Genomic DNA, 455,151 nt, shown 5'->3' with positions numbered 1-455,151 from the left:
TCTGGTGTGCCGATGACGGCCCCGGCAAGCCGCACCCCTTCATGGTCGAACAGGCCATGGCCGCGCTGGGAGCAGAGGCCCATCAGAGCCTGATGATCGGCGACGCCATCCACGACATCAACATGGGCAACGCCGCCGGCGTGCGCACGCTCGGCGTCAGTTGGGGGTTTGGCACGGCGGATGAGCTGGAAGAGGTGGGTGCCCACGAAGTGCACCATACCTATGAGACTTTGCAGGAAAGCCTGTTGCGTTTCGGGCGCCAGCGCGCGTAAAGCCTGCGGCATGACGAGTTCCGACAAACCCAAACGCTTCTACAAGCAGGCCGCCATCGAAGTCATCGAGGGCGGCTGGACCGTGGCCCTTGACGACCGAACCATCAAGACACCGGCCCGCGCCGCGCTCGCGCTGCCCAGCGAACGCCTCGCACAGGCGATTGCTGCCGAGTGGAATGCCCAGGAAGACCATATCGACCTTCTGGCCATGCCGCTCACCCGCCTCGCCAATGTCGCCATCGACCGAACCGAAGAGGCCCGTGACGACATGGCCGACGAACTCGCCCGCTATTGCGAGACCGACCTGATCTGCCACATCGCCGAAACGCCGGATGAACTGGCAGAGAGCGAAGAGGCCCATTGGGCGCCGGTGCGCGACTGGGCCGGCGAAAATCTCGGCGTCAACCTCGTGCCGGTCATCGGCATCGTCGCCTCGCCCCAGCCGGATGCCTCGCTGGATGCCGCCCGCGACCACGCGCTCGGCCTCGATGCCTTCCGCCTGACCGGCCTGCTCTATGGTGCCGGCCTGTTCGGGTCAGCGCTCCTCGCGCTGGCCGTGGAACAGGAAGCGATGAGCGCCGAGGATGCCTACGAAGTCTCGCGCATCGACGAAGCCTGGCAGGCCGATCAATGGGGCGAAGACGAGGAAGCCAAAGCCGCCACCGAGAACAAACGGCGCGAAGCCAAGGCTCTCGGCGTCTGGTTCCGCGCGCTGGCGTAACATCATTCAACAACAATTAGCAATAATTGACAAAATATACCTTTGTGAGATATTTCGTAACCAAGAGACAGGGGGGCTTGGGATGAGATTTCTGGCAATTGCACTTGCGCTTTGCTTCTTGACGAACTGCTCAGCAGGAAATTTGGCAGCCATTCACAAAAAATCTTCGTTCTCGAATGACCGACGGGGCGGTCCTGTTGGTGTGTTTGTGGACGCGGAACAACGAGCCGTTTTATCCAACAATCGACCTGCACAATTTGGTTGGGTCGAAGCGCCTGACGGAGAACTCGAGTGGGCACAATTGCAAAAAAATCGCTTGGTAGTGTGTGCGGAGCCCTCGCCGGATGCATTGTCAGCCATAGCTGCGCAGGCAGGATTGAGTGTTTCCGATGTTTCGCGCGCCATCTCGGCTCAAGGTGGATTATCTGAAACCGCCGCAAGCATGGGTCTCAGAACCCAAACCATCCAAACCCTTCGAGACGGATTCTATCGCGTGTGCGAAGCATACATGAATGGTCTATCTGACGCACAGTACTCGATGATGCTTCGGCGATTCCAGACGAACATGATTGCATTGTTAGCAATAGAACAACTGACTGGCGCAGTAAAAGGATCTGATGCGTTGGTTGCCGCTTCAAGCGGCTCGGCGATTAATTTCAAGCAGGTTTACCTTGAGCGGGCCAATCTTGCTTCTGTTCAGATGTCTCGCTTGGAAACGAAAATCGATGAAATAGACAAGCAAGCGGCGGCGGCTGTGCAGACCAATATTGATTGCGAAGAAAATACGGGCACAGAGAATGAAAGCTCGGGCTGTAGCGCGCGCGAAGTGCAAGCACGGCGAGAGAGAATAGTAGAGCTTGAAGCAGAAAAATCGATGCTCGAAACTCGAAGGGATATAGCTGAGGCGTCCAAGGCTACAAACGAAAAGCTAGCCGAAAGTGCGCCTTCAAGCTCCGATGCTCAAGCAAGTGGCGCATTGCTGGCGAGCCCGCTCTATTCAACGCCAACAAAAGCTGTTGCTGAAGCGGTCGAAGAAATCTCACTGGCTATTATTAGACAGGATTATGGCACACAACTATGCTTAGAGTACTTGAGGGAAGGTATTGCCCAAGATTCTGGTCTTGAAGATGCGTGCGAGAAAGTCTTGGAAGCTTATGCGGCAGCCAAAGCGAACCAAGCTGAGGCGCTCGCCCAAAGAGCAGCAATCATGAATCGTATCTTGGATGTGATTGCTGAGGATCAAATTTTTGCCGAATCGGAGGTGCCCATAATCAGCGCGCTCCTGGGAATTGAAATAAGTTCTACGCCATCGGTCGGGTTTCAACCTGATGTCATTCAGATGCTGACGAATCGAGGAGAGATCGATACGGACGCCCTAGACGAATTTCTCTCAGAGTATCCTTCGTAGTCAACAATCGTTCGCTGAACGCTACATGACAAGGGCTTCAGCCCCGGTTCCCGGCCTGCGTGTTTTCCTGCACGCATGATGAAGCGTATCATGACCTACCGAGTGGCTGCCGCAGCGTTTGCTGTGCCGGCGCTCTTCGCCGCCCCAGCCGCCGCAGACCCGGTTCGCGGGGCGATCGTGCAACTCGAGCACAAACTTGGCGCCGACACGTCAGTCACGGTCCAGCTGGCCCACAATGACCGGTATGGCCGCGACTATCGCTACAAGCGCAATCATCGTGACAATCGCAGCTATCGCGGCGGCTACCACCTCAACAAATGGGGCCAGACCGAATGGGAAGCCCGCCGCCTGCGCTGGGACGCTGTCCAGTCCTGCCGCCGCGCGGTTGCCCACAATGCCTACCGAATCGGCTATCGCGACGTGGATTTTGACGATGACCGCCGTGTTCGCCAGATCGGCCCTTATGATTTCCGGGTGCGCCTTGACGATGTCGAGTTCGAAAGGCGCCGTCGCGAGCGGGAAAGCGACGTCACCTGCATCATTCGCCGCGGACATGTCGTCGATATCGAAGGCATTCCGCCTCCTGGCCATCGGTCCTATCACCGCCGCGGCGGGCATCGCGGCTACTGATGCGGCATCCAGGGCAAGGGCCCCGGTCCCTGGATCGGGGTCTTTTCCGGCTGTTCCCCGGTATGCGCTGACGCGCCGTCACTCCTTGCCGCACTTGCCATTGCGGCTGCGCTGTTTATCAGTCTGCGCAACGGATTTATGGCAGGGAGAGGCCCCTCATGCAGGATGTAATCGAAGCTCTGGAAGCACGCCGCGAAGCAGCCCGTCAGGGCGGCGGTGCCGCACGGATCGAGCGGCAGCACGAAAAGGGCAAACTGTCCGCCCGTGAACGCGTGGCTGTCCTACTCGACGAGAACAGTTTCGAAGAATTCGACATGTTCGTGGAACATCGTTGCGCCGATTTCGGCATGCAGGAGCAGAAAATTCCCGGTGACGGCGTTGTCACGGGCCAGGGTACCATCAATGGCCGCCTCGTTTACGTCTTCTCCAAGGACTTTACCGTCTTCGGCGGCAGCCTCAGCCGCGCCCATGCCGACAAGATCGTCAAGGTCCAGAAAATGGCCGTGCAGAACGGCGCGCCGGTGGTCGGCATCTTCGATGCGGGCGGCGCGCGCATCCAGGAGGGCGTTGATTCGCTCGCCGGCTATGCCGACATCTTCATGGAAAATGTCCTGTCTTCCGGCGTGATCCCGCAAATTTCCGTCATCATGGGCCCGTGCGCGGGCGGCGACGTCTATTCGCCGGCGCTGACAGACTTCATCTTCATGGTGAAGGACACGTCCTACATGTACGTCACCGGGCCGGACGTGGTGAAAACCGTCACGAACGAGGAAGTCACCCACGAGACCCTCGGCGGCGCCTCCGTGCATGCGGCGAAATCCGGCGTTGTCGACGGCGCGTTCGAGAACGATATCGAGGCGCTGACGCAAATGCGCCGCCTGATCGACTTCCTGCCCGGATCGAACCGCGAGGACGCGCCCACGCGCCCGGTCCACGATGTCATCGAGCGCACCGAGAACAGCCTCGACACGCTGATCCCGCCAAACCCGAACACGCCCTATGACATGAAGGAGCTGATCACCAAGGTGGCCGACGAAGGCGACTTCTTCGAGATCAGCCCGAATTTCGGTGCCAACATCATCTGCGGCTTCGGCCGGATCGAGGGCGCCACGGTCGGTTTCGTTGCCAACCAGCCGATGACGCTGGCCGGCGTGCTCGACATCGATGCCTCCCGCAAGGCGGCCCGCTTCGTGCGTTTCTGCGACTGTTTCAACATTCCCGTTGTCACCTTCGTCGACGTGCCGGGCTTCATGCCGGGCACCAAGCAGGAATATGGCGGCCTCATCAAGCATGGCGCCAAGCTCCTCTTCGCCTATGCCGAAGCCACCGTTCCAAAGGTCACCGTCATTACACGGAAGGCTTATGGCGGCGCCTATGACGTGATGAGCTCAAAGCACCTGCGCGGCGACGTCAACTATGCCTGGCCGACGGCCGAGATCGCCGTGATGGGCGCCAAGGGCGCCGTCGAAATCATCTACCGCAAGGAAATGGGCAACCCGGAGAAGATCGCCGAGCTGACGAAGGAATACGAAGACAATTTCGCGAATCCCTATGTCGCGGCGCGCAAGGGCTATATCGACGACATCATCATGCCCCACTCCACCCGCCGCCGCATCGGCAAGGCCCTCCGCACCCTGCGCACCAAGCAGCTCGAAAACCCCTGGAAAAAGCACGATAATATTCCCTTGTAGGGGAACGCGCAGGTTTTCTTAGCCTGCGACGCGCCATGCTACGCTGTCAGGGTGCTTCGGGGTATTCATCGACCTGCAATTGTTGAGCAACGATATTTTCAGCAACGAAGTATTCTAGTTCAGCTCGTATACGCTCAGCCCTTGCCAAAATTTCGTCGGTCCAGTCAGAGGTGTCGAGATATACGAAGTCTTCTGAGCTGCCATCGTTTCCGGCCGCATCTAGTCCAATTCCGATTACCAATCTGGATTCAGGTCGTGCTGCTTTGGCGGCATGACATCTCAGTTGAAGCTCTTGAGACCTTTCCTCTCGGTACGCCGCATATTCAGCACGAGGTGCGCCTTGGCCAATAAGCAGAACGTATAGAACCCCTTGTTGTTCAGATTCGAGCAAACTGGCGATTCGTTGATTTCGAGCGCGTTCTGCTCTCTCCTGTATGGCCTCAGATAAAATGCGCCGCCGAAATCGACTTTCGGCGGCCATGATTCGAACGAGTTTTTCGTACTCGTTCATTTCGACTTCATTCCCAAACTGAAGGTTTTCCTCCAGATACTCATTGATCACTCGCTCAAGCAAAATGTCCCAAACACGATATTGCTGATTGAGTGCACGACCTGCTTGGAAATTGGCATCTGCTTCGATGGTATCCCATAGTTTTCTTTCGAGCACATACTCTTCGCATTCCTCCGGAAAGGTTCGATTGTTCCAGAGATAGTAAGCCAATATGTCGAGTTCTGACTCAGCTCCTTTAAACTGGTTACCAGCTACTAGCTCGCGTTTCGAATTCAGGTATTCGACAAAGTCACTAATTGTATCCAGTTCGCGGGTTAGGTGCCTTATCGCAAATGCGTCCAATACGTGTAGCGTTCCGTGAGCACGAGTGACTGTCCCAATTCGTAGAGGTGCTTCGGCGTCCGTGACTGTAAGATCTATGCCCAAGCACGGTTGACCGGTAACAGCTTCGCAATGAGCCGCAGCGCCTGTCGCGACGCAAATTAGGTGAACGTTCAATGTGTCAGGGTGAGGCAAAGAAACTGGCACGCGCTGAGTAGCTTTAGCATCCAAGAATACTTTGTCTGGCGATCTCTCGATCCAACGTTTTGCTTGTGCGGCTTGTTGTGCGGACTTCGAGATGGCCTTTTTGTACCACCTACGCCAACTTAATTCCGCATCCTCCAAGTTGGGATATCCACAAGACTTGTCAGAAAATAGAAGAACGTTGTTCTCGAATACGATCATCAAATCGATCAATTCTTTCCCCGGTTCTTTGAACAGATTTGGATACGTCCAAAGCCTGAAAAAAGATTCATCGCAAAGCGTAGCAAGGATTCGCTCCGAATCGGTCAGTCCCTCTGATCTTGGAAATCGCATCTCATTTTCCTACCAACTGAATCCGAAATTAGACATCATATTGGGTCTCGATGGCAAATGTTTGGCGTCACCGTCGATTGGCCGCGGATGGTTCTATCCACCCCCAAACCCATCCCTTCCTGCCGTCCCCACTCACCCGAAAATAAACTTATCCAACACCTCCGTCCTCTGACATATACTGCGGCGCGATGGATGCGTATTCTCTCCTCTCTCCGCCTGCGTGGCTGCCCTGGTATATGTGGCCGGTCTGGCCGCTTATCTTCTGGCGTATCCAGCGCCTGAAGGCGTGGTGGCGCGCGGCGGGCGGCAAGGGCTCTCAGATGCTGTGGGGTGTCGACCGGTGGGGTCGGGTACGTGTGATCTGCCTGTCGGATGATTTGACGGGGCGGGCGCGCGCGGCGCGGCCTGTCGCGTTCGCGCCTTCGCGGCGGCTTCTGGCGGCGCTCGGCGATACGCCCTGTCTCCCCGGGGAGACGGGGGTGGGGATGAGGGGACGCCTACGCGCCGCAGGCCCCTTGCTATCCGTGATGCAGGCCGTGTCGCCCCTCACCCCTGCCTCTCTCCCGGTGCAGAGGGTAATGCCCATCCCGGACACCTGACGTATCCCTGAATCCGAATTGAAACACCCTCCAAGCGCCTTCACGGGCGTCGAACGTGCTGTTACCCGGCGGGCAGCACAGGCGGCGGCGTGCCATCCTCAATCCGCACGCGCTGGAAGCTTGGGATGAAGTCGATGCCTTGCGTGGCGAATTCGGCCTTGATCTCCATGTTGATGGCGTCCTGGATTTTCAGGAATTCCGTGAAAATTCGGCTGCGCACCTTGTAGGCCGTTTCAATGACCAGGGACGAATCCTTGTATTCCCTGAAAGCGCTGTAGACGAATTCAGCCGTCTCGTGGCGCGATACGGCCTGCTCGGCGATTGTTTTCGCCAGCGCGATCTTCTCGGCGCTGTTGCCATAGTCCAGCGGCAGGCGGAACGTGACCGTCCTTTGTTTCATGCGCCGGAAATTGTGGATCTGCCCGCTGAGCAGGTCGGCGTTCGGAACGATGATCTCTTCACCGGTCTGGCTGCGCAGCCGGGTGGTCTTCATTCCAATATCTTCTACGGTTCCCGTAATATCCCCGATCATGATGACGTCACCGATGACGAAGGGCCGGTCCAGCACGATGGAAAGGGAGCCGAGCAGGTCCCTGAACACGCCTTGAGCCGCCAGCCCGAGTGCAATGCCGCCAATACCCAGGCCCGCGATCAGGGCGGTGACATCGACGCCCACATTGTCGAGCAGTACCAGCATGGCGACCGACCAGATGACCGTCCGAAGCGCCCATTTGACAAGGAACAGTGCGCTCGGCAGGGCCGGGTTCTTTGCGGCGCGCCGTCTCACATAGGTTGTCGAAATCTGGATGAGGGTCGTGATGACCCAGCTTGCGCCCTGCAGCACCATGGCCAGGGTGAATACCAGGTCCGCGCTGGCCCTGATATTCGCCGGAAGGTCGATTTGAACGAAAGCGATATAGAGTGAAACGATGAGCAGGAAGAGAATGGACGTTTTCGACAGCGCTTCGAAAACGTCGGAAGCGAAACGGTCCTCGTTCTTTGCCGCGAGTTTCTTGTTGACCAGGCGTGCGCCCACCCACAGGGCGACCAGGACGAGGAATATCGCCACCGAGGCGAGGAGTGCGATCCACCAATTGGGCGTGCGCTCAAGTGTGGCAAGGATGTCGTGAATCTGTTGTTCCATGACCCATTCAAACTTGCCGGGCCCAATAATCAAGGGGCTTCTATGGCGCAGGGGCGCAGGCCTCGATCCTCGAACATCCCTCTTGTCCGCCCCTAGGGAAGCCTGCCTACATTCGCTCCATACACGCTCAACCCGCCGCCCGATGGCGCAAAGGAAGGAAACCCAATCATGGCTGAAGCCTATATCTGCGCCGCTGTGCGCACCGCCGGGGGCCGCCGCAATGGCCGCCTCTCGGGCATCCACGCGAACGATCTCGGCGCCCGCGCGCTCGATGCGGTCGTTGCCCGCGCCGGCATCGATCCCACCGCCATCGAAGACGTGATCTTCGGCTGCGTCACGCAGGCCGGCGAACAGGCCGGACAGGTCGGCCGCATGGCCGTGCTCGCCTCGGGCCTGCCCGACAGCGTGCCTGCCGTCACCATCGACCGCCAGTGCGGCTCGTCCCAGCAGGCGATCCAGTTCGCTGCGCAGGCCGTCATGTCCGGCACGCAGGACGTTGTCATCGCGGGCGGCGTCGAGTCGATGAGCCGCGCGCCGATGGGGTCGAACTACCTGCCGGGTTCCGGCATCTCGCCCATCTCCGACACGATCAAGCAGAAATACGGCATCAAGGGCTTCAGCCAGTTCGTCGGCGCTGAAATGGTGGCCAAGAAACACGGCTTCACCCGCGATGATACCGATGCGTTCGGCGTCGAAAGCCAGCGCCGCGCGGCGGCCGCCACGGAAGCAGGCGCCTTCAAGGACGAAATCGTCCCTGTCGAGATCGTCACGCCCGAAGGCGAGATCGAGCAGCACATTGTCGACGAGGGCATCCGCCCCGGCACCACGCGCGAAGCGCTGGCCGGCCTCAAGACGATGGCCGAAGGCGGCATCCTCACCGCCGGCACGTCCAGCCAGATCTGCGACGGCTCCTCAGCCGTACTCATCGCCTCGGCCGATGCCGTCAAGCGCTACGGCCTCACCCCGCTCGCCCGCATCCACAACCTCACCGTCACGGCAGGCGATCCGGTCATCATGCTGGAAGAGCCGCTGTTTGCCACCGACAAGGCGCTCGCCCGGGCCGGCATGAAGATGGCTGACATCGACCTCTACGAAGTCAATGAAGCCTTCGCCTCCATCCCGATGGCCTGGGCCAAGCATACTGGCGCAGACCCGGACAAGCTCAACGTCAATGGCGGCGCCATCGCCCTCGGCCACCCGCTCGGCGCCACCGGCACCAAGCTGATGACGACGCTGATCTACGGCCTGAAGGCGCGAGGCAAGCGCTGGGGCCTGCAGACCATGTGTGAAGGCGGCGGCATCGCCAACGTCACCATTATCGAAATGGCCTGATCCAAAGCCCCCTCTCCCCCCGGGGAGAGGGGGTTGGGGGGTGAGGGGCACCAATCTCCCCACCGACACAATGGCTCCAGCGGTAGCGCCTCTACCCCTCACCCTCGGTCCCTCTCCCAGAGGGGAGAGGGAGGCGCGGCAACCAATCACCGCCGCGCCAACAGCAGCCAGGCGAGGACGGCCAGCGGCGATCCGGCTGCAAGCCCCGCCACCACATCCTGCGGCCCGTCCACCAGCAGTGCCCAGACCAGGCCAGTCAGTCCGGCAACGAACAACAGGGCTGGCACGGCAAACACGCGGCGCAGGCTGGCCTTGCGCCGCTTCATGACACGTCCGCCGGAATGCGGCCGGGCAGGGCGCGTTTTGCCCGGATGCGCACCAGCCACAGGTACAGACCGCTGCCCAGCACGATGATCGTGATCACGTCCAGCGCCGCCCAGACCAGTTTCAGCAACAGTCCGCCATAGTCGCCGAAGTGCAGTGGCCCCGACAGGGACAGCGCCTTCACGTACCACGGCATTTCCCGCATCCCGGCAAAGCGGCCATCCACCGCGCTCACCAGCGCTGGCGCGATGATATGTGATGTTAGCGGCGTCTGCCCGTGCAGGAAGATCGCGTAATGATAGTCGGTCGAAAAGCCGCTGCCCGGGAAGGCCACGAATTGCAGCTCCATGCCCGGCGCCTCGGCCACGGCGCGGTTCACGGCGGCGTCGAGCGAGGCCAGCACATCAGGTTGCGGCGCATCGGCATAGGGCGCGACCAGGTCGGCCAGTTCATGCGTTTTCCAATTGTCGATGATCGGTGTCGCCAGCGTGTTGACCACGCCTGTCAGGCCCACAACCAGAACCCACGCCACCGTCACCACGCCGAGAAGGTTGTGATAGTCCAGCCATTTCAGCCGCGCCGATTGCGCCCGCCGCACGGTGCCGAACGCCAGCTTTCGCATGAAGGGCGCATAGAGAACCACGCCCGAGACGATGGCCGCCACGAACAGCGTGCCCATCGCGCCGAGGAACAGCATGCCCGGCAGGCCGAGGAACATGTCCGTATGCAGCTGCAGCAGGAAGTCCATCACCGCCCCGCCAACATCCGCCGGCGGCACGAGTTCGCCGCTCGTCCGGTCGAACGAGGCGAAGTGCATGGCTGTGCCCGGCGCGTCTGCCGATGGTCCCGTCGTCACGTTCACGACAGGGCGGTCAATGTCGAAGCTCATGAAGATCGGCACGTCGTCGGGTCGGTTCTCCAGCGCGCGGGCCAGGACCGTGTCGAGATCCAGGAGCGGCCCGTCCGGGTTCGCCGCTTCCCATGTCGCCGGGTTCAGCGCGCCGTCGATCTCGTCGTGGAAGACCAGCGGCAGGCCGGTGAGGCACAGCATGAGTAGGAAGCCGGTGCACACAAGGCTCGCCCATGTGTGCACCTGGCTCCACGCCCGGATGGTCGACGATTTCATCGCGCGAACCGCTTCATCCTAGAAGTCCACTGACGCCGATACCACCAGCGTACGGGGGTTGCCCTGGATGAGGTAGTTCGCCCCCGGAAACCCGCCTGTCGAGGCCCAGTAAGATTCGTCGGTCACGTTCTCGATGCGCGCCCGCAATGTGACGGGCCGCTCGGCCACATCCAGCGTGTAGCGCGCGCCGAGGTCCAGCCGTGTCCAGCTGTCGATCTCGGTCGTGTTCGTCTCGTTGACGTATTGCTCGCCCGTGAACACGATCCGTCCGTCCAGCGTCAGGCCGTCCAGTGCGCGCACATCCCATTCGGCGTTCACATTGGCCTGGATTTCCGGCACGCCGATCACGGTATTGCCTTCGTTCACGCCGCCCTGCGTTTTCGCCAGCTCCGTGTCGAGGATTGTCGCGCCGCCGATCAGGCGGAAGCCTTCGACAGGCTCACCGAACACGCTCAGCTCCACGCCCTTGTTTTCCTGTTCGCCAGAGGCCTGGAATACCTGGTTCGCGACAATCGCGTTCGGCCGGGTCAGAGAGAACACGCTCAGTGTGCCGCCGAAATTGCCACCATCATACTTGGCGCCCAGTTCGACCTGCTCACCGGTGAACGGTTCCAGCACCTCTCCGGCGTTCAGGATGGTCACGCCGCCGCTCGTGGCCGGGGCAATCGCGCCCGGCTGCAGGCTTTCGGCATAGTTGCCGTACAGCGAGATCGCCGGTGTCGCCTTGTAGACGAGGCCAAAGGCAGGCGTCGTTGCGCTGTCGTCATAACCCGACAGGCGCGCGCCGGAATTGTAATCGAACGAAGTCGTCTCGATGTCCTGCCTGCGTATGCCAACCGTCGCCAGAAGGCGGCCGTCGATGAAGGACATCGTATCGGCAATGGCATAGCTCTGGTTGCTCACTTCCTCGGTTTTCAGCGGGCTCGACAGCGTGCCGCCGGTGAAGAAATCCGCTGCCGGGGCCGTCACGGCCACCGGATTGTAGAGGTCGGTCGCAAACGGCGCGAAGAAGCTGGAGAATGCGTAGGCATTCTTCGATTCCATGTTGATCGTGGAGGCCGACACGACCAGGCTGTGGCTGACAGGGCCGGTGTCGAAGGATGCGCGCAGGCCGGCATCGAACGACTGGACCTCATCCTCGCGGGCATTGTCAAAACGATAGGCCGTCAGGCTGCCATCGGCGGCGGCGCTTGGATTGGCCAGGACATTGGCTTCCTCGCCATTGCGCAGGCCGCCGGCCAGCCAGACGGTCACAGCGTCGGTCAGGTCGTATTCGCCGCGTGCCACGGCAAAGACTTGCTCTTCATCCGTATAGGTCCATGGCTGGGCATAGTTCACATCGGCGTCCGGCACGTCAGGCACATCGCCCAGCGGGGTCACCTGCGGGCGCGGCGCGTCGATACGGTTGTCCTGGAGGCCGAGGTCTGCGGAGAAACGGAACCGCTCGCCGGCATAGTCGGTGCCCAGCGAGACGACAGACAGGTCGCGCTCCTGGTCAGATACGGACGTCTCGCCATCGCGGCGCACGGCATTGAAGCGTACGCCCCAGGCATCGTCCTGTCCGAACCGCGTGCCGAGGTCGGCTGCGGCGTAGAGTTGCCCGCCGCCTTCAATACCCACGGTCGCCCGGCGAATGCCGCCGTCCGGCGCGCGCTTGGGCACCAGGTTGATCGTGCCGCCAACGCCGCTGCCGCCCGGGGCCGCGCCATTGATGAAGGCATTCGCGCCGCGGAACACTTCCACCCGCTCGAACAGCTCGGCGGCCACGAACTGGCGTGGCAGGATGCCGTAAACGCCGTTCAGCGTGATGTCGTCCGAATAGACCGGGAAGCCGCGCACGATGTAGACTTCCTGGAAGTTGCCGAAGCCCTTGGCCACGCGCACGACCGGATCGTTCTGCAACACGTCGCCGACACTGTCGGATTGCTGCGCCGTCACAAGGTCGGATGTATAGGTCGTGCCCGAGAAGGGCGCATCGAGGTAATCCAGGTTGCCCAGCAGTCCCGCACGGCCGCCGCGGCCAACCTGTCCACCGGCATATTCATCCAGCAGTTCGACCTGCGAGGCCGAGCCTGTCACGGTCACGGTGTCGAGCACACGTGTGGCCGCGTCAGCCGCTGATTCGTCCTGGGCAGACGCTGCTGCCGCAAGTGTCCCCAGTGCCACGCCCGTTGCCAGCCATTTCCAGCCCGCTGAATTCATCATTTCAATCACCATTCAAAGAAAACCAGCCCGCTCTGTAAATGCAAGTCATTCTCATTTCAACCATCATTGTGTGCAAATGCGCAGGCAGTCTATCGGCGGGGTATTTCCGCCACACCCCCCTTTTTGCCCCACTTATCCACCCCCTCCCGCAGCCGGCATATAATGCGCGCCATGCCCGCCTTTTCCCTCCTCGCGCCCATGCCGGGCCTGCCCTGGTACCTGCTGCCAATCTGGCCGCTGGTCTTCTGGCGCATCCAGCGCCTGAAGGCGTGGTTCAGGAAGGCAGGCGGCCCGGGCAGCCAAATGCTCTGGGGCGTGATGTGGAACGGCCGGGTCGTGGTTGTCCGGTTGTCGGATGATCTCTCCGGGCATCCTTCGGGCTGTTTCCGTGCACCGGTATCGGATCGGCTCAGGCTCGCCCTCAACCCCGAAACAATTGACCCGTGTCCCCTGCGCAGGCAGGGGCGGAGAGCCTCGGAAATTCGCCAGCACGGCCCTGCGTCCCTGCCTTCGCAGGGGATGCGGACCTGCGGGCTGCCGCTGCCCCATACCTGACCCCTACCACCACCGCACAACACCCGGCCCCCACCCCTGAAGCGCCCTTACAGGCGTCGCAATCATTTGCCCCGCATTCTGGATTCCCCGGATTATCTGTGCCACCTAGATCGCTGGCTGCGCCGCAAGGGCGCTCGGTTTTCTGGAGGAAGCGCGATGATCAACCGGCTCACAATGGCGGCGCTCGGCGGCGCATTCCTGCTCGGTGCCTGCACGCACGAAGCGCCAGTCGAACCCGAGACGCTGGTCGAATCCCCGGTTGAAGTCGCGCCACAACCGGTCACCCAGGCCTATACGGTCCGCCTGTTCGGCGCCGATATCGGCGAGGTCACCGCCACGACAACCGGCGCCGACATCAAGGTCGACTATGAATACCGCAACAATGGCCGCGGACCGACCTTGGCTGAAAGCCTCACCCTCGGCGATGACGGCCTGCCGACCCGCTGGACCATCGACGGCAACACGACCTTCGGTAACAAGGTCGCCGAAACCTTCAGCCTCGCAGACGGCACGGCCAGTTGGGTCGACACGACCGGTCCGGGAAGCGAAACGGCGACCGAGCCAAAAATCTATATCGCCCAGAACCCCACGCCATTTGCCCTGTCGGTCTATGCCCAAGCCCTGCTCGCCGATCCGGACCTCACGTTGCCAGCCTGGCCGGCCGGCGCCCTGCGCCTCGAAGCGCTCGAAGACGTCACCGTTGACGGCGGCCCGGAGCCGGTCGCAGCCAAGGCCTATGCGCTCACTGGCGAAAGCCTCGACCCCACCTATTTCCTCATGGATGCGGACGATGCGTTCTTCGCGCTGGTCTCGCCCCGCTTCGTGATTGTCCGCAAGGGCTATGAAGGCGCCGAGGCCCAGCTGACCGCGCTTGCCACCCGCCTGGCATCGGCCCGCTACGAGACCATACAGGCCAATACCGCCCACAGGTTTGACGGTCCGCTGCGCATTGCCGATGTCCGCATATTCGATCCGGCGAAAAAGGCGCTCACCGGCCCGGTTTCGGTCCGCGTGGAGGGCGCCACGATCAAGGCCATAGAGGCGGCCAATGTCAGCCATCCCGACGAATCCGTCATCGATGGCAAGGGCGGCACGCTCGTTCCGGGTCTTGCCGACATGCACGGCCATGTCGGGCAGGATGATGCCCTTCTCAATATCGCTGCCGGCGTGACGCTGATCCGCGACATGGGCAATGACAATGCCGTGCTCGCAGACCTCATCGCCCGGATCGGCGATGGCAGGCTGGCGGGCCCCCGAATCGTCAGGAACGGCTTCATCGAAGGCAAGAGTCCGTTCAATTCCAATAACGGCATCCTCGTCAGCACTGAAGAAGAGGCCGTCGCCGCCGTCGACTGGTATGCCGATCAGGGCGACTATTTCCAGGTCAAGGTCTACAATTCGATGAATCCGGCCTGGGTACCCGCCGTCGTGGCCCAGGCTCGCAAGCGCGGCCTTGGCGTCACCGGTCACGTCCCGGCTTTCACCAATGCCAATGCCATGATTGAGGCAGGCTATGACGAGATGACCCATATCAACCAGGTCATGCTCGGCTGGGTGCTGGACGAGGGCGAAGACACCCGCACCCTGCTGCGTCTCACTGCCTTGCAGCGCCTGCCAAAGCTCGACCTCGACAGTGAGCAGGTCACGCACACGCTCGACATGATGGTCGCGAATAACGTTTCCATCGATCCGACCTACGCCATCCATGAAGCCCTGCTCCTGTCGCGTAATGGCGAGGTCCAGCGCGGCATGGCGGACTATGTCGATCACATGCCCGTGGGCGTACAGCGCGATGCTCGCGCGGCGTGGTCCAATATCGAGACGCCGGAAGACGACGCAGCCTATGCCGGCGCCTTCGACCAGATCACCGGCACGCTGAAGCGCATGAAGGATCGCGGCATCCTGATTCTCATGGGGACAGACATGGGAGGGTCATTCAACCTGCATCGCGAACTGGAACTCTACCAGGATATCGGTTTCACCCCGGCCGAAATTCTCGCCCGCGCGACGCAGGAAGCGGCTGACTATATGAAGCTCGGCGATGAGCTGGGCTCCATCACACCGGGCAAGAAGGCGGATTTCTTCCTCGTGCCCGGCAATCCGGTCGAGGACCTGAAGGCGATCAAGACGATCGAACTGGTCGCCCGCAATGGCGTCGTCTACTTCCCGAGCGAGATCTATCCCTATTTTGGAATCACACCATTCACCGAGGTGCCACAGGTCGTCGCGCCAGAGGTCGCCGATTAGGGCGTTTCGCGGGCCCTGCAGCGCCTGCTGCATATGGCCTGCAAAAAATAAGTGCGGAAGCCTTAGCAGAATTTAATGGCTTCCGGCCGGTCCGAGAGGCTGGTTGCTGCCGTCCTGGTTAACCCAATCGCTTGAATAAATTTGAAAATTTAACCGATAGGCCCGTATTTGCGGCATGGGTGTTAACCAACATTACCGATCAGCAAGAGATGACAGGCTTTAGGGCTCTGTTTACGCGTCCGGCGCATTGTTAGCGAAGGTTAATACCAAGCCTTCCGTTGTTAAGAGGTAATACGATGCTGAAGAAAACTGTGCGCTGGGGCGCAGACGTTGGATGCCAGTCGAAAATCAAGCCACTGGAAACCACAGCAGAACTGTCGGACTTCGGCCTCAAGGGAAAACTGGCCCAGGGCGAGCTCGGCTTCAATCGCGCGCTGACCAAGCGCGATGCCAAGAATGATGCAGCCGATGCGATCCCCGCGTCGGATGCGATCACGCAGGACCAGTGGAGCGAGCGCGAACAGCAGATTGCCGAGCGCGCCGAAAGCGTGCGCCGGGGCCTGACCACATGGCTCAGCACGACTGCGGCCAGCGTTCGCAATTTCATTCATGACTGCACGCCGGTCGATATCTATCCCGACCAGTTGCGCGAAGCGATCAAGTCGGAAGAGAACGAATACCGCCATCACGAGCAGGATGATGTGTCCGATGCCCGTGAAAGCCACTCGGCGGCGATCATCGAGCTACAGACTTTCCGCGCGCGCCATGGCGACCGGATCGGTGACCGCACGCCCGACATCAAGAAAAATGTCGAGCAGACGGTTGCCATCCTGCTTTTCATCATGGTGCTCGAAGGCGGCTTCAACGCGCTCCTGTTCAAGGATGCCCAGTCGTCCGGCCTGCTTGGCGGCCTGATGATTGCCTTCGGGGTCAGCGCAGTGAACGTGCTGTTCGGCGTCGTCGGTGGGTTTTTCGGCCTGCGTTACCTGAATCATCCGTCCCTGTTCGCCAAGATTGTCGGCGGCACGATTGCGGCCCTTTGTGTTGTGTCCGGTATCTTCCTGAACTTCTTCATCGCCCATTTCCGCGATGCCGTTGAAACCGGGCTGATCGCAGCCACGGCCGCCGGAACGATGGGCGAGTTCTCGATGTTCGACATCGCGCCAGGCGACGTCATGGCGGGTATGTTCCCGAACATTATCGGCCTCGAAAGCTTCATCGCTCTCGGCCTCCTGTTCATGGGGCTCACCGTGTTCGGCCTTGCCATCTATGAAGGCTATGACCGCATTTCCGACCGCTATCCCGGCTATGGCCGCGTCTGGCGCAAGGAACGCAAGGCCTATGAGCGCCGCCAGCAGGTGCGCAATGGCGTGCGTGATGACCTGTCAGACTATTTCACCCAGTGCCGCATGTGGTTCGAGACCCAGCTCTCGCGCCATGCCGCAGCCAAGCGTGAAATCGAGAAAGCCATGAACGAGCTCGAATCGCGCCGCGACATTGCTGTCGCAATCGCTGCCAAGGCGGCTGACCAGGAGCGCTCGCTCAAGGTGGCCTATCGCCAGGCGCATCGTCGCCATCGCAACCAGCTGCGCGACAAGCTCGGCGAGCAGGCGGCATGCCCGGCCTATTTCGACGAGATCGTCACGCCGCAACTGCCGCCGTTCGATTATACGAAAGAGCGCGACCAGGCGAATGCGGCGATCAAGGCGATCGACCAGAATCTCAAGGCCCTGAACATGACCCGCGAATGGCTGGAGACACATATCCAACAGGTCCAGAAGGGCCTCTCGAGCATCGAGAAAAAAGTAGGCGAAGAAATCGAGAAGGTCCGTGACGGCAAGAATGCCGGCAAGGCTTTCGTGTCCGTGGACGAAGCGCGTCGCGCCTGAGGGCGAGGCCAGGAGAATAGACGATGGCAAGAAGACGAGAAAAAGGACCTTGGTTCTGGCGCGGCATGATCGGCCTGATGCTGTCAGGCGTGTTCGGCCTGTTTGCATTGGTCGCCTTCAACATTCCGCCAAGCGTGACGGCTGAAACCGGTTGCCGAATTGACCGCAAGGATCCGGCCCACACGGTCATCCTGCTCGACCAGTCCGATCCGTTCAATCCGAACGATCTCGGCTGGGTGCATGAATTCGTCGACAATGAAGCCAGGGCGCTGCCGAAATACGGTCGGCTCACGGTGATGACGCCGAATGCGGCCAGCCCCTACGATCCGAAAGTCATATTCGTCAAATGCTCGCCGGGCAGCGTGGCCGATGCCAACCCGATCACGCAGAATCCGAAAATGATCGAACAGGCCTGGCAGGCCGGCTTCTACAAGCCGCTGATCGCCGAGATCGAAACCGCGCTTCAGGATACCCGCCAGCCAAGCTCGCCCCTTTTCGAGGCGCTCTACACGATTGCGGACCGGGCCGACTTCCAGTCGACGAATGAGAACCGCCGCGTCGTCGTCGTTTCAGACCTGATGCAACATTCGGACGGCTTCTCCTTCTACAAGGTCGGCGCTGACTATGATGCCTATCTCGGCTCGAAACTCGGCCAGACCAAGCCGCACATGGACAAAGTCCAGGTCGTCGCACGCATCGTACCGCGCCAGATATACGACCTGCCGCTGGCCGATGTGAAAGCGTTCTGGCGGGCCTATTTCACGGAGGCCGGAGCCGAGTATGGCTCGGTGAACTGAGCGTTCCACTGTCCCGTTTTGACACAGGCCGCCCTCCGAGGCGGCCTGTTTACATTGGCGGCCCGGCAAAGAACGGGATTTCCCGCCAGCCTGCTTTGGTGTAACCGCCGGGCATGACCGACATTCGCCCCCTGCCGCACATCCTGAAGACCAAACCCTATGTGCCCGGCGGCAAACTCGCCGGCGCCACGGGGTCGGTCGTGATGCTGGCTTCGAACGAAAACCCGTTCGGGCCGAACCCGCGGGCTATCGAAGCCATGCGCGAGGCGGCCTCCGGCGTCCACGTGTATCCGGACCCCGGCTATGGCGCCCTGCGGGAGGCCATTGCGGCGGCTGCGGGCATCAGGGATGCAAACCGGATCGCCGTCTCGTCGGGATCGGATGAAATCATTCACCTGCTGACGCAATGCTATGCCGGGCCGGGCGACGAGATCCTGCAAACCGAACATGCCTTTTCCATGTACGCGGTCTCGGCGACGGCTCACGGCGCGGCCTGCACATCCGTTCCCGAGACGGACCTGACGGCAGGTGCCAACGCCATTCTGGGCGGCGTATCCGAGCGCACGAAAATTCTGTTCCTCGCCAATCCGAACAACCCGACTGGCACGATGATGCCGGTCGACGCACTGAAGGAATTGCAGGACGCGCTGCCGCCTCACGTCCTGTTCGTGATCGATGGCGCCTATGCCGAATATGTCGGCCCGGACTATGAGGCGGCGATCCGTGATCTCGTCGACCGGCGTGCCAACACGGTGATGATGCGAACATTCTCGAAAATTCACGGCCTGGCGGCGGCCCGGCTCGGCTGGGCCTACTTGCCGCAGGAGATCGCCGAGACCTTCCAGCGCATTCGCGGACCGTTCAATGTCAACGGCCTCGCCGTCGCCGCCGGCATTGCCAGCATCAGCGATCCGGCCTTCATCACCATGAGCCGCGAGCACAACACGCTCTGGCGCGCGAAGATGACCGATGCCCTCAATGCGATGGGCCTCGTGACGCCCATTTCACACGCCAATTTCGTGATTCCCGATTTTGGCTCGGCAGACCGTGCGGCGGCCGCCCATGCCTTCCTGAAAGAGCGCGCCATCCTCGTTCGGGCGATTGCCGGTTACGGCCTGCCGACGCGCCTGCGAATCAGTGTCGGTTCGGCTGACGACAATGAAGCCGTGCTTTCGGCGTTGAAGGATTTCACCGAGTCGCGCTGATATTGTCGATCAGGCGCGTCTTTCCCATCCAGGCCGCGCCGAGCAACCGGGCAATGGTGCCTGGCGCCAGCGGTGCGTCCGGAAGGTCGATCAGCGTCTCCGGGTCGACCAGGCTGACATAGTCGAGCTTGCGGAACCCCGATGCGATGACCAGCGCGCGCGCCTCCTCCAGCGCCACCGATGGCGCCACGCCAATCGACAGCCGCACCGAAGCGCGATGCAAAGCCGCCTGGAGCGCACCGGCGGCGATTCGCTCCTCCGGTGTCAGGTAGAGATTGCGCGATGACTGGGCCAGACCGTCGGCGTCCCGGGCGGTCTCGCCGCCAACGATGTCCACGGGAAAGCCGAGATCACGGACCATGCGGCGGATGATCTGCAGCTGCTGGTAATCCTTCTCTCCGAACACCGCGACGTCGGGTTGTACATGCAGGAACAGGCGGGCAACGACTGTCGCGACGCCATAAAAGAAGTGTGGCCGGTAGACCCCGTCCAGCAGGTCCGACATGCCTTCGACGCGCACATTCGTGGTGTTGCCGGGCGGATACATTTCCTCAACAGACGGCAAATACACCAAATTACAGCCGACGGATGCGAGCTTTGAGACGTCCGTTTCGGTGTCGCGCGGATAAGTGTCGAAATCCTCCCCCGGGGCAAACTGCGTGGGGTTCACGAAAATGCTCGCGACGGTCTTTGAGGCCTTTTCCCGTGCTTTTTCAACGAGTGACAGGTGGCCTCTGTGCAAGGCGCCCATCGTCGGCACGAATCCCACCGTCTCACCGGCCTGCTTCCATGCCCGGATATGCTGTCCCAACTGGGCACGCGTGCTCACAACCGTCACCGGTTTACCTGTACTCGAATTCACTTTGAAAAGGCCCCGACTGGCTATGAAGTAAACGTGTTGTTAACCCAAACAAGGGAATTTCCAAGACATGACACACCGCATCCTTGCTCCGATTAAGTCTTTCGCGCTTTCGACAGCCCTCCGCGTGGCTGCCGGCAGGTCCAGAATTCTTAACGCTTCGGCGCCGGAGCCTCGGATTCGGTCTTTTGAGCCGGAACACGTGTCCGACGAATGGATGTTCGATCGCCGCGAAACGCCAGTTTCAGCGGAGGCTTATGCCTTTTCCCGCGAAATGTCGCGCGTTTCGGGTGCCCTCAGCGGGCTGCGTTCGCTGCTGACACAGATTTCGACGCATGCGCCGGTATTCGATCTTGCTCCCGACGGTGTGCCGTTCGGTGCGATGGTCGGCGATTCGATGCTGTTCGAAGGCGAGCCGATGGCGGCAAGCTATGGTCCGGCGCCAACGGAAGATGCTGACCTGTTCGAAGAGCGGCCAGTCTTCATGCCTGCCATTGTCCGTCGCCGAGACGACGCCGTTTCGCGCGTCGCCTGAGGATTCGTTCCTTGTCGTTTCAACCGCTGATATCGTGTGGAGTCGCCTAACATGCCCGCAGATGGATTCGCCCCGGTAAGTCAGGTGGGTGTCCCGGACATGTCAGTGCAACAGCGCGATGCCCGGGTGATTGTCATCGGCAACGAAAAAGGCGGGGCCGGCAAGTCCACCGTTTCCATGCACTTGTCCGTTGCCCTCATGCGCATGGGCAAGAAAGTCGGCATCATCGACCTCGACGTACGCCAGCGCACCCTGACCCGTTATCTCGAGAATCGCCTGCGCTGGATGACATCCACCGGCGCCAAGCTGCCGATGCCGGAAATCATCCGCGTCGATGCCAGTACCGAACGCGACCTCGACAAGGCCGAAGCAGAGGAAACCCAGCGATTCCTCTCCAGCCTCGCGCGCCTGAAGAAGGCTTGCGATTTCGTCCTGGTCGATGCGCCGGGCGGTGACACATTCCTGTCGCGCCTCGCGCATGTCAGTGCTGACAGCCTGATTACGCCGCTGAATGACAGCTTTGTCGATTTCGACCTCCTTGGCGACGTGAACCCGCAGACGCTCGAAGTCATCCGGCCCAGCTTCTATTCGGAAATGGTCTGGTCGTGCCGCAAGAAGAAGGCACAGGCGAGCCGCCGTCCGATCGACTGGATCGTGATGCGCAACCGCATGTCGCCGCTGGCGGCCAAGAACAAGGAGCGCGTCGGCGAAGCGCTGGAGAACCTGTCCAAGCGCATCGGCTTCCGCTTGGCGCCGGGCCTGTCGGAACGCGTGATCTACCGCGAACTCTTCCCCGCCGGCCTCACCCTGCTCGACCTTACCGAGAAGGGCTCGAACGTGTCCTTCACGATGAGCCACGTGGCCGCGCGCCAGGAAATGCGCGACCTCCTGATCGTCCTGCAATTGCCAGAACTGATTGGCGCTGAAATCGAGTTCTAGTGACGCGGTTTCCGGTCGCGGATCCTGTCAAACCCTTCCTTGATCGCGGCGAAGCGCGCATCCACGGCCGGTTCGAATTCCGTGTCCGTCAGGATATAGGGCCAGTCGCCTTCGATGGCTTCGCGCACCAGTTCGCCGACATATAGCGGATCAATGCCGTGGGCGATGGCATCTGCCGCAGCCTTGGAAAATTCCGATTCCTCGAGGTTTGCGCCTGCACCGGTCGTATCGATCGCGCCGGCGAATCGTTGCGGCACATTGCGGGCTGAATCCATGATCTTGGTCCGGATGAAGCCCGGACAGAGAACCGACACGCCGATGCCGCGTGGCGCCAGTTCCAGGCGCAAGCCTTCTGACAACGCCACGACGCCATACTTGGTCACATTGTAAGGAGGGGCGACAGCTGCGACCAGGCCGGCAATCGACGCCGTGGAGACGACCTGTCCGCCTTCACCATGCGACTCCATAAGCGGCCCGAAAATCTCGATACCCCAGATCACGGACATCAGGTTGACCCCGATCGTCCAGTCCCAGCCGGTATCGGTCCACTGGCCATAGCTGCCGCCGCCGCCGACGCCGGCATTGTTGACGAGGATGTGGACTTTGCCGAACCGCTCTATTGTCGCGTCGGCTGCGGCCTGCAGCTGTTCCTTGAGCGAGACGTCGGCGATGACGCCCTCGACGTCCGCATTGGTCAGCCTGAGATCGCTGATCGCCTTGTCCAGAGCGTCCTTCTCGATGTCGCACATCATCACTTTGACGCCCGCTTGCGCCAAGGCAGTCGCGATGCCGAGGCCGATGCCTGATGCTGCGCCCGTTACGAATGCCGTCTTGCCAGCCAGATCTTTCATGTCGTCTCCCCTTTTTCTTTCAGGATGCGCCGCACAAGGGTCGCCTGCAAGCCGTGACGCATCGGAACCCTAGGCATGATGCGGCGCAACGCTTATAGGCCTCGCCCATGGCGACATTCCCTTTCAAGATCAAAGCAACCGAAGGTGCGGCGCGCACGGGCACGCTGACCACGCCGCGCGGCGTGATACGCACGCCGGCGTTCATGCCTGTGGGCACGGCGGGCACGGTAAAGGCCCTCTACATGGACCAGGTGAAGGCGGCTGGCGCCGATATCATCCTTGGCAACACCTATCACCTGATGCTGCGGCCCGGCGCCGAGCGCGTGAAGCGTCTCGGCGGGCTCCACAAATTCTCAGGCTGGCAGGGCCCGATGCTGACCGATAGCGGCGGTTTCCAGGTCTGGAGCCTCGCCCAGTTGCGCAAGATGGATGCGGATGGCGTGACTTTCCAGAGCCATATCGACGGTTCGACGCACCGCCTGACCCCGGCGCGCAGCATCGAGATTCAAGCCGATCTGCTGGGCGCAGACATCTCCATGCAGCTCGATGAATGCACGAATTTCCCATGCACCCATCAAGAAGCAGAACGCAGCCTGACCCTGTCGCTCGACTGGGGGAAGCGCTCGCTGGACGCCTTCGGTGACCGCGACGCGCAGACACTGTTTGGCATCATCCAGGGCTCGAATTTCGCTGACCTTCGCGAGCAGTCGGCCAAGGGCGTCGTGGCGCAAGGCTTTGGCGGCATCGCCCTCGGCGGCCTCGCGGTGGGCGAGGGGCATGAGCAGATGTGCGCTACCATCGACATGACCGTGCCGCACCTGCCCGGTCACCTGCCACGCTATGTCATGGGGGTCGGCAAGCCGATCGATCTCGTGGAAAGCGTCGCGCGGGGCATCGACATGTTCGACTGTGTCCTGCCGACTCGGTCAGGCCGTCATGGGCAGGCCTGGACCTGGGCGGGGCCGGTCAATGTGAAGAATGCGCAATTCGCCGAGGACCTGTCGCCGGTTGACGATGCCGTCGATTGCCCCGCCAGCCGCGACTATTCGCGGGCCTACTATCACCACCTGTTCAAGGCAGGAGAGTATCTGGGACCCATGCTGCTCAGCTGGCACAATACCGCCTTCTTCCAGGCGCTGATGGCCGAGATCCGCCTCAGTATTGAGGAGGGACGGTTTGAAGCCCTTCGCTCTCGACTGTCGCAGGCATGGGCTGGAACGAAGTCGTCGCCGAAGGCGGAGACTCGAGGGTAGGCGAAGGCTGGGGCGAGTCGCCCTTGAACAGGATGTCGTCACTTCCCAGCGTTATCGCGAGGAAATCCGGCCGGGCAGGCGGCGGGCAGCCTTTGGCGAGGCCGTATCCCTTGAGATAGGCGCGTTGCTGGGCGCCGATCTTGAATGCCTTGTTGTATTTCTTTTCATGGCTCTCGGCGCCGGTCGCCTTGCGGATCAGGCCGCGGAAGGGAATGAAGCCCCGGGCTTCGGACGCCAGCATGTCCAACGTCGCTTCCGAAGCCGAATCGGCGAGGATTTCGGTGCGCAGCCGCTCGTCCGGATTGGGTGTGTCCCAGTCGGGACCCAGAACGAGGTCGAGTTTGGCAAGCTGGGCCTCAATTTCCTCGCAGGTCAGGACCGGAGACAGGTCGTAGGGGCTCTGAAGGGCTTCGAGCAGGGGCGGAATCTCCGTGCGGCGCAGGTTGAAGTCCTCGAGCGGTGACAGCGCGGCGTCCGGCAGCCCCTCGCGGGTCTGTTCCACGGCGCTACCGGCCGCTGTCCCGACATTTTCGCGTAAGGAGGGATCACCATTGTTGCTGGTCGACTGTGTTTTCGTCGGGCTGCTGGCGCAGGCTGCAAGCGCGAGCATGGCGCCAAGGCAAAGGATTTTCGTGTTCATGAGACTAGGGTGATGTGAAAAATATGGCGACATCAAGCCTGCCTGTGCAGGTAGCGGTTGACCCGGGAAGCGCCGTTGCCTAAATGGCGCGTTCGGCGTGCCCATAGCTCAGCTGGTAGAGCAACTGACTTTTAATCAGTAGGTCGCAGGTTCGAACCCTGCTGGGCACACCATTTCCCTCTATCTCATTGGAGAATAACGCCGTTCCAGCGGCGGGTTCACCTGCCGGGGTTGGGCCTTGGGAAGCCGCAACCTGCTCCTTGCCCCCTAATCTGGCGCGCTTATAAGCGGCCGGAAGTTAGGCGGAAGACGATTGGCATGAGCGACAGCACGAACCGGGCACGCCTGCGGGACGAATTTCTTGCCCGTGCAAGGTCGCAAATTCTCGTCATGGGAATCCTGAACGTCACGCCCGATTCGTTTTCTGATGGCGGCCAGTTCGTCGATGCGCCTGCCGCGCTGGCACAGGCTTCGGCGATGGAGGCCGATGGCGCGGACATTCTCGATATCGGAGGGGAATCGACCCGGCCCGGCGCCGAACCCGTGAATGCCGACGATGAAGTGGCGCGCGTCCTCTCCGTGATCCCGGCGCTCAGCGAGGATCCGGCGCGAGTCATCTCCATCGACACATACAAGGCCAGCGTGGCGCGCGCGGCTGCAGGCGCTGGCGCGGTCATTATCAATGACGTCTGGGGCATGATGCGTGATGACGGCATGGCGCAGGCCGTGGCTGACACCGGCAGCGCCGTCGTGGTGACCTACAATCGCGGCAAGGCCGACGCAGGCCTCAACCTGGCCGACGATATGCGGGCCTTTTTTGACAATGCCTTTGCGATGGCCCGCGAGGCGGGAATCCCGCGGGAACACGTGATTTTGGATCCCGGTGTCGGCTTCGGGAAAACCTGGGAACAGAATTTTGGCGTGCTCGCCCGTCTCGACGTGTTGCTCGACTTTGGCGTGCCCGTGCTGGTGGGCGTGTCGCGCAAGTCGTTCATCGGCAAGCTGCTGGACCGCGACGTCGGAGACCGCTTGATCGGATCGCTTGCCGCAGGCCTTGCCAGCGTCCAGAGAGGGGCCTCGATCCTGCGCGTCCACGATGTGGCCGCCCATGTGGATGCATTGAAAATGTGGACAGCGATAGACGAGGCAGGATGACAGACCGGATTTTCGTTTCGAACCTCCACATTCATGGCCATCACGGGGTCATGGACGCGGAAAAGTCGCTCGGCCAGCGGTTCATGGTCGATATCGACTGCGCCATTGCGCGGCCAGCGGATGCAGCCGACCAGATGAGCGACACCGTGCATTATGGCGAACTCTGCGATCTTGCGACCGAGCTGTCTGCGGCGACGGTGTTCAACCTGATCGAAACGCTGGCGCACAAGCTGGCGGAGGCGATTCTTGCGAAATTCCCGCTCGTGCAGACGGTCACCATCACCGTGCGCAAGCCGTCGGCGCCGATTAAATACGCCGTCGACCATGTTGGCGTATCTGTCACGCGTCGCCGCGATGGCTGAGGCTGCGCTGAGTCTCGGCTCGAACCTGGGAGACAGGGCAGGCCATCTCGCGGCGGCCTTGCAGGCGATTGACGCCCGGCCCGACTGCTCGCTCATTTCGGTCTCGTCTGCCTACCGGACACGGCCGTGGGGCAAGACCGACCAGGGCGATTTCCTGAACCTTTGCACGACCATCGAAACGCGCCTCGCACCGCTAGATCTTCTGGCCGCCGTCAAGGACATCGAGCGCGCGCTGGGGCGCATGGAGCGCGAGCGCTGGGGACCGCGAGAGGTCGATATCGACCTGCTCATGATGGACGGCGCGGAATGCGCGACCGAGACGCTGACACTGCCGCACGCACGCATGGCCGAGCGCCTGTTCGTTCTGAAGCCGTTGGCCGAGATCGCGCCCCAACTCATCGTGCATGGCCAGCGCGTGGACGAACTGGCGGCGGACCTGCAAACGAAAGCGGGCGCCGGCGACTGCACAAACGATGCAGAGGCCAGCGCCCGTATTCATTCCGGATTGCTATCGATCAGAGGTTCTTGACGATATCCTCGACCATCTTCTTGGCGTCGGCGAGCAGCATCATCGTGTTGTCGCGGAAGAAGAGCTCGTTCTCGATCCCGGCATAGCCCGAACCCATCGAACGCTTGATAAACAGGACCGTGCCGGCATTCTCGACGTCGAGGACAGGCATGCCGTAGATCGGCGAGGTCTTGTCGGTCTTGGCCGCCGGGTTGGTCACGTCGTTAGCGCCGATGACGAAGGCGACTTCGGAATTGCGGAAATCCGAGTTGATGTCCTCCAGTTCGAAGACTTCGTCATAGGGAACCTGCGCTTCGGCGAGCAGCACGTTCATGTGACCCGGCATCCGGCCCGCAACGGGGTGGATGGCGTATTTCACTTCGACGCCTTCTTCCTTCAGCTTGTCGGCCATTTCCTTCAGGGCGTGCTGGGCCTGTGCCACCGCCATGCCGTAACCGGGCACGATGATGACCTTTGAGGCGTTCTTCATGATGAAGGCCGCATCTTCTGCCGAGCCGCGCTTGAAGGGGCGGTCGACCTGCACGCCGCCTGCTGCAGCCGCATCGTCGCCGCCAAAGCCGCCGAGGATGACGGAAATGAAGCTGCGGTTCATGCCTTTGCACATGATGTAGGACAGGATCGCACCAGACGAACCGACAAGTGCACCGGTGATGATCAGCGCGAAATTGCCAAGCGTGAAGCCGAGCGCGGCAGCTGCCCAACCCGAATAGGAGTTCAGCATCGACACAACGACGGGCATGTCGGCGCCGCCGATCGGGATGATCAGCGTGATGCCAAGGATCAGGGCGAGAACGGTCAGGGTGATGAACGCCCAATGGGCGTGGCCATGGCTCGCCACAAGCATGACGACCAGCACGACAATGCCAACGGCCAGCGCAATGTTCAGCAAGTGGCGTGCGGGCAACATGATTGGCGCCCCGCCCATATTGCCGTTGAGCTTGGCGAACGCGATGAGAGAGCCGGTGAAGGTGAGCGCGCCAATGGCGGAGCCAATCGACAGCTCGATCAGCGACGGTGCGTGAATGCCGGACAGGTCGCCGATTCCGAAGCTGACCGGCGCGTAGAGCGCAGCGCCGGCGACCAGCACGGCGGCAAGGCCGACAAGGCTGTGAAAGGCGGCGACAAGCTGGGGCATGGCCGTCATGGCGATGCGCTTGGCGATGACGGCACCAATCGTACCGCCGACAGCAACGCCGCCGAGGATGATGCCCCAGGTGGCGACATCAAGCTGGTTCCAGAGCAGGGCAATGGTCGTGCCGACGGCAATGGCCATGCCGATCATGCCATTGCGATTGCCCTTGCGGCTGGTCGCCGGGCTGGACAGGCCGCGAAGGGCCAGGATGAAAAGCACGCCTGCGACGAGGTAGAGCGCTGGCGCCCAGGTGGAGTGGAAACTATCGGTCAATTTTTTGCTCCTAGCGGCGTGCCGCGTGCGGCCCATGCGGCGACTTCGCCGTCTGCAACAGCGAAGCAGGCTTTCCATGCGCCGTCAGTGTTTTGGCGCAGAACATAGTCTGTCGGCCAAGCGATGATTGTCTGTCCGTCGGAATCCGCGAACCGGTAGTCGACGCGCACCTGGGCAACGCCGTCATAATGGGAATCGACTGTCCGCACGATAGCGTCGGCGTGGCGCACGTCCTGCGTGTCATAGAAACCGCCCATGCGATCGAGATTGCGCTGGAAGGCATCCTTGTCGCGAAAGCTCGCGCCGCCGGATTTGTCAGTAATGAAGCAGGGAAACTGCCACATGCCGGCGATGGCCGACATGTCGCGGCGCGTAAACGCGTCGGCGTACGAATCGAAATGGGATTGCGCTTGCGTAAGGGTCAAAGCCTACTCCCCCTTCTTTTTATACATGGCGAGCATGCGCTGTGTGACGAGGAAGCCGCCGAAAATGTTGACGCTGGCAAGCGCCACGGCGACGCCGCCGAGAATCTTGGCCACCCAATTGTCAGCGGTCAGGCCTGCGGCGGCTGCGGCGACAAGCGCGCCGACAATGATCACAGAGGAGATCGCGTTGGTCACGGCCATCAGCGGCGTGTGCAGGGCGGGCGTCACGCTCCAGACGACATAATAGCCGATGAAGCAGGCCAGCACGAAGATCGCGGCGAGGAAGATGGTCGGGTTCACACCGCCGCCTTCTGCGTAAGCTGGGGCGGCAAGGAGGATGGCCGTTGCGGCGAGGCTGCTGAGGCGTTTCATGATTTCACCCTGTCATTCACGGTTTCACCATTGCGCGTCAGCAGCATGGCGGTGACGATTTCGTCGTCGGTGTCGAGGTTGAGTGCGCTGTCTTCGGCGGTCACCAGCGGCAGGAATGCCAGCAGGTTCTTGGCGAAGAGCGAACTCGAATCGGCGGGCAGGCGTGCTGGCAGGTTCGAGAAACCGGCGATCTTTACGCCGCCGACCTCGACAATCTCATCGGGTTTCGACAGCGGGCAATTGCCGCCTTGGGCAACGGCCATGTCGATAATGACCGAGCCCGGTTTCATCGTCTTCACCATGGCCTCGGTGACGAGGACCGGGGCTGCACGACCGGGGATCAGCGCCGTGGTGATCACAATATCCTGCTTGGTGATGTGGGACGCCGTCAGTTCGGCCTGCTTGGCCTGGTATTCCGGCGACATCTGCTTGGCGTAACCGCCAGCCGTCTCGGCGGCCTTGAACTCTTCATCCTCGACCGCGATGAATTTGGCACCCAGCGAGGCGACCTGTTCCTTGGCAGCCGGGCGGACATCGGTGGCCGTGACGACAGCGCCGAGACGGCGGGCGGTCGCGATGGCCTGGAGCCCGGCAACACCGACGCCCATGATGAACACCTTGGCCGGGGCCACGGTGCCGGCGGCCGTCATCATCATCGGCATGGCGCGGCCATAAATATGGGCGCCTTCGATTACGGTGCGGTAGCCCGCAAGGTTTGATTGGGACGACAGGGCGTCCATGGACTGGGCGCGAGAGATGCGCGGGGTGAATTCCATGGACATGGCAGCAATTTTCTTGGCGTTGAGCGCGTCCAGCAAGCCGGGCTCCAACGCGAACGGGTCCATCAGGGCGAGCAGGGTCGCGCCGTCCGGCAGGGCCGCCACTTCGGCAACCTCCGGCCCGCGCACCTTGAACACCACATCGGCGCCCTTGGCGGCTTTGGCCGCATCGCTGCCAATCGTGGCCCCTGCGTCCTTGTAGGCGTCATCCAAAAAGCCTGCGACAACACCCGCACCCGCCTCGACGGTTACAGAATGTCCCAGACCAACCAACTTCTTGACGGTCTCCGGTGTAGCGGCCACACGGGTCTCACCGGAGCGTCGCTCCCTCAGCACTGATATTTTCATGGGGCTGAGATAGAGGCAAAATATTGCGCGGCGCAACATGAAATTTGAGATTGAGGGCATGGGTATGTTTAATTTGACCAATCGGACGGCGTTGATCACCGGCGCATCAAGCGGCCTGGGACGCCATTTCGCGGGCGTTTTGGCCGAGGCTGGCGCCCATGTCGTGCTGGCGGCGCGGCGGGTGGATCGCCTAGAGGCCGTGGCTGCCGAGATCGTGAAACGCGGCGGCAAGGCGTTGCCGGTCGAGATGGATGTAACGAGCGAAGAAAGTGTCACCGGCGCGTTTGCCGAGATCAAGGAAGCACTCGGGCGGCCCTGCGACATTGTGGTCAATAATTCCGGCATGTCGCGCGAAGGCTGGTTCACAAAAATGCTAGAGGATGACTGGAACGCTGTCATCGAAACCAATCTCACCGGCGTCTGGCGCGTGGCCAAGCATGGCGCCAACGCGATGACCGCAGCCAAAGTGCCGGGATCGATCATCAACATCGCCTCGATCACCGGCCTGCGGACTCAAATGATGTCGACGGCCTATTGCGTGTCGAAGGCCGGGGTTGAGCATATGACTCGCAACATGGCGCTTGAGATGGCGCGTTTTGGCGTGCGGGTGAACGCGATTGCGCCGGGCTATTTCAAGACCGAACTCAATGATTCCTACCTGGAATCCGAAGCAGGGGCACAAATGATTCAGCGCATTGCCCAGCGCCGGATCGGGGAAATGAAGGAATTGTCCGGCCCGCTTCTCCTGCTCGCCTCCGACGCCGGCAGCTATATGACCGGATCGACCATCGTGGTCGATGGCGGGCATTTGCTGTATCCGCTTTGATCTTGCCTTGTCCGGGTCACCGGCTTAAAGCGTCTCTCACGCAAAAGGTGCCTGTTTAATCGCAGGTGAAAAGGGAAGCCGGTGAGAATCCGGCGCTGTGCCCGCAACTGTTAGCGGAGAGGGACTGGCCACAAAGCCACTGGGGATATCCCGGGAAGGCGGCCATTTCCACCGATCCGCAAGCCAGGAGACCTGCCTCTTGCCGTCGTTTGCCCTGGTCCGGGTTCAGGCCAATGGCAGCGGAGGCTAATACTCCGTCTACGCGACACTTTTGGTGTAACGCCCGGCCAGTGTGCCGGGACAACGGAGTGTGAGCGATGCTCAAACAATACCTTCTGGCAGGCGCTGCTGTGCTTGCCGTTTCCGGTGCCGCATGGGCGCAGGAAGCAAACCTAAATCTTGAAACCGTATCCGTCGTGGGCCTCCGGTCCGAACCTGTGGATGAATTGACGGCCAGCGTCAGCATCCTGACGGCTGACGACCTGTCGGTTCGCATGTCGCCCAATGTCGCCGACCAGCTGCGTGCTGTGCCGGGCGTCGGCATATCGCGGTCCGGCGGCGTTGGCGCGCTCAGCCAGGTCCGCCTGCGCGGCGCCGAGGCGAACCATACGCTTGTTTTGCTCGACGGGATCGAAGTCTCCGACCCGGTGACCGGCGAGACCGATTTCGGCCTCCTGACCGGTATCGGCGCAACGCGTATCGAAGTGCTGCGCGGCGAGGCCTCGTCGATCTATGGTTCGGACGCCATTGGCGGCGTGGTGTCCCTGTCGACGGAAGGGGCGGAAGGCGTGCAGGCATTCGGTGAAGTCGGTACGCAGGATACGGCGCGCGCCAGTGCGTCCTTTGCTGGCAAGACCGGCGCACTGCGCTTTGGTGCGGGTGTTTCAGGCTTCACCACGGGCGGCGTTGATGTGGCCGGGCTGGACGGCGAAGAGGATGGCTCGGATGCATTCTCCGGCCTCGCGCGCGCTGCGTTGGACATCAACGAGGCATGGACCCTGTCCGGCCTCGTGATTGCCCGCCGTTCGACCGCTGATCTCGACTCAGACTCGGATTATGATGGCTTGCTCGACAATACGGACCAGGAAACGGAAGCAGATCAGGTCCTGATCGGCACGTCTCTCGTGGGCAAGACAGGCAATGTCGACCATGTCTTCGGTGTCAGCTTCAACGAAGTCGCCCGCGAGAATACGACCGATGGTGCGAAAACGGACGAATCGACAGGCGAACGCCTCAAAGCATCGTGGAGCCCGTCGATCACCTTTGGCAATCAGGAGCTGATCGGCCTCGTGGATTATGAGAAGGAAGATTACGATCGCACGGATGTCGTTTATGCCGGTCTCACCAACGCCTCGGAAACGTTTGAAAGCGTAGGCTTTGCTGCCGAATACAGGGTCGCTCTGGGCGCACTCGATCTGAGCGCCTCCGGTCGGTTCGACGACAATGATGGCCGGTTCGACGATGCCACGACATGGCGCGTCGGCGCAGGCTACGGCTTTGATGCCGTGAATGGCCGGGCACGCGCGTCGGTCGGCACAGGCGTGAAGAACCCGACGTTCACGGAACTATTCGGCTTCTTCCCCGGCAGCTTCATCGGAAATCCGGATCTCAAGCCGGAACAATCGACAAGCTGGGAAATCGGCTGGGATCAGCAATTAGGCGCTGCTTTCCTGTCGGCGACCTATTTCCAGGCTGATCTCGAAGACGAAATCTACACGGCCTTCGACGCAAGCTTCAATTCGACAGCCCTCAATCGGGATGGCAAGTCGAAGCGCAGCGGTATTGAACTGTCGGGCCGATGGGACGCCAGCAGCGCGCTGTCCTTCGCGGGGCAGGCGACGATCTTCCAGAGCGAGAGCGACGATGGCAGCGACGAGATCCGTGTGCCAGACTCAACAGCCTCGCTGTCGGTGGATTGGCAGCCAGGTGCCGAAGGCCTGCGGATCGGCGCGGCTCTGGACTATGTCGGCGAGCAGGATGACTTCGACTTCGGAAGTTTCCCCTCGCGGCGGGTGACGCTGGACGCCTACACGTTGTTCTCGGCCAGTCTGGAACTCCCGCTGACCGAGCGCCTTGCGCTCACGCTGCGCGGTGAGAACCTGTTCGATGAAACCGCGACAGACGTATACGGTTATGAAACGCCGGGTGCAGCGGCCTTCATAGGACTGAAACTGCGATGATGCATTGGGCGCTCCTCTTCCTGCTTGTGCTTGCTCCTGCAGCGGCAGCAGACGAGGTGCGCCCGACTGTCGTCTCGCTCGACTATTGCGCGGACCAGTTTGTGCTCGGCCTGGCCGACCGTGAGCAGGTCCGCGCGCTATCAAAGGACGCCGAGCGCCCATTCAGTTTCCTGCGTGAACGGGCGGTTGGCCTGCCTCGGGTGCGCGCATTGGCGGAAGACGTCATCGCGCTGAAGCCCGATATTGTTGTTCGCAGCTGGGGCGGCGATGCACGCGCGCTGAAATTTTTCGAACGCATCGGTATACGGACAGTTCAGATCGGCTATGCCTCCGATATGGATGGCGCGGCGCGCATCACGCGCGAGGTGGCATCCGCGCTAGGGCAATCTGACCGTGGCGAATCGCTTGTCGCCGCCATGCCACATGCCGCGCCACCGACTGGCCGCAATGCGCTCTATGTAACGCCCGGCGGCGTGACCGCAGGCAAGGGCACGATGGTAGATGCGATCATGCACGGCGCTGGCCTTGAGAATGCCGCGGCCGGCACCGGCTGGTATTCGCTGCCGCTGGAGACGCTGGTTATGCAATCGCCAAGCCTCGCGCTGACGGCCTTTTTCGGGTTCGATGATTATGCCTACGATCAGTGGAGCATTTCCCGGCATCCTGCGCTCGCCTATGCATTGAAGGACGCCGAAACCGTTGCCATGACCGAAAGCCGGCTGACCTGTCCGGCCTGGTTCGTTGCTGACGAGGCGCATGATGTTGCCGCGGCCTTGGAGGGGGCGCAATGAAGCACCTGTCGCTCATTCTCGCGCTCGTGTGCCTGGTCCTGTTCGTGCTTTCGGGGCTCGCCGGATCTGCGCCATTGGGAATCAGTGAAACGCTAGCCGCGTTGGCCGGGCAGGGGACTGAGGCCGCCCGTATTATCGTTTGGGAAATTCGCCTGCCACGTGCCGTGGCCGCCTTCGGCGTCGGCGCCGCGCTGGGCCTATCCGGGGCCGGTTTGCAGGGCCTGCTCCAGAACCCGCTCGCCGGGCCCGGCGTCCTCGGCGTATCGGCGTTCGCGTCGCTCGGCGCAGTCATCGCGATTTATTTCGGGTTGGCGGCGGCAGGCAGCTTCGCCGTGCCGTTGGCCGCGATCCTGTTCTCCGCGCTGGCCGTGGCTCTGCTCCTGTTCGCGTCCGGGCGCGGGGCGAGCACGGTGACGCTCCTGCTTGTCGGGATCGGCCTTTCCAGCCTTGCAGGCGCACTGACATCCCTCGCACTCAACCTCGCGCCCAATCCCTACAGCCTGGCCGACCTGATCAACTGGATGCTCGGATCGGTCGCGAACCGGTCCTGGATGGATGTCGGCATCGTGCTGCCAGCCTGGGCGCTCGGTGCGGTGGCCGTGATCTTGGCAGGGCCTGCGCTCCGGGCGCTCTCCCTCGGAGAAGAGACGGCGGCATCGCTCGGCGTGAACCCGGCACGGGCGCGCCTTCTCATCATCGCGGGCACGTCATTGCTTGCTGGCGCGAGCGTTGCCGTTGCCGGGACGATCGGCTTTGTCGGCATGGTCGCGCCGCATATTGTGCGCCCCCTCGTGAAGCATGATCCGCAGCGTGTCCTGCTCCCCTCGGCGCTGGCCGCCGGGGCCATGCTGCTTGGAGCGGATGTCCTGATACGCGTTCTGCCCTTCGCGCAGGAACTGAAGCTTGGCGTGGCGGCAGCCCTGTTCGGCGCGCCGGTCTTCATCTGGATTGCTGCCCGGTTGGGGGGAAGCGCACGATGATCAGTGTATCCGGCATCAATGTAGACCTCGGCGGCAGACCGGTTCTGTCTGACGTTTCGCTCAGTCTTGCACCGGGAGAGTTCGTCGGCCTGGTGGGCCCGAACGGAGCGGGCAAGAGTACGCTGCTCCGCGTCATGGCCGGCCTGCTTCGACCTCGATCAGGCAAGGTGATCTTTGACCATGCGGATATCGCCTCGCTGACCCATCGCGAGCGGGCTGCGTTGGTGGCATGGCTGCCCCAGGTGCGGCCTGTCGCTTGGAACCTGATCGCCGAGGACCTTGTTGCCCTCGGACGCTTCGTCACCAGCCCGTCGCCTTATGATCGGTGCGGCCCCGCCGACCGGGCGACCATAGACGACGCTCTCGGTCGCGCAGGCGCCACCCCTTACCGCGACCGCCCCGTTCACACGCTTTCGGGCGGCGAGCAGGCGCGCCTCCACCTTGCCCGCACCCTCGCCACGCCCTCGCGCACCCTCCTGCTGGACGAACCGGGCGCCGCGCTCGATATCGCCCATCGCCTCAGCCTGATGCAGGTCCTGCAAGCGGAATGCACTGCCGGGCGTGCGGTTGTCGCTGCCGTACACGACCTCGATCTGGCATCGCGCTTTTGCAGCCGCATCATTGTATTGGATCAGGGGCGTGTCGTGGCCGATGGGGCACCGGACGTGGCGCTGGACGCAGGATGCCTGGCGCGCGTGTTTGCGGTGCGTCGCAATACCAGGGGCGTATTTGATCCCGCCGAGTGAACCGGCTCGTCACCATTTTGCCGGTGCTCGTTAGGCAAAACTTAGGGCCTCTCTGCCATTGGTCGCCGGGAAATGACCGGAGAGTCCGATGGCTGCACAGCCTGTACAAAATCAAACGACGCGGGAAGCGGAACAGCCAGGCGTGAACGCGACGTCTGGTGCGTCTGGCGTTCAGGCGGTTGAACAACATCTCTCTCCCGAGCACGTGGCTTCGCCAGCGCACGCCCTTCAGGCTCGCCTCGCGGCGGAACTGACCGCGCCCAAGCGGATGTCGCTTCGCAGGATATTGTCGACCTTGCTCGTTCTCAGCTTGTCGACATGGCTTGCCGTTTTTATCCTCTACGCTGCGCTCTGATCGAGGCGCCCCCTCTGGCCTTGGCGTCCATTCCGGGCGATAGGGTCGCGGAAATGCAATACGAAACAGGAGCCGCCCATGCGCGTCAGGAAAGCCGTTCTACCAGTTGCAGGCATGGGCACGCGGGTTTTGCCCGCGACCAAGACCATCCCGAAGGAAATGCTGCCAGTCGTTGATCGGCCAGCCATCCAATATGTTGTCGACGAGGCCCTCGAAGCCGGAATCGAGCACATCGTCTTTGTGACGGGGCGCAACAAGGGCGCCATTGAGGACTATTTCGACATTGCCTATGAGCTGGAAGTCTCGCTTGAGGCCAAGGGCAAGAAGGCGATCCTTCAGCAAGTGCAGCAGACGACTTTGCCTGCCGGCGCAGCGAGCTTCGTGCGCCAGCAGTCACCGCTGGGCCTCGGCCATGCGATCTGGTGTGCGCGCGACATTATCGGCAACGAGCCCTTCGCTGTCCTGCTGCCAGACGTGATCGTCAAGGGCGCACCGTCCTGCCTCGCGCAAATGGTCAAGGCCTATGACGAAGTCGGCGGGAACATCGTCGCTGTCGATCCAGTTCCTATGGAGCGCGTGTCGTCCTATGGCGTGATCGCGCCGAAAGCGCGCAGCGGTCGCCTGATCGAAATGTCAGGCATGGTTGAGAAACCGCCGATGGAATCGGCGCCGTCGAACCTGAAAATCACCGGTCGCTACATTCTCCAGCCGGAAATCTTCGGCCTCCTTGCTGATCAGGCCGCCGGAGCTGGCGGCGAGATACAGCTGACCGATGCGATGGCCCGCCAGATGGAAACGCAGAATTACTACGCCTACGAATTTGAAGGCCGCGAATATGATTGCGGGTCCAAGCTCGGCTATTTCGAAGCTGTCATGGCCCACGCCATCGATAATGAAGAGACAGCCGAGGGCGCGCGCGAACTGATCCGGAAGATGGCCGCCACGCTCTAGAGGTGGCCCTTTGGACGGCGAACCCACATTGGGTCCAAGGCAATGACCGATTGCGGGTTTTATTAACTATCGAACGCGCTTTCGGTTTGAAGGCGGCGGCGTGACCGGCTAGGGCTAGGCCGATGAGCCAGGCCCTGAACCTTCCGAATTTTGATGATGTCCTTGCCGCCGAACGGCGCGTGGCTGGGGTCGTTCGTGAAACACCTGTCCTGACCCATCCGGCACTGGATGCGGCGGCAGGCGCTCAGGTTTTGGTCAAGGCCGAATGCCTGCAGGTAACAGGCAGTTTCAAGATTCGCGGCGCAATGAATCGCCTGTCGCAGATTCCCGAGGCCGGGCGCAAAGCAGGCGTCGTCGCCTTCTCGTCCGGCAACCACGCGCAAGGCGTCGCGCGTGCGGCGCGACTGCTTGGCATGCCGGCCCTGATCGTGATGCCATCCGATGCGCCACAGGTGAAAGTGGATGGCGTGCTGGCCGATGACGGCGAAGTGCATCTCTATGACCGAAACACCGAAAGCCGTGAGGCGATCTCGCAGGACCTAGCCGCCGCAAGGGGCGCGATACTGGTGCCGAGCTTCGACGATTTTGATATCATTGCCGGACAGGGAACCCTTGGCCTTGAATTCGCCCGCCAGGCAGAGGCCACGGGCACACCGCTCGACTACCTTGTGTGCTGTGCAGGTGGCGGCGGCCTGATCACAGGAGTGGCGCTGGCCTTCGAGGGTTTGTCTGACGCAACCCGGATATGGGCTGCTGAACCGGAAGGCCATGACGACTGGGCGCGGTCACTCGCCGCTAGAGAAATCATCGCCAACGCGCCGGGTACGCGCTCGTTTTGCGACGCGATCCTGACGCCTGCGCCGGGCGCTCTGACCTTCCCGCTTGGCCAGCGCCTGCTGGCGGGTGGCCTGGTCGTGAGCGACGCTGAGGTGCGCGAGGCGATGCGGCACGCTTTCCGCTACCTGAAAATCGTGGCGGAACCGGGCGGTGCGGCGGCGTTGGCGGCTGTGTTGCGCGGGGTGCCCGAGGCGATGCGAGGAGGCCGTGTTGGGGTGGTTGTGACCGGTGGCAATGTGGATGCTGCCATGTTTGCCGATGTGATAAGACGGAGCGACTGATCGATCACGCTGCTCGGGACTATGGTAAGGTGTCGCGGACGTGGGCGGAGAACCCCAATGAGTGTGCTGACAAGCCAATGCTGTATCGCTGGAGGCGGGCCGGCTGGCCTGATGATGGGTTACCTCCTGGCACGCGCGGGCGTGGATGTGATCGTGCTGGAAAAGCATGAGGATTTCCTCCGCGACTTCAGGGGCGACACGGTGCACCCCTCGACGCTGCGATTGTTCAGCGAGCTTGGGCTGCTGGACGGATTATTGTCGCGCCCATACCAGAAGACTGAACGCTTGTCGGTAGGCGTAGGAGACACATTCTATGCCGCTGCCGATTTTTCTCGCTTGCCGGTCGAGAACAAGTTCATCGCAATGATGCCGCAATGGGACTTGCTGGATTTCGTGGCGGATACCGCGCGCGAATTGCCGAATTTCCGATTGCTGATGTCGGCTGAGGCCGACAGGCTGATCGAGGAAGACGGCAAGGTGGTTGGCCTGCTTGGCCACACCAAGGACGGCTCGCTGGAAATTCGCAGCGCCCTGACCGTGGCTGCCGATGGGCGCAGCTCGCGCCTGCGTGATCAGTCAGGCCTGCAGGTGGAAGACCTTGGCGCGCCGATCGACGTGTTCTGGATGCGCTTGTCGCGCACGCCCGACGATTCCGCCGAATCTCTGGGCCGCGTGGGAGTGGACGGGTTTCTCGTGCTGATCAATCGCGGCGACTACTGGCAATGCGCGCTGCCCTTCCCGAAAGGTCGTGCTGATGCAATCCGCGCCGAAGGGCTGGACGCCTTCAGGGCCCGTATCGGGCGCTTGGCGCCCCAGCTGGCTGGCGCGGCACGCGAGCTGAGGAGTTGGGACGATGTCAAACTCCTGACGGTCCAGGTCAACCGGCTGACCAAATGGTGGCGGTCGGGCCTGCTCTGCATTGGCGATGCGGCGCATGCGATGTCGCCGATTGGCGGCGTCGGGATAAACCTCGCGGTTCAGGATGCTGCGGCGGCGGCACGGATACTCGCGCCGTTCCTTCGGCTCGGCCAGGCGCCAGGCGATGCATTGGCCGCCGTGCAAAAACGCCGCGACTGGCCAGCGCGGATGACCCAGCGCGCGCAAATTGCGGCACAGAACCGGGTGCTGGCGCCCGCACTCGAGCGCGGCGGTTCACCCAAGGCGCCGTTCTTCCTGAAAGTGCTGGACGCAGTTCCGTTGCTTCGCGGCCTAACGGCCCGCGCTGTCGGCATCGGTCTTCGGCCCGAACACTGGCATTCTGACCCCTGAGCCAATTCTGTGGCACGGCCCTTTTTTCGGCGAAGTCCTGCACTAGGTGAGACCTATGACCCAACCTGTCTATTGCGCCATCGGCGACATTCATGGCGAACTTGATCGTCTGAAGGAACTGCACGACATGGTCGACTTCCATGCCAATGCTGAACTCGACGGTGCCGACGTGACTTTGGTTCACCTTGGCGACCTGATCGACCGTGGACAGGATTCATGCGGTGTTGTCGACTATCTGATGGACATGGAGGCGCGGCGCGGGCCGCAATGCGTGAATATCCGCGGAAACCATGAGCAGTTGATGATTGAATCTGTGCGCATGGAGCTGGAAGCTTCGCGCCGCAGCTGGCTCGAGTGGGGTGGCGAAGAAACCATGGACAGCTATCGCCGCAGGGGCCTGGACGGCCCGCCGGATCATCACCTCGACTGGTTGCTTGGGTTGCCGACGATATTCCGGGACGAGGCGCAGGGGCTGGTGTTCGTTCATGGAGGCGTCGATCCGGATACGTTTCCGGCATGTGGCGAGCGGGTTCAGATGTGGACTCGGCGAAAGGAATTCTTTGATACAAGCCGCTGGACGGCGCCTGACCTGATCGGCCAGACCGTTGTCCATGGGCATTCGCCGACAGAGGACTCGCTGCCCGACATGGCGGCCGATGGGCGCCGGATAAATGTCGATACCGGTGCCGTATTCGGCGGGCGTCTCACGGCCGCGATACTGGTGCCGGGTGCGGCGCCTCGGTTCCTTCATAGCTAAGCCCATCGGCGCGAAATGTAATGAGATGGCGCGATGATCCGCCCGCAAAGGGATGATTCAAAAGCGCTTAATCAAGCATCGGTTTTGGTTAACAGGGCGTTCGGGCGCTGCCCGAGATTTGGGCACCGCTCTTCAACAGACTTTATCGCCTGACCTCTAGTGTCCCAGATTGACCAGATACGGTCTTGGGAACGAGGGCTCCGACAATGAAGGTAACAACCCTGATCAGCCTTGGCCTGTCGCTCGTCCTGGGCGCAGGCGCGGTATTTCTGGGCCGCAGCTACATGATGTCCAGCACGTCGGATGCATCTGCTGCAAGTCTCGCGCCAGTTGTCGAGATGTCATCCGTGCTCGTAGCAACCTCGGTGATACAGACCGGCGACCTGATCGATCGATCCAGCCTGAAGTCCCAGCCCTGGCCATCAGACGCGGTGCCAGCGGATGCGCTGAGAAGCTTCGACGACCTGAAAGAAACAGTTTATGCGCGCGGCCTGATCGTGCCCGGTGAACCGCTCATGCGCGCCAAGATCGACGATACCGGATTGGTCCTGACGCTGGCGGCATCGATTACGCCGGGCATGCGGGCTGTTTCGGTTGTCGTCGGCAGTGACACAGGCGTGGCGGGCTTCGTGCTGCCAGGCGACCGTGTGGACGTGAACGAATTCATCCCGCGTGAGGATTCTGGCCGGAGCACCATACGTGAGGGCGAGCGCGTTTCGGGAGACGTGATTGCCAGATCGGTTCTCAAGAACGTGAATGTACTCGCGATCGACCAGTCCTTCGAGGCGGGCCTTGAAGGCGCGCGCCCGTCGAGCACTGTCACGCTCGAAGTGACGCCAGACGATGCGCTGGCGCTGAGCGCGGCAAGCCAGCGCGGCGCGCTTGGTTTGGCGCTGATTGGTCGACATGAGGAGGCGGCAGTGGTTGCGGAAATTCGCAAGGCACCAGAGCCGGTCCGCATCGTGTCACGCCCGCGTGTGGCGCGTGCGCCATCGACCGCCCGCATCCGTGTGATCAACGGAGACGCAGAAACCGAAGTCACGACACCGGTCGCCCGGGACAAAACATTGGCGGGAGGAGCCGGCAAATGAGAAAGTTCCAGAAACTCTTCGCAGCATGCCTTGCGATGACAATTCTCGGCGCGCCCGTTGCGGGCGCATGGACCGAGCGCAGCGCACCTGAGGGCGCCAGCGTACTCGTCCTGGAGAAGGGCCGTTCGACAGTTGTCGAAGCGGACCTGAAATTTGCGACGCTTGTCGTCGCCGATCCTGAAATTGCAGACGCGATGGCGACGTCGAACCGTTCGTTCTTCCTGCGTGGCAAGCAGCCGGGCGCGACAACCGTGCTGATCTACAACGCTGCCGGCGAAATCGCTGAACTTATCGATATTGAAGTCGAGTTGGGACTGGATGAACTCCGCACGGACCTGAAGAACCTGCTGCCGGGCGAGGATATCAATGTCTATGCCGTGCATGATGGCGTGTTCCTGGATGGCAAGCTGACGACTGCGGCTGCCGCGGACATGGCGCTGCAACTGGCTGAGCGGCATGTGCCCGGCGGTGTGGCAAACGGCCTGTCGGTTGGCCAGAGCCAGCAGGTCCTGCTGGAAGTTCGCTTCGTTGAAGCCAGCCGCAGCGCGGTCAAGGAGATTGGTTTTGGCAACAAGATCAGTGCGAATGATGTTGTTGGCGTGACCGATAGCGGAACGATTTCAGGCATCGCGGAAAAGACAATCGCGCTTTTTACCAATGTCGGAAACGAGAATATCGACATCACCTTGCGCGCACTGGAACAGAAGGGCGTAATCCGGACGCTGGCCGAACCGAACCTGGTGGCACTGTCTGGTGATACTGCGAGCTTTCTTGCGGGCGGTGAGTATCCGATTCCGGTTGCCAGCCAGGACAATCAGATCTCGGTCGAGTTCAAGAAATTCGGTGTGAGCCTGGACTTTACGCCAACGGTCCTGGGCGAAGGACTTGTGAACCTGCGCGTCCGGCCCGAAGTTTCGGCACTTGACCGGGCCAACGGCATCCGGTCATCAGGCATCGAAATTCCGGGCATCTCTGTACGCCGGGCGGACACGACAATCGAGTTGCATGACGGTCAGGCGTTCGCCATCGCCGGCCTGTTGCAGAACGATTATTCCAACGATGTGCGTCAGACACCATGGCTGGGCAACGTGCCTGTACTCGGGATGTTGTTCTCGTCCAAGCGCTACCAGAAGAACGAGAGCGAGTTGGTAATCATCGTCACGCCGCGTCTCGTTCAACCGGCTACGCACCCGGACTCGCTGGTCACGCCGCTGGATGCATTTGCTGAGCCAACGGAAGCCGAACTGTTCCTGCTTGACCAGACCGCAACCGTACCATTGGCAAACTAGGGAGGCTGTACAATGAGCAATCGTTTAAAAATTACAGGCGCAATCGCCGCCCTTTCATTTCTCGCCGCATGTGCGAGCCATGATCACCAGGATGTCCGCTTGCTGGGCGGCGCGACCGAGATGAATATCGCTACCCAGTCGGTGCGCGACGTGAACCTGCCGAACTCCAGGGAAATCGAGTCGACATCGGGCGTGCGCGCAGCCAACGCGGTCAAGGCGCTGAACGAAGGCACGCAGAAAGATCTGCCGCAGACCTCGGCTGGCGGAACCGGGGGCTGACATGTTTGAACCTGTCCAAAAGTCGGATCCGCCGCCGCCGGCAACAAACCGGATCATCCCGTCACTCGCCGTGCTGGTAAGCGCCGAGCGCAAGGACGTGCTGGAATCGTGCTGTGCAGACCTGGCCGATCTTTCGGGGCTTTCGGCGTCCGAGGTCGTGTTGCGCCATGGTGGCGGACTGGTGCTGGTCGAACAAGGCGTGCCAGGTTACGACCAGGTTATCCTGACGCTCGCGGTGGAGCGCCCGAACACAGCAGTGATCGTTGTTTCAGACCAACTGCCGGGACATATGGTTCGGGCCCTGATGAAACTCGAAGCTTCCGATATCGTATCTACGTCGGCCGGGATCGAAGAAGTTATCGATGCGGCAGAACAGTTGCGTGAGACACAGTCAATTCAGGGATCGGGCGCAACATCAAAGTGCTGGGCCTTTCGCGGCGCCGTTGGAGGCGCTGGCGTTTCAACGCTCGCAATCGAGAGCGCGTTCAGTCTCGCTCGCAAGGTGGGTCCGGGAAAAGTGTGTCTCGTCGACCTGAATGTGGCTGACGGGATGACAACATCCTTTCTCGAAGCGGTGCCGAAGCTGGACCTTCAGGCGCTGGTGGATGCGCCCGAGCGCCTGGACCAGCGACTGCTGGCGGCATGGTGTTGGGAGCATGCTGACGGAGTTTCCCTGCTTGCTGCGCCGCGTAATCCGGATGCAGATTCCTTGGCGACCGAGCCGGCAATGTTGCGCCTGCTGGATGTTGCGTGCAGCGCGTTCGAGTATGTGCTGGTCGACATGCCCCGGCATATGACGCCATGGACGAAGTCCATTCTCGGTGCCGTCGATGAAGCGATTATCGTCAGCGAGTTGACAGTACCAAGCCTGCACGCTGCAGCGGAGTTGTGTCGTGAGACAGATGTGCTGCGGCGGGATCGCGGTAAGTCCAAGCTCGTGCTCAACCGCATGTTCCCGAAGAAGCGTTTTCGTGCCGAGTTCGCCGTCGACAAGGCGGAGCAGGCCATTGAACAGGAAATCCATACGACGATCGCGTCGGACTGGGATGCGGCGCGCACGGCCGTCAACCTCGGAAAGCCAATCGCAGATGTGAAGCCGAAGAGCCAGCTTGTGCTGGACGTTCAGCAATTCGTTGATCGCCTGCTTCCTGACGAAGTCGTCGCCAATGAGGCGACACCCAAGAAGAAGAGACGTGCGAAATGAGCCGATTCAGTTCCAGCACAGCGGCTGCGGCACCGCGTGTGATGCCGTCGGCGAAACCGGCGGACGCCGCACCGGCACCCGTTCCTCCAAAGGGCAAAGGAGATTCTGCCGGTTTCGACTTGCTGGATGCGAAGCTGCGCGTGCATGCCAAGCTGATTGATGAACTCGACCTGTCTGCGCTCGACAAACTGGACGACGGCACAATGCGCGAGCGCGTGCGCGGGATCATTTCGGAAATCATCAGCAAGGAAGAAATGGCTCTGTCTTCGGTCGAGGAAATATCCTTTGCCGATGCGGTGATGGACGAGATGACCGGCCTTGGCCCGATTGAGCCACTGCTGAAAGACGATTCCATCGCCGATATTCTCATCAACGGCTACAATCAGGTCTATATCGAACGGAACGGCGAACTGCAGCTGGCACCTGTCCGCTTTGCCGACAATGACCACCTGCTTCGGATCGTGCAGCGGATCGTGTCGGCCGTGGGGCGCCGCGTGGACGAAAGTCAACCGCTGGTCGATGCGCGCCTTCTCGACGGCAGCCGCGTCAACGCGGCCATCGCGCCGATCGCCATCGACGGACCGCTTGTTTCTATCCGGAAATTTTCCAAATCACCCCTGACCATGGAAAAGCTGGTTGGCTTCGGAGCTATTCCGGAACCGGTAGCGAAATTCATCCTGGGAGCCGTCAAGTGCAAGGCGTCCACTGTGATTTCGGGTGGTACCGGTTCTGGCAAGACAACGCTCCTGAACGCCCTGTCTTCGGCGATCAGTCCGAAGGAGCGCATGATCACGATCGAGGACGCGGCCGAACTCCAGCTGCAACAGCCGCACGTTGCGCGCATGGAAACAAGGCCGCCGAACATCGAAGGCAAGGGCGAGATCCGCCAGCGCGAACTCGTCAAGAACGCGCTGCGCATGCGCCCGGACCGCGTTATCCTAGGCGAGGTCCGTGGTGAGGAAGCGTTCGACATGCTCCAGGCCATGAATACTGGTCACGAAGGCTCGATGGCGACGATTCACGCCAACAATCCCCGCGATGCCATTACGCGCCTTGAGCAAATGGTGATGATGGGCGGCTTGAAAATCTCTGAGGAGGCCATTCGAGGCCAGATCGCTTCAGCTGTAAACTTTATCGTTCAGGCCACGCGCCTGTCAGACGGGTCGCGCAAGGTCGTGTCGATTGCCGAAATCACTGGCATGGAAGGCTCGATCATCCAGATCCAGGAAATCTTCAAATTTGAACGCTCCGGAACGTCGGAGGACGGCAAAGTGATCGGCAAATTCGTAGCGACTGGCCTGCGTCCGAAATTCCTCGACGAGATGGAGCGACGCGGCGTTCACATGCCTGCAGGCATGTTCGATCCCGCGACCGTGTTCTAGGCGCCAGTCACGTGTTCGGCTTACCAGACATAACCGGTTACAGCATGTTCCTGCTGGTCAGCGCGATCATGGCGGCGGGGGCGTTCTTCCTGATGATCCAGGCCGCGTTGGGCCTCGTCACGCAGGCGCAGACACAACGGATCGTGAACCGCAGGCTGCAGTTCAAGGACCGGTTTGCCAGCACCAGCGAGGCCATGGTCGAGTTGCGCAAGAGCCGAGGCCTGGATGCCGACGGCAATTTCGCGATGCCGCTCGAACGCTTCAATCGCCTGGTGGTCAGGTCGGGCCTGCCTTACCAGCCGCTCAAATGGGCGGCGATGTCGGCAGGTGGCGGACTGGTTGCGGCGGGCGCCTACTTGCATTTCGTCGGTGGCTGGGTGCCGGCGCTCGGTATCTGCATGGTCGTCTTTCTCTTTGGGCCGATATTCGTGCTCAAGCATGTTGCCGGCAAGCGGCGCAAGAAACTGGCCGAACAGCTGCCCGATGCGCTGCAGATTGTCTGCCGCAGCCTTGAAGCAGGTCACCCCGTTGCAACAGCGGTGTCGCTGGTGGCGCGTGAGATGCCGGATCCGATCGGCACGGAGTTCGGCATGACGGCCGATGAAGTGTCCTACGGCTTTTCGCTCACGAATGCAGTACAGCGCATGGCTGAAAGGTCCGGCGATCCGGATGTCGAATTGTTCGGCGCAACCGTGCGCCTGCAGGAGAAGACAGGCGGCAACCTCTGCGACCTGTTGAAGGCGAACACGACAACAATCCGGGAACGCCAGACGATGCGCCTCAAGGTGCGCGCGGCGTCGTCTGAAGGGCGGATGTCCGCTCTGATCCTGACGTCTGCGCCATTCTTGGTGATGATGGCGATCCATGTGACCCAGCCAAATTTCTACGGCAACGTGATCCACGACCCGCTCATCCGCTACGGATTTGCAGGACTGTTCGTCTGGATGTTCATCGGCAACCTGGTCATGCGCAAGATGATCAATTTCAAGATGTAGGGAGGGAACAGTGAACCTGGATACTTCGTCTTTCCCCGGAATGTGGGCGCCTGTGCTGATGCTGGGCGCAGCGCTGGCGCTGTTGTTCCCGAGCGTCCTGTCCTTCCTCAGGAGCCGCCGCGACATCGAAAGCGTCGAGCGCCGTCTGGCGCGCCGTGGACCTGCTTCCCGAGCTCCAGAGCAACGCCGCAATGCGAGCCGTATTGGCAAGGCTGTCACCGGGCTGGCCGACCAGATGGCGCCTGATGACGACGAACAGGGCGTCAGCGCGGCCAAGGCGCGGCTGGCCGGTGCAGGTTTTGTCGGATCATCGGCCGTTGGCCGATATTATTTCGTGCGCCTGCTTTGCATTGTCCTGCCGCAGCTCGGCTTGCTGGCGGCATTGCCCTATCTCTCAAGCCTGCCGGGTACGACCCCGCTCGTCATTTCCGTCATGCTCGTCATGATCGGGCTTATCGCGCCAGGCATGTATCTCGACAAACGGACCAAATCGCGCCGGCAGGAATGTTCCGGCGGCTTTCCTGACATGATGGACCTCCTCGTCGCTTGCGTGGAAGCCGGGCTCAGCCTGGACGCATCAGTCCAGCGCGTTGGCGAGGAACTCGAGTTGCGTCACCCGATCATTGCCGGATACATGCGGACCTTGTCACTGGAACTTCGGGCAGGCCGGGCGCGCAAGTCAGCCTGGCGCGGATTCGCAGACCGGATGGGCATCGAGGAAGCCGGGTCGCTGGCGACGATGCTGCGTCAGGCGGAGGAAATGGGTACAAGCCTTGGCCAGACCCTGCGCATCTTTTCGGCGGACATGCGCCAGCGCCGTATCCTCTATGCAGAAGAAAAGGCTATGGCTTTGCCGGCGAAATTGACGCTTCCGCTGGTTTTCTTTGTCTTCCCCGTGCTTTTGGGCGTGCTGACGCTGCCGGCCGTCGTGATGTTTCAGGAAATACTGTAATGAAATGGGCGCTAGGCGAGTCAGGTATCGATTGCTAGAGATTGCATCATGAGCACGACATATCTCGATTTTGAAAAGCCCATCGCCGAACTCGACGCCAAGATTGCCGAGCTCGAAGCCCTCTCCGGCCAGAAGGGCGGGCCGTCCATCAAGGACGAACTGAACAAGCTGAAGGCCAAATCGACCAAGCAGCTGAAAGACATCTATTCAGACCTCTCGGCCTGGCGGAAAACGCAGGTTGCCCGGCATCCGGACCGCCCGCACCTGTCGGACTATATCGAGACTGTTTTCGAGGATTTCGAAGAACTGGCCGGCGACAGGCTGTTCGGCAATGACGAGGCGGTTATCGGCGGCCTCGCCCGGTTCAAGGGGCGTTCGGTGGTCATCATGGGCCACGAGAAGGGCCGCACGACCGAGAAACGCCTGAAGCACAATTTTGGCATGGCCCACCCCGAGGGCTACCGGAAGGCCGTTCGCCTGATGGACATGGCCGAAAAGTTCAACTTGCCGGTCCTCAGCTTTCCCGACACCGCCGGTGCCTATCCCGGCAAGGGCGGCGAAGAGCGCGGACAGGCTGAAGCGATCGCCCGCGGCACCCAGCGTGGCTTGTCGCTGGGCGTGCCTTTCGTGACCCTGATCATCGGCGAAGGCATGTCGGGCGGCGCCATTGGCATCGCGGCCGCCAACAAGGTGCTGATGATGGAACATGCGATCTATTCGGTCATCTCGCCGGAAGGCTGCGCCTCGATCCTCTACCGTGACCCGGCCAAGGCCAAGGACGCTGCGGATGCGATGAAGATTACGGCGCCAGACCTGTTGAAAACAAAGGTCATTGACGGTGTCGTCAAAGAGCCTGTCGGAGGCGCGCACCGCGATCCGCAGCGGGCAATGGCCGCTGCAGCCAAGGCGCTGGATACGGCATTGAAAGACCTTGAGGGCTTGTCGCCGCAGGAATTGCGTCGCCAGCGCCGGGATCGTTTCTATGCCATTGGCCGCGAGATCGCCTAGGCCCTGCTTGTCATCTTCCGCCCGAACGGTCAGGCTGAGCGCCAGACCGCAGGAGGGCATTTCATGCAAAATATCATTGTCGGCGCGAATGCGGACTTGGCCGGAGCCCTTCCGCTGAGTCGTTCCGACGCGCTGGACGACTGAACATGGCGGAAAAGGACTGGATCGCGCGTTATTTTGCGCCGCTGGCGCAGGGGCAAGGCGCAGCGGGACTGAAGGATGACGTGGCTCAGCTCGGAACGCCCGGTCCTGTAGCCATTACAACAGATGCCATGGTCGAAGGGGTGCATTTCATGGCCTCCGATCCCGTTGATACCGTGGCGCGCAAACTGGTGCGGGCGAATGTGTCTGACCTGTTGGCGAGCGGGGCGGAGCCAGCCGAGGCCCTGCTGACTCTCGGGTGGCCCAAAGCGAGGGGAGAAGCCGAAATCGCTGCATTTGCTGCAGCTTTGGGCGATGAATTGACGGCCTGGGGAGCGCAGCTGATCGGCGGAGACACGGTTACCAATCCGCAGGGCCTGTTCCTGTCTCTCACCCTGACAGGGCGGTGCCTGTCGGACGCGCCGGTGCGCCGGACAGGGGCAAAAACGGGTGATTCCGTGTGGTTGTCGGGGTGCGTGGGGGGCGCAGCGCGGGGGTGGCAAGAGGTTTCCGAGGGCGTGGCAGGGGGGCGGTGGGACCAGGCCTACCGGCTTCCGTCGCTGCCGCCGCTTGCCACGGCAGGTCTGGTCGCCCGGCACGCCAGCGCAGCCATGGATGTGTCCGACGGCCTGCTGATCGATGCGAAGTCGCTGGCTGAGGCCTCGGGCGTGGGGTTGGAGATTGATCTCGGCGCAGTGCCCTTTGCGGGCGGCGCGGCGGACGAAGCCGAGATGTTGAAGCTGGCGACCTGGGGCGATGACTACCAGGTCTTGTTCACGGCTCCGGAAAGCCAGTCAGGGTTGATCGCGCAAGAGGCGAGTGAGCGGGGGATACAACTCGCCCGAATCGGGAAAATTATAGGCGGATCAGGCTTGTCGCTGGGGTTGGGGGGCAAAAAAATTAACCTCCCCGAAACTCTGGGGTTCGAGCATGGATGAGTCGGGTCGCCTGTGACTCGCCCCTGAAGCGAGGCGGGTTGCCTCATCAAGGTACGACTGGCAGGCAAAGACCCATCATAACTAAGTTTTGGAGACCCGGGGCCAACCCGGGCCCGCTAAAAGGCTCAGGGAAGGAAGGAAATCCCCATGTGGTTTTATCTCGCACTCGCCGCAGGCGTTGTGTCGGTTCTATACGGATACCTACAGATCAGCTCGATCATGAAGGCTCCGTCGGGCGACCAGCGTATGCGTGAAATCGCACTGGCCATCCAGGAAGGCGCAAACGCCTACCTGAAGCGCCAGTATCGCACGATCGGTATCGTCGGCATTGTTGTCGCCATCATCCTGCTCGTCCTGCTCGGCTGGATGTCTGCACTCGGATTTGTTCTGGGGGCCGTCCTGTCGGGAGCAGCCGGCTTTATCGGCATGCTCGTGTCGGTACGCGCCAACGTACGCACGACGGAAGCCTCCAAGAGCGGCCTCGGCGCCGGTCTCGCGCTGGCGTTCAAGTCAGGTGCCATCACCGGCATGCTGGTCGTCGGCCTCGCCCTGATGGGTATTGTCCTCTATTACGGCCTTCTGACCGGGCCGCTCGATCTCGACCTTTCGGTTCGCGACGAGAAGCGCCACGTCATTGACGCGCTCGTGTCGCTCGGCTTCGGCGCATCGCTGATCTCGATCTTCGCCCGTCTCGGTGGCGGTATCTTCACCAAGGGTGCGGATGTCGGCGGCGACATGGTGGGCAAGGTGGAAGCCGGCATCCCCGAGGATGATCCGCGCAACGCTGCGACCATTGCTGACAATGTGGGCGACAATGTCGGCGATTGCGCCGGCATGGCGGCCGACCTGTTTGAAACCTATGCTGTGACGCTGGTTGCGACCATGGTTCTGGGCGGGATCTACTTCTCCGGATCGGCTGACATTTCGGCCGTGATGATGCTGCCGCTGGCGATTGCCGCTGTGTGTATCGTCACCTCGATTATCGGCACGTTCTTTGTGCGCCTGGGCAAGGGGTCTACAGATGTTATGTGGGCGCTCTACAAGGGCCTGATCGTCACGGGTGTCCTGTCGGTAGGTGGCCTGGCCATCGCAATCAACAGCGTGTTGCCGAACGGATTTGGTGTCCTGAATGAAGCTGCGCAGCGGCTCGGCATGGCCGGGGATATTACGGGCTTCGACCTGTTCCTCTGCGGCGTGACCGGCCTCGTTGTGACCGGCCTGATTGTGTACATCACCGCCTATTACACGGAGACGAAGTTCCGTCCTGTCCGCTCGATCGCGAAGGCGTCGGAGTCCGGTCATGGCACGAACGTGATCCAGGGTCTGGCTGTCTCGCTCGAATCGACGGCGCTGCCATCGATCACGATCATGGCGGGCATCCTGCTGACGTTCAACCTGGCAGGCCTGTACGGCATCGCCATTGCCACGACGACCATGCTGGCACTCGCTGGCATTATCGTCGCGCTTGATGCGTTCGGTCCGGTGACGGACAACGCGGGCGGTATTGCCGAGATGGCTGAACTGCCTTCGGAAGTGCGCCAGACCACCGACGCGCTGGATGCTGTTGGCAACACGACCAAGGCTGTCACCAAGGGCTATGCCATCGGATCGGCGGGCCTCGGCGCGCTTGTTCTGTTTGCGGCCTATTCGGAAGACCTGAAATACTTCATCTCCCAGGCAGACCCCGGCACATTCTTCCACAATGTCGTGGTCGATTTCTCGATCTCCAGTCCGTACGTGGTGGTCGGCCTGCTGTTCGGCGGCCTTCTGCCCTTCCTGTTCGGCGGCATGTCGATGATGGCGGTCGGGCGTGCAGCCCAGTCCGTGGTCGAGGAAGTGCGTCGCCAATTCCGCGAAATGCCGGGCATCATGAAAGGCGAAGTGAAGCCTGACTATGGCCGCGCCGTGGATATCCTGACGCAAGCTGCGATCAAGGAAATGATCGTGCCGTCCTTGCTGCCGGTACTGTCACCGATCGTGTTGTTCGGTGTGATCTTCGTGATCGCCGGAAGCGGCGCAGCCCTGTCGGCTGTCGGTGCCATGTTGCTGGGCGTGATCGTCACGGGCCTGTTCGTGGCCATCTCGATGACCTCGGGCGGCGGCGCCTGGGACAATGCCAAGAAGTATATCGAAGACGGCAACCATGGCGGCAAGGGGTCTGAAGCCCACAAGGCTGCCGTGACCGGCGACACGGTTGGCGATCCGTACAAGGATACGGCCGGACCGGCCGTCAACCCGATGATCAAGATCACGAACATCGTGGCCTTGTTGCTTCTCGCGGTTCTCGCCGCTCACTAGGCGGATACATACCGACCATAAAAAAGGCCCCGGTGCGAAAGCGCCGGGGCCTTTTCTCTGAGGGCTCAGGTTCCGATCAGGCGAGATCGAAGCGATCTGCGTTCATCACCTTGGTCCAAGCGGCAACAAAGTCTTTTACGAACTTTTCCTTGTTGTCGTCCTGGGCGTATACTTCGGCATAGGCCCGGAGGATCGAGTTCGATCCGAATACCAGGTCCACGCGCGTTGCCGTGAACTTCGTTGCACCGCTCTTGCGGTCCACAATGTCGTAGGCATTCGAACCCTTCGGTTCCCACTTAAAGGCCATGTCGGTCAGGTTGACGAAGAAGTCGTTCGTCAGGGCGCCCACCTTGTCCGTGAACACACCATGCTTCGTGCCGCCATGATTGGTGCCGATAACGCGCATGCCGCCGATCAGGACAGTCATTTCCGGACCTGTGAGGCCCATGAGTTGGGCGCGGTCGAGCAGCAGCTCTTCCGGGCTTACCACATAGTCCTTCTTCACCCAGTTGCGGAAGCCATCGGCCAGCGGTTCCAGGACAGAAAAGGAATCTGCGTCTGTCATCGCCTGAGTGGCATCGCCGCGGCCCGGAGAGAACGGCACCTTGACGGTAACGCCGGCAGCCTTGGCAGCCTTTTCGACGCCGACATTGCCTGCAAGGACAATGACGTCAGCCACGCTGGCGCCGGTTTCGGCAGCGATGCCTTCCAGCACCTTCAATACCTTGGCGAGCCGTGCGGGCTCGTTGCCTTCCCAGTCTTTCTGGGGAGCAAGGCGGATGCGGGCACCATTGGCGCCGCCGCGCATGTCGGAGCCACGATAGGTGCGGGCACTGTCCCATGCAGTCGATACCATGTCGGTGACGGAGAGGCCGCTGGCGGCGATCTTCGCCTTTACGGCATCGACGTCGTACTTGGTGTTGCCGGCTGGAACCGGGTCCTGCCAGATCAGGTCTTCGGCTGGCACGTCCGGACCGACCCAGCGTGGCTTCGGACCCATGTCGCGGTGAGTGAGCTTGAACCAGGCGCGGGCGAAGGTCTTGGAGAAATAATCCGGGTCCGCCATGAATTTCTGGCAGATCTTGTTGTAGATCGGATCAACCTTCATCGCCATGTCGGCATCTGTCATCATCGGCATGCGGCGCACAGACGGATCGGAAGCGTCGACCGGCATGTGTTCTTCCTTGATGCCGACGGGACGCCACTGGTTCGCTCCAGCAGGCGACTTGGTCTTCTCCCACTCATATCCGAACAGAAGGTCGAAATAGCCCATGTCCCATTTGATTGGATTGGTGGTCCAAGCGCCTTCGACGCCGGACGTTACGGCGAGATCTGCCTTGCCCTTCATGTTCGGGTTCAGCCAGCCGAAGCCCTGGGCTTCAATCGCCGCGCCTTCCGGTGCCGGGCCAAGGGCGCCGGCATCGCCGTTGCCATGTGCCTTGCCGACCGTGTGGCCGCCGCAGGTGAGCGCGGCAGTTTCCTCGTCATCCATTGCCATGCGGGCAAAGGTTTCGCGGACTTCAAGTGCGGTCTTCGCCGGATCGAGCGTGCCCTGGACACCCTCAGGATTGACGTAGATGAGGCCCATCTGCACAGCCGCAAGCGGATTCTCCAGAGAGTCCGGCTTGGCGTTGTCGTCATAGCGGTCGCGGCCCAGCCATTCCTTTTCGGCGCCCCAATAGGTGTCGATTTCGGGATGCCAGATGTCCGGGCGGCCAAAGGCGAAGCCGTAGGTTTTCAGGCCCATGGATTCATACGCAATCGTGCCCGACAGGACGATCAGGTCGGCCCAGGAAATCTTGTTGCCGTATTTCTTTTTGATCGGCCACAGCAGGCGGCGGGCCTTGTCGAGGTTGCCATTGTCCGGCCAGGAATTGAGCGGAGCGAAGCGGATATTGCCCGCACCGCCACCGCCGCGACCGTCGGCCAGACGGTAGGAACCTGCCGAGTGCCAGGCAAGGCGGATCATCAGGCCGCCATAATGGCCATAGTCGGCCGGCCACCATTCCTGATTTTCCGTCATCAGGGCGGTCAGGTCTTTCTTCAGCGCCGCGAAGTCGAGCGCCTTGACTTGCTTGCCATAGTCAAAGTCCTCGCCGAGCGGGTTCGTCTTGGTGTCGTGCTGGTGCAGGATGTCGAGGTTCAGCGCATTCGGCCACCAATCCATCACCGTGCGGCCCACAGCCGTCATCCCGCCATGCATCACCGGACACTTGCCGGCGCCTGGCTTGTCATTTCCATCCATATTGCTCTCCCATTACTGAAATTGTTCGGCACTTTCGCCTAATTAGGGAAGATACCGTTCCCGAATTTATTGATCCAATCGATTCTCTGACGCTGAGCTATAGAGCATCTCTATGCGAGGGGTTTGACGTATCGCAATCGCGAACAAATAAGCCCCGGAACCGAGATTCCAGGGCTTGTCTGTGTCCGGAGGCGGATCGCGCTACTGGCGGCGACCGGTCGGGTTGCCGGGTGTCGCTTCGTCCGAGTTCGGGAGACGAACGCCGCCGACAGTACCGAATATCTGTTCCCACAGGCCCAGTTCGCGACCACGGGTGGGCGTTTCGCGGGCCGCGTAATTGATGACTTCGCCGTCCTGGGCATTGTATTCGAGGACTTCGTCGACCTTGTCGTCCTCGCCGAAGCGGATCGCCGTGATCGAGCGCTTGGTGATTTTCGGCTTCAGGAAGGCAACGCGTTCCTGAACATCGGAAATGTACATCCACGTCTTGTCGTCAAATACGCTTTCCGTCGAGGGGCTGCCGAGCTGGGCGAGGACCGAGGACCTGGTGTCTTCGTCCGGCTTCATGTCGCGCGGCTGGGCGTCGTCCGAGACGTAGCCGTGAAAATCCCGCGCCGGCGTGAGACACGCGGTAAGCGGCAGGGTGAGAAGGCCAATGGCCAAAATCGCACGTCGCGACATGGAGAAACTCCTGATAAGGCTTGGCGAAAGACCTAGCGGCTGCAGACCCCCCTTGGCAACACAGGAGTACATGGGTGACGGGAATTTCAATCGGCTGGCTGGCGCGGCGGCGCGCCCGCAAGGCTGCCGCCGTACGGGCCTATGACGGGCTGATGAAAGCGGCGCTGGCGCCGGATTTCTACCTGACGGGCGACGTTGCCGACACGTTTGACGGGCGGGCGCAGATGGTCACGGTCCATGCAGCGCTGGCGATCCGGCGGATGAACGCCATGCCGGGCGCTGAACCCGCGAAAATCGCTGCGGCGTTGAACGCGCGCGTGCTGGACGGGTTTGATGCGGCCTTTCGCGAGCAGGGCGTCGGCGATTCCTCGATCGCGCGGAAAGTGCGGAAACTGGCCGAGGCGCATTACGGTCTGGGGACCGCCTTGTCCGGGGCGCTGGGCAGTGAAGGCGGAGAATCAGCCGTGATCGACGTGCTGGAGCGCAATGGCGTGACGCCAAAAGGCCGTGCGGGCGCGTTGGCGGCTTATTTGTGTGCGCTGGCGATGCGCCTGGAACAGCAGGCGGATGCGGAAATCCTGACGGGCGCGTTCGATTGGGGGCAGGCTCCGAAAGTGCCCTAGCAGGCACAGGCGCGGCGTTGCCAACCCCCGTGACGCGCCGTAAACACCGCCCAACAGGAATCATTGCGTTTCCGACTGATTTGGAAGGCCCGAATGGCTGAAGGCACAATTCTTTCGATTGATGCCATGGGCGGCGATGCTGCGCCCGGTGTCGTGATCGACGGCTTGGCGGTCCTGCTGGCCGAACGCCCGGATATCGCGGTCTTGCTGCACGGCGACGAAACCGTGCTGGCGCCCCTGGTGGCGGCCTATCCGGTCCTGTCGGGCCGGTGCCAGCTGGTTCATTCCGACAGCGTCATCACGAGCGACATGAAACCGAGCCAGGCGCTGCGCCGGGGCAAGGGATCGTCGATGTGGAACGCCGTCGAGGCGGTCAAGAATGGCGAGGCGGCCGCAGCCGTGTCGGCGGGCAATACTGGCGCGCTGATGGCCATTTCGATGCTGGTCCTGCGCAAGATGGACGGTGTGCACCGCCCGGCAATGACGGCGCTGTGGCCAACCATGCGCGGCCGTACCGTGGTGCTGGACGTTGGCGCGAATCTCGAAGCCGATGCGGCCCAGCTCGTCAGCTTTGCCATCATGGGCGAGGCCTATGCGCGCGCGGCCCTGGGCATCGAAAAGCCGTCGATCGGCATTCTCAATATCGGCTCGGAAGAGATGAAGGGCCATGACGAGGTCCGCGAGGCGCACGAATGGCTGCGCGAAGCCAAGCTCGACATGGATTATCGCGGCTTCGTCGAGGGCAATGATATCTCGCAGGGCGCCGTCGACGTCGTGGTGACGGACGGGTTTACCGGCAATGTGGCGCTGAAGGCGGGTGAAGGCGTGGCGCGGATGCTGGGCAGCCGGATGCGCGAAGCGTTCACGGCGAACCTCCTGACCAAGCTGGGCGCGGTGTTCGCGTCTGGCGGGCTGAAGCGGCTGCGCGCCCAGATGGACCCGAGCAATGCCAATGGCGGCGTGCTGCTGGGCCTTGGCGGCGTATCCGTGAAGAGCCATGGCGGCACGGATGCGCGCGGATTTGCCCAGGCCTGCCAACTCGCGGCCGCGCTTGCGCGAAGCCACTATCAGGACGAGATACTCGCCAACCTGGCGCGCATCAGGGAAGGCGGGCTGGCAGTCGAATAGGGCAGCCGGCACGGAAAGGATTTCAATGACACGTCGCAGTTTCATTCGCGGTACAGGCAGCTACCTTCCCGAAAAGGTGCTCACCAATGACGACCTGTCGGCGATGCTGGACACGTCGGACGAGTGGATTCGCGAGCGCACGGGAATCAAGCGGCGTCATGTGGCCGCCGATGGCGAGCTGACGTCGGACATTGCAACGGCGGCGGCGCGCAACGCGCTGGATGCCGCCGGGATCAAGGCCGAGGACATCGACCTCATCGTGCTGGCCACGACGACGCCCGACCGGACCTTCCCGGCAACGGCGACAGCGGTGCAGGCCAAGCTCGGCACCGGTCCGGGCGCCGCATTCGACGTCCAGGCCGTCTGTTCCGGCTTCCTGTTCGGGCTGGCCACGGCTGACAGCATGCTGAAGCAGGGCCTGTTCAATCGCGCGCTGGTGATTGGCGCGGAAACTTTCACGCGCATTCTCGACTGGTCGGACCGGGGCACCGCCGTGCTGTTCGGCGATGGCGGCGGCGCGGTTGTGATTGAAGCAGAGGAATGGACCGGCGCGGCCGATGCCGGGATCATCACGCACCATATCCGCACCGACGGAACGAAGTCGGACCTGCTCTATGTCGACGGCGGCGTCAGCTCGACCGGCACGATTGGCCATGTCCGGATGGAGGGCAATCGCGTGTTCAAGCATGCGGTGACGAATATCTCGTCGGCCATCCAGGCCGTGCTCGACGAGACCGGCCTGACGGCGGATGATATTGACTGGTTCGTGCCGCACCAGGCCAACAAGCGCATCCTCGATGGCGTGGCGAAGAAGATGGGCATTGCCGAAGACAAGGTCGTGATCACGGTCGACGAGCATGCCAACACGTCAGCGGCCTCGATTCCTTTGGCGCTGAACCATGCAGTGCGCACGGGGCGGGCCAAGCCGGGCGACCTGATCCTGTCAGAAGCGATGGGCGGCGGCTTTTCCTGGGGCGCCAGCCTGTTCCGGCTTTAAGCGACAGGCATCATTTTGATCCACATTTTTTGGACCGAATCAGACAAATCGAACCATCTCAACGAATTAAGCTGACGGTTTCGCTAGGAATCCGTTAAGTTTCGTTCGCTATCCATTAACGAAAGGCGAGAGAACCTCATGAGCAACCAGACCCTGACCCGTGCCGAAGTGACCGATGCGATCGTCCGTGAAGTGGGCGTGACGCGTCAGGAATCCTCTGACTTGCTTGACCGTACACTCGACATGATCGGCTCGGCGCTGGAGCATGAAGACGAAGTGAAGCTCTCCCGCTTTGGCAATTTCGTGGTGCGGTCGAAAGCCGCCCGCGAAGGCCGCAACCCCAAGACCGGCGAAGAAGCCATCATCGCGCCGCGGCGCGTGGTGACGTTCCGCCCATCCCCCATGCTCAAGGCCCGCGTCGACAAGGGCTGACACACTAGAAGGATAGCGACATGACTGCCATCAGGAACCGCGTCGAGAAATCAGCAAAAGCCTTTCGGTCGATTGGTGAGGCGGCCGCAGAACTTGGTCTGGAAACGCATGTCCTTCGCTATTGGGAAACGAAATTTCCGCGCGACGTGAAACCGGTGAAGCGCGCCGATGGCCGCCGCCTGTTCCGTCCTCAGGACCTCGACGCCTTGCGGGCGATCCAAATTCTCGTGCATGAGCGCGGCCTGACGCTGAAAGGCGCGAAATCCCTGCTGGCAGAGCAGGGGCTCGAGGCCGTGTTGTCGGGTGCAGCAACCCTCGGCAGTGGCACGGTCGGCAGCCCGGCGCGCGAGCTGCAGCAGACGGTCGCCAAGGCGTTCGACGCAGAGATTTCGTCAGAAACGGCCCCTGAGCGCCAGGAACGCCTCGAAGGCGCGCTGGTGGGCCTGACCGACCTCAAGGCCCGTCTCGACGCCATGCGCGACAAGCGGGCTGCCTAAACCCATATAAGCGATTGCGGAAGGCCGGTGGCTTGGTTACAAGCCGCCAGAGTCGGAGCGTGGCGCAGCCCGGTAGCGCACTCGCCTGGGGGGCGAGGGGTCGTAGGTTCGAATCCTATCGCTCCGACCATTTCCACACGGTGCGCAGCAGGCGCAGACATCGATCGAGGATCGATTTCAGTGAGGAAATGCCCGAAGCGCCAGCGAGGGCTGCCCCAGTTGGTTCCGTATCGGCCCTTTGGGCCTCACATGAACCGGGCTCAGGGCTTTCCTGGATCGCGTCGCCTCAGCTTACCCCGCCGCTTCAATTTTCTCCTGATAGCGCGTCGCGACTTCAACGATGAAGACTGTGGCGGCATGGGAGACGATGCCGACTGTCCACCACATCAATGGCACTTTCATCGCGAATGTCTCGCCGCCTATGCTGATGCTGATGCCGATGAATACGAAAACCCCGATGACATAGCTGGCAAAGTGAATCCAGAAAGACAGTCGCACGGCTGCTCGCGACTTTACGGCCTGGCGCGCAGCCACCCTGGCCGCTTCAGCCTCCTGATCGACTGACAGGGCGATGACATCGACATTATACGCCGCCGCCAGTGCCTTGAGCGACTCCTGCGAGGCCGGTTCGCCGTTTTCGATGCGCTGGATGGTTCGAAGGCCAATACCCGCGAGGTCGGCGACGTGTTCCTGCGACCAGTGACGCTCTTCGCGCCAGCGTTTGATCTTGGCGGCATCTGCTTTGAAGGACATGATTTTCTCCTGGGGTGTTCATTATCAGATGAACCCAAAAGACCGCAAATGGCGGCCACCCTCCACGCCAGCGGTACGTCACGCCCCCGCCACGGGCCCGCCACCTTGCCGCCAGTGCAGCCAATTCACGACAATTTCAGTCGATCGGAGCCTGGTCCCCGGAAAGGTCCAGCGCGTCCGTCTTGCGGACAGCGGCTAGGGCTTGCTCGGCAGTTTTCGCATCGGCCCGTCGGGCCTCACATGAACCGGGCTCAGGGCTTTCCAGTATCTGTTATTGGTCAGGAGCGGACATCGAAAAACCCGGAGACAAAAGTCTCCCGGACCGGTTTCTCAGATGACAGGCTTTGCGAACCGAATTATCGCTTCGCGCACACAGCATGGGGGCCGTCGATGATCAGATCAGCGCTTGTTTCAATTTGGGTCTTTTGCGCGACCGGCCTGCCGGCGCATGCCTGGCTCGCCACTTGGCAAACTCCGAGCGCAGATTATTGCGTGGGAAAGTTCAGCGAAGACTCATGCCTGCGCGGGGAGTCAACCTGGATTGTCTCTGGCGACAGCGCGATCGAGGTGCGTATTCGGGAAGTGGCGGGGCAGTCAAAACGCACGCTGCAAAAAGCGTTCGCGGCTCAGGGCGTGGATTGGGCCGAGTTCGACAAGCAGACCCGGCGATACGGTGGTTCTGATGCGGTCAACAAGGAAAGCTACCGGTTGCGGAACTACCGGCTTCGGGGGCTCTACAGCGCCGACGGCAAGACCGAACTGCTGGCCCCGGCCTATAAGGCGATTTTTCCCTTTTCCGACCAATTGGCCATGGTCAGCACGGTTGATGACAAATGGAAGATGATCACACTCGGACCGGACCCGAAATTGCGCGATGTTCCGTTCGACTGGAGCACGTTCAATTCCCGCTATGGAAACGCTCAGAACCGGCCAAGGGTGATCATTTTTTCCGGGCTTGAATCCGGACAAAGAATGGCAAAGCACTTGATGGCCCCCGACGGAACCATCGCCATCACGATTGATAATGGCCGCATTCCCGAAACGCGCAAGAACCAGTCGGGGGCGGAAACCAGCCTTGACTATTTTGCCTTTGGTGATGGCCTGATCGGGTTCCCGATCGTCACAGACGATGGCGTCGAGGCGTCCGTTTTTGTCGATGCCAAGAGTGGCGTGATTGACCGGATCGATGATCCGCTCACCTTCCTGAAAGTTCATAACGGGCTGGATTTCAAAGACCGTTGCGGGCTTGGCGGAACGCGCCGCGACTTCCCCAATGTCGACTATTTCTGGACCGCCATGATCAAGGTTGGAGAGGTTCCTTCCGATACCGGCTTTGAAGACCGCAACATCTACATGCCCCTCGCGGGCAACAGCCGGCCGGTGAGCCAGAACTCCGATCGGCCCTTTGTCGGCATGGCTGCCATAATCAATGAAGACGAAGGCCTGTTCCCGAAAGTGAACGACTGGGCCTTTGTGTATGCCGACAAAGGACAGTTCACTTACAAAATTATCAGTTCGGGTGGGCGGCGCCTCGTCGCCGATGGCAGGTATGCGCAATTGCCGGAAAACCTAGTCGGCCTCGCCCCGGAGCTCGATTTTGCGGGGGCGGTCTGGGAAGGTCGCGCCGACAAGACCATCATCGATTCCGTAGTTGGAGAACGAACGCCCTACTGGCCGGGCCGGTTCACCGCCATACGGCTGCTTGAAGGGGCGGACGCCGATGCCGGCCTTTCGCCCTGGCTGGTCATTGACAATTGCGAAGGCGATTCGGCGCGCGACATTTTTATCCGCGAGGGGGCGCCGATGGCCGGCCTGACCGGTGAGGCCGCCCCACTCGCGCTGGTCAGCGCCGAGGCCGGAAAGCGCTATTTGGAAAAACAGGCCCGCATTCCGGACATCGCGAAAATGGAGCGTGATGCTGCCGCCCTCGCAGAACGCAAACTCCAAGCCTATATCGCGACGGCCCACGAACAGATGGCGAAAGGCGAGAATGTCCGCAGCGACCTGCTCTTCTATCTTGCCGCGCGGCGTGAAGGCGGCAGCCTGCTGTCCTATTACTGGCGCGACAATCGCTCGCTTCCGTATATGGAAGATGCCAGTGAAATCTGCGGACGGTTCGGCGGGTCGAGCCCGGAATGCACCCTCGTCTGGCCTTGGGCACAGGCCTATTACGACAAGGAACGCGCCGCGCGCGAGGCAGAGGCTGAGCGCTATGCTGCAACGCAGGCCGCCGAACGCGAACGTTTCGAGAGATCGATCACCAAGCCGACCTATGTGCCCACCGGGCCGCCGGAAATCCGCTATTGCTGGCGCGAGAACGGATTTTGGAATTGCTGACAGGGCAAATTGCGTCGCCGCGGCGATCCTGAGTTCCACGATAAAAGCGGGGAACCATTTTTCACGCGTATCGGCACGTCGATTCATATCAGGCGATACGATCGTAATTTCAGAACGCGTTTCGACCCCGGCTGGCCAAAAGTCGGCGACCCGGGAGCGCTTGCGCGCCGGGCCGCCGGAAAAGGCTCAGTCGTCCCCGGAAAGGTCCAGCTCGTCCGTCTTGCCGACGGCGGCGAGGGCAAAGGCGTATTCCACGGCGGTTTCCTTCAGGCCCTCGAAACGGCCCGAGGCGCCGCCATGGCCGGCTTCCATGTTGATGCGCAGGAAGTAGGGGCCGCCGTCGGGCGCGTCATGGCGCAGGCGGGCGGCCCATTTGCTGGGCTCCCAATAGGTCACGCGCGGGTCCGACAGGCCGCCGGTGATCAGCATGGCCGGATATGCCTGGTTGGTCACGTTGTCATACGGGCTGTAGGCGGCGATCGTGTCATAATCGGTTTGGCTGGTCAGCGGATTGCCCCATTCGGGCCATTCCGGCGGCGTCAGCGGCAGTGTGTCGTCCGACATCGTGTTGACGACATCGACAAAGGGCACGGCGGCGATGATGCCGGCGAAGAGTTCCGGGTCCATGTTGGCCGCAGCGCCCATCAGCAGGCCGCCTGCCGAGCCGCCATGGCCGACCAGCTTGCCCTTGGACGTGTAGCCCTGGTCGACCAGGTAGTGGCCGGCGGCGATATAGTCCTTGAACGTATTGGTCTTCTTCTCGAGCTTGCCGTCGAGATACCATTGATACCCCTTGGCCATGGAGCCGCGCGGATGGACGATGGCATAGACGAAGCCACGATCAACGAGGCTGAGGCGGCCGGTGCGGAAGTCGGCCGGGATGGTGATGCCGTAGGACCCGTAGCCATAGAGCAGCAGCGGCGCGGTGCCGTCGACCGGCGTGTCCTTGCGGCGCAGCAGCGTGACGGGCACCAGTTCGCCATCCCAAGACGGGGCCATGACGCGTTCGGAGACATAGTCATCCGGGTTATGCCCGGAGGGCACTTCGCGCGTCTTGCGCAGGGTGCGCTCATGCGTGGCCAGGTCATAGTCGATGACCTGGTCAGGCGTTGTCGGCGAGGCATAGTCGAAGCGCAGGATCGGCGTGTTGTAGTCGTAGCCGCTGTCGAGGCCGAGATCGTAAGCCGCCTCGTCGAAGCTGATCGCATGTTCGGCGCCATCGGCGCGAGCGCGCACGACGATACGCGGCAGGCCGTTCTCGCGCTCCATGCGAGCGAGATAGTCTTTCTGCGGCTGCATGCCGAGCAGGAGCGTGCCGGGGCGGTGGGGAATGACTTCTTCCCACTGGTCGCGGGAGGTCGCCTCCATCGGGGCCTTCATCAGCTTGAAGTCGACGGCGCCGTCCAGGTTGGTCGAGATGTAGAACTGGCCGTCCCAGTGGACCACGGAATATTCATTGTCGGTCTGGCGCGGGGCGACCGTGCGCAGTGTTGGGTCCAGCTCATTGGCGGGGAACCAGTGGATTTCCGATGTCGTGTGGCCGGACGCGTTGATGAAGATCACCTCTTCGCTAGCGCTCTTGTCGATGCCGACGAAGAAGCCCGGGTCTTTCTCCTCATAGAGGAGCGTGTCTTCGCCGGTCGCCAGGTTGCGCTGGTAGACGGCGTCGGGCCGGGCATTCTCGTCGCGGTGGACCCAGACGATGGCCTGGCCGTTCGCCGACCATTCGAAGCTGCCATAGGCATTGTCTATGACGGCAGCCGTTTCCGCGCCGGTTGCGATGTCCTTGACGTGGATCTGGTAGAACTCGCTGCCCTGCGTGTCAGTCGAGTAGGCGACCAGCTTGTGGTCGGGGCTGGTGTCGATGCCGCCGAAGGAAAAATAATCCTTGTCTTTGCCCATGGCGTCGCCGTCGAGCAGGATCGTCTCGGGCGCATCGGGATTGAAGGCGTCGGCGGCCGGGCGCCGGGCGATGATCGGGTATTCGCCGCCCTGACGGTAGCGCGTGTAATAGGCCCACGGGCCGTCAATCTCCGGGACGGTGCTGTCGTCTTCCTTGATGCGGCCGCGCATCTCGTTGAACAATTCGTCGCGCAGGGCGGTTGTCGGCTCTTCCAGCACGGCCTTGGTGTAGGCGTTCTCGGCTTCGAGATAGGTGCGGATGTCGGCGCGCAGCACGGTCGGGTCGCGCATCACCTCCTGCCAGTTGTCGTCCTTCAGCCACTGATAGGGGTCGTTGCGGGTGCGGCCGACCTGGGTCGTCTCATGGTCGATGCGAGGCGCGACCGGGGGCTGGAGCGAGGTGGCGGCGGCGGGCGTGGTCGTGGCTGCGTCGGAAAGTGTCTGGTCAGTCATGGTGCATCCGGTCAGAAGGGCAGCAGTCGCTGCGCTGGCGAGGAGAAAAGAAAGGCGCATGGGGCCAGCTCCTTTGGGTTTGAAGGCTTGAATACGGGCGGGAATGGATCAGGCTGTGTCCAGCCTCAGTCTGCGGGGCGGAATTCGAGGACGATGCCGTTGATGCACCAGCGCTCGCCGGTGGGCGGCGGGCCGTCCTTGAAGACGTGGCCCTGGTGCAGGCCGCACGTGGCGCAGTGGCATTCGGTGCGCGGGATGATCATCTTGAAATCGGTCTTGGTGGCAACGACACCTGGCGAGGCAGGCTGCCAATAGCTGGGCCAGCCCGTGCCGCTGTCGAACTTGTGCTCGGACGACCAGAGCGCCGTGCCGCACCCCTTGCAGTGATACAGGCCCGTGCGCTTCTCGTCATTGAAGTTGCCGGGCGTGAAGGCGCGTTCTGTGCCCTCTTTGACGCCAACGCGGAATTCTTCCGGGGTGAGGAGTTCACGCCATTCGCGGTCCGAGCGGTCAATCTTGGTCTGGGTCATCGGGAGGGCTCCATATCCTGGTTCCCTCCCAATATAGGCGCTCATCAGCCGTAAAGCACGGTGATCGATTCAGCGACGAGGGCCGGGCGCTCCTGGCCTTCGATTTCGACGGTGCTTTCCATGATCATCTGCTTGCCGCCGGACTTCTCGGTGACGGACTTGCAGTTCTGGCGCAGGCGGACCTTGGAGCCGACGGGAACCATGTTGGTGAAGCGGACCTTGTCGGAACCGTAGTTGATGCCGCGCGACACGCCGGAGACGTTCAGCACTTCAGAACCGAGCATGGGCAGGAGCGAGAGCGTGAGGAAGCCGTGCGCGATGGGGCCGCCCATGGCCTTGGTGGCGCGTTCGACATCGACGTGGATCCACTGGTGGTCGCCGGTGGCGTCGGCGAACTTGTTGACGCGGTCCTGGTCGATCTTGTGCCAGTCGGACACGCCGACTTCCTTGCCGGCAAGGGATTCCAGATCAGCGAAAGCGACTTTTTTCGGGTTGGCCATAGGGGAGTTCCTCCAGAGTTTTTGCTGGTCCCTGTTCTGGCGTGGGCAAGGCGCTCCCGCAAGGTTTCCCGAGCGTCAATTTGCTGGACCTGAGGATGATTCTCGCAAATACTGCCCCAATGGGCTGAATTGGGAGACGCTTCATGACAGATTCGAACCAGATATCGGTTGATCCGAACACCAAGGGCAACGCGAACCTGATCTACATTCTTTACCTTGTCGGCATCGTGATCGGCATCACGCCGATCATCGGTGTGATCATGGCCTATATGGGCAAAGGGCAGGGCAATGCCGTGCTCGACAGTCACTATAACAACCAGATCAATATTTTCTGGAAGGGTCTGTTGTACAGCGTGATCGGCATCGTCCTGACGGCCGTGCTGATTGGCGTGCTGGTCCTTCTGGCCGCACTCATCTGGTACATCGTCCGCTGCGTGAAGGGCATGCAGGCCCTGTCGGCCGGCCAGGCCATCGAGAATCCCGGCAGCTGGCTGTTCTAGGAGGCCAGACGGAACCCGAAAATCAAACAGCCGCTCCTTACGGGGCGGCTGTTGTCATTTCGGCGGTCCCGGATCAGACGATGCGGCTACCGGTCTTGCCCCAGTAGCGGTCGCGGACCAGGCGCTTGTAGAGCTTGCCGGTCGGGTGGCGAGGCAGCTCCGGATCGAAATCGACCGATTTCGGGCATTTGATCTTCGACAGGTTGGCCTGGCAGAAAGCCATCAGCTCGGCAGCCAGTTCGGGTGACGGGGCGACGCCAGGAGCGGGCTGGACAACGGCTTTCACCGCTTCGCCGAATTCCTCGTCCGGCACGCCAATCACTGCGCAGTCGGCGACCTTGGGATGGGTGATGAGGATATTCTCGCATTCCTGCGGATAGATGTTCACGCCGCCGGAAATGATCATGAACGCCTTGCGGTCGGTGAGATATAGGAAGCCGTCCTCGTCCAGCTTGCCGACATCGCCGAGGGATGACAGTTCAGGCCGTGTGGCATGGAGGGCGCCTTTGGTCTTCTCCGGGTCGTTATGGTAGGTCGGCGCGACCGTGCCGCTGAAATAGACCTGGCCTTCCTCGCCGACGGGCACTTCATTGCCCTGCTCGTCGCAGATATGGACCACGCCGTGCACCGGCTTGCCGACGGTGCCCTTGTGGGTCATCCATTCGGGGCTGCGCACCCAGGTCATGCCATTGCCTTCGGAGCCGGCATAATATTCATCGATGATGGGTCCCCACCATTCGATCATCTGCTGCTTGACCGGGATCGGGCAGGGGGCTGCGGCGTGGATGGCGAACTGCAGGCTGGAGACATCGTATTTCTCGCGCACTTCGGGCGGCAGTTTCAGCATCTTCACGAACATGGTCGGCACGAGCTGGGAATGCGTGACACGATACTTTTCGACGAGGCGGAGATAATTCTCCGGGTCGAATTTTTCCATGATCACCAGCGAGGCGCCGAGCCGTGTCATCGTCATGCTCCAGCGCAGGGGCGCGGCATGATAGAGGGGCGCGGGCGACAGGTAGATCGAGTCCTCGGTCACGCCGGCAAGGCTGCGGCAAATCTGGATCAGGACATTGTCGGCATCGATGGGCAGGCCCTTTTCCAGCGGCGGACGAATGCCCTTGGGCCGGCCTGTCGTGCCCGACGAATAGAGCATGTCGGTGCCGGCCATCTCGTCCGGAATCGGCGTGACAGGGAACTTGCTCCGCAGCGTTTCCAGCGGCGTGAATCCCGGGATGTCGCCGTCGATCGACCAATAGGCGTCGAGCTTGGTAACGGATTTCACATCCTGGGCGACCGCCGCCTTGTGAGCGTCGGCGATCAGCAGCTTCGAGCCGGAATCCTCGATGATGTACTGGACTTCCGGTGTCGTCAGGCGCGACGAGATGCACACGAAATAGAGCCCCGACCGCTGGGCGGCCCAGCAGACTTCAAAATACCGGGGCGAGTTTTCCGCGAAGAGGGCAATCGTGTCGCCGGGCTGGCAGCCGGCCTCGCGCAGGGCGTGCGCGATCTGGTTGGACCGCTCGTCGAGCTGGCGGAAGGTGACGACTTCGCCGCTGCCGGCCATTGTATAGGCAGGGTGATCAGGCCGGGTCTTGGCATGATGGAAGGGGTGCATTGTCGTCTCGCTCCATTGGGGGGCGGCGCCTCTCGCGGGGCCTGCCGGATTGTTTCTCCGAACTTATCCGACCTGCTGCCCGCGTCCACTGGCGACGCAGGGGAAAGTCAGGCCTTGGGCAGGCCGGGCGTCCCGGCATGTTCCGGATGCGCGGCGACATAGGCGGCCTTGAGTTCGACGGAGCGGTTGTGCGCGCCGTCCGGGCTCCAGCCGGGGGCATTGATCGCGCGGCGAAACCAGCGGTCGGGGCGCAGGCCATCGCGCGCACAGTCGCGCAACAGGCCGCCCAGCTCGTGAAAGGCGATGATGAACGGATTGTAGCTGCCGACCGGCTTGACGATGCCATAGACCGGCTTGTCGTCGTCGCGTTCTGCCACAAATGTTCCGAACATCTTGTCCCAGGTGATGAACACGCCGGCATAATTGGTGTCGAGATAACGCGGGTTGGTGGCGTGGTGGACGCGGTGATGGCTGGGCGTGTTGAACACGGCTTCGAACCAGCCCGGCATCCGGTCGATCGCTTCGGTATGGATCCAGTACTGGTAGATCAGGTTCAGTCCGCCGACGAAGAAAATGACGTACGGATGAAAACCGATGAACACCATCGGCGTGCCGACCAGGATCAGGCCGGTGAACGGGCCGAACCAGGGCTGGCGCAGGGCCGTGGTGAGATTGTAGTGCGTGCTGGAATGGTGGGTGACATGTTCCATCCAGAACCAGCGCGCCCGGTGGGCAAACCGGTGCTTCCAGTAATAGGTAAAATCATACAGCACGAAACAGGCAACGACGCTCCACCACGTGAACGGTATGGTCGCCAGGCGATAGGGCCAGACGAGCATCATCATCCAGAGCGTGGCAAAGCCCGTCAGCGTGTTGACGACGACATTGCCGGTGCCCATGGCCAGCGAGGCGAGGGCATCCTTGGTCTCGTAGCGGCCCTTCACGCGGCCGGTTTTCACGGCCCACCATTCCCAGATGACCGACAGGATGAACAGTGGTGCAGCCAGCGTGGTCGGCTGGATTGTGGAAAGCCATTCAGGCATTAGCGGATACCCACGGCCTCGGTGCCGTCTTGCTTGTAGACGTGGCCGTCCTTCATGATGAACTCGACCTTCTCCAGGATAGAAATATCCTTGAGCGGATCACCGCTGACAGCCACCAAGTCGGCGGCGCAGCCAACATCGAGACAGCCGAGCAGGCCGGCCTTGCCGAGTGCTTCGGCTGCCGTTGTCGTGGCGGCCGTGATCGCCTGCATCGGCGTCATGCCGAACTCGACCATGCGCGAGAATTGTTTCGGATTGTCCCCGTGAGGATAGACGCCGGCGTCAGACCCGAAGACCATTTTCGCGCCCGCCTTGTTGGCGGCGGTGAAGCTGGCGCGCTGGATCTTCGAGATCGATTTCTCTTTCTCGATGGATTCCGGCAGCACACCGTTTTTCTCGCCTTCGGCCAGCGTGTATTCGGTATTGTAAATGTCCATCGAGAGATAGGCGCCCTTCTCCTTGGCGAGTTCAATCGTCTCATCGTCGAGAATGCTGGCATGCTCGATCGTGTCGACGCCGGCGAGCAGGGCATTGCGGATGCCGACCGTACCATGGGCATGGCTCGCGACCTTGAGGCCGCGCGCATGGGCTTCTTCGACAATTGCCGTCAGTTCCTCAAGCGTGCCCTGCGCCGCCCCGAGGCTGGTGCCCTTTGAGAAGACGCCACCGGTGGAGCATGTCTTGATCAGGTCGACGCCATACTTGATGTTCTGGCGCACCTTGGCGCGCATTTCCCACGGGCCGTTGGCAACGCCTTCGCCCTGCAAGTGGTATTCAGGCGGCAACAGGTTGATGTCAGAGCAATGGCCGCCAGTAATGCCGACGGGCGGGCCGGACACAAACAGGCGCGGGCCGGGTACGTCACCCTCATTGATCGCATCGCGCAGGGCGACGTCGCTATAGCTCTCGGCTCCGACATCGCGCACCGTCGTGAACCCGGACAGCAGCGTCAGCCGAGCATTCTTGACGCCAGTGATGGCCATGCGCTCGTCCGAAAGGCCGAGCAATTCATAGGCGCCAGTTTCCGCGTCGCCGGTGAGGTGTGTGTGCATGTCGATAAAGCCCGGCATCACGGTCTCGGTGCCCAGGTCGATAATGGTGGCGCCCTTCGGCACTTTCGTGGCGCGCTGGGCGCCCGAAGCGACAATTTTACCCCCATCCACGACGAGAGCGACGTCTTTCGTCACCGTTCCCTTGGCCGGATCGATCAGGCTGCCAGCCTTGACATAGACCGGGGCGGCGTTGGCGACGGCGCCTGCTGCCAGCATTGTGGCGCCGAGGAGGGCGAGACGGGAAAACTGCATGGGAACGGCCTTTTGAGGTGAGATTTGGCTGGACTATCAGGGCGAAATTGCCGGGCGGTCAAGCCGGGCACTGGTTTCCCTTGGGACGCGCTTGACCTCTGCTGCCGGGCAGGCAGTGTGGGCCCAGAGATGACCCTAGGGAGATACACGATGGCACAGCCAAAAAAGTTCGAGCAGATTATCCTGGATATCGAGGACGGCGTGGCCGTTCTCACGCTCAACCGGCCCGACAAGATGAATGCCTTTACCGGCAAGATGATGTACGAAATGATCGAGGCGTTCGACATTACCGATGCCGATGACAGCGTACGCGCGGTGATTGTCACGGGATCGGGCGACCGGGCCTTTTGCGCCGGGGCCGACCTGTCCGAAGGCGCCAAGACTTTCGACTACGACGCCCGCGCCGCCACAGGCGAGGAAGGCCGCTCGGCCGATGTCGACATCCAACGCGACGGCGGCGGGCGGGTGACTCTCCGCATCTTCGACAGTTTGAAACCCGTGATTGGCGCCATCAATGGCGCAGCCGTGGGGATCGGCGTCACCATGCAGCTGCCGATGGATATCCGTATCGCCTCAGACAATGCCCGCTTCGGTTTCGTGTTCAACCGCCGCGGCATCAACCCGGAAGCGGCTTCCAGCTGGTTCCTGCCGCGCCTTGTCGGCATCCAGCAGGCGCTGGCCTGGTGCTATTCCGGCCGGGTCTTCCCGGCGCAGGAAGCGCTCGATGGCGGCCTCGTCCTCTCGGTCCACCCACAGGCGGAACTGCTCGACGTCGCCAAGGCAATGGCCCGCGAGATTGCCGACAATACGGCCGCCGTCTCGACGACACTCACGCGCCAGATGATGTGGCGCATGCTGGGTGCCAGCCATCCGATGGAAGCGCATATCGTCAATTCCGCCGCCATCTATTCGCGCGGCAAGACGCCAGACGCCAAGGAAGGCGTGATGAGCTTCCTGGAGAAGCGCAAGCCGGTATACCCGGTGAAAGTCTCCGACGGCATGCCGAACTTCTTCCCGTGGTGGGAAGATCCGGAATTCACCTGGATCGGCGGCCAGGACTAAACCGCCATGACGCCAGAATTCCAGCTGATTGAGACAAATGGCATCCGGTTGCGCGTGGCCACAGCGGGCGACGGCCCGCTTGTCATCCTCGTGCACGGGTTTCCCGAAAGCTGGTATTCCTGGCGTCACCAGATCGCGGCGCTGTCGGCGGCAGGCTACCGCGTCGCGGCGCCGGATGTGCGTGGCTATGGCGGGTCCGACCGACCCGACGCCGTCGAAGCCTATGACATGGAAAGCATGACCGGCGACATTGCCGGTCTCGCCCATGCCCTGTCGCCGGGCGAAAAGGCTGTCGTGATCGGGCATGACTGGGGATCGCCCATCGCATGGAACACGGCCCGGCTGCACGCGGACACGTTCCGCGCTGTCGCGGGCCTGTCGGTGCCCTATATCCCGCCGAACGAAATCGTGTTCATCGACGCCGTGCGGGCCTTCTTCACCGACCGGGGCCTGTTCTTCTACCAGATCTATTTCCAGGACGAGGGGCCGCCCGAGGCCGAACTCGAGGCAGACCCGGCCGAGACGATCCGCAAGTTCTATTATGCCATCTCCGGCGATGCGCCCGATGGCACATGGCCGACCGACAAGAAGCATGGCGACACGCTGCTGCACCGCCTGCCGGAGCCGCCCATGCCGCTGCCGTGGCTGTCGGCCGAGGATGTCGCCTATTACGATTCCCAGTTTCGCCAGTCCGGCTTTCGCGGGCCGCTCAACCGCTACCGCAACTGGCACCGGGACCATGCCTTCCTGACCGGTCATGCCGCGCCCATGGCTATCGCCCAGCCTTCGCTCTATATCGGCGGCACACGGGACCTCGTCCTGAAAATGTCGCCCGGCGACATGCTGGCGGCGATGAAGGAAAACCTGTCTGACCTGCGCGGCGCGACCCTGCTCGAAGGCTGCGGGCACTGGACCCAGCAGGAGCGCCCCGACGAGGTCAACACGCTGCTGCTGGACTGGCTGGGCGGGCTTTAGGGACTGGCGCGGCGTGTGCCCTTACGGGCAGCCGATCGCGCGGGCGAGTATGTTCTTGTGCACCTCGCTGGTGCCGGAATAGATCGTCGCCGCACGCGTTGAGAAATACTTCGCCTGCGCGAAGGCGCTGTCTGGAGCCGCCTCCAGTCCGATTTCGGTAATCGCCTGATGCAGCTCTGTGGCGAGCAGTTTCATCAATGAGGTGGCCGGCGCCGGAGCGACAGCAACCATGCCCGCTGCAACACGCGCCTCAAGCGCCTCGAATTCATCAATTCGCCGCGCCATGCTGGCCAGCTTGGTACGCACGCCGGCCTCGATCATCCCCGCTTCGGCTGCGCCGCGCTGCGCCGCGCGCAGTGCCCGCCGGAGCAGGCCTGTGGTTGTATTGTTGGAGCGCGCGATTTCCATCAGCCGCTTGGCCGCCTTCCAGCCTTTTCCGATCTCGCCGATCCGGTCGGCCGCTGGCGTGCGGACATTGTCGAAGAAAACCTCATTGGTCTCGTATTCGCCATCGATGAAACGGATTGGCCGCACCGAGATGCCCGGCCGGTCCATCTCGACCAGCAGGAAGACCAGTCCGTCGCCGCCCCTGGAATCCGGTTCGCACCGCGCCAGCAGGAACATGTGGGTGGCGTACTGGGCAAAGCTCGTCCACAGCTTGCTGCCGCTCAGGACAAAGTCGTCGCCGTCGCGCGTCGCCCGCAGCGAGAGGGCGGACAGGTCCGATCCCGCCTGCGGTTCGGAAAAGCCCTGGCACCATTCATGCTCGCCGCCCAGGATGGCAGGCAGGTAATGCGCCTGCTGGTCAGGCGTGCCCTCGGCGATGATCAGCGGGCCGATCGTCCGGACGCCCGAGGACATCAGCAGCGGCGCATCGCGCGCGGCGCAGGCATTCTCGAAATAGAGGCGCTGCGCCGTGCTCCAGCCGGCCCCGCCATGCTCCGCCGGCCAGGACGGGGCGTACCAGCCACGCGCAAGCAGCGTCTCCCGCCATGCCCGGCAAGCGTCCGGCGCCGATTTCAGTCCGGTCGTTGCGCGGCCCGCTGCGCGCAGCTCTTCGGTCAGGGACGCGTCGAGGAAGGTATCCACGTCGGTCCGGAAGGCCGCATCGGCAAGCCCGTCGCCAGGGCCGCCAGCCTTGGCCTGCGCAAATTGAAAACTGCCGTCCATGTCGCGTTCCCTCTCTTCCGGGCGGGACGATGATTACCGCGCGGGTGGCGGCAAACCGCAATACGGGAAACTACCGAGCCCGGCTGCGCGGATTCGGCGGGTTGTGGAGCAGGCGAAGCGTGTGCCACATGCTGAGGTCACATTCAGGGCCCCGCGACCGCTTGTCGATTCGGGCGTCCCGATCAAAATTTGAGAAGGCTTGCTAATGTCAATCTGGCGACAAACGAACATAGACCTGGACGCGATCACGGCGGCCCAGAAAGGCACGATGGGGGGGCTTCTGGACATCGCGCTCGTTGCCATCGGCGACGACACGCTGACGGCGCGCATGCCGGTCGATCATCGCACGCTGCAGCCGCACGGGCGCCTGCATGGCGGCGCATCGGTCGTCCTGGCCGAGACGGTCGGCTCGGTTGCCGCCAACCTGGTGCTCGATTCAAGCGAAAGCGTCGGCGTCGGCCTCGAGATCAACGCCAATCATGTCCGGCCGGTGAAGGACGGTTTCGTCTATGCCACCGCCAAGGCCGAAGCGCTGGGCCGCACGACCCAGATATGGACCATCCGCATCACCGATGAGTCCGAACGCCTCGTCTGCCTGTCGCGTTTCACCGTCGCCGTCATCCCGGCGCAGCGGGCCCAGCCGAGCTAGCGGGCAGCCTACCAGAGGCCGTGCTTCTGCACTTCGGCACGGCCGACCACCATGTGGTGCACTTCGTCCGGGCCGTCGGCATAGCGCAGGTGGCGCATGTCGGCATACATGCTGGCCAGCGGGAACCATTGCGACATGCCCGCCGCGCCGTGCATCTGCATGGCCTGGTCGATGATCAGGCACACTTTCTCCGGCACCATGGCCTTCACCGCGCTGACATAGACCCGGGCTTCCTTGTTGCCGAGCACATCCATCGCCTTGGCGGCCTGCAACACGGCCAGCCGCATCGCGTTGATCTCGATCCGCGCGCGTGAAATCACCTCCAGGTTCTTGCCCAGCTTGGCAATCTTCTGGCCGAAGGCGGTGCGCGTGCCGGCGCGCTTGACCATCATCTCCAGCGCCAGTTCGGCCTTGCCGATGGAGCGCATGCAATGGTGGATGCGGCCCGGCCCCAGGCGCACCTGCGAGATTTCGAACCCGCGACCCTCGCCCAGCAGGATGTTGTCCTTCGGCACGCGGACATTGTCGAATTTCAGGTGCATGTGCCCGATCGGCGCGTGGTCTTCGCCCATCACTTCCATCGCGCCCAGTATCTTCACGCCCGGCGTGTCCATCGGCACCAGGATTTGCGATTGCTGCTTGCTGGTCGGCGCATCGGGGCTGGTTTTCACCATCACGATCATGATCTTGCAGCGCGGGTTGCCGGCGCCGGAAATGTAGAATTTCTCGCCATTGATCACCCACTCGTCGCCGTCCAGTACAGCCGTCGTGCTGATATTCTTGGCGTCCGACGAGGCGACGTTCGGTTCGGTCATCGCATAGGCCGAGCGGATCTCGCCGGCCAGCAGCGGCTTCAGCCACTGTTCCTTCTGCGCGGGCGTGCCCACGCGCTCCAGCACTTCCATATTGCCGGTGTCGGGTGCGTTGCAGTTCATGGTTTCAGAGCCATAGGGATGCTTGCCCAGCTCGGCGGCGATATAGGCATAGTCGAGATTGCTGAGCCCTTCGCCCGTCTCGGCGTCCGGCAGGAAGAAGTTCCACAGGCCGGCCTCGCGCGCCTTGGCCTTGGCCGCTTCCATCAGCTCCAGCTGGCGCGGATGCCACGACCAGCGGTCTTCCTTCTCCGCATTCAGCGCTTCGAACTCGTCGCGCCACGGGGCGACATTCTCTTCCAGGTGCTTCACCACGCGGGCCATCAGGGGCTTCGCCTTGTCCGACATGCTGAGTTCGAAGAGTTCGCTGTTGAGGTCCGTCATGGGTTTCCATCCTGGTGTTTCATTATCGCTGGCCTCACAATGCGGGCTTTTGCGGGGAGGGGCAATCCACCCGCCGGGCCCGTGACGCTGCGGCAATTCCCGGCGGCGTTGGACTTCTTCGGCCGGGCGGCCAATAGTTGCGGGCCTCGGCATGAGGCAGGACAGGAGCGGGCCATGGACCTGAAGGCGACAGAATACGAAATCCAAGACCGGATCGCGACGATCACGCTCAGCCGCCCCCACCGCGGCAATGCCTGGACCGGCCGCATGCATGCCGAATACCGCTACCTGCTGGCCAAGGCCGAGGCCGACCCGGCCGTCAGCCTGGTCCTCGTCACCGGCAGCGGCGAGCGCTTCTGCGTCGGCGGAGACTCGCAGGCCCTCGACGGCCATTCCAAGTCAGGCGCCTATGACGCCGGCACGCCGGCCGACCTCGTCACGCCGGGCGACAAATCCTTCGCGCCCTTTGCCGAAGACTTCGCCTATCATTTCGCCCTGTCCAAGCCGGTCATCGCCGCCATCAACGGCGCGGCGGCGGGCGCGGGCCTCGTGCTCGCCTGCTATGCCGATATCCGTTTCGCGGTGCCGGGGGCAAAGCTCACCACGGCGCACGGGCCCCTCAACCTGCCGGCCGAATACGGCCTGTCATGGCTGCTGCCGCGCCTCATCGGCGGCGCGCGCGCCATGGAACTGCTATTGTCCAGCCGCAAGTTCCTGACAGACGAGGCCCATGCCATCGGCCTCGTCCACCGCCTCGTCGCGCCGGATCAGCTGATCGCCGAAACGCGCGCCTATGCGCTGGACCTGGTCGCGCGGGTCTCCCCCGAAGCGCTGCGCCAGACCAAGCGCCAGACCTATCTCGACTTCCACCGCGATGTCGGCGCCTCGGTGCGCGACGCCAATGCCCTGATGAACGAAATGGTCAAACAGCCCGACTACAAGGAAGCCATCGCCGCCTTCCTCGGCAAGCGCCCGGCGGAATGGTCCGGGGGGTGAGCAGGTGGATCAGGGGGGGGCTTATAGTTGCTTCGGCGCCTCAGGCGCCCGGCGTTTCCATCGCGGCGAGCGCGTTCGTCTGACCGATATACTAGATGCTTTCGAGCGTCACGCCGTTCTCCCCCATCGGCCAAGGCACCATCTGTACGCGCAATGAGGGCTCAGGGCCAATGGCGATTTCGGGGATGATCTCTGGAACAACAGTTTCTACGCTTGTTGGCATCGTGATGAGCAATCGGTCTGTCACCAGATCGGGATCGGATCCTTTTTCATCTCATGCATGTCGCCGCCGCTGATCCGGTCCCAGAAGCGGCCACCGACGATTTGTTCGGCGTCATATGTCTTGACGAGATAGTCGTCCAGAGCGCCGTCGAGGTCCCGGTTCTCCATCTCGAAGGTCCACAGACGGTGGCGTCCATTGCGTGCCTCGATCAAGACGCTCTTGATGAAGGCATGGGGCACCGGTACATCAATGCCGAAGTCATGGTGCTCGCCGCCGATTGTCTCGATAACTTTTCCAAAATAGAAAACCGGGCAAGTAAGAACGTATGTCTCGAGAACATCCTCTTGCTCATCAAGGCGGCGGACGGCCATCTCTAGCTCCCGCCATTTCGCGCGATTGAACTCCGGCTTTTGCGGTGACATGTTCGATAGAAGAAAGGTCTCGGAATTCTGCAGGTCACGCAAGTTTTGGTTCGCGCTGCCAACGAGATGGCCTCGGTCATAGCCGCTGCCAACAAAGGCCTTAAGCCCGGCGCGAAATCGCTCTGGAATGCGGGTGTCGGCGCGGAAATTGTCCAGACGCTGCACTTCGTCGAGATTCATCAGGTGGCGTTCGCGATTAATGATTTCCAGCGTCCATTTGGCTTGCCGGAAGTACCAGGAATACCCAATCGTAAAGTAGCGTCCGGTCAGGATTTGGTCGCAGACAGGTGCGCCGTAACGCAATTCAGGTTGCATCTGAAAGGGATCGTTCATCTGTCACACTCCTACTTGCACTGAGCATTTACGCCTAGGGCGGATCGGCCAACGATCCGACAACCTATAGGCGAATTATCATAAACAATGAAATTTAGCTACAGGGAAGGTTGCGGGGGTAGTTCTGTGTGAACCCATTCAAGGGGGAACGGCCACGCCGCTGCGTCGGAAATTCAAGCGTGATGCGAGCCGAGCGGCCCTGCCTGTTGTTGATTGATGATGTCGGACGCGAATTGATCCGGATCAGACAGTGGGACGAATTTCAGCACTCGGGCGACATTCACTCGATATCTATTGGTTCAAGCTCTTCCGATTGCATTCCATCGCCGTCGGGTCCACATTGAATTTTGTGTGAGTTGTGCGGTGGTGCTGTATGATGGGACGGGTACTGGTGCATTGGCGCGAGCTCACTCGCTCCCTACTTAGCGTTTTCGGTGCGATATTCCTGATATTAGAATCCTACGAGGTGCTTGCTGACGGCAACATCAAGCTGCCGTTCGCTTTGTTATTGGTTGTCGGAGTATTGCCGGGGTTGGCATTCTTCTTCCTCGACGGGTACTGTTTCAGCGGCTTCCTTCGCCGCGAAGTAGTAATCCCGAATCCAGACAAGGGTACCAAGATCACGGTTAAGTTTGGTGACATGTTTAAAGAAAACGGTTGGAAAGCCATTGGCGTAAATGACTTCTTCGACAGCATAGTAGACGAAGACCTAGTGTCATCCCAGTCACTCCACGGATACGTGCTGAATACTTACTGGCAAGACAATGCAGACGACTGGAAAAAGCAAGTAAGCGCTTCCCTAAAGAGCAAACAGGGAATCCGTGAATCTAGATCAAAGGGCAATAAACTGAGATACCCGATTGGCACGACGGTTCGCGCTTGCACCGACGATCAAAAGTTCCTGTTTGTTGCACTTGGCAAGACTAACCCCGATGACAACTTAACGATCGCGAATGCGGAGATGCTCATTCGAGCGGTTCGCGGCATGGTCGCAGAAGCGAGAGCGGCGTGTTCGATGGAGCCGCTTGTAATACCGCTCATGGGTTCAGGGTTGACTCGGACGGGAATTAAAAACTCAGCACTTATCGACCTCATCATTACGGCTGTGTTGGAAGAAAGTCGCCACGGCAGGGTCACTGGCGAGATCGAGATCGTTCTGCCCGAAGACAAAGCGCGACATCTCAACCTAAAGAACCACCTAAGGAACTGGACCCATGGCAAATAGAACCGGCACCTATTTCGCTTTCGATGGATTGGGGCAAACCGACCCGACCAAGTCGGACTTCAGGTTTTATGCAACTGTACAGAGCTGGGACGCTTCGAATAGCATCGAGTTCAAGTTTGTGAACAGCCACGATAAGGCAAGCGCCGTTCGCGATGCCAGCACGCTGGAAACGCTCAAAGCAAGTATCCGCAAACGGCTGACAGCATCAAAAAATATGGTCGTAATAATTTCGCCAGATACCCGAAAAAGCGGGAGCCTATTATCTTGGGAAATCGAAATGGCTGTCGATCAGTACGAGTTGCCTTTGATCGTGGCCTACACTGGCTACTACTCGATCCTCAATCCAGCCGTGCTTTCGAACCTTTGGCCAACGTCGCTTCAGATGCGGATCAACAATAGCAGCGCACAAGCGATTCACATTCCGTTCAAGAAAGACGTGATGCTCAACGCGATCAACCGATTCACGGTCAATGGCGAAACGATTGGAAGCTCGCTGCAGTATTACTCGCGCGAATCTCACGTAAACTGGGGATACATACAATGATCCGGATTCAGCTCATTCGTTCAGCGTCAGGTCTATCCGCGAAACCGCCGTCGAACGGATTAAGTTGACGGTCCGCCATTGGTGACTTCCTCACATTGGAATTCGCTTCCGACAACGGCTGCTTTCGGGTGACTGCGGTAGCTATTTAGCATCTCAATCCGTGCCCCATCCGGGCTGACGATGATCGGTGAGATATGGTCGCCCTTGTCCGTAGGAAAACGCCCCCCCTTATCCCCACCCCTCCCAACCTGCCGTATACTGCGCCGCATGAACCGTGAGGCGATCATCGCGATTTTCCGTGCCGTGCCGGTCTTTCTGTGGCCGTTTGTCTGGCTGCAGCTGGTGGTGCTGTTTGGCTGGATGAACCGGCAGCAGCGCGGGGTCCTCATCCGGGTCTGTCATCGCTCGGGGCGTATCCGTGTGGCCTTCGTGGAAGATGGTCCGGTGGCGGCCGACCCCTGGCGGCGGGCGGCCCCGCGTGTGCCGGCCTGGCAGCGCGTTTCTGTGGCGGTTCCGGCCGGGCCGGGCCCCGGCGCGCGCGCTGTCTGGCATCCGGGGCTGTCCGGGGTTTTTCCGGGCAGTCTTCGGGCAGTATCCGTGTGCGGCCTGCCCGTCGCCGGGGTCGATACGTCCTAGGGGCCGCGCCCCCTGCCTCTAAAACCTGCATGCGTGCCGGAGGCCCGGGAGGGGCCTGCGGCCGCCGGTGCAGGCCTAGTCTTCCTCGCGCTCGATGCCGGCGCGGTCGAGGTTGCCAAAGCGGGTGATATTGGCGTCGAAGGCGAGGTCGACCTTGCCGATGGGGCCGTGGCGCTGCTTGCCGATGATGACTTCGGCAATGCCGTAGATCTGGTCCATCCGGGCGCGCCACTGGGTCCATTTCTCGTTCGAGGACGGATCGTTCGGGTCGGCGCCGGGCTCTGACCGGGCGAGGTAGTATTCCTCGCGGTAGACAAACATGACGACGTCGGCATCCTGCTCGATCGAGCCGGATTCGCGCAGGTCGGAGAGTTGCGGGCGCTTGTCGTCGCGCTGTTCGACCGCGCGGCTGAGCTGGGACAGCGCCAGGATCGGCACGTTCAGGTCCTTGGCCAGCGCCTTGAGGGCGGTGGTGATCTGGGTCACTTCCTGCACGCGGTTGGCGTTGGAATTGCCATTGGTCACGGTGATCAGCTGCAGGTAGTCGATGACGATCATGTCGAGCCCGACCGAGCGCTGCAGGCGCCGGGCGCGGGCGGCCAGCTGGCTGATCGAGATGCCGCCGGTATCGTCGATATAGAGCGGCAGGTTCTGCAGCTCTTCGGTGGCTTCGCGCAGGCGCTCGAAGTCGGCCTTGTCGAGATCGCCCTGGCGGATGCGGTGGGTGGTAATGCCGGTCCGCTCGGCGAGGATACGCGTGGCCAGCTGTTCGTTCGACATTTCGAGCGAGAAGAAGCCGACAATGCCGCCCTCGACGGTCTTTTTCGAGCCGTCATCCTGCACCTCGGCCCGGTAGGCGGCGGCGGCATTGTAGGCAATGTTGGTGGCCAGCGAGGTCTTCCCCATTGACGGGCGCCCGGCAAGGATGAGCAGGTCAGACCGGTGGAAGCCGCCCAGCTTGTCGTCGAGGTCGCGCAGGGCGGTCGGGATGCCGGCAATCTTGCCTTCGCGCTTGAACGCCGCTTCGGCCGCTTTCAGCGACTCGACCAGCGCCTCGGAAAAGCTGGTAAAGCCCCGCCCGGTGGCGCCGCGCTCGGCCAGGTCGAACAGCTGGCGCTCGGCCAGCTCGATCTGGCGTTCGCCGGTCTCGTCCGGGCCTGGCGTCAGGGCGCGGCCCTTCAGCTCGCCGCTGATATCGACCAGCGCCCGGCGCATCGCCAGGTCGCGGATCATGTGGGCATAGTCGGACACTTCCGGCCCGAAGGCGGCGCTGTCGAGCAATTGTTCCAGGTAGCGCGCGCCGCCGATCTCGGTCAGCTGCTCGGCCTTCTCGAAATGCTCGCGCAGGGTCACGCCGTCTGCGACCCGGCCCTGCTGGATCATTGTCGCGGCGACGTCATACAGCTCCTGGTGCGCGGGCGCGTAGAAGTCTGACGGGCGCAGGATATCGGCCACACGCTGGTAGGCATTATTGTCGAACAGGATCGCGCCCAGAACGGCTGCCTCGGCCGATAGGTTGTTCGGGGCGATGATATTCGGTTCGGGGGAGTGATCGTCGAGAGGCATTGGTTAATTCTAGCCCACCTTGGGCGCGATGGCTGCACACATCTGGCAGCGTTCTGCCTTTGGCCTGAAGCGAGTCACAAAAAAAGCCGCAGCCTGTGGAAAGCTGCGGCTTCTTGTTGGGGTTTCGCCTGAGCGACGGAGGACTATTCCTCGTCCGAACCGCCGATCATGTCGGAAAGTTCGGCCGCAGCCTCTTTCAGTTCGCTGGCCTGTTCGTTGGCGAAGGCAGCGTTGGCTTCCTGCAGGGCGGCGACAATGTCCTCACCCTTGGCCTGACGCTCGGCTTCTTCCGTCGAACGGGCCACGTTGGCCTGCACGCTGACGGTCACTTCCGCATGGAGGCGGATGGAGACGTCATAGAGTCCGATCGCCTTGATCGGCTTGTCGAGGCGAACGCCGCTGACCGGCACCTTGAATCCGGCGTCGGAAGCTGCTTGGGCGATGTCACGCGCGGTGACCGAACCGAAGAGCTGGCCGGTGTCGCCAGCCTGGCGGATCATCGTGAAGGCCTGGCCTTCAAGCTTTTCAGCGTCGGTCTGGGCGGCAGCACGCGCCGTGGCGTTGCGCTGTTCGATGACTTCACGCTCGGCTTCGAACCGCGCACGGTTCTTGTCGTTTGCGAGAAGGGCCTTGCCCTGCGGGATGAGGAAGTTGCGTGCGAAGCCGTTTTTCACGGAGACTTCGTCTCCGATCTTTCCAAGGCGCTCGACGCGTTCGAGAAGGATCACTTGCATGTCGGTGTCTCCTACTTCACTTCAAACGGAAGCAGGGCCAGCATGCGGGCGCGTTTGATCGCCTGGGCAAGCTTGCGCTGGTTCTTGAGGTTTACGGCCGTGATGCGGCTGGGCACGATTTTCCCTTTTTCAGAGATGTAGCGCTGCAGCAGTTTCACGTCCTTGTAGTCGATTTCCTGAGCGTGCTGGCCGGTAAACGGGTCGACCTTGCGGCGACGACCGAACGGGCGACGGGCAGGAATGTTCGTGATGTTCAGTTTCTGAGCCATGTGTCCTGTCCTCTCTAGTCGCGACGGCGTTCTTTGCGCGACAGGACAGCCGAAGGCTCGTCACTGTGCGACTCGACGCGGATTGTCATGTAACGCATCACGTCGTCGGAAATGCGCAGGCGGCGTTCCAGTTCGTGGATCGCGTCGGCAGGGCCGTCAATGTTCAGGAGCGAATAGTGCGCCTTGCGCTGCTTCTTGATCGGATAGGCAAGGTTGCGCAGGCCCCAATATTCGGTGCGGCCGACAGTTGCGCCTTTTTCCTTGAGGAAGCCGGACAGTTCTTCGACAAATGTGTCGACCTGTGCCGGCGAAATGTCAGGTCGTGTGATCACGACGTGCTCATATAGTGCCATGTTTTTATTCCCAAAAATGAGGCATGCGGCGCTAGGCAGCGGGAAACTGACTGGCGATGGCCCCTCTTCGTCCGGCTCATTCCGGGCTAATGAGGACCGCATCCCTGCGTGTGAAGGCGCGTCTTAAGCCTATATTGGCGCGGATTTCAAGCGCTTGCACACATTGGCGAGCCCCAGTAGGCACGACAAAAATCTGGAGGAAATCTCGATGACAGGACTGGCGTTCATATTCCCGGGGCAAGGCAGCCAGGAAATCGGTATGGGCAAAGCGCTCGCGGATGCCTTCCCGGCCGCAAAATCCGTGTTCGCGGAGGTCGATGAAGCGCTGGGCCAGAACCTGTCGAAACTGATGTGGGACGGCGACATTGCCGAACTGACACTGACGGCGAACACGCAGCCCGCGCTGATGGCTCATAGTGTGGCTGCGATGCGAGCGCTGGAAGCAGGTTTCGGCCTGTCGGCAGCTGACGCCCTGTTTGTGGCCGGCCATTCCCTCGGCGAATATTCCGCGCTGGCTTCTGCCGGGGCGATCAGCCTGGCAGATACAGCCCGCCTGCTGCGCATTCGGGGCAATGCCATGCAGGGTGCAGTGGCGGCGGGCGAAGGCGCCATGGCGGCGCTTCTCGGCGCTGATGTCGCCCAGGCGGAAGCGGCGTGTGAAGCCGGCCGGGCAATCGGTGGTGTGTGCGAAATCGCCAATGACAACGCGCCGGGCCAGCTGGTCCTGTCGGGTTCCAAGGCCGCGATTGACGCCGCTTGCGAGCATGCCAAGGCGAATGGGGTCAAGAAGGCGATGGCGCTGAATGTGTCTGCGCCCTTCCATTGCTCGCTGATGCAGCCAGCCGCCGACGCCATGGCCGAAGCACTTGCCGGTGTGATGATCAACGCGCCTGTCGTGCCCATCGTGGCGAATATTTCGGCGTCTGCAACCAGCGACCCGGACACGATCCGCCAGAACCTGGTCGATCAGGTAACAGGCCGGGTGCGCTGGACCGAGAGCGTGCAGTTCATGGTCGGCAAGGGCGTGACGACCACCGCCGAGGCGGGCGCCGGAAAGGTTCTGACTGTCATGCAGCGACGTATCGAGAAATCACTGAACGGCTTCACGCTCGGGACACCCGAAGATCTTGAAGCCTTCGCAGCCTTTATAAAGGGAGAAGCCCATGTTTGATCTCACCGGCCGGACGGCCCTGGTTACCGGCGCATCGGGCGGCATCGGCCGTGCGATTGCCACAGCACTGTCGGAAGCGGGCGCGAAAGTCGCGCTGTCGGGCACGCGCGAGAACGTTCTTGAAGAGGTGGCAGGCACGCTGAAGGGCGAGAGTGCCGTCGTGACCTGCAACCTGTCTGATGCGGATGCCGTGGACGGCCTTGTGAGCCGTGCAGAAGCAGCTGTTGGTCCGCTCGACATCCTTGTTGCCAATGCAGGCATCACACGCGACAAGCTGCTGATCCAGATGAAGGACGACGACTGGAACGATGTGCTGCAGGTCAATCTTGGCAGCTATTTCCGTCTCACCAAGAGCGTCGTTCGGGGCATGATGAAGCGCCGCTATGGCCGCATTATCGGCATCACGTCGATCGTGGGTGTGACGGGAAATCCGGGCCAGACCAATTATTGTGCGTCGAAGGCCGGGATGATCGGTTTCACCAAATCCATCGCCCAGGAAGTCGCCAGCCGGGGCATTACCGCCAATACGATTGCTCCCGGCTTTATCGAATCGCCGATGACGGACGGGCTGCCGGACGCCCAGAAAGAGGCACTTCTCGGGGGCATTCCGGCTGGCCGACTGGGGCAGGGTGGAGACATCGCTGCAGCAGCGGTGTACCTTGCATCCAGCGAAGCCTCTTATGTTACGGGGCAAACGCTGCATGTGAATGGCGGTATGGCAATGATCTGATTTCGCTACTGTCACTGTTGCTACTAGGGCTTGGCGCTTTCGCCAAGTGTGTGCTAGGCGCAACACAATGGTTCAGAAGTGAACCGGTTTTCGGACATATCTAGAGAGGTGTTCATGTCTGACGTTCTTGAGCGTGTTAAAAAAATCGTAGTCGATAATCTCGACGTGGATGCCGACAAGGTTGTTGAGAGCGCAAGCTTCATCGACGATCTCGGCGCAGACTCGCTGGACCTGGTCGAACTGGTCATGGCCTTCGAAGAAGAATTCAACATCGAAATCCCAGACGATGTGCAGGAATCGATCCGGTCCGTCGGTGACGCGGTGACTCACATCAAAGCCCACGTCTAAAACAGGGCTGTAACTGCATGTCTGACCGCCGCGTTGTTATAACGGGTATCGGGATTGTCTCTCCGCTCGCTTTCGGGCGCGAGGCAACCTGGGAACGCCTGATTGCTGGAAAATCCGGAGCGGGACGCATCGACGTCTTCGACCCGGAGGATATGCCGTGCAAGATCGCGTTCCAGGTGCCGTGGACCAACGGACGCGGCGGTGGGGCAGGCGATCCTCATGCGTTTGATCCGGACAAGTTTGTCTCCTCCAAGGAGCTGCGCCGGATCGACGAATTCATCCTCTATGCCATTGCGGCATCGGAAGAGGCCGTTGAGGATGCCAACTGGCGTCCCGAAGATGACGAGAGCCGCGAGCGCACTGGCGTGATGATCGGCTCCGGCATTGGTGGCCTGGAATCGATCTACAATACGGCCGTTACCCTGCACGAGCATGGCCCGCGCAAGGTGAGCCCGTTCTTCATCCCGTCCGCCCTGATCAACCTTGCTTCCGGGCAAGTCTCGATCAAGCATGGCTTCAAGGGCCCGAACCATGCCGTCGTGACGGCGTGTGCCACGGGTGCACATGCGATCGGCGACTCCGCGCGCCTCATCAAGTATGGCGATGCCGACGTGATGCTCGCTGGCGGTTCCGAAGCAGTGATCGGCCGCATCGCCATTGCCGGTTTCTGCGCGGCGAAGGCCATGTCTACAAGTTTCAACGATACGCCCGAGAAGGCCTCGCGTCCCTATGACAAGGACCGCGACGGGTTCGTCATGGGTGACGGCGCAGCCGTGCTGGTGCTCGAAGAGTACGAGCACGCCAAGGCGCGCGGCGCGAAAATCTATGCTGAAGTCTCGGGCTATGGCCTGACGGGTGATGCCTATCATATCACCGCACCGGCTGAAGGCGCCGAAGGCGGCTACCGCGCCATGAAAATGGCACTGAAACATTCCGGAATTGATCCGACCGAAGTCGATTATATCAACGCCCACGGCACGTCGACGCCGAAGGGCGATGAAGGCGAGGCGGGAGCAGTCGAGCGGGCCTATGGCGATCATGCCAAGAACCTGTCGATGTCGTCGACCAAGTCGGCTGTCGGCCACCTTCTGGGAGCTGCCGGTGCCATCGAGACCGCGTTCTGTGCGCTGGCTATCCGCGACCAGGTCATGCCGCCGACGCTGAACCTCGACAATCCGAGTTTCGAGACGCCGATTGATCTCATTCCCCACAAGGCCAAGAAGGGCCGCGTGCGCGCTGCCATGTCGAACAGTTTCGGCTTTGGCGGCACCAATGCATCTCTGGTGATCCGGGAAGTGAAATAGGCCACTATCGCCGGGCAGGGGCGGGCATGTAAGCTGGCATTGCCGGGATTCGTGTGAGGCGTTCCATGAAGTTCATCAAAGGCTTGTTGTCGCTTGTTGTAGCGATTGTGATTCTCGCGGGCGCCGTGGCCGGTGCGGGCTGGATGTGGCTCGAGAACGAAGTGGCCAAGGATGGCCCATTGCCCGCTGAAGCACTTGTTGTTGTCGCGCCCGGCGAGGGCATGCTGAGCGTCGCAGCGCGGCTTGAGAAAGACGGGGTCATTCGGTCGGCCTGGCTGATGCGTCTCAAGGCCCGAATCGATGGTACGGAGACGGGGCTGAAAACGGGCGAATTCGCTATCGAACCGCAGGCCAGCCTGGGTGAGGTTCTGGATATCCTGGTCGAAGGCAAGGCTGTGATGCACAAGATCACGCTGCCGGAAGGGCGCACGACGGCGCAATTGCTGCGTTTCATCGAGGCTGACCCGGTCCTGGTCGGTCCCATGCCGGAACTGCCGGTTGCCGAGGGCAGCCTCCTGCCGGACACGTATCTCTATCATCGCGGAATGACCCGGGCGAAGCTGATCGCCCAGATGGCCAAGGCGCAGGATGACCTGATGAAGGACCTGTGGCCCAAGCGACAGAAAGGCCTGCCATTGGCCAACCAGTATGAGGCGGTGATCCTCGCCTCCGTGGTCGAGAAGGAAACCGGCAATGCGGAGGAGCGGCCAGAGGTGGCGGCCCTGTTCACGACGCGCCTGAAGCGCGGCATGCGGCTGGAAAGCGACCCGACCATCATCTACGGCGTCTCGCAGGGCGAACCGCTCTACAACAAGGCCGGCAACCGGCGCACGCTGTATCGCTCCGAAATCGACCGGAAGACGGACTGGAACACGTACCAGATCGATGGCCTGCCCAAGACGCCGATCTGCAATCCGGGGCGAGATGCAATTGCCGCGGTGCTAAACCCACCCGAAACAGAGTACGTATTCTTCGTGGCTGACGGCAAAGGGGGGCATCTCTTCGCCAAGACGCTGGCCGAGCACAATCGCAATGTGGCGGCCTACCGGAAATATGAGCGCGAAGAGATTGCGCGGGAGAGGGCTGAGGAATGAGTGAATTGTCCGGCATGACCGGCTTTGCCCGCGTCGCGGGTGAAGCGGCATGGGGAAGCTGGGCCTGGGAGGCCAAGAGCGTCAACGGGCGCAGCCTGGATGTGCGCGTGAATACGCCGCCGGGCTTCGATGCGCTGGAACGGTCGGTAAAAGCCGCGGCCTCGAAACTGTTCAGCCGGGGCTCGCTGCAGGTCTCCCTGCGCATCGACATGAGCACGGGCGACGAGACGGTGACCGTGAATGAGGGCCTGCTGGCGGCGCTGACCGATGCGGCGCAGGCGATCCACGGCGCTGGCCTGTCGGGCGAAGCGATCGCCACGCTGATGACGCTCAAGGGCGTGGTCGAGACCGGCGGCAGTTCGCTGCGGGAACTGGCGCAGGACGCGGCCGTGACCGGTCTCCTGTCCAAGGCGGTCGCAACGGCGCTGGAGGAGCTCGCCGTTGCGCGCAAGCTTGAAGGCGAGTCCCTGACTGGCATTATGACCGGCCTTGTCGGCGAGATGGAGAGCTTTGCCGCCGCGGCTGCAAAACTGGCCGAGGCCCAACCCGGCCTGCTGAAGGCGCGGCTGCAAAAACAGCTGGACGAACTCGACACGGAAGGCCGGGTGGATGCAGACCGGGCCGCCGTGGAAATCGCGCTCAGCGCGGCGAAGGCGGATGTCCGCGAGGAACTCGACCGGCTGGCGGCGCACTTTTCCGGCGCGCGAGATCTTCTCGCCGGTGGCTCTCCGGCGGGCCGGAAACTGGATTTCCTGGCGCAGGAACTCAACCGTGAAGCCAATACGCTCTGCTCGAAATCTGTCAGCCTCGATTTGACGAATGCGGGACTCGGCCTCAAAGGGGTGATTGACCAGTTCAAGGAGCAGGCCGCGAATGTCGAATGAGCAAATGGGAAAGCGCAGGGGGCTGATGCTCGTCCTGTCGAGCCCGTCGGGCGCAGGCAAGACGACTCTGTCGCACAAGCTGTTGGACGAGTTCGACGACGTGAACCTGTCGGTGTCTGCGACGACGCGCGCGCCACGGCCGAACGAAGTCGATGGCCAGCACTATCATTTCAAGTCGGTTGACGATTTCAAGAAGATGATTGCGAACCGCGAGTTCCTGGAATGGGCGCATGTGTTCGACAGGTATTACGGCACCCCGCGCGCCGACACGGTGGCGAAGCTAGAGAGCGGCGAGGACATATTGTTCGACGTCGACTGGCAGGGCGCCGATGCCCTGCATGACGAGATGCCGAATGACGTCGTTTCCGTCTTCATCCTGCCACCGAGCATCGAAGAGCTTGAGGCTCGCCTGGCCGCGCGCCTTGGCTCCACGCCAGAAGACGTGGCGCGGCGGATGGTGGATGCGCGCCGTGAAATCATGCACTGGCGGCGCTACGATTATGCGATCATCAATGACAGTCTCGAAGAGGCATACCAGCGCCTGCGCCGGATCCTGCTGGTCGAGCGCCTGAAACGGCTGCGCCAGCTGGACCTTGACGACCATGTCCGGCTTCTCCTCGGAGAATCCTGATGCCGACCAACCATAACAATGTTTTGCAAGTCTTCCCCGAATAGGCACACGCATGACAAATGACAATGAACCGCAGACGGACGGACCCGTGCCCGAGTCGCCCGCTTCGCCGCCGCGCCCAAAGGCCAAGGCCGTGTGGCTGCTCTGGCTGTTGCCGTTTGCCTTTCTCATCACCGTCGCCTGGTACGTGATCCGCGGCGGGATGGACCGCTCGGGCACGTTCGAGGAAGTCACCGATATCGTCATCGAGCCGTTTGACGGGAAGTAGGGCCTGCTCCCTTCTTCCTTGGGACAGGGGTCCGGGATGAGGGACAATGGCATCGCTGCAGGTGCCGATGCTTACTGAAAATTCGGTGGCCCCTCACCCCTGCTCCTCTCCCCGAAGGGAGAGGGGGGAAGGCAGCGCCCTATTTCGCCAAGCTCGCCGCCAGGCGGCGGAAGTCATCCTGCGATAGCGTTTCCGCGCGCGCTGTCGGGTCGATGCCGACGCTTTCGAGCCAGTCGGCGGCTTTCATGCCGCGCTTCTTGGCCAGCGGTTTGAGGGCGGCACGGAGCATCTTGCGGCGCTGGCCGAAGGCGGCGCCGGTGACCTGTTCGAGGAGGTCGATATGTTCGAAACGCTGGCCTGCGGGCAAGGGCTCGAGCACAGCGACGGCGCTGTCGACCTTGGGCGGCGGGCGGAACGCGCCGGGCGGCAGGGTGAAGGCGATGTGGGGCCGTGTGGCCGACTGGGCGAGGACGGCGAGGCGGCCATAATGGGATGTGTTCGGCGCAGCGCAGATGCGCTCGGCGACTTCCTTCTGGAACATCAGCGCCATCTCGCCGCGCCAGTCACCCGCCTTGAGCCAGCCGACGAGCAGCGGCGTGCCGACATTGTAGGGCAGGTTGGCGACGATCATGGCAGGCTCGGTTGCGCCCGCCTCGATGACCAGTTTCTCGAAATTGACCTTGCGGGCGTCCTTCTGGAGGACGATGAGGCGGCCGTCTTTGGCTTCGGGCCAGAGAAGCAGCGCTTCGGCGAAGCGAGGGTCAGCTTCAACCGCGATGACTTTGGCGGCGCCCTCGTCGAGCAGGGCGCGGGTGAGACCGCCGGGGCCGGGACCGACCTCGATGACGACGCGGCCCTTGACCGGACCGGCGGCGGTGGCGGCGCGGTGGAGGATGCTGGGATCGAACAGGAAATGCTGGCCGAGCGCCTTGCGGGCCGGGGCGTCTGTGAGGTCAGGGCGGTTCGGGTCGGTCATGTTGTCTGGCTTCTGGCGTGGGCCATGGCGGCAGCGAGGCGCAAGGCCGCGATGAGGCTGTCGGGGCGCGTCGTGCCTGCTGCGGCGGCGTCATAGGCCGTGCCATGGTCGGGACTGGTGCGGACGACGGGCAGGCCGAGCGTGACATTCACGCCGCCCCAGAAGTCCAGTGTCTTGACCGGGATCAGGCCCTGGTCGTGGGTCATGGCGATCACCGCATCGAACCGGCCGGACAGAGCTTCGGCGAAGACGGTGTCGCCGGGGCGGGCGTCCGAGATGTCGATGCCGGACAGGCGCAGGGCATGGGCGGCGGGGTTGATGATTTTCAGTTCCTCGTCGCCAATCGTGCCGTCTTCGCCCGCATGCGGGTTCAGGCCGGAAAAGGCGAGGCGCGGCGCGGGAATGCCGAAATCCTGCTGCATGGCCTGCGCCACGATATGGCCGAGCGCGACAAGGCCGGAGACGGTCAATGCCTTGCCGACCTGCATCAGCGGCATGTGGATGGTTGCGAGTGCGACGCGCAGGCCGCCACCGACCAGCATCATCACCGGGCGCGGAGGCTGGGCATTCGGCTCGGCGCAGAGATGGGCAACATATTCGGTATGGCCCGGATAGGCGAAGCCGGCGCCATAGAGCAGGGCCTTGTTGATCGGGTTGGTGACGAGGCCGCCGGCAAGGCCGTCGAGGGCGTGGCCCGTGGCCATCGCGATGGAGCGGATGATGGCCGGGGCGGCGTCCGGATTGGGATCGCCGGGGCGGATTTCCGGCACGTCGGTGAGGGCGAGAACCGGGAGGGCATCGGCAAACACGGCGACGGCTTCATCCGGCGAGGCGATCTCGCGGACGGGCACATTTGCAGCATAGAGGTGCGGCGCGCCGATGACATAGAAGGCGGGGTCTGTTTCAGCGCGAAGCCGACGCCACGCCTCTGCCGTGATGGCAGGGCCGCACCCGGCAGGGTCGCCCATGGTCAGGGCTAGGGGCAGGACAGGTTCTTGGCTCACGCGCGGAGGTGTGGTTGCAAAAGACCGCCTGCGCAAGCCCTATCGGTAGATGATCGTGGCGTCGCGGCGGAGGTTGCGCAGCTCGCGTTCGGAAATCATGCCGAGCTCGCGGTTCTTCAGGCTGCCCTTGAGGTCGTCGCGCGAGGGCAGGGCCTCAGCGCCGTCCTGACGGCCGCAGACATACATGACGGCCAGGCCGCCAGACGCGGCAAAGATGTCGGTCGCCTGACCGACTTCGGTGGCCATGACGAGATCGCGGCCTTCCGGACCCAGTTCGTCGACATTGATCTCGTCGAGGTCAGCCGACCGCAAATTGGTCTTTGAGTTGGCGATGCTCTGCACGTCGTCGCACGTCTTGATCTTGTCCATGGCGGCCTTGAGGTCGGCCTCAGAGCCGTCGGACACATACAGGCGCTTGAGGTTGACCTTGGTCACGGCCTGGCTCGGCTCGCGCTTGTTGGCGACGAGGAGGATGTAGACGCCGGTCTCCACTTCGACCGGTTCGAGCAGTCCGGGCCCCGCGGCGGATGCCACGGCCTCGGCCAGTTGCGGTGCGAGATCTTCCGGCGAAATCCAGCCCATGTCGCCGCCTGTCGCGGCGGTGGGGGCGGACGAGATGCGCTGGGCGGCCACGCGGAAGTCGGCGCCCTGCTTCAATTGTTCAATCACGGCCGTGGCGGCGGTCATGGCCTGGGCGCGGGACGTATCATCGGGCGCGTAGAGGAAGATTTCGGACACACGATACTGGGTCTTTTTCGACGCCGACCGCATGCGCTCCATCTGGTCGTCAACCTGGTTGTCTGACACCCGGATGCGCGACCCGTAGAGGCCGCTCATCACACGGTTCCAGGCGATTTCGGCGCGCATCTGCTCTTCGAGGCTGGCGGGATTGACCCCGGCCTCCAGCAGCTGGGCCTTGAGCTGGTCTCCGGTGGTGCCGCCCTGGCGCGCCATGTCCTCGACGGCGCCGGCGATTTCGCGGGGATCGATCTCCATGTCGAATTCAGATGCTTTCTCGAGCTGGAGGCTCTCATCGATGAGCTGTTCCAGCGCCTGGCCGGTGATCTGCTGGATCTGTTCGGTGGTCGGCTGCTGGCCGCCGACGCTGAGCAGGAGGAGGCGGGCACGCTGGCGGACGTCCGAAAAGGAGATCGGCTTGTCGTTGACGACGGCGGCGACGCCCTCAAGTGGCAGACGGGCGGATTCCGTCGCGTCCTGGGCCATGGCCGCGCCTGTAGCGGACATTGCGAACAGGGAAGCAGCAACAAGTAACTGACGGATCATGTATCTTCTCCACTGAGTACCCCGCCGGGCCCCAATTCATGCAACTGTTTCGGACCATACAAGTCCTGTCGATGGGTGCAACGGATCAGGGCAGCGATCCCTGAATCGTTACAGAAAATTAGTGTGGCGTGCCGCAACGCCCCGCGCCGGGCGCCTGGCCGAATCAGTCAAATTCGCTGGACCCGAAATCTCCGATGGATTTGAGCGAGAAGCGGAACTGGAAGCTTTCCGACGGACCGAGCGTGCGGTCGACCAGTTCCGAGCGCTGGTAGATGATCTCGAAGCGTGAGCAGTCGTCCTCATAGGCGATGCCGACTTCCCGCTTCGCATTGAGGTTTGCGGTGATGTCGCGCAACTGGCCGTAGACCAGCGAATAGCGGTCGGTGACACGCAGCTCGCCGCGCAGGAAAATGCCCTCGTCCGGGCGGCCGCGTGGGCTGATGCGTTCGTTGATATTGTAATATTGGCCGACTGCGCGCAGGCGCTTGTAATTGGTCGTCAGCCGGGCATCGATACGGTTCAGCTTGAGGCCGTCATCATCGAGGCGCACGCGGGTGTCGACGCGCAAGGCCTGGCCGAAATCGGCCGTGGACTCGGCGACCCAGTCGGACGACGTGCCGTCGAGATTGCTGGCGACATCGAAATTCGGGTCTGTGCGCGACCGCCAGCGGCGACCGAGAGTCGTGCTGAATTCGGGACCGTTCTTGAACACGGCGCGGGCGGTGACGCCGGCCGACGCCTTGCCGTCGCCTTCATAGAGATCGTAATTGCCGAAACCATTGGCCTCGAACAGGCTGCCTTCGTCGAATTCATAGAGCTCGCTGTCCTCGTTCGGAATGGCGGAATCGTTGGCGTTGGAAAAGCCCCAGGCGGCCATGATCGCGGGCTCGACCATGATGTCGACCACCTTGCCCGGACGGACCAGGGGATAGGCAATTTTTACCCCGGCATTGCCGACGGCGCGCGAGACGTCCGGCTCGCCCGAAACGGCCTCATCAAGGGCATAATAGTCGGCCCGGATTTCCGCGAAAGGCTTGAAGGTGAAACCGCCGGGCAGCACGCTGAGATTGCTCCAGTCGCCGCCGACGCTGATGCGCTGGCTGTCGGCGCCGATGTCACGTGTCAGCACGGCCGACGAGACATTCACGGCAGCGAAGCCGTAATCGCCGAGGTCCCAGTATTTTTCGCCAAAGAAGACGGGCGCGACCGTAGGCAGGGCGCCGTCAGTGTCGTTTTCCCGCAGGCCCTGAAAGTCGAGCACAGCCACGTCGGCGTAATAGGCGTCGCCCTGGCCGACGGCGAAAAGTTGCGACAGAAGGCGTCGCGGCTGGCTCTTGTAGAGGCCGCGGCGTTCGCCCTGGCCGTCGATGTCGTAGCGGCGATCGAACAGGTCATCGGTCTGGGTTTCGACACCGAAGCCCCACTGCCATTCCGGCGAAATGGCGAACAGGCCCTTGCCGTAGAGGTGGCCGCGCCATTTCTCGTCGCCGAACTTCTCGCCGTCACTGTCGAAATTGGCTTCGTTGGTGATGCTCGTATTGATCTTGATTCCGCCGGAATAGAACCGCTTGCGGATGTCGAGTTCGAGAAGCGGATTGACGTTGGCGCTGACCATGGGGGCAATCGTGACGTCAGACGATTCCGAGAGCGCCCAGTAATAGGGCTGCTGGTAAAAGGTTCCGAGCTTCGAGGACACACCGCCCGATGGCACCAGGAATCCGGACCGCCGTTCGGATGTCGGATCGGGATGGGCGAGATAGGGGAAGTAGAAGACCGGTATGCCGAGCACTTCAAACACGGCGTCGCGGTAGGAAATCATCTGGCTTTCCTGGTCGAGCACGGTGCGGCGGGCCCGAAGGGACCAGGTGGGCGTGGTGCGTTCGTCGCAGACCGGGCAGGCCGTGTAGACCGCCTGTTCGAGGGCGTTGATGCCGTCTGACTGCCGGATCGCGGAATTGGCAACCACGGTTGCGCCATCAGGCAGGCGCGCGGAGAAGCCGATGGCATAGCCGTCTTCAAGGTTGGAATTGACCTCGATCTCGTCGGCGAACTGTTGCGAGCCGTCAGGGTCGACGATGACGACATTGCCCGTGGCGCGCACGCGGTCGGTTGTCTTGTTGTAGATGATCCGGTCGGCGCGAAGGACGCGGCCCTCATACAAGGCCTCGACATTGCCTTCGGCAACGATGCTGTTTTCGTCCCGGATTTCGTAGATATAGTCGGCCTCGAGGACGACGTGCTCCTCTGCCTCGGATGTCGGCTGGGTGATGGAAACGGTTTCCTGCGCATGAGCAGACAGGGCCCCGGATGTCACCAGACCCAATGCAGCGGCGTAGTGGAGCCAGTTCGCCAAGTCGGGGTTACCTCAGTCACATCTGCGCATCGAAAGGCACTGTGTGCCTGCGCCGGGTTCATTGATTTGACTGGAGGCTTAGAGGTGATGGCCCGGATCGTCCAGCCATCGGCGGCTCGTGGCGGCATTTTCCTGTGCCGGGCGGTGTTTTCGCGACACAGGCGCGGCCTGAGTCAAACCACCCGGGCCGCGAGACCTCCCGGCAAGGTGATCGCCTCGCCTGAAAGCTCCAGTTCTGCAAGGATTGCTGCGCAACGCGCGGCACCGAGGCCGCTGGCGCGGGCGATTTCGTCGATTGGCATCGGATGGGGCGAGAGGGCTTCGCGGACACTGGCGAGCTGGCTCTCCGGGAGGGGCTCGTCGCCGGATTCGGGCTCGAAAGGGTGTGCAGGAGGCGCAGAGACGTGCCCGGAGCTGAGCGACGAGAGAATTTCGAGCACGTCCGCCGCATGCCGGACCAGTGAAGCACCTTGATAGATAAGGGCATTTGTGCCTGTGGCGCGCGGATCAAGCGGCGATCCCGGCACGGCCATGACTTCGCGGCCCTGTTCACCGGCCATGCGGGCCGAGATCAGCGATCCCGAGCGTTCGGCGGCTTCGACGACGACGACTCCGCGTGAAAGACCCGTGATGATGCGGTTCCGGCGGGGGAAGTCCTGTGCCTTGGCGCGGTAGCCGAAGGGACTTTCTGAAACGATGAGGCCTTCGGCAGCAATTTCGGCGTAAAGGCGCTCGTGCTGGGGCGGGTAGACATGGTCGATGGCGCCGCCAAGGACGGCGATGGTGCCCGTGCGCAGGGTGGCGGCGTGAGCCTCGCCGTCTATGCCAAGCGCGAGGCCGGACACGGTGACAAGGCCCGCTGCGCCGAGGCCGGCAGCGATGTCGCGGGCGAGCTTGCGCCCGGCTGCGGACGCGTTGCGGGCGCCGACAATGGCGACCGTGGGCTGTGCGGCGAGGGGCGCCCGGCCCAGGAGGGTAAGGATGGGCGGGGGTGGGGCCAGAGTGCGCAGGAGGGGCGGGAAGTCCGCCTCGCAGCTCGCCACGATACGGGCGCCGTAGGCGCGTGTCGCTTCGATCTCGGCGTCAATTTCGTCGATTGAAGGCGCGACTATGGGACGGCGCCGTCCGGCTCGGCGGGCGATCTCAGGCAGGGCGTCGAGGGCGGCGGAGGGGCTGCCGAAGCGTTTCAGCAATTGTGCGAATGTGACAGGGCCGACATTCTGCGTGCGGGCGAGGCGGATCCAGTCGTGCCGCTCACTGTCGGGCAGGACCGGCACCAGGTTCATGCCTCCGGTTTGGCCTTGGGCGAGCCGAAGCGTGGCTCGGTGCCTTTAAGGAGACGGGAAAGATTGGCGCGGTGCGTGTAGAACACAAAGAGGGACAGAAGGGTCAGTCCAGTGAGGACGACCGTATTGCGCTCCCCCAGGAGCCAGGCACCGGGCGGGACCAGCACGGCAGCTGTCAGGGCGGCCAGTGACGAGATCCGTGTGATCGCGAAGACGATGAGCCAGACGGGCGCAGCCACGAAGAAACCCGGCAAGCTCGTAAACGGCAGGAGGCCAGCATAGGTGGCAACGCCCTTGCCGCCCTTGAAACCGAGCCAGACGGGATAGCAATGCCCGACAAAGGCCATGGCGCCGGCAACGAAACCGATCTCGCGACCGAAGACATACGTGAACGCGAATGCGACGAGCCCTGCCTTGAAGCTGTCAAGCAGGAGCGTGGCAAGGGCGAGGTCCTTGCGACCGGTGCGCAGCACATTCGTTGCGCCGATACTTTTAGAGCCGATGGCCCGGATGTCGCCCAGGCCAGCCGCTCGGGTAATCAGCAGGCCAAACGGAATCGAGCCTGCGAGATAGCCGCAGGCCACAGCCGCGCCATACCCGATGGATGCTTGCATGCCGTCGTCTCCCTCTGGTGTCTTCTGGAGATGGTGTACGAACAGCACCTGCGTGCGGCAAGAGCCTAAGGATCAATCGTCCAGCAAAGCCGCCCGCACCGGTTCGATCCAGGCTTCATTGTCGGCATCATAGGACCGGAAGTTCGACGACAGGCCCCAGTGACACCAGCCGAACCGGTTTGCCTCGGCGAGATGCCGGACGCTGCCGATCCATTTTGCGCGCTGCTCGACCGGCGCAGCGTCGAACACGCCGAATTCGCCGAGCAGAAGCGGCAGGTTATGCTTGTCCCGGAAAGCCGCAGCGAGGCGAAAGTCCATGGCGATGCGGTCGACGTCGGCCGCGTCGCCCCAGTTTGTACCGACGGGCGGGGTCGGCCTGAAGAATTCCGCACCTTGATGCGTGAAGACGAACGGTTCGTAATAGTGCCAGGACAGGATGATGCGGGGGTCGGGTGGCGGCTGGCTTTGCAGGAGGCCGTCGAGGGTTCCCCATTCCGCTGTGGCCAGGATGATCCAGCGCTCGGGCTGGGTCTTTCGGATCTTGCGGACGATACGCTTGTTCAGCGAGTCGGTCCGCTGGGGAGTCATCTTGGTGTGAGGCTCGTTCAGGACTTCGAAGATCAGCGAGTCCGGATAGGATTCGTAGTGCGCTGCGAGCTGTTTCCAGATGGCCTCGAGCCGCCTTTCATGCCGCGAGGGCCGGATATTCAGGTCGTAATAATGGTGAACGTTCAGGATGACGTTCATATCCCGTGCCAGCGCATAGTCGATGATCTCGTCGGTGCGAGCGAGCATCTTCTTGTCCAGCTTGTAGCGGCCCCAATTGCCCGCGAAAGCCGACCAGCGCACCGGTAGGCGGATCGTGTCGAAGCCGGCATCTGCGAGGCGGTCGATATCCTCGCGCCGCACGGCGTAACCCCACTCGCCTTCATAGGCCGCCTCGAGCGCGCTGCTCAAGTTCATGCACCGTTGAATAGGCGGCATTGGCGGTTCGTAAGGTGTCGCAACCGGAATGGAGGTGCTTGCCGTGCTGAAAATCAATGCGCACGCGAGCGCGAATGTAGCCCGGCCTAGTCTCTTGCGCAGCATACCCATGCAACCGATGTGACAGCATGGTAGCGCGCGGTCAACGCGATGTCTCCCAGCAGCGGGTGCGCCTCGCCGCCAGGCCTCTTTTCGGGACGTGTCCCGGCACTATCTGGCTTCAAGAAACCGGCATGAATTCGAACACGGTTTCGCCGCCAACAAACGTACGCATGACACGTCCCTGAAGGCGCCGCCCATCGAATGGCGAATTGGTCGAGCGCGATCGCAGGTGCTCGCGTTCGCAGAGCCATGGCTTGCCGGGATCGAACAGGATGAGGTCGGCCGGTGTGCCGGATTTCAGCCGGCCCTGGGGCAGGCCAAGCAGGTCGGCTGGGCGGCAGGTGACGGGCGCGAGAGCGTCCAGTAGCGGCAGGCCGGCATCAGTGACCAGACTCATGAGTGCGGCGAGCGTGGTTTCGAGCCCCGCAGCGCCGAAGGCGGCCTCGCCGAACGGCAGCCGCTTTTCTTCCGGCGGCTGGGGATCGTGGGCCGAGACGACCGCGTCAATTTCGCCGCGCTTCAGGGCGGTGATCAGGCCTTGGCGCGTGTCCTCGTCGCGGAAGGGCGGGTTGACCTTGCAATAGGTGAGGTAATCGCCGACGTCGCGCTCGTTGAAGAACAGGGTATGGGCGGCGACCGTGGCGTGGACTTTCGCGCCGCGTGCCCGCGCTTCGGCGACGATTTCCAGCGTGCGGGCCGTAGAGACCTGATCGAGCACGAGCCTGCACCCGGTCGATTCCGCAAGCATCACATCGCGGGCAGCGCCGATCCACTCGGCTTCGACGGGGATGCCCGACAGGCCGATGCGGGCGGCGAGGGCACCGGAATTCATCACGCCTGATCCGCTCAAGGCCCGGTCGTCTGGACGGGACATGACCAATGCGCCACGGCTGGCGGCATAGACCATCGAACGCTTCATGATCGAGGCGTTGGCGACTGGCGTATCGCCATTGGTGAACGCAATGGCGCCTGCGTCAGCCATCAGTCCGATCTCGGCCATCAGGTCGCCGCCGAGGCCAACGGTCAGCGCGCCGGCCGGATAGATGCGGGCCTTGGCAGTTTCGCGGGCGCGTTCGCGGATGAAGCGCACGAGCGCAACATCATCGATCGTGGGGCGCGTGTCGGGCATGACAACAAAGCTGGTGACACCGCCCGCGACAGCGGCGCGCGAGGCCGTGGCGAGGGTTTCCTTCTGCTCGTCGCCGGGCTCGCCGGTCTTGACGCGCAAATCGATCAGGCCCGGAGCGAGGCAGAGGCCGCCAGCGTCGAGGGTTTCCTTCGCATCGGGATGAGGGCCTGACTGGCCCCTGGCGACATCCTTGATCTTGCCCTTGTCGATTAAGATTGCGCCCGGTTCGTCGAGACCGGTTGCTGGGTCGAGCAGGCGGGCATTGTAAATCGATAGGCTCATCGGTTTGTCCCCGCCAGAAGGTCAAGCACGGCTTCGCGGACGGCAACGCCCATCTCCACCTGTTCGGTGATGACGGATTGAGGCCCGTCGGCGATGGCGCTTTCGATTTCGATGCCACGGTTCATCGGGCCGGGGTGCATGACCGTGGCGTCCGGCAGGGCGAGCGCGAGGCGATCAGCCGTGAGGCCGAAATAACGGAAATATTCGCGTCGGCTGGGCAGGAAGGCGCCGTCCATGCGTTCCAGCTGAAGACGAAGCATCATCACCACGTCGGCGCCCTTCAGGGCGGCGTCGAAATCGGTCGTGGCACTGGCCGCGCCCCAGGTTTCCGTGCCGGGGGGCAGGAGCGTGCGGGGACCGCAGAGGTGGACCTCGGCGCCGAGCAGGTGGAGGGCCATCGTGGTGGAACGGGCGACGCGGCTGTGGGCGATGTCGCCGCAGATGACGACTTTCAGGCCTTCGACCCGGCCTTTGGCGCGGCGGATGGTGAGCGTGTCGAGCAGGCCCTGTGTCGGATGCTCGTGGGTGCCGTCGCCGGCATTGATGACGGCGCAGTCGACCTTGCGCGAGAGGAGCTTGGCGCCGCCGGAGGCCGAGTGGCGGATGACCAGCACGTCCGGCTTCATGGCGTTCAGCGTCATCGCCGTATCGATCAGCGTTTCGCCCTTCTTCACGCTGGATTGGGCGACCGGCATGTTGATAACATCGGCGCCGAGGCGTTTCGCAGCGATCTCGAAACTGCTCATCGTGCGGGTGGAATTCTCGAAGAAGAGATTCACCACGGTGCGGCCGGTGAGGACCGGATCGGCGCGTTTTCCGGCGCGGGTGGCGTCCGCATAGCGGTCGGCCAGATCCAGAATGTGCGTGATGTCTAGAGGGTGAAGGCCTTCGATTCCCAGCAAATGCTCGTGATCGAAGCTGTGAGTGTATCCCGCCATTGCCATGGAGGCCCTTTCGATTTGTGGCGGTTTAGGCGCGATTCCGGCCGTTCGCAAGTCTCAGCCGCTGACCAGCAGGTAGAGCAGTGGCAGAGTCAGCATGGCCAGAACGGTCTGGACGGCGATCAGGTTGGCTGCGAGCGGGGCATCGCCGCCAAGTTCGCGGGCCAGGATGTAGGAGCTGGTAGCCGTTGGCGTGGCGGCGCAGATCACGGCGATGGTCAGGGCCATGCCGGACAGGCCGAAGGCGAGGCCGAAACCAATCGCGAGGGCCGGCAGGCCGAGAAGGCGGACCAATGACCAGACGAGGGTGCGCGGCCCGGCGCGCTTCAGGGCGGAGAGATCGACCCCGGCCCCGGCGGACAGGAGGCCGAGGGCGAGGGCGGCATCTCCGAGAATGCGCAGCATGTCGTCAGCGAGCCGGGGCAGTTCGACATTGCCGGCAGCGAGGCCGATGCCGAACACGCAGGCGAGGACGATGGGGTTGCGAGACAGCGCGAGAAGCGGCTTCGGGGCCGGGCCATGGGGCGTCTCGGCATGGGCGATCAGGGCGTAGACCGAGAGGACATTGGCAGTGGGGATCATCACGGCGGCCGCGATGGTGACGAGCGCGAGGCCCTCCTGTCCGTACAGGAGGCTGCCGATGGACAGGCCGATCATCGTGTTCCAGCGCACGTTCGACTGGATGACCGTGCCGACAGCAGGCCGGCTCATATTGGGCATGAAGCGGGCGAGGAGGCCGATGCCGCCCAGCACCAGCTGGGCGAGGATCAGCGCGGCCGCGAGGCGCCATGGCGCGGTCTCGAAGGGCGTATTCGCCAGCGTCCTGACGATCAGCGCCGGAAACAGGACGACATAGGACAGGCGTTCGATGGCGCGCCAGCTTTCGGCGGGAATCCAGTTGCGGGCCGACAGGAGGTGGCCGAGCGCGACAATCGCAATAACGGGAAGCAGTGCGTAGAGAAATCCGCTCACGCGAGGCGCTCCAGGCGGTCGAGGGCAGACTTGAGGATGATCGCAGCGGCGGTGGCGTCGATCATTTCAGCGCGGCGCCTGGCCGGTATCGAGGCCTCCTGCATCACGCTCTCGGCCTCGTCGCTGGAGAGGCGTTCGTCCTGGAAGGCAATCGGCACATCGCGCTTGAGCAGGATATTGTAGGCGAGGGCGCGGGACGACTGGGCGCGCCGGCCTTCGGTCTCGTCCATGTTGAGCGGCAGGCCGATGATCAGGGCGACCGCCTTGCGCTCGTCATAGATCTCGAACAAGCGGGTGAGGGAGGGCGCAAGCGTCTTGCCACGACGGATCGTCTCGACGGGCGTGGCGAGCATGCGGATTCCGTCGGTTGCGGCGACGCCCAGGGTCCTGGAACCGGGGTCGATGCCGAGAAGGACGCCGGTGCGCGGCAGGGAGGCGAGGTCTGTAACGGGCATAGGCGGCTCACATAGCGCCTTGAAGCCGCGTTGCCTATCGCGTATTCGGGCGCAACCGTATCAAGCCACCGGAGCCCGTGCCATGAGTGTTACCAAGGATGATGTCCGCAAGGTTGCCCGCCTGTCGCGCATTGCCGTGCCGGAAGAGCGCCTCGAAGAGATGGCCGGCGAACTCAATGGCATCCTCGGCTGGATCGACCAGCTGAACGAAGTGGATATCGACGGTGTCGAGCCGATGACCTCGGTCGTGGAAACAAGCCTGCCGATGCGCGACGATGTGGTGACGGACGGCAATATCCAGGACCAGGTGCTGGCCAACGCCCCGCGCAGCGAAGACGGGTTTTTCGTGGTGCCGAAGGCAGTCGAGTAGGCTGCCCCTCAACACCGTCCCCGGCCAGCAACACATGGATTGACCTTTTGTTGAGGTCCGAAGGATAGCCCTTCTGTAAAGATACAGGAGGCCTCCGATGAGTTTGCCAGAAGAAGCCGGCCAAATGCTGCAAATGTTGCGGGCCGAACGAAAGTATTCGGTTCACTGCATTGTCAGCGACATTTCGCTGTCATTCGTGGCTGAGACGCTCCAGTCAGTCGGCGTCTCCGTTTCATTGACGCACGATGCACGGGAAGTCGACGATTTCCTTGAGAGTTCACAGTCCTTGCTGTTGCAGCTCGGCTCGCTGACCGAACTCAAGGAAACGGGTATGATGACGGCCATCGACACGGTACGGCGCGGCGGCAAGCCATGGGTGCTTGATCCCCGGCTCGCGCATCGCTCCATTTTCCGGGCCGAGCTGGCGAGGCGGCTGGCGGACAACCGGCCCAAGGTGATCTGCGGCAAGCCTCGCGACCTCGTCAGTGTCCGTCGCTCGGTGCGCAACACCGGATTGCAGGACTTTGCCACGGCGATGAAGACGACGCTCGTGAGCATTGGCCCCGAAGACGAGATTGTCGGCCCCCTGAGATCGGCAACGGTCCACAATCATTCAAACTTGATGGACAATATCGTCGCTGTCGATTGCGCGGTGTCTGCGCTGTGCGCTGCATTTTGCGCTGTCGAACTGGACGGTTTCAAAGCCGCGTGCGGCGCCTTGCTCGTTGCGAGAATTGCCGGCGAACGTGCAGGCCGGACTGCGCGTGGGACCGGCTCGTTTCCGGCTGCATTCCTGGATGAGCTGTGGACGCTGACACCTGAGGATATTGCGGCGAGTGCGAATATCGACACCCGAACCAACCCAAATATCTGACCGGCCTTATTTAAACCTAACGCGCTCCCCACATGTTCCTGAGGACCAGTTTCTGGTCCCTGCACAGGAATACGATCATGGCCAAAGGTCAGAAGAAATCGAACAAGGAAGTCCGCAAGCCGAAGGCGGAAAAAGTGAAGACGAACGCGTCCAATCCGTCGTTGAAGACGGGCGCGATCAAGGGTCTCGAGCACCTCAAGCGCTGAACATCCCGGCGCCGCCTGACGCGGCGTCCATGATTGCCTGCGGCGCCCGACCGGCAGCATAGTCTCCCGGAACATAACCGGGAGGCTGTGATGTCCGTGCTGACAATCGAGACAAAGGACCATGTTACCCTGATGACGCTGCGGCGGCCGCAGGTGATGAATGCCCTGAATTACGAACTCTACATGGCGCTCGAAGACGCCGTGCGCGACAGCGAGGCGCGGGTGATCGTGATCACCGGCGAAGGGCGCGGTTTCTGCACCGGCGACGATGTGAAGGAAATCCTGAGCCAGAAGGCGAAGGGCCCGGCCGAGATGGCGGCCCGCGGGCGCCGGACGGGCGGCCTGACTCCAGCGGCCGACGCGCTGCTCTACACGAACATTCCGGTGATTGCGGCGGTCAACGGCTTCGCGCTTGGTTGGGGCATGGAACTGGCCCTGATGGCGGACATCCGCGTGGCGTCCGAGACGGCGAAGTTCGGCGAACTGTTCGTGCAGCGCGGTCTGTGTTGTGACGCGCCGGGGCTGGGCCGGCTGGCGCAGGTCGTGGGCCGGGAGCGGGCGGCGGAACTGTTGTTCACGGGCGAGATCATTGATGCGCAAGCGGCGAAGGAGATCGGCCTGGTGTCCCGCGTTGTCGCGCCGGACGACCTGTTGCCGACAGCACTGGAAATTGCGGGCAAGATCGCCGCCAATCCGCCGCGCGCGGTGCAATCGATCAAGGCCGGCCTGCGCCGCACGCTGGACCCGGACTGGCGCGATGTCGGCAGCTGGGCGATCAAGGAAATCCGGAGCCTGATGGAAACAGAGGATGCCGCCGAGAGCGCTGCGGCGTTCCTGGAGAAACGAAAACCCGTGTTTACTGGACGATAAATCCGGATCGGTGAAATTTCACCGACCGAATTCAGCATAATTCAAAGCCCTTGTGTCAGATTGGAACTTAGCCAAGCCGTCGGGGGCCGGAGAAGTCATGTCTGTCGTATCGTCGTTTTCACCCACTCCGTTCGAGGACCATCCGGTTCCGGAATTCTACAATCCGGAGGCGGCCGCATTTCATTCCGGCCTTGGGAAATATGTGCCGCGGCGTATCGAAAAGCTGGTGGAAGAGGCTGCGGAAGGTTTCGGGAAGGAACCTTTCCTCACCACGGCGCTGCCGAATGGCGCCAGCGCGACGCTCAATTTTGCCGAGGTCGAGAAACACTCCGCGAACCTCGCGCGCTACCTGCGCGAAGAGCTGAAGCTGGAGAAGGGCGACGTCGTCGCATTGCAATCGCCCAATTGCATTTCGAACGTGCTGGCGATGCTGGGTGTCCTGCGCGCCGGTCTCGTTCTGACCAATATCAACCCGCTCTACACAGCCCACGAGACGCGCCGGCAGCTGCGCGACGCGCAGGCCAAGGTCCTGATCACGTCCAGCCTGTTTCCCGAGATGACCGAAGACGCGCTCAAGGGCACCGATATTGAATCGGTTATTGTCCTGTCCCTGACGGACTTTTTCTCGCCTGTGAAGAAGGCGGCAATGGATTTCGTTCTGCGGCACGTGAAGAAAATGGGGCGCCCGCTGTCGATCAGGAATGTGTCTATGACCGCAGCGTTGAAGCGGGGCGCGGCCTATGCGACTCCCATGTCGGCCTATGCCGCAGACAGGGATGCGACCGACGATGCGATCTTCCAGTATTCCGGTGGAACGACCGGCGTGTCGAAAGGCGTACGCCTGACCGAGGCGGGCATTGTGACCAATGTCGAACAGTTTGCCAGCCTGTCGCCGCACATGATCGACCAGCCGGGCCAGACCATGTTGCTGGTCCTGCCTGTCTATCATGTGTTCGGGTTGTTCTCGTCGGTTATCGCGCTGCGCAATGCCGCGCACCTTGTCCTGGTGCCAAGCCCCAAGCCACTGTCGAACCTGAAGGCAGCTTTCCGGAAATTCCGTCCCAACGCGTTTCCCGGCGTCAGTACGCTGTTCGCCAAGCTGATGGACGAGAAGTGGTTTTACGAGAACCCGCCACAACTGACCCTGACGATTTCCGGCGCCATGGCGCTGAGCCCGACCGTGCGGACTGAATGGACCGGCCTGACCGGTTCGAGCGTGATCGAAGGCTATGGCATGACCGAGACAACGACGCTGATCAGCATGAACCCGCCGGATGCCCGCGCGCGGGCAGGTTCGGTTGGCCTTCCGCTGCCGGGTACAGGCGTGTCGATCCTGCGCGACGATGGCAGCTTTGCCGCGCCGGGGGAAACCGGCGAGATCGTCGTCGCCGGGCCGCAGGTAATGGCAGGCTATTTGGGCCGCCCGGAAACGACGTCGGCCGCCTTTCATGCCGGTTGGATGAGGACCGGCGATGTCGGCTATCTCGGCGATGACGGCTATCTTTTTCTCGTCGATCGCATGAAGGACATGTTGCTGGTGGGCGGGTTCAACGTTTTCCCGAACGAAGTGGACGCTGTACTGGCAGAACATCCCGGCATTGCGGAAGCAGCCGTTGCGGGCGTCTCCGACGGCAAAACCGGTGACACGATGCATGCGTTTGTCGTGCGCCGTGACCCCAACCTGACGGCGGCAGAGGTGCAGGCGCATTGTGCCGAATGCCTGACGGGCTACAAGCGGCCCCGCGCGGTGCACTTCGTCGACGAACTGCCAAAATCACCGATCGGCAAGGTCGTGCGGCGGGAATTGCGGGCGATGGTCAATGCCGGATTGGCCCAGTAGGCCAGCCAACCCGGAAACCGGACTTCGCAAACGAAAGTGCGACGCTTCATGTTCTGAAGCAGATTGCTTTGTGCCCTGAAGTATCGGCGCACAGGCGGCGACCCTATCCTCTCTCCATCAGCCAGACACAAGGAGACAGGCCATGATACCGACAATCGAGACAACCTATTCGAAGACACCCGAACCCTGGAAGGGTGCGGGCCGGGAACTTGGCACCCTGACAAGCCGGATAAAATCCTGGACATATTCAGCGGCTTTTTTCATCGCGTTCTTTGCCCTGATCGCATCGCCAGCGGGCTATACCGTCCATATGATCACCTGATCAGGTGAGGCGCTGGCCAGAAGCCACGCGCAGACTGTTGCGGGTGGCCTTGACGCGCATGCGGGCGCTAGAGCGTGAAATGCTCCGTGTGCCCGAAGCCCTGACTGTAATCGAGCAGGGAGATGAATCTCGGTTCCACTCGATAGATCGCGATTCCGGACGCATCTTCAGGCACGAAAGCCGAGAGTTGCGGGAATTTTTCCAGCATGAGTTGACCGACCTTCTGCAACTCGTCGCCATCCGTGACGGGTGAAACCTCGGCGCCCATGGAGAGGCCCTCGATCTCGTTCCACGTTTCGTAGGGGCGGTCGATCGTCAGGGACACCTTGTTGCTCCAGGCGAGGTTCCTGGCTTTTTGGGAGTTGGGCGAGGTGCCGAAATAGATGGTCAGGCCATCGTTGACATAGCTGACGGTTGTCGCCTGCGGATACAAGTCGGGGCGCAGGGTCGCGATGGTCAGGTCATTGACGTCGTCGATGATCGACACAATCTGCGCGCGTTTTGCCTGATCCATGATTCCGGCCCGATGCTTCCAGTGTTGAGGATGTGGCATTCATAGCCTGCCTCAACCCGGAGCCGCCTTGATCGGGGTCAAGCTAGATGATCTCGGTGGCAAATTCCTCGTAGTCGATGAGAATCTCGGCGCCCGGCGCAATTGCACGGTTGGCCGAGAGGGTGACGGTCTGTGCGGCAGCGTCGACCGCGAAATCGGCATTGGCCTTCGGGCTGTGATTGCACATGGAGATTTCTCCGAAGGCGACCGCTGCGCGCATCTCGCCGGATTCGTTCTCATCGACGTAAAATACGTAATGATGGAGCAAGGTGGAGCGCACTGTGGCGGTATCCTCCTGCGAAAGGATCAGAAGCGGGTAGACGGCGATGACGTCTCCGGCACCGATAGCGGCCGCTGCGAACAGGCCGCGACCGTGAAAGGGAGAATCTTTTACCTCGACGCACGAGGCCTGAGCAGGATGGGGCATGCGCGGCTATCTAGCACAGCTGTTCGCGGGCGCTATTCGGATTCTGCGTCGTCTGTCGTTTCCGGTTCTGGCGCCTTGGCCTTGGAATCCCACTTGTGGATAGACTTGATCATGCAGCGCTGCACGCCGAATCCGGTATCGTCGTGGAATCCTGCAATGGAATCGGACGTAATGATGTGATCGCCCTTGCTGAGGCAGCCAGTTGTGGAGTCGACGGCGAGCTGCTGGGCCTGGTCGAGATTGAAGCAGTTGCCATAGACTTCGATGAGATAGTCGTCCCGGCCTTTCGAGATCACCACCGTATCGTCCGTGGCATCGTGGAAACCGGAAATGGTCGAGGCGAAGCACACCTTCTTGACCTCCTCACCTAGGCGGGGGTCGCCGGCGAACTGGGCGACACCTTTCGGCTTGGGATCGCCTGCCGGATGGCTGGTGCAGGCGGCGAGGACGGCTGAGGCGAGCAGGAGGGGAATCAGGCGCATGTCATATCCTTTGGGAGGCGATGGAAACCGTAGCCATAAGGGCTTTTGCTCCATCGTGAATTGATGCGCCTCAAGCCGGAAACTGACAAGCGCGGTCACGGAGACTTGAACTTTCCCCTCAAGCCGTCATAGCAGGCGGGCAGATTTCTTCACGGGATTTCCTATGACCGACTTGACCAAACTCACCCTCGCTGCAGCGCTTGATGGCCTGAAAGCCAAACAGTTTTCGTCGCGCGAGATCACCCAGGACTTCGTGAACGCCATTGAGGGCGCCCGGGTCCTGAACGCTTTTGTCGTGGAGACGCCGGAAAAGGCGCTGGCCATGGCCGACGCGTCGGATGCCAAACTGGCCAAGGGCACGGGCGGCAGGCTGGAAGGCGCGCCGCTGGGGATCAAGGACCTGTATTGCACCAAGGGCGTGCGCACGACGGCGTGCAGCGGCATCCTCGGCGAATTCACCCCGACCTATGAATCCACCGTCACGCAGAACCTGTGGGACGAAGGCGCGGTCATGCTGGGCAAGCTCAACATGGACGAATTCGCCATGGGCTCGTCGAACGAGACGTCCAAATTCGGCAACGTTATCAACCCGTGGCGCCGGGATGGCGACAATCAGGGCCTGACACCGGGCGGCTCGTCGGGCGGGTCGGCAGCTTCCGTGGCTGCTGATCTTTGCCTCGCGGCGACAGCGTCCGACACCGGCGGATCGATCCGCCAGCCTGCTGCATTCACGGGCACTGTGGGCATCAAGCCGACCTATGGCCGTGCCAGCCGCTACGGCATGGTGGCGTTTGCCTCCTCGCTCGACCAGGCCGGACCAATTGCCAAGACCGTGGAAGACAGCGCCATCCTGCTGGAAGTGATGTGCAGCCACGACGACAAGGATTCGACCTCGCTGGACGTGGAAACGCCGGACTGGCGCAGCGACGTGACCAAGGGCGTCAAAGGCATGCGCATCGGCATTCCCAAGGAATACCGGATGGACGGTATGTCGGAAGAGATCGACGCGCTGTGGGAGCAGGGCATTGCCTGGCTGAAGGCGGCCGGGGCGGAGATTGTCGATATCAGCCTGCCGCACACGAAATACGCGCTGCCAGCCTACTACATCGTTGCACCGGCCGAGGCCTCGTCCAACCTCGCGCGCTATGACGGCATGCGCTATGGCGCGCGCGTCGAGGGCAACAACCTGACGCAGACCTATGAGGGCACGCGGGCTGGCGGCTTCGGCAAGGAAGTGCAGCGGCGCCTGCTGATCGGCACCTATGTGCTCTCCAGCGGCTATTACGACGCCTATTACCTGCGCGCGCAGAAGGTGCGGACCAAGATCCTCAACGATTTTGTCGAGGCCTTTGAAAGCTGTGACGCGGTGCTGACGCCGACCTGTCCTTCGCCCGCTTTTGCCTTTGGCGAAAAGAGCGGCGACCCGGTGGAAATGTATCTCAACGACGTGTTCACGGTGACGGCGAACCTTGCCGGCCTGCCGGGCATTTCCGTGCCAGCGGGACTGTCGAAGAACGGCCTGCCACTGGGCCTGCAGGTGATCGGCAAAGCGCTGGACGAGGCGGCCTGTTTCCGCGTCGGCGGCGAACTGGAACGTGCAGCCGGGTTCGTGACGAAGCCGGGCCGCTGGTGGTAGGCTCGCGCGCATGACACGCTTCTTTGCTCTCTTCGGTATCATGCTCATCATCTGTCTCGCCCTGATGTGGGGGATGCTGGAGCAGAACGGGTATGACCTGTTCGCGGCCGAAATGCGCATGATGCTGGTGGTGGTGTTTCTGGTTGCCGCCTATGTCGCGTTCCGGATTTCGCGCATCCTGCAGCGGCGTGCCGAGCGCGAGCAGGACGGCTCGCCCCTGAAAGGCGCTCAAAAATCCAAACTGCTTGGCCTGTTCGGCGGCAAGAGCGAGGCGCAGCAGGCGCGCGAGGCGCGGGTGGCCGCGCGGCGCAAGAAGCTGGTGGCCGAGGGCAAGCTGGAAGACGAGGCACCGCGACCTGAGCCGGAAATTGCGCCGAACTCCTGAAGGCGAAGTGCCAACCCGCGTGCCGCAGTCGGCCTCTGTGGCAGATCGCATGGCGGCGCGGCGCGAGCGCTATCGGCGCGCCAAGGAAGACGGCAAGATCTGAGGCGTCAGGCTGTCGCGGGCTTCAGCCGGACCGGCACAGCGCGGGGGCTGGCCTGAATTCCGGCGCCGATTTTCGTGCCGCCGCCGGACCCCTCATCCTCGTCATCATCGTCCTGCGACCGTTCGGTGATGCGCGAGAGATAGATGCCGACGCCGACAAGGCCGCCAATCGGGCCGAATTGCAGCATCATGGCCGCAATGAAGACGACCGGAATGTCGAGTTTCAGGTTGCCGAGTGCCACAAGCACGAGAAACAGGCCCACCGCGCCAAGCAGGAGCCCGCCGGCGAAACCGGCAATCAAGTGCTTCAGGAAACCACGGACAATCGGGCGCTCTGTGTCGCCTGAGCCGTCCAGGATCATCTTGAACAACATCGCTTTTTCTCCGCGCAGGCCGCTGCGCTTGCCGCATTTTCAGTCAAAGGCGCGAAAAAGGAAAGGCGACAGGCCGACGCGCGGTCATGTCCGCTCGACAGGCCGGGCCGCATGCCGTTAGAAGGACGCTTGGTTTGAATCGGTTATAAAGGCAGGTCATGTCAGCGCGCACTCCTTACGTACTCAAAGGCGATACCGGCGACTGGGAAGTCGTCATGGGGCTGGAGATCCACGCGCAGGTGGCCTCGAACGCCAAGCTGTTCTCGGGCGCCTCGACGGCGTTCGGCGCCGACCCGAACTGCAATGTCTCGCTGGTCGATGCCGCGATGCCGGGCATGCTGCCGGTGATCAACCGGAAATGCGTCGAACAGGCGATCCGCACGGGCCTCGGCCTGAAGGCGGAGATCAATCATTACAGCCGGTTCGACCGGAAGAATTATTTCTATCCGGACCTGCCGCAGGGCTACCAGATCAGCCAGTTTGCCCATCCGATTGTCGGCGAAGGCGAGATCGATGTCGACGTCGAGCCCGCGCATGGCGGCGAGGCCTACAGCTTTGCCTGCCGGATCGAGCGCCTGCACCTGGAACAGGATGCCGGCAAGTCGATCCACGACATGGACCCGAACTCGACCTATGTGGACCTCAACCGGTCCGGCGTGGCGCTGATGGAAATCGTGTCGAAGCCGGACGTCCGCTCGCCCGCCGAGGCAGCCGCCTATGTGAAGAAGATCCGCGCCATCGTGATAGCGCTCGGCACCTGTGACGGCGACATGGACAAGGGCAATCTGCGCGCCGACGTGAACGTGTCGGTCTGCAAGCCGGGCCAGTACGAGAAATTCCGCGAGACGGGCGATTTCAGCCATCTCGGCACGCGCTGCGAGCTGAAGAACATGAACTCGTTCCGCTTCATCCAGCAGGCGATCGAGTATGAGGCCCGCCGCCAGATCGAGATCATCGAGGGCGGCGGCACAGTCGACCAGGAAACGCGCCTGTTCGACCCGGTGAAGGTCGAGACGCGCTCGATGCGGTCGAAGGAAGACGCGCACGATTACCGCTATTTCCCGGACCCGGACCTGCTGCCGCTGGAAATCGAGCAGGCCTGGATCGACGAGATCAAGGCGAGCCTGCCGGAACTGCCGGACCAGAAGCGCGCGCGGTTTGTCTCCGAGTACGGCATTTCGCACTATGATGCCGGCGTGCTGATCGCGGATGCCGACAAGGCCGAATATTTCGAGACCGTGGCCAAGGGCCGCGACGCAAAACTCGCCGCCAACTGGGTGACGCAGGAACTGTTCGGCTACCTGAACAAGGAAGGCCTCGAGCTGGCTGACAGCCCGGTTTCGGCCGAGGCGCTGGGCGGGCTGATCGCGCTGATCAGCGACGAGACGATCAGCGGCAAGATCGCCAAGGACGTGTTCGCGCGCATGATTGCGGGCGAGGGCGAAGCGGCGGCGATTGTCGAGAAGCATGGCCTGAAACAGGTGACCGATACCGGCGCCATCGAGAAGGTGGTCGACGAGATCATCGCGGCCAACCCGGAACAGGTCGAGAAGGTGAAAGACAAGCCCCAGACGCTCGGCTGGTTCGTTGGTCAGGTGATGAAAGCCTCGGGCGGCAAGGCCAACCCGAAGGCGGTGAACGAGATACTCAAGGCGAAGCTGGGGCTTTAGAGCTTCGCGCCGCCCTCTCCCAGAGGGCGAGGGGGCTTTGATAGCTATAGCGCCGCCCGAATCCGCGCCGCCAGTTTCTCCAGTTCGCCCATGTCGGCCATGCCGCCGCTGCTGTGGCGGCCGAGGGCGATGCCCTCCTTGCGGGGAATGATGTGGAAGTGCAGGTGGTAGACGGTCTGCCCGGCGGGGGCGCCGTTGAACTGGGTGACGACGAGGCCATCCGGCGTGAGGGCGGCTTCGACGGCCTGAGTGACCTTCTGCACGGCCAACATGTAGGGCCCGAGTTTTTCCGGCGGCATGTCGAGCAGGTTGCGGGCCGTGACACCTTTCGGGACGACCAGCGTATGGCCTTCGGCCTGCGGGAAGACATCCATGAAGGCGAGGGCGACATCGTCCTCGTAGATTTTCACGGCAGGCATTTCCCCGCGCAGGATTTTCGCGAAGATGTTGGACGGGTCGTAAGTGTCGTGAAGGGTCATGAAGGATCGTTACTTTCTGTTTCACGCAGTCTAGCCGCGCGTCGGACTTCGAACATTTCGTTCCAGGTTATCAGGACCAGCATCAAAAGAAAAAGCAAACCGGCCAGGATATTGCTCAGGTCGGGCGGCTTTGCGATTGTCGGCCCCAGCTCATACTTCGGGACAACCATTTCGTCTGGTTTCGGCCACCAGTCCGGCGGCACAAGCTTCAAAGCCAACCACAGGGTGGCAATGCCAAGCAAATCAGCCACCCCGAACCAGATGGCTAAGCCTGTCCAAACGCGCCAATATCTGCGGCGATGGACCGGGTCTGCCGTTTCACCCGTGGCTTCGAACAGCCGCTCTTCGGCAGTCTGGAACATCTCGTTGAGATGTGCTTTGGCAGGCTCTAGTTGTGACGCAGGGATGCGGACCTGAATTCCTCCTAGAGCGGGGACAAGATACCATTCCAGCGTTGCGTGGTTGAGGTTGTCGATGGCAGCATCGAAACCGGCGTCCTGTAGTGCCGAACAGACCACAAAGGCTTCCTCGACACGGCTATAGTTGAGCAAAACGACAGATGGACTCATCCGTCTTTCTTAAACGGCGTTCTATCTGTGAGATAGTCCATGTCGGATTCAACCACGTCGCGTTCGCGGGTGAGGTAGTCGGCGACGGCATTGCGCAGGCCCGGATGGGCGATCCAGTGGGCAGAGCGGGTGAGGACGGGGACATAACCGCGCGCGAGCTTGTGGCCGCCCTGCGCGCCCGCCTCGACATATTGCAGGCCGCGTTCAATCGCGAAGTCGATGGCCTGATAGTAGCAGGTCTCGAAATGCAGCATCGGGCGATGGTCGCTGCAGCCCCAGTAGCGGCCATAGAGCGTGTCGGAGCCGATCAGGTTCATGGCGCCCGCGATGGGCTCGCCATCTTCCATGGCGAAGATGAAGAGCAGGTCGTCGGCCATGCGCTCGCGCAGCAGGGAGAAGGCCTTGCGGGTGAGATAGGGCGAGCCCCATTTGCGGCTGCCGGTGTCCATGTAGAAATGGTAGAAATAGTCGAGATGGTCCTCGGTGATCGCATCGCCGGTGAGGTGGACGAAGGCGAGCCCTTCCTGCGCCTTCGCGCGCTCCTTGCGCAGGTTCTTGCGCTTGGCCGAGGAGAGCGCAGCGAGGAAGTCGTCGAACGTGCCATAGCCGTCATTCTCCCAGCGGAATTGCTGGTCGGTGCGCGACAGGAGCCCGGTATTGGCCAGTATCTCTGCGTCCTCGGGAACGAGGAAATTGATGTGCAGCGAGGAGAGGTTGTTTTCCTCGGCCAGCTGGATGGCGCCCGTCAGGAGAGCCGCCTTGAGCTGGGCCTCGTCGGGGCCCTTGGGCACGAGGCGGCGGCGGCCGGTGACCGGAGTGAAGGGCACGGCGGCAAGCAGCTTGGGGTAATAGGCGCCGCCCGCGCGTTCATAGGCGTCGGCCCAGCTCTGGTCGAACACGAACTCGCCGCGCGAGTGCATCTTGGCATAGAGCGGCATGGCGGCACGCAGCCTGCCATTGTCGCCGCGGATGAGCAGGTGGCGCGGGACCCAGCCCGTGTTCGGTGTGGCCGCGCCGGAGCTTTCCATGGCTTCGAGGAATTCCCATGACAGGAACGGATCGTAGCGTTCACCGGGCGGATTGGCGACAGCGTTCCACTCTTGCGGAGACACGTCGGCAAGCGCCGGGACGATGGTGATCTTGAGCGCGCTGTCGTCCATGCCCGTCAATCTAGGGCGCGTGGCATCAGGATGCCAGCGGTACGGGCAGGTGTTCGAAGATTGCCGCGCCGTTGAGGAGGCGGATGCGGCGCAGGTCTGCCATGGAACGTATCGTCCAGACGACGAAGGGCAGGCTGCCGGCCAAGGATACGGCGGCGCGTTCAGCATCGGCAACATTGATCGCGAGATAGTCGACCTTGCGGTCGATCGCCCGGGCAAGCTTGGCGTCGAATTCCGCCGCGCTGGTACGATGGATGGGCTCGATCAGCTGGCCGCGCATCAGGCCCTCCGGCAAGGCATCGACGGCAGCCTCATCAAAGCTCATTGCGGCGGCCGGTCCGATATGGCCAGCCAGCTGTTCGCCGACCGTGCGGGCGAAAACTGCTGGGTCGGTGTTGCCGTCAATCTTCATTTCCGTCAGCAGCGGCAGGTTATTGGGCCAGATGTCGAGCAGGGCCGCCAGTGTGGGAACGGGCTGGTCTGTGCCGGACAGGCGCAGCTCGGATAGGGCCGGCATGTCCAGGGCCTCGAACGTGCCCCGGGCGCTGGTCATGCGGGACAGCTTGGGATCGTGGAAGACCATGACCTCGCCGGACCTGGACGGGCGCACATCGTATTCGATGCCTAGGCCGGCTTCGGCGGCGGCCTTGAAGGCAGCGAGGGAGTTTTCGGGCGGTCCTTCGGGCGACCAGAGGCCGCGATGGGCATAGGTGTAGGCGTTCAGGTCAAAGTGCCGGGCCATCGCGCATTATCCCGTGATTTCGAAGATGCCATCAACTTCAACGGCGACGCCCATGGGCAGGACCGGGCAGGCGACGGCGGACCGCGCATGGCGCCCGGCATCGCCGAAGACTTCGACCATCAGGTCCGAACAGCCATTGATGACCTGGGGGATGTCGGTGAAGTGCGGCGCGGCGTTGACGAAGCCGCCGAGTTTCACGACGCGCTTGATGCGGGACAGGTCGCCGACGGCGGCCTTGCACTGGGCGATCAGGTTGATGCCGCACTGGCGGGCAGCATGCTGGGCGGCGGAGAGTTCCATGTCTTCGCCGACGCGGCCATTGATCCGGCCGGTCGCAGTCGCGCTGACCTGACCTGACACGAAGAGCAGGTTCCCGGTGATGACGAAAGGCACATAGGTGGCGACGGGCTTCATGGGCGCGGACAGTTCGATGCCCAGCGCGTCAAGGCGGTCTTCTGGCGTAGTCATTGAAGGATCAGCTCCGGTTGCGACGGGGTTTGCAGGAGATGCATGCCGCAGGTCGCGGCATGGGGCAAGTCAGCTCTCATTTTCGCGGGCCTTCGCAATTCGCGCAGCGCGACCCGTGACGACAGCGTCCTTGCCGAATTTGGCGCGAGCGGCATCGGACGCCCGCTCGGCGGCGGCCCGCTTGGCGATGCTCGGGTCGAGCAGGTCGACCGTGTCGGCGCGGTGGTCGTCGAGCCCGGTGAGGCCGATGCCGATGAGGCGGAAGCGTTCGCGGCCATTGGCTTCGCGGGCGAGCAGAGGGCGGCCGGCGCGGAAGATTTCCTGTGCGAGCTGGGTCGGTTCGCCCAGCGAGACCCGCCGGGTGAGCGCGCGGAAATTGCTGGTCTTCAGTTTCAGCGTGACGACGACGCCGACCACGCCCGCGGCCTTGGCACGGTCGGCCGTCTTGACGCAGAGTTGCCAGAGCTGGTCTTCGAGGGCGCCGGGGTCGCTGATGTCCGTGCGGAACGTGGTCTCGCTGGAAACCGACTTGCGCTCTTCGTCATTGCGTACCGGGCGCGTGTCCTGTCCGTGGGCGCGCTGTTTCAGCCACATGCCCGTCTCGCCGTAGCGGCCGATCAGGGCTTTCAGTTCGGCATTCTGTATGTCCTTGACCGTATCGAAGCCGTCGCGGGCGAGTTTCTCGGCGAATTTCGGTCCGACACCATGCAGGAAGTCGATGGGTTTCGGGCCCAGCAGGGCCTCGGCTTCTTCGGGCGCAATCACGGCAAAGCCGCGCGGCTTGTCGAGTTCGCTGGCGGTCTTGGCGAGGAACTTGTTCGAGGACAGGCCGATGGAGACGGTAATGCCGACATCGCGCTCGATGTCGCGGGCGAGCCGGGCGAGACTGACCGCTGGCGGCGCATGGTGGACGGTTTCAGTGCCGGAGAGGTCCATATAGGCCTCGTCGATCGAGACCGGCTGGACCAGCGGGGTGAGGGCATCCATCTTTTCGCGGATCAGGGCAGCGGCTTCGCGGTATTTGGCGAAATTCGATCCGATGACCACGGCATCTGGGCAGAGCTTCAGGGCTGTGAACATGGGCATGGCAGAGCGTACGCCATAGAGCCGGGCAATGTAGCAGCAGGTCGAGACGACGCCGCGCTGGCCGCCGCCAACGATCACCGGCTTGTCCTTGAGGCTGGGATCGTCGCGTTTCTCGACGGCCGCGAAGAAAGCGTCGCAATCCATATGGGCAATGCTGAGCCGGGTCAGAGCGGGATGCGACAGGACCCGGCCCCGTCCGCAGCTGGAACAGGCTTTGGCAGCACCGGCCTGCAGCTGCAGGCAATCGCGGCAAAGTGCATACATGACGGGGATGTTCATGGCATGTTCCGCGCCATGGGGCAATGAAGCGTGCAACCTTGCGTAAAGCGGTGTTAAGCATTTGGGGTATAGCTGGGAAGGATTGGTTACCTGCCGTCCGAATCATTAGCAATTACGGGGAATTATGGCTGAGAAGCGCACCAGGAAAGTACTGGTTGTTGAGGACAATGAACTCAACATGCGGCTCTTCTGTGACTTGCTGGACGCCTATGGATTCGCAACCTACCAGTGCCGCGATGGCGCCAAGGCGGTTGAAATCGCGCGGCGCGAGCTTCCCGATCTCATCATCATGGATATCCAGCTGCCGGAAGTGTCGGGCCTCGACATCACCCGCTGGCTGAAGGACGACGACAAGGTGGCGCATATTCCGGTGCTCGCCGTGACGGCCTTTGCCATGCGCGCCGACGAACAGCGCGTGCGCGAAGCCGGTTGCGAAGGCTACCTCTCCAAACCGATCCAGATCATGACCTTTATCAAGGCGGTGGAATCGCTGATGCCGAAGGAGCCGGCATGAGCGCTCGAATCCTGGTTGTTGATGACATCGAAGCCAATCGCCGCCTGCTGCAGGCCAAGCTGGAGGCGCAGTATTTTACCGTGATGCATGCCGAGAACGGCCAGCAGGCACTGGATATTGCGCGGGCGGAACTGCCAGAGATCATCCTGCTCGACGTGATGATGCCGGGCATGGACGGATACGAGACGTGCAAGCGCCTGAAGGCGGATCCGCGCACGTCCTTCATTCCGGTCGTGATGGTGACGGCGCTTAGCGATTCTGAAGACCGGGTCAGGGGCCTGGACGTTGGCGCAGAAGACTTCCTGACCAAGCCGGTGGACGATTTTGCGCTGATGGCGCGCGTGGGTGCGCTTTTGCGGTACAATGCGGTCGCCTCGGAATTGCGCCAGCGACAGGCTAGCGGCCTGAGGTCCGGCGCGGTGGAAGTAATCAGCGACGAAGAACTCAGCCGCCCGTCGCGCGTTTTCATAATCGACGACAATCCCCGCACGTCCCTGCGCATGGCCAACATGTTGCGGGACGCCGGTCATGTCGCGACGACCCTGCTGGAAGCGGGCGACATGTCGAACCTGGGCGAGATGGGCGTCGATATCCTCATCCTGTCGATCTCGTCGCAATCCTTTGATGCCCTGAAGCTGTGCGCGCATTTCAAGATGACCGAATCGACGCGCTCGATTTCGATCATCCTCGTCTGCGACCAGTCGGAACGGCTGAAGGCGGGCAAAGGCCTTGATATCGGTGCGAGCGATGTGATCATTTCGCCGGTCGACCGGCAGGAACTGATGGCGCGGGTGCGTACGCAAACGCGGCGTTCCCGCTATATCGACGTGCTGCGCAAACGCGTGGACCGCGGCCTGGAACTGTCGGTGATCGACCAGCTGACCGGGCTCTACAATCGCCGCTACATGGTGAGCCAGCTGCAGCAGGTGATGCATCGCTCCGTCATTGGCGGCAAGCCGGTGTCGGTTGTGATGTGCGATATTGACCATTTCAAATCGGTCAACGACACCTATGGCCATGATGTCGGCGACGAGGTGCTGGTCGAATTGGCCAATCGCCTGCGGGAAAACGTGCGGCCGATGGATATCGTCTGCCGTCCGGGCGGCGAGGAATTCCTCGTCATCATGCCGGACACGCCGGGCGACCTTGCCTGCGCTGCCGCCGAACGCATTCGCCGCGCGGTGGCTAGCGCGCCCTTCCATGTCAGTTCCGGACGGCGCGACATATCGATCACGCTGAGTGCCGGCGTGTCGACCATTACAGGTGACCAGGACACGATGGCCGACCTCACCAAACGGGCCGATACGGCGCTCTACCAGGCCAAGACCGCGGGCCGGAACCGCGTCGAGAGCATCGCCGCCTGATTGACTCGTTCGCTGGCGCAGGCCACCTGCACGTCTCGTTTGGCTGATGCAGGGGCAAGGACATGACAGACCGCTTTGCCGCTTTCCGGCACCTGTCCTACAGCCGTTATTTCACGTCACGTTTCTTTACTGCCTTTGCCGCGCAGATCGTATCGGTGTCTGTGGCCTGGCAAATCTATGACCAGACCCAGAACCCGATCTATCTCGGCTGGATCGGACTGGTGCAGTTCCTGCCGGCGCTACTGCTTGTGTTCGTGACGGGGCTGGCCGCCGACACGTTCGGGCGACGGCTGGTCATGGGTCTGGCGATCCTGACGGAGATGGCGTGTGCGGCGGGCATCCTGGTCCTGGCCGCAACACAGCAATTCCATCCGGTCTGGGTGCTGGGAATTCTCACCGTGTTCGGTGTGGCCCGGGCCTTCCTGTCACCGGCCTCGGCGAGCCTTGCGGTGAATGTCGTGCCCCGGGAAGACTTTGCCAATGCCGTCGGCTGGACGGCGTCTGCCTGGCAGATGGCCTCGATCATCGGGCCGGTGGCGGGCAGCCTGCTGTACGGTGTGGCGCCCGAGATTGCCTATTCGACAGCTGTCGTCCTGTTTGCCGTGGCCGGCACGCTGATTTTCTCGATCCCGAAGCCGCCGCAGAATGTCAGCAGCGAGCCCAAGACGCTCAGCATGGTGCTGGGCGGGTTCACCTATGTCTGGAAGCAGAAGATCGTCCTGGGGGCGATCTCGCTGGACCTGTTTGCCGTGCTGCTGGGCGGCGCCGTGGCGCTGATGCCGGTCTATGCGCGCGATATCCTGGAAGTCGGCGAAACGGGGCTTGGCCTGATGCGCGCGGCGCCGGGGATCGGGGCGCTGATCGTGACCGGGGTCATCACGGCGTTCCCGATCCGTGACCATGCCGGGATCATCCTGTTTGCCTGCGTGGCGCTGTTCGGCATTTCGACGGTCGTGTTCGGACACTCGACGCTGGCCTGGCTGTCGATCCTGGCGCTGGTCGGTGTCGGCGCGTTCGACATGGTGTCGGTCTATATCCGCGAAATCCTGTTGCAGCTCTGGACCCCGGACCAGGTGCGCGGCCGGGTGAATGCGGTCAATTCCATCTTCCTCGGCGCGTCGAACGAGCTTGGCGAGGCGCGGGCCGGGTTCATGGCGGCCAAGTGGGGTGCGGTGTTTACTGTCGTGGCCGGGGGCTATGCCGCAGTCGGTATCGCCGCAGCCTGGTCTGTCCTGTTCCCGGGTATCCGCAAGGCGCGCAACCTGCACGACGGCAATCCGGACGGGTGAGTCCAAAAAAGCAAAAAGCCCGCTCTTGCGAACGGGCTCTGCAAAAAACTACCGAAAAACAGGATCTTACTTGATCTTGCCTTCCTTGAAGTCGACGTGCTTCTTGACGATCGGGTCGTACTTTTTCAGCACGAGCTTTTCGGTCTTCGTGCGCGGGTTCTTCTTGGTGACATAGAAGAATCCGGTGTCGGCCGTCGAGTTGAGGCGGATCTTGATGGTGGCTGGTTTGGCCATGGGATTGGCTCGCTTGTGCTAGCGTCTGAAACTGGAAAGCGGCTTAATGGCGGGGCCCGGAGGCGAAGTCAAGCTGTGTTCCTGCGCTAAAGCCTGTCCGAGATATGTCCCTTGCGGGTCCAGCGCAGGAAAGGCGGGCCCTTGCGGGCCTTGGGCCGGGCCAGGCGTTCGTCGATTTCGTCCAGCATGAACCGCGTGACCGAGGGCAGGTCGAGGTCCATCGAGTCCTTGATGGTGACCCATTGCAGGTCTGACAGCTCGGCGCCGTCGACCGGGGGGCGTTCATCAATCAGGGCATCTTCGGCGTCAGCCATGAAGAATCGGGCGTCGAAGCGCTTGGGCCGGTAGGGCGGCGTGATGGCGCGGCCGATGAACTGGAAGGATTCCAGGCAGGGCATGACGCCTTCGCCAAAATAGCGGTGCCAGCCCTGGGGCGGCTTGCCTTTGGCTTCTCCGGCACGGCCGACGATCAGTCCGGTCTCCTCGAAGGTCTCGCGAATAGCGGTTAGCGCGAACGCATGCGGCGCCCGGCGGGTGCCGATGGCGAGCTTGCTTGCAACCGGAGTGGAGAGTCGGGTGAGGGTGGGCGCGCGGGCGTCGTGTGGATCAACCTTGCCGCCCGGAAAGACATACTTTTCAGGCATGAAACTATGGCCGCCGGAGCGCTTGCCGAGCAGGACGCGGGGCACCGGGCCGTCCTGCCGGACGAGGATCAGCGTGGCAGCATCCTTCGGGCGCGGGCTGCGCTGGTTGGTGAGGATGACGTCGCCGTCGTCCTCCTTGTCATAGGCCGATTTGAATCCCGGCAGACCCTTGCTCATCTCTTCGGACCCTTCGCCTTGCTTTTTCTCTTATGCTTGGGGAGCGTCTTCTTGTTGAACTTTGGCTTGCCGGAGCGCGGCGGTCCACCCTTACGGCGGGGAACGTGGCCGATGTCCATGGCGCGGCGCTGCTCGGCGCGACCCTCGGGAGCGGGGAGCGGCTCGGACAGCATTTCGAGCAGGAGCCCGCCTTGCAGGGGCGTGACCTCGCGCAGCTTCACCCGCACGATCTGGCCGAGGCTGTAGGTCTTGCCTGATCCGCGCGCATAGAGCGCCATCGCGGCCGTGTCCTGCACCCAGTAATCGTTGGAGATTGACGAGATCGGGATGAAGCCGTCAGCCCCGACACCGGCCAGCTGGACGAACAGGCCGGATCCGGTGACGCCGGTAATGCGGCCCTCGAATTCGACGCCGACGCGGTCTTTCAGGAAGATCGCGAGGTAGCGGTCTGTGGCCTCACGTTCGGCCGCCATGGAGCGGCGCTCGGTATCGGAAATGTGCTGGGCGGTCTGCTCGAGCTGCGAAGCGGCTTCCTTGCTGAGGCCATCCGGGCCGAGCTTCAGCGACGAGATCAGCGCGCGGTGGACGATGAGATCGGCATAGCGGCGGATGGGCGATGTAAAGTGGGCATAGCGCACGAGATTGAGGCCGAAATGGCCGAGGTTTTCCTCGCTATAGATGGCCTGTGCCTGCGTGCGCAGGATCATCTGGGTGACCATCTGGTCGTATTCGCCGTCCTTCAGTTCGCCGATCAGCTTGTTGAACTTGTGCGTCTGCGGCCGTTCGCCGATCGTCCATTTCAGCTCGATCGTTTGCAGGAACTCGGCAAAGGCCGCGATCTTGGCATCGGTCGGCGTGTCGTGCACGCGGTAGATGAGCGGGCTTTTCTGACGCTCCAGAGTTTCGGCCGCGGCGACATTGGCCTGGATCATGAACTCTTCGATCAGGCGGTGCGCCTCAAGGCGCTCCTTCGTGAAGATGCCTTCAATCTCTCCCTTGTCGTCGAACTGGATGCGCCGCTCGGGCAGGTCGAGATCGAGCGGGGCGCGCTTGTCGCGGGCCTTGCAGAGCGCGCCATAGGCGCCCCACAGCGGCTTCAGGACGGGTTCCAGCAACTCGCCGGCCTTGCCGCCGGGCTTGCCGTCAATGGCGGCCTGCGCCTCTTCATAGGACAGCTTGGCAGCGGATTTCATCATCCCGCGAATGAAGCGGTGCGAGCGCTTGTGGCCGTCCGTGCCGAAGATCATCTCGACAGCGAGCGTGCAGCGCGGTTCGCCTTCCCTCAACGAGCATTCGTCGGCCGAGAGTTCGAATGGCAGCATGGGCACGACGCGGTCGGGGAAATAGGTCGAGTTGCCGCGCTTGAGCGCTTCCTTGTCGAGGGGCGAGCCCTCGGTGACATAGGCGGCGACATCGGCAATGGCGACGATCACGCGCCAGCCATCGTCGAGCTTTTCGGCATAGACGGCATCGTCATGGTCGCGCGCGTCATGCGGATCGATGGTGATGAGCGGGATCTGGGTCAGGTCTTCGCGCGTCGACGGGGCCGGCACGGCGTCGCCAGCCTGGTCGAGTGCGGCCCGCGGGAACTCGGTCGGGATGTCATGCGCGTGGATCGCGAGCAGGCTGGCCGAGCGCGGGTCAGTGATGTGGCCGATGATCTCGGTTATCTCGCCAAGCTCGGGGCCATAGTGGCGGCGGCCCTGCGGCTTGGGTTCGGCGATCACGAGGTCGCCATCCTTGGCGCCGTGCGTGTCGGCCTCCTGGATCATGAATTCGCGGCGGTCCTTGCGGCTGGAGGGCGAGACCTTGCCGCCGCGCGGGCCGGTGGAATAGAGGCCGACGAGGCGGTCCGACAGGCGCTTTTCAAAGATCGTGATGGACCGGGCGCGCCATTCGCCGTCGCGTTCGCTGATCTTGCACAGCGCGCGATCGCCCACGCCGGGGGCCTTGGCCTTGGGCTTGCCGGACGGGCCCGCATAGACGATGTCGGGGCCGAAGGGGCCATTGTCGCCGACCGACTTGCCGATCAGGTCGCCATTCTTGTCGATACGGGTGAATTCGACGACGCCGGTGGGCGGCGGCCGGTCGGCCTGGGCCCAGGCGCGCTTGCCAGTGCGCTGGAGGGTGCCCTCGGCTTCGAGGTCCTTGAGGATGGCGCGCAGCACGTTGCGCTCCTCGCCCTTGACCCGGAGGCCCTTGGCGATGGCTTGTTTCGTGGTGGCGTCAGGATTGTCCCGGATGAAATCGAGGACGGTTTGCTTGTCTGGAAATGTCATAATCCGGCATATAAGGGATTCTTCGCCGAAATGCTTGTGGATAGTTCAGGTGGGTCGGGGTCACTCCACTCCCGGCAATCTCATCACATCCACGGGCGTCAGGGCAAATGAGCCTGCCTGCTCGCCCCATTCGCCAGTCAGGACTTCATAGTGGAGGTGGCGCGGGATGGTGTAGCTCGCCGTGTTGCCCATCACGCCGATGACCTGACCGGACAGGACCACCGAACCGACCTCCATGCCGTCGAAATTGTCGAGATGGGCATAGCGGGTAAAGACGCCCTGGCCATGGTCGATGACCAGCATGTTGCCGAAATCGGCGCGTGCGACGGCTTCGCGCACTATGCCGTCACCGGCAGCGTAGATGCTGACGGGATCGGGATTGTAGAGGTCGATGCCCGTATGGGTCTGTCCGTTTCGCGTGCCGAATCCGGAGGAGACGCAGGCCTGCTCGACCGGCGCGCGGGCGAGGCTGATGGCGTCGTTCACCTGAACGTGGGCGGTATAGCCAAGAATGTGCAGGCTGGCATCGCTGGGCGGCGCATTGGCGACCCCGAGCTTCGGGCAAAGCGACAGGGAGGCCGGAAAGGCGAAGGTTGGTGTTGGCGGTGGAGTTGTTGGGTCAGGCATAGGCGCCGTGACGGGCACTGGCTGCAGCGCGAAAATACCCCACACGCACGCGGCGAGGAGGACGTAAGGCGCAGTTTGGCGCAACGAGACTGGCATCGGAGGAGGACGCCTGCCGGGCTATTGCGAGCCCGGGAGCGGTCAGTCTTCTTTCTTCGCGGCAGGCTTTTTCTTCGCCGCCGGTTTTTTCTTGGCAGGGGCCTTCTTCTTCGCCGGGGCCTTTTTCTTGGCAGGGGCCTTCGCCGCCCGGGCGTTCACGAGTTCGACCGCCTGCTCCAGCGTGATCGTCTCGGGCGCCATCTCCTTCGGGATCGTGGCGTTGATCTTGCCGTGCTTCACGTACGGGCCGTAGCGACCGGCGAAGACCTGGACCGGGTCGCCATCCGGGTGGTTGCCGAGCTCCTTCAGCGGCGTGGCGCCACCGCGTCCACGGCCCGGATTGGCCTTCTTGTCCTCGATCAGCGCCACCGCGCGATTGAGACCGATATTGAACACATCGGCAGGGTCTTTCAGGTTCGCATAGGTCTTGCCGTGCTGGACGTATGGCCCGAAGCGACCGAAGTTTGCGTAGATCGGCTCATTGTCTTCCGGGTGCTTTCCGACTTCGCGGGGCAGAAGGAGGAGTTCAACGGCGCGTTCGAGCGTCAGCTCCTGCGGCTTTTCCTTTTCGGCCTTGGTCAGGGACGCGCGCTTGGGCTTTTCGCCATTCGCCATTTCCACATAGGGGCCGAAGCGGCCGGTCTTGAGATAGATCATCTCGCCGGTTTCGGGGTGCAGGCCGAGCTCGTTGCCGTCTGGGTTGATCGCAGCGGCAGCATCGCCATCGGCGCTGAACTGGCGGGTAAACTTGCACTCGGGGTGGCGCGAACAGCCGACAAAGGCCCCGAAGCGGCCGAGCTTCATCGAGAGCTCGCCCTCCTTGCAGAGCGGGCACTGGCGCGGGTTCTCGATCGGGTTGCCTTCGGCGTCCTGGCGCGGGAAGACATAGGCGCCGAGTGTTTCATTGAGCGCATCGAGCACGGCGGAGACCCGGAGTTCCTTGGTGCCGTCAATGTCGGTAGCGAACTGTTTCCAGAACTCGGCGAGGAAGGCTTTCCAGTCGAGCTTGCCGTCGGAGATGACGTCGAGCTTTTCCTCAAGGCCGGCGGTGAAATCATATTCCACGTAGCGGGCGAAGAAGTTTTCAAGGAAGGCGGTGACGAGACGGCCCTTGTCTTCCGGGATCAGGGCCTTGCCTTCAAGACGGACATAGCCGCGGTCTTCCAGCGTCGACATGGTGGAGGCATAGGTCGACGGGCGACCGATGCCGAGCTCTTCGAGGCGCTTGACGAGGCTGGCCTCGGTATAGCGTGGCGGCGGCGCGGTGAAGCTCTGATTGGCGTCGGCCTTGAGCAGGTCTGCGTGCTGGCCCTGTTCCATCTTGGGCAGGCGGCCTTCGGCATCGTCATCATCGTCGCCGGCATCATGGCCTTCGGTGTAGAGCTTGATGAAGCCGTCAAACACGAGGACCTGGCCGGTGGCGCGCAGCAGGGCGCGCTGGTCTTTCGACTTGAGGTCGATCGTGGTGCGCTCGAACAGGGCGGTTTCCATCTGGGACGCAACCGCCCGGCGCCAGATCAGCGTGTAGAGTTTCTTCAGGTCGCCGTCGCCGTGATAGTCTTCCGGGCGGATGTTGAAGTCGGTCGGGCGGACGGCTTCGTGGGCCTCCTGCGCGTTCTTGGCCTTGGACGAATATCGGCGGGTGTTTTCCGGCAGGTAGCGGGCGCCATAGTTCGACTGGATCATGCTGCGGGCGGCGGCATAGGCCTCTTCGGCCATGTTGACGCCGTCTGTCCGCATATAGGTGATGCGGCCTTCTTCATAGAGTTTCTGGGCGGCCTGCATGGTGCGCTTGGCGCCGAAGCCGAGCTTGCGGGAGGCTTCCTGTTGCAGGGTGGACGTGATGAAGGGTGGCGGCGGGTTGCGCTTGACGGGCTTGGCCTCGACGTTGGCGACGGAATAGCCGCCGGTCTTGACGATCTCGAGCGCCTTGTCGGCGTCGCCCTTGTTGCCAAGGGTGAACTTTTTCAGCGTGTCGCCGTCAAGGGCATGCAGGCGGGCTTCGAAATCGGTGCCGTCTGGGGCGCGCAGGCTGGCGGCAATGTTCCAGTATTCCTGCGGGCGGAAGAGTTCGATCTCGTTCTCGCGGTCGCAGACGATTCGCAGGGCAACCGACTGAACGCGGCCAGCCGAGCGGGAGCCGGGCAGCTTGCGCCAGAGGACAGGCGAAAGGGTGAAACCGACGAGATAGTCCAGCGCGCGGCGGGCGAGATAGGCATCGACCAGTTGCTGGTCGATCTCGCGCGGGTGTTCCATGGCCGTGGTGACGGCATTCTTGGTGATCGCATTGAAGACGACGCGCTCGACATGCACGTCTTTCTTGAGCGCGCGGCGCTTCTTCAAGGCCTCGACCAAGTGCCAGGAAATGGCTTCGCCTTCGCGATCGGGGTCGGTCGCGAGGATCAGCGTGTCAGCTTCCTTGAGGGAATTCGCGATGTCGGAAATGCGCTTGGCCGACTTTGAATCGGCCTCCCAGACCATCTCGAAATCATTGTCAGGATCAACCGAGCCATTCTTCGACGGCAGGTCGCGAATGTGTCCGTACGAGGCCAGAACCTTATAGTCCTTGCCGAGGTATTTGTTGATCGTTTTAGCCTTTGCGGGCGACTCGACGACGACAAGTTTCATGGGGGCACCTCTTCAAGGGCGGGAGTGATGGAGTGGGCAGGCGCCGCCTGTCAAGGCCGGAGGTGGATCAACCGTCTTCGCGATAGGCCAGGAAAGTGAGCGTGCAGAACAGCACGAACAGGGGCGGGCTCCAGGCCGCGACGACGGGCGGCGCGGCCCCGGTGGCCCCCAGGCTGGACGAGAACTGGGTGAAGAAATAGAGGCCGACAGCCATCAGCGATCCGATGGCGAGCAGGCGCGACGTGCCGCCAAGCCGCGACAGGCGCAGGCAGACGATGGCGCCGATCAGGCCCATGGCAACGAACAGGGCCGGCGTGGCCATCAGGCTGTTCCAGCGCATCTTGTAGCGCGAAGCGTCGAGGCCCGCCGCCTGCGTCTGGTTGACGAAGCGGGGCAGGTTCCAGAAGCCGATCGTGTTGGGCGACGCGAACTTGTCGAGCAGGGTGACGGCGTCAAGCGAGGTCGGGATGGCGAGGTTCGCCTTGCGCTCGGGCGGCAGGTTCGGGACGTTCTCGACCACGTTCTCCAATTGCCAGAAGCCGCTGCGGAGATAGGCACGGGTCGCATCGATGCGGCGCACGAACGTATAGTCATTGGTCGGCCGGTTGCCGGCAAAGAGACGTTCTTCCTCGATCATCTTGACGTCGACCAGCACGATTCCGCCTTCTTCAACGCGCCGGGCATGGATCACGATCTGGCTGGAATCGTCCCCTTGGCGCAGCCAGAGGCCGGTGTCGGACACAGCCATGGTCTGGCGACCGTCATCCAGCAGGCGGGCACGTTCAAGTTCAAAGGACTCGGTAAGCCTTGCCGCGAAGGGGTTCAGCAGCGTGGTGGTGAAGATGCCGAGTGCGAGGGCCATGACGATGACCGGGGCGAGAAAGCGCCAGGCCGAGATGCCGCTGGCGCGGATGATGGAAAGTTCGGACCGGCGGTTGAGGCGGGTGAAGGCCAGCATGGAGGCCACGAGAATGGCGAAGGGCAGCGTCTGCTCCATGATCAGCGGCAGTTTCATCAGCGACAGGCGGAGTGCACCCGCGAGGCTGAGTTTCACGTCGCCGCCGACCGTACGCAGCTGTTCGACAACGTCGATCATCAGGATGGCGAGCAGCAGCACGCCAAGCACGAGCGCGAGCCCGCTGAGGCATTCGCGCAGGATATAGCGCTGGATGCGGGAGAAGGTGATCCTCATGCCGGCGCCTGCTTGCCGGGACGCATCCGGTCAATGTTGGGGCGGTCGACCTGCCCGATTTTTCGTCCGCGGTGGAAGTAGATGTAACTGAGCAGGCCGAGCACGCCGATGGGCAGCAGCCATTGCAGGACGTTGAGCGCAGGATCGTCCGCGGCCGAGGATTGCAGCGCCAGCTGGACAATCAGCACGACGATCGCGCCTGCGCCCGCCAGCGCGATACGCTTGCCGTAACCCTTTCGGCTGAAATCGCCGCCAAGTACGGCGAAGACGGCAATCATCGCCATCACCAGGTTGAGCAGCGGCGTTGTCAGGCGCGCATTCGCCTCAGCGAGCAGGTTATCGGCCTCCTTGGCCTCGAAATAGTTCGATCGGTCGACGAAGAAGAGTTCGTACAGGTATTTGTCGGACGCCTTCAGGACGAGGTCGGAATCCTCTTTCATGAAATCCGTCAAATCGAACATGTACTGGTCGAATTCGAGGATCGAGAGTTGCTGGTTGTCGTCAAGTTGCTGGCTGATGGCATCGCGCAGGAGCAGGGTGGGGCGGCCTTCCACTTCAACCAGGGCGGCGCTGCGGGCGAGGATGTCAGTCGGGAATTCCGGATCTGTCATGTCGGAGATCAGCACGCCGCGCAGCTCGCCGGCGATCTGCTCGCGCGCATAGAAGGTGAGGCGTTCGCCATTGGTGGTAAACTGGCCGGGGCGGATCAGGGCGGCGGCGAGATCGGCCCGCGCGACTGACACGGTTTCGCGCATGGCCCGCTGGGCCGCGGGCTGGACCCAGAGATTCACGGCCAGGTGGGCCACAGTGCAGAGGACCGCGAGGCGCATGATCGGCGACGCGATCTGCCACGGCGTCATCCCGGCGGCCTGGGCGACGACGATCTCGCTGTCCTTGTGGATGCGATTGAGCGCCCAGACCCCGGCCACGAACAGGGCAAGCGGTGTCAGCAGCGCAATCACCTGCGGGGCGCCCAGCATCACGATATAGAAATAAGTGAGGGCGGACTGGCGGTTTTCGAGGATGAGATCGGTGCGCGACAGGCCTTGCGCGAGGAGCGCGAGCATGGCCAAGCCACCGACAATAATGAGGACGGCACGCAAGACTTCATAGAAAAGGTAGGTCTGGACTTTGCTCATACGCTCAATTGGGAAACATTTTCCTGCTGGCCTGCCTGAAACAGGTCAATTTTTTTCTTAGCTAACGAGTTGCGCTGCGCACGTCGACGTTTAGTTTCCGTCACAAATGGAGAATACATACATGAAAATCACATTCGCTGACGCCGCCAAGGCCGATATCGTAGCCTTCATCGTGGATGAAGGCGATGGTTTACCGGCAGCAGCGGCGAGCCTGGATACAGCGTCTGGCGGCCTGCTGACCGAGGCCCTGACTGGTGCGCGATTCGACGGAAAGAAGGACCAACAGGCCCTGGTCGTGCTGCCGAAGGGCGGTGATTCCCGGCGCGCTGTGCTGATTGGCGGCGGAAAGCCGAAAAAGCGCGATGCGCGGATTCTGGAGTCCATTGGCGCCAATCTGGTGAAATCGCATGCCAAGAGCGGGTTCAAATCGCTGGCTGTCCATGCGGGCAATGCCGAGGATGCCGCCAGGGTCGCACTGGGCGCCAAGCTCGCTGCCTATCGTTTTGATAGCTATTTCACCAAGCAGAAGCCCGACCAGAAGCCGAGCCTGACCTCGGTGACGGTGGTGGTGGACGATGTGAAGGCCGCCAAGGCGGCGTTCGTGCCGCTCGATGCCGGCGCGGAGGGTACGATGCTCGCCCGTGACCTGGTGAACATGCCGCCCAACGATCTCTATCCGGCGAGCTTTGCCGCGAAACTGAAGGACCTGTCGGAATATGGCGTTGAGGTGGAAATCCTCGGCGAGATGGACATGGCCAAGCTGGGCATGAACGCGCTGCTGGGCGTCGGACAGGGCTCGCGCAAGGAGAGTCAGCTCGGCATCATGAAATGGAATGGCGGCAAGCCGGGCGAGGATCCGGTGATCCTGGTTGGCAAGGGCGTCTGCTTCGACACAGGCGGCGTGTCATTGAAGCCAGGACCGGGCATGGAAGACATGCGCGGCGACATGGGCGGTGCGGCTGCCGTGACCGGCGCGATCCGCGCGCTGGCGGCCCGCAAGGCGAAAGTGAACGTCGTGGGCCTGGTCGGCCTTGTCGAGAACATGCCGGACGGCGATGCTATCCGCCCGGGTGATATCCTGAAATCGGCCAACGGCCAGACGATCGAAGTGCAGAACACCGATGCCGAAGGCCGCCTCGTGCTGTGCGACGTGCTCTGGTACGCGCAGGAGCATTTCAAGCCGAAGGCCATGGTCGACCTGGCGACGCTGACCGGAGCCATCGTGGTTTCGCTGGGCCACCATCATGCAGGTCTGTTCACGGGCAGCGATGACCTGGCCGACGAGCTGACCAAGGCGGGCCTGACCGAGGGCGAGCGCGTGTGGCGCCTGCCGATGGGCCCGGAATATGACAGCCTGCTGAAATCCAAGTTTGCCGACATGCGCAATATTGGCGGCAAGGCGGCCGGCTCGATCACAGCGGCACAGTTCCTGAAGCGCTTCGTCAAGGACGGCGTGAAATGGGCGCACCTCGACATTGCGGGCGTCGCCTGGGTTGAAGGCGAGAAGGCGGCGCTGGATGTCAGCTGGGCGTCCGGCTTCGGCCCGCGCCTGCTCGACCGCTGGATCGCTGAAAACTACGAGGACTAGCCCGTGGCGGATACGCCGGCGCCTGAATGGTGGTTTTACCATCTCTCCCGCACGACGCTGGAGCAGGCGGCGGCGCCGCTGATGGCGAAATGCCTTGAAGCCGGGTGGCGGGTGCTGGCGGTGTCGCCCAATGCCGAGCGGCGGGCGGCGCTGGACGCGGCGCTGTGGACCTATGAGGACAAGAGCTTCTTGCCGCATGGCCAGGCCGAGGCGCCGGGGCTGGATGCGGCGCGCCAGCCGGTGCTGCTGTCGGCCAAGCCGGACAATGTGAACGGGGCGGCGGCGCTGGTGTTGATGGACGGCGTCGAAGTGCCGGTGGACGCGGCCTATACGCGCTGCATGGTGATGTTCGACGATGGCGACAGCGGCGCGCGGACAAAGGCGCGGGCGCAGTTCAAGGCGGCGAAGGATGCCGGCCTCGTGACCCGCTATTTCCAGCAGACGCCGAAGGGCGGCTGGTCGGAGGCGGGCGTATGAACATTGCTCCGGCAGACTGGGCCGTGCTCGCATTCCTGACCGTGGTTGTGCCGGTGTGGGGATGGTTCGACCACCGCGCCTTCCTGCAGCGCGAGTCGGTTGCCGAAAAGGATATTCTTTCCGTTGAATACATGAAGACCATCGCGTTTCATGGCGTGATCGCCGCCAGCGTTCTGGTCACCTGGTTTGTGCTGGGGCGGGACTGGGCCGCGCTTGGATTCAGGGACCCCAACCTTGCGGGCAATTTCAGGATCGGCAGTTTCATTGCAGGGGCCCTGTTGATCGGGATGGTGTTGAACTTGCTGGGCGGACTGGTCAGCGGGAAAGGCGATGCCGCCCGCCTGAAAGCCTATGGCAAGCTGGCGCCGTTCCTGCCGAAGACGCCGCGACAGCACAGATGGGGCATGGCCCTGTCCTTCAGCGCGGGCGTCGCGGAAGAAATTGCCTATCGCGGGTTCGTGATGTGGATGCTGGCTTTCTTCATGCCGGTCTATGCCGCCATCGCTGTCCAGGCCGTAATATTCGGCCTGGCCCACGCCTACCAGGGCTTGGGCGGGACGGTGGGCACTGCGATCCTGGGCGCAGTCCTCGGGGTCGTCTATTGGGCGACGGGGTCGCTGTTCCTGCCGATCCTGCTGCACATGCTTGTCGACGCGATATCGCTCAGCCTCGCCTATTTCACCTACCGCCGGCAAGCAGGCCGCGAGGCGGGGGTGTGATGGAAATCCGCAAAGCCTTCATTCTGGCGGCAGTTGTAGGTGCCGCAGGTTGCAGCGCCACGGCCGACGAATGGGAGAAGCAAGAAAATCCGCTAAGTGAGGTCTGCACCATTAGCGTGTCGCATGATTGTGAGATTCTGGCGCTCCCGAGCCCAATTTATCCCAAAATCACAGAAGCTGGAGATGCAGATTGTGTGGTAACTTACCGTGTGAACGCGGATGGCACGGTCGAGGTGACAGACTCAGTCTGCTCAGATGAGCATTTCTTGGAGAGTGCTGTTCAGAGCATGTCCAGCGTTCGCTACGAGACCAAGGATGTATGTGGCCGGCAATGCCCGACAGGTCAGACTGTCGAATACCCGCTTCTATATCGCTTTGCCGAGTAGGCCGCTTTTGCGGACTTAGGCCTTCTTCACGAATTCCGATTTGAGGCCCATGGCGCCGATGCCGTCGATCTTGCAGTCGATGTCGTGATCGCCGTCGGTGAGCCGGATGTTCTTGACCTTGGTGCCGCGCTTCACGACGAGGGAGCTGCCTTTCACCTTGAGGTCCTTGATCACCGTCACCGTGTCACCGTCGGCGAGCGGGTTGCCGTTGGAATCCCTGATCACCTTTTCGCCCGCGTCCGCCGCTTCACCGGCGGCCCATTCATGGGCGCATTCCGGGCAGACCAGCATCGGGCCGTCTTCATAGGTGAATTCAGACTGGCATTTGGGGCAGGGCGGCAGGGTGCTCATGGCGGGGGTCCTTGATCAGGCGTAGTACTCGCCCCCTAGGCCCCATCCAGCATCTGCGCAAGCGCCGCCCTGAATGCTTGCCCCGGCGGGCGGGCGCCGCTATAGGCCGCGCCAACACTCCCCTTTCCCCACAACAGGAACTTCCTCATGGCTGTCCAGCGTACCTTTTCCATCATCAAGCCTGACGCAACCAAGCGTAACCTCACCGGCGCCATCAATGCCGTGATCGAAAAGGCTGGCCTGCGCATCATCGCCCAGCGCCGCATCCAGATGACACAGGCCCAGGCCGAGCGCTTTTACGGTGTGCACTCCGAGCGTCCGTTCTTCGGCGAACTGGTCGAGTTCATGACCTCTGCACCCGTTGTCGTTCAGGTGCTGGAAGGCGAAGACGCCGTTGCGAAACATCGCGACGTGATGGGCGCCACCAACCCGGCTGACGCGGCTGACGGCACGATCCGCAAACTGTTCGCCCTGTCGATCGGCGAGAACTCAGTGCACGGTTCGGACTCGGCTGAGAACGCGGCAATGGAAATCGCGCAATTCTTCTCGGAAGCCGACATCGTCGGCTAAGGCTTCCTGTTGATCTCGCAGACGGAAAGACCGGATGGCGCTTCGCCTTCCGGTTTTTTTGTGCCTGCAGGCGCGGCGCCTGAGGGGGCGCTTGGGGTGGAGTTTGGGGGTCCCGAGGGTGAGGTCGGGGTCAGGTGTGGGGGAGGGGCAACCCGTAGGTCCGCATCCCCTGCGAAGGCAGGGACGCAGGGCCGTGCTGGCGAATTGCCGAGTTTCGCCGCCCCTGCCTGCGCAGGGGACACGGGTCAATTGTTTCGGGGTTGAGGGCGAGCCTGAGCCTGTCCGATACCGGTGCCCGGAAAGTACACGGACGGTGACCGGAAAGATCGTCCGAGAGCTGGATAATCACGACCCTGCCGTTCCACATCACGCCCCAGAGCATTTGGCTGCCCGGTCCGCCTGCCGCGCGGAACCATTTCTTCAGGCGCTGGATGCGCCAGAAGATGAGCGGCCAGATTGGCAGCAGGTACCAAGGCAGGCCCGGCATGGGGGTGAGGAGGCTGAACATTGCGGCGCATTATACGCCGGGTTCGGGAGGGGGTGGATAAGTTGGGGCGCCACCCGAAAGCGGCGCCCCGGTTTCATCAGCCTGCTTGCGGCGTGAATGCCAGTTTCAGCGTCTCCTGTCCGGAGGCTTCGTGGATATATTCCCCCACCAGCTTGAAGCCGTACCGAGTATAGAAGGCGCGACCAATCGCATTGGCCTTGAACACGTCAAGCGTCACGGCGCCCTTCTTCGACACCGCGAAATCCATCATGGCGCGGCCATGGCCTTGTCCATGATGTTCGGGCTGAAGGAAGATGGCGCCGACTTCGGCCTCGATCAGTGCAATGAAGCCGATGGGCGTGGCATTGTCTTCCAGCACCCAGATTTCAGCGAACCTCGGATAGACGTTCCTCACATTCTCCGCTTCCGCATCCAGAAACGGCGCGGACAGAAACGGATGAGCGCGTTCGCTGGCGGCTCGCCAGATAGATACCACGGCGTCTGCATCATGGTCAGTATAGGGCCTGATCATTGTCAGAGACCCCTTTCATCGTTTGCGCCCCGGCGCATGCCGGGCGCGTGTTTTTGGGATTTTGTGAATCAAGTCAAAGGGCTCAGCGTGGCGGGGCACGTCGAGTCTGATCTTCTGCAACTTGTTTTGGCCGCACCATGCGCGCCAATATTATCGGGACATAAAATCTCCGGCTCGATCCGTGGATTGTACTGCGTCGGAGCGCAGTGTCCAAGGCACTTGTGCAAAGAACCGGGTTCGCGCTGGTGGCGCGACGGGTGCGGTTTGGGCGTGGTTAGGGGGTGTCAGGTCCGTGCGGAGACCACCGCGCAGGCCCTGGCCAGCGCCTCGGGATAGAGCTGGTGCTCGATCGGCAGGAGGCGGGCGGCGAGGGTGTCGGCGGTGTCGCCGGGGAGGATGGGGAGGCTGGCCTGCTGGATGATCTCGCCGTCATCAACGCCGGGGCTGACCCAGTGGACACTGGCGCCGGCTTCAGCGTCGCCTGCATCCAGGGCGCGCTGGTGCGTGTCGAGGCCCTTGTACTTGGGGAGGAGGGAGGGGTGGATGTTGATCATCCGGCCCTGCCATTTTTCCACGAACCATGGCGTCAGCACGCGCATGAAACCGGCAAGGGCAATGATCTCTGTTCCCGCGCCGATGAGGGCGGCGTCCACGGCGCGCTCGAAGGCTTCGCGGTCCTTGCCGAACGGCTTGTGGTCAATCGCAATAGCCTGCACGCCAGCGGCCAGCGCGGTTTCGAGGCCGAGGGCATCGGGGCGGTTGGACAGGACGAGAACGGGCTTGGCCGGATAATCCGGCGCGGCGGCAGCCTTGAGCAGCGCCTCCATGTTCGAGCCGCGGCCGGAAATCAGGATCGCGAGCTTGAGACGGTTCATTTCGCGGCAAGATGCCCGAGGCGGACCGGGGTTTCACCGGCTTCGGCAAGCTGGGCCATGGCGGCGCCAGCGTCTTCGGCGGCGACGGCGAATATGAGGCCGATACCCATGTTGAATGTGCGGTGCATCTCGTCTTCGGTGACATTGCCAGCCTGCTGCAGCCACTGGAAGACCGGGAGCGGGGTCCAGGCGGAGCGGTCGATGACGGGTTTCAGGTGGTCCGGCACCATGCGTGGCGTGTTCTCGGTAATGCCGCCACCGGTGATATGGGCGAGGCCTTTGACGACGCCTGAACGGATCAGCGGCAGGGCGATATGTGAATAGAGGCGGGTCGGCGTCAGCAGGGCTTCACCGAGCGTCTGGTTGCTGAACGGCGACGGCGAGGCATGGTTCAGGCCCTCGCGCTCGATGATGCGCCGGATCAGGGAATAGCCATTGGAATGGGGGCCGGACGAGGCGATGCCGATCAGGACGTCACCGGCGACCATGTCGTCCATTCGGGGCAGGACCTTGTCGCGGTCGACGGCGCCGACGACGAAGCCTGCGAGATCGTAGTGTCCGGGCGGGTACATGCCGGGCATTTCCGCTGTTTCACCGCCGACAAGGGCGCAGCCGGACTGGCGGCAGCCCTCGGCGATGCCGGAAATGACGGCTTCGGCAATGCCGCCTTCGAGCTTTCCCGTGGCGAAATAGTCGAGGAAGAACAGGGGCTCGGCCCCTTGCGCGAGCACGTCATTGGCGCACATGGCGACGAGGTCGATACCGACCGTGCTGTGAAGGCCTGCTTCGAAGGCGAGCATCAGCTTGGTGCCGACGCCGTCGGTTCCAGACACGAGGACCGGGTCGTCGTAGCCTGCTTTTTTCAAATCAAACAAGGCACCGAAGCCGCCGAGGCCGCCCAACACGCCAGCGCGCGCGGTGGCCTTGGCCATCGGCCCGATAGCGCCGACAAGGCGTTCGCCTGCCTCAATATCGACACCGGCATCACGATAAGACAGGGGAGTTTTGGGCGTTTCGGTCATGATGTCTCGCGCGTTAGCATGGGGAAATCGCCTTATCCAGTGCTGCTTGCGGTTCCAGCCGCCGCATCAGCTTGCTACAAGGAAGACTGACAGGGAGGTCGTTGACCATGATTCGTTTGCTTCTCGCTTCGGTATTCCTCGCCTGCGCCGCTGGGCTGCCAGCCAGCGCAGACACGCGCGAGGTGTACACCGTCCGCAATATCGAAGTCGATCAGCAGGCGGCGAGCGTGATTGAAGCGCGCGACAAGGCGATGGCCGCGGCGCGCCAGAAGGCGGCTGTTGCCCTGCTTACCAAGATCACGCTGGCCGACGACCGGGCGGCGGCTGGCGGCCTGCCGGTCGATTATGCGCTGGCCGAGCGCCTGTCGGCGGCTGTAGATGTGCAGGAAGAGACGGCGGGCGCCGGGCGCTATCGCGGCGTCCTGTCTGTGGTGCTGAACCCCCTGATGGTGCGGGCGCATCTTGACGGACTCGGCGTGCCCTATGTCGATACGCAGGGCCCGAAGAGCCTGATCGTGCCATTGGCCTCGAATTACCAGGCGCAGGAAGCCTGGCGCCTGGCGCTGGGCGCCGAGAATGCCAACGCGCTGGCGCCTTATGTGACAGCGTCGAATCCGGGCTACACGGCCTTCTCTGACTGGTCTGCCTTTTCCACGGAAGCGGCGACGGTCGGCGCGCGGCGCGGCGTGCTGGCGGAACTGGAAGGCCGTAACGGTGCGTATCGCACAACACTGTCGACCGTCACGGCGGCCGGAACAGAGCTTCTGGGCACGACGAATTATGCGGCGACGCTGAAAGGCGCAGCCGACGCGGCGTCAGAATTCCTCGACGAGGACTGGAAGCGGCGCTCTGTCATCAGGGGCGGCGCCCGGACGACGACCAGCGCCAGCGTGCGCTACACGTCGCTGGCCGAGTGGAACACGCTGCGCAGCGCGCTGGCACGGTCGCCGCTGGTGTCGGATTTCAAGATCACCGCGATTGCCCGCGATGGCGCGCTGGTGACGTTTGCCTATGCAGGCGATGAGCCCCGGTTGCAGAACGACCTGCTGCAGCGCGGCGTGTCGCTGGCCGAGGCCCCCGATGCGGAAGGCCTTGTGCTGCGTTCGGCGGTGTCGGCTGCTGTGAGGCAGTAGAGCGGATCAGAATCGGCAGGCCCGGTATGCCCGATCAGTTGAGTTTTGGATTTCCGGCCCCGGGGCTCGGATTTTCCGATCTTGTCGTGACACCCGTCAATGAAGGGGCCTTGCGCATCGTGCAGCGGCCCGAGAACTGGCCGACGCCGGTTCTGTGCCTTGTCGGGCCTCCGAAAGCGGGCCTGACGACGATAGCCCATGCGTGGGCCCGGAAGTTTGGCGGCGAGGTTTTCGATGCCAAGGTGTTCGCGGCCCTCAAGCCGCGCGACGTGGAAGCGCGGGCGGCAACCTATACGGCAATTGACGGCGCCGACCGTGTGAGGGCGGGCGACCGGTTGCTGTCGCTGATCAATCTCGTTTCGGCCGGGTCCGGCCGGTTGTTGCTGACGGCCAACCTGGCGCCGCCAAACTGGCAGGCCCCGTCGCCGGACCTGAAGTCGCGGCTCAATTCCATGCCGGTCGCGGAAATCTATGCGCCGGACGAGGCGATGATGCTGGGGCGCCTGAAAGCCGCAGCGGTGCGGCATTTCCTCAAACTGGAGCCGGATGTCCTCAAATATCTGGTTCCGCGGCTTGATCTCACCTATGAGGCCATTGAGCAGTTTGCCGAAAGGCTGAGTGATGGCGTGACCGACATGGGCCGGGCGCCAAGCGTGCCACTGGTCAAGGACGTGCTCGACGCGATGGCAGCGGACGCGCCGGGCGGACCGAAGCTGGATTGACGAATAGAAGGGCTGGCGGGCAGACATGGCAGACGGACCAATACGGACCAACAAGGCGCTGATGACGTCGCCAGACAGGTTCCTGAACCGGGAGCTGTCATGGCTGGAGTTCAACCAGCGTGTGCTGGAGGAGGCCGCCAACCGTGCGCACCCGCTGCTGGAGCGCCTGCGCTTCCTGTCGATTTCGGCGAGCAATCTCGATGAGTTCGAAATGGTGCGCTATGCGGGCCTGCGCGAACAGGTGCGCGCCGGTGTTGTCAGGCCGAGCCAGGACGGACTGAAGCCATCCGATCAGGTCGAGCAGATCGAGAAGGCGTCATTGCGCCTGATCGCCGACCAGCAGGAACAATGGCGCACGCTGAAAGACGAAATGGCGACGGAGAACATCCACGTCCTGTCGGCCGATTCACTGTCCAAGAAAGAACGCGCCGAGCTGGAGACCTATTTCCGCAGCAATATCTTTCCGGTGCTGACTCCGCTGGCGGTGGACCCGGCGCACCCGTTCCCGTTCATTCCCAATCTCGGTTTCTCGATTGCGGTCGACCTTGTGTCGGAGTCCGGCGGGGAAGGCCATGTCGGGATCGTGCCGCTGCCGGCTTTCGTGCGCCGCTTCATCCGGCTGCCGAAATCGACCAAGGGCAATATGCGTTTCATTGCGCTGGAAGACGTGATCGGCATGTTCCTGGGCGACCTGTTCCCGGGGTTCAGGGAAAAGGACCGCTGCCTGTTCCGCGTCGTGCGCGACAGCGATATCGAGATCGAGGAAGAAGCCGAAGACCTGATCCGCGAATTCGAGGTGATGCTGAAACAGCGCCGCAGGGGGCGCATCGTGCGGCTCAGGATGCAGTCGAGCGCGCCGAAAGAATTGCGCGAATTCATCACGCGCGAGATCGGCGCCGAGCAGGCGGACACGGTGCTGTATGACGGCATCCTCGGCATGGCGCAGCTGTCGGAACTGATCGTCGATGACCGGCTGGACCTGCAATTCCCGCCCTATGAGCCGCGCTATCCGGAACGGATCCGCGAGATGGGCGGCGATTGTTTCGCAGCCATCCGGGCCAAGGACATCCTGGTCCACCACCCGTTCGAGAGCTTCGATGTGGTGGTGCAGTTCATCCGGCAGGCGGCTGCCGACCCGGCCGTCGTGGCGATCAAGCAGACGCTGTACCGGACGACGTCGAACTCGCCGGTCGTGGCGGCGCTCATCGAGGCGGCGGAGTCTGGCAAGAACGTGACCGCGCTGGTCGAGATCAAGGCGCGGTTCGACGAGGAAGCGAACCTGCGGCTGGCGCGCGACCTGGAGCGGGCGGGCGTGCAGGTCGTGTACGGTTTCATCGAGTACAAGACGCATGCCAAGGTGTCGCTGGTGGTGCGGCGAGAGGGGACCGACCTTCGTTCGTATACGCACTTCGGGACCGGAAACTACCATCCGATCAATGCGCGCATCTATACCGACCTGTCGCTGTTCACGGCCGATGCGGCGCTGGGGCGGGATGCCAACAGGTTGTTCAATTTCGTGACTGCCTATCGCGAGCCGCCGCGTGTCGGTCCGGTTCTCGAGAAGATATCGATGTCGCCGCTGACTCTGAAACAGGACCTGATCAGGATGATCGGGGACGAGGTGGCGGCTGCGAAGAAGGGCAAGCCGAGCGGCATCTGGGCCAAGATGAACTCGCTGGTCGATGGCGAGGTGATTGATGCCCTTTACCGGGCGAGCCAGGCCGGCGTGCCGATCACGCTGGTGGTTCGCGGCATCTGCTGCCTCAGGCCAGGCGTGCCAGGCCTGTCGGAGACGATCACGGTCAAGAGCATTGTCGGCCGGTTCCTGGAGCATGCGCGCATCGTCTGCTTTGCCAATGGCGAGGCGCTGCCGTCTGCCAATGCCAAAGTGTTCATCTCGTCAGCCGACTGGATGCCGCGCAACCTGACCCGCCGGGTCGAAGCGTTGGTGCCGATCGAGAACCCGACCGTGCACCGGCAGGTGCTGAACCAGATCATGGTGGCCAACCTGAATGATGAGCTGCAGAGCTGGACCATGCATGAGGACGGCACCTATCATCGTGTCGAGCCAGAGAACCGGGAGACGGCGTTCGCGGCGCACAGGTACTTCATGAACAATCCAAGCCTGTCGGGACGGGGCAGCGCGCTGGAAGTCAGCCTGCCGCCCAGGCTGTCGCACCGGGGTAGCAAACCGGCATGATGTTCCCGAAATCCGAGCGCGCAGGCATTATCGACATCGGTTCGAACTCCGTTCGCCTGGTGATCTACGACGTGCTGGGCGCGTCGATCCTGCCGACCTTCAACGAGAAGGTCATGGCCGGTCTGGGCGAAGGACTGATCGAGCGGGGAACATTGTCGCCTTCGGGACGGGAGGCGGCGCTGGGCGCGCTGGGCCGTTACCGGGCGATTCTCAAGGCGCTCAACCTGCGCAATTATACAGCCGTTGCAACGGCGGCCGTGCGCGAGGCGGGTGACGGTGCGGACTTCGTGAAGAAGGCCGGACGGGTCCTGGGGCGGCCGGTCATGGTTCTGTCTGGCACCGACGAGGCGCGCCTGTCGGCGCTGGGCGTGGAGGCGAGCTTTCACCGGCCGAAGGGCGTGATGGGCGACCTCGGCGGATCGAGCATCGAATTCCAGAGGATCGGTTCCGGCAAGGCGCGGGGGGAAAGCCTGTTGCTGGGGCCGCTCTCACTGGCCGAGGAGGCCAAGGACCTGCGCGAGTTGCGCAAGAAGGTGCGCGCGGAACTCAAGTCCTCGAAAGTGCTGCCGGGGGCGCAGGGACAATTCTATGCCGTGGGCGGCGCGTGGCGTTCGTTTGCGCGCCTGAACATGGAGATCGAGTCCTATCCGCTGCACGTGCTGCAGGGGTTCCAGATGAACGAGGGGCAGGTGGCGCGAACGGCGAAGCTCTGTCTCGACAGTGTCAACAATGCCGGCGCGCGCAGCAGGGTGGAAAAAGTCGACCGCCGGCGCGCGAAACACCTGCCGATCGCCGCGATCATCCTGGAAGAAATCCTGGCCATCAGCCCACTGGAAGGTGTCACGATTTCGTCAGGCGGACTGCGCGAAGGTGTGTTGCGCGACCTGACTGGCGCGGCGGTGACCGACCCGCTGCTGGATGGCGTTATCGCATTCGGACGACTGGACCAGAACCAGATCGCCTTCGGGCAGGCGCTGCACGAATTTGTCAGCCCGGCATTCGCACCGGAGCCGGACCTGTTCGGGTCGCCGGCTGCCGACTCGCGGATCGAGAAGGCCGCCTGCATGATGGCTGACAGCGCCGGGCGGTTCCATCCTGACCACCGGTCGCTGCTGGCCTATGAGCAGGCCCTGCGAGCCCCCTATGCAGGCGTCACCCATGCCGAACGGGCAATGATCGCCTATGCGATCGGCTGCCGGTACGAGAAGGATTTCAAGCGACCGGGCGAGTACCTGAGCTTGACAAGCGACGAACAGGCCGACCGGGCACGCCAGCTGGGCAGCGCAATGCGGCTGGGTGCGGTGTTCTCCGGGCGATCGGGGCCGATCCTGAAGCGCGCGAGCCTCGCGCGGCGAGGCGAAAACCTGGAGCTGCATGTGCTCAAGGTGGACGCGCCGATGGTATCAGACACAGTGATGCGGCGCCTGACGCAGACGGCGAACCAGTTGCGCCTCAAGCCGACCGTCGTGACCCGCTAATCCGGCAGCTCAGACGTCGAACAGCCGGACCTGGCCACCTTCAAACGAGACGGCGAGGTGGCCGTTGAGCAGGGCCTGGGCCTTCTTGCCGAACATGTCGAAGCGCCAGCCCGTCATGGCGGCTATGTCTTCGCTGGTCTCGCCGCGGGCGATGCGGTCGATATCAGCGGCATTGGCGATCAGCCGGGGCACGACATTGTGCTCGTCGCTGACATGTTTGAGCAGGACCTTCAGCAATTCCGGTGCGCCGGCCGGAATCTGCGCATTTTGCACGCGCGGTTCGAGCTCGGGGGCATACTTGTCCGGATTTTCGATGGCCTCGGCGACGGCATCCATCAGGCTTTGGCCATGCTTCGAGCGGACGAAGCCGCTGGGCACGGCGCGCAGCTGGCCATAGTCGCCTTCATTGCGAGGCTTCTGGGCGGCGATTTCCTGGATCGCGTCATCTTTGAGAATGCGGCGGCGCGGCTTGTCGAGGTCCTGCGCGAGGCGCTCGCGCCAGGCGGCGACAGCGACAACCACGGCGGCATAATCCTTCTTGGGCTTGCGCAATTTCAGGCGCTGCCAGGCGTTCATCGGGTCCGTGTCGTATTTGACCGGGTCTTCGAGGTCCGCCATTTCTTCGCGCACCCAGGCCATGCGTCCGGTTTTCTCCAACTCTTCGCGCATGATCAGGTAGACATCGCGCAAGTGCGTGACGTCTCCGAGCGCATAGACGAGCTGTTTCTGGCTGAGCGGGCGGCGCATCCAGTCGGTGAACTGGCTCGATTTGTCGATCTGGCGGCGTACGACGCGCTGGACGAGATTGTCGTAGGAGATCGAATCGCCGAAGCCGAGCGCCATGGCCGCGATCTGGGTGTCGAAGATCGGCCCCGGCGGATGGCCGATGAGGCGATTGAAGATTTCAATGTCCTGGCGGGCGGCGTGGAACACTTTCACCCGGTTGTCGGCTGCGATGAGGCGCAGGAATGGACCGATGTCGAGATCCTCGGCCAGCGGGTCGATCAGGCCTTCCACGCCGGGGCAGGAGGCTTGCACGAGGCAGAGTTCCGGCCAGTACGTGGTTTCACGATGGAATTCGGTATCGACGCAGATGAAGTCCGATTCGGCGAGTTTGCCGCACAGGTCTTCGAGCGCCGACTGCTCAGTAATAGGAGTCAAGGAGTTGTCAGTCATGATCGGGTTGCGTATCGCAGGCCCTTGACAAGTGAAAGGGCTTAAATGCCCTTGCGCCCCTGATTTCTAATGACTGCCTTTCCGGAGAAACGATCCGATGCATGCCTATCGCACCCATACATGCGGTGAACTTCGCGCGTCCCATGTGGGCGAAACCGTCAAATTGTCCGGCTGGCTGCACCGCCGCCGCGAGCATGCCGGCGCACTGTTCATCGATCTGCGCGACCATTATGGCCTGACGCAGGTCGTGGTCCATCCAGGCGCGCCTTTCTACGAGGACGCCAAGCGCGCCTCGTCCGAGAGCGTGCTGACGGTCACCGGCAAGCTGATCGCGCGGGATGCAGAGGCGGTTAATGCCGAATTGCCCACGGGCGAAGTGGAATTGCCTGCCGATACGCTGATTATCGAGAGCGCGGCTGAAAAGCTGCCACTGCCTGTGTTCGCGGAGCCGGACTATCCGGAAGATATCCGCCTGAAGCACCGCTATCTCGACCTGCGCCGCGAGACGCTGCACAAGAACATGATCCTGCGTTCCAACGTGATCACCAGCCTGCGCCGGCGCATGGCGGCCGAAGGCTTTACCGAATACCAGACGCCGATCCTGACCGCGTCCAGCCCGGAAGGCGCACGTGACTTCCTCGTGCCGTCGCGCCTGCATCCGGGTGAGTTCTACGCGCTGCCGCAGGCGCCGCAGCAGTTCAAGCAGTTGCTGATGGTGTCGGGTTTCGACCGCTACTTCCAGATAGCGCCATGCTTCCGCGACGAGGATGCCCGCGCTGACCGTAGCCCGGGCGAATTCTACCAGCTCGATATCGAAATGAGCTTTGTCACGCAGGATGACGTGTTCGGCGCGATCGAGCCGGTGATGCGCGGCGTGTTCGAGGAGTTCGCTGACTGGGAAGGCAAGGGACGTTCGGTCCCGCCTGAACCGTTCGTGCACATTCCCTACGCTGAATCGATGGCGAAATACGGCTCCGACAAGCCGGACCTGCGCAACCCGCTGGAACTGTCCGATGTGACCGACTTTTTTGCAGATGAAAGCAAGACCGGTTTCAGCATCTTTGCAAAAATCATCAAGGGCGGCGGCAAGGTGATCGCCATTCCCGCGCCGAAGGCTGCGGCTGAAAAGTCCCGCAAGTTCTTCGATGACATGGACAAATGGGCCAAGAAGGAAATGCAGGCGCCCGGCCTTGGTTATGCGCGCCTGAAAGAGGCCGATGGCGGCGGTGTGGACAGTCAGGACCCGGTGCTCAAGGGCTTCGAGGCGAGCCATCTGGCCGCCTTGCTGGACCATATGGGACTTGGCGCCGGGGACGGCGTGTTCTTCTCGGCAGGTGCAAAGGGCGCGGCCTACAAGCTGGCGGGTGCCGCCCGCAATGAGCTCGGCAAGTCGCTTGAGCTGATCGAAGAGGGCGTGTTCCGCTTCTGCTGGATCGTCGATTTTCCGATGTTCGAATATGACGAAGACAACAAGAAGATCGACTTCAGCCACAACCCGTTCTCGATGCCACAAGGCGGCATGGAAGCGCTGAATGCGGCCAAGACCGAGGAAGAGATCCTCGATATCAAGGCCTTCCAGTATGACATCGTCTGCAACGGTATCGAACTGTCATCGGGGGCCATCCGGAACCACCGGCCTGACGTGATGCTCAAGGCTTTCGAGATGGCCGGTTACGGACCGGAAGTCGTCGAAGCCGAATTTGGCGGCATGCTGAACGCGTTCCGCTATGGCGCACCGCCTCACGGCGGCATCGCGCCGGGCGTCGACCGGATCGTCATGCTGCTGGCAGATGCGGAGAATATCCGCGATGTCACGCTGTTCCCGATGAACGGCCAGGCCCGTGACCTGCTGATGGGCGCACCGAGCCCTGTCGACGACAAGCAGCTGAAAGAGCTGAACATCCGACTCGCGCCTCAGGCGAAGACCTGAGGCTGCGATCTCCTGGCGAGAGATTTTAGCGGGGCCTCATCCTGAGCGCCCATATCGTATTGAGGACTTATTCCCCTGCGATATGGACCGCCACGACGACGTCACCGCACAGGGGCAGCAGCAGGCCCGGAGGCATCAGCGTGTCGATCGAGCTGCAGGCGCCGGTAAAATTGGCAAGGTCGTGATGGGTCATGCCGGAGAGGTCGGCCGCGACAAAGCGCACGTCGCGAAATGAGGCGCCGGCGACGTCGGCGCCGGTCATCACGACGCCTGTCATGATGGCGCCATTGAGGATGGTAGCCTTCATCACGGCCTTGTCGAATTTCGCGCCCGTGAGATTTGCACCGGAGAGGTCGGCTTCGTCGAGCTGGGTTTCACCCAGGTCTGCATCCGAGAAATTGGCGCCGACCATCAGCGCGCCCTGCATGTTTGCGCCGCGCAGGATGGTCTTTCGAAATTCCGCGCCGGTGGCCTGAACGCCCATGAGGCGCGCATTGGACAGGACGGCATCGGAGAAACGGGCGGATGTCAGGACGGCGGTGCGCAGGTCAACACCGGACGCTTTCGCACCTTCGAAATTTGCGCTGGCGGCCTGAATTCCGCGCATGAAGGCGAATTCGAGATTGGCGCCGGGATAGTTCGCGCCGCTAAGGGTCCAGCCTGACATGTTGCGACCGGCAAGGTTGCACCCGCCGCACGAGCCGACATAGCCAGGTTGCCAGGCAACCGGTTTGCCCTGCGCAAAGGCAGGCACCGAAACAGCCAAGAGGGCGATCACGGCCAGGAAGTTGAGGCGAAAAAGCATGCCAGTCATGTATCCGGAATATCGCTTTGTCTTATCCAGCTATACTGAACAAACCGTAACAACTGCAGAAGTGCAACACGTGTTGCCAAACTGTCGCGCGAGCGTTTCCCTTGGGAAAACCAGCAAAAGCCGTGCCTGTGGCCTGCGCGATTATTTGGAGACGCGGCCTTCCTCGCCACACGTATCGCAGGCCGTGTGGCCATCTTCGCTGATCGCGAAGACCGTGAAACTGCCACAGGATTCACACCCCTGTTCGAGATAGGCGGGCGATTCGAGCTCTTCGGTTTCGGCGTCGAGGTCGGATTCGGCCTGTTTCTCGGCGCGCCGCTTGTCGAGGATGACGATATTGTCGGGCAGGTGGCCACGTGAAAATCCGCGCGAAATAATCTGGGCGGCTTCCTCGGTGAATTCGGCCGGCTCACGCGTGGCATCGCCGGCGCCGCGGCCAAGGCCGTCATGTGTGACATCGACTTCCGCAAGGTCGTCGCGGCCGAGATAGGACACGGCCAGTTCCCGGAAGATGTAGTCGAGGATGGACGTGGCGCGGGTGATGCGATCATTTCCGGTGACCTGGCCAGCCGGCTCGAAGCGGGTGAACACGAAAGCGTCGACATATTCTTCAAGGGGCACGCCGTATTGCAGGCCGATGGAGGTCGCGATGGCGAAATTGTTCATCAGGCTGCGGAAGGCGGCCCCTTCCTTGTGCATGTCGAGGAAGATCTCGCCGAGATTGCCGTCATCGAATTCGCCGGTGTGGAGATAGACCTTGTGGCCGCCGACGGTGGCTTTCTGGATATAGCCCTTGCGCCTGTCCGGCAGCCGCGTGCGGGCGGCGGCCCGGGCCTCGTGGAATTCCGGCGAGGATTGCGGCATGTCGGCTTCGTCGGCGAGTTCTTCGGCGAGGGAGAGAATGTGTTCCATCCGGTCACGAACGTCCTCGCTGGCGGGCGCGCGATGGCCGACCAGGTGGGCCGACAGGCCGTCTGCGATGACAGCCTCGGCCATGTCGAGACCGGCGCGGGGACTGACCGACACGATGACACCGCCACCCAGCGCCTTGTTGCAGGCGGCGGCGAAGCGGATTTCGTCAGCTGGCGACACATCGAGCGCGAATCCGCACTCCTGAAGCGCGCGTGCGGCGATGGCCTCGCCGGCGCCATCGATGGCGGCCTCGGCTTTTGCGATGTCTGCCCGGGAAAAGCCCATGGCCGAGAGCACGCCGCGCCCGTCTGCGTCGAAATTCTCGGGGGTAAGTTTCAGGTCATGCGAGATGATCTCGTCGCCGAGCACCCAGCGCGAGAAGGCGGCATTGAGCGGCAGGCCCTCGCCAAGGGCGCGGCTGACACGGTCGAGTGCGGCTTCGGTAAAGCCCCGGTCGCGCAGGCGTGCGGTGCCGAGCGAGGACTCGAGATCCTGCGCGCCTGAGCCGGATATCCGGTCGAGCACGCCGGGCAGCGCTTCGGGCGCGCGTGCGGCAAGGCCGATTCGCGCGGCGCGGGTGAGGCTCGGGGCGTCGTCGCCGTAGGTCAGCACGGCGCGGACCGGGGCGGCAGCGTCGCTTTCGCAATCGGGCAGGGCTGCCATTGGATCGGTAACGGGCAGGATGAGCACGCGGCAGGGGCGCTTGCTGCCTGACTTGCGGGCCTGGAGGCCGAGCGCCCGGGCATGGCTCGCGCTGAAGGCGGTGCCCGTGGCGGCAGACCGCACGAGGGCGGCAATGGCGGCGCCGGCGGCTATGCCCGCGTCAGAAGCATAGTCGAGCCCGAGCGCCATCACGGCGGCGCCGAGGCCGGTGAGGACGATGACGCCATCCTTCATGCCGGCGGCGACAGCTTCCATGACCGAGACGAGGAACCCTTCCTCGAAGCCGTCAGGGCTGACGGCTTGCGAGACATCGACAAGTCGCGCAGGTGCGGCGGCTGGCGGCAGGGCTTCCTGCAGGAAAATGATCTCGCCGCCTTCTTTCAGCGCAGTCAGGAGGGATGGCTCGAGCGCGATGTCGACGGGCCGGGCGGTGAACACGGCAGGAGGCGGCGCGGGCGTATCGACGGCAGCGGCGCGCAGGGCGTCAGCCGTACGCAGGATGCCGCCGGGCAGGCGCAGCGCTTCCTCGAGCAGGTCCTGCGGCAGGCCGGAGGCGAGCGCCTCGGCCAGTTCGGCATTGCGGGGGGCCGGGCCGAGGCGTTCGAGCATTTCGGCGAGCGCGAGCTGTGACACGCTCTGCAGGCTGGCGGCGGAGGCCGACGCAGCGAGCGCGTCGAGGGCGCCAGGTGTCATGTCGGCCGGTGAGCGCCCGGCTGCGCGGCAGAGGGCGCCGAACGCCATTTCAGGCGATATGAGGCCATCGGATTCGGCGGCGATCAGGATTTCGTCCCGGCTCTGGTCAGGCATAAGCGGCTCCTTCGCGAATCACTCACGCAGAGCGTGACGGGTGCAGCGCGCCGCTTCAACTGCCTTGAGCGGATTATTGTGGTGATCAGGAGCGGTTTTCGCGCCTATTCGGGCGATTCTCCAAAGATCAGGTCAGGCAGGCCGTCTCCATTGGTATCATCCAGCGCAATTCCCGGGGCGAACCCCGTCCCGTCGTCAGAGGCAGGCCCAACCAGGATACGGAACGGAAGGTCGTATTGGCCCGGGTTGGGCAGGGTGGGATCGGCGAACGAATCGGCCCGGCCGGTGACGTCGACGGCCTGGTCAGGCGCGTCGAGACGACCGCCGCGCCTGAATTGCCCGGTGCCATCGCCGATAAAGAGCGGGCTTTCGCCGTCGATGGCGTAAAGCGCGAGATCGATCCGGGCGTCTCCGCTGAGGTCCTCGAGCTGGATTTGCGCGTAGCTGCCGGCGCTGCCTGCGACGGGGTGGGGGATGAACTGGCTCGAACCGTCATTGAGCAGGATTAGGCATTCCTGACCGTCCCCGCGGGCGATGGCCAAGTCTGTGTCGCCATCGGCGTCCACATCCGCCGCAGCGATGCCGGTCGCGCCGGTTTCCGTGCCGGGAAGGGGCGTGGCGAGGGTGAAGCCGCCGCGGCCATCTCCGGGCAGGAGGAGGCTGACGCCCGTTCGCCGGGCGATCGCCAAATCAGGCGCGCCGTCGCCATTCACGTCTGCAAGGACCATGTTGGTGATATCGCCGTCCGGCCCGCCTGCCAGAGCGAACTGGCCGGTGCCATCGTTCGGGAAAGCCCGCTGGGCGGGCCTTTCCTGGAGGGCGGTGCCGTCTGATTGCACAGTACCGGCGTTCGCGGCGTCGAGAACGATATAGGGTGAAAAGCGGTATGCGGGCGCCGGGTCATGCGATTCGGGCCTGGCCTGCGCCTGGCTCGACGCGCAAAGGCCGGCAGCGATCAGGGCGCCAATCACGGTGCATTTGCTGTTCACGTTCATGCGACCTGTCTCTTTCGCCTCGGCTTCCAGATTGGCGATGCTAGGCCAGATAAGCGATTGAGTCAGCCATATCGGCTTTTCGGCTGCCGCTTCTGGCGGGTGTGGCGCATTGCCTGCCGGTGCAGTCTGGATTAACAGGCCGACTGACGCCATATTGCGGCCATCAAGTCACGTCAGGACAGGCAGAACATGCTGAAGCAGATTTTCACCTGGTGGAGCGGTATTACCGTGGGCGCCTCATTCGATATCAAGCGGCGCAGCGGCTATGTCGGCACCGACGAGTACGGCAATCGCTATTTCGAGGACCGCAAGACATCGCTCGGAGGGCTCCACCGCCGGTACGTGATGTACAAGGGCCTGGCCGAACCGTCGAAAGTGCCCGCAGACTGGCATGGCTGGCTGCACCATACCGTGGACCAGCCACCGACCCACATGCCGCTGGAGCGGCGCGACTGGGAAACAGACCATACGCCGAACATGACGGGCACGCCTTATGCGGTGAAACCGAAAGGCAGCCTTTCAGAAGGCGCCCGGCGCCAGAAGTCGGACGGGGATTACGAGGCTTGGGCGCCCGATGCGTGAATCGTTCTTCGAAACCCTTGTCGGTGTGCTGGTCGTCGGCGTTGCAGCTGTCTTCCTGTGGTTCGCACTGGCTGTGGGGGGCGATGCGGAAACCAAGGGCGACCAGTACAATGTGCTGGCCCGGTTCAACAATGTGTCAGGGATATCGCGCGGGTCCGACGTGCGGATCGCAGGCGTGAAGGCCGGCGTTGTCAAATCAATCGAGGGTGATCCGGAACGGTTTGAAGCCGTGCTGACCCTGTCGTTGGACAAGAAATGGGCCCTGCCGGATGATACCGATGCGCGTATTTCGACGGATGGCCTGCTCGGAGGCAGCTATATCGGCCTTGAGCCCGGCGGCGGCTTCGACACGATCCCCCAAGATGGCACCGGAGAAATCCAGTATACACGCGGCAGCGTTGACCTGCTGACCTTGTTTGCCTCGTTCGCGGGCGGCGGCGGTGGCGGGGATGCCGCCAGCGCCGACGCAGCCAGCACGCCGCTTGATGCAGCAACAGCGCCTGCGCCGGCAACAGATCCCTATCCTGCCGGAGATGACGGACAATGATCCGATTCCTTACCGCAACTGCCCTTGCGCTAGGCTTGATGGGCGCTGCGCAAGCGGCGACCTTCGTGCAGAAGGACAAGGCGACTTTGCGGGCGCTGGACAAGATCACCGGCCGGTCGACGGACATCGACGTGAAGGTCGGGGAGCCGGTCGTTTTCGGTTCGCTGAAAGTGGAACTGAAGGCCTGCTACCAGACGCCGCCTGAAGAGGCGCCGGAAAGCGCCGCCTTCCTGAAAATCCATTCGACGCAGCCTGTTGCCGTCGAAACCATGGATGCTGCCGTGTCGGCCGATGTGGTGGAGACTGTCAGCGAGGAGAACCCGGAACTTTTCTCTGGCTGGATGTACGCATCGTCGCCCGGCCTCAGCGCGCTGGAGCACCCGGTCTATGACATCTGGGTGATCCGCTGTACCGCGCCAGCTCCGGTGAAGCTGCCGGCTCCCGTTATTGCGCCGGCCGATGAGCCGCTGCTGGACGATGTTCCGCCATCGCTGGATACCGAACCGACCCCGGAATAGAAGTCCGCTGTGATTGCCAGAGCGGCGCGCAGGCGCGCCTTGAAGTCCGCGCGCGGAATCTCGATCAATCCGAACTGTTCGAGATGCGGGTTGTGGAATTGCGCGTCGAGCAGTGCGAATCCGCCTTCGATGAGACGGGCGACCAGGTGGACCAGCGCTATTTTTGATGCGTCCGTGGCGCGCGAAAACATGCTCTCACCGAAGAACGCGCCGCCAATCGCGACACCATACAGGCCGCCGACGAGCTGGTCTCCGTCCCAACACTCGATGGAATGAGCGTGCCCTTCCCGGTGCAGTGTGCTGTAAAGATTAAGAATTGCGGAGTTTATCCAGGTGCTTTCGCGTCCCGCGTTTTCCTCGGCGCAAAACTCCATGACGCGCGTAAACGCCGTGTCGGCAGTCACGCGGTAGGGTTCCTGGATCACGGTCCGTTTCAGGCGCCGCGGGATGTGGAAAGAATCGAGCGGAAGGATTCCGCGCATATCGGGATCGACGAGGAACAGGTTCGGATCGTCGCGCGAATCCGCCATGGGAAAGACGCCCCGGCGATAGCAGGCGAGGAGGTCCTGAGTTCCGAAGCGCGACGACATGGCCCGAATATAAGTCTCTCAGCTGCGCCTGTCCATGGGTCCGGCTGCACCAGCTGTGGAGAAGGCCTGCGGCTTATTCGGCTGTAATCTTGTTCTCGGCGAGGAATTTTTCGAGCCAGTGGATATTGTAGTTGCCAGCCAGCACGTCTTCATTGTCGACGAGCCGCCGATGAAGGTCGAGCGTCGTGAAGACGCCGCCGACAACCATTTCCGCCAGAGCCCGGCGCAGGCGCATGATGCACTCGCGGCGTGTGCGACCGTGGACAATGAGCTTGCCGATCAGCGAGTCATAGTGTGGCGGGATGCGGTAGCCAGCATAGGCGGCGCTGTCGAGACGGACATCCGGGCCGCCCGGGGCGTGGAAATCCGAGATCAGGCCGGGAGAAGGCACGAAGGTTTCGGGGTGTTCGGCATTGATGCGACACTCGATGGCGTGCCCGACGAGCATGACGTCTTCCTGGCGAAACGAGAGCTCCTTGCCTTCGGCAATGCGGATCTGCTCGCGCACGAGGTCTATGCCGGTGATCATCTCTGTGACCGGATGCTCGACCTGCAGGCGGGTATTCATTTCGATGAAGTAGAACTTGCCGTCCTCGTAGAGGAATTCGATCGTGCCTGCGCCGCGATAGCCGAGCTTTTCCATCGCACGCGCGCAGATGCCGCCGATTTCCTCGCGCTGGGCCTGATTGAGGGCGGGCGAGGGCGCCTCCTCGAAGACTTTCTGGTTACGGCGCTGGAGGGAGCAGTCACGCTCCCAGAGATGGGCCACGTTGCCGTGAGTGTCTGCAATGACCTGGACCTCGATATGCCGCGGGCCCTGGAGGTATTTTTCCAGATACACGGCGTCGTCGCCAAAGGCGGCCTTGGCTTCGGTCTTGGCCGTACGCACGGCGTTTTCGAGTTCGGATTCGGTTTTCGCCAGCTTCATGCCGCGTCCGCCGCCGCCCGCAGAGGCTTTCACGAGGACCGGGTAACCGATCTTCTTGGCAGCCTTCTTGGCTTCGGCGATTGACCCCAGTGCGCCTTCCGAACCGGGAACGCAGGGCACGCCAGCCTCGATCATCGCCTGTTTGGCGGCGATCTTGTCACCCATGATGCGGATATGTTCAGCCGTCGGGCCGATAAAGGCGAGCCCATGGGCCTCAACCATTTCCGCGAACTGGGCATTTTCAGACAGGAAGCCGTAACCGGGATGAATGGCGTCAGCGCCAGTGATTTCGGCGGCAGCCAGAATTTGGGATTTCTTGAGGTAGCTCTCCGAGGAGGGAGGCGGCCCGATGCAGACGCTTTCGTCGGCCAGGCGCACAGCCATGGCGTCGCGGTCGGCCGTGGAATGGACGACAACTGTCGACAGGCCCATTTCCTTGCAGGCGCGGTGAATTCGCAGGGCAATTTCGCCGCGATTGGCGATCAGGACCTTCTTGATCGTGCGTGGCTGGGACATGCTATTCGATCAGGGCCAGCGGTTCGCCAAATTCCACCGGCTGCGAATCGGTGACGTAAAGGGCCGTCAGCGTGCCGGCACGGTCGGCTTCGACCGGATTGAAGGTTTTCATGGCTTCGACAAGCATGAGCGTATCGCCTTTTTTGACCTTGTCACCGATGTTGAAGAACTGTTTGGCGCCGGGTTCGGGGGCGAGGTAGACGGTGCCGACCATGGGCGACTTGATCGCATTGTCCGACACGGCAGGCGCTGCGGGCGCGCCCGCAGCAGCAGGAGCTGCGGCAGCGGCAACAGCCGCGACGGGGGCGGCAGCGGCGGGAGCCGCCATGACAGCGCTTTGCATGACTGGCGCAACCGGCTTGCTGACCCGGATTCGCAGGCCGTCATGCTCGATTTCCACTTCGCCGAGGTCTGCTTCCCGCAGGATCGCGGCCAGTTCCCGGACGAGGCCGGTGTCGAGTTTTGTCTTTGCAGTGCTCATGGGACGCTAATTATCTCCTTGGCCCGTCAGGGACTTGGCTGCCAGAAGCGCCAGCTCATAACCGTAGGCGCCGAGGCCCGCAATCGTAGCTTTTGCGACTGGCGCAACGTAATTCACTTGGCGGAAGGCTTCGCGCGCCGCCGGGTTGGACAGGTGCACTTCGATCACCGGCACCTTGCAGGCCCTGAGGGCATCATGCAAGGCCACAGATGTGTGAGTGTAGGCACCGGCATTGAGGATGATGGCAGCCCCTGCACGAGAGGCTTCCTGAACCCAATCCACCAGCTCGCCTTCGTGATTGGTCTGGCGCGCCTCCAAGGGCACGCCGCCAGCCAGGCTGCGCAGGCGGGTATGGATATCTTCAAGCGTTTCGTGGCCATAAATCTCCGGCTCGCGCGTACCGAGCAGGTTGAGGTTTGGCCCACCGAGAACATATATCGGTTTTGACATGGGCCCCGTCTTGCTCTGGAACGCCCGGCAAGGCAAGGGGGCTTTAAACCGGAGGCCGCAGACATGCAGATCATGCTGAATGGTGAGACGAGGCAGGTTAACCAAGGCACGACCCTGTCGATGCTGTTGGAAGAGCTGTCGGAGGCCACCGGGCGCGACCCGCGCGGCATTGCCGTGGAACGCAATCTCGAGATCGTGCCAAAGTCGGAACATGCCTTTACCGTGCTGGAAGAGGGAGACCGGCTGGAACTTGTGCAGTTCGTCGGGGGCGGTTGACCGGGTCAGGAGTTGACGGGCGGGGACAAGGCGGCCAGATCAGCACACATGACTGACACACCCTTGATCATTGCCGGAAAATCCTACGCGTCACGCCTCATTGTCGGGACCGGAAAATATGCGAGTTACCAGCAGAACGCCGATGCGGCGCGTGCGGCAGGGGCAGAGATTGTCACCGTGGCCCTGCGCCGGGTGAACCTGTCAGACCCCAGCCAGGACAAACTGACCGATTTCGTCAAACCGGACGAATTCACCTACCTGCCGAATACGGCGGGCTGCTACACAGCCGATGAGGCCGTGCGGACATTGCGACTGGCACGCGAGGCCGGCGGCTGGAATCTGGTGAAGCTGGAAGTGCTGGCCGACCAGAAAACGCTTTATCCGAACATGCCGGAGACGCTGGAGGCAGCGAAAGCCCTTATCGCGGACGGGTTCGAGGTCATGGTCTACTGCTCGGACGACCCGGTTTACGCCAAGATGCTGGAAGACGCAGGGTGCTGTGCAATCATGCCGCTCGGCAGCCTGATCGGGTCCGGGCTTGGCATCATGAACCCGGTCAATATCCGCCTGATCGTTGAACAGACCCGCGTGCCGGTGATCGTGGACGCAGGCGTCGGCACGGCGTCGGACGCGGCCATTGCCATGGAACTCGGCTGTGACGGCGTGCTGATGAACACGGCGATAGCGGCGGCGAAAGATCCGATCCTGATGGCGAGCGCGATGAAACATGCGGTGATTGCCGGACGGGAAGCTTACCTGGCGGGCCGCATGCCGAAGAAAATGTATGCCGATCCGAGTTCGCCCCTTGCCGGGCTGATCTAGTTGCGCGTCGCAATCATTGGCGCAGGACCTGCCGGCCTGATGGCCGCTGAAGCGCTAGTCTCTCGCGGTATCAGCGTCGACATCTATGACGCGATGCCGAGTTTCGGGCGGAAATTCCTGATGGCGGGCAAGAGCGGGCTGAATATCAGCCATGCCGAAGACCTGGACATTTTCCTGTCGCGTTATCGCAGCGATGCGCGCCTTGCGGACATGGTGCGGGGCTTCGGGCCGCATGAGGTCACCGAATGGATGCGCGGACTAGGCGTTGCCGCCCATACCGGGCCGACGGGGCGTGTATTTCCGGAAATGATGAAGGCGTCACCCTTGCTGAGGGCCTGGCTTGTCAGGTTGCAGGACGCCGGCGCAACGCTGTATCCGCGTCATCGCTGGCAAGGATGGGACGAAGCCGGTGCGCTGGTGTTCGACACGCCGACGGGCAAAGTGACGGCGGTGCCCGAAGCGGTTGTGCTGGCGCTGGGCGGCGCGAGCTGGAAACGTCTTGGGTCTGACGGAGCATGGGCTTCCGTTCTGGCGGCGAAGGGCGTGGCAATGACGCCATTCGGACCGTCGAATTGCGGATTCCTCGTGGACTGGTCTAGCCACATGAAGGACAAGTTTCCCGGCGATCCGGTGAAGGCGGTGCGTCTGTGGACGGATGGCCCGCACGGCCGTCAGGAGACGCGTTCCGAATTCGTGATTACAGAGCGCGGGATCGAGAGCGGTGGCATCTATACGCTATCGGCGACGCTGGTGGATGAGCTGGCGCGGGACGGCAAGGCGACTCTCTTCGTGGACCTGTTGCCGGATATGGATGAAGGCGTGATCGCGGCCAAACTCGCGCGACCGCGCGGCAAGCAGTCCATGGCCAATCACTTGCGCAAGAGCGTGAACGTGTCAGGCGTCAAACTGGCGCTGTTGCATGAGGCGACCGGGGGTCCATTGCCGGCCGACCCGGCGGCGCTGGCGCGGCTGATCAAGGCCGTGCCGCTGGCGATTGCCGGGACGGCGCCGCTGGACGAGGCGATCTCGACGACAGGCGGCGTTGCGTGGAGCGCGCTGGACGACCAGTTGATGCTGCGCGACATGCCGGGCGTGTTCTGCGCCGGGGAGATGATCGATTGGGATGCGCCGACAGGCGGCTACCTGATCACGGCGTGCCTCGCGACGGGCCGGGCGGCAGGCGAGGGCGCCGCTGACTGGCTGGCGCGGACCTAGATCCGGTAGACCTTGCGGGCGGTGCCGCTGAACATGGCATTCTGGTCAGCCTCCGGATAATCAGCCGCGATCTTCTTCAGGCCGTTCCAGAGCGTGCGATAGCCGATGGACAGGCGGTCAACCGGGAAATTGCTTTCGAACATGCAGCGCTCAGGCCCGAAGCATTTGATAGCATGGTGGTAGTAGGGGGCCTGGGCCTCGACGAACTCGTCGGATGTCGGCGGCGTGGCGCGTGTGTTCCAGCCAAAGCCATTGTCGGGCATGGCGAGGCCGCCGATCTTGGCGAAGACGTTCGGGCGCTCGGCGACGGCGGCGATGTCGTCTTTCCACTGGGCGAAATTGTCGTCGCGCTTGCCTTCGTAGGGGCCGACGCCGAGCGGCGTGCCGAAATGGTCGAGGATCATGGTCGTGCCGGGCACGGCGGCGGCGAGTTCGGCGAAATCCAGGATCTGGTGGTGATAGTTCCACGTATCATAGGTGAAGCCGCGTTGCCCAAGGCGCTTGACGCCGCGCCGGAAGTCCGGGTCGCGGTAGAGACCGACGGGCGCACGGCCGGGAATGGAGAAGGCGGCGCTATCCGGATCGTGCGCGCCGGCGTGGCGGATTCCCTTGAACAGGCCGTTGGCCGCGGCGATGTGCGCATCGAGAATTTCGTCCAGGTTGGCGAGGCGGAGGTCTGCATGGCCGACGAAGCCGGCGATGGTGGCCTTGTCCGGATCGGCGGCGGAGCGGGCGGCGGCGGCCGCGATGAATTCGGTTTCGCCGATCGGCTTGAAGCAGTCCGGGCCATCCTCGCGATATGAGGCGCCGCATTCCATGAACACGGTATGGGTGACATTGTGGCCGTCTTCGGTGTCGGACCAGAGTTCTTCGAGGTCGTAGCTGAGGAAGGGCCTGGGCCAGAGGTGGTGGTGGGGGTCGACGATCTCGCGGTCCGGATCGATCACGTCTTCGCGGACATGTGCGAGCCATTCTGTATTGTTGAACATGGGAGCCTCCTGCCTTGCCGTCAGCCTCTGGTGAACTGTGCGCCCATTCAGGGCGCAATGAAACGATGAGGCAAGGGGTGGCGCGGCGTCAGGCTTCCGCTTTATGAACCGGTGATAGCTCTCCTTAAGGTTTGTCCCGTCGTAATAGAACGTCCGAAACCAGACGAGGCGAATGACTGCTCCGATTGCCCATGCGAGAGGAGCAACTAGTGCCCAAAAAATAATTATTCTACGTGACCAACCAGCCGAAAGGATACCGAGAACCAGGATCGGTAACCAGATCATCAGAACGCCAAACCGGAATGAATGCCATGCATCTACCAAGGCGAAATGAAAGGAAAATTTCATTCGCTTTCAGTTCTAGGCTTTTACCAGGCCGATCTCGCGGAGGCGTTCCATGAGATAGTCCTGCGCGGTGATCGGGGGCTGGGCCTTGCCGCCTTCGGCGACGCACTGGGGCAGGGCCTCGATCAGGACATCCTGGTTGAAGTGCAGGAAGAAGGGCGTCGAATAGCGCGGGAACTTCGCGCGTTCCGGGGCCGGATTCATGACGCGGTGTGTCGTCGAGGGCAGGACGCCGCCGGTCAGGCGCTGCAGCATGTCGCCGCAATTGATGACCAGCGCGCCGGCTGGCGGGTTGACGCTCAGCCACTCGCCGGACCGGTGCTTGACCTGGAGGCCGGCTTCTTCGGCGCCGAGCAGGAGCGTGATCACGTTGATGTCTTCATGTGCGCCAGCGCGGACCGTGCCTTCGGGCGGCGGGCTTGCCTGCGGAGGGTAGTGGAGCAGGCGGAGGATGGAATTACCCATCTCGACCCGGTCTTCAAACCATGTCTCGTCGAGGCCAAGGTGCAGGGCGATGGCACGCAGCAGGTCTCGGCCCATCTGGTCGAGCGCGTCAAAGAGGGCGCGCGTGGCTTGGTCGAAATTGTCCACTTCCGCGACATGCGGCGTGTCGGCCATGGTCGCACGATAGGGCGAGTTGGCGGGCAGCAGCCTGCCCGTGTGCCAGAATTCCTTGAGATCGGCCTGAGCGCGGCCCTTGGCGTTCTCGGTGGCGAAGGCGGTATAGCCGCGCTGTCCGCCGCCGGACCGTCCATCATATTTGAGCTTCACCTCTTCGGGCAGGGCGAAGAATGCCTTGGTGGCGCGCAGGTTCGCGTCGATGACGTTCTGATCGACAGGGTGGCCAGCGATGACGGCAAAGCCCGTCTCGCGGAAGGAATTGCCCAGCGCTTCGGCAAAAGCGGCCTTGTCTTCGCGCCAGAGCGCATAGGGGATCGGTTTGAAATATTCGGTCATGGGTTTCGTTTGCCAGATTGTCGCGAGACCGGAAAGTGAAAATGGCTTTCGGGCTGTCAGAGGCCTGCGAGCGGGCGGACGTTAACGAGGCGACCCCAGACGGTAACACTCTGCCTCTTCGAGCAGTTCGGCGTTAACCATAACGCAAGTGTCTGACGGCACTCTTCACCCATCGCCGGACAAGGCGGGTGGTGGATGCCAAAGCAGGACACGGGAAGGATCCCGGCGATGCGGCGGCAAGGTGAAACAGGAACAAGACAATGCCCTTTGCAGATTACGCTATAGATCTCGCTTCAATGCTCGGACCGGATTCGGCTCCCGAAGAACTTTACCAGGCAGGACTGGTCTATTCGACCGGACTGAACGTGGAAGTCGACATGATTGCCGCGCACAAATGGTTCAACCTCGCCGCCCTGCGCGGTTCGGAAGAAGCCAAGGTCCAGCGCGCCGAACTGGCCGACATGATGACCTCTGACGAGGTCAAGCAGGCCCTTCAGTCGGCCCGTGAGTGGCTCAAACTGATGAACTAGGCTTTCGCGGCTCGCCCGGATGCAAAAGCTCCTGTCCGGGCGCTGCTGTTAAGCTTAATGAAATATCAAACGGCAGCGTGCGAGTTTGATTCCTTACGCGACGCGCTGTGAGGAGCCGCAATCGACATGCCTGTGACCGAGGCCCCCAACCGAGATCCGGCGGAAAATGGCATGGCCCGGACGTCCGCGTCGCGGCCACCTCTCGGGACGGCTGACCTGATTGTGCAGTTCTGGCGGGCAAAGTGGCTCATGCTGCTGGTGTTCGTGCCGGTGCTTGCGCTCGGCCTTGCGGCGGCCCTGTCACGACCTGACCAGTATGAATCGCGCTCGCGCCTGATCGTGTCATCCGTCAGCGGCGCCAGTCATGATGACCTTGTCCAGCCCGAGCTGGAATTCCTGCGCAGCCCGGTGGTTGCTGCCCGCGTACTCGACCGGTTTCCGATGTCGCGCCTGTATCCCAAGCTCAACCAGTCTTGTGAAGTCAGGAGCCGAGCGGTGCGGGGGGATGCCGATGGGCTTCGCCGACTAGCCGCTGAATGCCGCCAGATGAGCGCAGACGCGATGAAGCGGGACTTCCATGCCTGGTCGGCCTCAAGGGCCCCCGTCATCACAGCGACTTACCGGAATGGAGACGCGGAAACATCCGCAGAAGTACTCAATGCGCTGGTCGGGGCCTATCTAGCCTATCGCGCGCAAGTGCTGGCGCAGCCGCAAGCCGTCAGGCCATCGGTCGACCGGACCGAACTGGAAGCGCGGCTGCTGGAATCCGAAGCTGCTGTTGGCGGCTTCCTTGAGGTTCAGGGTGTCAGCAATTTCGAAGCAGAGCGCGAAACCGTACAGGCGCTCTACCAGGCCGCCAGCGAAGACCTGCTCGAGACAGATTCCCGCCTTCAGCAGGTGGAGAGCCAGCTAGGCGTCTATCGGCAACAGATCAGGGCAATCCGGCCGCAACAACGCATCTTCGTCGAGGACTCGACCGAGCAAACCCTGATCGACCTAAAGCTTGAGCGCGAAGCCCTGCTGGTGGATCATTTGCCGGGGTCTGCCGTGGTGCAGGACATGGACCGGCGCATCGCTCGGGCTGAAACCTTCATCGATACGCTGGGCCGGCCGGTCGGCACCGTGCGAACGGGCCCCAACCCGCGCTACGAGCAGATGCAGTCGGTTATTGGAGACCTGCAGGCAGAAGCCGCTTCGCTGAAAGACCAGCAGGCCGCCCTGGCGCGGCAGATCGCCGGATTCGAGGCGCGACAGGCCCGCCTCACCAGCCTCGAACCCCGCTACAAGGAGCTGATGCGCAAGCGGGATTTGCTGGAACGTGACCTGATGTCAGAGGTGAGACAGGAAGTGGACGCCAGCGTGAGCCGCTTCGACGGCATCCGCGTGCTTGAGCCTGCCAACGTGCCTTTGAGGCCGATCGCGACGCGACCGATCGTTGTGGTCCTGGCCTTCTTGCTGGCCTGTTTGGCCGCTATTGTTGCCGGGCTGCTCAAAGCCCTTACCCGCACGGGCTTTGCCACGCGGCGCTCGGTCGAGCGGACGCTGGACCTGCCTGTGCTCGCAACGGTCCGGGAGGTCTGAGCAAGGATGCGCGACCTGCGACCGGATCTGGCGACGCTGTGGAGCGTCGCAACACGCCTGAGGCCTCAGCAGGGCGCTCGCACAGTCATGTTTGTCGCCGCGCGAAGTGGCGAAGGCACGAGCAGCATGGCAGCTTCGTTTGCCCTTATGGCAGCGGAACATGCTGAACGGACGGCCTGGCTGGTCGATCTCGAACTGACCAGGAATGCGGCATTTACTGCGTTTGAGACGGGGTTTGCGGGCGGGGGCGCGCGGCCCGGACGGGCGTATGACGCCGCGCTCGGATGTGCGCCAATGTATGAATTGATGCCGGCGGCCCAAGGCGGTACGGCGAAGCTTCTGACGGCACATCCCGTGACCGGAACGCGTTTGCTGGTGACGCGGTTCCGGACCGAGCGGCTGGCGCGCGGCCAGACGGTGCGCCTGCGCTCACAGACTGGCTGGTGGCGGGCGCTGCGCCGGTCGACAGACTGGATCGTCGTGGACGCGCCAGCACTGGACCGTTCGGACGTCGCGTTGGATGTCGCCAGTGAAGCCGACGGCGTGGTGTTGGTTGTGCAGGCTGAATCGACGGGTGCCGAGGAGGTTGCAGAAGCCCAACTCGCCATCGAGAGCCGCGGCGGATATGTCATCGGTGTGGTGCTGAACCGCATGCGGGCCGATGCACGATTTGCCGGACGGATCGCGAGCTAGGGCCTGGCTGGCGACTGGCGCTGTGAAGAAGCCTCATGTAGTCAGGTGCCGAACCGACAAGGACCGACTCGTTGCCAGCTGCAGACCTGATCGATGGCGAATACGACTATATTATTATCGGTGCCGGGTCGGCAGGGTGCGTTGTTGCCAACCGGTTGTCAGCCGACCCTGGCAAACGTGTGCTGCTGCTCGAAGCGGGCGGACACGACAACTGGATGTGGTTCCACATTCCGGTCGGCTACCTGTTCGCCATCGGAAATCCGCGATCTGACTGGATGTTCGAGACGGTTGCGCAATCCGGTCTGAACGGGCGCCAGCTATCTTATCCGAGAGGCAAGGTGCTTGGCGGTTCGTCGGCGATCAACGCGATGATTTCGATGCGCGGACAGGCGGCGGACTATGACCATTGGCGCGACTTCGGTTTGCCGGGATGGGGCTGGTCAGATGTCTTGCCGGTGTTCAAAAGGATAGAGGACCATTTCCTTGGCGAGACAGAGCATCACGGGGCGGGCGGCGAATGGCGCGTCGAATACCCGCGCGTGCGCTGGGACATTCTAGATGCCGTCAGCGATGCAGCCAGCGAGATGGGTGTTCCGGCAACGGAAGACTTCAATACCGGCGACAATGAAGGGGTTGGGTATTTTCACGTCAACCAGAAACGGGGCCTGCGCTGGTCGGCGGCGCGGGGATTCCTGAAACCGGCTTTGCGCCGGAGCAACCTGCGAACCGAAACGGGTTGTCTGGTGGACCGGCTGGTCATGGAAGGCGGGCGGGCTGTGGGCGTCGATTTCCAGCAAGGCAGGCAGCAGCGCAGGGCCGTTGCCAAGGGGGAAGTCATCCTTTGCGCGGGGGCGGTCGGGTCGGTACAGATCCTTCATCGCTCGGGCATTGGTCCGGCTGACTGGTTGTCGGCGGCGGGCATCGCTCCCCTGATTGATCGGCAGGGCGTAGGGCGCAACCTTCAGGACCATTTGCAGCAACGGGCGATCTTTCGCGTGTCGGGCACGCGGACATTGAACGAGACCTATCATTCCCTGCTCGGCCGGATGGGCATGGGACTGGACTATGCCGTGCGGCGGCGCGGTCCGCTGACAATGGCGCCCTCGCAACTGGGAATCTTTGCGCGGTCAGACGCAGGGCAGGACAGGGCCAATCTCGAGTTTCACATCCAGCCGCTGTCGCTCGACAAGTTCGGCGATCCGCTCCACCGGTTTCCAGCGATAACGGCGAGCGCCTGCAACCTGCGCCCGACATCGCGCGGGGAAGTGAAAATCGTGTCGGCCGAGGCCGAGGCCAGGCCCCTGATTCATCCGAACTATCTCGCGACCGAGCAGGACCGGGCAGTGGCGGCCGATGCCATTCGGATGACCCGGCGCCTGATGGCACAGCCTGCGCTTGCGCCGTTTCACCCGGACGAAATGTTGCCGGGGCCAGACGTGGGCGATGATGATGCGTCCCTGGCCAAGGCGGCCGGTGATATCGGGACGACGATTTTCCATCCAGTCGGCACCGCGCGGATGGGCCGGACCGATGACCCGCTGGCTGTCGTCGACAAGGACCTGAAGGTTCATGGGCTAGCCGGGCTGCGCGTGATCGATGCCTCCGTGATGCCGACGATTGTATCAGGGAACACCAACACACCGACGATCATGATCGCCGAAAAGGTATCGCGGGACATGGCGGAAGGGCGCTCGTGAATCAGGCCTGGCGGAAGCAGTCGGCAACCTGAGCCAGCCAGCGGCGGACTTCATCGCCCTGTTCGTCCATCGAGTTTCCGTGACGGACAAGGATGAGGTCGAGTTCAGGCACGAGGACCGTGTACTGGCCCTGATAGCCATTGGCCGACAAGCTGCCGGGGCCGCACATGCCCAGCCACCAGTGAGCACCGTAGCCCAGCGGTTCGGTCGGCGGCGTCTTTGTCGGTGTGCGGGCATAGTCGACCCAGCCTTCGGGCAGGACGCGCTGGCCGTCCCAAACACCGTCGCGCATGTAAAGCAGCCCAAAGCGCGCGAAATCGCGGGCGGTAGCGTAGCAGAAGGAGGAACCGATGAAGGTGCCCTGCGCATCGAATTTCGGTTGCGCCGACTTGATTCCGACGGGTTCGAACAGTTCACGGAACATCCATGCGCGAAAGTCGTCTCCGGACGCACCGAGCGCCCGGGCGGCGCAGCGAGCAACGATATTGCTGGTGCCGCTGGCATAGCTCCATGCGCTGCCGGGTTCATGGACGAGCGGGAAATTTGCGGCAAAACCGGCTACGTCGACCTTGCCGCCACCAAACAGCATTTCGATCACATCCGACACGCCGGCATCGACATAATCCTCGGCGAATTTCAGGCCGCTCGACATGCGCAGAAGCTGGTCGAGCGTGATATCGCGCCGCGGGTCGCCCGGAGTTTGCCACTCGGGCACGTCGGCGGGCGCATGGATGTCGACCAGGCCTTCCCGCGCGAGAATGCCGATGAGGGCATGGGTGATGCTCTTTGCCTCCGACCATGAAGGAAACGTGTCGCTGGCGGTGAATTCACGCCAATAGCGCTCGGTGACGATGCGCCCCCGATGCACGGCGAGGAAAGCGTGGGTTTCCCCCATCACGTCAGGCGCCGGGTCGTTGAAGACGAAGTCCAACGCGCGGTTAAGGGCACCTGAATCGACATGAGCCGGGACATTCGCTTCGGGCCAGTCAGTCGTTGGCCAGGGCGTTCCGGAAGGTTGGGCGGGGAGTGAGATGAGGGAATTGGATGAAGTCATGCCAGGGGCCACCGCCTTGAGCGTTCTAGATATCTGCACGGGATAAGTGTGTGCCTTAGCACAAGTGGACAGGTCCAGCGGGGGTTCGTCAACCGTGCGTGCGGGGCCTTTGGCCGGGTGGAGGGCAGGTGCCGTGGCGGCAAGTCGCGAGATGGCTGAATTTGCGATTGACTCTCAATATCAATAATCTTAGGCACCCAAATATTGAGAATGATTATTAAAATCATTTGTAGCGGGGTAGTTTTTTGATGCTGAAATTGAGATTGAACGCAAGTTGCGCTGTGGCAATGGTATTGGCGGCGAGCGCGCCGATAGCCGTGGCGCAGCAGGTTGAAGGCGCTGACGCGGGCGAGAGCGAAAGTGTTCAGGAAGCCGTTATCGTCATCGGTTCGGCCGGTGCGTTCGGGGCGACCAAGACAGACACGCCTATCGTCGAAACGGCGCGATCACTGTCAGTCGAGACTTCGGACCTGTTTATCGACAAGGGAGCGCTCAACCTTTCCCAGACGGTCGGTTACCTCGCTGGCGTGACTGCCGAGACCTATGGCTTCACCACTCGGGGCGACTTCGTCTCGTCTCGGGGCCTAAGCATTCCGCGCTATCGCGATTCCGTTCAGGAACTGTTCGGCAGCTACAATACGACCCGGGCCGACGTTTACACGATCGAGCAGGTCGAAGTGCTGAAAGGACCCGCATCGGTCCTCTATGGCCAAGGGTCGCCGGGCGGGATCATCAATTATACGTCAAAGACGCCGCGCGATACATTTGGCGGGGAATTGGCTGCAGAAATCGGCAACAATGATCGCTACCAGATCGCCGGTGATGTGACCGGGCCGGTCGCGGGTTCGGGCGGCAAATTGCAATACCGCCTGGTTGGCCTGTATCGCGAAACGGGTTCGCAGGTCGACTATGTCGATGAACAGACACACATTCTCATGCCGTCGCTGTCATGGCTGCCGACACCCGACACCAAGTTCACGCTGATCGGGCTGTTCCAGGACACGAAGAGCGATACGGCGGCACAATTCATACCTGTGGAAGGTACGCTGCTGCCGCTCGCTGACGGTACATATATCGATCAGGATGTTTATGCCGGAGAGCCGGATTTCAATCGTTTCAACACCAAATCCAAGCAGGTAACACTGCTGGGCGAGCACAAGCTGAACGATGTCTTCAGTGTTGAGGCCACGGCGCTGTGGCGGTCCGGCGAAGCAGACTATCACCAAGCCTGGCCGACCTTCCTGGGAGCTGGCGCCAGCCGGTACCTCAACAATGCGCTCGGCGTCAGCCTGTTTACGCCAACGACAGTCGCCCGGACATTCTACCAGGGCGACAATACGTCTGACCAGGTTGCTGGCGACGTCCGCCTGAGGGCCAATTTCGCAACCGGACTGGTGGACCATCAGGTTCTGGCAGGCATCCAGGTGCAGGATGTCGAGACAGACAGCAATTCATCCTATTATTTCGGCGGCGGGGCCCTGGCGGGTGATTTCCGCTATGTGCTGGATCTCGCCAATCCCGTGTACGGCGCCTTTCCGGACCAGTCGGTGTTCGACGCGATCTACAATGACCAGCCGGTTCAGGAAGTTCAGGACCTGGGCGTCTATGTTTCCGATCAGATGTCATACGGAAACTGGCGTTTCACGCTCGGCGTCCGGAGCGACAATGTCGAGAATTCGTCAGCGGGAGTTACGCAAAAGGACGATGCCGTCTCGGCCAGCGTTGGTGCTCTCTACCGGTTCGAAAGTGGGTTTGCACCGTATGCGAGCTATTCGGAATCCTTCGAGCCGGTCATCGGCACCGACCTGCAGGGTAATCAGATGAAACCCCGCGAAGCGCGTCAGTACGAGGCGGGGGTCAAGTTCGAACCGAAGGGGCTGCCGGGACTGATCACGCTGGCATACTATGACATTGAGATTACCAACCTGCCAAACCCGAACAGCCTTCCGGGCGACGCGGCCCAGCAGCAGGGTGTATCGACGCTCAAGGGACTTGAGCTGGAGGGGCGGCTTCAGGTCGAGGACTTCTATTTCCAGTTCGCCGCTTCGACCATCGACGCCAAGGACCCGAATGGCTTTGAACTGTCGGCCCAGCCGGATGGCAGTGCGTCCCTCTGGACGACGTGGCGTCCGTCGGGTGAACTCAGCGGTTTCAAGACAGGTGGCGGGGTGCGGTATGTCGGCAAGAGCGTCTCTGAGAATGGGACGGTGCGGTATGTGACTCCCGACTATACGCTGATCGACATGATGGTGGGCTATGAGTGGGACCGCTGGGATTTGCAGGTGAATGCCCGCAACCTGACGGACGAAACCTATCTCACGTCCTGTCTCACGCGGGGTGACTGTTTTCCTGGCGTGAGACGATCTGTTGTCGCCAGCCTTCGGTACAGGTTCTGAGGAAGGCGGATGAACGCGCTTCTCCCAGGCATTGCAGCGGCCGCTACATTGTCCGGCCTTTTCCTTCTCTACAGGAGCTGGAAGAGGCCGGGCCATGGCCTGCGGCTGGCGACCGGCTGGATGATCCTGATTTTCGCCGGTGTGGTCTGGACACTTGGCAATGGAGACCGCGGGCTCGCGCAAGGTGTGAGTTTTGCCATGTTCGTGACGGCGGGCTTGATCGTGATGCCTGCCCTTCGCGGGATGAACCCTGCGACGGTTGCTGCCGCCAAGAGGTCCCAGCCTGAAGGCACCTCTCTCAAAAACAGAGTGCTCGAAACCCTGTCCGGATTCTGGACCATCTTTCTCGCAGGTCCGGTTGCTGGCGGAGCGGCATTCTATGCATCGGCTGCAGGGTTCAGGGCATTTTGGCAGGACGCCGGTAACCCGGCCACGCCTGCCGTACTGGCCATCGTTTCGAGCGTTGTTCTATGGGCCCTTCTCAGCACGCTCCTGCTCATGGAGCGGCAACCGGTTCACCGAACGCTCTACGCCGTCTCGAGTTGTGCGCTCGCGTTTGCTGCGGCGACCCTCTGAACAAGGACTTCATTCCAATGGGAAAATCCATCTGGCCAAAATCGTCTGGCAAGCGTGTCGATTCAGCGCTTTCGGCGCATTCCGTCATGGGGCTGGCGATCAGCGCCATCCTGTTCATCATCTGTCTCAGCGGCACAGTCGCCGTATTCGAGGACGAGTTGGAATGGTGGGAACAGGCGGGCACGCCAGCCGTTACCGACGTTACACCAGCAGCGGCCCAGGTCGCCGCCGATGGCGCACTGAAGCGCAGTGTCGATGGGTCGTCCCACCTGTACCTTTACCTGCCGCGCTCCAATTGGCCGCGATTCATCACGGGTACGGATCATGGGTTTGAGCTGGTCGATAGCGGCGGCGGACTTGCCGGGCCTTTGGTGGCGCCGTGGAATGATTTCCTGATCCACCTCCACTATTACCTCCACCTACCGCACACGATCGGCATGATCATTGTTGCGACCTTCGGCGTGATGCTGGTGGCGATGTCGATTTCAGGATTGCTAGCCCATCCGCGTATCTTCAAGGACGCGTTTCGCTTTCGGCGCCAGGGGCAGGCGCGAATTGTTCAGGCAGACCTGCATAATAGGCTGAGTGTCTGGACCGCGCCGTTTCACATCGCGGTTGCCTTGACCGGCGCCATGATCGGCCTGTTCAGCATTGCAGCATTCGTGTTGGCGCAGACCAGCTTCGATGGCGACACCGGAAAGCTGAGCGAGGCGGTATTCGGGTCCGAACCTCCCGCCGATGCCCGCCCTGCGGCTTTGGCGCGTATCGATTTGGCCCTTGCGACGCTCGCGCAGGAGGTGCCATCGGCGATCCCGTTCCTGGTTGTCGTTCATGACCCCGCGACAGTGGGCCAGCATGTCGAAATCTACAGCGAAATGACTGACCGCCTGATCTATGGAGAGACCTACACATTCGCGTCGGATGGTGCGCTGCTTTCATCCGGAGGAAACTCGGATGGCCCGCTCGGAAAGCAAGTGGCATCATCTGTCTACCGGCTGCATTTCGGCGATTTCGGAGGATTCCTGGTCAAGGCTTCCTATTTCGTGTTCGGTGTCATGCTGTGCGTCATTATCGCCAGTGGGCTGAACATTTATTTCATCAAACGCGCTGAAAGGGGGCGGCCCGCACCGAGGCTTGCCGCCGCATGGGCTGCTCTGGTCTGGGGAAGTACAGCAATGCTGGCGGTTACGCTGACAGCCAGCCTGGTGGGTCTTTCAGGAACTGAGCTTGTTGCTTGCTTCTGGGGCGGGACGTTCCTGATCGTGTTGGCGGCAATCTTGTTCGGGCTGGCCGAGGAGGTGGCCAGAATTCTGCGCGCCTCGCTTGGCGTGGTGCTGCTGGTGGCCGTCCTGATGCAGGGGCTGAAGCATGGCGCCGAGATGAGTTCAATCTACACTCTGGCCACGAGCGTTTGTCTCACGGTTGCGGGTGTTGTCTTTCTGATTGCGCCAATCAGGCGTGCGCGCTTGCGGCGAGCGAAATCTCGGTGAACTGGTTGTGATGCTGCTTCATTCCAGTTCCATCCTGAAGGGGCTTAAAGGTACATTGTCTTCAACGAAGAGATTGCAGATCGGCGCATTACCCCAACAGTAGCGGACTTCCACCGGGTTCATGTGAGGCGGAACAACAAGGTCTATCATGGCGCCATCCAGCACCGCATCAGACCAGTGACATTCGCCTGACTCACCGCAGAGTTCGAACGCGACGGGCGATGCGGATCCGATGACCTTTAACTGGTCAGTTGGCATTTCCAGCAAGACCTTGCCCGCATCCGAAACGGCGCGAACGGGGGCGATGCCATCTTCGAAACCCTGGCTTTGTCCCGACAGGATGCGAAGAACGGGCAGGATGCGCTGGACGACCAGCTGCTTGTTGGGTGGATGGATGTCTGTCCGGTCACCCGCATCGATCGTCACGGCCAGTCCGGTTTTGGGATCGTTCACAGCAACGCGTCTCTGGGCTTCGCGTATGTCGGACCATCCCGAAGGCCCGGGGCTGTCCGGCATGTCGCCATAGCCGGGCAGCTGGACGATCACGACAGGCAACTCCGCGCCGAAATACTGCCGCCAGCTTGCGACAAGCTGTTCAAGCAGTGGCTGGTATTGTGCGCCACGCTCCGCATTGCTTTCTCCCTGGTACCAGATGGCGGCAGACAGCGGAAAGCCGGCAAGGGGCGCGATCATGGCGTTGTGGATGGTGGTGGAGCCGTTGACCGTCTCCCATGGCGGTTGGGGACCACCCGCCCTGTCCTCGCTGACGACCCGGTAGCGCCACCCCGAACCCAGCGGAACAGTGCTGCCCGATTCAAGGCGGAAGGCCACGGCATCATTGGGCCCGAGCATGCCGCCCATGCCATACGTGTTGCGCACATTGACGATGATCGTGTTGTCGCCCGGCTTCAGGAATTTTGCGGGCACGTCATAGGTCCTCGCATCGGTCCAGCTGGACGTGGACCCCAGAAAGTGGCCGTTGATCCAGGTTGAATCCGTGTCGTCGAACAGGCCCAGCGAGAGCGATCCGCCCGTCTTTGCCTGTTTTGAAGACAGCGAGAATGTCTTGCCAAACCAGACACGGCCGAGATGGTTCTCCGTCTCGGGATCGCCATAGGTTTTCCAGTCGGCCATGACATCCGGGGCCGCTTTCCAACCCGCCACAGACGCCGTATCCGCCCAGGGCGCGCGGCCCTGATCGATGTTGCGCCACCATGCCTCCCATTGCTTGCCAAAGGCTGTCATCGCAGCCGCATGGTCGCGCATGTAAAGGTCGAGCTGGTTGAGCTGTTCGGCGAAGCCGCCGACGCTTCGCAGGTCATCAGCAGACAACCAGGCCTCGATCTGCGAGCCGCCCCAGGAGGCGTCGATCAGGCCGACGGGAACCTCATTGTCCTGCTGGATTGCTTGTCCTGCATAGTAACAGACCGCTGAAAAATCCCTCACCGAGCCAGGCCCTGCATCGACCCACGCCGTGCCGGCAGGCAGTGCCTCCTGCGGGCGGACATCCGCGACATGGGGAATGGTCAGCAGGCGCAGGCGCGGGTTGCTGGAGCCGGCAATCGCATTGTCTGGATTCAGGGCCCTGTAGACCGGGTATTCCATGTTGGATTGTCCGGAGCACAGGATGACATCGCCGATCAGGATGTTCTGAAAGGTGGTGGCGCCATCAATGTCCCGAATAGTCAGGTTATGAGGGCCACCGGCCGGCAATGCCGGAAGACTGGCATGCCATGCCCCGCCTGCATCTGTCGTTGTGGTGACCTCGATACCGGCGATGCTGACAGTCACAGCCGATCCCGCTGCAGCCGTCCCTGACAGCGGAATATCGGCACCTCTCTGCAAAACGGCGGAGTCCGCTATGGGACCGGTCAGCGTTGGCGCGGCACAAGCGGGGCCAAACAGGACTGCGGGCAGCCCGCAGAAGGTTGCCAGAAGTGCGAACATGCCCGGCCTAAATCCCATCGCGACGATCTCCGTGTCTCAAATGAGCCACCCGACGCCAGCGCCGGGTGGCCAAGTTGGCTGCAGGTCCAGGAGGATTCTGGATTGCAGCAATTCAAGCACGCCGTCCTAGATCGTGATGCTGGCGGACTTTGCATCGGCCATGAATGTTCTGAGTCCATTGGTGGTCAGGACATGGTCGGCCAGCGAACTGATGACTGGCGGCGGCGCAGTAATGACGTCCGCGCCGATCAGTGCGCATTCCTTCACATGAAGGGGGCTGCGGATCGACGCGGCGAGAATCATGGTTTCGAACATGTAATTGTCGTAGATCGTTCGGATTTCGCGGATGAGTTCGAGACCGTCGATATGGATATCGTCCAGGCGTCCGATGAAGGGCGAAATATATGTGGCACCGGCCTTGGCGGCGAGCAGCGCCTGGTTGGCCGAGAAGCAGAGCGTGACATTGGTCTGTATCCCTTCCCGCGAAAACGTCTGGCAGGCCTGTAGCCCGGCAAGCGTCAACGGCAGTTTGACCACAACATTCGGTGCAATCGCGGCCAGTGTCCGGCCCTGCTGAAGCATGCCGTCGACATCGACAGAGATCACCTCGGCGCTGACGGGGCCCGAAACCATGGCGCATATCTCGGCGATGATGTCCTTGAAATCACGCCCCGCCTTTTTGATAAGACTGGGATTGGTGGTTACGCCGTCTACCAGGCCCAACGCATTGAGGTCGGCAATGGCGCCCAGATCAGCCGTGTCGACAAAGAATTGCATTGTTTGCGTCCTATTTTAGGCTGCGGGTAACGAGGTTTTCGAGATATTCCTGGTGCCCGGACGCATGCTTGCCGTTCAGGCCGGCTGCAGCTGCATGGTCGGCGATCGACTCCAGGCTGGCCTGATCGGAGAGCATTTTCTGGCCGAGCGCCGCGTCCCATCCGGCATACCGTTCATGCTTCTTCGCGCTGATCTGGCCGCGTTCGACGAGATCTGCGGCGCTGAGCAGCGCGCGCGCCAGAGCATCAACTCCGCCTATATGCCCGTAGAACAGGTCGACAGGGTCGCTGCTCTGGCGCCGCACCTTGGCGTCGAAATTGAAACCGCCAGTGTCGAGACCTCCCGAGGGCAACAGTTCCAGCAGCGCCAGTGTGATGTCGCGAATATCCAGGTTGAACTGATCGGTGTCCCAACCATTCTGGTAGTTGCCGCTATTGATATCGATCGATCCCATCATGCCGAGCGACACTGCCGTCGCGACTTCATGGGCGAAGCTGTGGCCTGACAGGGTGGCGTGGTTCGGCTCGATATTGACATGGACTTCGCCGAGCAGGCCAAACCGCGAGAGGAACCCGTAAATGGTGGCCGTGTCGAAATCGTACTGATGGTACATTGGTTCGTGTGGTTTGGGCTCGATCAGGATTTTGCCCTTGAAACCGATCTTGTGCTTGTGCTCGACGACCATTGAGAGGAATCGGCCGAAGTTTTCGAGCTCGCGCGTCAGGTCGGTATTCAGCAGCGTGTCGTAACCCTCGCGGCCGCCCCAGAGGACATAGTTCTCTCCGCCAAGCCGGTGAGTGGCGTCCAGGCATTCACGGATCTGGCGGATGGCGCAGGCTGCAACTTCCGGATCGGGGTTCGTCAGTCCGCCTGCGGCATAGCGCGGATGGCTGAACAGGTTGGCGGTGCCCCACAGCAGCTTGGTACCGGTTTCCTGCTGGTAGGCGGCGAGCTGGTCGCTGGCGCGCTTGAAGTTGTTGGAGAGGTCGTCGGGTGTGTCGGAGGCCTCCGTCACATCGACATCGTGGAAGCAATAATGGGGCAGGCCGAGCTTGCTGAAAAACTCGAATGCGGCGGCCATTTTTGTATCGGCCGCGTTCCGGTCGTTCGGGCCACCATGCCAGGGGCGGTTGAAGGTTCCGGCGCCGAATATGTCATAACCGTCCCAGCAGAAGCTGTGCCAGTAGCAGACGGAAAGGCGCAGGTGGTCTTCCATCCGCTTGCCGAGGACTATCTGGTCCTTGTTGTAGTAACGGTAGGCGAGCGGGTTCTCAGAATCGGACCCTTCGAACTTGATGTGCGGGATATCGCCAAACACGGAACCGGCGCTCAGGGATGTATTAGTGTCAGCCATTCGAAACTCCTGTAAATTCGGGGGAAAGCGCCGGGTAGAGGCGTGAAAATTTCTCGCGCTTGGCATCGAGACGGTCCATGTCGGCGTCGTGCGGTTCGATCACATTGGTCGTTGCCGGAGCGCCGAACGCATCTTCGAACGACATCTTCGTCTGCGAGTAGCGCGCCAGCCGCGCGGCCCCGAGCGCAGGACCAGTGGCGGCGCCATCGCGGTAGAAGAGCGGGCGCTTCAGCACCGCAGCCAGGATACGGCCCCAGTAGGCCGACTGGGATCCGCCGCCGATAACCGAGATGGACCGGATGTCGATCCCGCAGGCAAGCAAGGCGTCAAGGCCGTCACCCATACCGAAGGCAACGCCTTCCAGGACGGCCTGGGCGATCTGCGCCGGCCCGCTGTCGTGAGTGAGACCGAACAGGACGCCGCTCGCATAGGGATTGTTATGCGGCGTACGCTCGCCTGACAGGTAGGGGAGGAAAACCTCCTGGCATGCGAGTGTCCCGTCCCGTTCGGCCTTTTCGATAAGGAGTTCGGTGTTGCTGGTGCCCGTTGCGCGGCAGGCCCAGTCAAGGCAACTCGCGGCGCTCAGCATCACCGACATGAGGTGCCACCGGTCTGGAAGGGCGTGACAGAATGCGTGCGCTGCAGATTCGGGGTTCGACCGGAACGAGTTCCCGGCAACGAAAATTACGCCCGACGTACCGAGCGATAGAAGGGCGTCGCCTTCGTCAACCACGCCGGCGCCCACCGCGCCTGCCGCATTGTCTCCGCCGCCGGCGACCACCGGCACACGGTCCATGCCCCATGCCTCGGCCGCTTCCTGACGCAGGATACCGGTTTCCTCGGTGCCTTCGTGCAGGCTGGGCATTTGGTCTTCGGTCAACCCGCATGCGTCCAGAAGCGAGGCGTGCCAGCGCCGGTTCGCGACATCCATCCACAGCGTACCGGCAGAGTCCGACATGTCGGAGGCGACCTCGCCGGTCATGCGCAGGCGAACATAATCCTTGGGCAGCAGGACCTTGTGAATTTTGGCGAAGATATCGGGTTCGTGGCGCCGCACCCATTCGAGCTTGGGCGCCGTGAAGCCCGGCATGACCAGGTTGCCGCCCTTGGTGACGAATTCGGGCTCTCGTGCCTGGAGGTCGGCGCTTTCCGTCTGGCTGCGTCCGTCATTCCAGAGGATGGCTGGCCGCAGGGGTGTCAGTGACTTGTCGAGCAAGGTCGCGCCGTGCATCTGCCCGGAAAGGCCCACAGCCTTGACCTTGTGGCGCTGATTCACGTTGAGGCCGGCGACAGCCATGTTGGTTGCCGTCCACCAGTCGGCTGGCTTTTGCTCCGACCACAGGGGGCGGGGACGGGAGATCGGGATATCAGCGCTACTGGTATCGATAACAATACCAGCGTCGCTTAGCAGCAACGCCTTCACGCTCGATGTGCCGATATCAATCCCTAAAAACACTAGACTTCTTCCCTTGGCGCGCTTCTCAGGTGGCGCGGAGCGTCACGTCGCTTATTGATACCGCTAACATCTGAGGTATGCTACGACAAGAGACGCGTGCAGGTTTTTCTCCGTTTGACGGCGTCAAATTCCGATGGCTTGGTCGCGGGCAGGCATATCGCACAGTCCACGCTCTCCTGAAGGCGGCATGCCCGGGCCGGGCGCCAGCGAACTTGCGGTTGATCTCGTGCCCGTTAGTCTGTGCGAAACGAAAACGCTTTGAGGTTTGGATCAGCTGAGGTAGCGTGGAAATGATAGCCCTAACATTTCGGGGTGAATCGGTGCCTGAAAAATAAGACGGAACTAAATCCGTTGATCTGCGAGGGGAGGCGAAATGACTGATACGACATTAACGGCTGGCAAGCTCGAAGGGGACTTTGCCTTTGTATTACTGATTAGCTGTGTCGCGACGATCGGAGGCTTTCTGTTTGGCTTCGATAGTGGCGTCATCAACGGAACAGTCAGCGGTCTTCAGGTCGCTTTCAATTCCGAAGACGTCGGCACAGGCTTCAATGTTGCGTCCATGCTGCTTGGTTGTGCTGCAGGCGCTGCGCTGGCGGGCCGGCTGTCTGACCTGTTTGGCCGGCGGACCATGATGATCGTCGCAGCGTGCCTGTTCATTGTCAGCGCATGGGGGTCCGGTATTGCGGGCACCTCGTTCGAGTTCATCATATACCGCGTCATTGGCGGTCTTGCGGTTGGCGCGGCCAGCGTCATGTCCCCGGCCTATATTTCCGAGATCGCTCCGGCGCATTTGCGTGGTCGCCTGGCGTCAATCCAGCAGGTCGCAATCATCAGCGGCTTGTTCATTGCCTTTCTGAGCAACTATCTGATTGCCGGTTCTGCCGGATCGGCCCTCAATGACTGGTTGCTGGGCTTTGAAGCATGGCGCTGGATGTTCTGGGTGGAACTCCTGCCCGCGACCATCTTCCTCGTCGCCCTGCTCTTTATTCCGGAGAGCCCGCGCTTTCTCGTCGTCAAGGGCAGCATGGACAGGGCCGAGAACGTGCTGGCACGCATTGGCGGCGCCAGCAGTGCGAAGGCAAAGGTCGGAGCTATCGCGCAATCGCTGGCCCGGGACCATCACAAGCCGCGGCTTTCCGACGTATTCGCGAAAGGCACGGTCCTGCGCCCGATCGTCTGGATCGGGATCGGGCTGGCCGTCTTCCAGCAGCTCGTCGGTATCAATGTCGTGTTCTACTATGGCGCCGTACTTTGGCAGGCGGTCGGTTTTTCCGAAGGCGATTCCCTGCTGATCAACGTAATCTCGGGCGCTGTTTCAATTCTTGCCGTGATCGTGGCTCTCGCGCTGATCGACCGTATCGGACGCAAGCCGCTCCTGTTCGCCGGTTCAATCGGCATGGCCGTGACCTTGGCCATTCTGGTCTTCTGCTTTTCGCAGGCGCGCCTCGTTGACGAGCGGGTGGTGCTGCCCGGCAGTATCGGTCTGATCGCCCTTCTGGCCGCGAATGCCTATGTCGCATTCTTCAACGGGTCCTGGGGGCCGGTCATGTGGGTTTCGCTGGGCGAAATGTTCCCGAACCAGATTCGCGGATCGGGCCTCGCTGTAGCGGGATTCTTCCAGTGGTTCGCGAACTTCCTGGTCACGTGGACCTTCCCAATGATGCTGGGAAGTGCCGCAATCGGGCTGACAGGTGCCTATGGCTTCTATGCGGCCTTTGCGTTGATCTCGGTCTTCTTTGTCATATGGGCCGTACGCGAGACCAAGGGCAAGGAACTCGAGGACATGCAAAACTAGCTTGTGCCTGGACGACCATTGGAGACGGCAGGCGGTTACGCCTGCCGTTTCTGTCTGTGCTTGAGGTCAGCTCGGTGCCGTCAGGCTTTCGCGTTCGACAATCTGGATCGTGTCAATCGTCACGTGCGCGGGTTCGCCGCTCCAGTCAGCACTCGTAATGTCGGAAATCATGTCGACCGCCGTCTGGGCCATTTCTGCAATTGGCTGTCTCACCGTGGTCAATCGTGGCCAGATGGCCGCTGCGATGGCGGTATCGTCAAAGCCGACAATCGACAATTCTGACGGAATCTTGACGCCGCGCCGCAGGGCACCGGCGATGAGGCCGGCAGCCATGTCGTCGTTGCTGGCGAAGACGGCGGTAGGGCGCGCATCGGTGTCGAGCACCTTGTTGGCAAGTTGCATGCCCGATTTGAAAGTGAAGTCGCCTTCGAAGATCAGCCCCTTGTCGACCGGAATGCCGTGCGCCTTCAGCGCGTTTTCATACCCGACCTGGCGTTGGGGGGAGGATGGGTGCTCGCGTGGCCCCCGAATGAAGCCGATGCGTTTATGCCCCTTTTCGATCAGCAGTTCCGTCATCGTGAAGGAAGCGGCAACATCGTCGAAGGCCACGCTCGAATGATTGGAATGAGAGTCGCGAAAGCTCAGGGCGACAACCGGGATCCCCATATCCTGCATCAGCTTGAGCAGGGCCAGATTGCTGCTCAGCGGCGGCGCCAGGATCAGGCCGTCAAGGCGGATCGAACTCAGGCGCTTGACGATCACCGAGTTGTCGAGAACGCCTTCGATGTCCGAAAGGTCTTCAATCACCAGGTGATGCCCGAGATCGCGGCACTCTTTCAGTGCGCTGACCAAGAGGGCGCTGAGATAGCTTGGGCTCGGGTTGTAATAGGCCAGCCCGATCAGCTTGGATTTGCCGCCTGCAAGGCCGCGTGCCATCAGGTTCGGCCGGTAATTGAGCGCCGCAATCGCCGCCTCAACTCGCAGGCGGGTCGATTCCTTGACCAGCTTTTGCTTGTTCAGCACCCGTGAAACGGTCATCTGGGACACGCCGGCTTCTTCGGCGACTTCCTTGATTGTAATCGGTTGGCGTTTACTCACTGATATCCCGTCCACTCAATGCCGTATTAATAAGGGCTCCAGCCTCTAACTATCCAAACACTGGGTTGGCAAGGCCCTTCTCGCGGCAAGTGAACAAGTATGAGGCACCCAAACCGGCCTGGAACAGGCAATCGCCCATGATTAAAGCGAATCGCGACGAACTGAGCCCTTGAACGCGTCGCTGAGAGATTTGCGCACAGCCTTGGCCTTGTAGTCCTTGTCGTACAATGTCGGGCGTTTCAGGACATCGTCGGCGCGCGGAAGGAAGGTTTGTAGCCAGCTCTGGTCGTCGACCATGCCCCAAATGAGAACTTCCTTGAGTTCGGGATACGCCAGCATCATGTCGAAGTAGTCCCGCGTGTAGCTTGCGACAAGCCGGTCGCGATAGGCGATGTCCGGCTTGAGATCTGTGTCGTTCACGTCAAATTCGGTTATATATAATTCCAGCCCCATGCCGACGACTTCATCACAGAATGCGACCCAGTCGCGTTGCTTGTCGCGGGTGAATTCATTCGGCATTTCGTAATTGGAATGGCTCTGGACGCCGAGGCCGTCCAGTGGAACGCCTCGCGATTTCAGGCGTTCGAGGAAACGCAATACGCCGGCGCGGTGGGCCGTGCTGGTCGTCTCCCAGCTCATGTAGTCATTATAAACCAGCCTGGCTTCGGGCGCGTGCGCTCTCGCGACATGAAAGACGTGGTCGATCAATTGCTCCCCCATCCCGGCGCTGAGGGACGTCTCACGGAAAGCGCCAGTCTGTTCGTCAATCGCTTCATTCACGACGTCCCAGGCATAGATAACAGGGGCGTAACGGTCGGCAATCTGGGATATCTTCTGCTCGACGAAATCGGCGGTTTCGGCTGCACTTGAAAACTCAAGATCGTTGACCCATTGCGGCGACCATTCCGGCCTGTGCCACAGGAGGGTGTGCCCCCGCATCGTCAGTCCGTTTTCGACTGCGAAGGCGACAAGGCGGTCTGCCGGATCAAAATTCACCGTGTCCGGGTCAGGATAGATCGTGTACCATTTGTGTTCGTTTTCGGCGACCATGGTGGCGCACTCGCGCAGCATGATCTCGCGATAACGGGCATCGTCCAGCTGCCGCGCCGACATTGCCGAACCGAAACGGATGCCCTTTTCGCTCGCAAGCTCATGCAGCGGTGGGCCGGATGCATAATCGGTATTGTTGGCCAAAATAGGTGTCGCACAGTTACTTAGTCCGGCTACGGCTGATGTTCCCGCTGCGAGTGCAAGGCAATCCCTGCGCGTAAATTGGCTCATGAAACTCTCCCTGATTTCAGGCCGGGATTTCTTTCGTTGACCCCGTGCAATACCCTTCGGTATGGTAACGCTACCACTGACTTGACCGGAGCGTCCATAGCGAGCCAGGCACAAGATGGCGAAAAACGCGAAAGCTGACACAAGGGAGCGGCGCGATGAGGGTGAGGCATTCCAACAGAATGATCGGATTGGCACTTGCGGCCCTGTGCCTTGTCGGATGTGGCAACGAGCCCGGCACCCGTGACCGAACGCAAGAGAACACGGCGCCCGTCGCCCGGTTCGATTGGTTCCACTATCAAGGCAACGACCCGGTCTTCGGCCATGATGAAGTTATGTTGTCGGGCTTTCTCAATCCGATCTTGACAGGCTTCTATCCGGACCCGAGCGTCACGCGCGCTGGCGACGAGTATTACCTCGTCACGTCCACCTTCAGCTATTTCCCAGGCATCCCGGTCATGCACAGCCGCGACCTGGTGAACTGGACCCAGATCGGCAACGTGATCGACCGGCCCGGCATGCTCGACTTCGATGGCCTCGGCCTGTCGCGCGGCGTCTTTGCGCCCACCATCGAGTTCCATGACGGGAGGTTTTACGTTGCCAATACATGTGTCGATTGTGGCGGCAACTTCATTGTCACGTCGACCGACCCGGCCGGACCCTGGTCGGACCCGGTCTGGTTGCCGGAAGTCGGCGGCATCGACCCGTCGCTCTTCTTTGATGAAGACGGCAAGGTATATGTGATGAACAATGACGTTCCGCCGGGCGGATCGCGCTACGAGGGCCACCGCGCGATCTGGATTCGTGAAGTCGATCCGCAGACGTATCAATCGATTTCCGAACCGTCTGTGCTGATCAATGGAGGCGTGCATCCGGAAGACCAACCGATCTGGATCGAGGGACCGCATATCTACAAGGTGGGTGACTGGTATTATCTCTGCGCGGCCGAAGGTGGCACGGCAGTTGAACATTCGCAGGTCGTGCTGCGTGCACGGTCCGTAACGGGCCCGTATCTCGCTTTCGGCGGCAACCCTATCCTGACCCAGCGCCATCTGCCGGCTGACCGCCCGGATCCGATCACATCGGTCGGACATGCCGACCTTGTGCAGGATGGGGCAGGGCGGTGGTGGGCTACATTCCTTGGTGTGCGTCCCTATGAAGGTGATTATTACAATACCGGACGTGAGACCTTCCTGATGCCGGTAGACTGGGAAGACGGGTGGCCTGTCATCACCCGTGCCGACCAACAAGTGCCTTATGTGATGATGGACAGGCCCGAGCCCGTCATCGACAACAGGCCTGCCGTGCCGACATCCGGGAATTTCGAGCTGCGCGAAGAGTTCGATGTGGATCAGATGCCGTTTCAATGGATGACGCTTCGCGTGCCGGAAACAAGCTGGTGGTCGTTCGCGGGTGGCGAACTGAGGATTGCGGCGCGCCCAGTGGGGTTGGGCGCAGGCGCCCAGCCATCTGTTTGGGGGCGCCGCCAGCAGCACCAGAATGCCGTTGCCACGACATCCATGATCTTCGAGCCACAGGTGGCCGGAGACGAGGCCGGGCTGACCGTGCTGCAGAGTGACGACTATTTCTATGCGCTCGGCCTGACCCGCAATGAGGCAGGCGAGCTGATTGTCAGGTTGCGTCGCCGGTCCGGTCCGGATTCGCCTGTCATCGGCGAAGACATCGCCTCCCGGACAATCGGCGTGCCGGACGGTCAGCCGGTTGGCCTTCGTATCGCGGCTCGGGGCGATGCCTATGATTTCAGCTACAGTCTGGATGGCGAAGACGGCTGGACGTTGCTTGCCCGCGACCAGGATGGAAAGCTGCTCAGCACGCGTGTCGCTGGCGGGTTTGTCGGCGCCATATTCGGCCTGTACGCCGAAAGCGCAGCTGCAACGGACTAAGTCCAGCCTATTTTGCCGCTTTCACGCTCGGCGGCGGTCCGAGATAGGAGTCCGGTACCGGCCCGCGGGCGAGCGTGACATGCTGGAAAACGACACCCGGATCGACCATCCAGAGTGTCACGCGCTGCAGGCCAGCCTCTTTGATCACATGTTCGGTTCGCCGCACATGGGCATAGTCGGCGACGGATTTTTCCCACGCGGCATGCGAAGTGTCCGCGTTGATGTTGACGACCTGTGGGGCCTCATCATTGACAGAAATGGCATACCGCAATCCGCCCTTGCCGCGAAAATCCAGGCTGGGCGCAAGCGTCACATCGGCCGTGTAAGTGCCAGGCTCTGTGACATAGACATTGTATTCCAGGCTGGCGGAGGATGGTGTGCCCGGCACTTGCGGTGCGCTTGTCACCGGGAACATGGTGATACTGTCGCCTGTGCGCCCGAGATGGGGGATGATCCGCCATGTGATGTCGTCGGAATTATTCACCTGGTGCGCGTCACTGGCGTCGATGCTGACAATGCCATCCGTTTCGATGAAAGGCTGGCCCGCGACAGGCACGTCGAAATTGTGCGTCGGGATGTTGACGGCAATTCGGGTGTTGCCTTTGTCGAGCCAAAGCTGCGCCATGGCTCTGCCGGGCGGGGCTTTTGCCCAGTCGATAGAGACTGTGACAGCCATCTCTGTCGTCCGGGGTGTTCGGGCGGGTGCGACATCCACCCAATCCTTGTCAGTGGACATGATGAAGTCCAGCGTCGCCTGACCGGTGCTGAACACGTCAAATGTCTGGGATGAGCGGGCGTAGGGATCGAAGACTGGCATCGTCAATTCTGTGCCCGGACCGGTCACGACCTCCGCCGTCCCCGGCACGGATACGCCGATCCGGGCGTCTTCCGGAATGTCGATGCGCACCACGCCCGGCATGTTGTCCTGCTCGGGCTGCTGCCAGTAAGTGTAGCCGATATGCGTTTGCGACATGAGGTGGTTCCACTTCCCGCCCGCAATCTGCTCATGATAGATTTTGGCGAGTTCAGCATCCCGTTCGAATAACTTTTCGACGCGGTCTGCGAGCGCGTTCGTGGAAGCGCGGCCTTGATGCGCATAAAGACGGTTCCTGGCTGCGGTGACATAAAGCTCATTGAGGTTGGCGGCCGCGTGGATCGGGAACCAGACCAGCTGCATGTACGCATCGTCCTGGGATTCCGGAAGCTTTGCTCTCAGCGCCGTTGCCTGTTCAGCTAGCGCATTGAAGTCCTCGACCACACGGTCCGCCTCCTTGAAATTGATCAGGCTGTAGGTGCCGGGCTCCAGCAATTCCGGTTTCCGGCGGGCATTGTATTTTGTGTATGCGGTCAGCATTTCCCCGATCTCGCTGGAATGGTCTGGCCCGAATTGCTCAGCCGCCCAGGTTTCGGGATAGGCTTCAAGTCGTTCGAGCGGCCAGTCCGACGGATCCCAGGCCATGTCGAGAAAGAAGCTTATCGGGAATTCCATCGGCTTCAGGTCGCCGACATTGACGATCCAGATTTGTTTCGCGCCATAAGCGTCCGCGAGATTCATCTGTTCCCACACGCGCTCGATCTGGGTCGTGTTGATCCATTTGTAGTTTCTCGGGTCTCCGACATAATCGAAATGATAGTATACGCCATAGCCGCCCGGCCGCTCGGCGCCCGTTTCCGGCAGGCGGCGGATATTGCCCCAATTATCGTCGGAAAACAGGAGCGTCACATCCTCGGGCACGTCCATGCCCTGATCGTAATAGTCCTGCACTTCCTTGTAGAGGGCCCATATCTGCGGGGTTTCGGATGCCGGCTTGCCCGTGACGTTCGCAATGATACTGCGCTGGTCGGCCACGATGGTCTCCAGCAGGCCGATGGCGGTGCCTTCGGTCATCGCCTCGTCGCCGTCTCCGCGCATGCCCACCGTGACAATGGCCTCCCGGTCGCCGATCCGCTCCACCCCCTCACGCCAGAATGCGCGTAGTCGGTCCGCATTCGACGCATAGTTCCATTCGCCCTCGCCGTAGCGCTCCCATTCGATATGCGCGCGGCCCAGCGGCTCATGGTGCGACGTGCCGATGACGATGCCATACTCCTCAGCCAGCACGGCGTTCATCGGGTCGTCATCATAGAAAGCCTTGCCCCACATGGCTGGCCACAGGTAATTCGCCTTCTGGCGCAGCAGCAGTTCGAAGACGCGTTCGTAGAAGGCGTGGTTGAAGCCGCCGAATGTTTCGTTGACCCAGCCATACAGGGCCGGGTTCTCATCGTTCAGGAAGATGCCGCGATATTTGACCTCCGGTTTTTCGAGGCGGCGACCGGGCGTCACATGGAGTGCGTCGGTACGCTCAATCGGAACATCGGCCCACCAGGCCCAGGGCGACACGCCGGCGCGGTCTGCCAGGTCGTAGACGCCATAGATCGTGCCGCGTTTGTCGGCCCCCGCGATCACCAATGCTCTGCTGGCACCTGGGAACGGATGGTCGACAACCTCTTGCGAAAAAGCTTCCCACTCCCCGGCGAGCCCTGCATCGCTGATCGCTCCGCGATGCAGCAGTTCCTTGATCCACCGTGACTTTTCCAGAGATCCTATGACAATCAGGTTGGCTGCATCCCTCGGGATGGCGGTGCGGATCTCCGGTCGCGCCGACCCGCGCTGTTCGAGGTCGGCCTGCAGGTTGCGCGCTGCGCGCAGGATGCCGGGATCGTCATGCGCGTCGACAAGTATGACTGCCGCGGCGCCATCCGCGAAAAGCGGGAAATCTTTGTCGCTCCGTTCGCTGGAAATCGTTGCCGGAGGCAATGCGGGGGCCATCGCAACAGGCGGGGGAGTTTGGGCGCAAGCGACCGGTGCCAACATGAGAATGAGCGGGAACAGCGCGCTGAACAGGCCGGTGGCGAATGTTTTTTTTGCCGTCCTTGCGGTCATGTCGTCTCCCTTGAGTCCGTTTCCCGTTGAACAGGCCGACTTTTTCGTTTAGCCAAAATGTTAACGCCATCATTTTTTGGCGCAACCCTTATCTGAGCGCCGTGTCACGACATGCGGCGACGAAGAAGGCTGAACATACCGGACCATCCTGGGGAGGAAATCGAATGGCTAACGACATGCAAAAAGCGTTGCTGGCAGGGCTATCGGCCCTGGCTCTGGCGAGCTGTAATGATGGCGCCGACAAGGCCGCGCCAGAGCCGACCACCGCGCTCTGGCCCGCTGTCGAGAGCCACCTGATCGACCCGGCCATCGAGGCCCGCATCGACGACCTGATGGCGAAGATGACGCTGGAACAGAAAGTCGGGCAGGTCATCCAGGCCGACAATGGTTCCATCACCCCGGAAGAGGTCAAGCGCTACCGCATCGGCTCGGTCCTCAGCGGCGGCAATTCCGGCCCGGATGGCAAGCCCTATGGCACGGTCGAGGAATGGGTCGCCGATGTCGACGCCTATTACATGGCTTCTGTCGATCCTGAAGGTGTCGAGGTCGCTATCCCGATCATCTGGGGCATCGATGCCGTGCATGGCCACAACAATGTCGTCGGTGGTACGCTGTTTCCCCACAATATCGGTCTCGGCGGCATGCGCGATCCGGAGCTGATGGGAGAGATCGCCCGCATCACCGCCATCGAGCTGCGCACTACCGGGCACGACTGGACCTTTGCGCCGACCGTCGCCGTGCCGCGCGATGATCGCTGGGGCCGGTCCTATGAAGGCTTTGGCGAAGACCCGGAAATTGTCAGCGCCTATTCCCCGAAAATCGTCGAAGGCCTGCAGGGAAAATTTGGTTCCGATGGCTTCCTCGATGACAGCCACGTGATCTCGACCGCCAAGCATTTCCTCGCAGACGGCGGGACGGCCGGCGGCAAGGACCAGGGCGACGCGGTGCTTCCCGAAGCAGACCTCGTGCGCCTGCACGCCGCTGGCTACCCGCCCGCTATCGAGGCTGGCGCGCTGTCGGTCATGGCCTCCTTCTCGAGCTGGAATGGTTCCAAGATCCACGGTGATCGCTACCTGCTCACCGATGTGCTGAAAGGGCGGATGGGTTTCGACGGCTTTATCGTCGGCGACTGGAATGCGCACGGCCAGATCGAGGGATGTACCAATGAGAATTGTCCCGACGCCCTGCTGGCGGGCCTCGACATGTACATGGCTCCCGACAGCTGGCGCGGGCTTTATGAGAACACGCTTTCGCAGGTGAAGTCGGGAACTATCCCTGAGGCGCGCTTGGACGACGCCGTACGCCGGATACTGCGGGCAAAACTCCACTACGGCCTGTTCGACGAAAAGCGCCCGTCCGAGCGCGCACTGGCCGGACGATTGGACCTCCTCGGCTCAGCCGATCACCGCGCAGTGGCGCGTCAGGCGGTCAGGGAATCGCTCGTCCTCCTGAAGAATGAGAATGGCGTCCTGCCGATACGCCCGGATGCGAATGTGCTCGTTGCCGGCAATGGCGCCGACAGCATTTCCAAGCAGGCGGGTGGCTGGACCCTCACCTGGCAGGGCGGGGGCATGGAAAACGACCTGTTCCCGAACGCGAGCTCGATTCTTGACGGGATCCAGTCAGTCGCCGCCGCCGCGGCCTACAGCGCTGATGGAACCTATACCACCCGCCCCGACGTCGCGATTGTGGTCTTCGGAGAGGATCCGTACGCTGAGTTCCGGGGCGATGTCGACCATCTTGCCTATGACATTGACGGCTCGAAAGAGCGCAAGCTCCTGCAAAAGCTGAGAGCAGACGGCATACCGGTCGTCAGCGTGTTCCTGTCTGGTCGCCCTATGTGGGTGAACCCCGAGATCAACGCGTCCGATGCCTTCGTCGCGGCCTGGTTGCCGGGCAGCGAAGGCGCTGGCATTGCCGACCTCCTGTTCAGCGATGATGCTGGTCAGCCGCGCTACGACTACCGCGGAAAGCTGTCCTTCTCCTGGCCCCGGCGCGCCGAGCAGACGCCTCTCAATGTTGGCGATACGAACTATGATCCCCTGTTCGCTTATGGTTATGGCCTGTCCTATGCCGCGCCGGGCGAGGTGGCCCAGCTCGACGAAACCGTCAGCGAGGCGCTCGTCTCGGCCCGTGCCAACGGAACATTCTTCGAGAAGGGTAGTTTCGTCGCCGCATGGACGGCTCACACCTCAGGTAACGTCACTGAGGCGCGTGTGGACCATGCTGCGCAGGAAGACGCGCTCCTGTTCACGCTGGGCGACGGCGAGTCCCGCATCGACTTCACAGACGGAAAGGCGCGTAATTTCATGCGCGAATCCAACGCCGATATCGAACTCGCTGTCACATTGAAATCGAACGTCAGTGGTAGTGTCGAAATCGGCATGCGCTGTGAAGGCGAAGGTTGCGCCACCTATCAGGCCCTGCCAGCCGCTCAGGCGAACGCAGGCGAGTGGACCGAGGTCCGCGTCTCGCTCAGCTGTCTCAAGGGGCTGAACCTCGACTCCGTAACGTCGCCCTTCAGCCTTCGCGCGAACGGCACCGGTACCATCGCCGTCTCCGACGTCCGCTTCGCCGAGGATGCTGACGGCAAGGAGACCTGCCTGGGTGAATAGGCCGGGTTCGGATCCAGGCATGGCAGGCATGACACATCCTGTGTTGCGGCTCGCGTCGGATGGCTATGCGGTCGCGGTCGACCCGGCACGCGGCGGACGGATCGTGTCTGCCACCTTTCGCGGGCTAGACGTGCTGCGGCCCGAAGCCGGATCCGGCATCGACAGCGCGCTGGATTCGGCCTGTTTCCCGCTCGTGCCCTTTTCGAACCGGATACGCAATGGCGTGTTCACGCATCAGGGCCGCCGGTACCAGCTTGGGAAAAACTGGACGGGCGACGCCCATGTAATCCATGGCGAGGGATGGCTGAGGCCCTGGGAGGTTGTCGCGGCGGATGGTTCGCGGGCCCTGCTGCGCCTGCGGGGCACCGGCTGGTGGCCGTGGGCCTATGAATGCCTGCAGGAGATCACCGTCGGCAAACAGGGTATCGGCCTGTCCCTGTCGCTCAGGAATGCCGACACGAGGCCCATGCCCGCAGGGCTTGGATTTCATCCCTATTTTCCGTGCACGAGGCAAACGACGCTTCGATTCGATGCCGCATCCGCCTCGCCGCCGATGGGCGGTGGACCTCTGGCCGCTGTGGCGCTCACTCGTGCGACCAGTTTTGCCTCGTCGCGACCTGTGTCCGAAACCGGTCTCGATCATTGCTACGAGGGCTGGCAAGGGATCGCCTCAATCACCCAGCCGGAATCCGGCTTGCAGGTCTTGGTTCAATCTCTGCGCGGTGCGCCGTATTGCGTCGTCTACACGCCTGCCGGCGAGTCCTATTTCTGTTTCGAGCCGGTCTCGCACGCCACCGGTGCCTTCGAGGCCGCCGCCCCCGAATCTGCCGGACTGGAAATTCTGGCGCCCTCAGAAGCACTTGCCTTTTCCGTTTCCATTCGGGCCACGCTGGAATCGGGCAGGGTAGAGGCACCTCCTCGATAGAGGGATACCAGTCGCAGACGTCTCAGTTTCCACGCCCTCAGCGATTCCCGGAAAGCCGGGCAAAAGGCGCAAGGTGGACTAGATATCTATTGCCCGGAGCAGACGAACATGAGTCCAATTGCGTTGGATCAAGCAAAAGCGAATTTCAGATCTGCCAGCGAGCATGCAGGCTACGTGTCGCTACGCCTGTCCGTTCCTGCGTTCCTTGCCACTGTGCGCCCCGGTTTGGCGCCATTACCTTTCGCGTAATGGAAAGGCCCGTAAAGAGCGCGTAGTGTTGAGATCAACAGATTGGTTTCAAACGTATCGCATCGCTGGATAGGTGTGCGGCAACGGCCCTGAATAGTGAGTATTCGTCCCCGAAAGATGGCGGACTGGAATCGTTGGCGGCCATATTCTCGCGTCGGGACGAGTCGTTCGCGTTGGAGTTGCGGAAGCGAATTGAAAGGAACGGAGCATGAAAAAAATCATTTTGCCAATCTTGGTAGGCGCGTCGGTTCTGATGATGCCGCTTTCGGCAATGGCGAACTCGCACGTCTATAACGCAACCGATACGGATGTTTATGTGTTCTGGACTGCTTTCGGGTGCGCTGGTTTGAAGAGCGATTTTGCGCAAGGAGGGGATTCGATAAATCTCGTTTGCCAAAAAAAGAAACTGTCGCCTGGCGAATCTTCCGATTATCACTACAAGGAAGGAACGTCGGGCAGGATAATTATCGTCAGCCGCAAAGACGCAGCCGGAAATTATGAAAAACAGAAAGCCTCAACCGGAAATAAGGGCAGCAGCAAGCGTTGCGCCGCGATCATCAAGTCAGGGCAGGAATTCAGGACGAAATGCGGTTACAGCCAGAAGGAATATGATGCGTTGAAGGCCGCCGGGGAGTAGTTTCAAAAACCGGGCGGGCGTGATGCAGGCGCGCTATATTTCACAAATAGGCGATAGGAAATACGCAATGACGAATATGAAGCTACCGTTGACTATCGGCGCCGCGGTCCTGCTGGCGGCGATGCCGTCATGGGCTGATTCCCGATTGTATAACGCGACACCGAGCACAGTTGTCGCTTACTGGACAGCCGCAGGATGTGCTGGCGTAAAGGAGTCTGTTCAAGGCGACGGATTGATCGGGGTGGTTTGTCAAAGGAAGAAACTGGCGCCGGGTGAGTCTTCGGAATATCACTATAAGGATGGAACATCGGCACGAAGAATTTTCATTGAGCGCAGGAAAGGCGATACCGACGCGCCCGAAAATGCTTCGGCAAAAAGCGGTAACAAGGGCGGCAAAAAACGCTGTGCCGCGGTCATCGATTCAGATGACAGCCTCAAAGTGGTATGCGGCTACAGCCAATCGGAATATGCCGCCCTGAAATCGGCCAGGCAGTAATCGTCTTACAGAGTGGCTGAGCCGCTGTTGATAAGCTAACGTGAATCGGTGAATATCTGGCATTAGACCGCCAATGGGCGGGGTCCATACCGGCCGCCCCCTTCTTCGCCCGCATCAGCGCGCTCTACAGGGTGCTCGAAGCGCCGGACCTCTTCGCCAAACACCTCGCGCGCAGCCTTGCCCGCTAGCAGGAACGCGGCGATCCCAAGCCCGTCGCTTTGCCTGTCGCATCGGTCTATCGCCTCCGCACCGAACTTGGCGCCGTCGCCACGGCCCTGCAGGGACTGCTCAGCGCCGCACTGAAAACATGGGACAATTCTAGCTGCCTTCGACAGGCCTGTCAGACAGGTTTGCCGAACACGGACGGGCGTTTCCGGGCAGAGGCGCAGCCTTATGTGGTGTATTCTTGCCTATTACCCTCAGGATAATAGACGTCGTGGGATATGACAGTCAGTCTGGACAGAATTCTGGTCAACAGCGCGGCTGATTGCGTCAACCGCACCCCTTAATGGAGAAGAGAACTATGCCGCGGATTTCGAACATCTCGTCGGGCCTGGTCAGATTTCTGGCGTTGAGCGCTGTCATCGGCGTTGCCTCGACATCTGCCGCCAGTGCCGGAAACTGCAAAACCACAAAAAAATCTGGCCTGGCCTTAACCTCACTGGCCACGATGACGGTGATTAAGGTCAATAATAATACAGGCCTTATATTCACGGTGGATTATTATCGTACGGATACATTTCGCATCCGACGCGTGCTTGGAGCCAATGACCAGGATCAGAAACAATTCACCGTCAAAGATACAGGCAAGACGCCTATCAAGGCGGTCATCATGATGGATGACAAGAAAACAAAATTCGCGACTTGTGGTTATACGATCAAGAATACGACGAAAGACAGAGGCATGAAGAGCAGGACCGAATGGAGCCTCGACGGGTGCGAGCTGGATCCTGATCTGGATCCCTATTTCGCAACGATCCTCAAACTTGATTGTCAGAAATCCTGGAACAATTCAGCCAGTCAATGGAATACGCAGTTCATCATCAACGGCAAATAAGGGAGGCGAGGCGACGCGTCGGCCTTCACGCTGAATGCCGTGCGAGGCCCCGTCCGCGCCAAAAGGCAGGAACTGGTGGCGATCACCAGCCTCAATCCCCAAACTGCTCCAAATCTGTCAAAGTTCTACTATCGACATTCATACCATTCATCGCCGTCAGCGGCGTCGTCACACCCGGCGTCCATATCCGGGGCGTCAAGTAAATCACAACTTCCTTGTTCTGCTCGAAAGAGCGTTGTTCTGAACTGAAAAGATTCAGGATCGGGATACGCCGGATCCATGGCACGCCAGAATTCGACGTGTCGTGGCGTCGAAGGTTGAGGCCGCCGATAACCACTGTCTGGCCGTCATAGACACTGACAGACGTTGTCGCTGAATTGCTCGCCTTGGCTATCAGTGCATCGCCAATAGTTGCTTCGAACTGGGATTCCTCGACCTGCAAGTCAAGCCGGATAATATCGTCGGCCTGGACCGTGGGCGTGATATCGAGATTGACGCCAGCATCGATGGAATCGGCGCTGGTGATCGCCGCGCCGTCAACGCTCTTCTCGATTGTGACGAAACGCTGGTTCACGATAGCTACGGTGGCCTGCTGGTTGCTGCGCGCCGCGACGTATGGCCTAGACAACACCTGGGCCTTGTTTTGGCTGACCAGCAAGTCGATCAGCGCAGAAAATTGTCCCGTGTTTCCAGCCCCGTTCAGGAGGCTGAAGCTTATGTTTTTTCCGATATCGCCTGGAGACAGACCAAGATTGCTGAAATTGCCGGTCGCTCCATCGGAGAGGGTTGCTCCCAGTGCGGTAGTGACCGATACATCGAACTCGACAACAAGCGCCTCTATCAGAACATGCGGAACATCGCGGTCGGTCCTGCTCAGGACCGCGACAGCTCCCATGACGTCATCGCGCTGTCCGGCTAGATAAACCGTGTTCAATTCAGGCAGCGCCCCGAAGCTGATGGGCGTCGAGGAGCTGTCATCCTCGCTGCTGACATCGTCGGGGTAAAGGCCAGAGAGCAAACCAATCGCGTCCGCCGCAGCAATATGTTTGAGGGCGATTTCTTCGTAAATCGTGCCGCCTCCGCTGTCGTCGTTCGCCTCGATCTGGCCGCCGTGCCGAAAGACGAAGACGCCATCCTGGACAAAGGCGGAGACGCGTTGCGATCTCAGGATCTGGTTTATTGCCGCCAGCAGGGGCAAATTGTCGAAACGCACTGTCGCTTTGCCGTTCAGTCGGATGTCGGACAGATTAAAAGGCTCGCCGGATGCCTCGAAAATACGACCGATGACGCTTGATACGGATGCATCCTGCGTATCTATACTGACAAGAAACCCCGTCCCGTCGGGCGATTTTAGAACTTCGAATTTCCGGACAGCCTGTTCGTCCCGTTTCTGGCGGCCGTCCTCGAAATCCTTGGCTGATTGACGATAGGCATTCATGACGGCCAGAAACTTTGCATCGTCTTTGAGGTTCGGTTCGCTGATGCAACTGGCAACTGTCATCAGGCCAAGGATCAGCCCCAAGCGACCGACGAGGGGGCCAAGCCTTTTCGGATCAGTCAATCGCCGCTTCACATGCGTCTCCCACATTGCAACCATCATGTCAGCGGCACTCTGGGGTGAATTGGTGGTTGCATCTATTACATGCCAAGTAATAGCCCAGCCGCGAGCGCGCCGCCTGACCGAATTTTTCCAGTCACGCTTCGTCACGATCGAATTGGTTCCGCCGCGGCGCCCTTGTCAGGCGGATCAGCGAATGGCCCGCTATTGCGTTATGCAATCGTCTTGGATCGTACCGTCCGGCGAAGTCACTCTCAGCTTGCCCTGATGCTCCCATATCTCGAATTTGCCGTTACTGTAGCGAGCGCCGGATCCTGAGCGAACCAGAGCAAGCCGAACAGACTCTGCTGCTTCGCCGACAAACAGGTCTGCGGCTTGTCCGGACGGACTGTAGACAACCCGGACTCTCGTGCCGTCCGGGCAAGAAAGCTCGTTGGTTTTGGCCGTTTCCTGCGCCGACCCGGCCTGGTTGCTTGATGGCGGGCCACACGCGGCTGCCGCGAAGGCGCTCAATATCGCCGCAGCGACAACACGCACGTTTCTAGACCTGATCACAGCGGGACTCCTCCAAAATAAAAAATCCCAGTGCTTCCATCCAGGAATCCAGGAGTTGTGCGCGAAATTGAACTGGCATACGCAGCTGGCGCGGTCATTGCTCTTTGCCGAGCTGTTCTGCCTTGATACTGAGCAGCTGGTAGAAGCCGAGTCCGATGATCAAAATCACGGCGGTAATGATCAGGAAAGCCGGGTAGACCAGAAAGCTGACATCTTCAGCCCCGGCTTTGAAGATATAGATCAGTCCTTCTATGCTAACCGCGATGGTGACGATTACCAGGATCTTGTTCAGTGTCTCTCTGGCCTCTTTTGAGGAGCGCAGTTCCTTGTACCGGAACACTTCCTCTTCGATCATGTATTTTGCGACGTCGAGGATGGCGACAGAAATAATGATCGCGCCGACTGACCGCAGCATGACTGATATGAACTCTTCCTCAATGCTGGGATTGGTCAAAATATGCCGATAGACTTCAAATACCGACCAGAACATTGTTATTAAAGCCATCAGGGCCAGCGTCGTTGCTGCTGTAAGATAAATTGCACGCATGGCGCGCTCAAAGAATTGTTTCACAAATATGTCGCCCCATCGGCATTCGCGTCTGCGGGTTTGCACTGCGCGGGTGGAAACCGGTTCTCGCGGTCACCATGATTGCAGACCACTTCGAAGTCCATTACTCCACAGGTAATGGAGAAGACCGCACACTCACCGCACTAAGTGGAGCAGGTTATGACCGCCAGGCATGCGCGAGGAAACAGTCTACAAGGTTTCGTGCGGCATAGAGTACGACAAAGCAAAAAATAGGTGGCGCTCGAAATTCGGTGTCGAATTGCATCCGCGGAATGAGGCGCCGCCGAAGCAATCTGGCCCAATCTGAATTGCCGGTTTTCGCGACTCTATGGCGGACCAAAAAAATCAAAAGATCATTACCCTGCAGGTAATGGATAGGTTCTGCCGGATTTAGTAAATTGGATCGGCAACGGATCAATACCATAGGAGGGGTGTTGGCTCTGCCAAACCAGATTGCCTGCAAGAATAATGTCTTTCCCTGTAGGAAACCCGAATTGAGGCGCACAAGGCGTCGCCGTTCCCAAACTTGGCCGAAAAAAGGAAAAGCCATGACGATTACTATGCTTACTCGCACACGCTTCAGGACACTCTCGAGAATTGTTGCCACCGCCTTGTTCGCCTTCGGTACCATGGCTTTTGCTGCGCCTGCGGCCATGGCGGGAAGCTGCAAGAGCGACTCTAGCAGGAAAACCTCATTGACGAGCTTGGCAAATCCAACCGCGCAGACATCGATCAGGAACCGCACCAACACGCAGACCTACAATGTAAAGATCATCCGCGGAAGTACGACAAAGGTCGACACGAAACTCCTTGCGGGCGACGATGTGGATTTCCTCTCGCACATCTCGTCTTCTGCCACAAAAGATGAGGTGGCAGATATCACGGTCAAAATTGCAAACCTTGAGACCCCGGACAAAATCTCGACGTGCACTTACAAGGTCAAACTTGACGGCGAACTCAAATGGACGGCGACGCAAGACCCGATTTGCGACAATTCCACTCTCGTTTGTACGAACTGCGATATCATATGCGAGAAATCATACCATCCCGGCAAGAGTCGTTATCACACGGAATTCACGATCTCAGGCTCGTAACTAACTGTATCCTCCAGTTGGGCGTCCACGCCTGTGGCTCGGCGAGTCTTCTCATGAAGGCTCGCCGCAGTTCCCAGGGTCACAGCAATCGCGAAGCAGGCCAGGTTGGTTGTAGATTAATTCAGGGGGCGGACCTGAATGCATTAAGCAGGAATTGGGCGACTGAGGCGGTTTTTCCCAAAAGTTCAATGACTTGGCGAGACGATATAGAGGCAAAGACAATGAAACTCCGTTATCTTTTACTGGCTTCCATGATTTCACTGGTGCCAGGGCAGGCATTCGCCAAGTCAACGGCGACTGTCACCATTAAAAACCAGACTGGGACGGCCCTCCAGCTTGACTACAAGCCGGTCTTGTCAAAGCATATTTCCAGCCACACCAATGACTGTCCAGGGGATACCGCGCTGGGGGTCAACCGTTCCTGTACGTTTACAATAAAAACGCCCGATGCCACGCGCGCCGGATTGCAAGCGGTATATGCGATCATTGATCCTCAGGTGATCGACAAGAATGGAAATCCTGAAATTCTTGGATTCGTCGGGATAACGCTTCACAAAAAAACCTGCAAAAGCGGTGTAAAATTCGTGATTGGACAAACCAAATACAAATGGAAGACTGAGGATATATACAGCTTTAACGTTCCAAAGAAGCAGCAGCCGAAATACAAAAAAAAATATCATGTCACTGTCGACGTCGGTAGTTTTGGAAAATGCGGTAAAGGTGCGCGCGACGCGGTACTGTCGGCTAAACTCTATTGAGAATGGCGACCGGGGTTGTGCCCCGGTTTGGCGCTGTTGTCAGGGATATCGTTCACTGCATAGAGCCCATGTCTGAGCGCGGGCTGGATATCGTGAAAGGTGTTCCCTGGTGGGCGCTCCTTCTCCTTCATGGCGGAAAATGAGCGCTATATTACCTCTCGCATAATACACTCCGCATGGAAATAGTTCTAGTTAGGATGTTCATGGAGTGCGTTTGGCCTCGTGACGGCGGCTTGCTTGGCCCTGCCGTCAGTTGCGGCAGGGCGCTGGTTTACGCTCCCTCGTGTGACGTCCGGAGAATACATGCCCGATTATGTCAGTGAGAATTTGTGTTTTTGGCGAATCTTCGCTTTTGCTTCAGCGCCCTTGACTAACAGGTTCTCGAGCGGGTTGATTGTATCTTCCCTGCTTTGTTTTCTTGTAGCTTTGCCAGCGCAAGCAGCGCCCAAATGGTGCTATGTCGACAAGATCAAGTTCTCCAACAAGGGGGGGTACGACCTAAAAGTCGGCCTGAAGTACAAGAGTCAGGAAGCTGATGCGCATGGCGTCTATAAGAATGTCATGCACCTCGATATTGGTGTTTCTTCGAGCGTGGATCTGAACAACAAGGCTGGCAAGACGCCGAGCAACAAAGCTATCCCCGCCCTGACCGAAGGCGACGAGGTCTGGTTCGTTGGCGATATTATTGAAGGGGCAACGATGAATTGCCGCAAGGATGGTCACCGGCTGATCTACAAGGCCGGAGTCAACAAAACCATGAAGTTCTACTCCAGAGGCACAACTTTCAATGAGTTCCGCTGCCGGTATGACGGCAACATGGATAAGGACTGTTTCACAGGAGAGTGATCGATCGGTATTTTTTCGCTGGGACATATTATGCAAACGGATGTTCCAGGCATTGCCGACTGAATTGGCCTGGCACCTGAACGAAAGCGCAGTAAACGGAAAAAAAAGGAGAAACTTCCAATGAATATCCTCACCGCGTATCTCACTATCGGCACCTCTGCAGCATTTTCTTCGGCGCCTGTGTATGCGGGTTCTCACGCGTATGGCGGCACAGACCGAGGGGTGATTGTGTTTTGGACGGAATCAGGTTGCGCCGGTTCGAAGTACGATCGGGGAACTGATTGCAATATGGCTGCAGCAGAGATTTTGCCTGCAAGAAAACGCCTCTCGCGCCGGGACAATTCGATTCACACAGCCGTACACGAATGTCGTGTTGGCCCACGATCAACTTGACCACCAATTTGAAATTCATTGTAGCCGGAGACTAAAATGACCCACAAGAAATACTCATTGAAGCGAAATTACCGGACGGCCATGCAGGCGCTATTTGTCGCGGGCGCGATGTTCGCTGCGATCGGAGGCGGTTCTGCCGAAGCCGAAACCAAGACGTGTTTTGTCGACAAGATCAAATTCGAAAACAAGGGCGCTTACAAGGTAAAGCTGTCGCTGAGATATATCGATTCCGATCTGAACAAGAAAGAACATTACCACCAGATATCGATCGTGAATGCTGGTGCGGCCCACAGCGCAAACCTGGACACCAAGGCTGGCAAAGACCCATCGGGCGGCGGCACCCCGCTCAAGGACGGAGACGAAGTGTGGCTGACTGGAAAAATTGAACAGGGTGAGCACCAGAACTGCCGAAGGGACGCGCACAAGCTGATCTACAAGGCCGGCGTCAACAAGACGATGACGTTCTACTCTACTGGCACGACCCTCCTGAACAATAGCTGCCGGTACGAGGGAAACATTGACGCCGACTGCTACACAGGTGGCTGATAAACCTGCCCAGATATTCCAAGGACACTCCAGGAGGCCGGAATGCTCAAGTTGAACAAGGAAGCTTCGTGTCGTCGATTGCAGATGCTGTCGGCGCTGGCTGCAGGGGCGTTTTTAGCGGCCCTGAATCCTGCCAGAGCCGTCGCAGACACCAAGACCTGCTATGTCGACAAGATCAAATTTACCAATGAGGGGGCCTACACGGCTGCCGTGAGCCTGCACTACAAGGAACTGAAATCCAGCGCCGAACCGAGTTCGCGCGGACTGGACATAAACATCGTCCCGGATCCCGACAATGACCTCAACACACGGGATATCGTCAAGCTGACGGCTGGAAAATCAAGAACCATCAACCTTGATACGCAAGCAGGGAAGAACCCCACTACAGGCTTCAAGCCCTTGAGAGATGGCGACGAAGTCTGGGCGCATTATACGATCAAGGCGGTCAGGGGGGCGCCCCATAAGAGCTGCCGCAGGGATGGCTACAAGCTTGTCTACAAGTCAGGCGTCAACAAGACGATGAAGTTTCATTCGAAGGGAACGACTACCAATAACAATCGCTGTCGGTATGATGGGGGCGTAAGCAAGGACTGCTATACGGGCGAATGATGCATCCCACGTCCGCGACCAGCGGTACCAGCAGCAGCTCGATTCTGTGACAGGACGATAAAATTAGATCGGACACGGCGGAATAGAAAGACTGGGTCGTAGTCTCGGGTGAACATTTTCCGGCTTCGCCTGCTTGTGAAACTCGGTCCAGATGGCTTCTGATTCTTCGTCCGCCGGTGGATGCAGGCTGTAATAAAATTCGGGAAAAGTACTGGCGGGCTGGATAAGGGGCGGCATCACAGAGAATGTCATGTAATTGATGCTCGCGACTCCCAAATGCGTTTTATAGCGCAGTACCAGTCCCGTTGTACCTGTGTATTCGTCACTCATTTTTTTCCATTCATCCGGAATATCGGCCAGATGCAACATGCTGGAAATGTGCTTTTGGCCAATATTTTGGTCTCGCAGCTTCTGCCTGTACAAGACTTGGACATAGGCGCTCGCGAACTCTTCCCAGTTCTCTATGTGACGTCTCAATCCTTGCGGGTGAAATAATATCTGAGGAAATGAGAGAAACCCGTCATCAAATACTTCGGGCAGGTCGCCAGCAAATTCAAGCCATGTTGCCATAGTCAGGTTCATCCTGACAACGCGAGATCGAATATCCGCAATCGAAGCCAGGTACGGATCCATGTGGCACACCATTTTTTTGGTGAAGCGATAGAATTCCGACGAAGGTTCCGACCAATCGAGTTCAGGATCGGGTTCTTTGATGGAGCTCGCATACCCAAGAAGATTTAGCATCCGGTTTCCATCGCGCGCAGGTATATCTAATTCAGTCACAATTCGTTCGACTGCAGACCGGCTCGGGCGCGATCGTCCATTCTCAATGAAACTGACATGCCTCTGCGACTGTCCAACCCGGTCGCCAAATTCTTCTTGAGAAAATCCACGGCGCAGCCGCCATTCCCGGATGAATGCACCTAGTGCATTCACGTTCTCAGACGCAAAATCCATCTACCCTCGGTCCCCTGCATTTTCTTGTGCGCTCTATATACAAAAAAGCTGTATACGCACCTTTCAAACTGCTTCGAACCATACGATTTGCCGGTTTGAAAAGTAAAGAGTGGTCGCAATGCGATGGCGAGCTTTTCCGCCTGTTCGCCTGGAACGTCGCCCTTGCGAAATGAACAGCATCCAGCATCTATGCAAAAAAAAATTTGGCCAAGTGGTTCTGTTCGAGTTTGAATTGATTGCAAATTGAGAGGTGATCAATGACGAAAGTTGGTAGCCTTTCGCGCGCGAGGAAAAAAATGCGTCGAACGCCCAGCCACTAGCATCGGAATAAAAAAAATTTCTTCGTCAATCAAATCCACCGATGGCTTGCTGACAATACAAATGTCCCGTTCCATTCTTGGCGGCTTTGGCTCACAGGAAGCAATCCGTGACGACATTTTGTGGCGCTGGTTTTCATTTCCACAGCCACGAGATTCGAAACGACCACCGGACGTCAATCACGTGTTATCACCATCAGAGGCGCTGGTGCATCGCTACCGGCTGACACTGACGAAACTGGCTGCGAGCTCGCAGCCAGTTTCGCCAGCATATCATGGCACAGTTAGAATCCGGACGCGCGCGGATGTGTCAACACAGCTGAATTTGGCGGGACCCGACAAGCCAGGGCCCTCACCCTCGATTGCACCCTGAGGTTAATCATCCTCGCTTGGTGCTTCAGGTCCGGTGCCTTTGACAGTGCCGGGTTTTGAGCTGGCGTCTAGTTGGGCCCGCATTTGTTTCCGAGGCCGTCGACTGGATCCCCTGACTTGCCCATTTTTTTGGCCGCGTCCGTGTATTTCTCTTTGACGTGCCACTCGTTCTGAAGGGTTGTGCCGTCCGTCTTGGTTTCGATCTGGCAACCAGGCGTCAGGTAGAGGGCGCGGTCCTTGCTTCTGCCGGCGGCAATATTGATTTCAAGGTGGTAGTTGCAGCTCGCTGGGACCACGAAAGTATCGTACTGGTCGATGTTGAGGCTGTCGGAGAACTTCATGTTGAAATCGATGCAAGCGGGATTGATCGGCCTGTCGGTGGGCTGCTTCGATTTCGCGTGAAGGCGCACTTTGTCGACTGTATAGATGCCGGCGACTCCGTATACAATCGCACCGCATACTGCGCTGTCTGTCATGCAATAAGGATCGGTGTACCGATTGCGCTCGTAGGGGTCAGCAAAGGCGCTTGGCGCCAGTCCAATCATCAGCAGCGCGGCGATTGTTCCCGTGACCAGTTTGGGGCGTTGGTTGAGTTGTGTCATCTCGTGATTTTGCGTCATGATACATTCCTGGTTGCTGTTTAGTCGATCATGAAACGATGCCACAGCCCGCCCAGCCGAACCATTACCCGAAAGGTAATGGAAAGGCGCGTCGGTTCGGAATACTTTTCACGCAACGCCGTTTTTGCGCCGAGCCTCAACGCTTGGAGCCTTGCTGCTGCTGTCATCAAAAACGTATACGAATAAAATATATCGAGAGCGAAAATGAAAAAACAGATCGCTGCGGCACTTTTGCTTTCCTGCTTTCTGGCGTCGACTGCTGGGGCAGAGGAGGCGTCTTACAAGACTCGCCAGTTTGGATGCAATCTAGCCAGTCAGGGGGCCGACTATTGGTGCGCGATGAGGGGAATGAAATTTGCCGATAATACGTTCAATTTTGGCTTGTTCACGAAAAGAACCTATCCGATCGCGCGGATTTGGTTCCGCGCTCATCTTGTGGGCGACAGTGGTGACTACAAGCTTATCTCCAAATATGAAAAGAATATTCAGTACAAGAGGGGGGTTGTGGTCGCCTTCAATGAAGAATGGCTGGCGGGAAAGCTCGATACAGACGTGGCTACGCTCCGGAAAAAGGGATTCCGCGCCTATATGAAAATTCGCTCTGCGACCGATGTTGACGTTGGTCGCCAGGACCAATGCCCCAAGGCGGAGGCCGCCTATGACAGCGCCAACCAGAAATGGACGTGGCGCAAGGCCGGAACGAACGGTACTTGGAAGGATGCGGGTAGAAAGAAAATGTTCATGTATGGCAATGGGGGCAGCGTGAATAACGTGAGTTGCCACATCATGTTCATTGGTGAGCATGATTGATGGGGGAATCTGTCCAGCCGACCTCGATCCGCCGGCGTCAATCAGTTTGCAGCGCCAAGCCAATCTGACTCCAATTCTGGACCGGCGGGCCCCTCCGGCACAAAACCAAACAGTTCATTGCTGTAGCTGATCGGGAATTGATTTTGCGTCCCGAAAGCAGGCAGCCGCCAGCTTACCCAGTCCGTGAGGGGACGGAGAATAGATTCATGGTCGAAAGTCGAAACGCAAATTGGAACAACAAGGTACTGATAGGCCAGGGCGTCTCGAACCGCGTTGCGTCCGAGTTGACAAGCGAGAAACTTGTCCTGCCGTTTCTGTTCACAGCTGTTGGCGGAACGGTCTTCGTTGCCGCCCTGCTGGTGCCGATTGTCACCGCGTCCAAGCTGCTGACACAGATTGTCCTGGCGCCGCTAGTTGCCGTTGCTGGGAAGAACAAATGGTTTCTGGTATCAGGGGCCATAGCGATGGCGACTGCGCTTATCACGATATGCCTTACGGTGAATTTGGTTTCAGCAACTTTGTTGATCATTATTTTTCTCGCCGCCTCTATCGTGCTTGGTGTGACGGCAGGTGTCAGCTCCCTCGCCTACAAGACCATGTTGGGGCGCATTTTGCCTGCGCAGGCCAGCAGCCGGTTGCTGTTTACCCAATCGGGAATTGCCGGTGTTCTGGCTATTCTTGTCGCGTTTGCGTCGCAATCGATTCACACGCCTGCGACGTCGATCGCCGCGCATCAGGAGCTGATCTGGCTGGGTATCGGCATGGTCCTGATTTCTGCCGGTTTGCTGGCAGTCCTGCGTGAGCCGGCAAGAACTATAGTCGACGAAACCTCAGTTCCGAAGGCGGGATCTGGTCGCATACAACAGCTTGCCGAAAGCTTCAGGATCGCTTTTGCTTTGCCTTGGTTTCGGACATTTCTGGTGGCGCGCGCGCTGTTCCTGTCGATTGAACTGGCGGCTCCATTCTACTCCATTCACGCCGCGACATTCCATGGCGACAATGCGAGTGGTCTCAGCTCGTTCGTTATCGCGTCCGCGCTCGGTCTCATGCTCGGCGGGTATATTTGGCGCCGTGTGCCGGGAGGGGCGGTTCGTCTGATTCTTGTTCTGTCGGCATGCGTGGCCGGCCTGGGTGGCGCCCTCGCATTGGTCATCGAATTGCAGCCTGCATTGCAGACAACCATGGTCTATGCCGGCGTTCTGGTTCTGGTTGCCGTAGGTGCTCTTGGTATTGTGAATGGACGGACGGGTTACCTGATCGATATGGCGACCGACGACGTCCGCGCCTATTGCGTGGCCGCTTCCAACGTGATGACCGGCCTGTTCGCGATCGTCTTCGGTATCGTCTTCGGCGGGTTGGCCAGCCTGCAGGGCTTCACCCTGCCAATTCTCGTGATGATCGCGTTGAACATGGGCGCGGTGGTCGTTGCCTTGAAAATGGACGAGTACACTCCGAATACTGAGCAGAATGTCGCCTGACCGGCGGCCTCCCATCGCGAGTGCGTCCATTACCCATTAGGTAATGGATAAAAAAGGGGGATTGCTCCAGAATTCGCACAAATCTGGAGTGGGGGACTGATAATGCCGCAGGCCAATGCAATCAATCTTATGCGCCTTTTGCGGGGCGGCGCCCTATCCGCGTTGGGCTTTGCCGGAATCGCGGCCTTCGGTGGTGAGGCGCTGGCGGGAAATTGCAAATCTACAAACCGTCAAATTGACCATATGGTCATGATTGCTGACACAAAGGTCAGAAACGACTCGAAAGAGGCTACCTTCAGAGTCATCTTCATGCTCGACGGGGTTGCAAAGAAAGATGTTGAACTGGGTCCGGGTGAATCTGCGGAATACAAGCTCAAAAAAGACGAATCGAGAAGCGATCTCAAATTCAAGGAAAGCCATGATCTCACCGTCGGGATTTCCAGGCCGAAATACAGCAGGTTCACATTCCATCCCGTCACGTGCGGGTACAAGACCACTTTAGTCAGTCGAAAGAATAAAGCTGGAACATCCATATTCTCGCTCCAATGGCGCACGATAGATGACTATGGCGGCGCGATGTGCAGCCCGCCATGGAGTTCGAACGGTTACGCGCTGGACTGTGAAAAGACCTTCAGGGTCAATGCTGGCCGCTATGAAACGACGTTCAAAATATCGGACTGATCAGGAGCCTTCGAGTGAAACAATGGGAAATATATAGCTAATGGCACCACATCGAAATGTTGATATCACGCGTCGCCTTCGCGCTGGTGCCATTTGCGTATTGGGTTTGACAATCGGGTCTGTAGCCTTTTCCGGAGACGCCTTTGCCGGCAACTGCAAGGACACAAGGCGAACGCTGAAAGGCCCGAATGATCAGCCATCGGCTGACACGACCGTCAAGAACCGCACGAAGGAAAAGACCTTCACCGTCTCGATTTTACGAGGCGATGGAGTAAAGGAAACAAAGTCGATCGGCCCCGGAGAGAGCGCCAGCCATCTCTCCAAAATGCAAACAGACTCGTCTTCGAATACAGACTTCGTGGTGCGTATTGTGCCAGTGACGACAGCGAGTGAAGGAGAACGGAAAAAAGCGACGACGGAATGCCAGTACTCGATCAAGGTGAAGAAGAATACGACAGGCAACAAAATCGCAACCGGTCAGGGGTCGGACAAAAGTGACTATGACAAAGTATCCTGGGTCGGCGAGGAAGGCAGTGTCTGTGCCCCTGCAGAGAAACCGCTTTGCGCTAGCTGTGTAGTCACCTGCGACAAGACCTATCGGCCAGGAAAATTTCGTTACAACACGACGTTCACGATCAAGGATTGAGGCCGCGTTCGAGGCGTTTCTCGCATAGTGTGATGGCACAAGGGGAAGTTTGATGAACCAGAAAGAGAAACGAGGCTGGCGCTTGTCGCGTCGGGCTCCAATGGCGATGGGTGTCGGCGCTGGCCTTATTCTGGCAGTCGGGAATGCGCATGCCGGGCAGTGCAAAAAGACGTCGAGGACTTATGATGGAAGTGGCTCGTGGGCGGCACATACGACGGTGAAGAACAGAACTAGTGATCAGACTTTTGTAGTCCAGATTTTGCGCGGGAATGGCGTGAAGCATGAGAAAGAAATCGGGCCCGGCGAGGACGCCGGCCATCTCGCAAAAATGAGCAGTGGTAACGGTGACCCGGATTGGCCGGTCGACCTGGCAGTGAAGCTCAAGCCCAGGGGCGGCGATGAGACGAGCGCTGCAACCTGCACCTATCGGGTCGATCAGGTCGGAATCGATGGCGGGAATGCCCACTTTCGATGGGAGCTCTCAGGGCCATTGCTTTGCGACGGCAAGGAAAAAGATCTGTGTGATGGATGCGAGGTTGGGTGCCAGAAATCATATGATCGCAGCAAAACCAGATACAACACGACGTTTACGATCAAACACTGAGCAACCCTTGATGTGGTCGAAGTGCCCTGAAGGCATGGGAGAAAATTATGCGCATGGAAAAAGCGGAAAAGACTTGGCGCGCAACACACAAGATCGTGTTGGTGGTGAGTATTCTCATCGGGTTCACGATCTCTGTCGGCCAGGCGCATGCCGGCTCGTGCAAAAAGACTTCGAGGACATTCACGGCAACCGGCTTCAGCGCGGACACGACAGTCAAGAACCGTACCGATGATCAGATACTTGTCATTCAGATATTGCGTCGTAATGGCGTGAAGGAAGAAAAAGAAATCTATCCCGGAGAAAATGCCAGCCATCTCGCGAAAATCGAGAAAGGCGCAATGGAAGCGGATTGGCCGATTGACCTGTCTGTGAAGATCAAGCCAAAGGGCGGCGATGAGGATAGTGTCGCGACCTGCGTCTACAGGGTCAATGAGGTACGCACCGGGTCTGGCGGGGCCCACTATCGATGGGAATTGGCGGGGGATTCGCTTTGTGACGGCAAGGAAAATGACTTGTGTGAAGGGTGCAAAGTCGAATGCGACAAGACGTACCACCCGGGCAAAAACCGGTACAGCACGACGTTCACGATTGCAGACTGATGACGCGCCGGCAGCTTCTGGCGCATTTTGTCGAAGGAGGCGCCGGTGATGGCGGTGCACGAGAAAACGAAGGAATGGTCATGACAATTCTGAACAATGCCAGGCAGCCAGTATTCCTCCGCAAGAGGCGCGTGATGATGAGCCTGTTCGTCGGCATGCTCGTCATGAGTGGCGAGGCGCAGGCTGGAGCCTGCAAGCTAACGGAGCGCCACGGAAGCAATAATGGCGTGTCAGCGGATACGACGGTGAAGAACCGCACACTCGACAAGGATTTAACAGTGGTGATCCTGGAGGACGCCGAGGAAGTGCACCGTAAGGAGATCGGGCCTGGCGAAAATGCGAGCAAGCTTAAAAAGATCGGCCAGCGGGGCACGAAGGATATTTCCATTCAGATATCTCCGAGCAGCGATGCAACCAGTGTCGCTACCTGCGCCTACCGGGTGAAATACATTACCGGCAAGGAAAACGTAGAATGGCGATTGGGCAAGGAAATGGAGGCTCCTTGCACGGATGTCGAGAAGCTATGCGCCGACTGCGCCATTTCCTGTGACAAGTCCTTCCGCAAAAGCAAAGGGCGTTTCAATACCAACCTCACGATTACCGACTGACTGCCAGCTCCGATAGTTGAAGAGTGCCCCCGCTAGACAGCTCGCCAGGTCAGCGCTTGCCGGGCGTTAAGGCCGTGTGCGGTGGCACTTGTGAACCGCCATTCTTAAACATTTGGTTATATGGCCGGATCGTAACTGGCGGGGCCGCCAGCGCGGGCATAACCTGCAATGAAGGGATGGCGGGGGCGCTTGATCGGATTGTGAATGGAGCTGGCCGATGTTCTATCCGGAGATTCCCACGCGCTTGCCGATGATGTCCGGCAATCCGCTGCCGAAGGGCGTGATTGCAGGCGCGCAGGTCGATGCCCTTCGCCTGCTGACGGACCCAGAGACATTCGGCGGCCGCACGCCGGCCTATTTTGACACCGCAGTGTCCCACCTGATCGTTGATGGCCAAGATCTTTTTATCCTGCGCAAGCCGCTCGATCATGTCGGCTTCAAATGCGCCACGGTGAAGGATCGCTGGAACTGGTGCGAAACGCAGTGCATGCGGGGATTTTCCCGCCTCGGCGCGGTATCGGCGCGGCCCTTGCCACTGGTCAGGCGCGAGCGTCGGCTTTGCCTTGGTGGACCCGGAAGTATTCGGGACTGGGTCCTCAAGATTACATGCGAATCCGTCATAGTCGAGCCGGGATTCATCACTCTGCGTCGCGCCGCTTAAAACAATAATTCGAGGCGAGTAGACTCTCGAATACTCGCCTAATTGATGTGATGACGGTATTGTACAGCCACTATATATGTTCCCGAGTAGAAGTTCGGGTCTTCTGCTGAAGTCCAGGGAAGAGGCAATGTCGTCAGAACGCATCGATTGGGACAATCTGCGGGTCTTCAGGATCGTCGCTGAACTCGGCAGCATGAGTGCCGCGTCGGCGCGTCTTGGCGAGTCGCCGCCAACCATTGGCCGCAAGATTGATGACCTTGAAAAGGCGCTCAACACGCAATTGTTCGTGCGTTCAACACGCGGCGTTGAACTGACGGAAGTCGGTAAGGTGGCCCTGCGGCATGCACATGCCATGGCAGATGCGGCCAATCTCATCGACCAGCAAGCGTCCGACAGGAGCCAGCCAGCGGAAGGTGTCATTACGCTTGCAACCGGCGACGGGCTTGGTCCCTACTGGATCGCGCCGCGCCTTCCGGTCTTCCAGCAGGTCAATCCGCGCATCCAGATCAAGATGAGCGTGCTCGAGCACACGCCTGACATCGAGGCCGGAGAGGCCGATATCGGGATACAATTCACAGAGCCGAAGAGCCACGACCTCATTTCACGCCGGTTGGGTACGCTGCACTATATAAGTTTCGCCTCGGCCGAATATATCGAGGAACATGGCGCACCGAACAGCATGTTCGAATATTTCCGGCACCAGTGCATCCTGCACCAAGCTTATGTCATGCAGATCGAACGATGGGCACCGAAAATGTCGGAGCTCAAGAAAATGATCAATTTTGCGTTCGTCACCAATTCAGCGAGTTCGATGATTGAAGTGTGTAAGAACGGAGGCGGGATTGCCCTGTTGCCGTCCTATATCGGCACGGTCGCGCCAACGCTCGTGCCACTCGAACTTCCGGAAGTCGCGCCTATCGAGTTCTGGCTCACTTACACGGAACGTGTTTGGCGCCTGCCCCAGGGCAGGATCGTTCTTGACTGGTTGAGAAGCATCTTCGAGGCGAATGATGCATTCTGGTTCTCAGATGAGTTCATCCACCCCAACAGGGCCAGCAACCGCGCAGAAGCGCTGAAGCCATTCACGCCGCCGGACCCGTCAGCTGCTGGATAGGGCCTTCAGAACGCGGGCCATGGTTTCAAGCTGCTCGGTAGACTTGGAGCGGTCGATCCAGTCGTGGCACTCGGTGCGGACTCTCACCGACGGATCTTTTGAAGCGTTGTCCGTGTCGCTGTCATCCTCGAACAGGTCGGCAATCGGCACACGCAGGGCTTCGGCTACAGTGGACAGCATGCCAGCGCTGAGGCGATTGGTCCCTGTCTCATATTTTTGCAACTGCTGGTGACTGATACCAAGTTCCGAACCGAGCTCGGCGAGCGTACGATTCTGCGCGATTCTGAGTGTACGAATTTTCCCGCCAACGAGTTGGTCAACGCGTGTGGGGGCCCGTGAACTGGACTGTCTTTGTTCTTGCTGCACGTGAAAATACCCTTCTTTAGCGTGATATGAATTTCGCGCACTGCGTGTTTAGGCAAGCCAGACAGTTATCAAAAATATGAAATGCCGAGGGCTTTTGTAACGCAGGTACTGACGAGGCTGCCATCGGGAGAGGAAAAACCAGAGATTCTAATAACCTTAGGTTTCAAATTCATATTTCAAACCTTTGGCGGGCTAGTAGTCCTTTTTCCACCTTATGGAGAGCTTGTTCTCGCCAGTCGAAGTGGTTTCTGATGTCACGGAAACTCGATCCACAGGCTCCCATTCGACTTCGACCGAACTGCCGTCTGCGCCCGCAGCATTCAGTTGCAGGTAGACGTCGTCAGCAAGGTATTGGCCGACACCAAGTTCCGCATTCCCAGCCTCGTTCGATCCGAACGACAGGCGGTCCACACCCAGAATGGCCTGCAGCCCGGCTGCGGGGTCGAATCCGGCGCTGCGACCGCTTAGACGGGCAATCGAGGACGCCAGCTGCGCAGCCTCGACGGGCGACAAGTCGATGGACGAGCGTCCGAACAGCAATCGGGACAGGATCTCGTCCTGAGGCAGGTCCGGCGTGCTTGACAGCTCAAACACCGGGTTTGTCGGTTTGCCCGAGACTTGTACGCGGGCAGCGAAGCCATTGACGGACCGGGAGGCGTCAATGGCCATGCGTGCCGTGTCGAGCGGACCGTCGAATGTGACCCTTCCGGTATCGAAGACGAAGGGGCGCCCCGCGAGGTCCAGGTCGCCGCGGATCATGGTAGCCTGACCCGACAGGCTGACGTTCGAAACAGTCCCGGTCGCTGTGAGGTCGAGCGCCCATTCGCTGTCGAGGCCCCGGCCGGTGACGAAGACACGCCGCGCAGCGTCGATGTCGATGTTGAGGTTGAGGGATTGGCGCAACTTGCTCGGAGTATTGGTCGGTTCGTCGCCGTCGCTCCAGCGAACGTCGATGGCTTTCGAACTCGAAGACGGGAGATTGTCGAGAGACATGCGTGCTTCGTCGACTGTGAGTTTGCCTGACACGAGGCGACCGTTTTGGTTCTCGTCATATGTCACCTTGCCGCTGAGGCGCGCTGAGTCGCCATCGCGCTCATAAACGAGCAGCCGGTTCAGGTCGGCAGTCAACCGACCGGTTTTCTGGCCGATCGCCCCATCCAGCGCCACAGATCCGTTTCCGGCACTCTTGCCCGATCCGTTGAGGGATATTTGCCTATCGGCATAACTGGCCTTCAGGGCGATGTCAGTCAGTTTGAGCCCCGTCGTGCCGAATTCGTATATGCCTCCAGTGACGGTTGCATTGGCTTTATAAACGGGCTTGGAGAGCGATCCTGTGACGGTCGCCGCAGCATCGATCCGACCACCGATATCGTGGCCATAGGCAAGCGCGGCAGTGTGCAATGCGCCCAGGTCGCCGTTCAGTGTTGCGCGTCCAGTCAGGGATTGCGCGCGGTCCAGGCTGGCGAGGGATTTGGCTGACGGCTTGATAGGCAAAGCCACGTCAGCAACGAGGACGAGGCCCTTGCCGTAATTGCTCCTCGCGTTGACCTTCATAGTGGTGGCATCCAGTCGACCGGTCAGGTCGAGCGAAAGTGACGTATCGAGTCCGGGAACAGGGCTGGTTGCGGAGAAGGCAAAGGACCCCGACGGTGAGAGGCCGATGGGTTGGAATTCGCCATGGCCATTGAGGCGGGCGTCGACCTCGCCGAGATTGGCAAGCGCAAACAGGGCGCCGAAGTCCACGGCTTTGACATCGACCACCAGCAGCGCCGTTTCACCTGAGCCTGAAAGCTCGGCCGTGACCTCTCCGCCGAGCACCGAAAGCCGACCCTCAAGGTCGGGAACCTCACCAAGGCTCCAGCGAGCGGGTTCCGGAGTTCTGAATGGCTCGCCGAGCGCAGTGCCCGATAGGCTGAGCGTGCCATTGGGCGAGGTTCCCGACAGGTCAGCTCGTCCCGACACCGCAAAATCGAACGGACGCGAAGGTTGGTCGCTCTTTAGGTCGGCTTTGAAGTCGTAGCCGTCCCTGTTGTTCTTTATATCTGCCGTGAAAGTATCAAGTCGGATGGCCGCTGGCAGTTTCGCGCCACTACCATCGGCGTGGGCCACGATCGACATCGGGTCCTGGCCTACCTTCTCGATGCTGACGGTTGCGCGAAGGCTTTCGATTTGCACATCGTCGGTCGTCAGGCCTTCCCCTTCGGCGTTTGCCACCAAGATAAGATCGCCCGCCTGGCTGATCTCGGCGTGCCCGGTGAGGCCGAGTGGGCCGTACGTGCCCGTTGCGTCGCTGATCATCGTGACGCCATCGGCGCGTACGAAACCGGCAGACAGCTTCAGCACTTCACCTGCGAAATTTCCGGCCAAGGCCAATGGCCCCTCTATTCGACCACCGGTAATGCGGAGTGTGGTCGTGGCCTGGACGCCGTCAATATTGCGGGACCCGACCTGGAAAGCACCACCTGTCGATGCAAGGTCCAGATCGCGAGCGTTCGACGGTCCCGAAAGGCGGATATTGCCGGAATGCAGGTCATACGTGTTGCCGCCGATTTCAATAGGGGCGGTTTGCGCAAAGTCGAAGTTCAACCTGCTGGCACCGCCAATGCGGTACACGCCGCCTCCGTCGAACTGAATGCCGGTGCCTGAGAGAATTGCTTTGGAGATGCCTATCGTTTTGCCATCGATCGCGATCGACGCATTCAATTTCGGCGCACCGCCGACCAGTGGCTGTACCGGGTCCGGCAATCCGGAAAAATCGGCGCCAGCAAGGACCGTCTCGATTTGCGGCTTGTTAAGTGAGCCGTGCGCGCGAAATGTTCCTGACGCCCGCCCGCCGAACCCGCCGGGCAGGCTGCGGAGAGCCTGGTCTACCGTACCGCGTAAATCCAGTGTGCGTGCCTTCGGGCTCAACCTGCCCGAGGCAGAAACCTTGCCCTCAGGCAACTCAAGTACGGAAGGTGCCAGGGTGATAATTCCGGTTTCGCGGGCGTATACGCCACTTGCCACCAGGTGGGGCCGGTCGCCGATCAGGCCGGACAGGTTTTGGTTGCCCGACAGGATGCCTTCACCCACGAGGTCGGCGTTGAACGGAATCTGATTGGGCTTCAGAGAGACCGTTACGGGCCCGGAAAGCCTTGTGAAGGACAGGTTCGCTCCCTCATGCGCAACAAGGTTCGCTCCGCCGGCATATGTTGGCGCATCGTCGGCGACCTCGAGTGTTCCGTCGAGCGAGAGGTCAGCGGCTATACCGGTCAGGTCGGAGAGCCCCGTGAAATCGAGCTTGATTGTCGCCGGGCCATTAAGGGACCTTGTATCAAGGTTTGCCTCGCCTTTGGCGGCCAGCGTCCCAGATGCCATGGTTGCGGACAGGTCAAACGCCGCCAGGTCCTTCTCAATGTCGGCGCCCAGAATGAACCTCGCGTTCGCGCCGAGTATTTGTCGTGCTGCGTCTGGAACGGGCAGGGCAGTTGCATCGAGATCGGCGTTTGCGGTTAGCCGTCCTCCCACGATCTTGGCCGTCATCGACGCTGCGTCTTCGCCCGAGACCTTCAGCAGGATGTAGCCGTCGCCTTCGTCCAGCGTCCCGTCAGCCGAGGCACTCAGATTGGCGCTTTGCCCGTTCTCAAGTTTCAGAAGTGTCGCGAAGGTTCCGCCGGCGGGCGCTTCGCCCTCGGCATCCAGATTGAAACGGCCGGCTGCGTCTCGTTGGGCATCGATCCTGAACCGGTCGCCAAGGCCCTCAAGTGGCGCAACGTCCAGCTTGGCCCTGACGACAGCGTCGCGTCCGCTGGAAAACGCGCCGGTGACGCTGAATGCGGCTGCCGGCCCGGCGACACCTTCGGCGAGCGAAAGCTTGTCTATGCTCAGGTCGTCGAGCGTGACGGTCCAGTTGCTGCTCCCTGACGTTTCGCTCGGTGTCGTTTCGGGGCGGCGCAGGACCGATATTTCGTTCGCACTGACGAGATTGAGTTCCACCTTGCGGGACAGCAGCGCGCGCGGCGTCCAACTCAAATCGATGTCGCTGCTGTCGAGCCACTTGCCATCGGCATCGGCGATCGACAGCCTGTCGAGGTGAATCTGCTTGAGAGGATCCCCTGTCAGGCCTGATGCCGATATCGTTCCGAGACTACCGACTGTCCGACCGTCGATTTGCGACAGGACATAGGCGCGCCCGCCATCACTATTGATCCAAAAGCGCGCGCCCATCGCCGTCACAAGCAGGAGGGCAAGAATTCCCGCTATTCCGGACGAGATTGGCCGGCGACGGACGAAATTGAGCGCTGCTGGAAATCGGGCCATCAGAATGACTGCCCGATAGACACATAGAACTGGACCGGGTCCTCCCCGTCGCGCCTGTCGAGCGGCGTTGCAATATCAACCCGGATCGGACCGAAGCCGGGATAGTACCGAAAGCCGATGCCGACGGCGGTGCGTAGCTCCTTGAAAACATCGTCGGCGCTGTCGGCCGCCGCGCCGCTGTCAACGAAGAGTACATAGCCGCGCTTGTCACTCCGTCGCCAGCGCAGCTCGGCGGACATGTCGAACAGGCTGCGGCCGCCTATCAGGGCGCCGGTTGCGTCGCGCGGCGACAGGCTCTGGTATTCAAATCCGCGCACCGATCCGCCACCGCCTGCGAAGAACAGTCGGTCGATCGGAACGGCGTTGGATCCAAGGAAAGCGCCGAACTCGCCACGCAGGGCGGCGACGAACGGTCCGTCCGCGATCTTGTGATAGGTGGAGCCGGTCAGAAGCATGCGTGTGTAACCAGCTGACGCATCGCCGAGAGACAAGCCGGGTTCGACGCCGAGAAAGGCGCGCTGGCCCGATTGCGGGTCCAGCGGCTGCCTTACGGTCGAATAGGTTGCGGCGAGCGGAAAGGAAAGCGTGTACAGCTCGCGGGGGGCCGACAAGGTGCTGAGGCGCGACTCCTTCGTTCGCGTGGCATCAACCGATGCACCGGCTGACAGTGTGAAATTCTTCCTGAATGGCTGCGAGAGCGCCGCGCCGACCTTGAGACCCTGCAGGTCGTAGGCATCGGTCTCCTCGCCGCGAATGCCAGCTTCGGCCGTGAGCGTGCGCCCGTACCGGCCAATGTTCGGCCTCGTATATTTTGTGGTCAGATTGCGCGCGAGCGTTGCCACTTCGCCCTGTACACGGAGCGTATCTGCCCGACCGGTAATGTCGCGGCGTTCCCAGAACGCGTCTGCTCCAACGCCATTGGTTGTCGAGGCTGTGACGCCAGCTCCGACGGAACGACGTTTTGCGTCCGAAAGCGTAAGTTCGACCGGATAATATCCATTTTCGTCAGGCGTCTTCGCGACGGCAACCCCTATCCCGCTGAACAGACCGCTGCTGCGCAGGCGGACACGCAGCTGGTCGATCTTGTCAGGCGTATAGGCGTCTCCCGGCGTCCAAGTCCGGAGGGCGCAGATTGTTTCGTGCCTGCATGCGCCTGAATCCAGCACGACGATGTCTCCGAGCCGAACGAACGGGCCGGGTTTCAGCGCGTATGTCAGCTCGACATTCTTGTCCTTGCGCGACGCCAGTACGTCTATTCCGCCGCTTTCGGCAAACGCATGGCCGCCCTGGCGAAGTCTTCGGAGGAATTGCGCTTCCAGCGTTTCGATGTCGGATGTCCTCGCGGGCGCGCCGATGGCAAGGGTCTGTCGGTCTTCGTCCAGTGATGCCCGGAGCCGGTCGTCTACAACGGAGTCGAGTGTTACCGCGACAGACGCCACCTTGAACATGTCGCCGGCGGTGACGTCCAGGCGCGGTTTCTTGTCGATGCTTTCAATCAGTTCAGGCGATACAACGGCTGCGAGATAGCCTTCGGATGCGAGGAACTCCTCCAGCGTGTCTGCAGAAGCCGCCGCCTTGCGTCGGGATTCGAGTACGCTGCGAGGCGCTGCATCATCTGTTTCGAGCACCGCCTTTGCCTTCGCGTCCAAGCTGGAAGGGACCCCCTTCAGCTCGACCGGCACCTGCCGGCTGACGGATCCGGCGCCGTTTTCGCCTTGTCCGGGGAAACCGGCGCACGCTGTCACGGCGCCCAGCAGGCACACGCCCGTAGCCGGGTGCGTCAGAGCGCTCCCGGCCAGGGTGGTCAAGCGGGCAAGCCGGTGTGACATCGAAGAATTTACCATTCTGGTTTCAATGCGAGGATTGCGCCAGTTTTCCTAAATGAAGGCTGAACAGGCCTGTCCATAGTGAAGATAAGGCCGGTGACTGTAGTTTTCGCCCCGAACACTGCACGTTAACGACAAATATCCTTACAATTACATGGGGTCTCGACCTATTTTTCTGTTGCAGCAGCTACGGTAGTCTCTGTTTGCCAGCTTGACCGCACACACCGTATGGTTGGCGCATTGAACATTTGCGGGGCAGGGAATGACATATTTGATGGTGCTTGGCGGCCTGGTACTGCTTTTCATTGGCGGGGAGGCGCTCGTCCGCGGATCGGTCAGTGTTGCGCGAAAGCTCAATATTTCCGAATTGGTGATCGGTCTGACCCTGGTCGGGTTTGGCACGTCGGTTCCCGAACTCGTGACCAGTTTGAGAGCCATCGATCAGAATGCGGTGGGCATCGCTGTCGGCAACGTCGTCGGTTCGAATATCGCCAATATCCTTCTTGTGCTCGGTGTCGCCGCTATGATCCGGCCAATCCTCACCAATCCGCGTGCGCTGGCCAGGGACGGGCTTTTCATGCTCGCCGTCACGGCGTTGCTTTGTGCATTGATCTGGTTCGATCTTTTCAGCCGCCCCGTCGGGCTGGCTCTCCTCGGCGCGTTGCTGCTCTATCTCGGTTATTCATTCATGGCCGACCAGCGCCGCGACAATGATGTTGCGGCGATGCATGCGGCCGAGGGTGAAACGGTTGACGCCCATTATGGCCTGTTCCTCGGATTGGGAATTGCGTTGGCCGGGCTGGTTGGCGTCATGTTCGGTGCCCGGCTCCTGGTGGATGGTGGCGTCGTCATCGCGCGCGAATACGGGATCAGCGAAACCATCATCGGTCTCACGATCGTCGCCATCGGAACCAGCCTGCCCGAACTCGTGACTTCCGCTGTCGCCGCCTTTCGCGGCAAGTCAGACGTCGCCCTGGGCAATATCATCGGGTCGAACATTTTCAACATATTGGGCATTCTCGGCATCACGGCCGTGGTTCATCCGTTCAGCGTCCGGGGAAGTATTTCTGCCGAAGCCATGTCGCAAGGCCGTCATGCGAGCATCATATCGTCGGAAGACATTGGCGCGCTGATCCTGTCGGTTTTCCTTCTCATGCTGTTTGCGATGACCGGACGACGCATCGCGCGTTGGGAAGGTGCAGTTCTCCTGCTTGCCTACGCGCTCTATTTCGGCCTCTTGTTCGACATTGTCCCCGTTCCAGGAATCCTCCCCCATGTCTGATAATCCGATCTACCAGGGGCTCGGCCAACTCGGCCAGCAAACGCCCGCTCCGCAAAACCCGGGAGACGCTCATCTCGAACGAGTGCCCAATCCTCATGCCGACACCCTCTATCTCACCCGGTTCGTCGCCCCCGAGTTCACCTCGCTCTGCCCGGTCACGGGACAGCCAGACTTTGCGCATATCGTGATCGACTATGCGCCAGGTGACTGGCTGGTAGAGAGCAAGAGCCTCAAGCTCTACCTCACCAGTTTCCGCAATCATGGCGCTTTCCACGAGGATTGCTCGGTGGCGATTGGCAGGCGGATACATGCGTTCACCGAAGCGAAGTGGCTTCGGATTTCAGCTTACTGGTACCCGCGCGGCGGCATTCCGATCGATGTCTTTTGGCAATCCGGTGAGGTGCCTGCCGGACTCCATGTCCCCGACACGGGTGTCGCAAGTTATCGCGGTCGGGGCTGAGTCACACCGGGGCAGACCAGCGGGTGATCTTTTCGCTCATGTCTGCCCTTGGGCGCTCCGGGCATGCCATGGTTGCCGTACCGAGATAGACAAAGCCTGCTACGCGTTCGTCATCGGTCAGGCCCAGCGCCTTGGCGACGTCCGGGTCGAAGGCCATCCATTCGGTAAGCCAGACGCCGGCCCACCCGGCAGCGTTCGCCGCAAGCAGCAGGTTGTGGCAAACCGCGCCCGCAGAAAGTTCCTGCTCCCAGACTGGCGTCTTGTGCGCAGGATCAGGTGACGAAATCACGGCAACCATGACAGGCGCGCGAAGGGGCAGGCCGGCGGCTTCCAGCACATCCTTGGATTCGGCGTCGGGTGTGTTCGCGTCGTGGATCCGTGCGATTTCCTTTCCGAACGATATCCGCGCGTCGCCTTCGAACACGATGAATCGCCAGGGCGAAAGTTTCCGGTGATCCGGCACACGGGCAGCCACCCGCAATAGTTCATCGAGCGATTCCGGCGAGGGGCCCGGCTCGGTCAAGTGGTGCTTGCTCGCTGATCTACGTAGCGCAAGCAAGGCGCGGGCGTCGGCGCTCGGACGTATCGGCAACATCGGCGTACCGATGGGCGGAGCGGGGGGGAAACGGTTTGCCATGGCGGTACATAGCCAGACTGCCGCGCCTCTGAAAGAGGTGCAACGCGATGTTTCTGCTTGCTCGGCAGGCGCGTCAGGATTAAATTCGTGAACAGTGTTCACTTTCTGAACATGCTTCTGCGATATCCTGCGTCCCATGCCAACTGACCTGTCCCTTGAAGCCACGCCGGCAGAGCGTCGCCGCCTCAAAGTACGCGGTGCAATAATCGAAGCTGCCGAACGCGTCTTTGCGAAAGAGGGAGAGGCGGGCCTCTCGATCCGGCGGCTTGCCGAAGAAATCGATTACTCACCGTCGGCAATCTACAAGTATTTCGGGTCCAAGGAGGAATTGATCGACGAACTCAAGGAGGTTTTCTTCGAACGCCTCCTGTCCCGGGTCGGCAAGATTTCCTGCGCCGATGCGCCTTTCTCGCAACGCGGTCGGGCCTGTGTATCGACCTATATTGTAACGGCGATGGAGCGTCCGCACCATTACGCCGCAGCGTTTTCCAACCTTCAGGGCGCGCCCGTCCAGGTCCAGTCCAAGGATTGGGAGGCGTTCGCTCAGTCCTACAAGGGGCGTGCCTTTGGCGTCCTCGTGGACATGGTACGCGAAGGCCAGTCGCTCGGCGTGTTCGATCCCAATCTCGACCCCTATCTGTCGGCGAAATCCGTGTGGGCCGCGTCCCACGGTCTCGCGCAATTGATGACTCACCTGCCTCACTTCCCGGCACTTTTGCCAACCGACCAGCCCGTTTCAGCAAGCGCTTTTATCGCTTTCCACGCCGACCTCGTTTTCCGGGGACTGCAATCGCCCGGCGAGGCGCGGCACACTGACTTCATCCCTGAGGACTGAGACCATGACGCCTTCCGATTACTATCAGGGCGACGAAACCCGCGAGAAGCGCCCAACCCTGTTGAAAGGGTTTGCTTTCCTGGTGATCCTGTTCCTGCTTGGTGCAGGACTGATGTTTGCAGCAATCCAGTTGCGCAGCGCTGAAGGGCCAAAAGTTGCGACAGTCGAACCGGACCCGCTGACAGTGTCCGTTGTGCCGGTTCGCCTGGCCAAGGAGTTCAGGATCGACGAGTCCTTCAGCGGGCTCGCGGAAGCGCGGCGCAAGAGCCAGCTCGGCTTTTCCAGCGGTGGCCGAATTCAGATAATCAGCGCCGATGTGGGCGATCGGGTCAAACAGGGTGAGACGCTGGCCAGATTGGACACGCGCAGCTTGGGCGCGCAGCTCGCTTCGGCCGACGCGGTAGTTGAAGAAGCCCGCGCAGCCCACTCGCTCGCCTTGACCACGGTCGAGCGCCAGAGAACTCTCAAATTGCAGGGCCACGTCTCGCAACAGCGTGTCGATGAGGCCGAAGCCCAGGCCAATACGTCACTGGCCCGTATTGAAGCGGCCAAGGCACAGGCTGATACGTTGCGGGTCCAGATCGATCTTGCGCGGATTACGGCGCCGTTTGATGGCGTCGTGACTGCGCGGATGGCCGATGAAGGCGCAATCGCAGCGCCGGGAACACCGATACTGGAACTGGTAGAGGCGGGTCGTCTCGAAGCACGGATCGGTCTTCCGGCCATCAGCGCCGCGCGCCTGATTCCGGGCGACATTTACAAGCTGGTTGCCGATACAGGCGCTGTCGATGCAAGACTGCGTACCGTTACCGGCGTGATCGATTCCGACAGGCGCACTGTTACGGCAATGTTCGACATCGAGAATTCAGGCAATCTGGCAGTCGGCGCGGTCGTTCGGTTGTCGATGGAGCGTGAAATCGACGAGCCAGGTTTCTGGGTGCCCGTGAAAGCGATGTCCACGGCGTCCCGGGGCCTCTGGACGGTGCTTGTTGCGGCGCCGTCCGAGCATGGCTGGCGGGTTGAGCCACGGCCGGTCGAGATGGTGCATTCCGAAGGCGGACGCGGATTCGTTCGGGGCCCCGTGCAGGAAGGCGAGCGCGTGATCGTCGACGGGCTCCAGCGCATCGCGCCCGGCATGCCGGTCGTGCCGCGCGATGCCACCAGCGCCGTCACACCCAACGAAGGCTGAGGGCTCGGCCGTCATGTTCACGATATTCTTCCGTCTTCCGCGCCTCACCATACTGGTAATGATGGTCATCCTGATCGGTGGTCTCGGCGCCATGTTTTCGCTCGGCCGTCAGGAAGACCCGACGCTGATTGAGCGCTACGGTTTCGTGCTGACGACTCTTCCGGGCGCGGATGCCGAGCGCATGGAAGCGCTCGTAACCGAACCGATAGAAGCGGCTTTGATGGAACTGCCCGAGGTCGACGAGGTACAGTCCGTTTCGCGCCCCGGCGTGTCGCAGGTCAGCCTGCAAATTCGTGATGATCTTACTGAAGCAGAAGTCGACGATGCCTGGACCCTGATCCGCCAGAAGGTCGAGCTGGCCAAATCCAGATTCCCGTCGGGCACCAACGCACCGGACATCCACCGGCAATATGTCGGTGCGGCGACTCTGGTCGTCGGACTTGTGTGGGAAGGTGAGGGTGATCCGCCCCTCGCAGTGATGCGGCGCATGGCGCTCAACCTCCAGGACCGTTTTCAGCGACTGCCCGGAACAGAGCTGACCGACCTTTTCGGCGTACCTGCCGAAGAGGTCCGCGTCGTTGTCGACCCAGAAGCATTGTCGGCGGCAGGCCTGACGACACGCCAGGCTGCATCGCTGATCGCTTCGGCGGACAGCAAGACACCGGCCGGGCGTCTTCGTTCTGATGGTGGCAATATCGGCCTCGAAGTCGGCGGCGAGTTCGACAACATATCCCGCATCCGCAGCGTGCCGCTATTGCAGCGGCCGGATGGCACGGCTGTGCGTGTCAGCGACGTCGCTGTTGTCCAGAAGGGGTTTGAGGATCCGCCTGTCCGCATGGCGCTCGAAAACGGCAAGCGTGCCATTTTCGTGGGCGCATTCATTTCAGAGGACCAGCGTGTCGACAAATGGGCTGAAACTGCGCACCGGGTCGTGAGCGATTTTGCTTTGGACGCACCGCCCGGCCTGCGGATCGAAACGGTCTTCGACCAGAGCAAATACACGAATGCGCGATTGAACGGGCTCGCCAGGAACCTGCTGATGTCAGCCTGTATCGTGTTCGTCGTCCTGTTCTTCTCGATGGGCTGGCGCTCCGCGCTCGTCGTCGGGTCGGCCATTCCCCTGACCGTCGCGCTCGTGTTGATCCTGTTCAAGATATTCGGAAACCCGCTGCATCAGATGTCGGTTACCGGCCTTGTCATTTCACTCGGGCTGTTGATCGACAATGCGATTGTCGTTGTCGACGATTTCGATCAGATGCGGGCGCGGGGTGCATCGCGCCTGCAGTCGATCGACAAGAGTATCAATCACCTGTTTGCTCCGCTGGCAGCCTCAACGCTCACGACGGCACTCGCCTTCGCGCCGATTGCACTGCTACCCGGCGGCGCTGGCGAGTTTATCGGCATGATCGGCCTGTCGGTCGTTTATTCGATCACCGCCTCCTTCGTCATCTCTGTCACCGTCATTCCGGCAATGGCAGGCTGGTTCGACCGGACGCGTGGCTGGGAAATTGGCCAGCACAAACGCCCTCGCCGCTGGTGGCGCGATGGCGTGTCGATCGATTTCATATCCGACGGATACCGGGCTACCATCGAAGCCGTCTTGCGGTTCCCGCCGCTCGGCATTGGCCTGGCCATCGCTCCGGCGATCCTTGGTTTTTACCTGGTCGGACAGTTGCCGTCACAGTTCTTTCCGCAGACGGAGCGTGACCAGTTCCAGATCATGATGCAATTGCCGCCGGAGGCCAGCCTGTCCGACACGATCGTGTCGACGAAACATGCCAGCGAGCTGATCCAGGCGATGGAGGGCGTGAAGTCCGTGACGTGGGTGTTGGGCGAACCCTCACCGCGCGTCTACTATAACATGATCAACAATACCGAAGGCGTCGAAGGATTTGCGGCCGGCTGGGTCCAACTGGACGGAAACCAGCGAACGCATGAGATTGTCGCCAGGGTCCAGAGCGAGATGCGGGCGGAGTTTCCCGGTGCGCGTTTCCTCGCCTTGCCGTTCGAACAAGGCCCTCCGGCTGATGCCCCGATTGATTTCACGATTCTCGGTGACGATTTCGATATTCTCGGCCGCCTTGGCGACGAGGCGCGCACCATCCTCGCGCAGACTCCCGGCGTCACCTATACCGTGGCGTCGCTTGAGCTCGGCGCGCCGACAGTCAGCCTGAAAGCCGATGAGTCGGCTTCGGCGCTTGCCGGTCAACGCCTCACCCAGCTCGCCTCTGCCATGAATGCAGAGCTTGAAGGCGTCCGGGCGGGCTCAATCGTGGAGGGCACCGAAGAACTGCCCGTTATCGTGATCGCGCCTGACAATCGCCGCGGCACGCTGACCGACTTGCGGGCCATGACCGTGGGCGAAGGTACGCCTCTGTCAGCGCTTGGGGGCATGTCGCTTGACCCGAAAACGGCTGTGATCTCGCGCCGTGACGGTCAGCGCATGAACCAGATACTCGCCTTCCTTGACCCCTATACATTGCCGGCGCCGGTTTTTGCAGACTTCCAGGCCCGGCTGGCTGAGAGCGACTTCACGCTGCCGCCGGGTTATGCCATCCGGATTGGCGGCGAGGCTGAAAATTCGGGCGAAGCAATCGGCAACCTGGCCGGGGTCGGAATCCCGCTCATCCTCGTCATGGCCGGGGCGATCATGCTCGTGTTCAACTCGTTCCGCATGATGCTGCTCATCCTGGCGACGGGTTTCCTGTCGCTGGGGCTCGCATTCTTCGGCGTCTGGCTGTTCAACCTGCCGTTCGGCTTCAATGCGATCATCGGCGGCTTGGGGCTGCTGGGCATCGCCATCAACGGTTCGATTGTTGTCCTGTCGCTTCTTACGGCCAGTCCGGCCGCCATGGCCGACGACGTGATCGCCCAGCGCGAGATCGTTGTGGACGCCACCCGTCACATCGTCGCCACCACGCTTACGACCATGGGCGGATTCATACCGATCCTCCTGTCCGGAGACTCTTTCTGGATGCCTCTGGCAGCGGGAATTTCAGGCGGCGTGGCAGGGTCGGCCCTGTTGGCGCTCTACTTCACACCAGCCGTTTTCCGGATCATGACCTTGAAACCCATGCGAAAAACATTGACCTACCTGTTTGGTCGGCGACATGTCCCCGCTGAATGAGGTAATTGTGAACGTGCTGGAACTTGATACGCGGTAATCTGTCGCCCATGTGGCTAGGAAGCCAAAAACTGATGGAGGCCGGAATGGTCGCAAACCCTGATATCGGTGCCCCGCCACCCGCCTGGAACCGGCTGCGTTTCGAGGCTGCTGCGGCCGCCGCAGAAGAGCCAACGCTTGCCAGCTATATCAATGCGGCCATCCTGGCCCATTCTTCGCTTTGCCAGGCGTTGTCCTATCACCTCGCTGAGAAACTGGGCGGCCCGGTCATGGGCACGCTGCAGGTGCGCCACATCCTGTCGACCGCGTACGATTCCGACCCGTCGCTTCTGACGGCTGCGGAAGCCGACATGCAGGCGGTGCTTGAGCGCGACCCCGCTTGCCGCGGCATGTTGCAGCCTTTTCTGTTCTTCAAGGGCTTCCTGGCGCTGCAGACCCATCGAATTGCCCATGTCCTCTGGAAGCAGGGCAGGGAGTCGCTGGCTTTCCATTTCCAGGGCACCGCATCGGAACTGTTCGGCGTCGATATCCACCCCGCCGCGCGCATTGGCACTGGCGTCATGCTCGATCACGCGACAGGCATCACGATCGGTGAAACGGCCATCGTCGGCGATGGCTGCTCGTTGCTGCACGGCGTCACGCTGGGCGGCACCGGCAAGGAAGTCGGCGATCGTCACCCCAAGATCGGACGTGGTGTGCTGCTGTCGGTTGGCGCGAAAATTCTCGGCAACATCACGATTGGCGACGAAGCCAAAGTGGCCGCAGGCAGCGTGGTGCTCAAGGACGTCCCCGCCCATTGCACGGTCGCCGGTGTCCCGGCCAAGATCGTCGGCCAGCCGCTCTGCTGCCAGCCCGCCAAGACGATGGACCAGAACATTCCCGACGACATGGTAAAGTAGTCGCGCCGCACGGAAGCTACAGTCGATTGCAGGCGTCCCTGTTGCGCTGCAAAGGAAAAAGACTAGGTTGCGCCGCTGAATTGTGAAGGAGCATGCGTCATGGAACGTGAAGAAACACTGCGTCTTGAGGCGTACCTGAAAGAGAAACTGCACCCGGGCCTGCGCCTGCTGGCGCGCGACAAGACAGATGATTCGGTTGAAGTCTATCTCGGCGCCGAATTCATCGCGCTGGTCTACAAGGATGTCGACGAGGGCGAGACGTCTTACCAGTTCCAGATGACGGTCCTGTCAGAAGACATTGCCGGCGCCTAATTCCGTCCGGACACGTTAGAACAGAGAGCCCTGATCAGCCTTGGTCGGGGCTTTCTTTGTTTTGGGGGCAGGGGTTGGCGGTGATGAGGGCGGCGGCTCGCCGAGTGGCGTGGCCATGACATCGCCATCCGCGAAACTCACCTTGAAGGCGGCCGCTGCAGCAGCAACGCCGGACGACCGGATCAGCTTGCCGTCTTCACTGCGCACGATGGCAAAGCCCCGGCTCAGCGTCGCTTGATACGACAGCGTTTCAAGCAGCTTGCCTTGCGATTCCAGCGATACCCGGCGCCGCTCGATCAGCCGCATCAGGGCAGGGCGCGCCCGTACCGCCGTTTCCCGCAAGCTTTGCCGCGACCGCCTGATATCGGCCTTCAGGCCTGCCGGGCTGACCTGCGCCGCAGCCAGCCGCGACCGGCTCCGCTCGATCAGCGCCCGCGCCGCGCGTGGCAGGCTGGCGGCCGCATAATCCAGCCTCTGGCGTTTCGACTGCAGCAGCGTCTCCGGCCGTGGCAAGCGTGCGGCGCGCAATGCATCGCGCGACCGCGCCGTCCGGCGCGCCAGCGCCCGCTTCAGGCGCCCGGCACTCTCCTCAATAGACAGCAAAAGCTCGCTGCGCACCGGTACGGCAATTTCTGCCGCCCCTGTCGGCGTCGGCGCCCGCGCGTCCGACACATAATCGATCAGGGTCGTATCTGTTTCGTGTCCGACCGCCGAAATCAGCGGGATCTCGCTTTCGAACGCGGCGCGGACGACGATCTCCTCGTTGAAGGGCCAGAGGTCTTCGATCGATCCGCCGCCACGCGCGACGATCAGCACATCGGGCCGGTCATTGCCGGTCATCGCGTTGAAGCCCTTGATGCCCGCCGTCACCTGCGCCGCCGCCGCATCGCCCTGCACAAGGGCGGGCCACACGACCACGCGCACAGGGAAACGGTCCTGGATACGGTGCAGGATATCCCGGATCACGGCGCCGGTCGGGCTGGTGACCACTCCGATGGTGCGGGGCAGGTAGGGGAGCTTCTTCTTGTGGCGCGCCTCGAACAGGCCCTCGGCGGCCAGCTTCTTCTTGCGCTCCTCCAGCAGCTGCATCAGCGCCCCGGCGCCGGCAGGCCGCATCGAGCTGGCAATCAGCTGGTAGTTCGAGCGGCCCTCATAGATCGACAAACGCCCGGTCGCGATCACTTCAAGGCCCTCTTCCGGCCGGAAGGGCAGTTTGTCGACCTGCCCCTTCCACATGATCGTATTGAGGACCGCCTTCTCATCCTTGATGTCGGCATACATGTGGCCGGACCGGGCAATGGTAACGCGCCCCAGTTCGCCGCGCACGACGACATGATCATAATTCGATTTAATCGTCCGTTTCAGGCTCGCAGCGAGCTCCGATACGGATACGGCTTGGTCATTGGAGACGGGCAAGTCGGACATGACTTCTCTTGTGTCGCGTCACTTCAAGGAGAGCAAGTGCGCAGTGTGGTGCGCCCTTGCTCCCTATCACTCATGGGGTAATGGCAGCTACTGCGCGGGCGTACGCTCAACGAGTTCCACCCGGCGATTCTTGTCCTGTCCTGCCTCGGTTCCGTTGGAAAAAACGGGTACAAGCGGGCCGACACCATGGGCCTCCAGCCTGGCTGGCTTGACCTCATAGTCAGCCTCCAAGGCTGCAACGACCGCCGCTGCCCGGTCGGCTGACAGGCGTTCATTGTAGGCAAACGTGCCGATGGAATCCGTATGGCCGACGACATAGAAGACTTTCTCGGGGTAGGCTGACAGGAATTCCGCGATCGCATCAAGCGCCGCCTCGGATTCCGGCCGCAGCGTGGCCTTGTCGAAATCGAAGACGATCCCGTCGAGGACAACGCGTCCGTATTCACTGATATCGGACCCGATCGCTTCGGCATTCACCACGATCAGGCCGGTCTCGGCCTGCTCTACCTCGACGATATCGATCAATGTTCCGACATAGTCGGACGCATGCTGCTCCACCGAGATGACCACATAGGCCGTACCTGCGGCGCGGTCTTTCTTTGCGACAATCGCTCCCGCCCCGCCTGAGGACGACGTTCCGCTGAACAGGGTGCCGACTTCTCCCGGCTTGGCGGTAGGATTCGCTCGGTACAGCACTTCCGTCCAGGTGCGGCTTCCGATTGCATTGCCTTTGCGGTCTTCAGAGACCCCCTTTCCGATAATTTCAAACCCGGCCCCTTGAAGCGCTTCCAGGTAATTTTTGTAAACTTCCGAATAGGTGCGGTCTGTCCCCTTGTAGCGATAGAAGGTGCGGGTCAGACGTCCTTCCGTGTCAATCCAGTCGCTGATCGCGCGATAACCCGTCACCGGTCCGGCTGGGACCCGATAGGGCAGGTGGTTATTGATCTGCTGCCAGCGGATTTCCTGTCCGGGATAGCGTTCGATCATCGGATGCTCTTGGGCGCCTTCGATATCATCGGCCAGGGCGGGCTGGAAAAGACAGGCGGCCGCGACAATGGTGGCGATGGCCAATGGTTTGAATACTCTCACGTTTCACGTCCCCTTTTTGTGTTTTACTGGGTTCAGGATACGCCAAAACGCCCCAATCTCAAATTGCCCGCCTATCTGTTGGCGGTATTGCAGCAGGGCGCTTCCCGGCCCGGTTTCGTCGGAAAAAATGCTTGCTGGTGGCCAAAAGTGCCTCTCCACCGACAGAGGCGCTTGATCTCAAACGCCAACCCGCGCAACAAGCGGTGCCATGAACATCCTCCTCATCGGATCCGGCGGGCGCGAACATGCCCTGGCTTGGAAAATGGACCAGTCGCCCTTGGTCGACGTGGTCCACGCGACACCGGGCAATCCCGGCATGGACGTAATCGGCCCGTGCTTCGATGTCGCCGTTGACGATATCGACAACCTCATCAAGCTGACGCTGCAGGTCGAGCCGGATCTCGTGGTGATTGGCCCGGAAGCGCCGCTCGCGCTCGGGCTTGCCGATATCCTGCGCGCCCGCGGATTCGACGTGTTCGGCCCCAGCCGCCTCGCCGCCCAGCTGGAATCCTCCAAAGCCTTCTCCAAGGGCCGGATGAAAGCCTATGGCGTTCCGACAGCAGCCTATGGCGAGTTCACGACACCCGCACTCGCCAAGGCCTTCCTGCGCACGATGGAAGCGCCCTATGTTTTGAAGGCCGATGGGCTCGCTGCGGGCAAGGGCGTCGTGATTGCCGAGACTCTTGAGCAGGCTGACGCTGAAGTTGACGAGATGCTGTCCGGCAAGTTCGGCGACGCGTCGGCGACTCTGGTCATCGAGGAATTCATGCATGGCGAGGAAGCCAGCATCTTCGTCATCACCGATGGGCAGGGCGCGGTCTACTTGCCCGCTGCGCAGGATCACAAGCGCGTCGGCGATGGAGACACCGGTCCCAATACGGGCGGTATGGGGGCCTACGCGCCCGCGCCGGTCGTGACGCAGGCGGTGATGGACCGCATCAAGGCTGAGATCGTCGAACCGATGCTTGCAGGCATGGCGGCGGACGGCATGCCCTATCAGGGCGTGCTCTATGTCGGCGTCATGGTCACGAAAGAGGGACCCAAGGTCGTCGAATTCAACGCCCGCTTCGGTGATCCGGAATGCCAGGTGCTGATGAAGGGGCTGGCTGGCGACATTGTTCCCGCCATACTCGCTGCGGCGACAGGCGGTCTGGCGGGCAATGAGGATGCGTTCGAATCCCTGCTGGAGCTTGAACGCTTCCATCCGACGGCCACGGTCGTTCTTGCCAACACGGGCTATCCGGGCAGCTACGTCAAAGGCTCAGTGATCAATGGCATGGTCGAAGCAAACAACCTGCCGGGCGTCACCGTGTTTCAGGCAGGCACCGACCGCGATTCCGAAGGCGCTCTTGTCGCCATGGGCGGGCGCGTTCTCAACGTCACGGCTTCGGGATCAACGCTTCGGGAGGCTGTCACGCGCGCCTATGCGGGCGTGGACCGGATCGACTGGCCGGAAGGCTTTTGCCGCCGTGATATCGGCTGGCGGGCACTCGGCTAGCCAGAGAGGCTAGCGGCCCACGAACATGAGGGTGCCCTTGGGCACATCTGCCAGGAAGCGTTTCAGGTCGGCTTTCGAGAACACGATGCAACCGTTCGAGCGACCGAGCTTACCAAACCGGGACAGGAATTCCGGTTCGGCATAATCTGCAGCGTGTATGACGATGGCCCGCTCGCGCGACGACTTGTCCGTCTCGTCCAGCCCGTCCAGGCGCAGGCTCAAGCCATGCTTGCCCCTGTATTCTTCCGCAATGACCATCGCCCCTTCCGGGCTCGCGCTTGACCCCGGTTCGTCGGAAAACCGGTCGAGATACCCGTCATGATCGGTGTCGGAGCCTCGGCCATGCGCCGCGCGATAGGCTGATACATCTCCATTCTCGAGATTGACGACAAATAACCGCTCTTCTTTCGAATGGCGGGAATAATCGACGATCACGAGGCGGCCAGTATCTTTGGCGGCGCCTGCATGCGTTTTCTGCGCCTCAAGCGCCCGGCTGAGCAGGTCTGCCCGCACGGCGCCGGACGCATTGATATTCTTTGCATGCGCTGGTGCAGCGGCAAGCAGGAAAAGGGAACAGATCGCCATCAATCGTGTCATCTCGGGAAAATTGCCTCAAAATTGTGGCGACCTTACGGCAGGACTTGGCACCCGGTGGCGGCCCGTTATGGTGTCGCAGAGGAAACACCAGACACGAGAGCGACCCCATGGCAGAAACAGAAACTGCACAGGACCTGTTCACAGGTACCAAAGCCGTAGTGGACACCCACAAATTCAACGAGGCAAATCTGGCCGCCTGGATGGAAGCCAATGTGGAGGGCTATGAGGGCCCTCTGGAGGTACGCCAGTTCAAGGGCGGCCAGTCCAACCCGACTTACCAGCTTGTCACGCCCAAGAAGAAGTACGTGATGCGTCGCAAGCCGCCAGGCAACCTGTTGCCCAGCGCGCATGCTGTCGATCGCGAATTTCGGGTTATCAATGCGCTCTATCCCCTCGGCTACCCTGTCGCGCGGCCCTATGGTCTGTGCATGGATGAGGATGTTGTCGGCACGATTTTCTACGTCATGGACATGGTCGAAGGCCGTATTCTCTGGGACGGCACGCTGCCTGACTACGAGCCGGCCATGCGCCGCAAGATCTACGAGGCCAAGGTCAAGACCTTTGCCGACCTGCACAATGTCGACTGGCGCAAGGCCGGCCTCGAAGGCTTCGGCAAAGAGGGCGATTATGTCGCCCGCCAGATCCATCGCTGGACCAAGCAGTACAAGGCATCCGAAACGATGCACATTCCCGAGATGGAACAGCTGATCGAATGGCTGCCCAAGAACATCCCGCCGGGCGACAAGACCACGATCGTGCATGGCGACTACCGCCTCGACAACATGGTGCTCCACCCGACCGAGCCGAAAGTCATCGCCGTTCTCGACTGGGAACTCTCCACCCTCGGTGATCCACTGGCCGATTTCTCCTACCACCTGATGAACTGGGTCATGCCGGCGGGAGATTCCACGCGCGGGTCCCTCTCGGCGATCCCGGACCTGAAGGCCTGGGGCATTCCGACAATGGAGGAATACGTCGCTATGTATTGCGCGCATACTGGCCGTGCCGGTTTGCCGGAACTCGACTACTATTTCGCCTACAACGCCTTCCGCCTCGCGGGCATCCTGCAGGGCATCGTCGGACGGGTCCGCGACGGCACGGCCAACAGCGCCAACGCGGAATCGAACGCGGCGCGGGTTGTCCCGCTGGCCCAATTTGCAGCCCTGTATGCCCGCAAAGCCGGCATGGAAGGGTAACCGATGGCGGCAGAAATACTCAAAGGACCGCTGCGGGCGCCTGCGCAGATGCTGCAGGAGCAATCCTATGGCGGTCACAAGTCGCTGCACGACGATGCCGAAGCCGAACGGCTCGGCATCAAGGCGGGCCCCATAGAAGGGCCGACCCATTTCCAGCAATTCGTGCCTTTGCTGCATGATATCTGGGGCAAGGACTGGTTCGAGCGTGGCTGCCTTTCGACGCACTTCCTGAACATGGTGTTCGAGGGCGAAAAGGTTCGCGCTTTCGTCGAACGCCCGGCGCCCGGCGCGACCCGGGCCAAATGCTGGGCCGAGAAGGAGGACGGTACGCCTGTGCTGGAGGCCAGCGCCACGCTCGGCCCGGACCATGGCGAAACACTGCTCGAGGCCCGGATGGCGAAACTCCGCCCGGCCGGTGATCTCGTGATCCTCGCTGACATGAAAGTCGGCCTGAAGACATCCAGGGACGAGCCTGTCCGCATGGACGCTGACCAGCATATGGGCAATCTTTATCCGTTCAGCCTGGCGCAGAAACTGGCGGTCATCACTGAGCCGAACGACTGGTACAGCGATGCGAACGCCTCGCCTTGGGGCCGCCCGGTCATCCCGCTCGAAATGGTCAGCGTACTTGCGAACTATACTGGCGGCATGGCCAACTGGCCGATCAAGCACCCATCCATCGGCCTCTTTGCCGATCTCGAAATGCGCATGATTGATGGCCCGCTCTTTGTCGGTGAAGACTATATCCTGCGCCGCGAGGTTGTTGCGCTCTCGGCCAGCCGTCGCGCGGAGAACTACTGGATACGCACGCGCATTTTCGATTCGACCGGAACGAAGCAGGTCGCTGAAACCCTGCTCAATCACGGCGTCCTCAAGGCCAGCTACCCGCACTACCCGGCCGACAAGCTGCCGGCCTGAACCCAGACAGCACACGACAAGGACAGCGCTTCATGAAAGGTCTCCTCTATCGCGGCGCACGGGACATCGTCTTCGACGACGCCCCGGTGCCAGAACCGGAAGACACCCGTAGCGCCATCGTGAAGATCACGTCCTGCGGTATCTGCGGGTCTGACCTCCACATCTATCAGGGCCACGGGTTTTCAGAGACCAATGGCTATTGCGTCGGCCATGAAGCGGTCGGAGAAGTCATCGAGACCGGCAGCGCTGTCTCCCGCTTCAAACCGGGCGACCGGGTGATGATCTCGGCCGCCGTCGGTTGCGGATCCTGCCCGTCCTGCATGGCCGGCAATGTCACGCAGTGTGAAACAGCGGGCGCGCGCTGCTACGGGCTCGGCCCCAAGCTTCAGGGCGTTCAGGCAGAATATACGATGGTCCCGGTCGCGGATTTCGGCTTGGCCAAGATTCCGGACGGCGTCACCGAAGACCAGGCCGTCCTGCTGACGGACAATCTTCCGACGGCCTGGTTCGGCCTGAAGAATGCCGACATCCGGCCCGGCAGCACTGTGGCGGTCGTCGGCTGCGGGCCGATCGGGCTGATGGCAGTCGAGGGCGCGTTCCTGATGGGGGCGGCCCGCGTATTCGCCGTCGATCTCGTGCCCGAGCGTCGCCAGCTCGCCGAAGAGATCGGCGCAACCGCCTTCGATGCCGCCGAGGCCCGCGACCGGATCACGGAACTCACCTCGGGCCGCATGTGCGACAGCGTCGTCGAATGCGTCGGCGCAGACGCCGCCATCCACCTGTCCATGAAACTCGCGCGCAATGCGGGCACCGTGTCCTGCATCGGCGTAAACCAGACAATGGACTTCAAGTTCCCGATGGCGCTGTCCTTCATCAAGGGCCTCACGTTCCGGACAGGCACCTGCTCGGTGCCGGCCCAGTGGCCGGAACTGGTCCCGCTCGTCCAGGCGGGCAAGCTGCGTCCCGAGCGGACCGTCACCCACCACATGCCCCTGTCGGAAGGCGCCGAAGCCTATCGCATGTTCGACGCCCGCGAGAACGGCGCCATGAAGATGATCCTGAAACCCTGAAAAGGCCAATCCGATGAAACACGCGCTTTTGAAGTCTCTTGCCGTCTCGACGGCCTGTCTTGTCGCGGCCGGTGTCGCCAGCGCGCAGGATGCCGTCGTGCATGCCGGTCACGTCCTGGCCGTGCCGGGTGAAGGCTATCTCACGCAGCAGACCATCACCATCAAGGACGGGCGGATCGTGTCCGTCCAGCCCGGCTACAAGTCCGGCAAGAAGGGTGTGCCGGTCATCGACCTCAAGAACGCCTATGTCGTGCCCGGCCTGATCGACAGCCATGTCCACATTACCAGCGAGAACGGCCCGGAAGGCCGCATCAAGGAGTTCACCGATTCCTCGGTCGATACGGCGTTCGACGGGGCGGCCTTCGCGCTCAAGACACTTGAGGCAGGCTTCACGACCGTGCAGGATGTCGGCGGCTACAATGACTTTGTCTTCGGCCTGCGCGATGCCATCGCGCGCGGCGCGGTGCCGGGCCCGCGCATGCGTGCGGCCGGACAGGCGATCTCGATAACGGGCGGCCATGGCGACGTGAACGGCTATTCCTGGCCGGTCATGCAGCTCTTCACCGGCACCAATATCTGTAACGGCGCCGACGATTGCCGCCGGGCCGTGCGCCAGCAGGTCAAGGAAGGAGCCGACGTCATCAAGATCACGGCGACCGGCGGGGTCCTGTCGAATACGGCCGCCGGTCTTGAACAGCAATTCACCAATGACGAACTCGCCGCCATTGTCGACGCGGCCCATTCCATGGGGCGCAAGGTCACCGGGCACGCCCATGGCAAGGCTGGCATCGACGCAGCCCTGCGTGCGGGCATCGATTCCATCGAACACGGCACCTATCTCGATGATGAGACCATCGCCCTGTTCAAGGAACACAATGCCACGCTCGTGCCGACCGTCCTGGCAGGGGTGACGGTCACGGGCTGGACCAACGAGCCTTGGCTGCCCGAAGCGTCGCGCAAGAAAGCCGCCATTGTCGGCCCGCTGATGCTGGACATGCTGCGCCGGGCCCATGAGGGCGGCGTCAACGTCGCTTTCGGCACCGATACCGGCGTCTCGCGCCATGGCGACAATGCCCAGGAATTCGCGCTCATGGTCGAAGCCGGCTTCACGCCGGAAGATGCCATCCGCGCGGCCACAGTGACCGCGTCGAAACATCTTGAAATGGACACCGACATCGGAACGCTCGAGGCTGGCAAATACGCCGATCTCGTTGCAGTGACGACCGATCCGCTCAAGAAGATCACCGAACTGGAGTCTGTTGATTTCGTGATGAAGGGCGGGATCGTCTACAAAAGCCTGAACTAGGTCCCAGGACGCAATTCTGGCCCGGAACCTGCATCGCCCTCGCCTAATCCGCGAAGCATTTTGACATTGCGCGGCAAAGGATTGAAAATTGGGCATGCAAAAACTCCACGCCTCGGTATGTCGCGTCCTCGCTTCAACGGCCCTCATCGGCCTTGCGGCGTGCGGCGCCGATGACACCGTCGACATGGCTGCTGACGTTCCCGCGGCAGATGATGCCGAATGCATCACCATCGCTGAAGGGCTCTATGTCTTCGAAAACGGCAAGTTCACGGCCGCGGCTGTGCCCCAACCGCAGATCGTCGAACGCGTGACGCGGTCGTCAACCGGTTGGGTTGGCGGCATCGAGAGCGCTTTCACTGAGGCCGGATTCCCCTGGATGGGGCTGGTCGCGCGCGAGAATGTAGCAACGCTCACGGGCCTCGCACCCAATGCCGACGCCAAGCGGCGCGCCCTTGAAACCGGAGCAGCTGCGTTGCAATCCGACCCGATCGGATCGGTCGAGATGACCCTTCTTGTCGATGGCATTGGTGTTGAAAGCGGCGAACGCGGCCCGGGCGAAAGCCTCGCAATGCTCGCGCGCGGGGCCATATCGCAGGATGCCTGCCAGCAGGCCCTGAACCAGACGATGGACGGCCAGAAGATACAGTTCCCAACCAATCGCGGCGACATTTCACCGGTCAGCACGGGCCTTCTGGATGCTGTGGCGGGGATTTCCATGCTCTGCGACGAGTATGCCGTCGAGATCGGATCTCACACGGATTCCCGCGGTTCGGACGAATACAATCAGGTCCTGTCGCAAAAACGCGCCGATGCCGTTCGCCAGTACCTGCTGGAAAAAGGCGTGGCGATCGACCAGCTGACGGCTGTCGGCTATGGCGAAAGCGTGCCGCTGGATACGGCTGAAACCTATGAGGCCTGGGGCCGCAACGCCCGGACGGAATTCAGGATTTCCCGTCGCCCCTGAGGCCTGTCAGAAACTGAGAACAAGACCGCTTGCCGGGCTGACCTTGCCTTCGAGCGTGTCGTGCCAGGCCGAGTCGATGGCATCCGGGCCGGTTCTTTCCTGCGGCGTCACAAACGCAGACGAGGCCCGGTAGAAGGACATCAGCGATGCGCCGAGCCGTTGGTTCAGCACATCCGCGCCCAGCGCCTTGGCGCGCTCTGCCGCATAGGTTGGCACGAAGAAGAATTCGGGCTGCGGGTCGGGCAGGCTGATCGGTGCCCGGTTGCCTTCCCAGTCCGTCACGCCAATCACCAGGCTGCGTACCAGGCGATCTTTAAGGGCATTGTGCACATCTGCCGTGAGTGATGGCCGGCCCAGGAAGTCGACGAACGCCGTCAGGCCGCGCGCATGCATGGTATCGACCTCGTCATAGGTCTGCGTGCGGGCGTAAAGCCCAGTGCCCTTGACGAATTCAACATTCCCCGGTGACGTCAGCGCCACGGCATCAACGCCCCCGCGGGTTTTCAGGCAATGGGCCAGCGCCATGGCCGTCTTCGACGATGCGCTGGAAATCACCACCGTTTCGGGCACCGGGTCACCGGTCTCCATCAGGCAGTCGTCTATCATCCAGCCTGTCGTGAACAACGGCCGGAACAGCATTTGCTGCGCTTCGAAGGCTGCGTCATAGGTCGGATCGGCAGCAGTGTGGATATAGGTGCTGTAGATCGGCGCCAGCTCTCGTCGGTGTGCAGCGCCGTCCATGAAGCTTTCCTTGCCCGCGCGAACAGGCTGCACGTCGAACGTGTCGGAGATTGGCAGATAGCCATAGACGCGGCTGCCGACATCCACGCCCGCCGCCCTGGACTCGATCACCGTGGCGAAACCCCAGACAGGCACGCGTCCGAATTCAGGCGAGCTGGCCGGAAAGAAGTCCCAATACTTCATCGCCTCTCCGAACGTCGCATAGGTCACGTTGTTTGCTGTGAGGGCAAACGCATCGACGCGCAGCCGCGCCATGCCGTCAGCCAGGTCTGTAACGGGGGCTTCGGCCCAGTGGCAGTCGCGAAGGTCGTCGCGCTTGATCAGGTAGTCCATGGTTTGCGTCCCCTAGTCTTTGCGCATGAAAGCGCCGATTCGCGCCTGCATGTCAGGTCCGACGCCCTCATTCTTGAGGATTTCCCATTGCAGGCCGGAATCCATGTCCCGCGCGTCGGTCGCCTCCAGCAGCCGTTTGTTGGCGGCGTGAGAGAAGGGGGAGTTCGCAAGTATCTGGCGCGCCATGGCATCGATGGCTGCATCGAATTCTGCCGCCGGCACGACCTGTTCGGCCAGTCCGATCCGGAATGCCTCTCCCGCGCCGATCATCTCGGCCGTGAACATCAGCCGTTTGGCGGTGGCAATGCCAACGCGACGGGGCAGGCGCTGGCTCATGCCCCAGATCGGCGTCAGCGCCCATTTTGCGTGCGTGTCGCCAAACTTGGCGTTGTCAGCCGCGATGATGAAATCCGCGGCCAGCGCCACTTCCAGGGCGCCCGTATAGCAATGGCCATGCACTGCCGCGATCACCGGCTTGGGCAGCGTCTCCACCATGCGCAGCGTTTCGGAATGCCAGCCGGGCGATGGCACTTTCTCGCCCTCGGAAATGTCGCCAAGGTCATGACCGGCAGAGAAACAGCGTCCGGCCCCGCGCAGGACGACACAACCGATCGTTTCGTCTTTCTTCAGGTCGATGACATGCGTGCGCAATTCGCGAAACATGCCCACCGTCAGCGAGTTCAGCTTGTCGGGCCGGTTCAGGGTTAGCAGCGCCAACCCGTCCTTGTCTTCCCGCGTAACCAGCGTGCTCATGCCGGCTTGCCCAGGTCGATCGTCAGCGATGAAATCGCATGCACGAAATTGCTCGGCGCAAGTGTCTGCTCGCCGGTCCACGCGATGTCGGGGAAGCGCGCCAGTATCTGCCGGTAGGCGGCGTCCAGCTGCATGTTCGCGACACGCTGGCCAAGGCAGACATGCGGTCCATGCCCGAAGGCCAGGTGCTCCTTGGCGTTGGCACGGGTAATGTCGTACGTGTCCGGATTGTCGAACTTGGCGGCGTCGCGATTGGCAGCGGCGTAATACATCACCACTTTCTCGCCTTCGCTGATGGCCTGTCCGCCGAGGTCGCCGGCCTTCGTCGCCGTGCGGCGCATATAGGTCACCGGGCTTACCATGCGGATCGACTCGTGAACGAAATTGGGGAACAGGCTGTCATCGGCCATCAGCTTCTTTTTCTGGTCGGGGTTCTGCGTCAGCAGGCGCATCGTGCCCGACAGGGAATTGCGGGTCGTGTCATTGCCGGCAAACACGATCAACAGCCATGACCCGTCGAGGAATTCCGGTGACAGGGGCTTGCCGTCGATCTCCACGTTCGCGATCGCGCTCAGCAGGTCCGCCTGCGGGTTCTTGCGCCGCTCGGCCAGCAGGTGGCGGCCATAATCGAACATCGCCTGGATCTCGTTCAGGAAGGCCGTCATTTGCTCCATTGTCACATTGCCGAGGCCTTCCTGCACGGCCTGGTACTGCGAGGTTTCAAGGAAATGCATCCAGTGGACCAGCTTCGGCCGGTCGGCCGCCGGTACGCCCAGGATTTCGCACAGCGTGAACAGCGGCAGCTCGGCGGAGAACATTTCAACCATGTCGACGATCGGGCCTTGCTTGGCCATATCATCAAGCAACTCATTGACATAGACGGTGACGCGCTTGCGAAGCTCCGCCACGAAATCAGCCCGGAAGAAGGCCATGTGCTCCATGCGGAGCGGCGTATGATAAGGCCGATCAAGATTGATCAGGGAGTTCAGCGAGGATGAATGGAGTAGCGGGTGGCGCGGCACGCCTTCCATGCCGTAATTCATCAGTATCCCGCCCTTTTGGGACGAGTAAGTGGCTGGGTCGAGCTCGACCTGCTTGACCAGTTCGTAGGCTGTAACCGCCCAGAATCCTGCTCCGTGCTCCTCCGGGTGCCACATGACAGGCGCCTTTTCGCGCATCGTCGCGAACGCGTCGAACGTGTAGCCGCCAAAATCCGAGAAAACCGTGGCCGAGGTCAGGTCCACAGGCGGAGCCAGGTCGTATATTGGCTTGTGCCGTGGCGCGGCAGGGGCGCTTTCGACCTGATAGGTGTCGGTAACGTTCTGAAAGCCCATGATGATCTCCTAGAATTTGTAGCGCACGGGAATGGACTTTGGTCCGCCCACGAAATTCGCCTTGATGAATGTCGGGTCTCCATCCAGTTCGATGGATTTCAGCCGGCTGAACAATTCTTCGTAGATGAGTTGCATCTCAAGGCGCGCCAGATGCATGCCTAGGCACATGTGACCGCCATGGCCGAATGAGATGATCTTGTTGGGGCTGCGGTCGACCTTGAATTTGAACGGGTCGTCAAAAACGTCTTCGTCGCGGTTGCCCGACGGGTAGCACAGCAGCAGGCTCTCGCCCGCCTTCACTGTCTTGCCGCGCAGGTCATAATCGGCATGGGCCGTACGCATGAAATGCTTCACGGGTGTCGTCCAGCGGATCGCTTCGTCGACCGCTGTCCGCGCCATGCCCTTCGGGTCATCCATCATCTTCTTCAGCTGCGTCGGGTCCTGCAGCATGGCCAGGACGCCGCCGCCGGTCGACGCGCTGGTCGTGTCATGCCCGGCCGCCGCGGTGATGATGTAATAGCTCATCGCTTCAAGCTGGCCGATCGGCTCGCCGTCCACCATGCCGTTGGCGATTACGGTCGAAACGTCATCGCGTGGATTGGCGCGGCGGTCTGCCGTAATGGCCGTGAAATACATGAAGAATTCCGCCAGCGTCTGCTGGATCGACGCAAGGCCCTTCTCGACATCGCGTTCTTCAAGCGCATTCTTGTTGCGGCTGAGGTCCTCGTCCTGTGCGCCGAATATCTCCTGTGTCAGCTTCAGCATCATCGGCTCGTCGGATTCCGGCACGCCCAGGATCTGCATGATCACGCGCAGCGGATAATGCAGGGCCACGTCGCGCTGGAAATCGCATGCGTCGCCCAGGTCTTCCATCCGGTCGACAAATTGCTTCGCGATTGCCCGCACGCCGTCTTCGCGCTTCTTCACGTTTTGCGGCATGAACCATTCCTGGGTCAGGTGGCGCAGCTTGAAATGCAGCGGGTCGTCCAGTTGCACCAGCGTTTTCAGGAGGTGCGGCTGGCCATATTCGCCATACACCTTTTCCTCGGTATGCCTGTAAGACAGCATTTCCCGCTCGCCATTGGTGAACAGCTGGTTCTGGCGGCTGATTTCCATGATGTCGGCATGCTTGGTCACGGCCCAGAACGGACGGAAGTCCTCGGGTTCGCACCAGGCCAGCGGGTCCTCGGCACGCAGCTTCGTGAAGGCCGCGTCCAGCCGGGGCTGATCGGCATAGACCGCAGGATCGACAATCAGGTTGCATGTCGCGGCCGCCGCCGCACTCATTGTCCGGCCCGGATCCATCTTGGTCTCGGGCGGGGTGGCAAGCGCGGTGTCGGCCATAATGCTCTCCGGTATTATTTTTTGGGTCGGCGTTTCCTGTTGGCAAGTCTAGCTGAACCGGGCCGGGTGCCAAGGCGTGACTTGGCGGCAGGTGCCGGGCGCTTCGGCGCTTCCGGCTGGGGCCGGTTGGCCTCGGCAATCATCGATCCGACTGTCTCGAGCATCAGTTCCGGCGGCACTTCTTCCACTGCGCCGGGGCGCAGGTCGCCCAGCTCAAAGGGACCGTAATTGATGCGGATCAGGCGGTTCACCATCAGGTTTACCGCTTCCAGCGCGCGGCGCACTTCGCGTTTCTTGCCCTCCGTAAGGGTCACGGTCAGCCAGGAATTGGCGCCGTTCTCGCGGTCGAACACCGCTGTGATCGGGGCATAGTCGACGCCGTCGACCGTCATCCCGGCAGCCAGGTCGGCAATCTTGAAATCCGTCACCGTGCCCTGCGCACGCACGCGGTATGTGCGCTCCAGCGCGTTCTTCGGCAATTCCAGTGCCCGCGCCAGTTCGCCGTCATTGGTCAGCAGAAGCAGGCCTTCGGTTGTCAGGTCTAGGCGTCCGACGGTCACGACGCGGGGAAGGGATTTCGGCAATTCATCAAAAATCGTCCGGCGGCCCTCGGGGTCGTTATTGGTGGCAATCAGGCCCGACGGCTTGTGATAGCGCCACAGGCGCGTCGGCTCCGGCGCGCTAATCGTCTTGCGGCCTACCTTGATGGTTTCCCGCCCTGTCACCTTGAACGCAGGCGAGGTCAGCTTCACGCCGTTCACGACAACATCGCCGGCCTCGATCATGCGTTCGACTTCGCGCCGCGAGGCCACGCCCGCCCGCGCGAGGTATTTCGCGATGCGCTCGCCTTCGCTCCAGTCGGGCTCGGCCAGCGTTTTCGGGCTGTGTCCGGTCTGTTTCCGGGCTTTGTTCGTGGTCTTGTTCGGGCTGTTCTGGGGGCGCGAACCGGGCTTTGCCTGGCGCGAGCGGCCCGTCTCTCGACGCTCCGTCATGTGTCTGTCTTTCGTTGTGGCCGAATGGCTCAGCCGATGAACTGCAATATGGGCGCGCCTATAGCAAGTCCAAGCAGGAATTCCATCCCGATCCACACAGGGATCATGCCATTCGCCCGGTTCTGGCTGCCATCCAGCACCAGCGACACGGTCCGCCCGAACGCTGCGCCCAACCAGCCCGCCGCCAGCGGCAGCACCACGAGAACGCTTAACAGGCCGACATCGCTCTGCGTCACCGACAGCAGCAGGCCAGCCGAGGCTGCGTGGGCAAACAGGAACAGGCCGCCATAGGTCGCCCGGAATTCCGAATACCCGCCGGGCTTCTCCGTATCCGGGTCGGCCACCAGCCGTACAATTCCTGACGCCCAGACCGGGTTCAGCAGCGCGCCCAGCCCCAACAATGCACCAAAGCCTAGCGTGACCAGTGAAATGATCTCTGTGTAATGCATGTCAGATTCCTCTCCGGCTCAGGCCTTGCTGTTCTTACTGCGCCAGTTCGGTCAGCAGCGTGTGCCAGTGCTCCAGCGCGCCCGGGATCGATGCCACAGGCGCCCGTTCGTTCAGGCCGTGGGAATAGTCGTCCGACGCTTTCATGAAAATGCCTGAGACACCATAGCTCGGAATGCCCTGGCCGCGGAACAGGAGGCTGTCCGTGGTACCTGCCGACATGCTGGGGATGATCGCGAGGCCCGGTGCCTGCACGTCGATTGCCTTGCGAATGGCGGCCATGAGCTCGGCGTCCAGCGGCGACGTCTCGCTTTGCGGGAACTCCTCGGGGAAGTTCACCGTGCCGTCCTCGCCCACCAGTTCCTGGAGTTTCGCCTGCACCGTGCGCGGTGGCACGCCCGGGAATATCCGGCAATTGATATTGGCCGTCACGCGTTGGGGCAGGGCGTTCTGGGCATGGCCGCCCTCGATTTGCGTGGTAACGCATGTCGTCCGCACCAGGCCGACATATTCCGGCTGGGCCGACAGCAGCGCCACCGCTTCGGCGTCGTCCGGATTCTCGGCGAAGCGTGCCATGGCGGCTCCAAGGTCGCCCGGCACCTGTTTCGCGGTCTCGCGGAAATAGGCCTGCGTCAACTCGCTGGCCTGGGGCGGGAAAGCATAGGCGGCCACCCGCTCGATGGCGCCTGACATGTCGACAATCGCATTGCTTCCCGTCGGGCGGCTGGAATGGCCGCCGGGATCGGTCATCACGATCTCGAAATCGGCATAGGTCTTCTCGCCCGCCTGCAGGCTGTAATAGTGCGGCGCGCCATCTTCGCCCAGGGTGCCACCGCCGCCGTCTGCATTCAGCACCATCCGCGCACCCTTGAAGCGCGGCGCGACTTCCGCGGCCGTGACCTGCGCGGTCTCCTCATCGCCGGTCAATACCAGGATGATGTCATGCGCGGGCACAAAGCCTTCGCGTTTCAGCCGCATCAGTGTTGTCACCAGCATGGTCAGCCCAAACTTGTTGTCCAGCACGCCGCGACCATAGAAATAGGTCCCGTCGGTCTCCATTTTGAACGGGTCGCGCACCCAGTCGGCCGGATCGGCCTCAACCACATCCATGTGGGCGTTGAGAATGATCGGAGTCTCGCCGCTGCGGCCTGCATAATGCGCCATCAGCGTTGCCGTTTCGCCGAAGGGCTCGATCGCCACATCGTCCTCTGAAAAGCCGCCCGCGATCAGGACTCCGGCCAGGTATTCGGCATAGGCCGGCACCTTGCCGCGCCCTTCCACCGTATCGAAGGCAACTGAATTGCCCAGTATCTCGATCGCCGTGTCGACGTCCGCCTGATCGGCCGCCGCCTGCAGCGGCGCAGACACGCAGCCCAGCAGGACCAATGTCGCAAGGCTCGTCAGGATCCGGTTTGTCATGTTTGGTCTATTCCTTCTTGGGGCGGGGCCTCATGACCGGGAAGATCTCGGGCGCGCCGCGTTTGGTTGCCTCAGGCCGAAGCTGCTCATGGTGACAGGTGTGGTCTGCGCCATTCCGCACGTCAATATCGCATTCGGGCCCGGACGCGGCGCGTGCCCGGCGTCTCGCGGCAATCGAAAGGGGAGCAAGCCCCGATTTCCCACCGGCCCGTGTCCAAAAAAGGCACACGCCTTGCAGGGCATAGCCGGAATATGGGCAAAAAAACGGTTCAGTTACAATGAGCGCACCGAAAATCAGCATTTCGCACCTGACACAGGATGTGCCGGATTATTACGCCATTTCGCTCCTGTCCAAGGCATGGCGCGAACAGGGGCTGGATGTCGAGTTCGCCCGCGAATACGCCGAAAATGCCCGGATATGCATTCTCCATCATGACAAGACGCGCTTGCGCAAGGACGGTCTCCCTGTTGCGCCAAACGGGGCAAAATCGCTCAATGGGGATGTTCTCGACATTTCCAAGCGGCTGTTCTCGACGCTTCTGCTGACCCCGGAATCCGACTGGACCGGACCGGTCATCGTCAAATCCGATCTCAACCATTTCGGCCTGCAGGATGGCGGCGACGCCAGGGCAAGCCTTGTCATGCGGGCGCGACGGCGCCTGGCGCGGCATTCCTGGCGATGGGCCCGGATGCTCCCGGAAAAGCACTATCCCGTCCTGCCGTCACTGGATGACGTGCCAAACTGGGTGTGGGCCGATCCTGACCTCCTCGTCGAAAAATTCCTGCCTGAATATTCCGATGACGGCCTCTATTGCGTACGCGGATGGGTATTCTTTGGCGACCAGGGCTACGCCTATCGCTGCCTGTCCTCCGATCCGCTGGTCAAGGCCGCCTCGCTGGTGCGCACCGAATTCCTCGACGCGGTTCCGGCCGAGCTGGCCGCGCTTCGCAAGAAGATGAAGTTCGATTTCGGCAAGTTCGACTATGTCGAACATGACGGCGCGCCGATCCTGCTCGATGCCAACAAGACCCCCACCTATCCCGGCGCAAACGGGGTCCTGACGCCGCGCACCCGGCAGCTGGCCAAGGGAATCGAGGCCTTCCTGTGACCCGGCTTGCTAGCCTCACCAAACCTCTCGTCCCGCTGATGCCGCTGTTCGAGCCCGGCGTCGCCTTCGCCGCCCGCACGGACCTGCGCCAGACGCGAATGATCGGGTTCACCCCCTTCGCGCTCGACAGCGTGACCAACGTCCTCCTGGGCCTGCTCAACGGCCTGCCGACGGTCCGCCACATTTGCGGGGTCACGGATGAAGGCCTCGCCGTCCTCGAACGCGCCGGCCTTCATGTCGACGAAGACATGCGCACCTTCGAGACCGCCACCCAGGCCAGGCGCCGCACGAAGGAACTGGTCGAGGAGGGCTACAAGCTCGCCTGGCCCTATCCGCTTCCCGTCGCGACCTATCCGGCAAAGGCCCAGCTCGTCTCGCGCGACCTGTGGCGCCGGCTCAACAACAAGAAAAACCTTGCCGACATCGTTCCGGCCAAACACCTGCCAGACCGCCGTATCGTCCCGCTCGATGACCCCGCTGCGTTTGCCTTCGATGGTCCGGTCTTCCTCAAGTCGGGCACGTCCGAGGCTACCGGCATCGGCTATGCCGTCCGCCACTGCACGACCGAAGCAGAATTCCTTGCCGCCTTTGATAGCCTCAAGGCGCTCGGAGACGCCAGCGACGTGATCGTCGAAGATGACATGGACGTCGTCTCCTGCTGGTGTGTCTCGCTTGTCGTGACGGATACGAGCGTGCGCTATGCCGGCGCGGCGGAACAGCTGTTCGACCGGCCCGGCCACCAGACCGGCAGCTCAATTGATCCCGCCAATCCCTTTCCCAAAGCCGCGATCACGCTGGCCAGGAATGTCGGCGAAGCGGCCCGCGCCCTCGGGTTCCGCGGCGTCGCTGGCCTCGATATCGGCCTCACGACCGAGGGCCGCCTGATCGTGTTTGATCCGAATTTCAGGATCCAGGGGTCGACCGCCCAGGTCATGCTGCACGGTTCGGCCGCAAAGCGGTCCGGCCTGCCCGTGTCGCAGGCCGCCAGCTTCAACAGCTCACTGAACATTCGGCAATTGGCCCGCGCAATTGGCGGCCCGATCGATGATGGCTGGTATGTGCCCGTCCGCCTGATCGACGGCGCCCGGCATCCTGAACCGCCCGCCAATTCCATCCTGACCGGTTTCGTCCTAGGCAAGACCCAAGCCGACGCCGCCCGCCGCCGCACCCAACTGGGGAAATTACTCGGGGTGTCCTGAGGCAGCGCGGGTGCGGGCGGGCCGGATCACGCGCTTTTCCGGCTCGCAAACAGACCACATTTCCAATGAACAAAGCGCGCCGGTCGTGAATGTTTGCAACCATTACAGTCTCGGGCAATTCCCGCTGGCGCCGGGATACTCCATTGTCGCGGGCCGGGTCGCGCCGACAGAGGCGCGGATCGTACGCATGTCGGCCGCTATCCGGGAGAATTCCTGCAGGTCGGTTCCGTCGGGCCCGAATGTGCTCAAGTCATCGAACACGCAAACCTTGTCCCAGCGGCTCGCATCAATCGTTTCGAGCGCGCTCTCGCCGCGCGGGTCGTTTTCGACTGTCTCCATCATCAGGGACATGCAGGGTCCCACGCGGGCGTAGAACTGATCTTCCGCAAACCCTTCGGGGATGGTCTCTGCGACCTCGGCGGTTCTTGAAAACAACTGGCCCTCGATCTCACCCGGATGGCGCAGCCATTGCGCAGTCAGGGCGTCAGGATTGACGTCCATGGCGGTTTGCTGTGACAGCGCGACAAGCTGGTCGGTCGGAAAATCCGGACCCAGCCGCCCGTCCAGGCCTGTCCGGAACAGGCGTTGAAGGATCGCAAACTCGCGCATGGAGGATACGATATCCGACACCTGACTATTCCTGCGAACCTCCGCTTCGACGGCGGTCGAGAGGCCGCGTGACACGGTCTCGATCTCCCAGGGATCATCGTCGACATAATCATCGCGGGCTGAATTGGTTTCGTCGGCCCATTTCGATGCGCCGCCGGCGAAATAGGCGGGCGATTTAAAGGCAACTTGTACCATGAACCGGAAGGGCCAGGCCGGTGAAGCGGATGGCGACCGGAGGAAACCAAGGCCGTCGTCGAGATCGTATGCGTGTTCTCGCACGCCGCTCCATATCTGATAGTTCGGGGCAGGCGCAAGCCAGGCATAGCCGTCAGAACGCGAACTCTGGCTGTCGGTGATCGTCGAGATGCAGGTTTCAAACCGGCGGACCGACTGCGCAGGCAGGCAGGTCTCCATCTGATTGACCAGGGAGGGGTCGAGGAAATCGGGCTTCCGCCTGATCCAGAGCGACCCGTCCAGCCTGCCAATGACGGCTTCGGCTGCGATGCGTTCAGTCTCGGGAAGACGCTGCGCTGCGGCGATCGCTTCTTCTGCGTAGACCCTGTCATCGCCGCCAAGGTCGCTGCCGGGCAGTTTTGCCTGGGCCCGTGCCCGCCAGGCGATCCGGTAGAGACCGAACTCGCCACGTATACGCTGTTCGGCATCGATCCGAATGGCGGACAGGGCGCTACCCTCTGCGAACGACAATTGGTCCGCGAGCTGGTCCAGACGGATGGCGCGGCAGCCAAGGCCCGTATCCTCAAGCGCCGGATGTAGCAGAATGCGCAGGTCAGGCACCACATCAGTCGTAACCATGGTCACGGTCGTGGGCCGTCCGTCGGCCGCATAAGCAAGGGCGAGTTGGACAATGGCGGGATGGAACCGTCCGATCGATTGCCGGTCGCTGCCTTGCCCAAGCACAAGCTCGATGCGCCCCCCCGACCGGCGCCAGGAGAAATGATCGAGTGCAAGCGCGGAAGCGGAATCCTCAGGATCCCGCCCGATCAATACACCGCCTATGCGCGAAAATCCGCGCAGCCGGCCATAGGACCGGGCCCGCATCGCGGCGTTTGTCGCAGTGGCGGAACTCCGGACGGCTGTCACGGGCGGCGTGCCGGAGATTGATTGTATCGCCCGGGCTTGCGGGGTTGCCAGTTCGGCGCCGACCTGTCCCGGGAAGTGGTCGTCAAACACAGTCAGCGCCCGGGCTGGAAACGCTGCGGTATCGGCTCCACTTCCGAGGTGCCCCGCCATTTGCCTGACAGCCTGCGTGGCCGCGCCCGGATTATATCTCGGCGCCCGCGACAGGCTTGGCAGGTTGTCTGCAAGGCGGCTCGCCTGCGGCAGTGACCGTTCAAATTCCGACAGCGCGTTGGCGAGCGACCGGCTGGTGGAAGGCGACAGGGGTGTATGGTGCCAGTCAGCAAGTCGCGACCAGTCAAGCGGGCCCTGTGCTTGACTTTGGACCACAAATTTCTTCAGCACGACTTCGCGCGCCCGCGCGGCTTCAGTTGAGGGGATCTGGCCCGCCCATGTCTTTACCTGCCGGTCGAGCGCGGGATCGAGCCCATCAAGGGCGGGAGTTGCTTCCACGGCGTGCCCGACGATCTGGGAAACGAGGGCGCGCCGCAACTGGCCAGCATCAGCCGGGGTTGCGAACGAGGCCTTCAGCGCGCGGGCATTGTTATGTAGCCTAGAGAAGGCGGCCGGATCAGATCGCGCGATCCGTCTCAGTTCAGAGCGGGTTATGCCCGAACCGGGCACGTCGGCAGAAGACAGGGAGCGATAGTCAGGCGCGTCGACGCCGCCGGAGACAGTGGCCGAGGCGCCGCGTGCGGCGCTGGCCCGGATACCCAGTATTTTTTGCCGGGCAGAGGCGGTCTCCACTGAGCGCACCGCCGCATCAAGCCCGATACCGGACACACGGACCGACCTGACCAGCATGCGGGGAAGGACCTCTGTTTCAAACACTTCGGCAGTTTGCGTAATGTCACGTTCCGTCTCATCGTCCAGGGGTTCATCCAGCTCCTCCTCAGGCGCGCCGACAAGCTCGCTATAGGACCGGTCGATCTCGGCAAACTCGATCTCGAATTCCAATTCGGCGCGGCGGGTTTCAATCCGGTCGAGCGAGGCCTGCAGGGCCGGTTCGACAGCGGTGTAGCTTGCTGCGAGCAGGCTCGGAAACAGGATCAGGAGACCGGCTGATGCCAAGACCCGTGTTCCTGCGCCAAGTCCTGACACAACACCCTGTGAGAAAAAGATCGTGCTGACCAGGCCGAGACCAGAGCGCTTCGGCCTGATGCCCACGTCTTCCGGAGCGACCTTAACGTCCGAGCGCCGCTGGACGTCGAGAAAGACGTTGGCCTGCGCCAGCTTGTCGAATGCGCCACGTATCGCAGCGGCCCGCTGGCCGTCTCCTTGTGCCTGGGCGGTCTCGAAGGCTTCGGAAAGCTCGTCCATGCTGCGCTGGACCTGTTCCATCTCCGGCGTCGGCGCGCGTTCATCCCATTCGCCATCGTTGAAGGCCGTCTGCAGCCGGACAAATTCCGCATTCCAGATATCGCCTACAACCTGCTTTTCTTTGGCCTTGCTGGCCAGGAAGGTAATGAAGCCGAGTCCGGCGGCGATCAGGAGTGTTGCGCCAAGGCCCCAGGCGGTACCGATCCCGGCTAGCTGGTCACGCGCCGCACCGATCCGCTCAAGAAATGCATTGGTCTCTGCCAGTCCCAGATTGTCCTGGGCATTGATCCACGCCGCGAGTCCAAGCGCGAGAGCCGAAGACAGTGATGCGAGGAGCAGGATCCTAGATGCGATTTGGGCCAGCGCGACCCATCCTGCGCCGCCGACACGGCCAGCGGCGAGACGGTCGCGTGCATTGGCCGTTACGAGCGGTTCTATCAAGAGACGACACACCGCCCATGCACCCACACACGCAATCAAAACTGTCTGAATATCCACACGCCATCCCCCGGTCATGCGCGAGGAGTTCACGGACCGCCCGTGTCCACTCGCATTTCCGGATACCATACAGTCCTGGCGCTTTTGTCCCCACCTCAGACCGAATGACTATCCCGGTTCCGAATTCACTCTAACAGCGAAATGAACGAACTCAAACTATTCAAAAAGAACAAGTGATTTGGCGACATGCGCCGACCGTAGAAATGCCGGATCAGATGGAAGATTCAACCCTCCAGGTGGCGCAGGAGCTGGAAGACTTTTTTTGATACGGCGCAATTCGCGCGATCAACCAACCCCCAAGCCCCCTAGATCACGCCCGCTTCGCGCCAGGCGTCTTTCGGCCAGCGGCGGTGTTGCCAGAACCATTGGCCGGGCTGGGCGCGGACGCAGGCTTCGAGGAATGTGTTGATCCGTTCCACGGACCTCAGGATATCGGCCTCCGTGTCGCCGGTATCTTCGGGAATGAAGGGTTCGTGGATTTCCACCCGGAACCGGGCCGGGCCGGTGCGCAAGGTCGAGACCGGCACGATCGGCACGCCATATTTCAGCGCCAGCCGCGTCGGCCCCTGCGCCGTCATCGCCTCATGGCCGAAGAAGGGCGCGGCGACGCCTTCGCGGAATTTCTGGTCGTTCATCAGGGCAATCGGCGCGCCGCGCGCCAGCGCCCGCATCAGCTCGCGCGTGCCGATGCCCTTGGGGGCGGCGGTGCCGGTGCCATAAGCGTGGCGCAGCCTGTTGATGCGCCGGTCGATATGCGGATTGTTCAGGGCCCGGTAGGTCATCACCGCGTGGGGGATGCGCTTGCAGATCGCCGCCGGCATGATTTCCCAATTGGCGAAATGGCCGGAAATGAACACCGCGCCCTTGCCGCTGGCATTGATCGCATCCAGCCGCTCGACGCCGACCACGTCCACGCGCCCACTCGTATAGGGGTCGATGGCGGGCAGGTGGGGCAGTTCGCCGGCCGTGCGCCCGGCGCTCTCCCAGGCTGCCAGCGCCGTGCGGTTGATCTCGTGCTCGCTCCAGTCGGGGAAGGCCAGCTTCAGGTTGCGCACCGTGGTCTTGTGTTGTGACAGGCGCGGGCCGATCCTTTTCATCAGCCAGCCGCCAAAGTCAGAGGCCCTGTCGGGCCCCAGCAGCTTCATCGGCCACCAATAGACAACATCCCAGGCAATCGTCTCCAGCCGCCACTGGATCCGCTGCCACAGGGAGGCGCGGTTATCGATGTCCTTCGGGCGGACATAGGCGGGGGGCGTGTCGGTCATGGGTTTGCAGAGTTGAGGATCGGGGCCAGCAGCGCGTCGAGCGCGCCCGCCTCTTCAAAGCGGGCCGCGACCGGAAAGGCAAGCACGCGCTGCTGTTCGTCCTGCGGCAGGCGCACATGGTCCTTCGTCGTCGTGATCAGGCGTGCGCCATGGCTGTCGGCCAGTCGGTGCAGGAATTTCAGCTCGCTTGCCGAATAGACATGATGGTCGCCATAGCCGACCGCCTCGCGCAGGTCGGCGCCCGCTGCCGTCAGCGCATCGAAGAACTTGATCGGCCGTCCGATGCCTGCAAACGCCACCAGCGGCCCCTCTGGCATGGCGCCTGTGGGCGCCACCACCGCACGCAGCACCGGCACGCCTGCCTGCGCCACCGCGCCCGGCACGTCGCCCGCGCCCATCAGCACCACGCCGCCCGCCCGCGCGAGGCCGTCGCTGACCGGTTCGCGCAAGGGGCCCTTGGGCAGGAGGTGGCCATTGCCGAACGGCGCGGCGGCATCGATGACGACGAGGGAGAGGTCCTTGTAGAGGGACGGGTTCTGGTGGCCGTCATCCATCACGATCACCTGCACGCCGTCAGCCTGCATGGCGCGTGCGGCGGCCACCCGGTCGCGCCCGATCCAGCTCTCGCCGCTCGCAGCCAGCATCAATGGTTCGTCGCCGACATCGGCGGCCGTATGCGTGCCGGGCCGCACCCTTACCACCCCCTTGGCACCCCCGCCGTACCCCCGCGACAGGGTCGCCGCACGGACGCCCTGCGCCGTCAAAACATCCCGAATCGCGGCGACGACCGGCGTCTTGCCAACCCCACCAACGGTCAGGTTTCCGACGCAGACGACCGGGATGTCCACCCGGACAGGCACGGCCTTTTCCAGCTTTTTCAGCACGCCCAGCCGATAGGCAAAGGCCAGCGGCGAGAGCAGCAGGCGCGTCAGCGGCGCGGCCTCGCGTGAGCGCGGGTCCAGCCCGGCCGACCAGAAATGCGGCGCCTTCATTGCAGCAATCCCGGCTCTGGGATCAGCGGCAGCAGCGCCGCCAGCGTCTCGACCATCGGCGCGTCCGCATGCTCCGCCAGCGCCTCCACCGCCGCCACTGACGGTGGCGCCGCATTCTGCAGGGCATCCGCCACACCTGCCGCATCATTTGCGATCCTGACGAGGCCGCGCGTCTCGAGATCGGCCATCATGGCGGCGAAATTGAACACGTTCGGTCCTGTCACGACCGGTTTGGAGAACCGCACGGGCTCGAGCGGGTTGTGCCCGCCCACGCCCTCGGCATGCCCGCCGCCAAGGTAGACCGCGTCGGCCAGGCGCAGCCACAGGCCCATCTCGCCCATCGTGTCGGCCAGCAGGACGCGGGTGCGCGTGTTCGCCACTTGTCCCTTCGACCGGCGTGCATGCGGCAGGCCGCGCGCCTTGATCAGGGCTTCCACTTCGTCACCGCGCTCCGGGTGCCGAGGCGCTATGATCAGGGCGGTGTCCGGCATGTCCGACACGGCGTCGAGGAACAGGTCCTCTTCGCCCGTATGCGTCGAAGCGGCGACAAGGCAGCGGCGCGTGCCGACAAAACCGTCGCGTATCCGCTTGATTTCAACATCGCTCGCCTCCGGTCCGGGCAGGGCCGATTTGAGATTTCCGGCTGAGCGCACAGTGTGCCCGAGAAGGCTTCCCAGCCGCTGGGCCGTGTCCGTGTCGGCCGCCAGTACCACGTCGAACGCGCCAACCAGTTTGCCGAACAGCTTGCGTACGCGGCTCCAGCCGTCGGCTGAGCCTTGCGTCATGCGCGCGTTCACCAATGCCCGTTTCGCGCCGCTGCGCCCGGCCTCGAAGATCAGGTTCGGCCAGATTTCGCCTTCGCCGAACACGCACAGGTCCGGCTGCCAATGCTGGATGAAGCGTTTGGCGATTGCCGGCGTATCCAGCGGCGCCATCAGGTGGATTGCGGCGTCTGGCAGGGCCGGGCCCAGCAGGCGGGCTGAGGTGAGTGTCTGGCTCGTGAACAGCAACATCAGGTCAGGCCGCGCCGCAACCAGCCGGTGGCCCAGTTCCAGCAGGAGGCGGCTTTCCCCCACACTCGCGCCATGCAGCCAGACCAGCCGGCCCGGCCGCCGGTTGGGCATGCCCCGCGCCAGTCGCTCGTTCATCCGGCCAAAATCTTCCTTCCCCCCACGCGCCCGCCGCCGCAGCAGACCAGGCAGGAAAGGCGACGCGATGCGGGCACACACGCGATAGAGGCGAAAGACTGGAGTCATGTATGGGAAGTCCCGGCGTTTTCTGGCGTCACGTCATTACCGGCGAGTATTTCAGCCCTGCGCGTTGCCGCATCAAGCCTTTGCTGCAACGCGTCGCGCAAGTCTTCTGGCTTTGCTTCGCGTGGGGTTTCCAGCAATTCGCCGAACACGATCGCGCCCCTGGTGAAAGGGAAGGGGATGATGAACCGGTCCCAGCTACCCAGCCGCTTCGCAGGCTTGGTTGCCACCGCATAGGGCAGGATCGGCGCGCCCGATCTCTGCGCAATCAGGATCGCGCCCAGGCTGACCTGTTCGTTCGGGCCGCGGGGGCCATCCGGCGTGATACAGACTGCCCCGCCCGATTTCAGCAATTTGACAGCCTCCACGATTGCGCGTGCGCCGCCCTTGTCCTTTTTCGCCTTCTTCTTGTTTCCGGCCGAACCGCGGATCGTTCCGACGCCAAGATGGCGCATGGCGCGGGCAACCGGTTCTCCGTCACCTGACATGGAAATCAGCATCGATACGTCAGCCTCTCGTCCAGGCCAGTGCCGTATCAGCCGTGTCCAGCCGGAAGGAATCAGCATGATCCGCGAATGCCAGATCGCCACGACCACGCCTGTCGATGATTCCCAGGAGGCTCGGGCTTCCCTGTCGCCTTCCACAGTCCAGCGCACTGTGCGCCCTATCAGGGCCATCCAGGCCCAAATCAGGAACCCCAGCAGGATTACAACAGGCTTGGATCGGAACAGGAACTTCATCGCGTCGCTTATACTTCGCTTTGCACCCTGCGCCATGGCTGCTGGCAACGACAGCGGACAGAATTGAGATGGTGGGCGATACAAGGTTCGAACTTGTGACCCCTGCCGTGTGAAGGCAGTGCTCTACCACTGAGCTAATCGCCCCAGTTCCGGGAAGCGCGTCGTTAATCCGATGCCCCCCGGACGTCAAGCAAGGAACACCGTTGGGGTGATATGCGGCGTGCGTCCGCTAGAATTCCTGTAGAATTCTTATGCAAAAATGCATTCCTGCATATCCAATATCGCCGGTTTCGCATGTATAAGCTGGATTGCCTTATTTTCGCTTCCGTTCCATCATCCATTCTCTCTCAAGGCTAAACCCTAGCTGTATTTGCCTATTTTGCGCTGAATTGCAGGTTTTTTGCCCCTCGTGAGGTCTGTTAACGATCTGATGAACAGTTGTTCATAATGAACAACTGTTCATGCGAATTTGTTACGCGATTTTCATCCGAGATTGCCCTTGAGAAACCCAGCAAACATGGTCATCTTGGTGTCATAAACGATGAGCTGATGAGCAGTTCACGGTGTTGATTTAGAGAAGGACAGGCACTGGCGAAGTAATTTGCTAGTATTGAAAAAAAGCCTGGAGAGAGAGAAAATGAAAGACTGGTGTGACGAAGAGGGCGCAAAGCGCCTTTGCGAAAAGATCAATGCGTATTGGGCCGAGCGCGGCTATGAAGTCGATGTCGACTTCGTTGACGCTGGCTTCGTGCCTGCGATGCGTAGTGCCCGCACGGATGTTCGCAGCAACATGGTGAACGGCATGCCCCGTCGCCGCGCGGCTGGCGAAGCTGGTGCAGCACGCCCGAGCTACCGTCCGAGAAGTGAATCGGCGGCTTAGCTCAACAACGCAAGTATAGCCGAAACGAGCTCTGAATAGTTGCTGACAACTTTGTCGGCGCCGATTTCTTCTTGAGTTTCGGATTCGTATCCGAATGGAACGAAAATGAAGGGCAGCCCGGCATTGCGGGCTGCCCTTTCGTCCGTTCGGCTGTCGCCCACCATGATGGCCCGGGACCGGTCGCCGCCTGCGCGGTCTATTGTCAGCAGGATATGATCGCCATGCGGCTTGCGTTCCGGCACGCTGTCGGCGCCGACTATCGCGGCAAACTTGCCTGAAAGCTTCAATGTATCCAGCAATCTGTCGCTCGAGCTCTGGCGCTTGTTCGTGCAGACTGCGAGGGTCGCGCCGCCGGCGGCCAGCTGGTCGAGTGCCGCGACGGCATTTTCGAACGGCTGCGATCCCACTGCGATATTGGCTTCGTAATAGGCAAGGAACTGGTTGAACAGGCCATCCATCCGGTGCGCCTCGGGTTCGACGCCCTGCGCCGCCATGCCTTTGATGATCATCGCTTTTGCGCCGTGACCGATCATTGTTGCGATGGTTGAGAGATTGACCGGTTCCAGACCGGCTTCGACCAGGACGTGGTTTAGCGCGCCCAGAAGGTCCGGTGCCGTGTCGACCAATGTGCCGTCCAGATCAAATACAATCGTCCACCCTTCAAACGGTCTGCTCATGCCTGAATGAAATCCTCTCTCGCCACTCGCCTTGAATCGGCCTTTGGTCTAGGCGAAAGGTCTGGGGAAAGCGAGAGGGCCTGCCCGTGACGAATATCGCCAGAGACCGCGCTGCGATCATCCTTGCCGCTGGCAAGGGAACGCGCATGAAGTCCGATCTGCCAAAGGTCATGCATGCTGTCGGCGGGCGCCCCATGGTCGACTGGTCGATCGACCTTGCGCGCAAGGTCGGATGTTCCCGGATTGTGGTCATTGCTCATCCCTCACAGAAAGTCCTCATCGACCATGTCACGACCCAGCTCGGCGAAGGGAGCATTGCCTACCAGGACCCGCCGCAAGGGACGGGCCATGCAGTACGGTGCGCCGAAAAGGCGCTGGACGGCTTTGTGGGCGATCTCGTCGTGCTCTACGGAGACAGCCCGCTTGTCCCCGCCGGCGCCATCGAAGATCTCTTTGCTGCGCTTGAGACGGGTGCATCGCTCGGCGTCCTCGGTTTCGAGGCCGCCGAGCCCGGGCTTTACGGTCGCCTGATCCTGGCAAAGGACGGCGATCTCGACGCGATCGTTGAGGCCCGTGAGGCATCGCCGCAGCAGCTCGCCGTTCGCCTCTGCAATTCAGGCGTCATGGCGGGCCGTGCTGAAACTATGTTTCGTTTGCTCGGCAAGGTCACCAACCAGAACGCCAAGGGCGAATACTATCTTACAGACCTTGTCGGCCTCGCCCGCGCAGAGGGCGCAATCTGCCGGGCGGTCCAATGCGGCGAAGATGATCTCATCGGCTGCGACAGCAAGGCGGACCTTGCCGAGGCTGAAGGCATCTTTCAGGCCCAGCGCCGCAACGGCGCGATGGCCGCAGGCGTCACGCTGGTTGCGCCCGATACCGTCTTCTTCTCGCATGATACGGTGATCGAGGCCGATGTCGTGGTTGAGCCGAATGTTGTTTTCGGACCCGGTGTGCATGTTCAGGGTGGCGCGCGAATCCGGGCGTTCAGTCACTTGGAGGGCGCTCAAGTGGCGTCAGGCTGTGAGATCGGTCCCTATGCCCGTCTTCGTCCGGGCACCGTGCTCGAACCCGGAGTTCGTATCGGCAATTTCGTCGAAACCAAGAATACGCACATTGGCGAAGGCGCCAAGGCGAACCACCTGGCCTACCTCGGCGACGGTCGCATTGGCGCGCAGGCGAATATCGGCGCGGGCACCATTTTCTGCAATTATGACGGCTTCCTGAAACATCAGACCATTGTCGGAGAGGGAGCCTTCGTAGGGTCGAATTCATCCCTTGTTGCGCCTGTCGAGATCGGCAAGGGCGCCATTATAGGTTCCGGTAGCGTGATCACCAAGAATGTAGAGCCGGATGCGCTCGCTGTGGCGCGCGGCCAGCTCGTCAAACGCGAAGGCTGGGCGATCAGCTTCCGTTCCCGAAAGAGTGCCGAAAAGGCCGCCATGAAAAAGAAGGACTAAGCCAATATGGCCAACGAGCACGAGAAGGAAAACGCTGCGCTGGCGGCGATGGAATATGTCGAGGACGGCATGACCATTGGTCTCGGCACCGGCTCCACCGCCAAGTATTTCGTCGAGATGCTGGCCGACGAGATAGCCGACGGGCTGCTGGTGCGCTGTATCGAGACGAGCGAACAGACTCGCGATCTTGCGACCAGCCTTGGCGTGCCGCTGGTTCCGTTCGAACAGGTCGACCGGATTCACCTCACGGTCGATGGTGCCGACGAGGTCGACAGCCATGGCAACCTCATCAAGGGCGGCGGTGCCGCGCTGCTGCGCGAGAAAATCATCGCCAATGCCAGCGATCACATGGTGGTGATCGCTGACCCATCCAAACAGGTCGAACGCCTCGGCGCTTTCCCATTGCCTGTGGAGGTCACGCCATTCGGGTACACGATCACGGCGAAGGTGGTTTACGACGTGCTGTGCGCCGCTGGAATTGATCGGCCACGGGTCGAATTGCGCAAGCAGGCCGGCAGTATCGACCTGCTGGTCACAGACGGCGGCAACTATATTCTCGATTGCCATTGTGAACGCATCCCGGACGCCGAAGCCCTCGCTGCGCGCCTTTCCAACGTGCCCGGCGTGGTCGAGCATGGCCTGTTCATCGGCATCGCCCGCACCGTGATCATTGGCAATGAAAACGGCGCCACCGTGTTTGAATTCTAGGCTCAGGCCCCTACATCTCCCGAAGATTCAACGATTTGCCTGCATGCGCGCTCGACGCCGCGCCAATTGAGATCGGGCAGCGGAAAAGGAACAATCGATGGCCGACAAGACATACGACTATGACCTCTTCGTTATCGGAGGAGGTTCTGGCGGCGTGCGTGCAGCGCGACTTGCGGCCCTTACCGGAGCCAGGGTCGGCGTCGCCGAGGAATACCGGATGGGCGGAACCTGCGTCATCCGCGGCTGTGTGCCCAAGAAATTCATGGTCTATGCCAGCGGCTACGGCAAACACATCAAGCATGCCAAGGGCTATGGCTGGAGTGTCGGCGATGTGTCCTACGACCATGAGGTCTTCGCCTCCGCGATGCGTGCCGAAGTCGACCGCCTGTCGGGTATCTATCACCGAAACCTCGTCAATGCGGGTGTTGAAGTTGTCGAGGAGAGGGCCGAGTTCGTTGATGCGACGACGTTGCGCCTGAAGACCAGCGGCAAGACGATCACTGCCCGCAAGATTCTGATCGCCGTCGGCGGCCGTCCCTGGATGCCGTCATCGGACGAGTTGCCGGGCGTCGAGCATGCGATCACGTCGAACGAGATTTTCGACCTCGAGACATTGCCCAGGCATCTTGTCATCGCAGGCGGCGGTTACATCGCCGTCGAGTTTGCGCATGTGTTTGCCGGTCTCGGCGTCAAGACCAGCCTGGTGTATCGCGGCGATACCGTGCTGCGCGGCTTTGATGAAGACGTCCGCACCGCCGTCCATGAGGGGCTCAAGGAGGCTGGTGTCCGCGTCATCACGCAGACCGTATTCGAGAAGATAGAGAACATCAGCAAGGGCGACTTGCCGTTACGCATCCAGCTCAAGAATGGCCACCACCTCGACGCCGACGTGATCATGATGGCGGTCGGCCGCCGCCCGGCGACTGACACGCTGGGCTGTGAAGCCGCCGGCGTCGCGCTCGACCAGAACGGCGCTGTCATCGTCGACGAATGGTCGAAGACCAATGTGCCCAGCGTCTGGGCGGTCGGCGACGTGACTGACCGTGTCGCGCTGACGCCGGTCGCCATTCGCGAGGGGCATGCCTTTGCCGAGACCGAGTTTTACGACAAGCCTTGGCATTTCGATCATAAAGACATTCCGACTGCCGTATTTACCCAGCCGGAAGTCGGCACTGTCGGCATGACCGAGGCGGTAGCGCGCAAGATGTTTGGGACTGTCGACATCTACAAGACCCGCTTCCGTCCGATGAAGAACGCGCTGAACGGCGACACGAGCCGCGTGCTCATGAAATTGGTGGTAAAGGCCGACGACGAGCGTGTCCTGGGCGTTCATATCGTCGGTGACGACGCCGCTGAAATGATCCAGGCCGTCGGCATTGCGATCAAGATGGGCGCCACCAAGCCGGACTTCGACCGGACCTGCGCGCTGCATCCCAGTGTCGCCGAAGAGCTCGTCACCATGCGTCAGAAATGGGTCCCGGAAGTCACGTCCTGATAACCAAGGGTCACCCGGCCACCCCCGCAGCACAGGCCTGCGGCCACATTGCCTCACCCCTCCAAAAGGGCCTGCAGCTCCATCGCCACGGTCTTCAGGCTCTCGCGGATGGACTTGAGTCCGCCGCCCCTGCCGGAATGAATCACCAACTGGCGCCAGGGCGGCTCGCCGTCTTTCGGTGCCTTGACCATGAGGTGGCCGGAGCGGGACAGGGCAGATTTCAGCAGGGCTTTCGACAGGGGGAACCCGGCTTTTGAATCATACTGCCCATTGCGGGCATCGGCCTCGAACGTCGATTGCTCGCTGCGTCCGACAGCATTGAACAAGACTGACAGCGCGGGGCGTTTTTCGGCCTCGACCTGTTCTGCAATCACCAGGTTCAGCAGGCGAACGCCTCGCAACGAGTATACGTCGGCATGCATCGGCGCCACCACCCGGTCTGCGGCTTCCAGTACACAGCGCGTCAGGAAGGTTGCGTTCGGATTGGTGTCGAACACGATGAGATCATATTCGCTGCGATAATGGTCCACCATCCGCAGGAATTGGGATTTGACCTTCTGCAGCGCGGCTGAATCATTTGCGAACGCGTATTTTGATATTTCGAACTGGCCCGATACAAGATCCAGCCGTCCGCCCGGGCTGTCCGGGCCCATCAGGTCGTGCATGAGATCTTTCCGCGGGACGGCGGCGAATGGCTCGGTCGACAGGGTCAGCCAGCTTTCACCCGGGCTGACTGCATCGCGCGAATGAAGACGTGATCGCTCGAACAGCGATATGACGGAACGGTCAGCTGCGGCACTGGCGTCGGCGTGTTCCATATCGAAGAAAGTCTGGGTCAAGTTATACTGCGGGTCCAGGTCGACCAGCAGGACCCGACCGCCGAGCGCTCCCTGCCACGCACCGAAGACTTGGCTTGCGACCGTCGTCTTTCCCACCCCGCCCTTCAGGTTCATCACCGCCAGAACAGGGCACTTGCGCTTGTAGGCCTTCTGTACCTCGTCCACGAGCTGCCCGGTGGCATCGGGGACTGTCGACGACAGTTTCAGGTGAGGCAGGACTTCGTGCCTGAAGAAGCCGTTCAGCCGCGCCTTGTCGATCTGGTAGGGGATCAGACGCAGATTGCGAGCCTTAGCCCGTTCCACATCCTGCCTGACCGATTTCGACCTGACTGCGCTGGCAGACACCAGAACGATCATAGCGAACGCATCATCGATGGCCTGATCGGCTTTCGGGCGGTCTTCCGCATCGTTCGGCGCGTACCAGTCGGGTATCGCTGCCATCCGCAATGCTTCGTGGATTTCGAGCAGAGCGTCGATGTCCTGGGATGAATGGCTGATATAGACGTGCGACATGCGGCTAGGATGGTCCTTCAGGCAGCGGATCTAACCCCGTTTCTAAAGGGCATGAGACTGATTCCGCCACCGTTTTGCTGTGAAATTGTGGTGAAACTTGAGCAAGCGCGGCCCATGTGATTTATGCTGCTTTCGAATGGAGCAATTTAACATGACCTGGACACCCTCAGATTGGCGGAAACTGCCTGCCAAGCACATCCCGTCGGATTACCCCGACACTGCAGCGCTGGCTGCAGTTGAGACGCGCCTGAAGGGATATCCACCGCTGGTGTTTGCGGGCGAGGCCCGGCGCCTCAAACAGCGCCTTGCAGAAGTCGCTGCGGGCAGGGCTTTCCTGCTCCAGGGGGGAGATTGCGCTGAAAGCTTCAAGGAATTCCATCCGGACAATATCCGCGACACGTTCCGTGTCATCCTCCAGATGGCTGTGGTGCTCACCTTCGCGGCAGCAAAGCCTGTCGTGAAAGTGGGACGCATCGCCGGCCAGTTTGCGAAGCCACGTTCCGAGCCCGTCGAGACCATTGATGGGGTCACGCTCCCATCCTATCGCGGCGACAACATCAATGGCATGGAATTCACGCCCGAGGCCCGTATACCGGATCCCGAACGCCTGATGCAGGCCTACTCGCAGTCAGCTGCGACGCTCAACCTGCTTCGCGCGTTCAGCCAGGGTGGCTATGCGGACCTGTCCAACGTGCATCGCTGGATGCTCGGCTTCGTCGATCGCAGCCCGCAGGGCGAGCGCTACGAAGCGCTGGCTGACCAGATCACCAAATCCATGGATTTCATGGCGGCGTGCGGCGTCACCTCGACCAGTGTCCCGCAAATGGCGCAAGTGGAGTTCTACACCAGCCACGAAGCGCTGCTCCTCGGCTATGAAGAGGCGATGACCCGCGTGGATTCGACATCCGGCGACTGGTACGACACATCGGCACACATGCTGTGGATCGGCCACCGCACGCGCCAGGTCGATCATGCCCATGTGAACTTCTGCAAAGGCGTGAAGAACCCGATCGGCATCAAATGCGGCCCGGGTATGGAGACGGATGAACTCCTGCGCCTGATCGATACGCTAAATCCAACAGACGAGGCCGGGCGCATCACGCTGATCTCTCGCTTCGGTTCGGAAGGTGTCGGGAAGGGCCTGCCGGAGCTCGCGCGGGCGATCAAGAAAAGCGGTCGTACCGTCGTTTGGTCCTGTGATCCGATGCACGGCAACACGTTGAAAACCGAGAGCGGTTTCAAGACGCGCCCGGTGGACCGTATCCTGTCGGAAGTGCGCCAGTTCATCGATGTCCTGTCAGCTGAAGGATGCTATCCGGGAGGCGTGCACTTCGAGATGACGGGCCAGAATGTCACCGAGTGTATCGGCGGCGCGCAGGCGATTTCCGAACACGACCTGTCGTCAAGATATCACACGCATTGTGATCCGCGTCTCAATGGCGAACAGGCGCTTGAACTCGCGTTCATGATCGCCGAGAAGCTGCAGGCAATGAGCCTCGCGGAGTCTAACGCCTCCCGCAAGGCCGGATAATCAGGGACGAAACAACCAATGGCTCGCGCAGGCTGGCCCGCCTGGGCGCGGGCCTCCGACATATCGGATTTGCTTCGGCTGTCCGTTCCGATCGCAATTACGCGAATGTCGATGATGCTGATGGGCATCACCGACGCCATCGTGCTCGGCCAGTACTCACCGGGTGAACTGCCCTTCATCCTGAATTCATGGCTGCCGATGGGCGTGTCCATTGGCTTTGGCATGGGCCTTCTGCTTGGCACGCAGGTACTCACGTCAGAACTGCTTGGCGTCGGACTCGCGCGTGAATCCGGGCGCATATTCCGGCGTGGCTTTTGGGCGGCTGTCGGACTGGGCGTTGTTTTGACGGCGCTTGTCTTCTTCGGTGCCGAGCCGCTGTTTCACTGGATATTCGTTACGATTGCGCCTGTATCGGAAGCTGCCGACAAGTTGGACCCCCAGACAATTGCTTCAGAGACGGCAAAGGTGACGCGGATCCTGTCCAGCGGCCTCCTCGCCTTCATGGTCTCGCAGGTCTGCAGCTTTTACCTCGAAGCCCTGCGCCGGCCTCTGCTGGTTACGGTCGTCATGTATTTCGGTGTCGTGATCAACCTGGTCCTCGACCTGGCGCTCGTGGGTGGCGTGTGGGGAGGTGAGCCTATGGGCGCCGAAGGCGTAGCATGGGCTACGACAAGCTCACGCTGGGCGCTGACGATCGTGATGTTCATTCTTGTCGTGATGCTGACTCCGGCCTTCCGCAAGTCGGTTGCTGGTCCCCTCGACGAGGCCCGTCGCCAGTTCAGCGTCGGCATCGGCACGGCCATAAGCAATGTCGCCGAATGGGGCGGCTTCAACATGACGTACATCATTGCGACATGGATCAGTCTCGCGGCCAATTCGGTCTACGGTTATGCCGTCCAGATCATGGGGCTTTGCTTCATGTTCTATCTCGGGATCGGCTCTGCCACGAGCGTGCGCGTCGCTGAAGCCTTCGGGCGCGGCAACAATGATGAAATCCGCGACGCGGGCCGTCTCGGCGTGGCGGCGACGATCATCATGGGCCTGATTTTGGCTCTCATCCTCATCCTGTTCAACGGGCCGATATCGCGCGTTCTGGTGCGCCCGGATGCGGTTCTGAACGGAGTTATCCTCGCCCCTGCGATCGCGAGCCTGCTCTTCTTTGCTGCTGCGGCGACGATCTTTGACGGCCTGCAGGCAACGGCGTCGATGGCGTTGCGCGCGCAGGAAATCGTCTGGTCGCCCAGCATCATCCATATCGGTTCGTTCTTCGCCGCCATGATCCCGGCCTGCTATTGGCTGGGCCTTGTGGAGGGCAGGGGCGCCCAAGGCATGATGGAGGGCGCGCTCATCGGCATTGGTATTGCGGGTGTCCTGCAGACGGTGCTTCTGGAATCGAAAGCGGCGCGCCTGCCGAGCAAACGCGCCGCCTGAATTTCAGGGTAGGCCTCCAGCAAGGAAGGCCAAATACCCTAGAGGTCTTTCAGAGCCGTGGCTGGTTTGAAAGCCAGGGATGTCTTTTCTGGGATCTTGATCTTGTCGCCAGTGGCCGGGTTGCGGCCTTCACGAGCGTTGCGGGTTTTCGCCGCGAACGTGCCGAATCCGGCGATCGCCACTTGCTGACGGCTTTTCGCAGCACCAGCGATCGTGTCGAAAACAGCATCGACGGCCTTGCCGGCTTCGCTTTGCGAAAGGCCGGATTCGGCAGCAACTGCCTTTGTAAGTTCACCCTTGTTCATAGGGGTTCTCCTCTAAGTTAAACGGCGATCCCCCGCCGTTGCGTCGACATGCCCACGATTCGTTTTACGTGAATATGCCGAAAGGCCAGTAAACACGGGCTATATGCCTAGAATCCAGCCCTCTTCGGCCTGAATCTGCTCGATTTTTCCCTCGTCAAGCGATTTGCCTGTGGAAAACGCCTCGCTGAGCAGCCCTTTTTCGTCGAGTTCTGAATAATGACGGGCGATTTCACGGACCTGAACTTCGTCCAGAGTTTCGCCTTTTTCTGCTTTCGCCTTGACCAGGGACGGGTAAATTTCGGCGATGACGACGTCCACGCCCTGCAGGTCGTCTTCGGTGATCTCATCCGCTCCGGTCTCGAAGGGCCAGATGCGAGCATTCGCCCACGCCGCGCGCAGGGCATGCACGTGAGGGATGCCTGTCAGCGACTGGCTGCCGACGCTGCCCGTATAGGCGAGTTGCCACACAGACTTTGGTTGGCCGAGTTTCCGGTCGCGCAAATTGGACTCTGCCACACGGAATTCTGGCAGCGGCTGGCCTGTAAAGTCCGGCTTCGTCGATGCCAGAGTCGAGACCACATCGCGTGCGGCTGCCCCCCAGAACGGGTAGGGGCCCTTGGAGATGGCATAATTCATTCCGGCCGCAATCGCGTAGCGCGCATTCGAATTATCGGGCTTGTCTTTCAGTTTGCTGGCGAGGTGCGAATGCATGGCTGCCCAAGGAGGCTGTTTCGACACATCCAGCCCCAATGCTTTGGCCGTTCCCGCCGGGTAGCCCAGCGGAAAGTCGAAACCAAGCAGTACCCGGTCGCCGCGCCGTGTCAGCTTGGCGATCATGTCTTCAAGGAATGCACGCGCTTTCAGGCGTGTATCGATATTGACTGCCTTGAATTGCAGTTTCAGCCGGGCGTCTTTCGCCAGGATGCCAATCCAGATCGAGTTTGCTCCGAGCGCCGGCTTGGCCGCCGCACTCCAGTCCACCATTATGTAGGCATCGAACAACCGCGCCATGATGTGAGTCTCCGTGGCCGCACCGCGGCCTTTGAGACGCGGTGCGGATATATTGGGTTTAGGTGAGTTTCACCAACATCTTGCCAGTGTTGGCGCCTGTAAACAGGCCCATAAAGGCTTCTGGCGCCTTGTCGATACCTTGCATCACAGTTTGCTCGAACTTCATTTTGCCGGCCGGAATCCACTTCGCCATGTCCGCGAAGAATGCCGGCTGCATGTCGGCATGCGTCGACACGATGAAACCCTGCAACTTGAGCTGCTTGCCTACCGCCTGGATAATGTTGTGTGGGCCTACAGGCGTGCCGGTTTCGTTGTATTGCGCGATCATTCCGCACAGCGCCATACGCGCCAGTGGCCGGGCGACTTCGATGGCCGCTGTCAGGTGGTCGCCGCCGACATTATCGAAATACACGTCGATGCCCTTGGGCGAGGCAGCCTTCAGGGCTTTCACCAAGCCGTCAAACCCGCCAGCTTTCTTGTAGTCGATGACGTGGTCTGCTCCCAATGATTTGACGAAGGCGCACTTGTCCGGCCCGCCAGCGGACCCGATGACCATGCAGCCCTTGTTCTTGGCGATCTGTACCACTGTCGATCCGACAGCGCCTGCAGCACCCGACACGAAAACAATGTCGCCTTCTTTCAATTCGGCCACGCGCAACAACCCAGCGTAGGCTGTCAGTCCGGGCATGCCCGCAACGCCAAGGAAGGCACTCTCTGGCAAGCCGACATCCGGCAGTTTTTGAACCATGGCGGCTTCCGGCTTGGCCACCCAGGCCGTGCGCCAGCCGAGCATGGACGATACGAGGTCTCCGACCTTGTAGTCCGGATGGGCCGACGCCGTCACTCGGCCCACTGCGCCGCCCTGCATCGTTTCGCCGATCTGGAACGGAGGCACGTAGCTTTCACGATCATACATCCGGCCGCGCATGTAGGGATCAACAGACATCCACTCGTTCTGAACCTGGATCTCGCCATCTTTCGGTTCGGCGATCTCCACGGTTTTCTTCGCAAAATTCGCGGGCTTGGGCATGCCTTCCGGCCGGGACGCGAGTGCCCATTCGGTTGAGTTGAGTTTGGCCATTATGATTTCCTCCTGATTATCGTTGTCGCTTAAGTGGACTGTGACTCGTCGCCTGTGAAGGGCTTGCCGCCGGAATATCTTGCCGGGCGTCAGCAGCTTGCCGATTTCACGCCTTTGAATAAGGTTGCCCCAACAAAATCAGGCAAAGGCAGGACGCAGCATGAAGACCAGGCACCTCGTGGATCCGGAACTCGTCGAATTTGGCGAGACTTTCCCACCGCTCGACCTCAAGCCGGAAATGCTGCCGGCGATGCGGGAGGTGGCTGCAGGGATGACCGTCATGGGCGATCCTTCGCTGCTGGGCGTTACGCGGCGCGAGGTGGTGGTTCCGGGGCTGGCTGGCGGGCGCGAAGTTCGCTGCCTCGTCTATGAACCGATGTTGAAGCGCAAGGCACGTCCGGCCTTCCTGCACATTCATGGCGGCGGTTACGTGCTTGGCGCCCCAGAAGGGTCGGATGATCGCAACACACGGGTCGCCTCTGAGCTTGGCGCGGTCGTTGTATCACCCGACTATCGGCTTGCTCCTGAGGAGCCGTACCCGGGACCGCTCGATGATTGCGCCGCCACGCTCAACTGGATGATCGAGAATGCCGCGTCACTCGCTATCGACACTTCCCGCGTGGCCGTCGGAGGAGACAGCGCCGGCGGAGGACTGGCCGCGGGACTGGTTTTGCGTACGCGCGACGAAGGCAAGTTCAAGATCGCGTTCCAGCACCTTGTGTACCCGATGCTGGATGACCGCACGACAGCGGACGATGCAAAGCTCGACCCGGTTCTGGGCGAGTATATCTGGACGCCAGCCAGTAACCGCTTCGGATGGGCGTCTTATCTTGGTGGTCATGCACCTGCATCCCCGGCTGTTCCTGCCCGCGCGGCAAGCCTCGAAGGCTTGCCTCCGACATGGATCGGCATCGGAGGCCTGGATCTCTTTCTCGACGAGAACATGGCTTATGCGCGCCGGTTGATCGCAGCAGGTGTCGCCACGGAATTCATCATATATCCCAGCGCGTATCACGGCTTCCAGTTCGAGGCCGGAGCGGCCGTCACCCAGCGGTTCGAACGGGACTATGTTGCGTCCCTGGCACGCGGGCTCGGCTGCACCTTTCCGCAAGCTGTACCAGCGTAGAGCCCCATTCTCTCAGAAACTGTCATAACCTTTGGCAGATGAATGTGCCGCCCGTACTTGCAGCAGGGGGCGATGCGGTGTCATGTCGGCGCAGATGAGGGCCAGAAAGAATGACCAAGTTGAAAGTCGGCGTCGCGGGCGCCGGTGTGTTCGGGAATTACCACGCGCAAAAAGCTGCCGCCTCGGCGCGCACCGAATTCATGGGCGTGTACGATATCGACCGGGATCGGGCAGAGCGGGTAGCCAGCACGTTTGGAGCACATGGCACTTCGGACTACCGCGCTTTTCTCGACATGTGCGATGCGATCGTGATTGCCGTTCCTGCGACCTTTCATGAGCCGCTTGCCCGCGAGGCGGTTGAAGCGCACTGCCATGTCCTTGTCGAGAAGCCTCTGGCGCTGTCAGGCAAGGCGGCACGTAGTCTTGCAGACGAAGCTGCCGCTCGCGGCCGGATTCTCCAAGTCGGCCATCAGGAGCGCTTCGTGGCCCGCGCCATGGGCGTGCTGACCATCGAAGAAACGCCACTACTCATAGAGTCCGTTCGCGCCGGGCCGCCCGCTCCGGAGAATCGGGCAGGCGATGTGTCGGTCATATGGGACCTGATGATCCACGATCTCGACCTTGCGGCGATGATGCTTGGAACCGAATTCACGGGGGTCATGGCCAGCGGGTCCCGTGTCCATTCGCGCCACCTCGACGAGGCTAGCGCACAGTTCACCTATGCCAGCGGCGGCGTCGCCCGCCTGCGCGCCAGCCGGGCGTCAGACGTACGCGAACGTACCATGCGGGTTGTCTATCCGTCTGGTGAGATCGCGATAGACTTCCTCACGCGCAAGCTTCAGAACTCCACGCCGTATGACGTTCGCGTCGATATAGCGGCAGAGCTTCCTGACCCCTTGGGCGCGGCAGACGAGGGATTTTATGCCGCCTGTCTCGGCCTCGCGCGCAGCCCGGTGCCCGCCCACGGAGCGGTTGCCGCTGTAGCCATGGCGGAAGCGGCCGAAGCAGCCGCGCTCGCCAAGATCGACGCCTGACCTAGTTGCGGTTAGATTGTTTCGGATCGAGCTTCGGAGCAGGCGCGAGGCGCATGACTTCGGTCTGGAAGCGTTCGTCGTCTCCTGCCGCAAGAAAGGGCAGGGCACCGGAAATTGCCTTCTGCAGTGGCTCGAACCAGTCCTGATCCGCCTTCGAAAAGTCGGACAATACGTGAGGCATGACTTGCGATTTGTCGCCGGGATGGCCGACGCCAATGCGCACGCGCCGGACGTTCTCGCCGATATGTGCAATCAGTGACCGGACACCATTGTTGCCCGAATGCCCACCGCCTTGCTTCATACGAACGCGACCGGGTGCCAGATCGATTTCGTCGTGAAAAACGACTACATCCTCGGCGGTCAATTTGTAGAATGTCGTGGCCTTTGACAGCGCGCGACCTGATTCATTGTAGTAAGTTTCTGGCTTCACCAGCAGGGTCTTGATCCGACCAGCAGCCGTCTCGATCGTGCCCTCGGAAACCTGGCTCTCAAATTTTGAGCGCCAGGGCTGAAAATTGAATTCAGAGTGAATACGATCCAGGACCATGAACCCGGCATTGTGACGGTTGCCGGCGTACTTTTGTCCAGGGTTTCCTAGTCCTGCGAGGATCAGCATCGGGTGTTCTCCCTCGTGCGACCGAGCAGGGGTTGGCCGCGTGCCTGGCCCAAAAAGGCCAAGCACGCAGAGCCAGACCGAACGGATCAGTCTTCGCCGCCTTCTTCTTTTTCGTCGGCGTCTTCGGCTTCATCGGCAGCCTCGGTCTCTTCGGTGTCGACAACCGCGACGCGCCCGGCAATCGTCACGACCGTAAAGTCGCGATCCGTAATGGTCGGTTCAGCGTCGGATGGTAGTGTGATGTCCGAAATCTTGAGGTTGTCGCCAACTTCGAGCGCCGACACGTCGGCTTCGAGGAATTCCGGAATGTGGCCGGCCGGGACAAGAAGTTCGACCGTGTGGCGCACGACATTGAGGGTGCCGCCCTTTTTGAGACCTGGCGAAACGTCTTCGCCCTTGAAGTGGACAGGTACTTCAACCTTGATCTTCTGGTCGGCTTTGACGCGGAACAGGTCGACGTGGACCGGGCGGTCCGTAATCGGGTGCATCTGGATCGCCTGCGGGATCACGAGCTGCTTGTCGCCCTTGTAGACGAGGGTAGCCGTCGAAGACAGGAAGTGTCCGGTTTCGATCGCTTTCATCACTTCTGCGAGGCGCAGGTTGATCGCCACGGGCTTTTCGTTGCCGCCGTACAGGACTCCGGGAACGAAGCCATTATTGCGGGCTTCACGTGCACCGCCTGTGCCGATGCGCTCACGCACTTCGACATTGAATGAAATTTGTTTCTTGGACATTTGTTTTCCTTTCGCCCTGAAGTCCGCCGCCGGGCATCCGGACGGTGACAGCCTGACACGCACGGCCTTGCGCCGTCGTTTCCAGTCGGCGCCTATAGGCGATGATGTTGCTGCTGGCAAGCGGTCCGGGGCAGGCGGGCTCGCCTGTTTGGCGAGTTCTGCCTTCTGCGTTTACCCATCAGCCTTTCGTAGCGGCATGGGGCATGAAAACACGCGCGCCGGACGAAACTCTTCGAAACCGCACCTTCTCAATCAAGTCTGCAGTCTGTTAGGGTCGCTGAAGTGCACAATACAGGACACCCGTGATGAGCGATGCCAGCAAGACCTATCCCGTTCCCGCCGAATTTGCTGCCAAGGCAAACCTCACTCCGGAGAAATATCGGGAAATGTACGCCGCCTCTATCGCGGATCCGGAAGCCTTTTGGGGCGAGCAAGGCAAGCGTCTGGATTGGATGACACCTTACACGGTGGTGAAGGACGTCTCTTGGGAGACCGGCGACCTGCATGTGAAATGGTATTCGGACGGCGTGCTCAACGTCACGGCCAATTGTATCGACCGACACCTGGCGACCCGCGGCGACAAGGCCGCCTTCATCTGGGAAGGCGACGACCCGGCAGACACCTACACTGTTACCTACAAGCAGCTTCATACGGCCGTATGCAAGTTTGCGAATGTGTTGAAGGAACTCGGCGTCAAGAAGGGCGACCGCGTTACCATCTACATGCCGATGATCCTGGAGGCGACCTATGCCATGCTGGCCTGTGCGCGCATCGGGGCGGTTCACTCGGTGGTCTTTGGTGGCTTTTCGCCAGAGGCGCTTGCGGGACGCATTGTCGATTGCAAATCGGAAGTCCTGATCACAGCCGATGAAGGCGTGCGCGGTGGCCGCAAGGTGCCGCTCAAGGTCAATGCCGATGCGGCCGCCACCATCGCAAAGGGCATGGTCAAGAAAATGCTGGTTGTGCGCCGCACCGGCGCCGACGTGAAAATGACCGAAGGCCGTGACCACTGGCTCCACGAGATCGGCGCAGGCGTGTCTGCCGATTGCCCGCCTGAACCGATGAATGCCGAGGACCCATTATTCATCCTCTACACGTCCGGTTCGACGGGACAGCCCAAGGGCGTGCTGCACACGACCGGCGGTTATCTCGTCTGGGCGTCAATGACCCATGAATACGTGTTCGATCTCAAGGACGATGATGTATTCTGGTGCTCGGCCGATGTCGGCTGGGTCACGGGGCACACCTATATCGTCTACGGCCCGCTCGCGAATGGCGCGACCAGCGTCCTGTTCGAAGGTGTGCCAACCTATCCCGATGCGAGCCGGTTCTGGCAGGCCTGCGACAAGCACCAGGTCACCATCTTCTACACCGCCCCAACCGCCATCCGTGCCCTGATGCGCGAGGGCGAAGGCCCGGTGAATGCGACATCGCGCAAATCGATCCGCCTGCTCGGAACGGTTGGAGAGCCGATCAACCCGGAGGCCTGGGAATGGTATTTCCATGTCGTGGGCGAAGCGCGCTGCCCGATCATCGATACCTGGTGGCAGACTGAAACAGGCGGCACGATGATCGTACCTCTGCCTGGGGCAACAGAAATGAAGCCTGGCGCCGGCAGCCACCCCTTTTTCGGCATCAAGCCTGTGCTGGTCGACGCCGATGGCAACAAGCTTGAAGGCCCTGCGGACGGCAACCTTCTGATCACCGACAGTTGGCCCGGTCAGATGCGCACCGTTTATGGTGACCATCAGCGCTTCATCGACACTTATTTCACGGCCTATCCGGGATATTACTTTACCGGCGATGGCTGCCGACGCGACGAGGACGGCTTTTACTGGATCACCGGCCGCGTGGATGATGTCATCAATGTCTCCGGCCACCGCATGGGCACGGCGGAAGTCGAGAGCGCGCTTGTCAGTCATGACGCTGTGGCGGAGGCGGCAGTCGTCGGATACCCGCACGATATCAAGGGACAGGGCATCTATGCCTATGTCACCGTCCGCGCCGGGGTCGAAGTCGATGAAGATCTCCGCAAGAACCTCGTCCAGCACGTTCGCAACGAGATCGGGCCCATCGCTTCACCGGACCTGATCCAGTTCGCGCCGGGCCTGCCCAAGACCCGCTCGGGCAAGATCATGCGCCGAATCCTTCGCAAGATCGCCGAAAACGAGTTCTCCAACTTGGGAGATACGAGCACGCTTGCCGAACCGGAGGTGGTGAACGACCTCATAGAGAACCGGCAAAACCGCTAGATTGCGGGCAGGTCCACAGTGAACCGGGCACCGCCTTCCTCGCGATTTTCAGCGAGGACGTTGCCGCGATGCGTGGCGATGATCTGCTTCACGATCGACAGACCCAAGCCGGAATTATTGCCGAAAGCGGTTCCTTTCGGGCGGTCGGTATAGAAGCGATTGAATATCTCCTCCAGCTTGTCGGCTGGAATGCCGGGACCGGAGTCTTCAACGCGCAGCCGCGCGATCGTCTGGGGGCCGCTATTGGTTTGCTCCAGCGTCACATGCACGGTGCTGCCGGCTGGAGAGAAAGAACGGGCGTTGTCGATGAGGTTGCGGATAACCTGTCCAAGCGGCCCCTCCCGTGCACGGACAAGCAGGCGCGCGCCCATGGTCGCGTCGTCAAACATAACAGAAACCGCGTCGGGACCATCGCTCATCGCCTCATAGGTGCGCACGACATCGCGGGCGAACCTCGCAATGTCGATCTGCTCGCTCGGAACGCGGGTCATTTCCGCCTCAATACGCGAGGCATTCGAAATATCGGTGATGAGACGGTCGAGGCGTTTCACGTCCGAGGCTATCACCTCACGTAAACGCTCGCTGGCGACGGGGTCGTCCTGCACGCGCTCAGCTGTTTCGATAGCGGACCGGATCGAGGTCAGGGGATTCTTCAACTCGTGCGCCACGTCGGCCGCAAACTGTTCGTTGGCTTCGATCCGCTCAAGCAAGGCCTCGGTCATGCCCTGCATTGATGACGCCAGATTGCCGATTTCGTCCTTGCGCCGGGTCAGCGCGGGGATTTCGATACGGTCCGATGCGCCCGAACGGATGCGGTCGGCAGCCAGCGACAGGCGCCGCATCGGGCGGGCTATCCCGAGGGTGAGAAAGAATGACGTGATGAAAGCCACCAATACCGCGACACCGATGAACGGGACGAGTGCCGCGCGTTCAGATCGGATGATTTCGTCGATGTCGCTCGCCTCGAGGGTCAATACGCCCACCACGGCTGACACGCGCTGGATGGGCATGGAGACCGAGATGATCCGCTGGCCCCGGTCGGAAAAGCGCTGGCTCGCCGCGATGTCGCCCATCGCGGCGCTGTCGAATTCTTCCTCGAAGCTTTGAGTGCGCACGGCTTCGGAACTGCGGCGTGGCATGATCGGCCCGAACACGCGCGCGGCCCATTCGGACATGGCGGCGCCCATGCGCGCGATACGGCTCGGCTCCTTCAGGGGAGGCAGCGCATCTATATCCACCCGCTCTGACAGGTAGAAGCTGTCGCCGACAAGCTCGCCGTCGGGCGAATAAATACGTGCTCTCACCCGCTCCGGCAGGTTCAGTCGAACAATGGTTTGCCGGGCAGCGTCCACATCCAGGCTGGGCTCGGGTGTGGTCGCATCCTCACCCAGCAGGCTGGTGAAAATCTGCGCTTGCGCGACAAGGTCTTGTTTCTTCGAAACAACGAACCCGGCACGCATCTCGTTCAGCACCATCGCACCGATGATGAGAATGGCGAGACCGGCGAGGTTCGACGCGAAGATCAGCCTGGCGATGCGCGAACCCAGGAACATGGATCCGCGCCTTGAACCTGGCAGCCTGATGCGTTTGGACTCGCCCATCCCGTTACCCTGATTCCGGGCTGCGGCGATTTTTAGACGTCTGCCGCAACGCGCATGCTAACAATCTTGTCAGGATTGCGCGGCGGCTCACCTTTCGCAAGCTGATCGATCACATCCATGCCGTCCGTGACCTTGCCCCAGACTGTGTATTGGCGGTTCAGGAAGCTGGCATCGTCGAAGCAGATGAAGAACTGGCTGTTGGCAGAATTCGGCGCCGCTGTGCGCGCCATCGAACATGTGCCGCGCACATGCGGCTCGGCATTGAACTCGGCCTTGATATCCGGCTTGCTGGATCCGCCTGTGCCATTGCCTTTCGGGCAGCCGACCTGTGCCATGAACCCGGCAATCACGCGGTGGAAGACGATACCGTCATAAAACTCTTCCCGGGCGAGTTCCTTGATACGTTCGACATGACCTGGTGCGAGGTCTGGGCGCAATTCAATCTTCACGGATCCCTTTGAGGTTTCAAGAAGGAGGGTGTTTTCAAGGTCGGTCATCGGAAAATCCTTATGTGTGGCTCGGGTTCATGACTGGCTATTGAATGAAGGCGATGGCGGCAAGCCCACCAGCCGTGTTATTATCTGTGCATCATATCAGGACGCGCTGGCTCATGATTGCAAATTCACTTTCGATCCTGCTCTCCGGGGTTCTCGCGCTGGCGGGCTTGATCCATCTGGCTTGGGCACTGGGCAGCACGTTTCCCTATTCCAATCAGCAGGCTCTGGCGCGGGCTGTTGTCGGGCGCAGGGGAATAACGCGCATGCCGTCCATGGCCGCCTCGTCCTTTGTTGCATTCTGCTTGCTGGGGGCAGCCGTCTGGGCGCTCTTGCTGGGACGACTTATCACCGCTCCCATGTCTGACTGGCTGGTGGCTCCCGGGGGGCTGGCGCTGGCGGGCGTCTTCCTTTTCCGGGGTATTATCGGCGTCATGCCTACTTTCGAGCGCGCGCTGCCGGAACAGCCCTTTCTGCGTCTCAACCGTCGTTTCTATTCCCCGCTTTGCGTCCTGATTGGCCTTGGCTTCCTCGTTTTGACACTGACCATGCCGAACTGGACGTGGCGGCTCAGCCTGCTCGGATTCTAGGGACGCACCAGTCGGCCCTGCTGATACGTTCACTAAGTGACGCGCCATCCTGGCCCGGTGCGGCCATCATGTCAGCAAATGCCCAATGGTTCAGTTCCGTGCGGATCGTGACATCTGCACTGCGATAGGCGTCCGCCACGCCGCCCCCCAGAACAACGCCGGTGGCCTTCACGAAATCCGACCGGTCGAGCCGTCGTGGCCTGGCATCGACATGAACAACGAGCGCAGCATTGCCGGGCCTACGGCTCGCGCGAGAGAAAATGCTGCCCGGCCGCATCACCGGATCGACTCCTGCCAGCAAGCCAATCGTGCCATTGAGTTGGTGCGCCACGCGGAGTGCGGCATCGCTGCCCCAACTGTGGCCGACCAGTGCGATCTCGTCTCCGCGCGTCAGGGCCGTCATGCAGTGAGAGGTGGCGCCATCGACATCATAGTGCGCGAACCAAGCCGCCGTCCGGCCATGCTGGTTGCCACTGTCGCGCAGGAGGCGCTGGCGCGCGGCCACAAAGCTGGACACAATCCGCGACTGCCCGTCTGCCGCGCCGCCGATATAGACTTCGGCAATGCCCCGGGCGCGCAAGGCGGGCCTATTCGGTATAACGGTATCCGACGCCATACAGGGTTTCGATCGCGTCGAATTCATCGGTCACTTCACGGAACTTCTTGCGCAGCCGCTTGATGTGGCTGTCGATGGTTCGGTCGTCGACATAAATCTGGTCGTCATAGGCGGCGTCCATCAGCTGGTCGCGGCTCTTGACGTATCCAGGGCGCGAAGCGAGCGCCTGCAGGATCAGGAATTCCGTCACCGTCAGGCGCACGGGGTGTCCGTCCCAGGTGCAGGCATGGCGGTTCGGGTCGAGCGTCAGCTTGCCGCGAACGATGGGCTTGTGGTCGCCCTCTTCAGGTCCGGCCACGCCGCCGCGTGCCCGGCGCAGCACGGCTTTCACGCGCTCGGCCAGCAGGCGGTTGGAACAGGGCTTCCTCACGAAATCATCCGCGCCGATATTGAAGCCGATCACCTCGTCGATTTCCTCGTCCTTCGAGGTCAGGAAAATCACCGGCAGTTCGCTGGTCTGGCGCAGGCGGCGCAACAGCTCCATGCCATCCATCTTGGGCATCTTCACGTCGAGGATGGCGATGTCCGGCGGCGTCTCTGTCAGGGCCGGCAGGGCGGCTTCGCCATCATGATAGGTGCGGACATTGTAGCCCTCAGCCTCAAAGAACATTTTCAGCGAGGCGACGATGTTCTCGTCGTCATCCACAAGTGCCAGAGTTGTCATCGCTCGATCCTTCTCGGCCAAGGCATACCCGCTCACTGGGTCTGGCCGTCTTGCATAATGGTGTTCAACCACGGTTCGCGACATGACAAAAGCCCTCCTTCGGTGCTGTTCCAATGAAAACAGAAGACTAGGGCAAGCAAACGCTCACATTACGGCGATTTAGGGGAGATTGGGCGAATGGCAGGGGGAGGCATGCACCGGACCAGGAAATCATTCATTGCCACCAGCAGGTCGGTATTGGTTTCATCGCGATAGATCCGGTGCCCTGAATTCTCCAGCAGGCGTATTCTGGCGTACTTTCCGGCCTTGATCGCAGCGTCATAAAAAGCGGTGCTCTGTTCCACCCTCACGATTTCGTCGTCGTTGCCATGGACAACGAAAACCTGTGCTTTCAATTTGTCGATGTGTGCGATTGGCGAACGCTGCCACAACTCGCTTTCATCATCGCTTCCATTGTTCATTCGGCGCAGCCAGAGGGTTCGCAGAAAGGATTCTACGGGATCCTTTATGTCGTATTGGCGGATCATTCTTGGCAGGTCGCTCACGCCCGCATAACTGATCACACATTGATAAGCGTCAGGCGTCATGGTCGCTGCTGCCAAAGCAGCATAGCCGCCATAGGAGGCCCCAACGATACTTCGTGGTTGTGTTGGCTCTACCAGGCCCGCTTGCTCGAGGGCGCTAACGCCATCCGCAATGTCTTGCTGCATTGCGCGTCCCCACTCGCCGTGCCCCATCTGCTCGAATGTTGATCCAAATCCTCCGGAACCACGAAACTGCGGCTGGAACACGGAATAGCCTCGGAAGGCAAAGTATTGTGCCCATCCTTCCCAATCCAGACGGTCGCGAGATACGGGACCGCCATGCGGCATGACAATGAGCGGCGCGGAATTTTCGGCCACGATCGACGGCGTGAAATAACCGCGCAGTTGCACTCCATCTGCTGCAACGTAGTCAAAGCGATGCGTTGGCGAAGTGGACTTGAGGTCAACGCCGGGCCGAGCGTCAGATATCTTGCGCAAGGTCTTGAGCTCTCGCAGCAGAACATAATAGGAGCCTGGGTTCGTGGGCGAAGATACATAGATTATCCAATCCTCGCCATTTGCGCTCATATCATAGATCGTCCAGTTCGCATTTTCAGGAAGCGCCTTATCAATCGCGTGCCCCATCTTGGCGTCGACTTCGCTGAACCATTGCCGTTCAAGATTATCATTCCAATAATCTGCATAGAGAATGCTGTCGGATCCGCGCTTGCGTTTCGCAAAGTTGAGATCGTACGTGTCGTGTCCAAATATCTTGTCTCCAAACCGGCCCTCTTGAAGGCTGAATTGAAACAGGCTTTTCCGTTCTTCGCCCGGCGGTATGGCGATAACGGCGAGCCCCTCTTGTTGTTCAAGATAGGAGATTGGGGCGAACCCTTCATTTAGAACATCATGCTGGAATCGTAGATTCCAGGTCCGGCCGCCGTCATCGCTGGCAAAGTATTTTTGAAGTGCGCCCGACTTCGTTTCGTCGATCCGCATCACCGGGCGCATGCTATCGTCCAATAGCCAGGTCAGCGTGTCTTCGCTGGCCTTATCCAGAGTGTGTTGATGGCCGGTATCGACATTGATCAGGACCAGATCCACTGACTTTCCCTTCGGGACGGCCAGAGCCACTTCCCGGGTTTCGGCATTACTTCCCATAAGTTTTGGGAAAGACAATGTCCGTTTGAGGTTCCCATTCCTGCTCGCGGACAGGATCTTTTTCTCACCGGTTTTTGCGTTTATTGTGAGAAACACAGACCGCTTCTTGAATTTTTTGCCCGAGACCGTGTATTCAACACCGCTCGCCAAAATGACATCATCAAAGGGCCAGTAGACCCAATCGAATAACCAGTTCGTTGAGTTTTTGTTGTATATGTATGTCTGCTTCAGTTCCAAAAGCGACGTGCCTGTGGCGCTGTCGCTAATTTGAACCTCGTCCCAGCCAAACCGCTGGGCAAAATCGAATTCGTGCCCGGTTTTGAGAAGTGCCAGCTTCTCCCCGTCAGGCGATATGGCAATGTCTCGCAGTTCGGCCTGCCCAACATAGGCACCAGGATAGTCGGCTAAGGCTGCTCCAGCAAATGGGATGAAAAATGCTGCGCAACAAATGACCTGAATCAGAAATTTTTTCATCAATTACGCGCCCCGCGATCCGTTGAATTGAATCTGAGGCTAAAATCTGCGAGCTGTGGATGCAATTTTTAATTGAGGCCCGCTATGGGAAAAGTGGAATTGAGGATTGAGGCGGTGCTTGTCTTGATTGGATCCTAGTGCGCCTCCGCCCAGTTGCTCGCCGCACGCGCCTCCACCACCAGCGGCACGGACAGCTTCAGCGCCGGCATGGCTGCGCCCTGCATTGTGTCCTGTGCCAGCTTGACCAGCGCGTCGGCTTCGGCTTTCGGGCATTCGAAGATCAGTTCGTCATGCACTTGTAACAACATGCGGGCCTTGAGGCCGGCCTTGGCGAGTGCCTCCGGCATGCGGATCATGGCGCGCTTTATAATGTCGGCGGCAGAGCCCTGGATCGGCGCGTTGATCGCCTGGCGTTCGGCAAAGGCCTTGGCGGGTCCTTTTGATTTGATGGCCGCGAGATGGATCTTCCGGCCGAAGGCTGTCTGCACATAGCCGGTCTCCTTCGCGAAGGCCTTGGTCTCGTCCATATAGGCGCGGATGCCGGGGAAGCGCTTGAAATAGGTCTTGATGTATTCGGCCGCCTCGCCCTGCGGGATGCCGAGTTGGCGCGCGAGTCCGAAGCCCGAAATGCCGTAAATGATCCCGAAATTGATCGCCTTGGCCTGCCGGCGCACCATCGGGTCCATACCTTCAATGGGTACGCCGAACATCTCGCTCGCCGTCATCGCGTGAATGTCGAGCCCCTTTTGGAACGCGTCCTTCAGCGCCGGAATATCGGCCATGTGCGCGAGGATGCGCAGCTCGATCTGGCTATAGTCGGCGCTGACGAGGACATTGCCTTCCTCTGCAATGAAGGCCTCGCGAATCTTGCGGCCCTCTTCGGTCCGTACCGGGATGTTTTGTAGGTTCGGATCGGAAGATGAAAGCCGCCCGGTCTGCGCCACTGCCATGGCAAAGCTCGTATGCACGCGGCCCGTTTTCGGATTGATCGCAGCCTGCAGCGCCTCGGTATAGGTCGAGCGCAGCTTCGACAGCGTGCGCCAGTCGACAATCGTGCGGGGCAGGGCATGGCCCTCGGCTGCCAGGCCTTCCAGCACGTCGGCATCCGTCACCCATGCGCCGGTCTTGGTCTTCTTGCCGCCCTCAAGCCCCATCTCGTCGAACAGGATTTCGCCCAGCTGTTTCGGGCTGCCAATGTTGAACGCCCGCCCGGCCTGTTCCTCGGCTTCAGCTTCCAGCGCAGCCATGCGCTGCGAGAAATCCGCGGACAGGCGTGAGAGCTGGTCGCGGTCCACCTTGATGCCTTCGCGCTCCATCTGCGCCAGTACGGGCACCAGGGGCCGTTCCAGCGTTTCGTAGACGGTCGTGACTTTCTCGGTGTGCAGTTTCGGCTTGAATGTTTGCCACAGGCGCAACGTCACATCGGCGTCCTCGGCGGCGTATTCAGTCGCCTTGTCCAGAGACACCCTATCGAAGCTCACCTGTTGCTTGCCTGTGCCAGCCACTTCCTTGAACGGAATCGGCGAGTGCCCGAGATAGCGTTCCGACAGCGTATCCATGCCATGGCTGTGCTTGCCGGCATTCAGCACATAGGACAGCAGCATTGTATCGTCGATCGGGGACACGCGAATGCCCTGCGACGCAAAGATGCTGTCATCATACTTGATGTTCTGGCCGATCTTCAGGACTGACTCATCCTCCAGCATCGGCTTCAGCGCGCGGATGGCGTCTGCCATGCGGATTTGGCGTGGCGGGTCGGCCCCAAACATGTCGCCATCGCCCGCGCCGTTCGGATCCACATGCGCGAGCGGAATGTAGCACGCCTCTCCGGGCGACAGGGCCAGCGATACGCCGACGAGGTTTGCCGCGACGGAATCGAGACTGTCGGTTTCCGTATCCACGGCCACGTATCCCTGCGCCACGGCGCGCGCGACCCAGTCCTCGAGCCGGTCAAAGTCGCGCACCGTTTCGTACTTGGTGCGGTCTATCGGGTCCTCTGCAGGCGGCGCAGCCTCGATGGCGCCTTCCATTTCCATCATCTCGCGCACGCGGCGCGTAATGGTCCGGAATTCCATCTCTTCGAGGAAGGGGAGCAAGGTGTCCGGGTCGGGATCGGTGACTGCCAGCCCTTCCAGTTCCAGCGTCACCGGGACATCATCCTTCAGCATTACCAGCTGCTTCGACAGGCGTATCTGGTCGGCGTTCTCGATCAGGGATTCGCGGCGCTTTGGCTGCTTGATCTCTCCGGCACGCTCCAGAAGCGATTCAACATCGCCATACTCATTGATCAGGAGCGCAGCCGTCTTCATGCCAATGCCGGGCGCGCCCGGCACGTTGTCGACACTGTCGCCGGCGAGCGACTGCACATCGACCACACGCTCCGGCCCGACGCCGAACTTCTCGAACACTTCGTCAATGCCCATTGTCTTGTTCTTCATCGTATCGAGCATGACGACTTTGTTGGAGACAAGCTGCATCAGGTCCTTGTCCGACGACACAATGGTCACCCGCGCGCCCTTGGACTCGGCCTGGCGCGCATAGGTCGCGATCAGGTCGTCGGCCTCGTATCCCTCAAGCTCCAGCGCATGGGCCGCAAACGCAACCGCCGCCCGGCGCACCAGCGGGAATTGTGGGCGCAATTCCTCTGGCGGTTCGGACCTGTTCGCCTTGTAGAGGTCGTACATGTCGTTGCGGAACGTGTGCGATGACGCATCGAAGATGCACGCAAAGTGCGTCGGCCTGTCTGGCCCCTTGAGCTCCTCCAGCAGCTTGAACAGCATGTTGCAGAAGCCGGCCACCGCGCCGATAGGCAGTCCGTCGGACGATCGCGTCAGGGGCGGTAGCGCGTGGAACGCCCGGAAAATGTAGGCGCTCGCATCGACGAGATAGAGGTGGCTGTCCTTGGTGACGGGGGCAGTGGCCATAAGCGGAGAATCCTTTGCTGGCCGCTGGTTTAGCCGCTTGAGGCTGGCGCGTCACCCGCCCTGTCTTGCCATTCGGGCCGGATGTTCCGTCCTGGCCCAACTCATAGTAATGTGGCTGCCAGAAATACAATTCTGGGAGGGAGTTGATATGTCAGACGAAATGGTACCCACACGCGCCGGAACACCGTGGCATCTTTGGGTTATAGGCGTGATTGCTTTCTTATGGAACGGATACGGAGCCTTCGATTTTGCGGCGACAATGACCCGGTTTGAGCCCTATTTGGAAGGGTTCCTCGGCATGAACACCTCGCAGATAGATTTTTTTCTTTCGTTCGCGTGGTGGCAAAAAATGCTTTGGCTGATCGGAACCTGGGGCGGCTTTCTGGGTGCTATTCTGCTGCTCCTGCGGAACCGGCTAGCAGTCTGGTTCTTGGGGGCTTCGCTTGCGGGCGCCCTCGCATCGATGGTTCAAGGCATGTCGATTAAGGACATGCCAGAAGGTCTGGACCCGGGGCCTATGCCTTTCGTGATTATTTCAATCGGGGCGCTCTTGGCAGTTTACGCTTGGTGGCTTTCCCGGCGAGATGTCTTGCGCTGAGCCTGATTCATCGTAGCCTCCCTGAAAATGGGAGAAGACGATGACAGAGATGAACAAGACCTGGGTGCTGCGCCACCGTCCTGTGGGCGACGTCAAGGAAACCGACCTTGAACTCGTCGAGGCCTCGCTTGCGCCGCTTCAGGACGGCGAGGTGCGTGCGCGCACGATCTATCTCTCGCTCGATCCGACCAACCGTATCTGGATGAGCGACAAGGATGCCTACCTTCCGCCGGTCGCCCTCGGCGAACCCATGCGCGGCGGCGGCCTCAGCCTCGTCACCGAAAGCCGTTTTGACGGGCTGGAGCCGGGTGACATCGTCAATACCGGGCTGGCCCATTGGGCGCTCTACAATACCTTGCCGGGCGCGAGCCTCGCCAAGATGCCCCAGCTACCAGGCGTTCCCTTGACCGCCTTCATGGGGCCGATAGGCGCGACAGGCATGACCGCCTATTTCGGCCTCATGGACATCGCCAAGCCCAAGGCGGGTGAAACCGTTGTTGTCTCTGCGGCGGCAGGTGCTGTCGGCTCGATGGTTGGGCAGATCGCCAAGATCCAGGGCTGCCGCGTTGTCGGCATCGCGGGCTCGGATGAGAAATGCAAATGGCTGGTCGAGACAGCCGGTTTCGATGCCGCCATCAATTACAAGAAGGAAGATGTCGGCGCGGCGCTCGACAAGCATTGTCCGAACGGCATCGACATCAATTTCGAGAATGTCGGCGGCGAGATCATGGACACCGTCATCGCGCGGCTGAACGATTTCTCTCGGATGCCGCTTTGTGGCCTGATCTCGACTTATAATGCGACGGAGCCGGTGCCGGGGCCGTTCAATTTCGAGAACCTGCTCATGCGGCGCACGCTCCTGAAAGGTTTCATCGTCATCGACTACTACCCACGCTTTGCCGAAGGCATCCAGCAGATGGCGCAGTGGCTGATGGAAGGGAAACTGAAATTCGAGACCGATGTAGTCCAGGGCCTCGAGAATGCCCCGGCCAGTCTGTCACGCCTTTTTGAGGGCAAGAACCTTGGCAAGCTTGTGGTGCAGGTCAGCGACGAGCCGAATTGATCCCGTCGTCGGGTCCTGTTGCAATCACCACAGGACCTGACGATTTTGTCATGACAAAAAAGACACGAAAAATCGCGCGTTTCCAGCGACGGGAACGTTGCGGGCGCGCGTTGAACCAACGTGATTTCGGCAGGGTCTTCCCACCCGGTCGGCATCACATCTACTCGCGTTTCCGCTGTTGGTACCTCCAAACCCTCCCCCTGGCCCGCAGCGGTGTCCCCCACTCTCCTTCCCCCTTGGAGTGGGGGACTGCGCGCGGAAGACGGCTCAGAGAACGAGGGGCGCGATCCAAAAGCCGATTGCCGTTATCACGCCGATACCGATCAGGTTGATGATCAGACCCTTGCGCATCATGGTCTGGATCGGAACATGTCCCGTCGAATAGACGATGGCGTTGGGCGCGGTCGCCACCGGCAACATGAAGGCGCACGAGGCGGCCACCGCTGCCGGCCCGAGCAGGCTTTCCGGAGCCATCCCCACCGCTACCGCGAGAGCGCCCAGGATCGGTGCCAGCGTTGTCATCGTGGCGACATTGCTCGTCAGCTCCGTCAGGAAAATGACGAGCGCCACAACGACCGCGATGAACAGGATCGGCGGAAAAGACGACATCACCGACAAATGTTCACCAAGCCATTCCGACAGTCCCGTTCGGGACACTGCATTGCCCAGCGCGATGCCGCCGCCAAACAGCACCAGCACACCCCAGGGCAGGCGTTCAGCCTCTTCCCAACTCAAAAGCGCGCGTTTCTCTCCGCCACCCGCTGGCACGATGAACATCATCGCCCCGCCCGCTATGGCGATCATCATGTCCACTTCGGCGCCGTTGAATCCTTTCAGCACATCCCAGCCGTACGCATCGATCAGGTCGACGGTCCAGAGGCGGGATACCCAGAGCAGGGCGACGACACCAAAGACAAGTGCCGCCCGGGATTCAGGCTGTGTCATTCGCCCGAGTTTGCTCAATTGCTCGCGCACGCGCTGGACGACGGCGTGGCCACCCTCGAGTTGCGGCAGCCCCCGCGTCACTGCCCACCAGGCTACGGGAATCATCACGGCTGCTGCCGGCACCCCGAACGCCATCCATTGCGGAAAACCGATACTTGCGCCCATCTCGACCTGCAGCCAGTTTATGGCAATCAGGTTCGTCGGAGTGCCGATCGGCGTGGCAACTCCTCCAATGGACGCCGCATAGCAAATACCCAGCAACAGGGCCGCCGCGAATTTGCCGCTCTTGTCGCCAAGCGCATGTGCCGCCGACAGGGCAATCGGCATCATCATCAGCGTTGTGGCCGAGTTGGATATCCACATGGACAGCATGGCGGTGGCGAGCATGAAGCCAAAGACCAGTGATTTTGGTGCGGCGCCAACGCGTGTAATTACATTCAGGGCGATCCGCTTGTGCAGGTCCCATCGCTCAATCCCCATGGCGATGATGAACCCGCCAAGCAGAAGCAGCACGATATAGTGGGCATAGTCCGCGCCGACCTGTTTGGGTGTGCCTGCCTCAATCAGCGGCAACACGACCAGGGGCAACAGCGACGTTGCCGGAATCGGTATTGCCTCCGTCGCCCACCAGGTTGCCATAAGCACCATGAGCGCTGCCGTGCCCCACGCGGCAGGCGCCAAGCCATCCGGTGGTCCCAGCAACAGCATCAGTCCGGCCGCGACCGGCCCCAGCACCAATCCGATTTTCTGCGCCCCCATGCCTTGTCAGCTCCCTGACATGGCCATGAAGCCCGCCTCAAGGTCTGCGACGAGATCACTTGTGGCCTCGAGCCCCACATGGACACGCAGCAGCGGACCGGCACGCTTTTCAGTCCAACTGCCCTTCATGCGGCGCAGCTGTTCGTCGCAAGGAATGATCAGGCTCTCGAATCCGCCCCAGGAAAATCCCATCGCGAACAGGTGCATTGCGCCGAGGAAGCGCTCCATTCCGCCCTCGGGGACAGGATTGAGCACGACGCCGAACAAGCCGTTCGATCCGCTGAAGTCGCGTTGCCACAAGGCATGGTCCGGTGAGGATGAAAGGGCAGGGTGCAATATTTCAGAAACTTCCGTGCGCGCGCCCAGCCAGCGGGCTATCTCGAGGCCCGCCGCCTCGTGTGCCTTCAATCGCGTCTTGAGCGTGCGCAAACCACGCAGGCACAAATAGGCATCGTCGGGCGACAGGCTGATGCCCCAGTCTTCCGATAGCGCCTCCAGGCGCCCCGCTATGCCGGGTGTGCGTGTCATCACTGCGCCGCCAAATGCATCGGAATGACCTGCCGGGTATTTCGTCAACGCCTGCACGGAAAGGTCCACGCCCAACGCCAGCGGCTGGTGGTGCAGGCCAGCGCCCCAGGTATTGTCCAGGATGGTGCGAATGCCACGTGCCTTGGCGATCTCGACGATGGCGGGCGTATCGCTGATCTCGAATGTCAGCGAACCGGGCGACTCCAGGAAGATCGCTTTCGTGTTGTCCTGAATCAGGTCTGCGATTCCGGCGCCGATGCGCGGATCGAAGCGCGTGGTCTTCACTCCCATGGCGGGCAACCGCCGCTCGCAGAACCTCGCTGTCGGTCCGTAGGCACTGTCCGGGAAGAGGAGATGGTCGCCATTTCGCACGCATGCTGCGATGGCCAGCGAGCAGGCTTGCAAGCCGTTGGCTGCGAGACGCGTATAGGTCGCGCCTTCCAGTTCGTTCATCGCCGCTTCCAGTTCGCGGTGAACGGTGAGCCCCATCCGGCCATAAGTCGGCTTTGGCCCGTAAAGACTCTGTTCGGTCGGAAACAGCACCGTCGATGCACGCTCTACGGGCGGATTCACGGTTACCCGGCCAAGGCGCTCCTTTCGCGTATGGATCAGGCGCGTTTCCGGTTTTTTCATGCCGTGCCCTTGGCAATTGGACGCTCCGGGTCTGAGGCCCATTCCGTCCACGATCCGTCATAGACGGCGACATCCCAGTTGCCGAGCCGCGCCAGCGCCATGGCCGTGACTGCCGCGGAGACACCGGAACCGCATGTCGCAACGCTTGCCGCCATGGGGTTCTCGAACAGCGGAGCGAGATCCGCTGCGGATTTCAGTGTGCCGTCGGCGTTCATCAACTTGCTGCACGGCACACATACACTGCCCGGAATATGCCCGGAAGACAGGCCCTCGCGTGGTTCCGGGGCTTCGCCGTTGAACCGGTCTGCTGCTCGTGCATCGATCAATTTGTGAGAGCCGCTGGCGGAAATCTCGTGCACCTGCGCTGCATCCTTCACGAGATCGCTGCGCACCCGCGCGGTAAAGTGGCGCTCCACGGCGACTGGTGGCAGGTCTTCGACTTCACCGCCAGCAGCGAGCCAGGCGGCATATCCTCCATCCAGGACTTTCACGTCCTGGTGGCCCATTACCCGCAGCATCCACCAAACTCGCGCCGAGGCGAAAAATCCGTTCTGGTCATATACGATGATCCGGTTGCCATCGCCGATGCCGAGCTTGCGCACACGCGAGGAAAACATGACCGGATCCGGCAGCATGTGCGGGAGGTCGGTATCCTGGCGTGCAATAGCATCGATATCAAAAAAGTGGGCGCCGGGAATGTGGCCTGACATGTAAGCCTGTCGGCCCGTCTGGGCCGGATTCGTGAACGGCGCGAACCATGTTGCATCAATGATACGGATATCCGGTGCCGAAATGTGCTCTTTCAGCCAGTCGGCACTGACGAGGGGGTCGCCCGTTTCCATCGCTTTACGTCTCCATCCATGGTGGCACCGGCAGGTCCTTCGATCTCAGGAATTCCGGATTGTAGAGTTTCGATTGGTAACGATTGCCATAGTCGCACAGCATCGTCACGATTGTATGGCCCGGGCCAAGGTCGCGCGCCATCTTGACCGCGCCGGCCACGTTGATGCCAGCGGAGCCGCCAAGGCACAGGCCCTCTTTCTGCACCAGATCGAACAGGACGTTCAGCGCCTCTGTGTCCGTGCAGCGATAGGCGCGGTCGACTTCGATTCCTTCCAGGTTGGCCGTGATGCGGCCTTGGCCAATCCCTTCGGTGATGGACGTCCCCTCGGACTTCAATTCGCCGCTCGTAAAGTACTCATACATCGCCGCGCCGCCGGGGTCGGCGAGGCCGATCTGCACGGACTTGCGTTTCTCTTTCAGCGCCATGGAAACGCCGCCGAGTGTGCCGCCAGACCCGACCGCGCAAATGAACGCGTCGAGCTTGCCGTCAGTCTGGTTCCAGATTTCCTGACCGGTCGTGTCATAGTGAGCCTTGCGGTTCGAAACATTGTCGAACTGGTTTGCCCAGATCGCGCCGTTGGGCTCGGATTTTGCCAGATCGGCGGCGAGGCGCCCGGAAAATTTGATATAATTGTTGGGGTTGGCGTAGGGCACGGCATCGACCTCGATGAGTTCTGCGCCGAGCAGCCGGATTGCGTCCTTTTTCTCCTGGCTCTGGGTTCGCGGCATCACGATCACGACGCGATAGCCGAGCGCGGCACCCACCAGCGCCAGGCCGATCCCGGTATTGCCGGCTGTGCCCTCGACGATTGTTCCGCCCGGTTTCAGATCGCCTGCCGCCTCAGCATCCCGCACGATGCCGAGTGCCGGACGGTCCTTGACCGATTGTCCCGGGTTCAGGAATTCGCATTTTCCAAGGATTTCGCATCCGGTTTCGTCAGATACCGCATTGAGTCGGAGAAGGGGCGTGTTGCCAATCAGGTCAACAACGGAGCGGTAAGTGGTCATGCAATAGGTCCGGTTCAGTTAGGGAAGTCTTGTCGGGCCAAGCTAGGGTGCAGCGCGCCAATGCACAACTGCCACAATCGGTAGCGCCAAAAGTGATCTAATCGGCTTGGCGTTCCGTAGAACAGTTGATCGACCACGCTTACCGGACAGGAACCACGCGTTGCAGAACCAGAACTCATACGCATCCTTCATGCTGGATCATGCGGCAGGGAACCACGACGGAGCGCTCGCGCTTGCGGGAGACCTTCACATGTTGCTCAGCCCGACAGGGGCCGAAACGGCGCAACTCTTGTCAATCGTCGGCGGCGCCCTGCTCGAGAGAGATCCGCAATCGGCTGGAGTTCCGACAGCACAAACAAATTGGCGGCGTACGTCTCGAAGGCACACCCTCACCGCCGGGGAGCTTCTGGCGATGTCCGACGAAAACCTGCCATGGAAGCGAGGCGTATCAGGAATCGCTTACGCGAACACTGCTACCCGCGGCGCCAAGTTCATCAAGCTCGAGCCCGGACAGTCAACACCGATGCATGGTCATGGTGCGATGGAGGCGACCGTCGTGCTCAAGGGACGCTTCAGTGATGGACATGGTGTCTATTCGCGAGGAGACCTGGTGCTGGGTGAACCGGGCATGCGGCACAAGCCAGCCGCTGTGGGTGACGTGGCATGCGTCTGTTTCGTCGCGGAAACAAGTAGCTCGCTCTGGAACCTGTTCAGATGATCCGCCTTGCCCTCCTTGGTCTCTCGTTGACCCTTCTTGCCACCCCCGCAACGGCCGACAATAGCCCCGGCTCCACCGCTGGCACCGCCGTTCGGCTGCCTGCATGGACCCCGAAAGATGGCGACGAGATCATGTTCCAGGTGCTCCGCAAGGGTCAGCCCTTCGGCACTCATACTGTGTCGTTCGATATCGCACCCGATGGCACGCTGAAGGCAAGGACTGGTGTTCGCCTCAAGGCAGGCCTTGGACCGATTACGTTATTTCACTATGCGCTGACTGCCACTGAAACCTGGCAAGACGGCGAGCTTGTCGCGCTTGATGGCGTGGTCAATGACAACGGCAATAATGGTTCGGTCAGCGCCGCGCGCGTCGGCAATGCGCTTGATGTCACCGGAACGGAATACACTGGAGAAGTCCCGTTCGGTATTCTCCCGTCAAGCCACTGGAATATTGCGCAGACCCAGGCAATGCAGCTGCTCTCCACAGAAGACGGTGAAGTGATCAAGGTCGAAGTCCTCGACAACGGCCCCGACACCGTGAGAGTCGGAGGCAGAACGGTAGAAGCGCATCACTTTACGATGGATTCGGCCATCGACGTTGATCTTTGGTATGACGCGCAGGGCCGATGGGTGAAGCTCGCGTTCGAGGCCCGTGGCCAGGACATTGAGTACGTGCTGACGAAACCCTACTGATCCGAAAGCAGCCAGTTTATTCAGGTTCGGCAGGCACTGGCTCTTCTTTCTTTTTCTTCTTCTTGAACAGGTCGCCGAGCGCGTCTTTTGCCGCTTGCTCCGCCGCACTTTCGAGCGTGACAGGCGCTTTCGTCTCCGGCTCAGCTGTCGCGGGCGCTGCGCCATTTTCGGGGACTGGTTCTTGCGCCGGAGCGGGCGATGGGCTTGCTGGCACGCCGAGCACCGTCCCGAGAATTTGACCGGCCTCGCCGCCAATTTTGTCGGACAACTGGCCCTTCAGCTTGTTGCCGAGTTCGGCTTTCAGCGCAGACTGGATGCCGGATGTATCCGGAGACACTTTCAGCTTGCTCCAGGATCCGGAGACGCGAACCGGTACCGGTATGCCGTTCAGTTGCACAACGCTGCCGCTACCCTGGCCCGACTTATCGATACTGGTCGCAAGGCGCAGGTCCAGCGACTGGCCACCAAGATTGATTTTGCCGGTCCCGTCGATCCCCAGCACCGGGTTGATCAGCTTCATCAGGTCAACATTTGCCACGCCGTCATTGATCGTGAGCACGGTGTCGAAGCTCGAAAAATCAGTGACGGCGGACGGAGACAGGGCTGACGAAAAGTCCAGGTTCTGCAGGCTTCCCGTCGTGAGCGCCTTCTGCAGGGAATCCGCACTGCGCACGAGTTGTGCGACGTTCAGTCCTTTCAACGACCCGTCCACCAGGTTGGTTGTGACTTTGCCGTCGAGTGCACTCACGATGTCATTGATGGAATGGCCAGAGGCGGCGCCCGTCACCTGGAATCCGCCTGTTCCGCTCAACTTGTCAAATCCTGCAAGTGTGCCGAGCAGGCTCGACATGCCGACACCTGTGCCATTCATCGTGAAGTCCATGGCAGGCGTGGCGCCCTGTGCGTTGACGCCCAGCTTGCCGTTCCAGTCGCCGCCGAAGGCTTTGAACTTCGACAGGTCGGCAGCGAGGATGCCTTGCTTGAGTGTGGCGTCGAGCGCGGCGTCGGTCAGCTTCACCTTGCCAAGCGTCAGCGCGCTCGTCGTGATGTGTACATCAGCGTCTACGGCTTTCAATCCCGCCAGATCCAGCGGTTCCCTGCTCCATCCCGTCCCGGCCTGTTTCGGCTTTGCCGCCTGATCGCCTTCGCCAAGGAAGGGCGACAGGTCGAGCGGTCCCATGTCCAGGTTGCCGGTGATTGTCGGACGGTCGCCGGTCAGATCAATGCCCGCTGTGCCCTTGCCCGTGATGTTGTCGAGCACGAGCGTGAGATTGGTCAGCGACATCTTCTTGAAATTGCCGGCGATCGCGCTGTTCACATTGAATGTCTTGAGTGTGTCACCGGGCGCCATCTCGATATCTGCTGCCTTCAGCAGGGCGCGCAACTCGTTGCTCGCTGCGGCGACCTTGCCATTAATGCTGCCTTCGCCCGCGAGACCCACAGCGCCGGTATAGGTTGCGTTCAACAGCGCGCCTGAATGTTTCACGTCCAGACCGCTCAGGCTGAGCGCGTCGGCGAAGCCTTTGATCGCGCCCTTCAGTTCCACCCGTTCCAGGGCGTCACTTGCAGGAAGATCGAGGCCCATTTGGGTCGCCAGATCGCCAGCCTGAGGCAACACGGCGGAAATTCTGCCGTCAAAAGCCAGCTTTTCGCCGAGCGTAAGGGCGCCTGTATAGTTCGCGTCGATCTGGTTGCCCTTGACCGAAAGGGTTTCAAAACTGATCGCCGGCTGGGTCAGCGCACCAGACAGGCTGGCCTTCACGACCGTCCCGCCAAGCGGCGCGAGGTTGAGCGGCATGTCCACACCGCCAAACTTTGCCAGATCAGCAATGCTCGGTGCCGAAAGAGCCAGGTTGCCTGTGATCGTTGAGGATTCGGCGAGCATGATCTGGCCGGTGAAATCCGTCTTTGCCAGGTCCGAAGACTGGCTGAAGCTGTCGACATCAATCTTCAGCGCCGAGAACGGGCCAGACATGTTGCCTTTCGTCTCTACCTTGCCAAGACGCGAGATATCCATCGGCAGTTCGATACCAGCAAACGCTGCGAACTTTGCCAGCGCGTCTGAACTTGCCGAGAATGCGCCCGACAGGGCCGGCGCGTCACCAAGCGTCACGTTACCATCATAACCAACCGTGCCGAGCGTCGAGTCCAACGCAAAGGCGACGGCGGCTTGTGTGCCTGCTGTCAGGGCGTCCGGCGAATCGAGTTGGAGGTCCACCTCAAACTGCTCACCCTGGAACAGGCCTGATGCTTTTGCCTTCAGAGGCTCGTCGAGAGACTGGAGCGAGGCCTGCAGGTCCAGTTCCTTCACTTCATAGGCGGTGCCGGCCAAATCGTCGCGATAGGATAGGTTCGCATTCTTCAGGCGGGCCGATGCGATTCCCGCGTTGAATCCGCTGCTTGCGCCGTCATCCCCGTCTTCTGGACTGGTTTGCGCTCCAAACGCCCAGTTGGTTGTGCCGTTGGCCAGCTTGTGGAGATCCACATTGGCATCGACAAACGCGATTTCCTGGACATCGACCCGCCGGGACAGGAGGGGCAGCCATTTGACCGAGCCGCGCAATTCACCCGCCTCGATCATGTTCGGACGGTCGAATCCCTCGGGATTGGCTACGGTAACCCCGCCGACACTAGCTGAAATCCTCGGGAACACCGAGATTTTCACGTCTCCTGCGAGTGTTACGTCCCGTTGCAACGCATCAGTCGCGGCCTTTTCGATCTGGGCCTTGTAGACTTCGCCCGGCACTAGAAATGGCACGATCATCGCCGCGACAACGATAAGGCTGACAATACCGGCGATCACGAGCAAGATGCGTTTCATGGATAGGTCCTGTTTCCTGTGTAGTTAGCTAGTACATGTACATTGTGTCGCATGAATGTCGCCTGAAATGCAGATAATCGAACTTGGCCTGACGTTCCTTGCTTGACCGCCATAGTCCCCTTGATTAGAGAGGCGGCTCGCCGCTTTGCGGCTTGAGAAAATACGCGGGTGTAGCTCAGTCGGTTAGAGTGCCGGCCTGTCACGCCGGAGGTCGCGGGTTCAAGTCCCGTCACTCGCGCCATTTTCTTGTATTCTTGACCGAATATCGTCGAACGGGCCGGGGTTTTCCCCGGCCCGTTCGCGATTTAGGGTCGAACGCCCCGCCGCAGGCTCAGGCTCAGAGGGACAAGCCACCGTCCACGATGAGGGTTTGACCGCAGACATAAGCGGCCAGCGGGCTCGCGAGAAAGATCGCGGCGCCCGCCATGTCGCCCGGCAGGCCCATGCGTCCGACAGGAATCGCCCGCAATGCGCCTTCGAGACGCTTCGGATTCTCCGTCGTGACCTTGGTTAGTTTCGTATCGACAAGGCCGGGCGCGAGTCCGTTCACACGAATGCCGTCTGGCGCCCAGGCTTGGCCGAGCGTCTTTGTAAGGCTGACGGCGCCTGCTTTGGACGCTGCGTAGGCGGGATTGCCCACGTTGGCCGAGAAGCCCGATATTGAACTGACAATGATCACTGATCCGCCGGCTTTCGTGAGCATGGGCTTCAACCGCCGCGCACAATGCATCAGGCTGTCCAGATTGACGGCCATGACGCGGTCCCAGCCTTCGCGTTCGAATTCTCCGCGTTTGTAGACAACCGTGCCTTGGCAAAGCACGAGCGAGTCGAGCGTGTCGAACCCGATTTTCGCCGCCTCAATGGCATCGGGATCGCCCACGTCTACCTGCTGGTAGACCAGACCTTCGAGATCGCTCCCGTCTGCCGGATCATAGTCGGTCGCACTGGCGCGCGTGCCCCAAACATGGACTTCCGCGCCGCGTGCCCGGAACGCCTGCGCGATACCGTTGCCGATGCCGCTGGATCCACCGACAACCAGCACGCGCTTGCCCGTGAAGTCTGTATCACCTTGATCCATATTGCTTCCTCCCAATTCAAGTTTTCTTGTTTTCCTGTTTCGTCCAGACGTCAGGACTGTGTTCCCGCGATCAGTTCGAATGAACGCAGGCGAGCCGTGTGATCGTATACATCCGACACGATGATGAGCTCGTCAGCGGCGGTCTCTGCCGTCAGCGCGTCTATCCCTGCGCGAACCGTATCAGGCGATCCGACAATGGAACGAGCGAGCATGTTCTGTGCTTGCGCCTTTTCGGCTGCGGTCCAGTATTCGTCGATACTGTCGATGGGCGGCTGACTGAGGGAGCGCGCACCGCGCAGCAGGTTGGCAAACGACATCTGCTGGGTTGTCGCCAGGCGGCGAGCCTCAGCATCACTTTCGGCCGCGATGATGTTCACACCTACCATCGCATAGGGTTTTTGCAGTTGTTCCGACGGTTTGAAGCGGCTCCGATAGATATGTAGCGCGGACATCAGGTGGGCCGGCGCGAAATGCGAGGCAAAGGCGTAGGGCAGGCCCAACTCAGCTGCCAGCATCGCGCCGAAATGGCTGGATCCAAGTATCCAAACAGGCACATTCGTTCCGGAAGCAGGGACGGCCTGCACGCGCTGACCGGGCTGCAACGGACCGAGGAATGCCTGTAGTTCCATGACATCCTGCGGAAACCGTTCGGCGGCTTCTGCCGTCGTCCTGAGCGCGCGAAGCGTAATCTGGTCTGTGCCGGGTGCGCGGCCCAGGCCAAGGTCGATACGTCCGGGAAACAGGCGTTCCAGGGTGCCAAACTGTTCAGCTATCACGATCGGGGAATGATTGGGCAACATGATGCCGCCGGCGCCAACGCGAATTTTTTTGGATCCCGCTGCTATGTGCGCAATCACGAGCGAGGTTGCGGCGCTGGCAATGCCGGCCATGTTGTGGTGCTCGGCCACCCAAATGCGTTTGTAGTTCCAGTTCTCAGCATGCGCAGAAAGATCGCGGGCATTGTCCATCGCTGTGCGCGCATCCGTGCCCTGGGTTACGCGAACTAGATCGAGAATGGACAAGAGTGGCATTTCGGCCTCCGGCATTGTGACGGGTCGTACCGCAAGGGGAGTGCGGACGCGCCCGTTGAATCCACTTGGGCATCGTTCTGGCCGAAGTCAAAACCCACAGCCGATTGACGTTGCGGCATTCGGCTTCGTTGACGCGGGGCGAACCCGGAAGTGGCAACCGATGACATTGATAAGCCTGTTGGAACACCGTACCTAACGGACGTAGTCGCCCGGCGGGCACCCATTGATACAGATGAAGCGGAGCCTATCATGCCCGGTACAAACGTCCTTTCCGACATTCGCATTGCAGACATGACGACGGTCATTTTCGGTCCCTATTGTACCCAGACATTGGCCGATATGGGCGCCGAAGTCGTGAAGGTCGAACCAGCGGCCGGAGACGATTTCCGAAACGTCGGAAAACCCGTGAACACGCGCAGCATGGGGCCGTGTCACCTCACCATCAATCGCGGCAAGCGCTCGGTTGTCTGGGACCTTAAATCGGACGAAGGCAAGGCCGCGATTACGAAGCTGATCCAGCAGAGCGACGTCTTCATTCACAATGTCCGCGAAGACGCCGTGGCCCGGATCGGACTGACCTTTGACGAGGTCAAGGCGATCAAGCCCGACATTGTCTATATCCACTGCACCGGATTCGGCTCGGAAGGCCCCTATGCAGGCAGGCCCGCCTATGACGACCTGATCCAGGGCCTGTCAGGAACCGCCAGCCTGTTACCACGGGTCGACGGCAATCCGGCGCCGCGATTCCTTCCATTGGCGATTGCCGACAAGGTGTCGGGCCTGCACGCCGTCTATGCGACACTGGCAGCGCTGCGCCAGCGCGATCGCACTGGCGAGGCGGTCCATGTCGAGGTGCCGATGTTCGAATGCGTGACTCACTTCCTGCTGGAGGAGCACCTCTACGGTGAGACATTCGATCCGCCCAACGGTCCGGCCTGCTATCAGCGCCAGGTGGACCCATCCCGCCAGCCGCTCCAGACAGCCGATGGCTGGATTACAATCGCGCCCTATGTCGATGCGCGCTGGATAAGGTTGTTCGACGTTCTCGAGGCGCCGCAGGAATTGCAGGACGAACGCCTCAATGATCGCAGGGGGCGCTATCACAACATGCCCTACATGATGGAGCGTGTGCAGGCCTATCTCAGTGCCAAGCCGACGCAATTCTGGCTGGACGCGTTCACAGCTGCCGATATTCCGGCCGCCCGCGTGAATGATATCAGCGAGTTGCGCGACGATCCCCATCTCCAGGCGGTCGGGTTCTTCCAGAAACGTACCCATCCGACGGAAGGCGGTTATTGGGAGACCCAGCCACCTGTCATCTTCCGGGGTGAAACACGTCGTCCGATTACGCCAGCACCCCTGATCGGCCAGCACACAAACGAAGTTCTGGATGAACTTGGCCTGGGTGAAGTCTCAAAACCCGATGTGGATGCCTGAAACACGACCAGTGGGGGTAAATTTTTCGTCATTGTGGTGAAATTGTTGGGTTTTTGGTGCTAAGATTGCCAGAAAGCAGGTGTGCTGGCTTGCGCGCGTTGCGGACCGGTCCGCACCGAGTCGCTGGCACCACACCGTAAATTGTCACGTCTCAACTGATTTCACTTCGCGTCGGAGGTTTTCTTCGAAGCATCACTAGGCTCCCGCATGAAACATCCGGCAAATTCATGGCGATTGTTCAGGTCGCTCGGCTTGGCGCTAGCTGTCCTCGTGCAACTGGTCGTGGGACCGGTTGCGGCTGCGCAGGCGCGGGGACCGGCGAGTGTTTTCGTGGCAGAGGTCGGCAAACAGGACTTTGCGATGCGGATCGAGGCCCTGGGCACGCTCAAGGCAAATGAACGCGTGGACTTGACGCTCAATGTCGCCGATCGCGTCACGGGCCTGTATTTCGACGATGGTGAGCGCGTGGTAGCGGGCAAAACGCTTCTGTCGCTCGCGCAACGCGAACAGGTCGCGCTTGTTGAGGCGGCGCAGGCCAATTCGGACGAGGCGCGTCGCCAATATCAGCGCGCGATCCAGCTCGCCGAACAGGACGCCATCGCCCAAACGGCGCTTGATGCAGCGCGCCGCGACCTCGACAATGCCAACGCCCAGCTCCGCGCGGTTCAGGTTCGTCAGAAAGACCGTGTCCTCGTCGCTCCTTTCGACGGTGTGCTCGGCTTTCGCATGGTCAGTGTTGGTTCTTATGTCAGGCCCGGCGATGTGGTTGCGACACTCGTGGACGACAGCCAGATGAAGCTCGACTTCTCGGTTCCCTCGACCTTTCTCCGTTCACTCTCCGCCGGAGTGGCGGTCACCGCATCAACGGACGACCTGCCCGGGATGGACTTTTCCGGCACGATCGACAGTGTTGATAATTCCATCGACCCCGTGACGCGGTCCGTGCGCGTGCGCGCGATCCTGCCCAATCCAGACAAGGCACTGAAAGCCGGCATGTTCATGCGCGTGAACATTTCCGCTGATGCGCGCACTGCGCTGTCGATTCCAGAGGGCGCGATCCAGCCGCTCGGCCCAGATAACTTTGTGCTGGTCGCGGAGAGTGACGGAGCCAAGGTGGTTGCCCGGCAGCGCAAGGTCGAGATTGGCCTGCGTCAGGGCGGCAACGTCGAGGTCTTGTCCGGCCTCGAAGAGGGCGAGCGCATTATAACCGAAGGCGCCATTCGTGTGCGCGAGGGCTCTGAAATCGTTGTTCGCGACCGTTCTGCCATCTTGCCGGGCGCATCCGGCAATGGCGCCGCAGCAAACGCGCACTAGCCCGGATGCTGCTGTCAGACATCTCGGTGAAGCGCCCGGTCTTCGCATCGGTTCTGTCACTCATCCTGATCATTTTCGGGATCGTGGCCTACAACCGGCTGCCCTTGCGCGAGTATCCCGACATAGACGCACCTGTCGTATCGATCGATACCCGCTACCCGGGGGCGTCAGCCAACGTCGTTGAAACCCGTATCACCCGTGTGATCGAGGACCGCATTGCTGGCGTGTCCGGTATCAGGTTCATCAACTCCAATTCAACGGATGGCCGGTCCAGTATCAGTATTGAGTTCAGCATCGACCAGGACATCGATGCGGCCGCCAATGATATACGTGACCGTGTTTCGGGCGTGCTGGACCAGCTGCCTCCGGAGGCGGATCCGCCTGAAATCGAAAAGGCCGATGCAAATGATGAGGTGATCATCTGGCTTAACCTCGCCAGCGAGAACCTGACAACGCCCGAATTGTCGGATTATGCGGACCGTTTCCTTGTGGATCGCTTCTCGGCGCTGGATGGGGTGGCCCGCGTCAGGGTGGGCGGGTCACGTGACTATGCGCTGCGCATCTGGATCGACCGGCGCGCGCTTGCTTCACGCAACCTCGCTGTCAGCGATATCGAACGCGCCCTTCGTACCGAGAACATAGAGGCTCCGGCCGGCAGCCTCGAGTCCGAGACACGAACCTTCACAGTCCGCATTGAGCGTGCCTTCCGGACGCCTCAAGAGTTCGCCGGACTGGTCATTGCCCAGGGCGATGACGGCTATCTGGTGCGGCTGGGCGATGTCGCCCGGGTCGAGCGCGGTACGGCGGAGGACCGCAACACGTTCCGTGGCAATGGCGTGCCCATGGTGGGAATGGGCATCGTCAAGCAATCAACCGCGAACACCGTTGATGTCGCCCGGGAGGCGCGTGAACTGGCAGACAGGTTGAACGCGACGTTGCCGGACGGCATGGTCATCGCGCGCAGCTATGACTCATCCGTCTTCATCGATGCCTCCATTCGCGAGGTCTATGCTACGCTGTTCATTGCGGTCGGGCTGGTCACGCTGGTTATCTTCCTTTTCCTCGGAAGCGTCCGATCGACCATCATTCCAGCAATTACGGTTCCGATCTCGATTATTTCGACTTTTATCGTCCTTCTTGCCTTCGGGCTCTCCATCAACCTTTTGACCCTGCTGGCGCTTGTCTTGGCGATTGGCCTGGTCGTGGATGATGCGATCGTCGTGCTTGAAAACATCCACCGCAGGATGGACGAGTTGGGCGAGTCGCCTCTCGTCGCCTCCTATCGCGGCGCGCGCCAGGTCGGATTCGCGGTTATTGCAACGACGCTGGTCCTCATTTCAGTCTTTGTCCCGATCACTTTTCTGCAGGGCAATGTCGGGCGGCTGTTTACGGAATTCGCGCTGGCGATGGCAGCGGCTGTGGCGTTCTCGAGCATCCTGTCGCTCACGCTGGTGCCGATGTTGTCGTCCAAACTTCTCAAGCCACAAGCGACATCGGGCCTTCTCGGTATCATCCCCAGGGTGATCAATGGAGCATTTGCGACGCTCAAGTCTGGTTATGGCTGGGTCCTTGGGAAGCTGATCTACCGGCCAGTCCTTGTATCGGTCATTCTTTGCGGCATCTTTGGCGGGGCCGTGTGGCTCTACCAGCACATCGACGAGGAATACGTCCCCCGCGAAGATCGCGGCAGCTTCTTCATAAGTGTACGGGGCGAAGAGGGGGCGTCGTTCGATTACATGTCCACCTATATGGACGAGATCGAACGCCGGCTGCTTCCCTATGCCGACTCGGGTGAAGCGACCCGCCTTTTGGTACGTGCGCCCGGGTTCGGATCGTCGGGGTTCAATGAAGGGTTTGTCATCGTCGTCCTCGACGATTGGGCTAACCGCCGGCCGGCCGACACGATCGTTCAAGAGATCAACGGAAAGCTTTCGGACCTGCCGGGCATCCGCGCCTTTGCCATCATGCGGCAGGGGCTTGGTGGTGGGAATGGAAAGCCCATACAGTTCGTCATTGGCGGGCCTTCCTACGATGAATTGACCCAGTGGCGCGATACGTTTGTTGCGGCACTCGAAGCGGACAATCCGGGACTGGTCGACATTGATTGGGACTATAAGGAAACACAGCCGCAATTCCGGATTTCGATTGATTACGAGCGTGCTGCCGATCTTGGAGTCACCGTTTCCGAGGTTGGAAGCACGTTGCAGACCATGCTCGGTTCCAGGCGTGTCACGACCTATACCGACAATGGCGAAGAGTATGATGTCATCCTCGAAGGCCTGCGGTCGGACCAGAACACGCCAATGGATGTCCAGAACATTTATGTTCGCTCATCACGTTCCGGTCAGCTGGTCCCTCTGTCGAGTCTCACCACGATCAGGTCGATTGCCGACAGCCCCAGTCTCAACCGTTACAACCGCGTCCGATCGATCACAATCGAGGCAGGCCTCGCCCCGGGTGTGTCCCTTGGTACGGCCTTGAGCGGAATGGAACGGGTTGCGCGCGAAGTGCTGCCCGCCGGGGCCCAGATCGACTTCAAGGGCCAGTCGCTCGACTTCAGGTCGTCGGGAGCCTCGATCCTGTTCGTGTTCGCGATCGGACTGGTTATCGTCTTCCTGGTCCTGGCGGCCCAGTTCGAAAGCTACCGACACCCGATCATCATCATGCTCTGCGTTCCTGCGACGATTGCCGGGGGGCTGCTCGGCCTTTGGCTGACGGGCAATACGATCAATATCTACACGCAGATCGGGCTGATCATGCTGGTCGGCCTGGCGGCGAAAAATGGCATCCTGATCGTCGAGTTTGCCAACCAGTTGCGTGACGAAGGGATGGATTTCGATGAGGCGTTGCGTGAAGCATCCCTTGCGCGGTTCCGCCCTATCGTCATGACGGGCCTGACGACTGCAGCAGGATCGCTTCCCCTTATTCTTTCCGAAGGAGCGGGGGCCGAAACCCGGCAGGCAATCGGCGTGGTGATCTTGTTCGGCGTCATTACGGCTGTCATCATCACTGTCCTGTTCGTGCCGACGGCTTATGCGCTGTTCGCGCGCAAGTCGGGATCGCCCGGCGACGTCTCGCGCAAGCTTGAACGGGAATCGGAAGAGGCGGATCTGGCAGGCACGCCGGCGGAATAGGAAAGATTATCGCCTGGTCGCGCCAGTTCTTGCAGGCAAGACGCCGGAATATCCAGTTTGTTGGCATTCGGTAGGCCAAGATGCCCAAGCATGCGTCTATTGGCAGTTGTTTCCTCTTTTTTGAGGAGAATTGGTTTGTATTTCTACGGGTACAAACAAGAAAATCGCTCCTGTTGAACAAATTTCCAGCGGGGCGGAACCGATATTCATGTCAAATCGCGACACCAAAAAGGCGTCAATCGTCGGGCAATGCGTTCGGAGCCACGATGAAGGCGCATGAACAGTCGAAGCCGACATCAGCATTGGAAATTCTGCTCGTGGACGACGATGCCGACCGCGGAAGAATATTCGAAGCGGGGTTGGCTGAAAAGGCGGTCGTCCATCGGATCAGCGAACTGACGACTGCCGCAATAATGGCCGCGACCGATACCCACGCGGTCGACGTCCTGATCATCAGCAGGCAGTTGCCAGACGATTCAATGATCAAGACCATTGAGGAATTGTCGAGGGCTCGGCCCATGCCGATCGCCGTCTTCGTTGAAGCGGACCAAAACGATATTGCGCGACGCGCCATACGCGCCGGAGCGAGTGGTTACATCGTCAAAGGACTGGCTTCTGATCGCGTCGCGACAGTCGTCGAAGTAGCGATTGAACGCTTCCGGCTGACCGATGCACTGCTCAAGGAGCTGACAAAATCGAAAAGCGACCTTGAAGCGCGAAAGCTCATCGAACGTGCCAAGGGTTTGCTTATGGAGCAACGCGGCGTCTCCGAACATGCGGCCTACGAGGCCCTCCGCAAGATGGCGATGGCACGGGGGAAACCTGTGCGGGAAATCGCCGAAACAATCGTCGCGATCGACAACATGCTCCCTTGATCTGCAATTGTTGCTCAAGATGACGGATATCCCATTTGGCCAAGCCTGGCGCGCCGCTATGTGCTGATGCATTGAGCGGGAAGATTGCTGCGCTGCATCAATCGTGTGCGCTTGGCGCGGCAGATCTAGGAATTGCGCAGTTTTTTGTTTGAAGTCTGCCATTCAGCGGTTCTGCTGGATTCAAGTTCAACGATGAACCCAAGAAGCGGCCCAGTGGCGGGCCGGTCGTGCCTTTCGCCTTTGGCGAATTCTCAAAATTCAAAACGGGATGTCAGCCATCTCGCACTGGTTTCTCCGGCGGATCGTCAAACGGTCGTCAGTCTGGGGAGGGTTCAACTATCCGCTTTGGCGGATGGGGTCGCGTTGCCTGAAAGCAGCGCAGCAACAAGGGGTAGTAAAAATGAAACATTCGTTTCGAACATATCTGATGTCGGGCGCTTTCCTCGCGGCAGGTAGTCTGACAGTCACTGCGCAGGAGCTCGCGATGACAGATGCAGTCTCCGTTCAGGAAACCGTGACTGTTACCGGCGCAAGGGGTAAGCCGCGTTCGGTCGCAAATTCGCCTGTGCCGATCGATGTCCTTGCCGAGGACGAGCTTTTGGATGTTCCTTTCACGGATGCAAATGACATCATCAAGACGCTCGTTCCATCCTATTCGCTCAGCCGGCAGCCGATTTCCGATGGAGGTACATTTGTCCGCCCGGCTACGCTTCGAGGCATGCCAACCGACAAGACCCTGGTTCTGGTAAATTCCAAGCGGCGTCACAGGGCTGCACTCGTCCAGATCGGTGGTTCGGGATCTCAAGGGCCGGATATCGCCACGATCCCCGCCATTGCGTTGAAATCAGTGGAGGTTTTACGGGATGGCGCTGCTGCGCAGTACGGTTCTGATGCTATTGCCGGCGTTATCAACTTCATACTCAAGGACAATCCTGAAGGCGGGGCATTCTCCGCGGAAGTCGGGGAGTATTATGAAGGTGATGGTCTCCAGACGACGCTTGCAGGAAATTTCGGCATGTCATTGGGGGGGCAGGGTTTCCTGAGCGTGTCGGGTGAATATAGCAAGGCCGACGCCACGATCCGTGGTGAGCAATATTGTGAATCCTGGTTCTGTGTTGATCCCGGCAGCCCGGATTTCGACGCGACGGCTGGTTACGCCGCTTTCCTGACGCCGGAATATCTTGCTGCTGTGGATGCGCAGGGACCGGTCGTCCAGCCTTGGGGCCAGCCAAACTCGGAAGCGGTCCGATTGTTCTTCAATGCGGGGTATCAGCTCTCCGACTCAATGGAAGTCTACGCTTTCGGGAACTATTCCGACAGCACCGCAGATGGCAGCTTCTTCTATCGGTACCCCGGTAACGGAACCATTGAAGACCTTCGGGTCGAAGACGGATCGATCTACAGCCCGCTTGAAAAGTTCCCGGGCGGTTTTGCGCCGCGCTTCTTTGGTGACGTAAAGGACATCTCCATGGTTGGCGGCCTTAAAGGCGAGCTCGACAATGGTATCACCTATGACCTGAGTGGACGGTCGGGAAAGAGTGAAATCGACTACACGCTTTCAAACACGATCAACCCGTCGCTGGGGCCGGATTCTCCGACATCGTTCAAGCCCGGCGACCTGATCAACAAGGAGACCCAATTCCAGGCAGACTTCACCACGGAGTTCGAGGTCGGCATGAATAGCCCGTTACTGTTTGCCTTTGGTCTCAGCTATCTTGATGAGTCCTATGAGATTGTTGAGGGTGGAGCAGATTCCTACGCGGTTGGACCATACGCAACATCCGATCCTTGGGGCTTTTGTAATGCCATGGCGCCCACTGCCGCCGGACTGGCCGTCATAGCGAACGGTTCCACTCTAGACTGTTCAGATTCATCGGACCCGGTCTATAGGGTTGTCGGTGTAGGATCGAATGGTTTCCCGGGTTATTCTCCTGAGTTTTCTGGTGAGTACAAGAGGGAATCCAAGGCGGCATATGTTGACCTCAGCGCAGATGTAACAGACCGGCTATTCCTCCAGGGTGCTGTACGTTACGAAAATTATTCGGATTTCGATGCCGAAATTGTCGGCAAGGTTGCTGGCCGTTTCGAGATTAGCGACTATTTCGCCTTGCGCGGATCGGTCGGGACGGGGTTCCGTGCGCCTACGCCAGGCCAACAGGGCACGACCAACGTATCGACACGCCTGCCCAACGGGTTCCCGGTTGCCACCGGATTGTTCCCGGCTGGGGGTGTGGTTGCTCAAGCCCTCGGCGCATCGCCACTCGATCCGGAAAAGTCACTGAACTACACGTTTGGTGCGACGAGCACATTCGACAAGTTTACACTCACAGTCGATTACTACCGGATCGTCCTGGAAGACCGCGTGAACGCCATTTCCACCCAGTCCGTATCGACCGACCCTTCGGCCGGTACGGCTTATGACAACTATCTGGCGCTGGTCGGGGCAGGCGTTGCCGGAGCAGAATCCATTGGCGGCGTTTTCTATTTCGCCAATGCGTTCGACACGATTACCGAAGGTGTCGATATCGTCGGCACGTATACGATGCCATGGTCGAGCGGCGCGACGACGAGCTTTACAGGATCGGTCAACTATAACACGACCGAATTCGACGGAAGCGTGGCGAACTTGTTCAATGCCGAAGACCAGTTCGACTTCGTCAATATGGACCCTGAATGGAGAGGTGTCTTCACGCTGAGGCACGAAGCAGGCCCCTTGGGGCTGCTCGCTCGTGCCAGCTATTACGGCTCGTATGAGAACTCCAATGGCAGCAGCACGATCACCGCGATTCAGGAGTTTGACCCGAAAATACTGATCGATCTCGAAGCATCCTATAAATTCAAGGACGCCTACCGGATCGCAGTCGGGGCCCGCAACGCGTTTGATGAATACCCTGACCCGGGCACAATCGGGGAAACTTGCTGCGGTCGGATCTACCGTTCAGATTCCGTCGTCGACTGGCAGGGGGGGTACTACTACGTCAAGGGCTCTGTAGAGTTCTAGCCGATGTCCGGCGTTATCGGGATGCTTGAAGCAAAGCCCCCGATGCCCAGCGGCAGGGGACGGCCCAAGCCGTCCCCTGCGTGCTTTGAACGCGACCGCTTTCCAAGCTGCTTGTTATCAGCGCCCTCAATAAAATCAGGTTATTCATGTCACTATCTGAACTCGACCTGGCTCATGTGAGCCAGTTGATCGCAGTCTTGCTTGCAGCCGGCATCGTCGCCGGGTTTGTCGCGGGGCTCTTTGGAATAGGCGGCGGCTTTGTAGTCGTTCCTGCCCTCCTGCTCACATTCAGCGTTTTCAATGTCGAAAGCGACATCATCGCCCACCTTGCAATCGGCACCTCACTTGCGACCATCATCGTCACCTCGTCCAGATCGGTCCATGCCCATCACAAACGCGGTGCGGTGGACTTCAAGATCATCCGCGACTGGGCACCCTGGCTCATTGTGGGCGCTGTGCTCGGCATATTCACAGCGCGCTACCTGGATGGCCGGTCATTGAAATGGATTTTCTCGATTGGCGTGTTCCTGATGGGCGTACACTTCATCGCGCCGGTCCTGCAGCCTAAAAAGGCCATTGCCAAGGACATGCCCAGTGGCCCGGCCCTCGCGGGGATAGCCACATTCCTGGGGGGATTTTCGGCGCTGCTCGGAATTGGCGGCGGCACAATAGCCGTGCTTGTAATGACGGCATGCGGTCGACCCATTCACCAGGCCGTCGCAACCGCTGCTGGATTCGGAGTCCTTATCGCCGTGCCCGGAGCAATCGGTTTCGCCGTACTCGGGGGCGGTGTTCCGGCGCTGCCCTTTGGATCGATAGGCTATGTGAACGTGATTGCCGTCCTGGCAATTACTGCTATGTCTTTCCTGACCGCGCCCCTTGGTGCGCGGGCCGCGCACAGTCTCAACGCCGTAGCCCTGAAGCGCGTATTCGGGATTTATCTCGTCGCAACGTCCGCGATCGTTTTGTACAATTCATTCGCTTCCTGAACATGGGAGGCTCGGTCCTTTTCAATCGGGGCCGCAGCCCCATAAACATCCAACCAATGACTGGGGAATAAAAATGGCATTTGATATTTCGAGACGCTGGGTCCTGACGGGAGCTGTTGGCGCATCGGTTGCGTGCGCCGCCGCGTGCACCACATCCGGCACGGCGGCGGCCGAGGCCGCCTTTCCCGCTAACGCGCCGTCGGCAGAGCCGGAATTGCTTGGCCCGCGCGGCGGTGTGGCGCTCTTGTCGCGGAACGAAAATCCGTACGGGCCTGCGCCTTCGGCTCTGAAGATGATTGAATATGCCGGTAAGAAAGGCGCCTATTATCCGGATATTGCCGGCAAGAAACTGGCGTCTATGATCGCAGAACGTCACGGTGTGACGCCTGATATGGTCGCGATCACGACCGGATCAGGCGAGGCGCTTTGTGCTATTGCGCTGATCTACGGCCAGAAGGGGCCGATCGTGGCGCCACGCCTTTTCTGGGACACAACTGCACTCTATGCGGTCAATCTCGGGATGGCCGAGATTGACCGTGTGCCGCTGGCTGCAGACATGAGCATTGACCTGCCGGCGATCGAAGCGAAGGTCACCAGCGAAACCGGGCTCGTTCAATTGTGCAATCCGAACAATCCGACGGGCATGGTACTGGAGCCGGAGATTTTGAAAGCGGCGGTAAGGCGCATGTCCGCCGTCACGACGGTTCTCGTCGATGAGGCCTATATGGAACTTGCCAACGATCCTGAAGGCAACACCTGTATCGGTCTGATCAAGGAAGGCCACGACGTCATCGTCTCGCGCACATTCTCGAAGATATATGGTATGGCTGGCATTCGCGTCGGCTATACGATTTCGTCGCCGGAAACGGCAGCGAAAATCCAGGGCACGTCCATGTCATGGATTTCCGGCGTGGGTCTCGCCGCTGCCATTGGCAGTTATGACGACACGGCTTTCCTCGATTTCTCGAAAGGCAAGATCGTCGAAGCGCGGGAAATGATACTTGCAACGACGGGCGCACTCGGCCTTCAGTCACTGCCGTCGCAGACAAACTTCGTCTACTTCAAGTCCGGAAAGGAGGCGAATGCCGTCCAGCAGGCCATGAAGGAAAAGGGTGTCTACATTCGGGGCCAGTACATGGACTATAGTGAGTGGACCCGCGTCTCGATGGGAAAGATCGAAGATGTTGAACGCTTCTGCAAGGCCTTGCCGGAAGTCGTTTCGGCCTGAGAACCAGTCACGCAATCGAATACAGGGGGCCGGGGTGAACGCTCCGGTCCTTTTCTTGTGCAAATGGGAAATTCCAGGGCAGGGTTCTGATGGTGACCCCTGCAGGACTTGAACCTGCAACCGTCGGATTAGAAGTCCGGTGCTCTATCCAGTTGAGCTAAGGGGCCACGCCAGTGACGCGCCTTAGTGCGTCCAGGGCTGCTTGCGGTCAAACGAGAAATTCTCGCTATACGTTTTCACCAAGCGTTTGCGCTCGCGCGCTTCTTCGACGCGGAACGTCATGCCCTCGCGCTGGGCATATTCGACAGCTTGTTCCTGCGTATCGAATTCAAGGCGGACCTGTCCTGACGTATCGTCTATGCTGGTCCAGCCCATCACCGGGTCGGCGCTGCGGCGGGCGCCCGGTTTCACAAATTCAAGGACCCAGGCCTTCGTGTTGCCACGTCCAGACGTCATCGCGCTCTTGTTGGGTTTGTAGATACGCGCTTCCATCTGCCAGCCCCGTCTCTTCGAGAAAGTTTTTGGTCGGAGCGAGAGGATTCGAACCTCCGACCCTCTGGTCCCAAACCAGATAGATGGTGGTTTTTGTCTCTCGCAAGACCTCTGTAAATTCAATGCATTAAGTGGGTTTGGACCCCTCTTTCTGCGGTGCCCCCAAACGCCAAGCCACCAATAAGCCACCGTCTGAGTTGCAATAAAGAAGGGATAGCGAGGCTTGCGCCTGCCTGCAACTGTTATGGTGTTTTCACTGCTATCGGGAACAGGCTTCAGGTAGTGTGGATCAATGACGCCGTGATCATCACCCATCTGTGGGGAAGTCGAAAACGACCGCCCGCAACCATCCAAGAGGGCGTGAGACTCAACTGTCGCTCGCGTTCGCCCTGGAACCACTGGCGCTTCGCAACCAGTGCAATCAATTCAGATGGGGGAGGGTGGAAAAGCCTCAGCATAGACCGTCTCGGCCCAGACAGCCTCCTCAGGCGTCAGAGCAGCAAACTCATTCTCTCGCGCGCGCTGGGACAAGGTGCCGTTGTTCTGCTTGAGAAAGCGAAACAACAGATCGAGACGGGCATCAGGAAGAGCCAGTCTTTGTTCAATGCGTGTCTTGAACTGGTCATAGCGCTCAAGGAACAGGAGCTCTTCCGGCAAGTCCCTTTCGATCGTCTGGGCGACGCATTCGAACAGGAACTGGACGTGCGGTGTCGCGTCGAAGTAGCGGTAGAAATCAGCCGTCTCATTCAGGACTTCGACATTATGGGTCTCTGTTTCCCGCCACCGAATGAAGGGCAGGATACGTTCTGAATGAGAGCGGAGTGTGTCCCGGTACTCGATGATGCGTGACAGAAACGCACTCGATACAGGAAAGACGAGGCCGGGCGGATTGAATCCTGAGGCGGCGAGTTGATGGTGGATCAGGTATCGATGGATGCGCCCGTTACCGTCTTCGAACGGATGTATATAGACAAAGCCGAATGCAATCAGCGCGGCAGCAACGACCGGATTGAGGCCGGACGCGTCTGTATTTGCAAAATTGAGCAACCCCGCCATGAGCGCCTGCAGGTCTTCAGCCCGAGCGCTGATATGTTCGGGCAGGGGAGAGCCACTGTGGCGATCACGTTCTCCGACAAATCCCCCCTCGGTGCGGTAGCCCATACGCATGAAGCGGGCGTCTGGAATGACGATCCTTTGCAGGCGGCAGAGTTCTTCGTTGCTTAGGCGATGGCGTCCTGCCTGGGCGATGGCCTGTCCCCAGCTATGCAGCCGGTCCTGTGGTGGGTTTTCGCCCTCGATGGCAAAGGACGAGCGGGAGTCGGCGAGCAGCAGGAAGGCAGCCGCCCGGGCAACAAGGTCATTGCCGATTGGCCGGATAATTGCCGCCGCGTCGCCTGCAAGGTCGCGTTCAAGAAATGCTTTGATTGGCGGTGAGAGAGTAACCAGCGGACAATAAGCAGCCGAGCCCGGCAAATTGTTCCGGACCCTGTGGCGCTGCGAATTGGTCCCACGGCACGCAATCTGAATGTCCGGGTTCAGCGCATTTGTGTAACCTACGGCGCCAGCATCAGGCAGGTCGAGCGTGGTGCCGGTCAGCCATTCAAAGAAGAACCAGGCGCGCCTTGCATACTGGCCGTTCGGACTGGCGCGAACCATGTCTTCGACCGGGGCTGCCCCGGTTTTCTGGAAGAGGGCTTTCAGGATCAAAAGGTCCACCGGCTCATAGCGGAGCGCGAAGGTCAGATGTCCTGCAAAACCTGGATCCGGCAGATGGCGCGGAGAATAGAGCTGCCAGCCATCTGCAGTCATCTCTGCAAAGCTTGGCTTTGCTCCACTCAGCATTCGCGGGAGCGGGATATCGAGGTCGAAGGCGTGGATCAGGGCCGCATAGCCGCATAGCCGCACACCTTCCGGAACGTGCCGGTCGCGAAAAACCCTCAAATCGGGCGAAAAATCATAGTTTTCGTCGGGCACGATGAAAAACCTTCAAAAGGGAAATCGGATCTAATCGCATACTTACCGAAAAACACTCACAAAATACGAATAATGATCAAAATATCGAAAATCTGCGAAAAATTATCAAAAAATGAGTGTGGGGGAGGTCGCCGATGCGGTCTTCGAAGGTCAAACCGATACCCATCCTGCCTAAAAACAAGCCTATGGCCTGCTTTTCCGGCGCAAAAAGCAGGTTAAAGTCTGAGGTTACACCTTCGGATGTGAATTGGTGAAATGCTTAGGATCCACTGTAACCCAAATCTGGCTCATCAGCTCTGTGTGGTTAGTCCAGGCGACTGGGCAGAGTTCCTGGACAGCCATTTACCGGCAAATTTAAAAAGTGCCGGTAAAAGCCAAAATGGGCCTCACACCAAAATACCGACAGAAGTTCTAGCTAAAATCTTCCGCTCACCGTCGACGCCTGAACCGTATTGGTGACGACCGCTTCTGCGAATTTCTGACGGATATAGTCCCCAGGATATCTGGGGCGCCCCGCACGAATAGAATAGGGCGGCCATTGACCGCGCACACGACGTTTTTCCAGGCCTGCCACAGTCCACCCCGTCAGCTCTGCGCACTGTTTTGGTGTGAGCCAGCTGGTTTCATTGGTGAAATCGACTTCACTGATCTTGCTTCTTGCCATCGGTCATACTCCACAACTTGAATTCTATACCTTCAATGTCCTGTCAGGATTTCCTGGCGCGCCTGAAACCGCTGTCGCTCGCCAGGAATGTCTCCAGCATCAGCGGCACAAGCGCGGCAGCCGGAACGTCCGCCCCATGAATCTCTGAATGGATCCGGGCATAGTCATCGAGGTCCGAAGCCAACGGTGGATCGACAAGCACGGTCAGCTTCTGCGGTGTCTTGTCTGGCAGCGGCCCGATCTTCAGACTGGTCTTGCTCATTTCTGGTGTCCTCCTTCATAGGGTTTCAGAACGATATCCTTGTTCACGAGCACGCCGAGACGCCAGCCCGGCCGGATCGTGATCGAGGGCTGAACATCGAGATTGCGGCGAACAATTTCCTGGCCGGCTTCGTTGGCGCCGGTCTGGGCCGAGCGGCGAAGGGCACGGGCGATATCGCCCTCATCGTCGGTGCCAAGTTCGGCGCCGACGCCGAGCAGAGTCGAAAGGGCGACGCCCTGCAGCAGCTTCCAGGAGTGATAATCGACTTTGTCTTCGAGGCCGGCATAGCCGCGGGCGTCGACCCCGGCGAGATTGTCGATCCGGATGGAGGAACCGTCCGGCATGACGATCCGGCTCCAGACAAGTAGCGCCCGTGACTGGCCGAACGCGATGACACTGTCATAGCGCCCGATCAGGCGCGCGCCCTGCGGCACGAGCACAGTCTCGCCGGTCACCGTGTCATAGATCGGGCTCGTCACCTGCGCGATGACCTGTCCCGGAAGGTCGGAGTTCACGCCTGTCAGGAGGGTTGCCGGGATGATGGTGCCGGCCATCAGCTGATAGGGCGAAACGGGTGTCTCGAGCCGGTGTGGATTGTAGATCGAGGGATCGGGCTCTTCGACCAGGAAATCGAGTTTTCGTACCTGCCGGTTCGGATCCTCACTGAGCGGCGATCCGAACACCCCTTCGCGAGACGGCGCAAAAGCCGAAAGGTCCGGTAAACTCACCGAAGCAGATGCCGGGGACACAACACTTCCAATAGCATTCGTCGCGCCTGCACCCGATCCCACCTGGAAAAACACCCCGCTCCCGCGCGCCGCATCAGCCAGTGCCGCTTCGCGCGCCCGGAGTTCCGCTTCCAGCGCCGCCAGCTGCTCGCGCATAGGATCTACCTCTGGCGCATCTTCCGCCGGCAGTCCCATACGCCCTTCACGCTGCGCCTTGAGGATCGGTGTGCCGAGGTCCCCCGGAAGCGGTGGCCCGAGAACATCTTCCTTCGGCGGCAGTTCGCCATAAGACTTCGGAAGCGCAGCCAGCCCGTCCGCCTCCGGATTATGACCCGTATTATAGAGTTCGCGCACCGGGCCGCTAGCATCGTCCTTCGGGCCCTGCAGGGCAAACGCCAACGAGCCGAGCACGATCGCGCTGCCGGTGCCGATTAGCACCATCAGCGTCCGTTTGGAGAACCTCTTCACGGGCCGGGGTTTCCCACGGATTTCCAATGGCTGAGGGGCAGGTGGAGCCGCTTCCGTCATGGCTTCGTGCTTCCAAGGTCGTTGCGCGCGATCTTCACGACATCCTGGCGCTTTTCGCCAAGGCGAAGTTCGGCGCGGGCGAACAGGCGGTCGACGACATAATAGTCGCCGGACATGCGGTAGTTCACGAGCTGGGACTTGCCGTCCCGTCCAATGACGAACAGGGCCGGGGCCTCGCCCTGGTCGAGCCGGGCCGGGAACCGGATATAGACCTTGCGCCCATCGTCGAAGACTTGGGTAGGCCGCCAGTGTGGTGCGTCGCCGTCGATGTCGTACCGGAACTTCAGCCGGTCGAGCTGCAGTCCGGCAGGCGACGACGATGCTGTAGCCCGCGCCGTGCCTGAATTCGCCACCCGCGTCACCAATTGCTGGTCTGCATAGCGCCAGGAGACGGCCGCCATATAGGTTTCCTCGAATGCGCGGAGTTCGAGGTGATAGGCGCGCAGGCTCGTCGTGATGATGAGGTTGGTCTTGAGGCCGGCCTGGGTCGGCTTGATCAGGATATGGGCCTGCGCCTCCGCTCCGGTGCCCGAGACCGTGTCCCCCAGGACCCAGCGGACCGTGTCGCCGGCCGAGACGGAGACGAGTTCTTCGCCGGGTTGGAGGACGATGTCGGTCACCTGTTCCGGCGCGCAATAGACCTGGTAGAGCGCGCCGACGGTGTAGGGATAGACCTGAATCGCGTTCAGGTAATTGTCGAGCGAGGGCTCGATGGCCGCCTTGCCGTTTGCCGCTTCGATGGCCTGGTAGGGCTTGAGCGACGGCGCCTCCGTCTTGGTCGGCATGGGCTTAAGCTGGCCGGGTACCGCGCCTGACACAATGGTTGGCGTGTAGGTGCGGTAGACAACCGGTTCCGGCGCGGGTTCTGCATCCGCGATCTCCGTCTCATCCACTTCCGGGGCGAGATAGAGATCTTCGACATAGTCCGGTTCATCGAGGGTGATGTCGGGGCCGCGCGGTGCGGGCAATGTCTCGCAGCCGGCAAGCGCCGAGGAAGCAAGCAGGATCAGGGCAAGGCGTTTCATGAGGAAAAGCTCCTATTGATGGTCTTTTGACCAGTTGAGGCCGTGGACGTAGAGGCCGAGAGGGTTGGCCCTGAGTGCCTCTTCGGTGCGGGGCGGGGCGATGACGATCGAGAATACGCCCGTATGGGTCGACTGGCCGGTCTCAGTCCCATTGCGGTAGGCGGTCTCGCGCCAGCGGACGGTGAAACTGTCATCTGAGGCACGCACGACGCTCGTCACATCGACCGAGACCGAGCGCCTGCCGACCTCCGCAAACGGATCATTGTCTCGGGCATAGTCATTGAGCGTGGCCGCTGCCCGGTCGGTCGCATAAGCATAGGCCTTCAGCCAGTTCTGGCGGACAACGACCGGATCAATCGAAATCGATCGCGTGTTCTTCACGAACTCGGCAAGGTGATAGGCGATCTGTGCATCGGTCGGCTCATAGCGCCCGTCGGCGGGGCCAACGGCCCGCACGGCGCCTTCGCCGGTCAGCTCGACCACATAGGGCGTGACAATGGATTGGGTGGACCGCCAGACAAGCCCGCCGGCCAGCACGAAGGAGAGAGCAAGGCTGCCCAGAGCCGCTAGCCGCCAATTGGCCGCCTGGACGCGGGCCGATCCGATCCTATCGTCCCAAGCCTGCGCCGCGCGCTGGTAGGGTGTCACCGGTTCCGGCGTCTCGCCATAGCGGGTGGAATTGCGCTTCCAGAGCATTGCTTAGTCCTCGTCTTTCCTGAGTTCGATCGATGTGCCGCCACCCGGCCGGTCGCCGTCACGTACCGCCGCGGCCGCCATCATGCCGGCATCGCGGGTGGACTGGTCGCGCCCGATGCGCCGGGCCCAGTCGGGAGATGTATTGTGTCCGCCGGTCGGCGCCGCATTGGGCGCGCCGGTTCCGCCGGTTGCCGCAAAGGCGGCACGGGCGCCTGCCTGATGACGCTCGCCGGGGGATCCGAAGGCGCGCCGGGCAAAGTTGCGGGCCCCGGATGCCGCTGCGCGGACGCCTGCGCCTGCGACGCCACTCATGCCGGCCATGGCAGCCCCTGCGCCCGTCTTGCCGGAGGCGGCCGCATTCAACTGGTAAGCTGTCCGGGCCCCGCCCGTCATGGAGGCCGCCGCGCCGACGGCGCTGCGTGCGCCACCGGCAGCTGCCCCGACGCCCGATTTGGCGAGGCTGCCGCCCGCAACGGTACCGGCGGCAACGCCCGCGGCTGTGCCGATGGCGGCCCCGGCACCCAGCTGAGGGGCACCGGAGACAAGCCCCGTGGCGATGCCGGGCCCGAACAGTCCGAGCGCGAGCATGGCGAGCGAACCGAGGATGACGGATGCGGCCTGTTCGAGCGTCACCTCGTCCGGCTGGAAGGTCGAAGTGATCGAGGAAAAGATCGTCGAGCCGATGCCGACAATGATCGCCAACACCATGAGCTTGATGCCGGAAGCGATGACATTGCCGAGGACCTTCTCGGCAAGGAACGAAGTCTTGTTCCAGAGCGCGAACGGGATCAGCACAAAGCCGGCGAGCGTCGTCAGCTTGAACTCGATGATGGTGACGAAGAGCTGGATCGCAAGGAAGAAGAAGGCGAGTAGCGTAATGATCCAGGCAAGGAACAGGACCGCGATGATGACGAAGTTCTCGAAGAAGGCGAGCGGGCCGGTGAGCTTCTCGATCTCGTCGAGCAGGGGCAGGGCTGCATCGAACCCGGTCGCCGCAACGAAGCCCGGCTTCATGATGTCCTCGGCCGTGATCGTGCCGCCGGTCGCGTTCAGCCCCAGCTGCGCAAAGCTTGTGAACACAATGTCCGACAGGAGCGCGAAATTGCCGAGGATCAGCGCGAAGGCGCCGACATAGAGGACTTTCTTCAGGAACCGGCCGACAATGTCCGTGTCCGGCCCCATGGCCCAGAAGAGGCCCGCCAGCGTGATGTCGATGGCGATGAGCGCGGAGGTCAGGAAGGCGACATCCGGCTGCAGCAGCCCGAACCCGCTGTCGATGTAAGAAGAGAAAGTCGCGACGAACTGGTCGATGACACCGAGGTCTTCCATCGCCCTAATCCCTCGTATAGGCGACGCCGTAGCCGACAAAGCGCTTGTGACGGATGCGGGCCTGTTCCTCGATGGCGGCCCGGCGCGACTCTTCGAGCGCGACCATCCTGTACTGCGCTGCCATCAGCTGCTGCATCTGCATCTGCTGCTCGACGGAGAGCGCGACGAGCTGGTTGCCAGCCTGCGCGACAGACAGGTTCCCCGTTGCGGCCTGGCTCTCGCCCACAAGGTCGGTCAGGGTTTCGCGGGCCTCTGCAATCGAGGTCACGATCCCCGACTGGACCTGGATCGAGGCGCGGAACGCATCGCGGCTGATCCGCCACTGGTTGGCGGCCTCTGCCACGATTTCCTCATTGGTGAGGTCTTCATAGTAGTCCGGGAAGGCTTCGCGGTACTGGCGCTCGGACTGTTCGACCTCGTAGCTGACCTCGCCCGCTTCCCGCATCAACGTGTCGATCCGCTCGAGCAGGCGCTTCAGATGCTCGATAGAGGCATAGTCGAGGCGCTTCAGGTCTTCGGCCTGGTTCATCAGCATCTGCGCTTCATGCTGCAGCTGCTGGATCTGGTTGTTGATCTGCTCCAGCGTATGCGTGGCGGTCAGGATGTTCTGGACGAGATTGGTCGGATCGATCACGACATCGCCGACGCCGAGCAGGGCGTGTGCCGATGGCGCGGCCAGTCCAAACGTAGAGACCGATCCGAGCAGAAGGGCGATCATTCGGCTGCGCATGGCATATCTCCTTCCGCTGCGATGAGGTCCGCCGCCCAGGAAAGCCCGCGGGCTGCAAGCCAGGCCGGCGCAAAGCCCTCCGGACCAACTGAAGCAAGAATTTCAGAGATCAGTTTCTGGTCGGCCTTCGACCCGGCAGCGCAGAAGGCCAGCGCGACCGGTCCGAGGTCGAGATCGAACAGCCGGTTCCCGTCCGGCGTCTGGACATAATAGTCCCGCTTCGGTGTCGCCCGCGCGATCAGTTCGACCTGACGGGCATTCAGCCCGAAGCCTTCATACGCCGCGCGCTGCGAGGGTTCCTCAGCCCGCGCATTGGCAAGGAAGATGCGCGTGGGCGCGCTTTCGATGAGGGAGGGTGCAATGGCGCTCGCCGCAATGTCCGACAGGCTCTGCGTTGCGAACACGACGGACACGTTCTTCTTGCGGAGCGTCTTCAGCCAGTCGCGCAGGCGCCCCGCAAACATCGGATGGTCGAGGAACAGCCAGGCCTCATCCAGGATGAGCATTGTAGGCCTTCCATCGAACTGGGCTTCCAGCTTCGTAAACAGGTACGCCAGCACAGGAGCTGCCAGCCGCTTGTCCTGCATCAGCGCGTCCATCTCGAAGCAGAGTATGTCGCCGGTTTCGAGATTATCCTCATCGGCGTCCAGCAGGGCGCCATAGGGCCCCGCGAGCGTGTAAGGCTCCAGCGCTTGCCGGAGGGCAGGCAGCTGGATGAGGGCGGCGAGACCCGTCAGCGTTCGCTGAGAGACAGGTGCTGCACCAAGGCTCTGCAGCGCCGTCCAGACGGCCTGTTTCACCTCCGGCGTCACGGAGACGCCTTCCTGCTCGATCAGTCCCAACACCCAGGCCTGAGCCGCAGCCAAACCGGCTTCGCTGTCCGCGTCTTTCAGCGGCTGGAAGGCGAGATCGCCGTCGAGGCAGAGATCGTACCAGGTGCCGCCCAGCGCGAGCGTTGCACAGCGCGCCGATGCGCCCTTGTCGAAGATGAAGACCTGCGCTTGCTCATAGCGGCGGAACTGCAGCGCCAGCAGCGAGAGCAGCACCGACTTGCCGGCGCCGGTCGGCCCGACCACCATCATGTGACCGACATCGCCCTGATGGGTGACCAGCCGGAATGGCGTCGCACTGGCAGAGCGCGCAAACAGGAGCGGTGGACCGTCCAGATGCGCATTGCGCTCGGGTCCTGCCCAGCGTGACGACAGCGGCGTCATATGGGAGAGGTTGATCGTGTTCAGCAGCGGCTGGCGGACATTGGCATAGGCCTCTCCCGGCAGCGTGCCGAGCCAGGCTTCGATGGCGTTGACGCTTTCAGCAACGCAGGTGAAGCCGCGCCCGCGGATCACGCGCTCCACGGCGCGGATCTGATCTTCGGCGATCGAAGCATCCGCATGCCGGACCACAATCGCGGTCGTGCAGTAGCCGAAGGCGACATGCCCGGCACCCAGCGCCTGCAGCGCCTCGTCCGCATCGGCCGCCTGATTGTCGGCATCGGTGTTGAGCAGGGTTGGCGGCTCATTGGTGAGGATTTCTCGGAGATAGGAGGTCAGCGACCGGCGCTTCGCAAACCAGTTCCGGACGTAAGTATTGAGCGTCTTTTCGGCATCCGGCTTGTCGAGCGGCAGGAACCTGGTCACCCAGCGATAGGCAAAGCCGAGTTGGTCGAGCTCCGACAGCAGTCCCGGCTCACCTGTTGCCGGGAACCCGTTGATGGTCAGGACCTTCAGTGTATCCTCGCCAAGACGGGGCGAGAGCCCGCCCGTCAGGGAGGTGTCGACCAGAAGCGCATCAAGGCACATCGGTACGGATGGAGCTCGCACAGACTGACGTTCCGTGGAGATACAGGCATGGAGATAGGTGAGCGTCTCATCGTCACTGAGGAATCGCGCCTCCGGCATGAGGTCTGCCATCATGTCGCGAGCCCGCGCCGTCTCGGTTTCAAAATGCACTAGATGCTCGCTCCAGAACGCCGCCGGGGCGTCCGCCGCATCCTCGATAAAGAGCTGTTCGATCCGGGCTGTCCGGTCGGCTGGCGGCATCCAGGTGAGGGTGAGGTAGCAGTCTGTCTCGAAATGCCGTCCCGCTTCCTCAAACGCCGCGCGGCGTTCCTAGTCCACCAGCCAGGCCGCTGGATCGCGCCAGAGGCTTTCGGGATAGGTGACCGATGGCCGTCGGTCGGCTTCAATATGCAGCGCCCAGCCGGATCCGAACCGGCGGAGGAGATTGTTCATCCGCGCGGTGACGGCGACCAGTTCTTCCGCCGTCGAACTTTCGAGGTCTGGACCCCGATAGGCGACGGTGCGCTGAAGGCTGCCATCCTTGTTGAGGACGATGCCGGGCGCGATCAGGCAGGCCCATTTGAGATGGTCGGCAAGCGAAGCTGGGCGGGCGCGGTATTCTCGGAGGTTCAGCATGCGTAGTAGGCTTTCTGCCGGATGTGCCGAATCAGCACCTCGGTAAATTGCGGATCGCGCCTTGCGGCGAAGACGCAGAGGCCCTGAGCCACGATCCAGAAGACGAGGCCCACGACCCAGAGCTGGAGGCCGATGCCAAGCGCGGCCGCCAGCGTGCCGTTGACGATGGTCGCAAGCCTTGGTGCCCCAGCCAGCAGGATCGGCGCGGTGAGCGAGCGATGCACCGGCACGCTGTAGCCGGGCGGGAGGGACGTCGCCTCAGCCATCAGAGCGTCGCTCCGCCGCCGAAGGAGAAGAAGGAGAGGAAGAAGGATGTTGCGGCAAAGGCTATCGACAGGCCGAACACGATCTGCAGCAGTTTCCGCATGCCGCCGCCGCTCTCGCCGAAGGCGAGGCCGAGACCGGTCAGGATGATGACGATGGTCGCTAGGATCTTGGCGACCGGGCCCTCGATGGATTCGAGGATCGATTGCAGCGGGGCTTCCCAGGGCATGCCGGAGCCGGCCGCATGGGCGGGGAAGGCGAGTGTGGCGACCAGCAGAGTGAGGCTGATGCCCTTGACCATATCTCTGTTCATTGGGGAGGTGTCCTTTCAGGCGCGGTTGAGAGAAGCGGTTCAGAAAAGGGAAGGCTCGGCAGGACGAGCTGCAGGTCTGGCTGGACGGGCTGAAGGTCGTAGCCGCCGCGTCCGAGGCCGTTCATGCGCGCGACCGTCTCGACCCGGTGCCGACCGGCACGCCGCGAGATGTAGACGACGCAATCGATCGTCTCGGCGATCAGGTCGTGCGGCACCTGGGCCGAGGCCTCGCCGATCAGTTGTTCGAGCCGGGAAAGTCCGCCAAGGGCAGAGTTCGCATGCAGGGTGGCGATCCCGCCCGGATGGCCGGTATTCCAGGCCTTCAGCATGTCGAGCGCCTCGGCGCCGCGGACTTCGCCGATGATGATCCGGTCGGGGCGGAGGCGCAGGGTCGAGCGGACAAGGTCGGCAAGCGATACGGAGCCCGGTTGCGTGCGCAGTTGAACCGAATCCTCGGCCGCCGAAACAAGCTCGCGCGTATCTTCAAGAATGACGAGCCGGTCGCCGGTCCGGGCAATCTCGGCGAGGATCGCATTGGCAAGTGTCGTCTTGCCGGACCCTGTGCCGCCGACGACGAGAATGTTCTCGCGCTCCAACACTGCCCGGCGCAGGGCCTCGGCATGATGAGCTGCCATGACGCCAGAGGTGACATAGTCATCCAAAGCGATAACCCGTCCCGCCGGCTTGCGGATTGAGAAACACGGTCCCGGCGAAACCGGTGGCAGCACACCTTCGAACCGTTCCCCGCCCATCGGCAGTTCGGCCGAGACAATCGGCGAGGCCGCATCGGCGCGCCGTCCCATATGGCTCGCAACCAGGCGGATAACGCGCTCGGTATCGGCGGGAGAAACCAAACCAAATTCAACGCGCCCGCTCCCGTGCCGCTCGACCCAGAGCTTTCCATCAGGATTAGTCATGATTTCGACCACGGTGGGGTCGTCCAGCGCCGCAACAATCTCGTCTCCGAGCGCTGTCACCAGCATGGCGCGGGTCCGCCCAAGGCTTGCGGCATCACGCATCGGCCCGCTCCCCATTCAAATGCTCAGGATCGCTTTCGAAGCTCGTCGCTTCCGCCGTCACATCCTCGACGGCGTTCTGGAGAATGCGCTGTCCGGAGCGAAGCGCTTCGGCGACCTGGCGGACAAAGAGATCGAACCGGAGGTCGCCTTTGGCGCGCGCCGCCTCGACCTGGTTGGCGGGCACCGGCGGCGTCACCGTCAGGAAATAGTGCACGAAGGTCGCGAGCGTTTCGGCAAGGACGAGATTGTCCCGCTCGATCCGCCCGAACTGCCGTGTCAGCCGGTCGAGCCGGCGATTGATCGCGGCCTCACGCTGGTTGTCGGCTTCGCCGGAGAAATATGCCACCAGCGCTCGGTCGACGATCGCGCTTTCGGAGAGGCCCGGGCGCTTGGCCATGGCTTGCAGGCGGTGATGGGTCTCGGGCGAGATATAGGGCTGGATACGGGGTTTCATTGGCCATTCCCCGTGAGATCGATGCCGGTTGCCTGTTCAAGGCTGTCGGCCTGAACGAGGGCATCGAAGAGGCTCGGCTGTGGCGCGCCGCGTGACCTTGATTGCGACTTGCCGGTCCTTGTGGGCGCAGAGACCTGCGCGCGATCCCTGGCGGCGTCCCGCGTTTTCTGGGGACCAAGGCCCTCACCATCGGGCTCAATCTCCGAGGCTTGCATCAGGCCTTCATGGATCGACCGGACTTGCCGGCCCCAATCATCCGCCTGGGCACCTGGAATACGGGCCGCGAAGTCCGGCGTGTCTTTCAACCGTTCCGTGAAGTTCCCGTCCTCATAGTAGCGGAGCTTCATTGCCCGCACGGGAGGTGAGCCCGCGACAAGGACGAGTTCCTGATCGGCGGGCAGTTGCATCACTTCGCCGGGTGTCAGCAATTGTCGGGCGGTTTCCTGACGGGACACCATCTTGTGCGAGAGCCAGGGTGCCAGCCTGTGACCGGCATAGTTCTTCATCGCCCGCTGTTCGGTCTTCGTGCCGAGCGCATCGGAAATCCGCTTGGCCGTCCGCTCATCATTGGTCGCGAACGCGACCCGCACATGACAATTGTCGAGGATCGCATTCGACGGGCCGTAGGCCTTCTCGATCTGGTTGAGCGACTGCGCGATCAGGAAGGCCTTGAGGCCATAGCCTGCCATATAGGCGAGCGCGCTCTCGAAGAAGTCGAGCCGGCCGAGGGCAGGAAATTCGTCCAGCATGAACAGGACCCGCCGGCGGGCTTTCGGCTCGGCAGCGGACACCTGCGGCGTCAGCAGGCCGCACGCCCCGAGAATTTTTAGGGCCAGCGACCTGCCGCGCGAAAGCACAGTCGGGCGCACGTCGAGATGTTCCGTCAGCCGCCGGCCGACTTGGTTCAGGATGAGGCGCATAAGAGGTTTCGTGCGTGACAGGTCCGATGGCGGCACGACCAGGTAGAGCGACAGCGGTCGATCGTCCGACACCAAATCCTCGATCCGGAAATCGCTCCGGGACGTCACTTCGGCGATCACCGGGTCGCGATAAAGGGACAGGAAGCGTAGTGCCGTTGACAACACGCCGGAGAGTTCGTTCTCGGACTGGTTCATCAGCTCGCGCGCTGTCTCGGCAACAACGGGATGAACCTTCGGTGCCTCGCCCGTGCCGAGATGATTGGTGCGGAGCATGATCGACAGGGTGGTGCGGAACGTTCGGTCAGGATCGGCAAGGAAGCTCGCCACTCTCGCCAGTGTCTTTTCCTGTTCGGCATAAAGGACGTGCAGGATGACGCCGACCAGCAGGGAGTTCGCCTTGTCGACCCAGTGCCCGAGATCGCCGAGCTTGCCCTGCGGGTCCACGAGGATGTCGGCAATGTTCTGGACATCCCGCACTTCGCAGGGACCCTTACGTACTTCCATCAGGGGATTGAAGTGCGCTGACGCGACATCTGTCGGGTCGAACCGCAGGCAATGCGAAAATTCTGCGCGCCAGCCGGAGGTCAGCTGCCAGTTCTCGCCCTTGATGTCGTGCACCAGCACCGAATGCGGCCAGGAGAGAAGCGTCGGGACGACAAGGCCCACACCCTTGCCGGACCGGGTCGGCGCAAAGGCAATGACATGATCGGGACCGTCATGGCGGAGATAGGAACCTTGGGCCTGGCCGAGGAACACGCCGGCTGGTTTCAGCAAGCCGGACTTGCGCAGATCCCGGCCTTCCGCCCAGCGTGCCGAGCCGAAGGTCGAGACCCGCTTGTCCCAACGTGCCCGGAGGATTGATCCCGTCACCGCAATCATGATGGCGGCAACACCGCTCGAACCGGCAATCAGCCCGCCCCGGTCGAACACATCCGGCGCATAGGCATCGAACGAGTACCACCAACCGAAGAAGGCCCACGGCACATAGACCGGCATGTCCAGGATGACGAAGAGCGGCTCGCCCAGACGGGGCGACCAGCCAAGCGACCAGGCCGTCCACTCGGTCGCGCACCAGAGCGCCACCAGAACGACAAGCAAGACGAGGATGATCTGCCAGAAGAGGTTCGTGCCATGTTTCATGACACTGAATCTGACCGATCAGCCCCTCAGTCTCCAGAGAGGGAATTGGGGTGAATTTGTAGGGTATTCTGAATGCTCAGGAACTTGCGGGCAGTGCGAGTGAAGTTACAGGAACAATCGGTAAGGTCAGAAAAATCTCTGATAGAGGCGCTGGCACAACTTTCCCCGATTGGGCTCGGGAATTCGGTTCTCATCGTTCAAACTAATATTATCAACCAGTTTTTGCCTGATGAACGCCGCAAGGAGGTGTGGGTTTCTGGTTTGCAAATCTTTTGCGGTTTTATTCCGTGAGTGTTGGGATTGGCCGGTCGAATATTCGTGTATCGATTGATCGGCGCTTGTGCGTGCTTAGGACGCGAAACCACCAAGTGCGCCCATCATTTTCGGCTCGACACTCAATGGGGCAGTCGGGCTGGCGAAGCCAACTTCGGATGTTTTCCAAATTACCCGGCTGAAAGAACTGCCGGAACTGCACGAGGCCATCCCGCGCTTCGTTCACCTTGCCCATCGCGCGGAGAGCGGCGGAATGCAATTCAGGTAGTTTGCCGGATTCATGGGTGGCCAATACGCCTTCTAGCACGGCTTCTTCAGTGTCTCCGAACCCTTCGAGGAAAAGAATGTTGGAATGCAGTACACTGTCAATTTCGAACTCAGCTCGCACCGCTGTGGCGCCAGTGACCCGCGCGATGTTTTCTATCACTTCACGTGACATGGTCCTGCCGTCTGCAAGTTGAACTTGCTCAAGTCGGGCAACCTGAAGCCAACCGCCGTCTCTGATAGCCTGCCTCATGGCCTTCACGAACGCGGGCACCCGCCTGATTTCGCGGTGTGCCGGTGCGTAGGCTTCCGCGATTTCCAGCAACTCTTGAGCATACTTTACCATGGCAGGGATGCGGCCAGCATTTTCGTAGAAGTATTCCTGAGCGCGTCGTTCGGCAGTTTCGCGGTCGAATATCTTTTTTGCGTCGGCGAACTGGCCCTCGTAGTGCGCCATGGCGCAATCATGCCCGACGAAGTAGATCCATCCATTGCCGCACAAGATCGCGTAGCCATTGTTCTTGAACTTAGGGGCCGGGCCACAAAGATTGCAGGGCACGTAGCAATCCGAAGGATTATCGGGATCCTTGGACAATCTGAGGCGCGCTCCCGGTGAGACGGTTACATCCTTGTGGATGATAACGATTTTCCCGCCCTTAGGTGGTTTCGCATCATGTGCCACACCTAGGAAGTCTTCGGGGTATTCACTCGTCTTGATGTGCTCCGCGAATCCCTGTCTTACCTGCTCTACAGGCACTCCATGCCACGGGCCCGGTTGGGTGATATCAGTTGGCAACGCGTGTGCCTCCGAATCTTTACCACTGGTAAGGATACGGCCTCAGTAGCGGGCCGGAATAATGAAAAATTTGTAACAATGGCATATCTTGTGTCCGGCGGGCGTGAGACCCACTTCCTATGGTGCTTTACGCTGCGGGAGGTCGGTTTGGCGGACTCTGAGGAAATCGAAGATCCTAGTGAGCTGCCCGAGGGGGAGTTGTGGCGTAAGATTGCGCGCGGAGCCCTTCAAGTAGGCGGCGCAATTCCGTTCGCAGGCGGGGTCTTTTCCGCTGCGGCGGGGGCTTGGTCAGAGCGAGATCAAGAACGCATAAATCGCTTCCTTCATGCATACCTTGAGATGCTGCGCGAACAGATCCGCGAGCAGCATCAGACGTTCGCCGAAATCGTTGAGCGCATCGACCTTTCTGATGAAAAGGTCGAGGAGCGAATTAATTCACCAGAGTATCAAGCCTTAATTCGAAAGGCGTTTCGGAACTGGGCGGGCGCCGAGAGTGAGCGCAAGCGTGTGTTGGTGCGTAACATCCTGTCCAATGCGTCCTCCACAGATTTGGCCTCATTCGACGTGCTCAGCTTGTTCTTGGACTGGCTTCACAAGTACTCCGAACTGCATTTCGCCGTCATGGCCGACATTGCCAATCACGCGGGAAGTACAAGGGGGGAGATATGGGCTCGTATTGGCAAGGGACGAGCACGTGAGGATTCCGCTGATGCTGATCTTTTCAAGCTGTTCTTCCTCGATTTGACTACCGGCTACGTCATTCGTCAGCACCGAGACGTGGATGCGTCGGGCAATTTCATCCCGAAAGCGCGAAAGAAGCCCGTGAAGGGAAGCGGGCGTCAATTCGTGTCAGCATTCGATGATGAGCAGGAATATGAGCTGACGGCACTCGGACGTCAGTTCGTACACTACGCAATGACCGAGGTGCCGGTGAAGATTAGCTATACACGGGATGATGACGATGAGGATTAGTAGAACGAGCGACCAAGAGCACCTTTTCTCGCAGTACGATTGGCACGACATCGTCCGGGCGAACGAGGAGGCCATTAAAAAGCATGCGGTGAACAAAACGCTTGGCGATTTCGATGCGTCCATAGATGCGCTCGCCGAAGAACTGGCGCAGGATTTTACGCCTGAACCACCCGTGTTGCTGATTGACGAGATTTCCGTAGAGCAGAAAGAAGTGCAGGTTGAGCGCGCGCGTGATGGATATAGCCGTCGTGATCCGTTCTTCAGCGGTCAACCTGATACCATAACAAGGAACGCCGTCGAAGTGACCGTCCCGGTAGACGGGGACACCGCGATGCTGCGAATTCGTCCTCCAAAATACAACATGAGCCCTCCTCGCGCTAAGATCAGCCGGAATTCACTTTCTTTCATCGTTATTCTTGATGCGGAGGACCCTAAGGAGATCAGGTCGCGCATTGAGCAGAGGGTAGCCGATATCGAAGAATTCTTGAATTGGCAAAGGGAAGCAGCGGGAGATTTGCCACAGCGAATGATCTCGCTGGCAAAGCGCGAGTTGGAGTATCGTCACGCGAGTCTCGGATCAGCGAACAATGTTGTAAACAGCCTCGGGTTCAAGGTTAAAGGGTCCGAAGATTAGCGTCCGGTTCGGGTGACATATCCGCGGTGTTGCTGGATTGGACTTAATCCACCATCCCGATCCCACGCCCCAACGACCAAGAAATCCTCCCCCCGCGAACGACGCCAGACACTGCCATCCCGCGCCTTTGTTCCAGCACCTGCCACCAAGGCACAATCGTAAAATCCCGCTGCCGCTCGACGACCGCAAATTTCCCGCTCACGCGCGAAACCGGCTCGCGGTAGGTGCCGTCCACATGGCCCCGATCCGGCGCTGGTGAATACGGCTTTCCAATCTCTTCACTCAGCGTCCGTCCAGCCTGCATCAGGTCGCGCTTCAACAGATCGGATTTCTGTGCTGCGGATAGATCTGCGCCTGCCTCTATCTTCATCCCAATCCCCACCAGAAACGCACGCCGCTTCACCTGCGCCTCTGCGACCTCCTGGCCAAACCCAAGCGGCACGCCGGATGCGGAAGACGCCTCGTCCAGCCAGGTGACGCCGAGCGCCGTTTCCTGATCCTTCAGCCCAAGCTCAGATCGCACGAGCAATTGCGCCGACCTGAACCGTGCTTGTGTCCGCTCATAGTCCTTCGCGCGATCCAGATAGTCCGGTGGGATTTTCCAGTCCGCCTCCGCCGTCCGTTCGACGTGACCGGCGCGCCTCAAGGCTTCCAGTCTCCTCACATGCGCCGCGACAAATTCAGGCCCCGAGCGCGGGTCATCGGCCTGGTGCAGGCTCGCCGAATAGGTCCCGCTATTCGCGCGTGCGATCCGGTCGATCGTGATGTCCGAAGGTTTCGGCTCAAGATTTGGCGGCGATACGGTGACGATCGCGTCGCGCTTCAGTTCCTCGACTTCGCCGGCAACACCCAGTTCGACAAAGACAGCGCGGCCATCAAGGCTGTCGATAATGGCATACGCCCGGTCATGTGCTTCGCCTGTAAGGCCCGTCTGCAAGACCGCACCTGTCACGCTCCGCCCGTCAGGATCGGACTTATCGAAGATCGCATCTGCATCGAGCCGCCGGTCTCCGCGTCCGGCGAGGGCGCGGTTCATCGTCTTGATGATGTCATGGCGCTCGGACAGGTCTCGCAGGACGTCCCGAAAATTCTCCCGCATCTGCCAGCGTCCGGCGCCAAGTTTCTGGGCAAGCCCAAGCCGTTCGAGTGTCCGCAGCCGGGCGGCATGAAGGGTGCGATAGTGTGGGGGGCTGTCCTTCAGCCGGAACTCCCCCTCAGGATCGATCTGCCGGGCGATGAAATGATCGACCCGCGTCAGCCGTTCGGCGGCAACTTCGGCGTTGAGTTTTCTATCCTGTTCAAGGCGGGTTTCCGGACCAAGTTCCAGCGTGACCAAATCCTCCGCACGTTCGCGGATTCCGTGCGAGATATACGCCCGTGGCATGACGAGGTCTGAGGCGTCGTCTCGGCGTCCCCGGATCACCAGATGGGCATGCGGCCGACCCGTATCATGGTGCACCGCGCCGACCCATTCTAGCCGCGTGTCGAGATCAGTTTCCATCTGCGAGACGAGATCGCGGACGAAGGGCTTGAGGTCGGCCATCTCAGTGCCATCCTCGGGCGAGACGATGAACCGGAAATGATGCCGGTCGTCTGCGATGGACTTGGTGAGATCGGAAACGCCTGCATCCTCGCTCATCGCGTCGAAGAGTTTGCCGCGATCCTTCTCCTCAAGCGCGGCGTCCCGGCGGATGTATCCGATATGCGCGGCAAGGGCCGCTGCACTCGATGCCGACATGCGCACGATGCGCGCCTTGACGATGACGCGCCGTTGTCCGCTGCGCGGGGCAGGACGCGGCCGGGCGGACAGGGTGGTGCGGCGGACACCGCCGGCGGAGGACAGGGCTTTCGTCATCCGCGAGAGGTAAGTCTTTGCACGCCCCCCTGATCCGGCGGAGCGAATCCTGCCAGGTCTCGGCGTGAACGGATTGTCGGGCGGCGTGCTCATTCCGGCTGCTCCGGCGGGAAACAGGCCAGTGCTTTGGAATGGAGCCATCCGATCCTGTTGTGGTCATTGATGGGTCGCTCAGGCCACGGAGCCACATCTTCAGCGATAGAGCCATAAAAATCGATGTGCAGACAAGGCGATGACCCCTCATTGGCTCCATGAGCTTTTATCTTGCATTCAAAAGCGTCTTCCTCCCGCATCTGATTTCCGGTTTTCGATATCAAAACAGGGCGTCCGACCGAGGCAGCCCGACCTAGAACATTAGACTTAGGGACGGCACCAAAATACCGCCCGTCAAAAGAATCCGGTGTGCGGTATGAGAGCAGCAGGACTTCGTCCGCTTGCAGACGCCGGCATGTTTTCCAGGGTGAGGGCAGGGAGCGCCCTGATTTATCGGCCGGCAACACCTGTACCGTCGGCACCCGATTGATTTCCAGTACGCTCTCGCTTTGACAAACAGTGTCGCCCTCGAGCGCCACGACGGTCTTGATGACAGGGATTCCAGTCGGCAGATATCCGCGCTGTGCCGCGAGTTTCGAAGCATCTGTGGGCAGGTTTGCGACGACCAGATCGCCACGCGAAATCTCGCTGACAGCTTCAATCCGATACCATCCGAGGGGCGCACTTTCGCTCGGATTGTAGAGCAGGATCGGCGGCAAAATTCCGGTCGCTGAGATCGCGATCAATGCCACTCCGACTGCCGAAAACGCGCTCCAAATTGCTGTCTGAAACCTACGTCTAGCACGCCTCTTCCGAACGAAATCACGACCCATGGCGAGGCTTTCGGGACTTGTTCCAGACGGTCGAGAAATCGTTCAGATCATCGATATGGTAGACGACCGTGCCGCCATGCTTGCGGTATTCCGGTCCATCATCCGACCAGCGCCAATTCTCCATCGTGCGCACAGAAATTCGCAGATAATTCGCTGCTTCCTTCGTCGTCAGAAACGGGCTCTGTTGCTTCATCGGTTCGGTCATCGCGTCACTCCCGCTGCAACACGATGAAACAAAAGGAAAAAATTAATTGGGAGTGCCGAAGTGACCGGACATTCTATGACACCCCTCTGGTAACCATAATTTCTTGTGTCCCGCTGCGCGCTGCAGCGGGTCCATTTCCCCGGCTGATTTTGGAGTTTCGTGGCAAGAAAAAGCCGCCCCGGAGGCTTGCTCCGGCGCGGCTCGATGAGGGGACTGGAACCTTCAGTCCTTCGGGTTCCAGAGGATCACGTGGCGTCCTTTTTTGCCTTTGACCGGGGCGAGGTTCGCATAGATTCGGCGGGGACCGATCTGCGGGTCGGCTAGGGTCAAAGAGACATATTCGCGTCCCGAAGATTTCGCCTTGCGCATCCAGCCGCCGCCGATTTCGGTCGAGGTCTCTCCGGCGAAGATCCGGTAGTCCGGCTGGCCTTCTGCGGCTTTCTCGCCATTCTTCTCGATGCGGATGGCCGCATTGAGGTTCATCATTGCGAGGGTGCCTTCGAAGCCGGCCTTGGTCTCGCTGACATATCCGAGTGCGTTTGCCATTGGGGTTCTCCTTTTCGTTCCTTTGGCTTCTTGTCTCCGGGAACCCCTTGTCCCCGTCGACGCCGGACCGTGAGGACGCACTGAGCCGGGCCTGAACCGCATGCGGGCGCAACGCAGTGGAGCACCGGACGGGCGGAGAATTTTGTCTGGCGGTGAATGCGCGTAGCGCAGAGGAAAATTCTTCGTCTGTCCGGTTTCAGGGCCGGGTCAGCGCGTCCAGGTCATACGGCAAGAGACGGGAACAAAGGGTCCGCAGAGCGCTGCCGATGGAAGGGAGAAACCCACTTCGGTGGGCGCTTTGATGTGTTCCGCGAGGCCTTGAGGCGGGCGATTTTTGTACAGGCATTCTGCAGCGATGAACCGCAATTGCACGGCCGTCTGCATCGCTGAACTCGAATGCGAAAAACCGCCCGATGCCAGGCACCGGGCGGCTCGCACTCTGCCGGAGGGGAGGAGACAAACCTCAGGCAGCGTCTGCTTCGCAAGGCTCCATATCAGGCTGGGACGTGTCCTCGTCCTCACCTTTGAGCAGGCCTTCGATCCGTTCCCAAGCCTCGACTGTGGCGCACCCTGCGTCTTCGACAAGGCGGGTTGGCGGCACCTGCATCCAGCTGGGACGCCAGCCGGGGTTGGCGGTACAATCCACACCCTCGATCCGGTTCCGGATCAGGGCCTTCTGGACTTTGCCGCTTTCCTTGGCGACGCTTTCCGCCACACTCGGGGATGCAATGTCTGCAACCATCGCATTGATGGCCCGCTTGTCGCGGAGCAGGTCGAAAAAGGCCTCATCCGGCGACCAGAAGCGCCCAAGATCGGTACCGCAGACGTGCAGGACCGCCTCGACTACAGGCCCGCCTACTTCGAGCGTTTCGGCCATCGTGAGCGCCAGAACCTGCATGACTTCCTCGTGGGACATGGCAAGTAGGGCGGAGAGGGTTTCGCAGAGCGAGTAGGCATCGCCATTGGCGCGCGGACGCATCGCGCCGAGGGCGCTGAACAGTGTGTCTACCCGTTCCGATGCGGCATCGATTTCGGCCCGTGCAACAGAGGCCGCTGCGCTCTCATGCGTCTCGTTCTTTCGCGCGCCGCAGACATGCGGGCGGACATTCCAGAGCGACGATCCGGTGATGGCGTGGGCCACCATCAGGCGAAGGGAAATGGCGGGCGCAACCAGCAGGCTGGCGGCGGCAGCGCCTTGCCGGTGAAGACCGATATACTCCGCCATCGGGCCGGACATTTCGGGCTTGGTGTCAGCTGGTGCTGAGGCGGCTCCGTCTGCGGTCTGGCGCTTGGTTCGGCGCGCTTCGGAGGCCTTGAGCCAGCCCTCATGGAAGGTCACGGTGCCGTCATGGCGCTGCTCGACATAGACCTTACCGCCCTTCTGCTTGGTCGTCTGGACGTACTCCCAGCGCTGGAAATACGCCCCCCGCTCAAGACAGACCACATCGGTCCAGCCACGGGCCAGGTATTGCTCGATCCGGGTGGACACTTCTGCTGCCTGAGCCGTCCAAAAAGCCTCAGCATCCGCAAAAACAGCGCGCTCCCCGAACAGGTCTGACGTGATCGCGCCCTCATAGCGTTCAAGCTCGAACAGGGCCTTGTCTGTGGTGATCGTGCTGCCGCCCGTCACCCACGCCTTGCAGGCGCGTCCGAACGGCGCGCGCTCGGTTTCGCTGATCCAGAGCTTCAGCCATTCGGCCTGCTGGGCAGGCGTTGCCAGCGTCAGCGCGCGGATCGTCTCGCCGTCAATCTCGTCCTCGGCGTAGAGTTTGCGGATTGGCGCAGCGAGGCCCGCAAGGGCGAGCACACGCCGCACCAGAAGCTCGGTCACGCCGAAAAAGGTAGCGATGTCTTCGGGGGCTTTGCCTTCGTCTGCCAGCTTCCGGAACGCCACATACTGTTCCATCTCCGTAGCAGGCAGGCGGGCGACGTTTTCGATGATGGATGCCTCGATGGCGGAGGCCGCATCCTCCTCGCTCATGATGGCGCAAGGGACGAGCGGATTGGTGCCGGTCTCCTTCGCAAGTTCGAGGAGCGCGAAGTAGCGGCGGCGGCCCGCGATGACGCCGTATCCGTCGCCTTCGCGGCGAACGAGCAGCGTCTGCCGGATGCCTTTCTCGCGGATGGATGGCAGGATGTCGGACACGTCCGGCTTCTTGCGTCCATGCCGCATGTTGAGTTTCGACACGCACAGCTGGTCGAGCGGGATATGGGTAAGGTCTGGTTGTGCCATCGGGGTCTCCTTTGCTGGCGGATAAAGGGAGAGGCCAAGCGCCCATGCCGGGCCGCTCCAGTGAATGTCTGAATAGGGAAAGTCTTCCCGGTCGAAGGCGGGGGCCGGGTCTGTCCGGCCCCAGTCATAGTCGCGGATCGCGATGCGCGGGGCGCGCCCCGCAACCCAGATTTCGACAACGCGGTCGTCCTCGACGACCAGCGTCATCTGAGGTCGCGGACCCAGAATCCGCTCGCTCTCGGTGAGGGTGCGGCTCACGTCCGCGCCTCGCCTGCCGGAGTTGCGCGCAGGCGCGCAAGCACGGCGCGGGCGGTGTCCAGGGCCTCCGGCAGAAATTCGTCCACCAACTCGGTCAGGTAGGCATTATCCGATCCCGGATAGTTCGCCTCGACGCCCCAGAGGCTGGCGGCGTGAGCATCCAGAGTGACGCCTTCGAGTGCGACGGAGAGCACGATTCCGCAATAGAACCAGTCACCCTTTCGCCAGCCTTCCATGACGGCTTCGGCCTCGGCCTGCGCCTTGGCGAAGCGCTCCCGGATCCCGTTTCCGGGGCCGATAAATCCCGGCGCATCCTTGTAGAGTGACGGCCAGAACCCGTCCTGTCTCTGGTCGGGCGCATCCGGGCAATCGTCCAGGACGATTTGTGCCATCATGGTGAAGCCGCTAGCTTCGCAGGTGATTGTGTCACCTGCGCAGACGAAGGCGGCAAAGCGCTCAGTGAAGGTCATGGCCACCTCCTTCACCGTGTCCAGAAGATGTGGACTTCATCGAAGCCCGTTTGGAAGACGAGGATTTCGCCATTGAGCGCCATGTCGCGGGCGAGCGCCTGCCAGTCGATGTAGTATTCGAGGGAGGGCGGGATTTCGGTGCCGGTGTCGCGAGTCAGTTCCTCTGCGAATTCTGCGGCGGAACGATATTCGCCCGCATAGTCTTCGAACGCAGCCACGGCCGCGTCGAGGTCGTTGCCAAAATATCCATAGACCTTCGCGCCAAGGCGTCCGTGCTCAGTGATGAACTCGGCCAGTGCGCACACGGTCTCGAACGAGGCGTATTCCGAAAGGCTCGCGCCTTCGAAGCCTTCATAATCGTGGATCGCCCATTCCTCGGCACCGGGCAGCGGCGAGTCCGCCATCATGGCGCGAACCTCGCCCATGATCTCATCCGGCGTCGTCGCATCGATCCAGCGCCCGTGCAGGCAGCCATTATTGTAGGCCGCAAGGCACGCCACATAGATGCGGGGACGGTCCTCGGGCGGGGGGTGCGGTAGAAGTTCCAAGGGGTGCTGGGGTTGCGGTGTTGCAGGGCATGTCTGGTCTCCTTCTCTGCCGCGTTCCTCCCCGCGACAGGCGGGGGTGGGCGGCGGAAAAGGCCGGCAGGCCGGGCGGACAAGCGGCCCGGGCAAGGCGGGAAGGTAGGAGGCATTCAGACGCTCCGGAGCACACCCATCCCGTCGCCTTGCGCGGGTGGCGCGCCCGGCCAGACGTGCCGTCCGCCCGCACCCGCCGGGCGAGGATTCTTCGAGGTGTGCGGGGGAGGCGCGTGCCTGTGGCAAAACGGGCAACCCCGGTCACTCTGGAGCAGTTATTGCGCATCCCGGCGCTGGACTGCCCCGCAAACGGCATCTGCGCTGGCAAGACCCGTCCGAATCTTCCAGAACGGGGCGGCTATGACGATGCATGTGAGAGATTTCCGGGAAACGGACCGGGCAAATCTGGTCGCGTTGTGGCAGGCCTGTGGCCTGACGCGACCTTGGAACGACCCGAACGATGACATCGACCGGGCAGTAGCTACCCGCGATGCGACGATCCTCGTCGGCCATGTGGACGACCAACTCGCCGGATCGGTCATGGCAGGCCATGACGGCCATCGGGGCTGGGTCTACTATCTCGCCGTCGATCCGGCCTTGCAGGGCAAAGGACTTGGACGCGAACTCATGGAAGAAGCGGGCCTCTGGCTCCAATCCCGCGGCGCGCCCAAGCTCGAACTCATGGTCCGGGACGGCAACGACTACGCTGCAGAGTTCTATGAAGCGCTCGGCTTTGAACGCCAGGAGGTGACCGTCTACGGCAAGTGGTTGAAGCCGCTGCCGGAGGCGCAGCGGAAAGAGGCATCCTGAAACTTATGCCATGCCACGCGGCCGTGACCCCTCTGGCCGAATGGCCTGTGGGAAGCGCGTGCCGCGGCCCCCGGCCGGCGAGCCCCCGCAGCGCCGGCGCGCCCGGATGGGCAGGCCGGTGACCGGAGACGAGCCGGGCCAGTCGAAGGTCCTTGAGATAGTGAGAGCTCTTGCCGCCTGACCAGCCCCGCGTCAGCGGGCCAGGGGGAAGACGATGCCTGTTAACACGCGTAGTCTTCTTAGCAGCGAATGCCGCTTTGTGTCTCAACAACGACGCCGGACGGCGCATGACCTGTGGGTCCGATTCCGCCCGGATGCAGGGGACTATGCCGCTTGCGGAATTTTGGGCGATTGAACCAGGACGTCGCGATAGCCGCCGCCGACGAGTTCGATGCCGCGGTCCCGCGCCCGGCGCATTTCGTCCTTCATCGACCGGCTGGGGCCTGCCCACGCCTCGTCCGCACGATCCTTTCCATAAATCACGGCTGCGGTGTCCCGGAGTGAGAGGCCTGCCGCATGGCAGTCATATGCGACGAGCGCATTGCGCAAGATGAGTGCGCCGCGGCTCCAGTTGACTGGCTCCTGGATGGATCCGTCGCCGTAGATGCGATGAGCTTCCTTAAGGATCAGGTATTTCTCTTCCAGGCTCTCGCCGCCATCGATCAGGAAGCGCATCTTGACTGGCTCCATCGCAAGCAGGGACATGCCGGTGCAGCGAACCTGCACAACGCAACCATTCCCTTTGAGCAACAGGAGCTCACGACCCGAAGTGTCGGTCAGATGAAATATGCGGCAAACGCTCGTGGTCTTCTCGTAGATGTCACAAACCTCGCCCGGCGCACAAGGTCCGACCTGGACCTGAACCTGTCTTGGATAGATGCCAGCGGACCAGAACACATTGGCATCGAACCCATTGAGGGAAGGATCTGGGAAGAAGGCAAGACCCCAGCGTTCCGCATCACATTGGTCCGCACGGGGACGGATGATGATAATGTTTCGGCAAGCTTCGCGGATGGAGAGTTCTTCGGATCCATGCCGAGCCGCGTCTTCTAGAAAGTCGGGATTTCGCCGCAGGAATTCCCATGCCCAACGGCTGCGCGATAGCTTCCATGCGTAATCATAAGCCGGAATGCCAGTTCCGAGGCTTGTCATTGTGCCTGCTCCACCGTTCAATTTTCGCTCATGAGGAGAAGCAACTGAAATGCCAAGACACCCAAAAGTAGACGAAATTTTGCGCGGATTCGTTAATATTCGCGGTCGTATCGTTAGGAGTTGTGACCCATCTCTCGGAAGTCCGGCACCGTGGCAGTCGAGAGCAAAACGGGCATTTCGAAGGACAAGAGAATGCCGAGTCCTCACTGGGTTCCGGCCCCAGCTTGCAGGTCGTAGACGCGCGGAGAATGTTGCGGCGCTTTTTGTTTGAAGTGGAAATCATTGCGGCTGTCGATCACAAAGCCCAGATTCAACGGCTAATGGGGGATTGGCGTCAGATCGGTACAGAGAACCTGGATAACGCAACCATTGCCCTTGAGAAGACAGTGTTCCCGTTCCGACATGTCAGTGAACGGCGTGAACCGGCAGATGCCTGTTGTCCTGTCGTGGATTTCACAGACTTCGTCTGAAACCGGGTAGAGATATGAGTGTGAACCCACTACGGATCAAGGCCGCCGGATCAGAATGGATCCGCTTCCACGGCATTGTGACCGGAGTTGGGGAAGAAACCAACACACCAGTGTTCTGCCGCTGCTGGCAACAGAGACAGATGCCTGATGTCGCCTCTGGCGCACTTACGACCATCGGCTAACTGAAAGCTGCCAGCAGCCATCGTTTGAGCTTATATGGTCCGCAAGGCTGGACTATGGGCTGCTGCTTCTGTTGGCCCGTTTTCTTGTTATGAGCAAACTCCGCCGGACAACATCAGTGCAGAGATTTTGCTATGTTGTTTTGACTACAAGCTAGCGCAATCGGTGTGTTCAAGTTATCCTTGAGCGGAGTAACCACCATCCACGGATATTGTTGTGCCAGTCACAAAGTCCGATCCCTGAGAACACAGGAATGTGGCGACACCCGCCATATCTTCGGGCGATCCCCATCGTCCTGCTGGTGTCCGGCTTTCGATTGCCGCATAAAAGTCCGGCTGACTGGCCGCATCTGAGACGAGGTCGGTCAGGAGCCATCCTGGCAAGACCATGTTTACCTGGATATTGTGTTTCGCCCAGCTAACCGCGAGCGACTTGCCCAGACCGAGCAGACCAGCTTTGCTTGCCGCATATCCTGCTGCGTGTTCGCTGCCGAATATAGACATCATTGAGCCTATCAGAACGATTTTGCCAGCTTGAGCTTGCCGCATATGCGGGAAGGCAGCCTGGCAACAATAAAGCGCTCCGGTGAGATTGGTCTGTATGACAAGATCCCAAGCGTCGCCGCGCAGCTTATGAGCCGGTCCAGCAGCTGCCATCCCTGCATTGCATATCAATGCGTCGAGCCGATGATGTCGGTCCATAATCGACCCGACCATTTCGTCACAGGACTCTTTGGACGTTACGTCTACGGATGCAAATTCAGCATCCGGCCTGATTTGACCAAGCTGCAAAAGAGCTGACTCGGCTTTGTCGCGATCGCGGCCGGCGATGACGACAGTTGCGCCAGCTTTCGCCAGGCCTGACGCCATCCCCAGCCCGAGACCACCATTGCCGCCCGTTACAATGACGACCTTGCCTCGCAGATCGAAGAGCGAGGTGGCGCCGGGTGTCAGGTCGGATCCGGGTGAAGACAATTCACTGTCGCCCTGGATCTAAAGGCGTTCGATGATGATGGCCGGAGCCATGCCGCCTGCGGCGCACATCGTAACGAGGGCATACTTTCCGCCGGATCTTTCCAGCTCGTCCAGAGCAGTGCCGATCAGAATAGAGCCGGTTGCGCCGATCGGATGCCCGAGCGCCATGGCGCCTCCGTTGATGTTGACCTTCTGCCGATCAAGATCGAGATCGCGGATAAATTTCTCGGCAACCACCGCAAAGGCTTCGTTGATTTCCCAGACATCAATGTCTTCTTTGGACAGTCCGGCCCGTTCCAGCGCTTTGCGTGCTGCTGGTACAGGAGCATTCAGCATCAGCGTCGGACAGTCGCCGACATTGACCGCAGTGACGATACGCGCCCGCGGCTTCCAACCCTGCTTCTTTGCATATTCCGGCGACGCCAGGAGGATCGCTGCGGAACCATCGACTACGCCAGACGAATTGCCGGCATGATGAATATGCTGGATATCGATGTCCGGATACTTCGAGTTGATCAGCGACCGATAGGTGTGTCCTTCCTCGTCGACAGGGATGTCGGCGAGCGCCGCGAAGGATGCTTTCAGACCCGCGAGGCTTTCTTTCGTTGTAGACGGCCGTGGGAATTCTTCACGGTCCAGCGCAACAGAGCCATCTGCATTGTGAACAGGGATCAGGCTCTTCGCAAAGCGGCCCTCTTCGATCGCCCTCGCCGCCCGCTTTTGACTCTCGACCGCGAGTTCTTCGGTCGCTTCGCGACTGATACCTTCCATTGTTGCAATCGCATCGGCGCAGACGCCCTGGTTCGATTGGGGGTGCTTTTCCCTGAGCAAAGGATTGTCCTTATCCATCAAGGGCAGGCGGGAAGGGTCAGCCAGCGAAGCGGTGAAGGACATCATGTCTGTCCCACCTGCGATCACAAGGTCTTCCAGTCCGGACATGATTTGTCCTGCTGCAAAACTGACCGATGTAATCCCGGATCCGCAGAAACGATCCAATGTGACGCCGGATGCTTTGACGTCATACCCGGCCAGCAAAGCAGACATACGGCCGAGGTCGGCCCCCTGTTTGTCGACCTGTGTTGCGCACCCCCAAATAATATCATCGACCTCATCGGTCTTGATCCCGTTTCTCTCCTTGAGGGCCGACAGCACCGTCGCCCCCAGAATCTGTGGGTGGAGATGGGCGAGCGATCCCTTGCCGACCTTTCCGATACCGCGGGGGGTGCGAACAGCATCTATGATGTAGGCTTCAGCCATGGAGAACTCCTCAGATCAATAAATTATGACCTAGTTATATAAGTAAACGAATTTCGGCAAGCCGTATCCGGACGCAGAGCTACCGGACGGTGTAGGATTTCGCCTTCCCCATGATTGCTGCCCTGTCGACCTGGGACGTTCCGACGGGATTGCCGATCTGGCAGTATTTAAGCGCTGTTCGAAGTGCCACCGACCTGGGCATGTCGAGGGATTCCCAGATCGCCTTGACCGATCCGGAAGTCGCAGCAGTCGGCTTGGCGGCAATCATGGCAGCAAGCTCGGCCGCGCGCCCCCACAAGTCCTCGTTACTTGTGACCTCCGTTACCAGACCGAGGCGAAGCGCAGTGCTGGCTGAAATTCGCTCATCGTTGCCCAATAGAGTCATGCGCATGACGTCGCCGAGCGGCATCCGATAAGTCGCACCAATCGGCTCAAGCGCTGCGGTCATGCCGTAGGTGACGTGTGGGTCGAAAAATGTCGCATCCTCTGAACAGATCACGATGTCGCATTCGTTTATCCAGTAGAACGCGCCGCCAGCGGCCATGCCATGCACAGCGCAGATCACAGGCTTCCAGCAGCGATTGGATTTCGGGCCGAGCATTTCGCCAGGATCCTCTGCGACCCAGATATCATCATGCATGACGGAGCCACCGGGTTGAGATGCCGCCTTGACGTCGACACCACTCGAAAACGCCCGGCCGGGGGCGGCCCTCAGAACCGTACAGTGAATGCTCTCTGTTTCTGCGATGTGGCGCCAGGCTGAAGAGAAATCCGCCATCATCTGACGCGTAAATGAATTCATCGCATCGGGCCGGTTGATCGTAATTGTGGCTACGTTCCCGTCGACTTCAAACAATATGGTTTCGTATTTCATGAGGGTCTCCCTGCTTGTCCTTGTTGTCGCATTTGCCAGACTGCCATGGCACGATATCGACGTTAAGTGCTAATTGACCTAGTTATATAAGTAGGCAACAATGCACAAAACCACAGGGAGAAGAGGCAAGCATGAATTTCGATCTTGCTGAAGAGCAAAAAATGCTGGCTGAACAGGCTCGGAGTTTGCTTGTCGAACACTCTCCGCCCGACCGGCTGAGGCAGCTCATTGATGCCGGGGCAGACTGGGACGAACAGCTGTGGAAAGTGATCGCCGAACTCGGGTTTCTAGGCGCGCGAATACCCGAAGCGTTTGGCGGGCTCGGGCTTGGCAATCTCGATCTGGGCGTAATAAGTGAAGAAGTCGGGCGTTCGGTCGCGGCCGTTCCGATCTTTTCTTCGGTTGTGTGCGCTGCAGACGCCATCGCGACATTCGGGTCGGATCTTCAGAAAGAAAAATGGCTGCCTGGACTGGCGGATGGGTCTCTTGTCGGCGTATTCGCACATGCCGAAGGCCGACAAGGTTGGTGGCCTGCCACCCCATCAACCATAATTGCGGATGGGAAGCTGACGGGTGCAAAGTCTCCAGTCGCCGATGGAGGCATCGGAGATGTCGCGGTAGTCTATTCTTGCCATGAGGGAGAGCCAGCGCTGGTCGTTGTCGATCTCTCAGATGCCGGGGTATCGCGGCGCAAACTGGAAAGTTTCGACCAACTCCGGGCCCACTATCTCCTGGAGTTTCGGCAATCGACCGCTGAGGTGCTTGACGCGAGTATCGGAAATCTAGCCGCGATCCGGGCATTGATTGACCGTCTGGCGGTTCAAGCGACGTTTGAAGCCGTAGGCGGCGCCGAAGCGTGTGTGTTCATGGCTCGGGACTATGCACTTGAACGCAAAATATTTGGTCGTCCGCTCGCCAGCTACCAGGCGGTCAAACACAATCTTGCGAACATTCTGGTCGCAACGGAGTTCACTCGCTCGAACGCGTTCTATGCGGGCTGGGCGGCTGACAATGCGCCTGATGAGCTTGCGATCGCAGCAAGTGCAGCTCGTCTCAGTGCGGTGGATGCATACGAACAAGCCGCCCGGGAAAATCTCCAGGTTCATGGTGGGATCGGATATACATTCGAAGCCAATTGTCACTTCCACTATCGACGTGAACGAACGCTCGCGCTGACGCTCGGCTCCCGCCAATACTGGGCCGACCGGCTGATCTCGAACATTCCAGGCAGACAATCGAAGGCCGCTTGATATGGATTTCAAAGATACACCACAAGAAGCCGCTTTCCGCTCCGAGGTGAAAGCCTGGCTGGCACAGCATGCTCCGAAGCATGAATTGAACCCGGCAGAAAAAATTGATGACGCCGAAGAAGTGGCGCGCGGCAAAGCATGGCAGCGCGAGCTGTTCGACGGCGGTTATGCCGGCATGTTGTTGCCAAAATCGCTGGGTGGCCGGGGTGGAACAATCGTTGAGGCGGTAGTCTTCGACGAAGAGGAAAGCAAATATAACCTTCCAAAAGGTCCATATATCGGCATTGGCCTCGGCATGGCCCTTCCGGTGATCGGGAAGCACGGCACTGATGAGCAGATTCGGCGATTTGTAGAGCCCACCCTCAAGGGTGAACTGACCTGGTGCCAATTGTTCTCCGAACCCTCAGCTGGATCGGACCTGGCGGCTGTGAGAACTCGTGCTGTCAGGGATGGAGACGGCTACATCGTCAATGGACAGAAAGTGTGGTCGTCATGGGCACATCATTCTGACTGGGGCATCCTGGTGGTCCGTACAGATCCGAGTGTGGTGAAGCACAGGGGGCTGACTTTCTTTGTTGTCGACATGAAGTCGCCGGGGATTGATGTGCGGCCCATTCGTCAAATCTCTGGAGCCTCCGATTTTAATGAAACCTTTCTAACCGACGTCTGCATTCCTGCGGCCGACCGGATCGGAGCTGAAGGCGAAGGCTGGGCCTGTTGTATGACCGTCCTGATGGGCGAGAGGCTGAACCAGGGAGAAGCCGGGAGGATCGAGGAGCTAATGCAGTACGCTTCCGAAACCCCTCGGACTGGCGGTACGGCGCTCGACGACCCAGCGGTCAGACTCGCGCTCGCCAACGCCTACGCAGAAGAGCGCGCCGCAAAGTATTTCCAGGCACGCTTACGGACCATGGTGTCGAGAGGGGAAAATCCCGGCGCTCTGGCAGCGATGATGAAGCTGACCTATGCTTCGCGACTGCAACGCACATCGGGCCTCGCCATGGAGATCCGAGGGACAGAGGCATTGGCTCCTGCTGACGAACCGGTCGATACGCGTGAAATCTGGCATGATTATATCTGGGCGACAGCTCTTCGCATAGCCGGGGGAGCCGATGAGGTGCTGCGCAATCAGATCGCCGAACGCGTTCTCGGGATGCCGGGAGAAATGCGTGCGGACAAGGACATTCCCTTCGATCAACTGAAGTGATCCGCACAAATTTTTTATTTGCGCCTTTTCAGAAGGTGCACATAGTTATATAAGTAACGTTCGTAGGAACGTGCGCATCGCCGGAGGTCGCGGAATGTCTTTTCTGTCCAAATTGCTGAACGGCGTGCTCGATATCGACCATTCCGCTGACGTGATTGATTTCGAGAATACCTGGTATAGCTGGGGAAAGCTCGCAGGCACGGTGCGGGCAATTCAGGGAGAGCTCTCGCGTCTTGGTTTGGGCGAAGGCGCGCGGATTGGAGTATTCGTCCGCAATCACCCTGATGTCCTGGCTGCGATCCTGGCGGCGATCGGCGTCGATGGAGTCATGGTGTCGATAAATCCAATGCTCCCGGAAGACAAAATTCGTGCAGATCTCGCGCGCCTGAATTTGCCCGTCGTGATTGGAACGGGGGTCGATTTGGACCGCGCGGGCATCCTGCCGGAGCTCGAAAAAGCCGGTTCGGCCGTGATCGAAACAATGCCGGTCCTCAGTGGTGCGCGAATGCGCCCGGGCCACGAGGAAATTACCGGCAGTTCGATTGTGTACCAACAGCCGGGCGTCATCATTGAGATGCTGACGAGCGGCACGACGGGCACACCGAAAAGGGTCCCTCTCCAGAGAGAGGCGTTCCTTCAAAGCTTCAGATCGGCAATGTCGTACGAAAATGATCGGTCACCTGACGATCCGCCTCAGCTTCGGTCCGGAACGCAACTGCTGACCAATCCCATGGCCCATATCGGCGGCTTATGGGGCGCGCTTAATACAATCCTTGGAGGGCGGAAGCTCTGTATCGTCGAAAAGTTCTCGGTTGAAAGCTGGGCTGAGGCGATTGTTCGCCATAGGCCGAAAGTCGCGGGGGCTGTCCCAACCGGACTTCGAATGATTCTCGATGCCAATCTTCCTGCGGATACGTTCGAGAGTCTCAAGGCGCTGCGCACCGGCGCGCAGCCTCTCGATCCTGCCATCACTCTGGAATTCATGGAGCGGTATAATCTGCCCGTACTTCAAAACTATGGGGCAACCGAATTCTCGGGCGCCGTGGCCGGATGGACGCTCCGTGACTTTCATCAGCACTACAAGGACAAGCTTGGCAGCGTCGGGCGGTTTCAGCCCGGCGTAACGGGGCGTGTGGTTGACGAAGCGTCGGGCGCACCGCTCAAGGCCGGTGAAGAAGGGGTGCTTGAAATGAAGGCCCGCCAATTCGGCAATGGGGACGATTGGCTGCGGACAACGGATCGGGCCGTCATCGATGAAGATGGGTTCCTTTTTATCAAGGGTCGTGCCGACAACGCCATCATTCGTGGAGGTTTCAAGGTTCACCCGGATGATGTTGCTCAAGTCATTTCGGCACATCCGAGTATTCGCGAAGCCGTCGTCGTGGGGGTTCCGGACCGGCGTCTCGGCGCTGTTCCCGTTTGCGCCGTTATCCTGAAAACGGGGGCCAAGGCTCCGTCCGAAGATGAATTGAAGGCCTTCGCGAAGGAGCGGCTCGTCGCTTACCAGGTGCCCGTCCGATGGATGATCGTCGATGACGTGCCTCGGACACCTTCGATGAAGCCGGCGCTGCCAGCAGTCCAGGAAATGTTTGAGAAAGAAGCGCCGCAATCGGCATAATCGCAATCACGAGGAAAAAAAATGGCTACGACAAAATCAGACGAGAAGAACATCCTCGAGAGCGAGGAATGGCAAAAGGCAACCGAGTACGAGATCACAGACGAGGATATTGAGCGCCAGAACAAGCTGCTCGGTCATATGTCCCCGTCCAAGCATCGCGAGTACAATCAGACGGCGACGATCGACAATATCCGGAATTGGTCGCACGGTTGTGGCGACGACAATCCGCTTTTCTGCGATCCCGACTATGCCAAGGGTACCCGCTGGGGCGGCGTTATCGCACCGGGAATGATGATTGGGTCTGTCAACTCACCGATGCGAGGCGATCCGACACCGGATCATGTCAAAAAACTTCGCAAGTCGCTGTTCCGCGGCATCCACGTCTTTGTGTCGGGGTCCAAGTGGGATTTTTACCGCCCGATGCGCCCCGGCGACACGATCTATTCGTACAATGGCGACGAGACCTGCGAGGTGAAATCTTCCGAATTCGGTGGCCGATCGGTCATCTGTGTCCGTAAGGATGTGAAGGTAAATCAGAATGCGGAAGTCGTGGCGGTTTACCGGATTCTCCGAATTCTCACCGAACGAAAGACCGCTGCCAAGAAAGGCAAATACAGCCATATCGAGCCAGCGACTTACACCGATGAAGACATCGCGGCAATCGATGCCGTATACGAACAGGAGCAGGTTCGCGGAGCAGAAACGCGCTACTGGGACGAAGTCGAAGTCGGTGACACGCTCGGCAAAATGGCGAAGGGCCCCCTGACCGTTACCGACGTGATCTGCTTCCACTCTGGTGGATACGGCTTCGTGCCCTACGCGCCGACGGTCGGCCGGCTTGCCTACAAGAACCGCCAACGGATCGCGCCATTCTACATCAAGAATGAGTACGGCGTTCCGGACGTTGCACAGCGTCTGCATTGGGATCCGCTCTGGGCCCAGGCGATTGGCAATCCGATGGCCTATGACTATGGCGTCATGCGGGAGAACTACCTCTTCCACTATCTTCAGGATTGGGCTGGTGATGATGGCATCATCACGCATGTGCATGATGAAATACGTAAGTTCAACTATATGGGCGACACGCAATTCATCACAGGCGAGGTCGTCGGAAAAAGAGAAGAGAACGGCCAGGCGCTGATCGATGTCATGGCGCAGTTCATCAACCAGCGTGACGAAGTCACGGTCAAGGCCACCGCTACGATCGCACTGCCCAAGAAGGGGCGAATGGCGATGTATCCGGAAGTGCCGGCGGACCTTGCTGAAGAAGCTGCGCGTATGATGTCCCGACACTGGGACCTGTCGAAGAAATGAGCGATCAGCAAACCGTCCTTATTAACGACGTCGAGGGTGTCAGGATCATCACGCTTAATCGGCCGGACCGGTTGAATGCATTGAATGATTCCATCATGGCACCGCTCGCGGTCGCCGTGTGGGACGCCGCCGAAGACGCTGCGGTCGGTTGCGTTGTGATAACGGGTGCTGGCCGGGGCTTTTGCTCCGGCGGCGACCTCAAGGGTGACCGTGCTCCGGCGATCGTCGATCGCGAACGAGGCAGCATCGTCGAACAAAGCCATGTGCGCCTACGAAAGCATATGGAGACCGCTCGTTTGTTGCACGACATGAGCAAGCCGACCATTGCCATGATCAACGGCCCCGTTGCGGGCGCCGGTATTGGGATAGCGGGAGCTTGCGATCTGCGTTTCGCCGCGCAGTCTGCAACCTTCCTTGCCGCATTTGACAGGATCGGCGGCGCTGGCGACTTTGGATCGACCTGGTTCTGGACCAAGATCCTGGGAACGGCGAAAGCGAGGGAGCTGATGTTCCTCGGCGAAAAGTACGATGCCGATGCGGCCCTTCAGTTCGGGCTATATACAAAAGTGTTTGCCGATGACGCGCTCCGTGAACAGACTTTGACGGTTGCAAAGCGCCTCGCCGGTGGACCGCGCATGGGTTGGCGCTACATGAAAGCCAACCTCAATCATGCCGAAGACGGCCAATTTGAGCCTCACCTTGATCAGGAAAGCCTGTTCATGGGTCTCTCCACCCAGGCGACTGCGCGTATCTATAAGGCCTCGAAAGAATCCTCAAAATGAGCGTTTTTGAGGATATTCGCATCAGTCGTGACGAGCACATCGCCACGCTGACGATCAGCCGCGGCGATGGTCGCAATGCCCTCCGACCTCAGACGCTTGCCGAAATGTGTGAAGCGCTGGACGCCCTCACCGATGACCCTCTTGTGCGGGTGATTGTACTGGCCGCTGACGGCAAGCACTTTTCGGCAGGCGCTGATTTTGAATTCCTGAAGGACCTGAAGAACAAATCCGCGGCGGACATCAAGAGCGAGGTTTACCGGTATTTCCAGGGGGCGGCCCGGCGGCTCTATAACTGCCCGAAACCGACGATCGCTTTGGTCAACGGTGCCGCGGTTACGGTAGGCTGCGAGCTGGCGCTTGCTTGCGATTTCCGTATCGGGGACACGAACGCGATGTTCCAGGAAAGCTGGATCAAGCTAGGTATCATGCCGCCCCTCGGCGGCCTCTTCCTGCTGCCTCGCTTTGTCGGGCTCGGTCGAGCGAATGAAATGTGCCTCCTGGCCAGCCAGGTTCGGGCCGAGGAAGCGCTGAAGATCGGCCTCGTACGTGAAATCGTGGAGCCGGACCAATTGGAAGTCCGCGGGAAGGAACTGGCGGTTGAGCTCGCTGCAACGGCGCCAACGGCATATGCGTCGGCAAAAGAAGCGATTCATCGCGGCATGGAAAGCTCCATGCACGCCGAATGGACAGCTAATCTTTCCAGTCAGGCGATCCTTTTGAGTTCGGAAGACTTTTCCGAAGGACTCGATGCGGTGCTTTCGCGCCGGCCACCGAAATTCACCGGGAGATAAGTATGGATCTCAGCTATGGACCAGCCGCAGAAGCCTTTCGCAATGAGGTTCGCGCATTCGTCAAAGGCAGATGGTCGCCACAATCGGTCGACCGTTCCGAATTGAAGGCCTATATAGCCGGGTTCAGGAAGGCGGCGACCGAGGCCGGATATCTCTATCGGGCAATCCCCAAGGCATGGGGTGGGTCGGAACAAGAACCTGATGTCATTAAAGCTCAAGTGATCCGGGAGGAGTTCGCGCGCGCGCGGGCTCCCATGGAGGTGCCGGGGAACGGCATGAACATGCTGGTGCCGACATTGCTTGAACGCGGCACTGAAGAACAGAAGAAGCGTTTCATTCCGCCAACGATGGCGGGCGAGTTTATCTGGGGCCAGGGATATTCCGAACCCGGAACAGGCTCGGATCTCGCCTCCGTCAGGACCAAGGGTGAACTTGTCGGGGACAAATGGGTCATCAATGGCCAGAAGATCTGGACAAGCCAGGGCGACAAGGCCACCCACATGTTCGCATTGGTGCGGACTGAACCCGATGCCGGCAAGCATGATGGCATTTCCTATCTGCTGATTGATCTGGATCAGCCGGGTATTTCGCGGCGTCCCATTCGGCAGATGACCGGGGAAAGTGGGTTTTTCGAGTTCTTCTTCGACAATGCCGAAACCCCCGCGAGCTGGATTGTCGGCGAGCGAGGCCAGGGCTGGAATGTTTCTCGCACCACCTTGAAGCATGAACGCGCATCGATCGGCTCGGCGTCCATGCTTGCCAACCAGTTTGAGAAGCTGGTCGAGCTTGCCAAGGAGATGACCCGGCATGGTCAGCCTGCGATCAAGGATCCGGAGGTACGACAGGCGCTTGCACGGATCGAGGGCTGGGTCATGTCGCACAGGTTTTCTTCGTATCGGATCATGTCGAATGCCATTCACGGCGAAGATGCCGGTATCATTTCCCTCATGATGAAGTTGCTGCTGACAGAAATAGGTCACGACATTGCACTGACCGCGCAGGACCTGATCGGTGATGAAGGCCTCATCGAACCAGCTCCGCCGGGTACACGCGGACGGGGGCCTGAAAAGTGGTTGGATCAGATCATGGGGTCTCTCGGTAATTCCATCGCTGGAGGCACGACAAATATCCAACGAAATATTATCGGAGAGCGTGGACTCGACTTGCCTCGGGATCTTGCAATGGAGCGGGGCCAATGAGATTCCATCTCGATAGTGACCAGACGGCCATCCAGGATACCCTGTTCGGCGTGGTCTCCGATGTGTTGACCCGCGAAAAGCTCGATGCATTCGTCAATGACGAGGAAGATTTCGAGCCGGAGAGCTGGACGGCTGTAGCCGACCTTGAGTTTTTCGGCCTTATGGTGCCCGAAGCGCACGGTGGATCAGGCCTCGGATTGCTGGAAGCGGCTCTTGTGTCAGAAGCGCTCGGGCGCGCTGCCGCACCCGGACCATTCATTGGACAATTCCTTACGGCCATTGCGCTGTCTTCCACGGTCAATCGAGACGCTCAGGATGCGTTTCTCAAAGGCATCGCGCGCGGCGAAATGGTCGCGACATTTGCCTTTGGAGGAAACTGGTTGCCAGAAAGCTGGACGGTGGAGGTCGATGATAAAGGGGCGCGCGGAGAGGTTCGTATCGTCCTTTCGGCGAAAGCGGCACGCCTGTTTTTGACGGGCACCTCGAACGGTGGGATTGCGCTTGTTGAAGCAGGGGAAGGGGTGTCCATTACCGACCAGAAATCGACAGATCGCAGCCGTCCTGCATCTGCGGTCAGTTTCGATGGCGCAACGGCGCATATCCTTTTTGAGCCGGGTGACCCCATGGTGCAGCGGCTGTTTGATGCGGCTCTGATACTGATTGCTGCTGATGCATTGGGCGGAGCGCAATATTGCACTGATCTCTCCGTCTCCTATGCCAAGGAACGTGAGCAATTCGGTCAGCCAATTGGGCGCTTTCAGGCACTGAAGCATCAGTTGTCGACCATGGCGCTCAATGTTGAGCCGTCCCGCTCGCTTGTCTGGTATGCGGCGCATGCCTGGGACACCCAACAACAGGACACATCCCGCGTGGCGGCCCTGACAAAGGCGCATCTGTGCGATCGGTATGTCCAGGTCGCTCGCGATGCGATCGCTGCGCATGGTGGCATTGGCTACACGTGGGAGTATGGGCTGAATATCTGGTTTCGGCGGTCAGTGTTTGATCGCGCCGTTTTTGGCAGCCCGTCGATACATCGCGCGCGGGCAGCGGACCTGGCAGGCTGGTGATTCCGGCATTCGCCAGGCTGCCGGCACTGACGATCGACCATGAGCATTTGAGGAAGCAAGCTATGAAACTCGGAGACGTAGATCTCACCAGCCCTGATGCCTTCGTGGAGGAAGTGCCGCACAGCTACTTTCGGTTTCTGAGAGAAGAGGCGCCAATCAGCTTTTCGCCACGAGCTTCAGATGGTGGGTTCTGGAACATCGTGAGATACAATGACATTGCCGAAATAGAAAAGAATGTCGACGTTTTCTCGTCGCGCGCCAATGTATCACCGATCGCAGTCAGCGAAGCACAGCTTGCCAATACAATCGACCGCTCGATTATTCTGTGCGACCCTCCTCAACATACCTTTATTCGTAAATCCATCTTGCACGGCTTTACGCCAGTCGCGATCAAACGCCTTGAAGAGGCGATGAAAGTCTACGCCCGGCGAGCAGTTGATTCAGTCATCGAGAGAGGACAGTGCGACTGGCACGACGTCGCTGCCTATACGCCGATCGAGATCGTGGCGGACATATTGGGTGTACCGAAGCCCGATCGAAATAAGCTCTTCGACTGGGCAAATGCGATGTTTGGACAAACTGATCCTGAGCTGAGCAATCAGCAAGCGGCCCAGCTTGGGGGCATGCAAATGATTGCATATGCGATGAATGCGGCGGATCAGCGCCGAAAATGTCCGATGGAAGACGTATTTTCCATGATTGCCAATGCGACTGAGGGCGGCCGCAAACTGAGTGACGAGGAGATTGGAGCAACATTTATCGTTCTTGCGACAGCTGGAAACGAAACCACTCGTACCCAGTTTCTGCACGGAACAATTGAACTCATTTCACGACCCGACATTGCCGAAGAGATACGCAAAGACCTGTCCTTGCTCCCGAACGCGATTGAGGAGATGCTGCGCTGGACAACACCCGCACTCGGATTTGCCAGGAAGGCGCTGAAGGATCATGAGCTGCACGGTCAGACCATAAAAGCTGGCGACAGGGTCATGCTCTGGTATTGTTCAGGCAATCGCGATGCGACCGTATTCGAACAGCCCGACACGTTTGATATCCGGCGCCACAATGCCAAGCAACATCAGGCATTCGGCGCGATGGGGGGTATCCACCGGTGTCTCGGCGGGATGCTCGCCAGAGCCGAATTGAAGGCAATGTTTGAAGAAATGCTGACTCGCGTGGCAGACCTTCAACTGGACGGTCCCGTGTCCAGGCTTCGATCAAATTTTACAAACGGGATCAAGCGCCTGCCTGTCAGGTTTACGCCAGGAGTGCGGCTCGGCGAGGGCGAAGCTGAGCTTTATGCTACGGCTCCGCACAGGGACCCCGCTGAGTAATCTTCGATAATGGCAATTGCGACCGACAGCCGAGAGGTGGGATCATCTGGCCAGAATAAGTCGGGATTGCAGGGTAGCGCCAACGCTGACTGTGGCGGCGTCGGCGAGGCCTCAACTTTTGCGTGCGAGGCGGTATTCTCGTTCGAGGTTTTCCACAAGCTCTCGCACGTTTGGAATGTCCTTGATGTTTGCTGCGCTTTGGCCGGCACTCCAGACGTCGTGCCACGGTCGCATATTTTGCGGAAGGGTCGCTTCGCGCAGCCTCCGAGGGTCCTGATCAAGTCCACTCGACCTCAGAGACGGTACGAGAAAGTTTGCGCCGATGCCGACAATGTTTTCTGTCCAGACGACATCCGACATTCCGGCGTCCGCAATCATTTGTTTGTGCAGTTGAGGTGATCCAGATTCCTGCGTTGCAATGAATCGAGTTCCCATACAGACCATGTCGGCTCCAAGAAGTTCTGCAGCTGCGATACCTTCGCCACTGGCCACGCCGCCCGCGAGCTGGATAATGCCATCGAAGAACCGCCGGACAGCAGGCACGAACGCGAACGGGCTGAGCAGTCCGCCAAGGCCGCCCGCCCCAGCGCAAACGAGCATCAAGCCATCCACTCCGCACGCGGCAGCCTTCTCAGCCTGCTCAACAGTTGTTGCATCGTGAATGACAATGCCACCCCAATCATGCACCTGTTTTACGAGCTCCGCCGGGTTCCCAGCATTGCTGGTGATGATTGGTAGCTTCAATGACCTGCAAACTGCGATTTCGTCCTTGAGCCGGTCAGTGGGCTTGTGCCGGGAAATATTGATATTGACGGCAAAGGGCGGTGGTGACTTCCCGGCGTCGCGAAGCGTTCTGTCGTGTGCGAGCAGGTCTTCAGCCCAGTTTAGCAGACCGCGATCTTGGGCTGCGTTATGGGTCGGAAAGCAGCCAATAATTCCTGCTTCCATACAGGCGCACACCAGATCAGGGACTGAAGCGACGGACATCGGTGCGGCCATGAGGGGCAAGCGCATATTAAGCCCGGACAATTTCGGGGACATTTCCGATTTCCTTTTGCGTGACAAACTATATAACCTAGTGATATAAGTAAGACGAGTTCAAGGAGCAATCTATGGCATTCAAGACACGGATTACGGAGCTGCTCGACATCGAGCATCCGATCGTACAGGGCGGCATGCAGAGCGTCGGGGTTGCTGAGCTCGCCTCAGCAGTTTCGAACGCGGGAGGGTTGGGAATTTTGACAGCGCTGACCCAACCGACTCCCAACGCATTGAGAGATGAAATCGAGAAATGTCGATCAATGACGGATAAGCCATTCGGCGTGAACCTGACCGTGTTCCCCACAATGAATTCTCCTGACTATGTAGCATACACGAATGCGATCATCGAAAGCGGAGTGACCATTGTGGAAACGGCCGGGACTTCAGCGGTCGCTGAATTCTGGGACATGATGAAGCCACATGGGATTCGCATTCTTCACAAATGCACCTCTGTGCGACATTCCCTGTCCGCCGAACGAAAAGGCGTTGATGCGATATCCATTGATGGTTTTGAATGCGCAGGTCACCCCGGTGAAGATGACATTCCTGGGCTCGTCCTTATTCCGTGCGCGGCAGACAAGGTTTCGATTCCGATGATTGCATCGGGCGGATTCGGGGATGGGCGTGGCCTGCTTTCCGCATTGGCGCTAGGAGCCGATGGGATCAACATGGGGACTCGCTTTTGTGCGACCCAAGAGGCGAAAATTCATCCCAATGTGAAGCAAGCCTATGTGGACAATGATGAGCGGGGAACACACCTCATCTTTCGGCAGTTTCACAATACGGCGCGCGTCGGGAAGAGCGTCGTGTCTGACAAGGTTGCAGAAATACTGAAAACCCCAGACGCGAAATTCAAGGATGTTGCGCCGCTCGTTGCTGGTAGCGCAGGTCGGGAGTTGCTTGAGACAGGTGACCTGTCGAAGGGGGTTTTCTGGGCGAGTATGGTACAAGGACTGATCCACGATATACCTACCGTAAAGGAACTCGTCGACAGGATCATCACCGACGCGGAGCGTATCATGGATGATCGCCTCTCACATATGCGTGTGTGAGAGCGTGCCGAGATAGTGCTTGATATGCGGTCATGAAATTTTCTTGCCCAGCCATCAGCAGCAATAGTTGATCTTGTGATTGCGGATCAGGAGTGCGGGCTGCACGGGAAACGAGCAGCCCGCTGAATAATCAGAAATACGTCGAGCAGTTCGCCCCGATCTGTCCCGTCCGTTCACTGCGGGAGGGGAGCTTGCGCGGTAGCGCAATGGACATTCGAATGGCTATCAGGCCTATTCCTCGTCCCCGAAACAGAGACCGGAAATAGTTCACACTACGGACCGAACTTTCATCCGGAGCAGGCAGCCAGCGCCTGTTTGCCTGCACTCAATGTCCGCGATTTTGCGAAGGGTGATCGGCAGGCCAGTACTGTGCCTTCAACTTATTCTTGTAGAGCTTTCCATTGTCGCCGCGTGGTAGCGATTCAACGAAGTCAATCGATTTCGGGCATTTGACGCCCGATAGTTTTGACCGACACCAGCTCTCCAGTTCGGCGCGGAAAGCAGGAGTCATATTGTCTGCCAGGACCGGCTGAACAACGGCTTTCACTTCTTCGCCCATCTCGGCATTGGGAACGCCAAAGACGGCTGCATCAAGGACTTCCGGATGCGAGATCAATACATCTTCGATTTCCTGGGGATAGATGTTCACGCCGCCGGAAATGATCATGAATGCCTTGCGATCCGTCAGGAAAAGGTAGCCGTCTTCGTCAACGTAACCAACATCGCCCAGTGTTGACCATGTGCGATGTACAGGATGGCGCGCGTTGCGGGTTTTCTCATCATCATTGAGGTATTTGAAATCCCAGCCACCTTCGAAATAAACCAAGCCAGGCTTATTGGCCGGAAGCTCCTGGCCATCATCGTCACAGATGTGGATCGTCCCCCAGTTCGCCCTGCCGACGGATCCTGGCTTTTTGAGCCATTGCTCAGATGTGATCATTGTCGAGCCGTTTCCTTCTGAGCCGCCATAGTATTCGATAAGGATGGGGCCCAGCCAGGAAATCATCTGGCGCTTCACATCGACGGGGCACGGTGCGGCGGCGTGGATAACGGTCTTCAGGCTGGAAACGTCGAAATTCGATCTAATGGACTCCGGCAAGCGAAGTAAACGGACAAACATGGTTGGGACCATTTGGGTTATCGTGACTTCAAATTTGTCGATCGCAACCAATGCTTCAACCGGATCGAATTTGTTCATTACGATTACCGTGGCGCCTAACCTGTGGCAGGAGGTGCAAAACGCGAGCGGGGCAGTGTGGTATAGCGGAGCGGGTGAAAGATAGACACTGGATTCGTTGATGCCGTAGGTGTCCCGCGCACGGTCTGCGAGTGGGTGCTCAGCAGTCGCTGATCCTCCGGTAAGTGGCTGACGTATTCCCTTGGGCCGACCAGTCGTTCCGGATGAATAGACAACGTGAAATCCGGCTGATTCATCCTCGATGGGGTGCTGGGGGAAGGTCGAAAGCTCCGCGCCCCAATTCTTGGCGCGCGGGAAATCTCCCTCCAATGCGAAGATAAGCTCAATCGTATTCGGCAGGGCCGAGCCAAGTAATTCTTCAGCGTGGCGAATGGATTCGCTGGTTAACAGAAGCCGGGCGCCACTGTCTGATAGAATGTACGCTGCCTCTTGCGCCGTCAGCGCTGTGGAGATCGGGGTGATATAGAGGCCGGCCCGTTGTGCGCCCCAGTAGGCAACGAAGTAGTCCGGGCAATTTTGCAGCCAGATGGCGATCGTGTCGCCGGTCTTCAATCCAGATGATCGGAAAAGGTGCGCGGCACGGTTGGCGCTTTTCTCCAGTTCGCTGTAGGAAAGCGAAGAACTTCCGTCCGCCATTACGACGGCGAGGTGGTCGCCCATCGAATAGGCATGATGTCTTGGGTGCGTCATGGATATCTCTCGATCGTCAACAATTTTGAGCGGTATTCTGGTAATTATTCTCGCTCCTGTTACACTAGGTTATACATTTGAGTGCACACTAGCTAAAGAGCGTTACGCGGAAAGAAATGGACATGGAATCAGAGTCAGCGACGTCCCAGGCGAGTGGGAAGGCAAGCTCCAGATCGGCCAATAGGATTCGCACGCCGAAGACCTCAGAAGTTGTCGCAGATCAAATTCGCGCGCAGATCATCAGAGGCGAGCTCAAAGAGGGTGACACTTTGCCGCCCGAGGGGCAGCTTATGGATGCTCTCGGCGTGTCGCGGCCTACTCTTCGAGAAGCTTTCCGTATTCTCGAAGCCGAGAACCTTATCAGCGTGACGAGAGGTTCCCGCTCCGGAGCGTCTGTACATGCTCCGAGAGTAGAAGTTGCTGCTCGTTATGCAGGCTATGTACTGCAGTCGCAAGGAACGACAATTGCTGATCTATACGCTTCGCAGATGGCAATTGAGCCGTATGCCGTTCGGACGCTCTGCAGGATGCGCAACAACACCGATGCAGTAAATGCGCTCCGTGAGCATTGCGCCTATCTCGAGAAACTCGTCGAGGAGGAGCGTATCAGCCTCTTCACTCGCGGCGTCGCAGAATTTCATGGTCTGCTTGTAAAGCTGACAGGAAACAAAACCCTGACCCTGGTAACCAATTTGCTGCAGAATCTGATGGCCAATCACAAGGCCGACCTGATGCGGCGCGATATGATTGAAAACGAAGATCGCTTGAAACGGCTGAATGGGGCCATCAAGTCTTACAAGAAGCTGATCAAGCTGCTTGCGGACAAGGAAGAGGAAGCAGCGGTGGCGCATTGGCGGCTGCATTTGAAAAATGCGCATGCGTCATGGGCGCGAGCTGGCGAAGGAGATCGCATTGTTGATGCGATCAATGCTTACTAGCGAACGGCCAAATACGGTCCCTCTTATCCTTTAGTTTCCAGTATTCTGGTTCGGCTGCCTCGTTCCGTTTTGCAGCTTTTGCTAGATTCCAAGAAGGCGTTCCTGGATTGACTGCCAAGTGGTCGCGGTTAGCGGCCGTGGCAGGCATGGTCGGATGTCTGGGTGTTGAGTTATTGTACTAGGTGTGCTTGGTGTTCGGCGGAGCCGCTGGGTCGGTGACTTTTCCAGGAGACGCTAGATGTACGACCTCAACCTACCAACGGCGCCATCGCTGAACGACGATGAAATTCGAATGTTTGGTGACGCTGCCGAGAAGTTCTTTTCCCGGGCAGCCCCTCCGTCGCGAATTGAGAAATGGATTTCAGATGGACAGGTTGAACGCGAATTCTGGAAGGAGGTCGGCGAGGCGGGATTCCTCGGCGTGAGCGTTCCTGAAGAGTTTGGCGGCCCGGGCGGCGACTTTCGGCATGACATCATTCTCTGCGAAACATGCCAGCGGCTGGGTCTCGAAGGTTTCGCAATCACACTGCACAATGTGATCGTGACGCCCTACATCATGCTGCACGGAACCGCGGAGCAAAAGGCGCGGTGGCTCCCGAAGCTCGTGTCAGGTGACCGGGTGTGCGCAATCGCCATGAGCGAACCAGGCGCTGGATCGGATCTACAGGCCATTCGGACCACAGCCATCAGGGAAGGAAACGGCTATAGATTGAACGGGTCAAAGACGTTCATCTCCAATGGGCAAGTCGCTGACTTCATTGTGGTTGTCTGCAAAACGGATCCCGAAAAGGGGGCTCGAGGCGTGTCTTTGCTTGTCGTTGAAACGGACGGGCTTGAGGGGTTCAAGCGCGGAAAGAAACTCGACAAAATTGGACACGAAGCTCAGGATACGTCGGAGCTTTTCTTCGACAATGTGTTCGTGCCCGCCGACAATTTGCTCGGCGGCGAAGAGGGGAAGGGGTTCTTCCAGCTGATGGCAGAACTCCCCAGAGAGCGGCTCATCATCGCGGTCAACTCGGTGATCGCCATGGAAAAGGCGATAGGCTGGACGATAGAATATACGCGACAGCGCAAAGCGTTCGGACAGGCGGTTTTCGACTTCCAGAATACGCAGTTCAAGCTTGCCGAATGCAAGGCCAAGGCGGTGGTGGCGAGAACGTTCGTCAACGATTGCATCGAAAAGGCGGTAGTCGGAACGCTGGACAACGACACGTCGGCCATAGCCAAAATGTGGGTCACAGACACCGAGTGGGAGATAGTCGACGAGTGCCTGCAGCTGCACGGCGGATATGGCTACGTGAATGAATATCCAATTGCCCGGCAATTCAGAAATTCGAGAATACAGAAAATATACGGGGGATCAAACGAGATCATGAAGGTCCTCATTGCCAGGGGTCTATAGGCCGTGGCCGCGCTCCAGTCGATTTTGAAACCTGCAGAACCGGCTCTGCGCCCCGAGAAGGTTGGTGCCCGAACTGGACGAGCCAGGCCGACGATCAAACCCAAAAATCAGGCTCGGGCCGCGCGCAGGCAAGAGGGGCGCCAGTATGAGAAGGTACTCTAAATGCAGTCGACAATAGACCGATTGATCCGCGTAATGACGCTTGATCCCTCTGCGCCTGCGATTGATTTCGAGGATCGTTGGTATTCTTGGGGCTCTGTCGCAGCTGTGGTCAGCGACATCCGGCGGGAGCTGGACGGGATTGAGAGCAGAAACACGAAACGCGTTGGCGTGCTCTTGCGCAATCGCCCTGGGCACATTGCGGCAATTCTTGCCGTTCTGACATCTGAAAGGTGCTTGGTAACGCTGAACCCGGTCTATCCCGATGATGTCCTGTCTGCGGACCTGGAGTCGCTGAATCTTTCTGTGGTCATTGGTGATTCCGACGACCTGGGTCGGGATGCGTTGGTAGCAGCAAGCAAGAATGCTGGAGTATCGATACTGGAAGTTGGTCCTCGCCTCGAGCGCGTCCGGTTGATCACAAGCGGAATGGGCGCCGGTTCGACGGGCACAGCAAATCCGGCGGTTGAGATGCTGACAAGCGGGACCACCGGAAAACCAAAGCGTGTTCCGCTGTCAAAGGACGCATTCGATGCAAGCTTTTCCGCCCTGGCTCGACAGGACCGAAGCCGAAGAGCAGGGGCAGAACTTGAGCTGAAGGAGGCCACGAACCTTATCATCAACCCCGTTACGCATATTGGGGGGCTCTACGGAGTGCTCGGAGCCTTCTCTGTTGGCCGCAGAATATGTCTGGTCGAGAGGTTTAGCGTCGAGAAATGGATCGGCGCTGTAAAGCGCCACAAGCTTAAGATTGCCCCGGCCGTTCCGGCCGCTCTCAGAATGCTGCTGGAAGCTGACTTGCCAAGAGAGGACTTCTCCAGCTTGGCAGCTGTGACGAGCGGCACAGCGCCGCTGGCACCTGTGGTCGTGGATGAGTTTCTTCATCGGTATGGTGTTCCGGTTCTGTCGAACTATGGCGCAACGGAGTTCGCCGGCGCTGTCGCCTCCTGGTCGCTTCCTGACTTTTTGGAGCACTGGAGCGCCAAGAAGGGGGCGGCTGGAAGGATTTACGCCAATGTCGAAGCTAGAATTGTCGATCCTGATACAGGCCGCAGTCTTGAACCAGGTCGTGAGGGTATACTCGAACTGAGAGGCGGCCAACTACGCTCGAAAGAGTCGTGGATAAGAACGACTGATCGGGCGCTCGTGGATGATGACGGATTTCTCTTTATCAGAGGGCGGGCTGACAATGCGATCGTCCGCGGTGGTTTCAAGGTGCATCCAGACGATGTGGTCGCTGCGCTGGAGACGCATCGTTCAATCAGGGAAGCTGCTGTCGTCGGCGTGCGAGATGACCGTCTGGGCGAAGTACCGGCTGCAGTTGTCATTCTCTCTGAGGGCGCGTCTGTTCCGTCTTTGGACGAATTACGCGCCTATTTGCGAACCCGGCTTCTTGCTTATCAGATCCCGCTGCACGTTCAGATTGTCGAAAACTTTCCGCGAACGCCGAGCATGAAGCCGGCAACGGCCGAAATAAAGAAAATGTTTGCGGTCAAAAGCGAAAAGTAGCACCTAGTTATATATGTGGATGTGGGTTCTCGATAGAAAGGAACAACCATGAAGATCGGCAAGGATACGGCGGCAATTGTAACGGGCGGTGCATCGGGTCTGGGTAACGCAACTGCGCGCGCCTTGCGGGACGCGGGCGTCAAGGTCGCAATATTTGACATCAATGCAGAAAAGGGCCTGGCAGCGGCCGCTGAACTCGGTGCCGAGTTTTGCGAAGTCAACGTGATGGACGAGAAGAGCTGCGAAGCAGGTTTCGAAAAAGCACGAGCTGCAAACGGGCAGGAAAGAATCTTTGTCGGGTGCGCTGGTGGGGGAAATGCTGGCAAGATAATATCTCGCGACAGGGAAACAGGCGAAATCAGGCGCTGCGCAACCGATAAATTCCAGCAAGTCGTCCTGCTCAATACAGTCGCCTCGTTCCGATGTGCCGCTATGACTGCGGCGGGGATGGCGAGTCTGGAACCGCTCGAAGACGGCGAGCGCGGCGTGATAACACTCACGGCCTCTGTCGCTGCCCAGGATGGTCAGATTGGCCAGGTGGCGTATGCGGCTGCAAAAGCTGGGATCAACGGGATGGTCTTGCCGATCGCGCGCGACTTGATGAGCGAAGGCATCCGTATCAATTCGATCATGCCGGGCATATTCAAGACTCCTCCGATGCTCGGCGTTCCGGAGAAAGTGCTGGAGTCGCTTGCAGCCTCCGTCCCGTTCCCGAAGCGACTTGGCAATCCCGACGAATTTGCATCGCTCGTCCTGGAATTTGTCCGAAATTCCTATTTCAACGGTCAAAGCATTCGGCTCGATGGCGGGATCCGAATGGCGCCACGCTAGGCGCCATTTGGACCGGCTGCCGCATAATGGACTGGTTGGTCGCTGTGAGGCCGACTTCTACAAACGCGCGTCGGATCAAACGCGCCGCAAACCACTCAAGGCCGCTCGCGTGATCAGGTAAACTCGATGAAATACCCGGAAAAATCGACGGCCATCACTGGAATTGGTCAGTCGGAGATTTCGCGATCTGCATCCAAGTCAGCGCTCGGATTGACGATTGATGCGACCCTTGAGGCGATTGCGGATGCGGGTCTAACTGTATCGGACATCGACGGTCTCGCGACCTGGCCGGGCGGTGGAGGTGAGGATAATGGATTTGCGCCGGTCGGATTGCCCGTGTTGCAGGACGCCCTCCGACTGAAACTCAACTGGTATTCCAACGCTTCGGAAACGTCAGGCCAATTCGGTGCACTGTTTAATGCAATTCTGGCAATTGCTGGCGGGTTATGCAGAAATATTGTGGTTTATCGAACCATGTACGAGGCGACCGCCAGGAAGGCTCGCTTCGCCAACGCGCTGAATCGGCCGTCGGAAAAAGTCAGCGGACCATTCAAATGGTTTGCGCCCTATCATGTCTACGCTGCGGCCACTCAGCAAGCGCTCTATTTCCAGCGCTATGTGCATGAATCCGGTCTATCACCCGAACAGCAAGCATGGATCGCCCTCAACGGCCGTCGCAATGCCAGTCTCAATCCTGCAGCGGTCTACAGATCACCGCTAACGATGGACGACTATCTTGCATCGCCGATGATTTCTTCGCCGTTGCGTCTCTATGATTGCGATGTGCCGATCGACGGCTCAACCGCAATTGTCCTGAGCCGAAGGGACGAGGCCAATAGCAGACCGAACCCGGTTACATGGATTGAAGCGATCGGCTGCAACATGCACTATAGAAACAGTTGGGCGCAGCTGGATGCGCTCGCCACCCAGGCTCAGCCGGCGGTTGCTGATATGATGTGGTCTCGAACTGATCTGAGACCCGACAATGTCGATGTTGCGCAGCTCTATGATGGCTTTTCCTTCCATACCATCAACTGGCTCGAGAACTTTGGATTCTGCCCCCGATTTGAAGGCGGAAGGTTCATTGAAGGCGGAAGTCGGATAGCGCTCGAAGGCGAGTTACCTATCAATACGAATGGCGGTGCGTTGTCAGCGGGCAGAATGCACGCCTATGGGCAAGTTCACGAAGCCTGCGTTCAACTCTGGGGACGAGGGGGATCCCGGCAGGTCCCCGGAGCTCCTGTCGTCGCTGCGCTCAGCACCGCTGGCGGCCCCCTGGCGGGTTGCTTCCTGCTGTGCCGGGAGTAGCATTCTGACCACGCAGGCGTCGATCGGTTGGTTTCAGTCGCTCGGCGAACAAAGGACTGTAATTATGGCGGATGAAACCTTTGCCTACACACCCGGCGGCGAAACCCGCAAAATAGGGTCTAAGGGCGCGGCCACGCGAGATCAGATCATTGCTTCAACGCTCGAGCTGCTCGATACGACGCGCCTGAAGGATCTGCGAGTGGCTGAAATTGCTCGGACGGCAGATATCGCAAAGGGATCTTTCTACACTTATTTCAAAGACGTGACCGACGTCGTTCTGGCTGCGCTGGACGAAACGGCTCAGGTGACACCTGAAATGCTCGGCGTGTTCAAAGAAGACTGGAACCGGCAAACAAGCGCGAACCTCGCGCGTCGGTTCCTAATTGCCTACGTGGAAGTCTGGCAAAAAAATCGGACGCTCTTTCGTATCCGAAACCTCGCGGCTGAAGAGGGCGATGGCCGGTTCATCGAGCGCAGGCGCGATGCAGTGGCGCCCTTGCTCGATGCTATCGCTGAATTGGTGCGCCACCGCCAGGCAAGCATGGGACTACCAGGACACTTGAACCCGCACGCGGTCGCTGGCGCCATCACTGCCATGGTGGAGCGGTTGGCGGCTGTGTGGGAGCTTTATTTCCGTGACGCAGACAGCCGGCAGTCGCACTTCGGATTTGAGCAAATTTCGACCGACGACATTGGCGAAGCGGCAGTGCACATCATAGCATCGACACTGGCTGCACCGGAACGGTGAAGCAATTTGCGATGTGGCAAAATTTGAAAATTGACTAACCGTCAATTCTTTGGCACTCTTGGTCCTCTAAGAACCAGACCAAGGGAGCATTCAATGAAAATGGAAGACATGATTATCGTCAGCGTTGACGATCACGCAGTGGAACCGGCGCACGCGTTCACGTCTCAGTATCCTGAAAAGTACAAGGATAAGGCCCCGCGGATCATCGAAAAGGACGGCAAAGATGTCTGGTTCTGGCAGGACAAAGTGTATCCGACGATTGGTCTGAACGCTGTCGTCGGACGGCCACGTTCCGAGTACGGAATGGAACCCACCCGCTTTGATCAACTTCGCCCGGGATGTTTCGACAACAAGGCGCGAGTCGACGACATGAACGTCAACGGCATCCTCGGGTCATTGAATTTTCCGACATTTCCAAGTTTTGCCGGCGGCGTCTTTATTGCCGAGGCAAAGCAAGACCCCGAAGCCGCTCTGATGGCGGTCAAGGCGTACAATGACTGGCATGTCTTTGACTGGTGCAGCGGGCCGGGAGCGGGCCGACTGATTCCACTTGTGATGCTTCCTCTTTGGGACATGGACGAGACCGTGAAGGAAATGAAGCGCATGTCCTCGCATGGTGTGCACGCAGTCACATTCCCCGACAATCCATTCCTGGTCGGCTTGCCAAGTCTTCACAACGAATATTGGGAGCCTTTCTGGAAAGCCTGCGTCGAATACAAGATGCTGATCAACTGTCATATCGGGACGGGCGCGCGGGCTGCACACGCATCTGACGAGTCGCCAATTGATGCGTGGATCACCACCATGCCCATGTCGATTTCGAATTCTGCAGCAGACTGGCTGTTCGCCAGCTTCTGGAAGCGGTATCCGGATCTTCGCATGGCTCTTTCTGAAGGTGGCATAGGTTGGATACCGTACTTCCTTGAGCGGGCCGACTTTACATACGAGCACCATCATGAATGGACCTATTCCAACTTCAAGGGTGAGCGCCCGAGCGATGTATTCAACCGCCACATCGTGACGTGTTTCATCGATGACCAGTTTGGCCTTAAGAATCTTGAATACCTGAACGATGAAATGGTGTGTTATGAGTGCGATTATCCGCATTCGGACACGATCTGGCCTAACTGCCCCGAGTATCTGTGGGCATCGGTCAACGGGATGTCCAAGCAGACAATCGATCGCGTGACGCACCTCAACGCCATGAAACTTCTCAATTACAATCCGTTCGAACAGCTGGGCGGAAGAGATAAGTGCACAGTTGGTCATCTTCGGTATCTCGGCAGGGATGTCGATGTAAGCCCTCGCGAAGGGCTTGGTGGGTTGAAGACCGAGAGCATGAATGTGGTTGGTGAAGCCCGTAAGCCCGTCACTTCCGGCGAAATCCAAAAGATGTTTGCGTCAGCCTGATAGGGCTCGCAATTCATGACGAGCAAACCTCTTTGGCGGAAAACGACATTTGCCAGCGGGAAAGTGGCGTGCCGCCAAAGAGAGTGATTGTCACCGGCGCGTCGAAGGGCATGGGCCGTGTATTTGCCGAAACACTGTGCAATGGCGGGCATAAAGTTGCCTGCCTTGCACGTCCTTCGGCTGAGTTCGAGTCATTAAAGGATGTCGCCGGGATTTACCCGATCGCCTGTGATGTGGCACAGCCAGACGCAGTCAATTCAGCGGTCGAACAGGCCGCGCAATCGCTCGGCGGTATCGATGTCCTGGTCAATAATGCTGCCATTTTTCATCCTTGCAGGATCGATGCGGCAACTGACGAGCATGTCGAGTCGCATGTCGCAACCAATTTGCTCGGGCCAATCTGGCTAACCAGGGCCGCAATACCCTATCTGCGGGATAGCCGTGGACAGATTATCAACATTTCAAGCGAGTCTGTCCGCAACCCTTTTCCGTTTCTCAGCATCTACGCGGCGACTAAGGCTGGTCTTGAATGCTTTTCTGCGGCGGTGCGCGAAGAGCTTCGCGAAGACAGAATCCGTGTGACTGTCCTTCGGTCAGGATCGGTGGAAGGCAGCACTGGCGGGGCAAACTGGGATCAGGTCATTGCTGCGGACTTCTTCGAGACGATCCAGCGGACCGGCCATGCTGCATTCTCGGGCGTGCCGGCCTCGCAGGCATCGATGACCCAAGCGCTTCTAGCAATCATCAGCCTGCCTCCTGACGTGAATGTAGACATCATTGAGGTTCGCGGCACTCGCGCCGGCAATGTCGCTGATGAATTGCAAAAGAGACGCTAGTTTCAGCGGCCTAAGCTAGAAATTGAAAGTATCGCTATGTGCTCATGGGCCTGGTTGTCTTATGCGCCTCACGTTCAGGTCCATACAATTGGCACATGCGGGGCGGCAATCAGGCCAGGATGGGCTGTCATGTCGGCGCCGGGTTTCGGTCTGAATTCCGGCAGCCGCCTCAGGATAGCCGCAAGCGCAATCCGCAATTCGCGTCTTGCCAGATGCGCACCCAGGCACAGATGACTGCCACCCGCGAGGGTCCAGTGTTTGTTCCGGTCACGGTCAAAGCGCACTTCCCGCGGAGCCTCAAAAGCATCCGGATCAAAATTGCCAGCATAATTATAGCAACAGATATAATCGCCCTTTTTAATCTGTTGGCCGTGTATTTCGTGGTCCTGGATGACAAGCCGGCTCGAATTGACAAGCGGCTGCACCCTGAGAAATTCTTCTACGGCACTTGGAACTAGATCAGGATTGGCCCTCAGCGTCCTCTGGAGGTCCTGTTGCATCGCCAGCCGGCGGAACATGAGTGAAGATGTGGCTGCCACCGTATCGAGCCCCCCGATCCAGATGAACGTCATCATGCCCATGATCTCGTCCTCGGTGAGCTTTTCGCCCTTTATCTCTCCGCTCACGATATAGCTGGCGAGCGTGTCATTTGGCTGACGGCGGACTGCTTCAATGAAGTCCCGCAAATAGGCAATCGCAGAGGCGATGCCCCATTTCACCTTCTCGACATCTCCTCTGCTGTGCAGGATTGCGTATCCCCAGCTCAGAAACTCCTCAAGCATATCCCGCGGAAACCCCATCAGGTCGAGGAATACCTGCACGGGATAGATCCGGCCGAAATCATACGAGATATCCACTACACCATTGTCGACAAAGGTGTCGATCAAGCCATTTATTGTGTACTCGATGTCGTATTCGAATTTGGTGATCGCTTTCGACACGAACCACGGATTCAGAAACAGGCGGTATTTTGTGTGGTCTGGCGGATCCATGCCGAGCGGAAGCATCGGAAATGTCTCTCCCACAAGCCAGTTGAAAGCGGCAGCACCGCGGGTCGAATAGAGGTCGTTAGACAGGTAAACCTGGCGAATGTCTGCATAATTTGAGACTACCCAGGACTGCGGTACCAATCCTCCAGTAACGGATGTAGTATAGAAAACCGGTGGAAGCTCAGTTCGCACCAGATCCGACAATTCGAATGGATCCACTGCCGTTGTCGGTCGCTCATAGGGGCAAAGAGAATATACAAGCCCAGGGTCTACATGTGCAGGCAGATCGTTCGGAGTTAATCCGCCGGCAGATGGCTTGTTGGGGGGATTATTCTGCATGAGCCACGATTCCTGATATTCATTATACCGAGATATTATACGAGATCATTCCTTCGAACCAGTCGGCGCGCGTTTGGAAGCCCCCAAAAAAGTGCCCCGGCTAAATTGCCGGGGCAAGAGGAGAGTACGACATCTCGGAGGGACGCACACTCAAGGGAGAATGAGCTGGAGGGGTCATTCTCCCCGTTTCCGTGTCTTGATCAGTTCCCACCGAACCTTTTTGTGATCTCAATGCCATAGGTCATTGGTGGAGCGGCATAGCCAAGATTCCAGCCCAGTGAACCGTCGAATTCGACGGCACTTGCCAGATACTCCTCGTCCAGCAGATTGTTGCTGTAGATGGCAATCGTGGAATCCCACTCGTCAATGTCGAAGCTTAGGCGGGCACTCACCAAGCCATATGCTTCTTGAGTCACATCGGCGTCATTGAAAGCTGCCGGCCGAAAAACGACATCATCGCGCCAAGCATAGTCCAGGTTTGCCACGACCTGCCCGAACGAGGTGGGCTGCGCAAAGCGGGCGCCGATGTTGTAGGTCCATTCCGGAATGGGGAAAGGTTCATCAGACCGGTCGCCAGACGCATCAGTGAAGTCATCATAGCTGGCATCGGTGTATCCCAGTGATCCTCGCAGACTGAGCTTGTCAGTCAGGTTCAACACAGACTCCACTTCCAGACCATTTATCGTCGCGGCGGCAGCATTTTGAACGCTCGATACGACGGCTCCGCTCGGTGCGACAAAAATAACGCTTCGTTGGATATCGTTGTAGTCCGACGTGTAGGCTGCGGTGTTGAAGATGAATCCGCCATCGGGGGACTCATATTTCAGGCCGACTTCATAATCGGTAACAACTTCCGGCTCGAATGCCTGAAACGCCTCCGCATTCCCTGCACCTCTCAGATTCTGACCTCCACCTCGAAACCCACGCGCGGTTTTGGCGTATAACAATATTCGGTCGGTCGGCGAGTAGTCCAAGCTCAACAGATATGACCAGTCGGAGAATTTGTCTTCGATCGACGCAGAGCAGACACCTGGAACATCAAGCAATGCAGCGGGGATCGAACACACAATTGCTCCATCCGGGCCGGATGCGTTCTTGCTTACGTTTGCCTTTGTCTCCTCGGTCCAGCGAATGCCGGCGGTCAGATCGAGCTTGTCGGTGAGCGCGTAATCCGCCTGTCCGTATACCGCGATGCTCTCATTCGTAACTTCTCCACGTTGCCGGTTTGGATTGGTTGGATTGATGGCTCCAAGCGCAACGGTTGTGGATCCGTCGGCACCCTCTTCATGACTAGCGAAGATACCCGCGATCGTGGAGAGCCGGTCACCAGTGTAAGAGAGTTGCAGTTCTTCGCTCCAGAACTCCGAATTAGTGAACAAAGTTGGATGGAGCAGTGTGAAGGGCGTGGCGTCGAGATCCAATGCATTGAGACGGTTGACATCTCGATAGCCCGTAGTTGACTTCACAGACCAGTCTTCATTCAGATCGTACTCCAGACTGGCTGCAAACGACGTCATCTCGATCTGCGAGAATTGTTCGAACGTCGCGTTTGAGTCGTGATAGCTGCCAGAGCTGTTTGCCGGGAGGTTGGCATTCCAGAGCTGTTGGGCCTGCGCAAACGCAGCAAGCAACAATCCCTGGTTTGCGGGATCTCTTGGGTTAAAGGTCAGCAAGCCACTCTCTGCGGCGATGTTGAACAGGGCGCTTGTTGGTGCCGGTCTGCCACCTTGAGGCGGAAATCCATTAAGTGAAATGATCTGAGACGACGGCCCGCCATTGTTGATATCGGTATAGTCGACTGTGAAGTCAGCGCGAAATTTATTCGTAGGCTCCCAGAGCAGCCGACCCCTGTAATATTGCGTGTCGTCATCGCTGAGGTCGCGACCCGTGCCATCTTCGCCAAAACCGTCGCGTTGTGAGTTCTTGGCAAGAATTCTGAGGCCAAGCTGGTCCTGAACGAGTGGGAGGTTGAGCACGCCCTCAATTTCTGTTGCAGAGTAATTGCCAATTCCGCCCCTGACATACCCTCCTAGGTTCTCCAGATCTGGGGCACGTGTAATAAGGGCGATCGCCCCCCCCGTCGTGTTTCGTCCGTACAGCGTGCCTTGAGGCCCTTTTAGAACTTCGACGCGCTGAAGATCGGTCATCGCCGGGTTCAGACCGTATGTACGGGGGACGTTTACGCCGTCGATGTAAATGCCGACCGACGAATCCGTGGTGAGTAGAATGTCTGCCTGGGATTGACCGCGTACGCTCAACGACAACGCGCTGGGTTCGGAAGCGGCTTGCGTAACCGACAGACTTGGCACAAAGCGCTCGAGATCCCTGACCGTGTCGACGTTTCCTTCGACGAGCGCTTCGCCGGAAAGCGCTGAAACGGCGACCGGCACGTCCTGAAGGTCCTCTTCAACTTTTCGCGCAGTAACCGTTACGCGGTTCTGGACAAGTGCTTCAGGCTCTTCGCCCACGCTATTCGTCTGAGCGTTCGCACTGAGCCCACACAAAACCAGTGCCGCAGTCGACACACCAAGCAGATATGATCTTTTGTTCATTTGTTCCTCCTGAACACGGCGCTTTTGATATGCCGCTTGTGGGAAATAATCCTTCACATGGTCAACATAGTCAACTAGGTGATAGATAATGTTGGCCTGTGTGGCTTTTGTGTCCGGATGCAGAAGCTGGGTTTTCGATCCAGCTTTGTCTCGGGCGTCTGAGCAATCAGTCCTCTATCGGTCTGGCAATTGAAGGTTTTCGTTGCGTCGGCACAAAAGGGCTGTTCAGGGCAACGGTTGAATTCACTACAGTTTGCTGGAGCCTGGAAGGATCTACTCATGTCTATATTCCGGCGACTAATCAAAATCGGTGTTCGGCGAGGAGAACCTGACGAGATCGAAGGAAGAGCTGCGCTGGAAGATGATTTCCATCATTTTTCGTTGATCCTGACAGCCAAGCGAAATGAAATCGCCACCGTCAGGACGTTCGCGAACCGGACACCGAATTCGATCTGCATCCACGCGGGAGGGGAGCTGCAGAAGCTGGTCGGCATGCCGCTTGACACGGCCTCGTCGCGTGTATCGGCGTTCACCGATGCAAGACAGCAGTGTACGCATCTGATGGATCTTGCCGGAATTTGTTCCGCTGTGATGGCGCAGGGGGACGACCAGCGAACTTATCGGGCGGCTGTCGACTCTCCGAGCGGGCAACAGCGGAGTGCCAGGCTATGGTGCGACGATAATTTGATTTTCGACTGGCGCCTGCAGAACAATCGAATCGTGCATCCGCCGGAGCTTTCAAGTATCTCGTTGGGTTCTGGGTTCACGGGCTGGTGCCAGGAAGCTTTCGAAGAACTGAAAGCCGAGGCGGCGCTTGTACTGCGCAGAGCTATTTTTGTGTCGGGGGGACGTGCCTTCGATCTTGATCGTCCAGGTGCTGGGACTGCGCCACGCGGCGGCTGTTGGGCCGGGCAGCCTGAAAGAATCCACTTGGGACGGCGCAACAGGGGGTCAACGGTGGACTTCAGTGCATCAGAACAAGAGCTGCTGAAGCATGAAGACCCCTGGCTTTCCTTTCAAACCGATATTGTGCCTCTGAGCATGGACCTCGGTAGCGGTGAAATCTGAAAAGGAGATGGGCATGCGCGATCGCTTTGAAAGTCTCGTATCGCGGCGCGATTCCTGGACACGCGATGGATTACATTCGTCTCGCTCGCTTTATGACGTCATGGATACGGCGAAGTCGCAGCGACCGGACGCCTTCGTGGCCTTCCATTCACCGGATGGAGGGACACAAAGCCTGACGCTTACACAGTTGCATCAGCTAGCCGACAAACTGGCTTCAGGCATGGTCCGGCTGGGATTGAAGCAGGGTGATGTGATCGCAATACAGTTGCCCAATGGAAAGGAAATCGCCGCCTTGGCGATCGCCGCCGCCCGGCTTGGAATCGTGATACTGCCGATCATACACATTTTTGGACCGGCGGAACTTGACTTCATACTGCAGGATTCCGGGGCCAAAGCGCTTGTCTTGACGAGCGCGAGAGCCAGTGACCTCCTCCGTGAGCTGAAAAACCAGCCACCTATCGTGGTCGTGGTGGGACTTAAGGAAGCGGTCCCCGACATCGTGTCGTTTGAGCATCTCATCACAGATTGCAATCCGGTTGCCTCCTGCGCACACACTCAATCAACCGACGACGCATTGCTGTTGTATACATCAGGGACAACCGCTCAACCGAAAGGGGTCCTTCATACTCATGGATCGCTCATCGCCGAATTTACTGCGCAGGCGCAGATACACCCCGTAGGTGTCGCTGCCTGGCTGTCGCCTTGGCCGGCCGGGCATATTGCCGGAACCCTGGGTATGCTGGGACATAGTGTACTGGGCCGGAATAGTGTCATCATGGAGAAGTGGGTTGCGACCGAAGCGGCGCGCCTGATCGAGACTTTTAAGGTTGAACAAACCTCCGGTACGCCACTGCATCTCACGGGAGTTCTCGACGCCGCCATCAAACAGGGAAATGATCTTTCGTCATTGAAGCGCTTTATTACGGGCGCAACGACGGTGCCTGAAACAATCATTGCCCGGGCTGAACGAGCAGGCATACGCGCCTGCCGCGCTTACGGTTCGACCGAATGCCCAACCGCCTCTGGCTGCACGGAGGCCGACCCTCTCGATAAGCGCCTGTTGACTGATGGTAGACCCATGCCTGGTTGCGAGATCAGGATTGTCGATGATGAAATGAAGGATGTTGAAATTGGGCGGGAAGGAGAGTTGCTAATCAGGGGGCCGGAAATGGCGCGCGGCTATACGAATGCAATCCAGACTGATCTGGCCTTTCTGAGCGAAGGCTGGTTTCGAACAGGCGATGTTGGCCGGCTGGATAGTTACGGTTACCTCACAATTACCGACCGAAAGAAAGACATTGTCATTCGCGGCGGCGAAAATATCTCATCGCTTGAGGTTGAAGACCTTTTGTTGCGACTGGATGGTATCAGGGAAGTAGCTGTCGTTGCCGCGCCACACGAGCGATTAGGTGAGATTGTGTGTGCGTTTGTGATTGCCGAGCCAGAGGCAATGCTGGATTTGCCGACTATCGACAGGCATTTTCGATCGCTCGGGGTCGCCAGGCAAAAAACGCCAGAGCGACTTGAGCTGGTTCAGGAATTGCCTCGAACGCCCACGGGCAAGGTTCTGAAAGCTGTGTTGCGCGCGCGGGTCCGGGGGACTTAGATCACAGCTAGTGCCAAAGTGGAGATCTGTCTCGGTGTCCTACACTGTCGGACACATGCCACCATCGACGTTTATCGCTGTACCGGTAATGAAAGCGGCGGCGTCTGATGCGAGAAAGCAGGCGACGCTGGCAAGTTCATCGGGTTCTCCGATGCGCCCCATGGGGATTTTCAATCTTTCCGCAACACTCGAACAAAATTCATCGAAAGTGGCATTTCCCTTGGAGGAGGCATGGGCTCGCAGAAGCTGTTCGCTTCGGATCACGCCCACGATGATCCCGTTCACAGTGATGTTGTAGAGGGCAAACTCGTTTGCCAGAACTTTCGTGAGAGCCATCTGGGCAGCCCGGCTCACTGATGTCGGCGCACTCCGTGCTGAAGGCGCTTTAGCAAACGTGTTCAGAATATTGATGACCCTTCCCCAGGCGCGTTCCTTCATTAGCGGAAGGGCAAGCCTGGACAGGCGAATGGTAGCAAGAAGCTTTAAATTCAGGTCAGCCTGCCACGCTTCATCGTCGAGTGAAAGAAAATCGTTGTGGGCGTGTATTCCTGCATTGTTGAGCAAAATATCGACCTTACCCAGCTGCGAGTTTGCTTGCAGAAAAGTTTCTTCGATTGCGCCAGGGTCGGTGACGTCACAAGCGTAAGTTTCAATTCTGCGTCCGGTACCTTCCAGTCTCGCTTTGGCAGCTGCCAGATCCTCGACGTTGCGCGCCACAATTGCCACGTCTGCCCCGGCTTCCGCAAACTTCGAAGCGGCGGCTAAACCCAGTCCTTTGCTGCCGCCTGTAACCAAGGCCACGCGGCCCTGAAGATCTATGTGCATGGGGAAGGCCTTTCTTCAACTCTGAGCGGCACATCAGTTGATGCAATGACCGAATGAGTATCGGGGAACACAAAACGATTGGGAGAGGGCAGGGCCAATGAGTGTAGGGTCAAAGACGCCCCGCGATCGGTATCAGGGCGCCGTTAATCGCACTTGCCTCGTCACTGATAAGGAAGCGGATCGCATTTGATAACTCGTCGAGCGTTACCCATAGCGACGTATCTGCTCCACTCATCGAGGCCCGGTTGGCGGGTGTATCAAGAATTGTTGGAAGCAAGGCATTAACACGGATCGACTGCTGCTTCAGTTCTTCCGCGAGCGATTCCGTCAAACGCATGACGGCTGATTTAGATGCGGCATACGCCGCCATTCCGGTCGTTGATTTGGTAGCTGCAGCTGCTCCAATATTGACGATGCTGCCGCCAGCTGCGGCAAATCTGGGGATGCTGCTTCGGCAGGCGTGAAGGCACGATTTCAAGTTCTTGCGCCATAGCTCGTCCCAGGTATCGGGCCCACCTCCCATCACTTCTTCCCAGACAAATCCTCCGGCAATGTTGAGCAGTGCTGACACCGGGCCATGCCGGTCGCCAAGAATCGCAATGGCTTCTTCCGTCTGTTTAGCGTCAGCGAGATCAACGCCTCCGACAAAGTCGGCAATTTGTGCGTCCGCCGGGAACTCATTCGATGCGTCGAGGCCGACAACATTCCAGCCCCGACTTGAAAGATTGATGGCGGTATAGCTGCCCAGGGCTCCACACACACCGGTTACGATTGCTAATTTCGCCGTCATGCTGTTACCTCCCAGCAGTATTGTCGAGACGGCCCGCCTATATGGCTCAATCGGCGTTTAAGCCGCATGAAATCCGATGGTCTTGCTGTAGGTAAATTCTTCAAGTCCTTGCTCTCCATATTCTCGTCCGTATCCAGATCGTTTGGTGCCGCCAAACGGAAAAGATGAGTTCATTCGGCCTGTGCCGCCATTTATCGATACATTGCCGGTTTCGATTTCCAGGGCCATCTCGTAGGCCTTCCCTGCATCGTTCGAGTAAATGGCGCCCGAGAGACCAAACGGACTGGCATTGGCGAGTGCTATTGCTTCGTCGTCATCATCAAAACCCATAACCGCTCCGACGGGTCCGAACACTTCATTCTGAGCCAATGTTGAAGTATTTTGGACATTGTCGAACAGCGTCGGTTCAAAGAAAAAACCATGCTCAAGGTGAGCGGGGCGTCGTCCACCAGTGACAAGCGTTGCGCCCTCGTCATGTGCCTTTTGAACGAACGACTCCACACGAAGGCATTGGCTTTCCCGAATTAGCGGTCCCATAGACATGCTGGGGTTGGACGGATCACCCAAGCGAACGGATTCCAACATTTGCGTCAGGAGGCGGACATATTCAGGCCTGACGGAATTATGAACGATCTGCCGGGTCAGGAGAGCGCAACCCTGTCCTGCGTGAATCGTTATCCCTGACAATCCGGCCGTCGCTGCAGCCTCTAGGTTTGCGTCCGACCGCACGATCAGCGCAGACTTCCCCCCAAGTTCCATGACGCAGCGTTTGAGAGTTGGCGCGCCCTGAGCCTGAATTTTCGATCCAACGACATCCGACCCGGTAAAGTGAACCAGGTCGACCCGGTCGTCTGATGTCAGCTTTTCACTCACGGACACATCGCCCGTTACGATATTCAGTATGCCTGCGGGTAGTTCGACATCGTGGGCGATCTCCGCGAGAGCCAGCGCAGCGAGCGGAGTGTATGGCGAAGGCTTAAGTATGACAGAGCAGCCCACAGCAAGCGCAGGGATTACTTTGCCGAGGTTGAGAAAAAATGGAAAATTATACGGCGTTATAGCCGCAACAACCCCAACGGGCATGCGCACCAATGATCCTGCGCCCACCCAGTTCTGACCAGCAGAAACTGGCGCGACTTCAACAGGTAGGGGAGTGATCGCTGGCCGCGTGCATTTGTCGATGTAATATTGCGCATGTGCCATAGGCGTTTCGAAGTGGAGAGCATCGGCAAGCGCTCTCGTTGCGCCGGCTTCAGCTATCAACAATTCGATAAAATCACCTTTTCTTGCCCGCACACAGTCGAGAAATGCCTGCAGTCTTGCTTGCCTCTGCATTGCCGGCAGACGACGCCACTCTCCTGCATCGAAGGATCTGCGCGCGGCAACAAGTGCCGCTTCCAGATCATCCGTACTGCCGACAGGTGCCTCGGTGAGTACCTCCTCTGTGGCCGGGTTGAGAACAGGTTCAGTTTTTGAAGTCGTGACCCAATGTCCGTCAATATACACGCCATTGGGAACTTTCAGAAAAGACATAAGACGATCCTCCACATTAACACAAAGCCAACCCAGGCTATCACAGGTGAAACTTGATCAGTCCCGGCTCAATAGCATTGCGCCGGCCAGGAATCCGCCACCCATGCCGCACGCTGCGTGGCGCGCATTTGGAACTTGGCGACTGCCGCCTTCGTTCCAGAGCTGAACACAAGCTTCGTGCAAATGGCCAAAACCGTGCAGCCGACCTGCGGATAACTGGCCACCTCCGGTGTTGGTAGGCAGATCGCCGGTCAAGCCTGTTCCACCCGCTTCAATGAAATGGCCCGCTGTTCCGTGCTCGCAAAAGCCAAAGGCCTCAAGCCAGAGTGGAACAAAAATGCTGAAGCCGTCGTAAACTGCGGCTACGTCGATATCTTTTGGTCTGAGATCGGTACGTTGCCAGATGGCGCCAGCAGCGTCGTGGGCACCCATCGTCGTGAGATCTGTGCGTTGGTCCCAGCTTTCCCGACCGGTCATGGCGGCGCTCATTGCTTCAATTCGTATTGGTGGCCTTCTCAAGTCCTTTGCTGCGTCGATGGCGGAGATGATAATGACGCAGGCGCCGTCGATCGGCACATCGCAATCGTAGAGCCCAAGAGGCTCTGAAATTTTCCGCGCCGTCAGGTAGTCGTCCATCGACAGAGGCTTGTCCCGCAACAAGGCGCGCGGATTGTTGCGGGCGTATTCTCTCTGGAGCACACATTGCGCGCCCAGTTGCTCCTTTTTCAGACCGAACTCGTGCATGTATCTCGTGGCAAACATTGCAGCCCAGTTTGACGCAGACATGGCGCCCGCAGGTATTAGCCAGGAAAGCCATCCATCAATCCTGCCATTGCCTGCCGATACGCTTGCGCGTCGTTCCCTGGTCTGGGATGACGATTCAGTCAGGGCGCGGAAAACCATGACATGACGCGCCTGGCCGGTAGCGACCGCCATCGCCGCGACCATGATGGGGGCCATCTGAGCAGCACCTTCGGGCACAGCACTATGCCAGCGGGTTTTCAGTCCAAACGCTTCGCGCGCTTCCTGACAGCCTAGCGGGGACATTCCTGGGGCCGATTGAGTGCGTCCAGGATACGTTGTGATGCCGTCTATATCGTCCTTTTCCAGACCGGCGTCGTTCAAGGCTTCCAAGAACGCTTCTCTCAGATGACTGACGGCCGGCCTGAGTGTCGTGCGCCCAATCGTGGACATGCCGATTCCAGTGATCGCGGCTTTCTTTTCGAGTGCCAACATTACCTGTCTCCGATGAGTTCGAACGCGGGGATGGCAATATCGCCATGGACATCGAAGCAAACTTCGACGGGCATCCCGATCTTGAGAGGGGCGCCACTCCAGTTTCTCAGGCGCGCCGTTATTCTGACTCCTGGCTGGTCGTCCAAATCGGCAATAATGAGAGCGAAAGGCACCTCCATGCCGGGCAGCCAGGGTTGGTGATTGATGGTGAAAGTGTGAATTGAGCCGGTGCCGTTTGATTCACGCGGCTCAATCTGCTCCGACAGGCATTTGGGACAGACCAGCTGAGGCGGGTGAATTCGATGGTCACAGTCCAGGCAGGTTGAGATGAGCAGTCGGCCATCCAGGCCACCAGTCCAGTAAGGTGTGTTTTCCGGTGTCAGAGCGGGAAGCGGATTCATCATTGTACAAATTTTCCATATTTGTCGTAGGCGGGTATTCCGGCGATAACGGTGGCCGCGACGTCATCAGCTGACAGGCGTCCCAATGCTTCACTGAAAGGAACATCAAGCAGACAGAAATCTGCTGCGGCGCCGGGGCGAACAGACGATCCGTTCCAGCTTGAATAAAGCGACAATGCCTGGAGTGGGCTGATCCGTTCGTCGGGACCCAGAACATAACCGTTACGCGTCGTTCGGTTCACGGCTGTTTGCATGGCCAACCAAGGGTCGATCGGGCCGTAGGGCGCATCGGAGCTTCCGCGTACAACAATACCTTGAGCTAGCAGCGTTGCGCAGCGATAGAGGTCTTGATGATCCGAGGCCGGAATCTCGGCGACATACCTGTCGCCCCGATGGTGAACAAAACCGGGTTGCGTAACCACCGCCAGACCGAGGGATTTGATAACTGAAATGGCAGCGGAATTTATGACGCTACCATGTTCGATGCGGTCTCCAGGTTTGCATCCAGCGCTCTCGAAAGCAGCCAGCGTGAGCGCCAGCTCAGCGTCTGTCACACAGTGCACCGCCACGTTTCGCTTCTGGCGGTGTGCAGAGACTATCCATTCGGTAAAGCTGTCCAAAGAGGGTGGGTCACGCTCGTCAGGCAGGATCTTGACCTCGCCGATCTGGTATTCTTGGTTCCCGCTGATAGGGAGTTCACCCCGACTCATTAGGTGCAGGCTTTGTGGCAATGCTCCTATTCGCTTAGCCGAAGCAAGCAGTGCGGCGCTCTCAGCGTTCGACGAAACTGTCGCGTCAGTGAGGCTCGTGATCCCGAGCCTTGCGAGTTGAAGTCCCAGGTTGTCCAAAGAGGGCGCCTGGGAAGGCAATTTGGATGCCAGCCATTCATCCTCTCGCCAGAATCTACCGGTCGGCATTCCGTCCGGCCCTGTTTCGGCACCTGGCGGCATTTCGTCTTGGGAAAGCATGGCGAGGGCCACAGAGTTCAACACCCACAGCGCGCCCGTACGATCCTTGATGCGAACCGGTCGTTCGGGGAGCCACTGATCAAGCAGGAAGCGATCAAGACCGGAAAAATGCGCGGCATCAAGATTGACCGCGCGCACCCATTCTTTGGGCTTCAGTCCGCGGGTTCTCTTCAGGAGCCGGTCACGAAGATCGGCAAAGGCGCTAACCTGTTCCAGGTCTTCCGATTGAGCGTTCGCGGCCGCTGCGAGCAGATGGATGTGATGGTCGTGCAATCCGGGAATAACGGCGCCGCCTCCACCGTCAATTACGCGCCCTTGTGGTTCGACGTCTGCACCAGCCGCAACGATCACGCCGTCCCGCACATGAATACTGCAGGCGGGATGCCCCTCAAATTCAACATTACAAAGAGTAAAGGTCGCTTGGGTCATCCGAAAACTTCATGTGGAGATGTCGCATGCGGCGATCCCTGGGCGTTATCAATCCAGTGGCGCAAGCCCGCGGCGGTCCCTGAAAGGGAGGCGTCGATCAGACCGCTTTGCCTTTGAATAACCGCCTGTATGGCCATGACTGCGGCTGCTATTCCGGTCAGCGGGTCTGCGACAGCATCGCCTACAAAGTGCGGCGCTTGATTTGCGGTATCCCAATCCACGAGGCCGCCTGCGGCGGCAGCGTCGTCACCGAATCCGACCCTGCCTCCGGATGGCATTTGCCATCCATGTCCCGTTATCGCTATCCACAGCAAGTCCGGATTGCGGTGGCGCAAAGCATCAATCGACCAACCATTCGATTCGAACACGCGCGGCCTGGCATTGGTGATCAGGATATCCGCCTCGCATACGAGGCGCAAAATTTCATCGTCTTGTAGTGGATTGGCGCTTTGGCTTTTCAACCTCCTCTTGTCGCCGTTCAGTCGATGATCGAACTCTGGAAAATTGGAAGTTGGATCAGGTCGACGCGTGCTCTCTATTCGCGTGACCTGCGCTCCCATTTTCGCAAGTATCGCTCCGCAAAACGGGCCCGCCCACAAGGCGCTTAAATCGAGGACCTTGAGCCCACAGCGGTCTTTCCCCTGAAGAGGTCTTGAATGCAGTATTCCGGGGAGTGGTGAGTTTCCGACGCGCTCACCCACCGCGCTTACCGCCAGGCCAAGCTCACGGGCTGACCTGACAACGTCCGAGCTGGTTCTGTCCGCGACGAAGGCCTCCAGATGCGCCCACTCCGGCGCTTCGACCCAGCTTTCCATCCACGCTGGCAACAAATCCCAATCCTCGGTGCGAGGAAGATTGACCGCAATCCAGCCGTCGGCTGTTTGGAGCAACCGACAGGAGCCGTTCGATGAGGTGAAGCCTGGTGCCTTCAGTTCCAGGAAGTTGGATCGGTCCATATCCGCGAGCAAGTCGAGTTGCACGCGTGCTCCAAGGGCTTTACTGCTGGTGGCAAGCAGCGAGCAAAGTCGATCGGCTTGTTCGACAAGATGCGAAATCAAATTCCGCCTCCTATCGTTGCGAAATTCCAGCTTGAAAGCGCTTCAAAGCGCATGCGCCGTCCTGTAATCGCCAGCCATGCTGTACGATGGCGGCCGATAGCGCGCGGCAGCGAAACAGTCCCTCCAGCACCTGGAATTGCCCCCATGGAGACTTCTGGAAGCTGAAGGAACGCGCCCGGCCTAATTCGGCGCTTCTCGGCAGCCATGGGTATTTCAAGTCCGGATCCAATGCATGCTCCGTGAAGTTCTACCGTCGCACGATCCGCTAACTTGTTCAGCAAAAGGGCTGGAGACCGAAGCGTTCGTATTACGTGCGCCGCTGCTAAGTCATTGGAGGTGCCGAATTCTCCCAAGAGGCCTCCGGTTGAGAAGCAGGCGCCTTCCGCTTTTAGCAACATCTGAGGCTTCGTCGGATCATCGACAACGGCTGCGATCGCTTCGAAGAGGGCGTCACGCATGCTCGCACTGAAGCTGTTGCGGGAATGAGGGGAGTTCAGCGTGAGTGTGACCAGATCTCCCGAGCGTTCGTATTTGACAAGTTCCTGTCCAGTGATCGCTTTATGCTCGGTTGGTCCGCGTCTGGTTTTCTCGCACCAAGCTCGGAACTCGCTTCCTGCGAGCAGAGCCGAGTAGGCAAATGACTCCAAATGCAAGGCGTCATGGAAGCTCAGATGTTCACCCATGCGGAGGACCTGACAGAGTGTCGTTGCAGCCACTGGATTGCGACCGATCTTGTCTGAGAGCTCCTGAATTGATTTAGGGACGTCGGCCGCAGGAACGTAGACGCAATGGTCATCGCATCGTTCATCTGACGACAAAATTATATCGCAGTGCTGAGAGAAATGGGATGGGTAGCTGCCGGCTGCTGCGATCCCCACAATTACCGCTTGGGTCATAGTGCGGAGGCGTTGGGTAGCGTCTTCTGAGCCTGGTTGCCCTAGCTTCACAAATTCAACTGGACTTGCGCCAAGTGCAGACCACTTTTCCGCGTCCAGGGTGTCGATAAGTCCGGGCGTTAGAGAGGTGAGCTGACTAATCTGAAAACTCCGCTTTCAGGACGCGGCGCAAAAGTTTCCCTGTCTCATTGTAGGGAAGGGCGTCTCGGAAATCCCAGAATTCCGGTGTTTTAGTAGACCTCAATCTGGATTTCACCCAGCGTTTAAGATCTTCGACATCCGGCTTGTCACTGTTCGGCACGATAATCGCCGCAACCTTTTCGCCCCATTGCTGGTCGGGAAGTCCGAACACGGCCACGTCCGCAACTCCGGCGAACTCTCTCAGCACGTCCTCGATTTCTCCCGGCGATATGTTCTCGCCGCCTCTGACGATGACGTCGTCGAGTCTTCCGTCAATAAACAGGTATCCATCTTCATCGAGCCAGCCCGCATCTTTCGTACGGAACCAGCCACTTTCGGGAAGGGATGCACCACCGAGGTATTCGCCGGCGACCTGTTCTCCACGCACACACACTTCTCCTTTCTGGCCAGGAGGGAGTGGATGGCCGAGCGCACCCTGAATTTGGAGTTCCAGGGTTGGAAGTGGTTTGCCAACTGATCCAAGTCGACGTCTTCCCAACTCATCTTTTGACGCAATTGCAGCGCGGTGATCGTCGGGTCCAAGTACCGAAATGGTGGAACTTGTCTCGGTCAGGCCGTAGGCATTGACGAAGTCGACGTGCGGTAGTCGCAGAAGCGCTCGTTCAATCACCGGAAGCGGCATGCGGCCGCCGCCGTAAGACAGGAGGCGAAGATCAGGAAGAGGGTTTTCGACCCCCTCCAATGCGTCCAGTATTCTTTCGAGCATGGTTGGCACGACCATCGCATGCGTAATCGCTTCGCGCTCGGCAACACTCACCCATTCATTGGCCTCGAATGCGGGAAGGTATACCAGTCTGCGGCCGCCATATATGCCTGTAAGAACGGCAGATACACCTGCAATATGATAAGGCGGAACGCTGATGAGCGCCGCCTCATTTTCATCCGCAGCCTGAAATTCGACGGTCGAGATGACATAAGAAGTAAGATTGCGATGACGAAGCACTGCGGTTTTCGGATCGCCCGTGGTGCCGCTTGTGAAGAGAAGAAGCGCGATGTCCGACTCTGGATTGAGGTTGTCACATGGCGCGATCGCTGGTTTTTCGCAAGACGCCTCAAACGTGCTTCGTGCGATGACGGTAACTCCGTCGACTGGTTCGATCCGCGAAAGCATGTCGTCGTCTACAACGGCGACGGAAGGTGCAGTCCTGGCGACGAGCTTGTTCAGTTCCGGATCGGGAAGTCTGTAATTCAAGGGAACTATAGGCAAACCAGCATAGGCTGACGCGAACAGCAAGGCCGGAAACGCCCAGCCGTTCATGCCGCAAAATACGACCCTTTCCGACTGGCCGGACGCGGCCAGTAAATAGGCCGCCGCGACGATCGCCTTTTCTTTGAGTTGGGATGCCGAAATAGGATTGGCCAAGGGCCCTGCGGCAATACGGTCCGGCGAGCTGTCGGCGACCATGTCGAGAATAAGTGACGTCTGCATATCGAAAGTGGGCCTGCTAAGTTCCGTTCAATCGCTGGCCGGAAGCGCTTTGGGTTCCTTTGCCTGAAGCGGGCGTCCATTCACGGCGAGCGTTCCGCGTCCGGCTTTGGTGCCGAGAACCTCAAGGCCGCTGTCAGCGTCAAAATAGCGCTTGCCGGTGCTAACGCCTGCGTCCAGGCCATCGCCGATAGCGAGAAAACTGTTCGGGTCGACAGGGCCGGTCGTCATCGGCTGACCGCCGCATTGCAGGACGAGATCACCGGGGGCGGGGCGCACGACCACGATTTCAGCAGTGCACACGGCGCTGCTCCATTTTGATCCGGGCTTTATCATGGTCTGTTCCTTCGATTAGATGGGCCAAGGCGGGTTCTCGACCTTGGGGAGCAAAAATTCAGGCGATCACCTGCTTGGACTTCAGGTCTTCAATTCTATCCCAGTCGACACCGAGCTCCATCAATACAAGTTCAGTATGTTCGGAAGCTTCTGGGGCGCGCGTGTTCCGGACGGCTTCGCCGTTGAATTGTACTGGGTTGGCCACCAGCCTAATCGGTGGACCGCCATCGGCGGACTCTACCTCAAATATCAAATCATTGGCGGCAACTTGCTCATCGCGGCTGACCTGAAGGACATCCTGGTAAGGTGCCCACTGTCCCGTCATCGTTTTTAGCCGCTCAATCCAGTAGTCGAAGGGCTGTTTGCGGAATGCCTCAGCCACCAACCGGTACGCCGTCTCTGCATTCTCCATGATTGCAACGTCGGACGAAAATCGTTCGTCGTCCGCGTGCTCCGCGATCCCGAGATGTTCAAACGTATCCCTGATATGAGGGCCGGGTGACAGAATAGTGAGGTTGATGTGTTGTTTGTCGGAGGTTTCGAATACGCCGACGAACGGATTTGATCCAACCGCAACCTTGCCGGGCATAGCGTTACTGAAGGGGTTGGTATTAAGCTCCATAGCAACATCGACGCTGCAGGCCGTGGCCCAAACGCCTGACGACAGCAGTGACACATCGATCTCGAGGGCTTCGCCGGTACGGGCCCGATGAAACAGGGCAGCTGCGATGCCGCCCGCTATGTTCATACCACCAATCGTGTCGCCGTAGGCTGGACCAGGCTGAGGCAGCGGTCCCTCAAGTTCGGGAGGCGTGACAAGCCTTGCCGAACCCGCTCTTGCCCAGAATGCAGTTGAGTCGTATCCGCCCTTTTCGCGATCCGGTCCACGTTCCCCGAATGCGCTGCCTCGCGCATAAATGATGTCCGGGTTCGCGGCCCGAATATGTTCCACATCAATTTTCAGCTTCTGCCGGTGTTGCGGCAGATAATTGGTCAGAAAAACGTCGCACGATTTGGCGAGTTCGTAGATGATCTGCTGTCCTTCAGGTTTGGAGATATCAACGCCCACACTACGCTTGCCGCGATTGGGGTGTTGCATGAGAGCGGAACGTTGCGGGTTTACCGCCAAGCGCTGCAACATCTTGATGCCGCGCTGAGCGTCGCCCCTCACAGGATGTTCGATTTTGACGACATCTGCGCCCCAGTCGGAAAGAACTGCTCCCGCGGCTGGCACAAACGTGAACTGCGCCACTTCCAGAATTCGGACGCCTTCCATGACTTTGCTCATCTCTTTTTCCTCCCAGGTTCGAACCGGCCTTTACGGCCTTGTTGGGCGTCAGAACATCACGCTGGTCGCTGACGGCCTTTCTGAAGCCGACCACAGAATTGACGGTCGGTCAATTCTGTGGTCGGTAATCTATTCTGTAGCGTTAGACTTACGAGGCAGTTCGCTGGAGTGGAATTGAATTGACTTCCGCCCGCTCGTCTGGATAATACACTTAGTTATATAAGTTGACTTGCGTGATCGCAATATAGGAAAAGCCAAAAATGTTCGCTCGCGCAGCGGGAGTTCATCATCCGGCTTAGCTCCAGTGGAGCGGCTTGGTTTTCCGGTACAATGAACCAGATCTGCGAGTCGTAAAACACCGCGTCGGGAGGGCGCAACATGTCTAAATGGGACTACGCTGGAAAGCGGGTTGTGATTGTAGGTTGTGCTTCCGGCATAGGTCAGGCCGTTGCGCGCGAAGTCATTGCGCTTGGAGGCGAAGTTCACGGTTTCGACATTCAGCCCACAAAGTTCGATCTTGCGTCGTTTAACCCTGTTGATTTGGGAGATCGCAACAGCATCGATGCTGCAGCTGCATCACTGGACGGCTCAATCGATGCCCTATTCAACTGCGCCGGTCTTCCCCAAACCTTTTCGCCAATGAGTGTCATGAAGGTCAACTTCATCGGCATGCGCCACTGGACGGAACAATGGATACCACGTTTGAGACCGGGATCGGCGGTTGCATCGATTTCATCAAACGCAGCCTACGCCTATCGCGAGCATTTGCCTTTACTCAATGAACTTGTATCGACCCCGAGCTTTGAGTCCGCAGTGATATGGTGCGAAACCCATATCGAAGCCATCGGGGACGGATATGGGTTTTCGAAAGAGGCTATTGTTGTCTACACTCAGAAAAGAGCTGTTGAGTTGGCGCGCCAAAACATCAGGCTGAATGTGACTCTGCCATCTCCCACAGCAACGCCGATGCTGAAGGATCATTTTTACAAGGTCGCCCCAAAGGCTGTCTTTGAAGCGTTTTCCGAGCCGATCGGTCGCCAGGCAACCCCAGAAGAGCAAGCGACGCCACTCGTGTTTCTGAACAGCGAAGCGGCAGGTTTCGTGAGTGGTTTAGCGTTGCCGGTCGACCATGGATTCACGGGCGGCATACAAACGGGTCTGCTTGACGTTCAATCCCTGATTGCCAGGAGGCAAGCCTCGTGATTCCGATCGCTTTGTCATTTTTCTGTAGATGCGAAGGCACGAAAATCGTGCACATCAACCTTTGGTCCTGCTGTTCGAACGACATCACCGATTTGCTGCTCTTTAACCCCTATCACGCCACGCGTCGAAAAGCGCTTAGACATAAGATCTGATCTTTATGACTATTCTAACCAAGAAAAGCTCGCTGATCCTGTTTTTGGCCGCGCTCATGTTGTGCGAAGTCGCCGCTGCCTTCGAAACCCATATGATCTTTGCCGCCATGTCCAAACTTGTCGCTGAGTTCGGTGATCCAAACACGGCAGGTTGGCTGATTACTGGCTATTTGCTGGTTGGCGCTGGTGTTGCTGCCATCATGGGGCGACTGGGGGATCTCTACGGTCGAAAGGAGATCATGCTTGCGTTGCTCGCCATCGGCGTTGTGGGGTCTCTTATCGCTGCTTTTTCTAGCAATTTCACTTTGGTCTTGGCTGGCAGGTGCCTGCAGGGACTCACCGGTGCATTGCTTCCGCTCTGCTTTGGTCTCATTCGGCTACACGTTCCAGAGAGAATCTTGCCCCTGGCGATCGGGCTGATGATGACAGGCGCGGGGGGCGGGACGATATCGGGGGTTCTGGTCGGAGGTGTCTTGGTAGACAACGCGCCGTGGCGATCAATCTTCTTCGCCAGTGCAGCGCTTGCGTCTGTCGCTGTGGTGGTCGGCTGGCTCTTCATTCCCGCCACGCGACAACGTGCCCGACATGTAAATCTCGATTTGTTCGGAGGCATGATGTTCGTGCCGGGTATCGCGCTGGTGCTGCTGGCGATATCGAAAGGAACGAGCTGGGGATGGACCAGCATACCTGTAACTGGTCTGTTCGTCGGCGGTGTTCTTCTTCTCGGAGCTTGGGGCGTGCGGTCGGCGCGTCAAGATGATCCTCTTGTTGATGTAAAGCTTTTTGCAAATCGAAATGTTTTGGTGGCCAATTTATGCATGGCGCTGTTGGCGATCGGCGCTTTTCAAATTGTGCAGGTGTTTTCCTTGCTTATCCAGCAGCCGGCCTCAACGGGCGTCGGGCTGGGTAGAAGTGCTACAGAGTTTGGTCTCATCAAGTTACCGTCGAACATTCTCGCTCTGGGCGCAGGGCCGCTGGTAGGATTGATTGCTGTATGGCTCGGCGACCGAAAAACTCTCTGCATTGCTGCGTTGGTCACTGCATCTGGTTTCTTGGCGGCGGTCTGGTTCCATGACTCGGTGGCCCAGATCATAGCGGTCTTGATCGCCATTTCGTTCGGAACTACCATGGTGGGGGCGTACCTTCCCGCGATCGTTGTGAAGTCAGCACCTCCGGATCGGACCAGTGAAGCAACTGGAATGTTGACTGTTACTCGCGCGGCTTTCATGGGGGCTGGTGCTCAGCTTGTCGCGGTTGTGTTGTCTCTAGATACTGTGAATGCGGTCAACGAGGCAGGACGCTATCCAAGTGAGACGGCCTATCAATTGGTCTGTGTGCTGATCGCATCAGTGTCAGCGGCCATTGCTCTGCTTTCGCTTGGTCTTGTTAGCAAGCGATCGTGGCAACGTGCTCAGGCGGCTGTCGAAGGCACGGCTGAATGAAGGCTGTTGATAGAGCTCATCCCCTCGTCGATCAGGACACATTCGCGTTTTGGACACGTGGGAAGTTTGGCGAGTTGGTAATCAGCCGCTGTACGGCTTGCCAGTACTTCATTCATCCCCCGACAAGCTTTTGTCCAAAGTGTGGAGGGCGCCAGGCTGTTTCCGTACCCGTAACTGGCCGAGGTCGCGTTGAGAGCTTTACGGTAAATCACAAGCAATGGTTTGAAGGATTGGAGGTGCCTTATGTCGTTGCTCTGGTATCGCTTGTCGAACAGGACGACATTCGCTTGGTGACCAATATTGTGAACTGCGAAGCAACACGTGTTCACATTGGTATGCCGGTCAAGGTCCGCTTCGAGGAGTCCGGCGATATCTGGGTGCCGCTTTTTGAGCCCGCCGAACCAGAATAGAAACCAATTCCGGAGCAGCTACTTTTCCAAATGAGGGTTCTGCTCGAAACTATTCCTTTATTGGCCGTCGCTTCGCATCCTTTGCGTTTCGACCAAAGCGGAATCGCCGCGTCGGTTCGATAAAGTCGTCTTCGGCAGCGCTCGATGCCCCTGGCCGCAAAACCTGCGCCGACGACCCTCAGCAGGGCGCGGTCGTTCGCCGAGTCTTAAGTGCAAAGCTAACGCATGCGAACGGATTGTCCGGCTGGATCTCCGGTAGCCGTGACGATAGGCGCTCAAGTTGCGACTTTGGCGAACACGGCCGCTGCCAAGGGTGTGCAGCTACATCCGGAAGGGGCCGGCCGCGTCTGTTTGCGAACGCTGGTGACCGTGTTTGCAGGAACCGGTTGCTTCCCCTGTCAAACTTGAAGAGTGGCGCCACCACTGATGCGCCAGGTTTCGCCAGTCACGAAACTCGCCTTCTCCGAGGCGAGGAAGAGGGCGGCTTCGACAATATCCGGCTCTTCGCCTTCGCGCTTCAGGATCTGGGTCGCGAGCACCTGCTTGACGACGTCGGCGGGTAGTTCTTCGCGAATAGTATCAGTGAAGATGAGCCCAGGCGCGATGGCGTTCACGCGGATACCCGAATCGGCCAGCTCGTGGGCGAAGCTCACCGTCAGTCCCCTGACAACAAGCTTGCTGACCCCATAGGCCTTCGAGGGAACGAAAGCGGCCATCGAGGCGATGTTGATGATCGAGGCACCGGCGCGATCCTTCATGTGTGGGGCGGCCGAGAGCGTGCAGTAGATGACGCCCCACATATTGACGTCGAACATGCGGCGGACGCCTTCTGTCCCGAGGACACCAATATAGTTGTTCGCGGCGGCCGAATGTATGCCCGCATTGTTGATCAGAATGTCGATCCCGCCATGTGTATCGGCGATCTTGTCCATGGCTACAGCGACCGCTTGCTCGTCGGCGACGTCAAGGGGCAGGGCGAAGGCCTTGCCGCCGAGGTTCGCCGCGGTGTCCGAGGCTGCCGCGCCATCAATGTCAAGGAGCACGACCGTGGCACCGCGCGCCAGCAGCGCAGCGCCGAACGCCTTGCCGAATCCCCGCGCACCGCCCGTGATGACCGCGACTTTTCCGTTGAACTCATCCATGTTCCATTGCTCCTTTATTGGTTGGGCTGCGGCTAGGCTCGAAGCAGGCCCGAGATTAGAGTATTAGGTCGGCGTGTGGCCGGAGACTGTGTCGCCCGGTGTCAGGCGTTTTCCACAAAAGGCCGCGTGGCCACGTCGAGCATACCGAGATCGAAACCCGCTTCGGCCGCGGCCGTGCGCGCTGCGGCGACATCCTTCTCCATATAGGGCCGAATGCCCTCCATAATTTTGTCCGGGTCGACTCCTGGACGGAAAAGGCCGAGCGCGAAACTTCCCCCGCTTGATCGCACCAATGACTCGACCGCGACATCGCGATCGATCGAACTGACCCCAAGCAGCCGCAATGCGTCATGGGCCAAGATCATTTGTGCGCCGAAGAGGGCATTGTTCACGAGCTTCGTGGTCATTCCGCTGCCGAGGGGGCCGAGATGCCGGATAAAGTTCGCGTAGGTCTCGACGACCGGCATGGCGCGATCGACCGCTTCCTTGTCGCCGCCCACCATCAGAGCGATGCTACCCTGCGCGGCGTCCTTGTCGATTCCGCTGAAGGCTGCGTCGACGACCGAAATGTCGGGGCGCTCGGCACCGAGGCGTTGCACGGCGAGTGGTCCGACGGTCGAGTGGATCACGAGGACGGCGCCAGCCGGAATCGCCGCAAGGGCGCCCGCCTCCCGCATCACATTGTCCAACTGCTGCTCGTCATAGACATTGACGCAAATGATGTCGGCGTCGCGAACTGCCTCGGCGGCGGATGCCGTCAGCCTGCCTCCTGCTGCCGCAATGTCCGCATGTTTGTTGGCCGAACGGGCGTGCCCTGTCAGCGCATAGCCACCAGCAAGTACCCGAAGCGCCATCTGCTTGCCGATGCGCCCCATCCCAATCCATGCAACCTGCATAACCCGCTCCCGATCGCTTATTTTACGGCAATTACCGACTGAACCGCCGCCCGCTTGCAAATGCCATTTTGACGAAGAGTCAATTTTTCGATTACGTTTCTTATCACGCCTGAATTTGCGCGCAGCCACTTCGCATCGGTCCCGCGCAGACGGTGTCTTGTTGCAAACCTATATAACCTAGTTATATATGACAAGTCATGCAACCGTAATGGCTTGAAATCAAAAGTTTCTGGCGCGATTTCCGCCGATTTGCGTGCATTTTCTTGCTTTGGGAGTTTCCGATGACAGCAGCGACAACACAGGCAAAACGGCTCATTGCGTCTTCCGATGGCACAATAAGTGTATCAGCGTTCGAACTGCCCATTTCGTCGGCGCTCAGCCCGGAGGCCAAGGCGGCACAAGTCCGGCGACTCCTTGCGGTCGGGGGGCCGGAGTCCTCGCGCACGACAGGTTTCGACAATGACGAACAGTATCGTGAATATGCGATCAATTACCGCAAGAGCCTCGATGTCTTTTTCGGACCAATGGGAGAGAAGGCCATCCAGGACTTCGGGGTTTCCGTAACGGCGCTAAACGTCGATGGCGTGCCCGTCGAAATTTTCGAGCCGGGCGGTGGTGTGTCGGACGAGAATAGGGATCGGGTGCTCATCAATCTGCATGGCGGTGGCTTTTGCTGCGGCGCTGTGCACCTCGGCCGGGTGGAAAGTGCGCCAATCGCCGCCATGAGCGGCGTGAAGGTCGTTTCTGTGGATTATCGTCAAGGTCCCGAGCATCGGTTTCCTGCCGCTTCGGAAGATGTCGAAACGGTCTATCGCTCACTCCTCAAGCAATATCGACACGAGAATATTGGCATCTATGGCTGCTCCGCAGGCGGGATGCTGGTCGCTCAGGTAACGATTCGTATACTGGATAAGGGCTTGCCGCGTCCGGCTGCCATCGGCGTCTTCGGAAGTGGTGCGGATGGCTGGGCCGGGGGAGGTGACTCGACCTATTTCTCTGCGATCGGAACGGCACTTTCCGCTCCGGACGCAGCAGCGGACCGGTCAGATGCCGAGCAGTTTGGCTACTTCAGAAATGCTCCAGACACATATCTTCGGTTTCCGCTAAGGGCTCCGCGGGAACTGCTAAGCCAGTTCCCACCGACATTGCTGATAACCGGCACACGCGCGCATGATCTCAGCCCGGTTCTTGCAACCCACCGAGCGTTGACCCGATCGGAAGTCGATGCCTCGCTCCAGGTGTTCGACGGTCTCGGTCATTGCTTCTTTTACGATTATGGGCTGCCTGAATTGAAAGACGCGCTTGCAACAATCATTCGCTTTTTTGACGCAAATCTGCGCCGCAAATAGACCCTTGTGCGGTCGGTGGCCAAGGCTGGATCAACGACGGATGTGACCCTTGGCTGGTGCCAGCGTTTACGGAACCTTGAGAATTCTGAATTCAGTGCATTATTGAAAATATTGAAAGAAATTGGAGCGGGTGAAGGGAATCGAACCCTCGTCGTCAGCTTGGGAAACCTCTTGGTACGGCAATTCCATATTAGCCTGCTTTCAAGTTCGTCGCTGAATGATTGATTGCGTCGGCCATCGGGTTATCACCAACGAGATTTCCAACATGTTTCCCCCACAAGTTCATAGCCCGACGGATTTCATCAACATTGTTGCCCACATCATAGCGACTCTGCATCGACCGGTCCGGTGCGTGGTTGATACATGCTTCCGCAATTGTTGGAGAAACCCCCAGCTCGCGTACCATGAGCGTGCGACCAAGGCGACGGCAGTCATAGAGCTGCACGCCCTCAACCGGACAGGATTCTGCGTTTTCCTTTGATTGTTTCACGAGCTTGTTTCGGACGCGTATCCAACGCTGCTTAGGTCCATCGTGACGAATGTGGTCGTCATTGACCTGGTTCGGGAACACCCAGGCCTGGTTGTGCTTTGCCAGGGCTTCGAGAAACAGCGCAGCGGCGAGAGGAGACAGGGGGACTTCATAGGTCTCGTTCGTTTTTGTCTGGCTTGCCGGTATTCGCCACGTCTCTTGTCCCGGCGTCCAATCGAACTGTTCGCGCCGGGCCGCGACGATTTCTGCGGGCCGTTGCAGGGTCACTGCGTGCAACATTATTGCGAGAGCAGATGTCCAGCTGCCGCGATCCTCGTCACGCCTCATGTTGGACCTCAATGACTTCCACATGAGCTTCAGAGCTTCTTCTGGCATTTGGGGGCGCTTGTCCGGTGTGTCCCGGAAAAGCTTCCGGAAAGATGCCGGATTTACCTCGATGAGTTCTTCTTCGATGGCCCAGTTGAATACTGCCCGGATAACGCCCTGACACTCATTGGCGAGCCTTGCGCCGGGATTGCTCCCTTCTTGGGCCCGCGGATGTTTTGCCGCTTCAGCTTGAATTTGCCTGACCAGTTCCCGGACACGAGGTCTGGTAATCTTTCTGAACGGCACTTCGCCCAGTTGAGGCAAAATATGAACTCGCAGCAGTCTCTCTCGTTCATCATAGGTGCGTTGTTTGATGCTGGGAGGAGACTTCTCCGGCGAGGCCATGAAGCGGTTCGCCAGGGCGGCAAACGTCGCAGCGGCTTCCCGTTTTGCCTCCTCCTTCTTTGCCCGGCGGCGGGCGACCGGGTCGGCGTCTCCCAGCGCCATGCGGCCCAGTTCTTTCGTCGCCAGAGCGCGGGCAATCTCGGGGGAACCATCATCCACAGAAATGAGCTTGGCGTCTGTCTTGCCGCCGTCCGGTTTCACGATCTGGAGCTTGTAGGCCGCACTGCCGTTCGGTGTGATCGCAAGAAAGAGTCTCGGCACTTCGGTATCCCAGTGGCGCTCTTTTTTTGTTCCGCCGTGTGCTCTGATCAGGCGCTGAACGTTCGTTTGAGTGAGTTTCAGCCTGTTGATAGCCATGTCCGTCTCGTGTCCTTCGGGTCTGAAGACGGTGGCTTTCAAGCTATGTGCCATTCCTGAGCCACCAATAAGCCACCTCGGGACGTCGGATTCTGTCCGTTTTTGTCCGATATAGCCCAAGAGCGACCAGATACGGCGCGCGCTGGTGGGGCTTGAATTTACAGGATTATTCCCAACAAATTCAGGCTCTTAAGCCTGAGGAGGGATGGTCGGAGCGAGAGGATTCGAACCTCCGACCCTCTGGTCCCAAACCAGATGCGCTACCAGGCTGCGCTACGCTCCGGAGTCCCGTAATAATGGGCACGCCGCCGGGCGCAAGCCCTTTTCAGCTGTTATTCGCAACAGAATTGTCGCGGAGACGAAAATACTGTTCAAACAAGGTACTATTTGCAGGTGCGATAGCTGGAAAGATCAGCTTTTCGGTTTTTTCCGGCGCATCAGGCCTTCCTGCGCCACGCTGGCGACCAGTTTGCCATCCTGATTGTAGATGCTGCCCCGGTTGAAGCTTCGCCCGCTGCCGGCAAACGGGCTGTCCATTGCATACAAGTGCCAGTCGGAAAACTTGACCGGTGCGTGGAACCAAATGGCGTGGTCCAGGCTCGCTGACATCAGTTCCGGGCTTAGCCACGACACGCCGTGCGGTCGGTAACCAGAGCTCAACAGGCTCATATCCGATGCATAGGCCAGCAGGCACTGATTCAGGGCCGGATCGTCGCCGACTTCCCGCGCGACGCGAAACCAGAGCTGGTTCACATCGCTCGCCGGTTCAGGCTTGAACAGGTCCAGCGGCGTGACGTCACGCATCTCGATGTCGCGTTCGCGTGTGAATTCATGACGCATTTGCTCCGGCACCCGCTCGGCGATTTCGACACGGCGTTCGCGAAGACCTTTCAGGGATTCAGGTCCGGGGACTTCCGGCATGTCATGCTGGTGTTCCCAGCTGTCCTCGGGCACCTGAAAACTGGCAGCCAGGTTGAAGATCTGCTTGCCATGCTGAATGGCCACCACGCGGCGTGTCGTGAAACTGCCGCCGTCGCGGGCATGATCGACTTGGTAGATGATCGGCACTTTCGGGTCGCCAGGCCGGATGAAATAGGCGTGAAGCGAGTGGCACATCCGGTCTTGCGAAACCGTGCGCTGGGCCGCGACCAGGGCTTGCGCGATGACCTGCCCGCCGAAAACGCGCTGGTTGGCCCGCTCGTCGGGGCTTTGGCCACGGAACAGGTCATGCTCCAGGCGCTCGATGTCCAGCAATTCCAAAAGATTTCCGACAGGATCTGACATTTCGCGCCCTCCGCTTCGCATCCGCAGCAATTACCAGAGACGCTACAACCTGCAAACCCGTCTTTGCCTCGCCTGACAAGCTTCCTTTGACAATTCCGGTGATCCCGCGTTCACCTTGTCACGCTATGGTTTTCATAGGAAATGAACTGCCCGGCCTTGTCCAAGGATGCCCCTTTCATGAACTTCGTCTCCATTCTCGCCCGCGAAATAAAATACTTCCTCGCCGTTCGCGGACTTACAAAATGGACTGGCGCCATCAGCCCGGATTCCGAAATCCTCGTGGCCGACGATATCGAAGCAGTGGTCGACAGGCATGGTGCCAATGTCGCTTTCCGGTTCGAGGGTACGCTCACCACGTATGACGAGTTCGATGCTCGGGCCAATCGCATAGCCAATTGGGCACTGGAGCAGGGACTGGCAGCGGGAGATTGCGTCGCTTTGTTCATGGAAAACCGGCCCGACTATGTCGCCACCTGGTACGCCATGTCCAAGATCGGTGTTGTCGTCGCGCTCATCAATTCAAACCTTGAAGACGAATCACTCGCCCACTGCATCAATATATCCAGAGCAAAGTTCGTTATCACGGGAACAGAACAGGATAATGTGATCCGCAGCTCGCAAGGTCTGTTCACTGCGAATCCCCCTGTTTGGACTCTCGGTGGCGGCGAGGGAAACGACCTCGAAACGGCGCTGGCCGGTGTCCCGGCGACGCGGCCCTCACGCGAGCATCGCGCGGCCCTGCGCGGCAGCGACCTTTGCCTCTATGTTTACACGTCTGGTACAACCGGCCTGCCCAAGGCGGCAAAACTCACCAATGCCCGCACCCAGGGCATGATGCGCAGCTTCATTGCGCCGTGCCATATCACCGAGCGCGACCGCATCTATCTCACCCTCCCGCTCTATCACGGGACAGGCGGCCTTTGCGGCGTCGGCCAGGCGCTGATGACGGGCGCCTCAATCATCCTGCGGCGCAAATTCTCGGCTAGTTCATTTTGGGATGATGCTGCAGACGAAGGCGCAACGTCTATCGTCTATATCGGCGAGCTTTGCCGCTACCTGCTGAACCAGCCCCCGCATCCGAAAGAACGTGCTCACAAGATTCGCACTGGTTTCGGAAACGGCCTCCGCCCGGAAGTATGGTCCGAATTCCTCGAGCGTTTCAATATTCCGCACCTTTGCGAGTTCTACGGTTCGACCGAAGGCAATGTCAGTTTCCTGAACTTTGACGGCAAGGTCGGCGCTGTCGGCCGAATCCCGGGTTGGCTGGAAAAGCAGTTTGCGAATATCGCCTTTGTGAAATTCGACATCGAAACGGAAGAGCCTGTCCGGAGCGCCGAGGGCTTTTGCATCCGTACGGATGTGGATGAGGCCGGGGAAGCGCTCGGTCTGATCGGCGAAGACGTGCGCAACCGGTTTGAGGGCTACAATGACGAGCAGGCGACAAAGAAGAAAATTCTGCGCGACGTGTTCGAAAAGGGCGACATGTGGTTCCGCACCGGCGACCTGATGCGCAAGGACAAGGACGGCTATATCTATTTCGTCGACCGGATCGGCGACACTTTTCGCTGGAAGGGTGAGAATGTCTCCACCAATGAGGTTGGCGAGGCCCTGTCCGCCATGCCGGGCATCGCAACGGCCAATGTCTACGGTGTGGCCATACCAGGATATGATGGCAAGGCCGGCATGGCCGCCATCACGACTGACGGCGACGTCGACTATGACAATCTCTACAAGGCGCTTGACGAGAAGCTGCCTCCCTACGCTATCCCGGTTTTCATCCGTGTTCAGCGCGATGCCGAAACGACAGGTACGTTCAAGTACCGCAAGGTCGAGCTGGTCAAGGAAAATTACGATCTGGACCAGGTGACTGACCCGGTCTGGATGTATCATCCCGAGCGTAAGGAATACGTGCCGTTCACGCACGACCGGTTTGACTCGCTCCGTTCGGGCGCGTTCAAGTTCTGACGGTCGTCAGGTGCGGCCCATGCGTTGTTCAAGACGTGTGGAGAACCATGAGATGATGCGGCGCCAGATTTCGTCCTTCATCACCGCGCCTTCGACATCGTGATCGATGCTGGGATTGTCGTTGATCTCTATGATCACAACGCCCTTGTCGGTTTCCTTGAGGTCGACGCCATAGAGTCCGTCGCCGATCAGCCGCGCTGCGCGCACAGCCACGTCAACAACATCCGGTGGTGCATCTTCCACGGGCATCGTGGTGAACCCGCCTTCGGTCGTCTTGCCGCCTGGCGCGTGCTTGACGATTTGCCAGTGGCCGCGTGCCATCCGGTACTGGCAGGCATAGAGCGGTTCGCCGTTCAGGACGCCGATACGCCAGTCGAACTTGGTCGGCATGAATTCCTGCGCGATAACCAGCGCAGTGTCGTCGAACATGCCTTTCACGGCCGTCTTGAGTTCGTCCAGTGATGTCGCCTTGACCATATGGTTGCCGAAGGAGCCGTCCGGCGTTTTCAGTATCACCGGAGATCCCAGCTGCTCGAAGACGACTCCCAGGTCGGTCTTCTCGTCCAGGATTTCGGTCTTGGGAATCGGCAGGCCAGCCTTCTCGAGTATTTCCTTGAGGTAGACCTTGTTGGTGCACCGTATCATCGAATGGGTGTCGTCGATGACCGGCATGCCTTCCTGTTCAGCGCGGCGCGCAAACCGGTAGGTGAAATTGTCGATCGAGGTCGTCGCGCGAATGAACAGGGCATCGAATTCGGCAAGGCTTGTCAGGTCGGACGGTTCGATAATCTCGACTTCCACGCCCATTTTGGCGGCCACATCTGCCAACCGCTTGATTGATGCCGGTTTCGACGGGGCATGTTGTTCCTTCGGATCGACGAGAACAGCGAGCGACCACTTGGCCGGGGCCTTGGTCTTCGGTGCGCTGATCCGGCCGCTCGTATAGGTCGCCATCGACTCAAGGAAGAAGTCGCGCCTGGCGTCCTTCAACTTGTGCGGCGACACCATGCGCACCCGTGAAATGCCGTTGGGGGCGCTTTCATCGAACTCCACTTCAAGGGCAGGGGTCCGAAACCAGTCTGAAACCTCCCGTGCCAGGCGTTCATAACCGGGCACTTCGGATTTGGAAAATGCCACGAACAGGCTGCTGATTTCCGGGGCGCCCTTGGCCCGGGCTTCGCGCAGCCGCTCGCCAAGGTCGGGCAGGGCATGGGCGTAGAGGCCCTTGGCCGAGAGTTCGACCATGGTCTGTACGCTCGGGCTCACCCGGTGTCCACGCGCTTCGCCGAGCAGCGACGCGTAATAGCCTTCAGACTGGTAGGAATAAGAACGAGACAGGTTCAGGATATAGGGCCGGCGCCCGGCAAACAGGGCCGGCTTGGAAATGTAGTCACTCACCCGCAATACTTTGTGGGGCGTTTCGGCCTGTGAAATATCGCTCGCCGATTCGACGAGTATGACCCAGTCGGTCATCGGTCTGAACTCACGGAATTGCCCAGTGGCTTCTCCATCCGCACTGCGGTCTCTCCATTCGGGTAGTAACCAGCGACGCGCGCAATTACGCGATATCCGCTGCGTTCGTAAAGTAGAATAGCATGTTGGTTTGATTCGCGAGCTTCCAGTCGCATCCGGTCGCACTCTTTCTCTGCGGCGGCTGCTTCTCCCGCAGCGAGCAATAACCGGGCGATGCCCTTGCCCCGGAGGTTGGGGGTCACCGACAACGTGTACAGGCGGGCCACGCGGCTGCCCGACCGAAACAGCAACACGGCCGCCCCGACAAGGCTTCCGCCGAGCATCGCGACATGCGTAACGGCATTGCCGCGCAGCAAGCGCCGCCATGTGCGCCTCGAAAACCGGTCTTCCTCGGGAAAGGCGTCTTCGAGACGCACCAGTCCCTCCAGATCGCTGACTGTCCCCAGTCGGATACTCGCCTGTTCGGAATCACTCATACGCGCACCATGTCGTCCCGGTGGATGACAGCCGGACGGCCTCGATACCCGAGGGCTGCTTCCACATCCTCGCTCTGGAGGCCGACAATGCGCAAAATGTCGGCGGAGCCGTAGGAGGTTACGCCCTTGGCGATCACGTCGCCGGAATCGCGCCTGACTGCCACCGCAGCGCCCCGCTCGAACACCCCATCGACACCCGTCACGCCCACCGCCAACAGGCTGGCCCCTCGCTGCAATGCCCGTGCGGCACCGGCATCCACCAAAATCGTGCCTTCGGGCTTCAAATGGCCCATCAGCCAGGCCTCGCGCGCGCGCGCGGGTGTAATATCTGCCACGATCAGCGTTGCCAGTGCGCCGTCCTCGATGGCCCGGAGCGGCCGTTCGCGATTGCCCTTGGTGATGATCGTCGAGCACCCTGCGGCATGCGCAATCCGCGCTGCGGCCAGCTTGGTCACCATGCCGCCCGAGCCGACGCCAGCGGTGGCATTGGCCCCCGTCGCCATCGCGTCATGCTCGGCAGAAAGCGATTTCAAAACAGGGATGTGCGTCGCATCCGGATTGGTGTTCGGGTCGGCGGTGTAGAGCCCATCGATGTCAGACAGCAACACCAGCAAGTCCGCCCCCATCATCTGCGCTACCCGCGCCGCCAGCCGGTCATTGTCGCCATAGCGAATCTCGTCCGTGGCGACCGTGTCATTCTCATTGATCACCGGAACGATGCCAGCATCCAGCAACGTGTCCAGCGTTGCCCTTGCGTTCAGCCAGCGTCGACGCACTTCGGTGTCGCTGAGGGTCAGCAGGGCCTGTCCGACCGTGATGCCGTGCGGCGCGAACGCACCTGCCATCGCTGCCATGAGACGCGGCTGGCCGATGGCTGCCGCTGCTTGCTTCTGGTCCAAACGTGCGGGCGTGGGCGAGCCGAGATCCAACCGTCCCAGCGCCACGGCGCCGGACGAGACAAGGATGACTTCCTTGCCCCGGGCTCTCAGGTCGGCAATGTCGGTCGCCAGCCGCGCCAGCCATTCGGAGCGCGCCGCGCCGCCGTCGGCGATCAGCGCGGACCCGGTCTTGACGACGATGCGCCTGGCTTTGTGGAATGTGCTTTCTGTCATCGGCTACGACCGATCCTGCGCTGGCATTTTGCCTCGCCTTGTGCTGTGTGGGCCGTCAATTCAGCCCTCTTTCCGACAAGGCCCGTACCATGCCCCAATTCGACATGATCCAGATTTCGCCCGAAGCTGCAGCCCGCACGGAGATTCTCGAACACACGCCGGGCAAGCCCGTGCGCGAAGGCGGCGGCGACGAAACCTACCGGTGCGGCGGCTGCAAGACCAAGCTTCTTGTCAATGTCGGGCACCATGACGCGCACGGTGTTGTCGTGAAATGCGGCAAGTGCGGGCGGCTGAATACAGAACCGCACCATCATCACTAGCTGGCCGGTTTTTCCGGTCAGGGCGCCCATGACCCGTCCTCATCGACACCATCGGCCTCTGCGTCTGCCTGCAGGCCGAGATGTTTCACGATCTCGTACAGGGCGTCGCGCACTCCGGTTCCGGTCACGCCGGAGATCAGGAGAGGCTTGCCCTTGTAGGCCTTTTTCAACTGCTTGGCCTGTTCGGCCACGAGTTCGGGGCCAAGTGCGTCGATCTTGTTGAGGGCAACGATCTCCGGCCGTTCGGCCAGTTCCGGGCTGTAATCCTCAAGCTCCTTGCGGATGGTGCGATAGGCGTCTGCCGGGTCGTCCTGGGTACAGTCGATCAGGTGAAGCAGCACCTTGCAGCGTTCGACATGGCCCAGGAACCGGTGTCCCAGTCCTGCGCCCTCTGCTGCGCCTTCGATCAGGCCAGGAATGTCAGCCAGCACGAACCGTGTATTCGGGCCGAGGTCGACCACGCCGAGACCGGGGTCGAGCGTCGTGAACGGGTAGTCCGCAATTTTCGGGTTCGCTGCCGTCACGGCGCTAAGGAAGGTCGACTTGCCGGCATTCGGCAGGCCGACAAGGCCCGCATCCGCAATCAGTTTCAGGCGCAGCCAGAGCCAGCGTTCCTCGCCTTCCTCGCCGGCATTCGCCCGGCGCGGCGCCTGGTTGGTCGATGACTTGAACCGCAGGTTGCCCCACCCGCCATTGCCGCCAGTGGCCAGCAGCACACGCTGGCCGACTTCCGTCAGGTCGGCGATCATGGTTTCCTGGTCATCCTCGAATATTTGCGTGCCGACGGGCAATTTGAGCGTGACATCGTCGCCCTTGGCGCCCGTGCGCTGCTTGCCCATGCCATGGCCGCCGCGCTTGGCCTTGTGGTGCTGCTGGTAGCGATAGTCGATCAGCGTGTTGAGGCCGTCCACGGCCTCGGCCCACACATCGCCCCCACGGCCCCCGTCACCCCCGTCAGGGCCGCCATATTCGACATACTTTTCGCGCCGGAACGAGACACAGCCCGCGCCGCCGCCACCGGATTTGATATAGACTTTGGCCTGGTCAAGAAATTTCATCGGGTTCTCTTACGCGTTTCGCGCGATCCGCGCCATGTACAAGTGATCTACCATTTCGCCCCGGCCAAGGCAGAAAACCGGGTTTCGCCCGGCCTTCATGAAGCCCAGTTTCTGCAGCACGCGCCCGGAAGCCGGGTTATCGGCGAAATGCCCGGACACGAAGGCCCTTTCGCCGCGCCGCTCCAGCCATTCCAGAAGGGCGCCGACCGCCTCTGTCATCAGGCCCTTGCCCCAGGCTTCAGGCGCCAGCCAGTACCCGATTTCGAATGGGGACCGGATATTGCCGCGATTGGCGCCTGTCATGCCGACCAGGCGGCCGCCCAGCTCCACCGCCCGGACATGATCGGTATCCCGGGCGGCGCCTGCATCATGCCGGGCCATCCATGCGAGGGTCTGCGCCTTGGTCTGGTCGGGTGCCACGCGCGCCAGCATACGGTGCACGCGAGGATCCTGGATGATTGCAGTAATCTGGCCCGCATCGGTCGGTCTCACCGGGCGCAATACCAGTCTCTCGGTCCTGATCTCTTCATTCATCATCGCCTCCTCGGGCAGACGAATTCCGGGGAGGGCAAAGAAAAAGGGGAAGCAGTGGCCTGCCTCCCCTTCGGAATGATCGACATACGATCCGGCCACGTTCCCGCGGCCGCGCTGTCAGCCGCTATTCTGCTGCGTTGGCGAGCGGTACAATATTTACATACATGCGGCCGCCGGTCTTCTTGGCAAACTCGATCTTGCCTTCCGTCAGCGCGAAAAGCGTGTGATCGCGGCCCATGCCGACGCCTTTGCCCGGATATTTCTGGGTGCCGCGCTGGCGCACGATGATATTGCCCGGAACGACATGCTCGCCGCCGTATTTCTTGACGCCTAGGTATTTCGGGTTCGAATCGCGACCGTTACGTGACGAGCCGCCTGATTTTTTATGAGCCATGGTCTGCTCCTTATCCTGTCTGAAGGGCTTATAGCGCCCTTATGCGTCCTTGGCGAATTCTGCGGCCTGCGCGACCCAGCCGTCTTTTGCAAAACGACCTGCCAGGCTCAGCTGTTCTTCGAGTTCGGCAATCTGCGGCTCTGTCAGGGCAGCGATTTGCGCGAATGTCGTGATACCGGCACCGTTCAGCTTTTTCTCGAGCGCTGGTCCAACACCGGTCATCTTCTTCAGATTGTCGGCGGCAGATGCAGCGGCAGGCGCGGCCGCTTTTGGAGCCTCAGGTGCAGCGGCTTCGGCTTTCGGAGCAGCAGCTTTCTTTGGGGCCGCCTTTTTCGCAGGCTTGGCGCCGTCAGCATTGATCGACGTGATCGTCACGGTCGTCAGGTGCTGCTTGTGGCCGATTGTGCGGCGGTAGGTCTGGCGCTGGCGCTTCTTGCGCGTGATCAGCTTGGGACCGCGCATATGCTCGGAAATTTCGGCGGAAACGGTCGCACCGGCCACGAGGGGCGCGCCAACCGTAACGGACTTACCGCTTCCCAGCATCAGGACGTTGTCAAACGTCACGTCTTTACCGGCTTCAGCATCCAGTTTCTCGATGACGATCGTATCGCCTTCGGCAACTTTGTACTGCTTACCACCTGTCTTGATGACCGCGAACATGGGTCTCATCCTTCCGGCATGAAATCAAAATGGAATACGCGCGAAACCGTCGCCGGTCCGCGCCTGAAGCGGGGGGTAAACACCAAAGCGGTCCGGCTGTCAAATGTCATCTTCAGACGATTTCAGGTGGTTGAATTCCTCGTTCAGCCAGTATAGGTGACCACGCTTCCCACCAAGGCGCGGAGAGGTGCTAGAGTGGTTGAATAGGCTAGTCTCGAAAACTAGTGAGCTCGCAAGGGTTCCGAGGGTTCGAATCCCTCTCTCTCCGCCAGCCTGAGCCGTCTCAGCTCTTCGCGCTCCGCGCTGGTGATACCATCATCGCGCTCGCCGCTGTCCTGCTTCGCTTCCTTGAGCCAGAGGTGAATGGTGCGCTGCGCACGGCTCAAACTCCCGAGCGAGGCTCTCGACACTGCGCCCAGACCGGGCCAGTTCAATGATGTGCTCCCGAAATTCCGTCGGGTACGGGTTCCTTGTTCTCGGCATGAGAAATATCCTGTTCGATAGATCAAAAATTGTCCATCAAACCGGGGGAAGTCCAAGTCCAAGTCCAGTTGTGGATGTCGATTGGGGAAGGTTCGCTTCGCTGCAAGGTTGGTGGCGCCGCACAAATTTAGTTCAATCTTTCCAATTCAGCATCAATATCGAGGAGAAATGCCTCACTCTGTCTCTTGAATCTCGTCATTCGAGTTGTTGCAACTTGGTGCCAGCCTTCAGTCATGATCAACTGCCGGCTAAAAATCGGGTCGTCGCAGAGCTCGGCCATTGGATGAACGAAGGCGACTGAAGCGCCGCTTAAGTCGCCTTCCGGCGCAACCAAGTAGACAGCGGGATTTCGCAGGATGTGGTCATCCCACATGAGTTCAAAATTGATCTTGAGCTGCGATCGCTCGTCAGCGAGACGGGCGTCGTATATGTTAAACGCTGCACGGAAGTCGTCCGTTAATAGATCAAGATAACGATCGCTTCTACCAAGTTCGCGCAATGAACTATCCACAAAAGAAGGGAGCGTATCGCCACTCATCCCCGAGATGGTTTCGCTAACCGCGTTCATCGCGTCATCTTCACCATCACATTGTGCAAGCGCAAGCAACGCTCTATCCCGCACCGACCGCGAGGTCTCGATGGAATTTATCCGGTCTTCTAAGGCGGTGATATTAATCGCGACCTCACTTTTCAATCGAAGCAAAGTGTTGGTCGCGCCTTCTTTCCTTGATTGCGCCTCGCTCCAATTCGCAAGTTGCAGAGCAATCAATACGCCTGCCACAACAATAGCGAAGTCCAACACGACTGCGAACCAGTTTTGATCCTTGACGTGCTTTGTGATGCGTCTCAGCAGCATGCTACCTCCACATGATCTGTTTCCTGCCCGTGATGACGCAAACTCAGAGTATTGCAAGGTCCTGCACCTTCCCTCCTTCGCCGAAGGAGCCTTCGATACAAATAGAATTTGGTTCACGATGGAAATCCAATGCTGGAGAAATTGGAGCCGCTGAGTAGTGCGAGTTTTTTTGGTTGCAATATTCGTCCTTCGCGCCCATCATTTATCGATAAACGGAAAGATTAAACATGGAAACTCATTCAGATGCGCCTACGAACGGAGCATTGTCACTCCCAAGCGCCGCCTTGATTGCGGGTCTCGGCTTGCTGGTGATGACGCTTACAGCGCCGTTCGCCAACTTTTATTTTATGGGCCAAAGCGTGGTACCAGAAAACGCTGCGGCGACGGTCGAAAATCTACAGACCAATGGCACGTCATATCTGATCGGCACTTCTCTTCTTTTTACCACCTACGTTATGGACGTCATTGTCGCCTGGGCCTTGTACTGGTACCTGCGTCCCGGTCAAACATCGCTGGCTCTGTTGGTCGCGTGGGCTCGACTTGTCTATACAGCACTCGCATTTGTTGGCCTCTGGGCAAGTTTCAGCGCCTACGATCTTGCAATCTCTGGGCTCACCTCGGACGTTCTTAGCGGTACCGTTTTACACACAGAAGTGATGGTTCAACTCTCTTCGGCGAAAACGATGGAGTCGATCGCGCTGTGCTTCTTCGGCGTTCATTTGTGGCTGTTGAGTGTCTTGATCTGGCGGTCAACGCATGTTCCCCGATGGCTTTCTATCGTCGTTGCATTAGCGGGGGCGTCATACGTGATCTTGTTTCTTGCGAAATACTTCATGTCCAACCTCGATCTCGGTTGGGTGTTATTATTGGCTCTGGGAGAGTTGGTCTTTATGATTTGGTTGCTCGCGCTTGGTTGGCGAAAAAGCCAATCGGGCATTGTCAGATTAACTGGGCTTGAGGCAGCCAATCCTGGGGGTTAGCCTCAGGAAATGACAAAATCACCGTTCCGCTACTTCAAGACGTCGCCAGAGATTATCCAGCTCGCGGTGACGATGTATGTCCGCTTCCCGCTGTCTTTGCGGAACGTCGAGGACCTGCTTCATGAGCGCGGGATCGATATCTGCCACGAAACGGTCCGGCATTGGGTAGACCGCTTCGGTGCTCACTTCGCGCACAAGATCCGCACACGCCGATCCGAAAGAATGAGACAATCGCCTCAGTGGCAGTGGCATCTGGACGAAATCTTCGTGAAGATCCGCGGGAAGACTTATTACCTCTGGCGTGCCGTCGACCATGAAGGTGAAGTTCTGGAGTCCTTTGTAACGAAGACGCGCGATAAAGTTTCAGCATTGAAATTCATTAGAAAAGCCATGAAGAGGTATGGCAACCCACAAGTCGTGGTCACGGACAAGCTTCGCTCATAAGGGGCCGCCATGAGTGAGATCGGCAATGCGCATCGGCGACAAATCGGCCGACACCTCAATAATCGTGCCGAGAATTCACATTTACCATTTCGCCGACGAGAGCGGGCAATGTTTCGCTTCCGGCGAATGCGAAGTCTTCAGAAATTCGCATCAATCCATTCGTCTGTGTACAACCACTTCAATCATCAAAGGAATATCGAGAGCAGGGCCAGGTTCAAATCGCTTCGCGACGCCGCTCTTCTCGAGTGGCGCGAATTGGTCGCTGCCTGAGACCTGCTCGTCCGCGAAAATCGTAGACTGGTTCGAGTTTGTCTGACACCACCTCCTGCCGAGGGAAATCATGGGGCTCGTCGAGAAGCACGACGAGACACGCGCGAACCTGTTCCAGATCATCCGGGCAGACCGGGAGATGGACGAGCTCAAGCTGCGTATCGGATATGACGTCACGCGGCTCAAGGATTCCGAAGATGCCCTGAGAGGGCGCCTGTATGAGCGGATATCCGTCGCGATAGAGGTGCCGCTCGTGCTGGAGCTCGTTGACGAACAGGAACTCCTGAAGCTCGGCCCCCCCCACAAGATTCCAAGGGTGACAAAGAAATGACGACAACTCATCCAGACCAGGTTGGCTGTTACACGGCGCACGGAAAGACCCACTTCTATTGTGTCAAACGCACTGAACTCGATCGTGCCGGCGTACAGATGGCACGCACGATCCGTAGCTTTTCGTTCAAACCCGGATCCTATGTGCTGACCGTATCGGTCGTGCAGGAAGTCGTTCAGTTCGCGCCGTTCGAGTTTGCGCTCCAGCTGCTTGGCCTCTACGGCACGAACGCCGATCTCAGCCCGTTTGATGCCGGGCGCGTGGAATCGCTCGCGCGGCAGTTCGACCCTGTGGCGATCTGCGGTGTCGGGAGCGAAGTGCTTGAGGGACTCAAGATGATGGGTCACGACGCTGCAGCTGTGTTCAAGGGCCGGACAGTTTGGACGCGTCCCGATGCCTATGATGCGGTCAACGCGATGCCGGGCGTGACGGCCCGCCGAGTGGTCTTGGTCGGTCCTGCGCTCGCGCTGGAATGCGCCAAGGGCAGTCTGCACATCGATGGCCGGGAATGGGAGGTCGTGGTGGAGAATGACGAGTTGGTTCTTTCGTCGCGCCAGTACCGGATCGATCCCGTCAGTGGATTGAAAACAGGATTCTCAGGTGCTCTGATCGATACGCCCTGCGCATGCGGAAGCCCGGATCCGCACGTCCGCCTTAATGGCGGAAATTGAAACCCAGGCAGGCCGTCCTTTGCGAATGGCGCGAGCTGCTCGCCGCCTAGGACCTGTTCGTCCACGAATATCGAAGGCGGGTCGGCATTGGATTGATGCCACCCGAAAAATCGGCGCTACACGTCGGCGGCGAGATAGGCTGCTTGGTTGATAGCTCGCTTGGCGTCGAGTTCGGAGGCCTCGAAAGCCCCGCCCACCAGTGAAACATGTGCTGAATCGTTCACCAGTTCATCGTGAAGGTCTCGCAGGGGGTCTTGGCCCGCGCACAGGATGATCGTGTCCACTTCCAGCGTCTTGGGTGCGCCATCGATCAGGCAGTGAAGGCCATCATCATCAATGCGCTGGTAGGACACGCTGGGTATCATGCGTACGCCTTTGCGATTGAGCGTCAGGCGGTGCGTCCATCCGGTTGTCTTCCCCAATCCCCGGCCGACCCCGCTTGATTTACGCTGCAGCAGCCAGACTTCGCGCGGCGATGCCTCGACCACCGGCTCTACGTCTGTCACACCCCCCCGGGGGTGATTAGCGAAATCGATGCCCCATTCCTTCGCAAACGTGTCGATGTCGAGCGCCGACGACTTGCCCGCATGCGTGATCAGTTCTGCAACGTCAAAGCCGATGCCGCCCGCGCCAATGATGGCGACGCGGTCGCCAACAGGCTTGGTGCCCTTGATGGCGTCGATGTATCCGATCACGCTCGGATGATCGACGCCTTCAATACTCGGAGTCCTGGGGCGGATACCGGTAGCAATGACGATTTCATCATAGCCGCCGGACTTGAGGAACTCCGCATCGACGGACTTGCCGAGCGAGACATTCACGCCGGTGACTTCAAGCTGTCGTTTGAAGTAGCGAAGCGTCTCGTGGAACTCCTCCTTGCCCGGAATTCGTTTGGCCAGGTTGAATTGGCCACCGATTTCATCGGACTGGTCGAACAGGTCGACTTTATGTCCGCGCTCTGCCGCGATGGTAGAATAGGCAAGACCCGCCGGTCCGGCGCCGACGACGGCGATGCGCTTTGGTGTTGTTGTCGGTTTATAGATCAGCTGGGTTTCATGGCATGCGCGCGGATTGACCAGGCAGCTGACCTCCTGGTTGCCGCCAAAAGTGTGGTCCAGGCAGGCCTGGTTGCAGGCGATGCACGTGTTGATCTCGTCTTCGCGCCCTTCGGCGGCCTTCTTCATCAGTTGTGAGTCTGCGAGCATGGGCCGAGCCATGGAAACGAGGTCGGCATCGCCGCGGGCAAGCACCGCTTCGGCGACATCAGGCATATTGATGCGGTTACTTGTGATCACAGGAACGCTGACCAGTTTTTTCAGGCGCCCAGTAACGCTGGTAAACGCCGCCCGCGGGACCATGGTCGCAATGGTCGGTACCGCAGACTCATGCCAGGTGAAGTGTGTCGAGATGATGGAGACGCCGGCCTTTTCCAGCTCTTGGGCGAGTTGCACGATTTCGTCCCATGACATGCCGCCCTGAAGCATGTCCATGGCTGCTATTCTGAAGATGACGATGAAATCGTCACCGACTGCTTCGCGCACCCTGCGCACCACTTCGAGCGGGAAGCGCATGCGGTTCTCGTATGAACCGCCCCATTTGTCCGTTCGGAGATTCGTTTTCTGTACAAGGAACGTGGACAGAAGGTAGCCAGCCGAGCCAATGATCTCGACGCCATCGTATCCGGCGTCTTTGGCGCATCGGGCACAATTGGCAAAATCCGAAAGTTGCTTTTCAATGCCGCTTTCATCGAGTTCGTTCGGAACATAGCGTGCGATCGGCGAACGCACGGGTGATGGCGCGACACATTTGTCATGCGGGGCAAGCGGGCCGGTATGAAGAACCTGCATGCAGATCCGAACGTCAGGATCGGCCGCATGCACCGCATCGGTGATGATCTTGTGGCGTGCCACTTCCGCCTTGTTGGACAGTTTGGCGCCGAGGCCGCCTTCCTCGTTCGGTGATATCCCACCAGTAATGATGAGTCCGATCCCGCCTCGCGCTCTTTCGGCGAAAAACTCCGCCATACGAACGTGGCCGTCGTCGAGCTCTTCAAGTCCAGTGTGCATGGACCCCATGATTGAGCGATTTTTTATCGTCACCTTTCCAACCTGAAGCGGAGAGAAGAGGCGGGGGTATTTCGTCTGCGTGGCGGTCATGGGGTTCGTCGTGTTCCGTTCTTTGTTGGTCGACATGCAAGCGCTGCGCGTAACGCGCGGAGTTTGAGAGGAGCTTAGGAGGGCTCCGTCCGGTTTCACAAGTCTTTTCCATCAGAGTTGTCGCAGAGGAAATAGAATAACGGATTGCCGTAGCGGCACCTAAGTTCGCGACGATCCGGCTTCGGATAAAGCGACCCTCCGGAGTGTCCTTCCGTTGGGAAAGGTCTTGCGCAATGGTGTGCGAACGCCCCAGAATTCCGCCACGCAACGCGGAGAAAAGACATCATGAAGCCCGACTTTAAGGCGCTCATCCTCGAGCAATCTGGCGAGGTTCTGAACATAAGAATGAACCGGCCGGAGCGCTTGAACGCACTCAATCCGCAGCTCGTTTCCGAATTGAGGGAGGTGTTCCAGGCGCTCTATTTCGACCGTACCGTGCGTGTTGTTTTGCTGGAGGGAGCTGGCCGGGCCTATTGCGCCGGACTGGACCTCAAGGAGACATCCGGCGGCCAGGGCAAGCGTTCGATCGAGCAGGGACTGGATAACCAGCGCTCGATCGCCGAGATTTATGTCGCAATGCGGCGATGCCCCCAGCCGATCATCAGCCTGGTACAGGGAGCGGCCAGCGGCGGGGGCTTCGCGCTTGCCTTGGCTTCTGACATTCGAATCCTGTCGGAAGAAGCCCGGATGAATGCCGCCTTCATTCGCATCGGCCTCTCGTCCTGCGATATGGGGGTTTCCTACTTCCTGCCACGCATGGTGGGCATGTCGCTGGCAAGTGAATACATGCTGACGGGCCGTTTCATCTCCGCCCAGCGTGCCATGGAGATAGGCCTAGCCAATCGGGTGGTCCCGGCTTCCGCAATGCGCAAGGAGGCCGACGGTTTCGTCGAAGATATGCTGAATGCGACACCGCTTGGCCTGCGCCTGACCAAGGATGGCTTGAACATTGCCGTCGATGTGAGCGGTCTTGAAGCAGCGATGGCGATTGAGGACCGTAATCAGATACTGACAGCGAATGACCCCAATTTCGCTGAAGGCGTTGCGGCCTTCTTCGAAAAGCGCAAGCCCAACTACGCCTGATTGGCAGGCCTCGAAAAATTCCTGCCGGGGTGTCTTGGCGGAATGGATTGACCCGCGGCGGCGGGGCTTTGACACTTGGGCCAAGACACACTCATGGGAGGTAAGGCGTGAACCTGGATTTTTCCGACGAACAGAAGCAGTTGCGCGAACAGGTGCGCCGCTTCTTGAGCGAGCAATGCCCGCCGACCGCTGTCCGTGCGATCCTCGAAGGCGGTGATCGATACGACAAGGGCCTCTATTCCGGGCTTGCCGAATTGGGCGTTCTGGGGGCCGCGATCCCGGAAGAGTATGGCGGGGTGGGACTCGGTCACCTCGAACTCTGCGTCGTCGCAGAAGAGCTGGGCCGCGTTTTGGCACCTGTTCCCATGGCATCTTCGATCTACCTGGCGGCCGAGTTTCTTTTGCTCGCCGGGACGGAAAGCCAGAAATCGAATTGGCTGCCGAAGCTGGCATCTGGCGAGGCGATCGGAACTTTCGCACTCGTCGAAGGACCGGGCCGGGCCAGGCCTGACAGTATTTCGGCGCGCGTGACGGGTGGTCGGCTTTCGGGCATGAAAATGCCGGTAGCCGATGGCTGCGATGCGGATTTCGCCATCGTGGCGGCACAGGACGAAAAAGAAGGTGTTTCCCTTTATATCGTTTCCCTCACAGGTGAAGGGGTGAGCCGCGAAGAACTCGAAACGATCGATCCCACTCGTGGGCAGGCGCGCATAACTTTCGACAAGGCGCCGGCCGAACTGCTGGGCAGTTCCGGTCAGGGTTGGCATGTGGCGACGCAGGTTTTGGACAGGGCGGCCGTCCTGATGGCTTTCGAGCAATTGGGTGGCGCCGACCGTGCGCTGGAAATGGCCAGGGACTATGCGCTTGATCGCATGGCGTTCGGGCGTCCCATCGGCTCGTTCCAGGCGATCAAGCACATGTTGGCCGACATGTATGTGTCCGCCACACTGGCGCGTTCGAACTGTTATTATGGCGCTTGGGCGCTCGGTTCGGGAGCCGCCGAGCTGCCCGTCGCTGCCGCCACCGCGCGGGTGTCGGCCACGACCGCCTTCCAGCAATGTTCGAAGAACAACATCCAGGTGCATGGCGGCATGGGGTTCACCTGGGCGTTCGACTGCCATCTGTATTACCGGCGGTCAAATGCACTCGCGCTGGCGCTCGGCTCGCTGTCGACGTGGGAAAGCCAGCTGATCGAGCGCATGAGCGCCGGCAACGTCGAAACGGCCGCCTAGGGAAAGGGCAGGGACATGGATTTCAAGGATACACCCGAAGAAGCAGCTTTCCGAAAGGAAGTACGCGAATGGATCGATGCCAACGCGCCGAAGCATCTCGAAGCTGAACTGCGCCGTGCGAATTTCGGCTCGAACGGCGTTGTGAGCGAGGATCCGATCACAGCTGGAAAGGCGTGGCAGAGGAAAAAGGCCGACGCTGGCTGGGCCTGCCTTCACTGGCCGAAGGAATATGGAGGCGGCGCTCGGACCCCGATCGAACGCGTGATCTGGGGCCAGGAAGAGGGGCTTTATGGCGCCCTGTCCGGTCCGTTCGTCATCGGCCACGGCATGTGCGGTCCAACGGTGATGACTTGGGCCAAAGAGGAACAGAAGCGGGAATTGTTGCCGCCGCTTGCCAGCGGCGAGGATATCTGGTGCCAGCTCTTTTCCGAGCCCGCCGGGGGATCCGATCTCGCTGGCTTGCGCACCCGCGCCGTCAAGGCGGACGACGGATCAGGTGACTGGATCATCAATGGCCAGAAGATTTGGACCAGCGGTGCCCAGCATTCGGACTGGGGTTTGCTGATCACGCGGACAGACCCGGATGTGCCCAAGCACAAAGGGCTCACCATGTTCTTCCTCTCGATGAAAACGCCGGGCGTGGATGTCCGGCCGATCAAGCAAGCAAATGGCGCGTCGGGTTTCAACGAAGTATACTTCACGGATGTTCGTATTCCGGATGCCCAGCGTCTTGGCGCCGTGGGGCAGGGGTGGGAAGTGTCGCTGACCACGCTCATGAACGAGCGCCTCTCGATCGGATCGGGCATGTCCACCGGCTTTCCGGAACTGTTTCGTTTCTGCATGGAGGCGGAAGTTGAAGGGCGCCCGGCCATCGAAGACTCTGCTGTCCGTTCCAGGCTGGCCCAGTTTGCCGTCCGTCAAAGCGGTCTCAAATACACCGGCATGCGGGCCATCACCGCCCTGTCGAAAGGAGAGACACCCGGTCCGGAAAATTCGATCGGCAAACTGGTCGCAGGCGCGACCATGCAGGACCTTGCCATCTATGCGCTGGATCTTCAGGGACAGTCCGGTGCCCTGTGGGACGAGAACAGCCCCCAGAACGGCCGGTTTCAGGCGATGCTGATGCGCTCGCCCGCAACACGCATTGAGGGTGGCTCGGATGAAATCCTGCGCAACATCATCGGCGAACGGGTGCTCGGGCTTCCCGGTGACATCCGGGTGGACAAGGGTATTCCGTTCAAGGACATACCGACGAGCGGGCAACGCAAGTCATGACCTTTTCGCTTCCGAACATATCGACAGACCTTTCCGGGCAAACGGCGCTGGTTACCGGCGCGTCTTCGGGACTGGGGCTGCGCTTTGCGAAAGTGCTGGCAAGTCGCGGCGCGAAAGTGGCGCTGGCGGCTCGGCGCCTGGATCGTCTGGAAGCCTTGGCAGAGGAGATCCGGCAAGACGGTGGTGAGGCCATTGCGGTGGAAATGGACGTCACAGACGCCGATCAACTGATCTCCGGTGTTGCTCGGGCGGAGGCAGATCTCGGGCTCGTGACGATCCTTGTAAACAATGCCGGCATCCCGGATGCGCAACGCGCGCACAAGATGGATATCGGGCTCATCGACCGCGTGCTCGACATAAATGTGCGCGCACCATTCGTCCTGAGTTGCGAGGTAGCCCGGCGCTTGATTGCGGCGGAAAGGCCCGGCCGCATCGTCAACATCGCATCATCGGCTGCCTACAGTTACAATGGCTCGGGCGCTGCGCTCTATTCTGTGTCAAAATCGGCTGTGGTGCGCATCACGGAAACGCTCGCAGTCGAATGGGCGCGCTACAACATCAATGTGAATGCGATTGCGCCGGGCGCATTTGAATCCGAGATGATGGATGGCATGCTTGGCCGAATGGGCGATATCGCACAGCACTTCCCGCGCAAACGCATCGGCAACCCGGCCCAGCTCGACTCGACCTTGCTCTATCTCGTGGGGCCGACATCCGACGCGGTTACAGGCACGAGTATCCGGGTCGATGACGGGCAGGGCGGCCGTTAGTCAAAACCAGCCGGCAACGGCTCTCGTTCTCAACAGGTCGCATTCGCGTGCGGGGCCCAGGACAACCGCCCGAAATCATAGAGCGTTACCTCGCGGAGCCCATTTTGCCTGTGTGCTCACACCCTGCGATGTTGACGGCGCTCCGATGGGTCTTTGCAGATATCGATACCCTGAAACGGGAAGCGCACCGCTACCGGCGCCGGCGCTTCAATTCCTCCAGAATGTTCCGGGCGAAAAGCGTGAGCGTATCGTCGCGCGCGCCCATCACCAGGATGCGGTCGCCGGGCCGGGCCAGTTCCAGCAGGCGGTCGCCGCATGCGGCACGGTCGCCGGGTGCTTCAGCGTGCCGGCCCAGCGCATCGATATCTCCGGCCACGTCCTTGCTGGAAACAGACCTGTCGACAGTGCCACCGAAATAGACCGGTTCGGGAATGAGCAAGATATCCTCGGCGCCCAGGTTTTCCGCAAAGCAGGATGCGAATTCTTTTCGCATCTTGTTGAGTGGGCCAAAGCCGTGCGGCTGGAACATGACGAGGACGCGTCCAGGGAAATGTTTCACCGTCCGCAGCGTCGCGGCGATCTTGTCGGGGTTGTGGCCAAAATCATCGATGACGGCAATGCCGTCCTGCGTACCGACAATGTCGAACCGGCGCAGGATGCCGGTGAAGGTATTCAATGCCCCGGCGGCGTCTTGCAGCGTCACTCCGCAGGCCATTCCCGCCGCGATGGCGGCAAGCGCATTTGACACATTGTGCCGTCCGGGCGTCGCCAGCTGGATTGCCGCCGTTTCGCCGGTCCTGCGATCGCAAACCGTGAAGGATATGCTGGTCGGGGCCGGTTCAATGTTGCGGGCAAGCAGGTCGGCCGTCTCGTGCTCCAGGCTATAGGTGATGGCGTGTGGACATTCGCGGGCTATCCGCGCTGTCTCGCCATTGTCGAGATTCAGGATCACGGTCCTCGCGCGGGCGACAAAATCGCCGAACAGGGCGCGGAGTTCGTCCATCGACTTGTGATCGAGCGAGATATTCGACACGACGGCGATCTGCGGATCATAGGCTGCGATCGACCCGTCGCTCTCGTCGACCTCGCTCACGAAAATATCGCTCGTTCCCACCAGCGAGCTGGCAAACAGCGCATCCGGGGTCTGGAAGTTCTTCATCACCGCGCCGTTCATCACTGTCGGGCTCTTGCCCGCCTGGTGCAGGATCCAGCTGATCATGCCGGTCGTCGTCGATTTCCCACTGGTTCCGGCCACGCCGATACTGCAGCCTGCCGCATTGAAGAGTTCCGAAAGGAGTTGAGCGCGGCTCCGGCGCGTCGCGCCAACATTGATCGCAGCCGCCATGTCGGGAACGGTGTCTTCAATCGCGGCAGACGCCACCACGATCTGGCCGCGGCTCACCAGCCCGCTGCCATCCTGGGGATGCAGCCTGATCCCGCGGCTTCGCAGGAATTCGAACTTTTCCGGCGTCCGTCCCTGGTCGAGCGACCGGTCTGATCCTTCGACAGTATTTCCCTGGTCCAGCAGGATCAGGGCCAGCGGCAGCATGCCGCTGCCGCCAATGCCGCAAAAGAAGTAGTGTTTGTGATTCTTCATGGACTTCATTCTAACTGCGATTGGCCGAAATGTGTAAGCATGTGTTCAGGAGGATGGAATGGCGCAAGGAAGGTTGAGAATTGGTGTTGTTGCGCCGGGCAGGGCGATCGATGCGCATATCCAGCACAAGGTAAGCGCCCTGGCCGCCGAAACCTATGGCGACGAGCGTGTTGAGCTGGTCTTTCATCCGCAATGCTTCCTCCGATCTGGTCATTTCGCCGGGCCGGACGCCGCGCGGGCCGCGGCCTTTGTCGAAATGGCGAATGATCCCGGTCTCGATGCCGTCTGGTTCGCGCGTGGTGGGTATGGATCCTGCCGGCTGCTGGAAGCCGCGTTCGAAGGCCTGGAAGACGTGGCCCGGCATAAGACCTTTCTAGGCTACAGCGACACGGGAAGCCTCCTGGCGCCCCTGTACAGGGATTCCATCGGCACGGTCGTGCACGGCCCGATGCCCGCAGACATCACCCGGCCCGGCGGCGAGGCGGCCATCCTGCGGTCGCTTGACTATTTGCTGGGCGCTGATGACCGGGACGGGCGTGAACCATCGACGCGCATGCCCGGGCAGTTCGCGGCCTTCAATATCACCGTGCTTGCGAATCTCGTCGGCACGCCCTGGGTCCCGGATCTGACCGGCCACGTGTTGATGCTCGAAGACGTCGGCGAGTATCACTACAGTCTCGACAGGATGCTGTTCAACATCACGTCAAATCCCGGCATGCGCACTGTCGCAGGCATTCAACTCGGGCGCTGCAGCGCCATCCCGGAAAACGACATCGACTTCGAAGCGACGGAAGAAGAGATCGCCGAGCACTGGTGCGCACGCAACGGCATTCCATATCTGGGCCGGGCAGATATCGGGCATGACGCGGACAACAAGATCGTTGTCTTCGGAAGGCATTGTTAGGAAATCAGGCTTGAGCTGACCGGTCCTGCCGTTTTGCCTCGGCAAACGAGAAAAAAGCCGTTTCGCTATTTCAGAACCTCACTGGAATTCAGCCAGCTCGCGGTGCATGCGAAGTGTCCAGAAATTTGTTCCGGTCCATTAGTCAGTGTTCAGTCACTTTGGTCACTTGAGATATATCAATGAGAGAGCCCGGTTTAATTCGCAGCGAGACTCCGCGCTTCACGAACAACGAGACCTTCTCGTTACCCAAGGCGTTCTGCCTCAACAACAATGAATGTGGGTGCGCAAGAGAGTGGCATCTCCGAACCGGTAAGTGATGCTCTTTTTGCCATTCAGGACTTCATCGTTCCGTCGGGGTTGAGGCGGACTAGGCTGTTGGTCAAGGCTGAGTGGTATATCGCTTCCATAAGCCGGACGTCGCGAAGGCCCATTTCTCCGGGGGTCCGGATTTCGACGCCGTCCCGGATGGCATCCGCGAAATGATCGAACTGGGCTGCAAATTGCACGGACGGGTCACCGGCATCGAGCGTTCGCTTGCCTGTCGTCCTGAGAATGTACTCATGGCCGCCATAGCCGGTCGCAGGGTCCATCTCTAACGTACCGGTGGTCCCGTGTACCACGCCGCGATTGGACGAACGCGCATCGTATGACGTGAAGAGTTCAGCCATGGCCCCGGACGGGAATTTCATGAGCGTTCCAACCGAGGATACGATCTCCGCAAAACGCGGATCGCCCGCTGGCTGCGTCATCTGCGCTGCGATGGCTGTCGGCATTTCTCCCGTCAGATAAAGGGCCGACTGCAATCCGTAGATGCCATAGTCTTCCAGCGGGCCGTAGCCCGCCAGGGAGCGGTTCGCCCGCCAGTTCTCATCGGGATTTGTCGGGCCCATGACATATTGCTCGTTCGCCCTCACCAGCCGGATATCGCCAACGGCCTTGTCGCGCATCAATTCCATGGCCAGCAGGTTGTGCGGCTCGAAATGACAGCGATAGGCGATCATCAATTTGCGGTTTGCCTTCCTCGAAGCGCTGATCATCCGCTCGCAATCGGCGCTCGTCAGGGCCATCGGCTTTTCGCACAAGACATGTTTGCCTGCCGCGAAGGCGCGTTCGACATAGTTTGCATGCAGACCGCTTGGGAGAACGATGTAAATAGCGTCGATACGGTTGTCCGACATCATTTCGTCGAAAGAATCATAATCGAAACAGGCATCATCGCTGACACCATAGGCGGCTGCGACCCGGGCGCGCTTTTCGGGGTTTCCAGAAACGAGTGCTGCGACATGAGAACGGCGCGCGCCATGGAATGACGGCATCATTTGATTCAGTGCATATCCTCCGAGTCCGACGATAGCGAAGCCGACCGAGTCATTGGCCGGTCTGGGCGGTGGCGAACTGGGGAGTATTACTCCGCCGGGCATCGGTTTCCCGACAGCGACAGGCGCGGTCCCCTCAGACAGTGATGCTGCGCCGGCCTGTGTTTGCGCATTCGCGCAAGCTCCGGCCAGAGGCAGCGCGCCTGCGCCAGCGAGTAGAGTTAGCGCGTCGCGACGGTTAGCGTAGCTGATGGACAATGTGATGGTCCTCCCAGGCTTTTCTTTCCGCATCGATCAGCTGTTCGAATCCCAGCTTTAAGAAAATTAAATCGAAAAGGCAGTTTGACAGCACAGGGGTATTATTAAAAGTGAGAACGCTAACAAAATTTCGGTAAGACAGCAGAAGGCGTGGTGTCAGGGCAAACTGCCTTGAGACGCAGGGCAGGGGTGTTCAACCTGACAATGCGAGCACGAACCTGTTTCGCTCTCTAAAGGCTTCGCCAGAGATCATCCGGTCGGTTGGCAGTGATGAAAGTGATCGAACCAAGAGACAGTGATCGAACCAAGAGACATTGTCCTTCGGGGCGGATGTTTGCATGGAGCCTCGGACCTCTTGATGTCATACCAAATGGGTCGTGAGAAGTTTGTCCAAATCAGGGGCTTCGAACCGAAGCTTTTCCTAGAAAATGTGCTGCTGCTGATCGTCCACGGTTTCCGCAAGCGCCATCGGCGAGGATACGTGCTGCCAGTCCATCGGCTATTTCACCTCGACTTCCATCACCAAAACGCGTCCCGGTATGGAAAACTGCGTCAACTATCTAGGTTGTTTGAGGGGTCCACGAGTGGTTCTAAGGGCGTGGATATTCTCAGGGGCGCTAGGCTGGAGGCAGTATACGCCAGCATTTTCTTTTTTAGGAAAAATGGCCCTCAGACCGAACTCCCGCCAATATAGCCGAGCGTAGTTGCGCGGTGCACGGACTGGGAGCGGCCCGAGACGCCGAGCTTACGGCTTGAATTGGTGAAGTGGAACCGCACCGTAGGTTGCGAAATACCGATAATGGTTGCGATCTCGTGATCGGTTTTGCCAGCCGCCGCCCATTTGAGGCACTGGATCTCGCGCCGCGTTAGCGCAACCGCCAGATCGGTGGGGCTCGCGCCCTTGAAGTCGTGATAGGTCGCCATGAGTTTCAGTGTCAGGATGTGCAGTTCGCCGGCCCGCGCGTGAAAAATGTCTGCCACGTTCAGGGTCCGGTCCGGGGTGGCCCAAACGATGGCACCGATGACTCCAGATGGCAGGTGGCAGGGCGATATGATTGCGCCCCCGATATCGAATGCATCGGTATTCATCGTCTCGGCCAGGCCTTCGAGAGCGGTGACATGCCGCCAGCTACCAATCTTGCCTTTCGAGAAATAGAACGGTTCGGCGCAGGTGCGGGCACCGCGAACGAATCCGGACCTCAGGGCGAAGGCGCGATCCTTCCAATAAGTTAAGCTCGGATCGATCCAGCGGAACAGCGTCTCGGCGAGCGGTTGGCCTGACACATCGCACATGGGTTCGGGGCTGCCTATATCGGCGCTGACGGCGATGTAAGGCAAGCCCATCGCTTCGCCGGCAGCCGCCACGTCGCGGGCGAGGTCCATGACCAACCGGCCCTCATGGTTCGAGCCTTCCTCCATGTTAGTTGAATCCGTCAATAATTTTGACCCTATCGAATTGAGCAGGTTGCCTGACCGCACTTTGACCTGCCAGTGTGCCCCGCTGGTGGTGCGTGACACCGGCGTCATGCAAGCTCGGAGGCAAAAAATGAATCTCGATCTCAGTCCAGAAGATAGTGCTTTTCGAGATGAGGTGCGAGCGTTCCTCAGCGACAACTTGAGCAAAGAATTGGCACATGCCGGAGGATTGACCACCAGCGTCTTTATCGAGCCGCAATTCAGCTTGCCTTGGCAGAAGATACTGCATGCGCGCGGATGGGTGGCGCCGGGCTGGCCGGTCGAATACGGCGGTACCGGATGGAGCGAGATGCAGCGTTACATTTTCGCCTCGGAATGCGCCCGCGCGGGCGCGCCGTCGCTTGCGCCGATGGGCCTCAACATGGTCGGGCCCTGCATAATCGGGCATGGAACACCCGAACAGAAAGCTCACTATCTTCCGCGCATCCTCTCGGGTGAGGATTATTGGTGCCAGGGCTATTCCGAACCAAACTCGGGTTCGGACCTCGCAAGCCTTGGCCTCAAGGCGGTGGCCGATGGAGAAGATTACGTCCTGAACGGAACCAAGATCTGGACCACGCATGCCCAATGGGCCAACCGCATGTTCTGCCTCGTGCGCACGCGCTTTGATGGCAAGCCGCAGGAGGGCATCACGTTTCTGCTGCTCGACATGAGCCTGCCGGGCATAAAGGTGGAGCCGATCATCACCCTCGCCGGAGAGCATGAGGTCAACCAGGTCTTCTTTGATGATGTACGGGTGCCGCAGGCGGGGCGCCTCGGTGCCGAAAACAATGGCTGGACCGTGGCGAAATACCTGCTCGAATTCGAAAGGGGAGGCGGCTCGTCGGCTGGCCTCGAAGCCAGCGTGGCGCGTATCCGGTCGATGGCGACGCGCGACGGCCTGCTGGAGGCCGACCCGGGATTTGCCAACCATCTTGCGACGGCGGAGATCGGACTCGAAGCGATCAAAATCACCGAGCAGAGAGTCTCATCCGCGCTGTCGAGCGGCTCCAACCCCGGACCGGCTGCATCCATGCTAAAAGTCCAGCGCACCGAGATGATGCAGCGGATCGATACGCTCGGAATCGAGCTCGGCGGGGCCTATGCCGGAGTGGAGCAGATCGAGGCGCGCCAACCGGACACCAATGCCGACCCAATCGGTCCGGCCAACCTGCTCACCCTGATGCCCCGCTATCTCAATAACCGGGCTGGTTCGATCTATGGCGGATCGAACGAGGTTCAGCGCAACATCATGGCAAAACTGGTGCTGGGTCTCTGACCCCACCCTGTCACTTCCGATAGCTTGTTTCTGCAGGGCTGATTTCTAAATGTCGCCTTCATTGGACAGGTCCCATCCAGAGGACGCTGCCGGGAGGAGATATTCTAATGAGACCCACGCCCCGAATCCGCCGTTTTGCCCTGTTGGGTGCTTCGCTTTTCGCGCTCGCATCCCAAATGCCGACTGTCGCGCAGGAGGCCGAAGAGGCAACTGCTGCCGACAGCTCGCTCAAGCTCGGCTCCATCGTCGTGACGGCCCAGCGCCGCGAAGAATCCATCAATGAAGTCCCGATGAGCATCCAGGCCTTTGGTGAAGATACGCTGGATGCCCTGCGCGTCGATAGCGTCGACGACCTGCAGTCCGTCGTGCCGAGCTTCTCCGTTTCGCAAAGCTACCAGGGTGTGCCGACCTACACGTTGCGCGGCATTGGCTTCAATACGATCAACCTGTCTGCAACATCGACCGTCGGCACCTATGTTGACGAAGTCGCCTATCCCTTTCCATTCATGAATTCCGGCCCAGTGTTCGACGTCTCGCGCATCGAGGTATTGAAAGGTCCGCAAGGTACCCTTTTTGGCCGCAACACGACGGCAGGCCTCATAAACATGGTCACCAACAAGCCGTCCGACGAATTTGAAGCGCAGGTGACAGCCGATGTCGGCAACTATGACACCTGGAATCTTGAAGGCATGATCAACCTGCCGCTGTCGGACAAGGCGCAGGCCCGCTTTGCGATCCGCAGCGAGAACACCGACGAGGGCTGGCAGGAATCAATTACACGCGGAGACGACCGCGGCACCAAGGACAAGCTTGGCTTTCGCGCTGCGCTCGCACTCCAGCCAGCTGAAAACCTCGACATCGACGTTTCCTACAATGGCTGGCGCAACAAGTCCGATACGATTGGCGGACAAGCGATCGGACTGACGCCAAACACTGACCCGACCTTCACCGTTCCGGGCACGACCGGTCCGTCCACTACATCTCTATTCAACGCTGTTGACCCGGTGACTGGTCTCAGCCTTGTATCTTTCATCAACAACAACTTTCCGACCAGCGCCGAGCAGACCGACTGGGCGCCGAACTATGCCCGGACGACTGACGGTATCGGGGTCAATGGTGTGAACGGACCGCTGGAAGAAGACTCGAAATTCGATGCCCTGAAACTGGGCGTTCGCTACGGCTTCAGCAATGGCATGAACCTTGTCTCGCTGACGGGTTACAACAAGCTCGAACGTGAAGCCCTGCTGGACTGGTCGGGGGCGCCATTTGCGATCCTGCTCCAGGACATCGACGGCGAGATCAAATCCTTCAGCCAGGAACTCCGCCTCGAAGGCGAGACAGGAAAGGCCAACTGGCTCGTTGGCGCCTATTACGGCAAGGATGAAGCAACCGACTCCAACCGCACGCTCCTGCCGGACAACGCCAACTCAAACTTCGTGAGCACGGTTGCGGCCTCTCTCGCTGGCTCGCCGCTCAATGTCGATCCAGAAACCGGTGTTCCCTACACCGTGCTGGAGTTGCTGAATTCGTTCCAGACCTATTACGATATTGGCGAATTCGAAACCACGACCTGGAGCGTGTTTGCCAATGCCGACTGGCAGCTGACGCCGGAATTCAGTCTGACGACCGGGATTCGCTACACTGACGACAGCCAGGATTATGTCGGCTGCTCGGGTGACGTGAATGGCTCGATGCAGCCGAACGTCAACGTGTTCAACCGCACCTATTTTTCGCTGATCTACGCGTCGCCACCTGCTGCGCCGCTGCTGGAGAATGCTTGTAACACCTATGACCTGGCCACAAATTCCTTCGGGCCTGTGACCTCGAAAACGGACGAGGACAATGTCTCCTGGCGCGTTGTGGGCAACTGGACGCCACAGGACAATCTCGTCCTCTTCGCATCGGTGACGCAAGGCTACAAATCCGCGTCGACTCCCGTCAACGCTGCCTCTAAGTCCGAGCAGAATGCACCCGCCACCCAGGAAAGCCTGCTCGCTTACGAGCTGGGCGTGAAAGCCAGCCTGTTCGACCAGCGGATGCAAGCCAACGCGGCGCTGTTCTACTATGACTATCAGGACAAGCAGATAGCGGCCTTCTTCCCTGACCCGATCTACAAAGCTCTTTCGCGCTTGCAGAACGTGCCAACAGCCGAAGCCTACGGTCTGGATGCTGAAGTCACCTACCTGCTGAGTGAGGAATTGACCGCAGTTGGCGGCCTCACTTTGCTGCACACGGAAATCGGCGACTTCGATACGGTTGACAGTTTCGGATTGCCGACCAACCGTCAGGGCGACCCATTCCTCTACAGCCCGGAAACAGCCATCAGCCTGTCACTCCTCTACGACCGCCCTGTCACGCCTGAACTTGGCCTGCGTGCAGCGCTCAGCGGCCGTTGGCAGAGCGATTCCACGGCCGGCCAGCCGGATGATCCGTTCTACGACATCGACTCCTATGGCCTGCTGAATGGTTCGATTGGCATCTACTCCCTCGATGACAACTGGGAGCTATCGGTCTGGGGCAAGAACCTGACCGACGAGTATTATTGGCAGCAGATTACCTCCAATGCCAACGTCGTGCTGCGCTTTGCCGGTATGCCGCGAACTTACGGTGCCTCACTGAGCTACCGGTTCTAGAACCGGCAAGCGTTTCCTCCCCTGGGCACCGGCGGCCGCGATCCATTTTGATCGCGGCCGTTTCTTTTTGGGATTCTCCATTCAATCCGTGGTGAATGAGGCCGTCCTTGGCGAATGGCGCGAGCTTCTCGTCGCTCAGGACCTGCTGTGCCGCGAACAGTGGAGTCTGGTTCGCTTTTGTCTGGCAGCAATAGTTGTGGCCTTCACTTTTACGAGGCGCACAGACTCATTAGTCGTCGTAAATGAATTCTGAAGCCAGAGCCCCTGGAGGCAGCGGGTTGAAGGGGCGCGTTTGGATCTCGTCCCCGCGATCGACCATGGCCCGGATACCTGCGGCCACTACAATAGGCAGGCGGCGTGCAAGAGCGTCGAAATCACTGGAAGAGACCCGGCCGCTTGACAGCACATCAATACGTTCTGTTCCACCGATCGAGAATGTGTAGGCCGCCGTCATGAAGTGATAGGCCCAATAGATATCGTCTTCCTGTGCATTCGGCATGATACGTTTCATGTCCGCGATCAGTTCGCGGGAAACATGGTCGAACATCTCGTTCATAAGATCGCGCATCCAACCGCGTGAGCCGGCAACAAACGTGATGATCGCAGCATAGCTGCGCCATCCCTCGTCGCTTGCGCCAAGTTCGAATGCCGGCCGGGTGAAGGCATCGATAATTCCTTCCAGCGTCATCGCGTCCCCGGCCTGTTCGCGATAGGCGGCCATGGCCTTCTGGCGATGCCGGTTCGATGGCTCCGATCTCCGTTTGACGACGGCTATGAACAGAGTCTGCTTGTTGTTGTAATAGTACCGCATCAATGCGCTATCGATGCCGGCGCTCTTGGCGACTGCCGCCAGCGTCGTTCCATCATAACCGCGCCGCGCGAACTCCGCTTCGGCACAGTCAAGGATCAGAACCATAGAATCCCGGCGCCTGTCTGCTTGCCTCCGTGGTCGCTTCATCAGACTGTCTCCATCCATGCCGTCTCGATCCCATTCTGCGGTCGCATCCACCCGGTCAGACTGACCGAAAGGATGCGAATTCGTTTGACTTAATTCACTCTCGTGAGAATATTCTCTTCGGAGGAAATAAATGGTCAACCACTAAGTTCAAACTGAGACACAGTTCCAGTTGGCGAGGCATTTATAAGAAGTGCCGCGCCGACCACCCGCTGGAACTGTACCCAATTGATGCACTGTAACAGCAGGCTCGGACTGGAGGCGCAAGTGCCAGGCGCATTCTACCTGTCGGTTGACCGAAAAAGGATCAGGGAACAATCAGAATGACAAATACGGTCGCCCAGGCTGACTCCGGGCAGAAGACTTCCGAATCTGGCTCCTCAAGTCAGGAGACACCCTACACAAGCGGTCTCTATCGCTACTATGTCCTCTTCGTCCTGACGGTCGTCTATGTATTCAACTTCGTTGACCGGCAACTGCTGGTCATTTTACAGGAACCGATCAAGGAAGAGCTCGGCCTGTCAGATTCGCAGCTCGGTCTGCTGACCGGTTTTGCCTTTGCCCTTTTCTATGTCGTTTGCGGGCTACCGATTGCGCGTTGGGCTGACAAGGGTGTCCGCCGGGATGTGATCTCGATTGCCCTGACGGTCTGGAGCGTGATGACGGCGGCAAGCGGTCTGGCGGCAAACTATACTCACCTGTTACTGGCCCGCATCGGCGTGGGCGTGGGAGAGGCTGGCGGAAGCCCGCCTGCCCATTCCATGATTTCCGACATATTCAGCAAAAAGAGCCGCGCCTCCGCCCTTTCGGTCTACTCGGTGGGTATCTACATCGGGATACTGATCGGCTTTGCCTTGGGCGGCTGGATTGCGGACACTTTCGGGTGGAGGCTCGCATTTTTCGTCGTCGGTGTTCCGGGTGTTCTGCTGGCGCTCATCGTTCGGCTGACCGTCCGCGAGCCCATTCGGGGATGGTCGGAAAACAGCGCTGAAGGCGCCGCACCAGCACCACCGCTTTCAAAGGTGTTGCGGGTGCTCTGGACCCGGCGCTCATTCCGCTTCATTGCGCTGGGCGCGAGCATGCAAGCCTTCATCATCTATGGCGTCGGGAACTGGTTTCCCTCCTATTTCCTGCGCTCGTTCGAGACCAATCTCACCCTGGTTGGCGCCTGGATGGCGCTGACGTCCGGAATCGGCGGCGGCGTCGGCTCATTCCTGGGGGGCTGGTTCGCCGATCGGTTGGGCGTCAAGGATGTTCGCTGGTATCTATGGCTGCCGGCGGCACTTGTGGTTCTCGTCGTACCCGTGCTTGCGGTCGCCCTTACCACCCAGTCGCTTTATCTTGCGCTGATCCTCACTGCGCCTTTCAACTTCCTGACGGCGGCCTATCTCGGCGCCGTGCTGGCAGTTTCGCATAACCTGGTCACAGCCCGCATGCGGGCGTTGACCTCTGCTGTCCTGTTCTTCGTTTTGAACCTGATTGGTCTTGGTCTCGGACCGCTCTTCGTTGGCATGCTCAGCGATGCTTTTGCTGGTGCGGGCATCGAGGGGCCGTTGGGCAAGGCGATGCTCGTTGGCGGCGTCTGCACGTCAGTTGCGGCCGCATTGTTCTACTTGCTGGCGGCGCGGACTGTGCGTGAAGACATTTTAAAGGCCGGGCAATGACTCACAATCCAGCGGAAGGGCATACGGCATGCGTCGACTAGTCTATGGAGTTTGGCCCGCAGTTCTGCTCGCCAGCGCGTGCAATCACGTCACCATTCCCGAGACATCCAAAGTGGGCGGCGGGACTGTCACCGTTGCCGATACACCGACGGACGCCCAAGCACCCGATGGTCGGTACATCTCATGGCGCGAGCACCGGATCGATGACGAAATGGTCAATGGCGGCGTTCCGATCCGCGGTGGTGATGGTCTTGCCGTGAGCGATATCGATCTTGACGGGATCTTCGACATCGTTTCGGTCCACGAGGATTCCAATCACCTGCGTGTCGCCTTCGGGACAGGACGTCCGGACGCATGGGAGCTGGTTACGATCGGGGAGGGGGACGAAGTTGCGGCGATAGAAGATGTGGCGATCGGCGACCTTAATGGAGATGGGTGGCCAGACCTCGTTGCTGCGTGTGAAGAGGCCCATCTGGTTTATTTCCAGAATCCGGGTGACGGCGCGCGCGTGCAGGATTGGCCTCGCTTTATCCCGGTAGTCACACAACAGCGTGGCTCGTGGCTCAGAGCCTTCATTGCGGATGTGGATCAGGATGGACAGATGGATGTCCTTGCCGCGAACAAGGGTACGTCAGACATTATTGATCCGTCGCAGCCAATCTCTGAAGGGCTTCCGACCTCTCTGTTCACGTTAGAAGGCGATCCTCTGACCGAGGGCAGTTGGAAGGAGCAGGTGCTTTCGCGGGAGGTTGTACCAAACACGGCGATGCCGGTGGATATCGACAATGACGGTGATCTCGATGTTCTCGCAGCCGCGCGCATACATCAGACGATGACCCTTCTGGAGCTGGTCGACGCGACGTCCGACGCTGGAGTTGTCATACGTCCTCATCCGATCAGAATCGAGCCGGGGTTTGACGCGCCGGAAGACTGGCGTGGGCGGTCAAACGCCTTTCAGTCGGCGTTCGCTGATATGGACGGAGATGGACGGAAGGACCTGGTCGTCAGCGTCACCGAGACATCGGGCGCCGTGGGCAGCGCTGCCGTCTTCGGTGGATTGGGTTGGCTCAGGCAACCTGAAAGCCTCGAAGATCCGTGGACATATTACCGTATTGGGGACACCCTTCCGGATATCGTCGCGGGTATTGCTCTTGTCGACATCGATGGCGATGGTGATCTAGATGCTGTGACAGGCGGGTATTCCGGTCTCAATATATTGGCAGGTGGCTATTCGGGTGCGTCGCGAGACGATGACGACCCTCGCGTGAGCGCCGCTTCGACAGTGGGGCGGATAGCGTGGTTCGAGAATACCGGCGATTCAAAAGCCGCCTGGCTGCGCCATGATATCTCCCGCCGTGTGCGCGGCATGTATGACGGATTCATCGCTCGCGACATCGATGGCGATGGGGATGCCGACCTGATCTCCACACGCGGCAATAGTGGTAAGTTTGACGGGGTATTCTGGCTGGAACAGGTTAGGTCGGATACGCCGCAGGCAGCCTTCTCAACAGAACACGGCGAGGATAGCCGTGCGCTACCCCTGCCGCCGGAAAACTGGCAAGAACTGTACGAAACGGATGTGACCTATGTCGCGCCCAACAAGGTCGCCAAAGACTGATAAATCGCTTGCGGTCGCGCGCGAGCATCGCTTGACCGGCGTCAGTCCTCAGATCTCGTTGGAACTTCGATATTGAAGAACCATGCCTCGTCGTCGGCACGCAGATTCTGGACCAGGGTCTCATGAACTTCGAACATCCCGGGATAGGGATTGGTTTCTGCCACCGGTGTTTCCCCGATGTGGAGATAGTTCTCTTCTGACCCATAGGGCAACCATTCGGGGCCGTTGGCGCTCTTTGGCTGCCCAGTCGCGGCGAATGATGTCCAATAGTCTATCAATGTACTCGACAGCTCTGCATCCCCTGTTCCGTCAGGTGTCGGCCAGACGGCAGGAAGCTGCTCTGCCTCCAGCGTGCCGAAAACGTAAGGAACCTCGCTCCCGTGGAAGGCGCAAAGGTCGGCCTCACGGGCAGACGGATAGCAGTAATCGAAAACATAGAAGAATGCAGGTTGAGCCGCGTCTGTCATCTTCCTCACGAACCGCTCGCCGGCCCAACCGAACACTCCGTCCCGGAACATGCCGAGAATGGATTCCTTGATATCGTCGGCCGGGTACACTGTGACGATGTCTTCCCACATATCCGGATAGCGTGTTTGGAGCGCAGTCACATAAGCTTCCTGGGACTCCGGCAAAGCGGGAAGCAATGCTGTATAGGTGCGGCCCTCCCCGCTGTTGAAGCCCGACATTATCGGAACCTTTTGGTGATTGCCCTTGTCGAACGCCTCAATGAGTTGCTCAGGCAAATAGAGCCCGTCAATTGTTCCTTCTGCACTGAACCGCTGCAGCGTTGACTGATTGATGAGCTCTTGCGGATCAGCCTGCCGCGCAGCCTCAATCGTATCGATGCCAAGCTTGCCCAGAAGGGTCTCACCCTTGGATTCGGCGGATGGAAGGCCATAGACCGTCTCGTCCAGTGCCGGGAATGCGCGGCTGCCGACACTTTGCATGATGGCTTTGTCGTAAAGGCCATCCGCAGCCGGGCTGGTCAATAGATAGGCCACGCTGAGGGCACCGGCCGATTCGCCCATGATGGTGACATTCTCGGGGTTTCCGCCGAACGAAGCGATATTCTCCTGCACCCAATCAAGCGCAGCAATTTGGTCGAGCAATCCATAGTTGCCGGAAACACCTTCCGGAGATTCTGCGCTGAGCTCCGGATGAGCCATCCAGCCGAGAATGCCGAGGCGGTAATTCACGGAAACAACAACGATGCCCCGTTCAGCCAGCTTGGTGCCGTCATAGGTTGGCAATTCGCTGCTCCCGATGCGCAGGGACCCGCCGTGAATCCAGACGATCACGGGTGCATTGACGGCATCCGACGGGGACCAGACATTGAGGCTCAGGCAATCTTCAGACGTTGAGGCGGGCGGATCATTATAGACACTGGTTGGCGGTACGGGTGGCTGAACACAACTCGGCCCAAATGTCGTCGCCTCTCTTGCCTCGCTCCATGGTTCAACGGGAGCGGGGGCCTTCCAGCGGCGGTCGCCTGCCGGGGCTGCAGCATAGGGAATGCCTTTGAAGACTTCGAGAGCCGCTTCGTGAACGCCGATGACGGGGCCGTTTGACGTTTCGACTATCGGCGAAACCTGGGCCGAAGGAGCCGCTTGCGATGTGTCCCCTTGACCCGAAGGTCCGCATGCGGTGAGGCCGGCCGCCAAAAGGGCGAACGCGGAAACGTGCAATGATGACTTGCGGCCACGCCTTGTTTTGGAAGGGTTTGAGACGTGTGGAGCGTTTATTCGCATTGTGTCACCTGTGCATGTGAGTTTTTTTGCAATACCCGGCTGAAAAAACGCCGCTACCTCTAGTGATCATAGGGGTAGCGGCGCAAGTTCATTCAGAAATCAACAATCTCGATCAGTATTGAAAGTCCAATCGGACGCCAACGGTGCGTGGGCGAAGGCGGGCATAACGGCCATCCAGGAAAGCCTCCGGATGTACGTAGGTGATCGATTTGTCGTCGAACGCGTTCTCCACATACCCGGTTAGCTTCCAGTTGTTGCGCTTAATCCCGGCCAGAAAACTAACCGTGGTGAAGGCTTCGGTATAGTCATAGGTGGGGTTGGTCAGGCTGGGATTGCCAGGAACGTTCGGGAACAGTCCGGGGAATTTACCAACATGAGCGATAGTTCCTGATACGAACGAATCTTCGAAAGATCCCAAATCAAAATCATACCGGACAGTCGCCGCACCCTGGAATTCAGGGAAGGAAAGCTGGATACCTTCCGCGGCACCGGAAATGGCGGCCTCGGAGGCTGTAAGCTCGGTGACTTCGGTATTGTTGAGCGAACCGCTCAGGAACAAGCTCCAATGGTCGTCGGGAAATGCCGATATCTCGAACTCAAGGCCCTGGCTGATTGCTTCGCCGATATTGGTGGCGAATTGAATCGAGTCGGACAGGCGGTTGGCCTGCACCTGAATGTCTTCCCAGACGATGTAGTAGGCAGCCACGTTTGCAACCAGCTTGCCATCGTACCAATAGCCCTTGAGGCCGACTTCATAATTGGTGAGCGTATCTGATTCTGCTCCTTCCGGAATGATGAGGTCAGTGGGGTCGATCGCACTGGCGAGACCTGCGCGGGCGTTCGCAACAGGCGAGCGGAAACCTGTCGAAATCGATCCATAGGTCGTCAGGTTGTCGACCGGCTTGTACGAGGCGCTGAGCTTGTAGGACAGTTTGTCGGCATCGACCTTAAGCCCTTCGGCGGCCACGATTGGCACGACTGTCAGCGGTATGTTCGAGAAACCGCCCAGTGCGGCGCCAAGGTAGTTACTGTTATAGCCGCCATCATTGGTAAAGCTTTGTACGGAAGTATCTGTGTAGCGAAGACCGCCCGTGACCCAGAATTGATCGGAGAACCGGTGCGTCAGTTCACCAAACACAGCCGTTTCGAACGAGTCGGTGTAGTTGGAGAAGCGCTGGTAATACTCGTCTGGAAGCCCTGTCAGGCCGCGAGCGTCCAGAAAGGCCTGTGACGAGCGGTATTCGAAGACAACGTCGCGGCGCTTGTTGAAGTAAAACCCGCCGACGATCCAGTCCCAGCTGCCACCATCAGTGGAAGCGAGACGAAGTTCCTGGACGAAGATGTCGTCATACCCGACGGCATCCAAACCGAACGGAATTGCCTGGCCAAACGTGCCAGCAAGATCGACGATGAAGTTGCCGGCGATGTCGGAATAGGTGGAGGAGCTGGTCAGGTTTGCAAACCCGAGATCGTAGTCGAGCGAGAAGTTATAGCTCGTAAAGTCAGACTGGAAGAGGTCTGGCCGGTCTGTAAACCGGACAAACTCACCCCGGTCCGGATTGATCAGTCCGGAATCTTCCGGCTTGCTGTTTTCGTGGACAACCATCAATTGGAGATCGAGGGGAGCGATTGGTTCCCAGCGAAGGGTGACGCGCCCGCCCTCTGAGGTCAGCGCATTCGAGCCTTCCACGCCCGTTCCCAGATTGTCGACCCATCCATCCTCGTCGCGGTAAAAGCCGACGATCCGAAGTCCCATCTCATCGTCGATCAGCGGGATGTTGACCATGCCATTGTAGCGCTGGCGCAGTGCGTCACCGTCGGTCAGACCAAGATCTACAAGGGCGGACGCTTCAAATTCCTTCGTGTTTGGCTTCTTCGTCAGTATCCGTACCGCACCTGCAAGTGAGTTTGCGCCGAAGAGCGTGCCCTGTGGACCACGCAGAACTTCCACGCGTTCTACATCATAAAGAGTCGGGTCCAGAATGGTCGAGTTCCCGTTGGCCGAGATCGGCAATTCGTCAATGTAGATCGCGGTAGCGGCTTGCAGGTTAGCGCCGTAGCCGTTGGTTGAAATGCCGCGAGACGTGAAGTTGTTGAAGTTCGCGGTTGGCTGGTTCAAAACCACGCCGGGTGTTTCCCGAGCGAGCCCGTCGTAGCTGACGATACCCTTTTCCGTCAGCGTCTCCTGCTGGAATGCGGTAACGCTGAGCGGTACGTCCTGAAGGCTTTCTTCCCGGCGCGTTGACGTGACGATCACCTTGTCGAGCGTTCTGCCCCTTGCGTCGTCTTCGTCTGCACTAACGTCGACTGCAACCGCGTCGTCAGGCGTATTTGTAGTGGATTGAGCAAACGCAGTTGCGGGGATGCCGATTGTAACGAATGCAACTGCCGACGCAGTCGCCAAAAGACGTGAAGCCATTTTTTCCTCCCAAATGGTGGGGCGATGTGCCTCGCCTCCTCACGATCATTAGTAAGCAGGCCTCCACCCATGTCAATATTTCTTATCTCGGGAATTAATAAAAAAATTGCCTGCCCGGTATCCTCGGAAATTTCAGGTTTACAGGTCTTGAAGCGCCATATGCTGCTGTGAAAGTTCGTAAAATGAGCGGCTGAGTTTGGGATGATCGCTGGTAGGTTGCTATCGGATGGCCCGATCATCTACAGGTCCGGAACCTGCCTGTCCCGATTGACAACTACGTCGATTTCTATAAACCTAATGATAATAGATTTATAGAACACAGCCGGCCATCAGGACGGGGCGAGGAGACGGTCATAAATCTTATTGATACGCGCGACGGTGCGAAACCGGTCGGCAAGGAACAGGCGGTTAGCACGGGCCTTGAGCGTGTGCAGACGATCAACGACCTGAGCGAAAGCCAGATCACGGCGATCCGAAAAATTCAACCGCATGACAAGGCCAGGCCGAACGCAATTGACGCGTCGCGGCCCGCCTCGATCTTCCTGGACCAGGCCCACTATGACCTGGAACAGAAGAACGTGTTTCGCCGCTTTGCCGTCCCGGTGACGGTGTCATCGCTGTTGCCGAAGCCGGGTAGCGTGATAGCGCATGATGGCTATGGTGTTCCGCTCCTGTTGACGCGAGACAAGGAAGGCAAAGTCCATGCCTTCCTCAACGCCTGCATGCACAAAGGCTCGAAGCTGATCGAGGATTGTGAAACGCACAAGGCCAACAAGCTGACTTGTCCCTACCACGCCTGGACCTTCGCGCTGGATGGGCGGCTTGTTGCCGTGCCGAGGGAAGAGACGATTAAAGATTTCGACAAGTCGAAGCGCGGACTGGCGGAACTGGCTTGTCGAGAGGCCGGGGGCCTGATCTGGGTAATGCTGGACAGGAATGCCGAGCCGGATTTCTCCAATATGGATGATCTTCTGGCTGCTGACCTTGACGCATTCGATATGCCCCGGATGCATGTGTACGGTCGGAAAACGTTCGACCTGAAGGCAAATTGGAAACTCGTGCAGGAGCCCTTCCTTGAGGGTTACCATGTGCAGCGGTTGCACTCGCGCACTGTGGGGCCTTTGTTCGCCGATGTTCCGAACGTCACAGACGTTCTGGGGCACAATATCCGGCAGATTTCCGGCAAGGTGAACTTCACGCCGGATTGCCTCGATATTGAAGGCGAAAACATCCACAAGTCCGTGACGCACGCCTATCTCGTTTTTCCGAACACCGTGATTGTCACCAGCCCGTATTATATCAGCGTGATGTTCATCATGCCGAAAGGGCCGGACCGGACAATCGTCGACTACTTAATGTTGACGCGGACTGGACCTGACAATGAAAAGGCTGCGGAACTGTACAAGCGCTCCTACGAAATGGTGCTAAGCGTATTCGGCGGCGAAGATTTTCGGGCTGCGCAAATTTCACAGGAGGGCCTCAGCACTGGGGCCCTGAAAGATGTTGTCTATTGTGGCCTCGAGGAGACAATCCCGCTCTACTACAACATCCTCGAACGATACCTTTGATATACGCTGAGAGTGCGGCTTTGCTGATGCATCGACAAAATGCTGCGCGGTCCTGCTGAAATGGCGGATCAGCTGCAATCAGGGATACTTACCATCAACAGACCATGAGACGCTGCCGGTAGAAGCAGCGCCGAAGAGGGAGAGCAATTTGCAAACGATCAGTAGTGCGATCAACTGGTGGGCGGAGAATACGCCAGACCAACTGGCCTTGGCATTCGGAGAGGACCGTATCGCCTACCGACAGCTGCGCGATTGGTCCGAGCGGATTGCCAATTTTCTTGTCGCAGAAGGCGTGGAAAGAGGTGACCGGGTGGGGGTCTGCGCAGCGAACTCGCTGGAGTATTGCGCACTGATCCATGGCATCTTGCGAGCGGGTGCGATCGTTTCGCCGCTCAATATGCGGTATACGCCCCACGAGCTCACCGAACTCGTCGAGGATACATCGCCCCGCCTCGTGTTTGCGGACAAGGAGCGCCTTGCGCAGGTTTCCGGAACTGGCGCAAATGTTCGGATTCTGGAAGATATTCGTAAATTCGCGGAGGGTGCGCGGAACCCGGTGGACCGTCTGACACAGCCCGACGATCCGGTCGTGATTATCGCGACCAGCGGATCAACGGCCAAGCCGAAAGGCGTCGTGTTCACCAACCGGACCATGACGACGTATGCGGCAGGGTGGGCATTGGAGACGCCGCAATGCACCAAGGGGGCGCGGGTAATCGTTCCGGCGCCGCTCAGCACCTCGGCCGGTTTCGTGCAGCTCATTCACTATTCAACGCTTGGCTGCGCCCTGTTCTTTGAATCGGCATTCGATCCCGAAGTGTTCCTCGATATTCTCGTGCGTGAACGGATAAATGGTTTCGGGGCCGTGCCACTGTTCTTCGAGCGCATTGCCGATTGCCCGAAATTTGCAGATGCCGACCTTTCTGCGATCCGCGTCGCCACGACTGGCGGGGCTGCGGTGAGTAAGGCGTTGCAGGACCGATGGATGGCCAAAGGTATTACCCTGCAACAAATATATGGCCAGACAGAAGCGGGAGGGAATGCGACGATCATGCCTCCAGACCTTGCGGCGAAATTCCCTGAAAAGTGTGGCCGAGGTGGCATATTCACGGACTTGGCAATTATTGACGGTGACGGAAAATTCCTTCCGCCGGGCGAAGTCGGTCAGATCCTGATGCGTGGGCCGGGCACGATGGTCGGTTACTGGAACAATCCCGAGGCGACGGCTGAAACGCTCAAGGATGGTTGGCTGCATTCAGGTGACCTGGGGGTGCTGGACGAGCAGGGCTTGCTGACATTCGTCGACCGTATGAAGGACATCATCATTTCTGGCGGACTTAACATTTCGGCTGCAGAGGTTGAACGCGCCGTTCTGTCATTCGAGGGTGTGGAAGAAGTCATGGTGATAGCGGCGAAGGACAAGAAGTTCGGTGAAACGCCAATGGCGGTTGTTTATGCGAAGACGGACATCCACGTGCCGGCACTTATCGACCATTGCAACGAACGCCTCGCCGACTTCAAGGTACCACGCTACGTCGTGATTGAGAATGAACCGATGCCACGAACCGCCACGGGCAAGTTGTCGAAGCCGACCATGCGCGAAAGATACAAGGACGCAGCCGAAACGCTAGCGCGCGTGCGCTAGCGCTTCAGGCATCAACCGCTGCGGGCGATTTGGCGGTCTTGAGGATCACGTCTGCTGCGCGCCATGCCATCGCCATGGTCGGGCCGTTCGTGTTTCCTGAGGGTATCGCAGGCATGATGGATGTGTCGATGATGCGAAGGCTGTCGACACCGCGCACGCGAAGCGCCGGGTCGACCACCGAATTGGCAGGGTCATTGCTCATGCGGCAGCTGCCAACTGCGTGATAGCCGCAAGTGCCGAACTTGTCATAGGCTTCCAGGATCTTTTCGTCGGTGTCGTAGTCCGGTCCTGGCATCGTCTCGCATTCAACATATTGAGCAAGCGGTTGCTGTTTAACATAGTCGCGCGCGACCCGGACAGCGCCGATCATTGCACGGCGGTCTTCTTCAGTATCCCGGTAGTTCGTCTGAAGCTGTGGTGGCGCGCTCGGATCAGTCGAGTTGATATGAACATGGCCGCGCGAGGTGGGCCTCAGCGGATAGGCTGTGATGTGCATGCCCGGAAAGCGTTCGACGTCCTGGCGCATCTTTTCGAAATCGAAGCTGAACGGTGCAAACAGAAATTGTGCGTCGGGCCGATTAAGGCCGGGGCGCGTCTTGAACCAGGCCACCTGCTCGTAGGCCGCCGCGGCAAGAGGTCCTTTGCGCGTCAGGTAATACTGGATGCCGGACCGTAGGACGCGCCAGCCAAAATATTTCTTGTTGTGCGAAATGTCAGCGTTGAGTTTCCACTGGATGATTATGGCGCGGTGCTCGACCAGGTTTTCACCTACATTTGTATTGGCGACGATAACCGGGATGCCGAGCTTGCCGAGGCGTTCAGGGTCGCCGATGCCGGAGCGTTCGAGAATGCCAGGTGATGCCATTGCGCCTCCGCAAAGAATGACCTCACGTTCTGCGGTGAGAACTTGCGGTACGCCTGATTGGGTGACTCGGACGCCAGTGGCCCGCATGGCCTCGAATTCAACCCGGTCGACGGACGTGTCTGTCAGGATTGTCAGGTTCGGGCGGTTGCGAATGGGATCGAGGAACGCCGTCGCAGCGCTAACTCTCTTGCCCTTGTAGACTGTGCGGGGAGCGTAGCCGATGCCTTCGATATCATTGGGTTCATTGGTGTCGGGCTTTTCCTGCCATCCCATGGATTTGCCCGCTTCGAGGATCGCTTCCGTCAGCGTGTCCTTCGTATCTGGCACTGTGATGTCGAGAGGCCCTTCGGCGCCGCGTGTCTCGTCTGCGCCAAGTTCATGTGCTTCGAGGGCAGCATATGCCCGGCCGATATGTTCCCAGCTCCAGTCGTCGCTGGACGATTCCGCGATGGCGTCAAAGTCTGCCGGCTGGCCTCGGACGTACATCATGCCATTGATCGAGCTGGAACCGCCAAGTACACGTCCGCGCACCCAGACTTCGGGCGTGTTGGCATTGGTTGCCTCCGGTTCGCTGGCATAGGCCCAGATATGGCTCGGATCCGCCATGACCTTGGCGAGTCCCTTGGGCATGTGGATGAATGGGTGGGAATCCCTGGGGCCTGCTTCCAGCAATGCGACCCTGACGTTCGGATCTTCGGACAGGCGATAGGCGAGTACGCAGCCCGCAGCGCCTGCGCCTACGATGATGTAGTCAAAATCAGCCATGGTACTTCTCCCGGGATCGTTATGCCCGGCTGGTTGCCGGTATCTTTAAAACTATTAGACATAGATTTATACGGGGGCGCAATCGCAGTATTGGAGATTTGCAGCCGCGGAAAACGATATTCCCCTGTTCCTATTCGAAGGAAGCCCATTGATCTCGGCGCAAAATCAGCCAATAACTAATGACAATAGATAAACAACGCTGCGCAGCGGATGGGAGATTAGAATGGCCGACGATGTAAAGACCATGCCGACGCCGGAACATGTTCCGGCAGACCGGGTGTTTGATTTCGACATCTATGCCGATCCGCGTCTGACGGAGGACCTGCACGAGTCCTACGCAACGCTTCACGATGATGCGCCGGATATTTTCTATACGCCGCGAAATGGCGGGCATTGGATATTCACTCGCTTCGACGACATCTTCCGCGTGGTTCAGGACTATGAGCATTTTTCTGTCCGGGAAATGCAGATACCACGAGTTGAGAACCCTCCCGTATTCATTCCTCTGAGCCTCGACCCGCCGCAGAGTACACCTTACCGCCATGCCTTGATGCCGTATTTCACCCAGCGTGCGGTCGATGCGCTCGAGCCGCAGGTGCGAAAGTTCGCGATCGACATCATCGAGGGGTTGAAGGCAAAGGGCGAATGCGACTTTGTGGATGAGGTATCTTCGCAGTTCCCCGTCCTGGTGTTCATGGAATTGATGGGGATGCCGCTGGACAGGCTGCGCGACTTTCGGGCGATCGCTGACGAATACTTCAAGGCGCGGACGAATGAAGAAATCGGGGCGATGAGCGTCAAGATCATTGGCCTGATGACAGAACTGGTCGAACGGCGTCGTGCGAAGCCCGAGGATGATCTCATTTCGAAAATGGTCGATTTCCAGGTGGAAGGCCGACCCATCACTCTGGAAGAACTGCAGTCGATGCTGTTTGTGATGTTCCTTGGCGGCATGGACACGGTAACCAACGTGTCCAGTTATACATACCGTCACCTTGCAAATGACAAAGCATTGCAGCGGCGGCTGGCTGATGAACCAGCCATCATTCCGAATTTCGTGGAAGAAGGCATCCGGAGCTTCGCAGTCGTCAACACCCCTCGAATTGTCACCAAGGATTGCGAACGCTTCGGTGTGCAGTTCAGGGAGGGTGATATGGTACTTTGCATCCTTCCGCTTGGCAGTCGGGACGAGCGACGATTCGATCATCCGAATACGTTTGACGTTGACCGGAAGGCCTTGACGCATCTCACCTTTTCATCCGGTCCGCACCTTTGCCTCGGTCATAACCTTGCCCGCCTTGAGATACGTGTCCTGACGGAAGAATGGATGAAGCGTATTCCCGACTTCTCGCTGAAGCATGGCGTGCATCACAAGAGCCGGGCAGGAACAGTGATGGCGCTGGAGTCGCTCCCGCTCGTTTGGAACACCTGAGATGCCCAGTCAGGCTGCGAAGGCACTCGCCTCCGGGGCGGAGGCTGAGTATTGGGACGGCCTCCTGGCCGGTGAGCTTCGATTGCAGAGGTGCAGGGCGTGCGAAAAATGGCATTGGCCTGCCGTATTCCGTTGCGCCGCGTGCGGCAGCTGGGAGCATGACTGGGAAAGTGTAGCGCTCGCCGGAAAAATATTCAGCTGGACACGTAGTTGGCATCCATTCGAGGGCCTTGAGCGAATCGAAAAGCCGTTCGTCGTCGCGGTCGTCGAGCTGGAAGGCGGTGGTAACGCTCGCCTCGTGGGAATTATGGACGAGCAGGACGATGTCCGGATCGGCCAGAATGTGACCGGACGGATCGCGGAGACCGTGTTTCAAGATCAGGTGGTGCCGGCGATACGGTGGGCGTCATGAGAGGGGTCGCGGCCATTGCAGGGGTCGGCCTGCGCCAGTTTAAACGCGCGCGTGCGCCCATAGCCGAACGCGGCTTGCTGGTGCAGGCGATTGTCGACGCGTGTGACGATGCCGGCTTCGACCCTGCCGATGTCGATGGTTTCGTGAGCTATGGCGATGACCACAATGAGCCAGTTCGGTTGATGCCGGATCTTGGAACCAGGGAGCTGACCTGGTCCAGCTCCGTATTTGGCGGTGGTGGCGGGGGTATCGCAGCCGCTTTCGGGCAAGCCGTCGGCGCAATCGCAACCGGTCAGGCCAAGGCAGTGATCGTCTTCAGGGCGCTCGCGCAGGGCAGCAGCGGGCGCCTGTCTGCAGCGGTGATGGCGCACCATCTCAATGCGCATATGATTGGCGCCGGGCTGGTCGCGCCGGCGCAAGTGTGCGCGATCCGGGCGCAGCGCATGTTCGAGCATCATGGCGTGCCCCGGTCGGCAGTAGAGAATTTCGTTCATGCGGCTGCATATCATGGCGAGCGAAACCCTCATGCAACTTCGTTCGGTCAACCGTTTGACGCTGAAAAGTATCATTCATCGCGCTGGATCAGCGAGCCGTTTCGCCTGTTCGATTGTTCACGGGAAAACGACGGGGCAGGTGCGTTGCTTGTGGTCTCGGCCGAACGGTCCAGGGATCTCCGCAAGCCGCCCGTTCACATCGTGGGTGTAACGCAGGGTGCGGCTGCGGGGTGGGGCGACCTGCTCGAGAACGACGACGACGACCAGTATGCCACTGCCGGATTCAAATCGGTCGCGCGGCGTCTTTGGCGCGACACCGGACTGACGCCGGCAGATATTGACGTTGCCCAGGTGTACGAAAATTTCAGTGCGCAGGGAGTCGCGTCCCTGATTGACCACGGATTTTGCGATTACGAGTCGGTTGACGAATTCTGCCGGTTCAAAAACCTCATCGCACCAAGTGGCGGGTTACCGATCAATACATCGGGCGGAAACCTGTCACAGGGGTTCATCCATGGTATAGGAATGCCCATCGAGGCGGTGCAGGTGCTGCGCGGTGAATCCAGCAATCCCGTTCCTGGCGCGCGGACCTGCCTGCTTGCAGGGGGACCGGGGGCGCCAATCGTAAGTTCGGCGATATTTGCGTCCGAAATCATCTGAACAACATGTTGTGGCGGACGTGACAGCAGCGCTAGTGTTGCCAAGGGAAGAAACACAGGGCTGTCGTCCACGGCGCCAGTCGGAAAAATGGAGATGCACATGATAGACTTCAATTCTGATTATACGATGACCATCAACGGTAAGGCAGTCAGAACCGACGACACGCTGGATGTACTGAACCCTGCGACAGCAAAGCCGATTGCAAAATGCCCGCAGGCGACGCGCGCGCATCTCGATGCTGCCGTGGATGCCGCCACTACGGCGTTTCGCACCTGGAAAAATACGCCGATCGACGACCGGCGCGCTGCCATGCGCGAGGCGGGTAATCTAATCATGCAGCACGCAGACGCTTTGGCGAGCCTGTTCACGCGAGAGCAGGGGCGTCCGACGAATCTTGCCAAGGATGAAATATTGGGCGCCGGTTACTGGTTCCTCTCGACCGCGGAATTGGACCTGCCCGTTGACGTTACAGAGGATACCGACGAGCGGCGCGTCGAGGTGCATCATGTTCCGCTTGGCGTGATCTGCGGGATCGTTCCCTGGAATTTTCCGGTGCTGCTGGCGGCTTGGAAACTGGCGCCTGCACTGCTGACCGGCAACACAATCGTCCTCAAACCTTCACCGTTCACGCCGCTGGCAACGCTCAAGATCGGTGAGCTGTTGCGAGGGGTCTTCCCGGACGGCGTGATCAACATCATCTCGGGCGGGGACGAACTTGGTCCTTGGATGACTTCGCACAAGGGCTTCGCCAAGATATCGTTCACCGGATCGACTGCTACGGGCAAGCGGGTGATGGAATCTGCGGCGCAAGACTTGAAGCGCATCACGCTCGAGCTGGGAGGTAATGATGCCGCCATCGTGCTGCCCGACGTGGATCCGGCAAAAGTCGCTGAACCATTGTTTGCAGGCGCGTTCGGAAATTCGGCCCAGATATGCGTCGCGACTAAGCGGCTCTATGTCCATGACGATATCTACGACGACGTGCGGGACCGCCTCGTTGAATTGGCAAAATCGGCCAAGGTTGGGGATGGTAGCGAACAGGGGGTCCAGTTTGGTCCCATTCAGAACAAAGCCCAGTTCGATCGCGTCAAAAACCTGCTTCAGAGCGCCATGGATTCTGGCTTGACGCTTCACCAGGCGGATCCGATCGACAGCGACGGATATTTCGTTCCGTTCACGATCGTCGACAATCCTCCGGAAGATTCGCGAGTCGTGACTGAGGAGGCATTTGGTCCGATCCTGCCGATGATGCGCTTTTCCGATATAGATGACGTGGTCGAACGGGCGAACAACTCGGAATACGGTCTGGCCGGGGCTGTATGGTCCGGCGACATCGAGAAAGCATCCCAGGTGGCGCAACGGCTAGATACCGGCACGGTCTGGATTAACCAGAACCTCCAGATGACTCCGTTGACTCCGCTCGCAGGTGCCAAGCAATCGGGATTCGGAGCAGAGAATGGTCTCTACGGCCTGAAGGAGTTCACGCAGTTGAAGTCGATCTACATTCCGAAATCGGCAACGAGTGTGTCCTGAATGCTCAATCGACGCGGACAGCAGGCGACTTGCTGTCCGCTTCAGCGGTTGCACGTACGCCGGCAAAGAACATTTTCAATACACCGATGAAGAGAGCTTCTTCGTCGTTATTGTTCGCGCGGACAGCTTTGGTTAGCGCCGGAAACTTGCGCTGATCGAGATCGGGCATGGGTGCGATCCCGCGCGAACGAGAAGCTGCCGCAAACAGCGCCGACCCGTACGTGATCTTCTCCGATCCTTCGAGGATGACCATGTGGTATTTGGCGGGGTAGGGGCATTTGCCGATCCAATATTCGTAGGCTCTCGGAAAGATCCTGCGCGGGAAGACTTCTAGCAGGAGTGGCGCGGCGTTCGGGTGGAGCATGATTGTACGGCGGGTCGCCACGCACAGATCGATAAGTGTCTGTTCCCAATTGTTCGGGTCTGGCGGAGGCAGGTTGACGTCGCGCAGGATCGATAGCGCAACCTCATTCAGAAGTTCGCTCTTGTCCTTGAAATGATAGTACAGGGAAGGCGCTTTAACGCCGAGTTGGCGGGCGACAAGTTCAAGGCTGAGCGCGTTGAGCCCCTTTGTGTCAATGACATCAAGCGCAGCCTTTGCGGCGCGCTCCCGGGAAATCAGAGGTTTGTCGGGGCGTCCCAAAATCTATCCAACGTTCGTAGTTGCAGAATGTATCCAAGTGTTGCTGAGAAGACATATCGGTCCCTTGGCACCAAATGCAAGTTTACTGGAGAATCAACACCTTCTCCCGCGTCGTCTGAGCACCGTTGAGTGCGCCTCAGATACGGTGTGCCTGTTGAGAAACTATGTCGATTAGATGAAATTTTGAGGGGCCTGACGGTTCGCTCGAAATCAACTGGAACATACCTGTGTCAATTAAATAAGCGGATCCTACGAGAGCAGTTGACGGCAGATAGGTATTAATCCTAGATTTCTTAAAACTAATACTATTAGGCAAAGGAATTTGTTCCTGAAGCCACTAGGGAGGAAGACATGCTGAAAACGAATATCCTGGGTGCGTTCGCGTCCGTTACGCCCAACAACTCAAACCGCAATTTGCTTCGTGCATGTCTGATGGGGGCCACGAGCATTGCCGTGCTGTCCACCGCATCGCCTGCATGGGCACAAGAGCCGGCCGGAACCGTTGCGGACGAGCAGTCGGTAGATGAGGGCGCTTCTGAGCAGGAGCGCCTGCGTCGACTCGGCATCGTTACGGTTACTGCCCGCCGCAAGGAAGAAAGCTTGACCGATGCGCCTGTCGCGATCACGGCGCTTTCCGGCGACAGCCTGGACGAGTACGCTGTCAACGACTTCATGGACCTCTCCACACTCGTCCCGACGATGATTGCGGGGCGCGCAGCCTCCGGCTCATCGGCGAGCATCTTCCTCCGGGGCGTCGGATCGACAGCCTTGAGCGCCGGATTTGATCAGTCGGTATCGTTCAACATCGACGGCCTCCCGATGAGCCGCGGTCGCGAGATCGGACTGCCCCAATACGACATAGAGCGCGTTGAAGTGCTCAAGGGGCCTCAGGCCCTCTTCTACGGGAAGAACACTACAGGCGGTCTGATCTCGGTTGTTTCGAGAGACCCGACTGACGAATTCGAAGCTGAAGGAAAGGTTGGATACGGCTTTGAGGCGAAGGAGCGCTATGGCGAAGGCGTTGTCTCCGGTCCAATTTCTGACGCGCTGGCCGCCCGCTTTGCTTTCCGGCTCTCGAAGGCCGACGGAGCATTCGAGAACAGCGCTGACGCAACCTATCTCGATCCGCTTGGCATGGAACGCCATCGCATCGAAGATTCCCGTGGCTTTGGAGAAACGGCAAGCGGTCGCCTTACATTGGCCTACGAGCCCAACGACATTTTCAACTTGAAACTCAAGCTCGGTGCCACCAGCCAGGAAGACGGCGGCCCGACCGACGTGCTTGAGCGGATATGCGGGGCAGGGCGTACGGTTCCGGCAACCGCTAACGGGGTTCCTCCCAGCCCGAACGCAGACTGTGTTATCAATGGCGTGTCGGATTCCTCCTCGATTCCACGCGAAGTCGCTGGCGCTAACTACCGTTATGCGGGGAATGGCGATTCCTACGCCGATTTTAGTTCCGTCTATTCGGTCCTGACGGGTGGTCTGGAGCTTGATGGGATCGATGTGGAATCGATCACCGGCTACTATCGCTTCGTCCAGAAGGATCTGAATACAGTTTCGGGTGAAGCCTATCCAGCCAACTTCACCCAAAAGGCCGATTTCGAGCAGGTTTCCCAGGAACTCCGCTTCTCGACCAAGTCTGATGGCCCGCTGAACGGCACGTTCGGACTGTTCTTTTCGGACGCCGACTTCATCTTCAATACCGATGCCTACATTTTCATTGTTCCACTGGACCCCACGACGGGAACACATGTGACGTTCAAGCGGGATAACGGTTTCGAAGGTCAGACGGTCTCGGCCTTTGTCGAAGGCACGTACGACATTTCTGAGCAATGGGAAGTATCGGCGGGCGCCCGCTGGAGCCGGGAGGAGCGCGACTCCTACCAGGAATCGCTTCCAGCCTCATCGTTCTTTGGTGCATTTTTCCCGGCTGGTATTCGGTTCGACGACAAGTACTCCGATGAGAACGTCTCTCCCCAGGTGTCCGTTCGGTACAAGCCGTCCTCGAATGTCTCCTACTATGCAGCGTACAAGGAAGGTTTCAAAGCCGGTGGGTACAATATTTCCCAGGCGCTGACGCCACTGTCGACACTGGCGGCCGGCCAATACGACAGCGAGACGGCCAAGGGCTTTGAAGCCGGTATTCGCTCCGTCCTCCTGGGAGATACGCTGAGCTTCAACGCCACCGTATTCAACTATCTCTACGAAGATTTGCAGGTACAGGTATTTGACCCTGCAGCGGTCAGCCTTATCGCGGACAATGCCGGTGAACTCACCACGCGGGGAGTGGAGATCGATTTCAACTGGGTGCCGGATTCACTTGAGGGATTCAGCCTCCGGGGTGCCTTCGCCTATAATGATGTCGAATATGACAAGTTCATTGGCCAGTGCTACGGTGGCCAGACGATCGCTCAGGGATGTGATCAGGATCTGCTGGGCGGTGTTTATCAGAGCCAGGTCTTTAGCGGGCGCACTCCGCCCAAGGCTCCGGAAACGGCTGGAAGGCTGGGAGCAACTTATGAGTTCCCTGTCAGTCAATCTCTGACCGCGTCTCTGTCGGGCGATGTCAGCTATACGGGCGAATACAATTTTACCGACACGCTGCGTCCCGACGGCGTGCAGGATGCCTACACGAAACTCGATCTCGCGGCGCGGCTGATGTCGAACGATGATCGTTGGACCCTTTCCCTGATCGGACGGAACCTGACGGAAGAATACGTTGTCACCAGCGCGAACGACATTCCGTTCACGGGTGGTACCGGAACCGGAACGGCCACTGGAATCGTCTCGGATATGTCTGCCTTCGTCGAGAACCCGAGAGAAGTTTATCTCGAACTTGCCGTAAAGTTCTAAGGCGTTCCTGCTTTTGGCCCTCCGGCCGCTCTTGATAGTGGCTGGAGGCACCAAGATTTAAGCTGCCTTCTAATCATCTGGTTCGCCCGTCTCCGCAAAATACGGAGGCGGGCTCGCTTGTAACTGACCGCGCCGTCGGTCAGCGGTACAGTTCGAAAGACCGGGCGCCTGCTCAAAATGCGCGGGAATTTGCGGCCTTTCGCGGACGAGGCGCGTTTTCGGAAAAGTCCTGACCATGAAATTTGTCAATATTTCAGAAGCTTGACGGCACCCAAACACGTAGTGTTCCAGTATAAATATCTGAAGGTCAGTAAATCCGACTTTCCACTTATTATCAGGCGCGCGGCGGGATGAGATCGTGCTAAGAGAAGCACAATGGTCACACATCCCAAGTCCGAAACATCTACGCCTTCTGAGGATGGAACTGCTGCGCAGGTTGCGGAAATCAAATACCCGCGCCGGACAGAACGCCGCAAACGCACCAGAGCGAATATTCTGAAAGTGGCCGCGAAGCAGTTCAGCGACGGAGGCTACGGCCCCACGACAATGCAGTCCATCGCCGATGAAGCCGATATCCACGTCACGACTTTGTTCATGCATTTCAATAGCAAGAGTGAGCTTGCTTTGAGCATTGTAACAACCGCGGCGGGTGAATTGCGCGAGCGGGCATCGAAGGCCAGGGACGAGGCCGGCTTTTTCGAGTATTTCCGGCGGGAGGTCCGCACCTTGGTTGACGTCTTGAAAACCTCTTCCCAGCCGGGTTTGGCGTTCTGGAATACGCAGCGAGGCGACTACGAACTCGCCTTTGCCTGGACGGCGTTCGAGCGGGAGCAAAGAAACATCTACGGAGAGTTCATTGCTGCGGAGTATGGCGTCGATCGTGCGAATGATTACAGGCCGGACTTGATCGTTTCGCTCGTCCTTTCCAGCATCATACTGGCCCATAAAAGATGGAGCCGCGCTCCAAAAAAGCTGAGTCTGGAGGCAGAAGTGAATGATTGCCTCGAGATCGCCGAAACCGTGGCCAAAAAGATGCTGGCATAGGTCGTCAGTGAATAGATCCGGTCCAGCGCCAAAAAAGTGAGTGCCGGCAGGAAATAGCCACATTGGCCCGCCAAAAAACGTGGCGTGCAAACTGTCTGGGTTCAGACTCAAGCCGGTCTGTATCCCGACGATGTTTCCATAGGATAGGTTGTGAAGCATCTTGCGGATTGGTTTGGACCGAACCGTCTCTTGTAAGATAGCGACTGGCCAGTCCCGAACTTGGTGGGGTCTTCTCCGGAATGGGTGCAACAGTGCGAAGGTTTGATAGACACTTACCGTCCAGATCACCCGCGCACAGTCTGGGCAGGCAATGCTGAATGAATTCATTTGGATAGAACGGGAGTTTGAATTGGGTAGGCTCGATGGAAAAACAGCACTCGTCACAGCGGCAGGTGCCGGAATAGGCCGCGCCGCTGCGGCAGCGTTTGCGCGCGAAGGTGCAACGGTCATCGCAACGGATATAGACCCAGACGCGCTTGCGAGCCTTCAGGAGACGGCTCACATCGCAACGGAAATCCTGGACGTCACGGACCGGGCTGCCATCGCGGCGTTTTGCAGCCGTCAAACGAGTCTCGATATTCTGTTCAATGTGGCCGGATGGGTCCATCATGGAACTATCGAAACCTGCGAGCGTGCCGATTGGGACAGGTCGCTTCTGATCAACCTGACGTCCATGTACGAAATGTCCCGTGCAGTATTGCCAAACATGGTCGCGCAGGGCGGCGGTGTGATCCTGAACATGAGCTCGGTTGCCTCCAGTGTAACCGGCGCGCCCAATCGCTTCGCATATGGCGCCACAAAGGCGGGTGTCATCGGGCTGACCAAGGCGATAGCGGCTGATTATGTTGGCAAGAATATACGCTGCAACGCGATCTGTCCGGGAACGGTGGATACGCCCTCTCTCCACGGCCGAATGGCCGCGCAAGGTGACTATGAAAAGGCAAGGCAGATGTTCGTGGCGCGTCAGCCGATGGGGCGCCTCGGTACGGCTGAGGAAATCGCAAATTTGGCGCTGTATCTCGCGTCAGACGAAGCGTCTTTTACGACTGGGGCAATTCATGTCGTCGACGGCGGCTGGACAAATTAGGAGTTGAAGAGGCGACGCTTGTGAGGCGCGACATCGTGACTCTCGGTATCGAAGGCCCGGGACGCAGAGACAAGTCTGCATTGATGCCTGACTTGCATTGTCACGCCCCACCCCGGGCTGAGCCTGCAAGACACCGCTTCGATCGGTCGGGCACGAGTCAACACCCGTTCGGCAAGTGTAAGTCCCTTCCTGAAGTCGTCTGGGCTTGGCGTGCGGGTGGATCTCCGGTTTTGTTCTCGCGTCGAATTGTGCAGGTTCTGCCTGTGCGAACACCTCTCTCGTGTCCCCCGGCCGCAAACAATAATGAATGCTTCGAATTGGGTCGAATGTGCCAGCCCGGATGCAATGAGGTGAGCTTGGCAAAGACATGATGAAACAGGTTGCGCAGGTTTGCTGTGCTTTCGGAGTTTTGCGTTGACCTTGGTGCGCACTCAGCCATTATAGTTAATGCAAGGTTAGCCAGAGGGGGATTTCCGGTGACCACATGCGAACGAAACACGGGACGACTAAAAATGGGACTGGCGACGCTCGGACTGGTGTTCGGGCTTGCTGCGCCTGCATATGCAGCGCCGTCCACGGCAGGATGTCTCGATATAGCCGCGCCGGATTCCAAAATCAGTCTGCAATGCGAAGCCGTTGCCGCCAGCCCTAGCCTGAAGGGCTATGAGGCGGGAATCGCCGCCTTCAATGCAGCGCGCGCCAATCTGAGCCAGGCCTCCGGCACAACCAACTCCTCCGGCCAATTCGTCAAGGCGGCCGAGTTGGTGAATACGTCACTCATCCGGCTGTCAGACGCCGCCCTGTTGAGCCCCGACCGGAACACACTCGGATTCAGCAAGAGAGAGTGGAAAAAGTGGCAGAAAGCGCCGCTGACAAGCTTTCGGTATGATCGATCATTGGCTTATGTGACCGCGCTGGAAGGGCTTGCCAATGCATCGCCTTTCGTTGCGACCACTGTATGTTCGAGCAAGCCGGATTGCCTCAGCAAGGCTTTGACACAGCTCGCGAGCGACGACATTGCGGCACCGTTTGCGCCGCGCGGGTCGGCTCAGGGCGATTGGCGCTACAATGAATTCTATTTCCGGAGGGGCATGCTTTATAAGTCCCGTGGCCAGTTGGCCGATACGGATTTGGCCATCGATAGTTTCAAGGCAGTTCTCTCCAGCCGCCGCTCCGAACGGAAAGCCGAGGCGGCGCAGGAGCTTGAAACGCTCGCGCTGGCGGTTGCAGATGAGAATCGCGCGCGAGGCGGCATGTCCCTTAGCCAGGCCATAAAGTATTATTCTGTCGCGCTGGTCGCCAAGCCAACAAGCGGACGGGCGCAGGAGGGCTTGGGCCAGTCCTATTTGCAGCTTTGCCGCGAGGCGACTACGACACCTGCCCAGCGCGTGACGGACTGCCTGTCAGCCCGCAATGCTTTCGAGGCGGCGAAGGGGCTTTCCGGCGCCGACCAGACCCTTGTTTTTCTTGGGCTCGGTGAATCGTTGGCTGTCGCGGCAACAGAGCTTTCCAAGGTGAACCCGGGTGATGGGAACATTCTGCTTTACAAGCAGGCATCGGTCGACGCCTACGCTCAGGCTGCGAGCGGAAGCGGCGGCAATGCCAAGGCGCAGCTGTCGCTTGCCAACGCGCTGAAGGCGACTCAGCCTGATCGCGCGAGTGAAGCTTACCGGCAGTATGTCGCGATGGAACTGGGATATCCGGACTGGATCGCAGCCGACTGGCAATCGCCGGTTGGGTCGCTATTCCAACAAAAGGTGAATGGGCAGGCGTCTGTGAATGATCGGCGCAGCGTCGCAGAGGCGATCATGGCCCTCTACGAAACGCGGGAAGCGTCTGGCGGCCTGCGCAAGGATATTTCCCTGAGTCTTCTCAATGCAGCACTGGTAGCGCAGCCTTCATTGATCGAGGCGTCCCTGAAAGTAGGCAGGCTGCACCTGGCGCCCCCGGCGAACTGGGCTGCGGCCAACACGGCATTCCTGAATGTCGTAAACGCGACAGGCGGACAGAACGGCCCGCCTTCGGTCGGGCACGAAAAGGAACGCGCAGAAGCCTTTTATGAACTGGGGCGCGCGGAAGCGCTGAGGAACAGCACGAGCACTAGGGCCCAGACGAGTCCGGCGGGTGTCAAGTATGCACGGGATGCGTTTTCACTGCAGGGCGCCGAGGCCCGCTACAAGAAAGCGGCCTGCTTGTCCTACCTCGTAACCTTCAGGCCGACGACGGAAGATCCGGGCAATGCGAGCTGGTGTTCGGGCATAGGCGGCGCGGAAGGCCAGTTCCTGCTTGGCATGTATTATCTGCGGATTGCTCAAACCGCACCAACATCGCGCCGCAATGCGCTACGCGACGAAGCTCAGGGTGCCTTCATCCAGGGCAAGGGTCTTGTGACACAGCCAGCCGGAACCAGCATGGTGCCAGTGTTCGAAAGCGACTGGCCGAAAGCGCCATTGGCTATGTCGATTGCGACGCTGCTGGAGTTCGGTCGGGCGAAAGCCATCGCGTGCAACGGGGCGTCGGTCAACCTTGCCCTTTCGCCAGCAGACGTCAGCGCCGCTTCGCGCCAGTTCGATTTTTTCCAGGTTGGGAGTTGCGCACGCTAGTGCAAGAATTTTTAGGAGTGAACTATAATGGACATCGTTAAGTCTGACGGCCTGCCACGCGGCAATATGCCGACCGTATTCGAGGAACGGACGCTCTTCCCGCCGCCGCAGGCGCCCGTCATTGATGCGCAGTTTTCCAAGAACCGGAGCGGGTCTGTCGTGCCCCTGCTGATTTTCCTGTTCATGCTGGTCCCGTGCGTCGGGCTTGGCTATCTTGTGTGGCAAATGCAAACCCAGATTGACCAGTTGGAAAACGACGGAACTGTCGCGGTAGTCGACGATCTCAATGCAAAGATCACTGCGCTCACTGCTGACCGCGATGCGCTCCGGGTCGAAGTGGAGACCATTGGCAGCAACCAGAAAATGTTTGACGAGAATATCGGCCGTCTCGTGGGCGAAAGCGCTGCGCTGATCACTGAAATTGACGAACTTCTCGCCGACCAACGCAAGGGCGGTCCGCCAATTCCGGAGAACCTGAAAACGATTCCTGCAACATGGGACGACGCGGCTATCGAGATACTCCAGGCGCATGTCGACGCGCTGAGGGCACACAAGGTGAAGGTCATCGGTCCGCGCCCTGTGAAGCCCAAGCCGGTCGAAGGTACCATTTCCGGCACGCCGCAATAGAATAGACAGACCAATCAGCAAGGAGCACTCTGGCGATGGCTGAAGCGCAACAATCAGGACAGACCGACATGAGCGACGTACAAATAATCTTCTCGCCGACGACGACAGAAAAGTCGACGCCGCTCGATCTCGACGAGCTCGCGCGGGACTTCCAGACGAACACGGATTGGAACATTCCTGAAGCCTATATGGCTCTCATTCTGTCGGCGGCATTCGCCGACGGCGAACTCGCCCCGGAAGAGCGCCAGGAAATTGCGGCGCTCGTCATGCGCTCGCGCACCATGAAGCGTCTCGACCAGGCCGAACTCGCGAAGGTCAACGCGCTCGTCAACGAACGCCTCCAGTCCCGCCCGGAAGGCCTCAAGGAAGCCTGTAATTCGTTGCCCGGCGACATGCGCCTTTCTGTATTCGCGCATTGTGTGGACATCGTGCTGGCTGACGGTGAACTGCGTCAGTCCGAGGCCGACTTTTTGAACAAGATTACGTCATTGTTGCGTCTGGATGCCGATAAGGCGAAGCAGGTGCTGACGGTCGTCATGCTGAAAAACCGCTACTGATGGTGCAACGACCAGTACTGAATATGGACGGTATGGAATTCGCGAACACCGGCCAGAATTGAAACGAAGCCTACCTGATCGGGTAAATGAGGATGATACCAGCGTCGGATGGACACAATGCGGAAGAGGGGGACATCGAAGTCCTCGCAGCGATCCTGCAGCAGGAGCGCAAAGGGCATTGTCATATCCGGTCGCTTTGTTTCGGCATGTTTGTCTTCAGCTTCGTGCTGCTTCTCGGCACGATGGGCGTTATCGGATTTTCATTCATCGTTGGCGCGCAGGGTGGAGGCGAAAAGGCTTCCCCCATGATCCTGCAGGTTCTGGCGCCGCTATCGGCAGCAATGATCGGTTTCTTCGCCAGTTGGTGTGCTGCGCACAACTGTATTAATTCAATCGATCGCTCGCTCTACGCAGCGCAGGCGAAACGCTACAAGCTATTTGAAGGCTTCGTCCGTGAACTCCAGTGCGCCAGCAAGAAAAAACGCAGCCTCTTGTTGGACATGGTTGGTTCAATCGTAGCTTAGGACAAACACCATGTCGGACTCCGCCGAACGGCAATTGATCGATCTTGTGTCGCGCGAACAACGCGGCCTGAAGCACATCCTCATCGCCGGCATTACCACACTGGTGCTCGTGGTCATGATGTCCGCCGGGCTGGGCGTATACTACTATGTCGTCGCGCAGGACCTGTCCGAGAAATCGGCGCGCCTGACAGCCGATTCCGATCGGCTCGAAAAACATGCATTCACAATGCGCCGAGATATCGACCAGCAAAACAATCGCGTGGCGGCTCAAGAAGCCGCCATCCGACGCGCCTATGACGAAATGCGCCAGATGTATGCCGGTTCCGCGGGGGGGCAAGCGATCGACAAGGCTCTGCCTGCCGTTATGGGTTTCCTTGAGCGCGGACGCCACTCACTCGCAGATGAGCGCTTGATCGAGATCCGGGCCGCGAAACCAGGCAACAATACCGAAGGCGCCCTGCTGAAAGGCGCGGCTGGCCTGCTGGCATGGGAGCGCAGCGGTGCCCAAATAAAGAAGGGTGATGCTGGTTTGCCTGAACAGCTCAAATCAGCACAGGATTCGTTCAAATCCGCGCTGAACGATCCGGCTTTGCGTTCCCTTGCACAGACCGGGCTGGCCTGGATCAGCTTTATCGACGCATCATCGGCGCGTTCGAGCTACACGCCGGCTGATTGCCAGATGGTCGACGCGATGGTGGGCCAAATTGGCAGCGATGATGAACTTGGTCTTCAGCCTCTCTACTGGCGGGCCCAGTGCAATCGAAAACTGGGCCGGACGCGGGAAGCGCTCAGCGATTATTCTCTGGCGCTCAACCGGGTCGATCCATCAGCGGACGACACGCCTGATCCTGCGGAGCAGACGATTCAGATGAACGCCTTTCATGGGTTGGGGACAGTGTTGATCACCACCGCGGACTTGCCGCCGGATTCCGGCATCGAATCCGCCCGGGCTCTGGCCGAACGCGTATGTGGGGCAGGGGGTGATGGCGATGGATCGCATTTGATGAAGCTCACACGCGCTTGTCTCGACAAGGCGATCGCCCTGAGAGTTGCACTCGGGCAGACCGAGAACCAGCAGAGCGGCTCCGCCGAAAACAAGGGGTTCACCTATCTGCGCGATGGCGATTTTGAGGGGGCCTTCAACCATGCGGTCAAGATTGAGAAGACCGGACTGTTCGCCTGGAACGAGCTTGTCCGGGCATTATCCGCAGAACAGGTAGGAAATGAAGGCGTAGCACGCGAGGCGCGCCGAAACGTATCCATGTTTGACCCGGAAGGATTCAATGTCTGCGAACTGAAAGCGCTGATGACGCCTGAGGTCTATCAGAGCGCGCTGGCCATTATCTCCAGCGAGCATGAAGGCAAGGACGTGGCCTGCAATTGAGACAACTGGGCAGCGCCCAGATTTCAGCGCGCAAATGTCTTTCGACTGACACATTTGGTCACGTCTCGCTGTTTGCAGGTTCCAATGCCAGCTTCATGGAGAGAAGTTCCATCAGGTCCTTCAGGACGATCACGCCGAGGAGCGTTCCACCATCAATAACGAGCAGGCGGTTCAGGCCATTCTTCTGCATTTGCAGCAAGGCGTTCAGGGCGGTCTCGTTGCCGGCAATGGTTTTAACCGTCACGAGCGGTGTCATGACGTCGCCGGTCGTGGTTTGGTGCCACGCATCTTTTGGAACGTTTCGGATCTCACCGAGGCCGATCGTACCTGCGGGGCGCCCGTCTTTCAGGACAGGAAACATGTCATGGCCGAATCTGTAGAGATGGTTTTCGACGAAATCCGCAAGCGATAGGTCGGTCGTAATCGTATCCGGATTGGTCGTCATGAATCGAGTGACCGGCAGTCCCTCCAGCGCGCTTTCAATACGGGTATTCATGAATGACCCGATGGCCGCCGCACGGATGAACCCTCCGATCAGGATCCACCAGATGCCGCCGACAAGGTTGCCGGTCAGGACGGCGAGTACGCCGGCCAGCATGAATGCCGTGCCGATATACTTGCCAACAGACGAGGCGCGTCGCGTGGCGGTCCGGATATCTCCTGTCGCGGCCCAAATCGCTGCGCGCAGTGCGCGGCCGCCATCCATCGGAAAGGCCGGGACAAGGTTGAAAATGGCGAGCACCAGGTTGAGCAGGGCCAGGTAGTGAAACACGCCCGCACGCTCAGGAAACAGTTCGGCGCCTCCCAAGGCGAGGCTACCCGCGAAAAACAACCCGGCCAGGAACAGGCTCATCGCTGGTCCAGCCAGTGCTATCAGCAGTTCCTGCACTGGGGCCTTTGGTTCCTGTTCCAGCGCCGCGACGCCACCGAACATGAAAAGCGTAATGCTGGAAACCGGGGTACCAAACCTTGCTGCAACCAGTGAATGGGCAAGTTCATGAACAATGATGGAAACGCCAAGTCCGACGACTGCGACAATTGCCATGGCCCAGTAGGCGCTTGTGTCGAGCCCTGCATAAAGCTCGGGAAAAATACCTTGGGCTAATGACCAAGCCACCAATGTGGCAATTACAGCCCAGCCCGGATTGATCCGGATATCGATGCCGAACAGTTTGAACAAGCGAAAGCTATTACCGAACATGACGGGCCTTGCATTTGATCCCGGCTGGGATTGCAGGAAGATGCCTGATCGTCATTTCGCTGCAGCCATTTGCGCTATTGCCGGTTGAAGGTGCATCCTAGGTTCTGCGTTCGTGAAATTCCAGTTCGAAGGCGGCGAGCGTGAATGTTTTGAACACTCCTGCACACCTCAACGGCGGATAGCAGGACTTTCGACTTCCAGACCACTGGCTCTCGCGCTCAGGTACAGTTCGAGATCGGTATAGGTTGGGTCTCCGAATGGCTTGGGTTCTGCACGCACACCGGCATCGCAATCGCGGATGCGTCTCTGGAGCGAGCCGAGCGTCTGCCATTCCAGTCGATAGGCCGGAAATCCATTGCCGTGGCCCTGACTGATCGTGTCGCCGCGCAGTCGCTTGCCCCAGTTATCGTCATGGCATTGGTGGCAGGACAGGTTGAACTGTCCCCGGCGGGTGTAGAAGTAATTCCGTCCATTCCTGTAATGTGCGCCAGCAGCGCCATCAACGGAGACCGCAATCGGCCTGCCGGCAGACTGGTTGGCGACGAAGGCTGTCAGGGCGAGCAGGTCGTCGCTTTCATATTCCAGCGCTGGCATGTTCTGGTGGCCGATCCGACATTGGTTGATGCGGCCTTCCAGGTTGAGCAGCTCTCCGGAGCTCTCATCTATGGCGGGATAGCTGGCGGCGACCCCAGCAAGCCCCGCTTCATGGCACGAGGCGCAGGCGGGCGTTCCCTCATCAGCGCTCTCAAACAGAACGGCTCCGCGGTCGACCCAGAGAAATCCGGGATTGGCGAAGCTATCGTTCTGCATGGCCTGCGTCTCGGCCGTGAGGAACGTGTAACCGGACCTGACATCGGCTGTCGGCAGGTCCGGGGCGGAGCCAGGCGTCTGAGAGGGGCTGCAGGCTGCAAGCAATGCCGCAACCGCCAGGGCTGGGGAACGCCGCATCATGTGACCGTCAGGGGGGCTGTGTCGCTCCACATTTCGCCATGCTGGTCGCTCCAGCGGAACTCCAGTGTCCCGGACCTGACCGCGCGTGTGTAGAAAGTGAGAAACGGGTCAGCGGCGACGGCAGGGTGGAAGTCGGCGGAAAAGACGATCTCGCCATCATAGAGGCATTCGAACCGTGTAATGATATTGCGCGGGATCTGCTCGCCGCGTGACCCGCGACGATAGCCGCTTTCCATCGGGTGCTGGATCAGTGCCTTGAGCTCTATGACCTCGCCTTTTCGGGCGGTCGCTGGGACGGAGAGCCGGATGCTGGGCATCAGAGCACCACGCAGGCGGCGAGCGTGACGACAGTCTGTGCGCTGCCCGACCAGAGGCGGCCGTCACTCATCTCCGCAATCGCCTGAACGGCTTGTGTGCCGCCAAGGCGTATGCGTGTCGAGACGGCAGCCCGTCCGGCGCGAGGTCCAAGCTGGAAGCGGGCGACATTGGCTATCGGGTTGCGTGGCGAGAAGATGGCGATCTGGCGTACATGATCGTCTTCCGTCATCGGGCTGTCGACCTCGACCGACAAGGGTACCGAATAGCCGTTCTCGGCAATGGCGGGGAGCTTGAGCTTGACGCGGCCCTCTCGGATGATGCGGCTGCCGAACAATTCCTGTTGGGCAGCCTTCACATCATCAGGGGTCGCAAAGACCGGCAGGGGCGTGGCTGCGACCAGCACACTGCCTGCGCCAAGCCGGATGAGGGTGCGGCGGCTGAACATAGTCTTAGGCTGGGCAGGGTGGTCAGGCATCGGGTTCCTTCAGCGACGACAGGTAGGCGACGAGGTCTTCCACCTCTTCGGCAGAGAGAATCGGTTGGCGATCATTCACGCTTGCCACCTGATATAGGTCGTGGGTGCGGTAGTAGGAAGGCATCAGCACGCCGGCCTGCACCTGCTCATAATCGACCACGCGAAGGCGGATTTGGCCGGGCGAGAGTCGTGAACCAATTCCTGTGAGAGCCGGACCGACATCTCCCTGGAATTCCGCATCAAGGCCAGAAACCTGATGGCAGAGCACGCAATGCCCCCCATCGCGGGAGATGAACAGGGCCTCGCCGTGCGCGGCGTCAGCGTTTGTGTCGGCTAGCGGCAGGGGGATCGAGTCGCCGTCAATCTGGTTCTGTGAAACGAGGCGCGGACTTTCCTGCGAGCATGCGACAGTCAACAGGCTGGCGAAGGTGGCAAGCATGCAGCACCGTTTCATCCGAAGGCTTCTCCGGTTATCGCGGCGAACCAGGCTTCCGCCTGTATGGCTTCCGCCTTGCGGACGTCGGCGCCTGCGCCAACCGGACTGAGACCGCCCGCACCATCAATGTTTGTGAACTTGCCGCCCGTGTTCGAGTAGACACCGGCAATCGAGACGGCTTCATCCGGAGTGATGAAGGAATAACAGGTATTGGCCAGCACGGTCGGTTGGGCGTCCATTTCGGACAAGAGCCGTGCAACAGCGATGGCGCATACCTTGGCTTGCAGGTTTGCGGAGAAGGCAGACTTCGGCATCGGGGCGGCGATGGTCGCGTCGCCGATGACGTGGATGCCGGGCTGGAGTGTCGACTCGAAGCTGGTTGCGTCGATCGGGCACCAGCCGGTGGCATCGGCAACGCCTGCCCGCGAAGCAATCTCTCCCGCCTTCTGCGGCGGGATGACATTGGCCACGTCGGCACGAATGTCCTCGAAATCGGTCGACAGGGTGAGCGTGGTCGGATCGACGCGGACGACGCGCCCGTCCTGCGATGCCGCGCGCCATTCAAGATGGTCAGGATAGTGCGTCTCCCATGCTTCCCTGAAGAGGGGCATTTTGGAGAATGTGTCCTGGCTGTCGAGAATGAGAAGCTTGGAATTCGGTTTGTTAGTTTTCAGGTAGTTCGCGATGAGGCTGGCGCGTTCGTACGGGCCCGGTGGGCAGCGGAAGGGCGGCGCGGGAACCGACATCACGACGCGGCCGCCATCGTCCATTGCCATGAGCTGGTCGCGCAGGCGTATCGTGCCCGTCCCCGCCTTCCAGGCGTGTGGCATGCGCTCTACGGCAGCGACGTCATAGCCTTCAATGGCGCCCCAGCGAAAGTCGATACCGGGCGAGAGGATAAGCCGGTCGTAGGCAAGGGTTTGGCCATCGCCATAGGTGACTGTTCTGGCCAGAGGATCGACGGCGGTTGCTTGCTCGGCAATGACAGTTATGCCGGAACGGCCAAGCGATTCATATGAGAAGCTCTGCGCGGTGATCGACCGCGCTCCGCCGACCACCAGGTTGCTGAACGGGCAGGCGGTATAGGAGGCATTGGGTTCCAGCAACGTAACGGTGGCTGATGGCAAAAGGTTTCGCAGCATGCGTGCTGCCGTAGCGCCACCAAACCCGCCGCCGATGACCACAACCCGGGCTTGGGTTGTCGCAAATGCGGGCAAGGGCAGGAGACTCGCACCTGCAAGCGCGCCAATGCCCGCAATCAGGTGCCTTCGATCCATAGAGAATCCCGGCTCATTCATCATTTCTCTCCGCGCTGAGATACTGGCTGATGGCCTCGATTTGTGCCGGTGAATAGCCGCGCGCAATGCGATGCATCACGGACGTGCCTTCGGTCTCAGTCTTGTAGAATGACAGTCGTGCCGAAAGAGTCTCGGCATCCATATGTTCGAGACTGGGCACGCCTGTGCCGGGTCCGGCATGACAGCCTGAACACGTTGCGGCGAGCGAGGCAGCCGGGGTCAACAGGTTTGCGTCGGTGACTGGCTGTTCAGGTGAGGGGATAACAGGGGCCTGCTGGCACGCCGCTGCAACGAGCAGTGATGCGGCCAACAGGCATGATCGCGCGAACATCAATATCAGGCGTCCCGAAGGTTCTGGTCCTTGATGGGCAACTGGCGGACGCGCTTGCCGGTCGCCGCATAGATCGCGTTGAGTACAGCCGGGGCTGCCACGGCGATGGTTGGCTCGCCAACACCGCCCCAGAATCCGCCGGACGGCATGACGAGGGTGTCGACCTTGGGCATAGCGGAAATGCGCATCGACTCGAATGTGTCGAAATTTTTCTGCTGGGCAACGCCGTTTTCGAAGGTGATTTCACCGTACAACATGGCCGAAAGGCCGTACACGAATGACCCTTGCACCTGTGCTTCGACCTGTTGCGGATTGACCGCGTAGCCAGGGTCCGTGGCCGCAACAATGCGGTCGATCTTGAGATTGCCGTCGTCGTCGACTGTGACCTCTGCGCAGGCGGCAGTGTAGGAGCCGAAGGAATAGAAGTTGCAAAGACCGCGTGACTTGCCGTCATTGGACCCCCAGCCGGATTTTTCGGCGACGGCTTTGAGCACGGCCTGCGATTTGGGACTGTCTTTCAGGTGGGCGAGGCGGAATTCCAGCGGGTCACGACCCGCAGCATGGGCCAGTTCGTCCATGAAGCATTCCAGGTAGATCGCATTCTGGTTGGCGTTCACGCCGCGCCAAAAACCCGGGCGCACGGGTGGATTCCGCATGGCATGGTCGACCAGGAGCGTGTCGAACGTGTATTTCAGAGTTTGGTCTTCGACGCGGGGGTCGACACCCGAAGGCAGGAGACCCTGGAAAGTGGCATAGTCCATGCCGTTGGCCAGCGCCTGAGGCATGAGTGCGGCCAGGATGGACTGGCCTGAAATGCGGATGTGCAATCCGGTAAGGTTGCCTTCTGCGTCCAGTGCGCCGCGCGCCTTGGCTTTCGTGATGGGGTGGAAGAAGCCATGCAGCATGTCCTCTTCGCGTGACCATTGCAGCTTTACAGGCGTGCCGGGCATTTGTTTCGCGATCTGCACGGCCTGTCTGACTTCGTCTGACATGCCGCGCCGACCGAAGCCGCCACCGAGATGAAGCTTATATACTTCGCATTGTTCTATTGGGAGGCCAGCGGAGTCGGCGGTCGCAGCCAGCGCGGCTTCGCCGTTCTGGGTGGGGCACCAAACTTCGCACTTTTCAGGAGTCCAGATCGCGGTGGCGTTCATCGGCTCCATTGGTGCATGGTTCTGGAAGGGCATGTTATAGGTGGCTTCGACGATCTTTGCAGCGCCGGCAAAGGCCGGACCGATGTCTCCCACCTTGTTGCCTGTGAAGGCATCGTCGGATGTCAGGCCGTCATCGAGTTCCGTCTCGAATTCGGCGCTGGAGAATGCCACGCCGCCGTCCCATTCCACGGGCAGGGCGAGGACGGCCTTGTTGGCGCGCCACCATGTGTCGGCGACAACGGCGACAGCATCGTCGCCTACCTGTACGACCTTCTTCACACCGGGCATGGAGGCGACGGCGGCCGCGTCAAAGCTCTTCACCTTACCGCCAATCTGTGGCGACTGGCGGATGGAAGCCGTCAACATGCCGTCGAGTTTGACATCAGAGCCGTAGACTTGCGCGCCCGTGAGCTTGTCGGCGGTATCAAGGCGTTGCTTGGGTTGGCCGATGATCGTCCAGTCCTTCGGATCCTTGAGCGTCACCTCCAGCGGCGGCGCGAGTAGGGCCGCTGCTGATGCGATCTTGCCATACGTAAGTGTCTTCTTTGATCCTTTGAGCGAGATGACTCCCTTGGACACGGTGCATTCGTTGACCGGAACACCCCATTCCTTGGCTGCGGCCTCGACCAGCATGATGCGGGCCGCAGCTGCGCCTTCGCGGACGTATTGGTGTGAACGGCGAATGCCACTGCTGCCGCCGGTGGAGAAGTCTCCCCATACGCGTTCGCGGGCGAGGTTCTGGCCGGGTGTCGGGTATTCAGTCGTGACCTTGGCCCAATCGCATTCGAGTTCCTCGGCAACGAGTTGGGCGAGGCCAGTCAGTGTACCCTGGCCCATTTCGGAGCGTGCGATGCGAACCGTGACCGTGTCGTCATGGTCGATATGGACCCAGGCGTTCACTTCCGGATTCGGGTCCAAGCCGGAATAATCGGGTTCGCCGGGCTTCTTTGAGCACGCGGCGAGGACACCGATGGTGAGACCAGTAGCGCCTGTGGCGATGATAAACTTGCGGCGAGAAAGGTTGAGTAGCTCTGTCATGGTCTCTACCTCAGGCTTTCTTTGTCTTGGCAAGATGAATGCCTTCGCGCACGCGGACAAATGTGCCGCAACGGCAGATATTGGTAATCTCGGCGTCGATGTCTTCGTCGGTCGGATTTGGATTGGTATTGAGCATGCCGGCGACCGCCATGATCATGCCGGGCTGGCAGTAGCCGCATTGCGGCACATCCAGTTCGGCCCAGGCCTGCTGGACGGGATGGTTGGCGTCATCTGACAAGCCCTCGATTGTGGTGATGTCTTCTTCGCCGGAGAGTGCGCCGAGGGGGTAGATGCAGGACCGCACGGCGACTCCGTCGACATGCACCGTGCAGGAACCGCATTGGGCGATGCCGCAGCCATACTTTGCGCCGGTCAGGCCAATGTGGTCTCGCAGCACCCATAGGAGTGGTGTGTCGTCTTCCACGTCAACGGTATGCGACTTTCCGTTCACCTTGAGTTTTGCCATGTCCACATCTCCCTCTTTCGCAGGCGCGCTTTGCCTTGGTTAACTATAGCGCACGCGCCACGAATTGCGATTTAAAATCGCGTTTTCGAATATGTGATTGTTTCGAACGATTTGGAATGCCTCCAATAGGGGCTTTCGAAACGTCTAGCCGAACAGGCCGACAAGGCTCGCCCAGCGCAGGAGCAGGCGAACGGCTACATAGAGAATCAAAATCGCCGTCAGCCGTTTGACCCAATTGGCCTGGAGGCCGCGGGTGGCGAGCCAAGACCCGATTTGCCCGCCAACGAGCACGGCCGGCAACAATGGCCAGTAGGGAACGGCAAGCGAAAGGATTTCGGTGTCCTGAAGCTTCATGATCTGGCCCGTAAGACCGGAAATTGAATTGGCGAGGATGAAAAGGCTGCAAGCTGCCGCTATCTGGCGCGGAGGTGCCCACTTCAGCATGTACAGCACGGGTGCCAGGAAGATGCCGCCGCCAATACCCACTAACCCGGATACAAGGCCGATACTGCCGCCGACTGCCAGGCTGATGATGGCCGCGGCCGCATTCTCCTCGCTTTCGGCTGCTTCGGCTGGAGTCGACTGGAACACAAGGTGAAGGCCAGACAGCAGGAGCGCTCCGCCGAGCAGGCCGACAAACATCGTCTCCGAAACGGGCAAGCGCCCGCCGAGCCAGGCTGCAGGAACTGATGCGGCAAGGAATGGGACAAGACGCGCGATTCGCAGGTGCCCGGCTCGCCAGAATTGCAGGACACCTCCGGCCACAACGATGATGTTGCAGCCTAGCGCGATTGAAGGAAGGATCCGGTAGTCGGTCCCGTTCAGGACGAGCAGGGCGTTGTACGTCGATCCGCCACCAAAGCCGACCGCGGCATAGAATGCAGCAGTAATGAAAAAGAGGATCGCGAGCAGGATGGGCAAGGGACGGAACCTATTCGAGCGGACCCATCATCAGGACCTTGACGAGATCACCTGCGGCGACGGGCGGCGCATCAGCAAGCCTGCGGATCAGGCCATTTGCCGTCAGGAACGGACGAATGAGCGAGCTGTCCTGGTTGGTTGCGGCTTCCACCCTGAGCACGCCGTCATCATCGGCAAGGACATGAGCGCGTAAATAGGTCTCCCGGCGACCCGGAGCCGGCAAAGCGCCGACGGATCGCGCATTGAGCCACGCGCGTTCCGTACGGCCGTCGATCAGCGGTTTGAGGAACAGATGGGCGCAGACGAAGGCCGATGCGGGATTGCCGGGCAGTCCGAGGACGCGCTGGGCTCCGCAAGTGGAAAACCATGTCGGCTTGCCTGGCTTGACGGCGACCTTTTCGAAAACGGGCGTGAATCCGGCATCTGCGAAAGCCGGCCTCATCAGGTCGTGATCACCGACGGATGCGCCACCGACAGGCAGGAAGATGTCTACATCCGGCGCCGCGTCGATCTTGGTGCGTATCGAATCCATCGTGTCTTCGGCGACACCCAGGTCGATCGGTTCGCCGCCCCATTGTCGGATAAGCGCGCCCAGCCCTTCGGGATTGGAATTCACGATCTGTCCGGGTTCAAGTGTCGAGCCGGGTGCACGCAGTTCGTTGCCATTCGCGAGGATGCCGATGCGCGGTCGCCGGAAAATGGTGAGTTCGCCATGATTGGCAGCGGCGGAAATGGACAGTGCGGCCGGGCTGACCACGGCGCCCGCATGGAGCAATTCATCGCTTGTCGCAAAGTCTATGCCCACAGCCCGGACGAATTGCGCTGTACCATACGCCTTGCGACAGACCAGCGTGTCGCCGCTTCGGTCAGCATCTTCTTGGATAACAACGTGATCGGCGCCTTCGGGGATCACCGAGCCCGTAAAGATGCGCAAAGCTTCGCCCGGTCCGATGGCGCCTGCGAAAGGCTGGCCAGCCGGGGCATCGCCTATGACGCGCAAGCGCACGCCTGGCGCGCCCACATCTGACAGTCGCACAGCATAACCGTCCATCGCAGATACGGCTGCGGGAGGACGCGATACCTTTGCAATCACAGGCGCAGCGAGTCTCGCGCCGAGCGTGGCAGCCAGGGGCACAGTTTGAATCGGCAGGGTAAGGGCATGCTGGGCCAGAAGCGCCAGCGCCTCGTCGACGCTGATCAATCCGCTCATGGCGCTGGTTTCCTGAAGTCGCCAGATTTTCCGCCAGTCTTCTCGATCAGTTCGATACCGTCGATGACCATCGTCTTGTCGATGGCCTTCAGCATGTCGTAGAGCGTCAGGCAGGCGACCGATACGGCCGTCAGGGCCTCCATTTCCACGCCCGTCCTTCCGGTCGTTTTCGCGGTGGCTGTCACGCGCAAGGCCTCCACATTTCGGTCGCGTTCGATGGAAACCGTCACGCTGGTCAGGGGCAGGGGGTGGCACAGGGGGATCAGGTCCGCCGTGCGCTTGGATCCCATGATGCCAGCCAGCTCGGCAATCGCAATCGGATCGCCCTTCTTGGTTTCGCGGCTGAGAGCGCGCTTCAACGTGTCCGGTGCCATCCGCACGAGTCCCGCCGCAATTGCGGTGCGCTCGGTCTCCGCCTTGCCGCCAATGTCCACCATGCGGGCGCGGCCATCGGGTCCGATATGCGATAGGTCGTTCATGTCGTTCATCGCTCTTGCAGGCGCGGCATGAGTTCGACGAGATTGCAAGGCTTGTGGCGGCTGTCGAGCTGGAACGAGATGACCTTGTCCCAGCCATCCTTGACTGCGCCATTCGAGCCGGGGAGGCAGAAGATGAATGTGCCGCCCGCAAGCCCCGCGACTGCCCGCGATTGCAATGTCGAGAGACCGACACTCTGGAAACTGACCTGATGGAAGATGACGGAAAATCCGTCGATGGTCTTTTCGAACAGGGGGGTGACAGCTTCGGGCGTGACATCGCGACCGGTTAGGCCTGTCCCTCCGCTGGAGATAACGACGTCGACGTCCGGATCCGCGATCCACGCCGAAACAGTGCTGCGAATGGCCGTCACGTCGTCGGCTACGATACGATGGTCGGCGACTTCGTGACCCGCTGAGCGGATTCGCTCGGCGAGAAGGCTGCCGGATGTATCTGTCTCCGAGGTCCGTGTGTCGCTCACGATGAGTATCGCAATCCGTGTCGGGACGAAGTCGAGTGATTCATTGATGCCATGCATGGTTCAGGTTCCTGTATTCGACCAGCGATCGCGGTCTGAGTAATCTTCGGGTCGTGGTTCTACCCAATGCGCGCCAGAGTCGGTCGTTTCCTTTTTCCAGAAAACGGCCTCGGTCTTGAGATAGTCCATGAGGAAATCGGCAGCCTCGAAAGCCGCGCGCCGGTGGGCCGACGCCGTGGCGACAAATACGATGGGTTCTCCCGGTGCCAGGGCGCCGATGCGGTGGATGATCACCAGCGCAGCAAGTGGCCACCGTTCCTGAGCGTCTGCCGCAGCCTTCGCGATGCCGCGCTCGGTCATGGGCGAGTAGGCCTGCAAGTGGAGCGATTTCACCTTGCCGAGCTTGCTCTTGTCTCGAACCAGGCCGGAAAAGCTCACGACCGCACCTGCGCCCTTCGCTCGTTTTTCAAAGTCGCGGAGCGCCTCCGCAGGATCGAAAGAATGGCTGGCTAGCGTTATCATGCTCACCCTCCGCCAACGGGGGGCAGAAACGCGATTTCGTCTCCCTCCGCAATGGGCCATGGCTCAGCTACGATATCGTCATTGACGGCGATCCGAATGGACTTCGTCATCAAGGCGCCCCCCAACTGCCTGTCATTGTCCAGCCATTGCCTGAGGGCCGACGTGTCACTGATTTCAGCAGGCAGGGCCAGTGTTTCAGCGCTGGTGCCCAACACATCCGTGAGCCGTCCAAAATAGAGCAGCCTTGCCATCGCTCAGCCTCCCGTCATGGACATGTGCCGGGGAAGTGCCGGTGTGCTTCCGCGTCGCTTGATCTCGAAATCATGTTTTTCCGGCTTGGAAAAAAGTGCCTTGTCGAGAGCTGCATCGAGCGCGACGGCCGGGTCGTTTGCCTCACGCAAGGCGGCGCGCAGGTCTACATGATCATCCTGCCCGAGGCACATGTAGATGCGGCCTGTGCACGTCACGCGAACCCGGTTGCAGCCCGCACAAAAATTGTTGGTGAGTGGAGTGATGAAGCCGAGTCGCCCCCCGGTTTCCTTGACGCGCACATACCGGGACGGGCCGGCGCTCGGTTCGCGGCGCGTTTCCTCGGTGAGGGTCCAGCGTGCCTCCAGGTCATCGCGTATCATCGGCAATGGAATATACTGATCGATACGGTCTTCACCCGTGTCGCCCAGCGGCATGACCTCGATCAGTGTCATATCCATGCCACGCCTGTGAACCCATTCGATGATGTCCGGGATTTCGGAGGCATTCTGGTGCTTGAGCGCGACTGTGTTGATCTTGATCCGCAGACCTGCCTCGAGGGCAGCATCGATACCGTTCAGCACTTTTGACAGGTCGCCGCGCCGGGTAATCTCTGCAAATCTTGCCGGGTCAAGCGAGTCCAGCGAGACATTCACCCGGCGAACGCCCGCATGCATGAGGCCGTCGGCGTGCTCAGCCAGGAGGGTGGCGTTCGTCGTCAGGGTCAGCTCGTCCAGCCCCTGGCCCATGAGGCGCCCCAGTCGCTCGATAAGGTAACCGATGTCCTTGCGCACGAGCGGCTCTCCGCCCGTCAGCCGGATCTTGCGAACGCCCCGTTCAACGAAGGCCGTCGCAACCCGGTCCAGTTCTTCCAGCGAGAGAAGCTCGGCCTTCGGCAGGAATTTCATTATTTCGGACATGCAGTAGGTGCAGCGCAAGTCACAGCGATCAGTCACGGACAGGCGCAGGTAAGTGACCTGCCGCCCATAGCGGTCAATCAGGGGAACCTTGCCCGGAAGTGCCAAACCGTCAGCCATTCAGCAGCTCCTCTGCGCGTTGAAGGTCCGCGCCGCAATCAATATCCATTAGCAGGCCAGGGGCGACCGTCACGACCTGTCTCGCCGGAATGCTCGCAAAAACCTGGCGGGCACCCCGGTCGCCTGCAATGGCCGCCAGCCGGTCGAAATGGTCGCGCTTGAACATGGCAGGCGGCGAGAGGTTGCCGCCCGCTTCCGACATGGCCGCACTCGCGCCCTGCGCAAGCGCCTCAGCCAGTCCGGCAAGGTGGGTGTCCGTCACGAATGGCATGTCGCCAAGCAGGATCAGCACATTGTCGGCCGCAGTCGCATCACGGACATGCTCGCTGCCTATCGCAAGTGATCGCCCCTGGCCGTCTGCCGGTGCCGGATTGAGGACAATCTCGAAGCCCATGGCTTCAAGACAGGCCTTGCGCCCAGTCTGGTCCGTGCCGACCACGGCCACACGGGTGGCGGCAGGACGGTTGGCGAGCGCGCCGGCGGCGTGCGCGAGCACGGGGCGGCCATCAAGATCGGCCATCAATTTGTCACCTGCGCTGAACCGGGAGGACAGGCCGCTGGCGAGAAGGAGGATCGCGGTTCGATCAAACACGAGCTGCTTCCTTCTTGTGGAAGGCGTCAACGATTTCGGCGAGTGACGAGATCGCAAGCATCGAGGCGTCGCGCATGGACGGCACGAGCCCGACAGGCCCGTGTATCCGTTGAATGTCGCGATCCGACGCTCCGGATTGTTTCAGAACTCTCGCATCTCTTGGCGTGCGTCCTCGCGCTGCCGACGGCGCCAATGAAGAAAGCTTTTCCTTTCAGGGCCTGCTTCAGCAACGCTTCTTCCCAGTGCGCATCATGGAACATCAGCATGAACGCTGTCGAGCTGTCGTCGTCGATAGGTGTCAGGCTGCCGGGACTGGTGAGGCGCTCGACGCGCCCGATACCCGCAGACCGAACCATTTCAAATTCGGCCTCGTCTGGAAGCTGCAGGTGCAAATCCAGCCCGCTGGCCGATGCTAGCCGTGCCAGTGCGATACAGTCGGCGCCGCGGCCGGCGACCCTCAACGCCAGCTTGGGATTGTAGAAGGTCTGGAACAGGGGCGGTTCACCCGGCTCAACGCCAAGTGCGATTGCGCCCGTCGCCAGAACGGCAAACCGGACGACCTGCCTGCTCTCGAGCGTGTCGTACATTTTCGCGATCGAATGCTGCGCGACGCCCGGCACGATCAGGATATCGATGGCGCCGCCGCAGGGCAGGCGAATGTCGACGAAAGGAGATCCAGCGCCGTAACGGAGCTTGCGTAACTGGCCGAACTTCATGGCCTCGATAGCGTTCAACCGAACATCAGCGTCGATACAGCCACCCGAAACATAGCCTGCAGATTCTCCCGTCTCGGACACAGCCATCAGCGCGCCCGGCGCCCGCACGGCGCCGCCCTCTGTCGCTGTGACGATGACAAGCGCGACTTCGGCATCGGATATCGCGAAGCCGAGCGCTGCGCCAAGCACGTCCTGCGGGTGCTCATGGGTTGTGAGAGGCGAAGCCGAACGCATGCAATCGTTCTAAATGGTGATTTATATCGATACTAGTCCCCGGAGGGCTGAATCATGGTTGCAAACTCGCGGCGGCAAGACTTGGTTGCCTTTTCCGCTTGCTGGCAGAGCGATTGATACAAATCGAGCACTTTGAGCCCCTGCTCGGTCAAGACGGCGCCGCCGCCGTCCTTTCCGCCATGGCTCGACGCAACCAGGGGCGTACAAAACAGGACGTTCATGCTCTCGACCAGTTTGAGTGCACGCGGATAGGACATGCCGAGCACGCGCGCCCCGCCTGCAATGGACCCGGATTCCTTTATCGCCTCCAGCAAGGCGGCCTTTCCCGGACCGAACCGGCCTCCGGCTTCGGCATCAAGGCGTATGCTCAGCTTCATGTCCATTTGGCGGTGTCCTGGTAGTGGCTGTTTCAAATCGTGCCGCGGAAATCCCATCTGAAATCTTGAGGCAGCCGTTCGAGTAAGGTGCCTCTTGCTCGTCGCGCAAGATCTGCAGTCGCGAGATTGGTGGAGGCTTGGGGCACATCAGATCGATATCGCTACAGGCGCCTAGGGAAATATCCGTAGTTCATTCGGGAAACGCGATGCTAGCTTTGCCAGCAGAAGCGCATACTGGCACAAACGCAAACTTGATGCGACGATGTCCGTAGGACATGGAGGTGCAGTTGGCATCGAGTGACAATGCGGAGACCATCGGCCCTCTGCCTGCGAACCGGCTTCGCAGACGCACTCAACTCGCCAGGAGCAAGCCGACAAAATCGTTGAGCGTTGAGTTCGATGGACTTTTTGGCCAGGAACGCGCGCGCGAGGCGATACAGCTTGCCACTGGAATGTCGGCGAAAGGATTTAATCTTTTTGTCGCCGCGCCCCCGGGGGCAGATGCATCGGCCGCAACGAAAGCGCTGCTTGAGGCTGCCACGACTGGACGTGAAAGGCCTGATGATTGGGCTTATGTGTTCAATTTTGAAATGCCCCACAAACCTCGCGCGCTTCGTTTGCCACCCGGAAGCGCCACGAAGTTTCGGGATGCGGTGCGTGAACTCCTTATCGACCTGATTGCAGCCGTGCCCGCCGCATTTGAAAAACCGGAATTTCAGGCGCGGAAAGAGGCTCTCCAGGACGCCTTCGCGAACCGCAAGGAAGATTTGTTCGAAAAGCTCGGGGAGGAGGGACGTAAACGCGATGTTGCCATCATCCAGACGCCTATGGGTTTCTCCCTTGCTTCCCTGAAGGATGGTGAAGTTCTCGATCCGAAGACATTCAATGGGCTTCCCAAAAGCGAGCAGAAACGTCGCCAGGGCCAGCTCAAGGACGTTCAGGATCTGTTGGCCGACGCGCTCCGTAACTTGCCGAAATGGGAACGTGAGACACGGCAAAGCCTTAGGGACGTGGAGCGGGAAACAGCCGAGGCAGCCGTCAAGCAGTCCATCGAGGAGACAAAGGCCTCACTCAGTGAGTTCCCCAATGCGATCGAGCATCTGGATGCAATGTATCGCGACCTTGTGGAAAACATCGTTCTTTTCTCGAATTTCGCGGCACAAACCCGGGAATCTGACGCCGGCCCCATTTCTCCCAACGGTTCGCTCGGTCCCTTGGAGCGGTATGATGTAAACGTGTTCGTCTCACATGACGGATCTGGCGAAGGCGTCCCTGTTGTGGAGGAGGTCCATCCGACGCTCGCCAATCTCGTCGGCCGGGTTGAACACAGGGCCGAGGCTGGAGTGCTCACCACAAGCTTCATGTTGATCAAGCCCGGTGCGCTTCATTTGGCCAATGGCGGATATTTGATCCTCGATGCCCGTAGCCTTTTCCGCGAACCGCTGGCCTGGGACGCGCTAAAGCGATGCCTTCGCCAATCGGGGGTCAAGATTGAGAGCCTCGGTGAAGTGCTCAATCTCTCGACAACGATTACGCTGGATCCGGAGCCGATACCGATCGACTTGCGCGTTGTTCTGGTGGGCGATGCCTGGATGCATCATATTCTGGCTGCCTACGATCCCGATTTCTCCGTTCACTTCAAACTGCTGGCTGATTTCGAAACAGACGCGCCCAGGTCTGAAGGTTCCGAAGCTGCATATGCGGCGAAACTGTCAGCACACGCAGAACAGGATGGGCTTTTGCCACCTGACAACACAGCGCTCGAGCGTTTGGTCGAGGAAGCTGCGCGTTCAGCCGGAGATGCAGACAGGCTCTCACTTGTTTCAAGCGATATACGCGATCTCATGATTGAATTGTCCCACCGCGCCAGTGTGGCGAAGAGAGGCTCGATCACACAGGTCGATGTGGCTGAATTGATTGCTTCAAGGCGCCGTCGCCTGGGCAGGATCAGTGATCGAATGCAGGAAGGCATTCTTCGGGATATCGCATTGATCGACACGGATGGCATGACGGGAGGGCAGGCCAACTGTCTCAGCCTGTTTCAGATTGGCGGCTTCATGTTTGGCAAGCCAACCCGGGTGACAGCTCGTGTACGCCCCGGTAGCGGCCGGATCATCGACATCGAGCGGGAAGCGACACTCGGGGGACCGATTCATTCCAAGGGCGTGATGATCCTGACGGGCTACTTGGCTGGGCGCTATGCAGCTGACAAGGCGATGTCGCTGCACGCTAGTCTGGTCTTCGAACAGTCGTATGGCGGTATTGAAGGCGACAGTGCGTCCCTGGGCGAACTTTGCGTGCTTCTGTCCGAGATTGCAGGCGTGCCACTAAAGCAATCGCTCGGCATAACGGGGTCGATCAACCAGCATGGGGAGGTCCAGGCGATTGGCGGGGTCAATGAAAAGATCGAAGGCTTTTTCGACATTTGCAAAGCTCGCGGTCTGACCGGTGATCAGGGAGTGATCATCCCCGCCAGCAATGTTCAGCACTTGATGTTGAACGAAGAGGTCGTTGAAGCGTGCCGATCGGGTCGCTTTGGAGTGTTTCCGGTTCGCACCGTCGACGAAGCTGTTACGCTTCTGACGGGTGTCTCTTCCAAAATCTTTCATGGCAAGGTTGACGCCACACTGTCGGCATTTGCGCAGGTGGTTTCGAAATCCGGCGGCGCTGGCGCAAGATTTCCCGCCAGCTCAGTCTCCGCAGACATCCCGCCATCAGAACCGCCCGGGGCTCCTCCAGAAAACCCGCCAAGCGAACCGCCTCGCGCCCCGCCGAGCCGGTCGTTCGTCTCAAAGAGATCCGATGACTGAGGTGCTCACCCAATTTGCGAAATGTACAGTTGTCAGCATTGCGACAGCCGAAGACCCGTCCAGTGAAACGACAGCGCTGGCGATCGCGAAGCGTTTCGGTTCGACCTGCCGGGCCATCCTTGTAACGAATGAAGACTTGATTGTTTCCGCGCGCTTCACTTTCGGTCACGTTCTGGATGTCGTGACGGGGCAATGGCGCGACTTGCGCCAGGTGATGGAAGCTCCCAAGTCGCCCAAGTGGTCGGTGCAGCGAATCCAGCATCTTTCGGATATGGCAAGGTCAGTTGGCATTGAGGCGGATATCTCCGTGCTTGAGGCCGGGCAGGCGCTCGCCGACTTGAAAGCCACGCCCCGGGAAGGCTTGCTGATCCTGGTCCAGCCAGCCGATCCGCTTGCGCGGCAGTCTCACCCGTTCACGGAGTTGCGTCATGCGGCCTTGTCGGCGCGCGCCCCGATCCTGTTTGCGCCGCCATATCTACCCGCTGGATCGCATGGCATATTGGTGCTGGCGAAGGGAAAGGGAGACCCCGCGATTGCCGTGGCCGAGCAAATCGGTCGTGTCGTCGGTGAGTCTGTGGAACGCTCCAGCGCAAGCCGTTTGGATGAACTCAATCCCCTCTGGACGACGGGTCGCGCACGACCGCCAACGATGATTGTCAAGACACGGGATGATCAACGGGATGGGCCTGCTGTTGTTTCGCGAATGACTTTGCGGTTAGGCGTGCCAATTCTGCTCATCGAGTCTCAGGTCTAACCGGCTTGGTCCGTGGATGAATGCCTTGATGGCGTTATCTGGCATACGGATTGGAGAGCGATGCAATCGTTCGCGGACCACACGCGCGCCGCTCCACCCGGCATCCGGACATTCCTGAGAACGAAAACCGGTTTATTTAAGCCACGAAGTTTGGAATTGATTGAGAACAACAACTGCACGCCATGCGACTATACGCTGTAATTTTTGGAGACCTCGATGAAGACGATACTGGTGCCGCTTATCGGGCAACACGATCTGGAAAACCCGCTGGAAGTGGAAAGATTGGCGCTCGAAGCCGGTTTTGACCTCGCGCGGCGCTTCGAGGCGCATGTCAAAGTCGTATCGCTCATCGACCAGCCGCCTGCGACATCCAAAAAATGGCCGATCTGGTGGCCGAGCGGCGGAGCGGCGGAACTTCTCGACTGGATCGACGAGGTCAGCGAAAAACGCCGCAAGAATGCCGTTGCTCAATACAATGCCGTGCTCAACGCGCAGGACCCACAACCCCTTCAGACGGATAGTCCAACACCGGGTTTCACGGCCCACTTCACCGAACAGATCGGAGAAGTGGTTGTGATGCTGGGCCCCATATGCCGGCTTGCTGACCTGATCGTTGCGTCTGCGGCTGATACGGACTGGATGGGTCCTTTCTCGCCTCTCGTGGAGGAGATCCTGCGTGATGCCGGCAAGCCGCTTCTGGTCGTCCCGAAAGACGGAGCAAAGACGATCGGAGAGAAGGTTGCGATCGCATGGGACGGTTCGGCCGCAGCTGCGCGCGCCGCC

Annotated in this window: 414 protein-coding genes, 7 tRNA genes, 4 pseudogenes and 1 riboswitch (2 of these 426 only partly in view); of the genes and pseudogenes, 215 read left to right on the top strand and 210 right to left on the bottom strand. The window is 60.2% G+C overall.

Annotation, left to right across the window (positions count from 1 at the left end):
* The 5 genes from AC0L7I_RS14960 to AC0L7I_RS14940 all read left to right on the top strand — a co-directional run.
* Positions 1-272 carry the end of an HAD-IA family hydrolase gene (locus tag AC0L7I_RS14960; protein WP_473397232.1) on the top strand. It extends 403 nt beyond the left edge of the window, so the window shows 272 of its 675 coding nt (coding positions 404-675); its start codon lies beyond the left edge, outside the window; the stop codon is at positions 270-272.
* 10 nt (positions 273-282) lie between these two features.
* Complete coding sequence (locus AC0L7I_RS14955; protein WP_473397231.1) at positions 283-993, top strand: ATP12 family chaperone protein; 711 nt, start codon at positions 283-285, stop codon at positions 991-993.
* An 82-nt stretch (positions 994-1,075) separates the two neighbouring features.
* On the top strand, positions 1,076-2,401 hold the full coding sequence (locus tag AC0L7I_RS14950; RefSeq protein ID WP_473397230.1) for a hypothetical protein: 1,326 nt from the start codon (positions 1,076-1,078) through the stop codon (positions 2,399-2,401).
* Between the two features lie 75 nt (positions 2,402-2,476).
* Positions 2,477-3,031 (top strand): hypothetical protein, encoded by a 555-nt coding sequence (locus AC0L7I_RS14945; protein ID WP_473397229.1) that lies wholly within the window; start codon positions 2,477-2,479, stop codon positions 3,029-3,031.
* 158 nt (positions 3,032-3,189) lie between these two features.
* A complete protein-coding gene (locus tag AC0L7I_RS14940) occupies positions 3,190-4,722 on the top strand; it encodes an acyl-CoA carboxylase subunit beta (protein WP_473397228.1) in 1,533 nt (510 codons plus the stop codon).
* 46 nt (positions 4,723-4,768) lie between these two features.
* Here the strand turns inward: AC0L7I_RS14940 and AC0L7I_RS14935 are convergent, their stop codons facing one another.
* Together AC0L7I_RS14935 and AC0L7I_RS14930 are read right to left on the bottom strand one after the other, a co-directional pair.
* Positions 4,769-6,091 (bottom strand): hypothetical protein, encoded by a 1,323-nt coding sequence (locus AC0L7I_RS14935; protein WP_473397227.1) that lies wholly within the window; start codon positions 6,089-6,091, stop codon positions 4,769-4,771.
* Between the two features lie 660 nt (positions 6,092-6,751).
* Positions 6,752-7,834: a mechanosensitive ion channel family protein gene (locus AC0L7I_RS14930; protein WP_473397226.1), complete on the bottom strand. Its 1,083-nt coding sequence runs from the start codon at positions 7,832-7,834 to the stop codon at positions 6,752-6,754.
* Positions 7,835-8,002: 168 nt separating this feature from the next.
* Here AC0L7I_RS14930 and AC0L7I_RS14925 point away from each other — a divergent pair, with 168 nt between their 5' ends.
* On the top strand, positions 8,003-9,166 hold the full coding sequence (locus AC0L7I_RS14925; RefSeq protein ID WP_473397225.1) for an acetyl-CoA C-acetyltransferase: 1,164 nt from the start codon (positions 8,003-8,005) through the stop codon (positions 9,164-9,166).
* Positions 9,167-9,312: 146 nt separating this feature from the next.
* On the opposite strand, the gene AC0L7I_RS14920 is transcribed toward AC0L7I_RS14925, so the two are convergent.
* The 3 genes from AC0L7I_RS14920 to AC0L7I_RS14910 are packed head-to-tail and all read right to left on the bottom strand — an operon-like array spanning position 9,313 to position 12,821.
* Complete coding sequence (locus AC0L7I_RS14920) at positions 9,313-9,492, bottom strand: hypothetical protein (protein ID WP_473397223.1); 180 nt, start codon at positions 9,490-9,492, stop codon at positions 9,313-9,315.
* Positions 9,489-10,616, bottom strand: a complete 1,128-nt coding sequence (locus AC0L7I_RS14915) for a PepSY-associated TM helix domain-containing protein (RefSeq protein WP_473397221.1) — start codon at positions 10,614-10,616, stop codon at positions 9,489-9,491. Before AC0L7I_RS14915 ends, AC0L7I_RS14920 begins: the two co-directional genes overlap by 4 nt.
* A gap of 18 nt (positions 10,617-10,634) precedes the next feature.
* On the bottom strand, positions 10,635-12,821 hold the full coding sequence (locus AC0L7I_RS14910) for a TonB-dependent receptor (RefSeq protein WP_473397220.1): 2,187 nt from the start codon (positions 12,819-12,821) through the stop codon (positions 10,635-10,637).
* Between the two features lie 171 nt (positions 12,822-12,992).
* Here AC0L7I_RS14910 and AC0L7I_RS14905 point away from each other — a divergent pair, with 171 nt between their 5' ends.
* The 5 genes from AC0L7I_RS14905 to hisC all read left to right on the top strand — a co-directional run bounded on the left by AC0L7I_RS14905 (position 12,993) and on the right by hisC (position 19,514).
* Positions 12,993-13,376 carry a hypothetical protein gene (locus AC0L7I_RS14905; protein WP_473397219.1) on the top strand — a complete coding sequence of 128 codons (384 nt, stop codon included), beginning with the start codon at positions 12,993-12,995 and terminating at the stop codon, positions 13,374-13,376.
* Positions 13,377-13,532: 156 nt separating this feature from the next.
* The gene (locus tag AC0L7I_RS14900) at positions 13,533-15,623 is read left to right on the top strand and encodes an amidohydrolase family protein (RefSeq protein ID WP_473397218.1); all 2,091 of its coding nucleotides are present in this window, start codon (positions 13,533-13,535) and stop codon (positions 15,621-15,623) included.
* A gap of 296 nt (positions 15,624-15,919) precedes the next feature.
* Positions 15,920-17,512 (top strand): hypothetical protein, encoded by a 1,593-nt coding sequence (locus AC0L7I_RS14895; protein ID WP_473397217.1) that lies wholly within the window; start codon positions 15,920-15,922, stop codon positions 17,510-17,512.
* A gap of 23 nt (positions 17,513-17,535) precedes the next feature.
* Positions 17,536-18,309 carry a hypothetical protein gene (locus AC0L7I_RS14890; protein ID WP_473397216.1) on the top strand — a complete coding sequence of 258 codons (774 nt, stop codon included), beginning with the start codon at positions 17,536-17,538 and terminating at the stop codon, positions 18,307-18,309.
* Between the two features lie 113 nt (positions 18,310-18,422).
* Positions 18,423-19,514, top strand: a complete 1,092-nt coding sequence (gene hisC / locus AC0L7I_RS14885) for a histidinol-phosphate transaminase (RefSeq protein WP_473397215.1) — start codon at positions 18,423-18,425, stop codon at positions 19,512-19,514.
* On the opposite strand, the gene panC is transcribed toward hisC, so the two are convergent.
* Complete coding sequence (gene panC, locus AC0L7I_RS14880) at positions 19,498-20,352, bottom strand: pantoate--beta-alanine ligase (protein ID WP_473397214.1); 855 nt, start codon at positions 20,350-20,352, stop codon at positions 19,498-19,500. The two genes, hisC and panC, sit on opposite strands and share 17 nt — an antisense overlap.
* 223 nt (positions 20,353-20,575) lie before the next feature.
* Here panC and AC0L7I_RS14875 point away from each other — a divergent pair, with 223 nt between their 5' ends.
* Positions 20,576-20,908: a hypothetical protein gene (locus tag AC0L7I_RS14875; RefSeq protein WP_473397213.1), complete on the top strand. Its 333-nt coding sequence runs from the start codon at positions 20,576-20,578 to the stop codon at positions 20,906-20,908.
* Between the two features lie 51 nt (positions 20,909-20,959).
* A complete protein-coding gene (locus tag AC0L7I_RS14870; protein ID WP_473397212.1) occupies positions 20,960-21,847 on the top strand; it encodes a division plane positioning ATPase MipZ in 888 nt (295 codons plus the stop codon).
* On the opposite strand, the gene AC0L7I_RS14865 is transcribed toward AC0L7I_RS14870, so the two are convergent.
* Positions 21,844-22,698 carry an SDR family NAD(P)-dependent oxidoreductase gene (locus tag AC0L7I_RS14865; protein WP_473397211.1) on the bottom strand — a complete coding sequence of 285 codons (855 nt, stop codon included), beginning with the start codon at positions 22,696-22,698 and terminating at the stop codon, positions 21,844-21,846. The two genes, AC0L7I_RS14870 and AC0L7I_RS14865, sit on opposite strands and share 4 nt — an antisense overlap.
* Before the next feature lie 107 nt (positions 22,699-22,805).
* Between AC0L7I_RS14865 and tgt the strand changes: the two genes are divergently transcribed.
* The gene (gene tgt, locus AC0L7I_RS14860) at positions 22,806-23,951 is read left to right on the top strand and encodes a tRNA guanosine(34) transglycosylase Tgt (RefSeq protein ID WP_473397210.1); all 1,146 of its coding nucleotides are present in this window, start codon (positions 22,806-22,808) and stop codon (positions 23,949-23,951) included.
* Here tgt and AC0L7I_RS14855 read toward each other — a convergent pair.
* On the bottom strand, positions 23,854-24,591 hold the full coding sequence (locus AC0L7I_RS14855) for a hypothetical protein (RefSeq protein WP_473397209.1): 738 nt from the start codon (positions 24,589-24,591) through the stop codon (positions 23,854-23,856). The genes tgt and AC0L7I_RS14855 overlap by 98 nt on opposite strands.
* A 97-nt stretch (positions 24,592-24,688) precedes the next feature.
* On the opposite strand from AC0L7I_RS14855, the gene AC0L7I_RS14850 reads away from it, so the two are divergent.
* The 4 genes from AC0L7I_RS14850 (at position 24,689) to folK (ending at position 26,637) form a co-directional block, all read left to right on the top strand.
* Positions 24,689-24,764, top strand: a tRNA-Lys gene (locus AC0L7I_RS14850).
* Positions 24,765-24,909: 145 nt separating this feature from the next.
* Positions 24,910-25,746, top strand: coding sequence for a dihydropteroate synthase (folP, locus tag AC0L7I_RS14845; RefSeq protein ID WP_473397208.1), 837 nt, complete (start codon positions 24,910-24,912; stop codon positions 25,744-25,746).
* Complete coding sequence (gene folB / locus AC0L7I_RS14840; protein ID WP_473397207.1) at positions 25,743-26,108, top strand: dihydroneopterin aldolase; 366 nt, start codon at positions 25,743-25,745, stop codon at positions 26,106-26,108. The genes folP and folB overlap by 4 nt, the downstream gene beginning before the upstream one ends.
* Complete coding sequence (gene folK / locus AC0L7I_RS14835) at positions 26,071-26,637, top strand: 2-amino-4-hydroxy-6-hydroxymethyldihydropteridine diphosphokinase (RefSeq protein ID WP_473397206.1); 567 nt, start codon at positions 26,071-26,073, stop codon at positions 26,635-26,637. Before folB ends, folK begins: the two co-directional genes overlap by 38 nt.
* On the opposite strand, the gene AC0L7I_RS14830 is transcribed toward folK, so the two are convergent.
* The 4 genes from AC0L7I_RS14830 to AC0L7I_RS14815 are packed head-to-tail and all read right to left on the bottom strand — an operon-like array spanning position 26,624 to position 29,966.
* The gene (locus tag AC0L7I_RS14830) at positions 26,624-28,042 is read right to left on the bottom strand and encodes an NAD(P)(+) transhydrogenase (Re/Si-specific) subunit beta (RefSeq protein WP_473397205.1); all 1,419 of its coding nucleotides are present in this window, start codon (positions 28,040-28,042) and stop codon (positions 26,624-26,626) included. The two genes, folK and AC0L7I_RS14830, sit on opposite strands and share 14 nt — an antisense overlap.
* The gene (locus AC0L7I_RS14825) at positions 28,039-28,467 is read right to left on the bottom strand and encodes a hypothetical protein (protein ID WP_473397204.1); all 429 of its coding nucleotides are present in this window, start codon (positions 28,465-28,467) and stop codon (positions 28,039-28,041) included. Before AC0L7I_RS14825 ends, AC0L7I_RS14830 begins: the two co-directional genes overlap by 4 nt.
* A gap of 3 nt (positions 28,468-28,470) precedes the next feature.
* Positions 28,471-28,839, bottom strand: a complete 369-nt coding sequence (locus AC0L7I_RS14820) for a proton-translocating transhydrogenase family protein (RefSeq protein WP_473397203.1) — start codon at positions 28,837-28,839, stop codon at positions 28,471-28,473.
* Entirely contained in the window at positions 28,836-29,966 is a 1,131-nt protein-coding gene (locus AC0L7I_RS14815; RefSeq protein WP_473397202.1) for a Re/Si-specific NAD(P)(+) transhydrogenase subunit alpha, read from the bottom strand. Before AC0L7I_RS14815 ends, AC0L7I_RS14820 begins: the two co-directional genes overlap by 4 nt.
* 37 nt (positions 29,967-30,003) lie before the next feature.
* On the opposite strand from AC0L7I_RS14815, the gene AC0L7I_RS14810 reads away from it, so the two are divergent.
* The 20 genes from AC0L7I_RS14810 (at position 30,004) to AC0L7I_RS14715 (ending at position 51,516) form a co-directional block, all read left to right on the top strand.
* Complete coding sequence (locus tag AC0L7I_RS14810; RefSeq protein WP_473397201.1) at positions 30,004-30,792, top strand: SDR family NAD(P)-dependent oxidoreductase; 789 nt, start codon at positions 30,004-30,006, stop codon at positions 30,790-30,792.
* A gap of 28 nt (positions 30,793-30,820) precedes the next feature.
* Positions 30,821-31,006, top strand: a riboswitch (cobalamin riboswitch).
* A 103-nt stretch (positions 31,007-31,109) separates the two neighbouring features.
* Positions 31,110-32,972, top strand: coding sequence for a TonB-dependent receptor plug domain-containing protein (locus AC0L7I_RS14805; protein ID WP_473397200.1), 1,863 nt, complete (start codon positions 31,110-31,112; stop codon positions 32,970-32,972).
* Positions 32,969-33,763 carry an ABC transporter substrate-binding protein gene (locus AC0L7I_RS14800; protein WP_473397199.1) on the top strand — a complete coding sequence of 265 codons (795 nt, stop codon included), beginning with the start codon at positions 32,969-32,971 and terminating at the stop codon, positions 33,761-33,763. Before AC0L7I_RS14805 ends, AC0L7I_RS14800 begins: the two co-directional genes overlap by 4 nt.
* Positions 33,760-34,743: a FecCD family ABC transporter permease gene (locus AC0L7I_RS14795; protein ID WP_473397198.1), complete on the top strand. Its 984-nt coding sequence runs from the start codon at positions 33,760-33,762 to the stop codon at positions 34,741-34,743. Before AC0L7I_RS14800 ends, AC0L7I_RS14795 begins: the two co-directional genes overlap by 4 nt.
* A complete protein-coding gene (locus AC0L7I_RS14790; RefSeq protein WP_473397196.1) occupies positions 34,740-35,489 on the top strand; it encodes an ABC transporter ATP-binding protein in 750 nt (249 codons plus the stop codon). Before AC0L7I_RS14795 ends, AC0L7I_RS14790 begins: the two co-directional genes overlap by 4 nt.
* Before the next feature lie 88 nt (positions 35,490-35,577).
* Positions 35,578-35,844 (top strand): hypothetical protein, encoded by a 267-nt coding sequence (locus tag AC0L7I_RS14785; protein ID WP_473397195.1) that lies wholly within the window; start codon positions 35,578-35,580, stop codon positions 35,842-35,844.
* A gap of 78 nt (positions 35,845-35,922) precedes the next feature.
* Positions 35,923-36,795, top strand: coding sequence for a UTP--glucose-1-phosphate uridylyltransferase GalU (galU, locus tag AC0L7I_RS14780; protein ID WP_473397194.1), 873 nt, complete (start codon positions 35,923-35,925; stop codon positions 36,793-36,795).
* 122 nt (positions 36,796-36,917) lie between these two features.
* Positions 36,918-37,913, top strand: coding sequence for a threonine ammonia-lyase (locus AC0L7I_RS14775; protein ID WP_473397192.1), 996 nt, complete (start codon positions 36,918-36,920; stop codon positions 37,911-37,913).
* Between the two features lie 57 nt (positions 37,914-37,970).
* Entirely contained in the window at positions 37,971-39,182 is a 1,212-nt protein-coding gene (locus AC0L7I_RS14770; RefSeq protein ID WP_473397190.1) for an FAD-dependent oxidoreductase, read from the top strand.
* Positions 39,183-39,237: 55 nt separating this feature from the next.
* On the top strand, positions 39,238-39,939 hold the full coding sequence (locus tag AC0L7I_RS14765) for a metallophosphoesterase family protein (RefSeq protein WP_473397189.1): 702 nt from the start codon (positions 39,238-39,240) through the stop codon (positions 39,937-39,939).
* A 206-nt stretch (positions 39,940-40,145) separates the two neighbouring features.
* Positions 40,146-41,030 carry a Flp pilus assembly protein CpaB gene (gene cpaB, locus AC0L7I_RS14760; protein ID WP_473397188.1) on the top strand — a complete coding sequence of 295 codons (885 nt, stop codon included), beginning with the start codon at positions 40,146-40,148 and terminating at the stop codon, positions 41,028-41,030.
* Positions 41,027-42,319 (top strand): type II and III secretion system protein family protein, encoded by a 1,293-nt coding sequence (locus AC0L7I_RS14755; RefSeq protein ID WP_473397187.1) that lies wholly within the window; start codon positions 41,027-41,029, stop codon positions 42,317-42,319. The genes cpaB and AC0L7I_RS14755 overlap by 4 nt, the downstream gene beginning before the upstream one ends.
* Before the next feature lie 12 nt (positions 42,320-42,331).
* A complete protein-coding gene (locus tag AC0L7I_RS14750) occupies positions 42,332-42,598 on the top strand; it encodes a hypothetical protein (RefSeq protein WP_473397186.1) in 267 nt (88 codons plus the stop codon).
* Between the two features lies 1 nt (position 42,599).
* On the top strand, positions 42,600-43,802 hold the full coding sequence (locus tag AC0L7I_RS14745; protein WP_473397185.1) for a CpaE/TadZ family protein: 1,203 nt from the start codon (positions 42,600-42,602) through the stop codon (positions 43,800-43,802).
* Positions 43,799-45,184 carry a CpaF family protein gene (locus tag AC0L7I_RS14740; protein WP_473397184.1) on the top strand — a complete coding sequence of 462 codons (1,386 nt, stop codon included), beginning with the start codon at positions 43,799-43,801 and terminating at the stop codon, positions 45,182-45,184. Before AC0L7I_RS14745 ends, AC0L7I_RS14740 begins: the two co-directional genes overlap by 4 nt.
* Positions 45,185-45,195: 11 nt before the next feature.
* The gene (locus AC0L7I_RS14735; protein ID WP_473397183.1) at positions 45,196-46,179 is read left to right on the top strand and encodes a type II secretion system F family protein; all 984 of its coding nucleotides are present in this window, start codon (positions 45,196-45,198) and stop codon (positions 46,177-46,179) included.
* Positions 46,180-46,189: 10 nt separating this feature from the next.
* On the top strand, positions 46,190-47,131 hold the full coding sequence (locus tag AC0L7I_RS14730) for a type II secretion system F family protein (RefSeq protein ID WP_473397182.1): 942 nt from the start codon (positions 46,190-46,192) through the stop codon (positions 47,129-47,131).
* Between the two features lie 48 nt (positions 47,132-47,179).
* Entirely contained in the window at positions 47,180-48,139 is a 960-nt protein-coding gene (locus AC0L7I_RS14725) for an acetyl-CoA carboxylase carboxyltransferase subunit alpha (RefSeq protein ID WP_473397181.1), read from the top strand.
* Positions 48,140-48,285: 146 nt separating this feature from the next.
* On the top strand, positions 48,286-49,218 hold the full coding sequence (thiL, locus tag AC0L7I_RS14720; RefSeq protein ID WP_473397180.1) for a thiamine-phosphate kinase: 933 nt from the start codon (positions 48,286-48,288) through the stop codon (positions 49,216-49,218).
* A 147-nt stretch (positions 49,219-49,365) separates the two neighbouring features.
* Positions 49,366-51,516, top strand: coding sequence for a sodium-translocating pyrophosphatase (locus tag AC0L7I_RS14715; protein WP_473397179.1), 2,151 nt, complete (start codon positions 49,366-49,368; stop codon positions 51,514-51,516).
* A gap of 76 nt (positions 51,517-51,592) precedes the next feature.
* Here AC0L7I_RS14715 and katG read toward each other — a convergent pair whose 3' ends face one another.
* The gene (gene katG / locus AC0L7I_RS14710) at positions 51,593-53,761 is read right to left on the bottom strand and encodes a catalase/peroxidase HPI (protein WP_473397178.1); all 2,169 of its coding nucleotides are present in this window, start codon (positions 53,759-53,761) and stop codon (positions 51,593-51,595) included.
* Positions 53,762-53,962: 201 nt separating this feature from the next.
* Complete coding sequence (locus tag AC0L7I_RS14705; RefSeq protein WP_473397177.1) at positions 53,963-54,442, bottom strand: outer membrane protein assembly factor BamE; 480 nt, start codon at positions 54,440-54,442, stop codon at positions 53,963-53,965.
* 74 nt (positions 54,443-54,516) lie between these two features.
* Between AC0L7I_RS14705 and AC0L7I_RS14700 the strand changes: the two genes are divergently transcribed.
* The 6 genes from AC0L7I_RS14700 to AC0L7I_RS14675 all read left to right on the top strand — a co-directional run bounded on the left by AC0L7I_RS14700 (position 54,517) and on the right by AC0L7I_RS14675 (position 58,249).
* On the top strand, positions 54,517-55,065 hold the full coding sequence (locus tag AC0L7I_RS14700) for a ubiquinol-cytochrome C chaperone family protein (protein WP_473397176.1): 549 nt from the start codon (positions 54,517-54,519) through the stop codon (positions 55,063-55,065).
* Positions 55,066-55,158: 93 nt separating this feature from the next.
* Positions 55,159-56,193, top strand: a complete 1,035-nt coding sequence (gene plsX / locus AC0L7I_RS14695; protein ID WP_473397175.1) for a phosphate acyltransferase PlsX — start codon at positions 55,159-55,161, stop codon at positions 56,191-56,193.
* Positions 56,194-56,218: 25 nt separating this feature from the next.
* Positions 56,219-57,190 (top strand): beta-ketoacyl-ACP synthase III, encoded by a 972-nt coding sequence (locus tag AC0L7I_RS14690; protein ID WP_473397174.1) that lies wholly within the window; start codon positions 56,219-56,221, stop codon positions 57,188-57,190.
* A gap of 138 nt (positions 57,191-57,328) precedes the next feature.
* On the top strand, positions 57,329-57,622 hold the full coding sequence (locus AC0L7I_RS14685; RefSeq protein ID WP_473397173.1) for an integration host factor subunit alpha: 294 nt from the start codon (positions 57,329-57,331) through the stop codon (positions 57,620-57,622).
* A 20-nt stretch (positions 57,623-57,642) separates the two neighbouring features.
* The gene (locus AC0L7I_RS14680; protein ID WP_473397172.1) at positions 57,643-58,119 is read left to right on the top strand and encodes a MerR family transcriptional regulator; all 477 of its coding nucleotides are present in this window, start codon (positions 57,643-57,645) and stop codon (positions 58,117-58,119) included.
* A 53-nt stretch (positions 58,120-58,172) separates the two neighbouring features.
* Positions 58,173-58,249, top strand: a tRNA-Pro gene (locus AC0L7I_RS14675).
* Between the two features lie 161 nt (positions 58,250-58,410).
* On the opposite strand, the gene AC0L7I_RS14670 is transcribed toward AC0L7I_RS14675, so the two are convergent.
* Positions 58,411-58,872 (bottom strand): helix-turn-helix domain-containing protein, encoded by a 462-nt coding sequence (locus AC0L7I_RS14670; protein ID WP_473397171.1) that lies wholly within the window; start codon positions 58,870-58,872, stop codon positions 58,411-58,413.
* Positions 58,873-59,262: 390 nt separating this feature from the next.
* Between AC0L7I_RS14670 and AC0L7I_RS14665 the strand changes: the two genes are divergently transcribed.
* Positions 59,263-61,209, top strand: a complete 1,947-nt coding sequence (locus AC0L7I_RS14665) for a hypothetical protein (protein WP_473397170.1) — start codon at positions 59,263-59,265, stop codon at positions 61,207-61,209.
* A gap of 186 nt (positions 61,210-61,395) precedes the next feature.
* Here AC0L7I_RS14665 and AC0L7I_RS14660 read toward each other — a convergent pair whose 3' ends face one another.
* The 3 genes from AC0L7I_RS14660 to AC0L7I_RS14650 form a co-directional block, all read right to left on the bottom strand.
* A complete protein-coding gene (locus AC0L7I_RS14660) occupies positions 61,396-63,624 on the bottom strand; it encodes a S9 family peptidase (protein ID WP_473397169.1) in 2,229 nt (742 codons plus the stop codon).
* Positions 63,625-63,689: 65 nt separating this feature from the next.
* Positions 63,690-64,094, bottom strand: coding sequence for a peptide-methionine (R)-S-oxide reductase MsrB (gene msrB / locus AC0L7I_RS14655; RefSeq protein ID WP_473397168.1), 405 nt, complete (start codon positions 64,092-64,094; stop codon positions 63,690-63,692).
* A gap of 44 nt (positions 64,095-64,138) precedes the next feature.
* A complete protein-coding gene (locus AC0L7I_RS14650) occupies positions 64,139-64,594 on the bottom strand; it encodes a MaoC family dehydratase (RefSeq protein WP_473397167.1) in 456 nt (151 codons plus the stop codon).
* 143 nt (positions 64,595-64,737) lie between these two features.
* Here AC0L7I_RS14650 and AC0L7I_RS14645 point away from each other — a divergent pair, with 143 nt between their 5' ends.
* A complete protein-coding gene (locus AC0L7I_RS14645) occupies positions 64,738-65,094 on the top strand; it encodes a DUF4870 family protein (protein ID WP_473397166.1) in 357 nt (118 codons plus the stop codon).
* Between the two features lie 73 nt (positions 65,095-65,167).
* On the opposite strand, the gene AC0L7I_RS14640 is transcribed toward AC0L7I_RS14645, so the two are convergent.
* The 3 genes from AC0L7I_RS14640 to AC0L7I_RS14630 form a co-directional block, all read right to left on the bottom strand.
* Positions 65,168-66,715, bottom strand: coding sequence for an acyl-CoA synthetase (locus AC0L7I_RS14640; protein WP_473397165.1), 1,548 nt, complete (start codon positions 66,713-66,715; stop codon positions 65,168-65,170).
* 107 nt (positions 66,716-66,822) lie between these two features.
* A complete protein-coding gene (locus AC0L7I_RS14635) occupies positions 66,823-67,758 on the bottom strand; it encodes a sterol desaturase family protein (protein ID WP_473397164.1) in 936 nt (311 codons plus the stop codon).
* Entirely contained in the window at positions 67,758-69,062 is a 1,305-nt protein-coding gene (locus AC0L7I_RS14630; RefSeq protein ID WP_473397163.1) for a Xaa-Pro dipeptidase, read from the bottom strand. Before AC0L7I_RS14630 ends, AC0L7I_RS14635 begins: the two co-directional genes overlap by 1 nt.
* Before the next feature lie 150 nt (positions 69,063-69,212).
* Here AC0L7I_RS14630 and AC0L7I_RS14625 point away from each other — a divergent pair, with 150 nt between their 5' ends.
* Both AC0L7I_RS14625 and AC0L7I_RS14620 read left to right on the top strand, forming a co-directional pair.
* The gene (locus tag AC0L7I_RS14625) at positions 69,213-70,124 is read left to right on the top strand and encodes a crotonase/enoyl-CoA hydratase family protein (RefSeq protein WP_473397162.1); all 912 of its coding nucleotides are present in this window, start codon (positions 69,213-69,215) and stop codon (positions 70,122-70,124) included.
* A gap of 6 nt (positions 70,125-70,130) precedes the next feature.
* A complete protein-coding gene (locus tag AC0L7I_RS14620; protein WP_473397161.1) occupies positions 70,131-71,099 on the top strand; it encodes an alpha/beta fold hydrolase in 969 nt (322 codons plus the stop codon).
* Between the two features lie 21 nt (positions 71,100-71,120).
* Here the strand turns inward: AC0L7I_RS14620 and AC0L7I_RS14615 are convergent, their stop codons facing one another.
* Positions 71,121-72,269, bottom strand: a complete 1,149-nt coding sequence (locus tag AC0L7I_RS14615) for an acyl-CoA dehydrogenase family protein (protein WP_473397160.1) — start codon at positions 72,267-72,269, stop codon at positions 71,121-71,123.
* A gap of 205 nt (positions 72,270-72,474) precedes the next feature.
* On the opposite strand from AC0L7I_RS14615, the gene AC0L7I_RS14610 reads away from it, so the two are divergent.
* On the top strand, positions 72,475-72,918 hold the full coding sequence (locus AC0L7I_RS14610; protein ID WP_473397159.1) for a hotdog fold thioesterase: 444 nt from the start codon (positions 72,475-72,477) through the stop codon (positions 72,916-72,918).
* Positions 72,919-72,926: 8 nt separating this feature from the next.
* On the opposite strand, the gene AC0L7I_RS14605 is transcribed toward AC0L7I_RS14610, so the two are convergent.
* Entirely contained in the window at positions 72,927-74,174 is a 1,248-nt protein-coding gene (locus AC0L7I_RS14605) for an acyl-CoA dehydrogenase family protein (RefSeq protein ID WP_473397158.1), read from the bottom strand.
* A gap of 174 nt (positions 74,175-74,348) precedes the next feature.
* Here AC0L7I_RS14605 and AC0L7I_RS14600 point away from each other — a divergent pair, with 174 nt between their 5' ends.
* Entirely contained in the window at positions 74,349-75,170 is an 822-nt protein-coding gene (locus AC0L7I_RS14600; protein WP_473397157.1) for an enoyl-CoA hydratase-related protein, read from the top strand.
* Between the two features lie 91 nt (positions 75,171-75,261).
* Here the strand turns inward: AC0L7I_RS14600 and AC0L7I_RS14595 are convergent, their stop codons facing one another.
* The gene (locus AC0L7I_RS14595) at positions 75,262-75,393 is read right to left on the bottom strand and encodes a hypothetical protein (protein WP_473397156.1); all 132 of its coding nucleotides are present in this window, start codon (positions 75,391-75,393) and stop codon (positions 75,262-75,264) included.
* 20 nt (positions 75,394-75,413) lie between these two features.
* Positions 75,414-76,148: a DNA/RNA non-specific endonuclease gene (locus tag AC0L7I_RS14590; RefSeq protein WP_473397155.1), complete on the bottom strand. Its 735-nt coding sequence runs from the start codon at positions 76,146-76,148 to the stop codon at positions 75,414-75,416.
* A 373-nt stretch (positions 76,149-76,521) separates the two neighbouring features.
* Between AC0L7I_RS14590 and AC0L7I_RS14585 the strand changes: the two genes are divergently transcribed.
* From AC0L7I_RS14585 to AC0L7I_RS14575, 3 genes are all read left to right on the top strand, one after another.
* Positions 76,522-77,373: a macro domain-containing protein gene (locus AC0L7I_RS14585; protein ID WP_473397154.1), complete on the top strand. Its 852-nt coding sequence runs from the start codon at positions 76,522-76,524 to the stop codon at positions 77,371-77,373.
* Entirely contained in the window at positions 77,363-77,917 is a 555-nt protein-coding gene (locus AC0L7I_RS14580; RefSeq protein WP_473397153.1) for a TIR domain-containing protein, read from the top strand. Before AC0L7I_RS14585 ends, AC0L7I_RS14580 begins: the two co-directional genes overlap by 11 nt.
* Before the next feature lie 267 nt (positions 77,918-78,184).
* Positions 78,185-78,553, top strand: coding sequence for a hypothetical protein (locus tag AC0L7I_RS14575; RefSeq protein WP_473397152.1), 369 nt, complete (start codon positions 78,185-78,187; stop codon positions 78,551-78,553).
* Positions 78,554-78,628: 75 nt separating this feature from the next.
* Here the strand turns inward: AC0L7I_RS14575 and AC0L7I_RS14570 are convergent, their stop codons facing one another.
* From AC0L7I_RS14570 to rpsF, 4 genes are all read right to left on the bottom strand, one after another.
* Positions 78,629-80,119: a replicative DNA helicase gene (locus AC0L7I_RS14570; protein ID WP_473397151.1), complete on the bottom strand. Its 1,491-nt coding sequence runs from the start codon at positions 80,117-80,119 to the stop codon at positions 78,629-78,631.
* A gap of 143 nt (positions 80,120-80,262) precedes the next feature.
* Entirely contained in the window at positions 80,263-80,853 is a 591-nt protein-coding gene (gene rplI / locus AC0L7I_RS14565) for a 50S ribosomal protein L9 (protein WP_473397150.1), read from the bottom strand.
* Positions 80,854-80,864: 11 nt separating this feature from the next.
* The gene (gene rpsR, locus AC0L7I_RS14560) at positions 80,865-81,122 is read right to left on the bottom strand and encodes a 30S ribosomal protein S18 (RefSeq protein ID WP_335595431.1); all 258 of its coding nucleotides are present in this window, start codon (positions 81,120-81,122) and stop codon (positions 80,865-80,867) included.
* Positions 81,123-81,136: 14 nt separating this feature from the next.
* The gene (rpsF, locus tag AC0L7I_RS14555; RefSeq protein ID WP_473397149.1) at positions 81,137-81,475 is read right to left on the bottom strand and encodes a 30S ribosomal protein S6; all 339 of its coding nucleotides are present in this window, start codon (positions 81,473-81,475) and stop codon (positions 81,137-81,139) included.
* 208 nt (positions 81,476-81,683) lie between these two features.
* On the opposite strand from rpsF, the gene fabD reads away from it, so the two are divergent.
* The 8 genes from fabD (at position 81,684) to AC0L7I_RS14515 (ending at position 87,905) form a co-directional block, all read left to right on the top strand.
* Positions 81,684-82,646: an ACP S-malonyltransferase gene (fabD, locus tag AC0L7I_RS14550; protein WP_473397148.1), complete on the top strand. Its 963-nt coding sequence runs from the start codon at positions 81,684-81,686 to the stop codon at positions 82,644-82,646.
* Positions 82,639-83,376, top strand: a complete 738-nt coding sequence (gene fabG / locus AC0L7I_RS14545; RefSeq protein WP_473397147.1) for a 3-oxoacyl-[acyl-carrier-protein] reductase — start codon at positions 82,639-82,641, stop codon at positions 83,374-83,376. The genes fabD and fabG overlap by 8 nt, the downstream gene beginning before the upstream one ends.
* A 114-nt stretch (positions 83,377-83,490) precedes the next feature.
* Positions 83,491-83,724, top strand: a complete 234-nt coding sequence (locus AC0L7I_RS14540; protein WP_045698220.1) for an acyl carrier protein — start codon at positions 83,491-83,493, stop codon at positions 83,722-83,724.
* A gap of 17 nt (positions 83,725-83,741) precedes the next feature.
* A complete protein-coding gene (gene fabF / locus AC0L7I_RS14535; RefSeq protein WP_473397146.1) occupies positions 83,742-85,028 on the top strand; it encodes a beta-ketoacyl-ACP synthase II in 1,287 nt (428 codons plus the stop codon).
* A gap of 65 nt (positions 85,029-85,093) precedes the next feature.
* Positions 85,094-86,122, top strand: coding sequence for an endolytic transglycosylase MltG (gene mltG / locus AC0L7I_RS14530; protein ID WP_473397145.1), 1,029 nt, complete (start codon positions 85,094-85,096; stop codon positions 86,120-86,122).
* A complete protein-coding gene (locus tag AC0L7I_RS14525) occupies positions 86,119-87,006 on the top strand; it encodes a YicC/YloC family endoribonuclease (RefSeq protein WP_473397144.1) in 888 nt (295 codons plus the stop codon). The genes mltG and AC0L7I_RS14525 overlap by 4 nt, the downstream gene beginning before the upstream one ends.
* Positions 86,996-87,637, top strand: coding sequence for a guanylate kinase (gmk, locus tag AC0L7I_RS14520; protein WP_473397143.1), 642 nt, complete (start codon positions 86,996-86,998; stop codon positions 87,635-87,637). Before AC0L7I_RS14525 ends, gmk begins: the two co-directional genes overlap by 11 nt.
* 52 nt (positions 87,638-87,689) lie before the next feature.
* Positions 87,690-87,905, top strand: coding sequence for a hypothetical protein (locus AC0L7I_RS14515; protein WP_473397142.1), 216 nt, complete (start codon positions 87,690-87,692; stop codon positions 87,903-87,905).
* A 139-nt stretch (positions 87,906-88,044) separates the two neighbouring features.
* Here AC0L7I_RS14515 and rsmA read toward each other — a convergent pair whose 3' ends face one another.
* From rsmA to ruvX, 11 genes are all read right to left on the bottom strand, one after another.
* Positions 88,045-88,881, bottom strand: a complete 837-nt coding sequence (gene rsmA, locus AC0L7I_RS14510) for a 16S rRNA (adenine(1518)-N(6)/adenine(1519)-N(6))-dimethyltransferase RsmA (RefSeq protein ID WP_473397141.1) — start codon at positions 88,879-88,881, stop codon at positions 88,045-88,047.
* Entirely contained in the window at positions 88,878-89,849 is a 972-nt protein-coding gene (gene pdxA, locus AC0L7I_RS14505) for a 4-hydroxythreonine-4-phosphate dehydrogenase PdxA (protein WP_473399162.1), read from the bottom strand. The genes rsmA and pdxA overlap by 4 nt, the downstream gene beginning before the upstream one ends.
* Positions 89,850-89,924: 75 nt before the next feature.
* Positions 89,925-91,169, bottom strand: coding sequence for a peptidylprolyl isomerase (locus AC0L7I_RS14500; protein ID WP_473397140.1), 1,245 nt, complete (start codon positions 91,167-91,169; stop codon positions 89,925-89,927).
* Positions 91,170-91,332: 163 nt separating this feature from the next.
* Complete coding sequence (locus tag AC0L7I_RS14495) at positions 91,333-93,522, bottom strand: LPS-assembly protein LptD (RefSeq protein WP_473397139.1); 2,190 nt, start codon at positions 93,520-93,522, stop codon at positions 91,333-91,335.
* A gap of 173 nt (positions 93,523-93,695) precedes the next feature.
* The gene (dprA, locus tag AC0L7I_RS14490; protein ID WP_473397138.1) at positions 93,696-94,808 is read right to left on the bottom strand and encodes a DNA-processing protein DprA; all 1,113 of its coding nucleotides are present in this window, start codon (positions 94,806-94,808) and stop codon (positions 93,696-93,698) included.
* Positions 94,805-95,422 (bottom strand): glycerol-3-phosphate 1-O-acyltransferase PlsY, encoded by a 618-nt coding sequence (gene plsY / locus AC0L7I_RS14485; protein WP_473397137.1) that lies wholly within the window; start codon positions 95,420-95,422, stop codon positions 94,805-94,807. Before plsY ends, dprA begins: the two co-directional genes overlap by 4 nt.
* Positions 95,423-95,494: 72 nt before the next feature.
* Positions 95,495-96,385, bottom strand: coding sequence for a glycoside hydrolase family 5 protein (locus tag AC0L7I_RS14480; protein ID WP_473397136.1), 891 nt, complete (start codon positions 96,383-96,385; stop codon positions 95,495-95,497).
* A 241-nt stretch (positions 96,386-96,626) separates the two neighbouring features.
* The gene (gene pyrC / locus AC0L7I_RS14475; protein WP_473397135.1) at positions 96,627-97,919 is read right to left on the bottom strand and encodes a dihydroorotase; all 1,293 of its coding nucleotides are present in this window, start codon (positions 97,917-97,919) and stop codon (positions 96,627-96,629) included.
* Positions 97,916-98,857, bottom strand: a complete 942-nt coding sequence (locus tag AC0L7I_RS14470; RefSeq protein WP_473399161.1) for an aspartate carbamoyltransferase catalytic subunit — start codon at positions 98,855-98,857, stop codon at positions 97,916-97,918. The genes pyrC and AC0L7I_RS14470 overlap by 4 nt, the downstream gene beginning before the upstream one ends.
* 60 nt (positions 98,858-98,917) lie before the next feature.
* The gene (locus AC0L7I_RS14465) at positions 98,918-99,832 is read right to left on the bottom strand and encodes an AEC family transporter (RefSeq protein ID WP_473397134.1); all 915 of its coding nucleotides are present in this window, start codon (positions 99,830-99,832) and stop codon (positions 98,918-98,920) included.
* Positions 99,829-100,287: a Holliday junction resolvase RuvX gene (gene ruvX, locus AC0L7I_RS14460; protein WP_473397133.1), complete on the bottom strand. Its 459-nt coding sequence runs from the start codon at positions 100,285-100,287 to the stop codon at positions 99,829-99,831. The genes AC0L7I_RS14465 and ruvX overlap by 4 nt, the downstream gene beginning before the upstream one ends.
* An 82-nt stretch (positions 100,288-100,369) precedes the next feature.
* On the opposite strand from ruvX, the gene gatC reads away from it, so the two are divergent.
* The 6 genes from gatC to AC0L7I_RS14430 all read left to right on the top strand — a co-directional run bounded on the left by gatC (position 100,370) and on the right by AC0L7I_RS14430 (position 104,769).
* On the top strand, positions 100,370-100,657 hold the full coding sequence (gene gatC, locus AC0L7I_RS14455) for an Asp-tRNA(Asn)/Glu-tRNA(Gln) amidotransferase subunit GatC (RefSeq protein WP_473397132.1): 288 nt from the start codon (positions 100,370-100,372) through the stop codon (positions 100,655-100,657).
* A 97-nt stretch (positions 100,658-100,754) separates the two neighbouring features.
* Positions 100,755-101,531, top strand: coding sequence for a hydroxyethylthiazole kinase (locus AC0L7I_RS14450; RefSeq protein WP_473397131.1), 777 nt, complete (start codon positions 100,755-100,757; stop codon positions 101,529-101,531).
* A gap of 77 nt (positions 101,532-101,608) precedes the next feature.
* Positions 101,609-101,737 (top strand): hypothetical protein, encoded by a 129-nt coding sequence (locus AC0L7I_RS14445; RefSeq protein WP_473397130.1) that lies wholly within the window; start codon positions 101,609-101,611, stop codon positions 101,735-101,737.
* Between the two features lie 90 nt (positions 101,738-101,827).
* On the top strand, positions 101,828-102,607 hold the full coding sequence (locus AC0L7I_RS14440; protein ID WP_473397129.1) for an enoyl-CoA hydratase/isomerase family protein: 780 nt from the start codon (positions 101,828-101,830) through the stop codon (positions 102,605-102,607).
* A gap of 97 nt (positions 102,608-102,704) precedes the next feature.
* Positions 102,705-104,447, top strand: a complete 1,743-nt coding sequence (locus AC0L7I_RS14435) for an AMP-binding protein (protein ID WP_473397128.1) — start codon at positions 102,705-102,707, stop codon at positions 104,445-104,447.
* A gap of 142 nt (positions 104,448-104,589) precedes the next feature.
* Positions 104,590-104,769, top strand: coding sequence for a hypothetical protein (locus tag AC0L7I_RS14430; protein WP_473397127.1), 180 nt, complete (start codon positions 104,590-104,592; stop codon positions 104,767-104,769).
* 67 nt (positions 104,770-104,836) lie between these two features.
* On the opposite strand, the gene AC0L7I_RS14425 is transcribed toward AC0L7I_RS14430, so the two are convergent.
* The 3 genes from AC0L7I_RS14425 to AC0L7I_RS14415 form a co-directional block, all read right to left on the bottom strand.
* On the bottom strand, positions 104,837-105,283 hold the full coding sequence (locus AC0L7I_RS14425; RefSeq protein WP_473397126.1) for a pyridoxamine 5'-phosphate oxidase family protein: 447 nt from the start codon (positions 105,281-105,283) through the stop codon (positions 104,837-104,839).
* An 82-nt stretch (positions 105,284-105,365) separates the two neighbouring features.
* Positions 105,366-105,749 carry an SET domain-containing protein gene (locus AC0L7I_RS14420; protein ID WP_473397125.1) on the bottom strand — a complete coding sequence of 128 codons (384 nt, stop codon included), beginning with the start codon at positions 105,747-105,749 and terminating at the stop codon, positions 105,366-105,368.
* A gap of 32 nt (positions 105,750-105,781) precedes the next feature.
* The gene (locus AC0L7I_RS14415; RefSeq protein WP_473397124.1) at positions 105,782-106,231 is read right to left on the bottom strand and encodes a DUF6491 family protein; all 450 of its coding nucleotides are present in this window, start codon (positions 106,229-106,231) and stop codon (positions 105,782-105,784) included.
* Between the two features lie 163 nt (positions 106,232-106,394).
* Between AC0L7I_RS14415 and gatA the strand changes: the two genes are divergently transcribed.
* Together gatA and AC0L7I_RS14405 are read left to right on the top strand one after the other, a co-directional pair.
* Entirely contained in the window at positions 106,395-107,867 is a 1,473-nt protein-coding gene (gene gatA / locus AC0L7I_RS14410; RefSeq protein ID WP_473397123.1) for an Asp-tRNA(Asn)/Glu-tRNA(Gln) amidotransferase subunit GatA, read from the top strand.
* Positions 107,868-107,877: 10 nt separating this feature from the next.
* Complete coding sequence (locus AC0L7I_RS14405; protein ID WP_473397122.1) at positions 107,878-108,252, top strand: hypothetical protein; 375 nt, start codon at positions 107,878-107,880, stop codon at positions 108,250-108,252.
* A gap of 107 nt (positions 108,253-108,359) precedes the next feature.
* On the opposite strand, the gene AC0L7I_RS14400 is transcribed toward AC0L7I_RS14405, so the two are convergent.
* A complete protein-coding gene (locus AC0L7I_RS14400; RefSeq protein WP_473397121.1) occupies positions 108,360-108,728 on the bottom strand; it encodes a hypothetical protein in 369 nt (122 codons plus the stop codon).
* Positions 108,729-108,886: 158 nt separating this feature from the next.
* Here AC0L7I_RS14400 and gatB point away from each other — a divergent pair, with 158 nt between their 5' ends.
* Positions 108,887-110,398 carry an Asp-tRNA(Asn)/Glu-tRNA(Gln) amidotransferase subunit GatB gene (gene gatB, locus AC0L7I_RS14395; RefSeq protein WP_473397120.1) on the top strand — a complete coding sequence of 504 codons (1,512 nt, stop codon included), beginning with the start codon at positions 108,887-108,889 and terminating at the stop codon, positions 110,396-110,398.
* Between the two features lie 44 nt (positions 110,399-110,442).
* On the opposite strand, the gene AC0L7I_RS14390 is transcribed toward gatB, so the two are convergent.
* From AC0L7I_RS14390 to AC0L7I_RS14365, 6 genes are all read right to left on the bottom strand, one after another.
* Entirely contained in the window at positions 110,443-110,877 is a 435-nt protein-coding gene (locus tag AC0L7I_RS14390; protein ID WP_473397119.1) for an HIT family protein, read from the bottom strand.
* A complete protein-coding gene (locus AC0L7I_RS14385; protein ID WP_473397118.1) occupies positions 110,874-111,446 on the bottom strand; it encodes a hypothetical protein in 573 nt (190 codons plus the stop codon). Before AC0L7I_RS14385 ends, AC0L7I_RS14390 begins: the two co-directional genes overlap by 4 nt.
* The gene (locus AC0L7I_RS14380) at positions 111,443-112,606 is read right to left on the bottom strand and encodes a GNAT family N-acetyltransferase (RefSeq protein WP_473397116.1); all 1,164 of its coding nucleotides are present in this window, start codon (positions 112,604-112,606) and stop codon (positions 111,443-111,445) included. The genes AC0L7I_RS14385 and AC0L7I_RS14380 overlap by 4 nt, the downstream gene beginning before the upstream one ends.
* Positions 112,607-112,631: 25 nt before the next feature.
* On the bottom strand, positions 112,632-113,348 hold the full coding sequence (locus tag AC0L7I_RS14375) for a glycerophosphodiester phosphodiesterase family protein (RefSeq protein ID WP_473397115.1): 717 nt from the start codon (positions 113,346-113,348) through the stop codon (positions 112,632-112,634).
* Between the two features lie 6 nt (positions 113,349-113,354).
* A complete protein-coding gene (locus tag AC0L7I_RS14370; RefSeq protein WP_473397114.1) occupies positions 113,355-113,816 on the bottom strand; it encodes a RidA family protein in 462 nt (153 codons plus the stop codon).
* A gap of 69 nt (positions 113,817-113,885) precedes the next feature.
* Positions 113,886-115,181 carry a DNA polymerase IV gene (locus tag AC0L7I_RS14365; RefSeq protein WP_473397113.1) on the bottom strand — a complete coding sequence of 432 codons (1,296 nt, stop codon included), beginning with the start codon at positions 115,179-115,181 and terminating at the stop codon, positions 113,886-113,888.
* A 124-nt stretch (positions 115,182-115,305) separates the two neighbouring features.
* Between AC0L7I_RS14365 and AC0L7I_RS14360 the strand changes: the two genes are divergently transcribed.
* The 3 genes from AC0L7I_RS14360 (at position 115,306) to AC0L7I_RS14350 (ending at position 118,348) form a co-directional block, all read left to right on the top strand.
* The gene (locus tag AC0L7I_RS14360; RefSeq protein ID WP_335594775.1) at positions 115,306-115,695 is read left to right on the top strand and encodes a response regulator; all 390 of its coding nucleotides are present in this window, start codon (positions 115,306-115,308) and stop codon (positions 115,693-115,695) included.
* Positions 115,692-117,059 (top strand): PleD family two-component system response regulator, encoded by a 1,368-nt coding sequence (locus AC0L7I_RS14355; protein WP_473397112.1) that lies wholly within the window; start codon positions 115,692-115,694, stop codon positions 117,057-117,059. Before AC0L7I_RS14360 ends, AC0L7I_RS14355 begins: the two co-directional genes overlap by 4 nt.
* Positions 117,060-117,121: 62 nt before the next feature.
* Positions 117,122-118,348, top strand: a complete 1,227-nt coding sequence (locus AC0L7I_RS14350; protein ID WP_473397111.1) for an MFS transporter — start codon at positions 117,122-117,124, stop codon at positions 118,346-118,348.
* Between the two features lie 66 nt (positions 118,349-118,414).
* On the opposite strand, the gene rpmG is transcribed toward AC0L7I_RS14350, so the two are convergent.
* The 7 genes from rpmG to AC0L7I_RS14315 form a co-directional block, all read right to left on the bottom strand.
* On the bottom strand, positions 118,415-118,582 hold the full coding sequence (gene rpmG / locus AC0L7I_RS14345; protein ID WP_473397110.1) for a 50S ribosomal protein L33: 168 nt from the start codon (positions 118,580-118,582) through the stop codon (positions 118,415-118,417).
* Between the two features lie 86 nt (positions 118,583-118,668).
* Positions 118,669-119,403, bottom strand: a complete 735-nt coding sequence (locus AC0L7I_RS14340) for an NUDIX hydrolase (protein ID WP_473397109.1) — start codon at positions 119,401-119,403, stop codon at positions 118,669-118,671.
* Positions 119,400-121,682 (bottom strand): ribonuclease R, encoded by a 2,283-nt coding sequence (rnr, locus tag AC0L7I_RS14335; protein WP_473397107.1) that lies wholly within the window; start codon positions 121,680-121,682, stop codon positions 119,400-119,402. The genes AC0L7I_RS14340 and rnr overlap by 4 nt, the downstream gene beginning before the upstream one ends.
* A 60-nt stretch (positions 121,683-121,742) precedes the next feature.
* Positions 121,743-122,309, bottom strand: coding sequence for a M23 family metallopeptidase (locus tag AC0L7I_RS14330; RefSeq protein ID WP_473397106.1), 567 nt, complete (start codon positions 122,307-122,309; stop codon positions 121,743-121,745).
* A 138-nt stretch (positions 122,310-122,447) separates the two neighbouring features.
* A complete protein-coding gene (gene topA, locus AC0L7I_RS14325) occupies positions 122,448-125,033 on the bottom strand; it encodes a type I DNA topoisomerase (RefSeq protein ID WP_473397105.1) in 2,586 nt (861 codons plus the stop codon).
* Between the two features lie 67 nt (positions 125,034-125,100).
* Positions 125,101-126,225, bottom strand: coding sequence for an LPS export ABC transporter permease LptG (lptG, locus tag AC0L7I_RS14320; RefSeq protein ID WP_473397104.1), 1,125 nt, complete (start codon positions 126,223-126,225; stop codon positions 125,101-125,103).
* Positions 126,222-127,364, bottom strand: a complete 1,143-nt coding sequence (locus tag AC0L7I_RS14315) for an LptF/LptG family permease (protein WP_473397103.1) — start codon at positions 127,362-127,364, stop codon at positions 126,222-126,224. Before AC0L7I_RS14315 ends, lptG begins: the two co-directional genes overlap by 4 nt.
* A gap of 121 nt (positions 127,365-127,485) precedes the next feature.
* Between AC0L7I_RS14315 and AC0L7I_RS14310 the strand changes: the two genes are divergently transcribed.
* From AC0L7I_RS14310 to AC0L7I_RS14295, 4 genes are read left to right on the top strand one after another with little or no spacing between them, the layout of a single operon-like run.
* Complete coding sequence (locus AC0L7I_RS14310) at positions 127,486-128,952, top strand: leucyl aminopeptidase (protein ID WP_473397102.1); 1,467 nt, start codon at positions 127,486-127,488, stop codon at positions 128,950-128,952.
* A gap of 3 nt (positions 128,953-128,955) precedes the next feature.
* The gene (locus AC0L7I_RS14305; RefSeq protein ID WP_473397101.1) at positions 128,956-129,429 is read left to right on the top strand and encodes a DNA polymerase III subunit chi; all 474 of its coding nucleotides are present in this window, start codon (positions 128,956-128,958) and stop codon (positions 129,427-129,429) included.
* A complete protein-coding gene (locus AC0L7I_RS14300; RefSeq protein ID WP_473397100.1) occupies positions 129,426-130,148 on the top strand; it encodes a CPBP family intramembrane glutamic endopeptidase in 723 nt (240 codons plus the stop codon). Before AC0L7I_RS14305 ends, AC0L7I_RS14300 begins: the two co-directional genes overlap by 4 nt.
* Positions 130,148-130,534 (top strand): hypothetical protein, encoded by a 387-nt coding sequence (locus tag AC0L7I_RS14295; RefSeq protein WP_473397099.1) that lies wholly within the window; start codon positions 130,148-130,150, stop codon positions 130,532-130,534. The genes AC0L7I_RS14300 and AC0L7I_RS14295 overlap by 1 nt, the downstream gene beginning before the upstream one ends.
* 15 nt (positions 130,535-130,549) lie before the next feature.
* Here the strand turns inward: AC0L7I_RS14295 and AC0L7I_RS14290 are convergent, their stop codons facing one another.
* Positions 130,550-130,885, bottom strand: coding sequence for a zinc ribbon domain-containing protein YjdM (locus AC0L7I_RS14290; RefSeq protein WP_473397098.1), 336 nt, complete (start codon positions 130,883-130,885; stop codon positions 130,550-130,552).
* A gap of 147 nt (positions 130,886-131,032) precedes the next feature.
* Between AC0L7I_RS14290 and ndk the strand changes: the two genes are divergently transcribed.
* The gene (gene ndk, locus AC0L7I_RS14285; protein ID WP_473397097.1) at positions 131,033-131,455 is read left to right on the top strand and encodes a nucleoside-diphosphate kinase; all 423 of its coding nucleotides are present in this window, start codon (positions 131,033-131,035) and stop codon (positions 131,453-131,455) included.
* 130 nt (positions 131,456-131,585) lie between these two features.
* On the opposite strand, the gene AC0L7I_RS14280 is transcribed toward ndk, so the two are convergent.
* From AC0L7I_RS14280 to purM, 4 genes are all read right to left on the bottom strand, one after another.
* Complete coding sequence (locus AC0L7I_RS14280) at positions 131,586-131,963, bottom strand: hypothetical protein (RefSeq protein WP_473397096.1); 378 nt, start codon at positions 131,961-131,963, stop codon at positions 131,586-131,588.
* A 76-nt stretch (positions 131,964-132,039) separates the two neighbouring features.
* Positions 132,040-132,474, bottom strand: a complete 435-nt coding sequence (locus AC0L7I_RS14275) for a GNAT family N-acetyltransferase (RefSeq protein WP_473397095.1) — start codon at positions 132,472-132,474, stop codon at positions 132,040-132,042.
* Positions 132,475-132,758: 284 nt separating this feature from the next.
* Positions 132,759-133,349: a phosphoribosylglycinamide formyltransferase gene (gene purN / locus AC0L7I_RS14270; protein ID WP_473397093.1), complete on the bottom strand. Its 591-nt coding sequence runs from the start codon at positions 133,347-133,349 to the stop codon at positions 132,759-132,761.
* Positions 133,346-134,371, bottom strand: coding sequence for a phosphoribosylformylglycinamidine cyclo-ligase (gene purM / locus AC0L7I_RS14265; RefSeq protein ID WP_473397092.1), 1,026 nt, complete (start codon positions 134,369-134,371; stop codon positions 133,346-133,348). The genes purN and purM overlap by 4 nt, the downstream gene beginning before the upstream one ends.
* 107 nt (positions 134,372-134,478) lie before the next feature.
* Here purM and AC0L7I_RS14260 point away from each other — a divergent pair, with 107 nt between their 5' ends.
* From AC0L7I_RS14260 to AC0L7I_RS14245, 4 genes are read left to right on the top strand one after another with little or no spacing between them, the layout of a single operon-like run.
* Complete coding sequence (locus AC0L7I_RS14260; RefSeq protein WP_473397090.1) at positions 134,479-135,504, top strand: hypothetical protein; 1,026 nt, start codon at positions 134,479-134,481, stop codon at positions 135,502-135,504.
* 26 nt (positions 135,505-135,530) lie between these two features.
* Positions 135,531-136,226, top strand: a complete 696-nt coding sequence (locus AC0L7I_RS14255; RefSeq protein ID WP_473397089.1) for a P-loop NTPase family protein — start codon at positions 135,531-135,533, stop codon at positions 136,224-136,226.
* 25 nt (positions 136,227-136,251) lie between these two features.
* On the top strand, positions 136,252-138,426 hold the full coding sequence (locus AC0L7I_RS14250) for an RNA degradosome polyphosphate kinase (protein WP_473397088.1): 2,175 nt from the start codon (positions 136,252-136,254) through the stop codon (positions 138,424-138,426).
* The gene (locus tag AC0L7I_RS14245; RefSeq protein WP_473397087.1) at positions 138,423-139,904 is read left to right on the top strand and encodes a Ppx/GppA phosphatase family protein; all 1,482 of its coding nucleotides are present in this window, start codon (positions 138,423-138,425) and stop codon (positions 139,902-139,904) included. The genes AC0L7I_RS14250 and AC0L7I_RS14245 overlap by 4 nt, the downstream gene beginning before the upstream one ends.
* A 9-nt stretch (positions 139,905-139,913) precedes the next feature.
* On the opposite strand, the gene rnd is transcribed toward AC0L7I_RS14245, so the two are convergent.
* On the bottom strand, positions 139,914-141,080 hold the full coding sequence (gene rnd, locus AC0L7I_RS14240) for a ribonuclease D (RefSeq protein WP_473397086.1): 1,167 nt from the start codon (positions 141,078-141,080) through the stop codon (positions 139,914-139,916).
* A gap of 97 nt (positions 141,081-141,177) precedes the next feature.
* On the opposite strand from rnd, the gene aspS reads away from it, so the two are divergent.
* Positions 141,178-143,010 (top strand): aspartate--tRNA ligase, encoded by a 1,833-nt coding sequence (gene aspS, locus AC0L7I_RS14235; protein ID WP_473397085.1) that lies wholly within the window; start codon positions 141,178-141,180, stop codon positions 143,008-143,010.
* Positions 143,011-143,077: 67 nt separating this feature from the next.
* Here the strand turns inward: aspS and AC0L7I_RS14230 are convergent, their stop codons facing one another.
* From AC0L7I_RS14230 to AC0L7I_RS14220, 3 genes and pseudogenes are all read right to left on the bottom strand, one after another.
* Positions 143,078-143,824, bottom strand: coding sequence for a pentapeptide repeat-containing protein (locus tag AC0L7I_RS14230; protein WP_473397084.1), 747 nt, complete (start codon positions 143,822-143,824; stop codon positions 143,078-143,080).
* A 141-nt stretch (positions 143,825-143,965) separates the two neighbouring features.
* Positions 143,966-144,655, bottom strand: a pseudogene (locus tag AC0L7I_RS14225) (TSCPD domain-containing protein); the annotation flags it as partial.
* Between the two features lie 1,655 nt (positions 144,656-146,310).
* Positions 146,311-147,354 (bottom strand): FG-GAP-like repeat-containing protein, encoded by a 1,044-nt coding sequence (locus AC0L7I_RS14220; RefSeq protein ID WP_473397083.1) that lies wholly within the window; start codon positions 147,352-147,354, stop codon positions 146,311-146,313.
* 36 nt (positions 147,355-147,390) lie between these two features.
* Between AC0L7I_RS14220 and AC0L7I_RS14215 the strand changes: the two genes are divergently transcribed.
* The 3 genes and pseudogenes from AC0L7I_RS14215 to AC0L7I_RS14205 all read left to right on the top strand — a co-directional run.
* Positions 147,391-147,783 carry an NADH:ubiquinone oxidoreductase subunit NDUFA12 gene (locus tag AC0L7I_RS14215; RefSeq protein WP_473397082.1) on the top strand — a complete coding sequence of 131 codons (393 nt, stop codon included), beginning with the start codon at positions 147,391-147,393 and terminating at the stop codon, positions 147,781-147,783.
* On the top strand, positions 147,776-148,330 hold the full coding sequence (gene mlaD, locus AC0L7I_RS14210) for an outer membrane lipid asymmetry maintenance protein MlaD (RefSeq protein ID WP_473397081.1): 555 nt from the start codon (positions 147,776-147,778) through the stop codon (positions 148,328-148,330). The genes AC0L7I_RS14215 and mlaD overlap by 8 nt, the downstream gene beginning before the upstream one ends.
* A pseudogene (locus AC0L7I_RS14205) lies at positions 148,327-148,680 on the top strand (DUF2155 domain-containing protein); the annotation flags it as partial. The gene mlaD and the pseudogene AC0L7I_RS14205, both read left to right, overlap by 4 nt.
* Before the next feature lie 35 nt (positions 148,681-148,715).
* Here the strand turns inward: AC0L7I_RS14205 and aat are convergent.
* The 4 genes from aat to aroQ all read right to left on the bottom strand — a co-directional run bounded on the left by aat (position 148,716) and on the right by aroQ (position 151,813).
* Entirely contained in the window at positions 148,716-149,438 is a 723-nt protein-coding gene (gene aat / locus AC0L7I_RS14200) for a leucyl/phenylalanyl-tRNA--protein transferase (protein WP_473397080.1), read from the bottom strand.
* Positions 149,439-149,511: 73 nt separating this feature from the next.
* The gene (gene accC / locus AC0L7I_RS14195) at positions 149,512-150,882 is read right to left on the bottom strand and encodes an acetyl-CoA carboxylase biotin carboxylase subunit (protein WP_473397079.1); all 1,371 of its coding nucleotides are present in this window, start codon (positions 150,880-150,882) and stop codon (positions 149,512-149,514) included.
* A gap of 1 nt (position 150,883) precedes the next feature.
* Positions 150,884-151,363, bottom strand: coding sequence for an acetyl-CoA carboxylase biotin carboxyl carrier protein (accB, locus tag AC0L7I_RS14190; RefSeq protein ID WP_473397078.1), 480 nt, complete (start codon positions 151,361-151,363; stop codon positions 150,884-150,886).
* A 6-nt stretch (positions 151,364-151,369) separates the two neighbouring features.
* Positions 151,370-151,813, bottom strand: a complete 444-nt coding sequence (gene aroQ / locus AC0L7I_RS14185; RefSeq protein WP_473397077.1) for a type II 3-dehydroquinate dehydratase — start codon at positions 151,811-151,813, stop codon at positions 151,370-151,372.
* Positions 151,814-151,876: 63 nt separating this feature from the next.
* Between aroQ and thiS the strand changes: the two genes are divergently transcribed.
* The 3 genes from thiS to AC0L7I_RS14170 are packed head-to-tail and all read left to right on the top strand — an operon-like array spanning position 151,877 to position 154,126.
* Positions 151,877-152,089: a sulfur carrier protein ThiS gene (gene thiS / locus AC0L7I_RS14180; RefSeq protein ID WP_473397076.1), complete on the top strand. Its 213-nt coding sequence runs from the start codon at positions 151,877-151,879 to the stop codon at positions 152,087-152,089.
* Between the two features lie 48 nt (positions 152,090-152,137).
* A complete protein-coding gene (locus AC0L7I_RS14175; RefSeq protein WP_473397075.1) occupies positions 152,138-152,911 on the top strand; it encodes a thiazole synthase in 774 nt (257 codons plus the stop codon).
* The gene (locus AC0L7I_RS14170) at positions 152,912-154,126 is read left to right on the top strand and encodes a TIGR03862 family flavoprotein (RefSeq protein WP_473397074.1); all 1,215 of its coding nucleotides are present in this window, start codon (positions 152,912-152,914) and stop codon (positions 154,124-154,126) included. It begins immediately after the preceding gene.
* On the opposite strand, the gene AC0L7I_RS14165 is transcribed toward AC0L7I_RS14170, so the two are convergent.
* A complete protein-coding gene (locus AC0L7I_RS14165) occupies positions 154,123-155,115 on the bottom strand; it encodes an amidohydrolase family protein (protein ID WP_473397073.1) in 993 nt (330 codons plus the stop codon). The genes AC0L7I_RS14170 and AC0L7I_RS14165 overlap by 4 nt on opposite strands.
* 360 nt (positions 155,116-155,475) lie before the next feature.
* Positions 155,476-156,417: an isopenicillin N synthase family dioxygenase gene (locus AC0L7I_RS14160; protein ID WP_473397072.1), complete on the bottom strand. Its 942-nt coding sequence runs from the start codon at positions 156,415-156,417 to the stop codon at positions 155,476-155,478.
* A gap of 260 nt (positions 156,418-156,677) precedes the next feature.
* Here AC0L7I_RS14160 and AC0L7I_RS14155 point away from each other — a divergent pair, with 260 nt between their 5' ends.
* The 4 genes from AC0L7I_RS14155 (at position 156,678) to AC0L7I_RS14140 (ending at position 160,918) form a co-directional block, all read left to right on the top strand.
* Positions 156,678-156,947, top strand: coding sequence for a hypothetical protein (locus AC0L7I_RS14155; protein WP_473397071.1), 270 nt, complete (start codon positions 156,678-156,680; stop codon positions 156,945-156,947).
* 171 nt (positions 156,948-157,118) lie between these two features.
* Positions 157,119-158,528 (top strand): Wzz/FepE/Etk N-terminal domain-containing protein, encoded by a 1,410-nt coding sequence (locus tag AC0L7I_RS14150; RefSeq protein WP_473397070.1) that lies wholly within the window; start codon positions 157,119-157,121, stop codon positions 158,526-158,528.
* Between the two features lie 6 nt (positions 158,529-158,534).
* Positions 158,535-159,221 (top strand): P-loop NTPase family protein, encoded by a 687-nt coding sequence (locus tag AC0L7I_RS14145; protein ID WP_473397069.1) that lies wholly within the window; start codon positions 158,535-158,537, stop codon positions 159,219-159,221.
* A 71-nt stretch (positions 159,222-159,292) separates the two neighbouring features.
* Complete coding sequence (locus tag AC0L7I_RS14140) at positions 159,293-160,918, top strand: GMC family oxidoreductase (protein ID WP_473397068.1); 1,626 nt, start codon at positions 159,293-159,295, stop codon at positions 160,916-160,918.
* A 1-nt stretch (position 160,919) separates the two neighbouring features.
* Here AC0L7I_RS14140 and AC0L7I_RS14135 read toward each other — a convergent pair whose 3' ends face one another.
* Positions 160,920-161,972 (bottom strand): serine hydrolase domain-containing protein, encoded by a 1,053-nt coding sequence (locus AC0L7I_RS14135; RefSeq protein WP_473397067.1) that lies wholly within the window; start codon positions 161,970-161,972, stop codon positions 160,920-160,922.
* A 287-nt stretch (positions 161,973-162,259) separates the two neighbouring features.
* Here AC0L7I_RS14135 and AC0L7I_RS14130 point away from each other — a divergent pair, with 287 nt between their 5' ends.
* The 3 genes from AC0L7I_RS14130 to AC0L7I_RS14120 are packed head-to-tail and all read left to right on the top strand — an operon-like array spanning position 162,260 to position 166,434.
* Positions 162,260-164,368, top strand: coding sequence for a TonB-dependent siderophore receptor (locus tag AC0L7I_RS14130; RefSeq protein ID WP_473399160.1), 2,109 nt, complete (start codon positions 162,260-162,262; stop codon positions 164,366-164,368).
* A gap of 9 nt (positions 164,369-164,377) precedes the next feature.
* Entirely contained in the window at positions 164,378-164,944 is a 567-nt protein-coding gene (locus tag AC0L7I_RS14125) for a hypothetical protein (RefSeq protein ID WP_473397066.1), read from the top strand.
* A gap of 17 nt (positions 164,945-164,961) precedes the next feature.
* Positions 164,962-166,434, top strand: coding sequence for a PepSY-associated TM helix domain-containing protein (locus tag AC0L7I_RS14120; protein WP_473397065.1), 1,473 nt, complete (start codon positions 164,962-164,964; stop codon positions 166,432-166,434).
* A gap of 18 nt (positions 166,435-166,452) precedes the next feature.
* Here AC0L7I_RS14120 and AC0L7I_RS14115 read toward each other — a convergent pair whose 3' ends face one another.
* From AC0L7I_RS14115 to xylB, 4 genes are all read right to left on the bottom strand, one after another.
* Positions 166,453-168,399, bottom strand: a complete 1,947-nt coding sequence (locus AC0L7I_RS14115; RefSeq protein ID WP_473397064.1) for a sialate O-acetylesterase — start codon at positions 168,397-168,399, stop codon at positions 166,453-166,455.
* 108 nt (positions 168,400-168,507) lie between these two features.
* On the bottom strand, positions 168,508-169,158 hold the full coding sequence (gene fsa / locus AC0L7I_RS14110) for a fructose-6-phosphate aldolase (RefSeq protein WP_473397063.1): 651 nt from the start codon (positions 169,156-169,158) through the stop codon (positions 168,508-168,510).
* 10 nt (positions 169,159-169,168) lie between these two features.
* Entirely contained in the window at positions 169,169-170,512 is a 1,344-nt protein-coding gene (gene xylA, locus AC0L7I_RS14105; protein ID WP_473397062.1) for a xylose isomerase, read from the bottom strand.
* Positions 170,505-171,968 carry a xylulokinase gene (gene xylB / locus AC0L7I_RS14100; protein WP_473397061.1) on the bottom strand — a complete coding sequence of 488 codons (1,464 nt, stop codon included), beginning with the start codon at positions 171,966-171,968 and terminating at the stop codon, positions 170,505-170,507. Before xylB ends, xylA begins: the two co-directional genes overlap by 8 nt.
* A 373-nt stretch (positions 171,969-172,341) precedes the next feature.
* On the opposite strand from xylB, the gene AC0L7I_RS14095 reads away from it, so the two are divergent.
* On the top strand, positions 172,342-173,766 hold the full coding sequence (locus tag AC0L7I_RS14095; RefSeq protein WP_473397060.1) for a sugar porter family MFS transporter: 1,425 nt from the start codon (positions 172,342-172,344) through the stop codon (positions 173,764-173,766).
* 66 nt (positions 173,767-173,832) lie between these two features.
* Here AC0L7I_RS14095 and AC0L7I_RS14090 read toward each other — a convergent pair whose 3' ends face one another.
* Positions 173,833-174,864, bottom strand: coding sequence for a LacI family DNA-binding transcriptional regulator (locus tag AC0L7I_RS14090; RefSeq protein WP_473397059.1), 1,032 nt, complete (start codon positions 174,862-174,864; stop codon positions 173,833-173,835).
* A gap of 141 nt (positions 174,865-175,005) precedes the next feature.
* Entirely contained in the window at positions 175,006-176,145 is a 1,140-nt protein-coding gene (locus AC0L7I_RS14085) for an endo-1,4-beta-xylanase (protein WP_473397058.1), read from the bottom strand.
* 179 nt (positions 176,146-176,324) lie between these two features.
* Here AC0L7I_RS14085 and AC0L7I_RS14080 point away from each other — a divergent pair, with 179 nt between their 5' ends.
* Entirely contained in the window at positions 176,325-178,046 is a 1,722-nt protein-coding gene (locus AC0L7I_RS14080; protein WP_473397057.1) for a glycoside hydrolase family 43 protein, read from the top strand.
* Positions 178,047-178,053: 7 nt separating this feature from the next.
* Here AC0L7I_RS14080 and AC0L7I_RS14075 read toward each other — a convergent pair whose 3' ends face one another.
* A complete protein-coding gene (locus AC0L7I_RS14075; protein ID WP_473397056.1) occupies positions 178,054-180,969 on the bottom strand; it encodes a glycosyl hydrolase 115 family protein in 2,916 nt (971 codons plus the stop codon).
* A gap of 164 nt (positions 180,970-181,133) precedes the next feature.
* On the opposite strand from AC0L7I_RS14075, the gene AC0L7I_RS14070 reads away from it, so the two are divergent.
* The 5 genes from AC0L7I_RS14070 (at position 181,134) to AC0L7I_RS14050 (ending at position 186,948) form a co-directional block, all read left to right on the top strand.
* Positions 181,134-183,584 carry a glycoside hydrolase family 3 protein gene (locus AC0L7I_RS14070; protein WP_473397055.1) on the top strand — a complete coding sequence of 817 codons (2,451 nt, stop codon included), beginning with the start codon at positions 181,134-181,136 and terminating at the stop codon, positions 183,582-183,584.
* Positions 183,585-183,603: 19 nt separating this feature from the next.
* Positions 183,604-184,509 (top strand): aldose 1-epimerase, encoded by a 906-nt coding sequence (locus AC0L7I_RS14065; protein ID WP_473397054.1) that lies wholly within the window; start codon positions 183,604-183,606, stop codon positions 184,507-184,509.
* 457 nt (positions 184,510-184,966) lie between these two features.
* Positions 184,967-185,395 carry a hypothetical protein gene (locus AC0L7I_RS14060; RefSeq protein ID WP_473397053.1) on the top strand — a complete coding sequence of 143 codons (429 nt, stop codon included), beginning with the start codon at positions 184,967-184,969 and terminating at the stop codon, positions 185,393-185,395.
* Between the two features lie 67 nt (positions 185,396-185,462).
* Entirely contained in the window at positions 185,463-185,891 is a 429-nt protein-coding gene (locus AC0L7I_RS14055; RefSeq protein ID WP_473397052.1) for a hypothetical protein, read from the top strand.
* Positions 185,892-186,414: 523 nt separating this feature from the next.
* The gene (locus AC0L7I_RS14050; protein WP_473397051.1) at positions 186,415-186,948 is read left to right on the top strand and encodes a hypothetical protein; all 534 of its coding nucleotides are present in this window, start codon (positions 186,415-186,417) and stop codon (positions 186,946-186,948) included.
* A 91-nt stretch (positions 186,949-187,039) separates the two neighbouring features.
* Here AC0L7I_RS14050 and AC0L7I_RS14045 read toward each other — a convergent pair whose 3' ends face one another.
* The 3 genes from AC0L7I_RS14045 to AC0L7I_RS14035 all read right to left on the bottom strand — a co-directional run bounded on the left by AC0L7I_RS14045 (position 187,040) and on the right by AC0L7I_RS14035 (position 189,632).
* Positions 187,040-188,656, bottom strand: coding sequence for a type II secretion system protein GspD (locus tag AC0L7I_RS14045; RefSeq protein WP_473397050.1), 1,617 nt, complete (start codon positions 188,654-188,656; stop codon positions 187,040-187,042).
* Between the two features lie 54 nt (positions 188,657-188,710).
* Positions 188,711-189,061 carry an MliC family protein gene (locus AC0L7I_RS14040; RefSeq protein WP_473397049.1) on the bottom strand — a complete coding sequence of 117 codons (351 nt, stop codon included), beginning with the start codon at positions 189,059-189,061 and terminating at the stop codon, positions 188,711-188,713.
* A gap of 94 nt (positions 189,062-189,155) precedes the next feature.
* Positions 189,156-189,632, bottom strand: a complete 477-nt coding sequence (locus AC0L7I_RS14035) for a hypothetical protein (RefSeq protein WP_473397048.1) — start codon at positions 189,630-189,632, stop codon at positions 189,156-189,158.
* Between the two features lie 692 nt (positions 189,633-190,324).
* Here AC0L7I_RS14035 and AC0L7I_RS14030 point away from each other — a divergent pair.
* The 5 genes from AC0L7I_RS14030 to AC0L7I_RS14010 all read left to right on the top strand — a co-directional run bounded on the left by AC0L7I_RS14030 (position 190,325) and on the right by AC0L7I_RS14010 (position 193,875).
* On the top strand, positions 190,325-190,723 hold the full coding sequence (locus AC0L7I_RS14030; protein ID WP_473397047.1) for a hypothetical protein: 399 nt from the start codon (positions 190,325-190,327) through the stop codon (positions 190,721-190,723).
* Positions 190,724-190,944: 221 nt separating this feature from the next.
* Positions 190,945-191,481: a hypothetical protein gene (locus tag AC0L7I_RS14025; RefSeq protein ID WP_473397046.1), complete on the top strand. Its 537-nt coding sequence runs from the start codon at positions 190,945-190,947 to the stop codon at positions 191,479-191,481.
* Between the two features lie 303 nt (positions 191,482-191,784).
* Positions 191,785-192,327: a hypothetical protein gene (locus AC0L7I_RS14020; RefSeq protein ID WP_473397045.1), complete on the top strand. Its 543-nt coding sequence runs from the start codon at positions 191,785-191,787 to the stop codon at positions 192,325-192,327.
* A gap of 429 nt (positions 192,328-192,756) precedes the next feature.
* Positions 192,757-193,266: a hypothetical protein gene (locus tag AC0L7I_RS14015; protein WP_473397044.1), complete on the top strand. Its 510-nt coding sequence runs from the start codon at positions 192,757-192,759 to the stop codon at positions 193,264-193,266.
* A 42-nt stretch (positions 193,267-193,308) separates the two neighbouring features.
* Positions 193,309-193,875, top strand: coding sequence for a hypothetical protein (locus AC0L7I_RS14010; RefSeq protein ID WP_473397043.1), 567 nt, complete (start codon positions 193,309-193,311; stop codon positions 193,873-193,875).
* Positions 193,876-193,938: 63 nt separating this feature from the next.
* Here the strand turns inward: AC0L7I_RS14010 and AC0L7I_RS14005 are convergent, their stop codons facing one another.
* The 3 genes from AC0L7I_RS14005 to AC0L7I_RS13995 form a co-directional block, all read right to left on the bottom strand.
* On the bottom strand, positions 193,939-194,832 hold the full coding sequence (locus tag AC0L7I_RS14005) for a helix-turn-helix domain-containing protein (RefSeq protein ID WP_473397042.1): 894 nt from the start codon (positions 194,830-194,832) through the stop codon (positions 193,939-193,941).
* Between the two features lie 757 nt (positions 194,833-195,589).
* Complete coding sequence (locus AC0L7I_RS14000; RefSeq protein ID WP_473397041.1) at positions 195,590-196,123, bottom strand: hypothetical protein; 534 nt, start codon at positions 196,121-196,123, stop codon at positions 195,590-195,592.
* Positions 196,124-196,161: 38 nt separating this feature from the next.
* Positions 196,162-196,308, bottom strand: coding sequence for a hypothetical protein (locus tag AC0L7I_RS13995; RefSeq protein WP_473397040.1), 147 nt, complete (start codon positions 196,306-196,308; stop codon positions 196,162-196,164).
* Positions 196,309-196,345: 37 nt separating this feature from the next.
* Between AC0L7I_RS13995 and AC0L7I_RS13990 the strand changes: the two genes are divergently transcribed.
* The 9 genes from AC0L7I_RS13990 (at position 196,346) to AC0L7I_RS13950 (ending at position 203,342) form a co-directional block, all read left to right on the top strand.
* The gene (locus tag AC0L7I_RS13990) at positions 196,346-196,951 is read left to right on the top strand and encodes a hypothetical protein (protein WP_473397039.1); all 606 of its coding nucleotides are present in this window, start codon (positions 196,346-196,348) and stop codon (positions 196,949-196,951) included.
* 137 nt (positions 196,952-197,088) lie between these two features.
* Positions 197,089-198,429, top strand: a complete 1,341-nt coding sequence (locus AC0L7I_RS13985; RefSeq protein WP_473397038.1) for an MFS transporter — start codon at positions 197,089-197,091, stop codon at positions 198,427-198,429.
* A 102-nt stretch (positions 198,430-198,531) separates the two neighbouring features.
* Entirely contained in the window at positions 198,532-199,110 is a 579-nt protein-coding gene (locus tag AC0L7I_RS13980) for a hypothetical protein (protein WP_473397037.1), read from the top strand.
* Positions 199,111-199,210: 100 nt separating this feature from the next.
* On the top strand, positions 199,211-199,756 hold the full coding sequence (locus AC0L7I_RS13975; protein WP_473397036.1) for a hypothetical protein: 546 nt from the start codon (positions 199,211-199,213) through the stop codon (positions 199,754-199,756).
* A 52-nt stretch (positions 199,757-199,808) separates the two neighbouring features.
* On the top strand, positions 199,809-200,360 hold the full coding sequence (locus AC0L7I_RS13970; protein WP_473397035.1) for a hypothetical protein: 552 nt from the start codon (positions 199,809-199,811) through the stop codon (positions 200,358-200,360).
* A gap of 53 nt (positions 200,361-200,413) precedes the next feature.
* Complete coding sequence (locus AC0L7I_RS13965; RefSeq protein WP_473397034.1) at positions 200,414-200,959, top strand: hypothetical protein; 546 nt, start codon at positions 200,414-200,416, stop codon at positions 200,957-200,959.
* A complete protein-coding gene (locus AC0L7I_RS13960; protein WP_473397033.1) occupies positions 200,959-201,567 on the top strand; it encodes a hypothetical protein in 609 nt (202 codons plus the stop codon). The genes AC0L7I_RS13965 and AC0L7I_RS13960 overlap by 1 nt, the downstream gene beginning before the upstream one ends.
* Positions 201,568-201,784: 217 nt before the next feature.
* Positions 201,785-202,228 carry a hypothetical protein gene (locus AC0L7I_RS13955; protein WP_473397032.1) on the top strand — a complete coding sequence of 148 codons (444 nt, stop codon included), beginning with the start codon at positions 201,785-201,787 and terminating at the stop codon, positions 202,226-202,228.
* A gap of 127 nt (positions 202,229-202,355) precedes the next feature.
* Positions 202,356-203,342, top strand: coding sequence for a LysR family transcriptional regulator (locus AC0L7I_RS13950; RefSeq protein WP_473397031.1), 987 nt, complete (start codon positions 202,356-202,358; stop codon positions 203,340-203,342).
* On the opposite strand, the gene AC0L7I_RS13945 is transcribed toward AC0L7I_RS13950, so the two are convergent.
* From AC0L7I_RS13945 to AC0L7I_RS13935, 3 genes are all read right to left on the bottom strand, one after another.
* Positions 203,328-203,708, bottom strand: coding sequence for a helix-turn-helix domain-containing protein (locus AC0L7I_RS13945; protein ID WP_473397030.1), 381 nt, complete (start codon positions 203,706-203,708; stop codon positions 203,328-203,330). The two genes, AC0L7I_RS13950 and AC0L7I_RS13945, sit on opposite strands and share 15 nt — an antisense overlap.
* 192 nt (positions 203,709-203,900) lie before the next feature.
* Complete coding sequence (locus AC0L7I_RS13940) at positions 203,901-208,007, bottom strand: translocation/assembly module TamB domain-containing protein (protein ID WP_473397029.1); 4,107 nt, start codon at positions 208,005-208,007, stop codon at positions 203,901-203,903.
* On the bottom strand, positions 208,007-209,836 hold the full coding sequence (locus AC0L7I_RS13935; RefSeq protein WP_473397028.1) for an autotransporter assembly complex protein TamA: 1,830 nt from the start codon (positions 209,834-209,836) through the stop codon (positions 208,007-208,009). Before AC0L7I_RS13935 ends, AC0L7I_RS13940 begins: the two co-directional genes overlap by 1 nt.
* A gap of 259 nt (positions 209,837-210,095) precedes the next feature.
* Between AC0L7I_RS13935 and AC0L7I_RS13930 the strand changes: the two genes are divergently transcribed.
* Together AC0L7I_RS13930 and queF are read left to right on the top strand one after the other, a co-directional pair.
* Positions 210,096-211,115, top strand: coding sequence for a calcium/sodium antiporter (locus tag AC0L7I_RS13930; protein WP_473397027.1), 1,020 nt, complete (start codon positions 210,096-210,098; stop codon positions 211,113-211,115).
* Positions 211,108-211,575, top strand: coding sequence for a preQ(1) synthase (gene queF, locus AC0L7I_RS13925; protein ID WP_473397026.1), 468 nt, complete (start codon positions 211,108-211,110; stop codon positions 211,573-211,575). Before AC0L7I_RS13930 ends, queF begins: the two co-directional genes overlap by 8 nt.
* 1 nt (position 211,576) lies before the next feature.
* Here queF and AC0L7I_RS13920 read toward each other — a convergent pair whose 3' ends face one another.
* Positions 211,577-212,212, bottom strand: a complete 636-nt coding sequence (locus AC0L7I_RS13920) for a nitroreductase family protein (RefSeq protein WP_473397025.1) — start codon at positions 212,210-212,212, stop codon at positions 211,577-211,579.
* Between the two features lie 136 nt (positions 212,213-212,348).
* Between AC0L7I_RS13920 and AC0L7I_RS13915 the strand changes: the two genes are divergently transcribed.
* From AC0L7I_RS13915 to AC0L7I_RS13895, 5 genes are all read left to right on the top strand, one after another.
* A complete protein-coding gene (locus tag AC0L7I_RS13915; RefSeq protein ID WP_473397024.1) occupies positions 212,349-213,047 on the top strand; it encodes a TetR/AcrR family transcriptional regulator in 699 nt (232 codons plus the stop codon).
* 4 nt (positions 213,048-213,051) lie between these two features.
* Positions 213,052-214,236, top strand: coding sequence for an efflux RND transporter periplasmic adaptor subunit (locus AC0L7I_RS13910; RefSeq protein ID WP_473397023.1), 1,185 nt, complete (start codon positions 213,052-213,054; stop codon positions 214,234-214,236).
* A 13-nt stretch (positions 214,237-214,249) separates the two neighbouring features.
* Positions 214,250-217,363, top strand: coding sequence for an efflux RND transporter permease subunit (locus tag AC0L7I_RS13905; protein ID WP_473397022.1), 3,114 nt, complete (start codon positions 214,250-214,252; stop codon positions 217,361-217,363).
* Positions 217,364-217,446: 83 nt separating this feature from the next.
* Positions 217,447-218,259 carry a serine O-acetyltransferase gene (gene cysE / locus AC0L7I_RS13900; protein WP_473397021.1) on the top strand — a complete coding sequence of 271 codons (813 nt, stop codon included), beginning with the start codon at positions 217,447-217,449 and terminating at the stop codon, positions 218,257-218,259.
* A 99-nt stretch (positions 218,260-218,358) separates the two neighbouring features.
* Positions 218,359-218,571, top strand: coding sequence for a DUF3126 family protein (locus AC0L7I_RS13895; RefSeq protein ID WP_473397020.1), 213 nt, complete (start codon positions 218,359-218,361; stop codon positions 218,569-218,571).
* 15 nt (positions 218,572-218,586) lie between these two features.
* Here AC0L7I_RS13895 and xseA read toward each other — a convergent pair whose 3' ends face one another.
* Together xseA and AC0L7I_RS13885 are read right to left on the bottom strand one after the other, a co-directional pair.
* Positions 218,587-219,996, bottom strand: coding sequence for an exodeoxyribonuclease VII large subunit (xseA, locus tag AC0L7I_RS13890; RefSeq protein WP_473397019.1), 1,410 nt, complete (start codon positions 219,994-219,996; stop codon positions 218,587-218,589).
* Positions 219,997-220,083: 87 nt separating this feature from the next.
* Positions 220,084-221,085 (bottom strand): OmpA family protein, encoded by a 1,002-nt coding sequence (locus AC0L7I_RS13885; RefSeq protein WP_473397018.1) that lies wholly within the window; start codon positions 221,083-221,085, stop codon positions 220,084-220,086.
* Between the two features lie 208 nt (positions 221,086-221,293).
* Here AC0L7I_RS13885 and purD point away from each other — a divergent pair, with 208 nt between their 5' ends.
* On the top strand, positions 221,294-222,583 hold the full coding sequence (gene purD, locus AC0L7I_RS13880) for a phosphoribosylamine--glycine ligase (RefSeq protein ID WP_473397017.1): 1,290 nt from the start codon (positions 221,294-221,296) through the stop codon (positions 222,581-222,583).
* Positions 222,584-222,592: 9 nt separating this feature from the next.
* On the opposite strand, the gene AC0L7I_RS13875 is transcribed toward purD, so the two are convergent.
* Positions 222,593-223,180, bottom strand: a complete 588-nt coding sequence (locus AC0L7I_RS13875) for a murein L,D-transpeptidase catalytic domain-containing protein (protein ID WP_473397016.1) — start codon at positions 223,178-223,180, stop codon at positions 222,593-222,595.
* A 107-nt stretch (positions 223,181-223,287) separates the two neighbouring features.
* Between AC0L7I_RS13875 and AC0L7I_RS13870 the strand changes: the two genes are divergently transcribed.
* The 5 genes from AC0L7I_RS13870 to AC0L7I_RS13850 all read left to right on the top strand — a co-directional run bounded on the left by AC0L7I_RS13870 (position 223,288) and on the right by AC0L7I_RS13850 (position 228,634).
* Positions 223,288-224,376: a phosphotransferase family protein gene (locus tag AC0L7I_RS13870; RefSeq protein WP_473397015.1), complete on the top strand. Its 1,089-nt coding sequence runs from the start codon at positions 223,288-223,290 to the stop codon at positions 224,374-224,376.
* A 3-nt stretch (positions 224,377-224,379) separates the two neighbouring features.
* Entirely contained in the window at positions 224,380-225,294 is a 915-nt protein-coding gene (locus tag AC0L7I_RS13865) for a hypothetical protein (protein WP_473397014.1), read from the top strand.
* 32 nt (positions 225,295-225,326) lie between these two features.
* Positions 225,327-226,364 (top strand): alcohol dehydrogenase family protein, encoded by a 1,038-nt coding sequence (locus AC0L7I_RS13860; protein WP_473397013.1) that lies wholly within the window; start codon positions 225,327-225,329, stop codon positions 226,362-226,364.
* A 13-nt stretch (positions 226,365-226,377) separates the two neighbouring features.
* On the top strand, positions 226,378-227,670 hold the full coding sequence (locus AC0L7I_RS13855) for a metal-dependent hydrolase family protein (protein ID WP_473397012.1): 1,293 nt from the start codon (positions 226,378-226,380) through the stop codon (positions 227,668-227,670).
* Between the two features lie 94 nt (positions 227,671-227,764).
* Positions 227,765-228,634, top strand: coding sequence for an OmpA family protein (locus AC0L7I_RS13850; RefSeq protein WP_473397011.1), 870 nt, complete (start codon positions 227,765-227,767; stop codon positions 228,632-228,634).
* Between the two features lie 6 nt (positions 228,635-228,640).
* Here the strand turns inward: AC0L7I_RS13850 and AC0L7I_RS13845 are convergent, their stop codons facing one another.
* Genes AC0L7I_RS13845 through AC0L7I_RS13815 form a run of 7 tightly spaced genes read right to left on the bottom strand, consistent with a single transcriptional unit; the run spans position 228,641 to position 235,997 of the window.
* Positions 228,641-229,708, bottom strand: coding sequence for a DUF2855 family protein (locus tag AC0L7I_RS13845; protein WP_473397010.1), 1,068 nt, complete (start codon positions 229,706-229,708; stop codon positions 228,641-228,643).
* Positions 229,709-229,720: 12 nt separating this feature from the next.
* Complete coding sequence (locus tag AC0L7I_RS13840; protein ID WP_473397009.1) at positions 229,721-230,461, bottom strand: enoyl-CoA hydratase/isomerase family protein; 741 nt, start codon at positions 230,459-230,461, stop codon at positions 229,721-229,723.
* Positions 230,458-231,795, bottom strand: coding sequence for a cytochrome P450 (locus AC0L7I_RS13835; RefSeq protein ID WP_473397008.1), 1,338 nt, complete (start codon positions 231,793-231,795; stop codon positions 230,458-230,460). The genes AC0L7I_RS13840 and AC0L7I_RS13835 overlap by 4 nt, the downstream gene beginning before the upstream one ends.
* A 9-nt stretch (positions 231,796-231,804) precedes the next feature.
* Positions 231,805-233,139 carry a cytochrome P450 gene (locus tag AC0L7I_RS13830; RefSeq protein WP_473397007.1) on the bottom strand — a complete coding sequence of 445 codons (1,335 nt, stop codon included), beginning with the start codon at positions 233,137-233,139 and terminating at the stop codon, positions 231,805-231,807.
* Between the two features lie 14 nt (positions 233,140-233,153).
* The gene (locus AC0L7I_RS13825) at positions 233,154-234,131 is read right to left on the bottom strand and encodes a pseudouridine synthase (protein WP_473397006.1); all 978 of its coding nucleotides are present in this window, start codon (positions 234,129-234,131) and stop codon (positions 233,154-233,156) included.
* A gap of 29 nt (positions 234,132-234,160) precedes the next feature.
* Complete coding sequence (locus tag AC0L7I_RS13820) at positions 234,161-234,580, bottom strand: hypothetical protein (protein WP_473397005.1); 420 nt, start codon at positions 234,578-234,580, stop codon at positions 234,161-234,163.
* A gap of 34 nt (positions 234,581-234,614) precedes the next feature.
* Positions 234,615-235,997, bottom strand: a complete 1,383-nt coding sequence (locus AC0L7I_RS13815) for a M20/M25/M40 family metallo-hydrolase (protein WP_473397004.1) — start codon at positions 235,995-235,997, stop codon at positions 234,615-234,617.
* Between the two features lie 278 nt (positions 235,998-236,275).
* On the opposite strand from AC0L7I_RS13815, the gene AC0L7I_RS13810 reads away from it, so the two are divergent.
* Positions 236,276-237,106, top strand: coding sequence for a hypothetical protein (locus tag AC0L7I_RS13810; protein WP_473397003.1), 831 nt, complete (start codon positions 236,276-236,278; stop codon positions 237,104-237,106).
* Positions 237,103-238,305, top strand: a complete 1,203-nt coding sequence (locus AC0L7I_RS13805; RefSeq protein WP_473397002.1) for an ATP-grasp domain-containing protein — start codon at positions 237,103-237,105, stop codon at positions 238,303-238,305. Before AC0L7I_RS13810 ends, AC0L7I_RS13805 begins: the two co-directional genes overlap by 4 nt.
* Before the next feature lie 102 nt (positions 238,306-238,407).
* On the opposite strand, the gene AC0L7I_RS13800 is transcribed toward AC0L7I_RS13805, so the two are convergent.
* The 6 genes from AC0L7I_RS13800 to AC0L7I_RS13775 form a co-directional block, all read right to left on the bottom strand.
* Positions 238,408-241,812, bottom strand: a complete 3,405-nt coding sequence (locus AC0L7I_RS13800; RefSeq protein WP_473397001.1) for a hypothetical protein — start codon at positions 241,810-241,812, stop codon at positions 238,408-238,410.
* 362 nt (positions 241,813-242,174) lie between these two features.
* The gene (locus AC0L7I_RS13795) at positions 242,175-243,134 is read right to left on the bottom strand and encodes a lysophospholipid acyltransferase family protein (protein WP_473397000.1); all 960 of its coding nucleotides are present in this window, start codon (positions 243,132-243,134) and stop codon (positions 242,175-242,177) included.
* On the bottom strand, positions 243,131-244,126 hold the full coding sequence (lpxK, locus tag AC0L7I_RS13790) for a tetraacyldisaccharide 4'-kinase (protein WP_473396999.1): 996 nt from the start codon (positions 244,124-244,126) through the stop codon (positions 243,131-243,133). Before lpxK ends, AC0L7I_RS13795 begins: the two co-directional genes overlap by 4 nt.
* Positions 244,123-245,382, bottom strand: coding sequence for a 3-deoxy-D-manno-octulosonic acid transferase (locus AC0L7I_RS13785; RefSeq protein ID WP_473396998.1), 1,260 nt, complete (start codon positions 245,380-245,382; stop codon positions 244,123-244,125). The genes lpxK and AC0L7I_RS13785 overlap by 4 nt, the downstream gene beginning before the upstream one ends.
* Positions 245,379-246,119 (bottom strand): lysophospholipid acyltransferase family protein, encoded by a 741-nt coding sequence (locus tag AC0L7I_RS13780; RefSeq protein ID WP_473396997.1) that lies wholly within the window; start codon positions 246,117-246,119, stop codon positions 245,379-245,381. Before AC0L7I_RS13780 ends, AC0L7I_RS13785 begins: the two co-directional genes overlap by 4 nt.
* 69 nt (positions 246,120-246,188) lie before the next feature.
* A tRNA-Val gene (locus tag AC0L7I_RS13775) sits at positions 246,189-246,263 on the bottom strand.
* A 493-nt stretch (positions 246,264-246,756) separates the two neighbouring features.
* Between AC0L7I_RS13775 and AC0L7I_RS13770 the strand changes: the two genes are divergently transcribed.
* Positions 246,757-246,999: a hypothetical protein gene (locus AC0L7I_RS13770; RefSeq protein ID WP_473396996.1), complete on the top strand. Its 243-nt coding sequence runs from the start codon at positions 246,757-246,759 to the stop codon at positions 246,997-246,999.
* On the opposite strand, the gene gph is transcribed toward AC0L7I_RS13770, so the two are convergent.
* The gene (gene gph, locus AC0L7I_RS13765) at positions 246,996-247,676 is read right to left on the bottom strand and encodes a phosphoglycolate phosphatase (protein ID WP_473396994.1); all 681 of its coding nucleotides are present in this window, start codon (positions 247,674-247,676) and stop codon (positions 246,996-246,998) included. The two genes, AC0L7I_RS13770 and gph, sit on opposite strands and share 4 nt — an antisense overlap.
* Positions 247,677-247,762: 86 nt before the next feature.
* On the opposite strand from gph, the gene glmU reads away from it, so the two are divergent.
* The 3 genes from glmU to gor all read left to right on the top strand — a co-directional run bounded on the left by glmU (position 247,763) and on the right by gor (position 251,339).
* Positions 247,763-249,136 (top strand): bifunctional UDP-N-acetylglucosamine diphosphorylase/glucosamine-1-phosphate N-acetyltransferase GlmU, encoded by a 1,374-nt coding sequence (glmU, locus tag AC0L7I_RS13760; protein ID WP_473396993.1) that lies wholly within the window; start codon positions 247,763-247,765, stop codon positions 249,134-249,136.
* 6 nt (positions 249,137-249,142) lie between these two features.
* The gene (rpiA, locus tag AC0L7I_RS13755; protein ID WP_473396992.1) at positions 249,143-249,844 is read left to right on the top strand and encodes a ribose-5-phosphate isomerase RpiA; all 702 of its coding nucleotides are present in this window, start codon (positions 249,143-249,145) and stop codon (positions 249,842-249,844) included.
* Positions 249,845-249,941: 97 nt separating this feature from the next.
* Positions 249,942-251,339 (top strand): glutathione-disulfide reductase, encoded by a 1,398-nt coding sequence (gor, locus tag AC0L7I_RS13750; protein WP_473396991.1) that lies wholly within the window; start codon positions 249,942-249,944, stop codon positions 251,337-251,339.
* Between the two features lie 53 nt (positions 251,340-251,392).
* Here the strand turns inward: gor and AC0L7I_RS13745 are convergent, their stop codons facing one another.
* Positions 251,393-252,691 (bottom strand): AAA family ATPase, encoded by a 1,299-nt coding sequence (locus tag AC0L7I_RS13745; RefSeq protein ID WP_473396990.1) that lies wholly within the window; start codon positions 252,689-252,691, stop codon positions 251,393-251,395.
* Between the two features lie 151 nt (positions 252,692-252,842).
* On the opposite strand from AC0L7I_RS13745, the gene AC0L7I_RS13740 reads away from it, so the two are divergent.
* Positions 252,843-254,222, top strand: coding sequence for a class II 3-deoxy-7-phosphoheptulonate synthase (locus tag AC0L7I_RS13740; RefSeq protein WP_473396989.1), 1,380 nt, complete (start codon positions 252,843-252,845; stop codon positions 254,220-254,222).
* Between the two features lie 18 nt (positions 254,223-254,240).
* A complete protein-coding gene (locus AC0L7I_RS13735) occupies positions 254,241-255,653 on the top strand; it encodes an MATE family efflux transporter (RefSeq protein WP_473396988.1) in 1,413 nt (470 codons plus the stop codon).
* 38 nt (positions 255,654-255,691) lie between these two features.
* On the opposite strand, the gene AC0L7I_RS13730 is transcribed toward AC0L7I_RS13735, so the two are convergent.
* The 3 genes from AC0L7I_RS13730 to AC0L7I_RS13720 form a co-directional block, all read right to left on the bottom strand.
* Positions 255,692-255,958 carry an HU family DNA-binding protein gene (locus AC0L7I_RS13730; RefSeq protein WP_035613124.1) on the bottom strand — a complete coding sequence of 89 codons (267 nt, stop codon included), beginning with the start codon at positions 255,956-255,958 and terminating at the stop codon, positions 255,692-255,694.
* A 99-nt stretch (positions 255,959-256,057) separates the two neighbouring features.
* Positions 256,058-256,969 (bottom strand): hypothetical protein, encoded by a 912-nt coding sequence (locus tag AC0L7I_RS13725; protein ID WP_473396987.1) that lies wholly within the window; start codon positions 256,967-256,969, stop codon positions 256,058-256,060.
* A gap of 58 nt (positions 256,970-257,027) precedes the next feature.
* Positions 257,028-258,050, bottom strand: a complete 1,023-nt coding sequence (locus tag AC0L7I_RS13720) for an NADP-dependent oxidoreductase (RefSeq protein ID WP_473396986.1) — start codon at positions 258,048-258,050, stop codon at positions 257,028-257,030.
* A 160-nt stretch (positions 258,051-258,210) separates the two neighbouring features.
* Between AC0L7I_RS13720 and AC0L7I_RS13715 the strand changes: the two genes are divergently transcribed.
* Positions 258,211-259,176 (top strand): alpha/beta hydrolase, encoded by a 966-nt coding sequence (locus AC0L7I_RS13715; RefSeq protein ID WP_473396985.1) that lies wholly within the window; start codon positions 258,211-258,213, stop codon positions 259,174-259,176.
* Between the two features lie 110 nt (positions 259,177-259,286).
* On the top strand, positions 259,287-260,210 hold the full coding sequence (locus tag AC0L7I_RS13710; protein ID WP_473396984.1) for a Gfo/Idh/MocA family protein: 924 nt from the start codon (positions 259,287-259,289) through the stop codon (positions 260,208-260,210).
* Between the two features lies 1 nt (position 260,211).
* Here the strand turns inward: AC0L7I_RS13710 and pth are convergent, their stop codons facing one another.
* Both pth and AC0L7I_RS13700 read right to left on the bottom strand, forming a co-directional pair.
* Positions 260,212-260,826 (bottom strand): aminoacyl-tRNA hydrolase, encoded by a 615-nt coding sequence (gene pth / locus AC0L7I_RS13705; protein ID WP_473396983.1) that lies wholly within the window; start codon positions 260,824-260,826, stop codon positions 260,212-260,214.
* Positions 260,827-260,912: 86 nt separating this feature from the next.
* On the bottom strand, positions 260,913-261,560 hold the full coding sequence (locus tag AC0L7I_RS13700) for a 50S ribosomal protein L25/general stress protein Ctc (protein WP_473396982.1): 648 nt from the start codon (positions 261,558-261,560) through the stop codon (positions 260,913-260,915).
* Between the two features lie 305 nt (positions 261,561-261,865).
* Between AC0L7I_RS13700 and acs the strand changes: the two genes are divergently transcribed.
* A complete protein-coding gene (gene acs, locus AC0L7I_RS13695; protein WP_473396981.1) occupies positions 261,866-263,812 on the top strand; it encodes an acetate--CoA ligase in 1,947 nt (648 codons plus the stop codon).
* Here the strand turns inward: acs and AC0L7I_RS13690 are convergent.
* Both AC0L7I_RS13690 and AC0L7I_RS13685 read right to left on the bottom strand, forming a co-directional pair.
* Positions 263,809-265,365 carry a stimulus-sensing domain-containing protein gene (locus AC0L7I_RS13690; protein ID WP_473396979.1) on the bottom strand — a complete coding sequence of 519 codons (1,557 nt, stop codon included), beginning with the start codon at positions 265,363-265,365 and terminating at the stop codon, positions 263,809-263,811. The genes acs and AC0L7I_RS13690 overlap by 4 nt on opposite strands.
* Positions 265,366-265,445: 80 nt before the next feature.
* Positions 265,446-265,910: a peptidylprolyl isomerase gene (locus AC0L7I_RS13685; RefSeq protein WP_473396978.1), complete on the bottom strand. Its 465-nt coding sequence runs from the start codon at positions 265,908-265,910 to the stop codon at positions 265,446-265,448.
* A 113-nt stretch (positions 265,911-266,023) separates the two neighbouring features.
* Between AC0L7I_RS13685 and AC0L7I_RS13680 the strand changes: the two genes are divergently transcribed.
* The gene (locus AC0L7I_RS13680) at positions 266,024-266,497 is read left to right on the top strand and encodes a DUF3995 domain-containing protein (protein WP_473396977.1); all 474 of its coding nucleotides are present in this window, start codon (positions 266,024-266,026) and stop codon (positions 266,495-266,497) included.
* On the opposite strand, the gene AC0L7I_RS13675 is transcribed toward AC0L7I_RS13680, so the two are convergent.
* The 4 genes from AC0L7I_RS13675 to polA all read right to left on the bottom strand — a co-directional run bounded on the left by AC0L7I_RS13675 (position 266,478) and on the right by polA (position 272,860).
* Positions 266,478-267,077, bottom strand: coding sequence for a hypothetical protein (locus AC0L7I_RS13675; RefSeq protein WP_473396976.1), 600 nt, complete (start codon positions 267,075-267,077; stop codon positions 266,478-266,480). The two genes, AC0L7I_RS13680 and AC0L7I_RS13675, sit on opposite strands and share 20 nt — an antisense overlap.
* Before the next feature lie 7 nt (positions 267,078-267,084).
* Positions 267,085-267,777: a response regulator transcription factor gene (locus AC0L7I_RS13670; RefSeq protein ID WP_473396975.1), complete on the bottom strand. Its 693-nt coding sequence runs from the start codon at positions 267,775-267,777 to the stop codon at positions 267,085-267,087.
* 149 nt (positions 267,778-267,926) lie between these two features.
* Entirely contained in the window at positions 267,927-269,936 is a 2,010-nt protein-coding gene (locus AC0L7I_RS13665) for an alpha/beta hydrolase family protein (protein ID WP_473396974.1), read from the bottom strand.
* 134 nt (positions 269,937-270,070) lie between these two features.
* Entirely contained in the window at positions 270,071-272,860 is a 2,790-nt protein-coding gene (gene polA / locus AC0L7I_RS13660; protein ID WP_473396973.1) for a DNA polymerase I, read from the bottom strand.
* Positions 272,861-273,008: 148 nt separating this feature from the next.
* Between polA and AC0L7I_RS13655 the strand changes: the two genes are divergently transcribed.
* Together AC0L7I_RS13655 and AC0L7I_RS13650 are read left to right on the top strand one after the other, a co-directional pair.
* Complete coding sequence (locus tag AC0L7I_RS13655) at positions 273,009-273,458, top strand: hypothetical protein (RefSeq protein WP_473396972.1); 450 nt, start codon at positions 273,009-273,011, stop codon at positions 273,456-273,458.
* Positions 273,459-273,507: 49 nt separating this feature from the next.
* Positions 273,508-274,521, top strand: a complete 1,014-nt coding sequence (locus AC0L7I_RS13650; RefSeq protein WP_473399159.1) for an NADP-dependent oxidoreductase — start codon at positions 273,508-273,510, stop codon at positions 274,519-274,521.
* A 267-nt stretch (positions 274,522-274,788) separates the two neighbouring features.
* Here AC0L7I_RS13650 and AC0L7I_RS13645 read toward each other — a convergent pair whose 3' ends face one another.
* The 4 genes from AC0L7I_RS13645 to AC0L7I_RS13630 are packed head-to-tail and all read right to left on the bottom strand — an operon-like array spanning position 274,789 to position 279,237.
* Positions 274,789-276,225, bottom strand: coding sequence for an SLC13 family permease (locus AC0L7I_RS13645; RefSeq protein ID WP_473396971.1), 1,437 nt, complete (start codon positions 276,223-276,225; stop codon positions 274,789-274,791).
* A 6-nt stretch (positions 276,226-276,231) separates the two neighbouring features.
* Positions 276,232-277,386 carry a cystathionine beta-lyase gene (metC, locus tag AC0L7I_RS13640; protein ID WP_473396970.1) on the bottom strand — a complete coding sequence of 385 codons (1,155 nt, stop codon included), beginning with the start codon at positions 277,384-277,386 and terminating at the stop codon, positions 276,232-276,234.
* Positions 277,383-278,228, bottom strand: a complete 846-nt coding sequence (sseA, locus tag AC0L7I_RS13635; protein WP_473396969.1) for a 3-mercaptopyruvate sulfurtransferase — start codon at positions 278,226-278,228, stop codon at positions 277,383-277,385. Before sseA ends, metC begins: the two co-directional genes overlap by 4 nt.
* A 4-nt stretch (positions 278,229-278,232) precedes the next feature.
* Positions 278,233-279,237, bottom strand: a complete 1,005-nt coding sequence (locus tag AC0L7I_RS13630; RefSeq protein WP_473396968.1) for a cysteine synthase A — start codon at positions 279,235-279,237, stop codon at positions 278,233-278,235.
* A 190-nt stretch (positions 279,238-279,427) separates the two neighbouring features.
* On the opposite strand from AC0L7I_RS13630, the gene AC0L7I_RS13625 reads away from it, so the two are divergent.
* Together AC0L7I_RS13625 and AC0L7I_RS13620 are read left to right on the top strand one after the other, a co-directional pair.
* A complete protein-coding gene (locus tag AC0L7I_RS13625) occupies positions 279,428-279,955 on the top strand; it encodes a cupin domain-containing protein (RefSeq protein WP_473396967.1) in 528 nt (175 codons plus the stop codon).
* Positions 279,952-280,647 (top strand): DUF6134 family protein, encoded by a 696-nt coding sequence (locus tag AC0L7I_RS13620; RefSeq protein WP_473396966.1) that lies wholly within the window; start codon positions 279,952-279,954, stop codon positions 280,645-280,647. The genes AC0L7I_RS13625 and AC0L7I_RS13620 overlap by 4 nt, the downstream gene beginning before the upstream one ends.
* Positions 280,648-280,663: 16 nt before the next feature.
* Here the strand turns inward: AC0L7I_RS13620 and AC0L7I_RS13615 are convergent, their stop codons facing one another.
* Positions 280,664-283,468 (bottom strand): AsmA family protein, encoded by a 2,805-nt coding sequence (locus tag AC0L7I_RS13615; protein WP_473396965.1) that lies wholly within the window; start codon positions 283,466-283,468, stop codon positions 280,664-280,666.
* A gap of 164 nt (positions 283,469-283,632) precedes the next feature.
* Here AC0L7I_RS13615 and AC0L7I_RS13610 point away from each other — a divergent pair.
* Positions 283,633-283,709, top strand: a tRNA-Asp gene (locus tag AC0L7I_RS13610).
* A gap of 96 nt (positions 283,710-283,805) precedes the next feature.
* Here AC0L7I_RS13610 and AC0L7I_RS13605 read toward each other — a convergent pair.
* Complete coding sequence (locus AC0L7I_RS13605) at positions 283,806-284,546, bottom strand: SDR family NAD(P)-dependent oxidoreductase (RefSeq protein ID WP_473396964.1); 741 nt, start codon at positions 284,544-284,546, stop codon at positions 283,806-283,808.
* Between the two features lie 50 nt (positions 284,547-284,596).
* Complete coding sequence (locus AC0L7I_RS13600; protein WP_473396963.1) at positions 284,597-285,577, bottom strand: LLM class flavin-dependent oxidoreductase; 981 nt, start codon at positions 285,575-285,577, stop codon at positions 284,597-284,599.
* A 249-nt stretch (positions 285,578-285,826) separates the two neighbouring features.
* Between AC0L7I_RS13600 and AC0L7I_RS13595 the strand changes: the two genes are divergently transcribed.
* From AC0L7I_RS13595 to AC0L7I_RS13565, 7 genes are all read left to right on the top strand, one after another.
* Complete coding sequence (locus tag AC0L7I_RS13595; RefSeq protein WP_473396962.1) at positions 285,827-287,014, top strand: CaiB/BaiF CoA transferase family protein; 1,188 nt, start codon at positions 285,827-285,829, stop codon at positions 287,012-287,014.
* A 207-nt stretch (positions 287,015-287,221) separates the two neighbouring features.
* A complete protein-coding gene (locus AC0L7I_RS13590; RefSeq protein ID WP_473396961.1) occupies positions 287,222-288,328 on the top strand; it encodes an efflux RND transporter periplasmic adaptor subunit in 1,107 nt (368 codons plus the stop codon).
* A gap of 5 nt (positions 288,329-288,333) precedes the next feature.
* Positions 288,334-291,462 carry an efflux RND transporter permease subunit gene (locus AC0L7I_RS13585; RefSeq protein WP_473396959.1) on the top strand — a complete coding sequence of 1,043 codons (3,129 nt, stop codon included), beginning with the start codon at positions 288,334-288,336 and terminating at the stop codon, positions 291,460-291,462.
* A 266-nt stretch (positions 291,463-291,728) separates the two neighbouring features.
* Positions 291,729-292,337, top strand: coding sequence for an ANTAR domain-containing response regulator (locus AC0L7I_RS13580; RefSeq protein WP_473396957.1), 609 nt, complete (start codon positions 291,729-291,731; stop codon positions 292,335-292,337).
* A gap of 400 nt (positions 292,338-292,737) precedes the next feature.
* On the top strand, positions 292,738-295,338 hold the full coding sequence (locus AC0L7I_RS13575) for a TonB-dependent receptor plug domain-containing protein (protein WP_473396956.1): 2,601 nt from the start codon (positions 292,738-292,740) through the stop codon (positions 295,336-295,338).
* A gap of 146 nt (positions 295,339-295,484) precedes the next feature.
* Positions 295,485-296,327 carry a sulfite exporter TauE/SafE family protein gene (locus AC0L7I_RS13570; protein ID WP_473396955.1) on the top strand — a complete coding sequence of 281 codons (843 nt, stop codon included), beginning with the start codon at positions 295,485-295,487 and terminating at the stop codon, positions 296,325-296,327.
* A gap of 73 nt (positions 296,328-296,400) precedes the next feature.
* On the top strand, positions 296,401-297,555 hold the full coding sequence (locus AC0L7I_RS13565; RefSeq protein ID WP_473396954.1) for a pyridoxal phosphate-dependent aminotransferase: 1,155 nt from the start codon (positions 296,401-296,403) through the stop codon (positions 297,553-297,555).
* Positions 297,556-297,645: 90 nt separating this feature from the next.
* Here the strand turns inward: AC0L7I_RS13565 and AC0L7I_RS13560 are convergent.
* The 17 genes and pseudogenes from AC0L7I_RS13560 to AC0L7I_RS13480 all read right to left on the bottom strand — a co-directional run bounded on the left by AC0L7I_RS13560 (position 297,646) and on the right by AC0L7I_RS13480 (position 313,840).
* A tRNA-Arg gene (locus tag AC0L7I_RS13560) sits at positions 297,646-297,722 on the bottom strand.
* Between the two features lie 16 nt (positions 297,723-297,738).
* Positions 297,739-298,047: an ETC complex I subunit gene (locus AC0L7I_RS13555; RefSeq protein ID WP_473396953.1), complete on the bottom strand. Its 309-nt coding sequence runs from the start codon at positions 298,045-298,047 to the stop codon at positions 297,739-297,741.
* A 426-nt stretch (positions 298,048-298,473) separates the two neighbouring features.
* Entirely contained in the window at positions 298,474-300,021 is a 1,548-nt protein-coding gene (locus AC0L7I_RS13550) for a Fic family protein (RefSeq protein ID WP_473396951.1), read from the bottom strand.
* 415 nt (positions 300,022-300,436) lie between these two features.
* Positions 300,437-300,685 carry a hypothetical protein gene (locus AC0L7I_RS13545; protein ID WP_473396950.1) on the bottom strand — a complete coding sequence of 83 codons (249 nt, stop codon included), beginning with the start codon at positions 300,683-300,685 and terminating at the stop codon, positions 300,437-300,439.
* Positions 300,686-300,728: 43 nt separating this feature from the next.
* A complete protein-coding gene (locus tag AC0L7I_RS13540; RefSeq protein WP_473396949.1) occupies positions 300,729-300,947 on the bottom strand; it encodes a DUF2274 domain-containing protein in 219 nt (72 codons plus the stop codon).
* Positions 300,944-302,143, bottom strand: coding sequence for a TraB/TrbI/VirB10 family type IV secretion system protein (locus tag AC0L7I_RS13535; RefSeq protein ID WP_473396947.1), 1,200 nt, complete (start codon positions 302,141-302,143; stop codon positions 300,944-300,946). The genes AC0L7I_RS13540 and AC0L7I_RS13535 overlap by 4 nt, the downstream gene beginning before the upstream one ends.
* Before the next feature lie 56 nt (positions 302,144-302,199).
* Complete coding sequence (trbG, locus tag AC0L7I_RS13530; protein ID WP_473396946.1) at positions 302,200-303,228, bottom strand: P-type conjugative transfer protein TrbG; 1,029 nt, start codon at positions 303,226-303,228, stop codon at positions 302,200-302,202.
* A 12-nt stretch (positions 303,229-303,240) separates the two neighbouring features.
* On the bottom strand, positions 303,241-303,924 hold the full coding sequence (gene trbF, locus AC0L7I_RS13525; protein ID WP_473396945.1) for a conjugal transfer protein TrbF: 684 nt from the start codon (positions 303,922-303,924) through the stop codon (positions 303,241-303,243).
* A 3-nt stretch (positions 303,925-303,927) separates the two neighbouring features.
* Positions 303,928-305,253, bottom strand: a complete 1,326-nt coding sequence (gene trbL / locus AC0L7I_RS13520) for a P-type conjugative transfer protein TrbL (RefSeq protein WP_473396944.1) — start codon at positions 305,251-305,253, stop codon at positions 303,928-303,930.
* 4 nt (positions 305,254-305,257) lie between these two features.
* The gene (gene trbJ, locus AC0L7I_RS13515; protein WP_473396943.1) at positions 305,258-305,983 is read right to left on the bottom strand and encodes a P-type conjugative transfer protein TrbJ; all 726 of its coding nucleotides are present in this window, start codon (positions 305,981-305,983) and stop codon (positions 305,258-305,260) included.
* Positions 305,968-308,397 (bottom strand): annotated as a pseudogene (gene trbE / locus AC0L7I_RS13510) (conjugal transfer protein TrbE). The gene trbJ and the pseudogene trbE overlap by 16 nt, the downstream one beginning before the upstream one ends.
* Positions 308,391-308,663, bottom strand: coding sequence for a VirB3 family type IV secretion system protein (locus AC0L7I_RS13505; RefSeq protein ID WP_473396942.1), 273 nt, complete (start codon positions 308,661-308,663; stop codon positions 308,391-308,393). Before AC0L7I_RS13505 ends, trbE begins: the two are co-directional and overlap by 7 nt.
* Positions 308,663-308,974, bottom strand: coding sequence for a TrbC/VirB2 family type IV secretion system protein (locus tag AC0L7I_RS13500; RefSeq protein ID WP_347448050.1), 312 nt, complete (start codon positions 308,972-308,974; stop codon positions 308,663-308,665). Before AC0L7I_RS13500 ends, AC0L7I_RS13505 begins: the two co-directional genes overlap by 1 nt.
* Positions 308,971-309,993 carry a P-type conjugative transfer ATPase TrbB gene (trbB, locus tag AC0L7I_RS13495; protein ID WP_473396941.1) on the bottom strand — a complete coding sequence of 341 codons (1,023 nt, stop codon included), beginning with the start codon at positions 309,991-309,993 and terminating at the stop codon, positions 308,971-308,973. Before trbB ends, AC0L7I_RS13500 begins: the two co-directional genes overlap by 4 nt.
* Positions 309,986-310,447, bottom strand: a complete 462-nt coding sequence (locus AC0L7I_RS13490) for a CopG family transcriptional regulator (protein ID WP_473396940.1) — start codon at positions 310,445-310,447, stop codon at positions 309,986-309,988. The genes trbB and AC0L7I_RS13490 overlap by 8 nt, the downstream gene beginning before the upstream one ends.
* The gene (traG, locus tag AC0L7I_RS13485; RefSeq protein WP_473396939.1) at positions 310,444-312,507 is read right to left on the bottom strand and encodes an IncP-type conjugal transfer protein TraG; all 2,064 of its coding nucleotides are present in this window, start codon (positions 312,505-312,507) and stop codon (positions 310,444-310,446) included. Before traG ends, AC0L7I_RS13490 begins: the two co-directional genes overlap by 4 nt.
* A 280-nt stretch (positions 312,508-312,787) precedes the next feature.
* Entirely contained in the window at positions 312,788-313,840 is a 1,053-nt protein-coding gene (locus tag AC0L7I_RS13480; protein ID WP_473396938.1) for a hypothetical protein, read from the bottom strand.
* Between the two features lie 78 nt (positions 313,841-313,918).
* Between AC0L7I_RS13480 and AC0L7I_RS13475 the strand changes: the two genes are divergently transcribed.
* Entirely contained in the window at positions 313,919-314,812 is an 894-nt protein-coding gene (locus AC0L7I_RS13475; RefSeq protein WP_473396937.1) for a hypothetical protein, read from the top strand.
* A complete protein-coding gene (locus AC0L7I_RS13470; RefSeq protein ID WP_473396936.1) occupies positions 314,793-315,446 on the top strand; it encodes a hypothetical protein in 654 nt (217 codons plus the stop codon). Before AC0L7I_RS13475 ends, AC0L7I_RS13470 begins: the two co-directional genes overlap by 20 nt.
* 43 nt (positions 315,447-315,489) lie before the next feature.
* On the opposite strand, the gene AC0L7I_RS13465 is transcribed toward AC0L7I_RS13470, so the two are convergent.
* From AC0L7I_RS13465 to AC0L7I_RS13435, 7 genes are all read right to left on the bottom strand, one after another.
* Positions 315,490-317,394, bottom strand: coding sequence for a DUF3363 domain-containing protein (locus AC0L7I_RS13465; protein ID WP_473396935.1), 1,905 nt, complete (start codon positions 317,392-317,394; stop codon positions 315,490-315,492).
* Complete coding sequence (locus AC0L7I_RS13460; RefSeq protein ID WP_473396934.1) at positions 317,391-318,167, bottom strand: S26 family signal peptidase; 777 nt, start codon at positions 318,165-318,167, stop codon at positions 317,391-317,393. Before AC0L7I_RS13460 ends, AC0L7I_RS13465 begins: the two co-directional genes overlap by 4 nt.
* A complete protein-coding gene (locus AC0L7I_RS13455) occupies positions 318,157-318,372 on the bottom strand; it encodes a helix-turn-helix domain-containing protein (protein ID WP_473396933.1) in 216 nt (71 codons plus the stop codon). Before AC0L7I_RS13455 ends, AC0L7I_RS13460 begins: the two co-directional genes overlap by 11 nt.
* A gap of 222 nt (positions 318,373-318,594) precedes the next feature.
* Entirely contained in the window at positions 318,595-318,918 is a 324-nt protein-coding gene (locus tag AC0L7I_RS13450) for a DUF736 domain-containing protein (RefSeq protein ID WP_473396932.1), read from the bottom strand.
* 463 nt (positions 318,919-319,381) lie between these two features.
* The gene (locus AC0L7I_RS13445; RefSeq protein ID WP_473396931.1) at positions 319,382-321,409 is read right to left on the bottom strand and encodes a ParB/RepB/Spo0J family partition protein; all 2,028 of its coding nucleotides are present in this window, start codon (positions 321,407-321,409) and stop codon (positions 319,382-319,384) included.
* Positions 321,406-321,879 carry a hypothetical protein gene (locus tag AC0L7I_RS13440; protein ID WP_473396930.1) on the bottom strand — a complete coding sequence of 158 codons (474 nt, stop codon included), beginning with the start codon at positions 321,877-321,879 and terminating at the stop codon, positions 321,406-321,408. Before AC0L7I_RS13440 ends, AC0L7I_RS13445 begins: the two co-directional genes overlap by 4 nt.
* An 11-nt stretch (positions 321,880-321,890) precedes the next feature.
* A complete protein-coding gene (locus tag AC0L7I_RS13435) occupies positions 321,891-322,427 on the bottom strand; it encodes an antirestriction protein ArdA (protein ID WP_473396929.1) in 537 nt (178 codons plus the stop codon).
* A gap of 390 nt (positions 322,428-322,817) precedes the next feature.
* Here AC0L7I_RS13435 and AC0L7I_RS13430 point away from each other — a divergent pair, with 390 nt between their 5' ends.
* Positions 322,818-323,267: a GNAT family acetyltransferase gene (locus tag AC0L7I_RS13430; RefSeq protein WP_473396928.1), complete on the top strand. Its 450-nt coding sequence runs from the start codon at positions 322,818-322,820 to the stop codon at positions 323,265-323,267.
* 324 nt (positions 323,268-323,591) lie between these two features.
* On the opposite strand, the gene AC0L7I_RS13425 is transcribed toward AC0L7I_RS13430, so the two are convergent.
* Positions 323,592-324,419 (bottom strand): DNA -binding domain-containing protein, encoded by an 828-nt coding sequence (locus AC0L7I_RS13425; protein WP_473396927.1) that lies wholly within the window; start codon positions 324,417-324,419, stop codon positions 323,592-323,594.
* A gap of 248 nt (positions 324,420-324,667) precedes the next feature.
* On the opposite strand from AC0L7I_RS13425, the gene AC0L7I_RS13420 reads away from it, so the two are divergent.
* Positions 324,668-324,889: a hypothetical protein gene (locus AC0L7I_RS13420; RefSeq protein ID WP_473396926.1), complete on the top strand. Its 222-nt coding sequence runs from the start codon at positions 324,668-324,670 to the stop codon at positions 324,887-324,889.
* 356 nt (positions 324,890-325,245) lie between these two features.
* Here AC0L7I_RS13420 and AC0L7I_RS13415 read toward each other — a convergent pair whose 3' ends face one another.
* From AC0L7I_RS13415 to AC0L7I_RS13405, 3 genes are all read right to left on the bottom strand, one after another.
* Positions 325,246-326,043, bottom strand: coding sequence for an SDR family NAD(P)-dependent oxidoreductase (locus AC0L7I_RS13415; RefSeq protein WP_473396925.1), 798 nt, complete (start codon positions 326,041-326,043; stop codon positions 325,246-325,248).
* Between the two features lie 18 nt (positions 326,044-326,061).
* Positions 326,062-327,300, bottom strand: coding sequence for an acetyl-CoA C-acetyltransferase (locus AC0L7I_RS13410; RefSeq protein WP_473396924.1), 1,239 nt, complete (start codon positions 327,298-327,300; stop codon positions 326,062-326,064).
* A 79-nt stretch (positions 327,301-327,379) separates the two neighbouring features.
* Entirely contained in the window at positions 327,380-328,174 is a 795-nt protein-coding gene (locus tag AC0L7I_RS13405; protein ID WP_473396923.1) for an enoyl-CoA hydratase/isomerase family protein, read from the bottom strand.
* A gap of 131 nt (positions 328,175-328,305) precedes the next feature.
* Between AC0L7I_RS13405 and AC0L7I_RS13400 the strand changes: the two genes are divergently transcribed.
* The 9 genes from AC0L7I_RS13400 (at position 328,306) to AC0L7I_RS13360 (ending at position 338,736) form a co-directional block, all read left to right on the top strand.
* A complete protein-coding gene (locus AC0L7I_RS13400) occupies positions 328,306-329,424 on the top strand; it encodes an acyl-CoA dehydrogenase family protein (RefSeq protein WP_473396922.1) in 1,119 nt (372 codons plus the stop codon).
* A 1-nt stretch (position 329,425) separates the two neighbouring features.
* Entirely contained in the window at positions 329,426-330,631 is a 1,206-nt protein-coding gene (locus tag AC0L7I_RS13395) for an acyl-CoA dehydrogenase family protein (protein ID WP_473396921.1), read from the top strand.
* A gap of 94 nt (positions 330,632-330,725) precedes the next feature.
* The gene (locus AC0L7I_RS13390) at positions 330,726-332,249 is read left to right on the top strand and encodes a class I adenylate-forming enzyme family protein (RefSeq protein ID WP_473396920.1); all 1,524 of its coding nucleotides are present in this window, start codon (positions 330,726-330,728) and stop codon (positions 332,247-332,249) included.
* Between the two features lie 21 nt (positions 332,250-332,270).
* Positions 332,271-333,563: an FAS1-like dehydratase domain-containing protein gene (locus AC0L7I_RS13385; RefSeq protein WP_473396919.1), complete on the top strand. Its 1,293-nt coding sequence runs from the start codon at positions 332,271-332,273 to the stop codon at positions 333,561-333,563.
* Entirely contained in the window at positions 333,560-334,345 is a 786-nt protein-coding gene (locus AC0L7I_RS13380; RefSeq protein ID WP_473396918.1) for an enoyl-CoA hydratase-related protein, read from the top strand. Before AC0L7I_RS13385 ends, AC0L7I_RS13380 begins: the two co-directional genes overlap by 4 nt.
* A complete protein-coding gene (locus AC0L7I_RS13375) occupies positions 334,342-335,136 on the top strand; it encodes an enoyl-CoA hydratase/isomerase family protein (protein WP_473396917.1) in 795 nt (264 codons plus the stop codon). The genes AC0L7I_RS13380 and AC0L7I_RS13375 overlap by 4 nt, the downstream gene beginning before the upstream one ends.
* Before the next feature lie 2 nt (positions 335,137-335,138).
* A complete protein-coding gene (locus tag AC0L7I_RS13370; protein WP_473396916.1) occupies positions 335,139-336,335 on the top strand; it encodes an acyl-CoA dehydrogenase family protein in 1,197 nt (398 codons plus the stop codon).
* Positions 336,332-337,402, top strand: a complete 1,071-nt coding sequence (locus AC0L7I_RS13365) for an acyl-CoA dehydrogenase family protein (RefSeq protein ID WP_473396915.1) — start codon at positions 336,332-336,334, stop codon at positions 337,400-337,402. Before AC0L7I_RS13370 ends, AC0L7I_RS13365 begins: the two co-directional genes overlap by 4 nt.
* A gap of 62 nt (positions 337,403-337,464) precedes the next feature.
* Positions 337,465-338,736, top strand: a complete 1,272-nt coding sequence (locus tag AC0L7I_RS13360) for a cytochrome P450 (protein ID WP_473396914.1) — start codon at positions 337,465-337,467, stop codon at positions 338,734-338,736.
* Between the two features lie 111 nt (positions 338,737-338,847).
* On the opposite strand, the gene AC0L7I_RS13355 is transcribed toward AC0L7I_RS13360, so the two are convergent.
* Positions 338,848-339,750: an NAD(P)H-dependent flavin oxidoreductase gene (locus tag AC0L7I_RS13355; RefSeq protein ID WP_473399158.1), complete on the bottom strand. Its 903-nt coding sequence runs from the start codon at positions 339,748-339,750 to the stop codon at positions 338,848-338,850.
* Positions 339,751-339,848: 98 nt separating this feature from the next.
* On the opposite strand from AC0L7I_RS13355, the gene AC0L7I_RS13350 reads away from it, so the two are divergent.
* The gene (locus AC0L7I_RS13350) at positions 339,849-340,829 is read left to right on the top strand and encodes an NAD(P)H-dependent flavin oxidoreductase (RefSeq protein WP_473396913.1); all 981 of its coding nucleotides are present in this window, start codon (positions 339,849-339,851) and stop codon (positions 340,827-340,829) included.
* A gap of 325 nt (positions 340,830-341,154) precedes the next feature.
* On the opposite strand, the gene AC0L7I_RS13345 is transcribed toward AC0L7I_RS13350, so the two are convergent.
* A complete protein-coding gene (locus tag AC0L7I_RS13345; protein WP_473396912.1) occupies positions 341,155-342,717 on the bottom strand; it encodes an acyl-CoA synthetase in 1,563 nt (520 codons plus the stop codon).
* Between the two features lie 122 nt (positions 342,718-342,839).
* Here AC0L7I_RS13345 and AC0L7I_RS13340 point away from each other — a divergent pair, with 122 nt between their 5' ends.
* The 8 genes from AC0L7I_RS13340 to AC0L7I_RS13305 all read left to right on the top strand — a co-directional run bounded on the left by AC0L7I_RS13340 (position 342,840) and on the right by AC0L7I_RS13305 (position 351,858).
* Positions 342,840-343,655 (top strand): FadR/GntR family transcriptional regulator, encoded by an 816-nt coding sequence (locus AC0L7I_RS13340; RefSeq protein WP_473396911.1) that lies wholly within the window; start codon positions 342,840-342,842, stop codon positions 343,653-343,655.
* Positions 343,656-343,893: 238 nt separating this feature from the next.
* Positions 343,894-345,057, top strand: a complete 1,164-nt coding sequence (locus tag AC0L7I_RS13335) for an acyl-CoA dehydrogenase family protein (protein WP_473396910.1) — start codon at positions 343,894-343,896, stop codon at positions 345,055-345,057.
* 195 nt (positions 345,058-345,252) lie between these two features.
* On the top strand, positions 345,253-346,725 hold the full coding sequence (locus AC0L7I_RS13330; RefSeq protein WP_473396909.1) for a class I adenylate-forming enzyme family protein: 1,473 nt from the start codon (positions 345,253-345,255) through the stop codon (positions 346,723-346,725).
* A gap of 48 nt (positions 346,726-346,773) precedes the next feature.
* A complete protein-coding gene (locus AC0L7I_RS13325) occupies positions 346,774-347,556 on the top strand; it encodes an SDR family NAD(P)-dependent oxidoreductase (RefSeq protein ID WP_473396908.1) in 783 nt (260 codons plus the stop codon).
* Positions 347,557-347,682: 126 nt separating this feature from the next.
* Positions 347,683-348,864, top strand: a complete 1,182-nt coding sequence (locus AC0L7I_RS13320) for a thiolase family protein (protein ID WP_473396907.1) — start codon at positions 347,683-347,685, stop codon at positions 348,862-348,864.
* Between the two features lie 64 nt (positions 348,865-348,928).
* Entirely contained in the window at positions 348,929-349,612 is a 684-nt protein-coding gene (locus AC0L7I_RS13315) for a TetR/AcrR family transcriptional regulator (RefSeq protein WP_473396906.1), read from the top strand.
* A gap of 93 nt (positions 349,613-349,705) precedes the next feature.
* A complete protein-coding gene (locus AC0L7I_RS13310; RefSeq protein ID WP_473396905.1) occupies positions 349,706-351,022 on the top strand; it encodes an amidohydrolase family protein in 1,317 nt (438 codons plus the stop codon).
* 32 nt (positions 351,023-351,054) lie between these two features.
* A complete protein-coding gene (locus AC0L7I_RS13305) occupies positions 351,055-351,858 on the top strand; it encodes an SDR family oxidoreductase (RefSeq protein ID WP_473396904.1) in 804 nt (267 codons plus the stop codon).
* 74 nt (positions 351,859-351,932) lie between these two features.
* Here the strand turns inward: AC0L7I_RS13305 and AC0L7I_RS13300 are convergent, their stop codons facing one another.
* Both AC0L7I_RS13300 and AC0L7I_RS13295 read right to left on the bottom strand, forming a co-directional pair.
* Complete coding sequence (locus tag AC0L7I_RS13300) at positions 351,933-353,186, bottom strand: cytochrome P450 (protein WP_473396903.1); 1,254 nt, start codon at positions 353,184-353,186, stop codon at positions 351,933-351,935.
* A 200-nt stretch (positions 353,187-353,386) separates the two neighbouring features.
* Positions 353,387-355,795, bottom strand: coding sequence for a TonB-dependent receptor (locus AC0L7I_RS13295; protein ID WP_473396902.1), 2,409 nt, complete (start codon positions 355,793-355,795; stop codon positions 353,387-353,389).
* A gap of 222 nt (positions 355,796-356,017) precedes the next feature.
* On the opposite strand from AC0L7I_RS13295, the gene AC0L7I_RS13290 reads away from it, so the two are divergent.
* Both AC0L7I_RS13290 and AC0L7I_RS13285 read left to right on the top strand, forming a co-directional pair.
* Positions 356,018-356,806, top strand: a complete 789-nt coding sequence (locus AC0L7I_RS13290) for a DUF2889 domain-containing protein (RefSeq protein ID WP_473396901.1) — start codon at positions 356,018-356,020, stop codon at positions 356,804-356,806.
* A 13-nt stretch (positions 356,807-356,819) separates the two neighbouring features.
* Entirely contained in the window at positions 356,820-358,412 is a 1,593-nt protein-coding gene (locus tag AC0L7I_RS13285) for an AMP-binding protein (protein WP_473396900.1), read from the top strand.
* Positions 358,413-358,451: 39 nt separating this feature from the next.
* Here the strand turns inward: AC0L7I_RS13285 and AC0L7I_RS13280 are convergent, their stop codons facing one another.
* From AC0L7I_RS13280 to AC0L7I_RS13230, 11 genes are all read right to left on the bottom strand, one after another.
* Positions 358,452-359,237, bottom strand: a complete 786-nt coding sequence (locus tag AC0L7I_RS13280) for an SDR family NAD(P)-dependent oxidoreductase (RefSeq protein WP_473396899.1) — start codon at positions 359,235-359,237, stop codon at positions 358,452-358,454.
* A 109-nt stretch (positions 359,238-359,346) separates the two neighbouring features.
* Positions 359,347-360,027, bottom strand: a complete 681-nt coding sequence (locus AC0L7I_RS13275; protein WP_473396898.1) for an SDR family NAD(P)-dependent oxidoreductase — start codon at positions 360,025-360,027, stop codon at positions 359,347-359,349.
* A gap of 57 nt (positions 360,028-360,084) precedes the next feature.
* Positions 360,085-361,560 carry an aldehyde dehydrogenase family protein gene (locus tag AC0L7I_RS13270; RefSeq protein ID WP_473396897.1) on the bottom strand — a complete coding sequence of 492 codons (1,476 nt, stop codon included), beginning with the start codon at positions 361,558-361,560 and terminating at the stop codon, positions 360,085-360,087.
* Between the two features lie 57 nt (positions 361,561-361,617).
* Positions 361,618-362,796, bottom strand: coding sequence for a thiolase family protein (locus tag AC0L7I_RS13265; RefSeq protein ID WP_473396896.1), 1,179 nt, complete (start codon positions 362,794-362,796; stop codon positions 361,618-361,620).
* Positions 362,796-363,200, bottom strand: coding sequence for a Zn-ribbon domain-containing OB-fold protein (locus AC0L7I_RS13260; RefSeq protein WP_473396895.1), 405 nt, complete (start codon positions 363,198-363,200; stop codon positions 362,796-362,798). Before AC0L7I_RS13260 ends, AC0L7I_RS13265 begins: the two co-directional genes overlap by 1 nt.
* A complete protein-coding gene (locus tag AC0L7I_RS13255; RefSeq protein WP_473396894.1) occupies positions 363,197-364,594 on the bottom strand; it encodes an amidohydrolase in 1,398 nt (465 codons plus the stop codon). Before AC0L7I_RS13255 ends, AC0L7I_RS13260 begins: the two co-directional genes overlap by 4 nt.
* Positions 364,591-365,652 carry a CoA transferase gene (locus AC0L7I_RS13250; RefSeq protein ID WP_473396893.1) on the bottom strand — a complete coding sequence of 354 codons (1,062 nt, stop codon included), beginning with the start codon at positions 365,650-365,652 and terminating at the stop codon, positions 364,591-364,593. The genes AC0L7I_RS13255 and AC0L7I_RS13250 overlap by 4 nt, the downstream gene beginning before the upstream one ends.
* Positions 365,649-366,335 (bottom strand): enoyl-CoA hydratase/isomerase family protein, encoded by a 687-nt coding sequence (locus tag AC0L7I_RS13245; protein ID WP_473396892.1) that lies wholly within the window; start codon positions 366,333-366,335, stop codon positions 365,649-365,651. The genes AC0L7I_RS13250 and AC0L7I_RS13245 overlap by 4 nt, the downstream gene beginning before the upstream one ends.
* Positions 366,336-366,684: 349 nt before the next feature.
* Positions 366,685-368,178, bottom strand: coding sequence for a class I adenylate-forming enzyme family protein (locus AC0L7I_RS13240; protein WP_473396891.1), 1,494 nt, complete (start codon positions 368,176-368,178; stop codon positions 366,685-366,687).
* 27 nt (positions 368,179-368,205) lie between these two features.
* A complete protein-coding gene (locus tag AC0L7I_RS13235) occupies positions 368,206-368,511 on the bottom strand; it encodes a hypothetical protein (RefSeq protein WP_473396890.1) in 306 nt (101 codons plus the stop codon).
* Between the two features lie 58 nt (positions 368,512-368,569).
* On the bottom strand, positions 368,570-369,799 hold the full coding sequence (locus tag AC0L7I_RS13230; RefSeq protein ID WP_473396889.1) for a CaiB/BaiF CoA transferase family protein: 1,230 nt from the start codon (positions 369,797-369,799) through the stop codon (positions 368,570-368,572).
* 378 nt (positions 369,800-370,177) lie between these two features.
* Here AC0L7I_RS13230 and AC0L7I_RS13225 point away from each other — a divergent pair, with 378 nt between their 5' ends.
* The 3 genes from AC0L7I_RS13225 (at position 370,178) to AC0L7I_RS13215 (ending at position 373,006) form a co-directional block, all read left to right on the top strand.
* Positions 370,178-371,002 carry a coniferyl-alcohol dehydrogenase gene (locus AC0L7I_RS13225; protein ID WP_473396888.1) on the top strand — a complete coding sequence of 275 codons (825 nt, stop codon included), beginning with the start codon at positions 370,178-370,180 and terminating at the stop codon, positions 371,000-371,002.
* Positions 371,003-371,159: 157 nt separating this feature from the next.
* A complete protein-coding gene (locus AC0L7I_RS13220; protein ID WP_473396887.1) occupies positions 371,160-372,596 on the top strand; it encodes an MFS transporter in 1,437 nt (478 codons plus the stop codon).
* On the top strand, positions 372,593-373,006 hold the full coding sequence (locus tag AC0L7I_RS13215; RefSeq protein ID WP_473396886.1) for a Zn-ribbon domain-containing OB-fold protein: 414 nt from the start codon (positions 372,593-372,595) through the stop codon (positions 373,004-373,006). The genes AC0L7I_RS13220 and AC0L7I_RS13215 overlap by 4 nt, the downstream gene beginning before the upstream one ends.
* Before the next feature lie 398 nt (positions 373,007-373,404).
* Here the strand turns inward: AC0L7I_RS13215 and AC0L7I_RS13210 are convergent, their stop codons facing one another.
* The gene (locus tag AC0L7I_RS13210; RefSeq protein ID WP_473396885.1) at positions 373,405-374,148 is read right to left on the bottom strand and encodes an SDR family NAD(P)-dependent oxidoreductase; all 744 of its coding nucleotides are present in this window, start codon (positions 374,146-374,148) and stop codon (positions 373,405-373,407) included.
* Between the two features lie 101 nt (positions 374,149-374,249).
* Entirely contained in the window at positions 374,250-375,173 is a 924-nt protein-coding gene (locus tag AC0L7I_RS13205) for an NAD(P)-dependent oxidoreductase (RefSeq protein ID WP_473396884.1), read from the bottom strand.
* Between the two features lie 152 nt (positions 375,174-375,325).
* On the opposite strand from AC0L7I_RS13205, the gene AC0L7I_RS13200 reads away from it, so the two are divergent.
* Positions 375,326-376,393, top strand: a complete 1,068-nt coding sequence (locus tag AC0L7I_RS13200; RefSeq protein ID WP_473396883.1) for an alpha/beta hydrolase — start codon at positions 375,326-375,328, stop codon at positions 376,391-376,393.
* Between the two features lie 190 nt (positions 376,394-376,583).
* Here AC0L7I_RS13200 and AC0L7I_RS13195 read toward each other — a convergent pair whose 3' ends face one another.
* The 3 genes from AC0L7I_RS13195 to tesB all read right to left on the bottom strand — a co-directional run bounded on the left by AC0L7I_RS13195 (position 376,584) and on the right by tesB (position 379,235).
* Positions 376,584-377,951, bottom strand: a complete 1,368-nt coding sequence (locus AC0L7I_RS13195; protein WP_473396882.1) for a tyrosine-type recombinase/integrase — start codon at positions 377,949-377,951, stop codon at positions 376,584-376,586.
* 206 nt (positions 377,952-378,157) lie between these two features.
* Positions 378,158-378,234: transfer RNA gene (locus tag AC0L7I_RS13190), tRNA-Pro, on the bottom strand.
* Between the two features lie 128 nt (positions 378,235-378,362).
* Positions 378,363-379,235: an acyl-CoA thioesterase II gene (tesB, locus tag AC0L7I_RS13185; RefSeq protein ID WP_473396881.1), complete on the bottom strand. Its 873-nt coding sequence runs from the start codon at positions 379,233-379,235 to the stop codon at positions 378,363-378,365.
* Positions 379,236-379,412: 177 nt separating this feature from the next.
* Here tesB and AC0L7I_RS13180 point away from each other — a divergent pair, with 177 nt between their 5' ends.
* On the top strand, positions 379,413-381,200 hold the full coding sequence (locus AC0L7I_RS13180) for a long-chain-acyl-CoA synthetase (protein WP_473396880.1): 1,788 nt from the start codon (positions 379,413-379,415) through the stop codon (positions 381,198-381,200).
* A gap of 6 nt (positions 381,201-381,206) precedes the next feature.
* Here the strand turns inward: AC0L7I_RS13180 and AC0L7I_RS13175 are convergent, their stop codons facing one another.
* From AC0L7I_RS13175 to proB, 3 genes are read right to left on the bottom strand one after another with little or no spacing between them, the layout of a single operon-like run.
* Positions 381,207-382,673 carry a RimK family protein gene (locus AC0L7I_RS13175; protein ID WP_473396879.1) on the bottom strand — a complete coding sequence of 489 codons (1,467 nt, stop codon included), beginning with the start codon at positions 382,671-382,673 and terminating at the stop codon, positions 381,207-381,209.
* A complete protein-coding gene (locus AC0L7I_RS13170) occupies positions 382,670-383,149 on the bottom strand; it encodes a GNAT family N-acetyltransferase (RefSeq protein WP_473396878.1) in 480 nt (159 codons plus the stop codon). Before AC0L7I_RS13170 ends, AC0L7I_RS13175 begins: the two co-directional genes overlap by 4 nt.
* Positions 383,146-384,261, bottom strand: a complete 1,116-nt coding sequence (gene proB, locus AC0L7I_RS13165) for a glutamate 5-kinase (protein ID WP_473396877.1) — start codon at positions 384,259-384,261, stop codon at positions 383,146-383,148. Before proB ends, AC0L7I_RS13170 begins: the two co-directional genes overlap by 4 nt.
* A gap of 89 nt (positions 384,262-384,350) precedes the next feature.
* Here proB and AC0L7I_RS13160 point away from each other — a divergent pair, with 89 nt between their 5' ends.
* On the top strand, positions 384,351-384,581 hold the full coding sequence (locus AC0L7I_RS13160; protein ID WP_473396876.1) for a hypothetical protein: 231 nt from the start codon (positions 384,351-384,353) through the stop codon (positions 384,579-384,581).
* A 17-nt stretch (positions 384,582-384,598) separates the two neighbouring features.
* Here the strand turns inward: AC0L7I_RS13160 and obgE are convergent, their stop codons facing one another.
* The 4 genes from obgE to AC0L7I_RS13140 form a co-directional block, all read right to left on the bottom strand.
* Positions 384,599-385,639: a GTPase ObgE gene (obgE, locus tag AC0L7I_RS13155; RefSeq protein WP_473396875.1), complete on the bottom strand. Its 1,041-nt coding sequence runs from the start codon at positions 385,637-385,639 to the stop codon at positions 384,599-384,601.
* 9 nt (positions 385,640-385,648) lie between these two features.
* Complete coding sequence (locus tag AC0L7I_RS13150; protein ID WP_473396874.1) at positions 385,649-386,176, bottom strand: GNAT family N-acetyltransferase; 528 nt, start codon at positions 386,174-386,176, stop codon at positions 385,649-385,651.
* Between the two features lie 121 nt (positions 386,177-386,297).
* Positions 386,298-386,567, bottom strand: coding sequence for a 50S ribosomal protein L27 (rpmA, locus tag AC0L7I_RS13145; RefSeq protein ID WP_045693686.1), 270 nt, complete (start codon positions 386,565-386,567; stop codon positions 386,298-386,300).
* Between the two features lie 39 nt (positions 386,568-386,606).
* Complete coding sequence (locus AC0L7I_RS13140) at positions 386,607-387,227, bottom strand: 50S ribosomal protein L21 (RefSeq protein WP_473396873.1); 621 nt, start codon at positions 387,225-387,227, stop codon at positions 386,607-386,609.
* 181 nt (positions 387,228-387,408) lie between these two features.
* Here AC0L7I_RS13140 and AC0L7I_RS13135 point away from each other — a divergent pair.
* Positions 387,409-387,498, top strand: a tRNA-Ser gene (locus AC0L7I_RS13135).
* 339 nt (positions 387,499-387,837) lie between these two features.
* Here the strand turns inward: AC0L7I_RS13135 and AC0L7I_RS13130 are convergent.
* Entirely contained in the window at positions 387,838-388,566 is a 729-nt protein-coding gene (locus AC0L7I_RS13130; protein WP_473396872.1) for a hypothetical protein, read from the bottom strand.
* A 227-nt stretch (positions 388,567-388,793) separates the two neighbouring features.
* On the opposite strand from AC0L7I_RS13130, the gene AC0L7I_RS13125 reads away from it, so the two are divergent.
* The 4 genes and pseudogenes from AC0L7I_RS13125 (at position 388,794) to AC0L7I_RS13110 (ending at position 391,262) form a co-directional block, all read left to right on the top strand.
* Positions 388,794-389,546, top strand: coding sequence for a DUF4386 domain-containing protein (locus tag AC0L7I_RS13125; protein ID WP_473396871.1), 753 nt, complete (start codon positions 388,794-388,796; stop codon positions 389,544-389,546).
* A gap of 9 nt (positions 389,547-389,555) precedes the next feature.
* A pseudogene (locus AC0L7I_RS13120) lies at positions 389,556-390,260 on the top strand (IS6 family transposase).
* 70 nt (positions 390,261-390,330) lie between these two features.
* Positions 390,331-390,591 (top strand): hypothetical protein, encoded by a 261-nt coding sequence (locus AC0L7I_RS13115; RefSeq protein WP_473396870.1) that lies wholly within the window; start codon positions 390,331-390,333, stop codon positions 390,589-390,591.
* Positions 390,588-391,262 carry a hypothetical protein gene (locus AC0L7I_RS13110; RefSeq protein ID WP_473396869.1) on the top strand — a complete coding sequence of 225 codons (675 nt, stop codon included), beginning with the start codon at positions 390,588-390,590 and terminating at the stop codon, positions 391,260-391,262. The genes AC0L7I_RS13115 and AC0L7I_RS13110 overlap by 4 nt, the downstream gene beginning before the upstream one ends.
* A 116-nt stretch (positions 391,263-391,378) precedes the next feature.
* Here the strand turns inward: AC0L7I_RS13110 and AC0L7I_RS13105 are convergent, their stop codons facing one another.
* A complete protein-coding gene (locus tag AC0L7I_RS13105; RefSeq protein WP_473399157.1) occupies positions 391,379-393,418 on the bottom strand; it encodes an oxidoreductase in 2,040 nt (679 codons plus the stop codon).
* A gap of 285 nt (positions 393,419-393,703) precedes the next feature.
* Between AC0L7I_RS13105 and AC0L7I_RS13100 the strand changes: the two genes are divergently transcribed.
* The 4 genes from AC0L7I_RS13100 to AC0L7I_RS13085 all read left to right on the top strand — a co-directional run bounded on the left by AC0L7I_RS13100 (position 393,704) and on the right by AC0L7I_RS13085 (position 397,778).
* Entirely contained in the window at positions 393,704-394,501 is a 798-nt protein-coding gene (locus AC0L7I_RS13100) for an enoyl-CoA hydratase/isomerase family protein (protein ID WP_473396868.1), read from the top strand.
* 107 nt (positions 394,502-394,608) lie between these two features.
* Entirely contained in the window at positions 394,609-395,733 is a 1,125-nt protein-coding gene (locus AC0L7I_RS13095) for an acyl-CoA dehydrogenase family protein (RefSeq protein WP_473396867.1), read from the top strand.
* Between the two features lie 15 nt (positions 395,734-395,748).
* The gene (locus AC0L7I_RS13090) at positions 395,749-397,008 is read left to right on the top strand and encodes an acyl-CoA dehydrogenase (protein WP_473396866.1); all 1,260 of its coding nucleotides are present in this window, start codon (positions 395,749-395,751) and stop codon (positions 397,006-397,008) included.
* Positions 397,005-397,778, top strand: a complete 774-nt coding sequence (locus tag AC0L7I_RS13085; RefSeq protein ID WP_473396865.1) for an SDR family NAD(P)-dependent oxidoreductase — start codon at positions 397,005-397,007, stop codon at positions 397,776-397,778. The genes AC0L7I_RS13090 and AC0L7I_RS13085 overlap by 4 nt, the downstream gene beginning before the upstream one ends.
* A gap of 190 nt (positions 397,779-397,968) precedes the next feature.
* On the opposite strand, the gene AC0L7I_RS13080 is transcribed toward AC0L7I_RS13085, so the two are convergent.
* Entirely contained in the window at positions 397,969-399,375 is a 1,407-nt protein-coding gene (locus tag AC0L7I_RS13080) for a UDP-N-acetylmuramate--L-alanine ligase (RefSeq protein ID WP_473396864.1), read from the bottom strand.
* A 58-nt stretch (positions 399,376-399,433) separates the two neighbouring features.
* Between AC0L7I_RS13080 and AC0L7I_RS13075 the strand changes: the two genes are divergently transcribed.
* Positions 399,434-400,279, top strand: coding sequence for an LD-carboxypeptidase (locus AC0L7I_RS13075; RefSeq protein ID WP_473396863.1), 846 nt, complete (start codon positions 399,434-399,436; stop codon positions 400,277-400,279).
* A gap of 332 nt (positions 400,280-400,611) precedes the next feature.
* Here the strand turns inward: AC0L7I_RS13075 and AC0L7I_RS13070 are convergent, their stop codons facing one another.
* Together AC0L7I_RS13070 and AC0L7I_RS13065 are read right to left on the bottom strand one after the other, a co-directional pair.
* Positions 400,612-401,787, bottom strand: a complete 1,176-nt coding sequence (locus AC0L7I_RS13070; protein WP_473399156.1) for a Gfo/Idh/MocA family protein — start codon at positions 401,785-401,787, stop codon at positions 400,612-400,614.
* Positions 401,788-402,522: 735 nt separating this feature from the next.
* A complete protein-coding gene (locus AC0L7I_RS13065) occupies positions 402,523-403,290 on the bottom strand; it encodes a helix-turn-helix transcriptional regulator (RefSeq protein WP_473396862.1) in 768 nt (255 codons plus the stop codon).
* 109 nt (positions 403,291-403,399) lie between these two features.
* Here AC0L7I_RS13065 and AC0L7I_RS13060 point away from each other — a divergent pair, with 109 nt between their 5' ends.
* Both AC0L7I_RS13060 and AC0L7I_RS13055 read left to right on the top strand, forming a co-directional pair.
* Positions 403,400-404,587, top strand: a complete 1,188-nt coding sequence (locus AC0L7I_RS13060; RefSeq protein WP_473396861.1) for an acyl-CoA dehydrogenase family protein — start codon at positions 403,400-403,402, stop codon at positions 404,585-404,587.
* 107 nt (positions 404,588-404,694) lie between these two features.
* Positions 404,695-407,220 carry a TonB-dependent receptor gene (locus tag AC0L7I_RS13055; protein ID WP_473396860.1) on the top strand — a complete coding sequence of 842 codons (2,526 nt, stop codon included), beginning with the start codon at positions 404,695-404,697 and terminating at the stop codon, positions 407,218-407,220.
* A 229-nt stretch (positions 407,221-407,449) separates the two neighbouring features.
* Here the strand turns inward: AC0L7I_RS13055 and AC0L7I_RS13050 are convergent, their stop codons facing one another.
* Positions 407,450-408,136 carry a TetR/AcrR family transcriptional regulator gene (locus AC0L7I_RS13050; protein WP_473396859.1) on the bottom strand — a complete coding sequence of 229 codons (687 nt, stop codon included), beginning with the start codon at positions 408,134-408,136 and terminating at the stop codon, positions 407,450-407,452.
* A 362-nt stretch (positions 408,137-408,498) separates the two neighbouring features.
* Here AC0L7I_RS13050 and AC0L7I_RS13045 point away from each other — a divergent pair, with 362 nt between their 5' ends.
* Entirely contained in the window at positions 408,499-409,839 is a 1,341-nt protein-coding gene (locus AC0L7I_RS13045; protein ID WP_473396858.1) for a spinster family MFS transporter, read from the top strand.
* Between the two features lie 28 nt (positions 409,840-409,867).
* A complete protein-coding gene (locus AC0L7I_RS13040) occupies positions 409,868-411,457 on the top strand; it encodes an FG-GAP repeat domain-containing protein (protein WP_473396857.1) in 1,590 nt (529 codons plus the stop codon).
* Between the two features lie 41 nt (positions 411,458-411,498).
* Here AC0L7I_RS13040 and AC0L7I_RS13035 read toward each other — a convergent pair whose 3' ends face one another.
* Together AC0L7I_RS13035 and AC0L7I_RS13030 are read right to left on the bottom strand one after the other, a co-directional pair.
* Positions 411,499-413,142, bottom strand: a complete 1,644-nt coding sequence (locus AC0L7I_RS13035) for a carboxylesterase/lipase family protein (RefSeq protein WP_473396856.1) — start codon at positions 413,140-413,142, stop codon at positions 411,499-411,501.
* Positions 413,143-413,317: 175 nt separating this feature from the next.
* A complete protein-coding gene (locus AC0L7I_RS13030; RefSeq protein WP_473396855.1) occupies positions 413,318-415,624 on the bottom strand; it encodes a TonB-dependent receptor in 2,307 nt (768 codons plus the stop codon).
* 428 nt (positions 415,625-416,052) lie between these two features.
* On the opposite strand from AC0L7I_RS13030, the gene AC0L7I_RS13025 reads away from it, so the two are divergent.
* Together AC0L7I_RS13025 and AC0L7I_RS13020 are read left to right on the top strand one after the other, a co-directional pair.
* Positions 416,053-417,192, top strand: coding sequence for an aromatic ring-hydroxylating oxygenase subunit alpha (locus tag AC0L7I_RS13025; RefSeq protein WP_473396854.1), 1,140 nt, complete (start codon positions 416,053-416,055; stop codon positions 417,190-417,192).
* A gap of 148 nt (positions 417,193-417,340) precedes the next feature.
* Positions 417,341-418,837, top strand: a complete 1,497-nt coding sequence (locus AC0L7I_RS13020; protein ID WP_473396853.1) for a class I adenylate-forming enzyme family protein — start codon at positions 417,341-417,343, stop codon at positions 418,835-418,837.
* 4 nt (positions 418,838-418,841) lie between these two features.
* On the opposite strand, the gene AC0L7I_RS13015 is transcribed toward AC0L7I_RS13020, so the two are convergent.
* Complete coding sequence (locus AC0L7I_RS13015) at positions 418,842-420,467, bottom strand: GMC family oxidoreductase (protein ID WP_473396852.1); 1,626 nt, start codon at positions 420,465-420,467, stop codon at positions 418,842-418,844.
* 223 nt (positions 420,468-420,690) lie between these two features.
* Here AC0L7I_RS13015 and AC0L7I_RS13010 point away from each other — a divergent pair, with 223 nt between their 5' ends.
* From AC0L7I_RS13010 to AC0L7I_RS12995, 4 genes are all read left to right on the top strand, one after another.
* Positions 420,691-421,899, top strand: coding sequence for a cytochrome P450 (locus tag AC0L7I_RS13010; RefSeq protein WP_473396851.1), 1,209 nt, complete (start codon positions 420,691-420,693; stop codon positions 421,897-421,899).
* A 1-nt stretch (position 421,900) separates the two neighbouring features.
* Entirely contained in the window at positions 421,901-422,311 is a 411-nt protein-coding gene (locus AC0L7I_RS13005; protein WP_473396850.1) for a Zn-ribbon domain-containing OB-fold protein, read from the top strand.
* Positions 422,308-423,465 carry a thiolase C-terminal domain-containing protein gene (locus AC0L7I_RS13000; RefSeq protein ID WP_473396849.1) on the top strand — a complete coding sequence of 386 codons (1,158 nt, stop codon included), beginning with the start codon at positions 422,308-422,310 and terminating at the stop codon, positions 423,463-423,465. The genes AC0L7I_RS13005 and AC0L7I_RS13000 overlap by 4 nt, the downstream gene beginning before the upstream one ends.
* Positions 423,466-423,564: 99 nt before the next feature.
* Positions 423,565-424,998 (top strand): aldehyde dehydrogenase family protein, encoded by a 1,434-nt coding sequence (locus AC0L7I_RS12995; protein WP_473396848.1) that lies wholly within the window; start codon positions 423,565-423,567, stop codon positions 424,996-424,998.
* A gap of 4 nt (positions 424,999-425,002) precedes the next feature.
* Here the strand turns inward: AC0L7I_RS12995 and AC0L7I_RS12990 are convergent, their stop codons facing one another.
* A complete protein-coding gene (locus AC0L7I_RS12990; RefSeq protein ID WP_473396847.1) occupies positions 425,003-425,641 on the bottom strand; it encodes a TetR/AcrR family transcriptional regulator in 639 nt (212 codons plus the stop codon).
* Between the two features lie 351 nt (positions 425,642-425,992).
* Here AC0L7I_RS12990 and AC0L7I_RS12985 point away from each other — a divergent pair, with 351 nt between their 5' ends.
* From AC0L7I_RS12985 to AC0L7I_RS12950, 8 genes are all read left to right on the top strand, one after another.
* The gene (locus AC0L7I_RS12985; RefSeq protein WP_473396846.1) at positions 425,993-428,497 is read left to right on the top strand and encodes a TonB-dependent receptor; all 2,505 of its coding nucleotides are present in this window, start codon (positions 425,993-425,995) and stop codon (positions 428,495-428,497) included.
* Between the two features lie 375 nt (positions 428,498-428,872).
* Positions 428,873-429,541 carry a TetR/AcrR family transcriptional regulator gene (locus AC0L7I_RS12980; protein ID WP_473396845.1) on the top strand — a complete coding sequence of 223 codons (669 nt, stop codon included), beginning with the start codon at positions 428,873-428,875 and terminating at the stop codon, positions 429,539-429,541.
* A gap of 349 nt (positions 429,542-429,890) precedes the next feature.
* Positions 429,891-430,628 carry an SDR family oxidoreductase gene (locus tag AC0L7I_RS12975; protein WP_473396844.1) on the top strand — a complete coding sequence of 246 codons (738 nt, stop codon included), beginning with the start codon at positions 429,891-429,893 and terminating at the stop codon, positions 430,626-430,628.
* 512 nt (positions 430,629-431,140) lie between these two features.
* Entirely contained in the window at positions 431,141-433,231 is a 2,091-nt protein-coding gene (locus AC0L7I_RS12970; RefSeq protein WP_473396843.1) for a hypothetical protein, read from the top strand.
* 27 nt (positions 433,232-433,258) lie between these two features.
* On the top strand, positions 433,259-433,858 hold the full coding sequence (locus AC0L7I_RS12965) for a hypothetical protein (RefSeq protein ID WP_473396842.1): 600 nt from the start codon (positions 433,259-433,261) through the stop codon (positions 433,856-433,858).
* Between the two features lie 68 nt (positions 433,859-433,926).
* Positions 433,927-434,415, top strand: coding sequence for a tellurite resistance TerB family protein (locus AC0L7I_RS12960; protein ID WP_473396841.1), 489 nt, complete (start codon positions 433,927-433,929; stop codon positions 434,413-434,415).
* An 86-nt stretch (positions 434,416-434,501) separates the two neighbouring features.
* Entirely contained in the window at positions 434,502-434,939 is a 438-nt protein-coding gene (locus AC0L7I_RS12955; RefSeq protein WP_473396840.1) for a hypothetical protein, read from the top strand.
* A gap of 10 nt (positions 434,940-434,949) precedes the next feature.
* Positions 434,950-436,323, top strand: coding sequence for a hypothetical protein (locus AC0L7I_RS12950; RefSeq protein WP_473396839.1), 1,374 nt, complete (start codon positions 434,950-434,952; stop codon positions 436,321-436,323).
* Positions 436,324-436,381: 58 nt separating this feature from the next.
* Here AC0L7I_RS12950 and AC0L7I_RS12945 read toward each other — a convergent pair whose 3' ends face one another.
* The 19 genes from AC0L7I_RS12945 to AC0L7I_RS12855 all read right to left on the bottom strand — a co-directional run bounded on the left by AC0L7I_RS12945 (position 436,382) and on the right by AC0L7I_RS12855 (position 450,810).
* Positions 436,382-437,503 (bottom strand): site-2 protease family protein, encoded by a 1,122-nt coding sequence (locus AC0L7I_RS12945; RefSeq protein ID WP_473396838.1) that lies wholly within the window; start codon positions 437,501-437,503, stop codon positions 436,382-436,384.
* Between the two features lie 189 nt (positions 437,504-437,692).
* On the bottom strand, positions 437,693-438,475 hold the full coding sequence (gene soxA, locus AC0L7I_RS12940; protein ID WP_473396837.1) for a sulfur oxidation c-type cytochrome SoxA: 783 nt from the start codon (positions 438,473-438,475) through the stop codon (positions 437,693-437,695).
* Positions 438,472-438,792 (bottom strand): thiosulfate oxidation carrier complex protein SoxZ, encoded by a 321-nt coding sequence (gene soxZ, locus AC0L7I_RS12935; RefSeq protein WP_473396836.1) that lies wholly within the window; start codon positions 438,790-438,792, stop codon positions 438,472-438,474. The genes soxA and soxZ overlap by 4 nt, the downstream gene beginning before the upstream one ends.
* Positions 438,792-439,238, bottom strand: coding sequence for a SoxY-related AACIE arm protein (locus AC0L7I_RS12930; RefSeq protein ID WP_473396835.1), 447 nt, complete (start codon positions 439,236-439,238; stop codon positions 438,792-438,794). Before AC0L7I_RS12930 ends, soxZ begins: the two co-directional genes overlap by 1 nt.
* A gap of 22 nt (positions 439,239-439,260) precedes the next feature.
* Positions 439,261-439,707, bottom strand: coding sequence for a sulfur oxidation c-type cytochrome SoxX (soxX, locus tag AC0L7I_RS12925; RefSeq protein ID WP_473396834.1), 447 nt, complete (start codon positions 439,705-439,707; stop codon positions 439,261-439,263).
* An 11-nt stretch (positions 439,708-439,718) separates the two neighbouring features.
* Entirely contained in the window at positions 439,719-440,981 is a 1,263-nt protein-coding gene (locus AC0L7I_RS12920) for an NAD(P)/FAD-dependent oxidoreductase (protein ID WP_473396833.1), read from the bottom strand.
* Between the two features lie 13 nt (positions 440,982-440,994).
* Positions 440,995-441,333: a c-type cytochrome gene (locus AC0L7I_RS12915; RefSeq protein ID WP_473396832.1), complete on the bottom strand. Its 339-nt coding sequence runs from the start codon at positions 441,331-441,333 to the stop codon at positions 440,995-440,997.
* Positions 441,334-441,338: 5 nt separating this feature from the next.
* The gene (locus AC0L7I_RS12910) at positions 441,339-443,525 is read right to left on the bottom strand and encodes a xanthine dehydrogenase family protein molybdopterin-binding subunit (RefSeq protein WP_473396831.1); all 2,187 of its coding nucleotides are present in this window, start codon (positions 443,523-443,525) and stop codon (positions 441,339-441,341) included.
* A gap of 10 nt (positions 443,526-443,535) precedes the next feature.
* Positions 443,536-443,991 (bottom strand): (2Fe-2S)-binding protein, encoded by a 456-nt coding sequence (locus AC0L7I_RS12905; protein WP_473396830.1) that lies wholly within the window; start codon positions 443,989-443,991, stop codon positions 443,536-443,538.
* Positions 443,992-444,135: 144 nt separating this feature from the next.
* Entirely contained in the window at positions 444,136-444,912 is a 777-nt protein-coding gene (locus AC0L7I_RS12900) for a sulfite exporter TauE/SafE family protein (protein WP_473396829.1), read from the bottom strand.
* A gap of 10 nt (positions 444,913-444,922) precedes the next feature.
* Positions 444,923-446,122 carry a molybdopterin molybdotransferase MoeA gene (locus AC0L7I_RS12895; RefSeq protein WP_473396828.1) on the bottom strand — a complete coding sequence of 400 codons (1,200 nt, stop codon included), beginning with the start codon at positions 446,120-446,122 and terminating at the stop codon, positions 444,923-444,925.
* Positions 446,119-446,601: a cyclic pyranopterin monophosphate synthase MoaC gene (gene moaC, locus AC0L7I_RS12890; protein WP_473396827.1), complete on the bottom strand. Its 483-nt coding sequence runs from the start codon at positions 446,599-446,601 to the stop codon at positions 446,119-446,121. Before moaC ends, AC0L7I_RS12895 begins: the two co-directional genes overlap by 4 nt.
* A 5-nt stretch (positions 446,602-446,606) precedes the next feature.
* Entirely contained in the window at positions 446,607-447,137 is a 531-nt protein-coding gene (gene moaB, locus AC0L7I_RS12885) for a molybdenum cofactor biosynthesis protein B (protein WP_473396826.1), read from the bottom strand.
* A gap of 3 nt (positions 447,138-447,140) precedes the next feature.
* Positions 447,141-447,599: a molybdenum cofactor biosynthesis protein MoaE gene (locus AC0L7I_RS12880; RefSeq protein WP_473396825.1), complete on the bottom strand. Its 459-nt coding sequence runs from the start codon at positions 447,597-447,599 to the stop codon at positions 447,141-447,143.
* A 2-nt stretch (positions 447,600-447,601) separates the two neighbouring features.
* On the bottom strand, positions 447,602-447,850 hold the full coding sequence (gene moaD / locus AC0L7I_RS12875; protein WP_473396824.1) for a molybdopterin converting factor subunit 1: 249 nt from the start codon (positions 447,848-447,850) through the stop codon (positions 447,602-447,604).
* Between the two features lie 3 nt (positions 447,851-447,853).
* Entirely contained in the window at positions 447,854-448,885 is a 1,032-nt protein-coding gene (gene moaA, locus AC0L7I_RS12870; RefSeq protein WP_473396823.1) for a GTP 3',8-cyclase MoaA, read from the bottom strand.
* Entirely contained in the window at positions 448,878-449,477 is a 600-nt protein-coding gene (locus AC0L7I_RS12865; protein ID WP_473396822.1) for a nucleotidyltransferase family protein, read from the bottom strand. The genes moaA and AC0L7I_RS12865 overlap by 8 nt, the downstream gene beginning before the upstream one ends.
* A 26-nt stretch (positions 449,478-449,503) precedes the next feature.
* Positions 449,504-450,427: an XdhC family protein gene (locus tag AC0L7I_RS12860; protein ID WP_473396821.1), complete on the bottom strand. Its 924-nt coding sequence runs from the start codon at positions 450,425-450,427 to the stop codon at positions 449,504-449,506.
* A 32-nt stretch (positions 450,428-450,459) separates the two neighbouring features.
* Positions 450,460-450,810, bottom strand: coding sequence for a winged helix-turn-helix domain-containing protein (locus tag AC0L7I_RS12855; RefSeq protein ID WP_473396820.1), 351 nt, complete (start codon positions 450,808-450,810; stop codon positions 450,460-450,462).
* Positions 450,811-451,085: 275 nt separating this feature from the next.
* Here AC0L7I_RS12855 and AC0L7I_RS12850 point away from each other — a divergent pair, with 275 nt between their 5' ends.
* From AC0L7I_RS12850 to AC0L7I_RS12840, 3 genes are all read left to right on the top strand, one after another.
* Positions 451,086-453,614, top strand: coding sequence for a Lon protease family protein (locus AC0L7I_RS12850; RefSeq protein ID WP_473396819.1), 2,529 nt, complete (start codon positions 451,086-451,088; stop codon positions 453,612-453,614).
* Positions 453,607-454,368, top strand: a complete 762-nt coding sequence (locus AC0L7I_RS12845) for a hypothetical protein (protein WP_473396818.1) — start codon at positions 453,607-453,609, stop codon at positions 454,366-454,368. The genes AC0L7I_RS12850 and AC0L7I_RS12845 overlap by 8 nt, the downstream gene beginning before the upstream one ends.
* A 216-nt stretch (positions 454,369-454,584) precedes the next feature.
* Positions 454,585-455,151, top strand: the 5' portion of a protein-coding gene (locus AC0L7I_RS12840; RefSeq protein ID WP_473396817.1) for a universal stress protein. Its footprint extends 315 nt past the window's final position; 567 of the gene's 882 nt are visible here — the first part of the coding sequence; the start codon lies at positions 454,585-454,587; its stop codon lies beyond the right edge, outside the window.

The organism is Hyphomonas sp. J20-32 (assembly GCF_055808555.1).
The sequence above is the reverse complement of the archived record's forward strand: the minus strand, read 5'-3'. Positions and strand labels throughout refer to the sequence as shown.

Excerpts from the sequence above, each read along its gene's own strand:
- AC0L7I_RS13215 (WP_473396886.1), top strand. The coding sequence starts at position 372,593 with ATGAAGGCTGTTGATAGAGCTCATCCCCTCGTCGATCAGGACACATTC.
- AC0L7I_RS13370 (WP_473396916.1), top strand. The coding sequence starts at position 335,139 with ATGGATCTCAGCTATGGACCAGCCGCAGAAGCCTTTCGCAATGAGGTT.
- AC0L7I_RS14255 (WP_473397089.1), top strand. The coding sequence starts at position 135,531 with ATGCCCGATCAGTTGAGTTTTGGATTTCCGGCCCCGGGGCTCGGATTT.
- AC0L7I_RS13840 (WP_473397009.1), bottom strand. The coding sequence starts at position 230,461 with ATGAGCACGCTGGTTACGCGGGAAGACAAGGACGGGTTGGCGCTGCTA.
- AC0L7I_RS14870 (WP_473397212.1), top strand. The coding sequence starts at position 20,960 with ATGCCCGCAGATGGATTCGCCCCGGTAAGTCAGGTGGGTGTCCCGGAC.
- AC0L7I_RS13180 (WP_473396880.1), top strand. The coding sequence starts at position 379,413 with ATGAACTTCGTCTCCATTCTCGCCCGCGAAATAAAATACTTCCTCGCC.
- AC0L7I_RS13770 (WP_473396996.1), top strand. The coding sequence starts at position 246,757 with ATGAAAGACTGGTGTGACGAAGAGGGCGCAAAGCGCCTTTGCGAAAAG.
- AC0L7I_RS14060 (WP_473397053.1), top strand. The coding sequence starts at position 184,967 with ATGAAAAAAATCATTTTGCCAATCTTGGTAGGCGCGTCGGTTCTGATG.
- AC0L7I_RS13950 (WP_473397031.1), top strand. The coding sequence starts at position 202,356 with ATGTCGTCAGAACGCATCGATTGGGACAATCTGCGGGTCTTCAGGATC.
- AC0L7I_RS13010 (WP_473396851.1), top strand. The coding sequence starts at position 420,691 with ATGGCCGACGATGTAAAGACCATGCCGACGCCGGAACATGTTCCGGCA.
- AC0L7I_RS13260 (WP_473396895.1), bottom strand. The coding sequence starts at position 363,200 with ATGATGAATCCGCTTCCCGCTCTGACACCGGAAAACACACCTTACTGG.
- AC0L7I_RS13075 (WP_473396863.1), top strand. The coding sequence starts at position 399,434 with ATGGCGCAAGGAAGGTTGAGAATTGGTGTTGTTGCGCCGGGCAGGGCG.
- AC0L7I_RS14280 (WP_473397096.1), bottom strand. The coding sequence starts at position 131,963 with ATGTTCAGCCTCCTCACCCCCATGCCGGGCCTGCCTTGGTACCTGCTG.
- AC0L7I_RS13425 (WP_473396927.1), bottom strand. The coding sequence starts at position 324,419 with ATGACAAGCCTCGGAACTGGCATTCCGGCTTATGATTACGCATGGAAG.
- AC0L7I_RS14910 (WP_473397220.1), bottom strand. The coding sequence starts at position 12,821 with ATGATGAATTCAGCGGGCTGGAAATGGCTGGCAACGGGCGTGGCACTG.
- AC0L7I_RS14080 (WP_473397057.1), top strand. The coding sequence starts at position 176,325 with ATGATCGGATTGGCACTTGCGGCCCTGTGCCTTGTCGGATGTGGCAAC.
- AC0L7I_RS14785 (WP_473397195.1), top strand. The coding sequence starts at position 35,578 with ATGGCTGCACAGCCTGTACAAAATCAAACGACGCGGGAAGCGGAACAG.
- AC0L7I_RS14525 (WP_473397144.1), top strand. The coding sequence starts at position 86,119 with ATGAGTGAATTGTCCGGCATGACCGGCTTTGCCCGCGTCGCGGGTGAA.
- AC0L7I_RS14740 (WP_473397184.1), top strand. The coding sequence starts at position 43,799 with ATGAGCCGATTCAGTTCCAGCACAGCGGCTGCGGCACCGCGTGTGATG.
- AC0L7I_RS13490 (WP_473396940.1), bottom strand. The coding sequence starts at position 310,447 with ATGAAACCCCGTATCCAGCCCTATATCTCGCCCGAGACCCATCACCGC.
- AC0L7I_RS13825 (WP_473397006.1), bottom strand. The coding sequence starts at position 234,131 with ATGACGGAGCGTCGAGAGACGGGCCGCTCGCGCCAGGCAAAGCCCGGT.
- AC0L7I_RS12860 (WP_473396821.1), bottom strand. The coding sequence starts at position 450,427 with ATGCGTTCGGCTTCGCCTCTCACAACCCATGAGCACCCGCAGGACGTG.
- aat (WP_473397080.1), bottom strand. The coding sequence starts at position 149,438 with ATGTCGTCGCGCTTCGGAACTCAGGACCTCCTCGCCTGCTATCGCCGG.
- AC0L7I_RS13280 (WP_473396899.1), bottom strand. The coding sequence starts at position 359,237 with ATGCACATAGATCTTCAGGGCCGCGTGGCCTTGGTTACAGGCGGCAGC.
- AC0L7I_RS13385 (WP_473396919.1), top strand. The coding sequence starts at position 332,271 with ATGGCTACGACAAAATCAGACGAGAAGAACATCCTCGAGAGCGAGGAA.
- AC0L7I_RS14865 (WP_473397211.1), bottom strand. The coding sequence starts at position 22,698 with ATGAAAGATCTGGCTGGCAAGACGGCATTCGTAACGGGCGCAGCATCA.
- AC0L7I_RS14615 (WP_473397160.1), bottom strand. The coding sequence starts at position 72,269 with ATGGACGGCAGTTTTCAATTTGCGCAGGCCAAGGCTGGCGGCCCTGGC.
- thiS (WP_473397076.1), top strand. The coding sequence starts at position 151,877 with ATGCAGATCATGCTGAATGGTGAGACGAGGCAGGTTAACCAAGGCACG.
- AC0L7I_RS13335 (WP_473396910.1), top strand. The coding sequence starts at position 343,894 with ATGTACGACCTCAACCTACCAACGGCGCCATCGCTGAACGACGATGAA.
- AC0L7I_RS13405 (WP_473396923.1), bottom strand. The coding sequence starts at position 328,174 with ATGAAATACGAAACCATATTGTTTGAAGTCGACGGGAACGTAGCCACA.
- AC0L7I_RS13030 (WP_473396855.1), bottom strand. The coding sequence starts at position 415,624 with ATGGCTTCACGTCTTTTGGCGACTGCGTCGGCAGTTGCATTCGTTACA.
- lpxK (WP_473396999.1), bottom strand. The coding sequence starts at position 244,126 with ATGAAGGCGCCGCATTTCTGGTCGGCCGGGCTGGACCCGCGCTCACGC.
- AC0L7I_RS14920 (WP_473397223.1), bottom strand. The coding sequence starts at position 9,492 with ATGAAGCGGCGCAAGGCCAGCCTGCGCCGCGTGTTTGCCGTGCCAGCC.
- AC0L7I_RS13230 (WP_473396889.1), bottom strand. The coding sequence starts at position 369,799 with ATGAGCAAAGTCATGGAAGGCGTCCGAATTCTGGAAGTGGCGCAGTTC.
- AC0L7I_RS13160 (WP_473396876.1), top strand. The coding sequence starts at position 384,351 with ATGCCCCAATTCGACATGATCCAGATTTCGCCCGAAGCTGCAGCCCGC.
- AC0L7I_RS14900 (WP_473397218.1), top strand. The coding sequence starts at position 13,533 with ATGATCAACCGGCTCACAATGGCGGCGCTCGGCGGCGCATTCCTGCTC.
- AC0L7I_RS14945 (WP_473397229.1), top strand. The coding sequence starts at position 2,477 with ATGATGAAGCGTATCATGACCTACCGAGTGGCTGCCGCAGCGTTTGCT.
- AC0L7I_RS13380 (WP_473396918.1), top strand. The coding sequence starts at position 333,560 with ATGAGCGATCAGCAAACCGTCCTTATTAACGACGTCGAGGGTGTCAGG.
- AC0L7I_RS14580 (WP_473397153.1), top strand. The coding sequence starts at position 77,363 with ATGGCAAATAGAACCGGCACCTATTTCGCTTTCGATGGATTGGGGCAA.
- AC0L7I_RS13175 (WP_473396879.1), bottom strand. The coding sequence starts at position 382,673 with ATGACCGACTGGGTCATACTCGTCGAATCGGCGAGCGATATTTCACAG.
- lptG (WP_473397104.1), bottom strand. The coding sequence starts at position 126,225 with ATGAGGATCACCTTCTCCCGCATCCAGCGCTATATCCTGCGCGAATGC.
- rpmA (WP_045693686.1), bottom strand. The coding sequence starts at position 386,567 with ATGGCTCATAAAAAATCAGGCGGCTCGTCACGTAACGGTCGCGATTCG.
- AC0L7I_RS14770 (WP_473397190.1), top strand. The coding sequence starts at position 37,971 with ATGAGTGTGCTGACAAGCCAATGCTGTATCGCTGGAGGCGGGCCGGCT.
- cysE (WP_473397021.1), top strand. The coding sequence starts at position 217,447 with ATGGTCGCAAACCCTGATATCGGTGCCCCGCCACCCGCCTGGAACCGG.
- fabF (WP_473397146.1), top strand. The coding sequence starts at position 83,742 with ATGTCTGACCGCCGCGTTGTTATAACGGGTATCGGGATTGTCTCTCCG.
- AC0L7I_RS12920 (WP_473396833.1), bottom strand. The coding sequence starts at position 440,981 with ATGGATCGAAGGCACCTGATTGCGGGCATTGGCGCGCTTGCAGGTGCG.
- AC0L7I_RS14625 (WP_473397162.1), top strand. The coding sequence starts at position 69,213 with ATGGCACAGCCAAAAAAGTTCGAGCAGATTATCCTGGATATCGAGGAC.
- AC0L7I_RS14605 (WP_473397158.1), bottom strand. The coding sequence starts at position 74,174 with ATGACGGACCTCAACAGCGAACTCTTCGAACTCAGCATGTCGGACAAG.
- AC0L7I_RS12950 (WP_473396839.1), top strand. The coding sequence starts at position 434,950 with ATGTCGGACTCCGCCGAACGGCAATTGATCGATCTTGTGTCGCGCGAA.
- AC0L7I_RS14500 (WP_473397140.1), bottom strand. The coding sequence starts at position 91,169 with ATGATCCGTCAGTTACTTGTTGCTGCTTCCCTGTTCGCAATGTCCGCT.
- ndk (WP_473397097.1), top strand. The coding sequence starts at position 131,033 with ATGGCTGTCCAGCGTACCTTTTCCATCATCAAGCCTGACGCAACCAAG.
- fabG (WP_473397147.1), top strand. The coding sequence starts at position 82,639 with ATGTTTGATCTCACCGGCCGGACGGCCCTGGTTACCGGCGCATCGGGC.
- ruvX (WP_473397133.1), bottom strand. The coding sequence starts at position 100,287 with ATGCCCGTTACAGACCTCGCCTCCCTGCCGCGCACCGGCGTCCTTCTC.
- AC0L7I_RS13210 (WP_473396885.1), bottom strand. The coding sequence starts at position 374,148 with ATGGATGAGTTCAACGGAAAAGTCGCGGTCATCACGGGCGGTGCGCGG.
- hisC (WP_473397215.1), top strand. The coding sequence starts at position 18,423 with ATGACCGACATTCGCCCCCTGCCGCACATCCTGAAGACCAAACCCTAT.
- AC0L7I_RS13000 (WP_473396849.1), top strand. The coding sequence starts at position 422,308 with ATGAGAGGGGTCGCGGCCATTGCAGGGGTCGGCCTGCGCCAGTTTAAA.
- AC0L7I_RS14065 (WP_473397054.1), top strand. The coding sequence starts at position 183,604 with ATGGCAGGCATGACACATCCTGTGTTGCGGCTCGCGTCGGATGGCTAT.
- AC0L7I_RS14660 (WP_473397169.1), bottom strand. The coding sequence starts at position 63,624 with ATGCGCCTTTCTTTTCTCCTCGCCAGCGCAGCGACTGCTGCCCTTCTG.
- AC0L7I_RS13300 (WP_473396903.1), bottom strand. The coding sequence starts at position 353,186 with ATGCAGAATAATCCCCCCAACAAGCCATCTGCCGGCGGATTAACTCCG.
- AC0L7I_RS14425 (WP_473397126.1), bottom strand. The coding sequence starts at position 105,283 with ATGGATCAGGCAAAACGCGCGCAGATTGTGTCGATCATCGACGACGTC.
- AC0L7I_RS13235 (WP_473396890.1), bottom strand. The coding sequence starts at position 368,511 with ATGATAAAGCCCGGATCAAAATGGAGCAGCGCCGTGTGCACTGCTGAA.
- AC0L7I_RS13865 (WP_473397014.1), top strand. The coding sequence starts at position 224,380 with ATGGCGGCAGAAATACTCAAAGGACCGCTGCGGGCGCCTGCGCAGATG.
- AC0L7I_RS14130 (WP_473399160.1), top strand. The coding sequence starts at position 162,260 with ATGGTATTGGCGGCGAGCGCGCCGATAGCCGTGGCGCAGCAGGTTGAA.
- fsa (WP_473397063.1), bottom strand. The coding sequence starts at position 169,158 with ATGCAATTCTTTGTCGACACGGCTGATCTGGGCGCCATTGCCGACCTC.
- purN (WP_473397093.1), bottom strand. The coding sequence starts at position 133,349 with ATGAACCGTCTCAAGCTCGCGATCCTGATTTCCGGCCGCGGCTCGAAC.
- AC0L7I_RS13850 (WP_473397011.1), top strand. The coding sequence starts at position 227,765 with ATGCAAAAACTCCACGCCTCGGTATGTCGCGTCCTCGCTTCAACGGCC.
- AC0L7I_RS12880 (WP_473396825.1), bottom strand. The coding sequence starts at position 447,599 with ATGATAACGCTAGCCAGCCATTCTTTCGATCCTGCGGAGGCGCTCCGC.
- AC0L7I_RS14160 (WP_473397072.1), bottom strand. The coding sequence starts at position 156,417 with ATGACCGAATATTTCAAACCGATCCCCTATGCGCTCTGGCGCGAAGAC.
- moaC (WP_473396827.1), bottom strand. The coding sequence starts at position 446,601 with ATGAACGACCTATCGCATATCGGACCCGATGGCCGCGCCCGCATGGTG.
- AC0L7I_RS13645 (WP_473396971.1), bottom strand. The coding sequence starts at position 276,225 with ATGGGGGCGCAGAAAATCGGATTGGTGCTGGGGCCGGTCGCGGCCGGA.
- AC0L7I_RS13170 (WP_473396878.1), bottom strand. The coding sequence starts at position 383,149 with ATGAGTGATTCCGAACAGGCGAGTATCCGACTGGGGACAGTCAGCGAT.
- AC0L7I_RS13500 (WP_347448050.1), bottom strand. The coding sequence starts at position 308,974 with ATGAACAGAGATATGGTCAAGGGCATCAGCCTCACTCTGCTGGTCGCC.
- AC0L7I_RS14010 (WP_473397043.1), top strand. The coding sequence starts at position 193,309 with ATGCTCAAGTTGAACAAGGAAGCTTCGTGTCGTCGATTGCAGATGCTG.
- AC0L7I_RS13475 (WP_473396937.1), top strand. The coding sequence starts at position 313,919 with ATGGCATATCTTGTGTCCGGCGGGCGTGAGACCCACTTCCTATGGTGC.
- metC (WP_473396970.1), bottom strand. The coding sequence starts at position 277,386 with ATGAAAAAACCGGAAACGCGCCTGATCCATACGCGAAAGGAGCGCCTT.
- accB (WP_473397078.1), bottom strand. The coding sequence starts at position 151,363 with ATGAGCACTGCAAAGACAAAACTCGACACCGGCCTCGTCCGGGAACTG.
- AC0L7I_RS12915 (WP_473396832.1), bottom strand. The coding sequence starts at position 441,333 with ATGTTCGCGCGATCATGCCTGTTGGCCGCATCACTGCTCGTTGCAGCG.
- AC0L7I_RS14380 (WP_473397116.1), bottom strand. The coding sequence starts at position 112,606 with ATGGACGACAGCGCGCTCAAGATCACCATCGTCCCGGCGCTTGCCGAC.
- AC0L7I_RS14070 (WP_473397055.1), top strand. The coding sequence starts at position 181,134 with ATGGCTAACGACATGCAAAAAGCGTTGCTGGCAGGGCTATCGGCCCTG.
- AC0L7I_RS13130 (WP_473396872.1), bottom strand. The coding sequence starts at position 388,566 with ATGCTGCTGAGACGCATCACAAAGCACGTCAAGGATCAAAACTGGTTC.
- AC0L7I_RS13050 (WP_473396859.1), bottom strand. The coding sequence starts at position 408,136 with ATGGTTCTGATCCTTGACTGTGCCGAAGCGGAGTTCGCGCGGCGCGGT.
- rpiA (WP_473396992.1), top strand. The coding sequence starts at position 249,143 with ATGGCCAACGAGCACGAGAAGGAAAACGCTGCGCTGGCGGCGATGGAA.
- rpsF (WP_473397149.1), bottom strand. The coding sequence starts at position 81,475 with ATGGCACTATATGAGCACGTCGTGATCACACGACCTGACATTTCGCCG.
- AC0L7I_RS14445 (WP_473397130.1), top strand. The coding sequence starts at position 101,609 with ATGGCCAAAGGTCAGAAGAAATCGAACAAGGAAGTCCGCAAGCCGAAG.
- AC0L7I_RS13955 (WP_473397032.1), top strand. The coding sequence starts at position 201,785 with ATGTTCTATCCGGAGATTCCCACGCGCTTGCCGATGATGTCCGGCAAT.
- tesB (WP_473396881.1), bottom strand. The coding sequence starts at position 379,235 with ATGTCAGATCCTGTCGGAAATCTTTTGGAATTGCTGGACATCGAGCGC.
- AC0L7I_RS12995 (WP_473396848.1), top strand. The coding sequence starts at position 423,565 with ATGATAGACTTCAATTCTGATTATACGATGACCATCAACGGTAAGGCA.
- AC0L7I_RS13085 (WP_473396865.1), top strand. The coding sequence starts at position 397,005 with ATGACCTTTTCGCTTCCGAACATATCGACAGACCTTTCCGGGCAAACG.
- AC0L7I_RS14650 (WP_473397167.1), bottom strand. The coding sequence starts at position 64,594 with ATGGCCAACCCGAAAAAAGTCGCTTTCGCTGATCTGGAATCCCTTGCC.
- trbJ (WP_473396943.1), bottom strand. The coding sequence starts at position 305,983 with ATGCGCAGCCGAATGATCGCCCTTCTGCTCGGATCGGTCTCTACGTTT.
- AC0L7I_RS14050 (WP_473397051.1), top strand. The coding sequence starts at position 186,415 with ATGCCGCGGATTTCGAACATCTCGTCGGGCCTGGTCAGATTTCTGGCG.
- AC0L7I_RS13990 (WP_473397039.1), top strand. The coding sequence starts at position 196,346 with ATGAAAAAACAGATCGCTGCGGCACTTTTGCTTTCCTGCTTTCTGGCG.
- AC0L7I_RS14955 (WP_473397231.1), top strand. The coding sequence starts at position 283 with ATGACGAGTTCCGACAAACCCAAACGCTTCTACAAGCAGGCCGCCATC.
- AC0L7I_RS13340 (WP_473396911.1), top strand. The coding sequence starts at position 342,840 with ATGGAATCAGAGTCAGCGACGTCCCAGGCGAGTGGGAAGGCAAGCTCC.
- gor (WP_473396991.1), top strand. The coding sequence starts at position 249,942 with ATGGCCGACAAGACATACGACTATGACCTCTTCGTTATCGGAGGAGGT.
- AC0L7I_RS13395 (WP_473396921.1), top strand. The coding sequence starts at position 329,426 with ATGGATTTCAAAGATACACCACAAGAAGCCGCTTTCCGCTCCGAGGTG.
- AC0L7I_RS14685 (WP_473397173.1), top strand. The coding sequence starts at position 57,329 with ATGAGCAACCAGACCCTGACCCGTGCCGAAGTGACCGATGCGATCGTC.
- AC0L7I_RS14750 (WP_473397186.1), top strand. The coding sequence starts at position 42,332 with ATGAGCAATCGTTTAAAAATTACAGGCGCAATCGCCGCCCTTTCATTT.
- AC0L7I_RS13895 (WP_473397020.1), top strand. The coding sequence starts at position 218,359 with ATGGAACGTGAAGAAACACTGCGTCTTGAGGCGTACCTGAAAGAGAAA.
- AC0L7I_RS13915 (WP_473397024.1), top strand. The coding sequence starts at position 212,349 with ATGCCAACTGACCTGTCCCTTGAAGCCACGCCGGCAGAGCGTCGCCGC.
- AC0L7I_RS13745 (WP_473396990.1), bottom strand. The coding sequence starts at position 252,691 with ATGTCGCACGTCTATATCAGCCATTCATCCCAGGACATCGACGCTCTG.
- AC0L7I_RS13920 (WP_473397025.1), bottom strand. The coding sequence starts at position 212,212 with ATGGCAAACCGTTTCCCCCCCGCTCCGCCCATCGGTACGCCGATGTTG.
- AC0L7I_RS13580 (WP_473396957.1), top strand. The coding sequence starts at position 291,729 with ATGAAGGCGCATGAACAGTCGAAGCCGACATCAGCATTGGAAATTCTG.
- AC0L7I_RS13965 (WP_473397034.1), top strand. The coding sequence starts at position 200,414 with ATGGAAAAAGCGGAAAAGACTTGGCGCGCAACACACAAGATCGTGTTG.
- rnd (WP_473397086.1), bottom strand. The coding sequence starts at position 141,080 with ATGACTGACAACTCCTTGACTCCTATTACTGAGCAGTCGGCGCTCGAA.
- AC0L7I_RS14440 (WP_473397129.1), top strand. The coding sequence starts at position 101,828 with ATGTCCGTGCTGACAATCGAGACAAAGGACCATGTTACCCTGATGACG.
- AC0L7I_RS14340 (WP_473397109.1), bottom strand. The coding sequence starts at position 119,403 with ATGAGCAAGGGTCTGCCGGGATTCAAATCGGCCTATGACAAGGAGGAC.
- AC0L7I_RS13420 (WP_473396926.1), top strand. The coding sequence starts at position 324,668 with ATGTTGCGGCGCTTTTTGTTTGAAGTGGAAATCATTGCGGCTGTCGAT.
- AC0L7I_RS13290 (WP_473396901.1), top strand. The coding sequence starts at position 356,018 with ATGTCTATATTCCGGCGACTAATCAAAATCGGTGTTCGGCGAGGAGAA.
- galU (WP_473397194.1), top strand. The coding sequence starts at position 35,923 with ATGCGCGTCAGGAAAGCCGTTCTACCAGTTGCAGGCATGGGCACGCGG.
- plsY (WP_473397137.1), bottom strand. The coding sequence starts at position 95,422 with ATGCAAGCATCCATCGGGTATGGCGCGGCTGTGGCCTGCGGCTATCTC.
- AC0L7I_RS13110 (WP_473396869.1), top strand. The coding sequence starts at position 390,588 with ATGACGACAACTCATCCAGACCAGGTTGGCTGTTACACGGCGCACGGA.
- dprA (WP_473397138.1), bottom strand. The coding sequence starts at position 94,808 with ATGAACCTGGTGCCGGTCCTGCCCGACAGTGAGCGGCACGACTGGATC.
- AC0L7I_RS13845 (WP_473397010.1), bottom strand. The coding sequence starts at position 229,708 with ATGGACTACCTGATCAAGCGCGACGACCTTCGCGACTGCCACTGGGCC.
- AC0L7I_RS14015 (WP_473397044.1), top strand. The coding sequence starts at position 192,757 with ATGACCCACAAGAAATACTCATTGAAGCGAAATTACCGGACGGCCATG.
- plsX (WP_473397175.1), top strand. The coding sequence starts at position 55,159 with ATGGCTGAAGGCACAATTCTTTCGATTGATGCCATGGGCGGCGATGCT.
- AC0L7I_RS13270 (WP_473396897.1), bottom strand. The coding sequence starts at position 361,560 with ATGTCTTTTCTGAAAGTTCCCAATGGCGTGTATATTGACGGACATTGG.
- AC0L7I_RS12930 (WP_473396835.1), bottom strand. The coding sequence starts at position 439,238 with ATGTTCAGCCGCCGCACCCTCATCCGGCTTGGCGCAGGCAGTGTGCTG.
- AC0L7I_RS14950 (WP_473397230.1), top strand. The coding sequence starts at position 1,076 with ATGAGATTTCTGGCAATTGCACTTGCGCTTTGCTTCTTGACGAACTGC.
- AC0L7I_RS12960 (WP_473396841.1), top strand. The coding sequence starts at position 433,927 with ATGAGCGACGTACAAATAATCTTCTCGCCGACGACGACAGAAAAGTCG.
- AC0L7I_RS14775 (WP_473397192.1), top strand. The coding sequence starts at position 36,918 with ATGAGCCAGGCCCTGAACCTTCCGAATTTTGATGATGTCCTTGCCGCC.
- AC0L7I_RS13195 (WP_473396882.1), bottom strand. The coding sequence starts at position 377,951 with ATGGCTATCAACAGGCTGAAACTCACTCAAACGAACGTTCAGCGCCTG.
- AC0L7I_RS14895 (WP_473397217.1), top strand. The coding sequence starts at position 15,920 with ATGCTGAAGAAAACTGTGCGCTGGGGCGCAGACGTTGGATGCCAGTCG.
- AC0L7I_RS13005 (WP_473396850.1), top strand. The coding sequence starts at position 421,901 with ATGCCCAGTCAGGCTGCGAAGGCACTCGCCTCCGGGGCGGAGGCTGAG.
- AC0L7I_RS13685 (WP_473396978.1), bottom strand. The coding sequence starts at position 265,910 with ATGACCGACCTTGAAAACACCCTCCTTCTTGAAACCTCAAAGGGATCC.
- AC0L7I_RS13390 (WP_473396920.1), top strand. The coding sequence starts at position 330,726 with ATGTCTTTTCTGTCCAAATTGCTGAACGGCGTGCTCGATATCGACCAT.
- AC0L7I_RS13060 (WP_473396861.1), top strand. The coding sequence starts at position 403,400 with ATGAATCTCGATCTCAGTCCAGAAGATAGTGCTTTTCGAGATGAGGTG.
- AC0L7I_RS14165 (WP_473397073.1), bottom strand. The coding sequence starts at position 155,115 with ATGTTCAACAATACAGAATGGCTCGCACATGTCCGCGAAGACGTGATC.
- AC0L7I_RS13875 (WP_473397016.1), bottom strand. The coding sequence starts at position 223,180 with ATGACACGATTGATGGCGATCTGTTCCCTTTTCCTGCTTGCCGCTGCA.
- AC0L7I_RS13410 (WP_473396924.1), bottom strand. The coding sequence starts at position 327,300 with ATGGCTGAAGCCTACATCATAGATGCTGTTCGCACCCCCCGCGGTATC.
- soxX (WP_473396834.1), bottom strand. The coding sequence starts at position 439,707 with ATGCTTGCCACCTTCGCCAGCCTGTTGACTGTCGCATGCTCGCAGGAA.
- pdxA (WP_473399162.1), bottom strand. The coding sequence starts at position 89,849 with ATGGGCGACCCTGCCGGGTGCGGCCCTGCCATCACGGCAGAGGCGTGG.
- AC0L7I_RS13240 (WP_473396891.1), bottom strand. The coding sequence starts at position 368,178 with ATGCAGACGTCACTTATTCTCGACATGGTCGCCGACAGCTCGCCGGAC.
- AC0L7I_RS14815 (WP_473397202.1), bottom strand. The coding sequence starts at position 29,966 with ATGAAAATATCAGTGCTGAGGGAGCGACGCTCCGGTGAGACCCGTGTG.
- AC0L7I_RS13100 (WP_473396868.1), top strand. The coding sequence starts at position 393,704 with ATGAAGCCCGACTTTAAGGCGCTCATCCTCGAGCAATCTGGCGAGGTT.
- AC0L7I_RS14575 (WP_473397152.1), top strand. The coding sequence starts at position 78,185 with ATGAACCGTGAGGCGATCATCGCGATTTTCCGTGCCGTGCCGGTCTTT.
- AC0L7I_RS13655 (WP_473396972.1), top strand. The coding sequence starts at position 273,009 with ATGTCAGACGAAATGGTACCCACACGCGCCGGAACACCGTGGCATCTT.
- AC0L7I_RS13870 (WP_473397015.1), top strand. The coding sequence starts at position 223,288 with ATGGCAGAAACAGAAACTGCACAGGACCTGTTCACAGGTACCAAAGCC.
- AC0L7I_RS13265 (WP_473396896.1), bottom strand. The coding sequence starts at position 362,796 with ATGTTGGCACTCGAAAAGAAAGCCGCGATCACTGGAATCGGCATGTCC.
- xseA (WP_473397019.1), bottom strand. The coding sequence starts at position 219,996 with ATGTCCGACTTGCCCGTCTCCAATGACCAAGCCGTATCCGTATCGGAG.
- AC0L7I_RS14290 (WP_473397098.1), bottom strand. The coding sequence starts at position 130,885 with ATGAGCACCCTGCCGCCCTGCCCCAAATGCCAGTCTGAATTCACCTAT.
- AC0L7I_RS13220 (WP_473396887.1), top strand. The coding sequence starts at position 371,160 with ATGACTATTCTAACCAAGAAAAGCTCGCTGATCCTGTTTTTGGCCGCG.
- AC0L7I_RS14310 (WP_473397102.1), top strand. The coding sequence starts at position 127,486 with ATGAAAATCACATTCGCTGACGCCGCCAAGGCCGATATCGTAGCCTTC.
- AC0L7I_RS13105 (WP_473399157.1), bottom strand. The coding sequence starts at position 393,418 with ATGACCGCCACGCAGACGAAATACCCCCGCCTCTTCTCTCCGCTTCAG.
- AC0L7I_RS13355 (WP_473399158.1), bottom strand. The coding sequence starts at position 339,750 with ATGCGCTTGCCCCTCATGGCCGCACCGATGTCCGTCGCTTCAGTCCCT.
- AC0L7I_RS13555 (WP_473396953.1), bottom strand. The coding sequence starts at position 298,047 with ATGGAAGCGCGTATCTACAAACCCAACAAGAGCGCGATGACGTCTGGA.
- AC0L7I_RS13860 (WP_473397013.1), top strand. The coding sequence starts at position 225,327 with ATGAAAGGTCTCCTCTATCGCGGCGCACGGGACATCGTCTTCGACGAC.
- AC0L7I_RS13430 (WP_473396928.1), top strand. The coding sequence starts at position 322,818 with ATGACGATGCATGTGAGAGATTTCCGGGAAACGGACCGGGCAAATCTG.
- rsmA (WP_473397141.1), bottom strand. The coding sequence starts at position 88,881 with ATGACCGACCCGAACCGCCCTGACCTCACAGACGCCCCGGCCCGCAAG.
- AC0L7I_RS14375 (WP_473397115.1), bottom strand. The coding sequence starts at position 113,348 with ATGGCCCGGCACTTTGACCTGAACGCCTACACCTATGCCCATCGCGGC.
- AC0L7I_RS13090 (WP_473396866.1), top strand. The coding sequence starts at position 395,749 with ATGGATTTCAAGGATACACCCGAAGAAGCAGCTTTCCGAAAGGAAGTA.
- AC0L7I_RS13930 (WP_473397027.1), top strand. The coding sequence starts at position 210,096 with ATGACATATTTGATGGTGCTTGGCGGCCTGGTACTGCTTTTCATTGGC.
- AC0L7I_RS14450 (WP_473397131.1), top strand. The coding sequence starts at position 100,755 with ATGAGTTTGCCAGAAGAAGCCGGCCAAATGCTGCAAATGTTGCGGGCC.
- AC0L7I_RS12970 (WP_473396843.1), top strand. The coding sequence starts at position 431,141 with ATGGGACTGGCGACGCTCGGACTGGTGTTCGGGCTTGCTGCGCCTGCA.
- AC0L7I_RS14540 (WP_045698220.1), top strand. The coding sequence starts at position 83,491 with ATGTCTGACGTTCTTGAGCGTGTTAAAAAAATCGTAGTCGATAATCTC.
- AC0L7I_RS14705 (WP_473397177.1), bottom strand. The coding sequence starts at position 54,442 with ATGTCGCGACGTGCGATTTTGGCCATTGGCCTTCTCACCCTGCCGCTT.
- AC0L7I_RS13460 (WP_473396934.1), bottom strand. The coding sequence starts at position 318,167 with ATGGGTCGTGATTTCGTTCGGAAGAGGCGTGCTAGACGTAGGTTTCAG.
- moaB (WP_473396826.1), bottom strand. The coding sequence starts at position 447,137 with ATGCATGGCATCAATGAATCACTCGACTTCGTCCCGACACGGATTGCG.
- AC0L7I_RS14470 (WP_473399161.1), bottom strand. The coding sequence starts at position 98,857 with ATGGCGGGATACACTCACAGCTTCGATCACGAGCATTTGCTGGGAATC.
- AC0L7I_RS14585 (WP_473397154.1), top strand. The coding sequence starts at position 76,522 with ATGATGGGACGGGTACTGGTGCATTGGCGCGAGCTCACTCGCTCCCTA.
- AC0L7I_RS14930 (WP_473397226.1), bottom strand. The coding sequence starts at position 7,834 with ATGGAACAACAGATTCACGACATCCTTGCCACACTTGAGCGCACGCCC.
- AC0L7I_RS12895 (WP_473396828.1), bottom strand. The coding sequence starts at position 446,122 with ATGAGCGGATTGATCAGCGTCGACGAGGCGCTGGCGCTTCTGGCCCAG.
- purD (WP_473397017.1), top strand. The coding sequence starts at position 221,294 with ATGAACATCCTCCTCATCGGATCCGGCGGGCGCGAACATGCCCTGGCT.
- AC0L7I_RS14300 (WP_473397100.1), top strand. The coding sequence starts at position 129,426 with ATGAACATTGCTCCGGCAGACTGGGCCGTGCTCGCATTCCTGACCGTG.
- AC0L7I_RS13690 (WP_473396979.1), bottom strand. The coding sequence starts at position 265,365 with ATGTTCCTGGGTTCGCGCATCGCCAGGCTGATCTTCGCGTCGAACCTC.
- gatB (WP_473397120.1), top strand. The coding sequence starts at position 108,887 with ATGTCAGCGCGCACTCCTTACGTACTCAAAGGCGATACCGGCGACTGG.
- AC0L7I_RS13670 (WP_473396975.1), bottom strand. The coding sequence starts at position 267,777 with ATGACAACTCTGGCACTTGTGGATGACGACGAGAACATCGTCGCCTCG.
- AC0L7I_RS13055 (WP_473396860.1), top strand. The coding sequence starts at position 404,695 with ATGAGACCCACGCCCCGAATCCGCCGTTTTGCCCTGTTGGGTGCTTCG.
- AC0L7I_RS14370 (WP_473397114.1), bottom strand. The coding sequence starts at position 113,816 with ATGACTACGCCAGAAGACCGCCTTGACGCGCTGGGCATCGAACTGTCC.
- AC0L7I_RS14790 (WP_473397196.1), top strand. The coding sequence starts at position 34,740 with ATGATCAGTGTATCCGGCATCAATGTAGACCTCGGCGGCAGACCGGTT.
- AC0L7I_RS13375 (WP_473396917.1), top strand. The coding sequence starts at position 334,342 with ATGAGCGTTTTTGAGGATATTCGCATCAGTCGTGACGAGCACATCGCC.
- AC0L7I_RS13330 (WP_473396909.1), top strand. The coding sequence starts at position 345,253 with ATGACGCTTGATCCCTCTGCGCCTGCGATTGATTTCGAGGATCGTTGG.
- rpmG (WP_473397110.1), bottom strand. The coding sequence starts at position 118,582 with ATGGCCAAACCAGCCACCATCAAGATCCGCCTCAACTCGACGGCCGAC.
- AC0L7I_RS13540 (WP_473396949.1), bottom strand. The coding sequence starts at position 300,947 with ATGAGCAAGACCAGTCTGAAGATCGGGCCGCTGCCAGACAAGACACCG.
- aroQ (WP_473397077.1), bottom strand. The coding sequence starts at position 151,813 with ATGTCAAAACCGATATATGTTCTCGGTGGGCCAAACCTCAACCTGCTC.
- AC0L7I_RS13620 (WP_473396966.1), top strand. The coding sequence starts at position 279,952 with ATGATCCGCCTTGCCCTCCTTGGTCTCTCGTTGACCCTTCTTGCCACC.
- AC0L7I_RS13795 (WP_473397000.1), bottom strand. The coding sequence starts at position 243,134 with ATGACCGACACGCCCCCCGCCTATGTCCGCCCGAAGGACATCGATAAC.
- AC0L7I_RS14805 (WP_473397200.1), top strand. The coding sequence starts at position 31,110 with ATGCTCAAACAATACCTTCTGGCAGGCGCTGCTGTGCTTGCCGTTTCC.
- AC0L7I_RS14430 (WP_473397127.1), top strand. The coding sequence starts at position 104,590 with ATGATACCGACAATCGAGACAACCTATTCGAAGACACCCGAACCCTGG.
- AC0L7I_RS14755 (WP_473397187.1), top strand. The coding sequence starts at position 41,027 with ATGAGAAAGTTCCAGAAACTCTTCGCAGCATGCCTTGCGATGACAATT.
- rplI (WP_473397150.1), bottom strand. The coding sequence starts at position 80,853 with ATGCAAGTGATCCTTCTCGAACGCGTCGAGCGCCTTGGAAAGATCGGA.
- AC0L7I_RS14355 (WP_473397112.1), top strand. The coding sequence starts at position 115,692 with ATGAGCGCTCGAATCCTGGTTGTTGATGACATCGAAGCCAATCGCCGC.
- AC0L7I_RS13665 (WP_473396974.1), bottom strand. The coding sequence starts at position 269,936 with ATGAAAAAATTTCTGATTCAGGTCATTTGTTGCGCAGCATTTTTCATC.
- AC0L7I_RS13835 (WP_473397008.1), bottom strand. The coding sequence starts at position 231,795 with ATGGGCTTTCAGAACGTTACCGACACCTATCAGGTCGAAAGCGCCCCT.
- AC0L7I_RS13320 (WP_473396907.1), top strand. The coding sequence starts at position 347,683 with ATGAAATACCCGGAAAAATCGACGGCCATCACTGGAATTGGTCAGTCG.
- AC0L7I_RS12845 (WP_473396818.1), top strand. The coding sequence starts at position 453,607 with ATGACTGAGGTGCTCACCCAATTTGCGAAATGTACAGTTGTCAGCATT.
- AC0L7I_RS14085 (WP_473397058.1), bottom strand. The coding sequence starts at position 176,145 with ATGAGCCAATTTACGCGCAGGGATTGCCTTGCACTCGCAGCGGGAACA.
- AC0L7I_RS13815 (WP_473397004.1), bottom strand. The coding sequence starts at position 235,997 with ATGACAAACCGGATCCTGACGAGCCTTGCGACATTGGTCCTGCTGGGC.
- AC0L7I_RS14000 (WP_473397041.1), bottom strand. The coding sequence starts at position 196,123 with ATGACACAACTCAACCAACGCCCCAAACTGGTCACGGGAACAATCGCC.
- AC0L7I_RS13565 (WP_473396954.1), top strand. The coding sequence starts at position 296,401 with ATGGCATTTGATATTTCGAGACGCTGGGTCCTGACGGGAGCTGTTGGC.
- AC0L7I_RS13735 (WP_473396988.1), top strand. The coding sequence starts at position 254,241 with ATGGCTCGCGCAGGCTGGCCCGCCTGGGCGCGGGCCTCCGACATATCG.
- AC0L7I_RS13315 (WP_473396906.1), top strand. The coding sequence starts at position 348,929 with ATGGCGGATGAAACCTTTGCCTACACACCCGGCGGCGAAACCCGCAAA.
- AC0L7I_RS12910 (WP_473396831.1), bottom strand. The coding sequence starts at position 443,525 with ATGACAGAGCTACTCAACCTTTCTCGCCGCAAGTTTATCATCGCCACA.
- fabD (WP_473397148.1), top strand. The coding sequence starts at position 81,684 with ATGACAGGACTGGCGTTCATATTCCCGGGGCAAGGCAGCCAGGAAATC.
- AC0L7I_RS13970 (WP_473397035.1), top strand. The coding sequence starts at position 199,809 with ATGAACCAGAAAGAGAAACGAGGCTGGCGCTTGTCGCGTCGGGCTCCA.
- AC0L7I_RS13200 (WP_473396883.1), top strand. The coding sequence starts at position 375,326 with ATGACAGCAGCGACAACACAGGCAAAACGGCTCATTGCGTCTTCCGAT.
- AC0L7I_RS14855 (WP_473397209.1), bottom strand. The coding sequence starts at position 24,591 with ATGAACACGAAAATCCTTTGCCTTGGCGCCATGCTCGCGCTTGCAGCC.
- AC0L7I_RS13225 (WP_473396888.1), top strand. The coding sequence starts at position 370,178 with ATGTCTAAATGGGACTACGCTGGAAAGCGGGTTGTGATTGTAGGTTGT.
- AC0L7I_RS13960 (WP_473397033.1), top strand. The coding sequence starts at position 200,959 with ATGACGCGCCGGCAGCTTCTGGCGCATTTTGTCGAAGGAGGCGCCGGT.
- purM (WP_473397092.1), bottom strand. The coding sequence starts at position 134,371 with ATGACCGAAACGCCCAAAACTCCCCTGTCTTATCGTGATGCCGGTGTC.
- mltG (WP_473397145.1), top strand. The coding sequence starts at position 85,094 with ATGAAGTTCATCAAAGGCTTGTTGTCGCTTGTTGTAGCGATTGTGATT.
- AC0L7I_RS13450 (WP_473396932.1), bottom strand. The coding sequence starts at position 318,918 with ATGGCAAACGCACTCGGATATGTCAGCGAGACCAAGGCCGGCTTCGAA.
- soxA (WP_473396837.1), bottom strand. The coding sequence starts at position 438,475 with ATGATGCGGCGTTCCCCAGCCCTGGCGGTTGCGGCATTGCTTGCAGCC.
- AC0L7I_RS13605 (WP_473396964.1), bottom strand. The coding sequence starts at position 284,546 with ATGGATCAAGGTGATACAGACTTCACGGGCAAGCGCGTGCTGGTTGTC.
- AC0L7I_RS13045 (WP_473396858.1), top strand. The coding sequence starts at position 408,499 with ATGACAAATACGGTCGCCCAGGCTGACTCCGGGCAGAAGACTTCCGAA.
- AC0L7I_RS13570 (WP_473396955.1), top strand. The coding sequence starts at position 295,485 with ATGTCACTATCTGAACTCGACCTGGCTCATGTGAGCCAGTTGATCGCA.
- AC0L7I_RS14715 (WP_473397179.1), top strand. The coding sequence starts at position 49,366 with ATGTGGTTTTATCTCGCACTCGCCGCAGGCGTTGTGTCGGTTCTATAC.
- AC0L7I_RS14630 (WP_473397163.1), bottom strand. The coding sequence starts at position 69,062 with ATGCAGTTTTCCCGTCTCGCCCTCCTCGGCGCCACAATGCTGGCAGCA.
- AC0L7I_RS13980 (WP_473397037.1), top strand. The coding sequence starts at position 198,532 with ATGCCGCAGGCCAATGCAATCAATCTTATGCGCCTTTTGCGGGGCGGC.
- AC0L7I_RS13040 (WP_473396857.1), top strand. The coding sequence starts at position 409,868 with ATGCGTCGACTAGTCTATGGAGTTTGGCCCGCAGTTCTGCTCGCCAGC.
- AC0L7I_RS14725 (WP_473397181.1), top strand. The coding sequence starts at position 47,180 with ATGAGCACGACATATCTCGATTTTGAAAAGCCCATCGCCGAACTCGAC.
- AC0L7I_RS14890 (WP_473397216.1), top strand. The coding sequence starts at position 17,536 with ATGGCAAGAAGACGAGAAAAAGGACCTTGGTTCTGGCGCGGCATGATC.
- sseA (WP_473396969.1), bottom strand. The coding sequence starts at position 278,228 with ATGGAAACGGGCGACCCCCTCGTCAGTGCCGACTGGCTGAAAGAGCAC.
- AC0L7I_RS13080 (WP_473396864.1), bottom strand. The coding sequence starts at position 399,375 with ATGAAGAATCACAAACACTACTTCTTTTGCGGCATTGGCGGCAGCGGC.
- AC0L7I_RS13140 (WP_473396873.1), bottom strand. The coding sequence starts at position 387,227 with ATGTTCGCGGTCATCAAGACAGGTGGTAAGCAGTACAAAGTTGCCGAA.
- AC0L7I_RS14600 (WP_473397157.1), top strand. The coding sequence starts at position 74,349 with ATGGACCTGAAGGCGACAGAATACGAAATCCAAGACCGGATCGCGACG.
- AC0L7I_RS14745 (WP_473397185.1), top strand. The coding sequence starts at position 42,600 with ATGTTTGAACCTGTCCAAAAGTCGGATCCGCCGCCGCCGGCAACAAAC.
- mlaD (WP_473397081.1), top strand. The coding sequence starts at position 147,776 with ATGCGTGAATCGTTCTTCGAAACCCTTGTCGGTGTGCTGGTCGTCGGC.
- pyrC (WP_473397135.1), bottom strand. The coding sequence starts at position 97,919 with ATGAGCCTATCGATTTACAATGCCCGCCTGCTCGACCCAGCAACCGGT.
- rnr (WP_473397107.1), bottom strand. The coding sequence starts at position 121,682 with ATGACATTTCCAGACAAGCAAACCGTCCTCGATTTCATCCGGGACAAT.
- AC0L7I_RS13365 (WP_473396915.1), top strand. The coding sequence starts at position 336,332 with ATGAGATTCCATCTCGATAGTGACCAGACGGCCATCCAGGATACCCTG.
- AC0L7I_RS13940 (WP_473397029.1), bottom strand. The coding sequence starts at position 208,007 with ATGGCCCGATTTCCAGCAGCGCTCAATTTCGTCCGTCGCCGGCCAATC.
- AC0L7I_RS14145 (WP_473397069.1), top strand. The coding sequence starts at position 158,535 with ATGCGCGACCTGCGACCGGATCTGGCGACGCTGTGGAGCGTCGCAACA.
- AC0L7I_RS13465 (WP_473396935.1), bottom strand. The coding sequence starts at position 317,394 with ATGAGCACGCCGCCCGACAATCCGTTCACGCCGAGACCTGGCAGGATT.
- gph (WP_473396994.1), bottom strand. The coding sequence starts at position 247,676 with ATGAGCAGACCGTTTGAAGGGTGGACGATTGTATTTGATCTGGACGGC.
- AC0L7I_RS14245 (WP_473397087.1), top strand. The coding sequence starts at position 138,423 with ATGATGTTCCCGAAATCCGAGCGCGCAGGCATTATCGACATCGGTTCG.
- AC0L7I_RS13820 (WP_473397005.1), bottom strand. The coding sequence starts at position 234,580 with ATGCATTACACAGAGATCATTTCACTGGTCACGCTAGGCTTTGGTGCA.
- topA (WP_473397105.1), bottom strand. The coding sequence starts at position 125,033 with ATGAAACTTGTCGTCGTCGAGTCGCCCGCAAAGGCTAAAACGATCAAC.
- AC0L7I_RS13855 (WP_473397012.1), top strand. The coding sequence starts at position 226,378 with ATGAAACACGCGCTTTTGAAGTCTCTTGCCGTCTCGACGGCCTGTCTT.
- AC0L7I_RS14480 (WP_473397136.1), bottom strand. The coding sequence starts at position 96,385 with ATGAACTTGAGCAGCGCGCTCGAGGCGGCCTATGAAGGCGAGTGGGGT.
- AC0L7I_RS14250 (WP_473397088.1), top strand. The coding sequence starts at position 136,252 with ATGGCAGACGGACCAATACGGACCAACAAGGCGCTGATGACGTCGCCA.
- gatA (WP_473397123.1), top strand. The coding sequence starts at position 106,395 with ATGACCGACTTGACCAAACTCACCCTCGCTGCAGCGCTTGATGGCCTG.
- msrB (WP_473397168.1), bottom strand. The coding sequence starts at position 64,094 with ATGACCCAGACCAAGATTGACCGCTCGGACCGCGAATGGCGTGAACTC.
- AC0L7I_RS14390 (WP_473397119.1), bottom strand. The coding sequence starts at position 110,877 with ATGACCCTTCACGACACTTACGACCCGTCCAACATCTTCGCGAAAATC.
- AC0L7I_RS14435 (WP_473397128.1), top strand. The coding sequence starts at position 102,705 with ATGTCTGTCGTATCGTCGTTTTCACCCACTCCGTTCGAGGACCATCCG.
- AC0L7I_RS12905 (WP_473396830.1), bottom strand. The coding sequence starts at position 443,991 with ATGGCAAAACTCAAGGTGAACGGAAAGTCGCATACCGTTGACGTGGAA.
- AC0L7I_RS14135 (WP_473397067.1), bottom strand. The coding sequence starts at position 161,972 with ATGACTTCATCCAATTCCCTCATCTCACTCCCCGCCCAACCTTCCGGA.
- AC0L7I_RS14570 (WP_473397151.1), bottom strand. The coding sequence starts at position 80,119 with ATGCCTCTCGACGATCACTCCCCCGAACCGAATATCATCGCCCCGAAC.
- AC0L7I_RS13350 (WP_473396913.1), top strand. The coding sequence starts at position 339,849 with ATGGCATTCAAGACACGGATTACGGAGCTGCTCGACATCGAGCATCCG.
- AC0L7I_RS14275 (WP_473397095.1), bottom strand. The coding sequence starts at position 132,474 with ATGATCAGGCCCTATACTGACCATGATGCAGACGCCGTGGTATCTATC.
- AC0L7I_RS14915 (WP_473397221.1), bottom strand. The coding sequence starts at position 10,616 with ATGAAATCGTCGACCATCCGGGCGTGGAGCCAGGTGCACACATGGGCG.
- AC0L7I_RS13595 (WP_473396962.1), top strand. The coding sequence starts at position 285,827 with ATGCCCGGTACAAACGTCCTTTCCGACATTCGCATTGCAGACATGACG.
- folP (WP_473397208.1), top strand. The coding sequence starts at position 24,910 with ATGAGCGACAGCACGAACCGGGCACGCCTGCGGGACGAATTTCTTGCC.
- AC0L7I_RS14810 (WP_473397201.1), top strand. The coding sequence starts at position 30,004 with ATGAAATTTGAGATTGAGGGCATGGGTATGTTTAATTTGACCAATCGG.
- folB (WP_473397207.1), top strand. The coding sequence starts at position 25,743 with ATGACAGACCGGATTTTCGTTTCGAACCTCCACATTCATGGCCATCAC.
- AC0L7I_RS14020 (WP_473397045.1), top strand. The coding sequence starts at position 191,785 with ATGCCCGATTATGTCAGTGAGAATTTGTGTTTTTGGCGAATCTTCGCT.
- AC0L7I_RS13650 (WP_473399159.1), top strand. The coding sequence starts at position 273,508 with ATGAACAAGACCTGGGTGCTGCGCCACCGTCCTGTGGGCGACGTCAAG.
- moaA (WP_473396823.1), bottom strand. The coding sequence starts at position 448,885 with ATGGCTGACGGTTTGGCACTTCCGGGCAAGGTTCCCCTGATTGACCGC.
- acs (WP_473396981.1), top strand. The coding sequence starts at position 261,866 with ATGAGCGATGCCAGCAAGACCTATCCCGTTCCCGCCGAATTTGCTGCC.
- AC0L7I_RS14645 (WP_473397166.1), top strand. The coding sequence starts at position 64,738 with ATGACAGATTCGAACCAGATATCGGTTGATCCGAACACCAAGGGCAAC.
- AC0L7I_RS14365 (WP_473397113.1), bottom strand. The coding sequence starts at position 115,181 with ATGAACATCCCCGTCATGTATGCACTTTGCCGCGATTGCCTGCAGCTG.
- AC0L7I_RS13325 (WP_473396908.1), top strand. The coding sequence starts at position 346,774 with ATGAAGATCGGCAAGGATACGGCGGCAATTGTAACGGGCGGTGCATCG.
- AC0L7I_RS14150 (WP_473397070.1), top strand. The coding sequence starts at position 157,119 with ATGGCCCGGACGTCCGCGTCGCGGCCACCTCTCGGGACGGCTGACCTG.
- AC0L7I_RS13150 (WP_473396874.1), bottom strand. The coding sequence starts at position 386,176 with ATGATGAATGAAGAGATCAGGACCGAGAGACTGGTATTGCGCCCGGTG.
- AC0L7I_RS14220 (WP_473397083.1), bottom strand. The coding sequence starts at position 147,354 with ATGGCGTCAGTCGGCCTGTTAATCCAGACTGCACCGGCAGGCAATGCG.
- AC0L7I_RS14690 (WP_473397174.1), top strand. The coding sequence starts at position 56,219 with ATGACACGTCGCAGTTTCATTCGCGGTACAGGCAGCTACCTTCCCGAA.
- AC0L7I_RS13600 (WP_473396963.1), bottom strand. The coding sequence starts at position 285,577 with ATGCCACTCTTGTCCATTCTCGATCTAGTTCGCGTAACCCAGGGCACG.
- AC0L7I_RS13720 (WP_473396986.1), bottom strand. The coding sequence starts at position 258,050 with ATGGCCAAACTCAACTCAACCGAATGGGCACTCGCGTCCCGGCCGGAA.
- AC0L7I_RS13345 (WP_473396912.1), bottom strand. The coding sequence starts at position 342,717 with ATGACGCACCCAAGACATCATGCCTATTCGATGGGCGACCACCTCGCC.
- AC0L7I_RS14925 (WP_473397225.1), top strand. The coding sequence starts at position 8,003 with ATGGCTGAAGCCTATATCTGCGCCGCTGTGCGCACCGCCGGGGGCCGC.
- AC0L7I_RS14595 (WP_473397156.1), bottom strand. The coding sequence starts at position 75,393 with ATGCCAACAAGCGTAGAAACTGTTGTTCCAGAGATCATCCCCGAAATC.
- pth (WP_473396983.1), bottom strand. The coding sequence starts at position 260,826 with ATGCTGATCCTCGCAGGACTAGGAAACCCTGGACAAAAGTACGCCGGC.
- AC0L7I_RS12980 (WP_473396845.1), top strand. The coding sequence starts at position 428,873 with ATGGTCACACATCCCAAGTCCGAAACATCTACGCCTTCTGAGGATGGA.
- AC0L7I_RS14590 (WP_473397155.1), bottom strand. The coding sequence starts at position 76,148 with ATGAACGATCCCTTTCAGATGCAACCTGAATTGCGTTACGGCGCACCT.
- tgt (WP_473397210.1), top strand. The coding sequence starts at position 22,806 with ATGGCGACATTCCCTTTCAAGATCAAAGCAACCGAAGGTGCGGCGCGC.
- aspS (WP_473397085.1), top strand. The coding sequence starts at position 141,178 with ATGCATGCCTATCGCACCCATACATGCGGTGAACTTCGCGCGTCCCAT.
- AC0L7I_RS14295 (WP_473397099.1), top strand. The coding sequence starts at position 130,148 with ATGGAAATCCGCAAAGCCTTCATTCTGGCGGCAGTTGTAGGTGCCGCA.
- accC (WP_473397079.1), bottom strand. The coding sequence starts at position 150,882 with ATGTCCCAGCCACGCACGATCAAGAAGGTCCTGATCGCCAATCGCGGC.
- traG (WP_473396939.1), bottom strand. The coding sequence starts at position 312,507 with ATGAAACATGGCACGAACCTCTTCTGGCAGATCATCCTCGTCTTGCTT.
- AC0L7I_RS13710 (WP_473396984.1), top strand. The coding sequence starts at position 259,287 with ATGACCAAGTTGAAAGTCGGCGTCGCGGGCGCCGGTGTGTTCGGGAAT.
- AC0L7I_RS14230 (WP_473397084.1), bottom strand. The coding sequence starts at position 143,824 with ATGACTGGCATGCTTTTTCGCCTCAACTTCCTGGCCGTGATCGCCCTC.
- thiL (WP_473397180.1), top strand. The coding sequence starts at position 48,286 with ATGGCGGAAAAGGACTGGATCGCGCGTTATTTTGCGCCGCTGGCGCAG.
- AC0L7I_RS13615 (WP_473396965.1), bottom strand. The coding sequence starts at position 283,468 with ATGAAACGCATCTTGCTCGTGATCGCCGGTATTGTCAGCCTTATCGTT.
- AC0L7I_RS14115 (WP_473397064.1), bottom strand. The coding sequence starts at position 168,399 with ATGGGATTTAGGCCGGGCATGTTCGCACTTCTGGCAACCTTCTGCGGG.
- AC0L7I_RS14635 (WP_473397164.1), bottom strand. The coding sequence starts at position 67,758 with ATGCCTGAATGGCTTTCCACAATCCAGCCGACCACGCTGGCTGCACCA.
- AC0L7I_RS13015 (WP_473396852.1), bottom strand. The coding sequence starts at position 420,467 with ATGGCTGATTTTGACTACATCATCGTAGGCGCAGGCGCTGCGGGCTGC.
- trbB (WP_473396941.1), bottom strand. The coding sequence starts at position 309,993 with ATGCGTGATGCCGCAAGCCTTGGGCGGACCCGCGCCATGCTGGTGACA.
- AC0L7I_RS14350 (WP_473397111.1), top strand. The coding sequence starts at position 117,122 with ATGACAGACCGCTTTGCCGCTTTCCGGCACCTGTCCTACAGCCGTTAT.
- AC0L7I_RS13810 (WP_473397003.1), top strand. The coding sequence starts at position 236,276 with ATGAGCGCACCGAAAATCAGCATTTCGCACCTGACACAGGATGTGCCG.
- AC0L7I_RS13545 (WP_473396950.1), bottom strand. The coding sequence starts at position 300,685 with ATGGCAAGAAGCAAGATCAGTGAAGTCGATTTCACCAATGAAACCAGC.
- AC0L7I_RS12955 (WP_473396840.1), top strand. The coding sequence starts at position 434,502 with ATGAGGATGATACCAGCGTCGGATGGACACAATGCGGAAGAGGGGGAC.
- AC0L7I_RS14360 (WP_335594775.1), top strand. The coding sequence starts at position 115,306 with ATGGCTGAGAAGCGCACCAGGAAAGTACTGGTTGTTGAGGACAATGAA.
- obgE (WP_473396875.1), bottom strand. The coding sequence starts at position 385,639 with ATGAAATTTCTTGACCAGGCCAAAGTCTATATCAAATCCGGTGGCGGC.
- AC0L7I_RS13115 (WP_473396870.1), top strand. The coding sequence starts at position 390,331 with ATGGGGCTCGTCGAGAAGCACGACGAGACACGCGCGAACCTGTTCCAG.
- AC0L7I_RS14175 (WP_473397075.1), top strand. The coding sequence starts at position 152,138 with ATGACTGACACACCCTTGATCATTGCCGGAAAATCCTACGCGTCACGC.
- AC0L7I_RS13905 (WP_473397022.1), top strand. The coding sequence starts at position 214,250 with ATGTTCACGATATTCTTCCGTCTTCCGCGCCTCACCATACTGGTAATG.
- trbG (WP_473396946.1), bottom strand. The coding sequence starts at position 303,228 with ATGAAACGCCTTGCCCTGATCCTGCTTGCTTCCTCGGCGCTTGCCGGC.
- AC0L7I_RS14905 (WP_473397219.1), top strand. The coding sequence starts at position 12,993 with ATGCCCGCCTTTTCCCTCCTCGCGCCCATGCCGGGCCTGCCCTGGTAC.
- AC0L7I_RS14385 (WP_473397118.1), bottom strand. The coding sequence starts at position 111,446 with ATGAGTCCATCTGTCGTTTTGCTCAACTATAGCCGTGTCGAGGAAGCC.
- AC0L7I_RS13400 (WP_473396922.1), top strand. The coding sequence starts at position 328,306 with ATGAATTTCGATCTTGCTGAAGAGCAAAAAATGCTGGCTGAACAGGCT.
- gatC (WP_473397132.1), top strand. The coding sequence starts at position 100,370 with ATGAGTGTTACCAAGGATGATGTCCGCAAGGTTGCCCGCCTGTCGCGC.
- AC0L7I_RS13680 (WP_473396977.1), top strand. The coding sequence starts at position 266,024 with ATGATTGCAAATTCACTTTCGATCCTGCTCTCCGGGGTTCTCGCGCTG.
- AC0L7I_RS13625 (WP_473396967.1), top strand. The coding sequence starts at position 279,428 with ATGCTGGATCATGCGGCAGGGAACCACGACGGAGCGCTCGCGCTTGCG.
- gmk (WP_473397143.1), top strand. The coding sequence starts at position 86,996 with ATGTCGAATGAGCAAATGGGAAAGCGCAGGGGGCTGATGCTCGTCCTG.
- AC0L7I_RS13585 (WP_473396959.1), top strand. The coding sequence starts at position 288,334 with ATGCTGCTGTCAGACATCTCGGTGAAGCGCCCGGTCTTCGCATCGGTT.
- AC0L7I_RS13700 (WP_473396982.1), bottom strand. The coding sequence starts at position 261,560 with ATGTCCAAGAAACAAATTTCATTCAATGTCGAAGTGCGTGAGCGCATC.
- AC0L7I_RS14610 (WP_473397159.1), top strand. The coding sequence starts at position 72,475 with ATGTCAATCTGGCGACAAACGAACATAGACCTGGACGCGATCACGGCG.
- AC0L7I_RS14055 (WP_473397052.1), top strand. The coding sequence starts at position 185,463 with ATGACGAATATGAAGCTACCGTTGACTATCGGCGCCGCGGTCCTGCTG.
- AC0L7I_RS14005 (WP_473397042.1), bottom strand. The coding sequence starts at position 194,832 with ATGGATTTTGCGTCTGAGAACGTGAATGCACTAGGTGCATTCATCCGG.
- AC0L7I_RS14155 (WP_473397071.1), top strand. The coding sequence starts at position 156,678 with ATGCCCTTTGCAGATTACGCTATAGATCTCGCTTCAATGCTCGGACCG.
- AC0L7I_RS13575 (WP_473396956.1), top strand. The coding sequence starts at position 292,738 with ATGAAACATTCGTTTCGAACATATCTGATGTCGGGCGCTTTCCTCGCG.
- AC0L7I_RS14935 (WP_473397227.1), bottom strand. The coding sequence starts at position 6,091 with ATGCGATTTCCAAGATCAGAGGGACTGACCGATTCGGAGCGAATCCTT.
- AC0L7I_RS13725 (WP_473396987.1), bottom strand. The coding sequence starts at position 256,969 with ATGGCGCGGTTGTTCGATGCCTACATAATGGTGGACTGGAGTGCGGCG.
- soxZ (WP_473396836.1), bottom strand. The coding sequence starts at position 438,792 with ATGCCCAGCATCCGGCTCTCCGTCCCAGCGACCGCCCGAAAAGGCGAG.
- AC0L7I_RS12985 (WP_473396846.1), top strand. The coding sequence starts at position 425,993 with ATGCTGAAAACGAATATCCTGGGTGCGTTCGCGTCCGTTACGCCCAAC.
- AC0L7I_RS14095 (WP_473397060.1), top strand. The coding sequence starts at position 172,342 with ATGACTGATACGACATTAACGGCTGGCAAGCTCGAAGGGGACTTTGCC.
- AC0L7I_RS14215 (WP_473397082.1), top strand. The coding sequence starts at position 147,391 with ATGCTGAAGCAGATTTTCACCTGGTGGAGCGGTATTACCGTGGGCGCC.
- AC0L7I_RS14420 (WP_473397125.1), bottom strand. The coding sequence starts at position 105,749 with ATGCCCCATCCTGCTCAGGCCTCGTGCGTCGAGGTAAAAGATTCTCCC.
- AC0L7I_RS14315 (WP_473397103.1), bottom strand. The coding sequence starts at position 127,364 with ATGAGCAAAGTCCAGACCTACCTTTTCTATGAAGTCTTGCGTGCCGTC.
- rpsR (WP_335595431.1), bottom strand. The coding sequence starts at position 81,122 with ATGGCTCAGAAACTGAACATCACGAACATTCCTGCCCGTCGCCCGTTC.
- trbF (WP_473396945.1), bottom strand. The coding sequence starts at position 303,924 with ATGCTCTGGAAGCGCAATTCCACCCGCTATGGCGAGACGCCGGAACCG.
- AC0L7I_RS13245 (WP_473396892.1), bottom strand. The coding sequence starts at position 366,335 with ATGGGTGAACATCTGAGCTTCCATGACGCCTTGCATTTGGAGTCATTT.
- AC0L7I_RS13440 (WP_473396930.1), bottom strand. The coding sequence starts at position 321,879 with ATGACCTTCACTGAGCGCTTTGCCGCCTTCGTCTGCGCAGGTGACACA.
- AC0L7I_RS13255 (WP_473396894.1), bottom strand. The coding sequence starts at position 364,594 with ATGACCCAAGCGACCTTTACTCTTTGTAATGTTGAATTTGAGGGGCAT.
- AC0L7I_RS13935 (WP_473397028.1), bottom strand. The coding sequence starts at position 209,836 with ATGTCACACCGGCTTGCCCGCTTGACCACCCTGGCCGGGAGCGCTCTG.
- AC0L7I_RS14400 (WP_473397121.1), bottom strand. The coding sequence starts at position 108,728 with ATGTTGTTCAAGATGATCCTGGACGGCTCAGGCGACACAGAGCGCCCG.
- AC0L7I_RS13310 (WP_473396905.1), top strand. The coding sequence starts at position 349,706 with ATGAAAATGGAAGACATGATTATCGTCAGCGTTGACGATCACGCAGTG.
- AC0L7I_RS14075 (WP_473397056.1), bottom strand. The coding sequence starts at position 180,969 with ATGACCGCAAGGACGGCAAAAAAAACATTCGCCACCGGCCTGTTCAGC.
- AC0L7I_RS14125 (WP_473397066.1), top strand. The coding sequence starts at position 164,378 with ATGAACGCGCTTCTCCCAGGCATTGCAGCGGCCGCTACATTGTCCGGC.
- AC0L7I_RS13730 (WP_035613124.1), bottom strand. The coding sequence starts at position 255,958 with ATGAACAAGGGTGAACTTACAAAGGCAGTTGCTGCCGAATCCGGCCTT.
- AC0L7I_RS14800 (WP_473397199.1), top strand. The coding sequence starts at position 32,969 with ATGATGCATTGGGCGCTCCTCTTCCTGCTTGTGCTTGCTCCTGCAGCG.
- AC0L7I_RS14330 (WP_473397106.1), bottom strand. The coding sequence starts at position 122,309 with ATGCCTGACCCAACAACTCCACCGCCAACACCAACCTTCGCCTTTCCG.
- katG (WP_473397178.1), bottom strand. The coding sequence starts at position 53,761 with ATGGATGGAAATGACAAGCCAGGCGCCGGCAAGTGTCCGGTGATGCAT.
- trbL (WP_473396944.1), bottom strand. The coding sequence starts at position 305,253 with ATGGAAGACCTCGGTGTCATCGACCAGTTCGTCGCGACTTTCTCTTCT.
- cpaB (WP_473397188.1), top strand. The coding sequence starts at position 40,146 with ATGAAGGTAACAACCCTGATCAGCCTTGGCCTGTCGCTCGTCCTGGGC.
- AC0L7I_RS12965 (WP_473396842.1), top strand. The coding sequence starts at position 433,259 with ATGGACATCGTTAAGTCTGACGGCCTGCCACGCGGCAATATGCCGACC.
- AC0L7I_RS13715 (WP_473396985.1), top strand. The coding sequence starts at position 258,211 with ATGAAGACCAGGCACCTCGTGGATCCGGAACTCGTCGAATTTGGCGAG.
- queF (WP_473397026.1), top strand. The coding sequence starts at position 211,108 with ATGTCTGATAATCCGATCTACCAGGGGCTCGGCCAACTCGGCCAGCAA.
- AC0L7I_RS13360 (WP_473396914.1), top strand. The coding sequence starts at position 337,465 with ATGAAACTCGGAGACGTAGATCTCACCAGCCCTGATGCCTTCGTGGAG.
- AC0L7I_RS13995 (WP_473397040.1), bottom strand. The coding sequence starts at position 196,308 with ATGACAGCAGCAGCAAGGCTCCAAGCGTTGAGGCTCGGCGCAAAAACG.
- AC0L7I_RS14820 (WP_473397203.1), bottom strand. The coding sequence starts at position 28,839 with ATGAAACGCCTCAGCAGCCTCGCCGCAACGGCCATCCTCCTTGCCGCC.
- AC0L7I_RS14795 (WP_473397198.1), top strand. The coding sequence starts at position 33,760 with ATGAAGCACCTGTCGCTCATTCTCGCGCTCGTGTGCCTGGTCCTGTTC.
- AC0L7I_RS13455 (WP_473396933.1), bottom strand. The coding sequence starts at position 318,372 with ATGACCGAACCGATGAAGCAACAGAGCCCGTTTCTGACGACGAAGGAA.
- AC0L7I_RS14260 (WP_473397090.1), top strand. The coding sequence starts at position 134,479 with ATGATTCGTTTGCTTCTCGCTTCGGTATTCCTCGCCTGCGCCGCTGGG.
- AC0L7I_RS13830 (WP_473397007.1), bottom strand. The coding sequence starts at position 233,139 with ATGGCCGACACCGCGCTTGCCACCCCGCCCGAGACCAAGATGGATCCG.
- AC0L7I_RS13470 (WP_473396936.1), top strand. The coding sequence starts at position 314,793 with ATGATGACGATGAGGATTAGTAGAACGAGCGACCAAGAGCACCTTTTC.
- AC0L7I_RS13740 (WP_473396989.1), top strand. The coding sequence starts at position 252,843 with ATGACCTGGACACCCTCAGATTGGCGGAAACTGCCTGCCAAGCACATC.
- AC0L7I_RS14665 (WP_473397170.1), top strand. The coding sequence starts at position 59,263 with ATGATCAGATCAGCGCTTGTTTCAATTTGGGTCTTTTGCGCGACCGGC.
- AC0L7I_RS14940 (WP_473397228.1), top strand. The coding sequence starts at position 3,190 with ATGCAGGATGTAATCGAAGCTCTGGAAGCACGCCGCGAAGCAGCCCGT.
- AC0L7I_RS14680 (WP_473397172.1), top strand. The coding sequence starts at position 57,643 with ATGACTGCCATCAGGAACCGCGTCGAGAAATCAGCAAAAGCCTTTCGG.
- moaD (WP_473396824.1), bottom strand. The coding sequence starts at position 447,850 with ATGGCAAGGCTGCTCTATTTTGGACGGCTCACGGATGTGTTGGGCACC.
- AC0L7I_RS14405 (WP_473397122.1), top strand. The coding sequence starts at position 107,878 with ATGACACGCTTCTTTGCTCTCTTCGGTATCATGCTCATCATCTGTCTC.
- AC0L7I_RS14670 (WP_473397171.1), bottom strand. The coding sequence starts at position 58,872 with ATGTCCTTCAAAGCAGATGCCGCCAAGATCAAACGCTGGCGCGAAGAG.
- polA (WP_473396973.1), bottom strand. The coding sequence starts at position 272,860 with ATGGCCACTGCCCCCGTCACCAAGGACAGCCACCTCTATCTCGTCGAT.
- AC0L7I_RS14765 (WP_473397189.1), top strand. The coding sequence starts at position 39,238 with ATGACCCAACCTGTCTATTGCGCCATCGGCGACATTCATGGCGAACTT.
- AC0L7I_RS14120 (WP_473397065.1), top strand. The coding sequence starts at position 164,962 with ATGGGAAAATCCATCTGGCCAAAATCGTCTGGCAAGCGTGTCGATTCA.
- AC0L7I_RS13785 (WP_473396998.1), bottom strand. The coding sequence starts at position 245,382 with ATGACTCCAGTCTTTCGCCTCTATCGCGTGTGTGCCCGCATCGCGTCG.
- AC0L7I_RS14620 (WP_473397161.1), top strand. The coding sequence starts at position 70,131 with ATGACGCCAGAATTCCAGCTGATTGAGACAAATGGCATCCGGTTGCGC.
- AC0L7I_RS13590 (WP_473396961.1), top strand. The coding sequence starts at position 287,222 with ATGAAACATCCGGCAAATTCATGGCGATTGTTCAGGTCGCTCGGCTTG.
- AC0L7I_RS14640 (WP_473397165.1), bottom strand. The coding sequence starts at position 66,715 with ATGCACCCCTTCCATCATGCCAAGACCCGGCCTGATCACCCTGCCTAT.
- proB (WP_473396877.1), bottom strand. The coding sequence starts at position 384,261 with ATGACAGAAAGCACATTCCACAAAGCCAGGCGCATCGTCGTCAAGACC.
- AC0L7I_RS13275 (WP_473396898.1), bottom strand. The coding sequence starts at position 360,027 with ATGACGGCGAAATTAGCAATCGTAACCGGTGTGTGTGGAGCCCTGGGC.
- AC0L7I_RS13780 (WP_473396997.1), bottom strand. The coding sequence starts at position 246,119 with ATGAAGTTCCTGTTCCGATCCAAGCCTGTTGTAATCCTGCTGGGGTTC.
- AC0L7I_RS13285 (WP_473396900.1), top strand. The coding sequence starts at position 356,820 with ATGCGCGATCGCTTTGAAAGTCTCGTATCGCGGCGCGATTCCTGGACA.
- AC0L7I_RS13910 (WP_473397023.1), top strand. The coding sequence starts at position 213,052 with ATGACGCCTTCCGATTACTATCAGGGCGACGAAACCCGCGAGAAGCGC.
- AC0L7I_RS14515 (WP_473397142.1), top strand. The coding sequence starts at position 87,690 with ATGACAAATGACAATGAACCGCAGACGGACGGACCCGTGCCCGAGTCG.
- AC0L7I_RS13505 (WP_473396942.1), bottom strand. The coding sequence starts at position 308,663 with ATGGCTGAGGCGACGTCCCTCCCGCCCGGCTACAGCGTGCCGGTGCAT.
- xylA (WP_473397062.1), bottom strand. The coding sequence starts at position 170,512 with ATGGCTGACACTAATACATCCCTGAGCGCCGGTTCCGTGTTTGGCGAT.
- AC0L7I_RS12855 (WP_473396820.1), bottom strand. The coding sequence starts at position 450,810 with ATGGACATGAAGCTGAGCATACGCCTTGATGCCGAAGCCGGAGGCCGG.
- AC0L7I_RS13125 (WP_473396871.1), top strand. The coding sequence starts at position 388,794 with ATGGAAACTCATTCAGATGCGCCTACGAACGGAGCATTGTCACTCCCA.
- AC0L7I_RS14025 (WP_473397046.1), top strand. The coding sequence starts at position 190,945 with ATGAAACTCCGTTATCTTTTACTGGCTTCCATGATTTCACTGGTGCCA.
- AC0L7I_RS14415 (WP_473397124.1), bottom strand. The coding sequence starts at position 106,231 with ATGCGCCTGATTCCCCTCCTGCTCGCCTCAGCCGTCCTCGCCGCCTGC.
- AC0L7I_RS13630 (WP_473396968.1), bottom strand. The coding sequence starts at position 279,237 with ATGACCACTTACCGCTCCGTTGTTGACCTGATTGGCAACACGCCCCTT.
- folK (WP_473397206.1), top strand. The coding sequence starts at position 26,071 with ATGTTGGCGTATCTGTCACGCGTCGCCGCGATGGCTGAGGCTGCGCTG.